Origin of the sequence: Acidovorax sp. ACV01 (genome assembly GCF_014851495.1) — a bacterium.
Taxonomy (GTDB): domain Bacteria; phylum Pseudomonadota; class Gammaproteobacteria; order Burkholderiales; family Burkholderiaceae_C; genus Acidovorax; species Acidovorax radicis.
Genome location: NZ_JACUZT010000001.1, coordinates 1 through 453,321, shown reverse-complemented (window position 1 = coordinate 453,321; position 453,321 = coordinate 1). Strand labels below are relative to the sequence as shown.

The following is a 453,321-nucleotide window of genomic DNA, read 5'->3' as shown; positions in this document are numbered from 1 at the left end:
AAGGCACCATCATTGATGACCTGATGTTCTTCAACAAGGGCAACGACGAGATCTTCGTCATCGTGAACGGCGCCTGCAAGGTGGGCGACATCGCCCACATCCAGGCACGCATTGGCCAACGCTGCAACGTGGTTCCGATGCCCGACCATGCCCTGCTCGCGCTGCAGGGTCCGCAGGCCGTCACGGCCCTGGCGCGCATGGCGCCCGGCGTGGAAAAGCTGGTGTTCATGACGGGCGGCGATTTCGCCATTGCGGGCTGCACGTGTTTCGTGACCCGCAGCGGCTACACGGGCGAAGACGGCTTCGAGATCTCGGTGCCCGCCGCACAGGCCGACACCCTGGCCCGCGCCCTCCTTGCACAGCCTGAAATCAAACCCATCGGCCTGGGTGCGCGCAACTCGCTGCGGCTCGAAGCGGGCCTGTGCCTGTACGGCAACGATATCGACACCACCACCACGCCGCCCGAAGCGGCACTCAACTGGGCCATCCAGAAGGTGCGCCGCACGGGAGGCACACGCGCAGGCGGATTCCCCGGTGCCGACAAGGTGCTCGCGCAGATCGACAACCCCGCCAACCTGCAGCGCAAACGTGTGGGCCTGGTGGCGCTGGAGCGTGTACCTGTGCGCGAACACACCGAATTGCAAAGCACCGATGGCCGGAAGATCGGCGAAGTGACCAGCGGCCTGCTGGGCCCTACGGTGAACGAGCCCGTGGCCATGGGCTATGTCGCACCCGCCTTCGCCGCCGTGGGCACGCGTGTGAACGCCATCGTGCGTGGCAAGGCTGTGCCGATGGAAGTGCGTGCAATGCCCTTTGTGCCTGCCAACTATTTCCGTGGCTGATTTCGCCGGGCGCAGCGCACAGACCGCGCCTGCGCCCGCTACATTGCAGATTCCTTTCATTTTTCTAGTTGCTTGAGGAGCCTTCCCATGACCGTCAAATTCTCCAAAGACCACGAATGGATCAACGCCGCTGACGCCAATGCAGCTGTGGTCGGCATCACCGTCCACGCGCAAGACGCGCTGGGCGATGTGGTGTTTGTGGACCTGCCCGAAGTGGGCAAGACCTTTGCCCAGGGCGATGTCGCCGGTGTGGTGGAGTCCGTGAAAGCCGCCGCCGACGTGTACATGCCCGTCTCTGGCGAAATCACCGAAGTGAACGAAGCCCTGCGTGCCGACCCTTCGCTGGCCAACTCCGACCCGCTCAATGCCGGCTGGTTCTTCAAGGTCAAGCTCAGCGATGCCAGCCAGCTCGATGCGCTGCTGGATGAAGCCACCTACGCCGACTTCGCCAAGAACGCCTGACCCTGATTCCCTCTTCGAGACTGCCCCACCATGTTGATGCAATCCGCCTTGCCGCTTGGCGAGCTTGAAAACGCCACCGAATTCCTGCCCCGCCACATCGGCATCGACGCGGCCGACGAAGCACACATGCTGTCGGTGATTGGCGAGGCCTCGCGCCGCGCACTCATCGAAAGCATCGTGCCGCGCTCCATCGCACGCAGCACCGCGATGGACCTGCCCCTGCCGATCACGGAAGCGGCGGCGCTGGCCGAGCTCAAGGCGATTGCATCGAAGAACCAGGTCTTGAAGAGCTTCATCGGCCAGGGCTACTACGGCACGCACACTCCGGGCGTCATCCTGCGCAACATCCTGGAGAACCCCGCCTGGTACACGGCCTACACGCCCTACCAGGCCGAGATCTCGCAAGGCCGCATGGAGGCGCTGGTCAATTTCCAGACCATGGTGTGCGACCTGACCGGCATGCCGATTGCCAATGCATCGATGCTGGACGAGGCCACCGCCGCCGCCGAGGCCATGACACTGGCCAAGCGCTCGGTCAAGAGCAAAAGCAATGTGTTTGTGGTGGCCGGCGACGCCCACCCGCAAACCATCGAAGTGATCCAGACCCGCGCCAAGCCCCTGGGCATCGACGTGGTGCTGGCCAATTCCGCCGCTGAATGGGATGCCGCGCTGAATGGCGAGTATTTCGCCGTGCTGGCCCAGTACCCCGCCACCAGCGGCCGCATTGACGACCTGCGCGCCGATGTGAAGAAGGCCCACGCCAAACAGGCCGCCTTCATCGCAGCGGCCGACCTGCTGGCCCTCACGCTGATCACCGCACCCGGCGAGTGGGGCGCCGACATTGTGGTGGGCACCACCCAGCGATTTGGCATGCCCATGGGCGCCGGTGGTCCGCACGCCGCCTACATGGCCTGCCGCGACGAGTTCAAGCGCAGCCTGCCCGGCCGCCTGGTGGGCGTGAGCGTGGATGTGCATGGCAAGCCCGCCTACCGCCTGGCCCTGCAGACGCGCGAACAGCACATCCGCCGCGAAAAGGCCACGTCTAACATCTGCACTGCGCAGGTGCTGCCCGCCGTGATTGCCAGCATGTACGCCGTCTACCACGGACCCCAAGGCCTCAAGCGCATTGCACAGCGTGTGGCCAGCTACACCGCCATCCTGGCCAAGGGGCTCACCCAGCTGGGCGCGCCGGTGCGCCCCCAGGCTTGCTTCGACACGTTGTCGCTCAAAACCGATGGCGCTACCAAATCCATAGCTGCTCGCGCAGTACAGATGGGCGCCAACCTGCGAATTTACTTCGAAAACCACCTGTGCATCTCGTTGGACGAGACCACCACGCGCGCCGACATCGAGTTGCTGTGGAAGGTTTTCGCCAAAGATGGCCAGGCGCTGCCCACATTTGACGCATTCGAAAAAGGCGTGGAGCCATTGATTCCCGCCGAGCTGCGCCGCACCAGCAGCTACCTTACGCACCCGGTGTTCAACACCCACCATTCCGAGACCGGCATGCTGCGCTACATCCGCCAGCTGTCCGACAAGGACCTGGCGCTGGACCGCAGCATGATTCCGCTGGGCAGCTGCACCATGAAGCTCAACGCCACGAGCGAGATGATCCCCATCACCTGGCCCGAATTTGCCAACGTGCACCCGTTTGCTCCCGCCGACCAGCTACAGGGCTACCAGGAACTGGACGAACAGCTGCGCGCCTGGCTGTGCCAGGCCACGGGCTACGCCGGCATCAGCCTGCAACCCAACGCTGGCAGCCAGGGTGAATACGCAGGCCTGCTGGCCATCAAGGCCTACCACGAGGCCCAGGGCCACGGCCACCGCAACATCTGCCTGATCCCCAGCAGCGCACACGGTACCAACCCGGCCAGCGCGCAAATGGTGGGCATGCAGGTGGTGGTGACCGCCTGCGACGCCAACGGCAATGTGGACATGGCCGACCTGCAAGCCAAATGCGAACAGCACAGCGCCAATCTGGCCGCCGTGATGATCACCTACCCCAGCACACACGGCGTGTTCGAAACCCAGGTCAAGGAGCTGTGCTCCCTGGTGCACCAGCACGGTGGCCGGGTGTACGTGGACGGTGCCAACATGAACGCCCTGGTGGGCGTGGCAGCCCCCGGGGAATTCGGCGGCGACGTGAGCCACCTGAACCTGCACAAGACCTTCTGCATCCCCCACGGCGGTGGCGGTCCCGGCGTGGGCCCCGTGTGCGTGGTGGCCGATCTGGTGCCCTATCTGCCGGGCCATGCCACGGCAGGTGTGCCCGGTGGCGTGGGCGCCGTCTCGGCCGCGCCCCTGGGCAATGCCGCCGTGCTGCCTATCAGCTGGATGTACTGCCGCATGATGGGTGCCGAGGGCCTGCAGGCCGCGACCGAGACCGCCATCCTGAGCGCCAACTACATCAGCGCGCGCCTCAAGGACCACTACCCCACGCTGTACGCGAGCGCCAACGGCCATGTGGCGCACGAGTGCATCCTGGACTTGCGCGGCCTCAAAGACACCAGCGGTGTGATGGCCGAGGATGTCGCAAAGCGTCTGATCGACTACGGCTTTCATGCGCCCACGCTGAGCTTCCCCGTGCCCAACACGCTGATGGTGGAACCCACCGAAAGCGAGACGCTGTTCGAGATCGACCGCTTCATCGACGCGATGATCGCCATCCGCGAGGAGATCCGCCAGATCGAAGCGGGCGCCTGGCCGCAGGACAACAACCCGCTCAAGAATGCGCCGCATACAGCCGAGAGCCTGCTGGGCAACGAATGGGCCCGCCCCTACGCCCGCGAAGCCGCAGCCTACCCCGTGGCAGCCCTGCGCAGCAACAAGTACTGGTCGCCCGTGGGCCGCGTGGACAACGTATGGGGTGACCGCAATTTGAGCTGCAACTGCATCCCGGTGAGCGACTACGCCTGACCCGCAACGGCTCGGCCTGCAAAGCCTGCATGGAGCCCCGGCTGCATGCAGGCTTTTTCACGGCAAGCCTGTTACCGGCGTGGCCTGGAACCGGACTAAGATCGCGCCTGTTTAAATTCCATCCTCCAAGGAGAACCCTTTGCGCAACATCCTGTGCGTGCTGCTTGCCAGCCTTGTGATCGCCCCCGTCGCCATGGCACAACAAGCCAAGCCCGTGACCACGGCCAGCGGCCTGGTCTATGAATCGATCAAGGAAGGCACGGGCGATTCGCCCAAGGCCACCGACACCGTCAAGGTGCACTACAAAGGCATGTTTCTGGACGGCAAGGAATTCGACAGTTCCTACAAGCGCGGTGAACCCACCGCATTCCCGCTCAACGGCGTGATCCCCTGCTGGACCGAAGGCGTGCAGCGCATGAAACCGGGCGGTAAGGCCAAGCTGACCTGCCCACCCTCCATCGCTTACGGCGCCCGGGGTGCGGGCGGCGTGATTCCACCCAATGCCACGCTGAACTTCGAGATCGAGCTGATTTCAGTCGGTCGCTGAAATGAACTCTCCCCCTGAGTCGCCTGCGGCGCCTTCCCCCCAGGGGGGACGCAGCCCTCACTGCGGGGCGGCCCTTGCCCGGCTGCCCTGGCCTGGGGAGCGCCAGTTGCATCGTTCAGTGGGAGCGCAAGATGCGTCGTGGAGTCGCTCGTGCTGCTGAAGGTCGGTGATCTTGCGCGGCGTACCGGCCTCACGGTGCGCACGCTGCACCACTATGACGAGATCGGTCTGCTCAAGCCTTCGGGCCGGTCCGAGGCGGGCTATCGCCTGTACAGCCAGACCGACGTGCAGCGGCTGCACGGCATCCAGACCATGCGCCAGATGGGCCTTGCGCTCAGCGACATCGGGGAGCTGCTGGCGGGTGAAGGCATGGCACCCGAGCGCATCATCGGACAGCAGATTCGTTCGCTCGATCAGCAAATAACGCAGGCCACGGAACTGCGCGGACGCCTGACCATGCTGCGCGATGGACTGATGGCTGGCGCCGAGCCCGACATGGGCAACTGGCTCGAAGCCCTGGCGCTGATGACGACCTACGGCAAGTATTTCAGTTCGGCCGAACTCAAGCACATCTTTCAGAACTGGCACCTGATCGAGGCCGACTGGCTGGTCGTCAAGGACCTGGTGCGCAGTGCCATGGACCGCCAATTGGCACCCGACACGCCCGAGGTGCAGGCGCTGGCCTACCGCTGGATGGCGCTCATGCTGCACTGGATGAATGGCGACCTCGACCTGCTCGAGCGCTGGGGCCACATGTTCCGCACGGAGCCCACCACGCACGGGCGCAACCATGCGCCGCCGGGCGACATGATCGAGTTCATTGAAACGGCCATCAAGCTGCGTATGGCCCTGCTGGAGAAATACCTGACCCGCGACGACCTGCGTGCGCTGGGCCATGTGCCCTACACCCAATGGGCGGCGCTGGAAGAGGACGTCCAGCAGCTTCTGGGCCGGGCCGTGCCACCCCACCACCCCGACGCGCGGGCCGCTGCACTGCGTTGGAACGCGCTGTTCGACCAGTTGACCCGCGGCAACCCCCCTCTGCGCCAAAAGCTGGTCGTGGCCTCGGCCAACGAACCTCTGCTGCAGGCAGGGTCCCCCCTGAGCGCGCCCGTGCGCGCCTATCTGCACGCGGCGCTCGCCCATGCTGCGCCAGTGACAAAACCGACATCCGCCAAAACAACGTTGTCGCCCACACATTGATGAAAAAGTGCTGAAAAGCGCTTGACCCTAACGCAACGTGAGGGCTCACAGTCGGTCCCTATGAATGGATCGACCCGCCCCCCAGAACCCGCAGCCCCGGGCCGACGGCTGCATGCCCTGGACAATTTGCGCGCCACCATGATGTGGCTGGGCATCGTGCTGCACGTCTCGGTCATCTACATGAGCCGGCCTTCTCCCCTGCCCTGGCACGACGATCAATCGACGTCGGTGGCGGACCTGCTGGTGGCCGTGATCCACGCGTTCCGCATGCCTCTGTTTTTTATCCTGGCCGGATTTTTTGTATCGGCCTTGGTGCGGCGCCGTGGCCTGGCAGGCACGGTACGCAACCGGCTGCGCCGCCTGGGCCTGCCCTTCGTGGTGTTATGGCCGCCCTTGTTTGTAGTCTGCGTACTGCTGGGTCTGATGTTCCTGCACCGCATGGCCTATGGCACCTGGGGCATCGACCGCAGCCTGCTGCCCCGGGGCCCTAACGTGCCCCAAGGCCCCTCCACTATGCACCTGTGGTTTCTGTGGATGCTGCTGTGGCTGACCTTGTTCACACCCGTGGTGTGGGCAGCAGCGCGTGCGCTCCCCAGCGGCGTGCAGAAGGCACTGGAGCGCACCACAGCCTGGCTGGGCGGCTCGACCCTTGGCGTGGTGGCACTTACCCTTCCACTGGCCTGGATTGGCGCCCACTATGACCACGGCATCGTCAGGCCCAGCGGGTCTTTTCTGCCGCCGCTGGCGGAATGGCTCCACAACGGGCTGTTCTACGGATTCGGGCTGTGCTTGTATGCGCAGCGCAGCGACCTGATGGCGCGCTACGAAAGGCACTGGCCCGTGCTGGCGAGCCTGGGACTCGCGTGCTTTCTGATCACCGCGTTCTTGTCGGAAGTGCTCGCCCAACCCGAGGCTTCGGCCTTTGCACTGGTCCTGGTCACCGGTTCCTTCACCGAGATCCTGGCCGAGCCCGTCTCTGCCACCCGGCACCTGCAGTTCTGGATGGCACTGGCTTACAACGCCGCGTCCTGGTTGTGGAGCTTTGCGCTGATGGGCCTCTTTCTGCGCCACGTCGGCCAGCCTCGCGCCTGGTTGGCCTACCTGGCCGACAGCTCGTACTGGGTGTACCTCGTGCACCTGCCGCTGACGATTGGTTTTGGCGCTCTGCTGTACGGCGTGCCGATCCCCGTCCTGACCAAGATGGCCCTCAACGTGCTGGCCACCACGGCCCTGTGCCTGGCCAGCTACCACCTGTGCGTGCGATTCACCGCCGTGAGCCAGTGGCTCAACGGCCGCCGGCACACCCGCAAATCTTTTGGAGACCCTGTTCATGCGACCTGAAACGCCCCATCACCCTTCGCCCCGCCCCCCAACGAGCCCTCCCCAGGACCCGCGGGCCGCGCTTTTCAAGGACCACAACTTTCGCTGGATGACGGTCGGCGCCTTCCTGTCCATGCTGGGGGACCAGTTCACGCTGATTGCACTGCCCTGGCTGGTGCTGCAGATGACAGGCGACACCCTGGTGCTAGGCACCGTGTTGGCCCTCATCAGCATTCCCCGTGCGCTGTTCATCCTGGTGGGGGGAGCGCTGGTGGACCGCCACTCGCCGAAACAGGTACTGATGGTCACCAAATACATCAACCTGGTGCTGCTGGCCGTGCTGGCTGGGCTGGTGCTTGCAGGCACCCTGACACTTTGGATGGTGTACGCGCTGTCGCTGGGCATTGGCCTGGCCACGGCCTTCAGCATCCCCGCAGGCACGGCCATGATGCCCCACGTGGTGGCACGCTCGCAATTGCAGGCCGCCAACGGCATCAGCCTGGGCCTGCGGCAGCTGACCATGTTCCTCGGACCCCTGCTGGCGGGGTTGCTCATTGCACTTTTTGGTACGGGCGACGCGGCCACAGGAGCCGCCGATGCACCGGCCCACGCCAATGCCACCGGCATCGGCATCGCTTTTGCGCTCGATGCCCTGAGCTTCGCCGTGTCGGCCTGGACGCTGTCGAAGGTGCAGACCCACGCAGCCAACCCAGCCCCTGCAGCAGCACCCCAGGCGGTGCTGGCATCGGTGGCGCAGGGCCTGGTTCATTTCTGGCGCGATGGCGAACTGCGCACCTGCTTTCTCTACTGGAGTGCCATTGCCCTGTTCATCATGGGCCCCATCCACATCGCCATCCCGGTGCTGGCCAGCAGCACGCCCCAGCTGGGCGCGGCCGCTTTCGGCATCATGGTGGGCGCCCATGGCGCGGGCACGCTGCTGGGCATGGTGGTGTCGGGCATGGTGCCGCGGCTGCGCATTGGCAGCCTGGGCATGACCATCCTGGCGTTCGACGCCATCATCGGCGCGCTGTTCATGCCCCTGGGGCTGATCACGGCTGTGTGGCAGGGCGCAGCACTGATGCTGGTCATCGGCCTGCTCGGCGGCTTTATGCAGGTAAGCGTGTTCACCTGGATCCAGCAACGTGTGCCGCCGGCCCTGATTGGCCGGGCAATGAGCCTGTTCATGTTCATCTTCATGGGCCTGGCTCCCATCTCTGCAGCGGTGACGGGCTGGGTGATGAAGAGCGTCACACTCCCTCAGTTGTTTGCAGCCAGTGGCGGCACGCTGGTGGTGCTGGCAGCGCTGGCCTTTGTGCTGACACCCATGCGCCGTGTGAACGACGCACCGAAAGCCGTGCGCTGAAACGCCAAAGCCCAGCCGCACGTTGAACGCGCGGCCGGGCTTCAGATACCGGCAAGACCCGCCGTAGCGCCTGCTATCAGGCACTACGGCGGCAGGCAGGCAAAGAAAGGTCTCAGACCTCGGTGATGAACTGCTCGCGAGGGCGGCGCACCTTCTTCAGATTGACCAGCCAGTCGCCTTCATCGGCACGGTAGCCCAGCGGCAGGATCGACACGCTGCGCAGGCCACGGGAGCGCAGGTCCAGGATTTCGTCCAGTGCGTTGGGGTCAAAACCTTCCATGGGGGTGGAGTCCACCTCTTCAAACGCAGCGGCGATCAGTGCGGCGCTCATGCCAATGTAGGCTTGGCGGGCGGCATGCTGGAAATTCACCTCGGCATCGCGCTGGGGGTAGCTCCCGAGCAGCATCTGGCGATAGTTTTCCCAGCCTTCGTTCTTGAAACCGCGTTGGTCATTGGTCAGGTCGAACATCATGTTGATGCGGTCGGCCGTGTAGTTGTCCCATGCGGCGAACACCAGCAGGTGCGAGCCGTCGGTGATCTGCGCCTGGTTCCAGGCGATGGGCTGGATCTTGGCGCGCACAGCGGGGTCCGTCACCACGATGATCTCGAACGGCTGCAGGCCGCTGGAGGTGGGGGCCAGGCGTGCAGCTTCGAGAATACGCTCTACCTTGTCCTGTGGAACCACCTTGGCGGGGTTCATCTTCTTGGCGGCGTACCGCCATTGCAGCTTGTTCAGCAGCGGTTGGGCAAGGGAGGTTTCGATGGGGTTCATGGCAAGAATTCCTGAAGATGGCTGAAAGGTTGATCGGCAAATGGGCGATGGTGGAACTGTAGAGAACCGTTTCCCCATCGGTAAGCCCCGCCACAGAAAAGGATTGTTCGCAATCGATCAACAATCGCGCCTTGAATGGGGGCCGGGAGCCATCAGCACGCGGCACCACGCGGGTTCTGCTCCGTTGCCTTGCACAGGCAGGCACCCGCCAGACCGCATGGACAAAGACTGCAGGCGTACACTCGTGACCATGCTTTCTGGCCCACAGCATTGCGCGGCGCGCGCACTTTCCCCGCGCCAAAACCCCTGGCCGCGCCTTTCCCATGAGTGAACCCGACCTGTCGTTTCTGGACCCTGAGGGGCGGCGGCCCGCCCCCGCAGAGCACCCACCCGGTAGTGCCACCCCGCATGCCCGTGCCCCTGGCACCCCGGCCGAAGGCCTCGTGGCCGAGTTGCGCGCCTACCAGGCAGAGCTGGAGAGCCAGAACAAGGTCCTGCGCTACAGCCAGACCGTGGCCGAAAGCGCCTACGAACGCTTCGAAACCCTGTTTGCCAGCGTACCGCTGGCCCTCATGGTGGTGGACGAGCACGACATGGTGGTGCAGGCCAACTCGATGGCCCACCGATCTTTCCAGCCCACCGAACGCGACCGCCCGCTCACGGCACTGATGCCCTTTGTGCGCCCGCAGGACGCCCGGCGCGTGCGCGAGGCCTTCGCACTGGCGCAGGACCTGGGCCGCAGCGAGGTCAAGGAGGTCGTTTTTTCCATCAATGCAGACACACCCATCACGGGCGACCTGCACATTGCGCACATCGAGGCCCCGCAAAGCAATGGCCCCCCGCTGCCGCAGTTTCTGTGTGCAGTGATCGACCAGGGCCCGCTGCTGGCCGAGCGCCAGGCGTTGCAGCACAGCGCCATTACCCTGCAGCAGCGCAACGAGCAGATCCGCGCCAGCGAGAAGCGGCTGGAGGCCATCATCAACTCTGCGCTGGACGCCATCATTTGCGTGGACCAGCACCAGCGCATCACCGTGTTCAACCCCACAGCGGCAGCGCTGTTCCAGTGCAGCGCCAGCGACGCGCTGGGCAGCACGCTCGACCGTTTTTTGCCCGACGCGGCGCAGGGGCTGGCGTTTGCGCAGCTCACCACCCAGGCCCTGCTGGGCGAGATGACGGCGCTGACCGCCAGCGGCAAGGAACTGGCCGTGGAGGTGAGCGTGTCGTTCGAGCGCCATGCCGAGGGCGAAACCACCACCGTGTTCGCACGCGACCTGACCGGCCGCAAGAAGGCCGAGGCGCACCGAAGCGAACTGGAAGCCCAGCTGCGCGAGTCGCACAAGATGCAGGCTGTGGGCACCATGGCGGGCGGCATTGCGCACGACTTCAACAACATCCTGGGCGCCATCCTGGGCAACGTCGAGCTGGCCAAGGCCGACTGTGCATCGGGCTCACCTGTGCTGGAAAGCCTGATGGAGATCGACAAGGCTGGGCGGCGCGCGCGCGACCTGGTGCGCCAGATCCTCACCTTCAGCCGCAACGAGCCACCGCAGCGCTCGGCCGTATCGCTGGCAGAGGTAGTGCACGACACCGAACGCCTGCTGCGCGTCACCCTGCCCCCGGCCATCGAGCTGCACATGCAGCTGCAGGCCGGCCTGCCTCCCGTGCTGGCCGACGCCACGCAGGTCGAGCAGGCCCTGCTCAACCTGTGCACCAATGCTGTCCATGCCATTGGCTCCGAGCGCGGCAGCATCCATGTGGAAGCCACGGCCGTGCAGCCCGACCAGCGCCTGAGCGAACGGCTGGGCCTCGCACCCGTGGACTACGTCGCCCTGACGGTGCGCGACAGTGGTCCGGGCATGGACGCTGCCACGCTGGAACGCATCTTCGAGCCCTTCTTCACCACCAAGCCCGTGGGCCAGGGCACGGGCCTCGGCCTCGCGGTCGTGCACGGCGTGATGCGCACGCACGAAGGCGGCGTGGACGTGCAAAGTGCACCCGGCCAGGGCAGCCGGTTCACGTTGTACTTTCCGGTCGCCCACATCGCCACGCAGAGCATCCTGGATGCGCAGCCCCCCCAAGTCTTGCAGGCCGCACCGGCATCCGCCGCGCCTTCGACGCCTGCCGCCACCGATGTGCCCGGCAGCGCGCCGCGCAAGAAGCACCATGTGATGTACGTGGACGATGACCAGGCCCTGGTGTTTCTGGTGCAGCGCCTCCTGCGCCGCCGGGGCTATGAGGTCAGCGGCTACACCGATCCGCACGAGGCCACGGCCGCGCTGCGTGCTGCCCCACAGGCCTTTGATCTGCTGGTGACCGACTACAACATGCCCGGCTTCTGTGGGGTGGACCTGGTGCGCGAGGCCCGCCTGATCCGCCCCGACCTGCCCGTGGCCCTGGCCTCGGGCTATGTCACGGCCGAAATCGAGCAGGCCGCGCTGGCTGAAGGCGCACAGGCACTGATCCACAAGCCCAACGACGTGGAAGAGCTTTGCGCCACCGTGCAACGCCTGGTGGGTGGCGACAACCATGCCCCGGGCTGAAGCCGATACGGTGGCGGCCCCAAGGGCGTCCGTGAATTCAAGGGTGCCCATGACCCCCACAGTGGCCGAAGGCACGGCAAGCACTGCAAGACACCCGGCCCCAATGGCACTGTATGAGGACGCCGATCTGCTGGTGCTCAACAAACCTTCGGGCCTGCTGTGTGTGCCGGGACGCGGCCCCGACAAGCAGGACTGCCTGAGTGCCCGCGCCCAGTTGTACTGGCCAGGCGCACTCATCGTTCACCGGCTGGATCAGGCCACTTCGGGTCTCGTGCTGATGGCCCGGCATGCCGACGCACAACGTCGCCTGAGCCTGGCATTCGAGCAGCGGCAGGTCCACAAGCGTTACCTCGCCGTCGTGCAAGGCCTGGTGGCCGAACCACCCGGCATCTGGGCTGACATCCACCTGCCCATCGCCGCCGATTGGGAGCGACGCCCCCTGCGGATCATCGATGCGCTGCAAGGCAAGCCCAGCCATACCCGCTGGCGCGCCCTGGCGCACAACACTGCGGCCGGAACCACCCGTGTCGAGCTGGAACCCGTCACCGGCCGCACGCACCAACTTCGCGTGCACCTGGCCGCCCTGGGCCACCCGATCCTGGGAGACGCGCTGTATGCCGATGCAGCCACCCAGGCACAGGCCCCGCGCCTGCTGCTGCATGCCGGAGAACTGGCCCTGACCCACCCAGCTACCGGCCAGGCCATGCGGTGGGAGCTGGCAGCTGATTTTTGAAGTGCTTTTTTGCGGTCTAGCGCTAGATAGACGTCATTTATTGCTATATATTTTATAGCGAATTCACTTTCCGTGTGTTCACGCTTCCATTCCGCAAAGCGCCAAGGCCTTGTTCAGTGGCTTGGCAGCAAGGCCGTCACCGATTGGCTCAACTCCTCCTGCCAGGGCAAGGCGTCCACCACCGTGGACAGCAGCTCGAGGTTCTTCTGCCACCCCGTGTCGTTGCCCGTGGAGTACACCAGCATGACGTTGCTGCGAGGCTGGCCCAGTCGCGCCCAGGCGAAGGGCCGCTGCGCGGTCCAGAGGCGGATATGCCAGTCCCAGCCGATGGACACCGTCGGGCGGGAAGCACTTACCCACTCGGTGTAGCCGCTGATGGTGGTTTCGCACCCGCACACTGCCCTTCGGGGCACCACCAGGTCCACATCCACCGCCGACATCAGGTGATGGATGGGCAGGGACAGCAATTCGTCAATCGACAGGCGCAGCAGGCCATCCGGCGAAACCCGCATAGTGTTCACACCCGCCCCCCACCGGTCGCCCCTGTTGCTTCCATCCCTGCACTGACGCAACCCGGCTTGGCGCAAGGGGTTGCAGCGCCAGCAGGCCGCGACATCAGCCCAGCAACCCCAGCATGGCGGCACGCACGGTGGCGGCCGTCTTGTTGGTGGTTTGCAGCTTGGTCACGGCATTCTTGACATGGAAGTTCACGGTGTTTTCCGACACATCCAGCAGCGAGGAGATGTCGGCAGAGGTCTTGCCGTCGGCGGTCCATTTGAGCACCTCGATTTCTCTGGCCGTCAGATGAGGCTGCATCAGTTCGGCCTGGCGGGTCGTAAAGATGCGCGACAGGATCAGGTGCGCAATGTGCGCCAGCCAGCGCATCTTCATCTCACTGTGGGCAATCTCTTCGGGTGTCAGGGCCTCGGACGGACGCGCCAGCGTCAGCATGCCGCGCACCCCGCCGCCGTCAATGCACGATTGCGCCCAACCAAAACGCAATCCGAACGATCGTGCGTCTTCCCAAAAATTCTGGGCCGATGCAAACACATCGTCCGACCAGACCAGCGGGGTCTGCTTGCGGCATCCGTGGAGCACCGTCGGATCGATCTGCACATAGCCCTGTTGCGCATACCGTTCCTGCCAGGCCAAGGGGTAGTTGTTCAACAAAATGGTCTTTGGGTTGGACAAGGGCATGGGTACCCGCAGGCCATAGGCGCAGTACTCAAACCCCAGAGCGTGCGCAGCGAGCTCGATTTTGCAAAAAACCTCTTGCTCTGACTGCGCGCGGTCCATCACCCCCAAAAGATCTTCTTGCCAGCTTGTCATAGGACTCCAACACCGAGCACCACCCCACAGAGACTGACCATCCGCACGCGAATTACGCGCCATCAACCGCCGTTACGTTTTTTTCACATTCTGGCGGCATTGAAGCCCTTTGGCGAGTTGATTTTGACCAGAAAGGCCGACGGAAACACCTACCAGAGTTGGTAGTTACAAATATCTTTCCGTGATTTTCTAATCGACGAAACTCACGAGGGCACCTCCAATGCGCATCACCTCCGGCTGCTCTGCTGAACTGCATCCACCATTGATGACCCGCATGGCCCGGTACCGGCACCGTGTTTTTGTGGAAAAACTGGGCTGGCAACTTCACTGCCGCGATGCCCTGGAGCTGGACCAGTTTGACCGGGACGACACCGTCTACGTCATCGCACAAAACGAAGACGGCGAGGTCATCGGCACCGCCCGGCTGCTGCCCACCACCCGCCCCTACCTGCTGGCCGAGGTGTTCCCGCAACTGCTCAACGGCGCCCCGGCACCGAACGCACCCGAGGTGTGGGAACTGTCCCGCTTTGCCTCGATGGACCTTTCGGGGCCTACGGGCTCCGCGCTTGACCAGTTCTCCTCGCCCCTCACCACCGGCCTGCTGCAGGCGGCCAGTCGCTGCGCCATGGCGCGCGGTGCCCAGCGCATGGTCACCGTCTCACCGCTGGGGGTGGAACGCCTGCTGCGCCGCACGGGTTTTGAATCCTACCGCCTGGGGCCACCGACCGTGGTCCAGGGCCATCCGCTTTTTGCGTGCGCCATCCGGTGCCAGTGAACGCGCTTGCCGCACGCCCCAACCGCCCCCTGGACTGACCATGCCGCTTCCCGCCTCACTCCAACCCTCGGCCAAGGACCCTGCCGCTGCAGCGAAAGGCCTGACGCCCCACGGCCTGCGGGTGGTGATCCCGCACGCTGGCCGGGTCACCGCCCCCCTGCGCGAGCAGTTGCTGCAGCAGCGCCCCGTCACGGTATGGCTCACGGGCTTGAGCGGTGCGGGCAAGTCCACTCTGGCCTACGCGCTGGAAGAACAGCTGCACACCCTCGGGTTTGCCAGTTTCGTGCTGGACGGAGACAACCTTCGGCACCGGCTCAACCGGGACCTGGGCTTCAGCGCGGCCGAACGCTCGGAAAACATCCGGCGCGTGGCCGAAGTCGCCGCCCTCATGAACGACGCCGGGCTGATGGTCTTCACCGCCCTTATCTCGCCCCAGTGCAGCGACCGTGCCATGGCCCGTGCGCTCATCGGGGAGCACCGTTTTCTGGAGGTGCATGTGAGCACCCCGCTGGACGTGTGCGAGGGCCGCGATCCCAAAGGCCTGTACACCATGGCGCGTGCGGGGCGCATTCCGCAGTTCACAGGGGTTTCCGCCCCCTATGAGGCGCCTGAATCGCCCGATTTCAGCATCGACACCGCCCACCTGAGCCTGGCCGACGCCTGCGCGCAGGTGCTCGCGCTCCTGCGCCAGCGCGGGTACATCCGCTAATGCCACCCGACCAGTTTCGCCCCTTTTTGCAAGACCTTTTCCATGTTCACTGATCGCTTCTCAGCCGCAGCCGCGCCCCCCGCCTCCGCACCCGCCGACCGTGGGTTGCAGGCCTACGACCTCTTCAATGGCGACGCCGACGGGCTGTGCGCGCTGCACCAATTGCGCCTGGTAGAGCCCCGCGACAACTTTCTCATCAGCGGCGTGAAGCGGGACATTGCCCTGTTCGACCAGCTGCCCTCCGGGCGGCCGCTGCAGGTGACCGCGCTGGACATCTCGTGGGACCGCAATGCGCAGGGTGTGTGCCGGGTGCTCAACGGAGGCGGCCAGGTGACTTATTTCGACCACCACAGCGCAAAAACCCTCTTTCGCCACCCGCGGCTCACGGCCCACATCGACACGAGCCTCGACGTGTGCACCAGCATCCTGGTGGACCGCCACCTGGGTGGTGTATTGCACCAGTGGGCCATCGTGGCGGCCTACGGCGACAACCTGGACGCCGTCGCCGATCGCATGGCGCGGGAACATGGCTGCACGGCAGGCACGCGCGGGGCGCTGGCGCAGCTGGGTTACCTGCTCAACTACAACGCCTACGGCGAAAGCCGCGAAGACCTGCACTTTTGCCCCGTGCAGCTGTACCGATCACTCCACCGCTTCGAGAGCCCGCTCGATTTCATGGCCAAGGCCTACGAATTCCGACGCCTGCAAGAGGGCCACGCCAGCGACCTGCAGGCCGTGCAGGACCTGGCCCCCTACACCACCAACGACAGGGCCAGCGTGTATGTGCTGCCCGACCGCGCCTGGGCCCGGCGCCTGTGCGGCACCCTGGCCAACCAGCTCGTGGCACGCAACAACGGGCGCTCGGTCGCCGTGCTCACCCCGCGTTCGGACGGCGACTTTCTGGTCAACCTGCGCATTGGCAGCGCCAGCGCCAGCCGTGCAGACATCTTCTGCAGCCGCTACCCAGCGGGTGGCGGGCGGCATGGCGCGGGTGGCATCGACCGCCTGCCCGACAAGGACATGGACCGCTTCATCAACGAGTTCTTTGCGCACCTGGAGGCAGACACACCATGAACCAGCCACCCCACACCCCGCGCCCGCTTCCGCTGCTGATGATTCCGCTGCGGCGCTGCGGCAGCCACGCGCTGCGCCTGCGTCTCAATGCCAGCCCTCAGTTTCATTCGCCCTATCCCCTGCACATCGTGGATTTCATGCCGATGGTGCCGCTGTATGGCGACCTGCGCGACGACAGCGCGTACCGGCAGATGGTCAAGGACGTGGTGGGCCTGCAGGCGGCCAGCATGGTGAAGTGGCCGGGGGTGCACTTCGACGCCGAAGAGATTTTCAGCGCCCTTCAGGGCAAACCCCGCAGCGTGCACCGCATCGTGTGGGAGCTGCTGCTGCGCAGCGCTGAACTGCACGGGGCCAGCGTGGCCATGGACAAGTCGCTGGACAGCGTCCACTACGCCCACGAACTGATGGAGCTGTTTCCCGACATGCGGTTCCTGAACGTGGTGCGCGACCCCCGGGCGCAGGTGGCGTCGATGAACCGCGCGATCATCCATGACTTCGATACCACGCTCAACGCCCAGGCCTGGGTCAAGGCCCACACTGCTGGCCGTGCACTGGCGCTGCGCTACCCGGACCGCGTGCTCACCATCCGCTACGAGGACTTCCTGAGCGACCAGGAGCACACGCTGCGGCGCATCTGCCAGTTCATCGGCATCGAGTTTTTGCCGCAGATGCTGGACATCGCAGCATCGCAGGAGGCGCAAGACCTCTCCCGCAGGTCCGCCCTGTGGGAGTCCAACTGCTTTGCCCCCCTGCCGGCCCACAAGGACAAGTTCAAGACCCAGCTGCAGCCGCACGAAATCGAGACCATCGAGAGCCTGGCGTGGGAGTTCATGCACTACTACGGCTACGAATGCATGACCGATGCCCAGGCCCCCCACCCCACGCCCGTGGTGGTGGCCCAGTGCCAGCAGCAGTCAGAGCGGCACCGCCGCGAGGCGTGGGAGCAGCTGCTGCGCAGCGCGCCACGCGACTACGCAGCCCGCCGCGTCCGGGCGGACTACCTGGCACGCGTGGGCCAGCGCCTGCAAAGCACCAGCTCTCTCGAAACCGGCGCGGCGGCCCTTTCCTGACACGCGCCTGCCAGCCCCACAAGACACCCGGACCGCCCCAGCCACCGGACGCCAGCACCCCTTCCACCCCCACTTCGCCACTGCATCCCCAAGGAGCCGCCATGCGCATCAAAGACCTGAAACTGGGCATTCGACTCGGAGTGGCATTTGGAATGCTGCTGCTGATCACCGTGGTCATCGCCACACTCGGTGTCTTGAGCGTGACGGCGCTGCAGCGCAGCAATGAACACATCGCCACCTCGGAGCTCAAGCGCCAGGGCCTCATGCACCAGTGGCAGACCGACATCCAGATGAACTGGCTGCGCACCGAGGCTTTGCTCAAGGCCAACGACGCGCCCTACACCAGCAAGCTCAAGAAGGACATGTCTGCAGTGGTCGAGGTGCAAAGCAAACGCATGCAGGAAGTGAGTGGCTACCTGTTGCCCGGCAAGGAAACACAGCTGTACGACCAGGCCATTGCCGCGCGCGACGCCTACCGCGTCAAGCGCACCGAACTCGTCAAGGCCAAGGAAGCCGGGCAAGACGTGGTCGCGCAGACCGATACCGTGCTGGCCCCCGTCTTCCAGAACTACGCGGCCGTGCTGCAAGAGCTGACCCATACGCTCGATGAAGGCGTGGCCACCACGTTGAAGGAAACCACCCGCAAGGCCGAGACCAGCACCGCCTGGGTGAGCGGCAGCACCGTGCTGGCCATCCTGGTGGGCCTGTTCCTGGCCTGGTGGACCACACGCTCCATCACCGCCCCGGTGCGGCAGGCGGTCCAGGCCACAACGGCCATCGCCGCGGGGGACCTGGCAACCCCCATTCCCCAGGGGGCCAAGGACGAACCGGGCCAGCTGCTCACCGAGCTGGCCCACATGCGCGACAAGCTGGCCGAAATCGTGGCCAACGTGCGGCAAAGCGCCGAAAGCGTCTCTACCGCCAGCGCAGAAATCTCGCAGGGCAACCACGACCTTTCAGCCCGCACCGAACGCCAGGCCAGCGCGCTGGAGCAGACCGCCGCCTCCATGGAGGAGCTGGGCTCGACCGTGAAACAGAACTCCGACAGCGCCCAGCAGGCCAACAAACTCGCCCTGAGTGCCAACAATGTGGCCGTGGAGGGCGGCAAAGTGGTGGCCCAGGTGGTGGAGACCATGAAGGGCATCAACGACAGCTCCAAGAGGATCTCCGACATCATCAGCGTGATCGACGGCATCGCCTTCCAGACCAACATCCTGGCCCTGAACGCTGCCGTGGAAGCTGCGCGCGCGGGCGACCAGGGCCGGGGCTTTGCCGTGGTGGCCAGTGAAGTGCGGGGGCTTGCGGGCCGGTCCGCCGAGGCCGCCAAGGAGATCAAGGAACTCATCTCCGCCAGCGTCAACCGTGTCGAGCAAGGCACTGCACTGGTGGACAAGGCGGGGCAGACGATGACAGACGTCGTCCAGTCGATCCGGCGCGTCACGGACATCATGAGCGAGATCAGCGCCGCCAGCGCCGAGCAGAGCGATGGCGTAGGCCAAGTGGGTGAAGCCGTCATGCAGATGGACCAGGCCACCCAACAGAACGCCGCCCTGGTCGAAGAAATGGCCGCTGCCGCCAGCAGCATGAAGAGCCAGGCCCTTGATCTCGTCAAAGTGGTCTCGGTGTTCCGTCTGGATACGGCAGGCAGCGGAGCCCCCCTGCACGCCGCCGGCCGGGCGCCCTCCCCACAGGCCCTCAGCGCCATGGCGCCAGTTGCTCGGGTAGGCGGCCCCCGTGCCATAGCAGCAGCCTGATGGCCGCGTGGGCAACGTTTTTTGGGTCTTTTAAGGTCCTAGCGCTTGAAGGGTCTCATAGTTTGCTACACAAAACATAGCAAACACACTACCATCCAGCCAAGATGTGCGGCCCCTTAAACCGGCTTCGGCCTCGACATGGCCCACTGCACGGCCAGGATGCTGCCCAGCACCACCAGCATGCCCACCAGCGCCACGCCCGTCATGGCCTGTCCCAGCAACAACCAGCCCAGCAGCACGGCCGTGACGGGGCTCAGCAGCCCGAGCGATGACACCGCCACCGACGGCAGGCGCGCAATGCCACGAAACCACAGGGCATAGGCCAGCAAGGCCCCCGCCAGGCTCAGGTAGACATAACCGCCCACCTGGGTGGCCGAGAGCGCAGGCAGCGGCGGGTCCACCAGCCAGGCCACCGGTGCCAGCATGATGCCGCCCGCCAGCAGCTGCCAGCCGGTGAACGCCAGCACCGGCAGATCTGACCGCCAGCGCCGCGACCAGAACGTGCCCGCCGCCATGCACACCGTGCCCACCAGCGCGGCGGCCACGCCCACCATGTCCCACCGCGCGCCCGGCGACAACAGCAGCGCGGCCATGCCCAGCACGCCCAAGGCCCCTGCCGCTAGCGCCAACCCAGGCGGGCGCCGATGGTCCATGCCCCAGACCAGGCCCATCACCACCAGCGGCCCGATGGCGCCCACCACGGCGGCCACCCCACCCGGCAAGCGGTAGGCCGCCACAAACAGCAGGGCCTGAAAGACCCCGATGTTGAGCGCCGACAGCACCATCAGCCGCCACCAGCCCTGCCAGTCGCCCCATGCGGGCCAGCGGCGGCACCACAACACCAGCAACAGCCCCGCAGGCAGCGTGCGCAGCAACGCGGCGGTGAAGGGCCGGTCGGGCGGCAGCAGCTCGGTGGTGACGATGTAGGTGGAGCCCCAGATGACCGGGCCCACAGCCGTGGTCAGCGCATCGAGCCAGGGGGAAGAACGTGTAGCAGTCATGTAGCGGCCATGCAGAGATCGATTAAAAACCAAAAACCGATTATCTATCTTCAATTCAAGACAAAACCCTAACATACAATCTCGAGTTCAAGATAAATTTACCCTACAAACAATCCATGGCCACCCAACGCCAACCCGACGCCGTGGACGCCATCCTGGCCCAGTGGCACCGCGAGCGCCCCGACCTGGATGTGGGCCCCATGGGCCCCATCGGCCGCATCAAACGTTGTGCCGCGCTGCTGCAGCGGCGGCTCGACGAGACTTTTTCCGAGTTCAACCTGAGCTTCTGGGAGTTCGACATGCTGGCCACGCTGCGCCGCAGTGGCGCCCCCTACTGCCTGGCGCCCACCACGCTGTTCTCGACGCTCATGGTCACCTCGGGCACCATGACACACCGCATGGGCAAGCTCGAGGCCCAGGGCTGGATCACCCGCCTGCCCAACCCCGACGACGCGCGCAGCTCGCTGGTGCAGCTTACGGCCGAGGGGCTGGCGCTGATCGACCGCGCGGTCGAGGCGCACGTGGCCAACGAACACCGCATCCTCGCCCCGCTCAAGGCCGCTGACCTGGCGGCGCTGGATGCGCGGCTGGCACTGCTGCTGGCGGCGCTGGAGTCGCCTGCGGATCAGTAGCGGCGCATGGACACGCGTACTGCGCAGTAACATGGCGGGATGCCACAAAATCACCTTTACATCCTCACCGGGGCCTCACGCGGCATGGGCCTGGCCATGGCCCAGCAGCTTTTGAAGAGCGGCAACACCCTGGTCTGCATTGCACGCAGTGCCAATGCCGATCTGACCACCGAAGCCAAGGCGGCAGGTGTCTCCATAGAGCAATGGCAACAAGACCTGTCGCAAGGGGAGCAGGCCGCGCACAAGCTGCAGGCCTGGCTCAGCGCTGAGGGTCCGCAGGCATTTGCCAGCGCCACGCTCATCAACAACGCGGGCGTGATACCCCACATAGCGCCTCTGTCGCACAGCGATGCCGCCGATCTGGCCCATGCCCTGCGCGTGGGCCTGGAAGCGCCCATGCAGCTCACCGCCGCTTTTCTGGGCGCCACAGACGCCTGGACGGTGCCACGCAAGGTGCTCAACATCTCCTCCGGCCTGGGCCGCCGCGCCATGGCCTCGCAGGCCGCGTACTGCGCCGCCAAGGCGGGCATGGACCATTTCACGCGCTGCGTGGCGCTGGACGAAGCCCTCAAGCCGCACGGCGCCAAGGTGTGTTCGCTGGCGCCGGGCGTGATCGACACCGACATGCAGGTGCAACTGCGGGGCGCCGCACCCGAAGCGTTTCCGGACCAGCAGAACTTTGCCAACCTCAAGACGGGTGGTCAGCTCACATCGCCCGCCGACGCCGCCACCCGCGTGCTGGCCTGGCTGGACCGTGCCGATTTCGGTGCGAACCCAGTTGCCGACGTGCGGGACGCGTGAACCAAAGCTCCTATTTTGATAGCTTCCAGCGCTTGATAGACAAGCGGCAGCGGCCCATTTGATTCGAAACCTCTCTGAAAGGACCTCCCCATGACCCGTGAAGTCGTCGTCGTCAGCGCAGTGCGCACCGCCATTGGCACCTTTGGCGGCAGCCTGAAGGACGTGCCACCCACCGAACTGGGCGCCCTCGTGGTGCGCGAATCGCTTGCGCGTGCCAACGTGGAAGGCAAGGATGTGGGCCATGTGGTGTTCGGCCATGTGGTGAACACCGAGCCCAAGGACATGTACCTGTCGCGCGTCGCGGCCATCCACGGCGGCTGCGGCGAGGGCACGCCCGCCTACAACGTGAACCGCCTGTGCGGCTCGGGCCTGCAGGCCATCGTCAACGCCAGCCAGTCCATTTTGCTGGGTGACACCGACGTGGCAATTGGCGCTGGCGCCGAGAACATGAGCCGCGTGCCCTTTGCCAGCCTGAACATGCGCTGGGGCGCCCGCATGGGTGACACCAAGATGGTGGACATGATGATCGGCGCACTGCACGACCCCTTCCACAACATCCACATGGGTGTGACGGCCGAGAACATCGCCGCCAAGTGGGGCATCAGCCGCGAAGACCAGGACAAACTGGCCGTGGAAAGCCACAACAGGGCCGAACGCGCCACGCAGGCCGGCGTGTTCAAGGACCAGATCGTGCCCGTCACGTTGAAGAGCAAGAAGGGAGATGTGCAATACGCAACCGACGAGCACTTCCGCCCCGGCGCCACCATGGACGACCTGGCCAAGCTCAAGCCCGTCTTCCTCAAGGAAAACGGCACGGTGACCGCTGGCAACGCCTCGGGCATCAACGACGCCGCCGCCGCCGTGGTGCTGATGGAAGCCGGTGCCGCCAAGGCCCGTGGCGCCAAGCCCCTGGCGCGCCTGGTGGCCTATGCCCACGCAGGAGTGGACCCCAAGTACATGGGCATTGGCCCGGTGCCAGCCACGCAGCTGGCATTGAAGAAGGCGGGCCTCACTGTCAACGATCTCGACGTGATCGAAGCCAACGAGGCCTTCGCGGCACAGGCCTGCGCCGTGACCAAGGACCTGGGCCTGGACCCGGCAAAGGTCAACCCCAATGGCTCGGGCATCTCGCTGGGCCATCCCATTGGCGCGACCGGCGCGCTCATCACCGTGAAGGCCATCCATGAGCTGCAGCGCATCCAGGGCCGTTATGCGCTGGTGACAATGTGCATTGGCGGCGGCCAGGGCATTGCAGCGATTTTTGAACGTATCTGACCGCACGCAGGGCACGGCGGCATCGCCACCGGCGATGCTGCCATCCTGTATCGGCAAGGTCTGCGCTGCGGAGGATCGGCGATCATCCGCGGCTGGCACCAAGACCAGGGCAGCGCACCCGCGCAGCCGCCCCATCGATTGAACCGACGGAGACATCTCTCACCATGATTCGCACCCTGCTTTCCCTCACCGCACTTGCTTTTGCCGTGGGCACCACCGCGCACGCCCAGGCTCCCGCACCGGCTGCGGCCTACCCCACCAAGCCCATCCGACTGATCGTGCCCTTCCCGCCCGGCGGCGGCACCGACATCCTCTCGCGCCTGGTGGCCACCAAACTCACCGAAAGCGCCAAGTGGACCGTGGTGGCCGACAACAAGGCCGGCGCGGGCGGCACCATCGGCATCGGCGAGGCCGTCAAGGCAGCACCCACGGGCTATGACCTCGTGATGGGCCAGAAGGACAACCTCGTGATCGGCCCCTGGCTCTACAAGAACCTGCCCTGGGACCCCACCAAGGACCTGACCGCCGTCGCCCATGTGGCCTACACGCCCGTCGTCATCGCCACCAGCGTCAACTCCAAGTACAAGACCCTGGCCGACGTGGTGGCCGCCGCCAAGGCCGCGCCCGGCACCATCACCTATGGCTCGCCCGGCAACGGCACGTCCATCCACCTGGCGGGCGACCTGTTCGAGAAGGCCGCTGGCGTGAAGCTCAGCCACATCCCCTACAAGGGATCCAACCCCGCGCTGATGGATGCACTGGCGGGCAACGTGGACCTGCTGGTCTCGTCCCTGCCCTCGGCCATGGGCCAGATCAAGTCCGGCAAGCTGCGCCCCCTGGCCGTGACCTCGGCCAAGCGCAGCTCGTCCCTGCCTGAAGTGCCCACCGTGGCCGAATCGGGCTTCAAGGACTTCGACGTGAGCACCTGGTACGGCGTGTTTGCCCCCGCCGGTACGCCCGCCGCCGTGGTCAATGCTGTGAACGCCGAAATCAACAAGCTGCTGGCCACGCCCGACATGAAGGCCGCCATCCAGGCCCAAGGCGCCGAACCCGAAGCCATGTCGGCGGCACAGCTTGGCTCCCTGCTCAAGACGGATTACGCCAAGTGGAAGGGCATCGTGGAAGCCTCGGGCGCAAAGATTGAGTAGCCCCCTGAGTCGCCTGCGGCGCCTTCCCCCAAGGGGGACGCACCCGGTGGCCTGGCAGAGCCCGATCCACGGGTGCACTGGCGGGGGTGGGTGCCTGCTCCACGAGCTGTGGAATGTGGGATGCGCGGAGGCGCGGCGTCATCGAGAACTGAAATGAAAAACGGCTCCTTTCGGAGCCGTTTTTCATCGGGATGGCGCTCAGTCCCTCACGACCAGAACCGGGATGTGCACCACGCCCAGCACGCGCTGCGTGACACTGCCCAGCACCAGCTTTTCAAGGCCTCGGCGGCCGTGTGAACCCATCACGAGGAGGTCGGCGCCCGTGCTCTCCAGCGCGCGCAGAATGCCGTCGTGCACGGCATGGCCCTCGCCCACCAAGGTAGTCACGTTCACGCCGGCTTCGGCCATGGCTTTGCGCGTGGCTTCCAGGGCTGCATTGGCTTCCGCCGTGGCGGCATTGATGTACTGGGCCTGGCCGTAGGCAAAATCGGCCCCCACGCCGGTGAAGGGATAGGGGTCTACCACGTAGACCGCGGTCACGGCGCTGCCAAAGGTCTTGGCCAGCGCGGCCGCCTTGGACACGGCCAGCATCGAGGTGTTGGAGCCATCGACTGGAACCAGAATGTGCTTGAACATGGTGCTTCTCCTTGGGTTGAATGGTGGACCCGGCTTGTGGCCCGGTTTCTATAACGCCAGTGTGAACGCCCACCATACCGCGCATCTTGATTCGCATCAAATCGGGCGCAGTCAATCACCCACGTTCAGCCCACTGCTGCGGCCTGCCCCACCACATCCGCCCCCTGGAAGTTGCCACGCCGACAGGTCACCACCAAGGTGTCGCGGTACCCGCCTTCGGACACGGGCTGGATGGGGGTGGACTCGTGGATCATGCGGGCATCGTCCAGCAGCAGCAAGGACCAGGGCTCGGTCAGCGTAAAGCGCTGGCCGCTGGGGCCTGCCGCCTCGAACACGCGTGTCTCTCCGCCCTTGACGCCTTCGCGCCCTACCAGGAAGACCGCCACCAGGTCCACGCCATCGCGGTGGGCGCCCTCAGGGGTAGGCCGGCCAATGCCGTCGGTAGTGTCGATGCGAAACTGGTGCGCCTCGATGAACCAGGGCACAGGCGCACCGGGGGGCGCAAACACGGCATCCGACACCCCGGCCAACGCGGCCAGCAGCTGCTGCCACACGGGCTGGGCCACAGTGCCAGGCTCCATGGGCGCAAACCAGCGCTCCATGCCGCCATGCAGCGCGTTGTATTCCACAGGCTGCCAGTGGGCTCGGTGCGATACCTGCTGCAGGCTCCCGCCCTGCGCCACAAAACACGCATGGCGGCGGCGGCGGTAGCGGCCGCCATCCTTGAGGAAATCATCCGGCGGCAATGCCGCCCAGTCGCCGTTCAAAGCCATCAAAGCCGCAAGATCGCAGCCTACCCAGCGGGCTACGTCGGCGGGCGACAACACGGCGTAGCCTGCCTGGCGCAGCTGGCTGGCGACTTCGGAGGGGGCCGTGAACGGGGGAGAAAAAGTGACTTGGGCCATAAGGGCCCGAGCTTAACCGCTGGCGCCAGGGTGCCTGCGGGGATGGCGCCCGCAAAGTACCGCCGGGCCTGCACCTGCTTTGTACGGCGCCACGCTGTGAGCAGCTGGCCGGCCGGTCCCGCCGTCAGCCAACGCCAGCGATCGATCCATCAATCGCGGTTGCCGTGGCCCTTGCCGTTGCCATGGCCGCGCCCCCGGTCATGGTCACGGTCGTGTTTACCACCGTGGCGGTGGTCATCGTCCCAACGGCGGTCATCGCGGCCGTGGCCACGGTGTGCGGGGCCACGGCGAGGTGGCGGCTCCTGCACAAAGTACACCGGCTGGTTGCAGGCGTTGTAGCGGCCGCAATGTTTGCCCCAGTTCTTGGCGTGGCCTGGCGGCACATACAGGTAGATCGGCGCGCGTGGCACCACCACCGCTGGGCGGTGGATGATGACGGGCTCTGCATAGATCAGCGGTGGTGGTGGTGCATTGCCGATGTTGATGCGGCCATACACGCCGGGCGCCAGTTCGCCCCCCACGGTGGCATTGACATACGCCTGGGCATGGGCCCCGCCAGCCGCAGCCAGCAGCAGCGCGGCCATCGCGCCAGACAAGAGAAGACGGATTGAGAGCATCGTGGTCATGGTGGTGTTTTTCATCGGGAACTCCTTGTTTTTGCCGCCTCTACCGGCCACAAGGTGGACGGTTGTGGGGGGCAGGCCCTGGTTTGTCGCAAGGCCTGCCACACCCTACTCCGCCTGGCGTGCAAAAGATGTCAGCGAATGGCGACAGAAACCGCACGCCCCAACGTCGGGGGCATCGCATTTTACAAGCCAAAATGGCCGTCACCGCTTATCAACAAAGCGCCTTATGCAATCAAAATGATAGCAATCACCCAATCCATCTGACCACTGCGGGCTTCACCCCCCTGTGCCAGCCAAGGCGTCCTGCAGCGCGCTGGCTGGCCCCGGCCGTCCAAACAGGTAGCCCTGCCACATGTGGCAGCCCAGACTGGCGAGCATGTCGCGCTGCTCGCAGGTTTCCACGCCTTCGGCAATCACGCCCAGATCCAGGCTGTGGGCCAGGGTGACGATGGTGCGGGCAATGCTGGCATCGTTGGCGTCGGTGAGCAGGTCGCGCACAAAACTCTGGTCGATCTTGAGCTGGTCCAGCGGCAGGCGCTTGAGATAGCTCAGGGACGAATACCCGGTGCCGAAATCGTCGAGCGAAAACCCCAGGCCCAGCGCTCGCAGCGTGGTCATGCGCTCGATCGTGTCCTCCACGTCGTCGAGCAGCAGCGTCTCGGTCAGCTCCAGCTTCAGGCGCTGCGGGTTGGCCCCCGTCTCTTCGAGCACGCCCAGCACCTCGTCCACGAAATGCGGGTGGCGGAACTGACGCGCACTCACGTTCACGGCCAAGGTCCAGTGCGCGGTTGTGGGGTCTTTGGCCCACTCCACCAGCTGCAGGCAGGCGGTGCGCAATATCCACGCCCCCAGCGGCACGATGAGGCCCGAGGCCTCGGCCACCGGAATGAACTCGGCCGGCGACACCAGCCCCCGCTGCGGGTGCTGCCAGCGCACCAGCGCCTCGGCCCCCACCATGCCGTGGGCCTGGCTGATCTGGGCCTGGTAGTGCAGCAGGAACTGGCCGTCGCGCAGAGCCTCGCGCATCCCGGACTCCAGGGCCGTGCGCGCCGTGACGGCAGCCTGGGTGCGCGGATCAAAGAACCGCATCGTGTTGCGGCCGGCCCCCTTGGCCTGGTACATGGCCATGTCACCCCGCTTGAGCAGCTCATCCACTGAGCCCTGCGCATCGGCATACAGCGCCACGCCGATGCTGCACGAGCTGTGGTACGTGTGGCCCCCAAGCGGGTAGCCTTGCGCCAATGCGAACAGCACCGCGCGCCCCACGGTTTCTGCCTGGGCGGCGGCTTCGTGGGCTTGTGGGCTCAGCCCCTCGATCAGCAGCACAAACTCGTCGCCCCCCAGCCGCGCCACGGTGTCGCCGCTGCGCACACAGCCGCCCAGGCGGGCCGCTACCTGGCGCAAGAGCTGGTCACCAAACTCGTGGCCCTGCGTATCGTTCAGATCCTTGAAGTTGTCCAGATCCACAAACAGCAGCGCCCCGCCCGTACCGGAGCGCGCCGAGGTGGCCAGGCTGTGCTGCAGGCGGTCGTTCATGAGGCGGCGGTTGGGCAGGCCGGTGAGCGGGTCATAGAACGCGAGCAGACGGATCTCCTCCTCGGCCGCCTTGCTGTGCGAGATGTCGGTCAGCGTGCCCACATAGTGCGTAACCTCGCCTTGTGCAGAACTCACAGCCGTCACCGTGATCCACGCTGGGTACACCTCGCCGTTCTTGCGCCGGTTCCACACCTCGCCCTGCCAGGCACCGGTGCTGCGCAGCGCACTGTGTAGGCTTTCGTAAAACTGCGCATCGTGGCGGCCAGACTGCAGCAATGCGGGGGTCTGGCCCACCAGCTCCTCCACCGTATACCCCGTGAGGCGTACATACGACTGGTTGGCCTTGAGGATGCGCTGGTCCGGCCCCGTAACCACCATGCCCTCGAACGACTCGAACACGGACGCCGCGATCCGCAGCGACTCCTCGGCCCGGCGGCGCTCTGTGATGTCGGTCGAGATGCCGCACAGCGCGTGGATGCTGCCGTCGGGCAGGCGAAGGGGAATCTTGACCGACAGGTAGGCACGGGTCACGCCATCGGCCAGGTGGGTATTGACCTCTTCCACCTCCAGCCGCTCGCCGTGCTCCAACACGCGCCTGTCGTTCTCCTGGATCTGTACGGCAGTGGCCGGGTCAAAAAAAGCCGTGTCGTCCTGCCCTACCACCTCGCTCGCGGGCCGCCCGAACAGCTCCAGGATATGGTGATTCGCATATTGGTAGCGATAGTCCCGCCCCTTGATGTAGATGAAGGCGCCCACGCTGTCGAGGATGGCCGCCAGCTTCTGCTCGCTGACCTGAAGGTGGCGTGTGCGCTCCTGCACCTTGCGCTGCAGCACCACGGCCGAGAGCGCGGCCAGCAGGCCGAACAAAGCCAGCCCCGCCACACCCCACCACACCCAGGGGGGAATGCGCGCGCCCTGCTCTTGCCCACCCCAGCGGCGCAGGACGTGGGTGTATTGCGCGTCCGCGCCGCTGCGCCAGTCCTGCACCGACCGATCAATGGCATCCAGCACATCGGCGTTGCGTCCGAGGCCGGTGGCAAAGTACAAGGTGGCGGGCTGGAACACGATGCCCGAATCCGCCAGCCCATACTGGGCCGCATGGAAGTTGCCGAACAGGTGGTTGGCAATCACCGCATCAGCATCGCCGCTCCGTACAAATTCGAAAGCCTCGGTCAGTGTGGACGCATCGATCAGCAGCACCGCGATGCCAAAACTGTCCATCATGCTCAGGAAGGTTGCGCGCTGCACCGAGCCCTTGAGCACCGCCACGCGCTTGCCCGCCAGGTCGAACATCGACTGGATGGAACTGCCGCGCGCGCGGTAGACCTGCGACCAGCTGTGCAGCACCGGCGAGGCATGAAAGTCGTACAGCCGCTCGCGCTCGCTGGTGCGGGCGACGTCGGGCATCAGGTCAATCTGCCCCGCTGCCAGCGCATCCAGACAGTCCTGCCAATCGCAGGGCACATAACGCAGTGTCCACTGCTCTCGGGTGGCTACCAGCTGCAGCAGGTCCACAAAGATGCCCGCGGGCTTGCCCTCCGCGTTCACAAACACCTTGGGCTCGTTGGAATACACCCCCACGCGCAGTTCGCGCGGAGCCGCCAGCGCAACGCCACAGGCCCACAGTAACGCCAACAGCACTGCCCATCGCAGCCAGCCGACGCAATGGCTCCCAAACCGATACACGCATGGACTCACAGCTTGGCCCTATTGAAATCAGGGAAATAAGACCCATGGTAACGAAAGCTTGCAAAAACATCCAAATGCAATCTACCTTCGTCGGGCTTGGAGTAGCATGTGTCCACCCACCGCTTCGCCCAGGAGACAGCGATGCCCCACGAACGCCGCCACTTTGTCCGCGTCGGCTTTGACGCACCGGCCCTGCTGACCACGTCGACCGATGCATTCAGCGTGCATGTGCTGGACCTGTCCCTCAAAGGCGCCCTGCTCATGGCGCCGGCCCAGGCGAACCTGGAGGCCGGCATGCTGTGCCAGCTCACCATCCCCCTGGCCGAAACTGGCAACCACATCGCCATGTCCACCGAAGTCGCGCATGTCGAAGGCCTGCACACAGGCCTGTTGTGCCGGGGCATTGACCTGGACAGCGTGACCCACCTGCGCCGCCTGATCGAGTTGCAGCTGGGCGACCCGGCGTTGCTGGAGCGCGACCTGGGCGAATTGACACTGGCGACCTCATCGCACTGACTCCTCCCATAGAAAAAGGGCTGCCGATGGCAGCCCTTGATGTCGCGCAAGAAGGCAAACTGCCGCCGCTGTCCCTACTGAGCCTCCTGCTCCTGCAGCGCCCGCCACATCACCTTGCCACTGCCGCTCTTGGGCAGCGCTGCCACAAAATGCACAATGCGCGGCACTTTGTACACCGCCATGTTCTCGCGGCACCAGTCGATGATCTGCTGCTCCGTCGTGTCCTGGTGCGTGGCGCGCAGCACCACGACCGCTTTCACGGTCTCGCCCCGGTAGCTGTCCTTGGCGGCAATGATGCAGGCCTCCTGGATCGCAGGGTGGCGGAACATCAGCGCCTCCACCTCCGCCGGCCACACCTTGAAACCGCTGGCGTTGATCATGCGCTTGAGCCGGTCGGTGAGGAAGAAATAGCCGTCCTCGTCCATGCGCCCCAGGTCGCCCGATCGAAAGAAACGCTTGCCTTCGAACTCGATGAAAGACGAAGCCGTGGCATCGGGCCGCTTCCAGTAGCCCTCAAACACCTCGGGGCCATGGATGATGATCTCACCTTGATCGCCCACCGGCACTTCCTGGAGCGTGTCGGGGTCGATGACACGCGCATCGGTGCTCATGAAAGGGATACCCAGGCACTGCTGCTTGGGATGGTCGGGCGGGTTGGAATGCGAGGGCGCCGCCGTTTCGGTCAGGCCATAGCCTTCCGAATAGCGCAATCCGTACTGGTCCAGCAGGCGCTGCGCCACGGCCTGCGGCATGGCCGCGCCACCGCCGCCGATATAGACCAGGCTCGACAGGTCATAGCTTGCAAAATTCGGGCTGCCCAGCAGGTCGATGACCATGGTGGGGATGTTCGTCCAGTTCGTGACCTGGTAGCGCGAGATGAGGCGCCCGGCCAGGTCGCGGTCCCAGCGGGGCATGATCACCAGCGTGGCCGCACAGTAGATAGAGGTGTGCATCACGCTCACCATGCCGGTGATGTGGAACATGGGCACCACCGCCAGGGTGACGTTGTCCACCGAGCCCGTGCCCCACAGGGCACCGGCCGCAGCGTTGTGCATGATGCTCTTGTGCAGGTGCATGCAGCCCTTGGGCAGGCCGGTGGTGCCGCTGGTGTAGGGCAGCAGCGCCAGGTCGTTGGGGCCCACCACCAGCTCCGGGGGCGCATCCTTGCAAGCCACGGCATCCATCCAGGCATAGGCCTGGCCGCCCTCCAGTGCGGGCAACGGGTGGCGTGTGCCCAGCCATTCCCGCCAGGCATCGGGCGGTGCATCAGCACCCGCCACATCCACATCGAACGCATCGCTGAACTGCGCCACCACCAGGTGCGCGAGGCGCTCGGCCGGCGGCAGCGCATTGCTGGCCTTGGCCATCTCGGCAGCCAGGTCGCCCGTGGTGAAGGCCACCTTGGTATCGGGGTCGGTGATGTAGTGTTTGAGCTCTTCCGCACGGTTCATGGGGTTGACCGGCACCACCACCGCGTTGGCCCGCAGGATCGCAAAGTGCGCCATCACCAACTGTGGGCAGTTCTGCATGCACAACACCACGCGGTCGCCGCGCCGCACGCCCAGGCCCACCAGCCGCGCCGCCAGGCGCTCGGCGCCTTCCATCAACTGCCGATAGCTGAGCGACTGGCCAAAGAACACCAGCGCCGTCTTGTCGGGATAACGGCGGGCACTGATGGCCAGGTTGTCCCACAGCGAGGTGGACGGCAGGGTGATGGACTTGGGCAGGCGGCGGGGCCAGAACTTGTAGTGAGGGCGCATGGAGCAAGGATTCCTTTGAAGTACGCAGCCTAGTTCGCATGGTGCCCGACGGCATTGGGGATGGCACTGATGGTGCGTCGCGCATGTGACGCGGAGGTACCGGGCCGGGGCAGCGCAGTGCCAGAACTGCGTGGGCAAATGGGTGCCGGGAAGCGTCGGCTACTATTAACGCCTGGTCTTTTTCTACCCCCCAAAGACTCGACGACATGCTGACCCTCGCCTACTACGCACTGATGCTCCTGGTCGGATACGCCTTCTACCGATACGGGCAGAAACTGCTCAACCAGGGCTCGCGCGACGAGAACGATGAGTTCACCAAACCGCCTGTCGGGCCCATCAGCTTCTTGCTCATTGCCGGTTTGGCGTGTTATCTCTTGTTCGAAGCCCTGCGCGCAGTGGTGCTGCTGCAGATTCCATGCGTTGGCAAGGGCTGCAAAGGGCAGATCTACACCCTGGCGGAGCATTCCGGCCAGTACTGGGCCAACCTGTTTTTTGTGGTGTGGATGGTGCTCGCCCTGGGCTACACGATGTACGTGACGATCAAGATCTGGACCAGGGGGTAAGGCGCAGGCCGCCACCCGGGCCATCAGCTATTGACCTGCGCCCACAGCTTGTCCAGCCGCTTCACGCTCACCGGCTGCGGCGTGCGCAGTTCCTGTGCGAAGAAGCTCACGCGCAGCTCTTCCAGCAGCCAGCGCAGCTCCTGCATGCGCGCGTCCACGGCGCCCTTGCGCTCGGCCACCAGGCGCCAGTAGCGTTGCTCTTGCGGGCGCAACTCGGCCAGCTTGGCGGCGTCGCGGGCAGGGTCGGCGCGGTATTTATCCAGGCGCAGCGTGATGGCCTTGAGGTAGCGGGCGTAGTGCGCCAGTTGCGTCCACGGCGCGGCGGCGATGAAGTTCTTGGGCACCAGGCGTTGCAGCTGCTGCTGCGCATCCTGCGTGGCCTCGGTGGCGTTTTTGGTGTCCTTGATCTTGCGGGCGGCGGCCGCGTATTCGGTAAGGATGGTGGCGGCCAGGCGAGCCACCTCGTTGGCGATCAGCGTGAGGCGGCCCCGGCCCTCTTCCACGCGGCGCTTGAAGGCGTATTCATCGGTGGGTAGCGGGTCGAGCAAAAAGGCCCGGTCCAGCGCCACATCGATGATCTGGGCGCGCAGCTCTTCCTGCGTACCCAGCGGCATGAACGCCACAGCCATCTTCTGCAGGTCGGGGATGTTCTTTTCAAGGTACTTGAGCGCATCCTTGATCTGCAGTGCAAACAGGCGGCGCAGACCTGCGCGGTGTTTGGCGGCTGCGACCTCGGGCTCGTCGAAGACTTCGATCGTCACGGCGTCGCCGCCATCAATGAGTGCCGGAAAGCCGATCAGCGTCTGCCCAGCCTTCCTGATCTCCATGAGCTCGGGCAGCTCGCCGAATGTCCAGGTGGTGTAGCGCTGGCCTGCTGGGGCCGATGGCGTGGCGTTGGCTGGTTTCGTGGGCTGGGCGGGCTGCGCCGCACCTTTTACTCCTGATTTAATAGCTGCCTGCGCTTTATCATCAAGCGCTAGAGGCATATTTGAATCAGATTTCACACCCTCTGCCGCCGCACCACCGAGCTTGAGCCCCGCCAGCGCCTGGAACGCACCGCGCGCCTTGGCGCCCCACTCGGCCTTGAGGGCGCCCAGGTTGCGGCCGTGGCCCAGTTGGCGGCCGTGCTCATCCACCACGCGGAAGTTCATGAACAGGTGCGGGCTGAGCATGTCGAGCTTGAAGTCGGCACGCTTCACATCCAGCGAGGTCTCATCACGCACCTGCTTGAGCAGCACATCGGTCAGGCTGCCGGTGCCAAACCGCTCGGGCGCACCCAGCAATTCGGCCAGGCGCGTGGCGCTGTCGGGCAGCGGCACAAAACGGCTGCGCGGGCGTTGCGGCAGGCTCTTGAGCAGGGCCTGGATCTTGTCCTTGAGCATGCCGGGCACGAGCCATTCGCAGCGTTCGTCGCTCACCTGGTTGAGCACGAAGAGCGGGATGGTCACCGTGATGCCGTCGCGCGCATCGCCGGGCTCGTGCAGGTAGCTGGCCGTGCAGTCCACACCGCCCAGGCGCACCGTCTTGGGAAACGCGTTGGTGGTGATGCCTGCGGCCTCGTGGCGCATGAGCTCGTCGCGCGTGAGTTTGAGCAGCTCCGGTTGCTTTTTTGACTCCTCGCGGTACCACGCCTCAAAGCTGTGGCCGCTGCACACCTCCGGCGGCAGTTGCTGGTCGTAGAAGGCGTAGATGAGTTCGTCGTCCACCAGCACGTCCTGGCGGCGCGACTTGTGCTCCAGCTCTTCGACCTTGGCGATGAGCTTCTGGTTGGCGGCCAGAAACGGCAGCTTGGTCTCCCAGTTGCCGCCCACCAGCGCTTCGCGGATGAACACCTCGCGCGCGGCGTGGGGGTCTACCTTGCCGAAGTTCACGCGGCGGTTGTTGTAGACCACGATGCCGTAGAGCGTGGCGCGCTCCAGCGCCACCACCTCGGCAGATTTCTTCTCCCAGTGCGGGTCGAGCAGCTGCTTGCGCAGCACATGCCCGCCAATCTGCTCCAGCCACTGCGGCTCAATCGCCGCAATGCCCCGGCCAAACAGGCGCGTGGTCTCCACCAGTTCCGACGCCACGATCCAGCGGCCGGGCTTCTTATTCAGGTGCGCGCCCGGGTGTTTGTAGAACTTGATGCCACGTGCGCCCAGGTACCAGTCTTCCTCGTCGCTTTTGGCGCCCACGTTGCCCAGCAAACCGGCCAGCATCGACAAATGCAGTTGCTCATAGCTCGCAGGCTGGGTGTTGATCTGCCACTTGTGCTCGGTGACCACGGTGAGCAGCTGGGTGTGGATGTCGCGCCACTCGCGCAGGCGGCGGATGCTGATGAAGTTCTGGCGCAGCAACTGCTCGTACTGGCGGTTGCTGAGCTTGTGGGTGGCAGCTGGGGCGGCTGGGGCGGCAGAGGATGAAGCAGGCGCTGTCGCAGGGCTGCCACCACCGCTGCGCTGCGCCACCGGCAGGTAGGCCTGCGAAGGTGCCTTCTGCGCGGCCATGGCTTTCTGGGCACGGGCCGATGGCAGGCTGGGCGCCCCGCCCCGGGCCTCGTTGATCCATTTCCACAGCTTGAGGTAGCCGCTGAACTCGCTTTTGTCGTCGTCGAACTTGGCGTGCGCCTGGTCGGCCTGCTGCTGCGCCTCCATGGGGCGGTCGCGCACGTCCTGCACGCTGAGCGCACTGGCAATCACCAGCACCTCATCGAGCGCCTTGCGGTCGCGCGCCTCGATGATCATGCGGCCCACGCGCGGGTCCAGAGGCAGGCGCGACAGTTCCACGCCCATGGGGGTCAGCTCGTTGGCATCGTCCACCGCGCCCAGTTCGGTCAGCAGCTGGTAGCCATCGGCAATCGCGCGGCCCGAGGGCGCCTCGATGAACGGGAACTGCGTCACATCGCCCAGGTGCAGCGACTTCATGCGCAGGATGACGCCTGCGAGCGATGACCGCAGGATTTCGGGGTCGGTAAAACGGGGGCGGCCATTGAAACCGGCCTCGTCGTACAGGCGGATGCAGATGCCGTTGGCCACGCGCCCGCAGCGGCCAGCGCGCTGGTTGGCGGCGGCCTGGCTGACCGGTTCGACCAACAGTTGCTCCACCTTGCTACGAAAACTGTAGCGCTTGACGCGTGCTGTGCCTGCGTCAATGACGTATCGGACCCCTGGCACGGTGAGCGAGGTCTCGGCCACGTTGGTGGCCAGCACGATGCGGCGGCCCGTGTGTCCATCAAAAATGCGGTCCTGCTCGGCCTGGGAGAGGCGTGCAAACAGCGGCAGCACCTCGGCATTGCGCATCACGGGCTGGTGCGACAGGTGCTTGCGCAGGTGGTCGGCGGCCTCGCGGATCTCGCGCTCGCCGGGCAGAAAGACCAGGATGTCGCCCGCTGCATTGCCCTGCCAGAGTTCGTCCACGCCATCGGCAATGGCCTCGTTGAGGCCGTAATCGCGGCTCTCCTCAAAAGGGCGGTAGCGCTGCTCCACCGGAAAGGTGCGGCCCGACACCATGATGACCGGCGCTGGGCCCTTGGCGCTCTCGAAATGCTTGGCAAACCGGTCGGCATCAATCGTGGCGGACGTGACGATGACCTTGAGGTCCGGCCGACGCGGCAGGAGCTGACGCAGATAGCCCAGCAGGAAGTCGATGTTCAGGCTGCGTTCGTGCGCCTCGTCGATGATGATGGTGTCGTAAGCCTTGAGCAGAGGGTCGGTCTGCGTCTCGGCCAGCAAGATGCCGTCGGTCATCAGCTTGACGGAGGCATCCCGGCTCAGGCGGTCCTGGAACCGCACCTTGAAGCCCACCACATCCCCCAGCGGCGTGTTCAGCTCTTCGGCAATGCGCTTGGCCACGCTGCTGGCGGCAATACGGCGTGGCTGGGTGTGGCCGATGAGCTGGCCTTTTTGTCCAGGCTTTGCGTTGCACTTGCCCCGGCCCAGCGCCAGCGCAATCTTGGGCAGCTGCGTGGTCTTGCCCGAGCCGGTTTCACCACACACGATGATGACCTGGTGCTTGCTGATGGCCTCCATGATCTCTTCGCGCTTGCCCGAGACCGGCAGGGACTCGGGAAAAGTAATACGCAGCGGCGCAGTGCGCGGGGCGGTTGGCAAGGTATGGGGAGGCGCGGATTCGGTCATGAAGGGCTGCATTATCCGAGCCGGGCGTTGGCCGCGTGCAACACGGGCCATGCGCACGGTTGCCAGCCCTGGCGGGCAGCTTCCACAATCGCGCCTCTTGACCATCGCCCGACGATGTCTCCGGCCCCCCAGGAATGACCGAATGCCCCCGCAGACATCTGCCCAGAAACGCTTTGACGACAGCCGCTCCGTCCCGCCCACATCGCAACCACGCCGTGACTGGCTGGCATGGGCTGGCACCGCAGCGCTGACGCCCCTGGTGCCCCTGCTGCCGGGTTGTGGCGGCAGCGGCAATGCCTCTCCCACCATGACGGCAACCATTGCCTGGGGACGCACCGAAATACGCCAGGCCATGCAAGGCAGCGAGGTGCGGGCCGCGTCCATCGCACTGATGCACGGCGACCGTATCGTCTGGCAAGAGGCCTTTGGGGCGCTGGATGAGACCTCGGCCACGCCCGCAACACCGGATACACGCTTCAACGTCGGCTCCGTCAGCAAGGTGCTCGCTGCGCTGGCCATCATGGTGCTGGTGGACCGCAGGCTGGTGCAGCTGGATGCGCCCGTGGTGCGCTACCTGCCACAGTTCACGATGCTGTCGGAGGGCTACCGGGACATCACGGTCCGGCACCTGCTGAGCCACGCTTCAGGGCTGCCGGGCACCTATTCCCACAACCTGTTCGCCTTTGCGCCGCTGCCAGGGTATGCGGCGGAACTGGAGGCGGCCATGGCCAACGTGCACCTCAAGCACACGCCCGGAGCCATGGCGGTCTACTGCAATGACGGCTTCACGCTGGTCGAGCGCATCGTGCTCTCGGTCACCGGGCAGGCCTACCCGGCGTTCGTGCAGTCAGCCATCCTCAACCCGCTGGGCATGGCCCGCTCGGGCTACACACTGCAGCCCTTGCCCAAAGGCAGCTTCGCCCACGGCTCCATCCGCAACGCTCAGCAGGGCCAGGAATTCGTGATGGGTTACGCCACGGGCGGGCTGTGCACCACGCCCGGCGACATGATGAAGCTGGCCTCCATGCTCATCCATGGCGGCGAACACGATGGCCAGCGCATCGTGTCCAAAGCCGGCGTCCTGGAAATGGGCAGCGAGCAGAACCAGGGCCTGCGCATCAATCTCAACCCCGACTGGCGCTGGGGCCTGGGCTGGGACAGCACGCGGCAGCAGGGCCTGGGGGCCGCGGGTGTCCTTGCGTGGCAAAAGAGTGGCGACACCATGTTCTACGCCAGCGACTTCTACGTGTTGCCGCAGGCGGGCATGGCCCTGCTGCTCACCGGCAACGCGCCCGGCTTCAAGCCCGGGCCCATTGCCGAGGGCATTCTGCTGCGCGCCTTGCGGGAAACCGGCCAGCTGCCCGCGCTGCCATCCAAGGTATCCACCGCCATCCCGGCGGCGGCGACCTCTTCTTCAAGCGCTGTGGACGCCATGCTGGGCATCTATGGCCGCTCATCCAAGCCGCTGAAAGCCCTCTCACCCGACAGCCAGCAGATCGACCTGTGGGTCTGGTCGGCACAGGCGAAGGACTGGACCCCGCTCTGCGCGGGGCTGCGCCTGCGAAGCGACGGCTGGTGGTGGTCGGAGGCCCAACCCGGCACCCAGTACCGGTGGGAACAGGCCGAAGGCCGCCGCTACCTGCTCTCGCGCGAACCCGCCGCAGCGGGGCACTACTGGGTCACCATGCCCATGGGGCAGCAGATGCCTGCCGCTGCCGCCCCGCTGCCCCCGCAATGGGTCGCACGGATGGACAGCACCTGGCTGCTGGCGAACGAAGCGCCCGAGTCCATTCCACGGGCCCTGGGTGTGGGGGCGGTCGCCCTCCGTGAGCTGCCCGAGCTGCCCGGCTATCTCTTCTGGGACGACAGCCAGTTCCTGCTGCCCCTGTCGGCGGACCGGGCCGGCATGACGGTGCAGGTGCCGCTCAACGACGGCCGCGATCTGGTGGAACTGGTCGTGGAGACGCGCGACAAGGAAGAGTGGATGCACGCGGCTGGCTGGACCTACCGCCGCCAGGGCTGAGCACAGCCCGCCCTTCCACAGGGTTCGGCGAGGCGCTCGCCCGTCCACTGTTCTTTTCATGCGACACATGCAGGCTTTTGCGGGCCCCTCGGCTTGCCAAGCCCCAGGCACCTCGCCACAATTCGCGCTTCTTTCAGGCCTGTGCCCGCCGTAACGGCAGCCCCTGAAAACACTGGAGGTCACCGCTATGTTTGTTCCCTTGTTCGCTCCCGCCTGACCACAGTCCACCGCCCCGGCTGGACTGTGTACGCACTGTCCAGCCTTGGCCCCCCGGCGCCCACACGCGCTCCGCAAGCCCTGGCTCCATTGCCGGGGTTTTTTGTTTGTGGAGTGCACATGAGTGCCAAAAAATTGTCTCGGGCCTACGCCCAGGGTGAAATCAAGAAGCTGCGCCGCATGAAGCAGCCCCTGGTCCTGCTGCTCGAAGCCTCGGGCCCGCCCCGAAACCCTGTGGCCGCCGCGCTGGCCCAACGCAGCCTGTCGAGTGCGGCAGGCAAGCACATCCGAACCCGTGGGGCCCAGCGCCGCGCGGACAACGTCGCCCTGCGCAAGGCGATCCGGAACCCCTTTTTGAACGATTGAGATGAATCCCTTCAACAACCCTGTGCCGCCACACCCGCGGCATCCCATCCCGCACGCGGCCCCGGCCGGTGTGCGCCCCCTGGCTTCCACACCGCAGCCCGCCCCCGTGCGGGCGCAACCGGGCGAGCCGGCCGGAGCTCCAGCCAGCCGAGCCGAGCTCGCCCAGCGCCAGCAGGCGTTGACCGAAGCGGCGCTGCAACTGAAGGCCGAGCTTTTTGGCATCGACGACGTGATCGACCGCGTGATCGATGCCATCCGCGCCTGGTACGTGTTGCCCCAGCTCATCACCCGTCCCGTCATCGTCTGCCTGTGGGGCCTCACGGGCACGGGCAAGACGCAACTCACGCGGCGCCTGGCGCAACTGCTGGGCTTTTACGACCGTTTTGTGGAAGTGCAGATGGACGGCTTCAGCCACGGCGCGAGCTACCGCAGCTCGTCCATCTCCGGCATGCTGGGCGACTCCGGCATCCACGAGGGCGCGCCGGGCATGCTGGTGCTGGACGAATTCCAGCGCTTTCGCACGGTGAGCACCAAGGGCGAGGAGGTCAAGGTGGAGCGCTACCAGGATGTCTGGACGCTGCTGTCCGACGGGCGCCTGCCGCCCGCGCTGAGTGCCCTCACCAACATCGAGCGCAAGCTGGCCGACGCGCACTACGAAGCCGAACGGGCCGACGACAACGAAGATGAGCGCGCTGGCAAGAAACCCTACCGCTTCCAGCTCGACGCCTGGGATGCGCAGGAGCTCAAGCGCATGCTCAAGCTCTCGGAGCCCCTGGCCGAGATCATGCAGTGGCCGCCCACACAGGTGCAGGCACTGTTCACACGGTTTCAGCAATCGCTTTCGTCCTGGGAGACCGACTACAGCAAGCTGCTGGTGTTCGTCTGCGGCAACCTCGACGAGATGTACCACGAGACCGCCCAGCGCGTGGAAGACTGCGACACCGATGCCGACATCTTCCACCGCCTCACGCGCAAGCTCTCGCTCATCGACGTGAAGAAAGCACTCTCCGAGCGTTTCAAGCCCGAGCAGATTGCGCGGCTGGGCAACGAGCATGTGATCTACCCCTCGTTCAACAAGGCCACCTACGAGCAGCTCATCCGCAACCTGTGCACGCGGTACTGCGACGACATTGCCGCCCAGTGCGGCGTGCGCTTTGCCATCGGGCAGGACGTGCTGGATGAGCTGTATGCCAACGCGGTGTTTCCGGCGCAGGGCACGCGGCCGCTGTTCTCGTCGGTGCACGCGATCCTGAGCGCCAACCTGGTCAACGCCGCGCTGTGGGTGCTGGAGCAGCAGCTGCCCCTGGCGCAGGACTTTGCCATCGCGCTGGCAGCGGACAAGCGCCATCTGGTGGTGCATGGTCTCGGTGGCCAGGGCGATGTGCAGCAGGCGCAGTTTGGGGTGACTCTGGAGCTCAACCGGCTCAAGCAGCGCGCCAATGCCGACTTCCGCGCCTTGCTGGCGGTGCATGAAGCGGGCCACGGGCTGGTCTACTGCCTGCTGTTTGGCCAGGCCCCGCAGGAGGTGAAGATCAACATCGCCTCGTTCGAGGGCGGCTACAACAGCTTCGCGGGCCTCAAGGTCACCACCCGGCAGAACGCACTGGACATGATGTGCGTGGGCCTGGCGGGCCGCGTGGCCGAGGAGCTGGTGTTTGGCGAAATGGCCTGCACGACGGGCGCCGAGCAGGACTACAAGCAGGTCACGGCCGAAGCGGCGCGGTTCATCCGCCACCATGGCTTTGGCACGCGCCTGTCCCGAACCGACGTGACGGTGGAGCTGGACAACCACCTCAACACCGACGTGGAACCCAGCAACGCCGCCATCGAGGAACTGCTGCAGTCCCAATACCAGCGTGCCAGTACCCTGCTGGGCCAGCACCGGGGTGCCCTCACCCGCCTGGTAGAGGCACTGATGGACCACGGGATGATCGCCCAGCCCGAGATGCAGGCGCTGATGGCCCAGAGTGGCGTCGCCATTGCGGTGGCAGCCCACACGGGGCCTGACGAAGCCCTGATCCTGGAGCCCTTTGCGGCCCGGCTGGCCGCGTTTCAGCAACAAACCGGGGGGCAGCCGGCACATGCCCCAGACAGCGAAAGCCCTGCATGCTTATGATGCGCGACTTGGCGGCCATACCGGGCCGCCTGTTGTTGCCGGTTTTTCCTTCGTTTCAAGGCCCGCCCCACCGCACCCTCCGCCATGTCCGCTGTCTTCAACTTCACCTTCGTCCCCTGGTTCCGCTCGGTGGCGCCCTACATCCACAAGTTCCGCAACCAGACCTTCGTGATCGGACTCACGGGGGAAGGCATTGCGGCGGGCAAGCTGCACAACATTGCGCAGGATCTGGCGCTGATCCAGGCCATGGGCGTGCGCATCGTGCTGGTGCACGGCTTTCGCCCGCAGGTGAACGAGCAACTGGCGGCCAAGGGCCATGCGGCGAAATACTCGCACGGCATCCGCATCACGGATTCGGTGGCGCTGGACTGTGCCCAGGAGGCTGCGGGCCAGCTGCGCTATGAGATCGAAGCCGCGTTCAGCCAGGGCCTGCCCAACACGCCCATGGCGGGCGCCACGGTGCGGGTGATTTCGGGCAACTTCCTCACCGCGCGTCCCGTGGGCATCATGGACGGGGTGGATTTTCAGCACTCGGGCCTGGTGCGCAAGGTGGATGTGGCAGGCATCCAGCGCACGCTGGACATGGGTGCACTGGTGCTGCTGTCGCCGTTTGGCTTCTCGCCCACGGGCGAGGCTTTCAACCTGAGCATGGAAGAAGTGGCCACCAGTGTGGCCATTGAGATGCGCGCGGACAAGCTGATCTTCTTGAGCGAGGTGCAAGGCATCCGCATGAAACCGGAAGAGCCCGAGAGCGAAGACAACCCCATCGACACCGAGCTTCCACTGGCTGCCGCGCAGGCCCTGCTGGCCACGCTGCCCACGGCGCAGACGCCCACCGACACGGGCTTTTACCTGCAGCACTGCGTAAAGGCCTGCAAGGCCGGCGTGGAGCGCAGCCACATCCTGCCGTTTGCGGTGGACGGGTCGCTGCTGCTCGAGGTGTATGTGCACGACGGCATCGGCACCATGGTCATCGACGAAAAACTGGAAGAACTGCGCGAGGCCACCATCGACGACGTGGGCGGCATCCTGCAGCTCATCGAGCCCTTCGAGAAGGACGGCACCCTGGTCAAGCGCGACCGCACCGAGATCGAGCGCGACATCGCCGCCTACACCATCATCGAACACGACGGCGTGATCTTTGGCTGCGCGGCGCTGTACCCCTACCCCGAGGCCAAGACGGCCGAGATGGCTGCCGTCACCGTATCACCGCAAAGCCAGGGCACGGGTGATGGTGAAAAACTGCTCAAGCGCATTGAGCAGCGCGCCCGCGCCGCCGGGCTGGACAGCATCTTCGTGCTGACCACCCGCACCATGCACTGGTTCATCAAGCGTGGTTTTCAGAGCGTGGACCCAGACTGGCTGCCCGAAGCCCGCAAGCGCAAGTACAACTGGGACCGCAAGAGTCAGGTGCTGGTCAAAAAGCTCTGAACGTTTCGCGCGCTGCAGCCACGGCGCGCGCCACTTGCGCAATCGCCGCATCGCGCTGTTCCGGCTTGGCCTTAGACCGCGTGAGGTAACACGTCACCAGCACCGGTGCGCCACCAGCTGGGGGCCACAAAACCGCCACGTCGTTGGCCGTGCCACTGTCGCCCGCCGTGCCCGTCTTGTCCCCGACTTTCCAGCCTGGCACACCCGCGCGCAGGCGCTTGTCGCCCGTGCTTGTCTCCACCAGCCAGCGCTGCAGCCAGGCGCGTGACGGGGCGGTGAGCACATCGCCCAGCACCAGTTTCTGCAAGGTCTGCAGCATGGCCAGCGGCGTGGTGGTATCGCGCGGGTCGCCCACCTTGGCTTCGTTCAGCGTGGGCTCGGTGCGGTCCAGGCGCGTGGTGCCGTCGCCCAGTGACCGCACAAAGGCCGTGAACCCGGCTGGACCGCCGTGGCGGGCCAGCAGCAGGTTGGCGGCGGTGTTGTCGCTCAGGCTCACGGTGGCAGAACACAGTTCGCCCACCGTCAACCCGCCCCCATCGCCCGCACGGGGGCCGCTGACGGGTGAATACGCCACTACATCGGCCGCCGCGTAGTGCACGCGGGCATCCAGCCGCTCCTTGCCCTGGTCCACCAGCGCCAGCATCCAGCCCGCCAGCACCGCCTTGAAGGTGCTGGCCATGGCAAAACGCTCGTCCTGGCGCCAGCCGAGCGCCAGGCCCGAACCAGTGTCCAGCATGGCCACGCCCAGGCGGCCCTGGGCGAAGTGTTCAATGCGGGCGAGGGTGTCATTCCATTGGCGGGCCGTTGCGTCATGGTTCGCCGCATTGCTGGCAGCCGCGCACCCCCAAAGAGGCATGGCGGTGGCGGCCATCAAACCCAAGGAAAACTGTCGTCTTTGCATATGAAATTGAGGGGTAAGTTGAAGCAAGGCTCGAACGATACGGATATCTGCCCCCCGGCACCATCGACAATAATTGCCGCCAGCCCCCAGAAAAACTTATGCATCTACCTCTCAATGCCCTGCGCGCATTCGAAGCCTCGGCGCGCCACCTGAACCTCACGCGGGCGGCCCAGGAGCTGCACGTGACCCAGACCGCCGTGAGCCAGCACATCCGCAAGCTCGAAGAACGCCTGGGCAAGCCGCTGTTCCGCCGCCTGCCGCGTGGGCTGGCGCTGACGGACGAGGGGCAGGCGCTGCTGCCGGTGGTGACGGAATCGTTCTCTAGCCTGGAGCGCGCCCTGGAAAAACTGGGCGACACCCGCCCGCGCGAGGTGTTGACCGTGGGCGCCGTGGGCACCTTTGCCGTGGGCTGGCTGCTGCCCCGGCTGCGCGACTTTCAACAGGCCTGCCCCTTTGTGGACCTGCGCCTGCTCACACACAACAACCGGGTGGACATGGCGGGCGAAGGGCTGGACTGCGCGATCCGCTTTGGCGACGGCGCCTGGCATGGCACGCATGCCGAACGCATCATGGACGCGCCCATGTCCGTGATGTGTTCGCCCGCGCTGGCCCACGGCCTGCGAACGGCGGCCGACCTGGCACGGCAACCACTGCTGCGCAGCTACCGCACCGATGAATGGGCGGCGTGGTTCGAGGCCGCTGGCGCCCCCTGCCCCGTGGTGCGCGGCGCGGTGTTCGACTCGTCCCTCACCCTGGCGGAAGCAGCGGCACAAGGCGCCGGCATGGCATTGCTGCCGGTGAAGATGTTCACGCGCGAACTGCAGCAAGGCCGGCTGGTGCAGCCCTTTGCCCAAGAACTGCACCGGGGCGCCTACTGGCTCACGCGGTTGCAGTCGCGCCCGGCCACAGACGCCCTGGTGGCGTTCAGCGACTGGCTCAGGGCCCAGGCCCGCATGGCGGCGGAAGAAATATGAAGGGAATTGGCCTCCAGCGCTTGTTCATCAAGCGCAAATAGCTATTGAAACAATAGCACCAATATCCCATCAGGCCACACGACGCCGAGGCCCCGCCGCCACCATCAACGCCGCCGCCAGCACCAGTGCGCCACTCAGGATGTAAAGGCTCAGGCTGAAGCCGCCCGTGGCCGACTTGATGGCACCCACCATCACCGGCGCCACCACGCCCGCCGTGCCGCCCAGCGTGGTGATGAGCGCAATGCCCATCGCTGCAGCATCCTTGGCCAGCAGGCTGGCGGGCACGGCCCACAGCACCGCGAAGGCGCTGGACACCCCCATGGCCGACAGCGACAGGCAGGCCACGGCCGCCCAGGGGCTGTGCATGAACAGGGTCGTCAGCGACAGCCCCACGGCCCCGAGCACCGCGCCCACGGCAAAGTGCCAGCGCCGCTCTTGCGTGCGGTCTGAATGCCGCGCCACCACCAGCGTGGCAGCGATGCCCAGCGTCGCCGGAACCACCGAGTAGAACCCGATCTGCAGCACCGACAGCCCCATGGACTGCAGCAGGGTGGGCTGCCAGAACGACATGGCGTAGATACCCAGGATCACCAGGAACGAGATGAACCCCAGCAGCCACACCTGCGGGTTGCGCAGTGCGCTGCCAAAGGACTGCGGCGCGCCGCCACCGATGGCTTGCTCCTGCGCCAGATCGCGCCGCACCTGGGCTTTTTCTTGCGATGTGAGCCAGCCCGCCTCCTCGGGGCGGTTGTCGAGCCAGCGATAGGCCAGCACGCCCAGCAACACGCACGGCAACCCCTCCACCACGAAGAGCCACTGCCAGCCGCGCAGGGACAGGGCGCCATCCAGGTACGTCATGGTCAGTCCCGCCAGCGGGCCCGCCACGATGGGTGCCGCTCCGTAGGCCATGAAGAACAGCGCCGTGGCCCGCGCACGCTGCTGCGCCGGGAACCACAGCGTGAGGTAGAACAGCACGCCGGGTGCAAAGCCTGCCTCGAAAACCCCCACCAGGAACCGCAGCACATAGAACTGCGTGGGCGTGGTGACGAACAAGGTGGCCGCCGATGCCAGACCCCACAGCGCCATGATGCGCAGCAGCGTGGCCCGCATGCCCACACGCGCCAGCATCACGTTGCTGGGGATCTCGAACAGCGCGTAGCCGATGAAGAACACCCCGGCCCCGAGGCCGAAGACCGCATCGCCGAAGCCCAGGTCGGCCTTCATCTGCAACTGCGCGTAGCCGATGTTGGTGCGGTCCAGGTAGTTGAAGATGTAGCAGACGAACAGCAGCGGTATGAGCCGCCAGCTGATCTTGCGGTAGAGCGCGTGGGTGCTGGTGTTCTCGGTGGCAGCGGATGCCGGCGCAGCCGCGCCATAGGTGGCCGTGTTCATGGGTTGTCTCCTGGGTTTGTTCTTGTCGCGTGGTGCACCGGCAGTGCACAGGCGTCACACGCGCTGCAGCTGTCCCGACTCGGTGGCGCCCCAGAGGTGGCCCGTGGGCGCGCCCGGGAACAGCCAGTGCGGCGAACATTCGCTCGACGGCACCACGTTGCTGAAGCCGTGCGACGCCGAGGTGCCGGCGATGGTCTTCTCCAGCACCATCGAGAGGTACTGGTCGTTGCTGTTTTCCTGCGTGTTGCCGTTCAGGACCACCTCGGCCCCGGTCGCCTTGGCAAAGCGGCGGATGGCGTTGTGGCACGAGACCTCGGGCGCCCAGCTGTCGGCCGAGACGCCGTTTTCGCTGCTCACACGCAGACCGTCCGGCACGCGGTAGACCAGCGAATGGTTGCCCTCGGTGTGCCCCGGTGTGTGCACCAGCGCCAGGCCCCGGCCCAGCTGCACGCTGCCGTCGAATGGCACGATGCGGTCGCCGGCCACGCCGCGCAGGCCGTCGGGGCAGTACCAGTCGGCCTGGGTGGGCAAGAGGCCCGCCACGCTCGCCAGCTCCTGCCGGTGCACCAGCAGGCGCGCGTTGGGCAGCAGGCCAGGCCCGCCGTCCGTGCCCAGCCAGCGCCGCAGGTTCTGCGTGTGCAGGTGGTCGTAGGTGATGTAGTCGATGCGCTCGGGCGCCACGCCCACGCTGGCCAGGGCATCCAGCACGGTGCCATAGATGGGCGCGATGGTGCTGTGCAAGAAGGCCGGCGTCTGCTCGCTCAGGCGGCGGAAGTACGGCGTATCGCGCCCCGTCTCGTGGTCTGCCGGCGTGAACAGCAGGTGGCGCAGCTGGCCTTCGAAGTCCTCGAACTGGATGAGCACGGTGCGCGCCAGCAGATGCACCATGTGCGGCTTGAGCAGCTGCTGCGAATACACACCGCTGAACGCATACCAGGCCGGATAGGGAATACGCAGCAGGTCGAAGCTGCGGGCGTAGCGCACGGCCGGCTCGTCGAGGAACCGCTCGCGGAACTGCGCGCCGCTGCGGCGCAGCGCGCGCAGGCGGTCCTGCGGCGACGGCGCGCTGCGGGCGCTGTCGAAGTCCGTGACCGCCGCCAGGGTGGAAGGGGCGTTGTCTCTTTTCATGGAGTTCTCCTGGAGAAGTAGGCAGGTCAGTAGAGCGAGCGCCCGCCCGAGATGTCGAACACCGCGCCGGTGCTGAACGAGCAGTCGGCCGAGGCCAGCCAGGCCGCCATCGCAGCCACTTCATCGGGCAACACGAAGCGGCCCATGGGCACGCGCGCAAGCAGGTTCTGGCGCAGCGCGGCCTGGTGCTCCGCCGGTACGGCATCGAACACCGCCGTGTGGGCCGCCGAAGGGGTGATGGCATTGACCAGGATGCCCGGCGCCGCCAGCTCCTTGCCCAGCGACTTGGTGAGTGCGATGAGCCCAGCCTTGGACGCGGAGTACGCCGCATTCAGCCCGTTGCCTTCCTTGCCCGCCACTGAGGCGATGTTGACAATGCGCCGCCCCAGGCCGGGCAGCTGGGTGCCAGCCAGGTCCCGCAGCATGCGTGGCACCACGGCCCGGCAGCACAGAAAGGCGCCCGTGAGGTTCACCTCCATCACCTGGCGCCACTGCGCCGGGGTGTGTTCCCACAACGGCGCCAGCGGGCCCAGCACGCCGGCGTTGTTCACCAGCACGGTGATAGGCCCGAGCGCCGCCTCGCTGGCCTGGGCGGCCGATTCGACATCGGCCTCATGGGCCACATCCACCCGGGCCGTGTGGATGCGGGCGCTGGCATCCAGCGGGGCCCTGGCGGCCTGGAGCGCCTCTGTGTCGCGGTCCCACAGGGACACACTGGCGCCATCGGCCAGAAAGCGCCGGGCAATGGCCAGGCCGATGCCCTGTGCGCCGCCGGTGATGACCGCGTGGTGACCCGAGAGCGCCGAGCCCGCCGTCATGCGGCAGCCGCAGTGGTTTCTGGTTGGCGCCCTGAAGCTGCGGGCGCGCTGGTGGGCCCCGCCGCCAGGAGCGAGCCCACAATGGCCGGCAGCTGCGCGGGCGGCACGCCGGCCAGCAACTGGCGCAGCATGGTCATCGAGTCGAAGTACACGCGCTCGCAGACCAGGCGCTCGCCCTCGAAGATGAAGAGCGCAATCATGCGGCAGCGGAAGCTGTTGCCCGTGGGCGGCAGGTTGCCCAGCGGGCCCCGGTGGGTGCCCAGCAGCCAGAACTCCACGATCACTGCGTCGTCGGTGTGGCGCAGCTGGATGATCTCGTGCCGCTGGTCCGGGAAGGCCTTGCGCGAGGCCAGGTAGTAGGCACGCACCGCCTCGTTGCCGTCGTGCACCTCGCCGGTCGGAATCAGTTCGTAGTGCGGGTGCGGAAAGGTGTCCAGCACCGCGTCGAAGTCCTGGCGGGTCTCGTCGGCAAAATGGTCCAGCACGGTCTTTTCGCGCAGGGCCTGCAGGGCGGTCTGTGGGGCTGGGGAGGTGGTGGCAGTCGTCATCGTGGGTTCCTTGGTCTAGGTGGTGACCTGCGCGTTGCATCGCAGTACAGCCATCGACTATCCGCAGCCCTCCCTTCGCAGACTGTCTGTTGTTGGCAATTGCGGCCCCGGACAAACCCGCACAGGCCTTCCGCCCCGCCCCCGCATGCGGTACACCGTGCCACCCACCTTGATCGCTCGTCTCAGCTCGCCAACACGCACAAGCCCGCCATCCACCCCATGCCCCTGCGCACGCCCCCGCCCCGCTCTCCCACCTTGTCCCCCGACGCGCCCCACGCGCTCACCGCCCCCGACGCGGCCAACAGATTGCGCCTGCCGGACGATGTGCAGCTGCAACTGCTGCAGGTCGCGCACCACAAGCAGCTGCAGCGCGGCGATTCGCTGTTCCTCAAGGGCTCGGCGCCCGATGCCCTGTTCGGCGTGGTCAGCGGCTCGCTGCGCGTGAGCGTGGTGGCCCCCGGCGGGCGCGAGGCCGTGATCGCTGTGCTGGAGCCCGGCCACTGGTTCGGCGAGGTGTCGCTGTTCGTAGGCCGCGAGCGCGTGTACGACACCTGTGCGGTCGATGCGGCCGAGATCGCCGTGGTCTATGCCGACGACTTCCACCACCTGGTGAACACGCAGCCTCAGGTGCACATGGCGTTTACCAGGCTGGTGTGCATGCGGCTGCGCCAGGCGTTGGCGTGGATCGATGACGCCATCCTGCAGCCGCTGCCCGTGCGGCTGGCGCACCGGCTGCTGACGCTGGACGCCCGGCCCGAGGCTTCGGACGGGGTGACCACGCTGGCGGTGTCGCAGGAAGACCTGGCCTTCATGCTGGGGGTGTCACGGCAGAGCGTGAACCGGCAGTTGAAGCTGTGGGAAGACGAGGGGATCTTGCGGGTGGGGTATCGGGTGGTGGAGGTGATGGATCGGGGAAAGCTGGAGGGGTGTGTGCGGGATGGGGGGTGATTTGATCCATATGGGCCGCCAGCGCCCATTCAGCATGTGCTGTTAGCTATTAAAACAATAGCTAACAGCCCTGCTAAACAAACCCCAGCGCTGCAATATCCACCCCGTCCACCTGCCCCGCATCCAGAAACTCCTGTCCATACCGCAGATACACCCCCTCGCGCACGAACACCTCGAACAGGTCTGGGTCGATGTGCCCGTTGTCCCGCATCCTGCGCATGATGGCCAGCGCCTCTGACAGGGTCATGCCACTTTTATAGGGCCGGTCTGCCGCTGTCAGTGCCTCGAAGATGTCGGCAATGCCCATCATGCGGGCCTGCAGCGACATCTGCTCGCGCGTGAGGCCACGCGGGTAGCCCTTGCCATCCATGCGCTCATGATGACCGCCCGCGTACTCGGGCACGTTCTTCAGGTGCCGGGGCCAGGGCAGCGTCTCCAGCATCTTGATGGTGGCGACGATGTGGTAATTGATGGTGTCGCGCTCCGCCTGGTTCAAGGTACCCGCACGGATGGTGAGGTTCTCGACCTCTTCGGCCGTCAAAAAGCTGGTCTGCACGCCCTGCGGGTTGCGCCAGTGGCGGATGGCGGCAATGTCGCGCACGCGCTGCTGGTCTTCGGGCCGCATGGCTTCGCTGCCGGTGTTGCAGTGGCGCAGAAACTTGCGCTCCTCTTCCAGCGTGTGGATCTCCTGCTGCAGGCCCTGCAGTTCCTGGCCTTCGGCCCGCGCATCCACCACGGGGCGCAGCGCCAGCTGGCGGCGCAGCGCGGCCAGCTCGGCGTCGCGCTTGAGCACTTCAAAACGCGTGTCCACCAGGCCGATGCGGTCGTAAATCGTCTGCAGCTTGGTGGCCTTGTCCACCACGTGCACGGGCGTGGTGATCTTGCCGCAGTCGTGCAGCAGGCCCGCCATCTTGAGTTCGTAGCGGTCCCGTTCGGTCATCTTGAAGGCTGCCAGCGGGCCTTGCGCCGTGCGATCCACGGCCTCGGCCAGCATCATGGTGAGAGCTGGCACACGCTGGCAATGGCCGCCGGTGTACGGCGATTTTTCGTCAATGGCCAGGTTGATGAGGTTCACAAACGACTCGAACAACCGTTCGAGCTGGGTGATGAGCAGGCGGTTGGTCAGCGCAATGGCGGCCTGCGAGGCCAGCGATTCGGCCAGGCTCTGGTCGGCCTGTGAAAAGGTGATGACCTCCCCCGTCTGCGGATCGCGCGGGTTGATGAGTTGCAACACGCCGATCAGCTCCCGGTCATGGTTCTTCATCGGCACCGTGAGGAAGGATTGCGAGTGGTAGCCGGTGCGCAGGTCAAACGCACGGGTCCCCGAGAAGTCAAACCCTGCCGCGCTGTAGGCATCTGCGATGTTCACGGTGCGGTCGTGAATGGCGGCATGCGCGGCCACCAGAGAGTCGTTGGGCGCACCATCGGCTGTACGCAGGGGCAGCAGCGGAAGGTCGATGGGTTTGCCCGTGGTACCCCCGAGGCGGATGCCCAGGGAGTCCGTGCGCAGGATCTCGAACTTGAGGGCCGACTGGTCTTCCGTCACGCTGTAGAGCGTGCCGCCGTCGGCGCCGGTGATGGCCTTGGCCGCCTCCAGGATGTTCTCCAGCAGCCGGTCGATATCCCGCTCGCGCGAAAGCGCCGCGCCGATGCCGTTGAGCTGCTCCAGCCGGCGAAACAGGTCGATCGTGGATTCCTTGCTCATACAACCACCTTGGTGCAGCGTTGGCGACACCACATCGTAACGAAAGGTGACCGCTATCATCACCCCCTTCCTTCCACAAGTCGCTGCTTCAGGCACCCCATTCGTGCACTCGGTCACACCCCGCTTTCTCACCGTCGCCCTCTACCAGTTTGCCGATCTGCCCGACTGCGCCACATTGCGCGCGCCGCTGCAGGCCCTGTGCGACGAGCGCGGCGTGCGCGGCATGCTGTTGCTGGCGCCCGAGGGCGTCAACGGCACCATCGCGGGCGAGCCAGCCGATGTACTGGCCGTACTGGCCTGGCTGCGCAACGACCCGCGCTTTGCCAACCTGCAGCACAAAGAGGCGCCTACCGAGCGCCAGCCGTTCTACCGCATGCGCGTGCGGCTCAAGCTCGAGATCGTGACCCTGGGGGTACCCGGCCTGAACCCCGCCCACAACGCGGGCACCTATGTGAAGCCCGAGGACTGGAACGCGCTCATCGACGACCCCGGTGTGGTGGTGGTGGACACGCGCAACGACTACGAGGTGGGCATCGGCAGTTTTGAGCGCGCCATCAACCCGCACACGAAGAGTTTTGCGGAGTTTCCGGCGTGGGTAGCAGTGCAATCGCAGCCTGGCGGCGTGCTGGCAGGGAAACCCCGCGTGGCCATGTTCTGCACGGGCGGCATCCGTTGCGAGAAGTCCACCGCCCTGCTCAAATCGCAGGGGTTCGAGGAGGTCTTTCACCTCGAAGGCGGCATTCTCAAGTACCTCGAAACTGTGCCCGAAGAGGCCAGCCGCTGGCATGGCGACTGTTTTGTGTTTGACGAACGGGTGTCGGTAGGCCACGGCCTGGCACCCGGCCACCACCAGCTGTGCCGCTCGTGCCGCATGCCACTGGGCGAGGCCGAATTGCACTCGCCACATTACGTGCGCGGCGTGAGCTGCCCCTACTGCCACGGCACGCGCACACCCGAGCAGGAACGCGCGCTGGCAGAGCGGCAACGCCAGATGGACCTGGCAAACCAACGCGGACAGGTGCACATCGGCGCGCGGCAACCGGGCAACCCGGCGCGATCCAGCTCCAGAGACGACGAGAGTGATCACGAGGACGAATCCGCGTGAGCGCCCTGCCCGTCCTTTATTCCTTTCGCCGCTGCCCGTATGCCATGCGCGCCCGGCTGGCGCTGGCCGTGAGTGGCCAAGTGTGCGAGTTGCGCGAGGTGGTGCTGAGGAACAAGCCACAAGGTTTGCTGCAGGCGTCGCCCAAGGCGACGGTGCCTGTGCTGGTGCTGCCCGACGGCAAGGTGCTGGAGCAGAGCCTGGACATCATGCAATGGGCATTGGCCCGAAACGACCCTGCCGGCTGGCTGGCCCCGAGCCACGGCGACGTGGAAGACATGCTGGCATTGGTGGCTGAATGCGACGGCCCCTTCAAGCAAGCACTGGACCGCTGCAAATACCCCAGCCGCTACCCCGAGGCCGACACCGCCCAGGCCCGCACACAGGCCGTGGAATGGCTGCACGGCCTGGAGACACGGCTTGCCCAACGCCCCTTCCTGTTTGGCGACCACGCCGCCCTGGCGGACATGGCCATTGCCCCCTTCGTTCGGCAGTTTGCGGGCATTGACGCCGCATGGTGGAATGCCCAACCCTGGCCACACCTTCAGACTTGGCTGGCGCAGTGGCAGGTGAACGGCCTGTTCGAGAGCGTGATGCACAAGCTGCCGGGATGGGTGGATGGCACGAAGGGGGTGCCTTTCCCATTCCTGGAGGATGGTAGATAACCAGACAGGGACACCCGATGTGCAAACGCGCCCCTTGCACTGCAACGTCCCGTTGTCCTACCCGTGCCACTGTGTTCTCGGACAAGGATGGGTATCCACCACTGAAAGTACGAGATGACCGATCCCCGCAACATTGCGCACGACAAGAAGGTTCAGCAAGCGAAACAGCACAACAACGAGGAGATCGCCCCGGGCGCTGACAAGACACCTCAGCCGGGGAAGAAGACTCCCATGGAGCACCATGCCTCTGACACCCCCAAGGTGCCCGACGAGGCTGCACCCGTGCCCACGGAAGAAAAGCCATTGAAATGATGCATCGGGACGCCAGACCGCACCGCCCGACACCTTGATTCAGCAAATGAAAAAGGCGCTCCAACGAGCGCCTTTTTTAGTCCATGGCGAGCCAGGGGCATCACGCCATTGAGTAACCCGAGCCCCCCCGGCTCCCACCATTCTTCAAGGCACGCACCAGCAGCACCAGCAGCACCAGGCCAAAACCCACAAAACAGATAAAGGACCAGTTGGCAATCGAGCCACCGAGGAACGTCCAGTCAATCGCTGTGCAATCGCCCGAGCCCCGAAAGATCATCGGAATGGCGCGGCTGATGGGGTAGTTTTCGATCATTCCGTAGAAGTCACGGCCGCAGGTGGCGATTTCGGGGGGATACCACTGCAGCCAGCTCTGGCGGGCCGCTACAAAGGCGCCAAACCCGGCCGCGATCACCGCCAACACCGCCCAGGTCATCCACCAGCCTTTTTGGCCCCTGACGCTTGCCAGACCAGTAAAGATTGCTATACCAATGAGAGCATAGCGTTGCACGATGCACATGGGACAAGGCTCCAGGCCCACCACATGCTGCAGGTACATGCCAAAAGCCAGCATCGCCACACAAGCCACGCTGATCAGTGCCAGCACGCGGCGCGGGGCCTGATCGATCCAGTTCAACACCATCATTCTTATCCCTCATCCAATAGCCATTGCAAACGGCGCCGCCTCCGAAACGGGCGCGGCCCATGCCAGTGCACCCGTGGATCTGGCTCCGCCAGTCCACCGGGTGCGCCCCCTCAGGGGGAAGACGCGCAGCGGCTCAGGGGGAGTCAGATTCCAGCGGCGTGATCCAAGAACACTCGGGCGCGGCGCGGTGTCACCACCAGCGTTTCACCCTCCTTGAAACCCATTTCCTTGAACTGCTGCGCAGGGATCTGCGCTTCGATCAAGTGGTCTGGGGACGCATTGTCCGCTGGTTTGTGGTCGTCGGAGGGAATAAGTTCCAGCCGCGCAATCGGGCCCACCACAATGGCGCGGCTCAGTTGGGCCACGATGCCGCGCGGGCGACCTTGGGCGTCGAGCCCGGCGCCGGGCGAATAGCGCTCCACATCCAGGTCGTGCGGCCGCACATAGGCAAAGGCCTTGGCGTTTTGCGCCTGGCTGTGTTCGGGCGAGTCGATCTGCATGCCGTCGAGGTGCACCAGCCCCTCATGCGCGCGGCCATGGAACAGGTTCACGTCGCCCAGAAAGCCGTAGACGAACGGGCTGGCGGGCTGGTCCCACACCTGCTGGGGCGAGCCACTTTGCTCGATGCGGCCCTGGTTGATGACCACCACACGGTCGGCCACTTCCAGCGCTTCTTCCTGGTCATGGGTCACGAAAATTGAGGTGACGTGCAGTTCGTCGTGCAGGCGGCGCAGCCAGCGGCGCAGTTCCTTGCGCACCTTGGCGTCCAGCGCGCCAAACGGCTCATCCAGCAGCAGCACCTTGGGCTCCACCGCCAGCGCGCGGGCCAGGGCGATGCGCTGGCGCTGCCCGCCGGACAGCTGCGAGGGGTAGCGGTCGGCCAGCCAGTCGAGCTGCACGAGCTTGAGCAGGTCGGTCACCTTCTGCTTGATCTGCGCGTCGCTCGGGCGCTCGCTGCGGGGCTTGACGCGCAGGCCGAAGGCCACGTTCTCAAACACCGTCATGTGGCGAAACAGCGCGTAGTGCTGGAACACGAAGCCCACGTTGCGCTCGCGCACGTGCACATCGGTGGTGTCTTCGCCGCTGAAATGGATGGTGCCCACATCGGCCGTCTCCAGGCCCGCGATGATGCGCAGCAGCGTGGTCTTGCCGCAGCCCGAGGGGCCCAGCAGCGCGATGAGTTCGCCCGACGCGATATCGAGGCTCACATCGCGCAGCGCCTGGAAGTCGCCGAATTGCTTGCTGACGTTACGGATTTCAATGCTCATGGTCTTCTTCCTTCAGCGGGCGGTTGGCAAAGGCGCGGGCCGCTCGGGGGGCAATTCGGCAGCCGCCTTCTGCGCCTGCTCGTTGCGGTGCTCTGCAATGGTCTTGATCACCAGGGTGACGAGCGCCAGCAGCGCCAGCAGCGAGGCCGCCGCAAACGCAGCCACCGACTGGTATTCGTTGTAGAGAATCTCGACGTGCAGCGGGATGGTGTTGGTCTGCCCACGGATGTGGCCCGACACGACGGACACCGCACCGAACTCGCCCATGGCCCGCGCATTGCACAGGATCACGCCATACAGCAGGCCCCACTTGATGTTGGGCAGCGTGACGTACCAGAAGGTCTGCCAGCCGGTGGCGCCGAGCACGATGGCGGCCTGCTCCTCGTCGTTGCCCTGCGCCTGCATCAGCGGGATCAGCTCACGCGCGATGAACGGGAAGGTCACAAAGACCGTGGCCAGCACGATGCCCGGCACGGCAAAGATGATCTTGATGTCATGCGCCTGCAGCCAGGGGCCAAACCAGCCCTGCGCGCCAAACATCAGCACATAGATCAGGCCCGCCACCACGGGCGACACCGAGAACGGCAGGTCTACCAGCGTCGTCAAGAACGCCTTGCCCTTGAACTCGTACTTGGCAATACACCAGGCGGCCGCCACGCCAAACACGAGGTTCAGCGGCACGGCGATGAGTGCAGTGATCAGCGTGAGCTTGATGGCCGACCAGGCATCGGGTTCACGCAGGCCTTCGAGGTACGCGCCAAAGCCCTTGCGCAGCGCCTCGGCAAACACCGCGGCCAGCGGCAGCACCAGGAACAGCAGCATGAAGATCAGCGCGATGGTGATCAGCGTGTAGCGGACCCAGGGCGCTTCAGTAGTGCCCGCTTGTGCGCGGCGGATAGTCCGGGAGTTGTTGCCGCTCATGCTGGAGCCCCCGCGTGGCGCCGCTGCCAGGCCTGTAGTGCGTTGATGACCAACAGCAGGATGAATGAGATCACGAGCATGACAACCGCCACGGCGGTGGCGCCGGCGTAGTCGTACTGCTCGAGCTTGCCGATGATGATGAGCGGCGTGATTTCAGACACCATGGGCATGTTGCCGGCGATGAAGATCACCGAGCCGTACTCACCCACCGCCCGCGCGAACGCCATGGCAAAGCCGGTGAGCAGCGCGGGGGTGATGGAAGGCAGGATGACCTTGGTGAAGGTTTGAAGGCGCGTGGCCCCGAGGCAGGTGGCGGCTTCTTCCAGCTCTTTTTCAGCGTCTTCCAGCACGGGTTGCACGGTGCGCACCACGAACGGCAGGCCGATGAAGATCAGCGCGATCACGATGCCTGCGGGCTTGAACGCGAGCTGAATGTCCATGGGCTCCAGAATCTGCCCGACCCAGCCATTGCCAGCCAACAAGGCGGTCAGCGAGATGCCGGCCACAGCGGTGGGCAGCGCAAACGGCAGGTCCACCAGCGCGTCCACGATCTTCTTGCCCGGAAACTTGTAACGCACCAGAACCCAGGCGATCAGCAGGCCGAACACCAGGTTGACCAGCGCCGCGAGGAATGACGCCCCGAAGGTGAGCCGGTACGAAGCCATCACGCGGGGCGCACTGATGGCCGCCCAGAACTGCTCCCAGGTCAGCGTGAAGGTCTTGAAGATCAGTGCCGACAGCGGGATCAGCACGATGATGCTCAGATAGAAAAGCGTGTAGCCCAGGGTCAGCCCAAAGCCGGGCAGCACGCGTTTGGGCGCGCGCCGTCCGGCCGGGGCTGCGGCCACTGCAGTCGCGGTGGTCATAAGTGAGGAGGTAGAGGCGAAATGCGCGGACTTACTTGGCGCCGGGCGTGTAGAGCTTGTCGAACTGACCGCCGTCGTTGAAGTGCACCTTCTGTGCTTCGGTCAGCGAACCAAAGTACTTGGCCACCGTGAACTGCTTGAGCGGCTTGAAGGTATCGGCGTACTTCTTGAGCACGGTTTCAGAGCGCGGGCGGATCGCGTGCTTGGCGGCGATTTCCTGCGCCTCTTCGGAATACAGGTAGTCGAGGTATGCCTTGGCCAGCTGGGCGGTTCCCTTCTTGGCCACGGTGCGCTCCACCACGGCCACGGGGTTCTCGGCCACCACGCTCACCGACGGGTAGATCGCATCGACCTTGCCAGCACCGAATTCGCGGTCGATGGAGACCACCTCGGATTCGAAGGTGATCAGCACGTCGCCCTGGTTGCGCTGCAGGAAGGTGGCGGTCGCATCGCGCCCGCCCTTGGCCAGGATGGGCACGTTCTTGTACAGCTTGCCCACGAACTCGGCGGCCTGTGCCTCGGTGCCACCCTTTTCGCGCACGGCGCCCCAGGCAGCCAGGTAGGCATAGCGGCCGTTGCCGCCGGTCTTGGGGTTCACCACGATCACCTGCACGCCGGGCTTGATGAGGTCGTCCCAATCCTTGATGCCCTTGGGATTGCCGTTGCGCACCAGGAACAGCATGGTCGAGGTGGTGGGCGATGCATCGTGCGGGAATTTCTTGGCCCAATCCTTGGCCACCACGCCGTTGTCGGCCAGGAACTGCACGTCGGTGGTCGTGTTCATGGTGACCACGTCGGCGGCCAGCCCGTCGTTCACGGCGCGCGCCTGGGCGCTGGAGCCGGCGTGCGACTGGTCGATCTTCACGTCCTGGCCAGTGGTCTTCTTGTAGTGCGCGGCAAAGGCGGCGTTGTAGTCCTTGTAGAACTCGCGCGCCACGTCATACGACACGTTCAACAGCGAATTCTGTGCGGCAGCCATGCCGCTGGCGGCCAGGGCCAGGGAGGCAAGAAGGGTCTTGAGTTTCAAAGAAGTCATGGTGGTGTCGCCAAAAAAATACTGGAGATGACGCATTGTGCGGAGGCGTCCTTAAAACTCAAAAGAATATATTCTTGTTAATTAATCGTATATTGGCATATGGATTTTTCATCGACCGCCGCGGGTCGATTGCATGCCTGCCCGGGTAGCCACCCCGTACGCGGCGCTTCAAGCAAAACAAGCCGCTAGCGCTTTAACATAAAGCGCCAATAGCTATTAAAATTATAGCAATCAGGCCGCTGCAGACGATACGTGTGTTGGGGCGGCAGGCTGCTGCGGCACGGCGTGGTCGCCTTCCAGCGATTGCAGCAATGCCCAGCCCAGGGGCCATTCGCCATGGCCCGAGTCGATATTGATGTGCCCGGCGTTTTGCATGCGCACGAACTCGCTGCCCCAGGCCCGGGCATAGGCACCCGCCAGCCGGATGGGGCAAAAAGGGTCATTGCTGCTGGCCACCACGATGCTGCGGTAGGGCAGCGCGGCGTAGGGCACGGGCGCAAAGTCGCTCAGGATGGCCCGGCGCTCGGGGTCGGCCGGGGCCACCAGCAGCGCACCACATACGCGGGCCGCCGCCTCGGGGCCGATGTGACTGGTGGCAATGCAGCCCAGGCTGTGCGCCACGATCACCACCGGGTGGGGCGCAGCGAGCACGGTTTTTTCAAGCTGGCCCACCCAGGCCGAGCGGGTGGGGGTGACCCAGTCGTCCTGCACCACGCGGCGGGCATGCGGCAGGCGCTCAGCCCACAGGCTTTGCCAGTGGCCGGGGCCCGAGTCACGCCAGCCGGGAACGATGATGATGGAGGTGGTGGTCACAGAAATCAGAGGGCCGGCCGCAACCTCGCGCCGCAGCTCCGCCCTGTTGTTGTGCTTTTGTCTTCTTACTTGTTGGGCTGGGGCGTGATGCGCAGGTAGGGGCGCACGGCCTTGAAGCCCTTGGGGAAGCGCTGCGCGATCTCGGCCGGGTCCTGCAGGCTGGGCACGATGATCACGTCGTCGCCGTCCTTCCAGTTGGCGGGCGTGGCCACCTTGTGGCTGTCGGTCAGTTGCAGCGAGTCGATCACGCGCAGGATCTCGTCGAAATTTCGGCCCGTGCTGGCGGGGTAGGTGAAGGTGGTGCGGATGACCTTCTTCGGGTCGATGATGAACACGCTGCGCACCGTGACCGTGGTCGATGCGTTGGGGTGGATCATGTCGTAGAGGTCGGCCACTTTCTTGTCCGCATCGGCCAGGATGGGGAAGTTGACGGTGGTGTTCTGCGTCTCGTTGATGTCGCCGACCCAGCGGTTGTGCGAATCAACGGGGTCCACGCTCACGGCGATGGGCTTGACATTGCGCTTGGCGAATTCGCCCGACAACGCTGCGGTTTTGCCCAGTTCGGTGGTGCAGACGGGCGTGAAATCGGCAGGGTGCGAGAAGAGCACGACCCACGAATCACCGGCCCACTCGTGAAAACGGATGGTGCCGGCAGTGGATTCCTGGGTGAAGTCGGGGGCGGTGTCGCCGAGTCGCAAAGTGGCCATGTGAAACGCTCCGTCAATGTCTGAGGGGGCATTCTGCGATCCGGCCTTTAAAACCCAAACGAATATATTGCTCTTACTTAATCGCCAAAACGTCTATAAAACAAGACGATCCGTCACCCTTCCAAGATGCGTTTCAGCCGCTCAGGGTAGTTGTTGAGGAAATCGTGCGTCACGACATAGTGCTCGGTGTCCTCGAACGCCACTTCGGACAATCCGCCACCGTCGAACTGGATGATCTTGGCGTTCGGGTAAGACAGCAGAATGGGCGAGTGCGTAGCGATGATGAACTGCGACTTGTCCTCTACCAACTGGTGGATGGCCGACAGCGCAGCCAGCTGCCGATTGGGGGACAGCGCGGATTCGGGTTCGTCCAGCAGGTACAGGCCCTTGCCCTGGAATTTGTGCGTGAGCAGGGCCATGAACGCTTCGCCATGCGAGCGGGCATGGAGCGATTTGCCGCCGTAGGAGTCCAGGTAACCCACCTCGTCCATGTAGGTCGCCACGTTGAAGAAGCTCTCGGCCCGCAGAAAATAGCCATCCTTCGGCGCGCGGTAGCTGTGCGCCAGCCGCAGCACCTCGTGCAGGGACGATTCCGACCCTGCCGTAGCCAATTGGAAATTACGGGTGCCACCCTCGGGGCTGTAGCCAAGGGCCAGGGCAATGCCTTCCAACAGTGTGGACTTTCCAGATCCGTTCTCGCCCACGAAGAACGTCACGTCCGGGTGAAACTCCAGCCGGCCCAACTCGCGGATGGCAGGGATGTTGTACGGGTAGGTGTCGTAGTCGATCTCCGCATCCGGACGGATGCAAGCGCTCTGAAGGTAGGGTTTGGCAGACAGCATGTGCGCCATGCTAACGGGCAGCATGGCCAATCGGCAGACTGCTAAAGCGCCGCAAGTGGCGCTCTATCCGGCGGTCCCGGCAGGCCGAGTCGGCCCTGCAACCCGTTGCAGAAATGGGTCTCTAGATATCTCCAAAAATATTTCCATTATTTTTGCTGCGCTTCAACCCCATTCACCCGCCCCGTTCGTTTCACTCAGCACCAACAACACTTTGATGGAGCTGCCATGAAACCCGGTTCATTCACCCTTCCCGCAGTCACTGCATTGGCCGCCTTGCTGGCACTGGCCAGCCTGCCTGCCCAGGCCATTGGCCGCCTGGCCGATGTCACCATCGTGGACCGCGATACCGGGGCCACCCTGCCGGTGCATTACGCCAAGGGCGAATACTGGGTGGCTGGGCGCCCCGGCGCGCGCTACGCCATCACCGTACGCAACCGCTCGGGTGAACGGGTGCTGGCCGTGCCTTCGGTGGATGGCGTCAATGTGCTCAGCGGTGAAACCGCCGCCTGGGACCAGCGTGGTTATGTGTTCTCGCCCTACGAGCGCTACCAGATCACCGGCTGGCGCAAGAGCGACAGCCAGGTCGCCGCCTTCGAGTTCTCCAGCATTGCCAACTCCTACGCCAGCCGCACGGGCCGCCCGGCCCACGTGGGCGTGATCGGCGTGGCGTTGTTCCGCGAACAGCCGCCGGTGCCTTCGCCCGCCGTCACCCCCGAGCCCTACAGCCAAAGCCAGCGCCGTGAAAACAGCGGTGGAAACGGCAATAGCCTGGGGCGCTTGCGCGAGGAGCCTGCCCCCCACCAGCCCTTGCCATCGGCAGCGCCCGCCGCTGCAGCACCCGCCCCCTCCTCGGAAGCCGAATCCTCCGCACGGTCGATGGCTGCGGACAGTGTGGCCAGGGCGGCGCCCATGCCGTCTGCGAAGCTGGGTACGGCCCACGGCCAGCGCGAGACCTCGGTCGTCTCGCACACCACCTTCACGCGCCTGCAGGACCAGCCCAACGAGGTGATCAGCATCCGGTATGACAGCCGCGAAAACCTGGTCGCCAGCGGCGTGATCCGCGAGCCATTGGCGCGGCCGCATGTGCCCCGCGCATTTCCGCAGTCGGACAACCTGTCGTATGTTCCTGACCCGAGGTAGGCCTTGAGGGCTTCCGCTCTGCAGAGGCCCGCCGGTGCATGAGGGCCTCGCATAATGCGCCGGTGCCAACAGCCCCTTCCCCCGCCCACACGGACGAACCCGACGAGACGCTCATGCTGCGTTATGCCGGGGGAGACATGGGCGCATTCGACACGCTGTACGGCCGGCACGAACTGGCGGTATGGCGGTTTGTGTTTCGCAGCGTCAAGGTCCAGGCCGTGGCCGACGACCTGCTGCAGGATGTCTGGTTTTCCGTGGCGCGCCACGCCAGCGGCTACGAGGTCAAGGCGAAATTTCGCACCTGGCTGTTCACGCTGGCGCACAACCGGCTGGTGGACCATCTGCGCACCGCCAAACACCACGCCAGCCTGGACGCGAGCGACGAGGACGCGCGCAGCCTGGCCGACACGCTGGTGGCCGACTCCGGGTTCGGGCCGGTACGGCAGTTGCAGTCGCGTGAGCAGGCGGCAGCGCTGATCGCCGCCGTGGAACAACTGCCCCTTGAGCAGCGGGAGGCCTTTCTGCTGCAGGCCGAAGGTGACCTCAGCGTGCAGGAGATTGCACAGGCTACCGGTGTGAATTTTGAAACCGCCAAGAGCCGCCTGCGTTATGCGCGGGCCAGCCTTCGCCAGCATCTCAAGGAGTTTGCATCATGAGCGCGCCAGACGACGACCTGGTCCGGCGATACCGCGAAGCCAGCGCACAGGAAGATGCCCGCCCCGGCGCGCAGGTGCGCGAGGCAGTGCGAGCGCATGCGCAGATGCTGGCGGCAGCAGCTGCCATGGCCCCATCGCCCACGGCAGCAGCCCCAAGCCGTACTGCTGCCAACCAGTCACGCTGGAAGATCTCGGCCCTGGCTACCGTGGCCGTGGTGGGGCTGGCCGGCTTGCTGATGTTGCAATTCGAGCGCGGGACGCCCGAAGAACAAGAAACCGCCTACGGCCGCCGCCGGGCTGAGGCGCCAGCCCCTGCCGCTTTGCCGGCCCCCACGCCAGCACCGTCTACCGCACCGGCCGCAGAAACAAGCTCGGCGGCAGCCGCGGCGCCATCGGCCGCTGCAGCTTTGCCAGCCCGTGCCCGCGACACGGCGATCCCACCGGCCATGTCCACGGCACAAAAACCTGCGGCACCGGCGCCAGGCCATGCCAGGCCGCTGGCCAAGACTGCACCGGCACCTTCACCAGCATCGGCAACCGCAGCCCCCGAAGCCGAGTCCTCATCGGGCCGCAGCGCAGCCGGGGCCGTTTCAGGCTTTCCCGCATCGCCGCCCATTACCGCCGAAAAGGCCATGACGCCCCGTCCAGCACCGCCACCCGCGCCCTCCGCTGCGCCAGCCCCCCGCGCTGAAATGCGCGAGCGCTCCGCGGTGCAAGATGGTGCCGCTTCTAGGGAAGTGGTGCCACAGCCCCAGGCCATGCCATCCGCTGCGGCACCTGCCGCCGCTCCGGCTGCCCGCAGCCCACAAGGGGGCAACGCTGCGAGCGGCAAACTCGCGGCCACCACACCCAGCGCCGATGTGGGTTCCAGCGTCTTGTTGTTGCAGCAGTTGTGGGAAGCCGCCCGTACAGGCGACCCTCTCCAGGTGGAAAGCCTCGTTCGCCAGGGCGCGCCCATCGACGCCCGCGACAGTGGTGGCAGGACGGCACTGATGCTTGCGGCCACCCACGGCCAGACCACCACCGTCCAGAAACTCCTGGCGCTGGGAGCCAACCGAACCCTGGTGGACCGTGAAGGACTGAACGCGGCGCAGCAAGCCCGGCAACGGGGACATACGCGCATTGCGGACCTGATCGACGCTGAACAACGCTAGTCGCGGAGCCGCCAGCTCAGGCGGTGTCCAGTGTCAGAACGTGTCTACGTTCTCAGAACCGCACGGCCTCAAAGGCCGGGTGCAGTGCGTCGATCCAGTGGTCCAGCTCATCCTGCGTCACGTGCAGATGCTGCATGCAGGCCTGGCCGTGCTGCAGCCATTCGCGCGTGGGGGCCAGGTTGTCGTGGTGGTTCACCAGGTACTCGGCCAGCAGGCCCAGCGCCACAAGGTGCCGCACCGTGGGGTTGAAGCGCTCATCGCCCAGGCACGCAAAGTCGTGGTGCAGCCAGATGGCCTGCGCCACATCCCCCGGCAGGTGCCAGGTGCGGGCCACGATGGCGCCCATCACGGCGTGGTCGGTGCGGTGGCTGGCGTTTTCGGTCTGGGTGAAGGTGCGGTCCTTGCGGGCCAGGGCCTCGGTCACGGTGCTGGCATAGCCCCGCACGGCCTTCACCAGCACAGGCATTCCCACATGGCAGAACAGCCCGAAGCTGTAGCCCAGGCCCGGGTCAAAGCTGTACAGCTGGTGGCCGATGTGCTCGCACGCAATGGCGCGGCGCTGCGAGCTTTCCCAGAAATGCTCCAGCAGCGGGGACCGCACCTGCAGGGCATTGCGCGTGATGAAGGCCGACAGCAGCTCCACCGCAGGCTGGAGCCCCAGCACCGTGAGCGCCATGCCCACGGTCTGCACCGGCTGGGCCAGGCCATACAGCGGGCTGTTGGCCAGCCGCATCACGGCAGCGGCCAGGGCCACGTCCGAGGACGCCAGTTGATCCAGGGAGGCAGAGTCCAGCTCGGGCGCGGCCATGATCTGCTGCAGGCGCAGCAGCGACTCGGGGCATGGCGGAACCACGATGGTCCGCACCGCAGGGTGCACGCGGGCTTGCCGGATATCTTGATCGATGGGGTGTGGAGCGGTCACAAGGAATCCCGGACGGCCCCGGTGCGGTAAACACAGGAGCTGCCCGCACAGTTGCAATTCGTTGCATTGTGGCGCCAAAAAGCGGTGTGCCGACGCAGCCCGTGGCGGCATACGGTCTTTGCCGCAGTCGGCGGATTCGGCGCGGATGCCAGTCCGGTCGGGGCGCGCTTTCGCCCAGCCTCAGATATCCGCCCCGTCCACCCCCTGCAAGGCCTGGCGGGTGCTCAAGCTGCTGCGCCCGGGCATGGCCTCGCCCAGGTAGTCCAGAAAACGCCGCACCGCAGGCGACAGCCCCCGGCGCGACGGAAACACCGCGTGCACGATGGCGGGTGCGGGCGCCCAGTCGGGCAGCACACGCACCAGCTTGCGCTCGCGCATTTCTTCCTGGCACATGTAGTCGGGCATCCAGCACACCCCCGTGCCCGCCACAGCGGCGTACTTGAGCGTGAGCAGGTCATCGGCCACATAACGCGGGGTGTGCTGCACCATCTGGTGCACGCCGCCAGGACCGATGAGGTTCCAGATGGACCGGCCCTCGGGTGCAGACATGGCAATGCTGTCGAGCTTGGCAAGATCGTCCAGCGTCTTGGGGGTGCCCTGGCGGATCAGCAGCTCGGGGCTGGCCACCAGGATCTGCGTGGTGTGGTCCAGGCGCTTGACGACCATGCTGCCGCTGTCGTCCACCGACGGGCGCACGCGCAGCGCCACATCAATGCCCTCTTCCACCAGATTCACCGCGCGGTTGCTCACCAGCATGTCGATGCGCACCTCCGGGTAGTTGGCCAGAAACTGCGGCATCAGCTCGGCCAGCACGGTCTGCGCCAGCGTCACGGGACAGCTCACGCGGATGGTGCCGCGTGGGGTGGTCTGCACCTGGGCCACCGTGTCGGCGGCGGCCTGGGCCGATTCGCGCATGGCCTGACAGTGGCGCAAGTACGCCTCGCCCACCTCGGTCAACGAGAGCTTGCGGGTGGTGCGCTGCAGAAGGCGCACGCCCAGTTGTGTCTCCAGGTCCGACACGCGCCGGGACAGGCGCGACTTGGGAATGCCCAGGGCTCGGCCCGCAGCGGCAAAACCGCCCCGCTCCACCACTTCGGCGAAATACAGCATGTCGTTGAGATCTTGCATCGCAGTCATCGTCCTATGGATAGAACAATCTATCGCAAGTTCCCCACCTTATCAACAGAAGAACGAACAACCACAATTCATCCCATGGCCACACGCTGTGGCTCCACCCACAGACCTCCCAGGAGTTTTCCATGCAACTGCTTCACATTGACTCTGCCATCACCGGTGAACAATCCGTGTCCCGCCAACTGACCGCCCGCACCGTGGCCGCCTGGCAAGCCGCCCACCCCGGCACCACGGTGGACTACCTGGACCTGGCCACGCAGGCCCCCTCCCACCTGTCGGTGGAATCGCTCGGCTTCCGCACGGGCCAGGCCGCCGCCACGGATGTGGAGCGCCGTGAAAACGCATTGTCTGAGGCGCTGGTGAGCCAGTTCCTGGCGGCCGACGTGATCGTGATTGGCGCACCGCTGTACAACTTCTCGGTGCCCAGCCAGCTCAAGGCCTGGATCGACCGCATCGCCCAAACCGGCCGCACCTTCAAGTACACCGACAAGGGCCCAGTGGGCCTGGCCGGTGGCAAGACCGTGATCGTGGCGTCCAGCCGTGGCGGCGTGTATTCGACCAGCGAAGGCGGCCAAGCCATGGAGCACCAAGAGAGCTATCTGAAGGTGGTGTTTGGTTTCTTCGGCATCACCGACGTGCGTTTTGTGCGCGCCGAAGGGGTGGGCATGGGCCCGGACGCCAAGGCCGCCGCCCTGGCTTTGGCCGAGCAGGCGATCACCAGCAACACCAGCGTGGCCGCCAACCAGGCCCGCGTGTCGCAGGCTGCGTAGTCACAGCCCCACCGCCACAGGGCGCCAGCCCTGCGGCGCCCCCAGAACCCGGCCTTGCGCCGGGTTTTTTCATTTTCACCAATAAAATGGCCTCTGGCGCTTATAAATAAAGCGCTATCAGCTATCATTTTTGAATCTCCGGCGCTTCTGCGCTTCGGCGCTTTCAATGGACCGCCGACGGCACCTGCCGCTGCAGCCAGTGCCGGGCCAGTTGCTCCGGCGCCAGGGCCGGGGCAAACAGCCAGCCCTGAAAACGCTCGCAGCCCATCTTGATCAAGAGCTGGAGCTGTTCCTCGGTTTCCACCCCTTCGGCCACCACCTCCAGGCCCAGGGTGCGGGCCAGCGCGTTGATAGTGGCGCAGATCTCGCGGTCGTTCACGTCCACCACGATGTCTCGCACAAAGACCTTGTCGATTTTCAGCTCGCCCACGGGCAGCCGCTTGAGCTTGATGAGCGACGAGTGCCCGGTGCCAAAGTCGTCGATCGACAGCGCAAACCCTGCGTTCTTCAGGTCGAGCGCAATGGCATACAACGACTCGTCCAGCAGCTGCGACTCGGTGATCTCCAACACCAGAACGGCGGGGCTCACCCCTGCCCGCTGCGTCACGCCCAGCAGGGTCTGGGTGAACCCGGGCTCGCGCAGCTGGATGGTGGAGACGTTGACCGACACCACCGGCACCTGCCAGCCTTCGGCCCGCCACTGCGCCACCTGGCGGCAGGCGGTCTCGAACACCCACAGGCCAATCGGCACGATGAGCCCGCTTTCTTCGGCCAGCGGGATGAATTCGTCGGGCGACACCGCCTTGCCATCCACCGACCAGCGCAGCAGCGCCTCGGCGCCCACGGTCTGGCGCTGCTGGTTGAGCTGCGGCTGGTACACCAGCGTGAACTCACCGCCCTGCAGCGCACTGTGCAGGCGGCGGCGCAGCTCCAGCCGGCCCCGCGTGATCTGCGTGAACTCTTCAATGTAGAAGCGGTACGAACCGCGCCCGGCGCTTTTGGTGGCATGCAGTGCCGAATGCGCGTGCCGCACCAGCTCGGCGCTGTTGCTGGCGTCGTCCGGGAACAGGCTGATGCCGATGCTGGCGCCCATGTATTGCGCGCCCACCTCCGACAGCTCCCAGGGCCGCGACAGCCCCTCGACCAGCGAAGCTGCCCGCTGCGCCAGCACCGTGCGCGACGCGGGCCGCAGCAGCATCACGGTGAACTGGTCATTGGCCAGCCGCGACACCAGCCCCTGCCCCGCCAGCAGCTGGGTGATGCGCTGTGCCACCTCGCTCAGCAACGCATCGCCCACGCGGTGGCCGTAGGTTTCGTTGACGCTCTTGAAGTGGTCCAGGTCGATCAGCAGCAGCGCCACACGCCGGTCGGGCGCGTGCGCGTAGCGCGACGCATCGGCCACGGCACGCTCCAGCGCATCTTCAAAATAGCGGCGATTGGGCAGGCCCGTGAGGGCATCAAAGTGCGCCACCTGGTACAGCTGCTCTTCGTTGCGCAGCACCGCGGCCTCCGCCGTGCGCAGGCGGTTGAGCAGGCCCACCACGATGGTCTGGCGCAGGGCCGCCAGCAGCAGCACCAGCAGGCAGCACCCCAGGATCAGCGCCTGCACGCCGACACGTCCGTCGGGAGCGATGAACAGCAACACCAGCGTGATGGCCGCCAGCGTCATCGACACCAGCGGCACGTAGTTCATGAGCTGATCGCACTGGCGCCGGTAGTCCTGGTCTGCCGACACCTCAAAACGCAGCCAGCGCGCGCCCCAGCCAAAGGCCAGCGCCGACAGGCTGAAACTGGCGTTGAACCAGAGCCCGGGCTGCACCGTGCCGTGGATCACCATCAGATTCCACTGCATCCAGCTCAGGCCGTAGCCCAGCATGCCCAGCAGCACCAACAGATGCGAGCGTGTGATGCGCACCCCGACCGTGGGAATGGCCAGAGCCCCGACACCCGCAGCGGTCAGAAACGTGGCGGGGTACAGCACCAGCACCGTCCCCTCTGCCAGCGAACGCATCTCACCCGTAGGAAGGTAGATCACCAGGGTGAAGGCCAGCAGCGCCAGCACGGCGCCCCCAAAATCGAGCGATGCCGGGTAAGTGCGGTCCTTGGCCAGGCGCGCAAACGTGGCGCGGATCACGGTGGCCGCCCACACCGGGCCCACGGCCAGAAAGAACAGGTCGGCTGGCGCAGGGAACGGGTTCCAGTCCAGGGCCACCTGCAGGTTCCACACCATCTGCCCGGTGGCCATGAGCAAGGTGCCGACGAACAAACCCGTGTGCAGCAAACGCTCGGCCGGCGGCACCTGCATGCGGCCGCGCGAGGCCCAAAAGGCCGACAGACACAGGGCCAGCGTCCACGACGCGTTGTCGAGAAACACCCGCACGCTTTGGTGCGGCACCCACAGCGATGCGGCGAACAACAGCGCCGCCGCGACGGCCCAGGCCACTGTGAGGTTTCGTTCCGCGAGAGGCATGGGCAGGGGTCGCAGGGCTGAGGGTGTGTTACCGAACGTTAACCCTCATTGTGGCCCCAGGCCACGCCCCGCCAGTTCCCCACGGAACTGCTGGGGTACTAGGCTCCGCCAATAGCTACAAATAAAATAGCACCTGGCGCTTAACCAATAAGCGCCAAATGCCAATTTGAATGAATATTTTGTAGCTCCAGCAGCCTTCCCAGCCCCTCTCCCTCGCGGGAGAAGGTTGGGGTGCGGGGAAGCCAGCAGGGCATACCTGCGAAGGACCACGGTGCGCGCCCCTGCGCGCCACCGGAAAGACGGTCAGAAGCCCGGCAGCACCGAACCCTTGAACTCAGTCTGGATGAACTTCTTCACCTCTTCCGAGTGGTAGGCCTTCACCAGCTTGGCGACCCAGGGCTTGTCCTTGTCGGCATCGCGCACGGCGATCAGGTTGACATAGGGGCTCTTGGCGTTTTCCTGGGCAATGGCATCCTTGCCAGGGTTCAGGCCTGCCGACAGCGCAAAGTTGGTGTTGATGGCCGAGGCGTCCAGGTCGTCCAGCGAACGGGGCAATTGAGCGGCATCGAGCTCGACGAACTTGATCTTCTTGGGGTTGCCCACCACGTCCAGCGGCGTGGCCTTGAGGCCGGCGCCGTCACGCAGCTTGATCAGGCCCTTGTCCTGCAGCACCAGCAGCACGCGGCCGCCATTGGTGGGGTCGTTCGGGATGCCGAACTTGGCGCCTTCCTTCAGGTCTTCGAGCTTCTTGACCTTCTTGGAATACAGGCCGATAGGGAAGTTGACGGTGTAGCCCACCGCCGCAAACTTGTAGCCCCGGTCGGCAATCTGCGCGTCCAGGTAGGGCTTGTGCTGGTAGCTGTTGGCGTCCAGGTCGCCAGCGGCGAGCGCAGCGTTGGGCTGCACATAGTCGCTGAACTCGATGACCTGGATCTTGAGGCCGTCCTTCTCGGCAACCTTCTTGACCACCTCGAAGATCTGCGCGTGCGGGCCGCCCGTCACGCCGATCTTGAGGGGCTTGTCCTGGGCGATCGCGCCGGTAGAGAAAGCGGCGGCAGCAGCCAAAGCCAGGGCAGATTGCAGGAGGAGGCGCTTGTTGTTGTTCACAGGAAAAACCTTTCGTAAAGAGATGGCTCGCATCCTAGGGTTTTCCCGATAAAACAGGAACGAATAAGTTTTTATTTCATTAAAACTCATTCGAATAAGAAGACAAAACCCGTGCACCTCACCCCCCACCTCATGAGACTGGCGCGCGCCCGGCGAGGGCAGCCGAGCAAGGGCCGCCCCGCAGCGAGGGCTGCGTCCCCCTTCCCGAATCGCGCAGCGATTCGAGAGAAGGGGGAAGTGGCGCAGCCACTCAGGGGGATGTTCCAAGTCAGCCGCGCAGCGCAACGTTGTTGAGCTTGTCCAGCCGCTCCGGCCAGGTGCCCTCCACCGTCGCGCCCTGCAGCAGGATGCGCGTCCAGGCCACCCAGGCGTCCCATTGCACGCGTTTGTCCCACGAGTTGCCCCAGGCGCTGAACAGGTGCAGCGCGCTCTCTGCGGCGGCCTTGGCGTCGTCCTGGCGGCCGGCCGAAAGATACAGCTGGGCCAGCACTATCTGCGGCTCGCCCACCCAGGGGTTGTGGCGCACAGCGCTTTCCAGCACACCGGTGGCCACGTCCAGGTCCACCAGCGGCTGGTCTTGCTGGATCACCGACCAGTACAGCGAGGCGGCCGCCGCCTCGTTGGCGGCCGACAGGTGCTGCGTGCAATGGCCAAACACCGGTGGCACGGGCAACAGGTCCTTCAGGCCCGGGTGCTGCAGCGCCTTGGCCAGCCCGTTGATCTGGTGCACCATGCGCCCCGATGGCCGCATGGGCCCGGGCCAGAGCGATGCCGCCCAGTGGGCCTTCTGGTTGCGATGCTGCACCTCCGGGAAGCGCGAGAAGATGTCGTCCTGCCAGCTGAACCACTGCTCGATGGTGTCGGCCATGCTGACGATGATGAAGGTGGCTACCTCGTACGGCGTGAGCACATGGTCCTTGCCGTCCTTTTGCAGCACCATGCTGCCATCGGCCTCCAGCGCATGGGCCAGCACCCGCTGCACAAACTGCGTGCGCGACTGGGTGCAGAACACATAGACCAGGTGCTCGGCCGATTCACCCACCAGGTCGCGCACGCGGGCACGCTCCTGGGCCGGGTCGAACTTCACCAGATCCACGAACGCATTGCCGTACACGCTGTGCAACAGCCCCAGCAGGCGCACATCGCGCGGCTGCTGCCACACGGTGAGCGAGCGCGCCACACCCACCAGATGGTGGCGGAAGGTGCCCGCCTTGTGCCAGTCCTGCCCCACATTGCGCGCCAGCACAGTGGGCAACACGGGGGCCAGGTCCGGATCACGCGCCAGCCACTCCTCGTCCAGCAAGGTCTGGGCACGGGCGAACAGGTCAACATCCAGGGAATGAAACGGCAGGGTCATGGTTTTTGTCTCCGGCGGTCGAAGGTGCGTGAAATGCAAAGTACACACAGTATCAGCATCGCCAGGACCTGCGCCACTCGCCATGGCGCGATCAAATCCCAAGAAAAATAGTGGCCTTGCGCTTATTCATATTGGATTTTTAGCTATATAAATAATAGCAATCTACCCGCCAATCCTGTGCCATGGCCGGTCCGTGCACCCATCTGTGGCGCCATCATTTCAGACAATATCCAGTTTTATGGATTTTATTTCCATTAAACTGACCTCATGGACATCCACACCCGCATCGCCGGCAGGCTGCGCGAACTGCGCGACGCCCGGGGCTATTCGCTCGACACCCTGGCCGAACGCAGCGGCGTGAGCCGCTCCAACATCTCGCTCATCGAACGCGGACAAAGCAGCCCCACGGCGGCTGTGCTGGACAAGCTGGCCATCGGCCTCGGCGTGGCCCTGGCCTCGTTTTTTGACGACAGTGCCCGCAGTGGCCAGGCGCCCTCCCCGTTCATCCGCGCGGCCGACCAGCCGCTGTGGCAAGACCCGGCGTCGGGCTATGTGCGCCGCCAGCTCTCGCCGCCAGCGCGCTCGCCGCTGCAGCTGGTGGAAGTGGAGTTTCCGCCCGGCCAGCGCGTGGCCCTGGACTCTGCGGTGCACGACACCAACATCCACCAGCAGGTCTGGGTCATCGAAGGCCGCATGGACCTCACCGTGGGCGGCACCACCTGGCCGCTGGAGGCAGGCGACTGCCTGGCCATGCAACTGAGCCAGCCGATCGTGTTCCACAACCCCACGCGCAAGGTCGCGCGCTACCTCGTGGCCCTGGCCACGCTCGCGCCGCAGGGTTTTGCGCCGCGCGTGGCCTCCCCCGCGCCACCATCCCCCTCCTCCAACACCACAACACGGAGAAAATCCCCATGACCGCCCCGCTGGCCCTTTCATCGCCCTGCGTGGATGCCCCCCACGCATCCACCACCGTGCGCCGCCTCGGCCCCAACGAAGCTGCCGCCACTGTGCCAGCCCTGGCCGACGTGCTGATCGACTGCGTGCAGGGTGGCGCGTCGGTCAGCTTCATGCAGCCCCTGCCGCGCGACAAGGCTGTGGCCTTCTGGCGCGGCGTGGCCGAAGGCGTGGCGCGCAACGAGCGCGTGCTGCTGGTGGCCGAAGACGCGCGAGGCGCCGTTGTGGGCACCGTGCAGCTCGTCACCGCGATGCCCGACAACCAGCCCCATCGCGCCGACGTGGCCAAGATGCTGGTGCACCGCAAGGCCCGCCGCCAGGGCATCGCCCAGCAGCTCATGGCCGCCGTGGACGACGCAGCACGCGCAGAGGGAAAAACCGTGCTGGTGCTCGACACCGTCACCGGCGGCGACGCCGAGCGCCTGTACGAACGCGCAGGCTGGCAGCGCGTGGGCGTGGTGCCAGGCTATGCGTTGATGCCGGATGGCGCGTTGTGCGGCACCACGTTTTTCTTCAAGCACCTGTGATGGCGCGGCCATCGGCCATGCTGGTGCGCCAGGTCAGGAAGACCAGCAAAGCGGCCAGCAACAACAAGGCGGCGCTCACGGCAAAGGTGCTCTGGTAGCCGCTGCTGTCGAACAGCAGACCACCCACCGTGGAGCCCAGGCCAATGGCCAGCTGAACCACCGCCACCATGAGGCCACCTCCGGCCTCGGCGTCCTCCGGCATCGATCGGGCGACCCACGTCCACCAGCCTACGGGCGCAGCGGTGGCCACCAGGCCCCACAGGCCCAGCAATGCCGTCACAGCGGTCAACCGGTCGCCCAGGCAGATCAGCGCAACGGCGATGAGCGCCATCAGAAGGGGTGCCGTGAAAAGGGTTCGGTAGAAGCCTCTGGCCAGCACCGCACTGACGAGCGTGGTGCCCACAAAACCCGCCACCCCGATCACCAACAGCACGAATGACAGGGTGAAACCGCCTACATGCGTCACGGTTTCCAGAAACGGCCGCAAGTAGGTAAACAGCACAAACTGCCCCAGGAAGAAACTGCCCACGGCCAGCATGCCGACCGCAATCACCCGGCGCTGGAGCAGCTTCAAAACAGCGCCAGAGCCCCCAGCACGCTGCGGCCCTGCAGGCATTGGCGGCAGGCTCACCCACTGCCAGACGAAGGCAACCACCGCCACCGGCACCAGGCACAAGAAGGCCCCGCGCCAGCCGATCACGGCCCCCAGATAGCTGCCCAGCGGCGCCGCCACCACCGTGGCGAGTGCGTTGCCGCCATTGAAGATGGCCAGCGCCCGTGGCACCTGCTGGACAGGCACCAGCCGCATGGCCGTGGCTGCCGACAAAGACCAGAACCCGCCCACCACCACCCCGATGAGCGCGCGCCCCACCATGTACACCGCGTAATTTGGTGCGAGCGCGATGACCGCCCCGGAGAGGCACATCAGCGCCGTTAGTCCCAGCAGCAGGGTCTTGCGGTCCATCCTGCCTGCGAGCGCCGCAATGCTCAGGCTGGTGAGCACCGCCAAGACACCGGATGCCGCAATGCCCTGCCCAGCCCAACCTTCGCTGACACCCAGGTCGTCGGCCATCGGCGTGAGCAGGCTGACCGGCATGAACTCCGAGGCGATCAGCGCAAACACGCAGAGCGTCATCGCGAATACGCCGCTCCAGCGCGCAGGGTCCACCGCCGCACCACGTGCATCACCGGCGTCGCCCGATGGTGGCGCGCCGCAAACCTGAGTCGTCACCGTTTACGCCAGGTGTTTGCCGAAGAACGCCGTCAGCTTGTCCCACGGAATCAGGGTCACGCGGTCGTACAGATCCACATGGCCCGCACCGGGGACGATGTACAGCTCCTTGGGCTCGGCTGCGCGCTTGAATGCGTCTTCGCTGAACTCCTTGGAATGCGCCTGGTCGCCCGTGATGAAGAGCATGGGGCGCGGAGAAATCGTCTCGATGTCATTGAACGGGTAGAAGTTCATGAACTTGACGTTGCTGGTCAGCGTGGGGTGGGTGGTGGTTTTGGGTGAACCGCCCTTGGGCGTGACCTCTCCACGCGGGGTGCGGTAGAAGTCATAGAACTCCCGCTGAATGGGGTGTGTGTCTGCCGTCAGCGCGTGCACCGTGCCACCGGTGTACTGGATGGCCCCGCCGGTGAATTCCACGTAGCGCTGCTCGGCAGCGGCGGCAATGATCTGCTTGCGCTGCTCCACAGTCTGCGAGTGGTTCAGCGCATCACGGTTGGCAGCGCCCATGTCGTACATGCTGACCGTGGCGATGGCCTTCATGCGCGGGTCAATCTTGGCGGCACTGACGACAAAGCTGCCACTGCCGCACACGCCAATGGCACCGATGCGCTCGCGGTCCACCATTGCCTGCGTGCCCAGAAAATCCACCGCCGCGCTGAAAGCCTCGGCATAGATGTCTGGCGCCACGGCGTTGCGCGGCTGGCCGTCGCTCTCGCCCCAGAAAGGCAGGTCCAGCGACAGTGCGATGAAGCCCTGCTCCGCCATCTTGGTGGCATACAGGTTGGCGCTTTGTTCCTTAACCGCGCCCATGGGGTGGCCCACCAGAATGGCCGGGCTTTTCTTGCTGCGGTCCAGGTTCTTGGGCACAAACAGGTTCCCGGCCACCGCCATGCGGTACTGGTTCTTGAAGGTCACCTTGCGCACCACCACCCGGTCGCTCTTGTAGAAATTGTCGGCGCCACTGACCTTGCCGGGTGCTGGCTGCGGCCCCGCCGCCATGGCGCTGCCGCCCACAGCAGACAGCCCGCCCAAGGCGGCGGCTCCGAAACCCGCCCGGATGAGAAAGTCGCGACGGTCCGAAGTGGGGTGATCTGTGCCGGGTGTTGTGTTCAATGCGCGGAATGCGCCCAACGCGCTGAGGGTGTTGTCCATGTTCGATGGTCCTGTGAATGGGGGAAATGAATGGGAGAAATGACGAAAAACGGGCGTTGAGGCCGCTGGGCGGCAAAGACGGTGACCGGGAATGCGCTGGCGTTCCGCCCGCTTGCTTCTTTCTGTCGGGCGGCCGTTCAATCGCCGGCAAGCTCGATGCGCACAGTGAATGGCGCAGGCCGCTGCAAGGCAGACAGGCCGCTGTCCACCTTGCCGAGGCGCACCAGGCCTCGGTCGTAAACGGTGCCACTCAGATAGATCGCCAGGTTGCCCCATGGCGCGTAGTAAGCAATGTCACCGGTGACGGGGGTCATGCCCATGGAAGCCTGCGCGGTGGGCAGCTTGCGCGGCAAGTCGGTGATGCGTTCAATCGCTGCGTAGTCCTTCAGCGTCACCGACAGCGGCAGCATGGCCGCGAAATCGCGGGCGACCACGGAATCTTCCAACGTGGCAGTGGCAATGGCGTCGTCGAGGTGCAGGCGGATTTTCATGGGCTTTTGTTGTGCAAAGGCTGGCGCGGGCACCATGCTGGCGGCCAGGCACCACGCAACGGAAAAACCCGCCAGCGAGCGGCGATGGAGGAAAGTCGGAAGGTTGCGCAAGGTCATGAAAAAGGAGTTTGCCTTCCTTCCAGAGCCACGACTAGATAATGAATACCGAATGGCTTTATAAGCCTGACTAACCAATCAAGTGGGAAGATAAAACATGGCGCGACGCAACCTGAATGACTTGCTGGCCTTCGTCACCGTGGCGCGCGAGGGCAGCTTCACCCGGGCCGCCGCCACTCTGGGCGTCACGCAGTCCGCGCTGAGCCAGACCATCCGTGGCCTCGAAGAGCGCCTGCAGATCCGGCTGCTCACGCGCACCACACGCAGCGTCTCGCCCACGCCAGCGGGCGAACGCCTGATGCACGCCATCGGACACCGCTTTGACGACATCGAGGCCGAGCTCGATGCCTTGACCGCGCTGCGCGACAAACCCGCAGGCACCGTGCGCATCACCTGCGGCGACCACGTCATGCACACCACGCTGCTGCCCAAGCTCATGCCGCTGCTGCACGAGAACCCCGACATCACGCTGGAGTTCGACATGAACTACGGCTTTCGCGACATCGTGGCCGACCGCTTTGACGCCGGGGTGCGCCTGGGCAACACCATCGACAAGGACATGATTGCCGTGCCCATCGGCCCGCCCTTGCGCATGGCCGTGGTGGCATCCCCCGGCTACTTTGCCGCCCATCCCATTCCGAAGACCCCCCACGACCTGACGGCGCACCGTTGCATCAACCAGCGCATGCCTACCTCGGGTGGCTTGTATGTGTGGGATTTCTCGCGCAAGGGCAAACAGGTCAATGTGCGGGTGGACGGCCCGCTGATCTTCAACACCGCCCCGCCCCAGGTCGATGCGGCACTGGCGGGGCTGGGCATCGCGCTGCTGCCCGAGGATGAACTGGCCTCCCACATCGAAGACGGCCACCTGGTGCGTGTGCTGGAGGATTGGTGCCCCCCGTTTGCGGGCTACCACCTGTACTACCCCAGCCGGCGCCAGCCATCACCCGCTTTTTCGCTGGTGCTGCAGGCGTTGCAACTGGGGGAGAAAGGCCGTCAGTAGGGTACCTCGTGGCCGGGTTGGCGGCATGGGGCAATGGCGCGCTCACCAGGCCCCACGGGCGCCCTTTGCACAGATCCCTCCATGGCGCGGGCCTGCATGGGACGAAAAAAAACCGGCTCCGCAGAGCCGGTCTTTCGCAGAAGGTTGCTGAGCTCAGTAACGACCGCCGCCGTAGCCACCCGTGCCATAGCCAACGTCCGAGCGCTTGCTGGCTGTGTAGCCACCCGCGCCGCCCGAACGAACACCACCTTCTTCACGGGGGCGGGCCAGGTTCACGACGATCGAGCGGCCGTCGACGGACATGCCGTGCAGGGCGCTGATCGCGGCCTGGGCGACTTCAGCCGAAGCCATTTCCACAAAGCCGAAGCCCTTGGAGCGACCGGTTTCGCGGTCCATCATGACCTTGGCCGAAGTGACATTGCCGAACTCGGAGAAATTGCTTTCCAGGACGGAGTCGGTCACGGAGTAAGGCAGGTTGCCCACGTAGATTTTGCTGCTCATGAAAAGAGCCTTTCTGAAGGAGGGTGCGCAACGAATGACGCACCGTTGGGGATATGAGGTGTGCAGACTCGGAGTCCGCCACGACGAGGAAGGTTGGATGGGGTCTGCGGTCAGCAGATCATCAACACGCCGGAGGGTGCAACATGCACGTTTGCAGCCAGCCCTGGGTGACTGCAAAGAGCCGGGCGGCTTCGCGCGAGGCAAAGGCTTTGTCAAAACGGAACACGCGGCAGTAGCTGCCGTTGCCCTGGGAACGATGGACCGAGAAGGAGGCGCGGAAGCGGCCACAGTCGGTCGGGTGTGTCGCGGGCGAAACGACGTACTTGCCCATGGAAATGGCGGTCTGTGAAATCTGATTCATTCAGGATCGCAGGCTTGGAAATCGACCTGCGTGAGCATCGAAGGACTCGGTCGGCTGCAGCTCTACAGACCAACTGGGCGACAAGGTCGCAAAAGCGGCCTGCGTGGGCGGCTTGACGCCGCTGAGCAGGCGTTGCGGTGACGGCACGCGTCAAGAGCCGTGACTGCAACAAAGCCAATTATATATTAATAAACATTTAATTGGCAATTAATATTATTTTTAGTTTTAAAACCGCAGCACCGCCCACACCCCGCTCCACTCCCCGTTGGAGGCAGGCCACCCTCAACTACATCGAAGGATCAATCAGCACCTTGGCGCCGGTATTGCGCGGGCCATAAAAAGCGATGGCGTCAGCGCTGAGAGCCCCCGCCAGCGACACCGTGCGTGCGTAGCGGCTGGCGAACGTGGTCTTCAACTCGGCGGCCACGCGTGCGCGCAGTGCCTGGGCGGCAACATCGCCTATCTTGTTCAGGAACGGGAACAGAAGCCACCCACCCACGCCCCAGGCCATGCCGAAGGTGCGCTGGATCTCGGTGGGGCGGATGTCCAGGTGACCATACAGGTAGACCTGCTTGTGCACGGCCGAGCCGTAGCGGCTGTATTCCTTGGCGCTGCGGTTGATGGCGCTTTCCATGCACTGCAGGATCTGCCCGGCCAGCGTGCCACCGCCCGTGGCGTCAAAGGCGATGGTGGCGCCAGTGGCCGCGAGCGCGTCGGTCAGGTCGGCCATGAATCCAGGCGCACTGCTGTCGCAGACGTACTGGGCGCCGGCCTCGCGCAGCAGCGCCGCCTGTTCGGGTTTGCGCACGATGTTGACCAGGCCGATGCCGTCTTTCTGGCAAACCTTGTTGAGCATCTGGCCCAGGTTGCTGGCCGCCGCCGTGTGCACCAGCGCGGTGTGGCCCTCGCGCTTCATGGTCTCGACCATGCCCAGTGCGGTCAGCGGGTTGACGAAACACGATGCCCCTTCGGCGGCCGTGGTGCCTTCTGGCAATGGAAGGCACTGCGCGGCGGGCATGGCGCGGTACTGCGCATACATGGCGCCGCCAATCACCGCCACCGTGCGGCCCAGCAGAGCCTGCGCGGTGGGAGAAGCTCCTGCGGCCACCACCAGCCCCGCGCCCTCATTGCCCACGGGCATGCTTTGACCGAGGCGTGCAGCCATGCCCGGCATCGCGCGCTCGGGGATGCGGGCAGTCGCCACGGGAAGATCGGCACTGCCAGCGACCTGCACGGTGGACAAATCGGCAGGGCCCAGCAGCAGGCCGATGTCCGACGGGTTGATGGGCGTGGCTTGCACCTGGATCAACACCTCATCGGGCCCCGGGGTGGGCACGGGCACGGATTCCAAGCTGATCTGCAAGGTGCCGTCGGCTTGAACCAGCGAGCGCAGTTGGAGTGCGGTAGTCGGGATGGATGGGTTCATGGGTGACTCGCGGTAGGGGTGTGGAAATGAGGCCGTGCGCTCGGCGGACCGTGCGGAGGGAGGCGCGGGACCGAGCTGGCCAGAGCCTCTTCGCTATCAACGTCATTTTTGATCAAGTGGGCTGGCTTTGCTGTCCCCGACGTTTTCGCCGCACACAACACGCGCCGGTCGGTGGCCCCGGAATCCGCTCCGACTGCTACGGCCCGGCCCCACCCACCGGCGTTGGCCTCACCAGCCGGACGGGCAGTTTGCTGGCCCTTGCGGCATCGCCCCGCGCCTCGCCGGTGGAAAGGTTCACCGCCCAGCCGTTGATCATGGCAGCCTGCCGCGCACCGTCGCCCGCACGGCCCTGTGCGATGTTGCCGTAGGTGTAGGGGTTGACGTTGGGTGCGCTCACGTTGCTGGTGGCGGACCAGTGCCACTCGCCGGGGGCGGCCGGGAACAGGATGGGGTGGAGGCCCGGGGGAGACAGCGATTTGTCCACCAGGCGCTGCAGCTCCGCCGCGCGGGGCAGGCGCCAGCCCACGCCCTCGGCCTTCCAGCGGTCGGCGGCCAGGGTGGTGGCTTCGGCGCGGTCCAGCAGCAGGGGTTTCCCGGTGCAGGTCTTGCCGGTCCATTGCATGCCTTCCACACAGCGCGGCCAGGCGAGCCCGGCGCGGTGGTCCAGCACATAGGCACCGTCGGCCGACAGCGCCCAGTCGGCCGATGCCGTGGGGTCGGCGGCCAGCACCGGCAGGGCTGCGAGGGTGCAGGCCAACAAGGTCGAAAAATGCGAAAGTGGTTTCATGGGCAAAAACGGACTCGAACGCTGACACCCTACCCGCACAGCGACACCAGCGCCACCCTTCCGATCAAGAAACCGTCACCGCGCGTTTGCCCACCCTGCCCGCTACTCCTGCCGGTGCCCCCGACGCTGCCAGCGCCTCGGCCAGAAAACCCACAAAAGCCTGCACCCGCGTGGAGAACTGGTGGCGCTGGGGGTACACCGCATAGATGTCGGCCGCCGGGGTCTGGTACTGCGGCAGCACGGGCTCCAGCAAGCCCTGCGCCAGGTGGCGGTTCACGTCCCACTCCGCACGCATCACGATGCCATGGCCCTGCAAGGCCCACAGCACGGCAATCTCGCCGTCGTTGGTGGTGAGGTTGCCGGTGATCTTGATCGACTCGGTGTGTGCCTTGCTGCCGCGCCCGGTGGTCAGGCGCCACAGGCCGTAGGCCTCATCGCCCTGGCGGATGCCGATGCAGTGGTGCTCCATCAGGTCGCGCGGCGCGCGGGGCCTGCCGTGGCGGTCCAGGTAGGCGGGCGCGGCGCACAGCACGCGCCGGTTGGGGGCGATGCGGCGGGCGATCACGCGGCCATCGGGCGGCTCACCAAAACGCACGCACACGTCGTAGGCGTCGTCGGTGATCGGCGGCGGGTGCACCGACAGTTGCAGCTGCACATCCACCTCGGGGTACTGGCGCACAAAGTCCGAGATCACGGGGGCGATGTGCATGCGGCCAAAGCCCAGGGTGGCGTTCACGCGCAGCAGGCCCTTGGGGCTGGCCTTGGACTGCACGATGAGTTCATCGAGCGCATCGATCTCGCGCAGGATGCGGCGCGCGTGCTCCAGCAGCAGCTCGCCCTCGGGCGTGAGGCTCATGCGGCGCGTGGTGCGGTTGACCAGCACCACGCCCAGGCGCTTTTCCATCTGCGTGAGGTGCTTGCTGACCGCCGCCGTGGAGACCCCCATTTCGCGCCCTGCGGCGCTCAGGCTGGGGCTGGCGGCCAGCGCAGAGAAGAAGCCCAGTTCAGCGGGTTGAATGGTGGAACTCATCGAATAGCTCTTAACTGCTGGTTAACGATGGATTCACTTTAGCGCCGTTCCGTAAGGGCGTCCAGGCCTACAGTCCTTCTCACCGTTTGGCTTCTCGTTTGGCTTTTCTCGTGTCTCGTTTTCCACGCCCGGCCATCGCGGCACGGGCATTCCCAGACCTTTCCACCAAGGCATCCGCATGACCACCTATCAAATCGCCACCATCCCCGGAGACGGCATCGGCAAGGAAGTGATTCCCGCCGGCCAGCGCGTGCTCGAAGCCCTGTCCGCCCAGCACCCCGGCCTGCAGTTCGAGTTCGAAAATTTTGGCTGGGGCGGCGACTGGTACCGCGCGCACGGCATGATGATGCCGGCCGATGGGCTCGATGCGCTGCGCGGCAAAGACGCCATCCTGTTCGGCTCGGCGGGTGACCCGGACATCCCCGACCACATCACGCTGTGGGGCCTGCGCCTGAAGATCTGCCAGGGGTTTGACCAGTACGCCAACGTGCGGCCCACACGCATCCTGCCGGGCATCGATGCGCCCCTGAAACGCTGTACGCCCAAGGACCTGGACTGGGTCATCGTGCGCGAGAACTCCGAGGGCGAATACTCGGGCGTGGGCGGCCGCGTGCACCAGGGCCACCCCATCGAGGCGGCCACCGATGTCTCTATCATGACCCGCGTGGGCGTGGAGCGCATCCTGCGCTTTGCCTTCCGCCTGGCGCAATCGCGCCCCCGCAAGCAACTCACCGTCATCACCAAGAGCAATGCCCAGCGCCATGCGATGGTGATGTGGGACGAGATCGCCGCGCAGGTGTCTGCCGAGTTCCCCGACGTGACGTGGGACAAGGAACTGGTGGACGCCGCCACGGCCCGCATGGTCAACCGCCCCGCCACGCTCGACACCATCGTCGCCACCAACCTGCATGCCGACATCCTCAGCGACCTGGCCGCCGCGCTGGCGGGCAGCCTGGGCATTGCACCCACCGGCAACATCGACCCCGAGCGCCGCTACCCCAGCATGTTCGAGCCCATCCACGGCTCGGCGTTCGACATCATGGGCAAGGGCCTGGCCAACCCCATCGGCACCTTCTGGTCGGTGGTGATGCTGCTGGAGCACCTGGGCGAGACCGATGCGGCCCGCGCCGTGATGCAGGCCATCGAACAGGTCACCGCCGACCCGGCCCTGCACACCCGCGACCTGGGCGGCACGGCCACCACGGTGCAAGTGACGGACGCCGTGTGCGCGCTGGTCAGCGGCACACAGGCCACACGCAAGGCCGCCTGACCGCGCACGCCCACGGCCCGCAAAGACGGGCCTGGGCACCGCCCGGCGGACACAACAACAAAGTCGCAAAGACCATGCATTCGCCGCACCACCATCCTTTCGGAGACAAACCATGCACCTCCCTGTTGCCCACCACACTGGCATCGCCCAGCCTTTGCGCCGCCACCATCTAATGGCCTTGGCGCTCACCGCCGCAGCCGCCTGCCTGCTGCCCGGCACTGCCGCCCATGCGCAGGCCTGGCCGACCAAGCCCGTCACCATCGTCGTGCCGTTTGCTGCGGGTGGCACCACCGACGTGCTGGCGCGTGCGCTGGGTGAAAAACTCAGCACGGCCCTGGGCCAGCCCGTGATCGTGGAAAACCGGGGCGGCGCGGGCGCCACCATTGGTGCCGACTACGTGGCCAAGGCACCGGCCGACGGCTACACGCTGCTGATGGGCGCAGTGCACCACACCATTGCCACCAGCGTGTACAAGAAGCTCAGCTACGACTTCCAAAAGAGCTTTGCGCCCATCACCACCGTGGCCCTGGTACCCAACGTGCTCGCGGTCAGCGCCACCACGCCCGCCAAGGATGTGAAGGAACTCGTGGCCCTGATCAAGGCAGCGCCCGACAAGTTTTCATATGGTTCCAACGGCGCGGGCACGGCGCAGCACCTGATCGGCACGCAGTTCTCCACCGCCATCGGCCAGCCGCTGCTGCACGTGCCCTACAAAGGCAGCGGGCCGCTCACCACCGACCTGCTGGGCGGGCAGGTGTCGATGTCGTTCGACACCATCACGCCCGTGCTGCCCCACATCAAGGCGGGCAAGCTGCGCGCGCTGGCGGTGACCACGGCCAAGCGGTCCTCGTCGCTGCCCGACGTGCCCACGCTGCAGGAGAGTGGTTTTGCGGGCTTCGACATCGGCACCTGGTTTGGCGTGCTGGCACCGGCACGCACACCCGCCGATGTGGTGGCCAAGCTGAACGCCGAGATGGTCAAGGTGATCCAGTCGCCCGACTTCAAGAAGCGCATGCAGGACATTGGCGCCGAGCCCATTGGCAACACACCCGCGCAGATGGCCGAGCAGATAGCCAGCGACACCACACGCTTTGCCAAGCTGGTGGCCGACCACAAGATCACCACCGACTGACCGTGTGCCCGAGGGGCGGGTTGGTATAACCCCAGCCATGACGCCCACCACCATCGAGCCCACCGTCCCCGCAGCCCTGATCCGCGCCCTTGAAGAACGCGCCTTCAACGCCTGGCCCGCACGCCAGACGGTGTTCCACCGGGGCTGGGTGTTCCGGCTGTCGGGGGGCTACACCAAGCGTGCCAATTCGGTCAACGCGCTGCTGCCCGGCGCGCCGTTTGATGGGGTGCGCGAAGCGGCTGCGGCGCTGTACGCGCGGCATGGGCTGCCCGCTGTGTTCCGCATCTCGCCCCTGGCCCCGGCCGGGGCCGACCAGGAGCTGGCCGAGGCGGGCTACCAGCATTTCGATCCGTCACTCGTCCTGCACCGGCCGCTGACACTCGGTACGGTCGGAAAGCCCGACGGCAGCACCCACATCAGTACCACGCCCACAGCCGCATGGCTGGAGGGTTTTGCCGCTGCCAACAGCGTCCCCCTGCACCACCGCGCCCTGCACAACAGCATGCTGGACCACATTGCCCACCCTGCCGCGTTTGCACTGCAGCACGACGCACAGGGCCAACCCGTGGGCTTTGGGCTGGCGGTGCTGGAGCGCGGCGCCGTGGGCCTGTACGACCTGGCCGTGGCGCCCGAGCACCGGGGCGGCGGGCGCGGGCGTGCGCTGGTGACGGCCCTGCTGCACTGGGCCGCCGAGGCCGGGGCGACCACTGCCTACCTGCAGGTGCGCGCGCAGAACACGCCGGCGCTGCGGCTGTATGAGTTGATGGGGTTCAAGACGGCGTATGGCTACCACTACCGGGTGCCGGGTTGAGGGGGTTTTTTTCAGACTCCCTCTCCCCTTGCGGGAGAGGGTTGGGGAGAGGGGTAGGTCAGCGCAGCACACGCCGTTGCCCCCTCTCCCTCGTCCTCTCCCGCAAGGGGAGAGGGAGTGAAGACCGGCGCCGTTGCTGGCTCAGAGGTTTGAGATCGAAAATTTGAATGAAATTGGCCCCTGGCGCTTTACCATCAAGCGCTAGTAGCTATTCATTCAATAGCAAACAACGCCAGAGCCCAATACCCAGATCACCGGTGGCTCAGCCTGCGCACAGCCCAGTCGCCCAGGCTCTGCACCGCCTGCACAAAGAAGATCAGCACCAGCACCACGGCCAGCATGATCTCGGGCAGAAAGCGCTGGTAGCCGTAGCGGATGCCCAGATCACCCAAACCACCACCGCCGATGGCACCGGCCATGGCCGAGTAGCCGGTGAGGCTGACGAAGGTGATGGTCAGGCCCGCCACGATGCCGGGCAGCGCCTCGGGCAGCAGTACCTTCCAGACGATCTGGCTGGTGGTGGCGCCCATCGCTTGGGCGGCTTCGACCAGGCCGTGGTCCACCTCGCGCAGCGCGGCTTCGACCAGGCGCGCCACGAAGGGCGCGGCCGCAATCGTCAGCGGCACCACGGCAGCAGCCGTCCCGATGGACGAGCCCGTGATGAAGCGCGTGAACGGGATGATGGCCACCAGCAGGATGATGAAAGGCGTGGAGCGCACAGCGTTGACCAGCCAGCCCACCAGCTTGTTGACGGGCCCGTTTTCGAGCACACCGCCGTGGTCGGTCAGGCGCAGGAACACGCCCAGCGGCACGCCCAGCAGGCCGCCCACCAGGCCGGAGATGCCGACCATGATGAGCGTTTCCCACAGCGAAGAGGCAAACAGATCCAGCATGGCCGGAGTGAAGTTGTTGAACATGGTTATCTATCCTTCTCAACCTGCCACGGCCACTTCTTGCACCTCGACACCGCCCGCACGCAGGTGCGCCACGGCGCCGCGCAGGCGCTCGGCCTCGCCGCTGGCGTACACCGCCAGCGAGCCAAAGGTTTCGTCCTGGATCTCGTCCACCTGGCCATGCAGGATGCTCATGTCCACGCCGAACTCGCGGATCAGCTGCGACAGGATGGGCTGGTAGGCGCTGTCACCCGCATACGACAAGCGCAGCAGTTGGCCGGTGCGGCCTGTACTGAGCTGGCCTGCGAGCTTGCGCACATGGCCGAGCACACTGGCGGGCAGCTCTTGCGGCAGGATCTCGTCGATCAGACTCTTGGTGATGGCCTGCTGCGGGCGCGTGAACACATCGAGCACACGGCCCTGCTCCACGATGCGGCCGGCCTCAATCACGGCCACACGGTCGGCCACCTGCTTGATGACCTGCATCTGGTGCGTGATGAGCACCACGGTGAGGCCCAGCTCGCGGTTGACCTGGCGCAGCAGGTCGAGGATGGAGCGCGTGGTCTCCGGGTCCAGCGCCGACGTGGCTTCGTCGCTCAGCAGCACCTTGGGCCGGCTGGCCAGCGCGCGCGCAATGCCCACGCGCTGCTTTTGCCCGCCGCTGATCTGCGCGGGGTAACGGTCGGCCAAGGCTGACAGGCCCACCAGCTCCAGCAGCGGGTTCACGCGCTCGCGAATGGCGGCTTTGCTCATGCCCGCCAGTTCCAGCGGCAGCGCGGCATTGTCGAACACCGTGCGCGACGACAGCAGGTTGAAGTGCTGGAAGACCATGCCGATTTCGCGGCGGGCCTCGCGCAATTGAGCGTCATTGAGCTGGGTGAGGTCGCGGCCATTGACGAAAACCTCGCCCCGGGTGGGTCGGTTGAGCAGGTTGATGACACGCACCAGCGAGCTTTTGCCCGCGCCGCTCTTGCCGATGATGCCGAACACTTCGCCCGGCTGGATGGTGAGGTCGATGCCACGCAGGGCTTCGACGGGGCCTTGTGGGCCCTGGTAGGTTTGGGTGATACCCCGTAAGTCGATCATGAAAAGCAGTGGCACAGCACAGGCCACAGGTCGTAGCCAATGCCGCGCGGGTCAGGAATGGGATGGGCGACTGTATCGGCGAATCGTAAGTTCACAAACGATTGAAAAATCGGGTAGTTAGATCGTTGGGTTATGAAGACCGTGATAGACACACTTCAAACGCTATTAAATACATAGCGTATAGTGCAATAACGCCATGCGCTAGGCGCCAATTCCACCTGTTATTGCATCGAGACTTTTCAACGATTTTCATGTTTATATTTCTATATTTCAACTTTTGTTGTATTATCGAATCATGCAAGAAACCGAAGTCATCCGATCCCTCGCAGCCCTGGCCCAGGAAGTGCGCCTGCGGGTGTTCCGCGCCCTGGTGGTGGCGGGCCAGGAGGGGCTCACGCCCGGCGGGCTGTCCGAGCAGCTGGGCATTGCGCCCAACACGCTGTCGTTCCACCTCAAGGAGCTGACCCACGCGGGCCTGGTGAGCCAGGAGCGCCAGGGCCGCAACCTGATCTACCGCGCCTCGTTTGCCGCCATGAACGACCTGCTGGCCTACCTGACCGAGAACTGCTGCCAGGGCGCTGCCTGCCTGACCGACGGGGCCACCGCCGCCTGCCAGTGCTGACCAATAGCGCACCCACAACCCCACCCCACGACCCACAGCCGAAAGGAAACCACCATGAAGCGATTCCACGTCCACATGCATGTCGATGACCTTGCTAAGAGCATCGCGTTCTACTCCCGTCTGTTCGCGGCCGAGCCTGCGCGGGTCGAGGGCGACTACGCCAAGTGGATGCTCGAAGACCCGCGCGTGAACTTCGCCATCTCCACCCGGGGCGACAAGCCGGGCGTGGACCACCTGGGCTTCCAGGTGGATGAGGCCGACGAACTGGCCGAACTGAAGGCGCGCGCCGAAGGTGCTGACATGGCCCTGCTCGACGAAGGCGCCACCACCTGCTGCTATGCCCGCAGCGACAAGCACTGGATCACCGACCCGCAGGGCGTGGCCTGGGAACACTTCCACACGCTGGGCAACATCCCCGTGTTCAACGAAGCCGCTGCGCAGCAGCCAGTCAAGACCACGCAGCAGCCAGCCAAGGCCGCCTGCTGCCCCACGGGCGCCCCATCCGCCCCCGAGCCAGGCAAGGCCGCCTGCTGCGGCCCCACCTCAACCAACTCCAACAAATGCTGCTGAGCCGAGCAGAGCCCGCATGAGCACCCCACGCCCCCCTTTGAACGTGCTGTTTCTCTGCACGCACAACTCCGCGCGCAGCATCCTGGCCGAAGCCCTGCTCAACGCCATGGGCCAGGGCCGCTTCAAAGCCTATTCAGCGGGCAGCAGCCCGCGCGACAACCAGCAGCCCCACCCGCTGGGCCTGCAGGCGCTGGCCCACGTCGGCATTCCCACCGAAGGGCTGCGCAGCAAAAGCTGGGACGAGTTTGCCGCCCCCGGTGCGCCGCACATGGACCTGATCATCACCGTGTGCGACAACGCAGCGGGCGAGGTCTGCCCCTTCTGGCCCGGCCACCCGGCCACGGCGCACTGGGGCTATGCCGACCCGTCAGCGGGCGATGGCTCGGACGCCGACAAGGCCGAGGCCTTCCGCAAAACCGTGCACGCCATCCAGCAGCGCCTGGAGCTGCTGGTGAACCTGCCCGACGACAAGCTGGCCGCCACCGTGCTGCAAGCGACGGCCCGCAACTTGCCCAAGCAATGATGAAACACCCCCTGAGTCGCTTCGCGCCTTCCCCCTCTCTCGCCTCGCTGCGCGAGCCGGGAGGGGGACGCCCCCAGCGCGGCGGGGCGGCCCTTGCGCGGGGGCGCTGGTTTAGAGCGCGCCAGTTGCATGCATCGCGGGTGGCGCGCAGCGCAAGGGATCACTGAATGGACCACTGAAATGACCCTGCCACCAAGCCCTTTACAACGTGCTGCTGTCAGTGCGCTGCCCCCCTCCCCGGCCGCCGGCATGGCGGTTTTCGAGCGCTACCTCACCGTCTGGGTGCTGCTGTGCATCGGGGCGGGCATTGCACTGGGCCAGTGGCTGCCCGGCGCGGCCCGCGCCGTGGGCGCGCTGGAGGTGGCGCGGGTCAACCTGCCGGTGGGCCTGCTCATCTGGGTGATGGTCATCCCCATGCTTCTGAAGGTGGACTTTGGCGCGCTGGCCGAGGTGCGCCAGCATGTGCGCGGCATTGGTGTGACGCTGTTCGTCAACTGGCTGGTCAAGCCGTTTTCGATGGCGCTGCTGGGCTGGCTGTTCATCCGCCACTGGTTTGCGCCGTACCTGCCTGCCGAGCAGCTCGACAGCTACATAGCAGGGCTCATCCTGCTGGCTGCCGCGCCCTGCACGGCCATGGTGTTCGTGTGGAGCCGCCTCACTGGAGGCGACCCGCTGTTCACGCTGTCGCAGGTGGCGCTGAACGACAGCATCATGATCGTGGCGTTTGCGCCGCTGGTGGCCTTTTTGCTCGGCCTGTCGGCCATCACCGTGCCGTGGGACACGCTGCTTACCTCGGTGGTGCTGTACATCCTGATCCCGGTGGTGATTGCGCAATGGCTGCGCAAGCGGCTGCTGCGCAAGGGCCAGGCCGCCTTCGACGCCGCCGTGGCGCGCACCGGCCCGTGGTCCATCGCCGCGCTACTGGCCACGCTGGTGCTGCTGTTTGCCTTTCAGGGCGAGGCCATCCTGCAGCAACCGCTGGTGATCGCCCTGCTGGCCGTGCCCATCTTGATCCAGGTGCTGTTCAACTCGGCGCTGGCCTACGGCCTGAACCGTGCGGTGGGCGAAAAGCACAGCATTGCCTGCCCCTCGGCGCTGATCGGCGCGTCCAACTTCTTCGAGCTGGCCGTGGCCACGGCCATCAGCCTGTTTGGTTTTCACTCCGGCGCAGCGCTGGCCACCGTGGTGGGCGTGCTGATCGAGGTGCCCGTGATGCTGCTGGTGGTGGCCGTGGTCAACCGCAGCAAGGGCTGGTACGAAGCGCGGGGCTGACGGGCACGCCACCTGGGGCGGTCAGGCGCCTGCCGCCACCGCCCCCCGCGCCTGCACTTGGCGCGAGATCAGCAGGCCCAGCCCAAAAATACCCACCGCCGCCACCGTGAACACCGGTGGCAGCCAGCCCCGGTCCACACTGAAAGCCACCATCAGCACGCCTGTGGACTGCCCCAGAAACAGCAGGCACGCAAACAGCGTCACCGCCGTGCCCCGTGCCTGGGGCGCCATCTGCGTGGCCTGCACCTGCAGCGTGTTGTGCAGCATGTAAAAGCCGATGCCCGCCAAGAAGCAGCCCAGCATGGCCCAGCCCACTGCGGGCGCCCAGGCCAGCGACAGCAGGCCTATGGCAATGAAGCTGGCGCCCAGCACGGCCAGCCCCCGCTCGCCCAGCGCCGCCAGCCAGCGCCGCGCAAACACGCTGTAGATCAGCCCGCCCACGCCATACAGCACCATCACGCCGCCAGCGGCCGAGGCCGACAGGCCAAACCCATCGACCATGCGCGCGGGCACAAAGGCCAGCGTGCCAAACGCGAGCGCGCCCTCAATCGTGACCACCGTCAGCACCCAGCGCACACGCGGGATGCGCAGCAGCGCCATGGTGCCCGCGAGGTAGTTGGCCAGCGAGAACGCCGGTGCGCCTGGCACCACCACCGGGCGCAGCGCCCCGCTGGCACGCGTATGGCGCAGCAGCAGCGTGGCCGCCGTGAAGAACAGCACGGCCAGCACACCCAGCGCCGCACGCCACCCCAGCGTTTCGGTGGCAAAGCCGCCAAACCACTGGCCCGCCATCATCCCGGTCACCGTGGCCACCATCAGGCGCGCCAGGGTCTCTTGCCGCTGCTCGTAGGCCACCTCATCGCCAATCCACGCCATCGACAGCGGAATGATCCCGGCCGCCGCCGCCCCCATGGCCGCACGCGCCACCACCAGCAGGCTGAAGCTGGGCGCCAGCGCCGTCATGGCGCTGAACACCGCACACGCCGCCGTGGCGCCGATGATCACGCGCACCTTGCCCACCCGGTCGCCCAGCGGGCCATACACCAGCTGCAACACGCCGTAAGCAACGGCAAACGCCGCAATCACCGCCGAGGCATCGCCCGTGGTGATCTTGTATTCAAGGGACAGTGCCACCAGCATCGGGTCGCACACACGCATGGAGGCCATGCTGCAAAAGGCCGCCAGGCTGATCAGCCGCAGCATCGTCGAGGAAGAGGTCATATGACCCGATTGTGGTGCCCCCCGCGACCGGCCGCTGGCGCGGTGCCGCATGCACCCTGGCTGCAGAAGGTTGGGCACGCCCCACACGGGCGTCTGCCATTTTTTGCGTGGCACCACGCGATCTTGCGCTTACCATGCGCCCCTTATTTGAACGAGGAGCCATGATGAACAAACGCAACTTTGTCGCCGCCAGCGTCGGCCTGGCAGGCCTGTGGACCGCCACCAGCAGCCACGCCGCCCCGCCGGCAACCGCATCCGCCAACCCTGCCCTGCTCACCATCAGCGGCGCCATCACCAAGCCCAACCGGGGCGCACTGGACCCCACCATCGACCAGATGATGGGCAAACACGGCATCCAGTTTGCCAACGCCCACACGCTCGACGCCGCTGCGCTGCAGCGCATGGCCGCCGTCACCATCAAGCCCACGCTGGAATACGACAGCAAGCCCCACACACTGAAAGGCCCCCTGCTCACCACCGTGCTGGCCGCTGCCGGTGTGGCCGCAGGCAGCCCCGTGCAGCTAGTGCTGCGCGCGGTGGATGGCTACAACGTCACCATCAACATGGCCGACGCGCAGGCCTACCGCATGATCGTCGGCACCCACATCGACGGCCAGCCCATGGCCCTGGGCGGCCTGGGCCCGCAGTGGGCCGTGTACGACGCGGATGTGCTGCCCGCCTTCAAGGACAAGCCGGTGAAGGAGCGCTTTGGTTTGTGCCCCTGGGGGCTGTATCACATTGAGGTGAAGAAGGCCTGAGGCCACCCGCCAGGAAGGCGCAGCCAGTAAAAAGAAAGAGCGGTCCATGGCCGCTCTTTTTTTGATAGCTATTAGCGCACACCCAACAAGCGCCAGGGCCGATTTTCATTCAAATCAGCGTGCCCGCCCCGCCATCCGCACCCCCAGCGCCGCCAGCGAACCCACCGTGGCCAGTGCCACCACGCCCATCCACCCCCACTGCGCCAGCACCAGGCTGCCCAGCGCCGCACCGGCCGACATGCCGATGAACATGCCCGTGAACAGCAGCGCATTGAGCCGGCTGCGCGCCGCAGGGTCGATGCCGTACACGATGGTCTGGTGCGCCACCAGCGTGGCCTGCACGCCAAAGTCGAAGCCGATGGCACTCACCACGATCAACGCCAGCTGCGCCTGGGCGGGCAGCAACGGCGCCAGCCCCATCACCGCAAACGAAGCGGCCGCCAGCCCCGTGCCGTAGCGGATGACCACCTCGGGCCCGCGCTTGTCGGCCAGGCGCCCGGCCAGCGGTGCAGCCAAGGCACCCGCCGCCCCCGCCAGGCCAAACGCCCCGGCCGCTGCCGTTCCCAGTTGGAACTGGCTGTGCAGCATCACCGCCAGCGTGGACCAGAACGCGCTGAACCCCACCGCCAGCAACCCCTGCGCCCAGGCTGCGCGGCGCAGCGCACGGTGCTGGCGCCACAGGGCCACCATCGAGCCGATCAACGCGCCATAACCGAGCTGCGTGGTGGGCGCAAAACGCGGCAGCCCGCGCCACACCGCCACGGTCAGCAGCGCAATCGCCACCGCCGCGGCCACATACACCGTGCGCCAGCCCCACTGCTGCGCCACAAAGCCGCTGACCACGCGCGACAGCAAGATGCCCAGCAACAACCCCGTCATCACAATCCCCACCATGCGCCCGCGCTGCGCCGCCGGGGCCAGCGTGGCAGCGGCAGGCACCACGTCTTGCGCCACCGTGGCCGCCAGGCCCACGGCCAGGCTGGCTGCCAGCAGCGCGCCCATGCCCGGTGCCAGGCCACTCATCAGCAAGGCCAGCATCAGCGCCACCGACTTGATCACGATGATGCGGCGCCGGTCAAACCGGTCGCCCAACGGCGCCAGCAGCAAGATGCCCAGCGCATACCCCAGCTGCGTGAGCGTGGGCACCAGGCCCACCACGCGGCTGTCGGCCTGCATGTCGGGCCCCAGCACGCCCAGCATGGGCTGGCTGTAATACAGCGACGCCACGCTGAGGCCCGCCGTGGTCGCCAGCAGCAGCAACAGCGGCGCGCTCACCGCCCGCTCGGCAGGCAACGCAGGGGCCACGCCCATCGCGTTGTTTGCATGCAGATTTTGAATGGAAGACATCGCATCAACACCCGTTCAGCCAAAGAATGGGGTGATTGTTCTCAGGCAATCGCGCGCTGGGTAGTGGGCTGGGCTGCAGATTTGTTATACGCTTCACGTATGACCATTGCCATACCACCCGGCGCCGACCGCATCGAGCTGATGCAGACCTTCATCCGCATCGTGGAGGCAGGCAGCCTGTCTGCCGCCGCCCAGCAGCTGGGCACCAGCCAGCCCACCGTGAGCCGCCGCCTGCAGGCGCTGGAGCGCACCTTGGGCATCAAGCTGCTGCAGCGCTCCACCCACGTGATGAAACTGACGGAAGACGGTGAACGCTGCTTTGCCCACGCCAAGGCCCTGCTGGAAGACTGGCGCACCATGGAAGACGACCTGCGCGGCACGGCCGACACACCCCGCGGCACCTTGCGCGTGCTGGCGCCCCACGCCTTCGGGCAAAACCAGCTCATCCCCCCGTTGATGGACTACCTGCACCGCTACCCCGATGTGTCGGTGGAATGGATGCTGCACGACCGCCGCCCCGACTTCATCGCCGAAGGCATCGACTGCGCCATCCAGGTGGGCGCGGTGGAAGACCCCTCCGTGGTCGCCATCCGCCTGGCCGAGGTGCCACGCATCGTGCTGGCATCGCCCGCCCTCATGGCAGGCCGCCCCACACCCCAGCACGCGCAGGACCTGAAGGATCTACCCTGGCTGGCGCTGAGCACCTTCTACCAGCGCGAAGTCACCTTGACCCACCAGCACAGCAGCGAGGCCAGCACCTTCGCCATCACCCCCCGACTGGCCACCGACAGCCTGTACGCCCTGCGCAGCGCCACCCTGGCCGGGCTCGGCGCGTGTATCGCATCGGCATGGATCGTGGATGCGGATCTGCACGCAGGCGACTTGCTGCACCTGGTGCCCACCTGGCAGGCCCCCTCGCTGCCGGTGTATCTGGTGTACCCGCATGCACGGTTTTATCCAGCGCGGTTAAGGTTGTTTTTGGAGGGGATGCGGGGGGCGATGCCGGGGTTGGCAGGGATGCGAGGGGTGGGGGTTGGGTCTTGAGCGGACGACGGCTGCCGGCCAGAAGTAGACCGTCGCATCAGCGGCGAATCTGCCAACAGCCACCTCCACAGCGCATGCATAATCCGGCTTGAGCTCATAAGCTCATCGCGTTGCGCAATGCGCGCGGCCATCACTTAGCTCCAAAGGCTGAGTGAGGTCAAGCTCCTGTTGACCCGACAAGAGCCACCAAGTGCCCATCCTTGTGGATGGCTCGTGTTGTCAGGTCACCCCGCCCTCTTTTCAGAGTCGGCGGCTTGGGAGTTCTATCGTGCGTTCACACCATCAAAGCGCTCCGCCATTGGCGTTGCTGATTGCCCTATCAGCTCTTGGCGTTCTGCCGTTCAACATGTTCGTACCTTCGATGCCTAGCATCGCAAGAGAATTCGAAACCGATTTCGCCACGATCAATATAGCCGTGGGGGGATATGCCGTTGCGACCGCATTTACGCATTTGATTGCCGGAGCTCTATCCGACAGATTTGGGAGAAGACCTGTTCTGCTGGCCGCATTGGCGATTTTTGTGATCGGCTCCATCGGATGCTACTTCGCAGCGACCATCTATATTTTTTTGGGGTTTCGGCTACTTCAAGGGAGCGCTGTAGCAGGCTTCGCAATGTCGCTGGCAGTGATCCGGGACACTGCCGGTGAGCGAATGCTGAGTCAAATCGGATATGTCTCCTCAGCCTATGCAATCGCTCCCATGGTCGGCCCTACAGTGGGCGGATTGCTGGCTAGCTGGTTAGGCTGGCGGGCAAACTTTGCCGCGTTCGCAATACTCGGCGCATGTGCCATCGCTCTTGTTCTGCGCTACCTGCCCGAAACCAATCGTCGTCGGTCCACCTCAATGATGCAGCAGTTCCGTGGATACGGACAATTGCTCATTTCTGCGCGGTTTTTGGCATATGCGTGCTGCATGGCTTTTACCATTGGTACGCTCTATGTCTTCATCAGCGGTGCACCTGCCGTGGCTGTGCAGACAACCCAAATCTCCACGACGATGGTCGGCATTTACCTGGGGCTGGTGCCTGCGGGCTTCATTATTGGTAGCTTCGCAGCCGCGCGGTATGGCGTGCGCTTGACGCCACTTCAACTGATTGTTTTCGGACGGCTGTTGACTTGCGCAGGATTGTTGATTGGTGGGGCGTTAGCTGCGTTGCAGATCAATCACCCCCTGGCATTCTTTGGTCCATGCGTATGCATCGGATTAGGAAATGGGTTAACGATGCCCGCCGCGAACAGCCGTGTGCTTTCCGTCTATGCAGGCCTGTCTGGTACAGCGTTAGGTTTGGCATCTGCAATCACGACGGCAGGAGCAGGAACCATTGCCTTTTTCGCCGGACTGTTCATCGAAGTGTCGAATGCACGTGCGTATGTTGTGGCGGCGATGTTGACGACGTCATTGCTGTCATTGGCAGCCGCTGCACTCATCGTTCGTCTGGAGTCAGCGAGGAGCAGTGCCCCTTGAATAAGGCCCGCCCTCCCCGCGCAGCATTGAGCGAATCTTGCTCTGAGCGGTGTCCGCTTCGGGCCCTGAGCCGACGTTGGAGAACACAACCGCAAAGCTGCCGTTCATACGCAACCCCTGAGTGCACAGTCCCTGCCTGGTAGCGAGCTATAGTTTCCCTTGTTGCTGCCTGCCGGGTTTCGCGGAATTTTTATACCTGGATGTTTAGACAGGCCATCGCCTGCAACCTCATGCTGCAAGACGCTTCCAGGGAAAACCAATGTCCAGAATATCCCGCACGGTCCAGTTTATCCCGCAGGTTTTGCGGTATACATTTCGTTAAAACCCACTATGGGACAATCACGAATAGCTCTGGCAGGTGCGACCATCGCAGTCATTCTTCTTTGGAATTTGAACTCGGCATCGGACAGCACGTGGATAACAAACACCACGGCGATTGAGCCAGCGGATGGGCTCAAAGCAACTGTATGGATGCACCGCGCCGGTCCTGATTTGATGGTGGAACTAAGAAACTTCCCTTCATTCAAAAGTCAGTTCAAGCAGCCGAGCATTTCTAACAGCCCAGACGGAGGTGTCACGGTGTCTTTGGAAAGTTCATCGTCTGGTTTCGTGTCCAATAAGAGCGAACAACTGACTCATATTTCAATGAAGCTTCCCTCACAAAGCATTCCGTCCCAAAGCAGAGTGGCATTTCGAAGCTATGACTATGACCAAGTGTTTGTTGACGGTGTTGCACCATGAGCGCTGGGTTTAACTGGTCAACCAAGGCGGACACCTTCGGCTCCGCTTGTTTTCAACGTTAGACTGCAGAGCACGTGTCTGAACGAACACTCATCGCAATACTTTTAGGTGCTTCAGGTGGCGGGATAGGCGTGCTGGTTGCCAAGGCCACGGGCATCACCTCTTGGCTTGATGCCAAGTTGTTCATCGCTATTGGCGTAGTTGTGGGGCTGGGTGCAGCGAAGGTTCTTGAGGCCGCGCGTCGGAAGTCGAAATGAAGGTTGATCTGCACCCTAACCGTTCAATCGAGAGTGGATCGCCTACGGCTCCCACTCATCTCAAACGTTAGCAGTCAATGCCAGCACCGTTCATCGCGGCGTTCTTGGGCGCAATGGCAATGCCAGCTGTCGGCTTCTATTTTTTGAGTGCAGCTCGCGGCCGTAGGCCAATTTGGCTGAGGACTACGACTGTGGTGGTGCTCCTGTCATATGCGATGCTGATGGCGGTTTACGTATGCATCGGCGTGGCGGAAGGCTGGGTCGCGGAAAATATGGTCACCGGTTGTGTAGCTGGGACCATCGCACCCCTTCTTTGCGGCTTTGCTGACTACGCCTTGGCTGGCCGCTTCTGGATCGTGTTTGGATTAAGCATGACCTCTGTCTTTCTCATTGAGTGCTTCGCTTTGGCTCGGCCCCAGGTTGTTGACACGCGAGGCATAGCTTCAATTTGGTATGGACTCAGCTTGATACCTTGATTGCTAACCGGTTAGTCAAGCGGGCGCGCTCTGGTCGGCTTTGCCTCCCGGCGCGCGCCGGTTACCGCCAATGTTGAGAGTCCGCTTTCGCCAGCGGCGACCGACTGCTCTTGGCCGATAGTACGCGTTCAACGACGAAGCGCGGATGACAGCAACCGCTGCCGGGAGATCATCGGCCGGATTTCCTTCATGGGCCGTTGCAGGCCGAAAGTGCCCCACTTCTGCCCCTCGTCAGAGAGCCCCCTCACCCCGCCACCACCCGATTCCGCCCCGCGTTCTTCGCCTGGTACAGCGCCGCATCCGCACGCGCCAGCAGTTTGTCCATGGAGTCGTTCTGTGGCAGGCTCAGGGTGACGCCGATGCTGACGGTGCAGCCCACCTCCTTGCCGTGGGGTGCGCAAGCGGCCCGGATGCGCTCGGCCACTTGCAGGGCGGCGTCCAGAGGGGTGTTGGGCAGCAGCAGCGCAAATTCCTCCCCGCCAAAGCGACCCAGCAGGTCCTTGTTGCGCAAACGGCTCTGGACCTTGGTGGCGAAGTCCACCAGCACGCGGTCGCCGGCCTGGTGGCCGTGGGTGTCGTTGATGGCCTTGAAGTGGTCGAGGTCCATCATCAGAAGAGCCAGGGGTTGGCCGGTGCGGTGGCTGCGCTCCAGCTCGATGGCGCAGGCTTCGTCCATGTAGCGCCGCGTGAGGGTATTGGTAAGCGAGTCGCGGGTGGCCAGCAGCTCCAGCTCGGCCCGCAGGCGGTCGCCGGCCATCAGCACGGCGCCCACCGAAAACAGCAAGATGGACACGGAAAAGCTGGCGATGAACAGCGCATGCTGGGGCGTGGCGTTCAGGATGGTGTCGCCCGTGGGCAGGAAGAACGTGGTGGCAAGCCGCACCAGCTGAATCGCGGCGATGTACGCCAGCACCCCCACCGTGAGCCAGCGCGAGAAGCTGCCCATGCCCTGCCGCACGATGAACCAGGCGTGCACCGAAAACATCACGGCCATGAGTGCGGTGATGAGGCGCAGGCGCGCGGCGTAGTTGGGGTCGCCCCAGGTGAACCACATGGTGCCCAGCACCACGGCGGCAATGGTGCCCAGCCAGCGCCACGTGGCCGGACGCACCCCATGAAAACGCTGGGTGCCTGCGTACAGACCATACACGCCCCAACTCAGCAGAAAATTGGGTACGGCTGTGGTGAGAATTTCAGGCAGCTGGCCGCGCGATGCCGCCAGGACGCCGCCCACCACGATGATCAGCAGCGCCTGCGCCCAGCGGCCTGGGCCCTGGATGCTGGGCGGGTAGCTGCGCTTGAGGGCCCACAGCACCAGCGCCATCAGCGCGCTCATGGCGCTGATCAACACAATGGCGGTACGCGGGTCTAGCACGTTCATGGTCGTGCCAGTTTGCCTGAATCACTCTCAGTTGGGTGGGCGCGAAGGCGCCCGTACACGCAGCCCACGCACTGCAGCGGGTGACGGACGGCGTGGGCAGGCTGCAGGGGCGGCAAGCAGATGCACCAGGGGCCATGCCAAGTGGGCGTTCTGCCGGGGCCGGGGGGCACACTGCGCCGTCGGGCCAGCGACTTGGGCAGGCGCGCAGCCACGCCGGTTTATGCGATGCCACGGGCCAATCGCTCTTCATTTGATAGCTATTAGCGCTTACCAATAAAGCGCCAGGGCCATATTTCACTCAAAAATTCACACCCTGCGGCTTGCGTCCTGCCCTGCGGGCTTGTGCACCTGCAGCGCGCTCGGCACCGACCTTCATGGGGTAAAGGCACGCACGCAGCGTGCCCGCAGGGTGGTGTTCCTGTTTTCCTCGTCAATGCCGCCGCCTCCAGAAAACGCATAGCCCCACGCGAGGAACGAGAGGAAGGCTGTGGATTCCGTAGAGCTCCAATAAGTACTGTTGGCAAAGCCACCTACGGCCGCTCTGTTGGTGAACAGCGCAGCCAGCTGGTTGCGGGCGGGCAGGAACCAGTCGCTGTAGCAAGTGTTGCCCGCCTGGCAAGGTGTGTTGCCTTGCGAATCAACCTCGTAAGCGCTGCACATCTGCGCGGCATACACACCCGCACCCAGGGCCGCTTCGATGGCTGCGGTGTTGCTGGCGCCGTTGGTGTCGCTTTGCGCACTGGTCCCTACAGCGAGGCCAAAACCACCCCATTCAATGCCGGTACTGTTGTCTGCCGTGGCAGCAATCAGGTTGTTTAACCCGCCGCCCAGCACCGCGATCACGCCGCCCCCGCTGCTTTGCCCCACAGCGGTGGCAAGGTAGGTATAGCCGTTGGTCAGCTGGGCCGCCCCGGCGGGGGTGTTAACCACCACGTCCACCACACCCACCGCGTGTGCGGGTGTGACGGCTGTAATGGTGGTGGAGTTGATCACGTTGACCGACGTTGCTGGCACCCCGTCAAACGTGACGCTGGTGGCGCCAGTCAGCCCGGTACCGGTCAGCGTGACGCCAACCCTGCCCGATGCGGTGCCGGAGTTGGGGCTGATGGCGGTCAGTGTGCTCGGCACGACTGCAGTGAGATAGGTATAGCCGTTGACCAGCGAGGCGGCCCCGGCGGGGGTGGTGACCACCACGTCCACCACACCCACGGCGTGCGCGGGCGTGACGGCCGTGATGGTGGTGGCGTTGACCACGGTGACCGACGTTGCAGGCACGCCGCCAAAGGTGACGCTGGTGGCGCCGGTCAGCCCGGTTCCGGTCAGCGTCACCGCAGTCCCGCCCAATTCGGTGCCGGAGCTGGGGCTGCTGCTGGTCAGAACGGCTGCGGTGAGATAGGTATAGCCATCAGCCAGCTGGGCGGCCCCGCCCGGGGTGATGACCACCACATTGACGGCACCGGCTGCGTGCGCTGGTGTGACGGCGGTGATGGTGGTGGCGTTGACCACGTTGACCGACGTTGCAGGCACCCCGTCAAACGTGACGCTGGTGGCGCCGGTCAACCCGGTGCCGGTCAGCGTGACACCAGCCCCGCCGGACTCGGTGCCAGAAGCTGGGCTGAGGGCGGTCAGGGTGGCGCCAGAGGCATAGAGGCTGCGGCAGATGGCCTCCACATCCACCCGGCAGGTGGCGCCGTTGGCCAGCATGGCCCCCACGCCGCAGGCGGGATGGGGCGATGGCGTGGGAGGCCCGGGGGGCAGCAAGGTGTTGGCCGGATTGGTGGAAAAACACTGGGCCAGGTTGGGAGGGGCGATGGCTGCAATCCGCAGCGCAGCGCCTGAGTTATTGCTGAAGTCCGCAGGCTGAAAGCCCGTGAAGCCGCCGCCCGTGATCGGGCTGACGGTGATGGGCAGGGTCTCGCCAGCAGGATGGGTGAACGCGCTGACAACCTGCGCCATCAGGCCCGACCCCTGCCCCGCCAGGCCCGCCACCGCCGCCACCAGCAGCAGCGACATCACACGCCGCACACCGTGGCTGTGGCGCAGCGACCACCACCCGGCCAGTGCAACCGCCACCAGCAAGGCGACCAGCGCCAGCGGGTTGTCCACCGGTACATTGGCCACGGCAGGGGCACCACTGGAGATCGTTTGGGCCGAGGCGGCAAAGGGCAGCGCTGCCACCAGCGTTGCCAGCAGTGCCAACGGGCCCGTGCTTCCGGATTTGGTGTTCATCAGCTGATGCCTCTGGGTAGGTTGGGGTGGCGGCGAGATAGTTGCAAATTATCACAATCGCTGAAGCGGGGGCGGATGTGGCGTGTGGAGGGGGTCGAGACCACCGCGCCAAGCCCGCCCGGGACATGCGCCCGCTTGTGGCCTATGCCCCACTGGGCTGGCATGATCACGGCCCCATGAAGTTGTTGGAACCCTCCGAGTACCAGGCAGCCGCTGGCGCGGTATTTCTGTCCGTCATGCAGGAGATCGCCCGGCTGCTGCCCGATGCGCAGGTGGAGCACATTGGCGCCTCGGCCATTCCGGGCGCGGTGTCCAAGGGCGATCTGGACATTTGTGTGCTGGTGGCGGCGCAAGAGCACGCGCAGGCCGTTCAGGTGCTGCAGGCCGCAGGCTACGTGGTCAAAGCAGACACCCTGCGTACGCCAGAACTGTGCATGCTGCTATCACCGCACACAGACGCGGACGTGGCATTGCAGGTGGTGGCCAAGGGGTCGGAGTTTGAGTTCTTCCTGCACTTTCGCGATGCCTTGCGCGCTGACCCGGGCCTGGTGGAGCGGTACAACCAGCTCAAGCTGCGGTTTGCGCACCGTGGCACGGAGCGCTACCGTGAGGAAAAATCCCGGTTCATCGCCAACGTTCTGACCCCGAAGGAGTTGCCCATGCCCAGCCACCATCCAGACGCCACCCTTGCCACCCAACGCCTGCTGCACGCCAGCCCAAACCAGGTGTTTACCGCCTTCCGGCAGCCAGAGCTGCTGGCACGCTGGTGGGGGCCGGCGGGGTTTACCAACACGTTCGAGCGGTTTGACTTTGCGCCCGGCGGGCGGTGGGTGTTTGTGATGCACGGTCCGGACGGCACGCACTACCCCAACGAGAACGTGTTCCGCGCCATCGAGCCGGACGCGCGGATCGTGATCGAGCATGTGATGGCGCCGCTGTTCACGCTGACGGTGGAGCTGGCCCCCCACGGCGAACACCACACCCACCTGGCCTGGGCACAGGAATTTGCCAGCGCTGAACTGGCGGCCAGGCTGCGCGAGCTGGTCATCCCCGCCAATGAGCAGAATCTGGACCGGCTGGAGGCGGTGCTGGCCACATTGACCGACAAGGAGACCCCATGAGCATCGCGAAAACCCCCGAAGGCCCGCCCGCATCGGCGCTGATCGACGAGCGCATCGCCAGCCTTCAGGACTGGCGCGGGCCCGCGCTGGGCCGCATGCGCCAGCTGATCCACGAGGCGGCGCCCGAAGTGGTGGAGGAGTGGAAGTGGAAAGGCACGCCCGTGTGGTCGCTGGGCGGCATTCTGTGCACGGGCGAGTCGTACAAGACTGCGGTGAAGCTGACCTTTCTGAAAGGTGCTTCATTGCCAGACCCGGCAAAACTCTTCAACGCCAGCCTGGATGGCAACGCCCGGCGCGCGATTGATATCCACGAAGGGGACACCGTGGACGCGGAGGCCTTCAAGGCGCTGATCCGTGCAGCGGTGGCCTTGAATGCCGAGGGCGCCAAGGCCAAGGCAAAACCAGCGCGGGCGGCAGGGGCAGCCCATTAGTCAGGTCCGTTAGCCAGGTCCGTTAGCCAGGCCCGAAAGGTCTGCGCGGAATGGCCTGGCTTGATTGCTACTTTTTCAATAGCAATAAAACTTTACCCATCAAGCGCCAGGGCCGATTTTTATCAAAATCTACTGACCCGAATCCGCTGCCCCCGCGCCGCTGCGGTAGCGCCACTGCACCTTCAGCGCCGTCGCCTCCCCCTGCGCCAGGGTGCGCAGGCCGGGCTGCCCGGGCTGGTGGAAGGCGTCGATGGGCTGGGTGATGGGTTCAAAGCAAAAGGCGGGGCCCTGGGGTGGGCGGTAGATCAGGCAGTAGTGCCGGGCGGTGCCGCCGTCTTGCGCAAAGTCGGGCATGTGGGCTGTCAGGCGCAGGCCGCGCTCGGGCCAGTCGATTTGCGCCGTGCCGCCCCAGCCGGTGTAGGCGTTGTCGATCAGGCCGCCATGGGCCGAAGCACCGGCATTCAGGTCCCAACCTGGGGGGAAATGCTGCGTCAGCTCCGTGGGCAGCGGGTCGTTGCCGCACAGCCAGACGGCCTGCACCGGCGCTGTGATGCGCGTGGCGGGCGTGCGCGGAAACCAGGGGTGCAGGCCCAGGCCGTAGGGCAGCGGCTCTGGCCCCAGGTGGTGCACCTGCACCGACTGGTCGAGGCCGCCATCCACCAGGCGGAAGGTCTGCACACATTCGTAGTCATACGGGTTGCCGTCAAAGTGCTGCGAGCGCAAGGTCATCTGCAGCGTGTCGGCCGCTGGCTGGGTGATCTGCCAGGGCTGCAGCCAGCCGTCGCCATGGATGGGATAGGGCTCGCCCGCGCGGTTGGGCTGCATGGGGTGGAACTGCCCGGCGTGCTCAAACCCGCCGCCGCTGATGCGGTTGGACCAGGGCACCATGGCAAAGGACGCCATCTGGTACAGGTCCGGCGTCTTGCCGTCCCACGGCCGCCACAGGTCGATGCGGGCCTGCGAACCCTCCGGGTCGTCGATCTGCCAGGCCGCAACGCTGCCGCCCAGCGAGGGCACCAGGCCAAGATGCTGGCCGGCGTGGTGCAGCCAGACGATGGGGTGGGAGGCCTCGGTCATGGGTGGGCTTTCTGAAAAGGGTTGCAAAAAGGAATGGCAGGACGGGCGGGGGCTGTCCGGCACGCTGACGGGCCTGCAGGAACACAGGCAATGCCAGGTGCAGGGCTCTCAGCCGCCAAACGGATGGGCCGGCAGGCCCAGGCTGTCGGTGTCCACCGCAAACAGCGCGCCGGCCAGGGGCTCGGCAGCGAGCTGCTCGGGGGTGAGGCCCACCCGCGCCGAAGTGATGAACAGCGTGCGCAGGTCGGCGCCGCCAAAGGCGCAGGTGGTGACCTGGCTCACGGGCAAGGTCACGCGGCCCAGCTCGGCGGCGGTGACGGGGTCGTGGCAGGTGACGCACCAGCCGCCCCAGTGCGCAATCCACACGCGGCCCTGGGCGTCGGTGGTCATGCCGTCGGGCAGGCCGTCTTCAGGCAGCCAGTGTTTCCACAGCGTTTTGTTCGACACCGTGCCCGTGGCGGGGTCGCTGTCGTAGCGGTAGGTGTTGCCTTCGATGGTGGCGTTGAAATACATGGCCGCGCCCTGCCCCGTGCCAGACCAGGTGGGGCCGTTGGTCACGGCAAAACCGTCGTCGTGGCGCGTGCAGCGTCCATCGGGGTCGTAGCGGTAGAGCGCGCCGGTGGGGGCCTCGCAGGCAAAGTCCATGGAGCCCGCCCAGAACCGGCCCTGCGCATCGCACTTGCCGTCGTTGAAGCGGTTGCCCGGGCGCTCGGGCTCGGGCTGGTGCAGGTAGCGGGGGGCGGCATCGGTGGCTGGGTCGAACAGGGCAAAACCTCGGCGCAGGGTCACGATGAGGCCCGGTGCCTGGGCGCGTTCGGCCAGGGCAGAGATTTCTTCGGCAAAGGTCCAGCGCTGCAGCGCGCCGCTGGCGGGGTCCCACCGGTGCAGGTGGCATGCAAGGATGTCCACCCAGTACAGGGCCTGTTCGCGCACAGACCACAGCAGGCCTTCGCCCAGTTCGCAGCCCAGCGCCTGCACACAGCGCACGGCCCCGGCCACGGGGGTAGCAAAGGCAGCGCCCGCAAGCGGTTGGAGGGGGTTATCCAGGTGGTGCACGCTTGTCTCCGGTAGTTTTTTTGCACTTGCCTGCTGCCAGGCACTTGACGGACGGCATCTTATCAACGCCAATTGATGCCTGTAATGAATATTTTTACCATCAATTGATATATATATTGATATGTCACATTCTTCCGACACGTATCTCCCCTCCTCTTCTTCCTCCAGCACCACCACGGCGGCAGGGTCGCAAGGCTTGTCGCGCTTTCCCAGCCTGCGCGGGCGCTCGGTGTTCATCACGGGCGGCGGCAGCGGCATTGGCGCCGCCATCGTGGCCGCGTTTGCAGAACAAGGCGCCCGCGTAGCCTTTGTGGACGTGGCCCGCGAGGCCAGCGAGGCCCTGGCGCAGCAACTGGCCGACGCCGGCATGGAGCGCCCCTGGTGGCGCACCTGCGATGTGCGCGACATCGGGGCACTGCAGGCCTGCATTGCCGAGGCCGCCGCCGAGCTGGGCGACTTTTCGGTGCTGGTGAACAACGTGGCCAGCGACGACCGCCACACGCTGGAATCCGTCACGCCCGCCTACTACGACGAGCGCATGGCCATCAACGAGCGCCCGGCCTTCTTCGCCATCCAGTCCGTGGTGCCCGGCATGCGCAAGCTGGGCGGGGGCTCGGTGATCAACCTGGGCTCCACCGGCTGGCAGGGCAAGGGCACGGGCTACCCCTGCTATGCGATCGCCAAGTCGTCGGTGAACGGTCTCACGCGCGGGCTGGCCAAAACCCTGGGGCAGGACCGCATCCGCATCAACACCGTGTCGCCCGGCTGGGTGATGACGGAGCGGCAGATCAAGCTGTGGCTCGATGCGAAGGGCGAGGAGGAGATTGCACGGAACCAGTGCTTGCCGGACAAACTGCGGCCGCATGACATTGCGCGCATGGTGCTGTTCTTGGCGTCGGACGATGGGGCGATGTGTACGGCGCAGGAGTTCAAGGTGGATGCGGGGTGGGTTTGATTTTTTGGTCTTTTTAGGCTCCAGCGCTTTTCTATCAAGCGCTGGCAGCTATGGTTTTTGCAGTTCCTGCGGGGCCCTCGTCCGTTCGACTGAGCTTGTCGGAGCCGGGGCACGCACTCCCCAACTGCTCGGGCTGAGCCCGTCGAAGCCAGGGCGCGTGCTGGTTTGAAACGCATGCTTGGTTTGAGGGCGGAGGCCGGGAGTCGCCCCGGCATGCGCCCTCCACACAAGCACACCACCAAACCAGCGCACAAGCACTGGCTTCGACAGGCTCAGCCCGAACGGACCCACAAGAGCAAAGGACTACAAAAACAATAGCTGCCAGTGCTTTGCCAGAAAGCGCCAGCAACCAATTCGATTCAAAAAATCAATCCCCCGCCTCCAGCCTCCGCCCGTACTGCACCAGACTCGTCTGCTTCAACGCCCTCATCATCACCTTGGCCGCAGGTGACAACAGCCTGTCCGACCGCGTGATGATCCCGAACGCATCCATATGGCACGGCATCTCCAGCGGCAACACCGTCACAAGGCCGTGTGCCGCGTAGTAATGCGCCACATCCGCGCCCACCACTGCAATCATGTCGCTCTGCTGCAGCATGCGCGTGATGAACAACAGCGCCGATGTCTCCACCGTGTGCAGCGGCGGCGCCAGCCCATCCTGCTGGAACATCAGGTCGAACCGATGGCGCAGCACACTGCCGGCAGGCGGCACGATCCAGCCGGCTGAGACCACGTCGCGCAGCGTCAGCCCGCTCATGCTCGACAGCGGATGGCCGGGGCGCGTGATGGCGCAGACCAGCTCCTCCGTCAGCGATTCATAACGCAGGTTGCCTTTGTCGTGCTCTTCATACAGGCGGCCCACCACGATGTCGAGCTTGCCCTGCTCCAGCCGCTCCAGCAGCACCGGGCTGGTTTCAATGTCGAGCGAGATGCGCAGGCTGGGGTGCTCCTGCTTGACCAGCGCCACGGCGGCGGGCAGCAGGCTCAGGCCCGGTGAGGTGATGGCACCGATGCCCACCTGGCCGTAGTGGCCGGTCTTGAGCGCGCCGATCTCGTCGTGCGCCTGGTTCAGGCTGGCCAGGGCCATGCGGGCGTGGCGGATCATGGTTTCGCCATACCAGGTGGGCCGCATGCCGCGCGGCAGGCGCTCGAACAGCGGCACCTCCAGCACGTCCTCCAGGTCCTTGAGCAGCTTGGACGCAGCAGGCTGCGTCATGCTCAGCACCTGGGCGGCGCGGTGGATGTTGCCTTCCTCGGCCAGCGCCACCAGCAGCAGCAGTTGGCGCGTCTTGAGGCGGGCGCGGATGAACCAGTGGTTGTAGGTGCTCATGGATGGATGGGGTGGCGGAAGCGAAGGAGGGGTTTTCCAGAATGCGAAGACAGATATCTATTTTGTCTAAAAAATGATTGGATTGATATCAAAATCTTCCATAGACTTCGCCGCAACAGCAACAAAGGCCTCTCTCCATGAAGCTCGGCGACCTCCAGCTCAGCCCCCGGCACCTGATCAACGGCCGGTGGGAAATCGGCACCACCACCGGCGTGAGCACCAACCCCTCGGACACCCGAGAAGTGGTGGCCGAATACGCCCGGGCGGACCGCAACCAGACCGAACTGGCCGTGCGGGCTGCCGTGGATGCCCTGCCCACCTGGAGCCAAAGCACCCCACAACGCCGTGCCGATGTGCTGGACCTGATCGGCAGCGAGCTGCTGGCCCGCAAGGACGAACTGGGCGCCCTGCTGGCCCGCGAAGAAGGCAAGACCCTGCCCGAGGCCGTGGCCGAGGTCGCCCGCAGCGGACAGATCTTCAAGTTCTTCGCAGGCGAGGCCCTGCGCATCCCGGGCGAACTGATGGCATCGGTGCGCCAGGGCGTGCAGGTGGACGTGACCCGCGAACCCGTGGGCGTGGTGGGCATCATCGCGCCGTGGAACTTCCCGTTTGCCATCCCGGCCTGGAAGATCGCCCCGGCGCTGGCCTACGGCAACACGGTGGTCTTCAAGCCCGCCGAGCTGGTACCCGCCTGCGGCTGGGCGCTGGCCGAGATCATCAGCCGCAGCGGCCTGCCCGCTGGCGCATTCAACCTCATCATGGGCAGTGGCCGCGAGGTGGGGCAGACGCTGGTGGACCACCCGCTGGTCAACGCGCTGAGCTTCACGGGCTCGGTGGCCACGGGCGACCGCATCCTGCGCGCCGCCAGTCAACGCCGCGCCAAGGTGCAGCTGGAGATGGGGGGCAAGAACCCGCTCATCGTGCTGGCCGACGCCGACATGGACCAGGCCATCGACTGCGCACTGCAGGGCTCGTACTTCTCCACCGGCCAGCGCTGCACGGCGTCCAGCCGCCTGATTGTGGAATCCAGCGTGCACGACGCCTTTGTGGCCCGGCTGCGCCAGCGGCTGGTCAGCCTGAAGGTGGGCCACGCGCTGGAACGTGGCACCGAAATGGGCCCGGTGGTGGACAGCAGCCAGCTGGAGCAGAACCTGGGTTACGTGGAGATTGCTCGCAATGAAGGCGCCGAGCATGTGTGGGGCGGCGAGCGCCTGGAGCGCGCCACACCCGGCCACTACATGAGCCCGGCGCTGTTCCTGGCCCGCCCCGAGCACCGCATTGCGCGCGAAGAAGTTTTTGGCCCGGTGGCCTGCGTGCTGCGCGCGGACGACTACGAACACGCGTTGGCCCTGGCCAACGACACGCCGTTTGGCCTGTGTGCAGGCATCTGCACCACGTCGCTCAAATACGCCATGCACTTCAAGCGCCACGCCGTGGTGGGCATGACCATGGTGAACCTGCCCACGGCGGGTGTGGATTTCCATGTGCCCTTTGGCGGCCGCAAGGAGTCGAGCCATGGCCCGCGCGAACAGGGCCGCTACGCTGCCGAGTTCTACACCACCGTCAAGACAGGCTACATGCTGGCCTGAGCCCCAGCCTCTCCCCGGTCACCGATCCCGCAACCCATCGTCAACCAACCATTAAAGACAGGAGACAAGATGATGAAATTGAACCGCCGCACTGTTGCCGCAGCCCTTGCTTGCGCGCCCGTGGCCGCACTGCTCCCCGCAGCTGCATGGGCCCAAAAGCCCATCGTGCTGGGTTTCAGCCAGGTGGGGGCCGAGAGCGAATGGCGCACCGCCAATACCGAGTCGATCAAGTCCGCCGCCAAGGAGGCCGGGATTGAGCTGAAATTCTCGGACGCCCAGCAAAAGCAGGAAAACCAGATCAAGGCCATCCGCTCCTTCATCGCCCAGAAGGTGGACGTGATTGCGTTCTCACCCGTGGTCGAGTCGGGCTGGGAGCCCGTGCTGCGCGAAGCCAAGGCCGCCAAGATCCCTGTGGTGCTGACCGACCGCGCGGTGAACACCAAGGACACCTCGCTGTACGTCACCTTCATGGGATCGGACTTTGTGGAAGAAGGCCGCAAGGCCGGCCGCTGGCTGGTTGAGAAGATGAAGGACCAAAAGGGCGAGGTCAACATCGTCGAACTGCAAGGCACCGTGGGCTCCGCCCCCGCCATCGACCGCAAGAAGGGCTTTGAAGAAGTCATCAAGGCCGACCCAAAGTTCAAGATCCTGCGTTCGCAGACCGGCGACTTCACGCGCGCCAAGGGCAAGGAAGTGATGGAAGCCTTCCTGAAGGCCGAGGGCAAGAAGATCAACGTGCTGTACGCGCACAACGACGACATGGCCATCGGTGCGATCCAGGCCATCGAAGAAGCCGGCCTCAAGCCCGCCAAGGACATCACCATCATCTCCATCGACGCGGTCAAGGGCGCCTTCGAAGCCATGATCGCCGGCAAGCTCAACGTGAGCGTGGAGTGCAGCCCCCTATTGGGCCCGCAGCTGATGAGCGCCGTGAAGGACATCAAGGCCGGCAAGGCGGTGCAAAAGCGCATCGTGACGGAAGAAGGCATCTTCCCGATGGAAGTGGCTGCCAAAGAGTTTCCAAACCGGAAATACTGACTCCCCCTGAGCCGCCTGCGGCGTCTTCCCCCTGAGGGGGACGCCACCAGCGCGGCGGGGCGGCCCTTGCGCGGTGGCACTGGCCTGGAGCGCGCCAGTTGCGAAGGCCACGCGCATCTTTCTGAATCGTCACTGAAACCAAAACACAACAACACCCGGAGACTCATCAATGAAGCGAGCAATTTTCAAGACCGTGCTGGCCGCCGTGGCCCTTTCCGCCATGGGCGCATCGCCCCTGGTACTGGCCCAAGACAAGGGCAGCATCGGCATCTCGATGCCCACCAAGTCCTCGTCGCGCTGGATCGCCGACGGCGACAACATGGTCAAGGTGCTCAAGGAGCGCGGTTACAAGACCGACCTGCAGTACGCCGACGACGACATCCCGAACCAGCTCGCGCAGATCGAGAACATGATCACCAAGGGCGCCAAGGTGCTGGTGATTGCTTCCATCGACGGCACCACCCTCTCGCGCGTGCTGCAGAGTGCTGCGGACAAGGGCGTCAAGGTCATCGCCTATGACCGCCTGATCAAGGGCTCCAAGAACGTGGACTACTACGCCACGTTCGACAACTTCCAGGTGGGTGTGCTCCAGGCCACCTCCATCGTCGACAAGCTCGGCCTCAAGCAAGGCAAGGGCCCGTTCAATATCGAACTCTTCGGCGGCTCGCCCGACGACAACAACGCCTTCTTCTTCTACGACGGCGCCATGAGCGTGCTGCAACCGTACATCGACAGCGGCAAGCTGGTGGTGCGCAGCAAGCAGACCGGCATGAACAAGGTGGGCACGCTGCGCTGGGATGGCTCGGTGGCCCAGGCGCGCATGGACAACCTGCTATCGGCCTACTACGGCAAGGACAAGGTCCACGCGGTGCTGTCGCCGTATGACGGTCTGTCCATCGGCATCCTGTCGTCCCTGAAGGGCGTCGGTTACTGCACGGCCCAGCAGCCCTGCCCCGTGGTCAGCGGCCAGGATGCCGAGGTGCCCTCGGTCAAGTCCATCTTGAAGGGTGAGCAGTACTCCACCGTGTTCAAGGACACGCGCGAGCTGGCCAAGGTCGCCGCCAACATGGTGGACGCCACCCTGTCGGGCAAGCAGCCCGAAATCAACGACACCAAGACCTACAACAACGGCGTGAAGGTGGTGCCTTCGTACCTGCTCAAGCCCGTTTCGGTGGATGCCTCCAACTGGAACTCCATCCTGGTGGGCAGCGGCTACTACAAGGAATCGCAGGTCAAGTAAGTAGGTAAGTAAGAAGCTCCAAGCCGCTCCCGAAGCGGCGTGGGACTGGCCGCCTGCAAGTGCACCCCACAGGCCTTGCAGGCGGCCGTGCAACAGACGCGACGATGGGCCGATGGCCCGCCAAGAGACTCCGAGACCATGCTTCTTGAAATGCGGAATATCCGCAAAACATTCCCTGGTGTGGTGGCACTGAACCAAGTGAACCTGCGCGTGAAGGCGGGTGAAATCCACGCCATCGTCGGCGAGAACGGCGCGGGCAAGTCCACGCTGATGAAGGTGCTCTCCGGCGTCTACCCACATGGCAGCTACAGCGGCGAGATCGTCTATGACGGCGAAGAACGCCAGTTCGGCGGCATCCGCGACAGCGAACACCTGGGCGTGATCATCATCCACCAGGAGCTGGCCCTGGTACCCCTGCTCTCCATCGCCGAAAACATCTTCCTGGGCAACGAGACCGCGCAGTACGGCGTCATCGACTGGATGGCGGCGCACAGCAAAACGCAGGCACTGCTGCACAAGGTGGGCCTGCGCGAATCGCCCGAAACACTGATCACCCACCTGGGCGTGGGCAAGCAGCAACTGGTGGAGATCGCCAAGGCGCTGTCACGCCAGGTGCGCCTGTTGATCCTGGACGAACCCACCGCCAGCCTGAACGAAAACGACAGCCAGGCGCTGCTGGATTTGCTGCTGGAGCTCAAGGCCCAGGGAATCACCTGCATCCTGATCTCGCACAAGCTCAACGAAATCTCGCGCGTGGCGGACTCCATCACCGTGCTGCGCGACGGCAGCACTGTCGAGACGATGGACTGCCGCGCAGCGCCCGTGAGTGAAGACCGCGTGATCAAGGCCATGGTCGGCCGCGAGATGGCCGACCGCTACCCCCCGCGCGAACCACGTATCGGCGAGACGGTATTTGAGGTGCGCGACTGGAACGCCTACCACCCGCAGCGCCCCGAGCGCGCCTTTATCAAAAACATCAACCTGCAGGTCCGCAAAGGCGAGATCGTGGGCATTGCCGGGCTGATGGGCGCAGGCCGCACCGAGCTGGCCATGAGCATCTTTGGCCGCTCGTGGGGCGAGCGCATCGGTGGGCAGGTGCTGCTGCACGGCCGCCCCATCGACGTGGGTACGGTAGAGAAGGCCGTGGCCCACGGCCTAGCCTACGTGACCGAAGACCGCAAGGGCAACGGGTTGGTGCTGAGCGAAGACATCCAGTTCAACGTGTCGCTGGCCAACCTGGGTGGCGTCTCCACGGCCGCCGTGATCGACAGCGGCCGCGAGCACCGCGTGGCGCAGGACTACCGCGAGAAGCTGCGCATCCGCTGCTCGGGCGTGGACCAGAAAACGCTGAACCTATCAGGTGGCAACCAGCAAAAAGTGGTGCTGAGCAAATGGCTCTTTACCAACCCCGAAGTGCTGATCCTCGACGAGCCCACGCGCGGCATTGACGTGGGCGCCAAGTACGAGATCTACACCCTCATCGCCCAGCTGGCGGCCGAGGGCAAGTGCGTGATCGTGATCTCTTCAGAAATGCCCGAGCTGCTGGGCATCACCGACCGCCTGTACGTGATGAACGAAGGCCGCTTTGTCGCCGAGATGCCCACCGCCGAGGCAACGCAGGAAAAGATCATGCGCGTCATAGTAAATGCCCCCCCTGAGGCGCTTCGCGCCATCCCCCCCAAGGGGGACGCAGCCCGTGCGGCGGGGCGGCCCTTGCACGGCGGCCCTGGTCTGGGCAGCGCCAGTGTGGACGCATCGAATAGCAACCAGCGCAACGCATAACAAACATGAGCCAGATGACCAATCCCTCCCCCACGGCCTCGGCCGCGCCTGCAATGGGTGCACCGGCCAACCCCACCCGTTCGCTGCTAGACCACGCCAAGCACAATCTGCGCGAGTACGGCATGTTGATCACGCTGGTCGCCATCATGGGCTTCTTCCAGTACATGACGGACGGCACGCTGATGCAGCCGCTCAACCTCACCAACCTGGTGCTGCAAAACAGCTACATCGTCATCATGGCGCTGGGCATGCTGCTCGTGATCGTGGCCGGGCACATCGACCTGTCGGTGGGGTCCGTGTGCGGCTTCATCGGCGCGCTGGCCGCGGTGCTGATGGTGCAGTACCAGTGGCACTTCGTGCCCGCCACGCTGGCCTGCCTGGTGTGCGGCGGCCTCATTGGCGCAGTGCAGGGGTGGTTTGTGGCGTTCTCGCGGATTCCCTCGTTCATCGTCACGCTGGCCGGCATGCTGGTCTTCAAGGGCCTGGCGCTGGCGCTGCTGGCCGGGCAATCGGTCGGCCCCTTCCCAGAGGCGTTTCAGATGCTGAGCTCGGGCTTCATGCCCGACCTGTTCAGTGTGGAGGGCGTCAAGCTCACGTCGCTGCTGCTGGGCGTGGCCGTGGCCGCAGCGCTGGTGGTGGCAGGCATCCGGGCCCGGTCCAACCGGCTGCGCCACGGTGTGCACGTGGAGCCCACCGCCTTCTTCGTGGCGCGCAACGCAGTATTTGCAGCGCTGCTCATCTACTTCAGCTATCTGCTCGCTTCGTACAAGGGCCTACCCAACGTGCTCATCGTGATGGCGCTGCTGATCGTGCTGTTCGACTTCATCACCAGCCGCACCACCATCGGCCGGCGCATCTACGCCATGGGCGGCAACGAAAAGGCGGCCAAGCTCTCGGGCATCAAGACCGAACGACTGTCGTTCTATGCCTTCGTCAACATGGGCGTGTTGGCCGCGCTGGCAGGCTTGGTGTTTGCAGCGCGCCTGAACACCGCCACGCCCAAGGCGGGCCTGGGCTTCGAGCTCGATGTCATCGCGGCCTGCTTCATCGGCGGCGCCTCGGCCTCGGGCGGTGTGGGCAAGGTGATGGGTGCTGTCATCGGCGCCTTTGTGATGGGCGTGATGAACAACGGCATGTCGATCCTGGGCATCGGCATCGACTACCAGCAAGTCATCAAGGGCGTGGTGCTGCTGGCTGCCGTGCTGGTCGACGTTTACAACAAGAACAAAGCCTGATCCCATGGACGCGGCCACCGCTCACACCCCTGCCCCCTTGCTCGAACTCGCGGGCATTCACAAGCAGTTTGCGGGCATCCCCGTGCTGCGCGATGTGCAGCTGCGCCTGTACCCCGGCGAGATCCATGCGCTGATGGGGCAGAACGGCGCGGGCAAGTCCACGCTCATCAAGGTGCTCACGGGTGTGATCAAGCCCAGCGGCGGCCAGATGCAACTGGGCGGCGAGCCGGTGTGGCCCGATTCGCCCCTGGCCGCGCAGCGCCTGGGCATCAGCACCGTGTACCAGGAGGTCAACCTCTGCCCCAACCTCTCGGTGGCCGAGAACATCTTTGCAGGCCGCTATCCGCGTTGCGGCATCGCGCAGGGGTTCCGCATCGACTGGGCTCAGATGCACCAGCGCTCGCGCGAGCTGGTGGAGCGCATCGGCCTGTCCATTGATGTGACGCGCCTGCTGTCGGACTACCCCGTGGCCGTGCAGCAGCTGGTGGCCATTGCCCGCGCACTCAGCATCGAAGCGCGCGTGCTGATCCTGGACGAGCCCACCTCCAGCCTGGACGACGACGAGGTGCAAAAACTCTTCGAAGTGCTGCGCCGCCTGCGTGGCGAGGGCTTGTCCATCGTTTTCGTGACGCACTTTTTGAACCAGGTGTATGCCGTGTCGGACCGCATCACCGTGCTGCGCAACGGCAGCTGGGTGGGCGAATGGTCTGTCAAAGACCTGGGGCCCCAAGCCTTGATCGCCGCCATGCTGGGCCGCGACCTGGCCGCACAGGCCGCGCAGACATCGCCGCCGCCCCCGGCGAACGCGTCGGATACCGCGCTGCTGCAAACCGAAGGCCTGGGGCAGACCGGACAGTTGCAACCGCTGGACCTACAGATCCGAGCAGGCGAAGTCGTTGGACTCGCAGGCCTGCTGGGCGCGGGCCGCACCGAACTGGCGCGCCTGCTCTTCGGGCTAGAGCAGCCTGACCGCGGCATGCTGCGCATCGACGGCAAGGCCGTGAGCTTCTCCAACCCCATGGATGCGATTCGCCAGGGCCTGGCCCTGTGCCCCGAAGAGCGCAAGACCGACGGCATCGTCGCCGAACTGTCGGTGCGCGAGAACATTGCGCTGGCGCTGCAGGCGCGCATGGGCGTGGGCAAGTTCCTCTCCCGCGCCGAGCAGACGGCCATTGCCGACCGCTACGTGCAGCTGCTGGGCATCAAGACCGCCAGTGTAGACACACCCATCGGCCTGCTGTCGGGCGGCAACCAGCAAAAGGCCATCCTCGCGCGCTGGATGGCCATCGAGCCGCGCCTCTTGATCCTGGACGAGCCCACCCGGGGCATCGACGTGGCGGCCAAGCAGGAAATCATGGAGCAGATCCTGCGACTGGCCCAGGCCGGCATGGCCGTGCTGTTCATCTCATCCGAGATGAGCGAGGTGGTGCGCGTATCCCACCGCATCGTCGTGCTGCGCGACCGCCGCAAGGTCGGCGAGCTGCCCGCTGGCAGCACCGAAGACGCCGTCTACGAACTGATCGCCGCTGAACAACATGCTTGAAGAACGCAACACACCCTCTTTTGCCAGCGCCCTGCTGCGCCACCGGCTGGCTTGGCCGGTGATCACGCTGCTGCTCCTGCTGGCCGTCAACACGGCCTTCAACGCCAGCTTCTTGCACATCGAATGGCGCGACGGGCACCTGTACGGCAGCCTGATCGACATCCTCAACCGCGCCGCGCCGCTGGTGCTGGTGTCGCTGGGCATGACGATGGTGATCGCCACGCGCGGCATCGATATCTCGGTAGGTGCCGTCGTGGCCATTGCCGCTGCCGTGGCGGCCTGGATGATCGGTGGCTCGGTATCGGGCACAGAAAGCCGCTTTCCGCTGCCGGTGGCCATCCTGGGCGCCCTTGGCGTGGCCCTGCTCTGCGGGCTGTGGAACGGCGTGCTGGTGGCGCGCGTGGGCATGCAGCCCATCATCGCCACGCTGATCCTCATGGTGGCGGGCCGGGGCATCGCCCAGCTGATCACCGACGGGCAGATCATCACCATCTACTACACGCCCTACTTCTTCATCGGCGGCGGGTACCTGGCCGGGCTGCCGTTCTCGCTGTTCATCGTGGCGGCCGTGTTTGCCGTGCTGTACCTGGCCGTCACGCGCACGGCGCTGGGCCTGTTCGTGCAGGCGGTGGGCATCAACCCCACGGCGGCGCGGGTGGCGGGCGTGCAGGCGGGCCGCCTGACCGTGGCGGCCTACGTCTTCTGCGGCGTGTGTGCGGGCATCGCGGGTCTGTTGATCAGCTCCAACGTGAAAAGCGCCGACGGCAACAACGCCGGCCAGCTGCTGGAGCTTGACGCCATCCTGGCCGTGACGTTGGGCGGCACGGCGCTGACGGGCGGGCGCTTCAGTCTGGTGGGCAGCGTGATCGGTGCGCTCATCATCCAGACGCTGACGTACGCCATCTATTCGCTGGGCGTACCGCCCGAGGTCAACCTGGTGGTCAAAGCCGTGGTGGTGTTCATCGTCATGTTGCTGCAATCGCCCGAGTTCCGCGCGCAGATTGGCGCCATCGCACGCCGCCCGGGCGCAGGAGCCGTGTCATGAGCGCCGTGCCCAAGACTTCTTTCAACGCTGCCGCCGAGGTGGCGCCTCAGCCGGGCGCAGCGCGCGCCCAGTGGAATCCCAAGTACCTGCCGCTCGCCGCCACCATTTCGCTGTTTGTGGCCATGGCCACGCTGGGCTCGGTGATGTACACCGGCTTCTTCTCGGCCCAGGTGTTCCTCAACCTGCTGATCGACAACGCCTTCCTCATCATCGTGGCGGTGGGCATGACGTTTGTCATCCTGTCGGGCGGCATCGACCTGTCGGTCGGATCGGTGGTGGCTTTGACCACCATGGTGCTGGCCGCGCTGGTCGAGCACCGGGGCTGGAGCCCCGCGGTGGCCGTGCCGTTGGTGCTGCTCATGGGCACCTTCTTTGGCGCGTTCATGGGTTTTCTGATCGAGCGCTTCAAGCTGCAGCCCTTCATCGTGACGCTGGCCGGCATGTTCCTCGCACGCGGGCTGTGCTACCTCATCAGCATCGACTCGATCAGCATCACCAACGAAGCGTATTCCGAGCTGTCGCAGTGGCGGCTGGAGTTGTGGGAAGGCGCTTCGCTGTCCCTCGGCGCACTGATCGCCATCGCGGTGCTGTTGGCCGCCCTGTTCATCGCGCACTGCACGCCGTTTGGCCGCGCGGTGTATGCCGTGGGCGGCAGCGAGAACTCCGCCGTGCTCATGGGCCTGCCCGTGCGCGCCACGGTCATCGGCGTGTACACGCTCTCGGGCTTTTGCTCTGCCCTTGCGGGCGTGGTGTTTACGTTCTACATGCTCTCGGGCTACGGCCTGCACGCCGTGGGCATGGAGCTCGACGCCATCGCCGCCGTGGTGATCGGCGGCACGCTGCTCACCGGCGGCGTCGGCTATGTGGCCGGCACGCTGTTTGGCGTGCTCATGCTCGGAATCATCCAGACCCTGATCTCGTTCGACGGCACGCTCAGCTCGTGGTGGACGCGCATCGTCGTCGGCGTGCTGCTGTTTGTTTTCTGCCTGCTGCAGCGCCTGCTCACGCGCCGCGCCGCCAAGCGGTCCTGACCTTCTTTCCATCATCTCTCTGACCCGCAATCACAATGACCACCACCCCGCGCAAACTCCGCTCCACTGCCTGGTTCGGCACGGCCGACAAGAACGGCTTCATGTACCGCAGCTGGATGAAGAACCAGGGCATCCCCGACCATGAATTTGATGGCCGCCCCATCATCGGCATCTGCAACACCTGGTCCGAGCTCACGCCCTGCAACGCCCACTTTCGCAAGATCGCCGAGCATGTCAAGCGCGGCATCTACGAGGCGGGCGGCTTTCCGGTCGAGTTCCCGGTGTTCTCCAACGGCGAATCCAACCTGCGCCCCACGGCCATGCTCACGCGCAACCTGGCCAGCATGGACGTGGAGGAAGCCATTCGCGGCAACCCCATCGATGCGGTGGTGCTGCTGGTGGGCTGCGACAAGACCACGCCCGCGCTGTTGATGGGCGCGGCCAGCTGCGACGTGCCTGCCATCGTGGTCACCGGCGGCCCCATGCTCAACGGCAAGCTCGAAGGCAAGAACATCGGTTCGGGCACGGCTGTGTGGCAGCTGCACGAATCGCTGAAGGCCGGCGAAATCAACGAGCACCAGTTCTTCGCGGCCGAAGCGGGCATGTCCCGCTCCGCCGGCACCTGCAACACCATGGGCACGGCCAGCACCATGGCCTGCATGGCCGAGTCGCTGGGCACATCGCTGCCGCACAACGCGGCCATCCCGGCCGTGGATTCACGCCGCTATGTGCTGGCCCACATGTCGGGCAAACGCATTGTGGAGATGGCGCACGAAGGCCTGACGCTGTCCAAGATCCTCACGCGCGAAGCGTTCGAGAACGCCATCCGCACCAACGCCGCCATCGGGGGCTCGACCAACGCGGTCATCCACCTCAAGGCGATTGCCGGACGCATGGGCGTGCAGCTCGACCTGGAAGACTGGACGCGCATCGGCCGCGGCACGCCCACGCTGGTGGACCTGCAGCCCTCGGGCCGTTTCTTGATGGAAGAGTTCTACTACGCCGGTGGCCTGCCCGCCGTGCTGCGCCGCCTGGGCGAGAACAACCTGCTGCCCCACCCCAACGCACTCACCGTCAACGGCAAGACGCTGTGGAACAACGTGCGCGAGGCGCCCCAGTACAACGACGAGGTGATCCGCACGATCGACAACCCGCTGATCGCAGACGGCGGCATCTGCATCCTGCGCGGCAACCTGTCGCCCCGCGGTGCGGTACTCAAGCCTTCTGCCGCGTCGCCCGAGCTGCTCAAGCACCGCGGCCGCGCTGTGGTGTTCGAGAACCTGGAGCACTACAAGGAGCGCATCGTCGATGAGAACCTGGACATCGACGCCAGCTGCGTGATGGTGATGAAGAACTGCGGCCCCAAGGGCTACCCCGGCATGGCCGAGGTGGGCAACATGGGCCTGCCGCCCAAGCTGCTGCGCCAGGGCGTGAAGGACATGGTGCGTATCTCCGACGCGCGCATGAGCGGCACCGCCTACGGCACCGTCGTGCTGCACGTGGCGCCCGAGGCCGCTGACGGCGGCCCGCTGGCCGCCGTGCGTGATGGTGACTTCATCGAGCTCGACTGCGAACAAGGCCGCCTGCACCTCGACATCAGCGACGAGGAACTGGCCGCGCGCCTGGCTGCGCTGTCCACCACCGACCAGGGTGGCCGCGGGGGCTACCAGCGCTTGTATGTGGACCACGTGCTGCAGGCCGACGAAGGCTGCGACTTCGACTTTCTGGTGGGTTGCCGCGGCTCGGCCGTGCCGCGCCATTCGCACTGATCACGCCCCCTTGAAACAAGAACAAGGAGACTCCATGCGGTCCCCCTCCCGACGCACCATTCTCACCGCGGCAGCCGGCAGTGCCTTGTCCGCGCTGGGCGCCACATCTGCCGTGGCCGCTGCACCGGCCTGGCCCTCCAAACCCGTCTCGCTGCTTGTCGGCTACCCACCCGGCGGCTTGACCGACGCTGGCGCGCGCTTCATCACCAACGGCCTTGCCAGCGCGCTGGGCCAACCGGTGGTGGTGGAGAACAAACCCGGCGCCTCCGGCAACCTGGCAGCGGCCGAGGCCCTGCGCCTGAACGACAGCCACAGGCTGCTGGTGGCCAACACCAGCCTCACCATCAACCCGCACACCTATGCGACACCGTCGCCCAATCCGCTGGACTTCACGCCCATCGGGCTGGTGCTGGAATCACAGCTGGTGCTGTGCGTGCACCCATCTGCACCGGTGAAGACGCTCGAAGACTTCCGCACCTGGGTGCGGGCTGGCGTCAAGGCTGGCGGCTTCAGCTACGCCTCTGCGGGCAGTGGCGGCAACACCCATCTGGCGATGGAGCACCTGCGCGAACGCGCCGGCCTGCCGCCGATGAACCAGGTGCCCTACAAAGGCAGCGCGCCAGCCATCCAGGACGTGGTGGGCAACCAGGTGCCCTGCATCGTGGATGCCGCGTCGTTGCTCATCCCCTTCATTGCATCCGGCCGGCTGCGCGCCATTGTGGTCACTGGTGCCGAGCGCCTTCCCGCGCTGCCCGACGTGCCCACCGCGGCCGAAGCGGGTCTGAAGGACTTCCTCGTGACCGTGTTCGTCGGCCTGTGGGGGCCACCCAGCCTCACCCCGGACATCGTCAGCAAGACCAATGCCGCGCTCAACGCGGCGCTCGCCAACCCGGCGGTCAGCGGCACCATCACCAAGAACGGTGACATGGTGGGCGGCGGCACACCGGAACGGCTGGCCAAACTGACCCGCGACAACTATCGCCTGTGGGGCGAAATCGCCAAGAAGAACGACATCAAAGCCACCTGACCCATGACATCTACCGCTGCCCCCGCCCGCTACCGCGGCATCTTCCCCGTCGTGCCCACCACCTTCCATGAAGACGGCACCCTCGACATCGACAGCCAGAAGCGCTGCCTCGACTTCATGATCGACGCCGGCGTGGATGGCCTCTGCATCCTGGCCAACTTCTCCGAGCAGTTCTCGCTGTCCGATGCCGAGCGCGAGACACTGACCCGCGTCTCGCTGGAGCACGTGGCAGGCCGCGTGCCGGTGATCGTCACCACCACCCACTACGGCACCCGGGTCTGCGCCGAGCGCAGCCGCGCCGCACAGGACATGGGCGCCGCTATGGTGATGGTGATGCCGCCCTACCACGGTGCCACCTTTCGCGTGCCCGAAGCGCAGATCTATGAGTTCTACGCCCGTGTGTCCGATGCGATCAGCATCCCGATCATGGTGCAGGACGCCCCCGCCAGCGGCACCGTGCTGTCGGCCCCGTTCCTCGCCCGCATGGCGCAGGAGATCGAGAACCTGGCTTACTTCAAGATCGAAGTGCCGGGTGCCGCCAGCAAGCTGCGCGAGCTGATCCGCCTGGGCGGCGCGGCCATCGAAGGCCCGTGGGACGGCGAAGAGGCCATCACCCTGCTGGCCGACCTGGATGCGGGTGCCACCGGTGCCATGACAGGCGGCGCCTTCCCCGATGGCATTCGCCCCATCATTGAGGCGCACCGCCAGGGTGACATGGACGAGGCCTTTGCGCTCTACCAGCGCTGGCTGCCGCTCATCAACCACGAAAACCGCCAGGGCGGCATCCTGACGGCCAAGGCCTTGATGAAGGAAGGCGGCGTGATTGCCTGCGAGGCGGGCCGCCACCCCTTCCCGGCCATGCACCCTGAAGTGCGCCGCGGCCTCATCGACATCGCGCGCCGGCTGGATCCGCTGGTGCTGCGCTGGGGCAAATAAGCACGCCATGGCATATATCGCCAACCTCTCGGGCACCTGCCTGGTGGCCCTGGACTGGGGCACCAGCTCGCTGCGCGCCTTCCGCCTGGGTGCCAACGGGCAGGTGCTGGAGCAGCGCAACCGCCCCTGGGGCATCATGAATCTGCCGCCGGCTCCCGCGGACCAAACTGGCGCAGGGCCCGGGGCAGCCTTCGAACGCGCACTGCAAGACACTTGCGGCGACTGGCTGGCCACCCTGCCCTCGGTGCCCCTGCTGGCCTGCGGCATGGTCGGCAGTGCCCAGGGCTGGCGCGAAGCCAAATACCTCGACGCACCCACCTCGCTCGACGACCTGGCGCGCGGGCTGACGGTGGTGGGCCGTGGCAGCGCCACACCCCTGCACATCGTGCCCGGGCTGCTGCAGCGCGGGGGCCTGCCCAACGTGATGCGCGGCGAAGAAACGCAGGTACTGGGCGTGTTGGCCGATGCCACGTTGGTGGGTGAAGGCCCGCTGCTGGTGGGCCTGCCTGGCACGCACAGCAAATGGGTGGTGGCGCAAAAGGATGGCATCCGGTGCAGCATCCAGCGGTTCCACACCTTCATGACAGGCGAAGTGTTTGCCGCACTGCGCCGCCACACCATCCTGGGCAAGACCATGCAGCCGCCAACTGAGCCCGACGACGCCGCATTCGCGCAGGGCTTGCAGGTGGCGCGCGGCAGCGATACCGACCTGGGCCTGCTGTCGCACATCTTCAGCACCCGCACGCTGGGCCTCACCGGCACGCTGCCCGCCACAGCCCAGGCGGACTATCTCTCGGGCGTCCTCATCGGCCATGAAATCGCAGGCTTGGCACGCGTGCACCCGCCCACGAGCGCCGCGCCGCACCAGCTGGTGCTGTGTGGCGAGCCCGACCTGTGCCGCAGATACACGCTCGCGCTGCAAGCCTACGGATTTGCGCCGCCCACCATTGCCGCGCAGGCCACCATCACCGGCCTGTGGCAGATCGCGCAAGCGGCCGGGCTGGTGACGACAACCCCCCACGCGCAGCCCACCCCATCCACCAGGAGCCTCGCCGCATGAACCCGATCGACAAGAATCTGTACAAGACCATGCTGCAGTGCGGCCTGATCGCCATCCTGCGTGGCGTGCGGCCGCACGAAGTCGCGGCCATTGGCCACGCGCTGTACGACGCGGGTTTTCGCATCATCGAGGTGCCGCTCAACTCCCCCGAGCCGCTGGCCAGCATCCGTGCGCTGCGAGACGCGTTGCCTGCCGACTGCCTTGTCGGGGCGGGCACTGTGCTGTCGGCCGAGGCGTGTGCCGATGTACAGGCCGCCGGCGGGCAGATCATCGTCATGCCCCACAGCGACCCCGCCGTGATCCGCGCCGCGCGCGCTGCTGGCATGGCCTGCGCACCCGGCGTGGCCACGCTGACCGAAGCCTATGCCGCGCTGGCCGCTGGCGCCAACATGCTCAAGCTCTTCCCGGCCGAGGCCCTGCCCCCGCATGTGCTCAAGGCCTGGCGCGCCGTCATCACCCCGCCCATGGCCCTGGTGCCGGTGGGCGGCATCGCACCTGAAAACATTGCTACCTACGCCGCCGCCGGCGCCAGCGGTTTCGGTCTGGGCTCGGCCCTGTACCGCCCTGGCGACAGCGCTGCCGACGTCGCCGGCAAGGCCGCCGCGTTTGTGGCCGCATGGCACACCTCCTACGGCGCGGCACGCGCTGCAGCCACCGCACCCGGCAAGGCCACCGCCAGCGCCTAGCCCAGTTTTTTTCTCTTCAACGTCCTCTCTCGCCCCCTCCGCCCTCCCATGAAGATCACCCGACTGACCACGTTCCTTGTGCCCCCGCGCTGGTGCTTTCTGAAAATCGAAACCGACGAAGGCATCGTCGGCTGGGGCGAACCCATCCTGGAAGGCCGCGCGCAAACCGTGGCCGCCGCTGTCGAAGAGCTGGGCGACTACCTCATCGGCAAGGACCCGCGCCACATTGAAGACCACTGGACGGTGCTGTACCGCGGCGGCTTCTACCGCGGCGGTGGCGTGCACATGAGCGCGCTGGCCGGCATCGACCAGGCGCTGTGGGACATCAAGGGCAAGGCCCTGGGCGTGCCCGTGTCCGAACTGCTGGGCGGCAACGTGCGCGACCGCATCCGCGTATACAGCTGGATCGGCGGCGACCGCCCCAGCGAGACAGCCCAGCAAGCCCGCGACGCGGTGGCCCGCGGCTTTACCGCCGTGAAGATGAACGGCACCGAAGAGATGCAGTTTGTGGACACCTTCGACAAGGTGGAGCGCTGCCTGCAAAACGTGGCCGCCGTGCGCGAGGCCGTAGGCCCGCACGTGGGCATCGGCGTAGATTTTCACGGCCGCGTGCACCGCCCCATGGCCAAGGTGCTGATCAAGGAGCTGGAGCCCTACCGCCTGATGTTCATTGAAGAGCCCGTGCTCAGCGAGCACGAAGAGGCGCTGAAGGAGATCGCCCGCATCTCGTCCACCCCCATCGCCCTGGGTGAGCGCCTGTACTCCCGCTGGGACTTCAAGCGCGTGCTGCAGGAGGGGTATGCCGACATCATCCAGCCCGACCCCTCACACTCCGGCGGCATCACCGAAACCCGCAAGATCGCCACCATGGCCGAGGCCTACGACGTGGCCCTGGCCCTGCACTGCCCCCTGGGCCCTATCGCGCTGGCCGCCAATTTGCAGCTGGACGCGGTCTGCTACAACGCCTTCATCCAGGAGCAAAGCCTGGGCATCCACTACAACCAGGACAACGACCTGATGGACTACGTGTCCAACCCGGAAGTGTTCATGTACGAGGACGGGATGGTGGCCATCCCGAACGGGCCGGGGTTGGGGATTGAAGTGAATGAGGAGTACGTGCGGGAGCGCGCGCAGCAGGGGCACCGGTGGAGGAATCCGGTATGGCGGCATCGGGACGGGAGTTTTGCGGAGTGGTGAGGGTGTTTGGGGAGCTGCGCCGCGTCTACATCCGGCCAGGGGCATCAACACGTCCATGCGGAGCTCAGTTCACCCGTCTCAAGCACACTGAGGACCGAGGCGGCGGCGGCGCCCTCATCGGCAGGATGGCTGCGCCAGGCTGAATGCTGCCGCTTCACTTCGGCAAGCCCGTGACCATAAACCCTTGATACCGAACATTGCCAACAGTCCGAAGAACCTGTCCACGATCTTCTGACGGACGGTGTCAAAAAAATGCAAGGTGGATCCATTACAGGCAGGCGTTGGGTAGCCTCTGGCAGTTCTTCCACAGCCGTTTTTTCTTCTACATCCATACAAAACCACGCTCCACGTCCCGGAGCTTGCACACCACCTTGGACGCATGCAGCTCGCTGCGCCAGGTACTAAGCAGCAGTAGATTGATTTGAACAATCTCCGACTACCGGTGTAGCTGGCTTACGCCTTATTTTCTACTGCCTACCGCCTGCCTCTAGGAGCTAGAAAACGGGTGCCAGGGCCAAGTGGTCAGACTGTCGAGAAATACAGATTCAAGAATTTAGACGGTACTTCTGCCGATCGCAAATGTCATCGCATCGACAGTCATGAGCGGTATCAATGCCTAGCATTCCGGCATGAACAGTTCATACACGCCTCCAACAAGGTCCACAGGCCGTTTGCACGTTCAAGCGCCCGGCACCACACTCCAAAGTAGCGAGGCGGTGGACTGGGCCATCGTATCGCGGCGCAGCGTTCGCGCTTTCATGCCTACGCAGGTCCCCCGCGAAGAGGTTCATGCCATCCTGGACGTAGCGCGCCACGCAGCCTCAGGCATGAACACCCAGCCCTGGCGCGTGCATGTGCTAACGGGCAGCGCCAAGGAACGGCTGAGTTCAGCCATCGCTACTGCGGACAACGATGGGGAAGCGTCCACGGCACTCACGGAGCCCTACCACTATTACCCACTCGAATGGGTATCGCCTTATGTGGATCGACGCCGCAAAGTGGGCTGGGACCTGTATGGCCTGCTTGGCATTGCCAAGGGTGACAAGGCGAGCATGCACGCGCAACACGGCCGCAACTATCGTTTCTTTGATGCGCCGGTAGGGCTGATCTTCACGGTGGACCGTGTCATGCAGGCCGGCAGCCTTATGGACTACGGCATGTTCCTTCAGAGCGTGATGGTGGCAGCCCGTGCACGCGGGCTTGATACCTGCCCTCAGGTAGCGTTCACCAAGTTTCACCAGATCATCCATGCCGAGCTGGGCATACCCGACACCCACATGGTGGTCTGCGGCATGAGCTTGGGCCATGCCGACCCAGCCCGCATCGAGAACACGTTGGTGACCGAGCGCGAGAGCGTCGAATCCTTCACCACCTATCACGAATAGCAGCTATGGAGACAACAGCATGACCCCCACTACGGCAAGCAGTCCATCCCGCAGTCCCTACCAGAACGGCCTGGAACGCACACTCGCCAACCACCTGCCGCTCACGCCTCTCGGTTTCCTGGACCGCAGCGCACTGGTCCACCCTGACGGAATTGCAGTGGTGCATGCGGGTGCCAAGCAAACCTGGGCGCAGACGCGCGATCGTGCCTACCGCCTAGCCAGTGCACTCGCACAGCGCGGCGTGCGGCGCGGCGACACCGTGGCCATCCTGGCGCCCAACACGCCCGCCATGCTGGAGGCGCACCTGGGCATCCCCCTGTGCGGCGCGGTCATTAACGCCATCAATTGCCGCCTCGATGCCGAGGGCATCACCTTCATCCTGCGGCACGGCGAGGCGCGCATCCTGTTGGTGGACAGCGAATTCGCGGCGCTGGCAGACAAGGCCGTTGCGGGCCTGGACCAGCCGCCGCTGGTGGTCGCCGTCCACGATGCGTGCCTGCCCGCGCAGCCAGCCTTCGGTGCAATGGACTACGAAGCCCTGTTGGCCGAAGGCGACCCGGCCTTCGAAGGCCTGTGGCCCGAGGATGAGTGGGACCCCATCGCGCTGAACTACACGTCGGGCACCACGGGCGACCCCAAGGGCGTGGTGCCCAGCCACCGCGGCACTTACCTCATGAGCCTGCTGCAGATGACCGACTGGGCCATGCCGCGTCGCCCGGTGTACCTGTGGACGCTGCCCATGTTCCACGCCAACGGCTGGTGCTTCACCTGGGCCATCACGGCGGCGGCGGGCACGCATGTGTGCCTGCGCAAGGTCACGGCCAAGGCCATCTTCGAGGCCATTGCCGAGCATGGTGTGGACCATTTCTGTGCCGCGCCCACGGTGTTGGCCATGCTGGCCAATGCACCGGCGCACGAGCGCATCGCGCTGCCGCGCCCGGTGCGCGTGCTCACAGCGGGCTCGCCACCGCCGGCCGCAATCCTGCAGGCGATTGCCGCGATGGGCTTCGATGTGGACCATGTGTATGGCATCACCGAGGTCTCGGGCACGCCCGTGAGCTGCGTGCGCCAGCCCGGGTGGGCAGCCTTGCCGGAGGCCGGACGTGCCCAGCGGCAGGCGCGCCAGGGCGTGCGCGCCGCTGCGCTAGAGCACATGCGCGTGCTCAACCCCGACACGCTGGAGCCCGTGCCGGCCGATGGCGTGACGGCTGGCGAAATCATGCTGCGCGGCAATACTGTGATGAAGGGCTACCTCAAGAACCCCGGCGCCACGGCCAAGGCCTTTGCGGGCGGCTGGTTCCACACCGGCGACATCGCGGTGCTGCACCCTGATGGCTATGTGCAGATCACTGACCGCTCCAAGGACGTGATCATCTCGGGCGGGGAGAACATCTCCTCGGTGGAGGTAGAGGACGTGCTGCACCGCCACCCCGCCGTGCTGCTGGCCGCCGTGGTGGCGCAGCCCGACGAGCGGTGGGGCGAGGTGCCCTGCGCCTTCGTGGAGCTCAAGCCCGATGCGGTGGGCACGGTCAGCGCCGACGAACTGATCGCGTTTTGCCGCGAGCATCTGGCGCGCTTCAAGTGCCCGTGCCAGGTCGTATTCGAGGTCTTGCCCAAGACCGCCACCGGCAAGATCCAGAAGTTCCGCCTGCGCGAGATCGCGGGCAGCCGCGAGGCCATCACAAAGCTGGCGCAGGTTCAGGCCGAGCCTGCAGGCTGAGCGTTCAGCCTTCGCGGGCAATCGACTGCAGTACCTTCAAGTCGATCACCTCGATCGACCCATAGCCCAGGCGAATGGCGCCCCGGTCCTGCAGCTCCTGCAGCGCCCGGTTGGCCACCTGGCGCGACACGCCCGACAGGCGCCCCAGCTCTTCCTGCGACAGCGTGATGCGCCGGGCAGTGTTGGGGAACAGTGCATCGTTGAACAGCCCCGACAGGCTGTAGGCCACCTGCGCCGTTGTGTCACCCAGTCGGTCGGTCTGCACCTGCGCCACATAGTGGGCCAGGCGCGCGTTGAGCTGCCCGATCAGCCACAGCGCAAACGGATGGCTCTCGTGCAGCAGCCGCAAAAACTCGCTGCGCGGCAGCAGCGCCACCACGCTGTCGGTCAGCGCCGTCACAGCATAGGGCCGGGGCTCATCCTTAAGCACCGAGCCCTCGCCGAACCATGCGCCCGATGGCACGCCTGCGAACGTGCTGATCCGACCTTCTTCGGTAATGTTGTCGAGCTTGAGCATGCCCTCCATCACGCCGGCCCAATGCGCAGGGGGCATGCCGCGTGCAAATACGGCGCTGCCAGCAGCAAAGCTGCGCACCGTGACGGCACTGCGCACGCGTTTAGCTTCTTCGCCGGTCAGAGAGGACATCCAGGACGACTGGGAAAGAAACGAGTCAAGCGGGTCTGGAGTCATGTTTATTCAAGCGCACGGTGCTTCGCGCAGATTTTGTGGGAGATCACGGCTTTCGCCAATTGGGGGCGATGCCTGCCGCGGGCAAAAGGAGATAGGCACCGGTCCATCAGACGACCCATAACGGCGATCCAACCAGCGAAACCACGCTCAAACGAAATGCTGCTTCAGGCTGGCTGCGGGCACTCGCTCCGTCTCTACGAATGCGTACCATTGGCCACAAGCCGCCAGTTGCGGCTAACGAAAGGGGCGCAACAGACAAAGTATGAGGCCCGCAGCATGCGGGCCTGCTTGACTGCTGGGGTTAGACAGTCCGCTGGGCGCGAACAAAGCCGCCGAACAAGCCAGACAAGGTGGCAACGACAAAGTAAATAGCCGCGCTCCAGGTCAGAACAGACGTGCTCGCTGGGTTAAGAGCCATGACGAAGAAAAAAGATGTGCTTAGGACTCCCGCTATGAGGCCTTGAATGAGGTCACGTCCTTTTCCGTAAAGTGCGGACACGTAGCCACCGAAAACAGTGGCAATTGCGAGAGTAGCAAGTGATAAAAGCTCAACTGTTGATGTGAGTCCGCGTCCCATTTGCGCATACGCTTGCTCAGGGGAAAACCCTTTAGCTAGGTGCAGCCAGAGATATGCGTTTGCGACGACCGTTCCAAGAAAAGCAGACCCGCCAATGGCTGCCGCGCTTCCCACCAATGCAGACCACCAGTTGACCTTAGTGTTTGGCGAGAAAGCTTGATTTGTGGGTGACTGCATTCGGAATCTCTACATGATGTAACCCGCAGCGTCTGCGGAATGAACCGGATCGTGCGAGATATTCTGGACACTGCTCCTCCTGGAAGTGGTTTGCAACTTAGGTGTGCAAGCACAGGGATGTTCAACGTCCAAGTCGAAATTCCGCGAGACCTAGCAAGAGCAACTGGACAAACTATAGCTTGCGAGCAAGCAAGGGCCTAGCTTTCAATCGGCATATTTTCGGATAGCGAGCAAGCCGGGTTGTGACAAATGCCAGTTTTGGGGTAATGCTATCCACCGGCTGCTCAGGGCCCAATGCTGCAGCACAATCAGCCGAACCATAAGGCTGCCCCCCAACCACGGACACTGCTTCTCGGAGTGAACATGAGTTTGTCTATTTTGTTGCGGTGCTTTGACATCGAGCAGACGAGGAACTTCTACGAATCTGTGCTTGGTTTCAGCACGGCATCAACTGCCGGCAGCACGATCACCGTCTCAAAAAATAGAGCCCGCCTCATTTTCACGGACCGAGATTTGTGGCGTACGAATCCCATCATTTCAGGGACGATTTACCTCACCGTTGCGGATGTGGACTGGTATTTTTTTGCCATCAAAGACAAGACGTCCATTGCCTGGCCTCTACAGGATATGCCCTATGGAAGCAGAGAATTTTCCGTCGCCGATTGCAACGGGTATCTGCTTGCGTTCCAACAGGCTCTGGGCGGGCAGTAGGCCGCAATTTCACTACGGGCCCGTTGCGGCCGCTGCAATGACTGTGGCTATTGACCAGTAGGCGCCGTCCAAGCGCTAGCGGCAACGGATGCTTAATCTACTGGGGAGCGGGGATATTTTGGTACGTTCTCCGCAATGATGGGCTACGCGAAGCCAGAGCGCCAAGGCTAAAGCACGTTGCTATACCAACCACTGCACACAGCGACCCGAGAGCCACCCAAGAAAAGGATTTGGAGATGAGGATGTGGGCTTGCCAACTCATCAACGCGATCAGCAGAGCCGCGCAAACTTTAAGCTTATGTGAGGGCGCGAGCAACACTGCGGCACAGACAAGAAGTATCGAAACTGCAGCGTAGCTAATCGACCAGATCGAAATTGATACGGGTGGAAAAGCACATAGTCCGGGCGATGAGCGCCACCACCCGTCTGGACAGACAAACCTCCCCCAAAGCGTGACCTGATAAAAAATCAGCATCTTGCCGACAGTGACAATGCCAAAGCACAAAATTGCCAAAGCCAACCAACGAATGGCTGCGATAACGCTGAGGGGAAATCTTTGCATAGCTCAGTCTATCCCTTCGTACCTGGTGACAGGCTCCATCAATGATCTCATAGGTAGCAGTGGGCCCTTAGCTGAAGTAAACCTGCAGCCAACAAAAGCGTCGGCGGCTGGTGGAGCCCTTCACAATGAAGACCTGCTCCACTTTTTTCGAGATGCCTACTTCTCATGATGGATAAATTCTTGCTGCAGCAGCAGGTGTTGGAACGGCTCGCCGAAGACCTGCTGCAAGCCGAACAGGCAGTTCGGGCGGCCCATGAAACGGCGACCCACGAAGAAAACATCGCCGAAAACAAATACGACACATTGGGACTCGAAGCCGCCTACCTGGCCACCGGCCAAGCCCGGCGCGCCGAAGCCATCCGCCAGGCGATGACCAATTGGCGCCGATTCCGCCCGCACCCCTACGACGCCAGCAAAGGTATACAGCTCGGCGCGTTGGTCTGCCTGGTCGATTCCGACGACAAGCAGCAACAGATCTTTCTCGGTCCGGACGGGGGCAGCATGAAGTTGTTCAGCGGCGCTCAGCTCGTTCAGGTCATTAGCAGCGAAGCCCCATTGGGCAGGGCCATGCTAGGGAAATGCGAGGGTGATGAGGTGTCGATGCAAGTCGCTCCCATCCGACAGCAGTTTGAGATACTGCGGGTTCAATAGTCTGCAAGCCAGTTCGCGCCGAATTGGACGAGGTCAGCAGACTTTCAGGCGTCATGAACATACCGGCTGGCTGGCAAGGCCAGCAGTACTTTGAAACCGGTCAATGAGTCCGAGATGGCGCTCGCGCTTGAATGACCGCTGCGTGGCCCAGACCGTGAACTCAGGGGTCCGACATCACCGGCAGCAACTGCTGCGAAGTCGCCATCTGCATGCTGAGGACTGCTGCAGGTGAGTTCGTACATGAGGCGCCTGCAAACGGATACGCACTGTCGGCGGCAAAAGGTCCGGATTGCCGTCCGTAAAAAAGGCCGCGAGTGTTTTTAGGATAAATCTACGCCGCTCGCTGGCGTCTAGCCTACTTTCCTCGTAGCCCGATTAATCAGCCGATGTTGTTGAGCAGTTGCTGGACATGGCCAGCGCCACGCGTGAAGAGGTCCCACGTCCCAACGCAGAACTGATGTACATCCCCGCCTGGATCAGCTTTGGAATATTAATGCCAGTCTCGTATCCCAGGCCGTGAAGCAGGTACACCACGTCCTCAGTAGCGACGTTGCCGGAAGAGCCTGTGGCGTAGGGGCAGCCTCCCAGCCCCGAAACGGAGCTGTCGAAGGTACGGAGATCCAGTTCCAGAGACGCAACAATGTTGGCGATGGCCATGCCGTAGGTGTCGTGGTAATGACCAGCCAACTGCGATGCAGGAATCACACGAATACAGGCCTCCAGCATGCGTCGTGTGGAGTTGGGGTTTCCGCGACCAATGGTGTCTCCAAGTGAGATCTCGTTGCACCCCATCTCGCTCAGCATGAGCGCCACTTCGGAGACCCTCTCGGGTGCGATGTCTCCTTCATATGGACACCCCAAGACACAAGAAACATAACCGCGTACCCGCAGCTTACTTTCAAGCGCGACCTCAATTACAGAGCGAAAGCGCTCCAAGCCCTCGCGTATCGAGCAGTTAATATTTCGCTGCGAAAACGTTTCCGAGGCAGCGCCAAAGACCGCCACTTCCTCACAGCCGGCCGCGATGGCGGCCTCCAGTCCTTTAAGGTTAGGCGTGAGCGCGCTGTAGTGCAAGTTAGCCGTGCGCGGCACGCGGTGCATGACCTCCGCGCTGCCAGCCATTTGCGGCACCCATTTTTGGAGATACGAAAGACGCTGCCTCGATGTGCCTGACGCCTGCATCAACCAGTCCGATCTTGATGTCCACGCTAATGGGCTGCTTCTCGTTCTGCAGACCATCTCGGGGCCCGACTTCAACAATCTTGATGCGCTCGCTCATGGGGTTTTCTGGTGCTGAAGTGGCTTGATCTACAACGGACTGCAACCGGCTTGGGGCGTCGCCCCCAAAACGGGCGTTCGCCCCGCCGAGGCGCATGCGGCACAGATCCCCGGGGTTGTCTACCTGTGCCTTTACGCAACGGGGATGCGATCACTCGATCGCTACCTTGGCCGTTTTGACGTACTGACCCCAGCGATCGATCTCGCTGAAATAGAAATTCTGGTACGTGCGCTGATCCATGTGCTCGACGACGAAGAACATCTTCTTGGTCTGCTCAACGATGGCAGGCTCCTTGAGGGTGGCGTCGACCGCCTCATGCACGCGCGAGATGACGTCTTCCGGCATGCCCGCTGGGCCAAAGACTCCCACCCATGGTCCTCTTTCGACATTGAGACCGATCTCTTTGAGGGTGGGGACGTCCGGAAACTCCGGCAGGCGTTGGGGCATTGAAACTGCCAGCAAGCGCAGTGTGCCGCTACGGATGTGGGGTTCAACGGTCGACAAGACGTTGATGGAGCAGTCGACCTGCTGAGACAGTTGGGCATTGAGCAGAGGCGCGGTGCCGTTATACGGCACATGCAGGAGATCGACACTCTTCGCCACCTTGAGGGCCTCCATCATGAGGTGTCCGGAAGTGGCGGTGCTCCACGAGCCGAAGCTCATCGGGGTCTTGGCATCCTTGGCCATCTGCAGGAACTGGCTCAGGTTCTTGGCAGGGTGTGAAGCGCTCACGACCAAGGCTGCGGGGAAGAAGCCCAGCGGTGCAATGGCAACAAATTCCTTCTTGGGGTCGTATGGTGCCCTCTTCATTGCATGGGGCGCGATGGTGTGCGACTCCATTCCGCCATACACGAGCGTATAACCATCGGCCGGACTGCGCGCAGCCGCGACGCTGCCGATCGTGCCGACAGCGCCGGGGCGGTTGTCAACCACGATGGCCTGGCCGAGCCGCTTCTGAAGACTCGTGCCCATGAGACGCACGATCACATCACCGCCGCCCCCCGCTGCCCAGGGGACAATGATCTTGATCGGACGGTTGGGGAACGCAGCACTCTGGGCTAGCGTGGGAGACGCCAACGTTGACAACATTGTGGCGCCGAGGGAGCTGAGCACCGTGCGGCGCTTGAGCTTAGTTTGTGTCATTTCGATAGTCTCCAAGTTATTAGATGAGCGAAAGGTCTCACTGGCTTCGAGGTCGGCTGAATCAGCCACCCAGTCGGGAACGGTGGCTGTCTTACTTGCGGCGCAGCTCTTCGAGCAAGGCGAGCGCTCGGTCGGTGCGTACGTCATGTTCATCTGCCATGTGCTTGGCAACTATCTCGATTTCGTCACCCGCTGCCCCTGCAACCATTGCAATGTTGCGGGCGTGCAGAGCCATATGGCCGCGCTGGATCCCTTCGGTGGCCAGGGCTCGCAACGCTCCTAAGTTCTGGGCCAGGCCCACGGCAACAGCCACCTCGCCCAGCTCCTGCGCCGACTTGACGCCCAGGATCTTGAGTGACAACTGGGCCAGCGGGTGTGTCTTGGTCGCGCCCCCCACCAAGCCCACAGGCAGGGGCATTTCGATGGTGCCGACCAGCGCGCCCTGGGTGTCTTTCTCCCACGTTGTCAGCGAGGTGTAGCGGCCGTTCCGGCAGGCATAGGCATGGGCGCCAGCCTCGACCGCACGCCAGTCGTTACCGGTGGCAACGATGACGGGATCAATGCCGTTCATGATGCCCTTGTTGTGCGTAGCCGCACGGTACGGATCGATGGCCGCGAACGTGTAGGCATCGAGCACGCCTTCGATGATCTCTTCGCCGCTGCGCTCCTTGGTTGTAAGCGCTTCGGGCGTGAGCCGCACACGGGCACGTGACAGACGCAAGTCGGCCAGGTTGGACAGGATGCGCAGCCGCACGGTGCCGCCCGTGAGCTTCTCGACCAAGGGCGAAACCGACTCGGCCATGGTGTTGACGGTATTGGCACCCATCGCGTCGCGCACGTCGACGATCAGGTGCATAACGATCATCGGACCGCGGGCCGTGTCAGGGAACACGTGGATCTCGATGTCGCGGCAGCCGCCGCCCAGGCCAATGAGCACCTTATCGCGGCTGTTGGCGACCTCCAAGATTTCATCGCGATGCTTCAGGAGCGCCAGGCGGGCTCCATAGGGGTCGGTGATGCCGATAACCTGAACCTGGGCACGCATCAGCGGTCCCGTGCTGGAGGTTTCGAAGCCGCCGCAGTCGCGGGCCAACTTGGCCATGAACGAAGCTGCGGCCACGACAGAAGGCTCTTCGACCACCATCGGCACCAGGATATCGCGACCGTTGATCTGGAAATTGCCGCCGATGCCGAACGGGAGTTCGAACGTTCCGATGACGTTCTCCACCATGCCGTTGGCGCGCTCCACGGTGAGCGCACCGGGCCGGCTTATGAGGGCAACATCTCCCTCGGACAAGTTGGCAACGCGCGCGACATGCTCCAAGCGCTGCGCAGGGGTGAGAGAACGAAAATTCGGAAGTCGTGAATCGACCATTGGATGACTGCTCGGTAGTGGATACGGTATGGGTAAACTTTAGGAGCACCGTACCAAATAGGAAAGGTACAGTTTGGGCAAACAGTTCTGTTGTGGAAAAGGCCGGTGATGCGCCAGAGGTGAAAAATGACAGCTGAAGGAAGCTCCCAGACACGTCGCTCCAGATCGGCCACATTGCCCGTCTCGGTTGCAGACGGCATCGAGAGGCAGATACGCGACGGGGCCTACAAGGTCGGCGATAAATTGCCCTCGCTGCGCGAGATGGCCGAACTCCACAAGTACGCCAAGAACACGGTGGTCACGGCTTTTGAACTACTCGTTTCGCGCGGGCTGATTGAACCTCGTCGAGGTGCCGGGTACTTTGTGGTCGACAAGCCTCCATCCAAGGCGGCCGACGACGAGGCGGGAAGCTTGGGGCGAGCAAAAGACATCGTTTGGCTGATGCGTGAGCAGCTCAAGACCGAGCCTGGCGCGCTGGCAATAGCTGATGGCTTCCCGCCAGTCGAATGGCTTTCGGATGTGAGGCTGGACAAGTACCACCAGAAAGTCGTGCGCACGGGACTGGGCTCCCTGTTCCGCTATGGCAGCCGCTTCGGGTACGCGCCACTGCGAGAGCATTTGGTGCGCAAGCTCGCGGACTTTGGGATCGGTGCCGAACCCCGGCAGATCGTTTTGACGCACGGTGCCAACGAGGCGATGGACATCGTCATTCGCTATTTCGTGCCGCCCGGTGGCAAGGTTCTTGTGGACGACCCCGGCTACTACCCTTTGTTCGGCAAGTTGAAGATGGCCAGTGCTGAGGTTCTAGGCGTGCCGCGCCTGCACGATGGGCCGGATCTGGAAGCCTTGGAGCAGTTGTTGATCACACAGCGGCCCAGGCTCTTCTTTACGCAGTCGCTTGCACACAACCCGACAGGTTCGGACCTGTCCGCAGCAAAGGCCTTTCGCGTGCTGCAACTGGCACAGAAATACGATCTACTGATCGTTGAGAACGATCCGCTTGCGGACTTCAAACCGACATCGTCGCCGCGTTTGGCTTCTCTGGACCAACTTGAGCGCACGATCTACATCGGCAGCTTCTCAAAGTCGTTCTCGGCCGCGCTGCGTGTGGGTTTCATTGCTTGTGGCGCAGATTTAGCCAGTGATCTTGCCGACCTGAAAGCGCTGATCCACGTAAGTAGTTCGGAGCTTTGCGAAAGGACGGTCGATGTCATGTTGAGCGAAGGCCACTATCAGCGGCATCTGACCCGGTTGCGTAGTCGGCTCGGGGAAGCCACAGAAGGAGCACGAGCACTGTTCGAATCCGTCGGAGCGAACATCTTCGCGAAGAACGCCCAGTCCCTCTACCTGTGGGCATCCATGCCAGGGGTGGATGATTCGATGACTCTTGCAGACTCCCTGCTGCCGCACAACATCCGACTGGCTCCGGGCAGGATTTTTGGCGTCGACGCCTCAGCGGCCTCCCCATGGTCGCGCTACAACGTGGGGGCAGTGATGGATCCGAGGTTTAGAAATGCCCTCCAGCGCGTGTTGATGCAATTGGGCTCACCTTAGCATCTCACGACACTGACAAGCTTTGCTGTAGTTTTTCAGTGGTTGTGAGCTCAGGGAAATGTCCCTCGCGGGTGCCGCGTGCAGGGTCGCTTGAGGCTGCATGCAGCCGCTCAGCCCGCCGTCGGCGAGCGGCTGCTCATTGCGGGAGCAGTCATTGAACGTCACCGTCGAGCGAATCTCTAAATTCAAGGCCTATCACGGCCAGCGTGGTGTGGACAACTGCAATCGAAAGGCGCATCGTCTCTGGTCCCTCAACTCAGTGGGACACCATCATGGAATCCGCCAGTGTCGCTGTACATCGCGAGCCCTGGACCAAAGGCACGATTGTTAGTCAAAAAGCACCGTTCAAGCCCAGAGACATCTGAGCGCTCCGCGTGAGATTGCAGATGGAAAACCGGGTGCGGGAGTTGGCGCTCTTCCATTTGGGAATTGACAGCAAGCTTCGCGGATGCGGCTGGGTGGCCCTCAACTTCCTTGACGTCTGTTGTGGCGATCAGGTCAGATCGCGAGCGCTGGTCATGCAACACAAGTGAATCGCCCCCGGGGCGATTCAGGCCGGAGTGATTGCTGCATCTTTCATTCCCTCTTCCAGCATATCCAGAAAGCAGCGACCCGCGAGCGTGAGGTGGCGGCGCGACGGATACAGGGCGTAGATGTGCATCGCGGGGGGAACCCAGTCGGGCGCCACCTGAAGCAGTTGTCCGCTCGCGACAAAGCTGGCCGCCATGATCCTCGGAAGCTGCACAACCCCTAGCCCCTGAAGCGCCGCGTCCCGGTTCAATAGCAGGTTGTCGCTCACGAAGCGCACGTCCAGTTCGACGTCCGCGCTTTGGTTCTGGGGGCCGATTAGCGTCCAGCGAGCCAGTGACGCGGTAATGCTCCAGCCGACAGCAGCGCAGCGGGATAGAGCCAATGGCGTCTCCGGGGTGTTGAGAGCTGCAACGAGTGCTGGATTTGCGTACAAGGCATAGGGGACCGTTGCAAGCCTTCTGGCGACGAGGCTGGAGTCTGTCAGAGGCTGTGTGGTCGGCTGAATCACGAGATCCACCGTGTCATCCAAAGGGCGCAAACGCCCGTCAGTAGTTTGAAGTGACAGGGTGACGCAAGGATAGCGAGCGCTGAATTGCAGGGCTATTCGGCCAACAAGCGATGCCGCAATGGCTGCTGGGCAAGCCACCCGTAGTTGCCCCCAGGGACTCTCCAGGCTCTCACGTGCGACGGCGATAGCAGTTTGCGTTTCAGCTCGCACCGCCTGGCCATGTAGAAAAATGCGTTGCCCTACATCGGTCAATTCAAACCGCCTTGCATTGCGGTGCAGTAGGGCAACCCCAAGGAATGACTCAAGAGCCGCCACGCGCCGACTCAATCGCGACTTCGGTATGCCTGTGCGCCTGCTGGCAGCGGTGAAGCCTCGTGCGTCGGCTACCTCTACAAAACTCAGAAGGTCTTCCACGGCCAGCAACACGTTGTCCATTAGGTCCATCCGTCATCGTCGTTGTGCAAATAACGCGTGCGCCTGAGGTTCAAGCTCTACCGCTGTGCAATTCCCAGCTTGCCATAGGTTGCTGCAGCCCAGACCTGCTTCGATGGGCCTGTTTTTGCAACGGGGTGTTCTATCACTGAGTCTCGCCACCACAAGGTTGGTTACCTAGCATAAGTTTGTCAGCAACTGACATCTAGACCAACTATTCCAGGAGACATGATGACAACGCGAAGGATCTTTCTACAGGTTTCCTCCGGGGCGCTTGCCGGTTCGTTGATAGGGTGTGGCGGCGGAGGCGATGACAACCCCGTGGTGGACACCACTTCGGGCAAGTTCAGCGGAACCGTGCTGGGTGGCACTGCGATGTACAAGGGTATCCCCTATGCGCAGCCGCCTGTTGGAGCGCTGCGGTTTCAATCGCCCAAGCCCTATGTGCCCACCACGGCCCAGGTGACCCCCGCCACAGCGTTTGGTCCTGCCAGCTTGCAGACGCTCCCTGCGAACGTGACCTGGATCTACACGCAACCTGAAGCGCAGAGCGAAGACTGTCTCACTCTCAATATCTGGGCACCTCGCGACGTCAGCAAGGCCCCCGTGATAGTGTGGCTCCATGGCGGTGCGTGGCGCACGGGCGCGACCAGCATGCCCCTGATGGACGGGCAGAGACTGGCTGAACAGGGACTGGTTGTCGTCACTGTCAACTACCGCTTGGGTGCAATGTCCAGCCTGGCCCACCCAGATTTCACAGATCCTGAAACCGGACTTGCTGCGAACTGGGGCCTGCAGGATCAGGCAGCCGCGTTGCGTTGGGTGCACGAGAATATTGCCCGGTTCGGCGGAGACCCAGGCAACGTGTGCCTCGCAGGGCAATCAGCGGGCGCAGTCAACACGGCATTGATCGCGCAGCACCCTGTCTGGAGCCAGTGGCTGCACAAAGCTGTTTTGTTCAGTTCTGCCGGCATTGCAGCGCCTGCGGGGTTCACCCTTCAAGACGCGGCCAGCTACACCGAGCTGCTGGCCACGAGCCTCAAGACGACACCTAAGGGGCTGTTGGGCATTCCTGCGGCCACATTGCACGCGGCCGAGTTGGCACTGAACGCTCAACCGCTGCCCTCTACGTTTCGGTCCGGCTTTGGCGTCAAGGCGTCGCCCGTGATGGATGGGAAGACTGTGTTCGCCGATTGGACCCGGGTGGCATGGCCCCAGCGTGTACCGGTGCTGATCACGAACACGCTCACTGAGGGGTCTTTTTTTGTTGACCTGATCGATCCAGTGACGCAGGCTTCGCTCACCGCTCCACTGCCTTCCACCATGGAGGCGCTCACGGCCCTTGTCGCGCCACTTTCTGGTTCTGCGAGTCGGGCTTCCCAGGTGATCACTGCCTACCAGGACGCGGCCCTGACAGAGGGTCGTTCCTCAGCGCCGGGCAACCTGTGGGTTGAAATCAACGGTGACAGGAATCTGCGCAACTTCTGCGTTCGCTATGCAGACAGTCTCGTGAAGCAAGGCGCAAACGTGCGATATGGAACCTTCATGCATGACTTGCCAGCCCCGGGGCGAGGCGTTCCCCATTGTGCAGAGCTGCCGTTCTTGTTCGGCACATATGGGCTTGACTACTACCGTCAAAAAGTCGGATCGGGCGCTGCAGAGCAGCAGCTCAGTCGGCATCTGATGAGCGCAGTGGCCACTTTCGCCCAAAACGGGACGGCGACTTTTGCGGATGGCACAGTCTGGCAAAGCTACGGCAGTGGCAACACAAACTCTGCACTGATTGGCTCCGGAGCGTCTTCATCCATCGCGTTTGGCACGGTGCCGAAGATCGCCCAGATGCGCGTGTGGGATGCCCTTCTGGGGTATCAATAGTTAAAAGTGCCCTAAGTCACTCGGCGGGCATTTCGGCGTGCGCCAAGGGAACCCCGAAATGCCACTCGGCGGATGACAACGATTGCCGCTTCAGTCTGGCGCAGCGCGAGCGCGAGTGCGCCAATCGGGGCACCTGGAGGGACACAAGGCCTACAGGCCCTTCGCGCGGCGTGGTCGGTGCGGAATGCGTCCATGTCCGCGATTCCTGAAAGCACGACAGTGGGCCTGGGCCGCTCTGCCAAGGACATACCTCACCGGCGACGGCGGTGTTTCGTGGCGGCGGGGCTGCCTGCTATCGTGTGGGGGATTGCATGTCCGCCGCCCCCTTCCGTATTCAGGCCTTGAAGAAATGCGATCGTTGATTTCCTTTCCCCTGCGCGCGCCCATTGCCGTCTTTCTGGCTGGGCTCGCGGCCGCCGTGCACATCGGCAAGATTCCACCCGCCATCGGCGTGTTGCGGGATGCGTTGGGGGTCTCGCTGGTCGAGGCGGGCTTCTTGCTGTCGGCTGTCCAGCTGGCGGGCATGCTGCTCGGCGTTCTGGTGGGGGCGCTGGCCGATGGTTTTGGCCTGCGGCGCAGCATGCTGTATGGGCTGGGCGTGCTGTGTATCGCCAGCCTGGCGGGCGTGTGGGCCCGCCAGGCGGCGGACCTGCTGGCATTGCGGGCACTGGAGGGGCTGGGTTTCCTGTGGGTTGTGCTGCCGGCGCCCAGCTTGATGCGGCTGTTGGTGCCCGCTGCCAGGCTGCCCGCCTTCATGGGGCTGTGGGGGGCCTACATGCCCGCCGGCGTTGCCCTGGCGCTTCTGGCGGGGCCGGTGGTCATGGGGCTGTGGAACTGGCAGGCTTGGTGGGGGCTGCTGGGTGTGCTGGCGGGCTGCGCGGGGCTCTGGCTGGCCCTGGCCGTTGGCCCGGATGCGCGGCGCGCCACCGTGGCGCGGCCGCGCACCGACCCGCCGCCTCCCGCGGTGGTGCTTCTGACGCGGCGGCTGCGGCTCACCCTGGCCAGTCCCGGGCCCTGGGTGGTGGCGGTGGCGTTTGGCATGTACTCCTGCCAGTGGCTGGCCGTCATCGGGTTTCTGCCCTCCATCTACATGCAGGCGGGCGTCAGCGGCGTGGCTGCGGGTGCGCTGACCGCACTGGCCTGCGCGGCCAACGTGGTGGGGAACCTGGGGGCCGGCGGCTTGATGCGGGCGGGTTGGCGCACGCACCATCTGTTGGTCATCGGTTTCGGCGGCACGGCATTGGCGACGGTGGTGGCCTTCAGCCCCTTCGCGGGCGATGGCCCGGTCCTTCGTTTCGCTGCCGTGGTGGCGTTTTCGGCCATGGGCGGGATGATTCCCGCCACCTTGTTTGCCCTGGCGGTACGGCTGGCACCCAGCGAGAGTACGGTGTCCACCACGATGGGTTGGGTGCAGCAGTGCTCGGCCTGTGGCCAGTTCGTGGGGCCACCGCTTGTGGCCTGGGTGGCCGGCCTGGCGGGTGGCTGGCATTTCACCTGGGTGGTCACCGGCGTGGCTTCGGTGGTAGGCCTGGGGCTTTCTTGGTGGGTGTGCCGCCAGCGCCCTGCTTGAGCACCTGCAGCGCTCTATACATCGCTGCCGTACAAGGTGCCGCCAGCACTTGATTGCGCCACGTCACCGTCATGTAGCGGTCGGCAACGAAAGCCTGGCTCGGATATACATGCCTTCATTCGGGGCGGTTGCACAGCTAGCTTAGGACTCAGGCGGATCGACAGATCAACGCGTCGGCGTCTTGCACAGACGGCTTTTGGCGACAAAGCTGACCCTAGAAAACTGACTGCCAAAGGCGGCAACCGCTGTACGGCAGTCATCGTATGCCTATACGGCTGCCTGCATAATATTGCTCACTTTTGTATAGCAAATTGCGCTTACCCATCAAGCGCTAGAGGCCAATTTTTCTCAATTTTCATCCGTCTGGCGCTGCCCTAGCCGCTTGAGGGACGCGCCCCATGGGCACTGTGATTAAAATCAGTACCCCGCCACCCGTCCCTCTACCCCATGACGGCGCTGCCCTCCCCCACCCCGTCCTCCCCGCCCCCCATCCAACTCACCCGCTTCCACCGCACCCGCCTCATGCAAATCTGGCGCTCTGCGGGGTGGCCGTGCAAGGACGCGCTGGAGATTGACCTGCTGGCCGCGCAGTTGGTGGCGCTGCATGTGTCGCCCGAGGGGTTCGAGTCCCTGCGGCTCACCGATGAAGGTATTCGCACCCTGGCCGTTGCGCGCCAGCGCGGTGTGCGGGCGCTGAGCACGCACGACCGGCTGGCGGCCAAGTTTGCCGAGCACCTGCTGGCGGCGGGGCGCATTGTGTGGCGGGAGTTGTCGCTGCGCGCGGTGGTGGATGGGCCGGCGCCGCAGCCGCCTCCTGGCCCGCCGGATACCGCCGCGGCCACCGCGCCCACCGGCAGCAACAGCAACATCAGCAGCACTACCCAGCGCCACAGCACCCCGCTGTGGAGCGAAGACGCCGACACCCCAGCCACCCGCGCCGCGGCCAATGTGTGGCGCATGGCGCGGCCCGATCTCTTTTCGGTGCGCAACACCACGGTGCCGGCGTACCTGCAGCCGATGGTGCATGAGGTCAAGGCGAGCCGGGCCGACCTGCTGTCGGACCTGCGGCACGACGCCAAGCGGCAGGCCTACCAGTGGCTGTGCGAGGAGTGCTACTACGTGTTCCCGGCGGGTGTGGCGGAAGTGGACGAGATCCCCGAGCACTTTGGCGTGTGGGTGCTGCACGGCGGGCTGGACGATGGTGATGGGGGCCGCTTTGAGCTGCTGCGGCCCGCGCGGCATGCCACTTGCGCCCTGCCCTTTGCGGTGTGGATGGCGCTGTGCAAGGCCACGCCGATGCGCAGCGAGACGGAGCTGGCGCAGGCGCACCTGGGGGAGCCGGGTGCGGGCGACGCTGCGGCGGGTGAGCTGCTAGTGCAGCCCGACGACAGCCCCCCACCCTGCACCGAGGCCCCATGACCTACACCGTGGCGGTGCGGGAGCTGTGTGAGTTCACCGCCAAGCAGGGCGACCTGGACCTGCGCTTTACGCCCGCCCCCACCGCACTCGAAGGCATAGCCGGCCATGGCGTGGTGGCCGCGCGCAGGGGTAAGGGCTACCGGGCCGAGGTGGCGCTGAGCGGCAGCTACCAGACGCTGCAGGTGCGCGGCCGTGCCGACGGCTACGACCCAGTCCAGCAACGCATCGACGAGGTCAAGACCTTCAAGGGGCGGCTCGACCGCCAGCCCACATCACACCGCCACCTGCACTGGGCGCAGGCCAAGGTGTATGGCTGGCTGCTGTGCCAGCAAGAGCAGCTCGCGCACATCGACGTGGCGCTGGTGTACTTTGACATCGGCTCGCAGAAGGAGACAGTGTTTTCCGAGCACTGCACCGCCGACGAACTGCGCGAGCACTTTGAGGCGCAGTGCCAGCGCTTTCTGGCGTGGGCCGAGCAGCAGGTGGCACACCGCACGGCGCGCGATGCGGCGCTGGGCGCGCTGGTGTTTCCGTTTGGCGGCTTTCGCGCGGGGCAGCGCCCGCTGGCCGAGGCCGTGTACAAGGCGGCCACAGCAGGCCGCTGCCTGCTGGCCCAGGCGCCCACGGGCATTGGCAAGACCATGGGCACGCTGTTCCCGCTGCTCAAGGCGGCGCCGGCGCAGCAGCTCGACAAGGTGTTCTTTCTGGCCGCCAAAACCTCGGGCCGGCAGACGGCGCTGGACGCACTGGCACGCCTGGCCGACAGCGCGCCCACGCTGCCGCTGCGCGTGCTGGAGCTGGTGGCGCGCGACAAGGCCTGCGAGCACCCCGACAAGGCCTGCCACGGCGAGTCGTGCCCGCTGGCGCAAGGCTTTTACGACCGACTGCCTGGGGCGCGCGCTGCGGCGCTGCAGGCTGCGCGCAGCGGTGCGGCATCGGAGGAAGTGGCCCGGGGTGCGGCAGAGGCAGCGGCACCGAATGCCCCGGCCCATCACCACCACAGCGTGCCGCTGCACCAGGCGCAGGTGCGCGATGCGGCGCTGGCCCACCGGGTGTGCCCCTACTACCTCAGCCAGGAGCTGGCCCGCTGGGCCGATGTGGTGGTGGGCGACTACAACTACTACTTTGACTTTGGCGGCCTGCTGCACGGGCTGACGCAGGCCAACCAATGGCGCGCCGCATTGCTGGTGGACGAGGCCCACAACCTGGTGGAGCGCGGTCGCAAGATGTACAGCGCCGAGCTGCGCCCCGACACGCTGGCGGCGGCCCGCACATCGCCCGCTGCCAGCCGCCACCCCGCGTTGAAAAAGGCGCTGGACAAGGTGCGCCGCTGCTGGGTGGCGCTCGACAAAGCGCAGGCCGCGGACTATGCCGTGTACGACGCCTTTCCGGAGGCGCTGCTGGGCGCATTGCAGCAGTGCGGCACCACGCTGTCAGACCACTTTTCCGACCACCCAGCCGACCTTGATGTGGCGCTGCAGACCTTCTACTTCGAGGCGATGCACATCACGCGCCTGGCCGAGCTGCTGGACTCGAATTCGCTGGTGGACATTTCCCGGCCTGCACCGCACACATCGCACCTGTCGCGCCCGGGCAGCGCCGCCGCCAAGCCCGGCAGCGCCACGGTGTGCATCCGCAACGTCGTGCCCGCGCCTTTTCTGCAACCCCGGCTGGAGGCTGCGCGCACCAGCACGCTGTTTTCGGCCACGCTGCAGCCCGCGCGCTACTACGCCGACCTGCTGGGCCTGCCCGAACAGCATGTGTGGGTGGATGTGGAGTCGCCGTTTGAGAGTGCGCAGCTCAAGGTGCAGGTGGCGCGCCACATCTCCACGCGCTATGCAGACCGCCACGCGTCGCTGGCGCCGATTGCCGAGCTGATGGCGCAACAGTTCAGCGCACGGCCGGGCAACTACCTGGCGTTTTTCAGCAGCTACGAATATCTACAGCAGGTGGCCGATGTGTTTGCAGAGCGGCACCCGCACCTGCCGCACTGGCGCCAGTCGCGCCGCATGCTCGAGGCGGAGCAGCGGCAGTTTCTGGAGCGTTTTACCGATACCAGCGAAGGCATAGGCTTTGCCGTGCTGGGCGGCGCGTTTGCCGAGGGCATCGACCTGCCGGGCCGGCGCCTGATTGGCGCGTTTCTGGCCACGCTGGGCCTGCCGCAGGTCAACCCCGTCAACGAGCAGATTCGCCAGCGCATGCAGGCACTGTTTGGCGAAGGGTATGACTACACGTACCTCTACCCCGGGCTGCAAAAGGTGGTGCAGGCCGCAGGCCGCGTGATCCGCACGCCCAGCGACGAAGGCGTGGTGCACCTGATGGACGACCGGTTCGGGCGGGCCGAAGTGCGCATGCTGCTGCCCGGATGGTGGAAGGTGGAGTGATCTACAAAAAAGGCCGGTCGCCCTGGGGCGACCGGCCTTGCAAGACTGCGAAGCAGCCAACAGAGAGTCAATCGTCAGGTTGCGGCGGGCTCTGCCACCACCAGCTGCTTGGCCCTGCCGCGCTGGCGGAAGAACACAAAGGTCTGCCACAGGATGAATGCAACGATCAGGCTGATCAACGTGCCGCTGATGGGCCGGTTGATGAACACATCGAAGCTGCCGCGCGACAGCAGCATGGAGCGGCGGAAGTTCTCCTCCAGCATGGGGCCCAGGATGAAGCCCAGCATCAGCGGTGACGGGTCCATCTCCAGCCGCATGAAGAGGTAGCCCAGCGCCCCGAAGGCCACGGTGATGAACACGTCGTCCAGGTTGTTGTTGATGCTGTAGGTGCCGATGCAGCAGAAGAACAAAATGGCCGGGAACAACACGTTGTACGGGATCTTGAACACCGACAGCCAGTAGCGCACCAGCGGCACGTTCAGGATGAGCAAAAAGCAGTTGCCGATCCACATGCTGGCCACCAGGCCCCAGAAAAGCTCAGGGTGGCCGGCGATCATGTTGGGGCCGGGCTGGATGCCCTTGATGATGAAGGCCGCCATCATCAGCGCCATCACCGCGTTCTCGGGGATGCCGATGCTCATCAGCGGGATGAAGCTGGTGCGCGCGGCGGCCTCGTCGGCAGCGGCCTGGCCGGCCACGCCTTCGATGGAGCCGTTGCCGATCTCGTGCTTGTACTTGCTGACCTTCTTGTCCAGCGCGTAGGCCGCAAACTGCGCGATCACCGGGCCGCCGCCGGGCAGGATGCCCAGGATGGAGCCCACCACGCTGCCGCGCAGGGCGCTCGGGATGATGCGCTTGAACTCGGGCCAGGTGGGGATGAGCTTGATCTTGCCGTTGAAGGGCGAGCGCTCTTCGCGGGCATCCAGGTTCTTGGTGATCTCGGCGATGCCAAAGCAGCCGAGCGCAATGCTCACGATGCCCACACCATCGGCCAGAAACGGCATGTCGAAGGTGAAGCGCGCCAGGCCGCTGTTGACGTCCGTACCGATCGAGCCCAGCAGCACGCCCACCATGCACATGGCCAGGCCGTTGAGCAGGCTGCCCGTGGTCACAAAACTCACGCACACAAAGCCCACCAGCATCAGCGCGCAGTAGTCTGCCGGGCCGAACAGGAAGGCCACCTCACCCAGGCTAGGGGCCAGAAACGCCAGCACCACAATGGCCACGGTGCCACCGATGAAACTGGAGACCCCCGCCGTGAACAGCGCCAGGCCCGTCTTGCCTTTGAGCGTCATCTGGTACCCATCGATACACGCCACGATGGAGCTGGCGTGCGGGATCTTCATGGTGATGGCGCTCACGCTGTCGCCGTATTGCGCCCCGTAGTAGATGCCGGCCAGCATGATGAGTGCGCCGGTGGTGTCGATGGAATACGTCAGCGGCAGCAACAGGCTGATGGTGGCCAGCGGGCCCAGGCCCGGCAGCAGTCCCACCAGGGTGCCCACGGTGCAGCCGAGGGCGCAGAACATCAGGTTCTGCAGTGTGAGCGCGTGGCTGAAGCCGAACGCGAGGTTGTGGAGGACGTCCATGGTGATGACCTCAGTACAGCGGCAGGTTGACGCCCAGCAGCTTCTGGAACATGAAGGCAATGCCCACCAGCACCGCCGCGATCTTGAGATTGCGCACCACCGAGTACGACGTGCCTGCAAACCCCGAGCAGAACACCAGGAAGACGATGCCCGCGATCATGTTCACGAAGTGCGACAGCGCGGCAAAACCGCACAGGCTGCCGAGGATGATGGCGATGTTGCGGTATTGAAAATCCATCGGCACGGGCGCCACCAGGCGCGCGCGCACCACGGTGATGCCCCCGATGGCAAAAAGTATGCAGCTGACGATGAACGGGAACAGCCCCGAGCCGGCGCGGCTGAGCGAGCCCAGCGAGTAGCCCATCGACGGCAGGCCAAAGCCCAGCGCCAGGGCCATGAGGGCAAAGCCTCTGACCAGATTGCGATTGATCATGAAAAGTCTGTCTCCTGAAACGTTATGCTGGTGGACTATCCCCATCGAACCTGATCGCTGGCTGATCTGGGCCATGCGTAATTTCACGTAGAACGTAGAGCCGACCCATGCGCCTCCTCCTGGTGGAAGACGATCCCGTGTTGAGCCGCACCATGGCGCACGGCCTTGAAAACGCAGGCCACCGCGTCGAGCTGGCCCACACCATCGAAGAAGCCCAGCACTGGTGGGCCGTGCAAGCCTTTGACGCCGTGCTGCTGGACCTCAACCTGCCCCATGCCGCACACGCTCGCAGCGGCCTGGGCAGCGGTTTGACGGCTTTGCGCGGCGCCCGTGCACGCGGCGACCGCACGCCGGTGCTGGTGCTCAGCGCGCGTGACAGCACCGAAGAACGTATTGCCGGGCTGGACGCAGGCGCCGACGACTACCTGGGCAAGCCCTACGAACTCAAGGAGGTTGAAGCCCGCCTGCGCGCGCTGCTGCGGCGTGCCAGCGGCACGGCCGACCTCGTCACCGTGGGACAGCTGGCGCTGGACCGCCTGGCGCGCCGCGTCAGCGTGGCGGGGCAACCGCTGGAGCTGCCCGCGCGGGAGTTCGACCTGCTGTGGGAGCTGATGACGCCGCCCGGCCGCGTGCTGAGCAAAGGCGACCTGTCCTCGCGCCTGTCCGACGCGGGCGAGGTGCTGGGCGAAAACGCGCTGGAGGCCTCGTTCTCGCGCCTGCGCCGCAAGATCGCGGGCAGCGGCGCGGCCATCCGCACCCTGCGCGGGCTGGGTTATGTGCTCGAGGACGAGGCAACCAGTGCCTAGCGCCAGCCAGGCACTCGGGCGCCAACCGCCCGCCCTGCGCCAGCGCATCGGGCGCCGCGTGTTGCTGTCACTGGTGCTGATCTGGGGACTGGGCAGCGCTGTGGTGCTGGGCGTGGGCAACCATTTTGTGGCCCAGGCTTTTGACCGTGCCCTGCTGGACGATGCCCATGCGCTGGCGGCCCATGTGCGCGGCGGGAGCCCAGGGGCCGACGCGCTGCGGCTGGACCTGACCCCGCGCGAGGTGGGCCTGCTGCGCTTTGACCAAAGCGAGACCGTGTGGTTTGCGGTGTATGGGCCCGACGGCATCTTCATCGCGGGCGACCACGACCTGGCGGCGGGCAACGTGGCCCCGGGCAGCACCCACGCGTTTTCGCAGCTCGCGCATCAAGGGCGCGAACTGCGCCGCGTGAGCCTGCACATTGCAGGCTCCCCCTCCTTCACGGTGGTCATGGCGCAAACCACGGCCGAGCGCACACAGCTGCTGCGCAGGCTGCTGGTGTATTCAGGCCTGGCCCAGCTGTGGCTGCTGGTGGTGCTGGGCTCATGGCTGTTGCGTGGCATCGAACGCGACCTGCGGCCACTGACCACGCTGCAGGATGCGGTGGACCAGCGCGACGCCGCCGACCTGCAGCCCCTGCCACAGGCGCTGACGCAGCAGGCAGGCACCCGCGATGTTCAACGCCTGGGCATGGCCCTGGATGGCCTGCTGGCGCGGGTGCAACACAGCCTGCATGCGCAGCGTGAGTTCGCCGGCAACGTGGCGCACGAGCTGCGCACGCCCCTGGCGGGTATCCGCGCCCAGGCTGCCCACGCGCTGGCACAGGACGACCCCGCCATCTGGCGCAGCGAACTCGAAGGCATCAAGCAGGCCGAACAGCGTGCCAGCCGCACGGTGGACCAGCTGCTCGCTCTGGCACGCGCGGCCGAAGGCGGCATTGCGCTGACGCTGCAGACGATCGCGCTCAACGCCCTGGTGCGCGATGTACTTCTGCGCTTTTTATCGCGCGCAGACGCCCTGGGCGTAGACCTGGGGGCCGAAGGCCTGGAGCAGACCGTGGAGGTGCGCGCCAGCGCGGCCCTCATGGAAGGCATCTTGAACAACCTGCTGGACAACGCGCTGCGCTATGGGCGCGGCAACCCGCCCCGCATCACCGTCGCACTGCAGATGCGGGGCGAGCACGTGGTGCTGAGCGTGGCCGACAACGGCCCCGGGGTGGACGCTGCACTGGCGCAGCGCCTGCTGCAGCGCTGGGCACAAGGCGACCAGGGCGTGCGCCTGGGCCAGGGTGCGGGGCTAGGGCTGTCCATCGTGGCGCGCTACGCGCAGCTGATGGACGGACGGCTGGCACTGGACCCGGCACAAGACGGCCCAGGGCTGGTCGCCAGCGTCTGGCTGCCACACGCCCGGCCGGCAGACTGAGTGGCCGGCGGGAATGGCGGCGGCGGCGGCGGCAGCAGCAGCAGCAGCGACAGACCGGCACTTGACGCACATCAAGACCGCGCACCCCCATGAGCCGCCACAATCACCCCGTGCCCCACATCCCCCGCCCTTCCTCCTCGTCGCCATCCACGGCCCACCACCACCGGCCACAGTTCGCCAAAGGGCCTGTGGGCCTATCGGTCCTGGTGCTGACAGCCCTGGTACTTTCTGGGTGTGATCGGGCTGGTGAGATCCCTGCAACATCCAGCACTGCCGAGGCTGATTTCGGCACCCTCGTGGCAGCATGTACACAGTTCCTCGCCGCGCGCGAACCCCATGTGCGCCCCGGCGGCAGCGGTGAATGGACCAAGACCGGCCACAGCCCCGCCCTGGTACAGCGCGAAATCAACCGCACCGAATCGCCCGTCACACCCTACGTCGGCAAGATCGTCATCAAGGACAACGAAGCCCAGGCCACGGCCACCACCGAGGCCGCCGCACAGGCCATCACCCTGACCCCTGCGCACCTGCTGTCCAACCGCACCCACACCTTCATCTACAGCTTTGACGGCAAGCTGTGGCGTTGGCAAAACGGGCAGCGACTGACCAAGATTCCGGGACAGAACGACAGCACGGTGGCGCTGACGCTGGCGGACGTGGATGCGGCGGGGCCGAAGGGCTTCGCGGGGTGTGTGCCGCGTTGAGTCGCAGAAAGAATACTATTAAATTGATAGCTATTAACGCTTATTGACAAAGCGCCAGAGACTGATTTCATTCATATTTTTCACTTTGAGTTTGCATTGCGTTGCAAGTGCTGCGCGCCATTGATCTCCTGGCGTGCTTGCAAAGGTCTCTGCGCTCGATTCGAATCAATAGTGCGTCCAAGCTGACTTCCTTTCAGGAGCCACAATGTTCCAGCCCACCGCCTCCCCACCAATGGCCTCTGCAGGCGCTCATTCAGCGCCTACACAAGCAGGCGCCACAGCCATTCTCCTGCTCGCGCTCACGGTGAAGAGTAAGCGCCAAGCAGTGCAGACATTGCCATGAGCGCATCACCTTTTCCGTACGATGGCCCAGAGGAGTTGCGCGCACCGATCCTTGCAGCGCTGCGCCGTGTGGTCGATCCCGAGGTAGCCATGAACGTGGTGGATGTGGGGCTGATCTACGGCGTCACCGTAGCGCAAGGAAAGCTGCATGCCCTGGTCACCATGACCTCTGCAGCGTGCCCCGTGACCGACGTGATCCTGGAAGAAATCGAAACCGAGCTCGACCGCGACATGCCACCGGAGTTGCTGATCCAGGTCGAGCTGGTCTGGGAGCCACCATGGACCACCGACCGCTTGAGCGAGGGCGCCAAGCGCTTCATGGGATGGTGACTCCTCCGGCGGGCTCACCTCCTGCCAGGCAACGCGCTGCATCCACCCGTGCCAGCACCTTGGTCCCCATCCTCTTGATACTGGTGGCACTGGCGCTGCTGAGCGGCATCGCTGGAGGCCTGCTGCGAGCAGGTTGGGTACTCTCTTTGCCCTTTCCGACGGGCCATTGGTTGGGCAACGCAGCGGTGAGCCACGGTGCACTGATGATTTGCGGGTTCATGGGCACCGTCATCGGTATCGAGCGGGCCGTTGCGGTCAAGCGGCACTCTGCCTGGCTGGCGCCGGTAGCCTCTGGTTTGGGAGGGCTGTGCCTGCTGGCCGGCCAGACGACTGCGGGTGCGTGGCTGCTCGCCGTGGCCGCAGTGGTTTTCGTGGGGGTCAATGTGGTGGTGGTTCATCGTCAGCGTGCGGCCCATACCATCTTGCTGCTCGCTGGCGCACTCGCCTGGCTCACGGGTAGCTTGTTGTTCCTGCGCCGGCCGGGGGACGCGTCCAGCGTGCCGTGGTGGTTTGCATTTCTGGTGATGACGATTGCCGCCGAGCGACTGGAAATGACGCGGTTAATGCGCCGACGCCCGGGTGCACAGCTTTCGCTGGGGCTGCTCCTGGGTGCGATGGCTGTGGGTGCTGCGCTGTCAGCGTTCTCGCCGCGGGCGGGCGGGGTGCTCTACGGTTTTTCGTTGTTTTTCCTGGCCCTGTGGCTTGGCATTTTTGACATCGCACGCCGCACCGTGCTGGCCCAGGGCTTGGCGCGTTTCATGGCCGTGTGCTTGCTGGGCGGCTACGTTTGGCTGGCGGTTGCCGGGTTGGCCTGGACGGGCACAGCGCTGGGCCTTCCGCTGCGGGATGCCGCACTGCACGCGCTGGGGCTGGGGTTTATCGTGAGCATGATGATGGGGCACGCTCCGGTCATCCTCCCCGCCATTGCCCGCATCAAGCTTCAATTCGGCTCACTGTTCTATGTGCCGCTGGCGGCCCTGCATCTTTCACTGATCGTGCGGTTGGGCATGGGTCTGTACGACCCTGCGTGGCGGGCCACCGGTGCTCTGCTCAACGCCGTAGCCATTGGCTTGTTTGCTGCCACGGTGGTCGGGGCCGCAGTGTTCTGGCACATGCGCTACCGCCCACAACCAGCTGTGTGACGAAGTTGTGGCCATCCCTGGCGGCGCGTGGCCAGGGGCGAAGGCTGCGGAGTGAACACGTTGAGGACAAGCGCCCCTCTCATCTATTTGGACGGGATGCGCAAGCGTTTCAACAAGCCGTCCACCATCAGCATCAGCAGCGCCCCCCGCAATGGATCCTGGCTATCTGTGACGTCTGTCAGGGAGCCACGGATGACCCAAATTGCCCGGCCATTGAAGTTGTAGTCGCTGCCTTGCAAGTGCCTCGCCAGAGTCTCGACTTCTTCGAAATCGTCCTCAGAAACGGTGTGATCGACAGTGATGGTGATACTCATGGGGTCCTCAACAAACAAAGCGCTCGATGGAGCACGGAGGACTTTTTTGTGGTCAATAGCTGCGAGCTTGCGCCCGCCAGGGCGCGGGGCGACTCAGCGTTTTCTGGAGTCCTCGGGCATTGCCGCCTCGTTAGCTTAGCGAGCCCATGACCGAATCCGTGTCGGCCGTTATCGCATCTACCACCAATAGATGCAGAAGCTTTTCACGAATCTTGTCCTCCGGATCGATGACGACCACATCAGCCGCCTCACCACGAGCAATTCCAAACTGCTGGTCTTCGAAGTTGGGGTCGGTTTTCTGAAGGAACTGCGTCAATGCCACGATGCGCGTGAATGCGTCATCCGGCACCGTTTGCGCAACGGTGATCTTGATACACATAGCTGACCTTGGTTCTGGAGTTGCTAAAACCGGGGGCGAAGAGACCCAGCTCCAGTGGTCATCGATGCTTTGCCCAGCATGCGCTTATTTCACGGCCGTGGACATGGGCGTGGTCCTACATCGGCAAGTTGCTGGTGGCGCGAAATATGCGACGCGGTCGGGCGTGCTGGAGCCTGAGATTGTCTGCAGCCCCCAACACCAGCATCGTGGCCCTTTGCGCCAGCGGGGGCACGGCGGCAAGCCGGTGCGTCGCGTCTAGGGCCGTCGCCGCTGAAGGGCACAGATACCGGCAATCGCCAAAAGTGCAGACATCACCACCGCAGCCCCTTCAGACAGGGTGGGAATGGATGCGACGATCACCCCTGGCGGAGCAACCCCTACCCGCAGCGTATACGAGTCGGAGGAAGGCCCGCTGCCCCACGTCCAGGTGTAGTCGCCAGGGGTCAAGCCCAGGGTTGCAAGGGTGGCGGCAGACCAGCTGGCTGACGAACTGAGTGGATCACCTGCAACGTAGGCCTGGGGCACAAACAATGCCAGCGCGCCGAAAAGCCCCACCATGTCCCCGGTACCCCCATCTGCATTTGTCAGACCGCCCGGGCCAAAAGATGCGGGCCCGTTCAGCGGACCAAATGCCTGGATGGATGCCCCGGGCGTTCCCACGCGCAATATCGCGCTGACCGGAATGACCAATGGGGTCACGGACAAAGCCCCCAGCGCTCCCAGCGACGTCGTATCGAGTGTCCCTGCTCCACTTGCCACGACGTTACCGCCGCTCTCATAGATGTAGGTCGTGTAGGCAGCATGCGCGTTGCAGCACGCCAGCAGCCAAGCAGCGGCCAAAGCCTTGAAGATTTTCATTTCCATCCCTTTTGCGCACGTTTGTAACACGCTGCCATGGATTTCACGCATCAAACTTGGCCGCTCAAGACTATGAGCGTATGCGCCCACTGCGTGACCGTTGCCAACAACCTGTGCATGGTCAACCCACCGTCCCAAAGGCTGTGACCAGCTTCAGCCGCAAGGGCGCCTTGTGGGGTCTGGCGGTCTTCGACGAGAATGGCAACGGGATGCACCGCAAAACATGCCGGGCGCACCCGTTGAAGAACGCGTTTCCCCATTCCGTCCAACGCCATTGACCAGCATGTAGGCAGTCACCCGGTGAAGTGTTTCTCTCGGGGAATGTTCGAGCCCAGTTTGTCTTACTCTAAACCCTACCTATGGCGACCAAAACCATGCAATCAAAGGACGCTGCCATCTCCGATGTCCTGAGCCAAAACGTCGAAGCGGCCGAGCAGATCAAAGCTGCTGCAAGCGAATTGGAAGTGGTTCATGCCGTGCTGTCCACCAAAGTGCCTGCCAAGGCCGCTGAGGGCGATCTGCAGTCCGCAGTCGAGCGGACGGCGGAGATCGAACAACAGCTCAACGAGACGGCACAGGCACTGGACAAATCCAACGAGATGCTGCGAGAGATTGATGCGAACCAGGGCGCAAGCACGGCCGCCAAGAAATAGCCCCCGGGACCCGTTCCCTTGAATAGGGCCTGCGGGAAGACCGGTCCCCGTCTGTGCCACATCCTCTCGGGCCGGGCAGGCCCTAGGTGTACCGTAACCGCCGGGGAACAACTCCCCTAAATACCCCTGTCCTCCTCCGCATCTGCAGAGCGATAGCCACCCTGCTGCACCGCTTTCTCCACAGCCTCCCGCGTCAACGTGGGCACAAAACTTTCGATGAAGTGGTAAGCGTAGCCGCGCAGCCAGGCGCCACGGCGCAGGCCCAGGCGGGTCAGGTTGACCTCGAACAGGTGGCCCGCGTCGATCAAACGCAGGTGGCGGTCGCGCTCGGCGTCCACGGCAATCGAAGCGACGATGCCCACGCCCATGTCCAGCTCCACATAGGTCTTGATCACGTCGGCATCCATGGCGGTGAGCACGATGTCGGGGGCGATGCCCTCGCGGGCAAAGGCCTCGTCGATGTGCGCGCGGCCCGTGTAGCCGAGCTCATAGGTGATGATGGGGTACTGCGCCAACTGCTCCAGCGTCACCGGCCCCTCCAGCTCCAGCAGAGGGTGACCCGGGGGCACGACAATGCTGTGGGTCCAGCGGTAGCACGGCAGCGTGACCAGTGCGTCATAACCCGCCAGTGCCTCGGTGGCCACGCCGATGTCAGCCTCGCCGCTGAGCAGCATCTCGGCCACCTGGCGCGGGGAGCCCTGGTGCAGGTGCAGCGACACCTGCGGAAACAGCGCCCGGAAGTCGCGCACCACCTGGGGCAGCGCATAACGCGCCTGCGAGTGTGTGGCCGCCACCGACAGCCGGCCTGTGGCGCTGTCGCTGAAATCCTGGCCCGCGCGCTTGAGGTTGTCGGCCTCCAGCAGCAGGCGCTCCACCGTGGGCAGCAGCGCCTCGCCGGGTGGCGTGAGGCCCGTCAGGCGCTTGCCCGCACGCACAAAAATCTCCACGCCCAGTTCTTCTTCCAGTTCGCGGATCTGGCGGCTGACGCCAGGTTGCGAGGTGTGCAGCATGTGGGCCACTTCGGTCAGGTTAAAGCCGCGCCGCACGGCTTCGCGCACGGAGCGCAGTTGCTGAAAGTTCATAGAAGCCCGTGAGAGAGAAAGAAGGTGGCCGCCACTGCAGGGCCCGGTGAGGGTGGGTGCGGATGGCAGCCAGAGGGCACACCCGTCATTTGCAGCACGTCAAATACTATATTTTTGATAGCTTCTAGCGCTTACTCATCAAGCGCCAGGGCCAATTTTTATTGATTTTTTTGCAGGTAGGGATGTTCACATCCCCCGCTGGCTCAGGTCGGGGGCATAGCGGTCGGCCTGGATGTCGGGCGACAGGCCGTGGGTGACGACCTCGTCGGTGATCGGCAGGAACTGCGCGTTCCACTGTTCCCACGCCGTGCGCAGGCGCTCGAACACCTCGGGGTGCTTGTGGCGCAGGTTGGCGCGCTCCAGCGTGTCGTCCTCCACGTCGAACAGGAACTCGTTGTCGTTGATCTTGAGGTACTTGAAACGGCCCTCGCGCACGGCGCGCTGGCGTTGCGACTTGTAGCGCCAGAACAAGGTGCGCGGGTGCACACGGGCATGGCCCTCCAGCACGGGCAGGATGTTCTCGCCGTCGGATGGGTAGTCGGCGTCGGGCTCCACGCCAGCCGCCGCCAGCAGTGTGGGCAACCAGTCCATGGTGGCGGTGACCTGGTCGCTCACCTGCGGCGCAATGCGTGCGGGCCAGCGCAGCAGCGTGGGCACACGGATGCCGCCTTCGAGCAGCTCGGTCTTCTGACCAGTAAAAGGCCAGGTTTTGGAAAATCGCTCGCCACCGTTGTCGCTGGTGAACACCACGATGGTGTTGTCTGCCAGGCCCTGCTCCTGCAGCGCGTGCAGCACCTGGCCCACGGCGCCATCGAGCGACCGCACCATCCTGGCGTAGGTCTGCAGGTTGCCGCCGTCGTAGTGAAAGAGGTCTTTCAGGCTCAAGGATATTTCCTCGTCCTCCGGCCCCACCCAGGGCCAGTGCGGCGCGGTGAAGTGCAGCGACAGGAAGAACGGATTTTGGGTGTCGCGGCTGCGCAGCCAGCTGGATGCCTCGTCGGCCAGCAGCTGCGTGTAGTAGCCCACACGCTCCACCGGCACTTCGCCTTCGTACAAATCGCGCGGCACGGCTTCGCCCACGCCAGGCTTGTGCGTGAAGTAGTCGATCGCGCCGCCGTAGTTGCCAAAAAATCGGTTGTAGCCGCTCTTGAGCGGGCCGAACGTGGGCAGGCTGCCCAGGTGCCATTTGCCGATCAGCGCGGTGTCGTAGCCCGCATTGCGCAGCAGCGAGGGCAGCGTGGGGTGCTCGGGCGGCAAGCCATGCACATGGGCCTTGCGCACCAGGGGTTCCTCCAGCCCGCCGCGCAGCCGGTACTGGTAGCGCCCGGTGATGAGCGCGAACCGCGTGGCCGAGCACACGGCCGAGTTGGCATAGGCCTGCGTGAAGCGCACGCCCTCGCCTGCCAGCGCGTCCAGGTGCGGTGTGCTGAAGTCGGTCTGGCCATACACGCTCAGGTCGGCCCAGCCCAGGTCGTCGGCCAGGATGAAGACGATGTTGGGCGGTTGCACGGGCTTGTTGGTCATGCCGCCCCCTTGGTTTTGCCTTGTGCGTCCTGCGCAGACCAATGGCGCTCCAGCTTCAGGTCGCGCAGCGCCTGTTGCGCAAAACGTGGCTCGAACCAGGCGTTCACATCAAAGCCCTGGCGGATGAGGTTGAGCTTGAGGCCATCGTCCACCACGCCCTGGTAGCCTGCCACCAGCGCCTCGTCGATGAGCGGCGAGAACCGGCTGGCCAGCTGCTCGCCCTCGAACTCGGCACGCACGCCGATCTCAGGGGCGCCGCTGTGGTCCACCACCAGCTTGATGTAGGCCTCGCGGTGGGACTCCTGGGAGGCCCAATGGGCACTGCGCACCACCTGGTGCACCAGGCGCTGCGCCAGCTGTGGGCTGCCGGTGATGAAGTCCTGCGTGGCCAGCACACCCGCGTTGATGGTGAACGCAGGCCCGCGCCCCTTGGTGCTCAACGGGATGTTCACGCCCTTGTCGCGCAGCAAGAACAGGTCGGAGCCGCCAAAGGTCGCGTCGATCTCGCCCGCCACCACGGCGGCCTTGGAACTGGGCCAGTCCAGGTTGATGAGCTTGACGTCTTTTTCAGTGAGCCCGGCCGTGGCCAGCAGGTTGTCAAAGGGCCGCTGGTAGGCCGTGCCCTTGAGCACCGACACCTTGCGCCCCTTGAGCTCGGCCACCGAACTGATCTTCACGCCTGGCGCGGTGGCCAGATAGCTGTTAGAGCCGCGCCCTGTGGGCAGCAGGTAGCGCGTGGGCAGGCCGCGCGAGCGGCCAATGACCGAGGCCAGATCGCCCAGGAACACCACGTCCAGCTGCTTGGCCGACAGGGCCTCGGCCACAGCCGGGCCCGCCCCCCGGAAGAACTTCCAGTCCACCGTGATGCCGTCCTTGGCGAACTCTTCTTCGAGCCACCGGTTGGCGTGCGCCACCGCCAGCGCGCTGCTGCCAGGCGAAGGCTTGTTGGCCGTCCCCAGGTCGGGCGAACCGATGCGCACGACCTTGGCCGGCGTCTGTGCACGCAGCACCATGGGCGCTGCCAGCGCGGCTGCGCCAGTGAGCAGGAGGGATCGGCGGGTGGAGAAAAATCCTGTGGGTTGTTGCGTCATGAAAAACTCTGGAACAAAAGGGGTTAGAAAAGAAGCGCTCAGACGGCAAACTGCCACTGCGAGGCGGGAGCAATCTGCTCGCCGCGCTTGAGCGGTGGCTCTGCCAGGTCGGCGGCGGGATGGGCTGAAAACTCTTTGAGCACGCCGTCCTTGGCGGTGGTGAAGGCAAACGACGTGCGCTCACGCGGATGTGGCAAGTCCACCGGCACGATGCGGCGGATGCGGCCGGGGCGTGGCTCCATGACCACCACCTTGTTGCCCAAGTACACGGCCTCTTCCACGTCGTGGGTCACCAGGATCATGGTGATGCCTTCTTGTTGCCAGATGCGGTGCAGCTCCTGCTGCAGGTGGGCGCGGGTCATCGCGTCGAGCGCACCAAAGGGCTCGTCCAGCAGCAGGATGTCGGGCCGGTTGACCAGCGCCCGCGCAATGGCCACGCGCTGCGACATGCCGCCGGATAACTGGTGCGGGTAGGCTGCTTCAAAGCCTTGCAGGCCCACCAGTTCGATGTGCTCGCGCACCGTGGCGCGCTGTTGGCCTTCGGTCAGGCTGGAGTTGAGCAGGCCCAGCGCCACGTTCTTCTCGACCGTGAGCCAGGGGAACAGCCGGTGCTCCTGGAACACGATGCCCCGGTTGAGGCTGGTGCCCACAATGCGCTGGCCGCCCAGCAGGATCTCGCCCTGGTAGTCGCCCTCCAGGCCGATGACCAGGCGCAGCAGCGTGGACTTTCCGCAGCCGCTGGAGCCCACGATGCTCACGAACTCGCCGGGTTCGATGGTGAGGTGGATGTCCTGCAGCACGGGCAGGGCTTCGCCCTTGACCTCGTACTGCTTGTTCAGGCCGCAGATGGCCAGGGTGCCGGCGTGTGCCATGGTGTATTTCCTCTTCGAATGACGTTGTTCTTAGCTATTGGTCGAGACTGGCGCGGCCGAGGCCAGTGCCGCCGGGGAACTGGCTTCGCCAGGCCCTTAGGGGCGTCCCCCTGAGGGGGATGGCGCGAAGCGCCTCAGGGGGCACTAGTACTGCGCCACGGTGCGATCGCGCCACGCCAGCAGTTGCTTTTCCAGCGCGGCCAGCAGCCAGTTCAGCGCAAAACCCACCAGGCCCACCACCACCACGCCAAACAGCACCAGGTCCATCCAGAAGTGCTCGCGCCCGTCGATCAGCGTGTTGCCAATGCCCTTGCCCGAGGCCAGCAGGTATTCCGCCCCCAGCGTGGCCAGCCAGGTGTAGATGAGCGACAGCTGGATGCCCGTGAACAGCGAGGGCGCGGCCGCAGGCGCCACCACACGGCGCAGCGTCTGCCACACACTGAACCCGTACACACGGGCCACCTCCAGGTATTCGCGCGGCACGCTGCGCAGGCCCTCGAAGGTGTTGAGCACCACCGGGAAAAACGCGGCCATCGCGACAAAGGCGATCTTGGCCGCGTCGCCCAGGCCAAACCACATCGACAGCATCGGAATCCACGCAAACAGCGAGATCTGCTTGAGCGTGTGAAAAGTTGGGCCCACCAGCTGCTCGGCCCAGCGCGACCAGCCCAGCAGCGCCCCCACCGCCAGCCCGATGCTGGAGCCGATCACAAACCCCCAGGCCATGCGCCACAGGCTGGCCGACAGCGCAACCCACAGCTCACCACTGGCCACCTGGCCCATGCCGCGCTGCCACACGGCCAGCGGCGACACCAGCAAGGGCGAGGTCGAACCACCCCACTCCACCGCTACCCACCACACCGCCAGGATCAGCGTGGGCAACACCCAGCCTCGCAGGCGCCGGGGCACCCTTTGAAAAACGTTCAATGGCACGTTCACAGAAGACATGTGCATACCCCCGCTCACAGCCCCGGCTTGCGCCAGCGCAGCAGCCACGCCTCGGAGGTGGCCAGCAGCTTGTCGATCACAAAACCCACGATGCCCACGGCCAGCACGGCGGCCAGCACCACGTCGAGCTGAAAAAGCTGGCGGCCATAGACGATGAGAAAACCGATGCCCTCGGAGGACGCGAGCAGCTCCACCACCACCAGCGCCAGCCATGCATGGGTGAGGCCGTAGCGCACGCCGTTCCAGATGGGCGCCGTGGCCGCAGGGAACACCACCTTGCGCAGCATCTGCCAGCGCGTGAAACCATACACACGCGCCACCTCCACCAGCCGGTTGGGCACGTTCTGAATGCCCTGGCAGGTGTTGATGGCCACCGGCACCAAGGCCGCCTTGGCAATCAGCAAAAACTTCAGCCCCTCGTCAATGCCCACCACCAGGATCAGCAGCGGCAGCCAGCCGATTACCGGCACCTGGCTGAAAGCCTTGAACAGCGGGAAGACGTAGTCGCGGAACGTGGGCGAGAGGCCCATGGCACTGCCCAGCAACAGGCCCAGGGCCAGGCCAATGCCAAAGCCCGCAAACACGCGGACCATGCTGATGGTGAGGTGGTCCCACAGCTCGCCGCTGGCCAGCAGTTCGCCAAATACCTTGAACAAGGCGGCCGGTGGCGGCAGCACCTGCTCGGGCACCCAGCCCCACACGGCCGACAACTGCCACAAGGCCAGCAGTGCCAGCGGGAAGGGCCAGGCCCACAACCAGCGCCATCGCCCGTTGGCGCTCCGCCGTGCCTCGGCCAGCGCCTGTGGCTGCGCCGGGCGCTTGCCGGCAGCCAGCTGCGGCGCCCCTCCTGCCCCACCGCCCTGTGGGGCAGCATTCAACGCCTGGATCGTCATTGCGAACATGTCCTTTCTTGCCGGTGCGCCCCAGCCCCCGCGCTTGGGTGCTGGCAAAAACGCACACGCCTTAACAACAAAAAAGAATGTAAAAGAAGTTTGTTATAAAAATAAATAGTTAATGCTTATATGCAATGACAAAGATGTTTGCGGCATGAGCTGCGGCCCGGGCGTTATGTGGGGTGAGGCTTGAGAGACCTTGACCTGGCGCCGTGGCAAAAAAGAACCCGCCGCGCACACCGTGCGGGCGGGTTGTCAAAGGGCCTCTCTCACGCCCATCCCACTCCAAGAAAATCGATCAAAGTGCGGCCAGCTCTCCGTTGCTGCCGTACACGGGCCAGTAACCTTCAAGCTTCAATTCTTTGAGCGCGGCATCCAGGTAGCGGCGGTCAAACCAGCTGTCAATCTCGGGCTTCTTGCGGATGAGCTTGAGCTTGTGGGCCTCGTCTGCCGCATCCTTGTAGCGCGCCACCAGGAACGGGTCGAGCAAGGGCGACAGGCGCACCCGCAAGGGCTGGCCGATGAAATCCTCGCGCCAGACCTTCTCGGGGTATTCGGCCTTGCCCCACAGCGCAAACAGCTCGGCGCGGCGGTTCTCGTCGGAATATTTGTGTGCGTACTGCACCACGGTCTTCACCACCCGTGCGACCACCTGGGGGTGGCGGGCGGCAAAGTCATCGCTCACCAGCAGTGCGGTCTGGCGCGTGTACTTGAAGGAGTCTTCCGACGCCGACCAGACCACCTTGGCCAGGCCCTGGTCACGCAGCCGGAACAGGCCCACGTAGCCAAAGGCCGCGTCGACATCCTTGGCGATGAGTGCGGCATCCGCGCTGGGGAAGTCCAGGTTGACCAATTTCACATCGCGCTCGCTCAGGCCCTTGTCGGCCAGGGCGCGCACGGCGGCGAGGTGCAGGTTGGTGCCTTTGAACACCGCCACCTTGCGCCCCTTGAGGTCTTCCAGGCGCCGGATGTTCGAATCCGGCGGCACGGCCAGGTACAGCCCCCCGCGCACCCCGCTGCCCAGGATGATCTTGGTCTTCACGTCGCTGGCGCGGTGCACGATGGAGGGCAAGTCGCCCTGCCAGGCAAAGTCAAGCTGCTTGTTGACCAGTGCCTCGTTCACGGCGGGGCCCGCGCCCTTGAAGAAGGTCCACTGCACCTTCACCCCGTCTTTCCTGAACTCCTCCTCCAGCCCACCATCGGTGTAGGCCAGCGCTGCCGACGTGCCGCCATGCCGCACTGGGTCGCTGCCCACGCCACCAGTGGCAACGCCGATGCGGATCACCTTCAGTGGCTCGGGTGCCTGCGCGGCGGCACTGCCCAGCCAAAGCCCCAGTGCCGTGGCGGCGACCGCTGCCGCTGCGGCCCTGCGCAGCACTGCGTTCCATCGCGGTTTTCTCATGTGTTGACCTTTCGTGCCTGTTGTCATGAATCGACAGCCACTCTAGGCAGGCCAGGCACCGCCACCAACGACCAAAAACAGATATGCAAATTTGCGCATTGCCAAGCGCGGCGCACCGCTGCAGCGCGCGGATTTCCGACTATGCATATACGAACTGCTTCGTTGATGCGCAGCGCGTGCACTGTCCCAATTCCATGGGCGTTCTCTTTCATCCACCCTCGTTTCAGAAAGCAGCACCATGTCCAACCTCAACGACTTGCACCCCACCTTCACCCGCTTCGCGGTCGAGCCCTACACCCCCACCATCGGCGCCGTGGTCCACGACCTGGACCTGCGCCAGCCGCTGGACGCGGCCACGCAGGCCGAGCTGCGCCAGGCCCTGGCCCTGCACGAGGTGCTGTTCTTCCGCAACCAGCACATCACGCCGCAGCAGCAGGTGGACTTCACCCGCAGCTTTGGCAACGTGGCCGAGGTCAAGGCGTTCTTCCCCCGGCTGGAGAATCACCCCGAGATCGAGATCGTGGAGAGCACGGCCGAGCGCCCCAAGGCCTCCAGCAACTGGCATGCCGACATCACTTGGCGCGAGCAGCCGCCGCTGGGCACCAGCCTCTACGCGCAGGTGATTCCCGCCAGCGGCGGCGACACGCTGTGGGCCAGCCTGACGGCCGCCTACGCCAGCCTGCCGCCCGCGCTCCAGGCCTACCTGGAGACCCTGACGGCCGTGCACACCTGGGAGATCAGCGGCTGGACGGAATACCTGCTGGCCAAGGACGCCACCGGCGACCAACTGCGCGAAGCACGTGCCAAATACCCGCCGGTGGAGCACCCGGTAGTGCGCGTGCACCCCATCACGGGCAAGAAGATCCTGTATGTGAACTCCACCTTCACCAGCCACATCAAGGGCTTGTCGCGCGTGGAGAGCGACACCCTGCTGACCCAGCTGTTCGCCCTGCCCCAGGTGCCCGAATTCCAGGCCCGCCTGCGCTGGCAAGAGGGCACGCTGGCCGTGTGGGACAACCGCTCCACCCAGCACTACGCGGTGGGCGACTTCTTCCCGCAGCACCGCAAGCTGCATCGCATCACTATCACGGAGTAACCCCAAGAGATAGCCCCCTGAGTCGCCTTCGGCGCCATCCCCCCAAGGGGGGACGCCCCCCCCGGCCCGGCAAAGCCGGTTCCACGGGTGCGCTGGCCTGGGCCGCGCCGGTTTCAACGCTCGCATGCGCTTCACACACATTTGGACAGCTCCATGACCCAACACCAACCCTCCAGAAAACTGCGCCTCGGCGCCTTCATCATGGCCACGGGCCACCACGTCGCCGCCTGGCGCCACCCCGGCTCGCAGTCCGATTCGGGCGTGAACATCGACCACTACATCGAGGTGGCGCAAACGGCAGAGCGCGGCCTGTTCGACCAGGTGTTCGTGGCCGACAGCCCCGGCGTGTGGCACAAGGGCGACCGCGAGTCCTTCAGCCGCCAGGGCCGCATTTCGCACTTCGAGCCCGTCACGCTGTGGGCCGCACTGTCGGCCGTCACCAAGCACATCGGCTTTGTGGCTACCGCGTCCACCACCTACGAAGACCCATACCTGCTGGCGCGCAAGTTTGCATCGCTCGACCACATCAGCAAGGGCCGCGCCGCCTGGAACGTGGTGACGACCAGCGCCGAAAATGTCTACGGCAACTTTGGCCTCGACACCCACCCCGACCCCGCCACGCGCTACGAGCGCGCCCACGAGTTTGTGGACGTGGTCAAGGGCCTGTGGGACAGCTTTGACGACGACGCCCTGGTGCGCGACCAGGCCTCAGGCATCTACTTCGACCCGGACAAGCTGCACGCACTGAACCATGTGGGCAAGCACCTCAAGGTGCAGGGGCCGTTGAACATCGAACGCTCGGCGCAGGGCCATCCCGTCATCGTGCAGGCTGGCTCGTCCGAGGACGGCAAGGAACTGGCCGCCGCCACGGCCGAAGCCATCTTTACCGCCTGGACCAGCCTTGCCGAAGCGCAAGCCTTCTACAAGGACGTGAAAGGCCGCATGGCCAAATACGGCCGACAGCCCGAAGAGCTGCTGGTGCTGCCCGGCATCTCCCCTGTGATCGGGCGCACCGAGGAAGAAGCACAGGCCAAGTGGGCCGAGCTGCAAGCGCTGATCCACCCCAGCGTGGGCCTGGCTACGCTCGCGCCGTTCTGGCCCGGCGACGACCTGTCGAAGTGGGACCTGGACGCCCCGCCCCCGTACATCCCTGAGCCGCCCAAGGGCATCAACAGCCGCGCCCACGTGGTGCTGCAGTTGGCCCGCCGCGACAAGCTCACCGTGCGCCAGTTGTACGAATACCTGGCCGGCGCGCGCGGCCACTGGGTGGTGGTGGGTACGCCCGAGACCATCGCTGACCGCATGCAGGAATGGTTTGAAAACGGCGCAGCCGACGGCTTCAACGTGATGCCTCCCGTGCTGCCCCAGTCGCTCAACGAGTTTGTCGAGCTGGTGGTGCCCGAGCTGCAGCGGCGCGGCCTGTTCCGCACGGAGTACGAAGGCAAAACGCTGCGCGAAAACCTGGGGCTGGCACGGCCCGCGAGCCGGTACGCAACGCCGCTGGCCAAGGCGGCGTAGACCGCAGGCGCCCATTGCAGGAGCCCGATTCCGCAAGAAAAAGACCCGCCACGTGCGGGTCTTTTTCTTGGTGCGAAGCCCCCGCGCCACGGCTACGGGGCAGCGCAGGGATGCCGAAATGGCAATCGCGCACACCCAAAAAACGTACCCCGATTTACCCTGAATTCCACCGGTTTTGGCCCTGTTTCGGGCAAATCGAGGGCGCCTCGCACGGTATTCTGAACATTCACTTACACGAACGGCAAGAGGGACCGTGCATGAGAAATTTCAAGATATTTACGCGGTTGCTGGTGCTGGTGGGCGTGCTCTCTGCCTTGCTCGTGGCATTGGGGACCATTGGTCTGTTCGGCATCGCCAGGGCCAACGCCGCCATGGAGTCGATGTACCAGAACCGCATGCAGGCCCAGCGGGCGGTGGCCGACTTTCGCTACCTGACCACACGCAATCGACAGTTGGTATCCAACGCGCTGCTGTCGCCAGCGCCAGAGAAAGTGGCCAAGGCCATTGAGGAGGCAGAGGCCAACATCGGCAAGAGCGAACAGGCCTGGGAGGCTTTGCTGGCCACCGCCATGAGCCCAGAGCGCCAGAAGTACATCAAGGCCATCGGCGAGCAACGCCAGAAGATCATGAAGGAGGGGCTGGCCCCTGCACTGGCAGCGCTGAAGGACGCAGACGTGGCCACGGCGCGGGTGTTGGTGGTGCGCAAGTTCGACGACCTGTACGACCCCATCAGCACCGATATCGGCGCGCTGCTGGCCCTGACCCAAAAGGAAGCCCGGGACGAATACGACGACGCCGCCCAGCGGTTTGGCACCATCCGCTGGATCGTCATCGGCTCGATCGCCCTCGGGGTGCTGTTTGCTGCACTCTTTGGCGCGGCCCTGGTGCGTGGCATCACCCGGCCGCTGCAGCGGGCCGGACAGGTGGCCGATGCAGTGGCCCGTGGCGACCTGAGCCAGCCCATCGACACCAGCGGCAAGGACGAGGTGGCGGCCGTGATGCAGGCCCTGGCGGCGATGCAGGCCAGCCTGTCCACCGTGGTGGCCAGCGTGCGCCAGACCTCCGACAGCGTGGCCAACGCCAGCACCGAGATCGCCCAGGGCAATCTGGACCTGAGCAGCCGCACCGAACACCAGGCCAGCGCGCTGCAGGAGACCGCCGCATCCACCGAACAATTGAGCAGCACGGTGCGGCAAAACGCAGACCACGCCGTTCAGGCCAACCGGCTGGCCTTGAACGCCAGCACGGTGGCGGCCGAAGGCGGCGCCATGGTGGCCGAGGTGGTGGAGACGATGAAGGGCATCAACGAAAGCTCCCAGAAAATCGCCGACATCATTGGCGTGATCGATGGCATTGCCTTCCAGACGAACATCCTGGCGCTGAACGCGGCCGTGGAAGCCGCCCGCGCAGGCGAGCAAGGCCGGGGCTTTGCCGTGGTGGCCAGCGAGGTGCGCAACCTGGCCGGCCGTTCGGCCGACGCGGCCAAGGAAATCAAGCTCTTGATCTCCACCAGCGTGGAGCGTGTGGCACGTGGCACTGCACAGGTTGACAAAGCCGGCGCCACCATGACCGAGGTGGTCAATGCCATCCGCAGCGTCACCGGCATCGTGGGCGAGATCACCGCCGCCAGCAGCGAACAAAGCACCGGCGTCACCCAGATCGGCGAGGCGGTCAGCCAGATCGACCAGGCCACCCAGCAAAACGCGGCGCTGGTCGAAGAGATGGCCGCCGCCGCCAACAACATGCGCACCCAGGCACAGGATCTGGTGAACGCCGTAGCGGTATTCACACTGCCGGGCCATGGGGGCGGCGGTGGCCTTCGCGGTCACACCCCGGCCTTGGACCTGAGCTCCGCGTACCGATAACGTCTACCGGCAGCGCCCCACCAGCAGCCCGTTGCCGCCCTGCACTTTTCCTGCGGTGTGGGCAGACCTGCGGCCCGTGACCGGCGCCGCCTGCGGCCAGCCTACGCCAAGCTGGCGATGGGGACTTGGTTTTCGATGTGGCCCATCGCGCGGGCGACGTACTCCTCCTTCTCGCCCACCGGGGCAAAGTAGTGGATGACTTCGCGGGCCGCCTCGGGCCCTTCCAGCCTCGCAATCAGCCAGGCTGCCAGGTACTGCGCCGACAGGCAACCGCCCGCCGTGGCCACATTGCCCCGGGCCACAAAGGGCTGGTTCAGCACAGTGATGCCGGCCTCCTGGACCCAGGGCTTGGTCGTCAGGTCGGTGCAGGCCGGCACGCCGTCGAGCAAGCCCAGCCTGGCCAGGATCAAAGCCCCCGAACACTGGGCGCCCAGCAGCTGGCGCGCCGGATCGAAGTCGAGCTGCGCCATCAGCGCGGCGTCCTGCACCACCTCGCGAGTCTTCATACCGCTGCCCACCAGCACGGCATCGGCCGAACGCGCATACGGCAGCAGCGACTGAGCCTCCACCGTCACACCGTTCATGGAACACACCCGGGCGGTGGGGCAGCACAGCGACACCTCCCACCCCGGTTTCTTCACTCGGTTGAGCAGCCCCAGGGCAATCAGGGAGTCGAGTTCGTTGAAACCGTCGAAGGTCAGGATGGCGATGCGCATGGCGGTGGTGTTCCTGTTCAGTAGAGGAAAGGAGAGTGAATGAAGCACGGAATGGCGAAATGCATCCTACCGGTGGCATTCAATACAATCGAAAAATTGTCATAGATACGTTTCAACGCAGGGGCACAACGCCATGGGCCAGGTTCGGTACAAACAAGTGGTGGACGCATTGGCGTCCGACATCCGCGCAGGGCAGCTGCGGCCGGGCACCCGCCTGCCCACCCACCGCGCGCTGGCCCAGCGGCACGGCCTTGCGCTGGCCACGGCAAGCCGCGTGTATGCCGAGCTGGAGGCCATCGGCCTGGTGGTGGGGGAAACCGGGCGCGGCACCTTTGTGCGCGACCCGGCCTCCCCGCGCGGTGCCGACGCCGACCTCACCACACCCGCGCCCAGCGCCACCGACCTGTCCTTCAACAACCCCAGCGTGCCGGGCCAGGCAGACCTGCTGCGGGACGCGCTGCGCAAGCTGGCCGCCTCTGGCGACCTGGAATCGCTGCTGCACTACCACCCCTATGGCGGTCGGCCGCACGAACGCGCCATCGTGGCCGGGCACCTGAAGGCACGCCAATTGCAGGTGACGGGCGAGCAGGTGCTCATCGTCAACGGCGCGCAGCACGGCATGGCCGTGGCGGCCATGGGCCTGCTCAACCCCGGCGACGTGGTGGCGGTGGATGCCCTCACCTACCCCGGCTTTCGGGTTTTGGCAGAACGCCTGCGGCTGGACCTTGCCCCGGTGCCGGTCGGCCCTGCCGGCACCGACCTGGACGCCCTGCAGCGCCTGTGCGAAACCCGGCCCGTGCGCGCCATCTACACCATGCCCACCCTGCACAACCCGCTGGGCTGCGTGATGGGTGCCCGCGCACGCAAGCGCCTGGTGGCCATGGCCCGCGCGCATGACCTGCTGATGATCGAAGACGCACCCTACGCCTACCTCGCGCCCGAGGCGCCGCCTCCCATCGCGGCGCTGGCACCCGAGCGCACGGTGTACCTCTCCAGCCTGTCCAAGAACGTGGCCACGGGCTTGCGGTTTGGCTTTGTGGCCACATCGCGGGAGCTGATCGCCCCCATCGAGCGCGCCGTGCGCGCCACCGCCTGGAACACGGCCGGGGTCGTCACCGCCATCGCCTGCAGCTGGATCGAAGACGGCACCGTGGCCCGGCTGGAGGCCGACAAACGCGCAGACACCGCGCAGCGCCAGGCCATTGCCACCCGGGCGCTGGCGGGGCTGCGGCTGGTGCGGCACCCGCACTCGTACTTCGTCTGGCTGCCGCTGGGCGACGACCAACGGGCCGACCGCATCGCCGCCACCCTGGCAGAACGCGGGGTGTCGGTGTCGACCGCCGAGGGGTTTGCCACCACCACCCATGTGCCCCACGCGCTGCGCGTCGCGCTGGGATCGGTGGCCCTCGAAGACCTGCCCCGGGCACTGGGGGTTGTCAAGGACGTGGTGGTGCAGGACTGTTCGTGAACAGGTGCAGAGGTTCCCGGTGCGCGGCCGGGTTGGGATGGCTCGGCGAGCGCGGCGCGCCCGCCTTCACGCGGCGCACGGGCAGATCGGTGGCAAGGCGCTTCACGGCAGAACCACGGGACGCGGGCTGAAAACCGTGCGGCACCACCAGCACATCCGTGCGTGCATCGCGCAGGATGCGTTGCGCAACGCTCTCAAACATCAGGTCTGACAACGCAGAAGCCGGGTGCTTGCCCACCACGATCAGGTCAGCTGCCGTGTTCTGCTGCGCCACCAGAACCTGCCGCGCAGGGTCGCCCCGCCCGATGGAAGACGAGAGCCGATTGCGCCGTGCGTCGTAAGAATCGGTCAGCGTGAACATCCTGTCTTGCGCGTGGCGCCGGCACTGCTCCCGGTAGATCTGGATGGCGCGTTCAGACACTTCGGCATACCGCAGCTTGCCTTCGTTGGCAGTGCTGATGGCGTGGAACAGCTCCACCCGTGCGGACGGATGCAACGCCAAGCCCAGCTCCACCAGACGGTGCGACACCTGAGAGAAGTCCACCGCCACCATCAAGCTTCGGCAGGGCTGGTCTGCGGGATTGCGCACGACGATCACGGGGCGCTGGCAGGTACGCAGCATCTGGATGGCCGGATGTGTGCCGAACCAGGCGCGCAGCCCACGCACTGGCGCCGTGCCCCACACCACCAGGTCAGCACCCGCTGCCTCGCGGGCGACATCCGCAACCGTGGAGTCGATGCGCGCTGCCGCATGGACGTGAATGTTGTGGCGCTGCCGAAGCTGCAGCGCGTGGTGCGACAGCCGCACGGCAGCGTCCGGCAGGGGGACTTCACCGGGGTGGGCCAGATAGACCAGCTTCAATGGAGCACGGTGCTCAACGCAGAGCAGCGCTGCGCGCGCAAGCGCGTGGCCTCCCTGCTGGGAAAAATCGGTGACGACGAGGATGGAGCGAGGGGTCATGGTTGAACGTCTTTCTGATTGAACAGCGCGCACCTGTCCCGCAACGCCGCTGCGAGACGGCGCCGGGCTGGATGGCTGTGATGGGCGGGGCGCGGCCAGGGGCGGGCCGCAGGCTTGCGGAAAGGACTAGGTGACGTAGTCGCCCGTGGCCTCGGGCTGGAACTGGATGCTCTCAACCACGGCCGCGCACTCTTCGCCATGCGGCGTGTGCCACTTGGCAACATCCCCCACCCTCAGGCCCAGCAGGCTGATGCCCACCGGCGACAGCACCGAGATAAAACCCGCTGCGGGTTCTGCATCCTGCGGATAGCAAACCGTGAGCACCTGGCGCCGGTGGGTGTGCACGTCCACCAGTTCCACACGGGAATACATGGTGACCACGTCAGACCGCACAGCGCGGGAACTGGTCACTTCGGCGTTCGCAAGGAGGTCCGCAAGAATGGGCGGCTGCCGCTGGCCCGCAAGCCTCGTCAGACGGGAAAAATCAAGTTCTGTGAGCGTGCGCTCGCCATGAACGACAACAACAACTTCATGCATGAAAGCACTCCATCAAATGCGGCTGCCGCCCCGTGGGGTCAAACGGCCGCTACCGCGCGAGGCTGGTGCCCGGCGGTGGATGGTTGCGCTGAAAGAGGATGGGGAGAGAGGGTGCCGCCGGGCTTAGGAATGTGCTGGCGTCAGCTGACGACGCGCATTTTTCTTTGCCACCGCTCGCGCGACAGCCGCTGCGTGGAGCAGCGCAGCCAAGGCGGCAAAAGTGCAAAGAAGGAGGATCGTCATGCGGCTGAGTCTAAGCCGCGCAGGCGGTTTTGGGCTGAATGGCCCCAGGGTTCTTGCCAGATAGCCGGTGGCGGGGTACTCATTTTTTGATAGCTACTAGCGCGCATTTATAAAACATTAGACACGAACTCCCCCGAATTTAGCGCGCACGATGGGTGGCGAGAAATTCAGGGGTTCCTATTCAGAAAACCGGTTCTACAGAGGTTTGCGAAATCACTTCATGGCCCCCAACACCCGAACCACCGATGGAACATCCGCCCCCTCAGGCATCGGTTTCTGACAAACATCGAATCACTCTTCGTGCAGCTTCTAGCGCTGAGTGGCGGCCCACTGGACAACTTGTCCAGCAACGCCCGGCAAGCTCTACTTATCATCGGCCACGGTGTGACAGCGGCCCAAAGGGCTATGAAAAGGCAAACAGGCTTTTGCGGTTTCCGCTTTCGCTTCTGCCGACAACGATATCAAGGGAGATCAGCAATGGGGATGAATGCTTCGGTCACGGCGACTAGCTTACGGATCAACGAGGGACAGCAGGCTGAGGCGCTGAAAAGTTTGCAGAACGGGTGTGCCGCACACACGGCGGTGTCGGGCTATATCGGGGATGAGCAGGAGTTTATGCAGACTACCTTTCTCGCACGGGCGTTCGAACTGCTGCACATGGAATGCGAAGTGGACGGGCGCGATCTTGTGCGGATCGGGTTCGCGGGCGGCAAGAACGACATGTCTCACCATATCTGGCCCTTCATCGAAAAATATGTGGAGCAAGGCTCGGCGGTTTCCACGCTGTTTGAAACCGGTGAGGTAGAAACCGTGCGATTTGGCGAACAAGGCGATGACATATACGCTGAAGACGCCCACAGTGACGTGAGCGAGGAGGCGGATGAGTTCCTGGCGGAGATGGCCCACCGCAAGATTACCGACACCGAACTCGATGCGATAACGGGCAGCAAGGAGGGCATCGATTTTGTTGACGACAACCGCCGCACCCCGTTGCTGGTGGCTTGTGAGAACTACCGCTGGGCTGTGCGAGGCCTTGCCGACGCGGAGCTAGAGGACGATGAGGAGGTCCTTGATGAAGCCACAGAGCGCCTCGGCATCCATGCGCACAACCTTGAGATCGTCTTGCGCCGCAACCCGGACATGACAGCTCGCGATAACGATGGCTGTGACGCCCTTGGTTTCGCGGCCCAGTCCAGGGATGTTGAATTCGTCGACAAGCTTTTGTCGCATGGTGCCCCGGTCAGCGCAAGCACCTTCATTGATGCGGTGAATGGCCTTTCACTAGCGGTTTTCAAAAAAATAGCCCACAACAACACGCACCTGGCGGGCAAGGATTTGTTGGTCCATGCCTGTACCGCCGCGAGCTATGAACCCGAGAAAATGGCCATGGTCCGCCACCTCGTGGAAGGTTTCTACTGCGACGTGAATTCCCGGGCGGCTGAGCCCATTTGGGTGATGGAAGGGCGCGTGGGCCGCCATGGGACGCCCTTGATGGCCGCAGCGCTCACGGACGACGTAGCTGCGGTGGAATACCTGCTCCGCGCGGGCGCCGATGTGCATGCCCTCGATTGTTACAACAACACCGCCCTGCACTACTGCAGCGGGCAGACGTGGGTGGGGGGAAACGGGATGCAATGTTGGTTCGCGCGTGATGAGAACCCCCAGGTGACTGAAATGCTCCTTGAGCATGGTGCAGATGCCCTGGCCAGGAATGCCGCAGGCCGGACCTCGGCCGATCTGGCCCAAGGCCAGAGGGAGCAAGCAGCGTGAGTTGTTGGGCCATTGAATTGGGGACCGGCTCTTGCCTTTTTCATCTGGTCTACTCTCAGCCATTCGCCACGCTTTCCGCTCGATTCGTGCATAAATCGCAGAATCATGGCAGGCTAGCACACCGCTCAATTTGATAGCTTCCAGCGCTTACCCACCAAGCGCTGGAGCCCTATTTCATTCAAATTTTCTGTTCCACGGCTGCCTCACAGCTTGGCAATCGACACCTCCGTGGATTTGACCAGCGCGACCACGTCGGAGCCGACGACCAGGCCCAGGTCGTCCACCGAGCGGGTGGTGATGACCGAGGTGACAACGCCCCAGGGCGTTTCGACATCGACCTCGGAGACAACATCGCCGCGAATGATTTCGCGCACTTTGCCCTTGAACTGGTTGCGTACGTTGATGGCTTGAATGGACATGGGGTTCTCCTTGATAAGTCCGTTGAAAAAAGAAACAAAAAAGGCACTACACCTCGGTGCTACACCACTAACACGGCGCCCGACACTGGCGCCTTCCAGGCCAGCGCCACCGTGGAACTGGCTTTGCCAGGCCACCGGTGGCGTCCCCCTTTGGGGGAAGGCGCGAAGCGGCTCTGGGGGTAATCCATCACACCGCCCAGCGCAAACCGTGCGCGGGCACGCCGGGCCAGGGCACCTCGTGCGCAGGTTCCCCATCGGGCTTTTGCAGCACGCGGTCGAGGATGCGTTTTTCGATGGCGGCAAACGCGGCGTCGCCGTGCGAGCGGGGGCGTGGCAGGTCGATGCGCTGGTCCAGCGCGATCTGGCCGTCTTCGATCAGGATCACGCGGTCGGCCAGGGCCACGGCCTCTTGCACGTCGTGGGTGACCAGCAGCGCGGTGAAGCCGCTGCTGCGCCACAGGCCTTCGATGAGGCGGTGCATCTCGATGCGGGTCAACGCATCCAGCGCGCCCAGCGGTTCGTCGAGCAGCAGCAGCCGTGGGTTGTGCACCAGGGCGCGGGCCAGAGCCACACGCTGGCGCTGGCCGCCGGACAGGCGCGCGGGCCATTCGCCCAGCCGGTCGCCCAGGCCCACGCGGGCCAGCACGTCGGCCGCCGCGCCGCGTTGCCCGGGTGGCAGGCCCAGGGCCACGTTGTCCACCACGCGCTTCCAGGGCAGCAGGCGCGAGTCCTGGAACATGATGCGGGTGTCGCTGCTCAGGCCCGCAACGTCCTGGCCGTCGAGGCGGATCGCACCGCCCGAGACGGATTCGAGCCCCGCCACCAGGCGCAGCAGCGTGCTCTTGCCGCAGCCGCTGCGGCCCACGATGGCGACGAACTGGCCGGGCTCGATGACCAGCTCGGTCTTCTTGAGCACGTCACGCGTGCCGTAGCGTTTGTCCACGCCACGCACTTCCAGGCGGACGCCTTGTGGCTGCGATGGCGGGGTAATATTTCTAGTCAAAATTGCCTCCTACGCATGTCTAAAAAGCGCTAGCAGCTATAAAAAAGTGAGTACCTGGGCGCAATGACTGCGCTCGGCGAGGCCCAATGCCAGGGACGCCGCGCAAGGGCCGCCCCGCCGCGCTGGCGTCGTCCCCCTTCCCGTAGCGCGCAGCGCGCAGCGCGTAGAGAGAAGGGGGAAGCGGCACAGCCGCTCAGGGGGATGTTCATGCCTGATACCCGGGATGCCACCGCAGCCAGTACCGCTCCAGCCCCTTGGCAAACACGTCGGCCAGCTTGCCCAGCAGCGCGTACAGCAGGATGCCCACGAGCACGATGTCGGTCTGCAGGAACTCGCGGGCGTTCATGGTGAGGTAGCCAATGCCGGCCTGCGCCGAGATGGTTTCGGCCACGATCAGGATCACCCACATCAGGCCCAGCGAGAAGCGCAGCCCCACCAGGATGCTGGAGAGCGCACCGGGCAGGATGATCTGCCGGTAAAGCTGCCAGCGGCCCAGGCCGTAGGTGCGGCCCATCTCGATGAGGCCCGGGTCCACATTGCGGATGCCGTGGAAGGTGTTGAGGTAGATCGGGAAGAACACCGACACGCTGATGAGGAACAGCTTGGCCGACTCGTCGATGCCGAACCACAGGATCACCAGCGGGATCAGCGCCAGCGCAGGGATGTTGCGCACCATCTGGATGGTGGAGTCGAGCAGCGTTTCAAACAGCTTGACCGAGCCGGTGAGCAGGCCCAGCAGCAGCCCCAGACCACCCCCGATGGCCAGCCCGGCCAGCGCGCGGCCCGCGCTGACCTTGACGTGGGTCCACAGCTCACCGGATTCGGTCAGGGTCCAGGCGGCCTTGACCACTTCGAGCGGGGCCGGCAGCACGCGGCTGGACAGCCAGCCTTGCGACGATGCGATCTGCCACAGCACGATGAGGCCCACGGGCACGGCCCAGGGCAGCAGGCGCTGTGCGACGTTGGCCAGAAAGCGGGCCAAGGGAGCGGGCAGCAACGGCCCCTCGATCGGCAGGTCTACGGAGTCCGCCACGGGCGAAATCTGCAGCTCTCGCACCGCCTGGGTCTGTGTCTGGGTCATGGGGTGCTCTCGCGTTCTTGTTCGTTGTCGTATTCGTGGTCGGGCTCCAGGAACTCCAGCTGGTTGCCCGCCGGGTCCTTGACGTAAAAGCGCAGGTACCCGGGCAGCGCGCGGTTTTCCACCAGCGCCAGCTCGGCCTGCAGCAGGCGGTGGCGCAGCGCAGGCAGGTCCTGCACCTCAAAGGCCAGGTGCGACACCGCAGGGGCGGGCTGCCAGTGCTCGGTGGGCACCAGGTCGATGCGCTGCGTGCCGGCGGCAAAACGCAGGGTGTTGCCGGCTTTCAGACGCACTTCGGGCAGGCCCAGCAGGCTGGCGTAGAAGCGCCGGATCGGCGCCTCGGCCCCGGCCGGGAAGGCCAGCTGCACGTGGTTGATGGACTGGATGCTCATGGCAGGCTCCTTTGGGGGCGGTTTCAGCTTTGCGACGCGCGCGGCACAAAGTCGTTGGCCACGGTCTCGCCAAACGGGCCCAGCGGATTGCCGCCAGCGAGCTGGTCGCGCAGCTTCAGCGGCAGCAGCGGAAACACCAGCTCGGCGAAGCGGTAGGCCTCTTCGAGGTGCGGGTAGCCCGAGAGCACGAAGGTGTCCAGGCCCAGGGCCGCGTACTCCTCGATGCGTGCGGCCACCGTCTGCGGGTCGCCCACCAGCGCGGTGCCCGCGCCACCGCGCACCAGGCCCACGCCCGCCCACAGGTTGGGGCTGATTTCGAGGTCCTTGCGGCTGCGCTTGACGCCCTTGTTGTGCAATGCGGCCATGCGGCGCTGGCCTTCGGAATCCATGCGCGAGAACACGGCCTGCGCACGCACCACGGTGTCGTCATCGACATGGCTGATGAGTTCTTCGGCGGCGGCCCAGGCTTGGTCGTCGGTTTCGCGCACGATGACGTGCAGGCGGATGCCGAACTTCACGGTGCGGCCCTGCTTGGCAGCACGGGCGCGCACGTCGGCCACCTTTTTCGCCACTTCGGCGGGGGGCTCGCCCCAGGTGAGGTAGGTCTCGACCTGCTCGGCGGCCAGGTCATGGGCAGCATCGGATGACCCGCCGAAATACACGGGCGGATGCGGCTTCTGCAGCGGCGGGAACAGCAGCTTGGCGCCTTTCACGGACAGGTGCTTGCCTTCGTAGTCAAAGGTCTGTCCCTCGTGGCTGCGCGCCAGGATCTCGCGCCAGATGCGGATGAACTCGGCCGACTGCTCATAGCGGGTGGCATGGTCCAGAAAAACGCCGTCGCCCTCCAGCTCCGTCTGGTCGCCGCCCGTCACCAGGTTGATCAGCAGGCGCCCGCCCGACAGCCGGTCGAACGTGGCCGCCATGCGCGCGGCCAGCGCGGGCTGGTGCAGGCCGGGGCGCACGGCGACCAGGAACTTGAGCTTCTTCGTCACTGCGATCAGGCTGGATGCAACGACCCAGGGGTCTTCGCAGGAGCGGCCGGTGGGGATCAGCACGCCTTCGTAGCCCAGGCTGTCGGCCGCCACGGCCACCTGCTGGAGGTAGTCGTGGCTGAGCTGGCGTGCGCCCTTGGCGGTGCCGAGGTAACGGCTGTCGCCGTGGGTGGGAATGAACCAGAAGATTTGCATGGAGCAGGTCTTTTCAGTGCGTTCGGTACGTTCAATACGAAATGGCAAAGCCGAACTGCGGGGCACGGTGCACCACACGGCGTTGCTGCGTGTTCAGCCCCCAGGCGGCGGCCGTCACACACAGAACGCGCTGCAGCTGTGCATGCAACGGAAAGGGCATGGGCGCGGGCATGGCAGGCTCCTTGAACGGTGGGGGTTACAGCAGATCGACGGGCGCGGCGTGCAGCAGGTTGAGCTTTTTGGGGATCAGCTTCAGGTCGAAGAAGGTGTCTGCGATCTGTTGCTGCTCGGCCAGGATCTCGCGGGTGACCGGGGCGGTGCCAAACTTCGCGCGGTTGAGGTAGAGCTCGGTGATGGACTTGTCCAGCCCCAGCACGGCAGACAATTCGGCGGCGGCGGCCGTCTTGTTCTTGGAGGCCCAGGTGTCAATCGCATTGACCTCTTCGATCGCAATGCGCAGCACGTCGGTGTTCTTGGTCGCGAAGTCGCGCGAGGTGAAGTAGTACGCGCGGTTGTTGACCACCCCCGTGGCGTCGGCCAGCAGGCGGGCGTCCAGGGTTTTCTGGGCGGCGGCCAGGAAAGGGTCCCAGATGATCCAGGCATCGACTGCGCCCTTTTCAAAGGCGGCCCGCGCATCGGCCGGCGCCAGGAAGACGGACTGCACGTCGCCGTACTTCAGGCCATTCTTCTCGAGCAGCTTGACCAGGAAGTACTGCACGTTGGAGCCCTTGTTGTAGGCCACGCGCTTGCCCTTGAGGTCGGCCACGTTGCGGATGGGCGAACCGTTTGGCACGATCACCGCCTCCAGCGCGGGGCGCGGCACGGTGGCACCGGCGTAGACCAGCGGGGCGCCTGCCGCCTGGGCAAAGATGGGGGGCGCCTCGCCCACATCGCCAAAGTCGATGGAGCCCACGTTGAGCGCTTCGAGCTGCACCGGGCCTGCGTTGAACTCGGTCCAGGTGACCTTCACCCCCAGCGGGGCCAGGCGCTTTTCGAGCGTGCCACGCCCTTTGAGGATGGAGAGCCAACCCTTTTGGTGGCCCACACGCAGCACGCGGGAAGCGGCGGGGGCCTGGGCCCAGGCCTGGGGGGCGGCAGCCACTGCGGCGGTGGCCGCGACCGTGGCGAGCAGGTGGCGGCGCTGAAGGGAAAAACGGGTCAGTTCATTCATGGGGCGGATTCCGAGTGCGATGCACAACAAAGGGTGGGCGCAGGAGCCGGGCTTGCAGCAGGCGGCACGCCGCCCTGCCCGCGCACCCGGCGCAGCAAAAATCAAAAAAGGTGAAAGAAGGGGAAGGAAGGTGGCGCTGGCACTGCGGGCCTGCCGCAGCGCCGAGCTGGCGTCAGACGCTACATCGCACCTGGGAGAAATGCACGGGCGCAAACCGTGTGGCCTGGGCGGGCGATGGCCGCAGGGTTTCGGTCACAAGCACATTGACGGCCTCGTCCAGCCGGGTGGCAATGTCGTCGTTCAGATGGTAGGAGCCTTCGGGCGTCAGCGTGACCTGGGCATCGGTGGCATAGATGCCCGGCAGGATGCTTTTGGCGCCGAGCGACTGCAGCACCGGGCGCAGGGCATAGTCCAGTGCCAGCATGTGGTGCGGACTGCCGCCCGTGGCCAGGGGCAACACGACCTTGCCCTTGAGTGCCGTTTGGGGCAACAGGTCCAGAAACACCTTGAGCACGCCGCTGTAAGCCGCCTTGTAGACCGGCGTGGCCACCACCAGCACGCGGGCCTGGGCCACCTGGTCGATGGCCCCCACCACCGTGGGGTGGCCAAAATCGGCCAGCAGCAACGCCTGGGGCGAGAGGTCGCGGATGTGGACGCGGTCCACCAGCGCACCCCGCACCGACAGGCGCTGGGCCACGGCATCGAGCAAGGCGGCAGAACGTGAGCGTTCTGAAGGGCTGCCGGCGATGAGCAAGGCGGACATATCGTTCCTATACTACTGTTTTGATAGCTATCAGCGCTTTACAGACAAGCGCCAGAGGCTGATTTCTTATAAAAATGGACGAGCAGTACCCCTCCCCGCCCGTTCGGGCGGGGTTCGCCGAGGCTGGGGCACCACCCACCCCACCCGCCCAGGCGGGGTGAACTTATTTCCGCGTATAGATCTGGTCGAAGCTGGCGTTGTCCGCAAAGTGGTCCTTGGCCGCCTTGTCCCAGCCACCAAACGCATCGTTGATGGTGAACAGGTTCAGCTTGGGGAACTGCTTGGCGTACTTGGCCTTGGCTTTGTCAGACACGGCCGGGCGGTAGAAGTGTTTGCCGGCGATGTCCTGGCCCTCTTCGGTGTAGAGGTACTGCAGGTAGGCCTCGGCCACGGCGCGCGTGCCCTTCTTGTCCACGTTCTTGTCCACCACGGTCACGGCGGGCTCGGCCAGGATGGAGATTGAGGGGGCGATCACGTCGAACTTGGCGCCGAATTCCTTTTCGAGCAGGTAGGCCTCGTTTTCCCAGGCGATGAGCACATCACCCTGGTTGCGCTGGGCAAAGGTGATGGTGGAGCCGCGCGCGCCCGTATCGAGGACCGGCACATTGCCGTACAGCTTGGCCACGAAGTCCTTGGCCTTGGCATCGCTGCCCAGCTTGCGCTTGGCGAATTCCCAGGCGGCCAGGTAGTTCCAGCGGGCGCCGCCCGAGGTCTTGGGGTTGGGCGTGATCACGCTGATGCCGGGCTTGATGAGGTCGTCCCAGTCCTTGATGCCCTTGGGGTTGCCCTGGCGCACCACCAGCACGATGGTGGAGGTGTAGGGCGAGCTGTTGTGCGGCAGGCGCTTTTGCCAGTCCTTCGGGATCCAGCCGCCGTTGGCATGCAGCGCGTCGGTGTCGCCAGCCAGCGCCAGGGTGGCCACGTCGGCATCCAGCCCGTCAATGATGGAGCGCGCCTGCTTGCCCGAGCCGCCATGGCTTTGCTTGATGGTCACGTCCTGGCCGGTCTTGGCCTTCCAGTGCTTGGAGAAAGCCTGGTTGAACTCCACATACAACTCGCGGGTGGGGTCGTACGACACATTGAGCAGCGTCACAGACTGTGCAAACGACGGCAATGCCGTCAGGGCCAAACTGCCCACCAGGGCGGCAGCGAAGGGAAACTTGATAAAGTCGCGGCGAAAGTTCATTGGAGGCCTCTTTTTTGGGAATGTATTTCGGTGCAAAACACCGATGAAACGCATTCTGGAAGGCCCTCTTCAAAACTGGAACTACTGAGATTTCAGTTCTTTATATCCAAAACATCTGAGCAACCCCTGTTTGCTCGCTCCATACAAGGAAACACCCCATGGCACGCACCGTTCAATGCATCAAGCTCGGCAAGGAAGCCGAAGGCCTCGACTTCCCCCCCTACCCTGGCGAACTGGGCAAGCGCATCTGGGAAAGCGTGAGCAAGGAAGCCTGGGCCGGCTGGCTCAAGCACCAGACCATGCTGGTCAATGAAAACCGCCTGAACCTGGCCGATGCGCGAGCCCGCCAGTACCTGGCGCGGCAGATGGAGAATCATTTCTTCGGCGGCGGCGCAGACGCCGCGGCGGGATACGTCCCGCCCAGTGCGTGACGCAGCGCAACACACCCCGGAGCGGTTCGCGGTAAAAACCGCCTTCTCTTTCCAACAGGCCGGCGCCACGCCGGCCTTTTGCCGTTCTCATGACTGAACCCATCGAGTGGCTGCCGGACGGCACCCCCTACAGTCCCCGCTTCGGCGACCGCTACCACAGCGAAAACGGCGGCCTGGACCAGGCCCGCCGGGTGTTTCTGAACGGCTGTGGCCTGCCCGAGGCCTGGGCGGGGCAGCCGCAATGGCGCATTCTGGAGACAGGGTTTGGCTTTGGCCTGAACTTCCTGGTGACCTGGGCCGCCTGGCGGGCCGACCCCACGCGGCCCACGCTGCTGCACTTCGTATCGACAGAAGCCTGGCCCGTGAGTGCAGCCGATCTGCTGCGTGCCACCTCAGTCCACCCTGAGCTGGCCCCGTTGGCAGAAGCACTGCACCAGCAATGGTGGGGCCTGCTGCCGGGCGTGCACCGCCTGCGTTTTGATGACGGCCGGGTGCTGCTCACCCTGTATGTGGGCGACACCCAGGCCATGCTGCGCCAGCAGAACCTGACGGTGGATTCCATCTACCTCGACGGCTTCAGCCCCCAACGGAACCCCGAAAACTGGGACCTGCACACCCTGAAGGCCGTAGCGCGCTGTTGCCGTCGCGGTACACAACTCGCCACCTGGACCATCGCACGCGCTGTGCGCGATGCCCTGGCCCAATGTGGCTTTGAAGTGACCCGTGTGCCCGGTGTGCCGCCCAAGCGCGACAACCTGCACGCCACCTACAACCCGCGCTGGGAACCGCGGACCACGCGCCAGCCTGTGGCCACGGCCGACCCCGCCCTGCCCGGCCCCTGCATCGTGATCGGCGGCGGCATTGCGGGCGCGGCCACCGCCGCCAGCCTGGCGCGGCGCGGCTGGCAGGTCATGGTGCTGGACCAGGCCCCCGAGCCCGCCGCAGGCGCATCGGCCCTGCCCGCTGGGGTGTTTGCGCCGCATGTATCGCCGGATGACAGCGTGCTCTCGCGCTTGTCGCGCAGCGGCATCCGCACCACGCTGGAGCAGGCCCGCTGGCTGCTGAGCGAGGGCGTGGACTGGGCCCATTGTGGTGTGCTGGAGCACCGCACCGATGGCACACCCGGCCTGCCCCCCGGCTGGGCAGCCGGGCCGGGCGCGGCCTGGAGCGAGCCTGCATCACCTGCCACGCTGGCGAAGGCCCAATTGCCCACCGATGCCACGGCCTGCTGGCACCACCAGGCGGGCTGGGTGCGCCCTGCGCGTTTGGCCAGGACCTTGCTGGCGCAGCCCGGCATACGCTGGCAAGGCGGCTGCCAGGTGGCGCAGTTGCGACGCACCGAGCGCCCTGCCGCCGACGGCAGCCCAGCGACCTCCATCTGGCAGGCGCTAGACGCCCAGGGCCAGGTGCTGGCCGAGGCGCCCACCGTGGTCATCGCGGCGGGCGCGGGCAGCCTCCCGCTGCTCAACCACCGCTGGCTTTTGCAGCCGGTGCGGGGGCAGGTGTCCTGGGGCGTGCATACGGACCCTGCGGCGCCACTGCTGCCGTTTCCGGCCAATGGCAACGGCAACCTGGTTCCTCGATTTCCGCTGGAAGACACCCCTGTGGGCCACCATGGCTGGGTAGTGGGCTCCACTTTTGAACGCGACGTCGAGGCCCTGCCCCCCACCGCCGCCGATGTCCAGGCGGCCCACGCCACCAACTGGGCCAAGCTGCAGGGCCTGCTGCCCGGGATAGCCCCGGAGCTGGAACCCGCATTTGCCCGGGCGCTCTCCACCCCCCTCGCGGCATCAGACCTTGAAGAGGGGCCTGCGGCAGCCCCTGCCGTGCAGTCCTGGGCCGCCGTGCGTTGCACCGCGCCGGATCGCCTGCCCATCGTCGGCCCCGTGGACGCCACGGACCTTCGGGGGCTTTGGGTCAACACCGCCATGGGTGCGCGGGGGCTGACCCTGGCCCTGTTGTGCGGCGAACTGCTGGCCGCCCGCCTGCAAAGCGAACCCTTGCCGCTGGACGCAAGGCTGGCCAGGGCGCTGGGCACCGAGCGCCTGTAGCCATACCAAAACCCTTTAAAAACCCACGCCAACACTTGCTTATAAGAAATTGAGCATATTGGCAGAGCAAAACAATAGTTTGCATCCATAAGCCCGTCCCCTACATTCGCACCCATGCATGAATTGGCGTTTGTTTTTGCGGGCTTTGCTGTCGGGCTGATCGTAGGCCTGACGGGTGTGGGCGGCGGCTCGCTGATGACGCCGATCCTGATCTTCTTCTTTGGCGTCAAGCCCCACATGGCCGTGGGCACCGACCTGCTGTTTGCGGCCTTCACCAAGATGGGCGGCACCGTGAGCCTGGCCCACCAGCGCCTGGTGCCCTGGAAAGTGGTGGGCCAGCTTTGCGCGGGCAGCATTCCGGCCGCGCTGCTGGCGTTGTGGGCCCTCAAGGTGATGGGCCCCGCGAGCGGCATCGCCCAGCGTGTCATGACCACCACCCTGGGCTTTGCCCTGCTGCTGACGGCGGCGGCCACGCTCTACAAGGTGGTTGCGTTTTCTGCACAGCGCCAGGCGGCCGAAGCCGCAGCCCGCAAAAACCACGCTGGCGACCCCACACGCCCCCGCCACTGGAGCCTGCCCATCCTGATGGGCGCCGTGATCGGCACGCTGGTCACCTTTACCTCGGTGGGTGCGGGCGCCATTGGCGTCACCGTGCTGCTGCTGGTCTACCCCATGCTGCCCCTGCCGCGCATCATTGGCGCCGACATCGCCTACGCCGTGCCATTGACCCTCGTGGCTGGTCTGGGACACGCTTCGCTGGGCTCGGTCGATTGGCCTTTGCTTGCACAATTGCTGGCTGGCTCACTGCCGGGCATCTGGCTGGGCTCGCGCCTGGTGACCCGCACGCCCGAGCGCCTGATTCGCTCCGCCTTGTCCATCCTGCTGGCCTGGGCAGGCTTCAAACTGATTCTGATCTGAGTGGCTCCACGATGTACCAATACACCGAATTCGACCAACAATTTGTGCAGCAGCGCGCACGGCAGTTCCGTGACCAGCTCACGCGCTGGCAGACCGGCAAGCTGTCGGAAGACAACTTCCGCCCGCTGCGCCTGCAAAACGGCTGGTATGTGCAGCGCTATGCGCCCATGCTGCGCGTGGCCGTGCCCTATGGCGAAATCGCCAGCCGCCAGCTGCGCGTGCTGGCCCAGATCGCCCGCGAATACGACGAACCCGAAGCTGCCGTCTTCAAGGCCGCCATGGAAGGCCAGGGCAAGCTGGGTACCACCTTCCTGCCCAAGAACTGCGCCCACTTCACCACCCGCACCAATGTGCAGTTCAACTGGATTCCGCTGTCCAAAAGCGCCGACGTGATGGACCTGCTGGCCAGCGTTCAGCTGCACGGCATCCAGACCAGCGGCAACTGCATCCGCAACACCACCACGGACGCGCTGGCCGGCATCGCCGTGGACGAGATCGTGGACCCGCGCCCCTATGCGGAAATCATCCGCCAGTGGACCACGCTGCACCCCGAGTTCGCCTTTCTGCCGCGCAAGTTCAAGATCGCCATCAGCGGCGCCAAGGATGACCGCGCTGCCACGGGCTGGCACGATGTGGGCCTGCACGTGCTCAAGAACGAAGCTGGCGAGATCGGCTTCAAGGTGTTCGTGGGCGGCGGCATGGGCCGCACGCCCGTGATCGGCACCGTGATCCGCGAGTTCCTGCCCTGGAACCAGATCATGAACTACATCGAGGCCATCGTGCGCGTGTACAACGAGCACGGCCGCCGCGACAACAAATACAAGGCACGCATCAAGATCCTGGTCAAGGCCGAGGGCCAGCAGTACATCGACGACGTGGAAGAAGAGTACCGCCAGATCGTGGAGATCGACGGTGGCCCACACACCATCCCACAGGCCGAGTTCGACCGCGTGGCCGCCTGCTTTGTCACCCCCAAGCTGGCCGATATTGCCGACGTGCCCCCCGCTGCCCTGCAGGCCTCACTGGACGCCCAGGCTTCCGCGCATGTGATGTTTGGCCGCTGGCTCAAACGCAACGTGCACGCCCACCAAAATCCGCAGCTGCGCGCCGTCACGCTGTCGTTCAAGCGTCCGGGCCAGTCGCCCGGCGATGCCACCAGCGAACAACTCATCGCACTGGCCGATCTGGTGGACAAATATTCGGCCGGCGAAGCCCGCGTGACGCACGACCAGAACGTGCTGCTTCCCTGGGTGCATGGCAGCCGATTGTTTGCCCTGTGGCAAGAAGCCAAGGCCCTGGGTCTGGCCAGCGCCAACGTGCAGCTGCTCACCGACATGATCGCCTGCCCCGGCGGCGACTTCTGCGCGCTGGCCAACGCCCGCTCGCTGCCCATCGCAGAGGCCATCACCCAGCGCTACCAGGACCTGGACGAGCTCGATGACATCGGGGAGATCGACCTGCACATCAGCGGCTGCATCAACAGCTGCGGCCACCACCACAGCGGCCACATCGGCATCCTGGGCGTCGACAAGGACGGCAAGGAGTGGTACCAGGTCACGCTCGGCGGCTCCGATGGTTCTGACCTGTCGGGCGCGGCCGTGGCCGGCAAGGTGATTGGCCCCTCGTTCTCTGCCGCCGAAGTGCCCGACGTGATCGAGGCCGTGCTCGGCACGTACCGAGACCTGCGCGAACCAGGCGAAACCTTCCAGTCGGCCGTGCGCCGCACAGGCCTGGACCCGTTCAAGGAAGCCGCCAAGCAAGCGCGCCACAAAGAACCAGAAACCGCTGCCGCCTGAGCCCGCACAGCGCCGTACCGCACAGCCCACAGACATGATGTTGAAACTACTCGCCGCCCAAGACCACCAGCCGCCCGCAGAGGGTGACGCCCGCACCGTGGCCCTGCCCAACGATGCCGACGCCATGGCCCTGCCGCTCGATGGTGTGGAACGTGTGGACCTGCACTTCCCCAACTTCACCGATGGCCGCGCCTTCAGCCAGGCCTTCTTGCTTCGCCGCCGCCGTGGCTTTCAGGGCGAAATCCGCGCCACGGGCGACGTGCTGATCGACCAGTTGGTGCAGATGCAGCGCACGGGTTTCAGCAGCGCCGTGCTGGCCGAGGGCGTGGACGCTGCCGATGCGCAGCGCCAGTTTGCGCTGTTCCCTGGCTTTTACCAGGGCGATGCCGTGAACCCCCAGCCGCTGTTTGTCAGCCGGGCTGCTGCTTGAGCGCAGCCCTGAGCCCACGTATACCCTAGAACCCCACACCATGAGCCAATTCGACCTCACACTCGTCAACGCCGAACTCGGCCGCAACGCCCCCGGCCTGGTAGCCTGGGCGCTGGGCCTGGGCGAGCGATCCATCGTCACCACCAATTTCCGCCCCTTCGAGGCGGTGATCCTGCACATGGTCACGCAGGTGAACCCTGATGTGCCGGTGGTCTGGATGGACAATGGCTACAACACCGAGGCCACCTACCGCTTTGCCGACGAAGTGACGAAGCAACTGGGCCTGAAGCTGCAGATTTACCTGCCACGCCGCTCACGCGCACACCGCGAAGCGGTAGAAGGCGCAACACCAGCCCTGGACGACCCACGCCACGCCTTCTTCACCGAAGAAGTGAAGCTGGAGCCCTTTGCCCGTGCCCTGCGCGAGACAGCCCCCAAGGTGTGGTTCACCGCACTGCGTGCCACCGACACCGCCGTGCGCGCGCAGATGGACCCGGTCAGCATCAACCCTGATGGCCTGATCAAGGTGGCACCGCTGCTGCACTGGTCGTCCAAGGACCTGCACGAATACTGCGTCAAGCACGGCCTGCCCAACAACTTTGACTACGTGGACCCGACCAAGGGCGAAGACAACCGCGAGTGTGGGCTGCATCTTGCCCACTGACTCCGCCGCAGATCCGACCATGAACGCCCGCACCGATGCAGCACAGCTGCAGAACAACAACATGAGCTATCACCTCAACAACTCGCACCTGGATGCTCTGGAAGAAGAAACCATCTTCATCCTGCGCGAAGTGGCCGCCGCCTTTGAGCGCCCCGCCTTGCTGTTTTCGGGCGGCAAGGATTCGCTCGTCATGCTCAAATGCGCCGAAAAGGCCTTTGGCACCAAGGCCAGCGGCGGTGGCATTCCCTACCCGCTGCTCATGATCGACACGGGCCATAACTTCAAGGAAGTGACGGACTTCCGCGACTTCCGTGCGCAGGAACTGGGCGCCGAGCTCATCGTGCGCAGCGTCGAAGATTCCATGGCACGCGGCACGGTGCGCCTGGCCCACCCGGGCGAGAGCCGCAACGTGCACCAGTCGGTCACGCTGCTCGAAGCGATCGAGGAATTTCGCTTTGACGCCCTGATCGGCGGCGCGCGCCGCGACGAGGAGAAGGCCCGCGCCAAGGAGCGCATCTTCTCGCACCGTGACAGCTTTGGCCAATGGCAGCCCAAGGCCCAGCGGCCTGAACTGTGGACCCTGTTCAACACCCGCCTGCAGCCGAACGAACACTTCCGCGTGTTCCCGATCAGCAACTGGACCGAACTGGACGTGTGGCAGTACATCGACCGCGAGCAGATCGGCCTGCCCAGCATTTACTACACGCACAAGCGCCAGGTGGTGGACCGCAAGGGCCTGCTGATGCCCGTGACCGAACTGACACCGCCGCGTGACGGCGACGTGGTGGAGACGCGCGACGTGCGCTTTCGCACCGTGGGCGACATCACCTGCACCGCGCCGGTGGAGAGCACGGCGGCCACCCCGGCCGAGATCGTGATCGAGACCCTGGCCGCCGACGTGAGCGAACGCGGGGCGACGCGCATGGACGACAAGACCAGCGATGCCTCGATGGAAAAGCGCAAGAAAGACGGGTACTTCTGATGACCACTATGAATTCGATAGCTTCCAGCGCAATCCAGACAAGCGCTAGCGGCCAAAATAACCATATTTCCGCCCTCAAGTTCATTACCTGTGGCTCGGTGGACGATGGCAAGAGCACGCTGATCGGCCGCCTGCTGGTGGACAGCAAGGCCGTGCTGCAGGACCACCTTGCCGGCGTACAGCGCCAGGGCGAGACCGACCTGGCACTGCTGACCGACGGCCTCAGCGCAGAGCGCGAGCAAGGCATCACCATCGATGTGGCCTACCGCTACTTCGCCACCGAAGAGCGCAAGTTCATCATCGGCGACGCCCCCGGCCACGAGCAGTACACGCGCAACATGGTCACCGCCGCCAGCAGCGCCGATGCCGCCGTGGTGCTGGTCGATGCCACCAAGCTCGACTGGAAGAATGCCGACCTGGCCTTGCTGCCGCAGACCCGCCGCCACAGCCTGCTGGCCCATTTGCTGCGCGTGCACTCGCTGGTGTTTGCCGTGAACAAGCTCGACGCGGTGGCAGACCCCGTGCTGGCCTGGAAACATATCCAGGGCGCACTGCAGTCCTTCGCCCAGGCGGCTGGCATCACCGTGCGCGCCACGGTGCCGGTCTCCGCCCTCAAGGGCTGGAATGTGGTGGACGCCCACGCGGGCTGGTGCGGCTATGAAGGCCCCACGCTGCTGCAGGTGCTGGAGCAGTTGCCCAACACCCCAGCCGATACGGGCCTGCCCCTGGCCTTCCCCGTGCAGTGGGTCGAAAAGTCCTCGTCCTCGTCGTCGGACACATCCCAAGGCCGCCGCGTGTTCTGGGGCCGTGTGGCTTCGGGCAATGTAGCGCCTGGCACGCCCGTGCAGATCTTCCCCAGCGGCCAGCTGGCCACCGTGGCCCAGGTGCTGGACCATGCACGCCGCCCCAGGGATGTGCCCGCAGGCACCAGCGCGGGATTCATCCTGGACCGCGAGGTGGATGTCTCGCGCGGCGACTGGATTCTGGCGGCGCCTGCTGTCGCCACCCCCGCCGAAGACGACTTTGACACGCCGGCCAGCGTGCCCGCCTGGCCCGCCAGCCGCGAGCTGCGCACCACCATTGCCTGGATGGACGACGAACCCCTGGTCGCAGGCCGCGTGTATTGGGCGCTGCACGGCCACCGTTGGGTCAAGGCCAAGGTGAAAGCCGTGGTGCACAAGCTCAACATCAACACGCTGGCCGAAGAAGCCGCCACCCAGCTCGACCCCAATGCCATCGGCCATGTGGACCTGCTGCTGCAAGAGGCGATTCCCGCAGCGGCCTTCGGCAAAGCCCGGGTGCTCGGATCGCTGATCCTGGTGGACACCGCCAGCCACAAAACGGCCGGTGCCGTGCTGGTCAACTGATCTAGATCAGTGCCCCCAACCCCAGTCACCCCATCCGGGTGAGGGACCTTGTAACCAATGGTCGGTGAAAGCTTCTAAAATTGAGGGTTTTCACCGACCCACACAACTCCTGTCATGACCCACGTCGTCTCCGAAAACTGCATCAAGTGCAAGTACACCGATTGTGTGGACGTGTGCCCCGTGGACTGCTTCCGCGAAGGCCCGAACATGCTCGTCATCGATCCTGACGAATGCATCGACTGCGCCGTGTGCATCCCCGAGTGCCCGGCCAACGCCATTTTTGCCGAAGAAGACCTGCCGGCCGACCAGATCGCCTTCATCAAGCTCAACGCCGATCTGTCCTTTGCCGACGGCTGGAAGAGCATCACCAAGCGCAAGCCCGCGCTGCCAGACGCCGACGAGTGGAACGGCAAGCCGGGCAAGGTCAACGAACTAGTCAAGTGACCCCCCTGAGTCGCTTCGCGCCATCCCCCAAGGGGGATGCCACCAGTGGCCTGGCAAAGCCAGTTCCACGGTGGCACAGGTCTTTGGCAGCGCCAGTTTCGGGCGCTGCGCGCGTGGCTTGAGCATGATTCAAGAAACCGACGCCGTCGTCATCGGCGCGGGCCCTGTGGGCCTGTTCCAGGTCTTCCAGCTGGGCCTGCAAGGCATCACCGCCCACCTGATCGACGCCCTGCCCCATGCGGGCGGCCAGTGCGTCGAGCTGTACGGCGACAAACCCATCTACGACATCCCGGGCATCCCGGTGTGCACCGGGAGCGAGCTGGCCGGTTTGCTGCTTCAGCAGATTGCGCCGTTCAAGACGCAGTGGCACCTGAACACGCTGGTGTCGGCGCTCGCCGTGCACCCCGATGGGCGCCTGCTGGTCGAAACCTCGCAAGGTGCACAGCTGCTGGCCCGCACGGTGTTCATTGCCGCCGGCGTGGGCGCCTTTGTGCCACGCACGCTCAAGGTGGACGGCATCGAGCGCTTTGTGGGCACACAGGTTCACTACCAGAACCTGCCCTCCACGGCCAACGTGGCCGGGCGCCATGTGGTGGTGCACGGCGGCGACGAGCCCGCGGTGGCCCGCGCCGTGGAACTGGCCGAACAAGGCCAGGCTGCCCGCGTCAGCCTGCTGCACCGCCGCGATGTGTTCCAGGCCCCGGATGCCCTGCTGCAGCGCCTGCAGCAACTGCGCGATGCGGGCCGCATCCACGTCGAGGCCGCGCAGATCACCGGTATCGAAACCGCTGGTGACCAACTGACCGCCTTGCAGGTGGTGGACGCCGATGGCAGCACCCGCGCCCTGGCGCTGGACCTGCTGGTTGCCGTGCTGGGCATCTCGCCCCGCCTCGGGCCCATTGCGGACTGGGGTTTGGCCATGGACCGCAAACAGCTGGTGGTGGACACCGAGGCCTTCCGCACCAGTGTGCCCGGCATCTACGCCGTGGGCGACATCAACACCTACCCCGGCAAACGCAAGCTCATCCTGTGCGGCTTCCACGAGGCCACTCTCGCCGCCTTTGGCGCCGCCGAGGCGCTCAAGGGCGACAAGGTGGCGTTGCAGTACACCACCACCAGCCCACGGCTGCACCAGTTGCTGGGTGTGGCACCGGTATCGGCGCCGTCCGTCAGCGCGTAGTCCCGGCGGGCCAGGGTTCGTCACTTCGTGCCCAAACGACGCGCCCACAAATAAGCACAAAATGTCCAAAAGGCGCACAAGCGCCCGGCACGATGGCGTCTCCATTCACCCATCAGGAGCACACCATGAGCCAACAACCCCTTCAATCCATCTGGGACACCTACACCGCGTCGTGGAAGACCGACTCGGCCGCGGACCGCACAGCCCTTTTTACCCAGTCCCTCGACCCCGCCTGCACCTACAACGACCCGCTGGCCACCGCCCAGGGCTGGGACCAATTGACGGCCTACATGGACAACTTTCACAGCCAAGTGCCCGGTGGGCATTTTGTGACCCACTATTTCGCCAGCCACAACCAGCAGAGCATCGCCAAATGGAACATGGTGGATGGCAGCGGGCAGGTGATCGGGGAAGGCGTGAGCTACGGCCGGTACAACGACCAGAACCGGCTGGTTGCGATGACCGGTTTCTTTGAAACCCCTTGAACGGACACCACTGTGCTTTATCTCCGGCAAATCCAGGAGGGCATCGATTTCATCGAGGCCCATCTCGAATCCGATATCCAGCTTTCCGAGGTGGCTCGGGCTGCGGGGATGAGCCAGTGGCACTTCCAGCGGATCTTCAAGGCGCTGACCAACGAAACCCTCAAGACCTATATCCGGTCGCGCCGGTTCTCGCGGGCGCTGGAGCAGTTGACCAACACACGGTTGAGCGTGCTCGACATTGCGCTGGCGTCCGGGTACGAGACGCAGGAGAGTTTCACGCGCGCGTTCCGCGATTGCTTTCGGCTCACGCCGTCGCAGTACCGCAAGATGGGCAACCGCTCGCTGTTCGTGCGCAAGATCCGGTTTGACCAAAGCTACCTCGCGCACATTCACCACAACATTTCTCTGGAACCCGACATTCAGCAGCAGCCCGCCATGCAGCTGGTCGGGCTGCCCACGGACTACTACGGCATCGACTCCGAAAAGAACAACCTGGGCCAGAAACTGCCGCCCCTGTGGGCGAAGTTCCTGCCCCGGCTGGGCGAGATTGCGAACACCGTGCCCGGGGTCTGCTATGGCGCCGTGGCGCCAGCAGGACCCCACACGGAAGAGCTGCGCTACCTGGCCTGCATCGAAGTGCGCGGCCCCGGTGCGCTGCCACCGGGCATGGTGGCCCTGGAAATCCCCGGATCGACCTATGCACGCTTCACCCACCGGGGCCCTGCGCAGAATGTCGATGCGACAGTGAACTACATCTACTCCAGCTGGCTGCTGTCGGCCGGCGCGTCGCACACCCTGGGGCCGGATCTGGAAATCTACGGTGCCCAGTACCACCCAACGTCCGGCGACTCCGTGATGCACTACGCGATCCCGATTGCCCAGGCCAAGCGCTGACCCTCCCCCTACAATAGGACCGCGCTCCTTTGGGGCGCCATCGCTAGGGGTGTCGAACCGGCTTGCCGGAACCGACTGAGAGAGTCCCTTTGAACCTGATTGAGATCATCCTCGCGCAGGGAAGCACGTCCGCCTCGGCACAGCCCAGAATGAATTGACTTTGGGGCGCGCTGGCGGGCCGCCCCTGCTCTGTACTGCTACGGAGCCATCCATGTCCTCATCCCCCGCCGCGCCCGCCACCAACGAAGCGCTGGCCCCCGTATCCCCCGACCGCCGTGTCTTCCAATGGCATGACCATGCCTCGCTCTGGTTCAGCCTGGGCGTAGGCCTCTTGGTCATGCAGGTGGGCGCGTACCTGATGCCTGCGCTGGGCACGCAGGAGGCGCTGATCGCCATCGTCTGCGGCTCCATCGTGGGCGCGGGCCTGCTGGGCTGGGTGGCCAAGCTGGGCTGCGACAGCGGCCTGGCCAGCGCCGGGCTGATGCATGCGGTGTACGGCCGCACGTTTGCCAGCCTGCCGATCATTTTGAACATCGTGCAGCTGGTGGGCTGGGGCACGTTCGAGCTGGTGGTGATGCGCGATGCCACGGTGGCCATCGGCCAACAGTCCGGCACCATGGCCGGCGCGCATTGGCCCGTGCTGGCTACGCTGCTGTGGGGCGGCGTGGTGATGCTGCTCATCAGCGGCTCGATGGTGCAGCTGGTGCGCAAGGTGATCGCACGCGTGGCGCTGCCGCTGGTGGTGCTGTCGCTGCTGTGGCTGTCGTGGCAGTTTTTGTCGCTGGCGCAGGCCCAGGGTTTTGAAGCGCTGTGGACGCGCAAGGGCGAAGGCGGCATGGGCGTGCTGCCCGCGCTGGACCTGGTGATCGCCATGCCGATCTCGTGGCTACCTCTGGTGGCCGACTATGCGCGCCACGGCAAGCATGGTGGATCGGCGCTGCGCGGCACCTGGCTGGGCTACGCGCTGGCCAACATGTGGTGCTACACGCTGGGTGTGCTGGTGGCGTTGACCCTGCCGAGCAAGGACCTGGTGCAGGCGCTGCTGCTGGCCCAGGGCGGGCTGATCGCGCTGTCGCTGATCCTGATCGACGAGGTGGATAACGCCTATGGCGACACCTATTCGGGCGCGGTGTCGGCCCACAGCCTGCTGCCACGCTGGGGCGTGCGCAAGTGGGGCCTGGCCATGGCAGCCGTATGCACAGGCCTCGCACTGGTGCTGCCCATGCACAGCCTGGAGCCGTTTTTGTTGCTGCTCAGCTCGGTGTTTGTGCCGCTGTTTGGGGTGATCTTGGGCCGACTGGCGTTTGGCACCAACGCACCCGCGCTGCTGGCTGCGGCACGCCGGGTAAATGCGGCCCCGGTGGCGATCTGGTTGGTGGGGATTGCCGTCTACCACCTGGCTCCGCAGGTGGTACCGGGCGCGGGCTCGGCGCTGCCGGCGCTGGCGTTCAGCTTTTTGCTGGCCTGGGCCACACGGCCACGGGGCCATTGAATAGCTATCGAATTGTGAGCTACTAGCGCTTACCAGATAAGCGCTAGATGCCAAAAACAATCAAATTTCTACAACACCAACTGCGCCACAGGCGCATAGCCGTGGTTGAGCGGACCGTGGCCACGGCCGGTGGTCACATTGGCCCCTGCGGCGATGGCGCCCAGAATGTAGGCACGCGCGCGCTCCACCGCCTGCTGCAAGGGCAGGCCCTGCGCCAGGTGTGCCGCAACGGCCGACGACAAGGTGCAGCCGGTGCCGTGCCCGTTGGGCGTGGCAATGCGTGCTGACTCCAGCCGCTGCCGCACGCCGTTGCGGGTGGCCAGAACGTCCACCACCCAGTCTCCGGGCAGGTGGCCACCCTTGAGCAGCGCTGCGCGTGCGCCCAGCGCGCACAGCGCCTGCGCGGCTTCATCCAGCGTTTCCACGCCCTTGATGCTGCGCCCCAGCAACCAGCCCGCCTCATCCAGGTTGGGGGTGATCACCTCGGCCAGCGGAAACAGTTCCTGCACCAGCACGCTCACGGTTTCTGCGGCGATGAGCCGGTCGCCGCTGGTAGCCACCATCACGGGGTCGAGCACCACATGCGGCAGCTGGTAGGTGCGGATGGCATCGGCCACCACGCGCACCACTTCGGGCGAATGCAGCATGCCGATCTTGACCGCGTCCACGCCGATGTCCTTCACCACGGCATCGATCTGGGCCTTGAGCATCTCGGGCGGAATGCCGTGGATGCCCGTCACGCCACAGGTGTTCTGCGCCGTGATGGCGGTGATGGCCGTCATGCCGTAGCAGCCCAGGGCGCTGAAGGTCTTGAGGTCGGCCTGGATGCCCGCCCCGCCGCCGCTGTCGGAACCGGCGATGGAAAGCACGCGCACATAGCGGCGTGCTGCGGAGGTCGGGGGGGTCAATGAAGTCATGGCAAAAATTATGGCCTATGCGCTAGCGCAAAAAGAGCTGCCTTTGGTTGTGCTGTAATTGATTTTTCCGGACGAAACAGGGGTGTCCCACCGCTTTTGGTGTGCGACTGAGAAATACCCTGGGGCCCGCACGCAGCGCCGCATGGCACTGCCTGCACCACACCGTGGCCCCGCTACCCGATCCAGGTCATGCTGGCGTGGGGAGTTTCCAAGAGCGGCACCGCCCCGTTTTGTCCATGGTTGCCTGCCAACACACGGACACACCGACGGACCTATGCCACTTCAACCCTCTTCTTTTGCCATTCTGGGCGCGGGCCTCATGGGCCGTCTGCTTGCGGTGGAGCTGGCCCGCCAGGGGCACCGGGTCGACATCTACGACGCAGGCAGTCCGGCCGCTGAACATTCGGCCGCGACCGTGGCCGCCGCCATGCTGGCGCCGCTGGCCGAATCGGCCATCACCGAGCCTGGTGTGGTGCGCATGGGCCACCATGCCCTCACCCGCTGGCCACAGCTGCTGGCGGCACTGGCCGAGCCCGTGTTCTTCCAGCAGGCTGGCACGCTCATCGTGTGGCACCGGCAGGACGCGGCCGAGGCCCAGCGGCTGACTCGCCAGCTGGAGGCCAATCAGCAGACGGTGCCCGAGTTGCCCGCCCTGCAAAAACTCGACGGTGCCGCGCTGGCCCAGGCGGAGCCCACGCTGGCGCAGCGCTTTGCGCAGGGCCTGTACCTGCCCGGCGAGGGCCAGCTCGACAACCGGCAGCTGCTGGCGGCGCTGGCGGTGGAAATGCAGCGGCTGTCCGTGCGCATGCACTGGCACACCCCCCAGTCGCCCGAGGCCTTTGCGCCCGGCGCCCCAGGCCAGCCCGACTGGGTGCTGGACTGCCGTGGCCTCGGCGCCAAGGCCCAATGGCCGGCTTTGCGCGGTGTGCGGGGCGAGGTGGTGCGCATCCACGCACCGGATGTCACGCTGCAGCGCCCCACACGGCTGGTGCACCCGCGCTACCCCATCTATATCGCTCCCAAGCCGGACCACCTGTTCGTGATCGGTGCGACCGAGATCGAATCGGACGACCTCTCGCCCGCCAGCGTGCGATCGACGCTGGAGCTGCTCTCCGCCGCCTACGCCGTGCATCCCGGCTTTGCAGAGGGCCGCATTCTGGAACTGGCCACGCAGTGCCGCCCCACGCTGCCCGACAACCTGCCCGCCATTCGCCAGCCGCGCCGGGGCGTGCTGGAGATCAACGGCCTGTACCGCCACGGCTTCATGATCGCGCCCGCCCTGCTGGACGTGACGCTGGAAGTGCTGAACGCGGGACAATCGCAGCTTTCGCAACGTTTTGACCTCGCGCTGGAACTGGAGCCCGCCCCCCTGCCCCCACCCAGCGCGGCCGCCGCCTTCGCATGAACATCTCCATCAACCAGATCCCGCACGAACTGCCCGAGGGTGCCACCGTGGCCGATGCCGTGGCCGCCATCGCGGCCCGCCCCCCGTTTGCCGTGGCCGTGAACACCCACTTTGTGCCCAACACCCGCTACGCCGCGCAGGCCCTGCAGCCCGGTGACCGCGTGGAAATCATCTCGCCCGTGACGGGGGGATGACCCCTGGCTTGCAATTTTGAGAAAAATTGGCCCCTAGCGCTTTTCCATCAAGCGCGAATAGCTATTAAAAAGATAGTAAAAATATGACCACTTCGACGCCCCAAGACCCTCTGGTGCTGTACGGCCAGCAGTTCGCGAGCCGCCTGCTGCTGGGCACCTCGCGCTACCCATCCCCTGCGGTGCTCGAAGCCGCCGTGTTGCGCGCGCAACCCGCCATGGTCACCGCGTCGTTGCGCCGCCAGGGCAGCAACCCGGCCGAAAGCGGCAGCAGCTTCTGGGAGCTTCTGCGCAAGCTCAACGTACCCGTGCTGCCCAACACCGCCGGCTGCCACAGCGCGCAAGAGGCCATCACCACGGCACAGATGGCGCGCGAGGTGTTCAACACCCCCTGGATCAAGCTGGAACTGATCGGCGACGACTACACGTTGCAGCCCGACACGCTGAACCTGGTGGGCGTGGCGGCACACCTCATCAAGGAAGGTTTTCAGGTGCTGCCGTACTGCACCGAAGACCTGGTGGTGTGCCAGCGCCTGGTGGATGTGGGCTGCCAGGCCGTGATGCCCTGGGCCGCGCCCATCGGCACAGGCCGTGGCCCCGTCAACCCCTATGCACTGCAAACGCTGCGCGAGCGCCTGAACGTGCCGCTGCTGGTGGACGCCGGGCTGGGCCTGCCATCACACGCCTGCCAGGTGATGGAATGGGGTTACGACGGCGTGCTGTTGAACACCGCAGTCGCACTCGCGCAAGACCCGGTGGCCATGGCAGGCGCCTTCGCCGACGCCGTGAATGCCGGGCGTGCCGCGCGCAAGGCCGGTGCCATGGCTGCGCAGGAGGCCGCCCAGCCCAGCACGCCCGTGCTCGGCACCCCCTTTTGGCACCATGAACAACATGCGTGACGACACCAGCGCCATGGTGGAGGCCATTCTTGCGCACCACGCCGCCACCTTCGCGGGCTTTGGCGCAGAGCCTGCCCCGGAGCCCACGCGACAGGAACCCGCTTACCTGGCAGCCCTGCAGGCTTGCAGCACGCTGGGCTTCATTGCCCACGACGCGGAATGCCTCGCCCAAGCTTGGCTGGCCCAAAGCCTGCGCACCGGCGCCTTCCAGCCAGAGCAATGGCCCGACACACCGGAGGATTTTGGCCTGCAACCCGTGCCACGTGCCCAGGCGTTCGCCCCGTGTCCTGACCAGTTGGGCCTGTACGCCGTGTTGCCCGACGCCGACTGGGTGGGCCGCATGGCGCGTGCGGGCGTTCCCACAGTGCAGCTTCGCTTCAAGTCGGCCAATCCTCATGCGATTGCGCAGCAGGTGCACGCGGCGGTCCAGGCCGTCAAGGGCACGAACGCCCTGCTGTTCATCAATGACCATTGGCGCATGGCCATCCAGGCAGGTGCCTATGGGATTCACCTCGGCCAGGAAGATCTGGATGCCCTGGCCCCCGATGAACTCCAAGCGCTGCGCGCTTCAGGCCTGCGCCTGGGTGTCAGCACCCATGGCTACGCGGAAATGGTGCGTGCAGATGCCGTAGGCCCCAGCTACATCGCCATGGGCGCCGTGTTCCCTACCACCCTCAAGAAGATGGCCACGGCCCCGCAGGGCGTGGGCCGGCTGGGGGTCTACGCGCGCCTGCTGCGCCATTACCCCCAGGTAGCCATCGGCGGCATAGGCGCCGAGCAGTTTGCGCAGGTGCAGGCCACGGGCGTGGGATCGATTGCGGTGGTTCGCGCCATCGTCAATGCGACTGACCCCGAAGCCACCGTTGCGCAGCTGATGCGCCAGATGAAAACGTAAACAAACGGCCAGCCCTGAAAAGGCGCTGCTGCGCCCTGGCGCCCTATTTGCGGCCAGTCTTCTTTTGCTCCAGCTCCAGCCGCAGTTCGACCAGGTCGTTGTCCATGCCAAAACCCACGGCCTGACCCGGGGGCGGGGGGGCGGTCACCGGCACGACCGGCAAATCACTGAGCGTGAGATGGGGTGGCTCTGAGAGGTCAAGGTCCAGATCCAGCGCCGCACCACGCGTGTCGCCATCCAGCACCGAGGGCGCTGCGACCACTGCGGCCTGGGGCGGACGTCCTGCAACGGGAGGCATTCCGTCAAAGTCGAACTCCAGGCTGGCCGCGCGCGAGTCCTGCGGCAATGCGTCTGTTTTGGCCAGCACGTTCTGAAGCGGTTCTTGCTGCACCTGCGTTTCGACCCGGGGCGCCGCCAGCGGTGTGGTGCGCTTGCGGGGTGCCGGTTCCCCTCTGGCACTCGCGGGCGTGGTTTGTGCAATGGAGAGCAACAACAGCAGGTCGTCGTAGGCCGCAAGATCAAAGGGCTCGACCGAACCGGCACCGTCGTGCCGGAACAGCAGCTTTTCGAGCAGTTGCAACACCGACGGAGAAGTCCATTCGGCCTCGATGTCGGCCAGCGCATCGGTGTAGTGGTAGAGCATGCGGCCCGTGCGGTGGAAACTGGCAAATTCCGGCACTTGCGCGTTGAACGATTGCATGAACTGCGTGCGCAGTTGCGTGAACTCCTCCACCCTGCTCAGCGTGTGGTAGAGCCGCAAAAGCTCCAGATAGGCCAGTGGCGAAGTCGCGCCACGTTCAGCGATGTGCTTCTTCAGCACTTCGATGGCCTGCTGGTGTTCACCCACCGAGATGAAAAACTCGGCCTGTTGCTGGATGTCGAAAAGCTCCTCCGGGCTGACGATGTGCAGTGCAGGCCGGGGTGCAGCGGCAGGGGGTGCTGCCGGGGGCATGGCCTTCAGGGGGGCCGGCGCACTGGGTAACGGGGCCGTGGCCACAAACGGTGTCACCAGTGGGGCTGCGGCTGAATCAGCGGAGGGAGCACGGACTTCAGCAAGCTCGTCAGACGGCATCCAGTCGTCACTGGGGTGTGGGGCCAGGCCCAGCGCAGCCCCATGTTCGGCCAGGGCGTCATGCCCCCCCAGCGCCGCTACGGAATCGCGCCATGCCCGCACCGCCTTTTCGGAGGCGCTGCGCATCCGCACCCAAGCCCACGCCACCAGCAACAGCGCCAGCAGCAGCAACCCGCCCAGCGCGTACACCACGGTGGCGGGGAATCGCTCGCTCTCGGCCTGCTCCAGCTGTTGCTGCAGTTGCGCGGCGGCTGCCCGGTCCTGGGCGGCCTGCGCCCGCAGGTTGGCGACATCGGCCTCCAAGGCCTTGAGCCGATCACTGTCCTGATTGGCATCCTCGGGCTGGGCGTTCAGTGCTTTCCAGAGCGCTGCAGCCTGGGCTCGCTGGGCCGAGGGCTGGTCTGCCGGCAGGACCAACAGTTCGGGAGAGGTGCGCAGCGCCAGCGGGCGGTCCACCCAGACATCGAGCGGCTCGATCACAAGGCGGGCCCGGTCGGCAGGCTTGGGCACTGCTGGCGCCTTGTTCTTGGCAGGCGGCGCTGCAACGGCGGGGGTCTGGGAGCGTGTGGTGGCCGACTCTGCGGGCCGTGGGGGTGCAAGGCGCGCCGCAGGCTTGGCCGCCGGTGGGGCTGGCACAGAATCGGGCCGGTTTTCGGGCCGCGAGGGCGGCAATGCCGAAGGAGAAGGTGCGGCAGGAGATGCCGCAGCCACGCTGGGGCGCTGGCCGGTTGACCCCTGGGCCGGGCGGGGTGTTTCAACACCCATTCCGGCCACGGAAGGAAGCCGCGAGACATCGACCGGTGATGCCGACCGAGCCACCGTGGACGGAAGCTCGGCAAAAAATGTGTAGGTACGCGTGATCTTGCCCGTACATCCCGCCGACAAGGTGACCATCAATACCGGCTCGTCCACCGCAACGGCGGCCTGCACCCGCACCGCCGGTGAGCGTCCCCGCATGTCGGGCAAGGGAACCACCCGCACTTTCGCATCGCCAATCGCCGTGTCCCCTGCCACCAGCTTTGCGGTCACGCAGGCAGAGGCCAGATCGGTGCCCGGGTCTGGCTGGATATCGAACGACAGATCCACCGGCGCACCCAACACCACCGCGCCTCTGCTGCTGCCCAAAGACAATGCCGAGGCGCCCGCAGCGACCATCCACAGACCGGTCCCAAAAATGGCGTTACGGATTTTCACAATAAGTTCTGTTTTGGTGCGGTCCATTCTTGCACATAAGTCCCGCGCAACGCCAGAGCCATAATGGCGCTATGAAAATTCAGTTTCCCAACATCGCAATCGTGGGCACCGGCGCCATGGGTCGGGGCATTGCACAGATCGCCGCGCAGGCCGGCAGCCAGGTTTTTCTGCTCGATGCAACCCCAGGCGCCGCCCAGGCTGCCCTCGCGGCGCTGCAAGACCAATGGACCAAGCTGGTCGCCAAAGGGCGCATTGATGCGGACCAAGCCACGGCACTTGCTGCGCGGCTGCACCCGGTGCAGGCAGTGACCGATCTGGCCGCGTGTGACCTGGTGATCGAAGCCATCGTCGAACGGCTGGATGTGAAGCAGAAGCTGTTTGCCGAACTGGAATCCGTGGTGCGCAGCGATGCCGTGCTGGCCACCAACACCTCGTCCCTTTCTGTGACCGCGATTGGGGCGGGGCTCCAGCGCCCAGAGCGGCTGGCGGGTTTTCACTTCTTCAATCCGGTGCCTTTGATGAAGGTGGTGGAAGTCATTGCGGGCCTCAAGACCGACCCCGCGATTTGCACCGCCCTGGCGGCCTACGCCAAAGAGATGGGCCACACCCCCGTTCAGGCACAGGACACCCCGGGCTTCATCGTGAACCACGCGGGGCGCGGTTTCGGCACAGAGGCCCTGCGCATCGTGGGCGAAGGCGTGGCCGACTTCGCCACCATCGACCGTATCCTGCGCGACCAGGTCGGCTTCAAACTCGGGCCTTTCGAGCTGATGGACCTCACGGCGCTGGATGTCTCCCACCCGGTGATGGAATCCATCTACCACCAGTACTACGACGAGCCGCGTTTTCGCCCCAGCGTGATCACCGCGCAGCGCCTTGCGGGTGGCGTGGTGGGCAAGAAAGTGGGGGAAGGTTTCTACCGCTACGTGGACGGTGTGGCGCAAATACCCGCAGAGGCCCCGCCGCCCGTGGTGACCGAGATTCCCCCCGTGTGGGTTTCGCCCCGCGCCGCCCGTCGCGCCGAGCTGTACCAGCTGCTCAAGGAGCTGGGCGCCACCATCGAAACCGGCCAATCGCCCTCGCCCCAGGCCATCACGCTGGTCGCGCCACTGGGCTTTGACGTGACCACCGTCGCCGTGGTCGAGCGCCTGGACCCCGCCCGCACCATCGGCATCGACATGCTGATCGACGATGCCGCCACCAAGCGCCGCGTACTGGCCACCAACCCGGCCACACGCGTGGACATCCGCAATGCGGTGCATGCGCTGTTCGCCCGCGACGGCAAGGCCGTGAGCGTGATCCGCGACAGCGGTGGTTTTGTCACGCAGCGCGTGGTGGCCACCATCGTGAACATCGCCAGCGACATCTGCCAGCAAGGCATCTGCTCCCCCAAGGACCTGGAAACCGCCGTCACCCTGGGCCTGGGCTACCCCCTCGGTCCCCTGGCCATGGGCGACCGCTGGGGCCCCACCAACATTCTGGAAGTGCTGTTCAACATGCAAACGGTCTATGGCGACACCCGTTACCGCCCCAGCCCCTGGCTGCGGCGGCGGGGTGCGATCGGCCTGAGCCTGAGCCACGTAGAAGAAGACTGATCGCTTCGCAGAACAGCCACCTTACCCAAGGCCACCATGCCCGCAGAACTCCAGAGCACCAGCCAGGGCCAGACCCTGATCCTGACCCTTCGCAACCCCGAGCGGCGCAACGCCATCGACCCTGTGATGTACGCAGCGGGCGTGGAGGCGCTGGGTGTGGCCGAAAGCAGTCCCGACATCCGCAGCGTGGTCATCACGGGCGCCGATGGCATGTTCTGCTCGGGCGGCAATCTGCAGCGTCTGCTGGCTAACCGCCAGGAAGCCCCGGAGGTGCAGGCACAGAGCATCGAAGGCCTGCACAACTGGATCGAGACCATCCGCACCTACCCCAAGCCCGTGATTGCGGCTGTGGAAGGGGCGGCGGCCGGCGCGGGCTTTTCGCTGGCGCTGGCCTGCGATTTGATCGTGGCGGCGCGCAATGCCGTGTTTGTGATGGCCTACAGCAACGTGGCCCTGTCACCCGATGGTGGCGCCAGCTGGAGCCTGTCGCAAGCCCTGCCCCGCCAGGTGGCGACGGAGATCCTCATGTGTGGTGACCGCATCGGCGCAGAACGCCTGCACGGTCTCGGTGTGGTCAACCGCATTGCAGAAACCGGCAGCGCACTGGAGACAGCCCTTGCGCTGGCCGAGCAGCTCAATGCGCGCGCGCCCAATGCCCTCGCGAGCATCAAGGAGCTGCTGAACGAGGCACCCCATGCCCAGCTCACACACCACCTGGCCCATGAGCGCGACCACTTCGTGAAGAACCTGCACCATGCGAACGGCGGCGCAGGCATATCGGCCTTCCTCGAAAAACGCGTGCCCCGCTACGAGTAGCACTGCACCGGGGTGCCCAGAGAGAGTACCTACCGCAAAACACCCTCACCCCCGGTCCGCTGCCCCCAGCGCCCGGGGGTTTTCTTTGGGGCCAACAGGGCAGACACGCAGGTGACAACCCTGACGCAGCACGAAGGTCCCTGACGCGACAATGGGTCTGTTTCTAGTCACCCAAAAGACAGGCCATGGACGACCCGATTCTTACTATCGAAGAACGTGAAGCGATCAACTCAGGTCGCTGGTTTTCATCTCTTTCACCTTCTCTACGCCACGACATCCTCCGATGTGCATACGTCAAACGCTTCAAGGACGGCGGCCTCATCGCCGCACGCGGAGATCCGCCCGAAGAGTGGATTGCGTGCGCGCGTGGTGCGGTGCGGGTGAGCTCGACCTCCATCTCGGGCAAGCAGATCACGCTGACGTACGTGGAGCCGGGCATCTGGTTCGGCGACGTGGCGATCTTCGACGGGGACCGGCGCACGCACGATGCCTACGCGCATGGCGACACCACGATCCTGTGTGTGGCCAAGGCCGATTTCCGCAAGATCCTGGCGGTGCACACCGAGCTGTACGAAGCCATGCTGCGACTGCATGCGCGGCGCATTCGCCAGCTGTTCGGGCTGGTGGAAGACCTCAACACCCTGCCCTTGCGCTCGCGCCTGGCCAAGCAATTGGTGCACTTGGTGCGCAGCTACGGCGTGCCCAGCTTGTCGGACGGCAGCGAGATGCGCATCGGACTGCAACTGGCTCAGGAAGAACTGGCGCAACTGCTGGGCGCATCGCGCCAACGCGTGAACCAGGAACTCAAGGCCATGGAGCGCGAGGACGCCATCCGCATCGAGCCGGGCGGCCTGGTGGTGCGTGACCGCGAAGCCCTGATGCGGATTGCTGAAACCGACAACTGACTGACCGAACCCACCCCATTCCTCCATGAGCAACTTTGACCATTTCGTCGGCACCCGTCCTGTTTCGGATCAGCACGCCTTTGACATCGAAGCGTTGACCGCATGGCTTGCACGGAACATGGAAGGCTTTGCAGGCCCTCTGACCGTGGAAATGTTCAAAGGTGGGCAGTCCAACCCCACCTACAAGCTCATCACCCCCGGCGCCAGCTATGTGATGCGGGCCAAGCCCGGCCCCGTGGCCAAGCTGCTGCCATCGGCCCACGCCATCGAGCGCGAGTTCGCGGTGATGAGCGGCCTGTATGGCACCGACGTGCCCGTGCCCCGCATGTTTGTGCTGTGCGAAGACGAGTCGGTGATCGGCCGCGCCTTCTACGTGATGGAGTGCATGCAGGGCCGCGTGCTGTGGGACCAATCATTGCCTGGCATGACGCCAGCCGAGCGCGGCGACATCTACAACGAGATGAACCGCGTGATTGCCGCGTTGCACACCGTGAAGTTTGCAGACCGGGGCCTGGCCAGCTATGGCAAGCCCGGCAACTACTTTGACCGCCAGATCGGCCGCTGGAGCAAGCAATACGTGGCCTCGATCACGCAGCCCATCGAAGAGATGGACCGCCTCATGGAGTGGTTGCCCGCCAACATGCCCGCCAGCGCGCGCGACGAGGGCCACGTCTCCATCGTGCATGGCGACTACCGGCTCGACAACCTCATGTTCCACCCCACCGAGCCCCGCGTGATCGCTGTGCTCGACTGGGAACTGTCCACCCTGGGCCATCCGCTGGCGGACTTCAGCTACCACTGCATGAGCTGGCACATCCCGGCCGCCATGGGCCGTGGCATTGCGGGGCAGGACCTGCCAGCCCTGGGTATCCCGAGCGAGGAAAGCTATATCCGCCTGTACTGCGAGCGCACCGGCATCACCACCCCCAAGGCGCTCGCCGCCGACTGGAACTTCTACATGGCCTACAACATGTTCCGCATCGCGGCCATCCTGCAAGGCATTGCCAAGCGGGTGGAGGCTGGCACGGCCTCCAGCGCGCAGGCCAAGGCCTCGGGCGACACTGCACGGCCCATGGCCGAGCTGGCCTGGTCGTTTGCACAGCGTCGATGACCGGCACCGCGCGCACTGCACCGATCCACAGATTTTTAGACGGAGACCCCCATGGACTTTGATTACTCCCCCAAGACCAAGGAACTGCAGGCCAAGCTGCTCCAGTTCATGGACGACCACATCTACCCGGCCGAGGCTGACTACAAGGCCGAACTGGCAGCCCACACGGCGGCTGGCAAGCGCTGGACAGCCCTGGACACCATTGAAAACCTCAAGCCCAAGGCCCAGGCTGCGGGCTTGTGGAACCTGTTCCTGCCGGTGGACAGCGCCGCAGCCTCGGGCTACGACGGTGCAGGCCTGACCAATCAGGAATACGCGCCCCTGGCCGAGATCATGGGCCGCGTGCCATGGGCGAGCGAGGTATTCAACTGCTCCGCGCCCGACACCGGCAACATGGAGACCATCGCCCGCTACGGCGACGAGGCCAACAAGGCCCGCTGGCTCAAGCCGCTGCTCGAAGGCAAGATCCGCTCGGCTTTTGCGATGACCGAGCCCGACGTGGCATCGAGCGACGCGACCAACATCGAGACGCGCATCGACCGCGATGGCGACGAGTACGTGATCAACGGCCGCAAGTGGTGGATATCCGGCGCGGCCGACCCGCGCTGCGCCGTGTTCATCACCATGGGCAAGACCGACCCCGACGCACCCCGCCACTCGCAGCAAAGCATGGTGTTGGTGCCCGCCGACGCCAAGGGCATCACCATCATCCGCCCGCTGAACGTGTTTGGTTATGACGACGCCCCCCACGGCCACGTCGAGATGACTTTCGAGAACGTGCGCGTGCCCGTCTCCAACATCCTGCTGGGCGAAGGCCGCGGCTTCGAGATCGCGCAAGGGCGCCTTGGCCCTGGGCGCATCCACCACTGCATGCGCCTGATCGGCCTGGCCGAACGCGCGTTGGAGCTGATGTGCAAGCGCGCATCCTCGCGCACCGCCTTTGGCAAGACCGTGGCCCAGCAGACCGTCACGCAGGAGCGCATTGCCGAGGCCCGCTGCAAGATCGACATGGCGCGCCTGCTCACGCTCAAGGCCGCCTGGCTGATGGATGTGGCTGGCAACAAGGTCGCCAAGACAGAGATTGCGATGATCAAGGTCGTGGCCCCGAGCATGGCCTGCCAGGTGATCGACTGGGCCATGCAGGTGCACGGCGGCGGCGGCATGAGCGACGACTTCCCGCTCGCCTATGCCTACGCTGGTGCACGCACGCTGCGCTTTGCAGACGGCCCGGACGAGGTGCACCGCAACGCGATCGCCAAGTGGGAGCTGGGCAAGTACGGCACCTATGGCCGCGATGCAAGCGTGCCCGTGACGCGCGGTGGGTGACCTCAGGCTCCCCCTGAGGCCCTTTGGACCTTTCCCCTCCTGCTCTCTCGCACTACGCGCGGGAGGAGGACGCACCCGGTGGCCTGGCCAAGCCAGTTCCACGGGTGCACTGGCCTTGGGCGTGCCAGTTTCATAACCTGCGGGAACATACTGCAGCACGCACAACGGGGCCCCTGGCCCCGTTGTGCGTTTTCTCTGGGGCAAGCGCTGGCTGCAACGCTACCGGGTAATGTTCGGCACATCGTCCGGCCCTGCCACCGACATGGGCGGCAGGTTCTGCAAGGCGGCCTGCCCTGCCACCAGCAGCAACTGCTTGGCATGCGCAATCTCGGCCAGGCTGCGCTGCGTGTGCTCCATGCGCAGGTAAACCTTGCCACGCGCCAGCATCAACACCAGAGGCGACCGCGCCCGTTCGGTACCCCCTTCGCCCTCCACGGCATTGAGCAGCTGCGAAACCACGGGCGCATGGATCCAGCGCTGGGCCAGCTCAATGCGCTCTGCCACCACCGTGAAATGCTCGCGGAAGGACGCTGGCAGGCCCGGCCAGGCCATTTCCTCGTACATGGAAAGCCAGCGCATTTCCTCGGGCAGGCTGCTGCTCACGGCGGTCTGCAGCGTGTCGGTGATGGCGGTGTAGGCCGTACCTTCAAGAATTTCCTGCAAAGGACGGTTGATCACCATCACTGCGGCATCGGGGTCGGCCCCCACATCGGCACGCCCGCGCAGCTCCAGACCCTGCACATAGTCGCGGGTGGGGGCCGCACACTCCAGCCGCCACGGGTGGCCATGGATGTCGCCCCCCAGGTCGAAATGCCCCTCGGTGGCGTGGGTCACGATGGCCAGCTGCTGGTTCGCAGCCCAGCGGGCCACGTCCCGGTTGCTCACGGGCCGGCCAGGGGCCGACCCCGAATTGCCGGAAGTGCTGAATGCTCTGCGGAGTCGGTCAAACATGGGAGGCCGAAGCGCAAGGCTTCGCAAAAGTCGCGGGTGCAGGCATTATTGGGCGAAAATTGAAATTCCCCCTGAGTCGCCTGCGGCGCCTTCCCCCTGAGGGGGACGCACCCGGTGGACTGGCAAAGCCAGATCCACGGGTGCACTGGCCTGGGGCGCGCCAGTTTCGGCAGGTGGGGGCCTGGTACGGCGCTTGGATGAATGACATGCCACTTTTGACTATGAACCGCCGTTTTGCCCTGACCGCCGTGGCGACTGCGGGTGTGCTGGGGACCTTGCCTGCGGCCGCTGCGGAATTGCCCAGGGACGCCTCGGCCACTGCACGCCAGTTGGTGCGCTGGGCCACGGCCAGCGGGGACCACCAGGGCCTGCCCTTTGCAGTGATCGACAAGCCCGAAGCCCGCATCCATGTGTTTTCCGCGCGGGGGCAGTGGATGGGCAGCGCGCCAGTGCTGCTGGGCGCAGCACTGGGCGACCGGTCTGCGCCCGACATTGGTCAGCGGCCGCTGTCACAGATCCGCCCCGAGGAGCGCACCACACCCGCCGGCCGGTTCGTCACCGAGCCTGGGCGCAATCTGAAAGGCGATGACATCATCTGGATCGATTACGAAGCAGCCGTATCGCTGCACCGGGTGCGCAGCGTCAATGCGGCCGAGCGTCGCCAGCAGCGCCTGGCCAGCAAAGGCGCACAGGACAAACGCATCAGCTACGGCTGCGTGAACGCACCCGAGGCGTTCTACAACCAGTTCATCGCACCTTTGTTCGGCCAGGCGCGCGGCGTGATCTACGTGTTGCCCGACACGGAGCCGTTCGCTACTATTTTTATAGCTGCCAGCGCTTATCCTTAAAGCGCCAGAGGCATTTTTTACTTGATTTTCCCGAATCCAGCCTGCCGTGGTGCGGTGGCAGGCTGCCAGATTCAGGCGGGCTGCAGCCGGAACACCGCCCTGCGCCCACCCACCTCCAGGCCCCGGGCATTGGCGATGCGGCCCGACCGGCGCGGCGCCAGCGCCTCGCGCTGCCCGGCGTCAAGCCAGCCGAGCTGGTCCATCACCTCCACGGCAGCGGCCACCTGCGCCACCATGCTGCCGTCCATGACCTTGAGCGCAAAGGCCTCGCCCCGGCTGCGGCTGCCCACCACCTGCACGCCGTCGGCGCCGGTCTTGGACACCCAGTCGCCCTGCCCCACCTGCATGAAGTCGAGGTCGTGCCGGCCAGTGCCCGAGCCCAGCTCAGGCCGCGCGACCATGGCATCGGCGAGCGCAGTAAGGCTCTCGTCCAGGTCTGTGTCCGGCGCGCCGCCCGCTAGGCGCGCATAACCGCGGGCCAGGCTTACCAGCGGCATGGCGTAGTTGGGCGCCGAGCAGCCGTCGATGCCCATCGCCAGTTGTTCAGGTGCCAAGCCCACCGCTTGCGCAACGTGTTCGCGGATGGCGACCTGCAGCGGATGGGCCGGGTCGAGGTGATCGTCGAGCGGCAGCCCCTGTTGCACGCAATACGCCACAAAGCCTGCATGTTTGCCGCTGCAGTTGTTGTGCCTCTCGTCGGGCACAAAGCCTTCGGGCAGCGCGCCCAGCCCCAGCTCCGCAAACAGCGGCCGATGGCAGCCACAGCGCAGCGCGTGGTAGTCCTGGCCCACGCTGGCCAGCATGCGCTCGACCTGCGCCACGTGCATGGGTTCGCCGTTGTGGCTGGCGCATAGCAGCGCCAGTTCCCGCTGCCTCCAGCCCAGTGCCATGGCGCCGCCAGACTGCACGAAGGGCAGCGCCTGGAATGCCTTGATGGTGGAGCGCGTGAACGTGACGGTATAGGGGTCACCCACCTGGGCCAGCAACCGGCCTTCGCGATTGACCACGGCCATGGCGCCCCAGTGCTGGCACTCGGGCAGGCCACCGCGGTTGACTTCGATCAACGGTACAAAACCCATGGATGCTTCCTTGCAGACCGCGTCATTTCGCCGGGGTGGCGGTGGCTGGGGTCAGCGTCAGAGCGTGCACCCAGCGCGCAGGTTGGCGCTGCAGCACGCGATAGCCGGTCTCGGCCCAGGTGGTGCTCATGTCGCGGTAGCGCGGCGAGAACACCAGGCCGCTCTGGCCGGTTTGGTAAATGAAGCGTGACTGCTCCAGATCGGCCAGGTCGTACACCGCGCGCAGTGAAGCGGCGTGGCGGTTCACGTACGGGCCAGAGGCTTCGCCCGCGTTGTACTGGCCCACATTCACAGTGTACGCATCGCCGTGTGAAGGCACGCTGACGTCAAAGAAAGGCGCCAGCATCGGCACGTTGCCAAAGGGCCGGTGCGCGCTGAGCGCTGGGTGCGCCGCACCCCAGCGCCACTGGGCCGGGTCCGCGCCATAGGCAGTCTGCAGGCGGTCGAGCGCACGGCCCAGGGCGGCGGCCGATTGCTCGGCACACGTTGTGGGCTGGCACCACCAGGTGTCGTTGCGCTCCAGGATGCCTTCGATGGCCGCGCGGTAGTCGCGCTTGCCATACGTGGCGGTGAACCGGTCTTCGCCAATGCGCGGAATGATGAGGCCGCGTGCCAGCTCGTCCGTCCAGGCCACAAAGATCAGCGGTGCGGCTTGGCCAGCGTCCATCAGGCCGTCAAAGCCTTGCAGCTGCTTTTGTGCAGCGGCGGCCAGCGCGTGGGACGACGGGGCTTGCTGAAGGTGCGGCAGCAGGCGACGTGTGGCGAGTGAGGTCACATCGCGGTGGATGGCCTGCATGCTGGCGGCGTCGTGCTTCGGCGTGGCTTCGATGAGGCGCGCAATGCGCTCATAGCGGTAGGGCAAGGCCCAGTCCTGCGTGAGGAAGTGCGGGTAATCGGGGGCCGTCACGCGCTGGTTGGCGGTGGCGATCCATCCCTTCCTTCCGTCGTCCTGCGGGGTCTGGTCGTACGGTACCCAGCCCTTCCAGTCGTAGCGCGCATCCCAGCCCGGCGAAGGCGCCACGCCCCGGATGTCGTTGGCCGCATCGCGCAGCGGCACACGGCCTGCGGCCTTGAAGCGGATGTTGCCCTGGTCGTCCGCAGCCACCACGCTCTGCATGGGCGAGTGGTAGTGCGCCAGCCCCGCAAAGAGCTCATCCACGCTTTTGGACTGGTTGGTCTTGAAGCCCGCCAGCACGGTCTGGTTGTCATCGTCCAGCGCGCTCCAGCGCAGCGCCAGCACGTATTTGCCCAAATCCAGCACCTCGGCGTGCGACTTCTGCACGTCGCTCAGCACGGGGCCATGGCGCGTGCTGCGCAGCTGCAGCTGCACGTCGGCTTCGCCCTTGACGTGGATGGTTTCGTTGCGCACGTTGAACGGGGCCCAGCCGTCGGGCGTGCGGTATTGCGTGGCATCGGCGGGGTTGATCTGCTCCAGGTACAAATCCTGCACATCGGGGCCGGTGTTGGTAAAGCCCCAGGCGACCTTGTCGGTGCGGCCCAGTACCACAAAGGGCATGCCGGGCAAGGTGGCGCCCACAGCATCGATGGGGCCCATCGGTGTACCGTCAGACGCCTTGCCCGCAGGGGCCTGCAGGCTCGCAAAGTACCAGATGGCGGGGGCCGACAGGCCCAGGTGCGGGTCGTTGGCCAGCAGCGGCTTGCCGCTCACGGTGCGGGTGCCGGCAATGACCCAGTTGTTGCTGCCCTTGCCTTCATTGGTGCCTGCGTTGCGGGTGAGCTCGTCGGCCCAGGCCAGCATGCCCGCGCTGATCTGCCGGGACAGCGGACCTTCGCGGGTGGCTGGCGCAACAGCAGCCACTGCAGCACCGGCGGCAGATGCGCGATAAACCCCCAGCTGGCGATACAGCGCCGCCAGGTCTGCGGACGCAGCGGGCGGCTCCCCCGGATAGGGTGGCATCAGTTGCCACAGCCGGTCGGTGTCCAGCGTGCGTGCCACCGACAGGCGCGCGAACTCGGTACCCCAATTGCCCCCCAGGTCCAACGCCATCATCAGTGCCCAGCCCACGCTGTCCTCGGGCTCCCACACCGCTCCGGCGGCGCCACCGGGCTGGGCGCCCAGCACCAGAAACTCCGGCGGCAGGGCCTGGGGCCGTTTCTGGTGGAAGGCATGGATGCCCTTGCTGTAGGCCTGCAAGGCCTCTTGGGCATACAGCGGCAGACCGGCGTATTGCCGCCGGGCCACACCCATGATGTCCAGGCTGCGCATGAGCTTGTCGGTCTCGACGGTGGCGGGGCCAAACACTTCGGAAAGCTGGCCGTGCATAACCCGGCGGTTGAATTCCAGTTGCCAGGTGCGCTCCTGCGCATGCACGTAGCCCATTGCAAACCAGGCATCCTGCGGCGTCTGCGCCTGGATGTGGGTCACATCGGAACCGTCGCGCCGCACCTGCACCGGACCACCCAGCCCCACCATGGCCAGGGAGCCATCGAGTTGCGCAAAGCTGCGCTGCACATACACCGCCGCGCCCGCCCCCGCCAGCAGCGCCACTGCCACCAGCCCGAGGGCTGTCCGCTTCATCCATGCCATGTTTCTTGTCTCCTGCCGTTGGCCTTGTTGTTGATGTTGTGCACACGGGTCCATGGAGGCTTGGGGCCCGTGCCGCGGTCACACTGCTGTGCAGAAGGAGTGGCCGGCTCCGGGCTTTTCAGCTCAGGTGCACACTGCCGCCCGCCACATGGAAGCTCATGACCGGCGCACTGGGCTCGTTGAACGAGACGCCCAGCGCAATGTGCCCTGTGCCATGCAGGATGCAGGCATCGCGCCGAAGGCGCACTGGCGAGTCGCTGCCCTCGAACCGCACCCAGGTTCCAAAGCTGCTCATGTCGGTCAGCACGAATCCGCTGTTGCGCCAGTCGATGCGCGCATGCAGGCGCGACACGCGTGGGTCGTTGATGCACAGCTGGGCGTGCTGGGCCCGCCCCACCATGACCGGTGCGTCCGATGAGGTGAAGGTGCAGTCCACCCCATGCCAGGAGAACTGGATCTGCCCCAGGATGGAGTCTGCCGGTGCAAAGCTGCTGACCAGTGCCGCCTGCATGGTGAGGGAATCGGGCGCTTCGTCCTCACGCCATTCGACGTGGTAGAGCATCAGCAGTTCGGCCTTGCCACGAATGTCCATCATGCCGAGCTTGCGGTACCAGACGTCCGCCGCAGTGCCAGCGAGCAGCACGGTGGTTTCGGTGGCCCAGATTTCGGCGGGCCCGGCCCGTTCGCACAAACGGGAGGCGACGTTGACCGCATCGCCATAACAATCGCCGTCCACATCCACCACTTCGCCGCTGGCCACGCCCACGCGCACGTCCATGCGCAAGGGCTGGGGCCAGCGGTCCTGCCGAGCCTTGTGCTGGCGCAGCATGGCCGCCATGGCAGACACCGCGCTGGAGGCATCGCCAAAAACGCCCAGCACCCCGTCCCCGAGCTTCTTGACCACCCGGCCGCCATGTGCCTCGACGGTCTCGCCAATCCACTGCGTGACCTGCGTCACCGCCTCGGTGGCACGCTCGTTGCCCAGCGCTTCATACAAGGCCGTGCTGCCCGAAATGTCCGCAAAGACCATCGTCGACAACACACTCATGAACGCGGGCCCGTTGGTAACATCATGTGAATCAGTTTAGTGCAAGCGCCTTGGCTGCGCACTCTTCAAAGCGTCAAGAATCGTTGCCACCGCCCGGCGAGGCTTCAATGGTGCGATGCGCGCGCCCCTCACTACCCGACCAAGGGCCTGTCAGCGTCCCTCTGGGGCGGGTCCGCCCACGCTCTCGAAAAACCCACCAACACGTAAAATTTCGCAACAAACAGAGGTGACCTGTTGTCTTTATGCAAAAACAGGAGCACGCCCCTTGCGCTGCGCATCGCTCCCGCTTACTTTGGCCGACCCTGTTACAAAAAACACATTGCCTTCCTCCATGCGCTGGAACAAGCCCAATCTTCGCAACAACCTTCACGACCTGCTGGGCCGTGACAAGCCGTCGTCCACGGCATGGGTGCGCGATCAGGGTTTGGAGAATGTTCGGCGGGCCATGCTGCAAAGCCTGGCTGGCCTGACCGGTTGCGAGGTGGCGCGCATGAACATGCGGCTGCGTTATGCCGGCGACATCGAGGCGCTGTGGTACCTGCGCACCGACCTTTTCAGCACACTGGTGCCGCTGCAGGGTGAGCACGGTGCCCGGGGCGTGATCGATCAGGTCACCCAGCTGTTCCAGGGCCAGCTCCCACGCGCACTGCGCCCGGCGCAGGCCGCCCCTCACACCCCCTCCTGACGCGCACCACGCGCGCGTGGCGAACCGCCGTCGTGGCGGTGTCAGTGGGTGAAGGCCTCACCGCGTCAGTGCTGGTGCCCCCAGTAGATCAGCGCATCGCGCTCTTCCACCGACAGCGACACCGTCGCGCCCACGGGCAACAGCACCTTCGTTTCAACATGCCCGAACGGCAGGTTGGTCAGCACCGGCGCCTTGATCTGGGTACGCAGCCAGTCCACCACCGACTGCAGCTTGTAGCCCTTGTCATGCGGTGCCAGCTTGAAGTTGGTGAATTGCCCCAGCACGATGGCTTTCTGCTGGGCCAGAACGCCCGCATGCAGCAGCTGGGTCAGCATGCGCTCGATGCGGTAAGGGTGCTCGTGCACGTCTTCCATGAACAGCACGCCGCCCTTGATCTGCGGCAGGTACGGCGTGCCCACCAGCGATGCCAGCACCGCCAGGTTGCCACCCCACAGCGTGGCGCTTTTCACATACACATTGGGCACGGCCGGCTTACCCGAGGCCGCGTTGGGCTGCTCCTTGTTCATGCGCCAGCCCGTGCCTTCGCCGTGGCCAGTCAACAGGTCGTCAAAGCAAGCCTCCATGATGTCATCAGGCTCACCCTCCACCCCAAAATCGGCCCCCAGCGATGGCCCCGCCCAGGTGGTGGCACCCGTTTTGGCCAACATGGCGAGCTGAAAGGCGGTGAAGTCGCTCACGCCCACAAAGTGCATGCCCTTTTCGATGGCCTTGGCCACCACCTTGTAGCGGATGCCCGGCAGGATGCGCGACAGGCCGTAGCCTCCCCGCGAGATCAGCGCCACATCGGCGCCGCTGGCCGCAGCACGGTGAATGGCGGCAAGGCGGGTGGCGTCGTCGCCCGCAAAGCGGGTGTGGGTGGCCAGTGCATCCTCATCCACCTCCACCTCGTGGCCCAGGGCCTTGAGCCGGGCAATGCCGCGCTTGAAGGCCGCCTTGTCGCGCACGGCGCTGGAAGGCGAATAGATATAGATGTGTTTGGGACCGTGGTCGTGGTCGCACTGGGAATGGTCGTGATGGTGGTCGTGCAAAGCGCTCAGGCCCACCGGGGGCCTGCTCCGTAAACAGGGGGATGACCGACGCTGGATGCGCAAGCACCAGGCCGGATGTCAGTGCGCGAAGTATTCCACAGCCTGCGTGGCGATCGCCTCGCCATGCTCCTGCACAAAGTGGCCGGCGCGGGGCAGTACGACAGGCTCGGGGCAGCCGTGGATGCACTGCTGCAGCGCGCGCATGGTCGGCGGGCCTAGCACCGGGTCTTGCGCGCCCACCACCATCAGGCTGCGGCCCTGCCAGTGGTGCTGCCAGAAATCGCGGGCCGCGCGCGATAGGGCGGCGCCAGGGTCATCGACGGCGGCGGGCACGCGTTCGGGAAAGGCCCGCAGCGCAGCGCGGTAGCCTTTGTCCGGGAACGGCGCATCGTAGGCCGCGCACTCCTCGGGCGTCAGATGCGGGTTGCCACGCGCCAGCAGGCGCCCTACCCCATACAGCGGCTTGTCGCGGCACATCGCACGCCAGTCGACAAACCCGGCTGGCAGTGGCGCGTCGCCCGTGGCCAGCAGGGTGTTCATGACCAGCAGGCCGTCAAAACGATCTGGCATGACCATGGGCAGCGTCAGCCCCAGGATGCCGCCCCAGTCTTGCACCACCAGCACCACCTTACGCAGGTCCAGCCGCTCGATCAGTTCCAGCAGGATCTGCCGGTGCCACTCGAATTGGTGCAAGCCCTCCTTCTTGGGCTTGTCGCTTTTGCCAAAGCCGATCAGGTCGGGCGCCACCACGCGGTCGCCCGCAGCCAGAAAGGTGGGTAGCATGCGCCGGTACAGGTAGCTCCAGGCCGGGTTGCCATGCAGGCACAGCCAGGTGCGGGGGGCATCGGCAGGGCCTTCGTCCAGGGTGTGCAAACGCAGGCCCGCCAGGCTGGGCAGGTCGCTGACGTAGTGGGCGGCCCAGGGGTAGCCGGGCAAGCCGGCAAACGCCGCATCGGGCGTGCGCAGCGCGTCGTCGCGCAACGGATGGCGGGCCAGGGCCTCGGTGCGCTGTTGATGGCGGCGGTGGCGGAAAAAGCCGCTGAGCAGACCACCGCATTCTTCGGCCAGCACCCCGCTCTGCACCTGGGTCTGGTGGTTCAGCTCGGCGTGGCCAAACAGGTTGAGCACCGAGCCCGCCGCGCCCGTCTTGGGGTCTGCTGCGCCATACACCACCCGTGCCAGCCGCGCATGCAGCATGGCGCCGCTGCACATGGCACAGGGTTCCAGCGTGACGTAGAGGCTGCAGCCGTCGAGCCGGTAGTTACCCAACCGCTGCGCCGCCGCGCGCAGGGCCACGATCTCGGCATGGGCCGTGGGGTCGTGGCCTTCCACGGGGGCGTTGCGGCCCGTCGCAATGACCTGGCCGTCCTTGACCACGATAGCGCCCACGGGCACCTCACCGGCGCTTGCGGCGTCTTGCGCCTCGGCCAGGGCCAGGCGCATCCAGTGCGAATCTTGGTCAAGGGGCATTGCTACTCAAATAATAGCTATCAGCGCTTGGTAGATAAGCGCTGGCGGTCAATTTTTCTCATTTTTCTTCGTCTGGCATGGGCCGGGCCTGCTGCATCAGGCCTTCTACTTGTTGCTTGACCTGCTGCTGGATCTGCTGGCTCTGGTCACGCACGGTGTCCGAGCTCGCGCCCACAGGCGCCGAGGCGGGAGTGGTGGTCTGCAGTGTTGGCACGGGCTTACGCATCGCAGACATCTGCTTTTTGACCACCACGCCCACCACGGCCAGCGCCACCACCAACCCCACCAACCCAAACACTGCGCGCATGTTTTCACTCCTTTGCCGGGCACGGCCTGCCCGTTTGCTACGCGCCTGACTGTAAAGGCAAATCCAAGACGCAAAAACGGCCGCTCGAGGCGGCCGTCCAGCACAGCGCGAACGCTGCCGGTCTGATTTCAGCTTCAGTTCAGCGCCACGCGGCTGCCGTCCTTGAAGGTGTACAAGGTCACGGCGGGCGTGGTCAGCTCACCCTTGGCCGTGAACGCGATGTTCGCCGTCACGCCCTTGTATTCGGTCTTGGCGATGAAGGGCGCAAATACCTTGGGGTCCACCGAGTTGGCGCGCTTCATGGCGTCGGCCAGCACCATGGCAGCGTCGTAGGCATAGGGGCTGTAGATCTGGAACTGGCCGGGGAACTTGGCGCCGTAGCGCTTCTTCCAGTCGGCGCCGCCCTGCATCTTGTCGACCGAAGCACCACCCGTGGCACAGGTCACATTCTTCAGCGCGGGGGTCTTGCCCGACAGCTCGGGCAGCTTCTCGGTGCACAGCGCGTCGCCGCCAAAGAACTTCACGTTGCCCAGGCCGAGCTGCTCCATCTGGCGCAGCATGGGGCCCGCTTGCGCATCCAGGCCGCCGTAGAAGATCGCGTCAGGCTTCTTGTTCTTGATGGCCGTGAGGATGGCCATGAAGTCGGTGGCCTTGTCGTTGGTGAACTCCTCGCCCACCACCTTGAGCCCCTTTTGCAGCGCCGTGGCCTTGAAGACCGAGGCCACGCCCTGGCCATAGGCCGTGCGGTCATCAATGATGGCCACACTCTTGAGCTTCTGATGGTCGGCACCAAACAGTGCCAGCGCCGCACCCAGCGCGTTGTCGTTGGCGATCAGGCGGAAGGTGGTCTTGTGGCCGGGCTTGGTCAGGTCGGGGTTGGAGGCCGATGCGGTGATGTGCGGCAGGTCGCACTTGGCATAGATGCTGGACGCCGGGATGGACGTTCCCGACTGCAGGTGACCCACCACACCCGCCACCTTCTGGTCGCACAGCTTCTGGGCCACGGCGGTGGCCTGGCGCGGGTCTCCGGCGTCGTCTTCGGCCGCAATTTCAAACTTGATCTTCTTGCCGCCGATTACGAGGTTCTGGGCATTGAGGTCGTCAATCGCCAGGCGCACGCCGTTTTCGGTGTCCTTGCCGATGTGGGCAATACCGCCCGACACGGGGCCGGCGTGGGCGATCTTGACAGTCTGCACGTCCTGGGCGTTCGCAGCGGTAGCGGCGGCCGCACACACACCCAGTGCAGCCAGCTGCACGAGGGACACAGGGAAAGAAAGCAAAGGCTGGCGGGTGAAAGCACGAAACACGGTGAGAGTCTCCAAAAGGTAGGGGCAGAACTTTTGCGCACCATTTTGGGGCGCAAAGCCCCGCATCCTAGCCAGCATCGGCCCCATTCACCGAAAATTGATATGCAGACTTAGCAATTTGGTAGGCCATTAAAACGGCTAATGGCGTGGGTTGATTCACCGGATTTACTGCTTGGCAAGCACCGCAATCTCTGCCACGCGCTCAGCCATTTATCAGCCGCAGCTTGAAGTTGGCAAACGGCAGGATGGCGTTCGGCGCGTCGCGGGGCACACGTTCTTCCACACAGCCCGTGTCATTGGGGGTCACGAAATGCGGGCCAATACCTGCAATGGCCACCTTGTGCGACCCCGTCCAGCCCCAGCCCCACCCAGCCCCGGTCACCTCGCCTTCAAACAGAATGGGACCATCGGCAGCAATACCCTGGTGGATGGCGATGCACATCCGGTCGGCAAACCCACCTACCCGGTAGCCGGCCTGGATACGGAGCGTGAAGACGGGGTGCACCGCCGGGTTGAAGATCACCCCCGCCGTGTTGGTGACTGTCACCAGCCCCGGCATGGCCGTGCCGTTCCATCGTTCGGCCATCACAGTGCCATCTGCAAAGATGATGAAACCCCGGGCCTCGGACCACAGGTTCTGGCCGTGGCGGTAGATAGGCCCGCAGTGGGGGTTGTAGCTGCCCTGCCCACCTGTGCAATCCAGCGCAAACACCATGTGGTTGGCACCTTCGGAAAAGAACCACGAGCAGTCCACCGTGCAGACCAGATCGTTGTGCCGTGTGGGAGACAAGCTGAGCCGGGGTGGCAGGTAACAGAAGTCAAGGTCGTTGATCGCCAGGCTGAGCTGGGTGGGCTTCTTCACGCGGGAGGTGCTCATCAGAGTCCTTTCACTGGGTTTGACGGAGTGGCCGACGATGCCGGTGGTCTAGAAAAACATGTTTCACAGAGGCCATGGCATGGCGCCGAGGCTGGCGCGCTGCGCCCGTTGTACCAGACCCACGCAGCACAAAGCCTCGCCACATGGTTACCAAAAGCTGCAGCGCCCGATACCCGAGGGGCGCCCCACGGCATGGTGAAACTGAAATAATCACGCCCCATGTCCCTCCTGCCCCACCAGCTCGAACTGCTCTCCCCCGCGCGCGATGCCGACATTGGCATCGAAGCCATCAACCACGGCGCCGACGCCGTCTACATCGGCGGCCCCGCCTTCGGCGCACGCGCCAGCGCGGGCAACGACATCCGGGACATCGAACGCCTGGTGAAACACGCGCACCGCTTCAACAGCCGCATCTTCATCACGCTCAACACCATCCTGCGTGACGACGAGCTGGAGGCCGCGCGCCAGATGGCCTGGCAGGTGTACGAAGCCGGTGCCGACGCCCTCATCATCCAGGACATGGGCCTCTTGGAGATCGACCTGCCACCCATCCAGCTGCACGCCAGCACCCAGACCGACATCCGCACGCCCGAAAAAGCACGCTTCTTGCAGGACGCCGGCCTTTCGCAGATCGTGCTGGCGCGCGAGCTCACGGTGCAGCAGATCGCCGCCGTGCACAAGGCGCTGGGGCCGGTGGATGCGCCGGGCCGCGCCAACATCGAGTTCTTCATCCATGGGGCGCTGTGCGTGGCCTACAGCGGCCAATGCAACATCAGCCATGCGCAGACCGGCCGCAGCGCCAACCGGGGCGACTGCAGCCAGGCCTGCCGGCTGCCCTACCAGGTGACGGACGCGAAGGGCCGCTTCATCGCGCACGACAAGCATGTGCTCTCCATGAAGGACAACAACCAGAGCGACAACCTGCGCGCCCTCATCGATGCGGGCGTGCGCAGCTTCAAGATCGAAGGGCGCTACAAGGACATGGGCTACGTGAAGAACATCACCGCCCACTACCGCACGCTGATCGACGAGATCCTGCAAGAGCGTGAGAGTGCGGGCCGGCCGCTGTCGCGCTCGTCCAGTGGCGCCACCACCTTCACCTTCACGCCCGACCCGCTGCAGAACTTCAACCGCGAGTTCACCGACTACTTCGTGACCGGCCGCAAGGAAGACATCGGCGCGTTCGACACCCCCAAGAACCCCGGCCAGGCCATCGGCTGGGTGACCAAGGTGGGCCCCGACTTTGTGGAGCTGGAGGTGAGCGACCCCGCCACCGTGCTGCACAACGGCGACGGCCTGTGCTACTACGACCTGCACAAGGAGCTGGTGGGCATGGCCATCAACGTGGCCGAGCCCGTGTCCGCGCGCAGCGTGGGCCAGTGGCGCGTGTACCCCAAGGACCCGATGGACGGCTTCAAGGACCTGCGCAAGGGCACTGAGGTCAACCGCAACCGCGACATGGACTGGGTGCGCACGCTGGAGAAAAAGTCCAGCGACCGCCGCATCGGCCTGTGGGCGCACCTGAGCGAAACGCCCACCGGCTTTAGCCTGATGCTGACCGATGAAGACGGCAACGTGGGCTGCGCCGACGTGTTGCACGCCCACCAGAGCGCCACCGACGCCGCCAAGGCCGAAGCCAGCCTGCGCGAGCAACTGGGCCGCTTCGGCGCCACCATCTTTGCGGTGCACGACATTGCCCTGCAACTGACTGAGCCCTGGTTCGTGCCCGCCTCGGTGCTCAACGCGCTGCGCCGCGACGCGCTGGCCGACCTGGAAGCAAACCGCGCGCGCAACTTCGAGCGCCTGCAGCGCGCCACGCCCATCGAGCCGCCCGCGCCCTACCCCGAGGACACGCTCTCCTTCCTGGGCAATGTGTTCAACCACAAGGCACACGACTTCTATGTGCGCCACGGCGTCAAGGTGATCGACGCAGCCTACGAGGCACACGAGGAAGAAGGCGAAGTCAGCCTCATGATCACCAAGCACTGCGTGCGCTTCTCGATGAGCCTGTGCCCCAAGCAGGCCAAGGGCGTCACGGGTGTGCAGGGCACGATCAAGGCCGAACCCTTGATGTTGATCAATGGCAAGGAGAAGCTGACCTTGCGCTTTGACTGCAAGCCCTGTGAAATGCACGTGGTGGGCAAGATCAAGCGCCAGGTGCTGAACCAGGCCAATGAGATCCCCCTGACCTTCTACAAAGCCCGGCCGCAGAACGCGCACTGACGCACTGGCGTGCGGCCTCTGTCCAGATTGCCGCATGCCCCCTTCTCAAGCCCCTCACCTGCACACCGCCGAGGCCGTCGCCCAGGCACATGGCGTCAACCCCGATGCGGGCCTGCATGCCGACGAGGCCCAGCGCCGCAGCGCCACGCACGGCGCCAATGAGCTGGCAACCGGACAAAACCGTCCCTGGTGGCACCTGCTGGCCGACCAGTTCAAGGACTTCATGGTGCTGGTGCTGCTGGGCGCCGCCGTCATCTCGGGGCTGGTGGGCGAGGTCACCGACACCCTGGTCATCCTCGTCATCGTGGTGCTCAACGCGGTCATCGGCTTTGTGCAGGCCTGGCGCGCCGACCAGGCCATGGCGGCCCTGCGCCAGCTGGCAGCAGCTCATGCCACCGTGCTGCGCAGCGGAGCCGTGCAGGTGGTGCCTGCCACCGCACTGGTGCCCGGCGACATCGTGCTGCTGGAGGCCGGCAACCAGATCCCGGCCGACCTGCGGCTCATCGAGATTGCGCAATTGCAGGTGGATGAATCGGCCCTCACGGGCGAATCCGTCACGGTGGCCAAGCAGACGGAGGCCCTGGCCGCCGAGGACGTGGGCGCACTGGGCGACCGCACCAACATGGCCTTCAAGGGCACTACCGCCACCCATGGCCGGGCGCGGGGCCTGGTGGTGGCCACCGGCATGCACACCGAGCTGGGCAAGGTGGCCACGCTGCTCGACACCGGCGACCGCAGCACGCCGCTGCAACTGCGCCTGGCAGCCTTTGGCAAGCGGCTGGCGCTGGCGGTGCTGGGCATCTGCCTCGTGATCTTTGGGGTGGGTGTGCTGCGCGGCGAGGCGCCGCTGCTCATGGCCCTCACCGCCATCAGCCTGGCCGTGGCCGCCATCCCCGAGGCCCTGCCCGCCGTGGTCACCGTGCTGCTGGCCCTGGGCGCGCGCCGCATGGTGGCGGTGCATGCGCTGGTGCGACGCCTGCCATCGGTCGAAACCCTGGGCTCGGTCACCACCATCTGCTCGGACAAGACCGGCACCCTGACCCAAAACCGCATGCATGCCGAGCTGCTGCTGGCCCACGGTGTGCGCTGGGTGCCCGGCGACCCCCTGCCCGACCCGACGCACGCTGAGGCCCTGCGCGCCGCCGCGCTGTGCAACGACGCCACGCTCCAGGCACAGAACGAAGAGGGCCAGTCCGCCACCCACTGGCAGGGCGACCCCACCGAAACCGCGTTGGTGCTGGCCGCCCACGCAGGCGGGCTGGACAAGGCCCAGCTCGACACCACCTGGCCGCGCGTGCAGGAGCAGCCGTTTGACTCCGACCGCAAGCGCATGACGACTTTCCACCGCGCTGCCGATGGCTTTGTGGCCTATACCAAGGGCGCGCCGGAATCGCTCTTGCCCCGCTGCACCGCCCACTGGACGCCCGATGGCACTGCCGCACTCGACACCGCCAAGGTCCTCGCCACTGCCCAGCAACTCGCCGCCCAGGGCCTGCGGGTGCTGGCCCTCGCCCGCCGCAGCCACGCCCGCCTGCCGGACACCAACGACATCGACGCGGTAGAAAACCAGCTGGAGCTGCTGGGCCTGATCGCCCTCATCGACCCACCCCGCGCCGAGGCCCAGGCCGCAGTGCGCGACTGCATCAGCGCGGGCATCACCCCGGTGATGATCACGGGCGACCACCCCGCCACCGCGCGCGCCATCGCGCACCGCCTGGGCATTGTGCGCAGTGCGGATGCCCCTGTGCTCACCGGCGCGGACCTGGCCACGCTGGACGATGCCGCCCTGCGCGCCCGCGTGGAGCAGGTGCAGGTCTACGCCCGCGTGGACCCGGCGCAGAAGATCCGCATCGTCGAAGCGCTGCAGGCCCAGGGCCACTTCGTGGCCATGACGGGCGATGGCGTGAACGATGCCCCGGCGCTCAAGCGCGCCGACATCGGCGTGGCCATGGGCCAGGGCGGCACCGACGTGGCGCGCGAGGCATCGAGCCTGGTGCTGCTGGACGACAACTTCGCCACCATCGTCGCCGCCGTGCGCGAAGGCCGCCGCATCTACGACAACATCCGCAAGTTCGTGCGCTACGCGATGACGGGCAACTCGGGCGAGATCTGGACCATCTTCCTCGCGCCGTTGCTGCTCCTGCCCATTCCGCTGCTGCCCATCCACATCCTGTGGGTCAACCTGGTGACCGATGGCCTGCCGGGCCTGGCGCTGGCGGCCGAACCGGCCGAGCGCGGCATCATGCAGCGCCCGCCCCGCGCGCCGCGCGAGAGCCTGTTTTCCCACGGCATGTGGCAGCACATATTGGGCGTGGGCCTGCTCATTGGCGGGCTGTGCCTGGCGGTGCAGGCCTGGGCACTGCACACCGGCCACGCGCATTGGCAGACCATGGTATTTACAGTGCTCACGCTGGCGCAGATGGCGCATGTCATCGCCATCCGCTCCGAATCCGAACCCATCTGGCGCCTGGGCCTGCTCAGCAACCGCCCGCTGCTGGGTGCCGTGCTGCTCACCTTCGCGCTGCAGATGGCGACTATCTATGTGCCCTGGCTCAACCCCATCTTCCGCACCGAGCCTCTGAGCCTGGGCGAGTTGGCGCTGTGCATTGGCGCCGCGCTGGTGGTGCTGGTGGTCGTGGAGATTGAAAAGGCCTGGCGACGCCAGCGCCCGCAGTCAGCGGCCTCTGACGCCGCGCTGGACGCCTGAGAACCTGTTCAGTAGGCCTTGCACCGATGCTCTTTCACCACGGCGCCTTGGCTCAATGATGCGCTGAAGCCTGCGCCAGGCCCTGAACCAGCGCAGGCTGCAGCGCTACCACCTCGCCCACGATGATCAGTGCAGGTGCCTTTACGCCCTGGCTGGCCGCAAGGCTTTGCAACGAAGCAAGGGTGCCGGTGAGGCAGCGTTGATCCGGCAGGGACGCACGCTCGACGATGGCTGCGGGCGTGGTCGGCGGCAATCCGTGCGCGGCGAGTTGCGTGCAGATGGTGGGCAGCGTGGCCACCCCCATATAGAACACCACGGTCTGACGTGGGCGCGCCAGCAGGGGCCAGTCCAGCGCTGTGTCGTTGTCGCCGCGCAGGTGCCCGGTGGCCAGCACCAGGGTACCCGCATGGTCACGGTGCGTGAGCGGGATGCCTGCGCAAGCTCCCGCGGCCTGCGCGGCCGTAATGCCCGGCACCACATCGAAGGAAATGCCCGCGCGGGCCAGGCCCAGCGCTTCTTCGCCACCGCGGCCAAAGATGTAGCAGTCGCCACCCTTGAGGCGCACCAGGGCCCGGCCGCTGCGCGCCAGGCGGCACATCAGTTCGATGATGTCCTCCTGCGGCAGCGCGTGGCGCGACGACTCTTTGCCCACGTAGATGCACTCCGCGCCAGCGGGCACCAGGGCGAGCACGTCCTCACCCACCAGGTGGTCGTACAGCACCAGGCTCGCCGCGCGCAGCACGCGTGCGGCCTTCACCGTGAGCAGGTCGGGGTCGCCCGGGCCCGCACCCACCAGCGTCACATGGCCCGTAGGCACTGGGTTGTTGTTCTCTGCCCCGCCGCGTGCGGGTTTCTTCAGCCATTGGGGGTCATCCATGAAGCTCATGTGTACGGCTCGCTGGTGTTTTGTGGGTGCGGCCATGGTGGAACAGGCCGGATGCCGCGTCCTTGAACCAGTTCAAGGACAGCGCACGCTGACCGCAGGACCATTGCCTCACCCGCAAGCAACGTAGGGCAGCCGTGGTGCGGGTCGGAGGGCGCAGCAGCCGCATCCCCCGCCAACCATTCGCTGCCCATGACGCAGAGGACCGATGATGAAAGCAATCAAGACCGTCCAGCACCTGGCCCTGGCAGCCCTCGCTATGGCTGCGGCCACGGCGATGGCACAGGCAGGCAAGGGAGTCTCGCAACCCGAAATGAATTACCAGGCTGGCGGCTCCCCCCTGGTGAACGAGCCCATGCACCAGAGCACCAACCCCAAGGCGCCGCCGATGACGGCCGCAGAGTTCGAGAAGGCCCGCCAGACCTACTTTGAGCGCTGCGCGGGCTGCCACGGCGTGCTGCGCAAGGGAGCCACCGGCAAGCCACTGACCCCGGACCTCACCACGGCCAAGGGCACGGACTACCTCAAGGTGTTCATCTCGTATGGCTCGCCAGCGGGCATGCCCAACTGGCTGACTTCCGGCGAGATGAACGAGAAGGAAGTGGACCTGATGGCCCGCTACATTCAGCACGAGCCGCCAACCCCACCCGAGTTCGGCATGGCCGACATGAAAAAGACCTGGAGGGTCATCGTCGAACCCAAGGACCGGCCGAAGAAAAAGCTCAACAACTACAACATCGAGAACATCTTCTCGACCACGCTGCGCGACACCGGCGAAGTGGCGCTGATCGACGGCGACACCAAGCAGATCATCAACATCGTCAAGACCGGCTACGCCGTTCACATCTCGCGCACGTCGGCCTCGGGCCGCTACCTGTTCGTGATCGGCCGCGATGGCAAGATCAACATGATCGACCTATGGATGGAAAAGCCCGACAACGTCGCCGAAGTGCGCGTGGGCCTGGAAGCCCGCTCGGTGGATACCTCCAAGTTCAAGGGCTATGAGGACAAGCTGGCCATCGCGGGCAGCTACTGGCCGCCGCAGTTCACCATCATGGACGGCGACACGCTGGAGCCCAAGAAGATCGTGAGCACCCGGGGCATGGTGGTGGGCACGCAGGAATACCACCCTGAGCCACGCGTCGCCTCCATCGTGGCCTCGCACTTCAAGCCCGAGTTCGTGGTCAACGTGAAGGAGACCGGCAAGACGCTGATGGTGGACTATTCCAACATCGACGCGCTCAAGGTCACCGAGATCGGCTCCGCGCCCTTCCTGCACGATGGCGGCTGGGATTCAAGCAAACGCTACTTCATGGTGGCGGCCAACAACAGCAACAAGATCGCGGCCATCGATGCCAAGGAAGGCAAGCTGGCCGCCATCACGGACGTGGGCAAGATTCCCCACCCCGGCCGAGGCGCCAACCTGCTGCATCCGAAGTTCGGCCCAGTCTGGGCCACCGGCCATCTGGGCGACGAAACGATCTCGCTCATCGGCACAGACCCCAAAAAGCACAAGCAATACGCCTTCAAGGAAGTGGCCAAGCTCACCGGCCCGGGCGGCGGCGCGCTGTTCATCAAGAGCCACCCCAAGAGCACGCACCTGTACTCGGACGCACCACTGAACCCTGATCCCAAGATCTCGCAGTCCATCGTGGTCTACGACATCAAGAACCTCGACAAGGGCTTTGTGACCTTGCCGATCGCGGAGTGGGCGGACCTGAAGGATGACGGCGCCAAACGTGTTGTGCAGCCCGAGTTCAACAAGGCCGGCAATGAGGTGTGGTTTGCGGTGTGGAGCGCCAAGAACAAGGAAAGCGCGCTCGTGATCGTGGACGACAAGACGCTCAAGCTCAAGGCCGTGATCAAGGACCCGCGCCTGATCACGCCCACGGGCCACTTCAACGTCTACAACACCCAGCACGACATTTATTGACCCCCCTGAGTCGCCTGCGGCGCCTTCCCCCCAGGGGGACGCCGCCAGGGGCCTGGCGAAGCCAGTTCCCCGGCGACTGCGGGCCCCAGGCCGCGCGGATGCGCATGCCGGGGGCGATGCCAAGCGCCGAGGCAATTCATCCCCATAACAGGAGCAAACGATGAGACACCATCTGACCGGGCCTCTGGCCATTGCTGCAGCCCTGGCACTTTGCGCCGGTGCGGCCAGCGCAGCCTCGCCCGAGGAAGCCATGAACAAGGCCGGCTGCATGGCCTGCCATTCCAAGGACAAGAAGCTCGTCGGGCCGTCGTTCAAGGACATTGCGGCCAAGTACAAGGGCAAGGACGCGACCGCGCAGCTGGTTGACAAGGTGCGCAAGGGCGGCTCCGGCGTGTTCGGGCCGATTCCGATGTCGCCCAACGGGCCGGACAAGATCGGCGATGCCGACCTCAAGGCGGCCGTCGAGTTGATTCTCGGGACCTGAGCGCCACGCCATGCCACTGCGCGCCGCCGCCCTGACCACGCTGTGCGTCCTGGCCTGTGCCGGGGCCATGGCACAGGCCACTGGCACACCACCAGAGCGCCAGCGCGAGCTAGTGCGCATGGTGCGGCAGGACTGCGGCTCGTGCCACGGCATGCACCTTACCGGTGGGCTAGGCCCGCCGCTCACCACCGCGGCCCTGGCGGAAAAGCCTGTCCCGTCCATGGCTGCCACCATTTTTCACGGCCGCCCGGGCACCCCCATGCCGCCCTGGCGTGCTTTTGTCACCGAAGCCGAAGCCCTGTGGATCGCCGAGCAATTGGTGAGTGGCTTCCCTCCTTGGCCCCCGCGCCCCCAGCCATGAAACGACGCCCCCTCCTCCTGGGCCTGGCGGCCCTCCCACTGCTGACCAGCGGCTGCGCAACGCTGCAACAGCCCGCGCCCCCGCTCATGGGCACCGGCGACCTGGGCCTGGTCATCGAGCGCGCCACCGGCTCGGTGTTGCTGGTGAACACCACACACCGCTCCGTCCTGGCCCGCATCACCGGTCTGGGGGACCTTTCCCATGCCTCGCTCGTGTTCTCGCGCGATGGCCGCCACGCCTATGTGTTTGGCCGCGACGGCGCACTCTCGCGCATCGACCTGCTGACCCGGCGCATCACCGCGCGCGAGCAGCAGGCCGGCAACTCCATCGGCGGCGCCATCAGCGCCGACGGCACGCTGGTGGCCGCGCAGAACTACACGCCCGGCGGCGTGAAGGTGTTCGACGCCGAGACGCTGGCATTGCGGGCGGACATCCCCGCGCTCACTGCCAACGGCCAGCGCTCGCGCGTGGTGGGCCTGGCCGACCTGCCCGGCCAGCGCTTCATCTACAGCCTGTTCGACGCCGACGCGATCTGCATTGCCGACTGCACCGACGCCGCGCGGCCGCGCATGACGCGCATCGACGGCATTGGCCGCCAGCCGTATGACGCGCTGGTCACGCCCAACGGCCGCCACTACATTGCAGGCCTGTTTGGCGAAGACGGCCTGGCCCTGGTGGACACCTGGGCCGATCAGCCCGTCGCCCGGCGCATCCTGGGCGGCTATGGCCGCGGCCAGCAGCCTCTGCCCGTGTTCAAGATGCCCCACCTGCGCGGCTGGGCCGTAGCCGGGCGCCATGCCTATCTGCCCGCCATCGGTCGCCACGAGGTGTTGGTGGTGGATACCACCACGTGGGAAGAAGTCGGCCGCATCCCGGTAGCGGGCCAGCCCGTGTTCGTGATGGCGCGGCCCGATGGCCGCCAGGTATGGGTGAACTTCGCCGTGCCCGACTACCACCGTGTGCAGGTCATCGACACCCTGGTCCAGCGCGTGGCCGCCACGCTGCAGCCCGGCAAGGCCGTGATGCACATGGAGTTCACGCCACGCGGCGAGTCGGTGTGGATCAGCTGCCGCGACGACGACAAGGTGCAGGTGGTGGACACCGCCACGCTGGCCACCCAGGCATCGCTGGCCGCCCAGGCGCCCAGCGGCATATTTTTCACGGCGCGCGCCCAGCGCATGGGTTTTTAGCATGTGTGCACACACCAGCGACCTGCCGCTGCTCAACACCTGGCAACGCGATTTCCCGCTCTGCCTGGCACCGTTCGATGTGCTGGGGCACGCCCTGGGCCGCCCCGCCAACGCCGTGATCGCCCATTGCCGGCGCCTGCAGGACGCGGGGGTTCTGGGCCGCATAGGCGCCGTGTTTGCGCCGGGCGCAGGCGGCGCGGGCCTGCTGGCCGCCATGGCCGTGCCCCATGCGCGGCTGGAGGCCGTCGCGGCCCTGGTATCCAGCCACCCGGGCGTCAACCACAACTACGAACGCGAAAACCCGCTCAACCTGTGGTTTGTTGCTACCGCCACAGATCCGGCAGCCCTGGAGCAGGTGCTCTGCCGCATTGAACAGGGCACCGGGCTTCGCGTGCTGCGGCTGCCCATGGTGCGCCCCTACCGCATCGACCTGGGCTTCAACCTCTGCGCCACCACCGCCGCAGCGGGGGGCGGTACGCAGGCAGCCTCCACTCCCGTGCCCGCCCATGAAGCAGGACTGGCGGCATTGGCCGAGCAGGGCCTGCCGCTGGTCGAGCGGCCCTACGACGCCTGGGCGGAGCACCTGGGATGGAGCCCCGCCACCGTGCTGGAGACCCTGCACCGCTGGCTGGCACAAGGCATCTTGAGCCGCTTTGGCATGGTCGTGCGCCACCATGAGGTGGGCTACACCGCCAACGCGATGACGGTGTTTGATGTGGCCGACCAGCAGGTGGATGCCTGTGGTGCCCTGCTCGCCCGGCAACCCGGCATCACTCTTGCCTACCAGCGCGAGCGCTCGGAACACTGGCCCTACAACCTGTATTGCATGGTTCACGGGCAAGAGCGCACCGAGGTGCTGGCATTGATAGAGCAGGCCGCGCAGCAGGCCGGCATTGCACACCTGCGCCGCGAAACCCTGTTCTCCCTGCGGCGCTTCACCCAGCGCGGCCCGCGCCGGTTTGCAGCCCTCCAGGAGGCACCCCATGCCTAGGCCGGACCAGCTTCGCCTCGTGGACTACCTGCACGGCGGCTTTCCTGTGGTGGACCGCCCCTTCGCCGCCGTGGGCGCAGCCCTGGGCTGGAGCGAGGACCATGTCATCGAATGCCTGCGCCAGTTGCTGGCCAGCGGCGTGCTCACGCGCTTTGGCCCCCTGTTCCAGATCGAGCGCGCGGGCGGGCAGTTCATGCTGGCAGCGCTGGCCGTGCCCGAAGAGCGCTTTGACGAAGTCACGGCGCTGGTGAACGCGCTGCCCGAAGTGGCCCACAACTACCGGCGCGACCACCCGTCGCTCAACATGTGGTTCGTGCTGGCCGGGGAGTCTGCAGGCGCCGTGGCCGATGCTGCCCTCCGCATCGAGCACACGACCGGCCTGCCAGTGTTCCAGTTCCCCAAGGAGCACGAATACCGCGTCGAGCTGCGCCTGCCCCTCATCCCACCGAAAGGAGCCCGCCATGGCGCTTGATGCCTTCGACCGCGCCCTCGTCGCCGCCGTGCAGGGTGGCCTGCCGCTGGTGGCCCGCCCCTACGAGGCCGTGGGTGCCATGCTGGGCGTGAGCGGCGAACAGGTGCGAGAGCGCCTTGCCTCCATGCTGGACGAGGGCCTGGTGCGCCGCATCGGCGCCGTGCCCAACCACTACCGCCTGGGCTTTACCGCCAACGGCATGAGCGTGTGGGACGTGGACGACCGCCAGGTGGATGCACTGGCCACCCAGATCGCCCGGCTCAATGGCGTGAGCCACTGCTACCGCCGCACCCGCCACCTGCCCGACTGGCCCTACAACCTGTTCGCCATGCTGCACGGCCGCACGCGCGATGAGGTCGAGCGCCAGACCGACGTGGTGGCCGCGCTGCTGGGCCCCGCCTGCCGCACCCGCGACATCCTCTATTCCACGGCCATTCTCAAGAAGACGGGCCTGCGCCTGAAAGGAGCCCACGATGTTCAGGATTAGCCAATACATGCGCGAGCTGGCCGCCGCCGAGGCGGCGGGCGCCTACCCGGCCGTGCGCAGCCGCACGCAGAAAGGCCCGCAGGGGCCCGTCGTGATCTGGAACCTGATCCGCCGCTGCAACCTCACCTGCAAGCACTGCTACGCGCTGTCGGCCGACCACGACTACGCGGGTGAACTCTCGCGCGACGAGGTGTTCGGTGTGATGGACGACCTGCGCGCCTATGGCGTTCCCGTGCTCATCCTCTCGGGTGGCGAGCCGCTGATGCGCCCGGACCTGTTCGACATTGCCGCCCGCGCGCGGGACCTGGGGTTCTACACCGGCCTGTCCACCAACGGTACGCTGATCGACGCACCCATGGCCGACCGCATCGCCGCCCAGGGCTTTGACTACGTGGGCATCAGCCTCGACGGACTGCGCGACACCCATGACCGCTTCCGGCGCCTGCAGGGCGCGTTCGACCTGAGCCTGAACGCGCTGAAGCTGCTGCGCGAGCGGGGCGTGAAGGTGGGAATGCGCTTCACCATGACCGCGATGAATGCACACGATCTGCCCGCGCTGCTGGCCCTGATGCGCGCAGAGCAGGTCGACAAGTTCTATTTCTCGCACCTGAACTACGCCGGGCGCGGCAACATCCACCGGGGCAAGGACGCCCAGTTCCAGGCCACACGCGATGCGCTCACGCTGCTGTTCGACCGAGCCTGGCACGCAGCGCAAACAGGCCTGGCCGAGGAGTACGTGACCGGCAACAACGATGCCGATGGCCCCTTCCTGCTGCAATGGGCGCAAACGCACCTGCCGCGCTGGGCACCGCTGCTCGCGCAGCGCCTGGCTGCCTGGGGCGGCAACGCCAGCGGCCTGAACGTGGCCAACATCGACAACCTGGGCCAGGTGCACCCCGACACCATGTGGTGGCACCACACGCTGGGCAATGTGCGCGAGCGGCCCTTTTCGGCCATCTGGAGCGACACCTCCGACCCGCTGATGGCCGGGCTCAAGCAGCAACCGCGCCCCGTGCAGGGCCGCTGCGCGCAGTGCCGCTACCTGCCGCTGTGCGGCGGCAACACCCGGGTGCGCGCCCAACAGCTCACCGGCAACGCCTGGGCCGAGGACCCGGGCTGCTATCTGGAAGACGAAGAGCTCGGTGCAGTGGCCGCAGCAGGCAGCGCGCCGCACGGCCCGCGCCAACGCATCACCATTCCCATCCGGGAGCAAGCCCATGCCTGACATCCCTGTCCTTACACCGCACCGTTGGCGCGCGTGGCTGGCCGACGCCGCCCGTGCCACCCTGGTAGCTGGCCTTTTCTGGATGGGCTGGGACCTGGCCATGGCCCAGCAAAACAGCACCAGCACCAGCACGAGCGCCACCGCCAGCACCAGCCCCAGCGCGGCCAGTACCTTCGCCACGCATTGCGCCAGCTGCCACGGTGCGCAGCGCACCGGCGCCATGGGCCCGGCCCTGCTGCCCGAGAGCCTGGCCCGCCTGCCGACCGCAGAAGCCCTGCGGGTCATCACCAGCGGTCGCACGGCCACGCAGATGCCCGGTTTTTCCGGCACGCTCTCGCCTGCCGAAATCCAGGCGCTGGGCGCGTTCATCCGTACCCCCGTGGTGCCCGCGCCGCGCTGGACGGAGGCCGACATCCGCATGTCGCGCGAATTCCATCCCACACCGGCCGACGAGCCCGCTACGCCAACGTGGCAGGCGGACCCCATGAACCTCTTCGTGGTGGTGGAAGGTGGCGACCACCATGTGAGCCTGCTCGACGGCGATCGCCTGGAAGTCATCACCCGCTTTGCCAGCCGCTTTGCGCTGCACGGCGGCCCCAAATTCTCGCCGGACGGCCGCTACGTGTACTTCGGCTCGCGCGACGGCTGGATCACCAAGTACGACCTGTACCGCCTGCGCGTGGTGGCCGAAGTGCGTGCCGGGCTGAACATGCGCAACGTGGCGGTGAGCGGCGACGGCCGCTGGGTGATGGCCGCCAACTACCTGCCGCACACGCTGGCCCTGTTCGACAGCGACCTGCAGTTGGTGCGCACCTACGACGCGCGCACGCTGGACGGTAAAAGCAGCTCGCGCGTCTCGGCCGTGTACGACGCCGCGCCGCGCAAGAGCTTTGTCGTGGCGCTCAAGGACATCCCGGAGATCTGGGAGATTTCGTACGACCCAGAGGCCGCCCCCCTCCACGACGGCCTGGTGCACGACTACAAGATGGGCGAGGCCATTGCGAAGCCCGGCTACCTGGGCGTACGCCGCACGCCGCTGGATGAACCGCTGGACGACTTCTTCTTCGACCAGAGCTACCGCCACGTGCTGGGCGCCACGCGCCCCAAAGGGGATGCCCCGGCCAACACCCAGGACGGCAAGGCCAGCGCGGGTCCAGCCACCGCCCAGGTGGTGAACCTGGATATGCGCCGCAAGATCGCCGACCTGCCCATTGCCGGCATGCCGCACCTGGGCTCTGGCATCACCTTCGCCTGGCAGGGCACCACGGTGCTGGCCTCGCCCAACCTGCAGGGCGGCAGCATCGACGTGATCGACATGAAGACCTGGAAGCCCGTGGCCAGTATCCCCACACCGGGGCCGGGCTTCTTCATGCGCAGCCACGAGAACACGCCCTATGCCTGGACGGACTCGATGATGAGCGCCACCGCCAGGGACACCCTCACCATCATCGACAAGGCCACGCTGCAGCCCGTGGCCACGGTGCGCGAGCCCGGCAAGACCCTGGCGCACATCGAGTTCACGCGCGACGGCAGCCTGGCGCTGGCCAGCCTGTGGGAGATGCAAGGCGCCCTCATCGTGTACGACGCCGCCACGTTCAGGGAGGTCAAGCGCCTGCCCATGAGCAAGTCGGTGGGCAAGTACAACGTGTGGAACAAGATCACGCGTTCGGAAGGGACTTCGCATTGAGCAGCACTGCAATGCCCCCGGCCCAGGCGGCCCACCCGCCGACATCGCCTCGCCTGGTGGGCGACCTGGTGGTGTGGCTGCTGGTGCTGGCCGAGCTGCTCACCTTCGGAATCCTTTTCGCCGCGTTTGCCTTTGCGCGGCTGCGCGAACCGGGCCTGTTCGCGGCCGGCCAGGCCACGCTGGACCTTTCCACCGGCGCGGCCAACACCGTGCTGCTGGTGTCTGCCAGCTGGTGTGCGGCGCGCAGCGTGCACACCGTGCGCAACGGCTGCTCTGCCCAGGGCGCGCGTTGGCTGCTGGGCGCGCTGGCCTGCGGCTGCGGCTTTCTGCTGCTCAAGAGTCTGGAGTACGCGCACAAGTGGCGCGAGGGCATCGACGTGGCCGAGAACACGTTCTACCTGCTGTACGTGATGCTCACGGGCTTTCACTTTCTGCACGCGGCCGTGGGCTGCATCATCTTTGCGGTGCTGTGGGGGCCCACACGGCGCGGCGCCTACGGGCCGCACGGTTGCCATGCGCTGGAGACAGGTGCGGTTTTCTGGCACATGGTGGACCTGCTGTGGATGGTGCTGTTCCCGCTGGTCTACGTGCTGCGATAAAGGTCTGCATGAAACACCCGCACCACCGCATCAACGCCATCTGGATCGCCCTGCTGGCCGCCACGGCCATCACCGCCTGGCTGGGCGAGCACGCGGGTGCGCAAGGCCTGGGCACCGGCGCGGCCGTGCTGGTGCTGGCCCTGGCCGCCGCCAAGGGCTGCCTCATCATCCTGGACTACATGGAACTGCACCGTGCCCCGGCGCTGTGGCGCCGGATGCTGCTGGGCTGGCTGGCCGCCGTGGTGCTGCTGGTGCTAGTGGTGACGCTCTGGCCGCGGTAGCCTGCCACCGCCTTCGCCATCCACTATCAAATCAATAGCTGCTTGCGCTTTCCGCACAAGCGTGCGGGGCCATTTTTTCTCAAAAACTCCGCGCAAAAAACCCGGGGGCAGCTGCGCATTCCTTGAACCGGTTCAAGGAAAAAAGCCGAGCAAATTGGGAGGATATAGCCGTCCATTTCAAGGAGGGCTTCGAATGAGCCAATCACACAGCGGGTTCACCAAACAGATGGCCCGCAACATGTTCTACGGGGGCACGGTGTTCTTCGCCCTGCTGTTTGCCGCCATTGTGTTCGACAGCGAGCGCCGCATCCCCGAGCGCTCCAACGCCCAGGCCATCACCCCGGCTGTGGTGGCAGGCAAGAAGATCTGGGAGACCCGCAACTGCATCGGCTGCCACACCCTGCTGGGCGAGGGCGCGTACTTCGCACCCGAGCTGGGCAACGTCTACAAGCGCCGGGGCGGCGACTTCATCAAGGTGTGGATGAAGCTCCAGCCCACCGGCGTGGCGCACCGCCGCCAGATGCCGCAATTCAACCTCACCGACCAGCAGCTCGATGAGCTCGTCGAGTTCCTCAAGTGGACGGGCGAGATCAACACCGAGAAGTGGCCACCCAACATCGAAGGCTGAAGAGGGACCGACACCATGCACATTCCAACACTCAAATACCAGAGCCAATCGGTCGCGAAGCTCTACTTCATCGCAGCCATGGCGCTCTTCGCCGGGCAGATCATCTTCGGCATCACGCTGGGCCTGCAATACGTGGTGGGTGATCTGTTCTTCCCCTACGTCCCGTTCAACGTGGCGCGGATGGTGCACACCAACCTGCTCATCGTGTGGCTGCTGTTTGGCTTCATGGGCGCGGCCTACTACATGGTGCCCGAGGAGTCGGAGACCGAGCTGCACTCCGTCCTGCTGGCCAAGGTGCTGTTCTGGGTCTTTCTCACAGCGGGCGCGCTGACCATCGTGGGCTACCTCACGGTGCCCTACGCCAAGCTCGCCGAACTGACGGGCAACGACCTGCTGCAGACCATGGGCCGCGAGTTCCTGGAGCAGCCGCTGCCGACCAAGGTGGGCATCGTGGTCGTGGCGCTGGGCTTTCTCTACAACATCAGCATGACGGTGCTCAAGGGCCGCAAGACCGCCATCTCGCTGGTGCTGCTGATGGGCCTGTGGGGCCTGGCGCTGATGTTCCTGTTCAGCTTCGTGAACCCGCACAACCTGGTGCGCGACAAGATGTACTGGTGGTTTGTGGTCCACCTGTGGGTGGAGGGCGTGTGGGAGTTGATCCTGGGCTCGCTGCTGGCCTACGTGCTCGTCAAAACCACGGGCGTGGACCGTGAGGTGATCGACAAGTGGCTGTACGTGATCATCGCCTTCGCGCTGATGACCGGCATCCTGGGCACGGGCCACCACTTCTACTTCATCGGCCTGCCCGGCTACTGGCACTGGATCGGCAGCATCTTCAGCGCCCTGGAACCCGTGCCTTTCTTCATGATGACGGTGTTCGCCTTCAACATGGTGCAGCGCCGCCGCCGCGACCACCCCAATCAAGCCGCCGTGCTGTGGGCCGTGGGCACCGCCGTGCTGGGCTTCCTGGGCGCGGGCCTGTGGGGCTTTATCCACACGCTGTCGGCCGTCAACTACTACACCCATGGCTCGCAGATCACTGCGGCCCACGGCCACCTGGCCTTCTATGGGGCGTATGTGCTGGTGGTCATCACGCTCATCAGCTACGCCATGCCCACGCTGCGCGGGCGCATTGCCAACAGCCCCCGGGCGCAGGCGGCAGAAATGTGGAGTTTCTGGATCATGAGCATCGGCATGGCCGTGATGGTGCTGGCACTCACGGGCGCAGGCATCCTGCAAGTGTGGCTGCAGCGCATCCCCGAGACCAACGCCATGGGATTCATGGCTACGCAGGACCAGCTGTCCATCTTCTACTGGGTGCGCGTGGGGGGCGGCGTGGTCTTCCTGCTGGGCCAGCTGCTGTTCTTCTACAGCTTCTTCATCGGCGGCGATCCCGTCACCGAGGAAGGCCGCGCGGGCACCCCCGGCCGCACGGCCCTGGGCACCGCCTGAGCCGCGCAAGGAAAACCCCATGGACCACAGCGAACTGCACCGCATCGCCTCCGCGGCCCTGCCCTTCTACGCAGAGCAGGGCAATGAGGCCGCACTGTTCGAACATGCCTGGCGGCAGCGCCTTCCGCTGCTCATCAAGGGCCCCACGGGCTGTGGCAAGACGCGCTTTGTGGAACACATGGCCGCCCGCCTGGGGCGGCCCCTCATCACAGTGAGCTGCCACGACGACCTGGCCGCCGCCGACCTGGTAGGCCGCCACCTGCTGAGCACAGAGGGCACCGTCTGGGCCGACGGCCCCCTGGCACGCGCGGTGCGCCAGGGCGCGATCTGCTACCTGGACGAGGTGGTGGAAGCGCGCAAGGACACCACCGTGGTGCTGCACCCGCTGGCAGACGACCGGCGCGTGCTGCCCATCGAGCGCACCGGCGAACAGCTGGCCGCGCCGCCCGAGTTCATGCTGGTGATCTCGTACAACCCCGGCTACCAGAGCCTACTCAAGAGCCTCAAGCCCAGCACCCGCCAGCGCTTCGTGGCGCTCAACCTGGGCTACCCCGCTCCAGCGGTCGAAGAAGCCATCCTGCGCACCGAGGCGGGCGCAAGCCCCCACCTGGCGGCCACGCTGGTACGCCTGGGCACCGCCCTGCGCCAGTTGACCGACCAGGACCTGGAAGAAACCGCCAGCACCCGGCTGCTGGTGATGGCTGCACGCCTGGCCGTCTCGGGCGTGCCGCTGGCGGCCGCGTGCCGCGCGGCCATCGTGGATGCCCTCACGGACGATGCCGACACGGCTGCGGCCCTGGGCGAGGTCGTCCAGGCCCTGCTGGGCTAGGGCCGCCGGTCCATGTCTGCGCCCCATGCAACGCCAGCGACGCACGTTCCAGATCGCCTTCTTCGCGCTGTTTCTGCTCGCACCCGCGCTGAACCTGCTGCGCCTTGATATCACCGAGGTCCAGCTGTGGGCGCTGGGCCAGCGTTGGGGCCTGGGGATCGACGACTTCCGCCAAGGGCTGATCGGGCCGGGCGAAATGACCTGGCGGCTCTTTGTGCGTGCGCTGCTCCCGGCCATCATGCTGGTGGGCGGCTTTCTCGCCGTGACGTGGCGCTACGGGCGTCTGTACTGCGGCTGGCTGTGCCCGCATTTCTCGCTGGTGGAGCTGCTCAACCATGTGCTGCAAAAGGCCTGCGGGCGCCTGTCGCTATGGGACCGCAAAGCCACGCCGCGCCAAGGCCTCACGCCCCGCCGCCGCTGGTGGCCGGTGTTCGTGCTGCTGTCCGTGCTGATGGGTTTTGTGTGGGCCATCACTTTACTCACCTACCTGCTGCCGCCCGCCGATGTCTGGGGCCGGCTGATGAGCGGCACCTCGACCCCGGGACAATTGCGCTTCCTGGTTGCCGGTACCGCGGTCTTCAGCGCCGAATTTCTGCTGGCCCGTCACCTGTTTTGCCGCTTTGGCTGCGCTGTAGGCCTGTTCCAGAGCCTGGTGTGGATGGCCAATCCGCGCGGCCGGGTGGTCGGTTTTTCCCGGGATGTGGGGCGCCAGGGCGTGCTCGCCCATCCCAGCGCGCCCAGTGGCCTCGCGCCCGCCACCCCCGCCCACTGCCGCAGTTGCGACGCACCGCACGGCAATGCCTGCGACCGCGCCTGCCCCATGCACCTGCCGCCGCGCCAGTTCAAGCGGCGCAAGTTCTCGTGCGTGCAGTGCGGGCTGTGCGTGCAATCCTGTGAGGCGTCACAGGCCGCGCAGCAGCGCGAGCCCTTGCTGCAGTGGAGCATTGGCGTCGATGCGCTGCGCGAGTCGCTGCGGGCGCGGCGCACCGAGGCCGTGGACGCACCGGCTGCGGCGCCGTATCCCGCACACCCCACACATCCCGCCCCCGGAGGCGAAAAGCACACCGCCGTGCTGCCCAACGCCGCCCCCGCGGCATCCCAAGCGGCACACGCCGCGGAGCACTGACATGGAAGAGTGGATCGGCCAGCAATGGCACCGCCTCATCACCCGCTGGGCCGAGCCTGGCCACGCCACGGTTGCCGTGTCGCTGGACGAGATGCGCAAGCCGCTGGGCTTGCTGCTGCGCTGCGGCGGCGGGCCGGCCGGCATGCGCATTGGCCCCGCCGCCGTGCGCGGCCACGGCGGGCCGCGTGGATGGGTGCAACGCGTGGCCGGCAGCGGCACGCGCGCCGCCCTGCCGGAGTTCCACCACGACCTGCTGGCCCTGCCGCCCAGCGTGGCGGTATTTCCAGATAAAGCGCTGAATCGATCTCTCTATCTCTGGCTGGCGGCCCTGGCCTCGCAATGGAACAGCGCAGCCCCCCTGCACGGCTGCGGCTGGATGGGCCACAACCTCGCCGCAGTGCGAGCCACGCTGGCAACCTTCCCGGGCCTGGCATCCGTGTACGCGCAACTGCGGCAGGCCCAGCTGGCGCTGCGCCCGGCGCCCGGCCGCTTGCGCGGCCCGGCCGCCGAGGCCGAGGCGTGGGTGCAGCGCGCCCTGCGGGGCGAATTTGACCAGGGCCTTGCGCCCGGCGCCCTGTTGCCACCCAGCCTCACGCCCACCGAGGTGGCCCCAGTCTGGCTCTGGCTGGAGAGCTGCGGCACCAGCGACGCCGACGCGCCGCGCCGCCCGGCGCAGCCCCCTGGCCCCCAATCAACCGGGAGTACCGCCACACCCGCGCCAGAAGACAGCACGCGTCGCAAGGCCGAGCGGGTGCGCGACGAGCGCCATGCCGCCCCGCTGATGCTGTTCTTTCGCGCCGAATCCATCTTCTCGTGGGGCGAATTCACCAAGGTGCAGCGGGCCGATGACGATAGCGACGACGGCAACGCGCTGGAAGCCGCGCGCGACATGGACGTGCTCTCCATCGCCGAAGACCCGGGCAATGCCAGCCGCCTGGCTGCGCGTGTGCGCTTCGACCTGGACCTGCCCAGCGCCGCGGCAGACGATATGGCCCTGGGCCCCGGCGAGCACCTGCCCGAGTGGGACTGGAAGGCCGGTGCACTGCGCCCCGCGCACTGCGCTGTGCAATGCAGGGTGGCCCGCGATACCGCCCCGTTCACGCCCGATGCACAGCTGCGCACCACCGTGCGGCAAGTGCGCAGGCGCCTGGAGGTACTGCGCGCGGCACCCGCGCGCGCGCACGCCCAGGCCGACGGCGATGAGCTGGACGTGGATGCCTGGGTACGCCACGCCGCAGACGCAGCCGCCTGGCGCAGCGAGTCCCCGGCCGTCTGGCAGCGGCGCGTGCGCGCCGAGCGCAGCCTGGCCACACTGCTGCTGGCCGACCTGTCACTCTCCACCGACGCGCACGTGGCCGGTGCCGGTCGGCCTATGCGCGTGGTGGACGTAATCCGCGACGCGCTCTATGTCTTTGGCGAGGCCCTGTCGGCCGGAGGAGACACTTTCGAGATGCTGGGCTTCAGCTCGGTGCGGCGCCAGAACGTGCGCATCCAGCACCTCAAGGGGTTTGACGAAGCCTGGACAGGCGCGGCCCGTTCGCGGGTAGGCGCCATCAAGCCGGGCTACTACACGCGCATGGGCGCTGCCATCCGCCACGCCACGGCGCGCCTGGCGGCACGGCCCGAGCGCCAGCGCTTGCTGCTGCTGCTCACCGACGGAAAACCCAATGACCTGGACGTGTACGAGGGCCGCTACGGGCTGGAGGACACGCGCCACGCGGTGCACGAGGCGCGCGCGCAGGGCCTCACGCCCTTTGCCATCACCATCGACAACGCAGGGCACGACTACCTGCCCTTTCTTTTTGGCCAGCAGGGCTATGCGCTCGTACACCGTCCGCGCGACCTGGCCCTGCGCCTGGCCGCTGTGTACAGCCAGATCACCTGCCACGGAATTTGACGCGCCGCAGCATTTCCTTGACATCGGACATGAACGAATCCGGCAGACGCCGGTGTAATGGGCGCATCCCCGCTCTCCAGTGCCCCGCCATGGACATCCGGCAATTTGATATCCCACGCTACCTGTCGGCGCTGCCGCTGTTTCAGGAAGCCACTCCGTCCGATCTGGCGCGCCTGGCGACCGGCTGCCGGCTGCGCCGCTTTGCACGCGGCGACACCATCTTCCGGGTGGGCACACCGTGCGAGGAGTTTCACGTGACGGTGCTCGGTCAGGTCAAACTCTTTGCGCTCTCGCCCTCAGGGCAGGAAAAAGTCATTGAACTGGTGGGCCCCGGAAGCACCTTTGCCGAGGCGCTCATGTTCACCGGCAAGCCCTACATCATCAACGCCCAGGCGCTGAGCGACACGCTGTTGCTGAGCGTCGACAAAAGCACGGTCGAGCGCGAAATCGAAGCGGACCCGCGCTTTGCCATGCGCATGCTTGCCGGCATTTCGCGGCGGCTGCATGGACTGGTGCATGACGTGCAGACCTACACGCTGCACAGCGGCATGCAGCGCGTGATCAGCTACTTGCTGCGCGAACTGCCTGAAGATTCGAACGACGCCGCCGGCCTCGCGCTGGCCTGTGCCGGCCATGGCCAGCCGCAGGGGCCTGGTGGCTTGAACGTGACCCTTCCGGTGAGCAAGGCCACCATCGCCTCGCGCCTGTCCCTCACGCCCGAGTACTTCTCCCGCGTGCTGCACGAACTGGAAGACGCAGGCCTCATCCGCATGGCCCGGCGCGACATTCACATCCCCGACGCAGCGCGCCTGGCCGCGCACAATTGGCCCGAGCCCTGCTCACGCCGGTGCATGTCAGCCCAGGCCGCCGTGGCCCTGCCCGCCTGAAACAGGCCGGGCGCCCCATAAGCTCATCACCAACGATTCGAACGCAGCGGCGCGCGGCGATGCAAGAATGGCCCTGCGGCGGCACTGCCGCCTCGCCCCATTCAACCGCTGACAAGGACCTCGTACCATGAAGATCGAAACCCTGGCCGTGCACGCTGGCTACAGCCCCGACCCCACCACCAAGGCCGTGGCCGTGCCCATCTACCAGACGGTGGCGTACGCATTTGACAGCGCCCAGCATGGCGCAGATTTGTTCGACCTGAAGGTGCCGGGCAACATCTACACCCGCATCATGAACCCCACCACCGACGTGCTCGAAAAGCGCGTCGCGGCACTTGAAGGCGGCATCGCGGCGCTGGCCGTGGCCTCGGGCATGGCGGCCATCACCTACGCCATCCAGACCATTGCCGAGGCGGGCGACAACATCGTGTCGGCCAGCACGCTCTACGGCGGCACCTACAACCTGTTTGCCCACACACTGCCCCAGCAGGGCATCACCACGCGTTTTGCCGACCCGCGCGACCCGGCCAGTTTTGCACAGCACATCGACGCGCGCACCAAGGCGATCTTCATCGAGTCCATCGGCAACCCGCTGGGCAACGTGACCGACATCGCCGCGCTGGCCAAGGTGGCGCACGACCATGGCGTGCCGCTGATCGTGGACAACACGGTGCCCAGCCCCTACCTGCTGCGCCCTATCGAACATGGCGCCGACATCGTGGTGCACTCGCTCACCAAGTACCTGGGCGGCCACGGCAACAGCGTGGGCGGCGCCATCGTGGACAGCGGCAAGTTCCCATGGGCCGAGCACAAGGCCCGCTTTCCGCGCCTGAACGAGCCCGATGTGAGCTACCACGGCGTGGTCTACACCGAGGCGCTGGGCCCCGCCGCCTTCATCGGCCGCGCACGCGTGGTGCCACTGCGCAACACGGGTGCAGCGCTGGCGCCGCTCAATGCCTTCCTGATCCTGCAAGGCATCGAGACCCTGGCCCTGCGTATGGACCGCATCTGCGACAACACGCTGGCGCTGGCGAAGTACCTGCAAAGCCACCCGAAGGTGGAATGGGTGCGCTACGCGGGCCTGCCAGACCACCCGGACCATGCGCTGGCGCAGCGGCAATCCGGCGGCAAGGCATCCGGCATTCTGAGCTTCGGGCTCAAGAGCGCCGACGCCGACCCGCGGGCGGCCGGTGCGCGCTTCCTGGATGCGCTGCAGCTCTTTACCCGCCTGGTGAACATCGGCGATGCCAAGTCGCTGGCCACGCACCCCGCATCGACCACGCACCGCCAGCTCAACCCCGAAGAGCTGGCCAAGGCAGGCGTGAGCGAGAGCATGGTGCGCCTGTCGGTGGGCATCGAGCACATCGACGACCTGCAGGCGGACCTGGTGCAGGCACTCGACGCCGTCTGACCGTTCGACCGCAGCCGACGCCAGTTGCGGGATACTGGCGGGATGGCCCCGCAGTCGCGGGGCGCCCTGACCCTCCATCGCCATGTTCCGCCTATCTACTCTTGCACCGCTCACCCTCGGCCTGCTGGCTCTGGCCGGCTGCAGTTCATCACTGTTCACCCCGCCCCGCGGAGCGGATGTGACCGAATCCCACGTCACCAGTTTCCGCCAGAAGGAGGACGAGCAACTGCTGCGGCAGCAGGTGTCGCCGCCGCTGGATACGCCTTTGACGCTGCTGGAGGCGCCGCTGCCGCGCTACCCGTCTTTCCTGCTGAATGACACCTCGAAAAAAGCGCGCGGCGACGTGACGGTGTCGTTCGAGATCATGCCCAGCGGGCTGGTCGGCACCACGCGCGTAGTGTCTGGAACGGGCGAAGATGCCCTGCACAAACCCGCGACTGACGCGGTGCGCCGCTGGAAGTTTGCGCCGCTGCTGCGCAATGGCGAGCCCGCCCGCCTGGTGCTGCAGCACACCTTCCGCATGGAGCCCTGAGCGCGCGAGATACCGCCGTAAGGCGCCTCATGCATCCCGCGCCAACCGCAGCCCCGTGTACTGCCAGCGCGCCGTGGCCGGGAAGAAGTTCCGGTAGGTGCTGCGCGCATGCCCCGCAGGCGTGGCGCACGAGCTGCCGCGCAGCACGTACTGGTTGACCATGAACTTGCCGTTGTATTCGCCCACCGCGCCGTCGGCGGTGCGAAAGCCCGGGTAGGCGGCGTAGCTCGACCGGGTCCACTGCCAAGCGCTGCCAAACACTTGTTCCAGCGCTTGCCCATCGTGGGCGCCGTGGCCATCGTTGCCGTCATCATCGTGTCCACCAGCAGCCGCTACGGCTTGCGCAGCATGCTCCCACTCGGCCTCGGTGGGCAGGCGTGCGCCCACCCAGCGGGCGTAGGCATCGGCCTCGTAGTAGGACAGGTGCACCACGGGCAGATCGCCACGCAGCGGCTGCAGGCCAGCCAGGGTGAACGCATGCCAGACGCCGCTGTCCAGCAGGCGCCAGTACAGGGGGTGGTCAAGCCCCTGGGCCACGCGCCAGTCCCAGCCTTCGGCCAACCAGTGGGCGGGGTTGTCGTAGCCGCCGCCTTCCACAAAGGCCAGCCATTCCGCGTTGGTCACCAGCCGCGAGGCCAGCGCATACGGCGCAAGGTAGGTGCGGTGGCGCGGGCTTTCGTTGTCGAAGGCAAAGCCGTCGCCCCGGTGGCCGATGTCCACCAGCCCGCCGTCCAGCGTCAGCCACCCAAAGGGCTCCGTGGCCGGCACCAGGGCCAGGTCGCCCGCCGCACTGGTGGCCGCACCATCGTCGGCCGCTCTATATGCAGGATGCGTGGAATTGCACGACAGCAGGTGCTTGACGTCCGTCACCAGCAGCTCCTGGTGCTGCTGCTCGTGCTGCAGGCCCAGCTCGATCAGCGCACACAGCGCAGCGTCGGTGAGCACCGTGGGCAACAGGCGCGCCATGCGTTGGTCCACATTGGCACGGTAGGCGCGCACCTCATCCAGCGGCGGCCGGGTCAGCAGCCCCCGCTGCGGCCGCGGATGTTTGGCACCCACGCCGTTGTAGTAGGAGTTGAACAGCACGCGAAACGCGGGATTGAACGGTGCAAAGCCCGGCTCGTTCGGCTCCAGCACGAAGGTTTCGAAGAACCAGGTGGTGTGCGCCAGGTGCCACTTGGCGGGGCTGGCGTCGGGCATGGACTGCGCGCCGCAGTCTTCCGCCGACAGGGGCGCCACCAGGGCCACGGAGTGGTCCCGCACAGCGGCATAGCGCGAGAGCAGCGCGGTCAGCGGGGGGCACACATCCATGTTGGTCATAGTCAATCCATTCTCAGGGGCGCGCATGCAGCACGGCAAACCAGCTGCGGTCATCCGTCCACGCCTGGGCCTGCGAGAACCCAGCGCGCGCCAGCATGTCGGTGAACACGGGCAGGGGGTATTTGTAGCTGTTTTCGGTGTGGATGCGCTCGCCCTGGTCAAACCGGCGGGCGCCACCGGGCCAGCGCACTTCGGCGTCGGCCAGGGCCTCCAGGTGCATCTCGATGCGCGACTCGTCCTGGTTGAAGAACGCGCGGTGCTGCCACTGCTGCACGTCGAAGTCGCTGCCGATCAACCGGTTCACATGCGTGAGCACGTTGCGGTTGAACGCGGCCGTGACGCCTGCCGCGTCGTCGTACGCGGCTTCCAGCACCTGCACGTCCTTGGGCAGGTCGATGCCGATCAGGAGGCCCCCGTCGTCGTCGATGAGCTCGCGCATGTGGGCCAGCAGCTGCAGCGCATGCGGCGGGTCGAAGTTGCCGATGGACGAGCCCGGGTAGAACACCAGCCGCCCCTTGCGCGGAATATCGTCCGGCAGCTCCACGCCCTGGGTCATGTCGCCGCCCACCGCCCGCACGTCCAGCCCGGGAAAGTCGCCCTGCAGGCCTTGCACCGCCAACTGCAGAAAGTCGGCCGAAATATCGACCCCCACGAAGCAGGCGGGCTGCACCAAGCGGCACAGCGTGCGCGCCTTCTGGCAATTGCCCGCACCCAGCTCGATCAGCGTACGGCCCGGGCCCACGGCGCGTGCGATGCCATCTGCGTGCTGCTGCATGAGCGCGGTTTCGGTGCGGGTGGGGTAGTACTCGGGCAGGCGGGTGATCTCTTCGAACAGCTGTGAGCCGTGCTGGTCGTAGAAGTATTTGGGGGAGATGCTGGCGGGGCGCTGGTTCAGGCCGCGCGTGATGTCATCGATGGGGTTGGGCAAAGGCATGGATCTTGAAGCGTCTCGCGCGGCATGGCTTGCCACTGCTGGTGAAAGAGCGGAACCGCCGTGGAGCCCACAGGCTCCGAGACGACCATCCCGCCCGCAGGCTGGACCGTGAAAGGCAATATAACCCCACGGCCATCGGGACATTCTGCGGCGGCAGGATGATGCGGCGTGTAGGTCATTTCCCCGTTGCCCGCGGCGCACAGGGCACCCTCGCTGCCCGGCACGACACTGCGGCACTTTTTGCGCGTCGGGGGGCTCCTACCGCCGTGCGACCCGCACGGACCGATCACCACCCGCAGCCTCCCCAGGCAGGAGCCCACCATGCCCGATATTGCCACCCCGAGTCTTTCGCCACTGCACCCCGCCCCCACACGCCGCCAGTGGCTGCAGCAGGGCCTGCGGGGTGCTGCCCTGGTGGCCGCACCGGCACTGGTGCAGCCCGCAGCAGCCCAGGCCCACGCCATGCCCACACCACGCCAGACCGAAGGGCCCTACTACCCCGTGGACATCCCGGCGGACAGCGACGGCGACCTGCTGCGCAACGGCATGCTGCGCTACACCCAGGGCGAGGCTGTCTGGGTGGAAGGCCGGGTCATGGACACACAGGGCGTGCCGCTGTCGGGCGGCACGGTCGAGATATGGCAGTGCGATGCCGACGGCCACTACCACCACCCGGGCGACGGCGGCAAGGCGGCCCCGGCGTTCCAGGGCTTCGGCCGTGTGGTGCTGGGGCGCGACGGGCGCTACCGCTTTCGCACCATCCGGCCAGCGCCATACACCGGGCGCACGCCGCACATTCACTTCAAGGTGCGGCTGCCGGGGCGCGAGCTGCTGACCACGCAGATGTACGTGGCAGGAGATCCCGGCAACACACGCGACTACCTCTGGAGCCGCCTGGGCGATACCGAACGCGCAGCGCTCACCGTGCCCTTTGCGCCGTCGCCCGATGGCGTGCGTGCCCAGTTCGCGCTCGTAGTGCAGGCCTGACGCTGCGAAGCTTCCCCTGCTGCTGCGGCCCGAAAGACGGCCCCGCGCAGAGTGCAACCACCAACCCCTCGCCAGCCCCAGCAGGGCAGATACGCAGCGCGGGTGTACTGCCTGGAATCGCGGCATCTGTACCTTGCCCCGCCGCACCGCCTGCCATACGCTTGCCGCAACCTGCCCCCACTTCTCTCCCAAAGGACACCCCATGCTCCAGATGCGACCCAACTGCGAATGCTGCAACAAGGACCTGCCGCCCAACTCCACCGACGCACGCATCTGCACCTTTGAATGCACCTTTTGCAGTGACTGCACCGGCACGCGGCTGGGCCACGTCTGCCCCAACTGCGGAGGCGACCTGGTGCAGCGCCCCTGCAGGCCAGCCTCCAAGCTGTCCAAGTACCCGGCCTCCACCGAACGCGTGCTCAAGCCCCAGGGCTGCGGGATGCTGGCATGACCATCGCCACACTGCTTGTCTTCGCGCTGGTGGCCCTGGTGGCTATCGCCACGCCGGGGCCCACGGTGCTGCTGGCGCTGGCCAATGGTTCGCGCTACGGCATGCGCCGCTCGCTGCCGGGCATGCTGGGCGCCGTGGCGTCGGACCTTGTGCTGGTCGGTGCAGTGGCGCTGGGCCTGGGGGCGCTGCTGGCAGCGTCCGAGTTCTGGTTTTCGGTGGTGAAGTGGCTGGGCGCGGCCTACCTAGCCTGGCTGGGATTGCGACTGCTGCGCTCGCAAGGCGGGCTGGACATTGCGGCCGCGGGCGGAGCAGCCTCCGGCCCATTGGCCACGCCGCGCAGCATCTTCGCGCGTTCGTTCCTGGTGGCGGTCACCAATCCCAAGGGCTATCTTTTCTGTTCGGCACTGCTGCCGCAATTCATCGACTCCAGTACACCGCAATGGCCGCAGTACGCCGCCATTGCAGCCGTTTTCGCCAGCCTCGACTTCGCCGTGATGCTGGCCTACGCGCTGGTCGGCGCGCGCGCCGTCAAGCTGCTGCGCCGTCGCGCGGTGCTGTGGCTGGACCGCTGCTGCGGCGGCGCCCTGCTGGCCTTGGCGGGCTCACTGGCCATTTACAAGCGGACGTAGTCAGCCCACGACGTCTTGCCACCTTAGCGCTATAAAACTGGCGCAACCCCAGCCAGCGCCACCGTGCAACCGGCTTCGCCGGGCCACCGGTGACGCCCCCTCAGGGGCTAAGGGGCCAAAGACAACTCAGAGGGGTAATCAAAACCGCCAGCCCAGACCCACCCCCACCAGAACGGGGTCCACCTTGAAGGTGCCCAGCTTGGCACCGCCGGCGCTCACGTCGGTCTTGATGAAAACCTTCTTCACGTCAAAGTTGAGGTACAGATTCTTGGCAAGGGGGATGTCCACACCCACTTGCAGCGCGGGGCCAAAGCTGTTGCGGTCAATGTCCACGCCTGCGGGCAGGTTCACACTGGAAAACCGCGTGTAGTTCAGGCCTGCACCCACATAGGGCTTGAAGCCAGCGGCATCAAAGTGGTACTGCACCAACAGCGTGGGTGGCAGGTGCTTGAGCGTGCCGATGGCAGCGCCGCCAGCGCTGAGTGTGTGCTTTTGGGGAACGGTCAGCATCAGCTCGGCCGCAACGTTCTTGTTGAAGAAGTAGGTGACGTCCACTTCGGGAATCGTCTTGTCGTTGATCGACAGGCCCAGGGGCGTGCTGTCCTTGTTGGCGCTGTCCAGGTGCACCACGCGTGCACGGACCATCCAGGGGCCTTCAGCCTGTTGCGCCAAGGCGGCGCCAGAAGACAGGGCACAAAGAACGGCGACAGCCAGCAGGTTTTTTTTCATGGTGATTTCGCATCGGTTGGACGGGGACGACCCCCGTGCATCTATTGAACCGCTGCACCCACCCACCGGCCTTGCCCTATCTCAAGACCTCCGTACTAACCCTTAGATCTACATCAAGACATACCCACTCTCACACAGTGGACTTGCCGCGCAGGCGCTGCACCAGCTTCACGCCGACCAGCACCAGCCCACCGGCAACAATCCCCACCACGGCGTTGAGCAAATTGGGCACCAGCACCGCCCACAGCCCGCCCACGGGCCATTGCGCGGCCACCGCACCGGAGGCGTCCACCGCGTGGTGCAGCATCGGAACCCCGTGCACCAGGATGCCACCACCCACCAGGAACATCGCCGCCGTGCCCGCGATGGACAGGCCCTTCATGAGCCAGGGCGCAGCGCGCAGGATGCCTGCACCCACCGCGCGGGCCGCGCTGCTGGCCTTGCCGTTCAGCCACAGGCCCAGGTCATCAAGCTTGACGATGCCCGCCACCAGACCATACACACCAATGGTCATGATCACCGCAATGCCCGACAGCACGGCCACTTGTTGCGTGAAAGGTGCCGCCGCCACGGTGCCGAGGGTGATCGCGATGATTTCCGCCGACAGGATGAAGTCGGTGCGCACAGCGCCCTTGATCTTGTCTTTCTCGAAGGCCACCAGATCCACCGCCGGGTTGGCATTGGCCTTGGCGTGGCTTTCGTGCTCGGCGTCATCCTCATGCTGCGCATGCAGCAGTTTGTGCGCCACCTTTTCGAAACCCTCAAAACACAAGAAGGCGCCGCCCACCATCAACAAGGGCGTCACGGCCCAAGGCGCAAAGGCACTGATCAGCAGCGCCGTCGGCACGAGGATGACCTTGTTGATGAACGACCCTTTGGCCACGGCCCACACCACGGGTATTTCGCGTTCAGCGCGCACACCGGTAACTTGCTGGGCATTGAGCGCCAGGTCGTCCCCCAGCACACCCGCTGTCTTCTGGGCTGCGACCTTGGTCATGACCGATACGTCATCGGCCATGGCGGCACTCTTCTTGGCCGCCACCTTGGTCATGAGGGCCACATCGTCGAGGATGGTGGCGATATCGTCCAACAGGGCAAGCAGGCTGCCAGCGGCCATGGGAAGTCCTTGAAATGGGTCTGTGAAAAGCGGCGGGCATGCCGCCTGTGTGCGCTGCACTATAGCAACGCGCAAGGCTGCTGCATCACCCACCAAAGTCCCCTCGGCGTAGGCGGCCATTCATTCGTATTCACCGCCCCGGCGGGCCGCCGTTTTCCTTTGCCAACGACAGCCTGCACGGCCCTTCCAAGGGAGAAGCGCATACTCGCGCCCTCACCCACCACCTCTGGGGTCCTCGAGCACGTGCTCATATCCGGGCTTCACGCCCGAGCCATGCCCGGCTATCTCACCAAGCAAGAAGACATCTCCATCGTCGGCGCCGCCGACCTGATCATTCGATCACTGCTCGACAAGCAACAGTTCTCCGACCCGCTGGGCACCGCCGAGGCCCTTGGCATTTCGTCCGCCGCATGGCCCCTGTTCGGCCTGCTCTGGCCTTCAGGCGCGCAGTTGGCGCAACGCATGGCCAGCCGCCCTTTGCAGACTGGCGAGCGTGTACTGGAGATTGGCTGTGGACTGGGCCTGGCCAGTCTGGTGTGCCACCGGCGCGGCATCAATGTCACTGCCAGCGACTGCCATCCGTTGGCGCAGCAGTTCCTGCAGGAAAACACCCGACTCAACAGTCTGCCGCCCCTCAAGTACCGCACCGGCCACTGGGGGGCAGACACCTCGGCACCTGCCGGTGCCGTGCACGGCGAGTTCGACCTCATCATCGGCAGCGATGTGCTGTATGAACGCGACGCCCGCGCCTCGCTGGCCAGTTTTCTGGACCGCCACGCCAGCCAAGGCGCACAGATCTGGATCGTGGACCCGAACCGGGGCAACCGCTCCACCTTTCACAAGCAGATGGCGGCGCACCGCTTTGAGGTGGTGGAAGAGCGCCTGGATCACCCTGCGCTCGGCAGCGTGCCGGCCTACAAGGGGCGTCTGCTGGTGTACGAAAGACCCGTGCTGGCCTGAGCGATGGAGACACAGGGAAGAGCTCCCGCCATCAAGATTCAAGCGGTATTTTCTTGCAGGGCACCGCTGCCCCACGGCGGCATCTACGCCCTGAGGCTTGAAGCATCCGCGTGGAGATCAAAGACCAGCGCGCGCAGCCATTGGTTCGCAGGGTCCTTGTGAAATTTCGCGTGCCAGAACATGTTGATGGCTATTTTTGGCAGCTTGACCGGGTGAGGAAGGTACTGGAGCTGGAAAGGTTCGGCCATGCGCTCGGCCAGCCTTTCCGGTACGGTGGCGATGAGATCGGTGGACTGCAAGATATGCCCCACCGCGACAAAGTGGGGTACTTTGAGTTTCACCTGCCTCTGGGGTGCATGGTTGTCCAGTATCTCGTCCACCTGCCCATGGCCGGTGCCCGCAGACACGATGGCCACATGGTCCGCGCTGAAGAAATCCTGCAACCGGATTTTTTTCTGATCCAGCCGGTGGCCTTTGCGAAACATGCAGACGTAGTTCTGCTCGAAAAGCCGGCGTTGAAAAAACCCCGCCTTCAACTGCGGTAGCAGGCCCATCGCCAGATCCACATGGCCGGCCTCCATGGCGTCCTTCAGGTTGGTGGCGGCATTGCGCACGGTGCTGATGGCCACGAACGGCGCGACCTCCTGAATTCGCTGCATCAATTGCGGCAGAAAGTAGATCTCCCCGATATCCGTCATCCCCACAGTGAAACTGCGTTTGCTGGTGCCTGGATCAAATGAATTTCTGGCGTTCACAGCCCCGTGAATCATGCCAAGTGCATACCCCACCGATTCCGCCAGCTGGTCCGCAAACGGGGTGGGCTGCATCCCGCTCGCGGTGCGGGTGAAAAGCTCGTCGTCAAACAGTTTGCGCAGCCGCGAAAGGGCATTGCTCACGGCTGGCTGCCCAAGACCAAGGTTCTCCGCCACTTTGGAGACCTTGCGTTCGGTGAGGAGCTGATTGAAGACCACCAACAGATTCAGGTCAATGTCTTTGAGCTCCATCGGGGTCTCCTTGAATATTGATTTGAGTGATATTAAACATTCACACCATCGCGTTGACTGATTTTCTCGCGAGTCTGATCATCGGACCCTGCGATTCCTGCTACAGGAAACGATGCCGAAAAGAACATCAGAGACAACGCACGATGGAAATCCACGTACGCCCACTAGAGCGCACTTTCAATGTCGCAGCCGGCGCCAATCTGCTGGACGCCTTGCGCGAAAACGACGTGCCGGTTTCGTACAGCTGCATGGCGGGAAGGTGCGGAACTTGCCGTTGCAAGATCGTCACGGGGAACGTGCTGGAGTCGGGGCGCGAGGTGCAGCAACCTCTGGCCGCGCAAGATTCGTACGTCCTGGCGTGCCAGACCTTCTTGACGGAGCCCTGCACCGTGGAGATTGCCGAGCCTGATGAAGTGGTCGTGCATGCGGCGCGGATCATCAAGGCCACCGTTGTGGCCATTGAAGACACCACCCATGACATCAAGCGACTGCTTCTCAAGCCAGCGAAGGCCTTGGATTTTTCGCCGGGCCAGTATGCGCAATTGCAATTCACACCGACCCACGCGCGACCCTATTCCATGGCCGGCACGACCAGCGACGAAACGCTGGAGTTCCATCTGAGGCTGATTCCGCAAGGCCGTGTCACCGCCTATGTCGCGAACGAACTTCGCGTAGGGGACTCGGTTCGAGTGAGCGGCCCACTGGGCTCTGCGTACCTTCGGCGCAAACACACCGGGCCGATGTTGTGTGTAGCGGGCGGCACGGGGCTGGCACCGATCCTGTCCGTTGTTCGCGGTGCCGTTGCCGCAGGCATGGGCAATCCCATCCATCTGTACTTCGGGGTCCGATCTGAGCGCGACATCTATGGCCGTGAATGGCTGGAAGCGCTGCAACGTCAACACCCGAACCTCAAGGTGCAGATTGTGGTCGCGTCTGGCCAGGCACAGGGTTTCCGCACAGGCCTGGTGACCGACGCCATCGCCAAGGACTGGCCCAGCCTGGCGGGCTTTCGCGCGTACCTCTGCGGCGCACCGCCCATGGTCGAAGCCACGTCCCTGCTGGTGCGGCAAATGGGTGTTTTTCCCGGACAGGTCTACGCGGATGCTTTCTATGCCAGCGGCACGTAAACCTGGTTCCTCGCACTGATTTCAGGAGCAACCCATGAACACCACCCTGTCTGCCGATGTTGCAACAAGCCAGCAGCGCAAAAGCTATTACGACCGCATCGCCGAAGAAAGCATGACCCCTTTGTGGGAAGTGCTGGGAGCACTGGTGCCGCCACAGCCCCGATCTCCTGCGGTGGCGCACGCCTGGTCCTATGCCCAGGTCCGCGCCAAGGTGCTGGAGGCTGGTTCGTTGATCAGCGCAGCAGAGGCGGAACGCCGCGTGCTGATTCTGGAGAACCCCGCATTGCGAGGCCAGTCCAGCATCACGCAGGCACTGTATGGAGGTCTTCAACTCATCCTGCCTGGCGAGGTTGCACCGGCCCATCGCCACACCCAGTCCGCCCTGCGCCTGGTGTTGGACGGTGCTGGCGCCTACACCGCTGTGGATGGAGAACGCACAACGATGCGGCGTGGTGACTTCATCATCACGCCCGCCTGGACATGGCATGACCATGGCAACCTGGGCACTGAACCCGTGGTTTGGCTCGATGGGCTGGACATCCCGATCGTGCGCTTTCTGGACGCAGGTTTTGCTGAAAAAAGCGATAGCGAATACCAGACGGCCACCCGCCCGGAAGGGGACGCATTGGCCCGGTATGGCTCCAACATGCTCCCGGTGGACTTCCAGCAGCAACCATCCGACCCGACCAAGGTCTTTGTATACCCCTGGGAGCGCACCCTGTCCACGCTGCATGCCCTGAAGGCTGGCAGTCCAGACCCTCATTTCGGCCACAAGCAGCGCTATGTGAACCCGGCTACAGGACGTTCGCCCATGCCAACGATGGCCGCTTTCGCGCAACTGATTCCCGCAGGCTTCGAGACCCAGCCGTATCGCTGCACGGATGGAACGGTGTACGTCTGCCTCTCCGGTTCGGCAGAAGCCCACATCGAAGGACAAACCTTTCGCCTGGAGGAAAACGACGTGCTGGTGGTCCCCTCGTGGCATTCCCAGCAGTTCTGCGCACTCACTGAGGCGGTGCTGTTCAGCTACTCCGATCGTCCCGTGCAACAGGCACTTGGCCTGTGGCGCGAGCAGCGATCCTGAAGTCCTGCCATTTCCCACTTTGCCTCGAAAGACTCACCCCATGTCCTTCGCCATAGCTCCCGCCGCTGTTCCTTCGTTGTCCATTCAAGGGCAGCCTGAGCGATTTCCGGTCCACCGGATTTTCTGCGTGGGCCGCAACTACGCAGCGCATGCCCGTGAGATGGGCAAGGACCCTGACCGCGACCCCCCTTTCTTCTTCATGAAGCCTGCCAATGCCGCGGTCGATGCCTCGACGCCCACAACCATCCCCTATCCACCCAAGACGACTAACTTTCACCATGAGATTGAACTCGTCGTGGCGATCGGCAAGGGCGGGCGTGACATTGCACAAGACCGGGCATACGAACACGTCTTTGGGTACGCCGTGGGTCTGGACATGACGCGCCGCGACCTCCAACTGGAAGCCCGTGACAAAGGGCGTCCATGGGAGTTTGGCAAGTCGTTTTCTCAGTCTGCACCGATCGGCGCGATCACTCCAGCCACATCCCACGAACCAGTCTCTCACGGTGCCATCCGCGTCAGCGTCAATGGTGCGGCACGGCAGTCCTCGGATGTCGGTCTCTTGATCTGGTCTGTCGAGGAGTGCATCGCCTATCTGTCCCAGTACGAAGCCCTGGAGCCCGGAGACTTGATCATGACGGGCACTCCCGAGGGCGTGAACGCCGTGGCGCGGGGAGATGTGATGCATGGGGAAATCGATGGCCTGTCGGCCATCACCGTCACTGTCGAAGCCTGAGAAAAAGCAGCGAAGGAGATAGCGATGAGCTCACCGGCAAATGAAGTCTTCCCCGCCCAGATGCGATGGGAAACCGAGGGAAGCAGCCGAATTCCCTTCATGGCCTACACCGGCGGCGAACTGCACAAGAAGGAGCTGGAACGCTTTTTCTACCAGCGGCATTGGAACTACGTTGGGCTGGAGGCCGAAGTTCCGAATGTGGGCGACTTCAAGCGCACGGTGGTGGGAGAACGTTCCGTCATCATGGTGCGCGACGCGGGTGGCATCCACGTGGTCGAGAACGTATGCGCCCATCGTGGAATGCAGTTTTGCCGCGAGCGCCATGGCAACAAGAAAGATTTTGTGTGCCCTTATCACCAGTGGAGCTATACGCTGCAGGGGGATCTTCAGGGGGTGCCGTTTCGCCGTGGCGTCAAGCAGGACGGAAAGGTCAACGGCGGCATGCCCGCTGATTTCCAGCCAGCGGACCACGGCCTGAACAAGCTCAAAGTGGCGACCCGCGGTGGCGTCGTGTTTGCCAGCTTCGACCATGACATCGAGTCCCTCGAAGACTTCCTGGGACCAGAGATTCTTTCGTACTTTGACCGGATCTTCAACGGCCGGCAATTGAAAATTCTCGGCTACAACCGCCAGCGCATTCCAGGCAACTGGAAACTCATGCAGGAGAACATCAAGGACCCCTACCACCCTGGTTTGCTGCACACCTGGTTTGTGACCTTTGGCCTCTGGCGGGCGGACAACAAAAGTGAGTTGAAGATGGATGCGCGCCATCGGCATGCCGCCATGATCTCGACGCGGGGGCAGGCTGGAAAAGCCGACCAGGTCACCCAGGTGTCCAGCTTCAAGGAAAGCATGCAGCTGCACGATCCCCGATTTCTCGACATCGTGCCAGAGCCCTGGTGGGGTGGCCCCACCGCCGTCATGATGACGGTGTTTCCCAGCGTCATCCTTCAGCAGCAGGTCAACAGCGTCTCCACCCGGCACATCCAGCCGGATGGCCACGGCGCCTTCGACTTTGTGTGGACGCACTTCGGCTTTGAGGATGACACCGAAGAGATGACGCAGCGCCGTCTGCGACAGGCCAACTTGTTCGGCCCTGCCGGGTTCGTCTCCGCAGACGACGGGGAAGTGATCGAATTTTCCCAGCAAGGCTTTGAAAGCAAGCCGTACCACCGCACCTTGGCGGAGTTGGGGGGAAAGACCGTGGAAAACACCGACCACATGGTGACCGAAACGCTGATCCGCGGAATGTATGCGTACTGGCGTGAAGTGATGGAGGCCTGACCATGAGCGCCGCCCCCCACATTCACTTTGATGACTACCTGGCCATATCGCGCCTGTATGCAGAGTACGCACTGGCTGTGGACTCTGGCGACTGGGATTTGTGGCCCGAGTTTTTCACGGACGACTGCATCTACAAGCTGGTGCCCCGCGAGAACCACGAGCGCGGATTTCCATTGGCAACGCTCCTGTTTGAAAGCAAGGGGATGCTCAAGGACCGTGTGTACGGCATCCGGGAAACCCTGTTCCATGACCCCTACTACCAACGCCATGTGGTGGGCGCGCCTGTGGTCCTCGTAGCCAGTGAAAACCGCTTCGAGGCAGAGGCGAACTACGCAGTGTTTCGCACCAAGCTCTCGCGCGAATCGACAGTGTTCAACGTGGGGCGGTATCTCGACGTGATCGAACGCACCCCTGCAGGGCTCAAGTTTGCAATGCGCATTTGCGTGTACGACAGCGAAATGATCCCGAACTCCATCATCTATCCCATCTGAACCGCCATGAACGAATCATCCTGGATTGACGCCGCCAGCGAGGCCGAAGTACCCGAAGACGATGTCATCGGATTGCAGGTGGGTGAGCGCAGCATTGCCCTGTACAAGGTTGCCGGAAGTGTTTTTGCGACCGACAACATCTGCACGCACGGGCATGCGCGTCTTTGCGATGGCTTTCTGGACGGCCATGAAATCGAGTGCCCCCTGCACCAGGGGAAGTTTGATGTCCGCGATGGCCAGCCCACCTGTGCTCCGGTCACGGCCCCGCTGACGTGCTACCCGGTGCGCATTGATGGGGGCCGTGTGTTCCTTCAGGTGGGCATTTCATCCACCTGAAAGAAGCATTCATCGCAGATAGGCTGGCAGTGGGCAACCTGCGCCGCAGGATGCCTCAGGCCACATCACCCCACCCACTTGCGCGCATTGCGCCAGATGCGCATCCAGGCGCTGTACTGCGATGCGTCTTCGCTGGTCCAGCTCATCTGCACATTGCGGAACACGCGCTCGGGGTGCGGCATCATGGCGGTGAAGCGGCCGTCGGCCGTGGTCACGGCCGTGAGGCCACCCGTGCTGCCGTTGGGGTTGAACGGGTACTGCTCGGTGGCGCGGCCGTGGTTGTCCACATAGCGCATGGCGGCAATGGCCTTGTCGGCATTGCCCCGGTACTTGAAGTTGGCATAACCCTCGCCATGCGCCACGGCAATCGGCAGGCGGCTGCCGGCCATGCCTTGCAGGAACAGGCTGGGTGATTCCAGCACTTCCACCAGCGACAGGCGGGCCTCGAAGCGCTCGCTCTGGTTGGTGGTGAAGCGTGGCCAGTCTTGCGCGCCGGGGATGATGTCCGCCAGCTCGGCAAACATCTGGCAGCCGTTGCACACGCCCAGGCCGAAGGTGTCGGCACGGCCGAAGAAGCCCTGGAACTGAGCGGCCAGCACCGGGTTGAAGGTGATGGAACGCGCCCAGCCAATGCCCGCACCCAGCGTGTCGCCATAGCTGAAGCCACCACAGGCGACCACGCCCTTGAAGTCTTCAAGCTTCACGCGGCCAGTCTGCAGGTCGGTCATGTGCACGTCGTAGGCCTCAAAGCCTGCTTCCGTGAACGTGTAGGCCATCTCAATGTGCGAGTTCACGCCCTGCTCGCGCAGGATGGCAACCTTGGGACGGGACAGATTCAAGTACGGCGCCGCCACGTTGTCGGTGGCGTCGAACGTGAGGTGCACATGCAGGCCCGGGTCAGTGGGCTCGCCCGCTGCGGCGTGCTCGGCATCGGCATTGGCGGGGTTGTCGCGCTGCTGGCAGATCTTCCAGCTCACGGCATCCCACACCTGGTGCAAATCGGCCAACGGGGCGCTGAACACGGACTTGGCATCGCGCCAGACCTGCAGCTCGCCCTTGCCAGCATCGATCTCGGACGACGCAGGGCGCGTCTTGCCCACAAAGTGGCTGAACTTGGACAGGCCGTGCTCGCGCAACACCTGCATCACGTCGTTGCGCTCGGCCGTGCGCACCTGCAGCACCACGCCCAGCTCTTCATTGAACAGAGCCTTGAGCGTGAGTTCTTCACGGCGGGCACTGACCTGCTGCGCCCAGTTCTTGGCGTCACCGGTTTCCATGCGGCTGTCGCTGATGCCGTCGCCCTCAGTCACCAGCATGTCCACGTTGAGCGCCACGCCCACGTGGCCTGCAAACGCCATTTCTGCCGCTGCAGCCAACAGGCCGCCGTCGCTGCGGTCGTGGTAAGCCAGGATCTGGCCCTTGGCGCGCAGCGCGTTCACGGCGTTGACGAGATTGACCAGATCTTTCGGGTCGTCCACATCGGGCACCACGTCGCCGCTTTGCTCCAGCGTCTGGCCCAGGATGCTGCCACCCATGCGGTTCTGGCCCTTGCCCAGGTCGATCAACACCAGCGTGGTGTCTGCCTCGGTGGCATTGAGCTGGGGGGTGAGCGTGCCACGCACGTCGGACAGCGAGGCGAACGCGCTCACGATCAGGCTGACGGGTGATGTGACCTTTTTCTTGTCCGAACCTTCGTTCCACTGCGTGCGCATGGACAGGCTGTCCTTGCCCACGGGGATGCTGATGCCAAGGGCCGGGCACAGCTCCATGCCCACGGCCTTCACGGTTTCGTACAGCGCGGCGTCTTCGCCGGGCTCGCCACAGGCGGCCATCCAGTTGGCGCTGAGCTTCACGCGGGGCAGTTCAATCGGGGCGGCCAACAAGTTGGTCAGCGCCTCGGCCACGGCCATGCGGCCCGAGGCGGGGGCGTTGATGGCGGCCAGCGGGGTGCGCTCGCCCATGCTCATCGCCTCACCGGCAAAGCCTTTGTAGTCGGCCAAAGTCACGGCGCAATCGGCCACGGGCACTTGCCAGGGGCCGACCATCTGGTCGCGGTGGCTCAGGCCACCCACGGTGCGGTCGCCGATGGTGATGAGGAAGCGCTTGGACGCCACCGTGGGGTGGGCCAGCACGTCGATCACGGCCTTTTGCAGCGGCACGCCGGTCAAGTCCATCGGTGCGAATTCGCGCACTACGGTCTTTACGTCGCGGTGCATCTTGGGCGGCTTGCCCAGCAGCACGTTCATGGGCATGTCCACGGGCAGCTTCTGGTCGTCGGCCGTCGCGGCCGGGTCGTGCAGCACCAGCTGGCGCTCTTCCGTGGCCGTGCCGATCACGGCAAACGGGCAGCGTTCGCGCTCGCAGAAGGCCTGAAACAGGGGCAACGACTCGGGCGCGATGGCCAGCACATAACGCTCTTGCGACTCGTTGCTCCAGATTTCCTTGGACGCCATGCCCGACTCTTCAAGCTGCACGGCACGCAGATCGAAGCGTGCGCCACGGCCTGCATCGTTGGTCAGCTCTGGGAAGGCGTTCGAGAGGCCGCCCGCGCCCACGTCGTGGATGGCAAGGATGGGGTTGTCGGTACCCTGCGCCCAGCAATGGTTGATGACCTCTTGCGCGCGGCGCTCGATCTCGGGGTTCCCACGCTGCACCGAGTCAAAGTCCAGCTCGGCCGCGTTGGTGCCCGTGGCCATGGAGCTGGCGGCGCTGCCGCCCATGCCGATGCGCATGCCCGGGCCGCCCAACTGGATCAGCAACGAGCCCGCAGGAAACTCGATTTTCTTCGTCAGCTCGGCATCGATCACGCCCACGCCGCCCGCGATCATGATGGGCTTGTGGTAGCCGCGCTGCACACCAGCGACTTCCTGCTCGTATTCGCGGAAGTAGCCATTCAGGTTGGGGCGGCCAAATTCGTTGTTGAACGCCGCGCCACCCAGGGGGCCCTCGACCATGATCTGCAGCGGGCTGGCAATGTGCTCGGGCTTGCCCACGGTGGAGCCCCAAAGCTTGGAGACGGTGAAGCCCGTGAGGCCCGCCTTGGGCTTGGAGCCCCGGCCGGTGGCGCCTTCGTCGCGGATCTCGCCGCCCGCGCCGGTGGACGCACCGGGGAATGGCGAGATCGCTGTGGGGTGGTTGTGGGTTTCCACCTTCATCAGCACGTGCTGGGTGACGCTACTTTTTTGATAGCTATTGGCGCTTGATGGATAAGCGCTAGATGCCATTTTTGCCACAAAACGCTCGACCTGATGGCCTTCCATGACCGAAGCGTTGTCCGAATACGCGATCACCGTGTGCTGGGGCGCCAGCTGGTGCGTGTTGCGAATCATGCCGAACAGGCTCTTGTCCTGCGCCACGCCGTCGATGGTGAACTCGGCGTTGAAGATTTTGTGGCGGCAGTGTTCGCTGTTGGCCTGGGCGAACATCATCAGTTCCACATCGGTGGGGTTGCGCTTGAGGCCCGTGAAGGCGGCCACGAGGTAGTCGATTTCATCGTCGGCCAGTGCCAGGCCAAAGCGGGTGTTGGCGGCTTCCAGCGCCTTCCTACCTTGTTCGGGGCCACCGGTCAGCACATCCACATGCTCCATGGGTGCGGGCTGCAGTTCGGTGAGCAGCGCTGCGGCTGCGCTGCGGTCGGCCACCACCGATTCGGTCATGCGGTCGTGCAGCAAGGCGGCCACCTGGGCCCATTGCTCGGCGGTCAGCTCGGGCGTCTTGCCCAGCAGGCCGGATTTGAGGCTGACCCGGTATTCAGTGATGCGCTCCACGCGGCGGATGGCGATGCCACAGTTGCGCGCAATGTCGGTGGCCTTGGAGGCCCAGGGCGACAGCGTGCCCAGGCGGGGCGTGACGATAAGGACTGCCCCATCTTCGGGACCTGCGTACGGGTCGCCATAGGTCAGCAGCGCGGCCAGGCGTTCTTGCTCCGCCGGTGTTGGGGCCGAATCGGTTGCCACCAAGTGCACAAAACGTGCCGCAATACCACTGATCTTGGGGTGAATGGCCTCCAGGGCAGGTTGAAGTTGCTGGGCGCGGAAGGTGCTGAGGGCGTTGCCGCCCGCCAGCGTGGTCATTTGCAAGGTCACGGTAGCGGCCTGTTGGGGGTGTGAGGGGTAGACAGAGACCCGGCCCAGCAGCTTGCAGCCAGGACCGGAGCCGGCCATTTTACCGGGCCAGGCCGTGCCGCCTGCACGGCGCGGGGGCCAATGGGATAATCAAGGCATGAGCATCACCATCAAAAGCGCAGAGGACATCGCCGGCATGCGCATTGCGTGCCGCCTGGCCTCCGAAGTGCTGGACTACATCGCCCCCCACATCAAGCCCGGTATCACCACCAAGGAAATCGACCGCCTGGGCGCCGAATGCATGGCCCAGCAGGGCACCATCTCGGCCACCGTGGGCTATCAACCGCCGGGTTATCCGCCCTATCCGGCCTCGCTGTGCACCTCGGTCAACCATGTGGTGTGCCACGGCATCCCCAACGACAAGCCGCTCAAGAAAGGCGACATCGTCAACGTGGATGTGACGGTCATCACCAAGGACGGCTGGTATGGCGACAACAGCCGCATGTACCTGATTGGCGAATGCTCGATCGCCGCCAAGCGGCTGTCGGCCATCACGTTCGATGCCATGTGGCATGGCATCGTGCAGGTCAAGCCAGGTGCCCACCTGGGCGACATCGGCCACGCGATCCAGAAGTTTGCCGAAGGCCAGGGCTTTTCCATCGTGCGCGAGTTCTGCGGCCACGGCATTGGCAAGAAATTCCACGAAGAACCCCAGGTGCTGCACTACGGCCGCCCCGGCACTCTCGAAGAGCTGGTGCCCGGCATGGTCTTCACCATTGAGCCCATGATCAACGCCGGCCGCCGCGAGGTCAAGGAATTCAGCAACGATGGCTGGACCATCGTGACCAAGGACCACAGCCTGTCTGCCCAGTGGGAGCACACGGTGCTGGTCACCGAGACGGGCTATGAAGTGATGACGCTGTCGGCCGGCTCCCCCCAGCTGCCGGCGTTTGTGACCGCGACCAAGACCTGACCCGCGCGCCGGATGGCCCATCGCCAGCCGGCGCGTACAACTCTTGCATGGTTTTTTGCATGGCCCTTTTTCAGCGCGACCCTCAACGACCATGACCAAAATCCATGCCCTGCCTGAAGTGCATGCCCTGCGGGACGCCTACCGCAACGACAAAGCCGCCCTGCTGGCTGCCATGAAGGCCACGGGAGCGTCCACGCGCGGCATCCGTGTATTGCTGCGCAAGCTCTCCACACTGGCCGGCCACCTGCTGCAAACCCTGTGGCAGCGCGCCGAGCTGCCAGCCGACATGGCGCTGGTGGCGGTGGGTGGGTTCGGGCGCGACCAGCTCTTTCCCTATTCGGATGTCGATGTGCTGCTGCTGATGCCCGACGGTGCAGCGCCCGACGCGGGCAGCGCACTGCGCACCCAGCTCGAAGGCTTCATAGGCAGTTGCTGGGATGCGGGGCTGGAGATTGGCTCCAGCGTGCGCACGGTGGCCGAATGCCTGGCCGAAAGTGCGGGCGATGTCACCGTGCAGACTTCCCTGCTCGAATCGCGCCTGGTGTGCGGCAATGCAGCGTTGTTCGAGGAGTTCCAGCGGCAGTACCGCGCGCAGATGGACCCGCAGGCCTTCCTGGTGGCCAAGACGCTGGAGATGCGCCAGCGCCACAACAAGTACGAGAACACACCCTACTCGCTGGAGCCCAACTGCAAGGAGTCGCCCGGCGGGCTGCGCGACCTGCAGATGATCCTGTGGGTGTCCCAGGCTGCGGGCCTGGGCCGCAACTGGAAGGAACTGGCCGCCAGCGGCATGGCCACGGCCTTCGAAGTGCGCCAGATCGAACGCAACGAGGCGGTGCTGTGCCTCATCCGCGCGCGCCTGCATGCAGCCGCTGGGCGGCACGAGGATCGTCTGGTGTTCGACCTGCAGACCGCCGTGGCCGAATCGTTCGGCTACCGCTCGCAGGCGCCCGACGGATCACGCCTGCCCATGCGGGCGAGCGAGAGCCTGATGCGGCGCTACTACTGGGCGGCCAAGGCCGTGTCGCAGCTCAGCCAGATCCTGTTGCTCAACATCGAGGAGCGGCTGAACCCCTCCACGCACGAGCCACGCCCCATCAACGAGCGGTTTTTCGAAAAGGCCGGGCTCATCGAGGTGGCCAGCGACGACCTCTACACGCGTGACCCACACGCCATCCTCGAAACCTTTTTGCTCTACCAGACCACGGTGGGCCTCAAGGACCTGTCGGCCCGCACCCTGCGCGCGCTGTACAACGCGCGTGGCGTGATGGACGGGGCGTTTCGCCGCGACCCGGCCAACCGTGCGGCCTTCATGCGCATCCTCCAGCAACCGTCGGGCATCACGCATGCCATGCGGTTGATGAACCAGACCTCGGTGCTGGGGCGCTACCTGTGGGCGTTTCGCGGCATCGTCGGGCAGATGCAGCACGACCTGTTCCACGTGTACACGGTGGACCAGCACATCCTGATGGTGTTGCGCAATGTGCGGCGGTTCTTCATGGCCGAGCATGCGCACGAATACCCCTTCTGCTCGCAGCTGGCCGCCGGGTGGGACAAGCCGTGGATTCTGTACATCGCCGCACTCTTTCATGACATCGGCAAAGGCCGTGGAGGCGACCACTCGCAGATCGGCGCCGTGGAGGTGCGGCACTTCTGCCGCCAGCACGGCGTGGACCGCGAGGACGCCAAGCTCATTGAGTTCCTGGTCAGCGAACACCTCTCGATGAGCCGCATCGCCCAGAAGGAAGACCTGAGCGACCCTGATGTGATTGCCGCCTTTGCACAGCGCGTGGGCAACGAGCGTTACCTCACCGCGTTGTACCTGCTCACGGTGGCCGACATCCGCGGCACCAGCCCCAAGGTCTGGAACGCCTGGAAGGGCAAGCTGCTGGAAGACCTGTACCGCTCCACCTTGCGCACCTTGGGCGGCCGAGCACCCGACGCTGCCGCCGAGATCGAGGCGCGCAAGCGCGAGGCGCTGGTGCTGCTGGCCCTGAGCGCCCTGCCCTTCGAGGCGCACAAGGCGCTGTGGGCCACGTTGGATGTGAGCTACTTCATGCGCCATGAAGCGGCCGACATCGCCTGGCACACGCGCCACCTTTCGCGCCATGTCGGCACAGCAAAACCTGTGGTGCGTGCGCGCCAGTCCCTCGCGGGCGACGGCTTGCAGGTCATGGTGTATGCGGCCGACCAGGCCGACCTGTTCGCACGCATCTGCGGCTATTTCGACCGTGCGGGCTTCTCCATCCTGGACGCGCGTGTGCACACCGCGAACAACGGCTACGCGCTCGACACTTTCCAGGTGGTGGCGTCCTCCCAGCCCGGGCACTACCGGGAGCTGACGCACATGGTCGAAAGCGATCTGGTGCGTGTGATCGAGGCCGGTGGTCCGTTGCCAGAACCCGCACGCAAGCGGGTCTCGCGGCGGGTCAAGAGTTTTCCGGTGGCACCCCGCGTCACGCTGCGCCCCGACGAGAAAGCGCAGCGCTGGCTGCTGGCCATCTCGGCCAGCGACCGGGCGGGCCTGCTCTACCTGGTGGCCCGCATCCTGGCGCAGCACCACCTGAGCGTGCAGCTGGCCAAGGTCAGTACCCTGGGGGAGCGGGTGGAAGACACGTTCCTGATCCAGGGCCCCGAGCTGCAGAACAACGCCCGCCAGATCCAGATCGAAACCGAGCTCCTGCGCGAGTTGTCCGACTGACCGGCGCGGACAATCAGTCCAGCGGCTGGCCTGCACACCCGCGATGCATTTGTGCGCAATATTGCTATATTTTTAATAGCAAAAAATCGATAATGAATAAGCGGTAGAGGCATCTACAGCCATATTTCCGAGCCACCGCGAGCTCGGGTATGAGCTTGCTTTGCGCGTGTCATCGGCCTATAAGAGAACCGTGAATGTGGCGCATCCAAGGCGCCCACAGTGTCCGCCCTGCCGCGTTGCGCCACCGCAGCCCAGGTGGGCACCCAGCGCCCTTCGAGGCTGCCTGCGCAGCCCCAAGGAGCCAGCATGTACAAGCACATCCTGATGCCCTCCGACGGCACAGCCCTGTCGGAAGCAACCATCCTGCGTGGCATGCGTTTTGCCCGCGAGGCCCATGCGAAAGTCACCGGTTTCTACGCGTTGCCCGAGTTCCATTCGCTGGCCTACCACGCAGAGATGCTGGAACACACGCGCAAAAGCCAGGAGGACCAGGCCCGCGCCCGCGCCGAAGTGGTGCTGGATTACATCCGGGAGACAGCGGCACAGTACGGCGTGCCCTGCGACACCGTGACCAGCATCAGCGACCACCCGTACGAAGCCATCATTGACGCTGCACACGCCCAGGGGTGTGACCTGATCCTGATGGCATCGCATGGCCGCCGGGGGCTTCAGGGCCTCCTGCTGGGCAGCGAGACGCTGAAAGTCCTGACCCACAGCAAGATCCCGGTGCTAGTGCACAGGTGATGGAGATTGATCAGTCGTCTTCGGTGGCGCTGATGTCCGGGAACAGCACTTCGGTAAAGCCGAACTGCGTGAAGTCGCGCACCCGCATGAGGTAGAGCTTGCCAATGAGGTGGTCGCACTCGTGCTGCACCACCCGGGCATGAAAGCCCTCCACCGTGCGGTCGATCGGGTCTCCATACGGATCAAACCCGGTATAGCGAATGCGCGACCACCGAGGCACCTTGCCACGCAAACCTGGGACGGACAGGCAACCTTCCCAATCCTCATCCTCCTCATCACCAAGCGGCGTGATAACCGGGTTGAGCAAGACGGTGCGAGGGACCACCGGCCGGTCCGGGTAGCGCGGATTGCGCTCGCCAGAGCCAAAAATCACGAGCTGCAGATCCACGCCGATCTGCGGTGCGGCAAGCCCCGCACCATTGACAGACTGCATGGTGTCGAACATGTCGCGCACCAGAAGGTGGAGCGCATCGGTATCGAACTCAGTGACGGGCTGGGCAATGCGCAGCAGGCGCGGATCGCCCATCTTCAGGATGGTATGGATGGTCATCGAAGGTGCATTCAGTTTAAGGGGAGGAAGCGGCACACGCGCAGCTGCGGCAGCATAGCGCGTGCGCGCCCGTCGTGGAGCGACCAGCGCATTCACAATACAGGGCATGTCCCAGCCCCCACCCGAGTCCCCCGAGGACACCACACCGCAACTGCGCACCCTGCCCTGGCCCGTGCGCTGGCTGCTGCTCGTGTTTGCCGTGCTGTGCCTGGTCATGGGCATCATTGGTGTGATCGTTCCCGGGCTGCCGACCACGGTGTTCATCTTGATGGCAGCATGGGCCGCTGCACGCAGCTCGCCACGGCTCTATCGCTGGCTGTGGAACCACCGCTTGTTCGGCCCCCTGCTGCGCAACTGGGCCCAGGGAGGCAAGGTCAGTCGGCGGGCCAAGTGGAGCGCCACGCTGCTCATGGCACTCAGCGGCATCGTGCTGTTCGCCACGGGCTCCCGCCCCTGGGTAGCAGGTATTGCGATCACCTGCATGGTCTGCGTGGCGGCCTGGCTGTGGCGCCGGCCGGAGCCCTGAAGAGCCCCACTCAGCGAGTGCTGGCGGCGCATGGGGTGATTCCTGCATCGCTCCTTCACCACCCCTCCGTATCACCGCATTTGCATGCTCGAACAAGCTGCAGAATCTTTAGAGGCCCCATTTTTATGTATATAATCTAAGTCTTGTTCCTCGATAGCTCAGTCGGTAGAGCGCCGGACTGTTAATCCGTAGGTCCCTGGTTCGAGCCCAGGTCGAGGAGCCAAGAATTTGCAGGCCCTGCATGTGTACGCGGGGCCTTTTACATACCGATCATTCCTCGATAGCTCAGTCGGTAGAGCGCCGGACTGTTAATCCGTAGGTCCCTGGTTCGAGCCCAGGTCGAGGAGCCAGCCAAAAAAACCCACCATGTTCACGCATGGTGGGTTTTTTTATTTCCACCATTGAACACGCCAACCCACACTCAGCCTGCCTGACAATAAGTCTCTTTGCATTGCCACCCCATGCCCCCGCAACTGCCTTGGCTGGAGCCCGAAGACCCGCTACCCCCTCCTGCGGATGCGTGGGGGCCCACCGACCCTGCCCCCGGACTCTTGGCCGCGGGTGGCGCACTGGATGCTGCACACCTCAAAGCGGCCTACGCTCAAGGCACCTTCCCCTGGTATGGCCCAGGGCAGCCCATCCTCTGGTGGGCACCCGATCCGCGCATGGTCTTGCACGTCGCGAACTTCAGGTTGCATCGGTCTCTGCGCAAAACCCTGCAGGCATTCAGAACCAATACATCCTGCGAAATCCGCGTGGACCACAACTTCCGGGATGTCATCACGGCCTGCGCCGCCAAAGAGCGGGATGGCCAGGCAGGCACCTGGATCGTGCCCGAGATGGTTGAGGCTTACACCCGCCTCCATGCAGCAGGCCATGCCCATAGCGTCGAAACCTGGGTTGATGGACAACTGGTCGGTGGCCTGTATTGCGTTGCCCTCGGGCAGGCGGTGTTCGGTGAATCGATGTTTGCCCACGCTACCGACGCATCGAAGATCGCGCTTGCTGCCCTGGTGAGCCTGTGTCGCCATCAGGGCGTGGCAATGATTGATTGCCAGCAGAACACCCGGCATCTGGCCTCACTGGGAGCCCACGAGATCTCCCGAGCCCAGTTCCTTGCCCATATCCAGAACGCCCAAAATCGCCCGGCGCTCTCATGGTTGTTTGACCCCGTATACTGGAACGAGCTGCTGCCCTCCACAGTGCCCATGGCATGACGCAACTCAACGACCTCCCACTGCAGACCCTGCAGTTCTACGCGACAGCCCCCTACCCCTGCAGTTATCTGCCGGACAAGCAGGCACGGTCGCAGGTAGCCACGCCCAGCCACCTCATTCAGAGCGATGTGTATTCCGACCTCGTGGCCAAGGGATTCCGCCGCAGTGGCATGTTCACTTACCGCCCTTATTGCGATGGTTGCCAGGCTTGCACCCCCTTGCGTGTGCTGGTGAACGAATTTCGGCCAGATCGGAGCCAGCGGCGCGCCACTGTACGTCACAGCAACCTGCAAGCGAGGGTATTGCGTCTGTGTTTTGTCCCCGAGCACTATCAGCTGTACTTGCGCTACCAGAACGGTCGCCATTCGGGCGGCGGCATGGACCATGACAGCATCGACCAGTACACGCAGTTTCTGCTGCAAAGCAGGGTGAATTCGCGCCTTGTTGAATTCCGCGAAATCGATGCAGCAGGCGAACCCGGTGCACTCAAGATGGTCTCCATCCTGGATGTGCTCGACGACGGGCTTTCAGCGGTCTACACCTTCTACGAACCCGAGCCGCACTGCAGCTATGGCACCTACAACGTGATGTGGCAGCTTGCGCAGGCACGCTCCCTGGGCCTGCCCCACGTTTACCTGGGCTACTGGATCGAGGCCAGTCCCAAGATGAACTACAAGGCACGCTTTCACCCCCACGAGATCCGGACCGATGGCCAATGGCATCGCGCCAGCCTGAGCGTGAATCAGAGCGCATGAATGCAGGGTTGCATTTCACAAGATAAAATGCTGCGGCCGTCACTGCATCGCCGCCCATGAAAAAAAACGATCCCAGCATCCCCGTCAAACCCAGCGTTCAGGTGCTTGAACGCATGTTTACGCTGATCGATGTTCTGGCATCACGCGAAGAAGCAATCTCTCTCAAAGAAATCAGCGAAAAAACGGGGCTGCACCCTTCCACAACGCACCGTATCCTTAACGACCTCACGATCGGCCGCTTCGTGGATCGACCGGAGTCCGGCAGCTACCGACTGGGCATGCGCCTGCTGGAGCTCGGCAACCTCGTCAAAGCGCGCCTGAGCGTTCGTGATGCGGCGCTGACCCCGATGCGCAATCTGCACAAGCTCATCCAGCAACCCGTCAATCTGAGCATGCGCCAGGGCGATGAAATTGTGTATGTGGAGCGGGCCTACAGTGAGCGCTCCGGCATGCAGGTGGTCCGCGCCATTGGTGGTCGCGCCCCTTTGCACCTTACCTCCACCGGCAAGCTCTTCCTGGCCCTGGACGACCCCCAACGCGTGCGGGCCTACGCTACCCGCACGGGGCTTGCAGGACACACCCGCAACAGCATTACCCAGTTGCCCGTTCTGGAGCGGGAACTCGCCAAAGCGCGCCAGTACGGCATCGCCCGCGACAACGAGGAACTGGAATTGGGCGTGCGCTGCATGGCAGCGGGCGTCTACGACGACCAAGGCAAGCTGGTGGCGGGCCTGTCCATATCGGCGCCGGCGGACCGCCTGGATGAAGGATGGCTTCCGAAACTCCAAGCCACCGCCAACGAGATTTCCTTCGCTCTGGGCCACACACCGAACGTGGAAGCATCAGCAGCTGGTGATGCCAGCTTGCGCACCAATCTCCGCTGAGAACCCCGTGCGCACTGCAGTGGCAGCGGGCGCTACTTCGCACGAAAAGGCCGACACAGGCAGCAACGCCTGGTCGGCCTATTGATCACACCTCTCAGAGACCCCTGACTCTTGGCGGCCCTGCAGGCCACCAGTGCCAGCGCTAGCGGGCGAAAGTGGACGGCTGCGCACCGTTGGCAACGGCCCGAGCTTGCAGCGGTACTGCCAGCGCTGGCATCGACTCCACCCAATGGCGCACACGCTCGGCATCCCCCAGACGACTGAATTTGCCAGCGGAATCCAGAAACACCATGATGAGCTTGCGCCCGGCAATCTGGGTCTGCATCACCAAGCAACGCCCTGCCTCGGAAATGTAGCCAGTCTTCTGCAGGCCAATGTCCCAGGTGGGATTTTTTACCAGCCCATTGGTATTGTTGTATTGGAGTGTCCTTGGACCCACCGCCACCTCGTACCCAGGAGAGGTCGACAGTTCACGCAGCAAGGGATCGCCATGCGCCACATTCACCAGGGTGGCCAGGTCGCGGGCGCTGGACTGGTTGCGGCTGGAAAGGCCCGTGGGCTCCACATAGCGGGTATCAGTCATGCCCAGCAGGCGGGCTTTTGCATTCATCTGCACCACAAAAGCTTCGAGCCCGCCAGGGTATGTGCGACCCAGCGCATGGGCTGCACGGTTTTCACTGGACATGAGCGCAAGGTGGAGCATCTCGCCCCGGGTCAACGTGGAACCCACCATCAGTCGCGAGCGGCTGCCTTTTTCGGTATCCACATCGTCCTGGGTGATCGTGATCGGTTCATCCATCGGCAACTTGGCTTGCGAGATGATCACGCCCGTCATGAGCTTGGTCAGGGATGCAATGGGAAGCACCGCCTGATCGTTCTTGCTGAGCAAGACCTCGTGCGTGTCCTGGTCGATGACGAGTGCAACACTGGACTTGAGATCCAGTGGATCGCTCACTTCGTGCAATCCCGCTATCTGCCCGAAAGACTGCTTGGCGGGCACAAAGGCCACCCGGGTCGGGACCTTGGCAGTCTTGGCCGTGATGCGAACCGTCCGGGTGTTGGCAGCAACCTTGCGGGCTGGCGCGACACGCTTGGCGTTGGCCGTGCCGGCTTGCTGCTTTTTGATCGGCGCTTTGGACCGATCCACTGCGTGCGCGACCGGCGCTACCAGCGCCGTGCTGACGACGACAAAGCCCAAAAGTTGAAGAAAACGATTCACTGCGGCGCGGTGGCGATGGTGCATCAAAGTGCTCCAAACGGTAATAAGTGTTGAGCAGTGTACAGAATCAAAAAAAGTCGCGCAAGATCAATACCTTGCACGACTTTCCAAGAAAGTGAATGAAATTATAAATTGATCATTCAACCCTGTGCAGCCACCCGGTCAGCTTTACTTTGTAACTTGTTCAACGCGCTCAGGTAAGCCTTGGCCGAGGCAACAACGATATCGGGATCTGCACCCACACCGTTAACCACGCGACCGCTGTTCTGCAGACGCACGGTCACTTCGCCCTGGCTTTCGGTCGAGCCACTGATGGCATTCACCGAGTACAGCACCATTTCCGCACCGCTCTTGACATGCGATTCGATCGCCTTGAGCGAAGCGTCCACAGGGCCATTGCCCTCGGATTCGCCGCGCACTTCCAGGCCGTCCACGGTGAAGACAATGCGGGCGCGGGGGTGTTCACCCGTTTCGCTCTGCTGGAACAGGGAAACAAAGCCGTATTGCTCCTTCTCGGCAGCCACGCTCTCGTCGCTGACCAAGGCCAAGATATCCTCATCGAAGATCTCACTCTTGCGGTCAGCCAATTCCTTGAAGCGGGTGAAAGCGGTGTTGACTTCGGTTTCACTGTCCAGGCTCACCCCCAGTTCTTGCAAACGCTGCTTGAAGGCGTTGCGGCCACTGAGCTTGCCCAGCACGATCTTGTTGGCCGACCAACCCACGTCTTCGGCGCGCATGATCTCGTAGGTGTCGCGCGCCTTGAGTACGCCATCCTGGTGGATGCCGCTGGCGTGGGCAAAGGCATTGGCACCCACCACCGCTTTGTTGGGCTGCACCACGAAACCGGTGGTCTGGCTGACCATGCGGCTGGCAGCCACGATGTGCTTGGCGTCGATATTCAGATCAAGGTTGAAGTAGTCGCGGCGCGTCTTGATGGCCATGACAACTTCTTCGAGCGAACAATTGCCCGCACGCTCGCCCAGGCCGTTGATGGTGCATTCCACTTGGCGGGCGCCGCCAATCTTCACGCCGGCCAGCGAGTTGGCCACTGCCATCCCAAGGTCGTTGTGGCAGTGCACCGACCAGATCGCCTTGTCGCTGTTGGGGATCCGCTCGCGCAGTGTCTTGATAAAGTTGCCGTACAGCTCGGGAATCGCATAGCCCACGGTGTCGGGCACGTTGATGGTGGTGGCGCCTTCGGCAATCACCGCTTCGAGCACGCGGCACAGGAAGTCCGGGTCGCTGCGGTAGCCATCCTCGGGGCTGAATTCGATGTCACCCACCAGATTGCGCGCAAAACGGACCGATTGTTTGGCCTGTTCAAGCACCTGGTCGGGTGTCATGCGCAGCTTCTTCTCCATGTGCAGCGCAGACGTGGCAATGAAAGTATGGATACGGGCACTGGCCGCCCCTTTGAGGGCCTCGGCTGCACGCGAAATATCACGGTCATTCGCACGGGACAGCGAGCAGATCGTGGACTCCCGGATCGCGTTTGCAATCGCCTGCACCGCCTCGAAATCTCCGTTGGAGCTGGCCGCAAACCCGGCTTCGATCACGTCCACCTTCAGGCGCTCCAGTTGGCGGGCAATACGGAGCTTTTCGTCCTTGGTCATTGAGGCGCCTGGGGACTGCTCTCCGTCGCGCAAGGTGGTGTCGAAAATAATCAGTTTGTCAGCCATGTGGTTTCTCCTGGTACTGGTGGGTGGCGGGGTCAGTCCGCAACGCTAAAAATCTGGCGCCCAAAACAAAAGGCCCGTTGCGGGTGCATACGGGCCTTTGTGGAAAAGTGTGCGCGTGCGCCTACTGTCTCCGCCCGTGGGGAGGTAGCAGTAGGGCCAACGCAAACGTATTCATGCAATGCAATGTAGCACATGTCGCAAATGATGCCGTAGTCACTTGTGGAGCCCGCGCTCGTCGGGCTCATCGGTCGATGTGCTGATCACACTGCTGTGCTGCCCTTTTGCTTTGCGCCAGGCGTACACGCCATAGCCACTGATGCCATAGAACACGAACACGCCAAACAACACAATGGGGGGGTGGATGTTGATGATGGCGATACCCAGCGCGATCAGCACGATCGCCGCAAAGGGCACGCTTTTTTTCATCTGGATGTCCTTGAAGCTGTAGAACGGCACATTGGTGACCATGGTCAGGCCTGCATACAGCGTGAAGGCAAACATGGTCCAGGTGATCTGGTTCCAGGACATCCAGAGGTCTTCGCCCGGATGCACACCCAGTTCGGTCATCAACCAGATGAAACCGGCCACCAGGGCAGCTGCGGCGGGGGACGGCAAGCCCTGGAAGTAGCGCTTGTCCACGACGCCGGTATTCACATTGAAGCGCGCCAGACGCAGGGCCGCACAGGCGCAGTACACAAAAGCGGCAATCCAGCCCCAGCGACCCAGGCCCTGAAGCGCCCATTCGTAAGCAATGAGCGCGGGAGCTGCCCCAAAAGACACCATGTCGGAGAGCGAATCCATCTGCTCACCAAACGCACTCTGTGTGTTGGTCATGCGCGCCACACGGCCATCGAGGCTGTCGAGCACCATGGCACAGAAGACGCCCACGGCCGCCATGTCAAAGCGACCATTCATGGCCATCACGATGGAGTAGAACCCCCCAAACAAGGCCGCCAGTGTGAACAGGTTGGGCAGGATGTAGATGCCCTTGCGCCTTTTGCGCACCATCACACCAGGGTTGTCGGTGGACTCATTGCCGTCATGCATCAAAAGACCTCCAGCGCTTGCCGATATTGCGCAAGCAGCTATTAAATTTATAGTATTCAGCAATTTCCCGCAGGACAGGCAGGTCGCCGTGCGTGCAAAAGGCGAAGGCCGCAGTGTAGCGCCTGCCCACAGGGCCCACCGCCAATGAAAAAGGCCACCGAAGTGGCCTTTTGACGCTTCAGGAATGAAACATCAGTTGCGGGTCTGATCGACCAGCTTGTTCTTGGCGATCCAAGGCATCATGGCGCGCAGTTGGCCGCCCACCTTTTCGATGGAGTGGTCAGCCGTGTTGCGGCGGCGGGCCGTCATGCTTGGGTAGTTCAGGCGGCCTTCCTGGATGAACATCTTGGCGTAGTCGCCGTTCTGGATGCGCTTCAGAGCATTGCGCATGGCAGCGCGCGACTGCTCATTGATCACTTCAGGGCCGGTCACGTACTCGCCGTACTCGGCGTTGTTCGAGATCGAGTAGTTCATGTTGGCAATGCCGCCTTCGTAGATCAGGTCCACGATGAGCTTGAGCTCGTGCAGGCACTCGAAGTAGGCCATTTCAGGGGCGTAGCCGGCTTCGACCAGGGTTTCGTAACCCATCTTGATCAGCTCGACGGCACCGCCGCACAGCACGGCCTGTTCGCCGAACAGGTCGGTTTCGGTTTCTTCCTTGAAGTTGGTCTCGATGATGCCGGCCTTGCCGCCGCCGTTGGCAGCGGCGTAGCTCAGGGCCAGGTCACGGGCCTTGCCGGACTTGTCCTGGTGCACGGCGACGAGGTGGGGCACGCCGCCACCCTGGGTGTAGGTGTTGCGCACGGTGTGGCCAGGGGCCTTGGGGGCGACCATCCACACGTCCAGGTCAGCGCGGGGCACGACCTGGTTGTAGTGCACGTTGAAGCCATGGGCGAAGGCCAGCGAAGCGCCTTGCTTGATGTTGGGTTCCACGTTGTTCTTGTACACGGCTGCGATGTCTTCATCGGGCAGCAGGATCATGACAACGTCAGCGGACTTGACGGCGTCGTTGACTTCCAGAACCGTCAGGCCAGCCTTGCCGACCTTGTCCCACGATGCACCGCCCTTGCGCAGTCCGACCACGACCTTCACGCCACTGTCGTTCAGGTTTTGTGCGTGGGCATGGCCCTGCGAGCCGTAGCCGATGATGGCCACGGTCTTGCCCTTGATCAGGCTCAGGTCGGTGTCTTTGTCGTAGAAAACTTTCATGGGTCGCTCCGGTTGAAATGCGTTGTTGGGGGTTGAAAAATAAACAGTCGATTGTCTTACATCGGGTTGGGATTCGGCCGGATGGCTAGGCGGGGAGCCGCAGGCAGTGCTGTAGCACGGCAAGGCTCCCCAACGACGCTAGCCGGTCGAAGGCCAATCCGTCACACGCGCAGAATGCGCTCGCCGCGGCCGATGCCGCTGGCACCAGTGCGGACGGTCTCGAGAATGGCCGTGCGGTCAATGGCCTGCAGGAAAGCGTCGTTCTTCGACTGGTCGCCGGTGAGCTCGATGGTGTAGCTCTTCTCGGTCACGTCGATGATGCGGCCACGGAAGATGTCGGCCATGCGCTTCATCTCCTCGCGCTCCTTGCCCACCGCACGCACCTTCACCATCATGAGCTCGCGCTCGGTGTAGGCACCTTCGGTGAGGTCCACCACCTTCACAACCTCGATGAGGCGGTTCAGGTGCTTGGTGATCTGCTCGATCACGTCGTCGGAGCCCGTGGTCTGGATCGTCATGCGCGAGAGCGATGGATCCTCGGTGGGCGCCACGGTGAGCGATTCGATGTTGTAGCCACGGGCAGAAAACAGGCCCACGACGCGTGACAGCGCACCGGGTTCGTTTTCCAGCAGAACGGCAATGATGTGTTTCATGATGAAGAGATTCCTCTTTTCGCTGCCCTCCCCCGTGCACGGTAATACACAGGCTTGGCAGGCAATAGATTCGTCAAAAAAAGTGATTGCTATCTATCTGATAGCTATTAGCGCTTGATGAACAAGCGCTGGAGGCCGATTTGGCTTAAAGGTCTTCCGACCCCAGCAACATTTCGGTGATGCCCTTGCCCGCCTGGACCATCGGGAACACGTTCTCGGTGGGATCGGTCCGGAAGTCCATGAACACCGTGCGGTCCTTGAGTTTGCGCGCTTCGCGCAGCGCGGGCTCCACATCCTTGGGGTGCTCGATCAGCATGCCCACATGGCCGTAGGCCTCGGCCAGCTTCACGAAGTTGGGCAGCGCGTCCATGTAGCTGTGGCTGTAGCGGCCGGAGTACTCGATCTCCTGCCACTGGCGCACCATGCCCAGGTAGCGGTTGTTCAACGAGCAGATCTTGATCGGCGTGTTGTACTGCAGGCAGGTGGACAGCTCCTGGATGTTCATTTGCACCGAGCCTTCGCCCGTGATGCAGAACACCTCAGAATCCGGCTTGGCCAGCTTGATGCCCATGGCGTAGGGAATGCCCACGCCCATGGTGCCCAGGCCACCGGAATTGATCCAGCGGCGGGGTTCATCAAAGCGGTAGTACTGCGCGGCCCACATCTGGTGCTGGCCCACGTCGGACGTGATGTAGGTGTCGACGTCCTTGGTCATGTTCCACAGCGTCTCGACCACATACTGTGGCTTGATGACGTCGGGACTGCCCATGCTGTACTTCAGGCAGTCGCGCTTGCGCCAGCCTTCGATGGTGTCCCACCAGGCAGCCAGCGCGCCGGCGTCGGGGCGGGTGCTGCTCTCGCGGATCATGGAGATCAGCTCGGTGAGCACATCCTTCACGTCACCGACGATCGGGATGTCGACCTTCACGCGCTTGGAAATGCTCGACGGGTCGATGTCCACGTGGATGATCTTGCGGTCGTTCTGGGCGAAGTGCTTGGGGTTGCCGATCACGCGGTCATCGAAGCGTGCACCCACGGCCAGCAGCACGTCGCAGTTCTGCATGGCGTTATTGGCTTCGATGGTGCCATGCATGCCCAGCATGCCCAGGAACTTGCGGTCCGAGGCCGGGTAAGCCCCCAGGCCCATCAGCGTGTTGGTGACCGGGTAGCCCAGCATGTCCACCAACGTGCGCAGCTCGTTGGTGGCATTGCCCAGCAGCACGCCGCCGCCGGTATAGATATAGGGACGCTTGGCGGCCAGCAGCAGTTGCAGCGCCTTGCGGATCTGGCCACCATGGCCCTTGCGCACCGGGTTGTACGAGCGCATTTCCACACTTTGTGGATAGCCGCTGTACGGCACCTTCTTGAAGGAAACGTCCTTGGGCACATCCACCACCACGGGGCCAGGGCGGCCGGTGCGTGCAATGTGGAAGGCCTTCTTCATCGTCATGGCCAGATCCTTGGGATCCTTGACGAGGAAATTGTGCTTGACGATGGGGCGAGTGATACCAACCGTATCGCATTCCTGGAAGGCATCCAGCCCGATGGCGGGCGTGGGCACCTGGCCGGAAATGATCACCATCGGAATGCTGTCCATGTATGCCGTGGCAATACCCGTGACCGCATTGGTCAGGCCAGGGCCCGAGGTGACGAGCGCCACACCGACTTCGCCCGTGGCTCGGGCATAGCCGTCGGCAGCATGCACCGCAGCCTGCTCGTGGCGCACCAGCACGTGCTGGATGGTGTCTTGCTTGTAGAGCGCGTCGTAAATGTAGAGAACCGCACCACCGGGGTAGCCCCAGATGTACTGGACGTTCTCAGCCTGAAGCGACTTGATGAGGATCTCAGAACCCATGAGGTCCTGCGAGCCGGAAGCGGAGGGAGTGTTGCCCTGCGAAGCAGCGGCCGCCGAACTGAGTTCAGCCTTGGAGATTTCCATGATCGATCAACCTTTGTGAATTTCTCTGACGAAAAACCTTGGGTGCTCCTTGCACGCGCTCTTGTGAAGCCAGCTTGGAACTTGAGGCCAAGGACATGGGCGGGATGATTGCCGCGCCGGACCGTGACCCGTTTGCCTTTTGAATTGCAGAGGCGATTATCGCACTGCAACACATGTAAAACCGCCGACCGTCTAAAAAAACCCCCGCGGATGCGATAATCAAAGGCTTCACGTACCGGATAGCCACATTTTTTGCGGCTACACCCGCAACGATCCCCTCCCGGGCTGACCCCTCTTGGCAACCGAACGAGAACTCTCCGATTTCCTCAAAAGTGTAGAAAAGCGCGCATTCAAGCGCTCGGTCTACCACGTTCGCAATGAGGAAGCGGCGCTCGACATCGTGCAGGACAGCATGCTCAAGCTGGCGGAGCACTACGGAGACAAGCCGGCAGCAGAGTTGCCGATGCTTTACCAGCGGATTCTTTCCAACTGCACGCTCGACTGGTTTCGCCGCCAGAAAACCCGCAATGCACTGTTTTCGAGCATGAGCGACTTCGAGGGCCCTGGCGAAGATGGCATGGATTTTGATCTGCTGGAAGCGTATTCGGGACCGGACGATGGGGAACGGGCGGAGAGCGCCGAGGATCTGACCCGCCGGGCGCAGATCTTTCACGGCATCGAAGCCGAAATCGCCGAACTGCCTCCACGTCAACGGGAAGCGTTCCTCATGCGTTACTGGGAAGAAATGGATGTTGCAGAAACGGCGGCCGCCATGGGCTGCTCCGAGGGCAGCGTCAAAACGCACTGTTTTCGTGCCATACAAACCCTCAGCAAGGCACTGAAGGCCAAAGGAATCGAGCCATGAACACTGTACAAACCCCATCGACACAGGCAGAAGCTGCAGCAGAGCGCTTTGCGCTGCGCGTCGCGGCGCGGTTGTCGGGCGGCGCCGACGAATTGCCTTACGACATTTCCGAACGGCTGCGCGCCTCGCGCATGCAGGCACTGGCCAAGCGCAAAAAAGACATCGTTCCGGTGCGCCTGGCTGCACCCGTGGTGGTGCATGCGGGTGGCAGTGCCACGCTAGGCCGTGGTGGCAACGAAGGTGGCAGCTGGTGGAATGCGCTGGTCTCTGCCGTTCCGCTGATGGCGCTGGTGGTGGGACTGGTGGTGATCAACATTGCCCAGGATGAAAACAGCGTCAACGATGTGGCCGAAGTGGATGCCGCCCTGTTGACCGATGATCTGCCGCCCGCAGCCTACGCAGACCCCGGCTTCGTACAATTCCTTAAAACCTCTGCACCGTCGAACTGAGCCCGCCCCCGACAACGTACTGCATGCACCCAAGTTCTCCAGACGCTTCCCCCGCCCTGCCAGCCTTCGTGCTGGCTTTGGCGCTCTTGGGCGTGCTCGCCGCAGTGGGTGGCCAGGTGCTGGTGCAGATGCGCATGGCACCGGGTACTTTGCTGTCGGCGGGTGCAGAAGCGGCGGTGGCAAGCCCCAACAATGCCCGCACACCCTCCCGGCAGGGCACCACGGCGGTGCCCCAGGTTGAGACCGGCCCGGGCTGGGAAACCCTGACCACGCCCCAAAAAATGGCGTTATACCCACTGGCGGAGCGCTGGGCCCTCATCAGCGAGGCGCAAAAGCGCCGCTGGCTGGCGCTGGCAGCCAATTTTTCGCTGCTTCCCGAGGAGGAGCAGGCCAAGTTCCATGACCGCATGACGGATTGGGCCAGTTTGAGCGCACAGCAGCGCAACCAGGCCCGGCTGAACTACGCCGTGACCAACCGGCTCGCACGTGACGACAAACGCGCCCAGTGGGAGGCCTACCAGGCACTGTCCGACGAAGAAAAACGTGCATTGGCAGCACGTGCGGCCCCCAAACCCAAGGGTGCCGCCACGGCACTGCAGCCCGTGTCGCCCAAGAAGCTGGCCCAGGTTCCAGCGGCCACACAGGCCAACCCCAGCCGCCCGAACGCACCGAAGATCCCGCCGCTCGACCACAGTGCACCCCGGGTGGCGGCGCCAGTCACCCCCGCAGCGCCCCCGGCGACGGGCGCATCCGCGCAAAACCCTGCGCCTACGGTGGTCGAGACGGCACCCGTTTCGGTGCCAGTGGCGGTGCCAGCGGCATTGCCGCCTCTGGGCGCTGGCTCCGCAGAAACAATCCCCGCTGCCCCCACGGTCACTCCCGACAATTCCGGCCTGTACCCCCAATAACCCGCCGCTGACCGGCACCCTCCGCCTCGTTTTCGCTCCCTGGAATGACCGCCACCCCTCCCGCACCTGCACCACAGGCAACCCCCTCGGAAACCCTTTCTGCAGTTGCCGTCGGCCACACGCCCAATTTGTGGCGCCGCATGGCCTGCTGGCTGTATGAAGGCATGCTGATGTTCGGGGTGGTGTTCATTGCCGGTTATCTGTTCGGCACCCTCAGCCAGACCCGCCATGCCCTGGACAACCGGCATGCCCTGCAGGCGTTTCTGTTCGTGGTGTTTGGCATCTACTTCACCTGGTTCTGGGCCAAAGGCCAGACCCTGGCCCAGAAGACCTGGCTCATCCGCGTGGTGGATGCCGCCGGGCAACCCATTACCCAGGCGCGTGCACTGTTGCGCTATCTGCTGAGCTGGGTGTGGTTCCTGCCGCCCCTGGCAGCCTATCTGTTGGGTGTCTCGGCCATTGAAGTGCTGGTGCTGCTGTTCGGCTGGGTGGCTATCTGGGCCATCCTGAGCCGCTTTCATCCACAGCGGCAGTTCTGGCACGACGCGATGGCAGGTACCCGCCTCGTGCATTTCGAGCTTCCGAAAAAGTAGCGCCCCAGGGCGGGCGGCTGCGCCCGCTGTCATGCGGCTGCGAGACAATACCTTCATGCCCCTGCCCCCACCTGAGTCCATCGCACCTGCCAACCCTCAAAAGACCCGCACGGGCTTGAACCGCATCTGGCACGCGGCGGGCTACTCCCTTGAAGGACTGCGCGCGGGGTGGAACGAAAAGGCATTCCGCCAGGAAGCTGTTGCCGCCATGGTGCTGCTGCCCGTGTCGCTGTGGCTGGGGAAAAACTGGGTAGAAACGGCCCTGCTGGCAGGCTCTGTGGTGATCGTGATGATCGTGGAGCTGCTCAACACCGGCATCGAAACCGCCATCGACCGCATTGGCCCCGAATGGCACGACCTTTCAAAACGCGCCAAGGACATGGGCAGCGCCGCTGTGCTGCTGGCCCTGCTGCTGTGCATGGGCATCTGGGGCGCAGCTGTTTTTCAGAGGATTCTTCATGGCTGAACCTGCTTTTTCCGTTTGTGTGTACTGCGGCTCGCGCCCCGGGGAGAACCCAGCCTTTGCCGACGCGGCCAAGGCCGTGGGCCGGTGGATTGGCCAGCACGGCGGGCAGCTGGTGTACGGCGGCGGCCGCAGCGGCTTGATGGGTACGGTGGCCGAGGCCACGCGCTTGGGCGGAGGGCGTGTGGTGGGCGTGATTCCCCAGGCCCTGGTCGACAAGGAACTGGCCAACCGCCAATGCGACGAGCTGCACATCGTGCAGACCATGCACGAACGCAAGGCCATGATGGCCGAACGCAGCGACGCCTTTTTGGCCCTGCCCGGCGGCATCGGCACCTTCGAAGAACTGTTTGAAGTGTGGACCTGGCGCCAGCTGGGCTACCACGACAAGCCCCTGGGCTTGCTGAATGTGGCGGGCTACTACGACGGCCTGCTGGGCTTCTTGCAGACCAGCGTGGCCAGTGGCTTCATGGGCGAATGGCAAATGGGCCTGCTGCACGCCTCCACCGATGCCGAGGCCCTGCTGCGCACGCTGGTGCAAGACGCGGGGCCAGACCAAGCCCCTGTCCCGCTGCGCTCGGTGATCTGACTGCGGGTAAAACTGGCGCGACCCAAGCCAGCGACCGCCGCGCAAGGGCCGCCCCGCCGCGCTGGCGGTGTCCCCCTTCCCGAATGGTGCGGCCATTCGAGAGAAGGGGGAAGGCGCGAAGCGACTCAGGGGGTTGCCACCCTATACCGCCGCGTCGTCCAAATCACCGGTGCGAATCCGCACCACACGCTCCACGGCCGTCACAAAAATCTTGCCGTCCCCGATCTTGCCCGTGCGCGCCACGTTCACGATGGCGTCCACGCAGCGGTCCACGTCCTCGGTCTTCACGACGACCTCGACCTTCACCTTGGGCAGAAAGTCCACCACATACTCTGCGCCACGGTACAGCTCGGTGTGGCCCTTCTGGCGGCCAAAACCCTTCACCTCGGTCACGGTGAGGCCGGTCACGCCACATTCGGCCAGGGCTTCGCGGACTTCTTCGAGCTTGAAGGGCTTGATGACGGCGGTGATCATTTTCATGGCGTGTCTCCTGGAGGATGTAAAAAATGGGGGCTGAAGGCGCAACGCCGAAGCGTCATGCCCTGAATTTGCTGGTGATAGGGTAACGCCAGTCCTTGCCGAAGCTGCGGCGCGTGACGCGAATCCCTACAGGAGCCTGGCGGCGTTTGTACTCGTTGAGCTTGATGAGGCGTGTCACGCGCTCCACATCGGCGCGCTCAAAGCCGCTCGCGATGATGGACTCGATGGGCTCATCGTTCTCCATGTAGCGCGCCACGATGGCGTCCAGCACCTCGTAGGGCGGCAGGCTGTCCTGGTCCTTCTGGTCGGGCCGCAGCTCGGCGCTGGGCGGGCGCGTGATGATGCGTTCGGGGATGGGACCCACGCCCGTGCCATACGGGTCGTTCGCATTACGCCAGCGGGCCAGGTCGAACACGCGGGTTTTGGCCACGTCCTTGATCACCGCAAAACCACCCGCCATGTCGCCATACAGCGTGCAGTAGCCGGTGGACATCTCGCTCTTGTTGCCCGTGGTGAGCACGATGGAGCCGAACTTGTTGGACAGCGCCATGAGCAGCGTGCCCCGGATGCGTGCCTGCAGGTTTTCTTCGGTCGTGTCTTCGGGCAGCCCTGCAAAGTCGCTGGCCAGCGCGGCCTTGAAGGCCTCGAACTGCGGCTTGATCGAGATCTCGTCATAACGCACGCCCAAACGCGTGGCCATGTCGCGCGCATCGATCCAGCTGATGTCGGCCGTATAGGGCGAAGGCATCATCACCGTGCGCACCTTGTCTGCCCCCAGAGCATCCACGGCCACCGCCAGCACCAGGGCGGAATCGATGCCACCCGACAGCCCGAGCAAAGCGCCCGGGAAGCCATTCTTGCCCACATAGTCGCGCACGCCCAGCACCAGGGCATCCCACAAGTCGGCCTCCAGGCTTTTCTCTGGGGCTATCTCCGCTTCAATTTTGATAGCTTCTTGCGCTTGATGGACCTGCGCAAACACCAGTTTTTCTTCAAAACTCGACCCCCGGCAGGCCACCGAGCCATCGGCGTTGAGCGCGAACGAGCGGCCTTCAAACACGACCTCATCCTGGCCGCCAACCAGGTGCGCGTACACGAGTGGCAAGCCCGTCTCGGCCACACGCTCACGCATGGTCTGCTCACGTTCGGCGCCTTTGCCCAGATGGAACGGCGATGCGTTGATGACCGCCAGCAGCTGTGCACCCGCCGCCGCGGCATCCCGTGCGGGGGCGGCAAACCAGGCGTCTTCGCACACCAGCACACCCACGCGCACGCCTTTCACCTCGAACACGCAGGGCGCGCTGCCCGCCACAAAGTAGCGGCGCTCGTCAAACACCTGGTAGTTGGGCAGCTCGCGCTTGGCATAGGTCTGCTCGATCTGCCCGTCGCGCAGCACGCTGGCGGCGTTGAAGCAGGCGCTGAATGCCGGTGCGTCGGCCGACACGGCCTGCGGGTGGCCCAGCACGATGGCCAGGCCTTTCAACCCTGCCGTCTCGCAGGCCACGGTTTTCACGGCATCATCGCAGGCCGCAATGAACGCGGGGCGCAGGAACAGGTCTTCGGCCGCATAGCCGCAAATCGCCAGCTCGGGCGTCAGCAGCAATCTTGCCCCCTGGGCATAGGCCTCGCGGGCCGCCGCAATGATCTTTTGGGCGTTGCCGGGCATATCGCCCACAACAAAGTTGAGCTGCGCAGTGCAAATGGAGAGCGTCATGGAACTGGAATCGGCCCCTGCGGCCAGGTTGAATACTGCCCACACGGGCCCGCAGCTTGCAAAACAAAACCGGGGTGTGCATGGCTGAATCTGCCATTATCGCCCGCGTACTTGCCTCTGTGCTGGAGGTGGATGCTGCGGCTTGGAACACCCTTCTGGCCCGGCAAAGCCATCCCACGCCCTTCATGCGCCGCGAGTACCTGGCCGCCCTGGAAGAAAGCGGGAGCGCCACGCCCCGCACCGGCTGGGCGCCACGTTTCATGACCCTGTGGGACGGTGACACGCTGATTGCCGCCTGCCCGCTGTACCTCAAGAACCATTCCTACGGCGAATACGTCTTCGACTGGGCCTGGGCCAGCGCCTACGAGCAGCACGGCGTGCCCTACTACCCCAAGGCCGTGATCGCCGTGCCTTTCACCCCCGTGCCGGGCACCCGTCTGATGGCGCGCGACGATGCCGCGCGCGCCTTGCTGGTACAGGCGGTGTGCCAGTGGTGCGAAGACGAAAACGTGTCGTCCGTGCACATCCTGTTTGCCAGCGACGACGATGTGCTGACCAGTGCGCAGCAGGACTTGATGCTGCGGCATACCGTGCAATTCCACTGGAAGAATGTGGCCCCCACGCTCCCCGCTGCGCGTGGTTCGCTGCCCCATGCCGGGGAAGGGGCTCCGGCTTCACCAGAGCGTGGGGCCCTCACCGCTCTGGGACAGCCCGGCGGCGGCGAGAACGCGCCCCCCACACTGGTCGCTGCGCCTGATGCGCCCTCCGCCAAAGGTGCCTTGCCCGGCGGCGACTCAGGTCAACCGTTCACAGATTTCGACCACTTCCTCGCCAGCCTCGCCCAGGACAAGCGCAAGAAGATCCGCCAGGAGCGCCGCCGCGTGGCGGATGCGGGGGTCACCTTCCGCTGGTCACGCGGCGCGGACATCAGCGCGGCCGACTGGGATTTTTTCTACCGCTGCTACGAACGCACCTACCTCGAACATGGCAACCCGCCCTACCTCACGCGGGACTTCTTTGCCCGCATGGCGGCGCACATGCCCGAGGCCTGGCTGCTGTTTGTGGCCGAGCGCGATGGCCTACCGATTGCTAGTAGTTTGATAGCTATCAGCGCTTTACCATCAAGCGCTAGCAGCCAAAAAGACCAAAGATTGGTAGCCTACGGCCGGTATTGGGGTGCGCTGGAGCGCGTGGACTGCCTGCACTTTGAGGCCTGCTACTACCAGCCCCTGCAGTGGTGCATCGACCATGGCGTGCAGCGCTTTGAAGGCGGCGCCCAAGGCGAACACAAGATGGCCCGCGCCCTGCTGCCCGTGCAGGCCACCAGCGCACACTGGCTGGCGCACCCGGCCTTTGCCGAGGCGGTGGAGCGGTTTCTGGCACGCGAAAGCGAGGGGGTGGGGCACTACCTGAGCGAACTGCAAGAACGCAGCCCGTTCAAGACGGGCTGAGCCGGCGCAAAGCCGCTCCATGGCCGCCGGAGCACCTTTGGGCGGCCAGCATCGGGGCACATTTCGTCGCCCGTGTGGCCCATCGCCAGCTCGAGCCCACGCCAGCTTGCACCAAGCTGACAACACCAACGCCGCGTTGGATGTGCCCAACCTCGGGTTCTCCCGACCTCGGCACAGCTTTTGCAACGGCATACTGGCGGCCGCCCGCACCACGGGCTGTGCACCACGGCGGCCCATCCGCCCGCCCGTAACCCCAAAGCCCCTTATTCATGGCCGCTCCCCAGCATGTCCCGTTTCTGACGGTGGAAGACGAAGACGACTGGGTCGTCTCGTTCGCGCTCGGCCCGCAAGGTGTCCACCGCCTCACACTGGTGCGCACCCCCCGGCTGGAGTTCATGCTGCGGCCCGAGCAGCGCGGCGTGTCGGTGGGCGCCGAAGCGGGCCAGCGCCCCGCCCTGCTGGTCGCGGTGCAGTGGGGCCCCAAAAGCGTGGACGTGGTGTCCACCGCCAAGCGCTACAGCCTGGACATCAGCAAGGTGGACAACGCCACCCGCACGGCGGCACTGCGTGTGCTGGGCAAGATGAACTTTGACCAGCGGTTTCAGCTGGCAGGCAACTAACTAGCTAGCTAGCTAGCGTGCGCTGAGGGCCTGCAAAAAGCTCACAAATAGATAGCATCTAGCGCTTCCTGCATAAGCGTTACAGGCTGATTTCATTCAAATTTTCTGGCCGGCGCCGTCTGCCAATGCGGTCCACTTGCGCTCGCTGCCGGCAGACTCCACCACCTTTTCAATAAAGCGCACGCCCTCGGCCCCGTCTTCCACGCGCGGGTAATCGGCCTCCAGCGCGCCGGCGGTTCTGCCTGACGCCCGGGCGCGGATGTCGGCCGCCACGCCCAGGTAGACGTTGGCAAACGCCTCGATGAAAGCCTCGGGGTGCCCTGCCGGAATGCGCCCCGCGCGCAGGGCCGACTCGCTGAGCCAGGGCGAGCCACGCGTGAGGATGCGGCGCGGCCCGTCCACCGGCGAATGCACAAGGTGGTTGGGGTCCTCCTGCCGCCAGGTGATGGTGCCCAGCGTGCCGGACACCTGCAGGCGCACATCGTTCTCCAGCCCCGCCGCCACCTGCGACGCGACGATCACGCCGCGTGCGCCACCGGCATAGCGCAGCAGCAGTTGCGCATCGTCGTCCAGCCGGCGGCCGGGGCCGAAGGTGGTGAGGTCAGCGCACAGCGCCTCGGGCCGCTGGCCGGTGACGGTGGCGGCCAGGTTCTCGGCATGCGATCCGATGTCGCCCATGGTGCCCACCGCGCCGCTGCGGGCGGGGTCCAGCCGCCAGTCGGCCTGCTTGTTACCCCCGCCCTGCTCCACCGCCGTGGCCAGCCAGCCCTGGTTGTATTCCACGGTCACCTTGCGCAGCGTGCCCAGGGCGCCGCTCTGCACCAGGTGGCGGGCCTCGCGCACCATGGGGTAGCCGGTGTAGTTGTAGGTCACGCCGAACACGGTGCCCGCCTTTCGCACCGCCGCCACCAGCTCATCGGCCTGCGCGCTGGTGTGCACCAGCGGCTTGTCGCACACCACATGAAAGCCCGCCTGCACAAAGGCCAGGGCCACCGGGTGGTGCACATGGTTGGGGGTGACGATGCTCACCAAGTCGATGCGGTCATGGGGGCTGCGGCGCAGCTCGTCGGCCAGCAGGTCCTGCCAGCTGCCGTGGTTGCGGTCGTCCGCCAGGCCCAGCTCGGCGCCGGATGCGCGGGCCCGCTCGGGCGAGGATGACAGAGCGCCCGCCACCAGCGCGAACTGGCCGTCGAGCGCCATGGCCTTGCGGTGCACCGCACCGATGAAGGCGCCGTGGCCGCCGCCCACCATGGCGTAGCGGAGCTTGCGTTCAGAAGACATGGAGAGCCCTATTTCTTGGTTGTGGTTATCCATTGCGTTGCGCGGGACCGACGAAACTGGCGCGGCCCAGGCCAGAGCCGCCGCGCAAGGGCCGCCCCGCCGCGCTGGCGGCGTCCCCCTTCCCGCGCGCAGCGCGAGAGAAGGGGGAAGCGGCGCAGCCGCTCAGGGGGATGCACTTCATCTATTGCGGGCAAACACGGCGTCGAACGCGCCGACTGCGGGCTTGAAATCCAGCCGCCTGCAGAACGCCGCGCTCTCGGTGGCGCCATGCACGCGGTCCATGCGGCTGTCCTCCCACTCCACCGAGAGCGGGCCCTGGTAGCCGATGTCGTTGAGCGCGACGATGATGGATTCGAAATCGATCATCCCGCGCCCCACGCTGCGAAAGTCCCAGTTGCGCCGGGCATCGCCAAAGCTGGTGTGGCCGCCGAACGTGCCCACCGTGCCATCGCCCTTGCCCCACCACACGTCCTTCATGTGGGCGTTGTAGATGCGGTCGGCAAACCGGCGGATGAACTTGATGTAGTCCACGCCCTGGTAGGCCAGGTGGCTGGGGTCGTAGTTGAAGCCAAAGCGCTTGTTGCCGCCCACCGCCGCAATCGCGCGCTCGGCCGAGGCGATGTCGAACGCGATCTCGGTGGGGTGCACCTCCAGCGCAAAGTTGATGTCGTGCTCTTCGAACACATCGAGGATGGGGCCGAAGCGGTCTGCAAAGTCCACGAACCCCTTGTCCCAATACGCCTGCGTGGTGGGCGGAAATGCATAGATCGAATGCCACACCGACGAGCCTGTGAAGCCCGTGACCGTCTTCACGCCGAACTTCGCGGCGGCACGCGCCGTGTCGGCCAGCTCGGCCGCTGCGCGCTGGCGCACACCCTCGGGCTCGCCATCACCCCACACATGCGGAGGAAGGATGGACTGGTGGCGCTCGTCGATCAGGTCGCACACGGCCTGGCCCACCAGGTGGTTGCCGATGGCAAAACACTGCAGGCCGTGCTGGGCCAGCAGTGCGTGTTTGTCTTTGACGTATTGCGCAGAGGCCAACGCCTCCTGCACATTGAAATGGTCGCCCCAGCAGGCCAGCTCCAGGCCGTCGTAGCCCATGCTTTTCGCCAGCGGCGCGAGTTCTGCCAGGGGCAGGTCGGCCCACTGGCCGGTGAAAAGGGTGACGGGTCTTGGCATGGTGGGTCCTGCTCAAAGAAGGCGATTGGGGTTGTCTGTGTTCACTGCCCTCTACCCAACCGTTCAGCCTGAGCCTGTCGAAGGCCGGGGCGCGGCTTCGACAGGCTCAGCCCGAACGGTTGGGGTGGTTGGGGCGGTCAGGTGACGGAGAGGCAAAGGCCTATCGCAGACCCAGCAAGCACCAATAACTATGCTTTTAATAGCTATCAGTCCTTACTGAATAAGCGCTAGAGGCCAATTTGACTCATATTTCCATCAGAACGGCGAGTCCGGGAAGTAGAAGCTCTTGGCGTTTTCCTTTGTGATCAGCACCGACGGGATGATCGTCGTCGCCGGCAGCTTCTCGCCCTTGATGCGCGCTTCGGCCGTGAGCTTGATCGAGTCATAAATGAACTTGGGGCTGTACGACACATTGGCCTGGATCAGCGGGTTGCTCCCGTCGGCCAGCGTCTTGATCATGCCCTTGGCACCGGCACCGCCAAACACCAGCTTGATGTCCTTGCGCTTGGCCTGCTCGATGGCCTTGAGCACGCCCACGGCCATGTCGTCGTCGGCCGCCCACACCGCGTCGATCTGCGGAAAGCGCGTCAGGTAGTCCTGCATCACCTTGAAGGCGTCGTCGCGGTTCCAGTTGGCGTACTTGGCGTCCAGCAGCTTGATGTCGGGGTGGTTCTTCAGCACCGCGTTGAAAGCGTCCATGCGCTCGTTGTCCAGCGTGGTCGCAATGCCGCGCATGGCCACCACGTTGCCCTTGCCGCCCAGCGCCTTGGCGATGTACTCGGCCGGAATCTTGCCAAACGCCGTGTTGTCACCGGCCACGTACGCGTCCTGCGCGCTGGTGTCGGTCAGGCCGCGGTCCACCACCGTCACGTACACACCCTTGGCCTTGACCTGGGCCACGGGCTTGGTCAGCGCGGCCGATTCAAACGGGAAGATCACCAACGCGTTGATCTTGTTCACCGTGACCAGGTCCTGCAGCTGGTTGGCCTGCTCGGGCGCGCCGCCTGCCGTCTTCACGATGACCTGCAGGCCGGGGTGGGCCTTTTCCAGGTCCTTCTTCGCCTGGTTGGCCCAATACACGATGCCGCCGGTGAAGCCGTGCGTGGCCGACGGAATGGCCACGCCCACCACCGTCTTGTTGGCCTGCGCCATCGCCGGGCCTGCCAGCGCCAGTGCGGCTGCGGCACCCACGGCCGAGAGGGCTAGGCGGCGGGTGAAGGACGAAGTAGATGTCTTGCTGTTCATGATGCGTTGTCTCCTGTTGCTGTTGCTGTTGCTGTTGCTTTGCTGAAAATGGCCATGAAAGCCTGGCCGACTGGGGAACACTGACGAAATCAAAAACCGGTGGAAGCGCTTCGGAAAAGGTGCAAGCACCTGGGGCCTGCGCCACTCGCCCGTTCGCCCTGAGCCTGTCGAAGGGCTGTCACCATGGGGCGCGAGTGCCCAGGCTTCGACAGGCTCAGCCCGAACGGTTCGGGGGTCGGGGCGGCCTCGCGGGGCGAATGAAAGGAATGAAGTGGCGACACGGCCATCACCTTTTTCCACGCTGCATGAACGCCACCGCGATGATCACGAACCCCTGCACCGCCGCATTCAGGTACACGCTGATGATGCTTGTGAGGTTGAGGATGTTGCTGATGACCGAGAGCAGGATCGCGCCCACCACCGTGCCGGTGATCGTGCCCGCCCCGCCCTTGAGCACCGTTCCGCCCACGATCACCGCGGCGATGGCCTCCAGCTCCCACAGCAGGCCCGTGGTGGGCGATGCAGACCCCAGGCGGGGCACATACAGCAGCGTGGCAATGCCCACGCACACCCCGAGCAGCATGTACGTCAGGATCTTGATCTTGTGCACGTCCACCGCCGCGTACTGCGCCACCTGCTCGTTGGAGCCGATGGCCTGCACATAGCGGCCATAGGCCGTGCGGTTCAGGATCACGCCGCCGATGACAGCCACCAGCAAAAAGATCCACACCGGGATCGGCACACCCAGCAGGTTGGCGTAATACACCGGGCTGTAGATGTCCGACAGATCGTTCTCCAGCGTGATCGCCCCGCCGTTCGAGAAATACGTGAGGTACGCGCGGAAGATGCCCAGCGTGCCCAGCGTCACGATGAAGGGTTCGATGCGCCCCTTGGTGATGAGCAGGCCGTGCACCAGCCCGAACACCGCGCCCAGCACCACCGCCAGCAGCATGCCCACCCCCACGGCCGCCATGGGCGAGCCCAGCACGGGCGCCATCGCGTTCATGAACAAAATCACCGAGCCCGCGATCAGCGCCGCCATCGACCCCACCGACAAATCGATGCCGCCCGAGATGATCACAAAGCACATCCCCACCGCGATGATGCCGATGAAGGCCGTGCGCGTGAGCACGTTCATCACGTTGTCGTAGGTGGCGAAGTTGCTGTTGAGCAGCGTGCCGGCAATGCACAGCAGCACCAGCCCGATGACCGGGCCCAGCCCGTGCAGCTTGCCCCACCAGGCCGTGGCGCCGCCGTGGCGGCCCGCTGCGGTGGATGCGTTTTCAGCGGGTACCTGTGGCATGTGCGATCAACTCCTCTTCGGTCAAATGTGGTTCTTGCAGCGTGGTCTGCAGCCGCCCGGCGCGCATCACCGCCACGCGGTGGCACAGGCCGATCAGCTCCATCAGTTCGGAAGAAATCACCACCACCGCCAGCCCCTGCTCTGCCAGGCGCTGCACCAGGTGATAGATCTCGCGCTTGGCGCCCACGTCCACGCCGCGCGTGGGCTCGTCGAGCACCACCACGCTGGGGCCGGGGTGCAGCACCTTGGCCAGCGCCAGCTTTTGCTGGTTGCCGCCCGACAGCGAGGACGCGCGCACCTCCAGCGACCCGGTGCGGATGCCGAACTCCTGCACCGCATCGCGCAGCGCGGCCTGCTCGGCCGCCGGGTCGAGCCAGGGCTTGGCGTAGCGCTCCAGCGCCATCAGCGTCAGGTTGGGCCGCAGGCTGAAGTGCACGTGCAGGCCCTTGCCCTTGCGGTCTTCGCTCAGGTAGGTCAGGCCGTGGCGCGCCGCATCGCGCGGGCTTTTCAGATTCACCGGCTTGCCCGCCAGCTCCACCGTGCCGGCCGAGCGCGGGCGCAGGCCCAGCAGGCCCTCGAACAGCTCCGTGCGCCCCGCGCCCACCAGCCCGGCAAAGCCCAGAATCTCGCCGCGCCGCACGTCAAAGCTCACGTCCTCGGCCCAGCCCGGCACCGTCAGGCCCCGCACCTGGATGGCGAGCTCTCCACCCGCAGGCGCGGGCAGCTTGGGCGGGAACAAATCCGCCAGCTCGCGGCCCACCATCAGGTTGGCCATCTGCCGCCGCGTCACGCTGGCCGTGGCCTCGCGCGCCACCAGCAGGCCGTCGCGCATCACCACCACCTCGTCGGTGGTGCTCTCCACTTCGTCGAGCTTGTGCGATATGTAGATGATGGTCACGCCCGCGGCCTTGAGCCCGGCCATCAGCGCAAACAGGCGCTGCGTCTCGCCCGGGGTCAGCGTGGCGGTGGGCTCGTCCATGATGAGCAGGCGAGCGTTGCGGGCCAGCGCGCGGGCAATCTCCACCAGCTGCTTTTCGGCCACGATGAGCTTGCGCACCCGCGTGTCGGGGTCCAGCGGCAGGCCCACCTGTGCCAAGGCAGCGCGCGTCTTCTCGCGCATCGCCTTGTCATCCAGGAACGGGCCCTTCTTGATCTCATGGCCCAGGAAGATGTTCTGCGCAATCGTCAGGTCGTCCGCCAGGTTGAACTCCTGGTGGATCAGCACAATGCCCTGTGCCTCGGCCGCGCGCGAGCCGCCACCGGGTGCGCGCACCGCGCCATCCACCACCACCTCGCCGGTCGTGGGGCTCTCGTACCCCGCCAGAATCTTCATCAGCGTGGACTTGCCCGCGCCGTTTTCGCCCAGCAGGCCATACACCCTGCCCGGCTGCAGGGTAAAGCCCACGCCGTGCAGCACGCGCACCGGGCCGAACTCCTTGGTCACATTGCGGAACTCTACAGCGACGCTCATCGTGTGGCCCCTCCCGCACTGGCAGTGGCCGCAGGCGACGACGACCGCGGCGACAGCGCCAAGCTCTGCTGCATGGCCAGCACACCCGCGCCCACCACGCCCGCATCGTCGGCCAGCGGCGCGTATTGAATCTCCAGGTGCCGCGTGGACAGCGCCAGCGACCGGTGGTACACGCTTTGCCGCACCGACGCCAGGAACAGCGGCCCCATGTCCGTCACCCGCCCTGCAATGAACACATGCGACGGGTTGAAGAAATTCACGATGGACGCCAGCATCTGCCCCACCAGGCTGCCCGCGCGCTGGATGATCGCGTTGGCCGCCACATCGCCCGCCCGGCTGGCCTGGGCCACGTCCTCGGTGGTCAGCGTGCCGGTGGCCTGCAGGCGCTCGGCCAGCATCGCGCTCTCGCCCCGCTCCACGGCCTCCATCGCCATGCGCGCCATCGCGGGTGCGGCGGCCATCGCCTCCACACAGCCCTGGTTGCCGCAGTGGCAGCGCGGCCCGCTCTGGTCCACGCAGATGTGGCCCACGTCACCGGCCGACCCATTGGCGCCCCGGTACACCTGCCCGTGGCAGACGATGCCGCAGCCAATGCCCGTGCCGACCTTGATGACGAGGAAGTTGGGCAGATTGCGCTGCAGCCGCCACAGCTCGCCCAGCGCCATCAGGTTCACGTCGTTGTCCACAAACACCGGCGCGGCAAATGCCTCGCGCAGGTAGTCGCGGATCGAGAAGCCGTCCCAGTCGGGCATCAGCGGCGGGTTGACGAGTTGGCCGCTTTCAAAATCCACCGGCCCCGGCAGACCCATGCCGATGGCAATGACCTGCGACACCGCCAGCCCGCAGCGCGCCAGCAACTCGCGCATCAGCCCCCGCAGCCGCGCCAGGATCACGCCCGGCCCCTGGCGCACATCGATGGGCTCACGGTGCCGCGCCAGCACCGTCATGTCGGGCCGCATGATGGCCACCTGCATGCTGGTCGCGCCCAGGTCGGCGCCAATGACCACGCCCAGGGTTTCGCTCAGTCGAAGGGTTTCGGCCCGCCGGCCGCCGGAGGATTCCTGCAGGCCCACCTCATCGAGCAGGCCCTCGTCCAGCAGCGCCGCGACCATGGCGTTGGCCTTGCTCTTGGAGTAGGCCAGGCGCTGCGCCAGCGCATTGCGCGACGCGCCGGCGGACCAGAAGATGGTCTGCAAGACGTCCAGGTCTTCGGTGCCGCAGTGACTCCAGCGGGTGGATGGCAAGGCTTGTCTCCTGTCATTGTTGTGCAGCACCTCGTGGGGGTGGGTGCTTGACAGGGATGCTATGCGGTCACCTTCGGCCGGGCAAGACTTAACTTCGACCTGAAATGGGCCTAATAAGCGCCGAATTGGCGCTCGTTTTATTCCGGTCTGGTGCGGCTATTAACTGCGATCCTCGATTCATGCCCAATGGCCATGATCGAAGTTGGGCTAAAAAATCTTCTCTATCAATGATTTATTCAGCGGCACGCGGTGGTGGCTCGTCATTTACATAGTGTCTGAGCCGTTGGAGTGCATCAGAAATTAGGCCTTGCATATCGGTGCGATCTAGATCTGGAAAGTACCTAAGTGCAGCTTCCAGGCTGGTCATCGCCTCGTCTAAATGAGTTAAATGCCCGTGAGGAAGCTCAGTGCCGCCTTGCCAACGATAATAGTGTGCCAACTCATGCACCGCTGCACCTTTCAGCGAAAGTATTGAATTTGGGTTGGCTAGGTTTGTACCCTGATATATGTCGTCAGAGAAGATTATTTCGCCGATCTCTTCGCCAAACTCGTCATTTCGCACCACAAAGCGAGTAAACGATCCTGCCTCATAGCGAGCGTTCACGGTCTGATCGAGACCAAAGATCATCGTGGCTGCGCGAGATATTTGAGTCTGGGTTAACGGTACCGCATTGCGCCCAGGAAGTAGCGATGCCCTGCGATACTGTTTCATGGCAACAAGATAGTCAGGTCTTTTGAAGCGCCAAGAGTAGTCACCGCACGTAGTGCTTTTGATACTTGTAGTCTTGCCGCGCGATTATTGCTGACTGTAGGCTGACCAGAAAGACCTGGCTTAATAACTCCAAGACGATTCCACAGTGGATTTATCTTCTCGAAAAAATCGCCGGACCAGCCTGACTCCGAATATACCTCGGTGGACATCAATTTCATCAGGCGGCGCTCCCAAATTTCTGTTGCTTTTTTCAATCCGTCACGTGACATTTGATCGCTGAAATCGGCAAGTAAGGCCCCGTAACCTTGAAACATTATTGGCGCATCTACCAATGATATCTCTCGGATTTTTTTCCGCTCATTAAGTGGCAATTTTTTTAACTCTGGACGTGCCTCACTAAGCAAGCGGAAAAACGCAGACGCAATGTGTGCCAAGCCTTCCAATTCAGTTTCGTCGACACCGTTGATATCTGCCAACGGTTTCAAAGATTCCCGAAGGGTGGACAGCGTAAGCAGGTCTGAGTTCTTTGAAGTTAATCGATCTGTCACTCGATTTACATTCATTTGAAGGGAGGGAGTTATCTCTATGACCTTCTTCGCCAGCACCGAGAGATCGTCTTCTGTTGTCAGGTCATACGCTTTAGACTTTGCAGTTGGTGTCGGAAGCTGATTTTTGTCAAAAAAGTAGTTCCCCTCATCCTGTTTTTTCAGGAAATACAATTCAACCTTAAATTGCTTATCAAGACTAAAATTTTGATAGTCACCCTTAGCATCTTTGTATATTTTTGCTGCCTTCAAAATAGCCTGATGTCGATGATGAGAATCTGGCAAATAAACCTTACCGTCATACAGATAGATCTTTCGCTCTCCTTCATCATAATAAGCCTCAAATGTCCCTGGTCGAAGATTCCATACTAGCGGATTAATAAAAACGCGCTTTCCGTGCAGCAATTTTTCCGTCATCTCATCTGCAGATGAGGTACTAAATATGTACTGATTTGCATTAGGATAACCCTGTGATAGCGAGAGCTCTCGCTCAACGCGCTCGCTCACCTCCGGGCGAACGCCTCGCTGTACATCTTGGTCTGTCCAAAGTACATCAGCCCCTGCAGCATCCAGCAATTGGCGAGTAGTAATGGTAAATGTTGCAATAGCCTCCACACCCTTACCTGTGATTTGTACATCGTCGCAGGTTAACCGGCCTGAATATTTTGCACCGCTTGCGGTGTAAATGGGCTCATCCCTGAATCCTTGGACGATCTTCATTTGATTTTGTGTAGAGTGCATTAAAAACCCTCGATTAATTTATAGCGTTATTTTCTTTAAATCCAACGCGCTTATTTTTAAGCGTAACCAGCTTCTATCGAGCACCAACCACAGCCGGTCATCCAGACTTCAAGCGCCACAGAACCTCGGCCGACATGATCACACGCTCTTCACGCGACACAAAGCGAAAAGTCAGCAGACACGCAGCGCTATCGAACGGCCCGGCCGGTGCGTTCTGCACGTAGCCGTGGTGCAGCGCCACGCGGTCTGACACACCGGCGCTCTCCAACCGCTGCACGGCTAGGCCCCGGCATGCGCTGGCTCAGGTCCACATGATCGAACCGCGAGCCAGGCTGCGTCCGCGCCATGTCCTCCAAATTTCGGTGCCTGTTACACGCACTACAGCAGGCGGGGGCTGAAATATTTACTCTTTTTTTATAGCATTCAGCGATTGACTAGAAAGCGCTGGAGCCTGTTTTCTTTCATATTCTCAGCGGCACAAGTGCTTGCCTGCACTGCATAGAGCGGCCCCGCCCTGTGGGGCTCCCGCCCGCCCCTAGCAAAGACCACGCGGCACCACCCCCACCTCTTTACACCAGCGGTGGTAATCCGCCCGCCGATCAGCCGTAGTGATCCGCTGTAGCACCGTGTGGTGCGGCCCCAGGTACTCCACGCAGCCCTTGACCACCACATGCACCAGCAGCTCTTCAGTGCCCGTCGCCTCCCACCAGTCCACATTGCCAGCAGGCTCGTGGATGTAGTCGCCCGGCCGCACCACGCGGCCATCGTTCAGGCGGCGCTCGCCCGCCAGCGTCAGGGCGTGCACTTCGCCCGTGTGCCGGTGCAGGCTCAGGCGCGTGCCGGGCGACAGGCGCATCAGTTCCACCCAACCGGCATCGTCGGGCAGGAACTGGATGGGCAGGGACCACTTGCCTTCGCCTTCGGCCATCCAGTCCGCCAGGCCTGCGCGCTCCAGCGTCTGGGCCACGATCACATCGGCAAGGTGGTTGTTCGTTGTCGTCATCGTCATGTCGGTGCTCCTGGGTAGGTATTGGTTGATTGATTGGTTGATTGGTTGATTGGTTGATTGATTGCTTGATCGCTTGCTTATTGCTCGGGGTGCTGGTGGCGGTATTCCTGCGTGCGGCCGCCAAAGCCGTACGCGGCGGCGCGCACGTCCTGCACGTAGACGTAGCTTTCGGGGTGCAGCGCGCCCAGCAGGCCCTCGAAGGCTGCGAACGCCTCGGCGATGTAGCGCGCCTTCTCGGCCTTGGTGTTGGTCTCGTCCACCACCTTGACGTCGAAGTAGAAGCTTGATTGCTTGAGGTCGGCCAGCGACCGGCCGGCGATGTACCAGTCGGCCGGGTCCACAAAGGTGATGACCACGGCCGTGAGGTCGCGCCGCTTGCCGAGCACGCGGGTGGTCAGGTCCAGCAGGGTTTCTGCGATGCGGGCAGACAGCTCGGGCGTGCGTTGGGCAGACACTTTGACGTTGAGGATGGGCATGGAGGGCTCCTGTTGAATGCATTGGGTTGAACGAGCCTTCACTGTAGAAATTGCGCCCCGCCACGGAAACCGCCCGTGGCGATAATGGCTTTTGCTCCGCACGCAAAGGCGCGCACGATGAAGAAAGAAGCCCACTCCTTCCTCCCCGATCCGGCCGACCTGCGGTGGCTGGTGCGATCGCTTGATCTGCGCTCGTTTTCTGCAGCGGCGCGCGAAATGGATGTGGCGGTGTCGGTGGTCGCGCGTGGTGTGGACCGGCTGGAGGCCGGCTACGGCGTGCGCTTGCTGCGCCGGTCCACGCACGGCCTGTCGGCCACGCCCGAGGGCGCAGAGCTGGTGCAGGAAGCGCGTGCCTTGCTGGCGCAGCTGGAGGACATCGGGGCATCGCTGTCCGACCAGCGCAGCCGGGTGGCGGGCACCTTGCGCCTGGCCTCCAGCCAGGAGATTTGCGAGGCGCTGGTGCTGCCCCACCTGGCCGACCTGCAGGCGCGCTACCCCGCGCTGCGGGTGGAGCTGCTGGCCGATGACCGCGTGGCCGACCTGGTGACGGAGGGCATCGACGTGGCGCTGCGCACCACCGTGGGCCACAGCGATCTGGTGGTGGCGCGCGCGCTGGGCCGGTTCGAGCGGCGCCTGTACGCGGCCCCGGAGTATTTGCGCCTGCACGGCACGCCCGCCGACCCCAGCGATCTGCAGCAGCACCACACCGTGACGCACACCGCGCAGGGGCCGGCGGTGACCTGGGCCTTTCTCAATCCACGCGGCAACGCACAGGGCAAGCCGCTGGAGGTGACCGTGCGCTCGCGCCTGGCCGCCAGCAGTTCGGCCCTGGTGCACCACGCGCTGGTGGGCGGCGCGGGCATTGGCATGCTGTCGTGCCCGCTCGCGGCGGCCGACGTGGCGCAAGGCCGGTTGGTGGAGGTGCTGGCGCCTTTTGCGTCCCGCACGGTGCACACGCTGTACGCGGTGTCGTCACCGGGCCGGCGCAATGCGGCCAGGGTGAAGGCGGTGATTGATTTTCTGGTGAAGGCGGCCAAGGACCGGTGGGCGCTGGCGCCTGTGCGTTGAGGTCATTTTTTGCACCACCGGCTGGCTGGCCGGGGGCTCCTGAAGTTGAACAACCGTTCGGGCTGAGCCTGTCGAAGCCTTGCGCGGCGGCGCTTCGGCAAGCCTGTCCTGAGCCTGTCGAAGGGCTCAGTCAACGTGAACGGTTTCAGGGCGAGTGGGCGCCGCGTTCACTGGAGGCCGTTGCCACCCAGCCCCTGAACGCAAACCCCATGTAGAACATGCGCACATCGCCGAACCCGGCCTCGCGCAGGATCGCCTCGTCCTCCTGCGGCGTCAGCACCGCCAGCTCGGCCGCCACCTTGGCACGCCCGCGGTCGGCCATCTCCGGCGCCATGCCGGACGCCACCTGATACGCCGCATAGCGCGACAGCCACAGGTCGCGCTCCCCTGCCCCGCCTTCGCCCCTTTCGCCGCGGTCATCACCAACGTCACCATCGGCCACGCTCAGGTGCACCGCAACGAACGGCGCGCCGGGCTTCAGCCGCCGCCGGATATCGGCCACCATGGCCGCACGCTCCTCGCGTGGCACAAAGTGAAAAGTCAGCAAACACGTCGCGCCATCGAACGGCCCGGCCGGCGCGCTCTTCACATAGCCGTGGTGCAGCGCCACGCGGTCGCCCGACACGCCCGCGCTTTGCAGCCGCTGCGCGGCCAGGTCCAGCATGGGCTGGCTGGGGTCCACGCCGTCGAACCGCCAGCCGGGGTGCGCCAGTGCCATGTCCTCCAGCTCCAGCCCGCCGCCTGCGCCTACCACCAGCACCCGGCCGTCGGCGGGCACGCGCTCGGCCAGCAGGATGCGGACCATGGGCAGCAGGCTGTCGTAGCCGGGCACGTTGCGGCGGGGGCCTTCGGCGTAGCGGGCGACGGCGGCGGGGTCGGTGAAGGGGGAAGTGGTGGGATGGGTCATGGTGTGGGTGGGTGGTGCAGTGGTCGGGGTTTCGCGCAGAGCGTGTCCCAGGGGTTTGCCGGGTTGGTGCAGGGTTTCGACAAGCTCAACCCGAACGGCTGGGGCACAGCGTGTGCTGAAAATCAAGCCGAATTGGCCTCTAGCGCTTATCCATCAAGCGCTAGAAGCTATCAATTCAGTAGTCATACGTTCGTGCTCCAGCACCGTTTATGGCTGCATGCTAACATCACGCAACTTTTAATGTTGCATGAAACGAGATAGCCGCCTTTCCAACGTCCTCCACGCGCTGCTGCACATGGCAGAGATGGACGGCCCCGCCACGTCCGAATCGCTGGCGCAGGCCATGCAGACCAACCCGGTCGTGGTCCGCCGCCTGATGGCGGGGCTGCGGTATGCGGGTTTTGTTTCGTCGGCCAAGGGGCATGGCGGTGGGTGGGTGCTGTCGTGCCCGCTGGCGGACATCACGCTGCGCGACATCCATGAAGCACTGGGCGCGCCCACGTTGCTGGCGGTGGGCAACAGGGTGGAGAGCCCTGGCTGCGCGGTCGAGCAGGCGGTGAATGAAGCCCTCTCAGATGCCTTTGAGGCGGCGGAGCAGGTGCTGCTGGCGCGGCTGGGCGAGGTCACGCTGGCGCAGTTGTCTGCCCAGTTTCATGAACGCATGGTGGCCAGGGGCCACGCGCACAAGGACTTTTCACATGAACACTTATGACCACGACGCCATCGTGATTGGTGGCAGCTTTGCGGGCCTCTCGGCCGCGATGCAACTGGCGCGGGCGCGGCGGCGCGTGTGCGTGGTGGACGCAGGCCAGCCGCGCAACCGGTTTGCCGCCGCGTCGCACGGGTTCTTTGGGCAAGACGGCGAACCGCCGCTGGCGATGATCGAGCAGGCGCGCCGCAAGCTGCTGGCCTACCCCACGGTCACGCTGCGCCAGGGCACGGTGGTGTCGGCCACGGCGCAGCCAGACGCTGGTGCATCAACAGCGTCTGGTTTTGACGTGGTGCTGGACGATGGCGCCGGTGCACTGACCCCATTGACCACCCGCAAGCTGGTACTGGCCTTTGGCGTGAAGGATGGTCTGCCCGACATTGCAGGCGTGCGCGAGCGCTGGGGCGCCAGCGTGCTGCATTGCCCGTACTGCCACGGCTATGAATTTGCGGGCCAGCGGCTGGGCGTGCTGTACCACTCGCCGCAGTCCGGCATGCACGCGCAGCTGATTGCCGACTGGGGCCCGACCACCCTCTTCCTGAACGGCGAAACCACGCTGGAGGACAGCGAGCGCACGCGGCTGTTGGCGCTGGGCATTGCCGTGGAGCCTGCGCGCATCGCCGCGCTGGAGGGGCCTGACCGGGCGTTGAGCGGCGTGCGCCTGGCGGCCAATGGCGGCGCCGATGGCCGCCTGGTGCCGATTGACGCTTTGTACGTGGCCGCCACGACAAGCCCCGCCAGCCCGCTTGCAGAACAACTGGGCTGCGCGCTGGATGAGGGCCCCATGGGCCCGTGCATCCGCACCGATGCCAACAAGATGACCACGGTGCCGGGCGTGTATGCCGCAGGCGACGCCACGCTGATGCGGCACAACGCCACGCTGGCGTCTGCAGAAGGGGTGCTGGCGGGCGTGGGGGCGCACCAGGCGATGGTGTTTGGGCAGTGACTAGCTGCGGCACCAGGCCACAAAGTAGCAAGATCGGCTAAGTACCGGCGCGCAAGCTGCGGCACACTCTGCGGCCATGAGCCTGGACCAGAGCGCCGATCAGCACTACCGCGACCGCGTGGCCCGCGTGATCGCCCACATCGTGGCGCACCCGCTGGCAGCGCATCGGCTGGAGGATCTGGCCGCCATTGCCCACTTTTCCCCTTTCCATTTTCACCGCGTCTACAGCAGCATTGCGGGCGAAACCGTGGCCGCCACGGTGCGCCGCGTGCGCCTGGCCTTGGCCACGCGGCTGCTGGAGCAAGGCGGGCAGAGCATCACCCAGGTGGCGATGGAGGTGGGCTACGACAGCCCGCAGGCCTTCACCCGCGCATTCAGCCAGTTCACCGGGCAATCGCCACGGGCGTTCCAGCGGGACATGCACCGCCTCATCCTCGATCCAGGCGCCGGACACGCGGATGGAAGGACCGAGCACACGCTGGCCGTGCAGATCGTCGAGCGCCCGGCGCAGCGCCTGCATGCGCTGCGCCACCAGGGGCCGCCCTCCACCATCCCCCACACGCAGCGGCGGCTGTACCTGCAGTGCGGCCAGCGTGCAACCCACCGGCTGGGCGCATCGTGCGGAGACCCGCAGGACCTGGGCGGCCGGTTTCGCTACTACGCGGCGGTGGTGCTGCCAGAGCCGCTCCCGGCGGCAGATGGCGGGCTGGAACGGCTGGAAATCCCGGCAGGCCTGTATGCACGCCACACGCTGACAGGCCCCTACACGCGCATCAACGCGGCACTGGCGGCCATCCACACACGCTGGCTCCCGGCCAGCGGCTACGAACCGGACGACCGCCCCACGCTGGAGCACTACCTCAACTCCCCCCGCAACGCCGCGCAGGCGGACCTGCGCACCGATCTGCTGATTCCCATCCGACCCACCACCTCCCTATGACCCGTTTTCGCTGGCTCTTTCGTTCCCTTCTGCCCGCAGCGCTCTGCGGCGCCACCACCCTGGCACACGCTGCGGGCTTTGCCTTTATCGAGGTGCCCGCAGACAAGGACGGGCCCGCGCTGCGCGGCGCTGTGTGGTCGCCCTGCAGCGCGCCGCCGGGCCGCATCGAGCTGGCGCCCCTGGTGCTGCAAGGCACGCGGGACTGCCCCCTCACCGGCCAAGGCCTGCCATTGATCGTCATGTCGCACGGCACGGGCGGCTCGGCCCTGGGGCACCACGACACGGCGGCCACGCTGGCCGATGCGGGCTATGTGGTGGCCGCCATCAGCCACCCGGGCGACAACTTTCAGGACTTGAGCCGCCAAGGCCACCTGTCGGCCTTTGCAACGCGGCCCGTGGACATGAAGCGGCTGACGGACTACATGCTGGGCGCGTGGCACCGCCATGCCCAGCTGGACGCCAGCAAGGTCGGCCTGTTCGGCTTTTCGCGCGGCGGCTACACGGGCCTTGTCACCATCGGTGCCGTGCCGGACTGGACGTTGCGGCAGGACCTGTGCCCGCCCGAGTCGTCGAGGCCCCTGTGCGGCGAGATCCGTCGCAAAGAACTGCCCGCCCCGCCCGCGCGGGACGCACGCATTCGGGCGGCCGTCATCGTCGACCCCTTGAGTGTGTTTGATGCCAAGGGGCTGGGGCAGGTCGGCATCCCGGTCCAGCTGTGGGCCTCGGCGTTGGGTGGCGATGGCGTGACGCCCCAGAGTGTGGAGACGGTGCGCCAGGGCCTGCCCAGCGCGCCGGACTGGCACGTGGCAGCCAACGCGGGGCACTTCGCCTTTCTGGCGCCCTGCCCGCCAGCACTGGTGGAAGCGATGCCAGCAATCTGCCGCGATGCAGCGGGGTTTGACCGGGCGGCTTTTCACCAGACTTTCAATGCCCAGGTGCTGGCGTTCTTTCAGCGGCACATCGTGGCAGCCAAAGCACCCTGAGGGCAGGCTGGAATTCGTCGCACCGACGTGGCCCGTGGGTTGACGCAGCCAGCGCCGGCCACCTACACTGCCAACCTCGCATCTGACCTTTGGGGTCGGAGCGAACCGCAAAGCCCTCCACCACCGTTGAGGGCTTTTTTTCGTCCGCCCTATGGAAAGCTCTCCCTGCTTGCAGAGAGGGCTTTTTTGCATTTCTGGAGCCTTTTTTCATGCACACCGCTTCGACCCACGCCGCCCCTGCCACCCTGGCCTGCACCGCCCCCCGCATTCACCTGGTCATCGGCCCGGTGGGTGCCGGCAAGTCCACCTTGGTTCGCCAATTGGTGCAGCAGCATCGCGCCGTGCCGCTCAACCTGGACGACTGGATGGCCACGCTGTTTTCGCCCGACCGGCCCGATACCGGGGACGTGATGGCCTGGTACATCCCCCGCACCCTGCGCTGCCTGGAGCAAATCTGGAAAACCGCCGAGGCCGTGCTGGCCGCCGGCGGCGATGTGGTGCTGGAGGTGGGCCTGATCCAGCAGCACCAGCGCGACGCCTTCTATGCGCGCATGGGGCCGTGGGCCGACGCCATGGTGGTGTACGTGCTCGACGCACCGCGCGAGGTGCGGCGCGAACGCGTGTTGCGGCGCAATGCCGAGCAGGGAGAGACGTTCTCGATGGTGGTGCCCCCGCACATCTTTGAGCTGGCCAGCGACCTGTGGCAGCCGCCCGGGGAGGCGGAGTGCGCCGAGCGGTCGGTGGTGTTTGTGCCGATGGCGGAACGTTAGGCCCTCGTTGCAGCTTTGCCGCGCGCAGGCCCGTCCATGCTGTTGGCAGGTGCGGCGGGCCAGACCGCCTCGACTACATGAACTGCGCGCGCAGACCCACCATCAGGCGTCTGCCTGCGGCGGGCTCGAAGTAGCGGCCGTTGGCGTCGTTCACGATGAGCGTGGCCGTGTGGTGGCGGTTGAACACGTTGTCGAGCCGGGCCCAGAGCTGCCAGCGCGCCGCGCCCGCTTCGCGGCCACCCCAGCCATAGGCCGCGTGCACGCCGAGCACGGCAAAGCCGGCTGCCCGCTCGCTGTTGACATCGTTGGCAAACACGGGGGTCGACACGTTCGCCGTGGCGCCCAGCTGCCAGCGCGTTGTGGGTGCGTAGTCGATGGCAAGCTGTGCAGCGTGCCGCGCTGTGCCCGGCAACTGGTTGCCTGCGGCGACGATGGCTCCCCCCGCCCCTGCGTAGGCGCTGCCAAAGTGGGCATCAAGGTAGGTGTAGCTGGCGCGCGGGGCCCAGGCGCCCCATTTGGCACGCCAACCCAATTCAAGCCCCCGGCGCCGCACGTTGTCCACGTTCTGGAACACCGAGCGGCCGTTGACCGTGGCCACGGGCACGATCTCGCCCTGGCTGCGGGTGTCGAACCACGCCAGCTCCAGCTGCTGGTGGGCGCCCTGCCATTTGGCGCCCACCTCCCACTGGCGGCTGCGGGCGGCAGACAGGCCGAAATTGGGGCCGGTGTTGTCGGTGCTGTAGGCCATCTCGGCCAGCGTGGGGGTTTCAAAGCCCTGCCCGGCGTTGGCGTACAGGTTGACCTGGTCGGTGGCGGCCCACACCAGCCCCAGCGCCGGGCTGGTGTGGCGCCAGCTGCGCGAGCCGCTGTCGTCGGGGTTGGCGGGGGTGACGTAGCGGTCATCCACCTGCACGCGCACCCGGCTGGCCCGCAGCCCTGCGATGGCGCGCCAGCGGGGCGAGAGCCAGGCGTCGACCTGGGCATACACATCGGTGTTGGTGGCACCGTCTTGCTCGTCGCGCCGCAGCGCGCCGCTGGTGCCCGCGTTGTTCACGAACCCCCGGCGGTGTTCGGACAGGCGATTCGCCTCTGCCCCCACCGTCCAGGTCAGGGGCAGGCCCGAGGGCAGCCGCACGGCCCGCGTCCAGGCGGCTGCCGCGCCCTGGTAGCTGCGGTCCAGGTCCACCACACCGCCCGCGCTGTTGGCTGCCGCGCCGCTGAAAGACAGGTACTGCGTGAGCTGCCGCCCACCGCCATAGGCGCGCAGCCGCACGCTGTCGGTGTCGCTGAGCTGGCGCTCTACCACCAGGCCCAGCTGGTTCTGGCCCACCGACTTGCGGGTGTGGAAGCTGGTGGCCAGCGCGCTGGCCTGGCGCGGGTCGCCATCGAACTGAGCGCGTGTGAGGCCCAGCGGGTCCAGCGCCAGGGGTTGGTCGTACAGGTTGAACAGGGCCGTGATGCGCGTGCGGCTGTCGGGCTGGGCCTGCAGCTTGGCGTTGAGGTGCGTGCGCCGCGCGGCGCTGTGGCCGCGCCAGCCCTCCGTTTCGAAGTGCGACACGCCCAGCAGCCCGCCCAGGCGCTGGTCGCCAAAGTCCATCGATGCGTCCACCAGCCGCTGGCCGAACGAGCCCACCGCCACCCCCGCCTGGGTGCCACCGCCGGGCCGGGGATCGCGGGTGGTGACCTGCACCACGCCCCCTGCCGCGTTGCCATACAGCTGCGCGAGCGGGCCGCGCAGCACTTCAATCTGGCTGGCCGAAGGCAGGTGCGCGGTGGCAGCCTGGCCCTGGCCGTCGGGCATGGTGGCGGAGATGCCGTCCACCAGAATGCGCACACCCCGCACACCAAAGGTGGCACGGGCGCCAAAGCCACGCACTGCAATCTGCAGATCCTGCGCGTAGTTGCCACGGTCTGTGGCCACCACGCCAGCCTGCCCGGCCAGCAGCTCCGACAGGTTCACCAGCGGCGTCGCGGCGGAGAAGGCATCCACGGCCACGCTGCTGTGGCTGGCTGCACTGTCGAACAGGCGCTGCGCCTGCGCGCTGCCCGTGACCTGCAGGGTTTCGAGCGTAGGGGGCGTGGGTGTGGTGGGCGGCGACTGGGCGGGATCGGCCGGGCCATCTTGCGCAGGAGCATGGGCGTGCGCCACCACGCAAGCGCAACTGGCCAGGAAGCGGGCAACTCGGGCGGCGCGGGGCATACGGGGCCAACGGGTGGCTGCAAAAGACATTGGTGCCGCTTCCTGGTTGCGGAGTTTCAGAACGGGGTTTTACGGAGCATCGCGTGGCGGGCACAGGGGCCAAGCCCAGCAAACCGCAGGATAGTCTGCTGTGGCCCCATGGCAGTCATGCGAACCCAACGCAACGAAGCGCCGAGCACCTACGCAGACGTCATTCAGACCGCACCACGCGCCAGACCACGTTGCCCACGTCGTCGGCCACCAGCAGCGCGCCCTGGCCGTCCAGAGCCACGCCCACGGGGCGGCCATAGGCGTCGCCGTCCTTGCTCAAAAAGCCCGTCAGAAATGGCTGGGGAGGCCCCGAGGGGCGCCCGTCGGCAAAGGGCACGAACACCACGTTGTAGCCCGTCAGCTCCTTGCGGTTCCACGAGCCGTGCTGGCCGACGAACGCGCCGCTGGCGTAGGCGCCGGGCATGCGGGCGTCCGAGAACGCCAGGCCCAGCGGCGCAACGTGTGAACCCAGGCCAAAGTCGGGCGCGATGGCCTTGGCCACCATGTCGGGGTTGGGCGGGTTGACACGGGTGTCCACATGCTGGCCCCAGTAGCTCCAGGGCCAGCCGTAAAAGGCGCCGTCCTTCACCGAGGTGAGGTAGTCGGGCACCAGCTCGTTGCCCAGTTCGTCGCGTTCGTTCACCACCGTCCAGAGCACCTTGCTTTGTGGCTCCCAGCCCAGGCCGTTGGGGTTGCGCAGGCCGGTGGCAAACAGCCGCTTGCTGCCGGTCTCTACATCCATCTCCCAGATGGCGGCGCGGCCCTCTTCGGCGGCCATGCCGTTGTCGCCCGCATTGCTGTTGGAGCCCACGGTGGCGTACAGCCTGCGGCCATCGGGGCTGGCGATGATGTTCTTGGTCCAGTGGTGGTTGGCCCCGGCGGGCAGATCGGTGACCCTGACGGGGGCCACGGTGATGGAGGTCTGCCCGGTTTCGTAAGGCACCTTCACCACGCCGTCGGCCGTGGCAATGAACAGCTGGATGCCCACCAGCGCCATGCCAAAGGGCGATAGCAGGTTTTGCATGAAGACGGTGCGCACGTCTGCCACGCCGTCACCGTCCGTATCGCGCAGCAGCGTAATGCGGTTGGCGCTGGGCGTGCCGGCACCGGCACGCTTCATCACCAGGCCCATGGCCAGGCCACGCAGACCGTCGGAGTGCACGTTTTTGGCGCCCTCTGCAGGCGGCGGCTTGTTGCTTTCAGCGACCAGCACGTCACCATTGGGAAGGGTGTAGACCCAGCGCGGATGGTCCAGCCCACGCGCCAGCGCCGTGACCCTGAACCCCGCAGGGGCCTGCGGCTGGGCGCCCTGCGGCCAACCCTGTGCAGGTGCGATATTGACGGTGGGCACGAAAAAGCTCTTCTCGGGTGCGGGCAGTTGCGGGCTTGGCCCCACGCCAGAACCCGCTGTGGGCTGGGCTGTTGCGGCTGCCGCGCCACTCGCCAACGCCGCCCAAAGCAGCCATTGAGGGAAGCGATTGGGACGGGGCAACATCAGCGCAGTATGGGCGGGTGCAATTTGCAGCAGGTGTAGGCCAAGGCCGCGAGTTTTGCGGCCCCCACAGCGGGGTGGTCAGCTCGCCGCCGTGGCGGGGGCCACACCCGGCCGCCGGATGGTCCACAGCGCAGCGGCCATCAGCGCCACGCCGCCCAGTTGCACGGGGCTGAGCGTGCGGCCATACACCACCCAGTCCACCAGCACCGCCGTGAGCGGGTACACAAACTGCAGCACTGCAATGCGACCCAGCGCCAGGCGGGCCATGCCGGCGAACAGCACCACATACGCCAGCCCCGTGTGCACCACGCCCAGGCCCAGCAGCCAGGCCCATGCGGCGCCCTGCTGCGGCCAACCCAGAACAAAAGGCGCCCACGCCAGCGCCACCGCGCCCACCAGGCATTGCCATAGCGACATGGCAAAGGGGCTGATGGCCCTTTGCGTGTTGGCGAGCAGCGTCACGCCCGCGTAGCAGAGCGAGCCGCCCAGGCACATCAGCACTCCGGCCATGTACCCGCCGCTGCTACTGTTGGCCGCGGCGGCTGCGGTGCCGTCCAGCAGGCCGGTGGTCAGCACCAGGCCGCCCAGCGCGGCCAGGGTGGCCAGCCACTGCGTGGGCGAGACGGCCTCGCGCAGGAAGAGCGCGCCAAACACGATGACCCAGATGGGCTGGATGTGGAAGATCACCGTGGCTACGGCGATGGACGTGCGCGGGATGGCTGCAAAGAACAGCGCCCAGTTCATCACCATGAGCACGCCCGTGGCGCAGGCCACCCAGCGCGCTCGCCCGTTCAAGATCAATTGACGCCCCCGGCCCGTGGCCAGGCACCAGGCCAGCAGCGCCAGCGCACCGAATGCGCAGCGGAACCACACGGTGACCAGCGGATGCTGGCCCGCCTCTTCCACAAAAACACCGATGGTGCCCAGCAGCACGCCGCCGGCGATAAGCAACCACTGGCCGTCCCGCTCGCGGGTACTGGCGGGCACTGCGGAGGGGATAGGCGCGGCAAGCGATGAGGGCGTGGCGGCACTGGCTTTCTGGTTCATGCCGCCGATGCTCGAAGATTGGCACACTGGTGTAAAGCGCATAGTTCGAACAGATACCATTCGATAAACGAATTTTTATCCCGACAGGTTTTTCCGACACAAAACCAGAGAGCTGACGCGATGAACTACCCCGATTTCCAGATTGACTGGCTGCGCGCCTTTGTGGCCGTGGTGGACGCGGGCTCGCTCTCGCGCGCGGCGCCGCTGGTGCACCGTTCGCAGTCGGCGGTCAGCATGCAGATCAAGAAGCTGGAGGCCGCACTGGGCCGCCCGGTGCTGCTGCGCGGGCCGCGCCATCTGGAGGTGACACCCGCCGGGGCCGAGCTGCTGTCGTACGCGCGCCGCGTGCTCGATCTGCAGGCCGAGGCGCACGCGGCGCTGTTCGGCCCGCAGCTGGCGGGCCGGGTGCGGCTGGGGGTGCCGGACGACTACGCATCGACCTACCTCACGCCGGTGCTGCGCAGCTTTTCGCACCGCTACCAGGGCGTGGAGATTGAGTTGACCTGCGAGCAATCGACCTCGCTGATCCCACGCGTGGTGCGCGGCGAGCTGGACCTGGCCCTGGTCTCGCGCGACAAGCCGCAGCGGGGGCATTTTTTGTTTGAAGAGCCGCTGGTGTGGGTGGGGGCTGCGCAGTTTGAAGCGTGGCGGCGTGACCCGCTGCCGATTGCGGTGTACGAATCGGCCAGCATGGCCCGACAGGCCACCCTGGCGGCACTGGACACGCGGCGCCGAGCCTACCGCATCGTGTACCACAGCTCCAGCCTGGCGGGCCAGCTGGCTGCGGTGGAGAGCGGTTTGGCGGTGGCGGTGCTCACGCGGTGCAGCGCGCCAGCCCATCTGCAAATCTTGCAGAACCTGCCCGCGGAGTTTGACCTTCCGCCGCTGGCTTCGATGAATGTGGCGGTGCTGCGCAGCAAGGTGTCGCTGCGCTCACCGGCTGTGGATGCGATGTACGAACAGGTGGTGCGGACACTGGGGCGGCGGGGCGAACTGCTACCCAAGGCCTGAGCGCCGCCGCCGGTCATCCACGGCGTCAGGCCGCCAGGATGTGCTCCAGCAGCTTTTCGCGCGGCCCCAGCAGCGCATCGCCCCCGATCAACCGCAGCGCACCGCCCGGCCCCGCCACCACCAATTGCGGCACGCCCCGGGCGCCCACGGCGCGCAGCGTGGCTTGTGCGCTGGCGATGCGTTCGGCCACCAGGTTGTGCAGCGCGGCAGTGGGTGCGAGCGTCAACGCTGCGGCATCCGCCAGGCCCAAAGCCCGCAACAGGTCCGCCAGCACCTCGGGTTCTGCCGTGTCGCGGCCTTTCACATAACGTGCGTGCTGCAGTGCGTGCAAGGCTTCCAGTTCACTTTCAGGCGCAGTCTGCGCCACGGCGGTCAGCGCGAGGGTGGCAGGGCCTGAATCAAAGCGGCCGGACGCAGCACCCAGAATTTGGTCGCGGTAGGCCTGCGTGAAGGGCTGGCCTGTGAGCTGCTGGATGCGCTGGTCGTTGGACCAGGCGTACGCAGCGAATTGCGCATCCATGGGCCGCGCCCCGGCGCCCGCAAACAGGCCCGTGGGCGCCAGCGAGACGTGCACGCCGTCCACGCCTTGCAGGTATTGCAGCGCCGGCGCGGCGGCGTAGCACCAACCGCACAAGGGGTCGAACAGATAGGTCACCGTGGTGGGCATGGAGGGCATGGATCAGGGTCTTTCAACGTCAGGGGGTGAGGATGAAGCCAGCGCGGCCTCGAAAAGCGCCAGCTCTTCGGCGAGGGTGCCCCGGCTGCGGAAGTGGCGGCCTGCACGGTCGTACCAGTTCTCGGCATCTTCCAGATCACCCTCTTGCAGGTGCAGGATGCCGTGGAGCCAGGCGGCGAGCATGGAGCCGTCGTGTTGCACCAGATCGTGCGCCGCGTTCCAGCGCCCGGCGTGCAGGTGGTCCAGGACGGGTTGAAGGGGGTGCGTTGGCACGATCTGGTGTCCGATCACTTTTGGGGGTTGGTGAACATGGGATTGCCACTGACCGTCTTGGCCGTTTCTTCTTGCAAGACGTCCCAGTGCTCCACAATTTTCCCGTTGGCCAGGCGGAAGATATCGACGCCAATCATGACCTTGGGGCCCATGCCCGCGTAGCGGCCGTGCATCATGACGAAGTCACCTTCGGCCACCACCATGCCGGGCTCGTACTTGAAGTCGGGCGGCAGGCTGCCGACCCACCCCTTCAGAACCTCGGACCCGTTGGGCACGGCGGGGTTGTGCTGGATGTAGTTGGGGGACCAGTATTTGTCGATGACCGAAGCATCGCGCGTGATGAACAGGCCCTTCATGCCGGCCACGACGATTTCCTTGTTGGTCTGGGCAAACGCATTGGCAGAGAAAACTGCGGCCAGCGATGCAGCGACGAGGAACACTTTGAACGGTTTCATTCTTGACTCCAGTGAGGGTTGTTGTTGACTACGGGCTTACCACTTCATCTCGCCCTTGTTCACCTTGGCGCCGATGTCCAGCGACAGGCCCATGGGCGCTGCAGGGTAGGCCTTCTTCATCGCGTCGATGAGTTCGGCGCCCGTCTTGGTGGCGGCGGCATTCTTCTCAAACGCTTGCAGGTAGCCCTTGGTGTAGGTCACCGCTGTCACGTCCAGCGTGGTGCCGGGCAGCATGTGGCCGGGCACCACCACGGTGGGCTGCAGGGCAGCCATTTCGTCAAGCTGGGCGATCCAGGCGCTGCGCTCGGCCACGGTCTGGGTGTCGGCCGTCCACACATGCAGGTTGCCGAACACGCCGATATTGCCCACCACGGCCTTCACCGAAGGAATCCACGCATATGGGCGGTGCGCCAGCAGGCCGGTGGTGCCACGGATCTCGACCGTCTGGCCGTCCACCGTGAGGGTGTTGCCGCTGATGGCCTTGGGCAGCACAGGCGTGCGCGGTGCATTGGCACCCATCTTGGGGCCCCAGAAGGCGAGCTTGCCGGCGAGCTTGGCGTTGATCTTCTCCAGCACGGCGGGGGTGGTTACCACCTCAGCCTTGGGGAAAAATTCCTTGAGCGTTTCCACGCCGAAGTAATAGTCGGGGTCGGCCTGGCTCACGTAGATGGTCTTGAGTTCCTTGCCGCTGTCGAACACGTTGGCGGCAATGCGCAGCGCGTCGGCGCGGGTGAAGCCAGCGTCGATGACCATGGCTTCCTTCTCGCCGTACACCAGCGTGGAGTTGACGTTGAAGCTGTTGCCGTCGGCGTTGTAAACCTTGATCTGCAGGGGCTGGGCGGCGTGGGCGCCAGCAAAGGCAAGGGACAGAGTGGCGGCGATGAGGGTGGTGCGGAACATGGCGGTTTCTCCAGGGTTTGAAGGGGTTTGCGTTGATGGCGGAATGAAGTTTATTTGCACCAATCGATCCAATAAACCCCATAAAATGCGCATATTTGTTGCGCAAATAGATCAAATATGGATCGTTTGACCGCCATGCGGGTGTTTGTGGAAGTGGCCACCAGCGGCAGCTTCAGTGCCACGGCCGACCGGCTTGAGATGTCGCGCGCCATGGTCACGCGCTATGTGGGCGAGATGGAGCAGTGGTTGCAGGCGCGCCTGCTGCAGCGCACCACCCGCAGCGTGACGCTGACCGATGCCGGTGAACTGGCGCTGCGCCGCTGCCAGCAGATGCTGGCGCTGACCCAGGACCTGGAAGAAGAAACCGCCACCACCACCGAGGGCGAGCTGCGCGGGCAACTGCGCATCACCTGCAGCGTGTCGTTTGCGTATGCGCAGATGGGCGCGGCGATTGCTGACTTCTTGGCGCAGCACCCGCAGCTCAAGATCGACCTGGACGCCAGCGAGGGCTCGCTGAACCTGGTGGAGCGCCGCATCGACCTGGCGATCCGCATCAGCGCCGAGCCCGACCCGCTGCTCATCGGCCGGCCGCTGGCGCGCTGCGATTCAGCGCTGGTGGCATCGCCCGCCTACCTGGCGGCACACGGCACGCCCCAGGAGCCCGCCGACCTGACCCGCCACCGTTGTTTGAGCTACGCCAACTTTGGCAAAAGCGTGTGGCAGCTCACCCGCGGTGACGAGATAGCCCGCGTGGGCGTGACCAGCCCCTTCAGCGCCAACGAGGCCACCACGCTGATGCGCGCCGCCTTGGCGGGCGGCGGCATCGCACTGCAGCCCACCTACCTGGTCAACCCCTATCTGCACAGCGGTGAACTGCAGGCCGTGCTGCCCGCGTGGAGCCTGCCGGTGATGACCATCCACGCGCTGTACACCTCGCGCAGGCACCTGTCGCCGGCGGTGCGGGCGCTGCTGGATTTTTTGGTGCTGCGGTTTGCGGGGGTGCCATGGTAGTGGTGCGTTAGTTGGCGTAGTGGCCAGGGTGATTGCTACTTTTTTAATAGCTGGTGGCGCTTACGGATCAAGCGCTGGTGGCTGTTTTTTCTTGATTTGGAGGGGCGCTTGAACGCTCGGCGGTGTTCTGGCCCCTCGCCCCTTGCGGGAGAGGGGTTTGGGGAGAGGAGGCCGCCGCCAAGAGGCACAACGGCACCAGAACCACAGCCCCACCCCACATACCCCATCACCTCACGGCAACACCGCCGCCGCCTTGGCCCGCGCAATCTGCAGGTCCGCGTCGCGCTGCAGCAGCAGGCGCTGCGCCACCAGCGCGTTGGCGGCCTCGGTCACAGCCGCCACGTAGCCGTCTTGTGTGCCATACAACTCCTCCAGCGACGTGCGCGCATCGCCCGCCGCCAAGCGCGCGGCGCGCGTCTTGTGGAAGGGGATGAAGCTGCCGGTGAGGTTGGCCAGGTCGGTGATGCCGGGTGTGGCGACGTAGTTGAACTCGATGCTGGTGCCCAGGGGCGCACGCGCCTCCACGCTGCGGATGCCGGCGCGGGTGAGGCCGGTGGACGCATCGACCTGCGGCACCATGATCGCGTAGTCGCGGCCCAGGTTGCGCGGGGGCAGGATGGTGGCGATGCCCGATTCGTCCTGCGGGATGTACTGCGGACCGAAGTCGAACAACGGGAAGTTGTTGTACAGGCCCCGGTAGCTGAACTCAGGGATGGCCGTCTGCACGCCGCCCACGGACCAGGTCAGCCCCTTCATGGCCGGGAACGCCAGCGCCTCGGGCCGCACCAGCGTGCCGTTGTCGATGCGCGGCACCTGGCTGGCGGGCGGCAGCGTGCCGCGCACCACCCAGTCTTCCAGGTTCAGGAACAGCGCGCGGAAGGTGTCGTTGAAGTGCACCACCGTGCCCGTGGGGTAGGTGGCGCGCGTGGGCGCATACGCGATGCTGGCCGTGCCCCCCCCCCCGCCGTGCTGGGTGCTGGCGTAGTAGTAGATGCGCGCGTTCTCGGGCTGGGCCAGGTCCCTGGTGCCGCGGGCGTCGGTCAACACGGGCGAGCCCTGCAGCTGCCAGAACTCGGTGCCCGACAGGCCCAGAAAGAACTTGGGGCAAGTGGTGGTGGCGGCGCAGCGCTTCATCACCCCGCCCTGGCGGCCGCTGATGTCGTCCTGGTAGTCCTTGTCCAGCCCGCGCGGCGCCGTCTGGCCGAAGGCCGTGTGGTCGGTGCGCAGGCCCCCGCCGCCGCCGGGCACGGCAAAGCGGGTGTTGATGTGGGTCTGGCGCGCGGCCACGTGGGCGAAGATGCCGTCGAAGACCTTGCCGCCATCGAGCGCCTGGTTGAAGCCCAGGTGCAGGAACGTCTTCATCGCGTTGCCCGACTGCGAGGTGCCCTGCCCCAGCGTGTACTGGATGCGGCCCGCCAGCGGGTTGGGCGTGCCCGACGAGTCGGCCGCCTTGCTGCGAAAGAAGCTCACCGTGTCGCGCAGCGCGGCCAGGCCCACGCCCATGACCTTAGGGTCCTTGGCGACGTAGACCAGCTCGTACAGGTAGGCCGGGTCGAACCCGCCTTTGAGGCACACGCTGGTGGGGCTGGCGGTGCCGGGGAAGGCGTTGGCGCCCGCATCGCAGGTGGCGAACTTCCAGTCGGCTGCGGGCACGGGCACGCGTGCATCCGTCTCGTTGGCGCGGCGGGTGAGCGAGTAGCCGGGCTGGGTGTTGTCCAGGCTTGCAGGCTCGTACGGGATCATGGTGCCGTTGAAGACGCCGCCTGGCAGCGTCATGGCCGGGCTGGCCACGGTGGGCACCAGTTCGGCACGGTAAGGGCCAGTGATGCTGCTGCCGTCCTTGTTCTTGGCAACGGGCACCTTCACCGTCAGGCGCGCCGGAGTGCTCTTGGGCACATCGCCCTGCCAGGCCGAATACAGCATCACATAGCCCCGCTCCAGGTACACCGCGTCGCTGGGCGTGGCCGTGGGGTTGAGCATCGTGAGGATGTTGCCGCGGTTGGGCGCGTCGTAGCGCAGCACACCGCTCGCCTTGGCCATGTTCTTGGGCTTGAGCATGACGAAGTCGGCCTGGTACTCGACCATGCCGTTGGCGTTGGTGGGCGCGAGCGCCAGGTCCTGGATGGTGGCGTTCTTGGGGTCCTTGGGGTCGACCTCGCCGCTGACGGTGCCGGTGAGGCGCTCGTATTCGCCCACATCGCCGTAGCTGCCGGGGAAGGCTTCAGTGGAGGTGATTGCCAGCTTGAAGGCCGGGCCCGGGGCGGAATCGTTGCTGCTGCCTCCGCAGGCTGCGAAGGCCGTAGCGGCAGCGGCGGTCAGCGCGAGTTTTCCGAATGCATGAAGGGATTGCATGTTGTCTCCTTGGATGGATGGGCGGTAGTGGTCGCTTGTGCGGCTCTAAGAAAAAGTGGCGGCGTCTTGTGTGCCGCACACAGGCAAGGCTTCGCCCACACCTGCCGGTGAAAGGCAGGCTGCGTAAGAAAAATATGGAAGGAGGAGATGAAACCCGGCGCAGGTCAGCGCGCCGGGCTGCGGCTTACTCGGCCTCGATGCCGGCGGCCTTGATCACCTTGCCCCACTTCTGGGTCTCGGCGGCCTGGAATTTGGCAAGGTCGTCCGGGCTGGTTGTCCACGCCTCGGAGCCTGCGTTGTCGAAGAAGCTCTTGGCCGCTGCGCTCTTGGTGGCCGCCGTGAGCAGCTCGTTCAGGCGCGCCACCACCGGTGCGGGGGTGCCGGCCGGCACATAGGCCGCAAACCAGTAGCCCATGTCGTAGCCCTTCACGCCGGCTTCGTCCAGCGTGGGCACATCGGGCAGCTGGGCGCTGCGCTTTTGGGTGGAGTAGCCCAACGCACGCAGCTTGCCCGCCTTGACCTGGGGCACGCCGGTGGAGGTGTCGGTGATCATCAGGTCGATCTGCCCGCCCAGCAGGTCGGTGATGGCCAGCGGGTTGCTCTTGTAGGGCACGTGCAGGATGTCCACGCTGGCCAGTTGCTTGAGCATCTCGCCGGCCATGCGGCTCGACGAGCTGCCGCTGCCGAAGCTGAGCTTGCCGGGGTTCTTCTTGGCAAAGGCCAGCAATTCGCCCACGTTCTTGTACGGCGCAGTGGCGTTGACCACCAGCACCTGCCCGCCCTTGCCCAGGCCCGTCACCGGCGCAAAGTCCTTCACCGGGTCGTACGAGAGTTTTTTGTACAGATGCTCGTTGGCCGCATGCGTGGTGTTGGTGGTGATGAGCACGCTGTAGCCGTCGGCCGCGGCCTTGGCCACGGCCGACGCCGCGATCATGCCGCTGGCACCGGCCTTGTTGTCGATGACCACCGCCTGCTTGGTGTCGGTGGTGATGGACTGGCCCAGCGCGCGCGCCAGCTGGTCGGTGGCGCTGCCTGCGGCAAACGGCACGACAAAGGTGATGGGCTTGGCGGGGTAAGCCTGCGCATGGGCAGCACCGCCCTGCAGCGCGCCCAGCGCCAGCACGGCAGCGGCCATCGCGTGGCGTCGGCCCAGGTTCAACAGCGAAGTGGATCGGTTCATGTTTGTCTCCTTGTGTGTAGGTATGGAAAGGCGGAAAGCGGAAAGCGAGAGGGAGTCGGTCACCGGCAAAAGAGCGGCGGCTACGGCGGTGGCGGCCCGCCAAAGTGCGGTGCCAGCGCGGCGGGCACGGTGACGGGCATGTCCAGCAGCAGGTAGCTCAGCGCCTTGCCGTGGCTGTCGAGGTTGAGCGCGTCGTTCACGCCGCCGTCCAGCACATCGTCCAGCACGATGTTCATGGCCTGCAGCTGGGGCAGCAGGTAGCGCGTGACCTGGCGCGGCTGGCGCAGCGCGAACTGGCGCGCCACGGCGGCTTCGGTGACCTGCTCGACCAGCACATCCCACAGCGCGGGGTGCCAGGCGATGACGCTGATGTTGGAGCGGTTGCCCTTGTCGCCGGTGCGGCTGTGGGCCAGGCGGTAGAGCGGAACAGTGACCGTTGCCGTGGTGGCGGGCTGGGTTGCGGCCTGGGTTGCAGAAGTCATGGTGTGTGGTCCCTCAATCAACCATCTCGAAGCGCACGGCCACGGCATCGCACGGCACCAGGCACGACACCGTGCCCAGGCGTGGGCGCATGGCGGTGCGCACCCCGCCGCCGCCGGCAGGCCCGCAGGTGTAGAGCGCGGTCACCTCGCGCACCAGGCGCTGGGCGCTGGCGTGGTCGCGGTGCTGCAGGGCCACGCGCAGGCGCACATCACGCACGTCGTTGCGGGCGTCGCCACTGTCGCTGGCGGGCGCATCCAGCCACCGGCTGGTGTCGTCGCCGAAGATGCTGGTCACGCCGATCAGGTCGATGCGCAGCGGGCCCAGGCCGCTCAGCCGCTCGCGCAGCACCTCGCCCGCCAGGCGCGCGCGGGCTTCGGCGCGCGGGCCAGCGTAGGAGATTTCGCCCTCGGCGAACCAGCCGGATTCAAAGCACACGTTGACCTTGAGCGTGGCGGGCTGTGCGTGGCCCTGCACGCCGATTAGGCGCACGGCGTCGGGCCCCACGGCCTGCACGCGGGCCTGGGTGATGTCGGCCACCACGTCGGGCGTGAGGTACGCCGCGGGGTCGTGCAGCTCGTACAGCAGCTGCTCCTTGACGGTGCGCTCGTCGATGCGCCCGCCGGTGCCGGGCGGCTTGGTGATGGTGCAGTGGCCGTCGGCGTCGATCTCGGCGATGGGGTAGCCCAATTGCGCCAGGCCCGGCACATCCTTGTAGCCGGGGTCGGCAAAGTAGCCGCCCGTGACCTGCGCGCCGCATTCGAGCAGGTGCCCGGCCATGGTGGCGCGGGCCAGGCGGTCCCAGTCGTCAGTGGCCCAGCCGTAGTGCGCCAGCGCCGGGCCCAGCACGAGCGACGGGTCGGCCACGCGGCCGCAGACCACGATGTCGGCCCCGGCGCGCAGCGCATCGGCAATGGCCTGTGCGCCGATGTAAGCATTGGCGCTGACGAGGGGCTCGGTGGGCATGGCACTGCCCAGGGCGTCCTGCAGTAGCGCGCGGTGGGCCGGGCCGCTCAGGTCGTCGCCCTGCAGCACGGCGATGCGCGGGCGGGCCAGGCCCAGCTCGGCCGCCAGCGCGTGGATGCGGCGTGCGGCGCCGTGCGGGTTGGCTGCGCCGAAGTTGCTGACGATGCGCACGCCATGCGCCAGGCACAGCCCGAGCACGGGGCGCAGCAGGTCGGCCAGCAGCGGCTCGTAGCCGGCATCGGGGTCGGTGCGGCGGGCCAGTTGCGCCAGGGCCAGCGTGCGCTCGGCCAGGGTCTCGAAGATGAGCACCGACGGCTGGCCGCTGGCGATGAGCGCCTGCACCACGGGCAAGGCCGCGTCCGTGCGGTCGCCCGAAAAGCCGGCGGCGCAGCCGACCCGCAGATGGGTGTTGTTCGCCATGAATGTTTGTCTCCTGGGCCCCACTGTAGAAACACTGCGGTATTCTGTGAAATCGATATTTATGATGAATCCATCTGCATTGCAGATAAATAGCCCTTGCGGGCTTTTCTGTCCTCGCCTTCACCCATGAGCACCGCCCACCTCTCCAGCCGCCAGATCGACGCTTTCATCGCGCTGGCCGAGCAGCGCAGCTTCACCCGCGCGGCTGCCCTGTGCCACCTGTCGCAGCCCGCGTTCAGCGCGCTGATCCGCGCGCTGGAGGACGACCTGGGCCTGCGGCTGTTCGACCGCAGCACGCGGCATGTGGACTTGACGCCCGAGGGGCACAACTTTCTGGAATCGGCCCGCCGCATCCGCGCAGAGATCACCAACGCGCTGTCGGCCGTGCGCGATGCCGCCACGCTGCAGCGCGGGCGGGTGGCCGTGGCGCTGCTGCCGTCGCTGGCAGCCGGCTGGCTGCCCGCCGTGCTGGCGCAGTACCGCGCAGCGCACCCCGGCATCGAGATCGACATCGCCGACGTGCTGTCCGAGCCCTGCATCGAGCGCGTGGCCAGCGGCCATGCCGACTTCGCGCTGGCCGCCATCCGTGCCGACACCCCTGCCCTGCAGGCCGAGCCCTTTTGCAGCGACGGCTTTTACCTGGTGTGCCCCGCAGACCACCCGCTGGCACGCCGGCGCAAGGCCATCACCGCGCAGGACCTGGCGGCCTGGCCCTTCATCCACCTGGCGCGCACCAGCAGCGTGCGCCAGTACCTGGAGGCCGCCCTGCACCCGCAGGCCATGCACACGCTGATGGAGGTGGAGCAGCTCGCCACCGTGATGGGCATGGTGCGCGCGGGCCTGGGCATCAGCGTGGTGCCGGCGCTCACGCTGTTCCACTTCGAGCAGCCGGGGCTGGTCACGCGGCCGTTGTCGCTGCCCGGGCTCACACGGCAGATCTACCTGGTGCGGCGGCGGGACGAAAGCCTGTCGGTGGCGGCGCAGGCGCTGTATGCGCTGGTGATGGCGCAGCGGCCTTGAATCACAGGCAGCAATTACTACAAATTTAATAGCTATCAGCGCTTATCCATAAAGCGCTAGCGGCCAACTTCACTTCAAATTCAGCCCTCAAGCCGCTGCGGCACGCGCATAGCTCACGGTCAGCATCTCCCACTGGTGCCCATCGGGTTCGTTCCAGTAGACGATGCGGCCACCGTGGGCCGTATCCACCTGCCCGTCCACGGGGCCGTGCACGGCGCTGCGCTACGGGATGCCCGCAGCCTGGATGCGCGCGAGGATGGCGCTGAACTCCGCATCGCTCACGCGAAAGCAGTAGTGGATGCGCGGAATGGGCTCGGGCCATTCGTCGAAATCGATGGTGAAACCATCGTTCACGAACACGGGCGCAAATGGACCCACGCCGGTTTCGGACCAGGGCACGCCGAGCAGTTCGGCCAACAGCCGGGCGGCGGCCAGTTTGTCGCGGGCGGGCACCATGAGGTGATCGAGCTGGATGGGCATTGTCCAAACCTCCCGTAGAAGTCCAAGGCCTCGCAGCCTTGGGGGAACCAGATGGCCGCAGTGTAGGGGCAGCCGCGGCGGTCAGCCCGCCAGCGCAAACTGCCCCAGGTGCTCAAACCGCCCCTCAACCACCTGCCCCACCCACAGCGCCTCCACGCGGCCGGGCAACGAGACACCAGCAAGGTTGCGGTCAATGCACCACTGCCGCGCCCGCGCGGCGGAGGCAAACGCCCCCACCGTGATATGGGGCGTGTAGGGCAGATCCAGCCGAAGATGGGCGGCCAGCGGGCCGCTGTACAGGGCATCGTGCAGCAACGACAGCGCGGCGTAGCCCTCGTCCGGCACCAGGTACGCATGGGCGCGCTGGCTGTATGCATCGGCCCCCAGCATCGCGTAGCGGCAGTGAAAGGCGATGGGCGCAGTGCGCGCCGCCACTGCCGCCACATGGGCCAGGTAGGTGGTGGCGTCCACCCCGTCACCAGCAAACACCAGCGTGAAATGCGGGCGGATCAGCGCATGGCCGGTGGGGTCGTGGTCGGCGCGCCAGGTGTCCACGGCGAGCAGGTCTTGTGCATCGCATTCCGGGTAAGCCACGGTGTAGAGGGTGGGGTTCAAGGGGGGCCTCCGCAGTGTGTCCTTAGAACCTGTTCAAGATCTTTTCAGGGTCGCACAAGTACCTTGCCCGAAGGGTTGGAGTGAAATCGGGCGATTGGAAGCCTCGTCTGCTTGCATGGGCACAAGCCCATGCTGTGCATCCGAAGCATCCACTCATCCCGATTGCACTCCAATGCGATCCCCGAAAAGATCTTGAACAGGTTCTTAAGCGTACTGCACGATGGACTGGGCGGGAGGATCGCCAGGTACCCCACCCAAGGTCGGGTTGCGTGCGGGAGATGTATCTGCCTACGCTCTGCGGTTGCGTGTATCTGCCCTCCCTTCCCGTGACCTTGCCAACCCCCATGCCCGCCAACACCCATACATCCGCAGCCCCGTTTGCCAGCCCCTCTGCGGCCCACGCCCCCACCAACCTGCGGGCCTGGGTGTGCCACGACTACGGGGGCGCCGAGGTGCTGGAGCTGCAGACGCGCCCCTGCCCCACACCCGGCCCACGCGATGTGCTGGTGCGGGTGATTGCGGCCAGCGTGTCGTCAGCCGACGTGCGCATCCGCACGCAGAACCTGCCGCGTGGATTTGGGCTGCTGGGACGGCTGGCGTTTGGTCTGGCGCGGCCACGCCAGCCGGTGCTGGGGACCGACGTGGCCGGTGTGGTGGAGGCCGTGGGCCGTGACGTGCAGGGCTTTCAACCGGGCGACGCGGTATTGGGCGTGGCCGGCGTTGCCATGGGCTGCCATGCCGAATACTGCGTGCTGCCCGCCACCAAGCCCCTGGTGCACAAGCCCGCGCGGCTGTCGTTTGTCGAAGCGGCCAGCCTGCCGTTTGGTGGTTTGGCAGCGCTGCACTTTCTGAACAAGGCCCAGGTGCGGGCGGGCGAGAGGGTGCTGGTGATTGGCGCATCGGGCGCCGTGGGCAGTGCCATGGTGCAGCTGGCGCGGCACCGGGGTGCGCTGGTCACGGGGGTGTGCAGCGCGGGCAATGTGGCGCTGGTGCTGGCGCTCGGCGCACACGACGTGATCGACTACACCGCGCAGGACTTCACCCAAACCGCGCAGCGCTGGGACGTGATTGCCGACACCGTGGGCGCCAGCAGCTTCGCCACCTGCCTGGCAAGCCTGAACGAGCACGGCCGCTACCTGTCGGTGGCGGGCAGCCTGATGGAATTGTTGGCCCGCCCACGCGGCACACGCCGCAGCATCGGCGGCCCTGCGCCCGAGCGTGTGCAGGACCTGCAGATGCTGGTGGATCTGGCCCGGGCCGGTGCGCTGCAGCCCGTGGTGGACCGCACCTACCCATTCACCGATTTGCCCGCTGCGCACGCGTATGTGGAGACGGGGCGCAAGCGCGGGGCGGTGGTGGTGGCCTGGCCCGAACCATGACCGAAGTGGGCCCCCCCCTCAGGCTGACGGAGCGTCCGGCAAAGGGGATTGCCGCGAGGTTGACATGTGCATTAATGTGCACATATGCTCTACCCATGACCTCCCCCCGCGAAACCGCTGCCGCCGCCTGCATTGATGCACTGGACAGCGCCTTCTTCAAAGCATTGTCCGAACCCGCGCGCGTGGCCATCTTGCGGGTGCTGGTGCTGCAGGGCCGCGCCGATGTGGGCTCGATTGCCGAGCAGGTTCCCCAAGACCGCTCCGTGGTGGCGCGCCACCTGCAGGTGCTGGAGCGTGCGCGCATCCTGCGGTCGGAGACCGAGGGGCGGCACACCTTCTACGCCATCGATGGCGACGGTGTGCTGGAGCAGATGAAGGCCCTGACCACCCTGCTACAGACCTTGCAGCCGCTGTGCTGCCCCCGTTGACCGCTGCCACAAGAATCCTCCCCAGCCAAGCCAACTCCGCCAAGCGGGCACAGCAATGTGCCCATTTTTTCCACCCAACATGTGCACATCGGCGCACATATGCTCACCAAGAAAGGCCTTCCATGATCGACTCCCCCCACCTCCCCTTGCTGGCCCCGCTGCTGGTCCCCACGGCCTATGCCCTGATGTGGGCGGTGGAGGCGCGCTCACCCGCGCGCAGCTATGCGCCCGTGCCCGGCTGGCAGCGGCTGGGCGTGGCGTTTTTTGTGCTGACGGCCATGGTGGGCTCGCTCGTGCCCTGGTTGCTGCAGGCCACGGGGTTCGCCGCGCTGCGCGTGCTTGACCTGAGCGCGCTGGGCCTGTGGGGTGTGCCGGTGGGGCTGCTGGTGCTGTCGCTGGTGCACTACGCATGGCACCGGGCCGAGCACCGGTTCGATGGGCTTTGGCGCATGGGCCACCAGCTGCACCACGCTGCGCCACGCGTGGATGTGCCAGGCGCCTACGTGGTGCACCCCTTCGAGGTGCTGGTCAAAACCGGCATGGGCGTGGCCCTGGGCACGGTGGTGCTGGGGCTGGCGCCCGCAGCCGCGGCACTGACCACGGCCCTGCTGGCGGTGCTCAGCATTTTTCAGCACTGGAACATCCACACCCCACGCTGGCTGGGCTGGCTGCTGCCCCGGCCCGAGATGCACGCACTGCACCACGAACGCGATGTGCATGCCCGCAACTATGGCGACCTGCCGGTGTGGGACATGCTGTTTGGCACCTATGCCAACCCCGCGCGGTTTGACGGCGAAGTGGGCTTTGCGCCGCAGCTCGCCACCCGCTGGGGCGACATGCTGCGCATGCGGGATGTGCACAACGCAGGGGTGGAATCGCCTGCGGCACGGGGTTGCTGCGGATTACTACAAAAATAGTAGCTATTAGCGCTTATCCATCAAGCGCTGGCGGCCAATTTGACTCATATTTTTACCGTGCTGCGCGCCAGCATCGCCAGCTCCTGGCGCAGCAGCAGTTCCACCTCGGTCGGCTCGAACTGGCCCTGCAGCAGCGGGATGGCAAAGCGGTAGTCGGCATCCTGCTTGCGCAGCACATAGGCCAGCTGCAGGCGGGCCAGCGACTGGCGCAGCGCCTGCGCGTCGGCAGTGATGCCGTGGCCTTGCAGCAGCTGGGCCAGGGCCACCAGGCCGGTCTGCCCGGCTTGGGCCGTGTGGTAGACGGCGATGCGGTCGAGGCGGCAGGCGGCCTCGTCGTGGCTCAGGCGGCCCCAGCCGGCCAGTGCGTCCTGCACCGCCTGCGAGGCCAGGGCCTGCGTGAGGTGGCGGGCTTCGATGGCGCGCTCGCCGGGCTGCAGGGCTTCCAGGCACTCCTGGCACAGGATGGCGACGAGGTTGGCGCGCTGGCCGCTGGCGTCCACGAGCTTTTCCACCAGCGTGTCGCTGGCAAAGCCCAGGCGCAGCCTGCGCAAGGGCTCGGTGGCCAGCTCGCGGCAGGCGGCACGCTCCAGCCCGCCGATGGCCAGCACTTCGCCAAAGTTGCGCAAGGGGCTCTGGTAGTCGAGCACGGCCGTGGCGTACAGGTCCCAAAAGCCCGCGAGCATGAACCAGCAGCGCCCCTCTTCGCTGAGCGCGCGCAGCGTGGACAACTGGGCGTAGCCGTGGTTCGATTCGTCGCGGAAGAACAGGTCGGCCTCGTCGATCAGCAGCACCAGGCGCTTGCCCTCGTACTGGGCCTGCAGGTGGTCCACGATGGCTTCGAGCGGTGTGTCGGCGGCCAGGCCAAACTGCAGCGCCATGCGGGGCGCCAGGCGGTGGTCGCGCAGCGAGACGTAGTGGCACACGGTGTGCGGGTGGCCTTGCAGGCGGCGCTGCACGGCCTTGAGCAGGCTGCTCTTGCCCAGCTGGCGACCGCCCACCACCAGGTAGTTGGCGGGCTCGCGGTTGATGACACGGGCGAGCAGCTGTGCGCGGCCAAAGAAGGCGCCTTCGCGGGTCACGCCGCCACGCGTCTGGTACGGCGAGATGCGGGTGATGCGCAGCTGCGCGGCCAATTGGCGCAGCAGCACCTGCAGCGATTCGCCGCCGATCAGCCACTCGGTCTGGCTGGCGCTGTCCACCATCACGTGCAGATTGGCGCGGTCATCGGCGTGGGCGCGCAGCAGCGGGCACGGGGTTTCCACGCTGTGCTCGCTCAGGATCAACAGCACGTCGCTGCCGGTCTGCGCGGCGCGCAGCTGGCGCAGCGCGGTGGCTTCGTCGATGCCCGGGGTGGGCACAAAGACGAGGCAGCGGTCCAGCGACACGGGCAGGTCGGGCGGAAACTGCCACTCGAACACCTGGCCGGGCAGCGCCCAGTCGCTGCTGGGCTGGCAGCGGGCCGACACGCGCTCGGCCAATGCGCGTGCCAGGGCCGGTGCATGGTCGGCGCCCGTGGCCTGCGCGCACAGCACGGCGCGGCGCCAGTCCACCATGCGGATGTCCGCCGCCAACAAGGTAGCCTCCAGCCGCCGCAGCCAGCGCAGCAGCCGGTCGATCTGCGGCAGGCGCGCCAGGGGCGTGCGCCGCAGACGCGCAGGGCGCAGCTGGCCCGCGCCGATCAGGGGGTGGCGCACCACCCACACGACGGCGCCCACGGCAAAGATCACTGCGCACCACAGGATGAGCGAACGCAGCCAGGCGAACGGGTCGGCATCGGGCGCGGGCTTGGTGGCGGGCTCGAAGTCGTCGGTGCTGCCTTCCTGGCAGTTGATGGGCAGGTAACCTGGTGGAATGGGCGGGTTGCCGGGGCGGCACGTCCAGGTGTGGGTGCCGGGCGTCAGCTCCACCACCACCTGGGTGCCTGCCAGCTTGCCGAGCTCAGGGTTGTGGGCGATGTCGGCCTGCAGCACGTTGGGGCGCGGGGACGTTACGCGCAGCTGCGGGTTGGCGATGCGCGGCGCGTATTCCTGGATGTCCTTGGGCCAGGCATCGAGCTCATTGCGCGCCTGGATCAGGGCGACGCGCCACTGCACCAGCTCGCCCCACACCGGGCCAACATTGACCGATGCCAGGAACGCGCCCCGCGTGACCGGGTTGAGCTGGGGCGTGAACAGCGCGCTGCCCACGAACAGCGTGACCGCCGCAATGGCCACCGCACGCACCACGGCCTTGGACAGCAGGGGCTTCAGTCGGTCGAGCATGAATCCAGCACCATCAAACCCGCATCGCGAATGGTGGCGCAGCGCCAGTGCAGCCGCGCCGCATCGCCCGTGCCGCGCACATGGATGAGGTTGCCCCAGAACAGGCTGCGCAGTTCGTCGTCTTGCAGATAGGGGCGCGCACGGCCCAGGTCGTCGGCCTGCAGCAGCTGCTGCAAACGCGTGCGGGTGGCAGGCGCCTGGGCCAGCGGCAAAAAGGTCTGCCACAGGCGCGGGCTGCTGGCCAGGTGCGTGCGCAGTGCGCTGGACGACGCATGTCCATCGCCCACACCCTGGTCCACCAGCCATTGCAGCCCCTCTTCAAACAACGCGGGGTGGCCGCCGCTGAGCGCCTGCAACTCGGCCACCACCGGCCCGGTCCAGGTGTGCTCGGGCCAGCGGTGGCGGGCCAGCTGCATCAGATCGTCCAGCGACGGGTCGGGCCAGTGGTTGACCTGCGCGATGTTGAGCAGCGACAGGTCGCCGCTGCGGTATTTGAGGTCGGCCAGCGCCTCGCCGCCACACAGCAGCAGGTGCAGGCGGCCGCTGTGCATCTCGCTCAGGCTGCGCAAAATGCCCGCCAGGGTTTCGCGCAACGCGGGCGTGCCTTGCTCAAAGCGGCTGACCAGGCAGAAAATGCGCTCGCCCGCCAGCAGGCGACGCTCCAGCGCGGATTCGAATTCGTAGTCCGACGCTACTTCGCCCAGGCCGCACTGGCGGCCGATGGCCGCGAAGTAGTCGGCCTGCGCGGTGCTCACGCTGTATGGCGGCTGGATGTGCAGCACCGAGCCCTCGCCATACTGCGCACGCGCGCGCTGCAGCAACTCTTGCCGAAACGGCGGCTGCCCCCAGTGCGCGGGCGACAGCAGCAGCGAGATGGGGTACGGCACGGCCTGCGCCAGCTGGGCGAACACACGGCCCTGGAACGCAGCAAAAGGCCGGGCGCCCACGGACTCGGCCTGCAGCGGAAACTCGGGCTCAAAACCAGCGGCGCTGAGCAGGCGGTTGGCCTCGCTCTCCGTCAGGCGCAGGTAGCGCGTGCAGGCGACCACGCGGTCGCGCGAACGAACATTGGGGGCCGAGACGCCGTTGCGCCAGTTGTTCACCGCCTCGCGGCTCAGGCCGATTTCGGTGGCCACGCCCGAAGCGCTGGCGCGGATGCGGCGCATGTAGAGCGAGAGAAGGTCGGCAAAAGAGTCTGTCGCCATGGGCTGCGCAGGGGTGCTAAGGAGGGATGGCGGGGCAAAACTGCCCACGGCCAGAAGAAGAAAAAATGGCGGTGGCTTGCACGGATTGTCATCTGTGCCCGCGCACCGCCCGCCCAGGGGCTGCAGATCAGGCGGAGAAACGCCGAGCCCGTGCCGGTGCGTGCAGGCTCAGCTCCGTGGGGTCACATCCACCGTTGCACCATCGGCCAGGCCTTGGTGCAGCCCAGCCCACATGCCACCAGCACCGGGCTGTACAACACGATCGCGCCGACGACGGTCATCAGCCAGCCGGGTTCCTCCTCCTCCTCTGCCTGCGCGCCCTCTTCTTGCCCCCCTCCTTCGGGCTTTGCGATCTTGGCTGCCTTGTCTTGTGCGTCCTGTCTTTTCGCCTCGGCTTCCTCTTCGGAGGCATCGCCCGTCATCTCCTGCACCAGCATCACCGCCACCACCACCAGCGAAACGCCCAGCGCCGCCAGGTAGGCGTATTGCAGCTCGATGCGCTCCAGCGGATAGAAGTACCCGGCCAGCACGATGGCGGGCGCCACAAAGAAGATGTGCATCATCAGGCGGTACCAAGGGATGCCCCCTTCCTTCTTCTCCAGCGCGCCCATGACCATGCGGTACGTCAGTGCGCCCAGCACAAAAATCACCCCACCCCACCATTCGATTTGCGTCAGCATCTTGTGTTCTCCCTGCGGTTCAGTGGCTGCTGCCCGTGGTGGCTGCGCTGCCCTGGTTGTGGTCACTGTCCTTGTCTTTACTGCTTTCGTCGCCGCCACCTTCATCGGGGTCGCTGTCCTCATCATCGTCGTCGCCCTTGAGGTCCTTGTGCGTGGAGACGATGTAGTACAGAGGCAGCACGATGGCCAACACCAGGCCCAGGCCCAGCCAGAGCCAGAAGCCCTTGAACAGCAGCACCGTGACCACCGTGAACACGAAGGCCTGCAGCAGACCCTTGAGCCCTGCGCGCAGCAACAGCACGGCAATCAGGCCCTTCACAGGCGATACGCCGCTTTTGCCCATGGCCTTGGCCATTTCGATGAAAGCCTCAGCCGCTTCCTGGCCCTTCTGTTTGCGCTCGGCTTCCTGTTTGCGCAGCTTTGCCACGGACACGGGCTTGCCAGGGTCTTTGGAACAGTCGTACTCGTCTTCAGGCCCTTCATCGGCAGAGCCGGCTGGGTGGTCCGGGTCTGCGGGCTCCACGATGCTGCGGCGCTCAGGGTGCTTGTCAAAGAATGCCTGGCGCGACACCCATTGGCCGTCGTCGAAGTGCATGCGTTCGGTCTCACCCACCTGGTCGTAAAACACCTGGAGGACGGCCGCCTTCAACCCATGGGAAAACAACGTTTCGAGCGCCCGCAAGGGCAGATCGCCACTGGTACCCGTGTCAAAACGCAGCAGCAGGTGGGACGGCGTGGCCGACACCTCCTGGTTGAACCACTCTTCATCCCACAACGCCGCCAGGTCCGCCCCGCCGAGCTTGTCGGCCCAGCGTTGCGCCTGCTCGGTGTTGCCGGTTACCAGGTATTGATAGACCAGCTGGCCGAATTTGAGCTTGATCGGGTCTTCAAAAAAGAGGTGAAGGGTATGGGCGTTTTGCGACATGGCTCTGCGTTGTGAAGGACGGGCTGGAGGGTTTGTGGAATGGAACGAATTGTTACAGAGCTCCAGACCGCTGTCCTTCACCACGTTGTCCATCCACGCCGCAGTGCACTTGACGCCGTGTCCACCGCGCCTTCCTCATCCGCGCACCTGACGAGAAACTGGTCCCGTCCTTCCCACTGGCATGGCACCGCGCAACAACGCCCAGGCGCGGCCCCTTGCGGCGGTGGGCGACGACGCCCGGCAGCTGTCCACGAGTCGCACGGGTTACTGCAAGCCCCTCGCCTTCATGCATACTGGGCAGACCATGGCCCACGGGCGCGCACCTGTGCCACACAGCTGCAGCCGGCCTTGCGAAACCCAACAAAAATTTCAGAGGGAAATCACCATGCGATGTGATGCACGTTTTTGCGCGCTTTTGTCAGGCGCTACGTTGATGCTGGGCCCCGTGGCCGCACAAACCGACACCCCCACGAACACCCCACAGGCCCGTGCGGCAGCGGCCCGTGCAGCCGCCGCCCCGGCGCCCATCGCCAGCGGCCCGCGCGAAAAACTCGTGGTGGCCATGCCCAAGACCTACGCCAAAAGCGAAACCATGTTGTTGTGGGGCGACTACTTCAACCACCTGGCACGCTGCGGCAACATTGATCTGCAGAACCTGCAGGGCGAATCGCTGGAGCGTAGCACCAACATCGACGTGCTGGCAGAAAAGGAACTCATCGACAGCCTGGTGGCCGGCAAGGCCCAGCTGGCCCAGGTGAACCCAGGCCTGGTGCCACAACTGGTGGCCGCGGGCCAGCCCACGCCATTTGGCGTGCCGGGCAACAAGGCCAGCGGGCAGCGCAACTCGTACAAGCTGATCCTCATCTCGCGCGTGGACAGCCCTTTCACCAAGCCACAAGACCTGGTGGGCAAGAAGATTGCACACACCACGCCCACCTCCAACTCCGGCAACCTGGCACCGCGCGCGCTGTTCCCGGCCATCGGGCTGGTGCCGGACCAGAATTACGAGGTGGTGTTCTCCAATGGTCATGAGCGCTCGGTGACGGGCGTGATGCACGGCTTTTACCCCGCCGCTGCCGTGGCCAGCGATCTGTACCAGCGCATGGTGGTCAAGGGCGATGTGAAGGGCTCCAGCATCCGCACGCTGTGGGAGAGCCCGCCCTTCATGACGGAGACCTGGACGATGGGCAAGGATGTCTCGCCCGAACTGCAGGCGCGCGTGAAGAAGTGCTCGTACAGCTACAGCTTCTCGCCCAAGCTGCGCCAGCTGCTGCCGGGCAACGACACCTTCCTGCCCATCAACTTCGAACGCGACTTCGCCACCGTGATGGAGGTTTACAACAAGACCCAAAAGGCGCAGGCGGCCAAGGGCGCAGCCAAGTAAGCAAGCCTTTGCGTCGGCGGCGACTACCCCCGGTCGCCGCGCCAGGCTCAGCCGCCCGTGGCGGCCGAAAGCCGCTCGCGCGTGCGGCGCGCCACATCCTTCACCCACGGCTGCACCGCCCAGTGCTGGTCTGCAAACGCACGGATCTGGTCGGCGTGGGTCAGTGACACGCCGATCACATCCAGCCCCTCCAGAAACATGCGCTGGTGCCGATCAGACAGCACAAAACCCGCGCTGTGTCCCAGGCTGCGCACCAGGCGCTGCTGTACGTCGATTTCCAGTGCCAGTGGCCCCGGCTGGGCGGCGGCCTCTGCCACAAAGACCTGCACATCGTCCTCGGCCACCATGGCCAGCAGCAGGCGGTTGTTGAGCGCATTGGAGTAAAAAATCTCGCCAAAACTCGACGCCACCACGGCCTTGAAGCCGTATTGCTGCATGCCCCACACGGCATGCTCACGGCTGGAGCCGCAGCCGTAGTTGGCGCCTGCAATGAGCACATCCACACCCGCAAACGCGGGCTGGTTGAGCACAAAGTCGGCGCGCGGCTGGCCGGCACCGTCAAAGCGCAGGTCGTACAGCAGGCCGGGTGCCAGGCCCGATTTGTCGATGCCACGCAGAAACTGCTTGGGCATGATCTGGTCGGTGTCGAGGTTGGGCGTGGCCAGCACGGCGGCTTGGCCGCGAACAATGGCGTTGTCGGTGGTCATACAGCAATTTCCAGGTTGCGCACATCGGTGATGCAGCCCGTGATGGCGGCAGCGGCGGCCATGGCCGGGCTCATCAGGTGGGTGATGGCGCCCCGGCCCTGCCGCCCTTCGAAGTTACGGTTGGTGGTGGAGGCGCAGCGCTGGCCGGGGGCCAGCACGTCGTCGTTCATGGCCAGGCACATGGAACAGCCGGGCTGCCGCCATTCAAAGCCCGCAGCCACCAGGCGCGCGGCAATGCCTTCGGCCTCGGCCTGGGCTTTTACGGCACCCGAGCCGGGAACGACCATGGCGCGCACGCCGCTGGCCACATGGCGGTGGCCGACGATGCGGTCCACCTCACGCAGGTCTTCGATGCGCGCGTTGGTGCACGAGCCGATGAACACATGCTGCACGGGCACGCCCTGCAGCGCCTGCCCGGCACAAAGCGCGGTGTAGCGCAGGGCCTGCTCGGCGCTGCTGCGCTGGGCCGCATCGGCCATGTGGGCGGGCAGCGGCACGGTGGCATCGATGGCCATGGCCTGGTCGGGGCTGGTGCCCCAGGTCACATAGGGGGCGACATTGCTGGCGTCGAAATGGTGCTCCACATCAAACGCCGCATCCCCATCGCTGTGCAGGGTGGCCCAGTGCGCCAGGGCCCGTTCGCGCCACGCCCCGGTGATGTCAGGGGCCCGGGCCAGCACATAGTCAATGGCCGTGGCGTCGGGCGCGATCAAGGCACCGCGTGCGCCCGCCTCCACCGCCATGTTGCACAGCGTGAAGCGCGCCTCCACCGACAGCGCGCTGATGGCGCTGCCGCAAAACTCCACCACATAGCCGCGTGCGCCCTGGGCACCAATGTGGCGGATGACCATGAGGATCAGGTCCTTGGCCGTGGTGCCGGTGGGCAACACGCCATCCACGCGGATGCGCATGTTCTGCGCGAGCCGGTACACCAGGGTCTGGGTGGCCAGCACGTGCTCGACCTCGGACGTCCCGATGCCAAACCCCAGGGCACCCAGCGCACCGTAGGTGGTGGTGTGGCTGTCGCCGCAGATGATGACCATGCCGGGGCGGACCATGCCATGCTCAGGCGCCACCACGTGTTCGATGCCCTGCAGCGGGTCGTTGGTGTCGAACAGCGGGATCTGGTGCCGCTCGCAGTTGGCCTGCAGGTTGCGCGCCTGCAGGGCGGAAGGTGGGTCCTGGATGACGCGGTGGCGCACCGGGTGCGTGGGGATGATGTGGCTCACCACCGCCACGTTCTGCCCCGGCATGGGCACGCCGCGCCCGGCCTCATGCAGGCCCGCAAAGGCCTGGGGACTGGTGTATTCGTTCATCAGGTGCAGGTCGCAAAACAGCAGCACGTTCTGCGCGTCCAGCACCGTGACGGTGTGCGATGCGACCAGCTTCTGGTACAGGGTCTGGGGATGGGTCATGGTGTGGCTTCCAGCAAGAATGGCAAGGCGGCGGTCAGCAGGGTATCGGGCGCCTCTTCGGCGATGTAGTGGCCGCAGGGCAAGGCGTGGCCGCGCACATCACGCGCCACGCGCTGCCATTCGGCCAGGGGCTTGAAGCATTGGTGCACCACGCCCTGCTCGCCCCACAGCGCCAGCACCGGCATGGCCAGGTGGCGCCCTGCATCGCGGTCGGCCCGGTCGTGCACCAGGTCAATGCCGGCGGCGGCGCGGTAGTCCTCGCAAATGCCATGGGCTGTGCCCGGAAGGGCCAGGCAGCGCGCGTATTCGGCCAGTGCCCGGGCATCAAACGGCGCCAGGCCCGCGCTGCGTCGGCCCATCACGTCGCGGATGTAAGCAGCAGGGTCGGCCTCGATCAGCCGTTCGGGCAGCGGCGCGGGCTGGATCAGAAAGAACCAGTGCCAGTAGGCGCGGGCAAAGGCGTCGCTGGTCTGCTCATACATCGCCAGGGTAGGGGCAATGTCAAGCAGCACCAGGCGCACCACGGCATCGGGGTGGTCGGCCGCCAGCCGGTGGGCCACGCGGGCGCCCCGGTCGTGCGCCAGCACGGCAAACCGGGTGTGGCCCAGGTGCTGCATCACGGCCAGCATGTCGGCGGCCATGGTGCGCTTGCTGTAGAGCGCATGCTCTGCATCACCGTTGCCTGGGGCCGGGCTCCCCGAGGGCTTGGCCGAGTCCCCATACCCCCGCAGGTCGGCCAGTACCAGCGTGAAATGCTGTGCCAGCGCGGGCGCCACCTTGTGCCAGATCGCACTGGTTTGTGGATGGCCGTGCAGCAGCAGCAGCGGCGGCCCACTGCCGCCCAACATGGCGTGGATGTGCTGCCCGTCGGGCGTGGCTACGCGGTGGGGGGTGAAGCCGGGGAAAAGTGGGGTGGTGGTCATGGGGTTTGTCTCCGGCAGATTGGTGGTGTTCTGTCTGACGGGCATCTTATGAGTGATTGAAAACGGCATAAAGTCATTCAAAATCACTTCATTCATAAATCAAAAGCACGAATAAACCCTATGGACGGCTTTTCGGACCTGCGCTTTTTTGCTTTGCTCATGAAGGAAGGCAGCCTGGCCGCCGCAGCGCAGCAGATGGGCATCACCCCCCCGGCTGTGAGCCGGCGCCTGGCGCAGTTGGAGCACCGGCTGGGCGTGCGGCTATTGCACCGCACGACGCGCCGCATCAGCCTTACGCCCGAGGGCGAGACCTACCTGCTCGACGGTGCGCGCATCCTCGGCGATCTGGAGGCGCTGGAGCGCGCTGTGGCGGGCGCGCGCAGCTCTCCGCGCGGGCTCATCAAGCTGGCCGCCACGCTGGGCTTTGGCCGCGCACATATTGCACCTGCCTTGTCGGCGTTTGCACGCGCCTTCCCTGAGGTCGAGGTGCAACTGCACCTAACCGACCGCCCCGTGAACCTGGTGGAGCAAGGCTTTGACGCTGCCGTGCGCTTTGGCGACCTGCCCGACTCGCGCCTGACCGCGCGCCGGCTGCTGGCCAACCAGCGCGTGTTGTGCGCGTCACCCGCTTACCTGGCCTTGGCGGGCGAGCCCACACAGCCCGCTGACCTGCTGGCCCACCAGTGCATCGTGATCCGCGAGAGTGACGAAACCTATGGCACCTGGCACCTGCGCCAGGGCGAGCGGCAAGAAACCCTGAAGGTGCGCGGCATGCTCAGCACCAACGATGGCGCAGCCGCCACGGTCTGGGCACTGGAGGGCCATGGCGTGCTCATGCGGTCGGAATGGGATGTGGCGCCACATCTGGCCGCAGGCCGACTGCAGCGCGTGCTGGCCGCGTGGACGCTGCCCGCTGCGGACGTGACCCTGGTCTATCCAAGCAAAAGTGATCTGTCAGCCAAAACGCGGGCCCTGGCGGATTTCTTGCGGGAGTGGTTTGCACAGCGCCCCACGGCAACGCAGCGCACAACAAACAGTGCTTGAGATGGCCCATTCCGTGCCGATAACAAGGGGATGCAAATCTCCGGCGCCAACTCCACCAATGCTGCCTCCCGCGGGGCGGCCAGCAGCAACATCGCGAAGCTTCAGAAACAGCTGCGCGAGCTGACCGACGAACTGCGGGGCGTAGCCGGACAGGACATCGACGCCAAGGCCAAGCAGGAAAAGATCAAGCTGCTGCAGGCACAGATCCAGATGGTGCAGCAACAGATTGCTGCCATTGCACGGCAAAGCCAGCAGGAGCAGGCCGCCAGACAACAGCAGGCCCAGGCGACCAGGGACCCGAGCACGAAAGCGGCACCCGCACCTACAGGCCGTCGCACACCTGGCCTGGGTGACACCGTCGACACTTTTGCGTGAGCACGGCGACCCGCGCGGGTTCGGGCCGATAGGTGAAACTCTCAGAAGAGCGCTATTTTTTCCATAGCAAACAGCGCTTTACAAAAAAACGCTGCAGGCACTTCAAGCCGTAGAGAGTCCCGCCCCGCTCGCAGTGGGTGTCAGCGTGATGGCGGCAAAAGGCATGTGGTGCATCAACTCGCGCAGGACCAGCAGCGTGGCGGCCAAGGTGGGGCTCGCGGGCAACCCCTCGTGCGCAGGAGGCCGGCCTTGGGCCACGGCAGCAAGGCGGTTGAACAAACGCTCCATGGCCTCCAGGGACAAAACCCGGGTGGGTGCTTCGGCAACGCCCGCCAGGGTGGCGATCTCGTGCAGGGCTGGGTCTGTGAAACATGGAATCACCACCACCCCTTCGGGTACCCATTGGCGGTGGCGCGTGTGTGCCGCATAGACCTCGTCTTCCACCCAGGCGATGGCAGTCTCCAGTTCCAGCGGGGTGGGTAGCGTGCTGCGGAAAAAATCACGCGCGGTCTTCTGGCTGCCCAGGGCGAGTGTCAGCACCACGGACGGCGTTGTTGGGTCGATTCCCGTTGCCAACAGGGTGTGCTCGGCGCCCATGTGCAAGGCGGTGACGCATTGACCGGGTGCAGCCAGCCCGTGCGCCTGCCGGTACAGGGCAGAGATATCAAAACGGGGCTCGGCGACTTGGGGCAGCAGCGAGGCTGACGGACTGTGGGACGCAAAGGGCGCGGGCCGGGGTGAGGTCATGGTGGCTCCGATTCTTCAAACAGCGGCGGTGCGGGCGAGCGATGGCGGTCAGCGCAGGCCCGTGTGGGCTCGCGCATCTTTTCACGGCTTTACCGGTGGGGCAACAAAACGCTGGTGAATCTCTACCGTCAACGCCTCGATGCGTGCCGTGAGTTCGCGGGTCTGTTCGGTGAGCAGGGTGTTCTGCTGAAGCAGCTCCAGCACCTGTGCCGCGCTCTGGGCGGCGATGGACTGGCGCTGCTCATTGGCAATGGCCAGCGCTTCGCGGTGCTGCGCATCGGCCTCCGCATGGCTTTTGTCCCGCGCAGCCTGCCGCGTCTGGGCCAGCAGGATGAGCGGGGCGGCGTAGGCCGCCTGCAGGCTGAACGCCAGGTTGAGCAGGATGAACGGATAGAGGTCGAACTTGGCGATGCCCAGTACGTTGATGAATATCCAGGTGGCCACGATCAGCGTCTGCGCCCCCAGAAACAGGGGCGTGCCAAAGAAGCGCGCAAAGGCCTCCGCTCGCAGTGCGAACCGGTCCGTCCCGAACGTGGGCGCCAGATGCGCATGGCGCCGATGAAAGCGCAGGTGGTCGGTTGGTGGGGGGTCCTCTGCAGAAGGTGCTGCGGGGTGCGCGGGGTGATGGGCAGGGGCAGTCATGGGTTTTCTCCAAAGCGGGCCGGGCGTTCGCACAATCGGCAAAACCGTTGCTGCACTCTACGCGCTCGCCCATCCACACACCTGCACATCCGCAAATGGGGGCGCCGCCCCTTGCCGCCAGGCTCTGACAAGCGCTGACAGCGCGCTCCTACAGGCCCTGTGCGGCACCCTGCCTAAAGTCAGACCCATCGATAAACGAACCTTTGCGCCACCCCAACCGGTGCGGCCCTCTCCAGCCACACGCCCACAACACCGCCGGAGCACCCCATGCGTATTCATGCCCAGCCACGCTGCCCCTCACCATGGCCCCTGGTGGTCGGCGCAGCCGCCTTGATGGCCGCTCTGGCACTGACTGCCTGCTCCACACCGCGCGCGCCCGAGGGCATCCAGCCCGTGACGGGGTTTGACGTGGACCGCTACGCAGGGCACTGGCACGAAGTGGCACGCATCGAAAACTCCTTTGAGCGCGGCCTGATCCAGACCAGCGCCACCTACAGCCGCAATGCCGACGACACGATCAAGGTGGTCAACCGTGGCTATGACCCGGTGCGCAAGGTGTGGAAGGAAGCCGAGGGCACGGCCCGGTTTGTGGACGATCCCACGCGCGCTGCACTCAAGGTATCGTTCTTCGGGCCTTTTTACGGCGGCTACAACGTGGTGGCGCTCGATGAAAACTACCAGTGGGCCATGGTGGTGGGCTCGAGCAAGGACTACCTGTGGGTGTTGTCACGCACCCCCACCCTGCCCGGGCACGTGCGCGAGCACCTCATGGAGCGGGCGCAGACGCTGGGCATGGACGTGCGCAGGATTCTGTGGACACCCCCCCCTGCCAGCGAACAACATGCCAGGCAGGCCGTGATGACCTGAGAAGGTACGACCCGGCCATTTCGAGAATGCTACATTTTCAATAGCGCACTGCGCTTGACCAGCAAGCGCTAGTGGCTATTTTCATCAAAATTCATCAGTCCAAAACCGGCACCGTGGCCGCCGCCACCAGCCGCTGGGTGTACGGATGCTGCGGCGCATCCAGCACGTCTGTCACGCTGCCGCTTTCGAGCAGGGCACCATCCTTCATCACCACCACGTCGTGCGCCATGGCACGGATCACATCCACGTCGTGGGTGATGAGCAGGTAGCTCAGACCCTTCTCTTTTTGCAGGCGCTGCAGCAGGCCCAGCACCTGCTGCTGGATGGTCACGTCCAGGGCGCTGGTGGGCTCATCCAGCACCAGCACCTGGGGTTGCACGATGAGCGCCCGGGCGATGGCCAGGCGCTGGCGCTGGCCACCAGAAAATTCATGCGGGTAGCGCTCAAGCAGGCGCGGGTACTGTGCTTCGGCAAGCCCCACCTCTTCCAGGGCCGCCTCGACGCGGGCGCGGCGCTGGGCCACGGTCAGTGTGGGTTCGTGCACCTTGAGGCCCTCGCCCACGATCTCCTCCACCGTGAGGCGCGGAGACAGCGATGAGAACGGGTCTTGAAACACCACCTGCACCCGACGGCGCAGCTGCTGGTTGGCCGGTGTATTGCGCATGGCGGGCTGCTGCCATGCCTGCCCACCCACCTGCAATTCGCCTGCGTAAGGCAATAGGCCCAGGATGGCTTGGGCCAGCGTGGATTTGCCCGAGCCGGATTCGCCCACTACGCCCAGCGTCTGGCCTGGCAGCAACTGCAGCGCGGCGCCCTGCACCGCCACAAACTCGCCCTTCTTGAACCACCCTCGCACACCGGGCAGCGGCGTGGGGTACACCACGCGCAGCTCCTGCGTCTTCACGACCGGGGCGGTGCCTGCGGGCGGGTCGGCCTCGACCACATCGCGGCGGGGCTGGCTGGCGATGAGGCGCCGGGTGTAGGCATGCTGGGGGGCGCCGAATACCTCGGCCACGGGGCCCTGCTCCACCAGCACGCCCTGTTCCATCACGGCCACGCGGTCGGCAAAGCGGCGTACCAGGTTCAGGTCATGCGTGATCAGCAGCACCGCCATGCCGTTCTGACGCTGCAGGTCGCTGAGCAGGTCGAGGATCTGGCCACGCAAGGTCACATCCAGCGCGGTGGTGGGTTCGTCGGCCAGCAGCAGCTTCGGCGCGCTGGCCAGGGCCATGGCGATCATCGCGCGCTGGCGCTGGCCGCCTGAGAGTTGGTGCGGGAAGCTGTTGGCACGGCGCGCAGGCTCGGGGATGCCGGTCTGGGCCAGCAGCTCGATGGCGGCCTGCGCGCACTGGGCGCCGGTCAGGCCTTTTTTGAGCTGCAGGATTTCGGCGATCTGCAGGCCAATGGTCATCAGCGGGTTGAGCGCGGTCATGGGCTCCTGGAACACCATGGCGATGTCGCCACCACGCACACCGCGTATCTCGCGTTCGGTCAGCGCCAGCAGGTCTCCGCGCCCCTGCAGCAGCGCCTGGCCGGTGATGGCAGCATCGCCCGCCAGCCGCAGCAGGCTTAAAGCGGTGATGGTTTTGCCCGAGCCGGACTCACCCACCAGCGCCAGTTTTTCGCCCGCTGCAATGCTGAAATTGACACCCCGCACCACCTCTTTGGCGCCAAAGCGAACGTGGAGGTCTTGAACCTGCAACAAAGGGGTCATGGCCGAAGGGGTCACTGGTCGGCCTTTCGGGGGTCCAGGGCATCGCGCAGCGCGTCGCCCATGAAGGTCAGCAGCAACAAGGTGGTGACCAGCACCGCAAAGGTGGACAGCGAAATCCACCACGCATCAATGCTGTTCTTGCCCTGGTTCAGCAGCTCACCCAGCGACGGCGTGCCCGGTGGTACACCCAGGCCCAGGAAGTCGAGCGAGGTCAGCGCCAGGATGGCGCCACTCATGCGAAACGGCAAAAAGGTGACCACGGGCGTCAGGCTGTTGGGCAGGATGTGGCGCCAGATGATCTGAGCATTGCCTACGCCCAGGGCCCGCGCGGCCTTCACGTAGTCGAGCTGGCGGTTGCGCAGAAACTCAGCACGCACGTAGTCCGACAGCCCCATCCAGCCAAACAACGAGAGCAGGATGAGCAGCAGCGCGATGCTGGGCGCAAACACGGCGCTGAAGATGATGAGCAGGTACAGCTCGGGCATGGAGCCCCAGATCTCGATGAAGCGCTGGAAGGCCAGGTCCGTCTTGCCCCCAAAAAAACCCTGGATGGCGCCAGTGAGCATTCCCAGCAGCACGCCAGTGACCGTGAGCGCCAGGCCAAACAGCACGCTCACGCGAAAGCCGTAGAGCAACTGCGCCAGCAGGTCACGCCCCCTGTCGTCCGTTCCCAGCCAGTTGTCGGCCGTGGGCGCCGAGGGGTTGGGCGCCTTGGCAAAGTAGTTGAGCGTGTTGGGGCCGTAGGGGTTCAAGGTGTACAGCGCCCAATTGCTGCCCGCACTCAGGCGATCCTTGATGAAGGGATCGAGGTAGTCCGTAGGGGTCTCGAAGTCCCCGCCAAACGTCTTTTCGGGGTAGTCCTTCAGCATGGGGAAGTAGGTCTGCCCTTCGTAGCGCACGACGAGGGGCTTGTCGTTGCTGACCAGCTCGGCACCCAGGCTGACCAGCACCAGGGCGCAGAAGATCAGCAGGCTCCAGTAACCCAGGCGGTTGCGCTTGAAGCGCAGCCAGGCACGGCGCGAGGGAGAAAGCGAAGGCGATGCGGAAGCAGAACTCATCAGGGCCATGGGTTCGTTCGGGCTAGTCAAACTTCACGCGCGGGTCGACCCACACATAACAAAGGTCGCTGACCAGCTTGGTAACCAGCCCGATCAGCGTGAAAAGATACAGCGTGCCCAGCACCACCGGGTAGTCGCGGCGGATCACGCTCTCATAACTGAGCAGGCCCAGGCCGTCGAGCGAGAACAGGGTCTCGATGAGCAGAGAGCCCGCAAAGAATGCGCCGATGAAGGCCGCCGGAAACCCGGTGACGATGGGAATGAGCGCATTGCGGAACACATGCTTCCACAACACCTGCCGCTCGCTGAGCCCCTTGGCACGGGCCGTGAGTACATATTGTTTGCGGATCTCTTCCAGAAAGGCGTTCTTGGTCAACATTGCTGTCACGGCAAAACTGCCCAGCACCATGGCCGTCACAGGCAGCGTGATGTGCCACAGATAGTCGACGATGCGCGCGCCCCACGACATCTCATCCCAGTTGGCCGACGTGAGACCGCGCAATGGAAACCATTGCAATTGCCCACCAAAGATGACCAGCAGCGCCACGCCCAGCACAAAGCCCGGGATGGCGTAGCCCACCAGGATGAGCAGCGTGGTCACCAGGTCAAACCGCGAACCGGCACGCACCGCCTTCGCCACGCCCAGCGGCACGGCCACCAGGTAGCTGATGAAAAAAGTCCACAGGCCCAGGCTGATGGAAACCGGCAGTTTTTCCTTCACCAGTTGCCACACATCCTTGTTCTGGAAAAAGCTCTTGCCCAGGTCGAACCGTGCGAACTGGCCCAGCATCTGCAGGAAGCGCTCGTGGGCGGGTTTGTCGAAGCCGTACAGCGCCTTGATCTGCTCCAGCCGTTTGGGGTCCACACCCTGCGCACCCCGGTAACTCAGGCCGCCACCTTCGGCACCACCACCGCCCACACCGGCCTTGGCCTCGGCCATGTACTGTTCCACCGGACCACCCGGCACGAACTGGATCACCACAAAAGTCAGCAAGAGCACGCCCAGCAGCGTGGGCAGCATGAGCAAGACACGTTTGAGGATGTAGGCAAACATGGGTGGGCGGTCTTGTTGTTATTTCTTGTCTGGCGCGGTTTGGGGCGGAATGCGCGCCCACCACGTGTCGATGACCCACCCCTCGCCGCTGGCGTAAGGCGGCACCGTGGCAGGCCGTGCCAGCCGCCAGGCGTTGTAGGCCATGCGGTGGGTGCCGGCCGTCCACTGCGGAATCAGGTAATGGCTGTGCGCAATGATGCGCTCCAGGGCGTGGCAGGCGGGAAGCAGTTGCGCCTCGGTCTTGGCGGAGGTCATGGCCTTGATCATCGCGTCCACCGCCGGGTTCTTGACGCCCGCAAAGTTGCCGGAATCCTCCACGTCGGCCGCCTGGCTGCCAAACATGTCGGCAAACTCCTGGCCCGGGTTGTTGGTGCCCTGGTAGGCGATGGAGGTAATGTCGAAGTCGAACTTCTGCAGCCGCTGCTGGTACAGCGCAAAGTCCACCGTGCGAAAGCGCAGCGTGATGCCGATCTTCTCCAGATTGCGCATCCAGGGGGTGATGGTGCGCACGCCGCCTTCGTTGCTGTCCATGTATTCGAGCACCATGGCGTCGCCCTTGGCGTTGCGCAGCGCGCCATCGCGCACCTCCCAGCCTGCTTCCTTGAGCAAAGCCTGGGCGCGCCGCAGGTTGGCGCGCAGAGACGAATCGCCATCCGTGCGCGGGGCCACCGTCATGGGGCCAAAAGCCGACGCCGGAATATCCTTGCGATAGGGCTCCATCAACGCGAGTTCTTCGGGCGATGGGCTCCCTTTGGTTTCGCATGCCGTGTTGCCAAACAGGCCGTTCACCCGCTGGTAGGCGCCATAGAACATCTGGCGGTTCATCCATTCGTAGTCCATGGCCAGGCCCAGGGCCTCGCGCACCCGGGCGTCCTGCAACAGCGGGCGACGGATATTGAGCACATAGCTCTGAAAACCCGAAGGGAGCTTGTGCACAAACTCGCCTTTGACGAGTTCACCCGTGTCGAACTTCTTGCCCGTCACGCGCCGGGCCCAGTCACCCGCGCTGAAAAACCGCATGAGGTCGAACTCGCCCGCCTTGAGGGCCTCCAGCCGCGCGGTGTTGTCCTTGTAGATCTTGACAAGGATGTTGTCGAAATTGGCCGTGCCCTTGCGCACGTTCAGATCGCGCGCCCAATATTGCGGGTCGCGCACATAGGTGATGTCCTTGCCAAACCGCACCGGACCGATTTTGTAGGGGCCGCTGCCAATGGGGATGTCCATCACCACCTGGTCAAAGGGTTTGGCCTTGCCGTTCTCGACACCCCAGTCGCGGCTGAACACCGGCAGGCCACCTACGGTGAGGGGCAGCTCGCGATTGGGCAGCTTGAAGCGGTAACGCACGGTGCGGTCGTTGATCACGTCCACGCCTGCCACCTCGATCAGCAGCGTCTTGTAGGCAGGGGATGTGAAGGGGCCCACCAGCGTGTCGTAGCTGTGTTTCACATCCTGTGCCAGCACCGGCTTGCCGTTGTGAAAACGCGCCTCGGGCCGCAGGCGGAAGGTGGCGGACAAACCATCGGGGGCAACTTCCACATCTTCGGCCAGCAGGCCATAGCCGGTGGCGGTTTCGTCCATCGAACCGGCAAGCAGTGAATCGAACATCAGCGACGACAAGTACGCTGGTGCGTTGCCTTTGATGGTGAACGGGTTGTATTTGTCAAAGGTGGACACCCGAAGGTTGCTGACCAGACGCAGCTCGCCGCCTTTGGGCGCATCAGGGTTCACATAGGCAAAGTGCGCAAACCCGGAGGGATAACGCGGCTCACCCCACAGGGCATACCCATGCGCAGCCCACGCCGGAACCGCACACCCCATCAGCAAAAAAGTCAGCCAAAACCGCATGCGACAATTCTGCACTACGTTCGCCGGGCCTCGCTGCAGATCGCGCATATCCACATGCACCAGGCCGCCCGCCGACATTTCGCCATTCCAAAAGGAGATTGAACATGGGTTTTCTGACCGGCAAGAAGCTGCTCATCACGGGTGTATTGTCCAACCGCTCCATCGCCTACGGCATCGCCAAGGCCTGCCATGCGCAGGGTGCCGAGCTGGCTTTCAGCTACGTGGGCGAGCGCTTCAAGGACCGCATCACCGACTTTGCCGCCGAGTTCGACTCCAAGCTGATCTTTGATTGCGATGTGGGCAGCGACGAGCAGATCGATCGCATGTTTGCCGACCTGGCCCAGGTGTGGCCCAAATTTGATGGTTTTGTGCACAGCATTGGATTTGCGCCCCGTGAGGCGATTGCCGGCAATTTCCTCGAAGGCCTGTCGCGCGAAGGTTTCCGCATTGCGCACGACATCAGCGCCTACAGCTTCCCGGCCATGGCCAAGGCCGCCCTGCCCTACCTGAACGACAAATCGTCGCTGCTCACGCTGTCGTACCTGGGCGCGCTGCGCACCATTCCCAACTACAACACCATGGGCCTGGCCAAGGCCAGTCTGGAAGCATCGGTGCGCTATCTGGCCGAAGCCGTCGGCCGCACCGAAGACGGCCGCAGCATCCGCGCCAACGGCATCAGCGCGGGCCCCATCAAGACGCTGGCCGCCAGCGGCATCAAGGACTTTGGCAAGCTGCTCAGCCGCGTGGCCGATGCCTCGCCCCTGCGCCGCAACGTGACGATCGAGGACGTGGGCAATGTGGCGGCCTTCCTGCTGTCGGACCTGGCCTCGGGCATGACTGCCGAGATCACCTACGTGGACGGCGGCTTCAGCCAGACGGCAGGCCTGAGCGCAGACCAAGTCTGATTTTGCCTCGAAATTTGAGTAAAAATAGGCCCCAGCGCTTGATACAAAAGCGCATTAAGCTATCAATTAAATAGCAAATGCAACGCAGAAGCTACCTGGCCTGGCTGGCGTTCGCAGCCCTCCCCGCACTTTCCACACGTCCCGGCCATGCAGCAGATGCTCCGGCTCTGCTGCTGGCCAATGTGTACCGGCCGGGTATGGCGTTGGCGGACTATTGGGTCAGCGAAAAGTACGACGGCGTGCGTGGCTACTGGGACGGCCACACGCTGCGCACCCGGGGTGGTGAAACGGTAGTGGCCCCCGCGTGGTTCACCGCCAGCTGGCCCAGCACCCCCATGGATGGCGAACTGTGGGCTGGGCGCGGGCGCTTTGCGCACGCGCAGTCCACCACGCGCCAGCAGCAGCCCAACGACGTGGCCTGGCGGCAGATGCGCTTCATGGTGTTTGACCTGCCCCGGCACGGCGACACGTTTGACGAGCGACTGCGGTCGCTCAACGCCTTGGTGATGCAGATCAACCAGCCTTGGGTCCAGGCGGTGCCCCAAAAGCGCATCGAAAACGATGCGGCCCTGCAGGCCCTGTTGCAACGTACGGTGCGGGCGGGCGGCGAAGGCCTGATGCTGCACCGGGGCAGCTCGCGCTACCAGTCTGGCCGCAGCGATGATCTGGTGAAGGTCAAGACCCACGATGACACGGAAGCCCGCGTCGTTGCCCACCTGCCGGGCAAGGGTCGCCACGCAGGGCGCATGGGAGCCCTGCTGGTGGAAATGCCCTCGGGTCAGCGCTTTCGGTTGGGCGCGGGCTTCAGCGATGCGCAACGGGCTGACCCTCCGCCGGTGGGCAGCTGGGTTACCTACCGGTTTCGCGGAACACACGACGGCGGCCTGCCGCGTTTCGCGAGTTTTGTGCGTGTGCGGGAAGACATGCCTGCTGCACGCTGATCGAGCGCCAAGCCAGGCAACCCGCCCTTCCACAACGGGCAGGCGCTTTTCAGCGCTTTCGTCAATGTGGTCAGTTGGGCAGCAGTACCTTGTCCACAACGTGAATCACGCCGTTGGACTGGTACACATCGGCAATGGTCACGCTGGCCATGCCACCCTTTTCATCGCTGACCATGATGCTGGAGCCACTGGCCTTGGCGGTGAGTGTGCCGCCCGCCACTGTCTTGAAGCTGGCCATGCCCTTGCCGTCGGCGATCATCTTGGAAAGCGCTGCGGCATCGTACTTACCTGCAACCACGTGGTAGGTAAGCACCTTGGTCAGCGTCGGCTTGTTCTCGGGCTTGAGCAGGGTGTCCACGGTACCAGCGGGCAAAGCGGCAAAGGCGGCATTCGTGGGCGCAAACACGGTGAAGGGACCGGTGCCCTTCAGCGTTTCGACCAGGCCTGCGGCCTTCACGGCAGCCACCAGCGTGGTGTGGTCCTTGGAGTTCACTGCATTGTCGATGATGTCTTTGCTGGCGAGCATGGGCGCGCCACCCACCATGACCTGCGCCATGGCAGGTACAGCGGCTGCAGCCATGGCAGCGGCCAATGCAATGGTGGCCATACGGGTGTTGAATCGGTGGGTCATGAGAATCTCCTGAAAGTGATGTAGGGACTGACACCGCCTGAAAATCACGCGGCTAACAGGCAATACGGGGGTACTTGTTCAGCGGATTCAAACCCTCCAAACTAAAAAATCGCTCCCCGGCGGTGCCGGGGAGCGATTTTTAGGACACGTTCACGATCTTGGGCCGGGTGAACGACCCCACCAGTCCGTCAGCGCGGCGTCAAACCGCACTCACACGTTGCGGCCGTAAGGTCCGTCGTCGCCCACCTGTACCAGGTTCTTGGCGGTGGCCAGCGGCTTGGTGTTCTTGCCGGTCTTGGCGGTTGTGTCGGCCACGCAGTCCGCGTAGTAGCGCACCTGGCCGTTTTCATCCTCCACCTCCACCAGGCCGTGGATATCGGTCTCGAAGCCCGGGCACAGCTTGGCGAATTCGCGGGCGAACTTGAGGTAGTCCACGATCTTCTTGTTGAACACTTCGCCCGGAATCAGGAGCGGAATGCCCGGTGGGTACGGCGTGACCAGGCCCACGGTGATGCGGCCTTCGAGCTGGTCGATCTCCACGCGCTCGGTCTGGCGGTGCGCGATGTGCGCGTACGCGTCCGACGGCTTCATGGCGGGCGTGAGGTCCGACAGGTACATCTCGGTGGTCAGGCGCGCAATGTCGTACTTGGCGTACATCTCGTGCACGTGCTGGCAAAGGTCCTGCAGGCCCATGCGCTCATAGCGCTTGTGCTGCTGACAGAACTCCGGAAGGATGCGCCACATGGGCTGGTTCTTCTCGTAGTCGTCCTTGAACTGCTGCAGCGCGGTGAGCAGCGTGTTCCAGCGGCCCTTGGTGATGCCGATGGTGAACATCACGAAGAAACTGTACAGGCCCGTCTTCTCCACCACCACGCCGTGCTCGGCGAGGTACTTCGTGACGATGGACGCGGGGATGCCGGTCTTGTCGAACTTGCCGTCCAGGTTCAGGCCCGGCGTGACGATGGTCGACTTGATCGGGTCCAGCATGTTGAAGCCATCGGCCAGTTGGCCGAAGCCGTGCCACTTGGCGCCGGCTTTCTTGCTCTTGCTATCGCTGCGGATGATCCAGTCCTCCGCGCGGCCGATACCTTCGTCCACCAGCTTCTCGGGGCCCCAGACCTTGAACCACCAGTCCTTCTTGCCGAAGTCGTCTTCAATCTGGCGCATGGCGCGACGGAAGTCGAGTGCCTCCAGGATGCTCTCTTCCACCAGCGCGGTCCCCCCGGGCGGCTCCATCATCGCGGCCGCCACGTCGCAGCTGGCGATGATGCTGTACTGCGGGCTGGTGCTGGTGTGCATCAGATAGGCCTCATTGAAGAGGTGGCGATCAAGCTTGGTGGTCTGCGAGTCCTGCACCAGCACATGGCTGGCCTGGCTGATGCCGGCCAGAAGCTTGTGGATGGACTGCGTGGCATACGTCACCGAATGCTTGGGACGCGTGCGCTTCTTGCCCATGGCATGGTAGGTGCCGTAGAACGGATGGAAGGCCGCGTGCGGCAACCAGGCCTCGTCGAAGTGCAGGTTCTCTACGTAGCCATCGAGCATGCCCTTGATGGTCTCGGTGTTGTACAGCACGCCGTCGTAGGTGGACTGCGTGAGGGTGAGCACGCGCGGCTTGACCTTCTTGGCGTCCACGCCCTTGAGCAGCGGGTTGGCCTTGATCTTGGCCTGGATGGCTGCTGGCTCGAACTCGCTTTGCGGGATGGGCCCGATGATGCCGAAGTGGTTGCGCGTGGGCTTCATGAACACCGGGATGGCCCCGGTCATGATGATGCTGTGCAGGATGGACTTGTGGCAGTTGCGGTCCACCACCACCACATCGCCGGGGGCCACGGTGTGGTGCCACACCATCTTGTTGGACGTGGACGTGCCGTTGGTCACGAAGAAGCAGTGGTCGGCATTGAAGATGCGCGCGGCATTGCGCTCGCTCTCGCCAATGGCGCCGTTGTGGTCCAGCAGCTGGCCCAATTCTTCCACCGCGTTGCACACATCGGCGCGCAGCATGTTCTCGCCGTAGAACTGGTGGTACATCTGGCCCACGGGGCTCTTGAGGAAGGCGACGCCGCCCGAGTGGCCGGGGCAGTGCCAGCTGTACGAGCCGTCTTCGGCGTAGTCGAGCAGCGCCTTGAAGAACGGCGGCTGTACGCCCTCCAGATAGCTCTTGGCCTCGCGGATGATGTGGCGCGCCACGAATTCGGGGGTGTCCTCGAACATGTGGATGAAGCCGTGCAGTTCGCGCAGGATGTCGTTGGGCAGGTGGCGGCTGGTCTTGGTCTCGCCGTGTACGTAGATCGGCACCTCAGTGTTCTTGCGGCGCACCTCGCCGATGAAGTTGCGCAGGCTCAGAACGATCGGATCGAGGCCTTCGCCCTCCGAAAATTCCTCATCGTCGATGGACAAAATGAACGCACTGGCGCGGCTTTGCTGCTGCGCGAACTGCGACAGATCACCATAGCTGGTGACCCCGACCACCTCAAACCCTTCGGCCTCGATGGCCTGCGCCAGCGCGCGAATACCGAGCCCCGAAGTGTTCTCGGAACGATAGTCTTCATCGATGATGATGATGGGAAAGCGAAACTTCATGCGCAGCCTCCGTGCAACCGTGCCCTGCCCGGCCAAAAAACGAAATAGGCGCGAAGTGTAAGGAATAACGTTGACGCGCCTTTGAACTGCAACCCTTTTGACCCAGAATGTGGTGCACTAAACACAACCACAACAAGGAGTTGGCTATGGAGGAATCCACCATCTGGTGGCTGGCAGCAGGGGCCGTGGTCGTTGTAGAGCTGCTCACCGGTACGTTCTATCTGCTGATGGTAGCCATCGGCCTGGTGGCTGCAGCCCTGGCCGCCCATCTGGGCCTGCCCACCACCGTTCAGGTTGTGGCGGCGGCCGTCGTGGGAGGGGGAGCGGTGGTGGGCTGGTACTACCTCAAGAAAAAGCGTCCCGGAGATCCCTCCGCCCGCGCTGACCGCAGCGTCAACATGGACGTGGGCGAAACCATCCTCATTGAGGGCTGGAACGCGGACGGCACCACTACAGTGAAATATCGGGGTGCCACCTGGACAGCCATCCACCGCCCCGGTGTCACCCCCTCCACAGGCATGCACCGGGTTGCGGAACTGGTGGGCAATCGCCTGCTGGTAGATCCGCTCTAAAAAGGCCGCGGCCGCTTCACCTTCACAGATCAACAACGAAAAGAGAGGTTTCTCATGGAAATTGCCGTCGTCATTCTCATCATTGCCGTGATCTTCATCGCACGCTCCGTCAAGGTTGTGCCCCAGCAGAACGCCTGGGTCAAAGAACGCCTGGGCAAGTACGCAGGCACACTCACGCCGGGGCTGAACTTTCTGGTGCCCTTTGTGGACAAGGTTGCCTACAAACACAGCCTGAAAGAAATCCCGCTCGACGTGCCCAGCCAGGTCTGCATCACCCGCGACAACACACAATTGCAAGTGGACGGCATCCTGTATTTCCAGGTGACCGACCCGATGCGCGCAAGCTATGGCTCCAGCAACTACATCGTGGCCGTGACGCAGTTGGCGCAGACCTCGTTGCGCTCGGTCATCGGCAAGCTGGAACTGGACAAGACCTTTGAAGAGCGGGACATCATCAACGCCCAGGTCGTTCAAGCCATTGACGAAGCAGCCCTGAACTGGGGCGTGAAGGTGCTGCGCTATGAAATCAAGGACCTGACACCACCCAAGGAAATCCTGCATGCCATGCAGGCCCAGATCACGGCAGAACGCGAAAAACGCGCGCTGATTGCCGCCTCCGAAGGCCGCCGCCAGGAACAGATCAACATCGCCACCGGCGAACGCGAAGCCTTCATTGCCCGCTCCGAAGGTGAAAAGCAGGCCGTCATCAACAAGGCCCAGGGCGAGGCCGAATCCATCAAGGCCGTGGCTGAAGCCAATGCCCAGGCCATCGAGCGCGTGGCCGCCGCCATCCGCCAGCCCGGCGGCGAACAGGCCGTACAGCTCAAGGTCGCGGAAAAGGCCGTGGAGGCGTACAGCCAGGTGGCAGCGGACTCGACCACCACGCTCATCGTGCCGAGCAACATGACCGAGGTGTCGGCACTGATCGGCTCAGCGATGAAGATGGTCCAGATCCAGAAAGCCAACTGAAACACCTTTTGAAAGTCTGGCTGGAGGCCTGCCTGCCGCCTATGCGTTCATAGGACTGCTACAAAGCAGCCTAAGGCATTGATCAACAAGAGTGCTATATCCCCAGAAAAGTCGGTAGGCGATGACAGCTGCATCAGGGTGGACCGCTGACATTTTCTGCAGGCCAGCCCTCCAATGGCTGAAATCACAAACGGGCCTGTACAAGGCCCGTTTGTGCTGAAGCTCGGCGAGGGTGGCTTCAAGTGTTCCAGCGCGTGCTACGCGTCAGCGTGGTCTGCCGGCCATCAAAATTTTGCAAATTTCGGGCGGCGAATCCCTAACATTGCCATCAAGCTGACAAGCAAGATGAGCGCCCAGGTCGAGAGCGTCGGAATAGCGTGGTGCTGCACCGAGCCCGCATCAATACATCCTCCCGAAGTCCTGGGGCTGCCCCGCTGGTCCGTAGCAATACCACCGGGCAAGAGCGCAATAGACCCAGCGCACATCGCGGCTCCGTTCTGCACCGGATGCATCGTCTGCGTCGGCCCGCCATTGTTGGCAAGCGGTCCCAGGGGCTGCGTACTGGTCCATACAAAGTTCACGGTCCCGTAACCAGTCTGGTCATCTGCCACACCTGCAGCAAGATTGTTGTAGAAGACGTTGTTGCTTGATGTCGTAAAACCTCCGCCGGGATTGAGTGCTGCGGGCGCAGCACCCGCGACATGATCAGCAAATATGTTGTTGTGCAGCGTCACATTGCTGTTCCCCGTCGCCATGGCTGCGCCACTGCTACCCTGGTTTCCAGAAAAGGTGTTGTTGACAGCCGTCGTGGTTCCAAGGTTGGCCATAGCACCGCCAAGACCATTTGAAGTGTTGGTGCGCAAGGTATTGTTAATAACCGCCAGCACACCGCTGGGTTGGTTGTTGATCGCGCCGCCATTGATCGGCGCGTTATTACCGACGAAGGTATTGCCAATCACCGTTGAATTACCGAAGTTGATCAGCCCGCCACCGCCAACACTGGTCGTGGAGTTGTTTGCAAAGGTTGAGTTGGTGACCGTCAGTGTGCCACCGTTGGCGATGGAAATCGCGCCTCCATTGGCAGCAGCGTTGTTGCTCAAGACGCTGTTGCTAAGCGTCAGGGTTGCTGTGGCCAAAACGTCTAAACCACCCCCAAGCCCTGTCGTGAATCCGTTCGATATCGTTACGGCCGAAAGCGTTAGTGCGCCGCCGGTCACACTGAAGACACGGACAGTGTTCTGACCATTGATCGTGAGACTGCCCGCGCCGGGGCCTCGAATCGTGAGGTTTTGGGCCACCGACAGCGTGGAGGCCAGCGGGATGGTTCCCGCAACACCTGGTCCAAAAACAATGGTGTCGCCAGGTGCTGCTGCGGAGATTCGGTCACGAAGCGACCCTGCGCCAGCATCGCTGGTGTTCAGCACCGTCAGGGTGGCGGCATGAACATGCAAGGTGACCATCGCGAGCGCGGTCACGCTCACTCTGACGAATTGCTTCAACAAGTATCGCATCGGTTTCCCCTCTCTAAGAGAAATCTAGTCTAGGCGACCTGGCAGGCGATTGATACTGCGGCAACCCCGCAGTGAGCGGGCCACGCAATGCCGGTGCGATAGCTCCGGCATACCTCCGCAGAGGCCCAACCAGCGGCGGCGGCCGCCACGGCAAGTACAAATGCTGAAGCCGTGCGGAATGACTGTTCACCCCAACCCCAACTCTGCAAGCGAAGACGGATCGCCACGAGCACTGAATCAGAAATCAAATCCTCACCCACGGGAGTTCTTGCAGCCACACCCAAGGAAGAGATCTCTCCGTTCTGCAGGTGTATCGAAAGCCACTTTTTTGGGCTGCACGAAACAACATACCGGAACACCTGCGTTCCTGTGGCTATAATCGAAGGCTTCGGAGAGGTGGATGAGCGGTTTAAGTCGCACGCCTGGAAAGCGTGTGTGGGCTAATCCCCACCGCGGGTTCGAATCCCGCCCTCTCCGCCATTTGGCACACAAAGCCACCCATGACTTAGGAACGACTTCAAAATCCGTTCCACACAAAACAAAGCTCTGTCTTGAAAGACAGGGCTTTTTTTTCTTCCCTATAGGTTGCCGGTGCTGCACGCTGCTTGCGCGGCTGGCCTACCCCCCTTGTTCCCGCAGGGAGGTACGGCCTCAGTCAAGATGAGATCGCAGGAGGATAGCTAGGGCCGCCCCCCCAATACACGCCTAGGCGGGTCACGGAGTAGCGCATGCCCTGGCATCACTCAGCGACTCGACCCGACTCGCCAGCAGCTGCAGCCTTCGACCTCATAGGATCATCCTCCGACGAGAGGGTGAAGAAAAACGTGGCGCCCTTACCCTCCTCTGCCTCGGCCCAGATGCGACCGCCGTGGCGCTCCACTATTCGCTGCGCAATCGACAGGCCGACGCCCGTACCCTCATAGTCCTCCGCACGGTGCAGCCGCTGGAAGGGAGCGAACAGCTTGCCAGCATGGGCCATGTCAAAACCTACACCGTTGTCGCGTACAAAATAGGCCGCCTCTTCTTGCTGCGGAAGGCGCCCGATTTCCACCCGGGCTTGATCGCGACCCCGCGTAAACTTGAACGCATTCGACAGAAGATTGGTCATCACCTGCTGGAGCAGCGCAGGATCTGCAGTGCAGTGGTTCAGCGGGCCAACATGGATGCCGATGCCATCACGCGCGTGGTCCGGGCGCAACTCATCAATCAGCGCATGCACAAGACTGTCCAGATCGACGCGACGCTTGATCAATGTCTGGCGCCCCAGTTTGGACAAGCGCAGTAAATCGGCAACAAGCTGGTGCATGCGCTGCGTCCCCAGGCCAATGCGGCCCAACATCTCGCGGGCCTCTGCAGGCATTTCGGACCCAAAATCAGTTTCAAGGATCTGGGCAAACTGGGAAATGATGCGCAAAGGTGCGCGCAAATCGTGTGAGACGGAGCTGGCAAATGCCTCAAGCTCGCTATTGGCTGAGGCCAGCTCCTTGTTGCGCGCCTCTAACGCCGCCATATGCTCTTGCAACTGCAGTTCCAGCACCGCATTTTCCTGGCGCAAACTGTGGACCTCCAGCGCACGAGCAATCACCGGAAGAATGGCACTCAGCCGGAAAGGTTTGAGTATGTAGTCGAAGGCACCAACTTTCATGGCCTGAATCGCCGAAGAAATAGTGCCATCGCCCGTCATGACGACTCCCACCATTTGTGGATCTATATCCAACGCAGCTCGCAACAACTCAATGCCGTCCATCTCCGGCATGGTCAAGTCGGTCAATAGCAATTCGTACCGTTGTTCCCGTAGCGCCAGGAGTGCCGCTTTGGCAGACGTGAAGCCGACGGTTTCATAGCCCTGGGGTGTAAGCGTGTCGCACAGCGCTGTCATCTGCATCACTTCGTCGTCCACGATCAAAATGCGCGGGGCTTGCATAGGTATGTGCTTGACGCGAACTCAGGTCACAAAAAAATGGGGCCATCCCGACCGAGGGCCCCAACAGCCGACGCGGACAAACTGACGCAGTTGCATGCCTTGTTCCCTCAGAAGAACGCAAAGTGCCTGTCCTGTGTGGTAACGACACCCAATCCACAAGAGGTCTCTGTCAATTATTTCTGTGTTCAATAGTAGTTTCAAACGCTGGGCCTGTCCATTCGGCTCCGCGCACAACGCGTTGGGTGGTTGATCCGCTGTCAATTGCGCCTTGCCTTGGCCTCCGGAATACGCACAATCATTGGGCATGCGCTGACCTGCGGGACAAATGCCGTACCGGGGCCTGCAGCAGAAGCCTGGGGCGCAGTGCCAGAGAGGTTCAAGATGAAACGAGCGACGGCATCAAAAGGGGGGAACAGGTCTGTTCGCGTGGCAGCAGGCCTGCTTGTTCTGACCATGGCAGTGGTGGGGATTGTGGCCGTGGTATGGGGCACCCGTACCTCATCGCCAGATCCCAGGCCCCTTGAGCAGGTGACCATTGCCGCCAACACCTTCTATGCGGGCTCGTGCCCGATACTGGCTGCGCACGAGAATGGCTACTTCGGTGCCGAAGGCCTGGACGTCACGATCCAGCCGCACACCAGCGGCAAGGCCGCGCTGGACGCGGTTTTGGAGGACAAAGCCAGCCTCGGTGTATCGGCCGACATCCCCATCATGTTCGCTGGCATGCGCCAGCAGCCGATTGCCGTGGTTGCCACGATCTTTGCATCGGAATCCGACTATGAAGTCGTGGGGCGCAAGGATCGTGGCATCACCACGCCAGCCAGCTTGCGAGGCAAACGCATCGGTGTATCGCTGGGCACGTCCGGACATTTCGTACTGGATGCGTTTCTCAACCGGCAAAAGCTATCGCCCAGCGACGTGACGGCAGTTGACCTCAAGCCGGAAGACATCGCGTCCGCGCTGGCCCGGGGGGACATCGATGCTGCCGCAACGTGGGAACCGCACGTCAGCGCGATGAAGAAGGCCCTGGGCACCAATAGCACAGCCTTTTCCGCCACAGGCATCTACGAGGCCACCTCCAGTGTGAGCGGAACACGCGACTACGTGGAGAACAACCAGGAAGCTGTTAAGAAAGTCCTGCGCGCGCTGATCCAGGGTGGGCGGTTTTGCCAGGATGCACCCGAGCAGGCCCGAGAAATGACGGGCCGGTTCATGAAATTCAGCGCGGAGGAACTGAAAGAGCCCTGGGCGCTATACCGCTTTCGGGTTGTGCTGGACCAGAGCCTGCTACTGACATTGGAGGACGAGGCGCGGTGGGCGATTAAAAATGGTTTGGTGGGTGACAAAAAAGAGATGCCGAACTACCTGAACAACATCCACCTCGACGGGCTGCTCACGGTGATGCCGCGCGCAGTAACGGTCATCCACTAGGAACGCCAGCGTGAAAATCGCAACCCGACTCAAACTTGCGGGACTGTTCTCCGCCGCCGTGGTAATCGTCATCAGCGCCGTGTTGTGGACCACGACGCAGCAGGTCAAAAAAGAGCTCGCCAAAAACGAGGCGGCCGGCGAAATCCTCAACGCTGTCACCGCAGTCAGGCACCTGACGCTGGAGTACGTGCTGCGCCACGAAGAACGCGCAAGGGTGCAGCGGCGCTTGAGCCAAGCGTCGCTGCTGAAGCTCCTGACCCAAATACCGGAGTTCAGCGACGCCGAAGAACTTGCCATCTTGGAAGAATTCAGGCGCACCCACGCGGTTGTCGACACCTTGTTCGACCAGCTTGTTGCCAACCAGCAGGAGCGCAAGGCCGCCCCACAAGCCAGCGAGGTGCTGGAGGAGTTGGACTCCCGGCTCACCGGGCAGATCATCAACCAGACGCAAGCCATGATCTCAGATGCCTTGCGTCTGTCCGTGCGAAGCCGGGAGGGCGTTCTCAAAGCTCAGCAGCGCGCCAGTGTGGCCGTGGCGGCATTCGGCGGAGCAGTTTTACTGGTCATCATGATGACGCTCCTTCTCGTGCTCAGAAGCGTGACACGACCTCTTGAAAGGCTGCGCGCCAGCACTGAGGTCGTAGGTGCAGGCAATCTTGACTATCGGCTCGATGTGACTTCCCGTGACGAGATTGGCGACCTGGCACGCGCATTCGATGCCATGACGTCAACACTGAAGGGAACGACCGTGTCGCGCGATCAATTGGTGATGTCGAACGCGCAGCTGCAATCGGAAATCACCGAACGCAAACGCACCGAGGTTGCCTTGCGCGAGAGCCAGGAGCGCAACCTCGCGGTGGTCAACACAGCCCTGGACGGCATCGTTTCCATCGACCATGAAGGACGTATTGTCGATTTCAATGCTGCAGCCCAAGGCATTTTTGGCCATACCAAGGGCGACGTGCTTGGCCGAGACATGGCTGAGTTGCTTATCCCGCCACAGTGGCGCGCGCAGCACCGCCAAGGCCTGGAACACTACCTCGCGACCGGGCTTGGGCCAATACTGGGCCAGCGTGTGGAGCTGACGGCCCTGCGCGCCGACGGAACGGAGTTTCCGGCCGAGTTGTCCATCACACGTAGCGGCTCTGCACACCCCCCCACCTTCACCGGATTTGTGCGAGATATCAGCGAACGCAAGTTGAGCGAACAGAAGCTCCAGGCGCAGTTGGGGCGCCTTAATTTGCTGCATCAGATCACTCGCGCGATTGGAGAGCGGCAGGATCTGCCCAGCATCTTCCAGGTGGTTGTGAATAGCCTGGAGGACCAGCTTCCGGTGGATTTTGCCTGCATGTCCCTGCATGACTCATCCAACAACATCCTGGAAATCGCCAGCGTGGGGATACGCAGTGCTGTATTGGCCACGGAGCTGGCCATGACGGCTCACGAGCAGGTGACCATTGATGCCAATGGTTTGTCGCGCTGTGTACGTGGGGAACTCGTGTACGAGCCCGATATCAGTCAGGTCGCGTTTCCTTTTCCGCAACGCCTGGCGCGCGGGAAGCTGCGTTCTTTGGTCGTCGCGCCCCTGTTGACGGAAAGCCGTGTGTTCGGTGTGTTGATTACCGCGCGCCATGCAGCGCATGCCTTCAGCAGTGGTGAATGCGAGTTCTTGCAGCAACTGAGTGAGCATGTCGCCCTGGCGGCGCACCAAACGCAACTCTACGGAACGCTGCACCAAGCGTACGACGATTTGCGCCTGAGCCAGCAGGCTGTGATGCAACAGGAACGCCTGGGGGCACTCGGACAAATGGCCAGCGGCATTGCGCATGACATCAACAACGCCATCTCGCCAGTGACGCTCTATACCGAGACGCTGCTGACCAATGAGCCCGGACTCAGCGCTCGCGGCCGCAATTATCTTGAAACCATTCAACGCTCGATTGAAGACGTAGCACAGACGGTCACGCGTATGGGAGAGTTCTACCGACACCGCGAACCTCAGCTGACACTCACCCCCGTACAACTGAACCTGCTGCTGCAGCAGGTGATCGATCTCACGCGCGCCAGATGGCACGACATGCCCCAGCAACGGGGTGTTGTGATCCAGTTGCGGACCGAGCTTGCGCCGGATTTGCCAGTGGTCATGGGCATCGAAAGCGAGATCCGCGAAGCATTGATCAACCTCTTCTTCAACGCCATTGATGCCATGCCGGATGGCGGCACGCTGACACTGCGTACGAAAGCAGTGCAAAGGGTGGTAGACGCATCCCTTCCACTGGAGCATGTACATCTTGAGGTGGAAGACACCGGGACGGGGATGGACGAGGCGACACGACGCCGCTGCCTGGAACCATTTTTCACCACCAAGGGCGCGCGGGGCACTGGACTTGGCTTGGCGATGGTGTATGGCGTTGTGGAGCGTCACAGCGCAGAAATTGAAATCGACAGCACGCAGGGGCTGGGGACAACCATGCGCCTGGTGTTTTCGGTGCCCTTTGTCGCGGCGGCTCTTGCATCGACTGAAACACTCGATGTATCCATCCCGCGCCTGCGTCTCTTGATCGTGGACGATGATCCCATGCTGCTCAAATCGCTGCGCGACGTCCTGGAGGTGGACGGTCATGACGTGACCACCGCCAATGGCGGACAGGCAGGGATCGACGCTTTTCGCGCAACACAAGAAGCGGGGGAAGCGTTTGCCATGGTCATCACGGACCTGGGCATGCCGCATATCGATGGACGCAGGGTCGCCGAAGCCGTGAAGCAAATGTCACCGTTGACACCGGTCATTCTCCTGACCGGTTGGGGGCGCAAGCTGATGTCCAATGGAGAGACTCCACCGCACATTGACTGCATTCTCAGCAAACCCCCCAAACTCGGGGAGTTGCGCAAGACCTTTATCCACCTATCTAGGCTCGTGGGAAGCAGCGGAAGCTCGGCAGCGTAGCGTATTGCAGACCCCACGGAGCATTGCAGAAATAGAGCCCTTCACGGGCCGAAAGGCCCACTGCATTGTTCGTAATACTGAAACGGTCAGTTCGCAACCCGATGGTTTTTCTCTGGACAACAGCGGCGTACAGTTCAACCCATCGATGAGCCGAACCCGCAAGGCGACTCACCGAACCCGGTTTGAAGCAGCTTTCCTCTCTCGCTCTTTGTTCCGGTTTTTTTGAGACGCTTTTTTAACTTCAAGGATTTTCATCATGAACAACACCGCACGTTTCCTCTCCATCGCCGCTGTGGCCGCTTTCGCTTCTTTCGGTGCCCAGGCTGACGAAGCCGATGCTTCGCAGTTCGCCACCAAGTTCGACACGAACCGCACCCGCGCTGAAGTGGCTGCTGAAGCCGCTACCGTGACACAGACCCGCTCCATCGAGCCTGCTGGTTCGCGTGTGGTGACCTACAAGTCCACCGCCGACCGCGCTGCGGTGCGTGCCCAGGCTGCTGAAGCCCTGCGCACGGGCCAGATCTCTTCTGGCGAAATCGGCGCCATGTAATTGACGCAGTTGCGGGCCTTCCCATGGTGGCGGCACTTCGCGGGTGCTGCTGCCATGGGGAGTGTTTTTATCCCGCACTGAAGCCAAGCAAACTGGGCTCCCGTTGGGAGCCTTTTTTGTTGCTGCGTCCATGCCTCTGCAAGCAGCTGAAAAGCCTCGCAACCCCTGCGCGTCCTTGGATCCGCGATCAGAGGCGAAGGATGCTCCCAATCGCCCTCGACTAAAGCTTCGATTTCTTCAACGCCTCGTTACGCAATGCGAAGCGTGCTGCCCATTGCGACACCGGCATGAAGCTCGGGTCGGTGCGCACCACCCGCTCGGTCTGGGCCCAGATGGCCTCGTCGTCCTGGTCCAGGTCCAGCGGGTCGCCGTGGGGCTGGCTCACGTACCAGGGGGTGTCCAGGTACACCTCCACCGTGTTGTCTTCGGGGTCCATGCAGTAGATGGAGATGGCGTTGCCGTGGTTGAGCCCCCGCATCTTGGTGGCGCCCAGCGCCAGAGCCCTGCGGCGCGCCTCGCGCAGGTGGTCCAGGGTCTGGACCTTGAAGGACAGCTGCATCACCGTGCTGGGCGCATCGGCGCCGCGCCCGCCGGCCAGCACCAACTGGTGGTGCTGGTCGTTGCGGCCGCTCAGGAACACGATCTCGAAGCGGAAGGTGACGCCCTCGCCCCGGTCGGTCTCCTGCATGTCGAACACGCCGGTGTAGAAGCGTTTCATGACCTCCAGGTCACGGCAGAAGATGCCGCAGTGAGAGAGGTTGGCGGTGTAGGGGGTGTTCATGGTGACAGGCTCCACACAATTCAAGGAACGAGGACGAGCTTGCCCAGCGTGCCACCGCTGTCCAGCAGCTCGTGCGCCTGGCGGGCCTGCGCCAGCGGCAGGCGCATGGCGCGCGGTGCGCGCACCTGGCCGCTGGCCATCAGCGCAATGGCCTGCTCCATCAGGCCGCGGCGCTGTGCGATGTCGGCATCCACCGCGTGGATGGAGAAGGTGCGGATGGCCAGGCTCTTGGCAAGCAGCTTGCGCAGCTCGTCGAACACGTCGTTGGAGGGCGGGCCGGCAAGGATGTTGTACGACACCGCCATGCCCGAGGGCGCCAGCGAGCGCAGGCAAGCGATGAAGAGTCCCGCGCCCACGTGGTCGAAGGCCAGGTCCACGCCGCGCCCGCCGGTGAGCTGCATCACGTGCTGCGGCAGGGCCTGCACATCGCCATCGACGAGGTCGGTGACCCCGTTCTCCAGCGCAAAAGCGCGCTTTTCCGCGCTGGATGCCGTGCCGATCACGCGCAGCCCGCGCGAGCGCGCCACCTGCGCCAGCGCCGTGGCCACGCCGCCGGCCGCGCCGGGCACCAGGATGGCCTGCGCAGGCAGGTTGCCGTTGCTCGCCAGCAGCGCCAGCGCGAGCTGGAAGTTGCCCAGGCTCACCGCATCGTCGAAGGCAATGCTGGCCGGCAGCACGAAGGGCACGGCCTGGTCCACGCAGATGGCCTGCACGTAGCAGCCACCGCGCTGGGGCAGCTCGCGGGCGCTGACCAGCACGCGCTCGCCCACGGCCAGGCGGTACACGCCAGGGCCCACGGCATCCACCACGCCGGCCAGCTCATTGCCGGGCACGGCGGGCAGCGGGGGCATCCATTTGTAGGTGCCGTTGCGGATCAGCACGTCCGGCCCGCCCGCACCGATGGCGTGGGCGCGCACGCGCACTTCGCCCGGGCCCGGCTGGGGCTCGGGCAGGTCCACGAGCGACAGCACTTCGGGGCCGCCGGTGACCTGCAGCTGCACGGCCTTCATCGTTATGGTTGTGTGTGCCGCCATGCTCAGCGCTGCCCGTCGTGCACGCTGACCTGCTCGCGCGTGAGCCCGCCCAGGCGCGAGTGGACGCGCCCGCCATCGGCCATCACCAGCGCGAACAAAATCTCGTTGGGGCGCGGTGCGTCCTGTATACCCACCTCGGTGCTGTTGAAGTGGCTGCGCACATAGGCCGCATGGATGTAGTGCAGCGGCACCATCAACCGGTAGCCCGTGGCCGCCACGGCCTTGGCCGCCGGCACGATGGCCTTGGGCTCGCCCAGCACCTGTCGCATGGCCCAGCCACCGGCCTCGTGCCAGACCGCGCCGTGCTCCAGCTCGCCGTTGACCCCGACGATGGCCGCCTTGCTGTAGGCCTGCACGTTTTCCTTGCCCAGGGTGTCCACCAGCTCCTGCGCCAGCAGGGTGCCCAGGCTGCGCAGCTCGGCCATGAAGGGCAGTAGGTCCGGCTCGTAGCGGCCGGCATAGGGGTTGTGGATCACCGCGCAGGCCGCAGCCACGCGCAGCGGCTGCTGCGCTGGCGGGCCGCCTTCGTGGTAGATGGTCTCAATGCTGAGGCTGCGTTTGCGGAGGGCGATCAGAGTCATGCGAAAAGTCTTTCAGTGAATTTTTTCAGTCGTTCATTGTTTCGGTATCTTGGCATCGGCCACCACCTGCTGCCATTTTTCGAGCTCGTGGCTGACCATGGCCTTCATCTCTTCGGGCGTGCTGCCGCGCGCCTCGCCGCCCATGTCCTCCAGCCGCTGTCGCACGGCGGGCGCCTGCAGCGCGCGCAGGGCCTCGGCGTTCAGGCGCTCCACCACGGCCCGGGGCGTGCCGGCCGGTGCCATCAGGCCGGCCCACGAGCGCACGTCGTAGCCGGCCACGCCCTGCTCGGCCACGGTGGGCACGTTGGGCAGGCCCGGCCAGCGCTGCGGGCCGGTGGTGGCAATGGCGCGCAGCTTGCCGGCCTGGATGTTGGCCATCACCGCCGTGGGCGGCGCGATGATGAAGGGCACGTCCCCCGCCAGCAAGGCGGTGAGCGAGGCGGCATCGCCCCGGTAGGGCACGTGCAGCAGGTTCACCCGCGCCAGCTTGGCCAGCAGCTCGCCAGCCAGGTGGTGGGTGGAGCCCACCCCCGCCGTACCATAGGCTACCGTGCCGGGCGCGGCCTGCGCGCTGGCGATCACCTCGCGCAGCCCCTGCACCCTGGAGTTGGTGTTGACCACCACCAGAAAGGGGAAGTAGGTGACGGTGGAGACCATCTCGAAATCGGCCACCGACTTGTAGGGCAGCGTGTTGTACAGCGCCCCCGCCACTGCGTGGCCACCGGTGGCCAGCAGCAGGGTGTAGCCGTCGGGCTTGGCGCGCGCCACGGTGGTGGCGGCAATGGTGCCGCCCGCGCCGGACTGCGCCTCCACCACCACGGGCTGGCCCAGAGCACGGGCCATCTCCATGCCCACCGCACGGGCGATGGCGTCGGCATTGCCGCCGGGCGCAAAGCCCTGGTAGAGCTTGATGGCCCGCTCCGGGTAGGCCTGGGCCAGGGCCGGCAATGCCGGCCAGGCAACGGCAGCCGCGCTGCAGGCAGCCAGCAGGTGTCTTCTGTTCATGATGCTTGTCTCCATGGGCGGCGGCCGTCTTGGGGCCTGGTGCTCTACCCGTTGGTGGTGGATGGATGGGATCTGGGGAGTGGCAACGCTCAGGCCTGCGCGACCACCGGGTTGCGCAGCAAGCCGATGGCTTCGATCTCCACCTCCACCACGTCGCCAGGTTTCATGAACTGCGGAGGCTTCTTGCTCCAGCCCACACCGGCCGGCGTGCCGGTGATGATCACGTCGCCGGGCACCAGCGTAAAGATGGTGGAGGCGTAGGCGATCAGGCGCGGGATCGAGAAGATCATGTGGCCCGTGTGGCTGGACTGCACCACGGCACCGTTCAGCCGCGTCTCCAGCTTGAGCTCGCGGCCAGGGGCGATCTCGTCGGCCGTCACCATCCAGGGGCCGAAGGCGCCGGTGGACTCGAAGTTCTTGCCCGATGCGATCTGCTTGGCGTGGAACTGCCATTCGCGCACGCTGGCATCGTTGTAGCAGCTGTAGCCCGCGATGTGCGCCCAGGCATCGACCTCGCTGATGTCGCGCCCCTCCTTGCCGATGATGACGGCCAGCTCGCCCTCCCAATCCAGCGACTCCGACACGTGCGGGCGCACGATGGGGCCCTGGTGCGGTGTCTGCGAGCGCCATACGCGCAAGAAGATCGGCGGCTGCTCCGACAGCTCGCGCTGCATGCCGGCGGCCAGCACCTCCTGGTGGTGGTCCATGTAGTTGCGCACCGCGCAGACGATCTTCTCGGGGCGGGGGATCACGGGCAGGTACACCACGTCGGCCAGCTTCGCATCGGCACCCAGCCCGGCCACCAGCGCATCGCGGCGCGCGAAGTCGGGGCTGGCGATGAAGTCGGCCAGCGTGGCATGGCCCGTGCGCACAGCGAGTTCGGCCACGCCATCGGCGACGACAACGCCCCAGGTTTCACGGCCGGCGATCGAGTAGGACATCAGTTTCATGGGTTTCCTTCAAAGGGATGGGAGAGGTGAAAAGAACGGCGACCCGAAGTGAATTTTTCTGGTCACACGACTTGGTGCATGAAGTTATTTTTATGCATAAAACATTCTAAATGCATAGTGGTTTATACCAAGCACAAAACTGAAGGGGCGCGAAAAAGCCTGCCAGCAGCGGCGCCTCAGGTAATCAACAAGGGGGAAAGTTGCGGGTAGCCGGCACCCGAACCGTGCGCCAGGCAGGCAGGGGCAAGCCCGCAGCGGCGTGCCGCCTGGGCTGCGTGGGTGCAGATGCGCTGGGGGTGCGCGAAGAGAAAGGCTGAAAGGGATGCGCGGGGCCGCTATGGCCGCCAGGGCATGAGGGCGGTGCGTGCAGCCCGCTACCGGTCAGTTGGATGCCGGGACAGCCAGGAGCCCTTCAGCCCTGGTGGCGGCCGCAGGATCAGCCGTCCTGCTGCTCGACCTGCGCCAGCACCGCCATCACATTGCGCTGGGTGCTCAGGATGTGCTCTTCAAGCAGCGCGCAGGCGGTGTCCGCATCGCGGCGCAGCGTGGCGTCCATGAGCTTGCGGTGCTCGTTCGACTTGCGCCGCGAGGTCTTGCGAAAGCGGGCCGAGTAGCGGCGGTAACGCTCGGCCTGGTCGAACAGGCTGGCGCTCCAGGTGCGCAGGCGCTCCGATGGGCTGGCGGAGATCAGCGCCGTATGGAAGGCGGTGTGCAGTTCGGTCCAATCGTTGTCCAGAATGACCGGCCCATCGCCCAGGCGGCCTTCCACTTTTTCAAGCCGGTGGTAGGCCCCCACCACAGAGGCCTCCCATGCATCGTCGCCATGGGCGATGGATTCGCGCAGCGCCTGCACGTCCAGCATCACGCGCATGCGGGTGATGTCGGCCAGGTCTTCCTCCGAAATGGCGGCCACCCGAAAGCCGCGCCGCTCGTCGGCCCGGATCAGGCCCTCCTGGGCTAGGCGGCTCAGGGCCTCGCGCAGCGGGCTGCTGGAAAAGCCATACGCCGTCTGCAGCTCGTCGAGCTTGAGCTTGGCACCGGCACCATAGGTACCGCTGAGCACATCGTGGCGCAGTTGTGCAAACGCCTGGTCAACCAGGGGCGGTGTGCGCGTGGGCGTTTCTTTTTTGTACATGTTTTGAATTTTATGCATAAACTCAAACAATTGAAAGAAGGAGCAAACCCCAGTGACCGCCAACCCGAACGCCGCCCCCACCCGCCTCGTTGCCATATCGGGCAGCATCCGCCGCGCATCGCACTGCACGGCCGTGCTGCGCAGCCTCACACCGCTGCTGCCACCCACGGCCACGCTGGAGTTGTTCCCGCTGGACGACGTGCCCATGTACAACGCCGACCTCGATGGCGACAGCCCGCCGGCCGCAGTCGCGCAGCTCAAGGCTGCCATCGCGGCTGCGGACGGCCTGGTGATCTGCTCGCCCGAGTACAACTACGGCATCCCCGGCGTGCTCAAGAACGCCATCGACTGGGCATCGCGCCCGGGCTTCGCCTCGCCGCTCAAGGGCAAGCCGGTGCTGGTCATGACCGCATCGCCCGGCACGGCCGGCGGCGTGCGCGCGCAGGCCCAGATCCGCGATGCCCTGGCCGCCACGCTGGCCCGGCCGCTGGTGCGCCAGCACATCGCCATCGCAGGCGTGGCCAGCCGCATCCAGGACGGCCGCCTGGTGGACGAGCCGACCCTGGGCTTTATCCAGGCCGGCCTGGTGGACCTGCTCGGCGAGATCCGCTGGCTCCAGGCCGCGCGCCAGCAGGCGTGATGCACGCAGGGGCCTGCCGCCCCTGCAAGCCCCGTCATGGCCTTCAACCTGGCCGCCGCGCCCCCATCAGCACGAAGAGCATGGTGGCAGGCTGGTCGGTGTGGTTGCGCCAGGCGTGCCGGTTGCCGTGCTGCACCGCCACGTCGTGCCGGCGCAGCAGCACCTGGGCGCCGTCGTCCAGCTCCAGCGTGATCTCGCCCTCCAGCACCACGTCGTAGTCGATGCTCTCGGTGGTGTGCATGCCCGGGTGATCCTGCTCGAATCGCTCGGCCAGGCCCGGCACCTTCTGCGCAAACTCCGCACCAAAGGCCGCACCGTCGAAATCCGCGCGCATCATCACCGCGTCCGGCGGGAAGGTGACGAACATCAGCAGCGTCTCGCCCGCTGCGGGCACGAACCCGGTCTGCCCCGTGCGGTCGGCCACCGCCCCCTGGCCCAGCACCTCGCCAGCCGAGGTGGCCCACAGCAGGGCAGCGGCAAAGCCCTGTGCGCTCTCGAACTCCACGGCACGCGGCGCTACGGCGTCCGTGAACACCTGCGAGCGGCCGTTGGCACCGACCCCCGCGACGATTCGTCTGATTTGCATAGCAGTTACCTCCAGTTATCCGATACCAAAGCTCCATGCGCAGGCCCCTGAAAGCGCACGGCCCCAGCCAGTGCCGCCGTGCAAGGGCCGCCCCGCCGCAGGGGCGGCGTCCCCCTTCCAGGGGGAAGGCGCGAAGCGACTCAGGGGGTCGTCAAGGATTTATGACGAAATTACTGAACCCGCCGTTGCGCCCCGCAATGCCCGAGATCGCCTCGTTGATGCGGTCCAGCGGATAGCACACATGCTCGAAGACCGACAGGTCGAGCGTTCCCGCCTCGGCCATGTCCGCAATGTCCTGGCCCTCGCCGGCGGTGAACCAGGCCGAGCCTTCGATGGATTGCTGCTCGTCCATCATGGTATGCAGGTCCATGCCCACCATGCCGGCAATAGCGCCAATGTTGTAGGCCCGCCCGCCGCGCTTGAGGGCGCGCACACCCTGCTGCAGCGTCTCGTGCGAGGCGCCGGGGCCCAGCGCGTCGAAGAAGGCATCGACCCCCAGGCCCTCGGTGCGCGACTTCACCCAGGTATCGATGGCACCGCCATCGGCATTCGAGAACACCTCGATGCGGCCGGGCGCGAGCGCCTTGACGCGGTCCAGCAACTCCTGGTTGCGGCCCGTGCCCAGGATGCGGGTGGCGCCCATGGCCAGCCCGAACAGTGCGCCGCCGATGCCCAGTGTGCCGCTGATGCCGTTGATGAGCACGCTCTTGCCCGGCCCCACGCCTGCCTTGCGCATGGCCGAGTACATGGTGCCCAGGTAGCCGAAGCGCGCCGCCTCGTTGAAGCCCACGTTGTCGGGCAGCTTCACCAGCGCGTACTGCGGGGCGATCATGTACTCGGCCAGCCCGCCGTTGGGGTAGTTCTCATAGAGCTTGAGCGAGTTCTGCGAGAAGCCGAAGTAGCCGCTGAACGCATAGTGCGTGCAGTTGATCAGGTCGCCATTGCGGCAGGCGCGGCAGCCGCCGCAGTACAGACTGGGGTTCACGTACACGCGGTCGCCCGGCTGCCAGGCATGCACGTGGGAGCCTACCGCCGTCACTTCGCCCGCGGGGTCGAGCCCGAAGACGGCAGGCAGCGGGGGCAGCGGCAGCTCGGGAAACCAGGTGGTCCAGTTGGCCAATATGTTGCCCAGGTTGGGCACGATGCCGCAGGCCCTGACGCGCACCTGCACGTCATTGGCCGCTGGCTGGGGGATAGGCAATTGCTCGATCTCCATGGGGGCGCCGACCTGGTGCAGGCGGGCCGCTTTCATCATCGACATGTCGTCTCCTTTTAAATGCACAAATCTAACTTTGTGCATTTTTTGATCGAAGCGCGGACGCCGGCATCGGGATCAACCCCTAATGCACATTTTATTTTTTTATGCACAATTCACATTTATTGCATTAAAAATACTATGACCAGCCAAACCCCCTCTTCTGTAGACGTCGCCATCGTCGGCTTCGGGCCCGTGGGCGCATCCCTGGCCGCCCTGCTGGGGCAGCGCGGGTGCCGCGTGGCAGTCTTTGACAAGTCCGAGCAGATCTACCCCCTGCCCCGCGCCTTTGCGCTGGACCATGAGGCCATGCGCACCTTCCAGCAGATCGGCATTGCCGGCGCGCTGGCGGCGCACATCACGCCCTACCGCCCCACCATCTACCAGGGCGCAGACGGCCAGCCCATCCAGCATTTCGACATGGGACCTGCGCCCTACCCGCTGGCCTGGGCACCGTCGTATACCTTCAACCAGCCGGCGCTGGAGACCGCCTTGCGTGCGGCCGTGGGCGCGCTGCCCAACGTGCAGGTGCATCTGGGCCACGAGGTCACCGATGTCCAGCAGGCGCATGGCGGCGCGGCGCTCACTGTGCAGGCAGCCGGCGGCAGCCCGCGCGAAGTGCATGCGCGCTATGTGGTTGCCTGCGACGGCGGCACCAGCCCTGCCCGCAAGCGCCTGGGCCTGCGCCTCAAGAGCCTGGATTTCGACGAGCCCTGGATCGTGGTGGACATGCATGTGAACGAATCCGTGCTGGCCCGGCTGCCCGACACCAACATCCAGTATTGCAACCCGGCACGGCCCTGCACCTACGTCGTCGGTCCGGGCACGCACCGGCGCTGGGAGTTTTTGCTGCTGCCGCACGAGGCCGAGCAGCGCGAGATGCCGCCCGACGCCATCTGGCAACTGCTGGAGCCATGGATTGCCCCCGGGGAGGCCACCATCTGGCGCGCCGCCACCTACCGCTTCCACGCCGTGGTGCTGGAGCAGTGGCGCCAGGGCCCGGTGCTGCTGGCGGGCGACAGCGCCCACCAGATGCCGCCCTTTCTGGCCCAGGGCATGTGCCAGGGTCTGCGCGATGCCGCCAACCTGGCGTGGAAGCTCGACTGGGTGCTCAAGGGCCATGCGGGTGAGGAGCTGCTGGACAGCTACGGCACCGAGCGCGGGCCGCAGGTGGAGGCGGTCACCGCCACCGTCAAGCGCCTGGGGCAGATCATCTGCGAGCGCGACCCCACCCGTGCCTGCGAGCGCGACGAGCACCTGCGCGCCCAGCAAGGCCACCAGGTGCGCATGCAGTTGCGCCAGAGCCTGCTGCCCGGCGTGCACCACGGCCTCATCGACCACGATGAAGCACCGATGGGAACGCCGTTCCCGCAGCCGGTCTGCCAGATCGGCACGGCGGGCCATGAGCAAATGATGGACGACCTGCTGGGCCACGGTTTCGTACTGGTCCTGCGCGATGCGCCCTCGGCAGAACAGTTGGCGCAATGGACCGACGCGCTGCAGCGGCTGCAGGCGCAGGTGGCATGCATCGACACCACCACTCGCGCGGTGGCCGGCATGCAGGCATTGCATGAGGCCGACGGCATCCTTGCGCGCTGGTTCGGCCAACACGGATGCAGTGCAGCCCTGGTGCGGCCCGATCACATCGTCTACGGCGTGGCGCAAGGCACGGCACCCACCACCGAATTGCTGCAGCGCGCCTGCGAGCACCTCGCAGTGCAAGCCGCTACCGTCTCGTGACAACGCCGCAGCGTCCCGCTGAACCGCCCCCAATCCGCCCTCCGGGCTTTCAACAGAACAGGTTCCCATGACATCCCCCACCGATTCCCCCTCCGGCGCCGAAGCCCTGCTGCTGGACCTGGAGGCCCAGCGCTGCGACGCCATGAAGCGCGCCGACTTTGCACGGCTGCGCGAGATCCTGCACCCTGGCCTGACCCATGTGCATGCCAAGGGGCAGACCGACGACTACGACAGCTACTTCCTCTCCGGCGGCACGCACGTCGACTACCAGCAGATCGACCGGTCCGACTTGAAGGTGCAGGTGCTCGGCACCAGCGCCGTCATGACCGGCCGCCAGCTGCTGGTGGCCGTGCGCAAGGACGGCACCGGCACCGTGCGCATCGACTCGCGCGTGCTGCAGGTGTGGACGCAGGCGGACGGCGGAGCGTGGCGGCAGATTGCGTTCCAGACCACGCCGCTGGCGATGAGCATCACCTGATCCCGTGCGCGCTCGCAACAAGTCCTTGCAGGCTGTGCCCGGCCTGGACCACTTGGGCGCTGCGGAGGCAGCCTCCGTCAATGCAGCGCGACGCTGGTGCGCGCACTTCAGCGCTGTCACCCAAAACTCGCCTTGCCCTGGCTCAATCTGCCATCGCATCCAGCCGGTACCCAAACCCCCGCACGGTCTTGATCAGCGCGAGGGCATGGCCTTCGTCGATCTTGCTGCGCAGGCGGCGCACGTACACATCGACCACGTTGGTCAGCGGGTCCTCGTTGGTGCCCCAGACGTTGGAGAGGATCCGTTCGCGGCTGTACACGCGGCCCGGTGAGCTCATCAGCAGCTCCAGAAAGGCGAGCTCGCGCGCGGTGAGCGCGATGGACTGGCCCGCCCGGCTGGCCTGCATGCGTTCCAGGTCCAACACCAGGTCGGCCACCTGCAGGGTGCTGGAGCGCGGGCGCTGCTCGCGGCCCCGTCGTAGCAGGGCCTCGATGCGGGCCAGCAGTTCCTCGAAGGCAAAGGGCTTGGTGAGGTAGTCGTCTGCGCCCAGGCGCAGGCCGTTGACCTTGTCTTCGGTATTGCTCAGCGCGCTGAGCATCAGCATGGGCATGTGGCGGCCTTCGGCGCGCAGGGTCTGGCACAGCTCCAGGCCGCTCAGGCCCGGCAGCATCAGGTCCAGAAGCAGCAACACGCCGGGCTCGGCGCTGCGCGCCAGGGCCAGGCCTTCGGGCCCCGTGCGGGCCAGCTCCACGCGGTAGCCCTCGGCCTTGAGGCCGCGCACCAGGAAGTCGGCCACGCGCGCATCGTCTTCCACCACCAGGATGTGCTTGTTCATACCAGTGCTCCCTGCTGTGCGCCAATCTGCTGCGGGGGTGCCATCACCAGCGGCAGTTCGATGCGCACCACCGTGCCCTGCTGCGGCACGCTGGCGATGGTGATACGGCCCTGGTGCACCTGCACGATGCCCTGGGCGATGGACAGACCGATGCCCGTGCCGTCGGCCCGGTGGGCGCGCGCCCGGCGCCCGCGCACGAAGCGCTCGAACACGCGGGGCAGTTCGTCCGCGTCGATGCCGATGCCTTCATCGCGCACCACGACCGCGACCTCACCCACACCATTCGCCCCCGCCACGCCCTGCAGGCCGATGCGCACGGTGGTGCCGCGCGCTGAATAGCGCACCGCGTTGTCCAGCACGATCACCAGCGCCTGGCGCAGGCGGTCGGCGTCGGCCAGCACAGTGACCTGTCCGGTGGGCAGTGCGCCGCTGGCATCGCCATCCCTTTCGATGCCGTCCAGCAGCAATTGCACCTGCACACCCTGCGGTGCGCCCAAGGCGGCGGCCTGCTCTGCGGCATCGCCCAGCAGGGCGCGCAGGTCCACCGGGGCCGGGTGCATCACCAGCTGGTCGGCCTCGGCTTTGGCGATGAGCAGCAGGTCGTGGATGACGCGGGTGAGCTGGTCCACCCCGCCCACGATGCGCGCCAGGGTCTGGCGGTATTCGTCGGCCGGCTTGTCGCCACCGCGCAGCGCGATCTCAGCTTCGCCGCGGATGGAGGTGGCGGGGGTGCGCAGTTCGTGGCCCAGGTCGGCAAACAGCTGGCGGCGGCGCTGGTCCAGGCGCTGCAGGGTGTCGTGCGCAGCGCTCAGCTCCTGGGTGCGGGCCTGCACGGCGTCTTCCAGCCCGCGGCGCGCGGCATCGGCGCGCGCACGGTGCTGCTGCAGCTCGGCCGCCATGGCGTTGAAGTGCTGGGCCACGCGGTCGAATTCGTCGTTGGAGCCGGTGGCCACGCGGTGGTCCAGTGCCCCAGCCTGCAGGGCCTGTGTGCCTTCGAGCAGCCGGTCCAGCGGGCGCTGCAGGCGCCGCTTGAGGTGCAGCGCCAGCACCACGGCCACGGCCAGCGTGACGAGGGCCATGCCGATGGCCTGCGCACGCAGCACGTCGAGCCCGCGCTCGGTGGCGGCGCGCGCCACCGGCACGGCCGCGCGCTGGTGCGCAATCGCGCCGTTGATCAGCTCGCGCAGGTCGCGCCCGCGCGCCATGTCGAACACCTGGGTGAGCTCGCTCCACAGGGCCGGAAAGTCAGCGCCCCGCTCCAGCGGCACCAGTTGCGCCAGCCGTGCCTCCACGGCCTGAATGTTGTCGCGCAGCAGCTCCGTCACCCCCACCAGCTGGGGCACCTCGGCGGGCATGCTCACGCCTTCGCGGCGCACGAGCTCGGTCCACAGCGCCAGGTCGCGCCGCACCAGATCGTCGAGGTTGGCAGCGCTGGTGTACATGCTGGCCACCAGGCGTTCGCGCTGCTCGGGCTGGGCATCGGTGTTCATCAGACGCTGCATGGCCCACACGCGCAGCCGCTGCTTGTTGGCCGACAGGTCCAGCAGCTCGGCCTGGATGTCGCTGGCCAGCCGGCTGTGCTGGGCGTAGTCGTTGACGCGGTTGGCGCCCCAGTACACAAAGGCGGCCTGGATGCAGACCAGGGCCACCAGGGCGGCAAAGGCCAGAGAGAGTCGTGCGCGGTACATGGCGGGCAAGGGAGGAAGCCCCGGATTATGAAGCCGGACAGGCGCACTTGCAGTGCGCCTGCGGCCTTTGCGTACGAGGCTGCTGCCCCACACCAGGGCCGGTCAGTTGCCGGTGAATGGCAAGGACGAATGGTGCACCACGATGCGCAGCTTGCCCGCGTCATCCTTGACGAACGCCCAGGTCTTGTCCACCGTGGTCACCTTGCCGTCCTTGCCCGTGAACATCACATTGCCCATGGTGTTGGCCGAGTCACCAGCGATGAACACGGCACTATTGGCGATCTCGCACTTTGTCCAGCCCTTCAGTGCAAAGCCGGTGTCCTTGGGGAACGCCGGATTGCCCCCCACGAAGTACGAAAGCGCGCCCTCGCGAGTGACGCGAAAGGTCTGAGGCACCTCGGTAAGTGTCGGCTTGAAAAGCACCGCCCCCATCTGGTAGCCGTAGGCGCTGTCGATCACCTTTTCAGCGAGCGCCTTGGCAGCCGCTTGGCCGCCGGAGGTGTTGGCGTTGCTGATATCAATCAGCGCCTTGCACCAGGCTTGCTGAGCCGCCAGCACTTCGCTTTCGGAGATGGCGTGGTTGACGACCGGGCCCTTGGCCAAAGCGGGCAGTGCAGCTGCGCCGATCAGGAGGCTGGCGACGGCGATGCAGGTGGTTTTTTTCATGATTTTCTTTGGTTGAAGTGGTTTGATCTCGCAGTTGCCGGAGCGGCTGCCTGCGAGAACTAGAGTTCACCAAAGCAACATGGATGGGTTCTGACTTCTTGATGAGCCGAACGTGAGCGGAACATGAACATTCGATGAACCAAGGTCAGGCAGCCGCCCATGGCGACTGGATGGACTCACACCCCCCAGCGACGAAGGACTCAGGCTTTGCTACAAAGTCAGTGAATTTGTTGCAAAACGTGTGATTGGTTGTCACACCAAAGTGCCCTGTTCAAAATAAGTGCCTCCATCCCGAAGGAGTGCCCCCATGCCCATGGAGCTACTGTTCGTCCTTGCACAGAGCAAGCTGCCCATGATGATCGAGAAGCCCTGCGACGTTGACAAGCTTCGCGTACTGGCGGCTGCCCAGCTCGTGGAAGCCCGACTTCCCAATGTTGACGCCCCTGCGCAAAAAGCAGAGGTTTTCGCTATTTCGCCGCAAGGACGGGCAGCGCTGGCAACCACGTATCCACGTCACCAATTCAGGTTCGCAGCCGTCCAGCCTCCGCAGGGGCCACTCATTCCCGACTGGCTCCCTTCCCTGGACGTTTGCCACATGCAGCGCGACACAACCAGAACAACGCTGGATTCCTAGCCCCGGGGAAACAGCTCGCAGCAAGCGTTCAGAAATACAAAGGAATCGAGGTCTTGCCTCTTCAGGTGCTTCGATCCCCCGCTTTCGCTGCGATGACGGAGAGAAGGCGTGGTCCGCATTAGGTTTGCTTGGGGCGTTGCCTGTGGTCTATCCCAAGCAACCCCATGCGCCGCCAACTGCACAGCACGCGGCAGCACACATGCAACCAAAAGCAACATCCCGAAAACAACCCTCGATATCGCACTTGTCTGACAGACGCTAGGCGCATGCTTTGCTGAAATCCTTTCCAGCAGCCATTGAGGCTGGCTTGGGAGCTCATTGGGACTCCCACCCCTTTCTGACACAGGATCCATCATGAAGCGCCATCCTTTGACACCCGGAACCCGCGCACTGGCTGCGTTTGCCGGCACGGTTGTGCTGGCGGTACTGGCTGCGGCATCGTTGTTGATGCCCGATGTGACCGTACAGTCGGTGGATTCGATGTCGCTCTTGCCCAGTGGGTTGGACCAGATCCTCCCCTCCAGCTTTTTGGAATGATCTGGACTTACCTCGGTCAGATCGCGGCGGCACTCTTGCCGCCTTGGTAGTAAAAAACATAGCATCGGAGTACCATCTGGCGCTGCGCACCGGGATTTTCGGTGGCATTCAAGAATGGAGGACGATCGTGACCACACGTTTTCGAATCTCTGCAGGCCAGTTTTCTTCTCACTTCATGGCGTGGCCTTTGGCGACCACGGCGCTTCTGGCAGCGCTGACGGGCTGCACCAGCCCCAGGGACGGCTCCCTCGAAGAATTCGCGCGTTGGCACGACAGCGCGCGTGCCCAGGCCCAAGCGGGTGCGCTGAGCTGGAGCGAACTCTACAAGCAAAGTTTCGATCGCCTCACCGCCCTGCCCCCTTCCTTGCAGCAAGACACACGGCTGGAAAACACCGTGCTGCTGCTGTCCACCGCACGCAAGTACGAGGCCAATGAAATCGACGCCCAGCAGTTTGCGCTGGAGAGGGAGCACATCGAGACCCAGTTGCAGGCTCGCCTGCGCTAGCCAGGCACACCTCAGCGCAGCGGTGCACCTTGCTCCACGATGGCCATGCGCCGACGCAGCGCGGCTGCAGCCTGCTGGTCGCCCGCAGCTTCGACGCGTTGCGCCTGCAAATTGAGCCACGCCATCAGCGGCCTGCGCCATCCCTGGGCAGAAGCGGTGTCGGCAGCGATCGTGATCACCGCCGGGCTGGAGCGCCCGGACTGAAACAACACCCCTGCGGCCACCAGCCGCGAGAGCGGGTCCTCCAAGGCAGACAGGGCCGACGCATCGCCTGATGCGGCCACTTTGCGCTGGGCTTCGGGCAGCAAACCCAGATCCTGGGGCTGCACCCGGCCCGCCAGATAGTCAGCATAGGCGAGCTCGGGCGCGGCGGCGTCGGCACGCAGCCTTTCAAAGCCTTCGCAGGGGCCGGGCACCAGACTGGCGGTCTGCGCGGCGCAGCGCATCAGTTCCAGCCGGGCCAGCAGGTCCGGGCGGCCCGTGCGGGCCACTTCAGTACGGGCACGGTCCCATTCGAGCTTGTCCACGCGTGCATTGCCCGACAGATAAGCATCGATGGCCTTTTGCGCAGAGCCCTGGGCGTTCATCTGCCAGTCGGGCACGGGGGGTTTGCTGGAGCATGCGGCCAGCAGCACCGCCGCGACCACCATGGCGCCGAAGAAGGGCATCCGCAGGGACATGGCAGGGCGCTGGGGCTTGAAGGACAGTGCGGCAAATGGCTTCATGGCAGCTTGAGTTCCGTATCCCGCGCGAAAGGCCATTTGCGGTTGATTTCGTTGACCAGGCTTTCCACCTTGCGCAGATTGCTTTCCACCTCGGCGCGCAGGGCCCCCAGGTCGGTGGAGGCTTCGCGGGCATTGGCGCCAATGGCCTGGGCCTCCACCAGCACCGCATCCACCTTCTTGAGGCTGGTGCGGGTGTCGGCCAGCAGGCCATTGAGCTGGGCCACCGTGGCACGCACCTCGGGCACCAGCGCATCCTTGCTGCCCTCACTGCCAAACACCTGCTTGTCGGCGCGTGCGGCCATGCCGTCCAGGCGCGCAAGCAAGGAGTTGGTGCGTTCGAGCGTGGCCACGATCTTCTTCGCATCGGCTTCGTTGCCCATCAGCACGCCCAGCACACCCCCCGGTCCGTTGATGCGGTCGGTCAGCGCCCGCACGTTGGCCAGACTGCCGCCCAGGGCAGCGTCCTGCGCCGTAAGCGCATTGAGGTTGGACAGCAGTTCGCGCGCCGAGGCCATGAGCTGCGGGATTTCGGCGGTGGCGTCGCCGCGCAGCACCGGGCGCACGGAACCATCGGGCAGGAGCTTGTCGTTCAGCATGCCGGTGTAAGCGCGGATGTTGGTGCCCCCCACGATGCCCCGCACCAGGGTGAACACGCTGGATTCGCGCAGCCAGTGCGCATCCTTGCGGGGCACGTCCACGATGATGCGGGCGTTGCCGGTTTCGGCCAGTTCAATGCGGCGCACGCGGCCGATGGGGAAACCCGAGAACGTCATGTCCATGCCCACCACCACGCCTTCGGAATCGTCCGCCGTCAGCACCAGGGTCTGCGTGGGCTCGAACGCGCCGCGCGCGTACAGCAGGTACAGGCCCGAGCCTACGATGAGGGCCACCGTGAACAGCAGCAACGCCGCCGCCTTGATCTCCAGGTAGGCCACCGGGCGCAAGGTTTCCACGGGCGGCACATCGGCGGCCGAAGAAGTCGGAGCGGGCCCTGGGGGCGGCGTTGGGCGGGCGTTGTGGTTCTCGTCGTTCATGGTGCCGAAAGGTGGGTCGCTGAAAGGAGGTGGGGTGGTCGGGTGTCAGCAGACATCGGTCAGTAATAGTTGCCCATGAGCGAGGCCACCTCGATCATCAGCAGCACGGCAAACATGCGGGCCAGGCCGCCCAATTCCGAATCGGGCTGTGTGCGGTCGCCCGTGTCGTACAGGCCCGCCGCCATAGGGATGAGCGCCACGGCCAGGCTGAAGAACACCGTCTTGAGAGCGAACACCATCGTCACGCTGGGCGTGAACACCTGGCCAAACATGCGGGTGTAGCTGGGCAGCCCCGCCAGGTTGAAACCATACACCCCCAGGTACGCCAGCACCAGGGCCACCACGCAGCTGAGCGCGGCGAGCGTGATGCAGGCGAACACGCCAGCGATCACGCGGGGCAGAAGCTCGATGCGCACAGGGTCCGAGCCATGGGCGCGCAGCGTGTCGAACCGGCCGGTCTGCCGCAGGCGCGTGATTTGCGAGCCATTGGGGATGGTGCAGCGCATGGCCACAAACAGCGCCGCCGTGAGCGGGATCAGCTCCAGCACCAGCACGCGGATCACCATCTCCAGCGCATAGCGCGACAGGCCATAGCTGAGCGCCGTGACCACCACGATGCGCGTGAGCACCAGGCTGAGCAGCGCTGCCAGCACCGTAAAGCCGAGCAGCACCGGGGCGGTGTCGAGGTAAAGATGGCGCGCCAGCGCCCTGCGCGTGCCCTTGCCATAGCTGGACGGCGACAGCACCAGCACCAGCACCACAGCTCCGAGGTACAGGATGCGCCACCAGGCGACCGCCCAGCGCCGCGCGGTGTTCCACACACGTTCGGGCAGGGAGAGGCCGGGCAAGCGCGAAATCATGGCCGGATCATAGCGGCGCACTCACAGCAAGCGTTCACGGTGGGTCGTCATGGCATTTTTGCATGTTTTTTCGCTCTAGCGCTTGATAGATAAGCGCAGACAGCTATTATTTAAATAGCATTCTTGGATGCAGAGGAAACAGCTCCTCACATCCTCGCGAAAACTGGTGGCGGCAAGCGCCGACGGCACACCGGGCTACACATGCCGCTTTCCCGCAGCGGTGGCTGAAGGCATGGCGGGCTGCGCATCCGCGCGCGCATGCAGGGCTTCGATGATGTGGCAGTGGTCATCCGACCCATCGCAGCGGTTGCGCAACGCCAGCAGGTCGGCCTCCAGCGTCTGCAGCTCTGCCAGACGGGCACGCACATGCTGCAAATGGTCATCCAGCGTATCGCGCGCAGCGTCGCAGTCTTCCTTGCGGCTCCAGTCCAGTGCCAGCAAGGTGCGCACTTCATGCAGCGACATGTCCATGGCGCGGCACAGGCGGATAAAACGCAGCTGGTGCACATCCGCGCCGCTGTACAGACGGTAGCTGTTGTCGCCCCGCGCTCCGAGAGGCAGCAGCCCCTCCTTCTCGTAGTAGCGGATATTGGCAGCCGACACCCCGGACTGCAGGGCGGCCTCGCCAATGCGGAACTGCACAACGTTTTGATCCATGGCTTGACCTTCAAGTGACTTTAAGGTTTCCAATCATGCCATTGCTTTCAAAGAACCGGAGAAGAACTCATGTCTGCCCACTGCCACCACGACCACGGCGCCAACGGCCATCAGCATGGCGCCCCTGCCACCGCCGACCCGCGCTACCGCCGCATCCTGTGGATCGCGCTGGTCGTCAACGCCGCCATGTTTGTGGTGGAGCTGGGGGCGGGCACCCGCTCGGGCTCGGCATCGCTGCTGGCTGACGCCATCGACTTTCTGGGGGATGCCGCCAACTACGGCCTGTCGCTCTGGGTGCTTGCCATGGCCCTCACCTGGCGCGCGCGCGCTGCCCTGGTCAAGGGGGCCAGCATGCTGGCGTTTGGCGTGTTCGTGATCGGGCGCGTGGCCTGGGGTGCGTGGCAAGGCACACCGCCCGAGCCCTTCACCATGGGTGGCGTGGGCCTCCTGGCGCTGGCGGCCAACCTGGGCGTGGCCGCCCTGCTCTATGCCTACCGGGAGGGCGACGCCAACATGCGCGGCGTGTGGCTGTGCACCCGCAACGATGCCTTGGGCAATCTGGCGGTGATGGGTGCGGCCCTGGGGGTGTTGGGCACAGGCACTGCCTGGCCCGATCTGGCGGTGGCCGCCGTCATGGCGGGCCTGGCCATCAGCGGGGGCTTGAGCGTGATTCGCCAGGCGCGGCACGAGCTGGCCGGCTCCGCTGCCCAACCGCAACCTCAGGGGCGCTGATCCATGCGCGTGCACCTGTCTACCCCCTTGAGCGCGCCGCCTGAATGGGTGGCTGCCCAGCTGCAAAGCACCGCCGTGTTCCGCCATATCACCGCACCGCTTATCCGGTTCCGGCCAGCGCGGGGCAAGGAATGGCCCACGCACTGGGCGCCCGGCGAGCTGGCGCTGCACATGCGGTTACTCGGCGTATTGCCCATGGGCCCCCAGACCGTGCGGATCTCCATCGAGCCGCCTGCACAAATGGGCGGCTGGCCCACGCTGCGCGACAACGGAGAAGGCGTGCTCATGCGCCGCTGGGACCACCGCATCACCCTGCAGCCCCTGCCCGATGGTCGTACGCTGTACACGGACGACATCGAGGTGGTTGCACGCCACCTGCCCTGGCTGATGACACCGTTGAGCGCCCTGTTTGCCCAGATGTTCTACCGGCACCGCCAAAGGCGCTGGCGCCAGTTGGCCGCCCAGCACGCCGCAGGGGGCACCAACCCCACCGCGCTGCACAGGCGCGCCGCGTTCGACCACCTGCTGGCCGGCTTTGCGCACCAGCCCGAAGTACCCCCCGCCCAGCGCTGGCGCTGGCTGGAGGCGGCCCATGTGCTGGGGCAGACATCGTTGCCGCTGCACTGGCGGTCACACACTGCGATGCTGCGTTATGCCCTGGCTCGGGGGGATGCGCGCGAGGCCACCGGCCAGCTCATGCGGCTGGCCCTGGTGCCCCTGGGCCACCTGCTGGCACGGTTGCCGTTGGGCAACATCGGGCGGTCCCATGTGAGTGCTTTCCGGCCCATGGTGCCTGCGGCTGAAGTCACTGTGCTCATGGACCAGGCGCTGGAGGAAACGGCGATCCACCCCGTGCAGCCGGACGACCACGGCGTCTGAAAACTGCGCGCCGCGTACCCCGGTCGCAGCCTGTGCACTCAGAGTTTGGAGGAGCGACCCGAGCGACCCGGCTTGAGAGGCGCCCTGGCTGGCTTCGCGGCGGCCTGCTCCAGCCACAACAGGCTGTCCATCTGCGACAAAAAATGCCGCAAGTAGTCGGGTGACAGGGTCCGCATCAGGGCCAGGGAGCGCAGCATGAGCCGGTGCGCATTCAGCGGCCCTGCGTTTTCCGGCCCACGCGTGAAGGCCTGGGCCACCTGCTGTTCTGCAGAAATTTTGGACCAGACTTCACTGAAGCGGCGCACGCTCTTCATGTCCGACACGCTGGCGCCACCACCCACCAGTACGCTGTCTGCATCGGCCTGGGCGCGGGCACTCAGATCGCGGTTCAGCTGCGCCAGAGGGGATGGCATCCCGGCCACCACCGCACCAGCCAGTGGCCGGGGGGCAGCTGGCCGGGCACGCCCGGCGTAGTCCCGCATGGCGGTTTGCAATCTGCCTGCCAGCACCTGCTGGACAGCCTCTGTCTGCGCAGGCAGGCGTGTGGCCAGCACCTCCAGGTACCGAAAGCGCACCGGGTCGTGGTGCTGCGCGCCTTCTGCCCGCAGGGACTCCAGGGTTGGCTCACTCATTGCGGACGGGCTTGCCTTGCGCAGCGCGGGGTACAGGGGCCATCTCCACACGGCGGTTCTGTGCCCGCCCCTTTTCGTCGGCGTTGTCCGCCACCGGCTGCTCAGCACCAAAGGCCGCGGCAAACACCTGGGACGAGGGCATGTCCTCTTCGATCAGGGCGCGCGTGACGGTCAACGCACGCTGGGCCGACAGTTCCAGGTTGTCGGAAAAACGCTGGTGGCGCCCTTGCAGCAGCGTGGTGTTGTCGGTAAAGCCACTCACCATCAGCATCTCGTCGCGTTCGCGCAGGTACACCTGCAGCGGCTGCACCAGGCTTTGGAGCAGTTGCCGGCCTTCAGGGCGCAACTCGGCAGAGCCTGCCGCAAACAGCACGCTGCCGCTGATGCCAATGCGGCCTTCGTTGACCGTCACCCGCCCGCTGGCCAGCGGAATCGCCAGCGCTTTTTCCAGCGCCATCCGGCGCTTTTCTTCCATCTGCCGCTTTTCCACTTCCTGCTTGAGGCTGGCCACCAAGTCGATCTGCACCACCAGCACACCCACCAGAATCAGCACAAACACGCCCAGCAGGCCCGCCATGAGGTCGCCAAACACAGCCCACACCGGGGCAGTTTGCTCGGTCGCATCGTCCAGCGTGTCGTCCAAGCCGGTCACGCAGCAACCCCCTGCACCGCAGCGGCCATTTGCCCATTGAGGCGGCGCAGGTCTTCCACGATGCCCTGCTGCGAGGCAATGCTCAGGTCGATCACCTCACGGGCCTGCGCCACGTAGTAGGCAAGCTGCTCATCGCTGCGGCTCATCGACTGGCCAATGGCACCTTCGATGCGCTGCAGGCTGTCCATCAGCTTCTCGTTGCTGGCCGTGAACAGCCCCACGCCGTGTCCAAAGGACTCACCCAGGCTGGACAGCTCCACCGCGCTGGCTGCCACGTGCGCCGAAACTTCGTCCACCTTGCCCGCCTGCGCGCCAAGCGCCTGGGAAAACTCCTGCCCGGCCTGCTCCAGCACCGAGGCCGCAGACCCCACCAGCGATTCAATGGCCGCACGCTGCTGCCCGGCGGCTTCGTTCACCGAATGGAGCAGCACACCCAGCTGTTCCATCATGGCCGTGCGTTCTGTCAGGGCCGCGTTGTCGCGTTCGCTCAGGTGGGTCATCTCCTGGCGCAGTTGGGTGATCACCTCGGCAGCAGCCTGCGGCACATCCGAAGCCGTCTGCAGCAATCGCGTGAGCGGGGCTTCCAGCGCAGACCCCAGCGTGGCCAGGTGTCCGGCCACGGCGGCCTGCAGCGCATCGAGCCGCTCTACAGCAGCCTGACCGCGTGCCGCCTCTGCATCCCGCAGTGCCACCAACTCCGTGCGCCACACGCCCGCCAACGCATCCATGCGCTGGGACTGGGTTTCCGCCCATTGGGCTTCGGCCTCGATGCGCGTGTGCAACAGTGCGTCCGAATGGTCCATCAACCGGGCGGCACCGCCCAGGGCCTGGTGGACCTGCTCGGTCATGCGCTCGGTGAGCTGCGCCGCAGCGCCCTCCAGCGCCTGGCACACGCCGCGCTGCTGCTGCACCGTTTGTTCGCCCACACGCTGCCATTGCTGCGCGAGCGTGCTCGCCATGCCCTCCATGGACCGGGTCCAGCCCGCAAGGCGCTGCTGGTCAGCCGTCGCCTCGTCCGCCTGTGATTTCTCCACCGTCTCCTGCAAGGAGGCCAGCAGCGCCGTGGTGCGCTGCTCGAAGGCCTGCGACACCGTCTGCAGTGACTGGTCGAGCTGGGTGGCAGCGCCTTCCAGCGCCTGGCAGACGCCCCGTTGCTGCTGCGCCGTTTGTTCACCCGCAAGCCGCCATTGCTCCGCCAATGCGCTGGCCATTCCTTCCATGGACTGGCTCCAGCCTGCAAGGCGCTGCTGGTCGGCTGCCAGCTGCGCCGCCTGCGATTGGGCCACCGTCTCTTGCAACGTGGCCACCAGCGCCGTGGTGCGCTGGTCCAGCGTCTGCGTGATGGACTGCAGCGCGCTGCCCAGCTGCACCGCCTGCTGGTCCTGCGTCTGCGCATGGCGGTGCAGGGCCTCCGTCCAGGTGTCAGCCACTTGGCGAGCTGTGCCTTCCCATTGGGCCGTGAGGGCGTGTATCTGTGCGCCGGTGGCCTCGCGCAGCCGCTGGTGCGTGCGCTCGGCCTCTTGCGCCAACGTTGCCATGGCCTGTTCCACCACCGGGCGGATCGTCTCACCCGCCATGCGGGCGCTGGCGCCCAGGCTGTCGTGCAGGGATGCCCCCACGCTGGTGGCCAGCTGGGTGTAGGCCGCCGCCGCCTCGCGGTGAAACACCTGCTGCTGGTCTTTCAGTTGGCCATTCAACTGCGCATGGCGGTGCTCCAGCCCCTCCATCAGCCCCTGCAGGCGCTCCGCGATCAGCGGCATGGCCTGCGCCTGGGCCTGCAAGGCCTCGAACATCTCCTGGCGCCGGTGGGCCGCCGAAAACGGGCGCAGCACGCCGGCAATGCGTGCATCGAGCATGCGCAATGCCACCAGCCGCTCGCGGCGGCACAGGGCCGACATCAGCCCCAGCATGGCCGACGAAGCCACCCCCGCCACCGACGTACCAAACGACAGGCCCAGCCCCTTGATGGGTGCCGCCAGCGCCGCCCGGATCGACTCCAGGCTGGACGAGGCCTCCAGCGCGAACACCGCGCCATTGAAGGTCACCACCATGCCCAGAAAGGTGCCGAGCATGCCCAGCATGACCAGGAGCCCCACCAGGTACGGCGCCAGCGCAGGCCCCGGCAGGGGCACACGCTCCCCATCGATCCGCTGGCGAACCGGGTTGCGCAGGGACAGATGCAGGCGCTCCAGCCAGCCGCCCAGGTTCTCCAGGGGCTGCTGTGGCAGCCCAGCCAGCGCTATGGACAGTGAGGAAGTCGCGGCCCGAAACTGCATCAGTTCATAGGCCCCCAGCACGTAGACGACGGCGATCACGGCCGTCATGGCGAGCGCCAGGGGGCTGGACCCGACAAACCCCCACCCCACCCAGCCCACCACCGCCAAGCCCACCGCAAAGATGGCGGCCATCACACTCTTGTTCATTCGATCATTCCTGTTACCTGTTCCGGGCTCATGTTGGTTTTAGGGGGGCGGTGGGGGGTGCTGGGATGGTGTTCATGGCTTTGGGCCGCCTCCAGCAACCCTGTCAGAGGCTCCAACCTCACCTGCATTTCGGCCAGAAGCAGCGTCCGCAGGTCCTGCTCGAAGGCAAACAGCCACCCACCGGGCAGCGCCCAGCGCTGCGGCTCATCGTCGCGCCCTGCGGCCGCCAGCTGCTGCTGGTGGGCTGCGCGCAAATGGGTCATACGCCGCTCCAGATGGCCGGGCAGCGACGCCCACAGCCTTTGCTCGCGCGCACCCAACATCTGCTCCATGACAGCATCCAGCGCGGCCAGCCGCCGCAAATCTGCAGGCCCTGCCGACAGGATCTGCCGCATCTGCGCGCGCAAGGCTCCCAGCTTGGTGTCCATCTGCTTTTGCAGCGCCAGATAGCGCCCTGCGTGGGCTGCGAAATCTGCACCTGCTTCGGGGTCGGGGCCGTCTATTGGGGTGTTGTCGGCACGCTCGCGCACGGGTTTGGAAGGAGCTGCCTTGGCCGTGGCCAGGTCCGTCAAGTCGGCCCTGGCGGTCTGAAGGCTGGCTTGCAGGGCGCGGACATCGACCGCCCCGGCGCCGAGCCCCACCGATGCGGACGGGATTTGGCTGGCCTCCAGGGCGTGCAGCGCCCGGCTGAGCTTGACCGCATCCACCGTGCTCAGCCATTGGCTCAGCTGCTCCGCCACATCCAGGCGCACCGGCCCGCTGTGCGCCTGCGCCCATTGCTGGAGCAGGAGAACAAGTCTGGAGCTGTTGAGTCGGTGGTGCTGGTACATCGGTCTGGGCCATCCCATTGCAGCTGCGTCCTTGAGGCAGGCACAGGTTTCAGGGAGCAGCTCCCCGCAATGGGCAAAGCCGACTATTTTCGCAGGAACGCCGCCGACTCCGCCCCACGGCGCCCTGCGTTGCAGGTGTTACATCTGCAGCTAGTGAAAGGCACCACCGACAAAGGGCATTTCGGGGGGTTGCCCTTGGGGAGAACGCCCTGCGGATTCCTCGCCTTCTTGACGGCGGACAAGTCCGGCACGGAGTTTGCATGGTTCAATGGACTTCGCGCTCCCTCCTTGGCGCATGCGCCATCGCCCTGCCCGCCTGTTGTCACCATGTCCACCCCGCCCGCCATTTCCGCCCCCGCTGCCCCAAACCCCGCGCTTGGCGTAGCCCCTGTGGCCATTCCACACACACACACGGAAGACGCGGTGGCCATCTTCACAGGTGTACTGCTGATTTCCGTGGGTGTGGCTTTTTTCACCAGCGCTGGTCTGCTGACCGGCGGGACGGCAGGCCTTGCTTTCCTGCTGCACTACGCCACCGGCATCGGCTTTGGCAAGATTTTCTTTGTGTTGAACCTGCCTTTCTACTGGCTGGCCTTGCGCAAGCTGGGACGGGCATTCACGGTGAAGACCTTTATTGCCGTCCTGCTTTTGTCGCTGCTGACCGAACTTCAGTCGCAGCTGCTGCAGTTTGCGCAATTGCAACCCTTGTACGCAGCCATCGCAGGGGGTCTGATCACAGGCACGGGGTTTCTGGTGTTATTCCGCCACCGCTGCAGTCTGGGCGGCGTGGGAATTGCTGCGCTCTACCTGCAAGACCGGTACGGATGGCGCGCGGGCAAGGTCCAGATGGCGGTGGACTGCTGCATCGTGCTGCTGGCGCTGTGGACGGTGGAACCCTTGCGCGTTGCCTGGTCCATCGCCGGGGCCGTGGCGCTCAACCTGGTCCTGGCGATGAACCACCGGCCCGGGCGCTACATGGCGGTGTGAGCCGGACTCAACCGACCCCAGTGCTGACATCAGGCCGAGGTTTTGCCCTTGCAAGAAGGTACTGCTCCAGTTCCTCGATCGGCACGGGTCGACTGAACAGATAACCTTGCCAGAGCATGCAACCGTGCCGCTCCAGAAACGCCCGCTGCGCGTCCGTCTCTACGCCTTCGGCGATCACATCGATGCCTAGGCTCTGCGCCATGCCGATGATGGTCTGCACGATCAGCGCATCAGTGTGCTGGATGCCAATGTTGCGCACAAAGCTCTGGTCGATCTTGAGCTGGTCCAGTGGCAGGCGCGTGAGGTAGGACAGCGATGACTGACCCGTCCCAAAGTCATCCAGCGAAAAACTCAGGCCCAGTGCACGCAGTGCGCTCATCTTGGCAATGGTGTCATCCACGTTGTCCAGCGCCAGGCTTTCCGTCAGCTCCAGCTTCAAGCGGTCGGGCCGTGCGCCGGTTTGCAGCAACACGGTGCGGACCTGTTCCATAAAGTCGGGCTGGCGGAACTGCCGCGCGCTCACATTCACGGACAACTGCAGCTGCTCCATGTCGGGGTTGCCCTGCCAACGGCGCAACTGGGCACAGGCAGTTTGCAGCACCCACAGGCCAATGGGCAGGATCAGCCCCGTCTCTTCGGCCAGCGGAATGAACTCACAAGGCGACACCATGCCACGCTGCGGGTGCCTCCAGCGGATGAGTGCCTCGGCTCCCACGGGGCGTGCACCACATCCCACCTGGATCTGGTAGTGCAGCAGAAATTGCCCGTCCGCCAGCGCCGTACGCAGGTCATTCTCCAATGCCGCGCGGGCCGAGATGGCAGCCTGCATCATGGGGTCAAAAAAGCGGATCGCATTGCGCCCCGCTGTCTTGGCGGCATACATGGCCAGGTCGGCATGCTTGACAACGTCTTCCACCGTCTGGCTCTGGCCGCTGAACAGCACCGCCCCCACGCTGGTTGTGCTGTGCACATGGTGCAACGCCAGCTGATAGGGCTGGTTCAGCGCGGCCAGTATCTTCTCGGACACATTCTGGGTCTGCTCTGCGGCATCGGTGGCAAGTTCATCCAGATCTTCCAGCAGCACCAGAAACTCATCCCCCCCCAGGCGGGCCACGGTATCGCCTTCGCGCACGCAACCCGCCAGCCGCTGCGCAACCTGCTGCAGCAGCACGTCGCCCATGTCGTGGCCCAGTGTGTCGTTCAAGGTCTTGAAATGGTCCAGGTCCAGGCACAACAGCGCACCGTGCAGGCCGGTGCGCGCGCTGGTGGCAAACGCCTGCTGCAGGCGGTCCAGCATCAGGCGGCGGTTGGGCAGGTGCGTCAGCGGGTCGTAGAAGGCCAGGTGCTCGATCTCGCGCGCAGCCTGGGCGCTTTGGGTGATATCACTCAGCGTGCCAACATAGTGCGTGACTTCGCCTCCGCCATCGGTGACGGCGGTAATGCTCATGAAGTGCAGGTTGACTTCGCCACTTCTGCAGCGGTTCCATATCTCCCCCTTCCATTCACCGGTGCTTGCGAGGCTGTCCCACATGGCATCGAAAAAAACCTTGTCATGGTGGCCGGAGGCGAGCAAGCTGGAGCGCTTGCCCACCGCTTCTTCGGCGCTGTAGCCTGTGATCTTGGCGAACGCCCGATTGGTGCGCAAGATGACGGTTTCGCGGTCGGTCACGACCATGCCTTCCTGCGACTCGAAAGCAATGGCGGCAATGCGCAATTCGTTTTCATCGCGCTTGCGCGCCGTGATGTCTTTGCCCACACCCCGGTAACCGCAGAATGTGCCGCTCAGGTCAAAGATGGGCGTGCCGCTCACCGATAACCAGTGAAGCCGGCCGGAAAGGTCCTTGCGCTGAAACTCGAAATCGCGGAACTCCTGGTGGCGCTCGAGCAGTTCGCGGTGCTCTTTCCAGCGCGCTTCGCTCACCCCAGGCGCCGCCAGCTCCCAACGCGTCTTGCCCATGTGCACCGCCGCCTCCTGCAGCAAGCGGTCCTTGTCGCTACCGTCCACATGGGTCAGGCGGAACTGGGCATCCTGCTCCCAGTACCAGTCAGACGACAGGACGGTCAGGGTGCGAAAGCGCGCTTCGTTGTCCTCCAGCTGCTTGCGCACCCGGTACGACTCCGACACATCGCTGAACACCAGCACAACACCCACAATCTGTCCTTGTGCGTTGCGAATGGGCGCCGCACTGTCGGCGATCTGGTACTCCGCCCCGTCCCGTGCGAGCAAGGTGGTGTGGTTGCTCAGCCCCACCACCTCGCCCTTGGCCACCACCATCCGCACCGGGTCGACCACGGGTGCCCGCGTGCTGGCATTGACGATGCGAAACACGTCGGTCAGCGGCTTGCCACGCGCTTCGGGCAACGGCCAGCCCGTCAGGCGCTCGGCCACCGCATTCATGCGCGTGACGAAGCCCTGCGCATCCGTGGCCACCACCCCGTCGCCAATGGAATGCAGGGTGATGGCCAGATTTTCCTCGCTTTCGCGCAACTGTGCCTCGGCACTTTGGCGGGTGAGCGCCATGCGGTCAAAACGCCGGCCCAGCTCGGTCAGCTCTGCCAAGCCGGTCGCCGGGGCCTGCGGCGCATAGTGGCCCTGGGCCAGTTCGTCCGTAGCAGCCAGCAGGCGCCGCAACGGCTTCATCACCCCACGCCGCACACCCTGCTGGGCCAACAGGAAGGACAGCGCAAGGCCCGCCAGCAAAAAAGCCACCTCGGTCCACATGTTGCGGTTGGCGGTGGCGTAGAGCTGGTCCAAGGGCACGGTCAGGCTCATGGTGGCCACCGTTTTCCCCCCCGACTCGATCAGGGGCTGGAACACCATCAGCTGGTGCGAGCCTGCGGCATTGCTGCGCTGCAAAACCCCTTCGGCAGAGCGTTGCAGCGCGGCACTGAAATCGGCATCGGCCAACTGGGTTCCCAGCTCACCCGCATCGGGCGGAAAACGCGCCACCACGCGCCCATCGGGGTCCGTCACACGCGCCACGGCACCTGGGGGCAGGCTCAGGTCTGCGAGCCGTAGGCTCCACCACTCGAGCGACACCACGGCCACTGCGGCACCCACCACCTCCTGGCCACCCGGTGGAATGACCGGGACCGCGAAATTGACGCTGGCCACCTGGGCAGCCCGGTCGATCTGAAAAGCCCCGACCGAAAACTCCCGGGCGGTGATGGCATGCTGAAAATAAGGCCGGTTCGCCACGTTCACGGGGGCCTTCAGCGGCCGCGCATTGCACAGCAGTTCCCCATTGGCCTGCGGCACGCCGATGTTCACGTAAGTGGCGTTGAGCGAGAGCACCTCGGCCAGGTACTTTCCGCAATCCGGGTCACCCGGCCGGTGCACCTGGGGCATGGCGGCGAGTTTTTGCAGGAAATCGCGCGTGCTCTGTATCAGGCGCTGCTGGCTGGCTGCCACGGCCCGCAACGTGCTCAAGGCTTGATTTTCGGCAGCGGCAATGGCGTCCATGCGGTGCGCCCGCGCCTGGTAGACCGCGAGCAGCACAGCAGGCAGCGTCGCCACCAGGACCAGCCAGCGGATACGCGCAGACAACGTACTCCAGGTTCCCACCAGCCAGGAAGGCATACCGACCTTTCGTCTTGGGATGGCCTGAACAACCCTCCCACACCAGCGGCAGCGCGGATGGGGTGGCCACAAGGCGTCATTTTTTGCACCCTATCACTGAGCCATGGGCAAGAAAAGCAACGCGGGGGACCACCAGAGGCCGCACACCACCGACCGCAGAGAGCTACGCTGGCCATCCAGCCCTACACAGTCATACCGGTGCACCACCGGGCCAAGGGGTGCACCTAACGCATTGTTACATCGTAAGCCGATCTGCCCCAGCCCGCCTCCCTATTTGCCCGGAGTGCCCAGCGACGTGGGCAATGCCGTCAGACGCGGGGTAGACAACCTGCAGGGAACCTTGTCGCCTGCCGCCGTATCATGGAGGTATGCGTCGCGGCTTGTATGTCATGTTGATGGTGGTGCTGGTCCTCAGAGGCCTTGCTGGCTCCGCCATGGCCGCCGGGGTATTGCCTCCTCTACAGCCCATCGAGGTGCTGCAGTCGCAAGAACACAGCCACCACCCAGTCCCTGGCGAGGCACACGCCACCCCACCCATGCAGGGAACTCTCCAGTCCACACTGGCCATGGATGCGGGAATACCGGACAGTGGACATACACCCGCTTCGGACCATGACCATGACCATGACCATGCCGAGCACGCTGCGGCAGCGTCCCCGTGCGATGGCAGCGTGGAAGGTTGCACCGCCCACGACCACCACTCCGCAGCCTGCTCGGCTTGCGAAATCTGCCACTCTTCCATGCTGGACGCGCCTGCCGCGCTGACACCAACCCACCTCTCCACAGCGGCCCCGCAGCCCCTGGCCGCCGCGCAGTTTGACAGTGCCCCTGCAGCGCTGGCCATCAAACCACCCATCGCCTGATCTCCGACGCCCGAAGTGCGTCTGCCGTCGCCTGAACCCCCTCGACCAAGGGGCTTTCAGGCCGCAACGCCATGTCCTGTTCGTTCGTTGTCTGGAGATCGCCGTGCGCGCCCCTGTCTCACCTTTCTTATTGTCATTGCGGCGGAGAGCTGCATGCCTTGCGCTGCTGACGCCTGCGCTTTCACCCCTGCCCTCGTTGGCCCAGGCCCCCAATCAAGCAAGCCGTCTGGTCATCGGGACTGACTCCGCAAATCCCACGGCACCTACGGCCCGGCTGATTCACCCGCCGGTGGCATTGCCTGTTCCTCAGGCCGATTCCAAGCCTTCGCCCCACACCTGGCACGAAGCCAATGAATCCGTCGCGGCCTTCCCGCGCGGCCATGCCGACATCCTGGCGTGGGAAACCCGCGAAGGCACCAAGCCGCCCACCGCAGGCATACCGCGCAGGGCCATGCCAGGTCATGCGCATCAAGACCACCACGGCAGCCATGAGGTCCGAGGTGGCAAGCCCGGAAATCCCCCGCACCACCCCTCGGAAGCAGGGAGCAAGCCATGAACACATTGCAATGCCTTGTCGCACCGGGCAGCAGGCCGCTACACCGTCCCCTGCGTCTGTCTCTGCTGGGCGCGGCAGTGGTGCTGGCAGGCTGCGCCAGCGTTTCCCCCGACGGTCTGCGCAGCGACGTGGCCGCACTCACCGCAGGTCGCACCGCAGGCATCGAAGCTGCCCTGCCTGCCACCCATACGGATGCCCGTGAGCAAGCCCAGCAGTCTGTTGATGGCTGGCTGGCCCAACCCCTCACGCAGGACGCAGCCGTGCGTATTGCCCTGCTCAACAACCCCGGCCTGCAAGCCCGCCTGGCCGCACTGGGTGTGGCCGATGCCGAGCGCGTGCAGGCCATCACCCTGCCCAACCCGCAGCTTGCGCTGGGGCGATTCACGAACGGCCATGAGCGCGAAATCGAGCGCACCCTGGCCTTCGGCCTGCTGGACCTCATCACCCTGCCCTGGCGCACCGCACGCCAGGCCGAGCGCCTGCAGATCGCCACGCTGCAAGCCGCGCAAGACGTGGTGTCACTCGCCGCCGATACCCGCCGCGCCTGGGTGCGGGCCGTGGCCACCGAGCAGGTGGCTGCCACGCACGACCGTATGGTCGAAGCCGCAGAGGCCGGGGCCGAGCTGGCCCGCCGCATGGTGCAGGTGGGCAACTGGAGCCGCCTGCAGCAGGCCCGCGAACAGGCCGTGCTGCAAGAGGCCACCCGCCAGCGCGCCCGCTCCCGCCTGGCCGCAGCCACCGAACGCGAACAGCTCAACCGCCGCATGGGCGTGTGGGGGCTGCAGACGCAATACCAGCTGGCCAACCAGCTGCCGCCACTGCCCACCACCGCCTTGCCCGCAGACGGTATTGAGGCCACCGCGCTGCGCGAACGGCTGGATGTGCAGGCGGCGCGCCGCCAACTCGACACCCTGGCCACCCGCCAGGGCTGGAGCCGTGCAGGCGCCATGTTTGGCGACATCGGCCTGGCGTACAGCCGCAACACCGCCACCGAGCGCGAAAGTGGCCACCGCGACACCACACGCGGCTGGGAGATCGAACTGCCCCTGCCCCTGTTCGACTGGGGCGGCGCAGCCCGCACTCGCGCGCATGCCGAGGTGGAGCAAAGCGCCGCCCAGCTGCAAGACACCGCCGTACGCGCCCGCAGCGAGGTACGCGCCGCCTGGCTCACCTACCGCACCGCGCTCGACCTGGCGCGCCAGCAGCAGGCCGAGGTCGTGCCCCTGCGCCAGCTCATCAGCGACGAGACCACCCTGCGCTACAACGGCATGCTGACCAGCGTGTGGGACATGCTGGCCGAAGCGCGCAACAGCACCCAGGCCGTGGCCAACGCCATCGAAGCACAGCGCGACTTCTGGCTGGCCGAAACCGACCTGCAATTGGCCCTCACCGGCACATCGCCGGGCGCCCTGCAGGGCCTCACATCGGGCGCAGCAGCCTCCTCCACCCCACAAGGCCATTGACATGAACCGCCGCAATTTCTTCTCCGGCGCCGCCACGGCCGTGGCCGCTGCTTCCGTGAGCCGCGTGGCCCTGGCCGCGCTGCCCGAGCCCGCCATGCAGACCAGCGCCGACACCGCGCCGCCGCTGCACCCGCCCACGGGCCGCCCCTACCACCCCGTGGTCACCCTGAACGGCTGGACCGCCCCTTGGCGCATGAATGCAGGCGTCAAGGAATTCCACCTGGTGGCCGAGCCCGTGGTGCGCGAGGTGGCGCCCGGCTTCCTGGTCAACATGTGGGGCTACAACGGCCAAAGCCCCGGCCCCACCATCGAGGTGGTCGAAGGCGACCGCGTGCGCATCTTCGTCACCAACCGCCTGCCCGAGCACACCACCATCCACTGGCACGGCCAGCGCCTGCCCAACGGCATGGACGGCGTGGGCGGGCTCACCCAGCCTGCCATCCAACCGGGCAAGACCTTTGTGTATGAATTTGTGGCGCGCCGCCCCGGTACCTTCATGTACCACCCGCATGCCGACGAGATGGTGCAGATGGCCATGGGCATGATGGGCCTGTGGATCACCCACCCGAATGTGGGCAAGGGGGCAACGCCCCCCCAGATTGCCAAGGTGCAGCGCGACTACGCCTTTTTGCTCAACGCCTTTGATGTGGAACCCGGCAGCAAGACCCCCAAGGTCAACACCATGCTGGACCACAACATCTGGTGCTGGAACAGCCGCGTGTTCCCCGCCATCAGCCCGCTGGTGGCCCGCCAGGGCGAGCGTGTGCGCATGCGCATCGGCAACCTCACCATGACGAACCACCCTATCCACCTGCACGGGCACGAGTTTGAAGTGACGGGAACCGACGGAGGCCCTGTGCCCAAAAGCGCGCGCTGGCCGGAGGTGACCACCGACGTGGCCGTGGGCCAGATGCGGCAGGTCGAGTTCATTGCCGACGAGCTGGGCGACTGGGCCCTGCACTGCCACAAGAGCCACCACACCATGGGCGCCATGGGGCACGACGTGCCCACCATGATCGGCGTGGACCACCGCGGGCTGGTGGGCAAGATCCAGAAGATCGTGCCCGACTACATGGTGATGGGCGAGCGCGGCATGGCCGACATGGGCGCCATGGAGATGCCACTGCCCGACAACACCTTCCCGATGATGACCGGCACCGGCCCTTTTGGCCCGCTGGAGATGGGCGGCATGTTCACCACGCTCAAGGTGCGGGCCGACCAGCGTGCGGGCGATTACCGCGACCCCGGTGATTTCAAGCAACCTGCGGGCACGGTGGCCTACGAATGGCAGGGCACCCCCGCCAGCACGCCACGCCCTGCGCGCGCTGACACCCCGGGCACTGCACCCGGCGCCGCCAATGCCCGCAAGCCCGCTGCCAGCGGCCACCAGCACTGAACCTTCACATCAGCACACACCATGAAAACTATTAAATTGATAGCTGCTTGCGCTTTATGGATAAGCGCCAGCACCTCTTTTGGCCATGAAAACACCCATCACACCGCGTCGAATAGCCCTGTGGTCAAGGAGCAAAAGGACTGGGGAATTGCGGGCGACGCCAAGGCTGTGCGCCGCACCATCACCGTCCGCATGACCGACGACATGCGCTTTGCGCCGAATCACATCGAAGTGCGCGAGGGCGACACCATGCGGCTGCGCGCCACCAACAAGGGCAAGGTGCTGCACGAGATCGTGATCGGCACCAAGGCCGAGCTGGAGCAGCATGCCAAGATGATGGCGAAGCACCCCGGCATGGAACACGACGAGCCCTATATGGCCCACGTGGCGGCAGGCAAGACCGGCGACATCGTGTGGCACTTCAACCGCGCAGGGAGTTTTGACTTTGCCTGCCTGATCCCCGGTCACTACCAGGCCGGCATGACCGGCACGATCACGGTGAGCCCCCCCTGAGTCGCTGCGCGCCTTCCCCCTGAGGGGGACGCCACCGGTGGCCTGGCAAAGCCCGTTCCACGGAGGCACTGGCAGGAGCCATGCCGGTTTCCACCGGCTGGGGACGGACCACAGAGCCGTGAACCACAAAGACATCAAAGAGCAAAGAAAGGCATTCATGACATACCCGACAACAACAAGCAGCCGCCGCACGTGGCTGACCACTAGCGTGACCTTGCTGGCCGCAAGCGCCCTGCCCTTTGCAGCGACGGCCGCAGCCCCCACACCGCTGGAGGTGTGGAAAGACCCCAACTGCGGCTGTTGCCAGGACTGGGTGGACCATATGCAAGCCAATGGTTTTGCCGTGAAGGCGCACGCTATCGGCAACAACGCCGTGCGCGCACGCCTGGGCCTGCCGCAAGAGCTGGGCTCGTGCCACACCGCCCTCGTCGGCGGCTATGTGGTCGAAGGCCATGTGCCCGCCAGCGACGTGCGCGCCCTGCTGCAACAGAAACCCAAGGCCCTGGGCCTGGCGGTGCCGGGCATGCCTGTCGGCTCCCCCGGCATGGACGGCGCCGTGTATGGCGACCGGCGCGACCCCTACGACGTGCTGCTGGTGGCCCGCGACGGCAGCACCCGCATCTTCAAAAGCTACAACACTTCCAGCAAACCCAAGGCCACGTCATGATGAAAAAGGCATCACCCCTCTTAACTCCCGCCGCCCCAGTGCTGGCCCTCCTGCTGCTGGCCGGAGCCTCCACCACGGCCCTGGCCCAGCCTGCCGCCCCAGCGACCACCGCAGCTCCCGCCGTTGCGACAGAATCCAGCCCGTTGAGCGAGGGTGAAATCACCCGCTGGGACCCCCGCACCCTGCGGGTCACGCTACGCCACGGCGAGCTCAAGAACCTGGACATGCCCCCCATGACCATGGTGTTTCGCGTTCAGGACGCGGGCGTGGTGGGCGAACTGAAGCCGGGTGACAAGGTGCGCTTTCGCGCAGAACAGGTCAGCGGCGCCTACCAGGTGACACGGATCGAAAAGGCGCCTTGAAACTCGGCCTGCCAAGCAGTGGAACCCCTGACGCGAAGCAATCCCAGCACGGCGCCCGGGCACCATAATCACCGGCCATGAGTTCTCAACACGTTCTGGCTGGCGACGCTGGCAGCATCACCCGCGTGGCGGGCATCGAGGTGGGCCACTTCACCGAAACCCGCCGCCCCACGGGCTGCACCGTCATCATCACCCGAGAGGGCGCCGTGGCCGGTGTGGACGTGCGTGGCGCCGCGCCGGGCACGCGCGAGACAGATTTGCTCGATCCCTCCAACCTGGTGGACAAGGTGCACGCCATCATGCTGGCCGGGGGCAGCGCCTGGGGGCTGGATGCCGCCACGGGTGCCGTGCGCTGGCTGGAAGAGCGCGGCGTGGGTTTTGACGTGGCCGTGGGCCGCCTGCCCATCGTGCCCGCCGCCGTACTGTTTGACCTGCTGGTGGGGGACATGCGCATCCGCCCCGATGCCGCTGCGGGCTACGCGGCGTGCGATGCGGCATCCACCGCCGACCCGGCCGAAGGCAATGTGGGCGCTGGCACCGGTGCGGCGTTGGGCAAGATCTTCGGCATCCAACGTGCGATGAAGGGAGGCATTGGCACCGCATCCGTCACGGTGGATGGCATCACCGTGGGCGCACTTATCGCCTGCAATGCCCTGGGCGACGTGATCGACCCCGACACCGCGCAGGTGATTGCAGGCGCCCGCACCGACGACGGCCTGCGTTTGCGCGACACGCGCCGCGCTCTGCTGCGCGGCGACCCGCCCCAGCCCCTGCTGGCGGGCACCAACACCACCATCGGCGTGGTGGCCACCGATGCTGTCATCACCAAGGTGCAGGCCCACCGCCTGGCGGTGGCAGCCCACGACGGCCTGGCCCGCAGCATCAACCCTGTGCACACCATGTCCGACGGCGACACCCTGTTCAGCCTGGGTACCGGCCGCGCGGGCAAGACCCTGGGCATGATGGTGCTGGCCACCATGGCTGCCGAAGCCACAGCGATTGCCACGGCACGTGCAGCGCGGGCGGCCCGCTCGATCACCACGGCAGAAGGTTTGTACTTGCCGTGGGCCGGAGAGTTGGGGTAAACAGCAACCTCGGGGGCCAGCCAGAGGGTCTCGGTCGCGCCAGCAACGAGCCCATATGATGCAGACACAGAGGGAAAACTCGGACCACAAGGGCTTCGATCGACCACTTCTGTGGCACAGCGCGCAGGGCAGCCGACACCCGATGCCTCTTGCCCATCTACCTATCGCGACAAGGAGAATCCATGAAAAATCGGACCCGTTTGCGGCACAGCTGGTTGTTGTGTCTGCCTTTGCTCCTGAGCGCCCAGACGGCGCTGGCCCAGGACCAGTTTGTGGACCTGCAGTCCAACGGCGGCTACACGTCCTACCGCCTGCCGGACGACACCACCCAGGTGGACCTGAGCGCACAGACACAGGGCGCATGCCGTTTCAACCGCACTTGGGGCTATGACCTGACCAATCGGGAACTGTGGACCAACGGGGGTTGCGGCGGCCGCTTCCAGATCACCCGCAGCTATGCATCGGGCAACCACAGCGGCGGCTCCAATGCGGGTGCGGCAGTGGCGGCGGTGGCGGCCATTGCGGGCATCGCACTGCTGGCCAACCACAATCGGCACGACGACGACCGGCGCCCCGACTACCCGGACTATCCCAGCGATGGCGGTGGCAGGGGCGGTGAAATCCGCGTCGATGGCCGCCTGTGCCTGGACGTGACCAAGGGCAATATCCGTCCCGGCACCGCCCTGCAGGTGTACGACTGCAATGGCACGGTATCCCAGCGTTTCAGCGTAGGCCGTGGTGGCGAAATCCGCGTGCGGGACCTGTGCGTGGATGTGGACCGGGGCGATCCACGCGACGGCGCGCGGGTGGTCCTGTGGTCATGCTCGGGATCGCGCAGCCAGAGCTGGACGACCCGCGGCGGGCAGATCGTGAGCCAACTCAATGGAAAATGCCTGGATGTGGAGGATGGCCGGGTCCGCCAAGGGGCGCCCACCATGGTGTGGTCATGCAACCGCAGCCCCAGCCAGCGCTGGTGGTGGTAGGGGGTCCAATGATGATCAAGACAATGACCCAGCATGCTCTGCGCGCCATGCACCTGCTTTGCGGCGCTGCCGTGGCAGGCGCCTTCACCCTGGGGCTCACCACAGCCGCCCAGGCGGCAGACGCTCCAGTGTCCTCGCCCACATCTCCACCCAAAGCCGCGACTGCAGCCAGCCAGAAACCGGCGCGCCCCTCGCGCACCGACCGGCTCCAGGCGATCTGCTCGTCTGCCGACCTGAACCACGATGGAAGTGTGTCGTTGGAAGAGTTTCATCAGGACATCGTGCAAAGCTGGCACAGCCTCTCGCCCGATGCGACTGGCTATGTCAAGCTCGCCGACCTGGCCCAGGTGCCACGCATGGGCAAAGGTCGCCTGAGGCGGCTTGCCGCCATTGACAAGGACGGCGATGGCAAGCTGTCGTTCAAGGAGGTGGTGGAGACCCGCATGGCCTATTTTGAGGCGGCAGATGCGGACCAGAACGATCAGCTCTCCCTACAGGAATGCGTGGCCTACGAGCGCCAGCGGCGCAGCAGCAACCCATAGGCCTGGAGCCATTTTTTTCGTTCCTGGCCGCATTGGCCGGAAACGCACACCACCACAGCATGAGCAAACACACTGGTCTCGGCGCGGTCGCCGAGGCCCGGGTTTGCTCCATCCGACATTCAACACCCGTCCCATGTCTCAGGCTTTCCGCAACACACTGCTTTCTCTGCGCGATCTGATCGTGTCAGCCGGTCCTCTCGCATTTCTGGCAGTAGGTTTGCTGGTGCTGGCTTACTGGTGGCTCAACCCCAATCCGCCAAAAACCGTGACACTGGCCACGGGCCCGGCGCAAAGCGCCTACGAGGAATTTGGCAAGCGGTACCAGAAAGCGCTGGCCGTGGACGGCATCGAAGTGCGGCTACTGCCCAGCGACGGCTCTTCGCACAATCTCCAGTTACTGCGGGAAGGCAAGGCCGATGTGGCGTTTGTGCAGGGAGGCACAGCCGAATTGCAGCCCGATGACGCCGACCAGCTGGTATCCCTGGGCAGCCTCTTTGTAGAACCCGTGTGGCTGTTTTACCGCACGGATTCCGCCGAACGTGCGTACAACACACCGCGCATCGACAGCCTGCGGCAGCTGCGTGGCTGGCGGGTCAATGTAGGCTCGGACGGCAGCGGCGTGCCCAAATTGATGGAGCGCCTGCTCGACGCCAACAAGGTGTCGCCAGGCTCCGTGCAGATGTTCCGACTGGAGCAGACGCCCGCCACCGTGGATTTTCTGGCAGGCAAGCTCGATGCGCTGGTGTTTGCATCGGCCCCGGAGTCACTGATGGTGCAGATGCTGCTGCAGACACCCGGCGTACAGTTGCTGGACTTTGCACAGCACGAGGCCTATGCACGGCGCTTTCCGTTCCTGACGCCCGTCACGCTGCCTCGCGGCGTGGTGGATCTGGCCGCCAACGTGCCCACACGGGATGTGCGGCTGGTGGCATCCACCACCTCGCTGCTGGCACGCGATGCCACACATCCGGCCCTGCTCACGCTGTTTGCGCAAAACGCGCAGAAGCTGCATGGCGGATCGGGTTGGTTCAACCGGGCCCGGGAGTTCCCCAACTCACGCAACAGCGAGCTGCCAATGGCCAAGGAAGGCGACCGGGCCATGAACGAGCCGGTGCCGATGCTGCAGCGCTACCTGCCGTTCTGGATGGCAAACCTGATCGAGCGCATGTGGCTGGTGCTGGGCATCCTGCTGGCGATCATGCTGCCACTGTCGCGCGTCGTGCCACCGCTGTACCAGTTCAGGGTGCGATCACGCGTTTTCCGCTGGTACGGCCGGCTTCGTGAGATTGAAAACGACATGGAGGCTGGCAAGGCAGATTCCGCAGAACTGCTCAAGGCCCTCAATGCACTGGAGGCACAGGCCGAAAAGGTGAGCGTACCGTTGTCCTACGCAGACGAGCTGTACGCGCTGCGCAATCACATCCACCTGGTGCGCAAAAAGTTGCTCCGCAGCTGAGTGCACCTGGGCGCACCAAGGCGCATCGGTGGATTGAGCGCCTCTTTTCTACGGGACAGCAGGTGGTGCGAACCGTCAACGTGATTTCGGAACGCCTGGAGGGCGCCCGCACTAGCGGGTCTTGGAAGACTTGGAGCCCAGCGAGGCCACTTTGGAGGAAGGAGCGCCGCTGGCCGCCTTCCGGGATGATCCTGCTGCAACAGCGTCCAGAACACGGGCTGTCGTGGGCACAGCCGGAACCACCCGCAAGGAGCCATCCGCAGCCAGCTTATCTCGCATGCGCCGGGTCATGGATTGCGTGCTTGCATCGAGTGCGGTGAAAAGGAACAACGTGCCGTGCGGGCTTGCCCAGGTGAGTTGCGTGCGCACGACCCTGCCATTGGTGACCAGCTCGACCCACGCGCCAATCACAAAATCAGCATAGGGATCCGGTGCATCCACGGGCACCTGGGCGCTGTCTTCAGGGGCAGCAGCGGAAGATGGTGCTTCTGCAGGTGCGGCTTCGACCACCACCTCGGGCTCTGGCTGTGGCACCGGCACTGGCGCAGGGGCAGGCTTTTCAAAGGCCGACTGGTGCAATCCCACCAGCCGCTGCAGAAACGCGCTGGTTTGAACTGCGGGGTAGTTGATGGTCTTGAGCCCCTTGCGCAGTTTGGCCAGAAGGCCGGGGATGGCCTCGTTCAGGCGATCTGGCTCCTGGCGGGTCAGGTCGGGTTGTGAGCTCCACAGCAGCACCGGCACCAGCGCCAGGTAACCCCCGGGATCTTCGTCCTGGCCATCGCCCCCCTTCAACACCTGCGCCAAAGCGATCACGTCGGCCCAGGGGCCGGCAGCAAAATCGAGCACGTCGGCAGGGACACTCTCCAGGTCTGGCAACCTGCGGATGTCTGCCGCCGTTTTTTCGGCCAGCATTTCCCGCTGCTCCGCCTGCAACAGGGCTTTTTGCTGCGCCTCCTGATGGGCTTTGATCTTCTGTTCCTGGGTCTCCCAGGCAGACTGCAGGGCCTTGAGTACGGTATCGAAAGGCCCTGCATCCTTGATTTCGTTGGCGGTCAGGTGATCCACCGCCCCTTGGACCAGTCGCATGAAGCGGCTGAACCCTGGTGTGGACTCGGCAGTGAAGGCCAGGCTGCGCTGCGTCAGTTCGTCGAGCAAACGACGTGCAGGATGAGATCCATCGGTGAAAAACCGCCCGTCGTGTGACACCAGTTGCTTGAGCGCGGGCTCAAGGCTTTTCACGGCCTGCTGCACGGGCGGCAACAGGCGGGCATCCTGGGCAATGTTCTGCATCATGCGGCCGACCACTTCCATGGCCATCGCCGGTGACTGGGTGGCCGCCTCCATCGGCATCGCGGCGTAAACCACGGGGGCCACGCCCGGTCCCCGCCACCCCGTCAAAGGTGCCGACAGCGAAGCCGCCTGGCTGCCACTGGCCAGCCTGCCCACCAGGCGTTCGAGCTGGGCCATGTCCTCGATGGCTTCTGCAGCAGCCCCCGCAGGAAGATAGCCACCATGGGCCGCCGCTTGCGCGCCGCCCGCGCCAGCGGGAGCCACCCAGACGGGCTGCAGCGCTACCGGCTGTGATGGCATGGCACCATATGCACGCGGGTCAAAGGGATCGCCGCCTGCCAACATCTGGCGCAGAATTCCCACCGTCAGCAGTGCTTCTTCTGCAGCTGCGCCAGGCCCCATCTGCGATTGCATGGAGTCGCCGCTCCAGCCTGTCGACAGGCCGACGCCCCGACCGTACCCGGTAGTGCCATAGTCACCCATTGGCGTAGCCATGGAGTTGCCATAGCCTGAGTAGCCGCCGCCATAGCCGGTGCCCATACCGGTATTCGGGCCGGCGCCGCCATAGCCGCCGCCTCGGCCAGAATTGCCAGCGGGAGTTCCCAGCACGGCGTAACCCACGGGTTGCACCCCGTGTTCGCGCAGGCTCGCCGCCGTCTTCTTGTATTCATCCACCAGCAGCTTGCCCAGGAGGTCACGCATGTGCTGCATCCACAGCTGGCGCACTTCCGGCGACACACCGGTATCGCCAACAACCTGCTGAAGGGCGCGGATATAGCTTTCGGGACGCAGTGGATTGCGCTCGGGCTGCACACTGCGCAGCCCCTGTGCGGAACTCACCAGGGTATTGAGTTCTGCGAGCACTGCATCGGTGGCATGCAGCGCCGACTGCTGCGCCTTGGAGAGCTCCACCTGCGCCTGCATCTCGTTCTCATCCATGAGCGAGAGCTCGCCAAAGTCCATGCCAGTGTCTTCGGCCGAACTGCGGCCTTTGGCCGTAGACGGACCTTCGGCAAAGATCTCCAGCAGCGCCATGGGATAGCCCTTGACCAACGCCGCTTCGTGCTGGTTCAGAAACCTCAAGCTGTCGCTGACCAGATTGCGCTGCTGGATATTGCGGACGACAGACTCCTCACCGGTCAAGGCCCCTTGAGTAACCTTGACCAGCTCCTGCATCAACGCCTCGCCCCCACGCACGGCGTTGACGACACAGGCGCGAAAAACAGTTCTCGAACGAGAAGCGGACTGGGACATGGTGGGGAGGAATCGATCGGACGACAGGTTTCCAGATGCAATGCTACTTGACCTGACGCCTTATTTGAGGGCTTTGAACCTCATTCGCTTGGGTTTTGCACCCTCTTCACCCAGTCGCTTCTTCTTGTCAGCCTCGTACTCCTGGTAATTGCCGTCAAAGAACGTCCACTGGCTGTCACCTTCGGCGGCCAGGATGTGTGTGGCGATCCGGTCCAGGAACCAGCGATCGTGGCTGATTACCAACATGGTGCCGGCAAATTCCAACAACGCATCTTCCAGAGCCCGCAGAGTTTCCACGTCCAGATCGTTGGAGGGTTCATCCAGCATCAGCACGTTACCGCCGGCAATCAGGGTCTTGGCCAAGTGCAGGCGACCGCGCTCCCCCCCGGAGAGCATGCCGACCTTCTTTTGCTGATCGCCGCCATTGAAGTTGAAACGTCCGCAATAGGCGCGGCTCGCCATCTGGAACTTGCCGACGTTGAGGATGTCGAGTCCGCCTGACACGTCTTCCCACACTGTCTTGTCGTTGGACAGGTCATCACGGTGCTGGTCCACGAAGGCCATCTTGACGGTGGAGCCAATGACGACCTCACCCGAATCCGGCGTCTCCTTGCCGGCGATCAGCTTGAACAGCGTGGACTTACCGGCGCCGTTGGGCCCGATGATGCCAACGATGGCGCCTGCAGGGATGTTGAAGCTCAAGTTGTCGATCAACACACGGTCGCCAAAAGACTTGGTGACGTTCTTGAACTCGATCACCTGGCTGCCCAAGCGGTCCGCCACAGGGATGAAGATTTCGTTGGTTTCGTTGCGCTTCTGGTATTCGTAGTCGCTCAATTCCTCAAAGCGGGCCAGACGGGCCTTGCTCTTGGCCTGGCGGGCCTTGGGGTTCTGGCGCGACCACTCCAGCTCCTTCTTCAGGGCCTTGGCGCGGGCTTCTTCACCTTTTTGCTCGGCTTCCAGACGGGCGCCCTTCTGGGTCAGCCAGTCGGAGTAATTGCCCTTGTACGGGATGCCGGAGCCCCGGTCCAGTTCCAGAATCCACTCTGCCGCGTTGTCGAGGAAGTAGCGATCGTGGGTGATGGCCACCACAGTCCCCGAGTAGCGCTGCAGGAATTGCTCAAGCCAGTCTACCGATTCGGCATCCAAGTGGTTGGTTGGCTCGTCGAGCAGCAGCATGTCAGGCTTGGACAGCAGCAGTCGGCACAGGGCCACGCGGCGCTTTTCACCACCAGAGAGCACGCCAATGTTGGCGTCCCACGGGGGCAGGCGCAGCGCGTCGGCAGCAATTTCAAGCTGGTGTTCCGAGTCGGTACCGGCGGTGGCAATGATGGCTTCCAGCTCGGCTTGCTCGGCGGCCAGCGCGTCAAAGTCGGCGTCTTCGGCACCGTAGGCGGTGTAGACCTCTTCCAGACGGGCCTTGGCGGCAAATAGCTTGCCCATGCCCGCCTCCACGCTCTCGCGCACAGTCTGCGTGGGGTCGAGCTGGGGTTCCTGGGGCAGGTAACCGATGTTCAGGCCCGCCATGGGGATGGCTTCGCCTTCGATTTCCTTGTCAAGGCCCGCCATGATCTTCAGGAGGGTGGACTTGCCCGAACCGTTGGTACCCAACACGCCAATCTTGGCACCTGGGAAAAAGCTCAGGGAAATGTCTTTCAGGATCTGCCGCTTAGGGGGCACGATCTTGCCGACGCGATTCATGGAAAAAACGTATTGGGCCATTGAGTGTCAAACCTGCAAAAGTGAGCAGAAATTCTGCGTGCAAACCGAGATTATCGGGCCATGCGACAATACCCACCGTAGCGGGCTCCAGTTGCCTGCCACATCAGCACACTGCTGGGGACGAAGGAAGCATCAGCTTCCAGGCTCCCACCCTTGAACCTCGTCGGCTTGAGACTGGCTCGGCAACCCCCCGGTTGTACGACAGGCCGATACCCAGCGCCCCGGATGGGCGCATTCAACGACATGACATTTGACGAACTGAACCTGGCTCCTGCCATCCTGAAGGCCGTGCATGAAACGGGCTACGAAACCCCCACGCCCATTCAGGCCCAGGCCATCCCCGCCGTTCTTGCAGGCCACGACCTGCTGGCCGGCGCGCAGACTGGCACCGGCAAGACCGCCGCGTTCACCCTGCCCCTGCTGCATCGCCTTTCGCAAAGCGCCGCGCCCAAGAACAAGTTCGGCGGAAAGGGCATCCGTGCCCTGGTGCTGACGCCCACCCGCGAACTCGCTGCCCAGGTGGAAGAGTCCGTGCGCGAATACGGCAAATACCTCGACATCAACTCCACCGTCGTCTTCGGCGGTGTGGGCATGAACCCGCAGATCGACCGCATCAAGCGCGGCGTGGACATCCTGGTGGCCACCCCCGGCCGCCTGCTGGACCTGCAGCAACAGGGCTTCCTGGACCTGTCGACCGTGCAGGTGCTGGTGCTCGACGAAGCCGACCGCATGCTGGACATGGGCTTCATCCACGACGTCAAGAAGGTGCTGGCCCTGGTGCCCCGCGAAAAACAGAGCCTGCTGTTCTCGGCCACCTTTAGCGACGAGATCCGCGACCTGGCCAACACCCTGCTCAAGAACCCCCAGAGCATCCAGGTCACGCCTAGCAACACCACGGTGCAGCGCATCACCCAGGTGATCCACCCCGTGGGCCGCGGCAAGAAAAAGCAGGTGCTGCTGCACATCATCCAGCAGCACAACTGGAGCCAGGTGCTGGTGTTCACCCGCACCAAGTTCGGCGCCAACAACGTGGCCGAGTTCCTGACCAAGAACGGCGTGAACGCCATGGCTCTGCACGGCAACAAGAGCCAGAGCGCACGCACGCAGGCCCTGGCCGGCTTCAAGAGCGGTGATATCCGCGCCCTGGTGGCCACCGACATCGCGGCACGCGGCATCGACATCGACGAGCTGCCACACGTCGTCAACTACGAAATCCCGAACGTCTCGGAAGACTACGTCCACCGCATCGGCCGCACCGGCCGTGCCGGCAACAGCGGTGAAGCCGTGAGCCTGGTCTGCATGGACGAAGAAGGTTTCATGATGGACATCGAGCGCTTCACCAAGCAGCAGATCCCCGTGCAGGTCATCGAAGGCTTCGGCCCCGACGCCGGTGAGAAGGCCGAGCCCATCGCCATGGGCCGCCAGACCATCTGGGGCGGCGCAGGCAAGCCCCCGAGCCGCGACGTGATGCAGGCTGCCGCCAAGGCCGCCCGCAGCGAAATGATGGAACGCATCCGCACCAACAAGGCCGGCCAGGGTGCTGGCGGAGGTGGTGGCGGTGATCGCGGCCCCCGCCCTGCCGGCGGTGGCAATGGTGGTGGTGGCCGTGGCGGTCGCGCTGGCGGCGGTGCCGCAGCCGGCGGCGGTGGTGGTGGTGGTGCCAATGGTCCGCGTGGCGGCCGTGCGGGCGGCGGCGGCCAGGGCGGCGGCGCACGCGCTGGCGGCCAGGCTCCTGCACGCGGCCGTTCCGGCGGCGGTGGCAACGGTGGCGGTGGCGGCTATGAAGGCGGCAACCGCTACGATGATTCGCAACCCCCACGCGCCAATGCCCACCTGGGCACACACATGGGCCATGCAAACCCGGGCCACCGCAACTCCGGCCATGCCGGCGGTGGCGCTGGCGGCCAACCCGACCCGATGCGCACGAGCGTGGACAGCATGGGCGGCGGCGGTCGCCGTGGCGGTGGTTATCGTGGTGGCAACGGTGGAGGTGGCGGCTATGGCGGAGGCGGCACGGGTGGTTCTGGTGGCCGGGGCAACGGGTCTCGTGGGCCGGGCGGTTCTCGCGGCTCTTTTGGCCGCTGATCCGTCAGCATCCGAAAGCACAATCAACGTAAGCGCAGCGCCCTGCAACGAGGCGCTGCCGCCTGAGGTGCATGCACTGCATGCCCTGGGTCGGCGCACGCCGGATATCCAACACCCACGGCTGCACCTGCACGCCGTGGACTTTGCAGCACTGGCGGCCAAGCCCGCCCTGCGTGGCCTGCCGCATGTGGACGACGTGTACATCACGCTCGGCACCACCATTGCAGCGGCCGGCAGCCAGCAGGCCTTTCGCGCCGTGGACCGGGATGCGGTGATCGCCACCGCGCGCACGGCCCTGGCGGCTGGTGCCTCCCGCTGCGGCGTGGTGACCGCCATGGGCGCCGACGCCCGCTCCCGCATCTTCTACAACCGCGTCAAGGGCGAGGTCGAGCAGGCGCTCCAAAGCCTGGGCTTCACCACGCTGGTGATCGCACGCCCCTCCCTCCTGCTGGGTGAACGCCAAGCCCTGGGCCAGGCCGCGCGCCCCGCAGAGTCCTTGTCCATCAAGGCCTTCAAGCTGCTGGACCCACTGATCCCTGCCAACTACCGTGCCCGCCCGGGTGTCGATGTGGCCCGAGCCCTGGTCCATGCTGTACAGACACGCCCGGCCGGGCTGCATGTGCTATCGGGCAGCGCACTACAGGCCTTCTGATTTGCCGCCTGGCCCCGGGCTGCAGCAGCTCCTTGTGCGATGCTGTGGCCCATGCGCCCCAACGACCTACCCCAGCCCCTGGCCACTCTGATGGTGGCCACCTGCAATGTGCTCAACCTGGCCAATCCCGGCCGCCTGTTCTACGAGAATCAGGACCCCTACAGCCAGACAGAGTTTGATCGCAAGCTCACTTGGCTGGGCGACCGGTTTCGCATGCTCAATGCCGATGTGCTGGCCGTACAGGAGGTGTGGGACGACGCCGCCTTCAAGGGCGCCCTCAGCCGCAGCGGCCTGCGCTATGACTTCGTGGAGGTTCCCGGGGCGGAGAACGATGCCACGCATGGCGGTGCACAGGGTACCCCCCGCGTGGGCATTGCCACACGGCTCAAAGTGGATGCCTTGCAATCGTTTGCGGAGTTTCCACCGGGCTTCCAGGTGGACGTTCCAGGCCTGGGCCTGCATACGCGCTTCGAACGGCCGCCACTGGTTGCCACCTTGCGCATGAAGCATGGACAGTGCCTGAATGTGCTGACGACCCACCTCAAATCCAAGCGACCCAAGTTTCTGCAGGATGCGCAGGGCAACCCGGCCGAAGACCGGGACGACCGCAAGGTCATGGCACTGGCATCGCTGCGCTCCCTGATCATGCGGGGCGCCGAGGCCATGGCCCTGCGCTGCCTGGTCATTGACCTGCTGCACCGCACCAGCGTGCCGCTCGTGGTCATGGGCGACTTCAATGACACGCCCGACAGCGTCACCACACAGCTCATCTGCGCCACCAATGAGATCGCCTATGACCGCTCGGCACGCGATGTGGCGCTGTTCAATGCCTACGATCTGCAGGGCGATGCGGCACTGAAGAAGGACGTGGCGTACTCACACATCCACCAGGGCTCGCCCAGCGTGCTCGACCAGATACTGGTGAGCGAGGAGTTCGTGCACAACGGCAGGAACAGCGTGGGCGATGTGAGGCGCGTGGACTATTTCAACGACCACCTCCACGAAGGGCGTGATCGCACCCGCTCGGACCACGGCTTCGTGCGCGCACTGCTGCGCTTGAAGATGGCGCCGCAGACGGATCCCTTACCCACGCCGCCCACCCCCGCCACGGCGGCTGCGACCCAGCCCACCAGCCCACTCCCTCCTGCCCCCAAATTGTGACGCTGTAGAGGGTTTTGGCTCCTTCATCATGGGTTTGCAACGGGATGTACGCTGACACGGCGTGGCATTGACGGGCAGGTAACATCCACGTAACAAAGCCGTCCCACCAGGGCCCAATGGCATAGATCACCATGAACATGCACTCCACCCGCCACAGCGCCTCACCAGAAGCCTCTTCGGCCCAGCCCCCACACGCCCACCGGCTGCGGATGCCATGGAAGGCATCTGCACTACTGGCAGCCGCGTTGCTGACGGCGTGCTCCAGCACTCCGCTGCCCCCATGGCCATCCACGCCCGCAACACGAACGAGCGCGCCGGCCCCGTTGCCCCGCGTACAACCAGGTACGGTAGTGCCCGCGCCCTTGGGCCAGGCACCCCAGGCTCAGGCGCAGCGCCAGGGTGCGGTAGCCAGCCCCTTGCCGCCACCCGCCCCGCTGGTGGTGCAAAACGAAGGCCCCATGGCGCCCCCCTATGGCGCGGCGGTGGCGGCTCGGTTCCCCGATCCACCCATGGCATACAGCACGCCCGGCCTGGGGCCGGACCGCAGGGCCTTCACCACCAATGCCGAACTCGGCCAATGGCTGCATGCGCTGGCCGACCCTGCGCCCCGCAGCTCCACGCGCACGAAGCTGCTCAACTTAGGCACGTCGCAACGCGGAGAACCCATTCTGGGCCTGCTGGTCACCCGCGCCACGGGCACCGAGCCCGCCAACCTGGACACAAGCGGTCGGCCCACGGTGGTCATGATCGGCCAGCAGCACGGAGACGAGCCCGCAGGCAGCGAGGCGCTGCTGGTGATCAGCCGCGAACTGACGCAGGGCCTGCTTGAACCTTTGCTGGACAGAATCAACGTGGTGGTGGTGCCGCGTGCCAACCCCGATGGTGCGGCCGTGGGCACCCGGGTCACAGCCAACGGCGTGGACATGAACCGCGACCACCTGCTGCTGAACACCCCCGAGGCCCGCGCGCTGGCCAAGGTGGTGAACGACTACCGCCCTATCCTGGTGGTGGATGCCCATGAGTACACGGTGGTGGGCCGCTACCTGCAAAAATTCAACGCCATCCAGCGCTACGACGCACTGCTGCAGTACACCACCACCGCCAACTACCCCGAGTTTTTGACCAAGGCTTCGCAGGAGTGGTACCACCAGCCCATGGTCGCGGCACTCAAGACCCAGGGACTGACAAGCGATTGGTACTACACCACCTCCACCCTTCCAGACGACAAGCGCGTCTCCATGGGCGGCACGCAGCCCGACACCGGCCGCAACGTGAATGGCCTGAAAAACACCGTGAGCCTGTTGATCGAGACACGTGGCGTGGGCATCGGGCGCATGCACATCCAGCGACGCGTGCACTCGCAGGTCACGGCCATCACCAGCGCCTTGCGCAGCACCGCCGAGCGGGCGGCCAATCTGGAGCAGGTTCGTTCGTTTGTGGCGCGCGACGTGAGCGCCCAGGCTTGCCGCGACCAGGTGGTGGTCGAGGCCGCCGCCACGCCCACCCAGCGCGAACTGGATTTCCTCGACCCCGAGACAGGCGCAGACCGCCTGATCCGCGTGGACTGGAACTCATCCCTCGCCTTGCGCCCGACAAAAACCCGTGCCCGGCCATGTGGCTACTGGCTGTCGGCCAGCTCTACCGCCGCCGTCGAGCGCCTGAGGCTGCTGGGCCTGCAGGTGATGCGCGTGGCCGAGCCAGGTTCTGCGCTGGCCGACATCTACCGCGAAACGGGCCGGGATTCCGGTGACCGGCAGGACGTGATCGGCACCATCGCAGGCGGTACGGGCATCGTGCGCGTGCAGGTGTCGCCCGTACGCAGCGCCATCGACGTGCCAGCCGGCAGCTTCTACGTGCCCCTGAACCAGCCCCGCGCCAACCTGGCCGTGGCCGCGCTCGAACCCGACACGCAGAACAGCTACTTCGCCAACCACCTGATCGATGAGCTGGCGAATACCGCACGTGTCATGGCACCCCCAGCCCTGGTATTTGAAGATACCAATTAGGACTAGCGGGAGGCTTTCTGGAACTTCACGCAGGCGGCCCAACCGATGGCTCGACGTGCTGATGCAGCGCCCCGCCGTGCAACGCGGGCTGGAAGTAGCCAGAGACTTGCGCACGCCCCTGACCGACGAACCACGCAAGGTGTTGCGGCAAGCGTGCGGGAAGGTGCAGGAACTGGACCGGCCCGATTGAGCGTGCAATCACAGTCACCATCGACAGTCACTATAAAAATAGTAGCTATCAGCGCTTACCTATCAAGCGCCAGCAGCCAAAAACACTGGAATTCAGACCCGACTGTGTAGCGATGCAGGGCTGGTGTGTCCCGCACGGCGTGCTTCGGTACGCTCCAGCACATGGTGGGCCATGGCCTGGGCCAGCGCTTCATCGGCTAGAAACACCGTGCTGTCGCACTCCTGTGCAAGCCGCCGCGCCTCATCTCCACTGTGGCTGCGCACCACGGTTTCGATATGGGGGTTCAGTGTGCGAGCGGTGGTGATGATCTGCCGCACATTCAGGGTATCTGGCGTTGCAATGACCAGCATGGCGGCCCGGGCGATATGCGCCTGTATCAGGACGGCAGGGTCCACGGCGTCTCCAAAAACTGCCGCGATGCCAGACTCCCGCAACGACTCCACCAGTTCACGGTTTTGCTCGGCCACCACAAACGGGATGTCGTTGGCCACCAGCAGATTGGCAACGCGGCGCCCCACCCTGCCGTACCCCACCAAAACCACCTGCCGTGCAAGATAGCGGGCGTCAGTGCTCATGGGCAGTTCGGCCAGGGGATCGTCACGCTGCTCCAGCCGCCGCGCCAGTGCCGAGCGAGCCCGCAGCCAAGCCTGCAACGGTGCAATGGCATGAAAGAGCATCGGATTGAGCGCCATCGAAATCAGCGCCCCTGCCAGCACCAGGCTGGCCCCTTCGGGCGGCAGCAGCCCCAGCGATGCACCCAGTGCCACCAGAATGAAAGAAAACTCCCCGATCTGGGCCAGGCTCGCCGAGACCGTGAGCGCCGTGTTCAGCGGGTAGCGGAATGCCAGCACCAGCGCCGCCGCGGCCAGTGTCTTGCCCAGCATGATGATCGCCACCACCGCGAGCACCTGCAACGGCCGGTGCCACAGCACGGCGGGATCGAACAGCATGCCCACCGAGACAAAGAACAGCACGGCAAAAGCGTCGCGCAGCGGCAGGGACTCTTGCGCAGCCCGGTGGCTGAACTCCGACTCGCGCATCACCATGCCGGCAAAAAACGCCCCCAGCGCAAACGACACGCCAAACAGCGCTGCAGACCCAAACGCAATCCCCACCGCAGCAGCCACCACACACAGCGTGAACAGTTCCCGCGAACCCGTGCGTGCCACCTGCCAGAGCACCCACGGAAACAGGCGGCGGCCCACTAGCAGCATCAGCGCAACAAAGCCCCCGACCTGCAGCAACGTCCATCCCAGGGTCTGCCACAGCGCCGCACCATCCACACCCTGGGTGGTGGCGCCGTCCCCGCCTCCCACGCTCCCCAGCCAACCAGCCAGCGGCGGCAGCAACACCAGCACCAGCACCATGGCCAGGTCTTCCACCACCAGCCAGCCCACGGCAATCCGGCCGGTGTGGCTGTCCAGAATGCCCAGGGTTTCCAAGGCACGCAAAAGCACCACCGTGCTGGCCACCGAAAGCGCCAGACCAAACACCAGGGAGCCACCCAGCCCCCAGCCCCACCAACTGGCCAAAGCCATGCCCAGCGCTGTGGCCACCATCATCTGCACCACAGCCCCGGGCACCGCAATCTTGCGCACGGCCAGCAGATCACCCCAAGAGAAATGCAGGCCGACGCCAAACATCAGCAGCATCACACCAATTTCAGCCAACTGGCTCGCCATGGCGGCATCTGCCACAAAGCCAGGCGTATATGGCCCGATGACCACGCCCGCCAGCAGATACCCGATCAACGCCGGCAACCGCAACCGAGCCGCCACAAAACCCAACGCCAGGGCCAACCCGAGCGCGGCAGCGATGGTATGGATGAGCGTGACGCTGTGCGGCATGGTGCGGGCGACGGATCAAGGAAAAACGTTGGTGGGTATGTGGCCTTGTTATACCCGCATCCGCCGTGCTTCTGCTATTGCCAATATCAGGATGGTCATCGCAGGGAAGGCTCCGGCCGCAGGTTATGATTCGCGCTCTGCGCCACGGCGCGGTTGCGGAACGCTCCGCAAAGCAAGTAAGCACATCTTCGCCGAAAGCCTGTTTACTGCCCGTAGCTCAACTGGATAGAGCAATAGCCTTCTAAGCTATAGGTCGGGGGTTCGAGTCCCTCCGGGCAGGCCAGCTCCCCCCGCTCAGCGGAGCCAACCGCTTTTCCCAACCCAACCACGCAACACGCTTCAAAAAGCAACGGCAACACAGCCAACGCTTTTTAAGAGCCAGTTACCTGGGCGCACTAACTCGCGCACCAGAATACCTGAGGCACTACCGGTTTGGCTGCGGGACTGCCGCGTAGTTCATGGCAATGGCCTGCACCACTGCTCCAATGAGGGCGCCATCACTTGCACTCTGGGGCAAAACTTCTCGCACGATCTGGACCGCGTATTCGAGCTGCTCCTTGGCAAGGGCTGCAGACATGGCGTTGCCACGTTTCTCACTGGGCGACGCATCGCGGATCACAAGGCTCATTGAAGGCTCCAAAAAGGTTTAAGGCACAGTATGCGCTGTGCACCATGCACTCCACCGTGCACAACCCGAATCACATCAAAGAAATGCAGATCGCGGATTGGTCAGATGGTCGTTGCCCTTAGAGCGCCCTTATTTTGAAGCCCCAAAACAAAAAAGCGCCGCAACAATTGTTGCGGCGCTTTTTTCTGATTTGGGGTGGCTGATGGGGCTCGAACCCACGACAACAGGAATCACAATCCTGGACTCTACCAACTGAGCTACAGCCACCGTAGCTTTGTATTATAGCTTGGGATTTTGATCCCTACAGCCAATTTACTTAATTTTCTGCCGCCGCTTGTACGGTGGCTGAAGGCCGAGGTGTCTTGATCTCGGCCTTGAAACGCTTTTTGAGCATCTCGTAATATGCCTGCCCTTCAGCGGACGCCCACCATTGCATGTATTGCTGGCGCTCCTGCTGCGCGCGCTGTCCTTCAGGGGCGGGACGAGGCACGATGCGATTCACCTTCACCACGGCATAGCCGTCGGCCCCCAGGTCCACACCGACCCAGGCAGGAAGGGCATCCGCGGCTGGCGCATGCAATGCGGCATCAATCAAGGGCCGGGGCAGGTTCTGAACCTGTTCCCGTGAAATCTGCACAGGAGCGCCCAAGCCGCTGGCGCTTGCCGGGGTGGCCTTCCACGCAGCCAACTTGGTTTCACCTTCCTTGCGGGCCAGCTCCGAAGCCTTCTGCCCGATATAGAGCTCACGCACACGAGCACGCACTTCGTCCAGGGGCAGGGTTTTGGCGGGGGTGTACTGCACCACACGGCCCGCAGCCAGCTGGCTCGGACCTACTTCCACGGCTTCGGTATTGCGCTTGTTCTGCAACGAATCCGAAGAGAAGAGTGCCTCCAGAAACTTGGGGTTGGCCAGCGGTCCGACTGCACCGGGCGCCGGCGCCCGGGTAACGCCGGAAACAGTCTGCACCTTGAGCTTGAGCTTCTCGGCCACCGGCTTGAGGCTGTCTGACTGTTCGTACACGCTATTGGTGAACGCCTCGGCCACTTCCGCAAATTTGCGCTGGGCCTGCTGCTGCTTGAGTTCTGCCTCCATGGTGGGACGCAGTTCTTCGAAGGAAGGCTGGCGCGGCGCCTTGATGTCGGTCAACTGGATGATGTGGTAGCCAAAATCGGTCTCCACAACATCGCTGATTTCGCCCTTCTTGAGGGCAAAGGCGGCCTCCTCAAACGGCTTGACCATGGCACCACGCCCGAAGAAATTCAGGTCCCCGCCTGCTGTGGCCGAACCCTTGTCGTCCGAAGCCTTCTTGGCCACGTCCGCAAACGTGGCTGGCGCCTTGCGCACCTGCGCCAGCAGTTCCGTGATGCGGGTCTTGGCCTTCTCGCGGTCCGCAGAAGAGGCATCCTTGGGGGCATTGATCAGGATGTGGCTGGCTCGACGTTCTTCTTTGCCGGCCATCCGCGCCACATTTTCCTTGTAGTAGGTGCGCAGATCGTCTTCATTGAGCGTGATTCCCGAACGCACGCTGTCGAGGTCCAGCACTACGTATTCCACCGCAGCCTGCTCCAGCTGCAGGAACTGTGCGGGATGCGCCTTGTAATAGGCCTCCAGATCCGCATCCGTGGTCGCGACCTTGGTCGAGAAGTCCGTGGATTTGAAACGTACTACCTGAATTTCTCGCTGCTCGTAAAGCGGGTCGAGTGCAAGCTTGACCTGGGTGTTGGTGCTGAACGCTGTGCCCATCACGCCACCGATGACCTGATTGATCGACAAGTCGCGGCGCACATTGGCCTCAAAACCTTCAGGCGTCAAACCTTGCGTACCCACCAATGCTCGGTAGGCTTCTGCGTCCAGCGTACCGTCAGCACGCTTGAGCCCGGCGATGGCGGGAATCTCCTGCAGGCTGCGCGCTAGACGCGCATCACTCGTCACCAAGTGCATTTCCTTCGCCGCAGCAGCCAGCACGCGGTCGCGTACCAGACGCTCCAGCGTGGCGTAGCGGGCCTGTGGCGAGTCAAGAAGCTTGGGATCGACCGAGGGAGACTGCGCGCGCATGCGGTCAGTCTCCACGCGATGCGCGTTGTCCCAGTCGGTCTGGTTGATCTTGTCGCCATCGACACGTGCCACCACAGGGCTCTTTTCAGAGAAGTAGTTGCTGTCAATGCCTACCAGCACAAACGATGGAATGATCAGCAAGAACAATAAGATCATCACGATCTTGGAGTGCTTGCGGATGGATTCAAACATGGTCGATCTTTCAGAAGGCAAAAAACAAAAGGCGAACTTGCGTTCGCCTTTGTTCGGTGATGGTGGGTCCTGACGGTCTCGAACCGCCGACCTACTCCGTGTAAAGGAGCCGCTCTACCAACTGAGCTAAGGACCCCACCTAAACTGATCCTCAGTTCAAGGCATCTTTCAATGCCTTGCCAGGACGGAACTTCGGAACTTTAGCAGCTTTGATTTTAATCGTAGCGCCCGTACGGGGATTGCGGCCCGTGCGAGCAGCACGCTTGCCGACCGCAAAGGTGCCGAAACCGACGAGCGAAACGGTGCCGCCCTTCTTCAGGGTCTTCTTGACGGCCTCGATCGTGGATTCCAGGGCACGAGCAGCAGCGGCCTTGGAGATGTCGGCGTTGGTAGCGATGTGCTCAATCAGTTCGGTTTTGTTCACAAGAAGCCTCTCGGAAAAGAGTTGATGGAATGTCTCGCGGATATCTGGTCTTCACACGTCCGAAAGCGCAGCCGAAGGCTGGTTGAAAACAGACGGGGGAATGACTGGCATACACAGCAGTGGCTGCTGCATCAGATTAAAGCCATCGAGTTTCCGGGTGTCAATACAACACGCTGGTTTGGCGCAGCGTTGGGATGAATTCTAGTCGTATTTCACGCTGCGACAGGGCTTGTGGGGCGTTTTTGTCTCAAACACGCCGTATGGGCAGCACTCCGTATTGACACCCCAGTTCCGACAATGCAGCGAGGGCGATTGCACCCAGCATTTACACGCCGAAGCGCTGGGGGATGCGGCATCCACCCCGTGCTATTTCACACGCGCCCGGATTTCTGGCAGCGCCTTCTGCAGGTAATACACCATGGACCAGACCGTGAGCACCGCCGATGCCCAGATCAACCAGGTGCCCCACACCCCCGTGTCAATCACGCCAAACAGGCGGGCGTCGTACAGCAGGAACGGGATGGCCACCATCTGCACCGTGGTCTTGACCTTACCGATCATGTGCACGGCCACACTCTTGCTCGCGCCGATCTGCGCCATCCACTCGCGCAAGGCCGAGATCGCGATCTCGCGCCCGATAATGATGAGGGCCACAAATACATCGGCACGCTGCAGGTGCACCAGCACCAGGAGCGATGCACACACCAGAAATTTGTCAGCCACCGGGTCGAGGAAGGCTCCAAAGGACGAGGTCTGGTTGAGCTTGCGCGCCAGGTAGCCATCCAGCCAGTCGGTGGCGGCAAACACCACGAACATCACCGTCGCAATCAGGTTGCGTGTGGCTGGGTCCAGCGGCGCGTAGAACACTCCCACGATCAAAGGTATCGCGACGATGCGCGTCCAGGTCATCAAGGTGGGGATAGTCCAGAACATGGCGGCGATTGTGTCACGGCGCGGCAGCGGCGCTGTGGATAAGGCTTATCTCAACGCCCTATAAATTTCTTCCGCCAGTTCGCGCGAGATGCCATCCACCGTAACCAGGTCTTCCACACTGGCCGACGCCACCCCGCGCACCCCACCAAACCGCTGCAGCAACCGCGCCCGCTTCTTGGGCCCCACCCCCGCAATTTCTTCGAGCTGGCCACCGCCCACGCGCACCTTGGCGCGCGCAGCGCGCATGCCCGTGATGGCGAAGCGGTGGGCTTCATCGCGGATCTGCGCCACCAGCATCAGCGCAGCCGAGTCCTTGCCCAGATAAACCTTCTCGCGCCCATCGGCAAACACCAGCTCTTCCAGGCCCACCTTTCGGCCTTCGCCCTTCTCGACACCCACAATGCGCGTCAGATCCAACCCCAGCGCGGTAAACACCTCGCGCGCCACGCCGACCTGGCCCTTGCCGCCATCGATGAGCACCAGGTCCGGCAGCCGCGCCACGCCTTTGGGCTTAGGGGGTTCGTCCCCTCCCGGCGCGGGGTTGGCCGCAAAGTCGATGCCACCGGCTTCACGCGCCGCCTCGGCCACCTTGCTGTAGCGGCGCGTCAGCACCTGGCGCATGGCGGCGTAATCGTCGCCGCCGGTAATGCCTTCGATCTTGTAGCGGCGGTATTCGCTGCTCTGCATCTTGTGGTGGTGGAACACCACGCACGATGCTTGGGTGGATTCGCCCGCCGTGTGCGAGATGTCGAAGCACTCGATGGTGAGCTGGTCGATGTCCTCGGGCGGCAGGTCCAGCGCCTCTACCAGTGCACGGGTGCGGGCTTGCTGCGAGCCTTCTTCGGCCAGAAGCCGGGCCAGTTGCAGGTCGGCGTTCTTCTGCGCCATGTCCAGCCAGGCGCGGCGTTGCTCGCGGGGCTGGTGGATCGCGGTCACGCGCACACCGGCCTGGTCGCCCAGTGCCTCCAGCAGCGCCTTGTCCACCGGTTCGCTGGTGACCAGCACCGGCGGCACCGGCACGCCGATGTAGTGCTGGGCGATGAAGGCCTCAAGCACCAGCACCTCGACCCGGCGAACGGGCCTGGCCGGCGCATTTTCATCGAAAACCTCAGCACCCTCGCCCCCCTCTTCCTCAAACACGGCAGCAGCGTCTTCCACATGCACTGGGAAATACGGCCGGTCTCCCAGATGCCGCCCACCGCGCACCATGGCCAGGTTCACGCAGGCACGGCCGCCTTGCACACGCACGGCCAGGATGTCCACATCCTTGTCGTCCGCAATCTCGATGGACTGCTGGTGCAGCACGCGCGACAGCGCCTGGATCTGGTTGCGCACCTCGGCGGCCTGCTCAAATTCGAGCTTGTCGGAGTGCGCCATCATGCGCGCCTCCATGGCTTGCAGTACCTCCTGCGTTTCGCCGCGCAGCAGCGCCTCGGCATGCGACACGTCGGCGGCATAGGCTTCGGGTGAAATCAGGTCCACGCAGGGCCCGGTGCAGCGCTTGATCTGGTACAGCAGGCAGGGCCGCGTGCGGTTGGCAAACACGGTGTCTTCGCAGGTGCGCAGTCGAAACACCTTTTGCAGCAGCTGAATGGTTTCCTTGACCGCCCACGCACTGGGGTACGGGCCGAAGTACCGATGGCGCTTGTCCACCGCCCCCCGGTAATACGCCATGCGCGGAAACAGCTGGCCGGGCGCGTTGCCGCTGGCCGCAGGTGTGCCGGTGATCTTGAGATACGGATAGCTCTTGTCGTCCCTGAACAGGATGTTGAACTTGGGGTTCAGCGTCTTGATGAGGTTGTTTTCGAGCAGCAACGCCTCGGCCTCGGAGCGCACCACCGTGGTCTCCATGCGCACGATCTTGCTGACCATGTGGCCGATGCGCGTGCCGCCATGGTTCTTCTGGAAGTAGCTGGACACCCGGCGCTTGAGGTTGAGCGCCTTGCCCACATACAGCAGCGCATCCTGCGCGTCGAAATAGCGGTACACACCCGGCAGCGCGGGCAGCGCAGCCACCTGCGCCAGGAGTTCTTCGGAATGCACTTCAGAACCTATTCAATGTCTTTTTGGAGTCACACAAGTGCCTTGCCGGGATGGGCTGCTAGGCGCAGCGCGCCGCCAATAGCCCGTGCTATTGGCAAGCGGTGCAACGCCGCAGACCGCCCGGCAAGGCACTTGCCCGAAGGGTTGGCGTGAAATCGGGCGATTGGACGCCCCGGCTGCTTGCATGGGCATGAGCCCATGCGGCGCATCCGAAGCATCCACTCATCCCGATTGCACTCCAATGTGATCTCCAAAAAGACATTGAACAGGTTCTTAGACATGGCGCGTATTGTGGCCTCGGTCGCGCCAGGGGTCGCGCACTATGAAATAATTAGCTGCTGGCGCTTATCCCACAAGCGCTAGCGGCCATTTTTATCAAAACATCCGAATGCCTCGGGTCACTCCGCCTCGATCTTCGAGGTCTTCACCACCGCGGCCCAATTGGCCAGATCAGCCTTCACCTTGTCACCCAGCTGCGCCGGAGTCTGGTAGTCCGCCGTAGCGCCCTGCTCCAGTGCCTTCTGCTGGAAGGCAGCGCTCTGCACCACGGTGCGGATGTCGGCCGTGAGTTTGTCCACCACCGCCTTGGGCACGGCGGCGGGGGCAAACACCGCAAACCACGAGGTGGCATCGACCCTGGGGTAGCCCGCCTCGGCCGTGGTGGGCACGTCGGGCAGGCTGGGAAGGCGCTGTTTGCCCGTCACGGCCAGCACGCGCAGTTTGCCACCGGCAATGTGGGGCATGAAAGGGGGCGCGGTGCCAAAAGTCAGGTCCACCTGGCCGCCCAGCAGGTCCTGCAGTGCGGGGCCCGTGCCCTTGTAGGGCACGTGAACCATCTTGATGGCGCCTTGCTGCTCCAGCATGGCACCCGTGACATGCTGCAACGATCCATTGCCCGACGAAGCGTAGTTGAGCTTGCCGGGATTGGCCTTGGCATAAGCGATGAGTTCAGCCAGCGTCTTCACCGGCAGGTCGTTGCGCACCACGATGATCTGCGGAGCCGAGATGACATTGGCCACAGGCTGGAAGTCGCTCTGCTCCCACTGCTTTTGTTTGGTGATGTGGGGCGAGATGACGTGGTAGCCCGAATACTGCATGAGCAGCGTGTAGCCATCGGCCTCGGCCCGCTTGACGGCGCTGGCCGCGATGTTGCCGTTACCCCCGCCCTTGTTGTCTGCGATGACCGACTGGCCCAGCACCGGCGCCAGGGCCTGCGCCAGCATGCGGGCCGACAGGTCGGTGGTGCCGCCTGCGGCGGTGGGCACCACCAGGGTCACGTTCTTGGACGGGTAAGCGCCCTGTGCCGCTGCGTGGCCAATAAAGCCGGTGGCCATTGCGGCAAGGGCCAGGGTGGTGAACTGTTTGCGGGTGGTTTTCATGAAAGGGATGTCTCCGTCGTTGTCGTTGTGGTCAAAAATCTGGGTAGCGAGAAGCAGGAAGGCGCAGAGAAAGCCCCCGGTCAATCCACCGTGGCGCCCGTGTCCTTGACCACACGGCTCCACTTGGGCAGGTCGGACTGCACCAGCGCCGCCAGCTGCGCCGCCGTGCCCTTGAAGGGTTCACAGCCCACGGTAGCCAGCTTGTCCACCACGTCCTTGTGCTCCAGCGCACGGGCCACCTCGGCCTGCAACTGCGCCACGATCTGCGCGGGCGTGCCGGCCGGGGCAAACAGCGCATACCAGGGCGCCTGGCCAAAGCCCTTGATAGTCTCGCCAATCGTGGGCGCGTCGGGCAGCGCGGCCACACGCTTTTCGTTGACCACGCCCAGCACCTTGAGCTTGCCCGCCTTGATGAAGGCAATGGCCGACGGCAGGCTTTGCACCGACAGCGGCACTTGCCCACCCACCACGTCGGTGGCGGCTGCGGCAGAGCCCTTGTACGGGATGTGCTGCAGCTGGATGCCGGCTGCCTTTTGCAGCATCTCGCCGATCAGGTGGTTCAGCGTGCCATTGCCCGCCGAGGCAATCGAATATTTGCCGGGGCTGGCCTTGGCCAGGGCGACCATTTCGGCCACGGTGTTGGCCGGGAAGGATGGGTGCGCCACCAGCACATAGCCTGCGGTGGCCACGGGCGCCACAGGCGCAAAGTCCTTCACCGGGTCAAAGCCCGGGTTCTTGTACAGCGCAGGGCCAATCACATGGGCGCTGTCGGCCGTCAGCAGCAGGGTGTAGCCATCATTGCGCGCGCGGGCCGTGGCGCCGGTGGCCAGCGTGCCGCCCGCGCCAGGGCGGTTGTCCACGATCACGCTCTGGCCCAGCTGCTCGCTGAGTTTTTGCGCCACCACGCGCGCAATGGCGTCGTTGGCGCCGCCCGCAGCCTGGGGCACGACCACGGTGATGGGCTTGGAGGGGTATTTGTCCTGCGCGCCCGCTGCGAGGGCAGCGGAGCACAACACGGCTGCGGTGAAGATGCGGCGGGACAGTGGGGTGGGGAAGGTCATGGCTTTTGTCTCCTGGTGTTGTGTGTGAATGCAGGCTCGCCCGCGCTCAGCGGGCAAGCGCTCTTTCGCGGATCGCCTCGAAATCGGCTGGCACCGGGTGCAGCGCCAGGCGTGGCCCCGCCTTGGCGATCTGGCTGGGAATGTCGTGACCAATGAACGCAGGCAGTTGCTGCGCAGCGGCCACGAGTTGCGCCAGATCCACCCCCGTGTCATAGCCCATCAGCGCCAGCGCATGCACGATCTCTTCGCTGCACACATTGCCGCTGGCGCCCGGCGCATAGGGGCAGCCGCCCAGGCCGCCCAGCGAGGCATCGAACCGGTCTGCGCCTGCGTCAATGGCCGCCAGCACATTGGCGAGGCCCATGCCACGCGTGTTGTGGAAATGCAGGGTCAACTCCACCCCCTGCCAGCGCGCGCGGGCCGCCGCCGTGAGCTGGTTCACCTGCGTGGGGTAGGCCATGCCCGTGGTATCGCACAGCGTGATGCCGCGCACGCCCAAGTCCACAAAACGCTGCACCCAGCCGAACACGTCGGCCTCGGCCACATCGCCCTCCATGGGGCAGCCGAACACGCAGGACAGAGACACATTCACCGCCACGTTGGCGCCCTGCGCCAGGGCCACCACCTGCGCCAGCGCCGCGAACGACTGTTCCTGCGTCATGCGCAGGTTGGCCAGGTTGTGGGTGGCGCTGACCGACATCACCAGGTTCAGCTCGTCCGTGCGCGACTCGATGGCGCGCTCCGCACCGCGCAGATTGGGCACCAGCGCGGTGTAGACCGTGCCAGGGCGGCGCGTGATCTCGCGCATCACGATCTCGGCATCCTTGAGCGCAGGGATGGCCGTGGGCGAGGTGAACGAGGTCACCTCGATCTTGGACAGGCCCGCCGCCGACAGTGCATTGCACAGCGCGATCTTGTCGGCCGTGGGCACAAAGGCCTTCTCCATCTGCAGGCCGTCGCGCAGACCGACTTCCTGCATGTGGATGCGGCGGCCTGCGCCCTGCCACACCGTCTTGGATGCGCTCATTGAATCACCCCTTTGCTGCGCAACAGCGCAATCTGTTTGGCCGTGAGGCCAGCCTCGGCCAGCACTGCATCGGTGTCGTCGCCCAGGTGCGGCGCGCTGCTGCGGATGCTGCCCGGCGTGGCCGAGAGCTTAGGCACGATGCCGGGCACTTCCACGCTGTAGCCATCGCGCGTCTGCTGGGTCAGCAGCATGTCGCGGGCGCGGTAGTGCGGGTCTTCGGCAATGTCTTTGGCGGTGTAGACCTTGCCCGCAGGCACGCGGGCGGCGCCCAATGCATCCAGCACCTGCTGCACGGTGCGCTGCGCGCTCCAGGCGCCAATGGCGGCGTCGATTTCGCCCACCCGCGCCACGCGGCCGGTATTGCTGCACAGGTCTGGGGCGTCGGCCAAGTCCTGGCGGCCAATCGCCGTCATCAGCCGCTTGAAGATGCTGTCGCCATTGCCCGCCACCAGCACCCAGCCATCCTGGCAGGGGTAGGCATTGCTGGGCGCAATGCCCGGCAGCGCACTGCCTGCGGCCTCGCGCACGGCGCCAAAGGCGCTGTATTCGGGGATCAGGCTTTCCATCACGTTGAACACCGCCTCGTGCAGGGCTACGTCAATCACCTGGCCCTGGCCGCCGTTGACCTTGCGGTGGTACAGCGCCGTGAGCACGCCGATGGTGCCATGCAGCGCCGCCAGCGTGTCGCCAATCGAGACACCGACGCGCACCGGCACGCGGCCGGGCTCGCCCGTCAGGTGGCGCAGGCCGCCCATGGCTTCGCCGATGGCACCAAAACCCGGCAGGTCGCGGTAGGGCCCCGTCTGGCCGTAGCCAGAGATGCGCAGCATCACGAGGCCGGGGTTGAGTTGGTGCAGCTCCTCGGGCGACATGCCCCAGCCTTCCAGCGTGCCGGGGCGAAAGTTCTCGACCAGCACATCGGCTTCTGCAATCAGCTGGCGAGCGATGTCCTGCCCCTCCTTTTGCCGCAGGTCCAGCGCCACCGAGCGCTTGTTGCGCGACTGCACCTGCCACCAGACGGAGGTGCCTTCCTTGATGAGGCGCCAGTTGCGCAGCGGGTCTCCCGTCTCCGGGGCCTCGATCTTGATCACGTCGGCGCCAAACTCGCCCAGCGTCTTGCCGCAGAACGGCCCGGCGATGAGCTGGCCCATTTCGATGACACGCACGCCTTGCAGTGCGGCGGGGGAAGCAATGGAATCCATGGAAATGTGTGTCTCCTGCAGGCCTCGCACAGAGGCGGTTCGGTGCGAATCATGCGCAGCACGCGCGGCGCCGTAAATCGCTCAAGCACGAAGCTGCCATCGCAAACCGGCATGGCGGGGGTAACATCCACGATCCATGAAACTCGACCCCGTCTCCCTGCGCCTGTTTGTGGCCGTGATGGAAGAAAACACCATCGCCGCCGCCGCCGCGCGCGAGCACCTGGCCGCCTCGGCCGTGAGCCGCCGCCTGGCCGACCTGGAAGACGCGCTGCAGGTGGCATTGTTCACCCGCAGCAACAAAGGCACCGAGCCTACCGCCGCCGCCTTTGCGTTGCTGAACCTGGCGCGTGGCGTGCTCAACGACCTGGACGGCATCGCCACGCAGATGCGCGAATACGGCACCGGCGTGCGCGGCCATGTGCGCGTGGTGGCCAACATCTCGGCCATCACGCAGTTCCTGCCGGCCGAGCTGCAGAGCTTTCTGGCGCAACACCCGCAGGTGGACGTGCGTCTGCAGGAGCAGATCAGCACATCAATAGCCCATTCAGTGGCCGAGAACGCGGCCGACGTGGGCATCCTCAATGAAGGCAACTACGGCGAACGCGTGACGCTGCTGCCCTACCGCACCGACGAGCTGGTGCTGGTGGTGCCCACCGGCCACGCGCTGGCACGGCGCAAGTCCGTGCGGCTGGCAGACGCCCTGCCCTACGACTTTGTGGGCGTACACCCGGGCAGCGCCATCAACAACCAGCTGACCCGCGCGGCGTCCGAGGCGGGCCTGCCGCTGCGCCTGCGCATGCAGGTCACCAGCTACGACGCGCTGTGCCTCATGGTCAACGCGGGCCTGGGCGTGGGCGTGCTGCCCCGTGGCAGTGCCGCCCTGTACCAGGGCACGCTGGCCATCCGCACCATCACGCTGAACGAGCCCTGGGCGCAGCGGCGGTTGGCGCTGTGTGTGCGGTCCGAAGAATCGCCCTCCAGCGTTGCCCGGCTGCTGGTGGAGCACCTGCGCTCGCAGCCACCGGCGCCCTCCCTATGAACCATCCTCTGCCGCCCCTGCAGTGGGATGTGTTCTGCCGCGTGATCGACAACTTTGGCGACATCGGCGTGTGCTGGCGCCTGGTGGCGCAGCTGGCCGCACGGGGTCACCGCGTGCGCCTGTGGGTGGACGATGCCTCGGCCCTGCAGTGGATGGCGCCCACAGGCTGCCCGGGTGTGGAGCTGCGCGCCTGGGGTTCGCCACCGCCCGGCCCCGATGAGGCCCCGCCCGATGTGATGGTCGAGGCCTTCGGTTGCGAAATTGCTCCTGATTTCATAGCTTATATCGCCTACCAATCAAGCGCCAAAGGCCAAGAAGACCGAAAACCTGTCTGGATCAACCTGGAATACCTGTCGGCCGAAAGCTACGTGGAGCGCCACCACAAGCTGTCCTCGCTGCTCTCGTCCGGCCCCGGCGCAGGCTGGACACGCTGGTTCTTCTACCCGGGCTTCACGCACGCCACGGGCGGCTTGCTGCGCGAGCGCGACCTGATGGCGCGGCGCGAGGCGTTTGACCGCGGCACCTGGCGCGCAAAGCACGCGTCGGCGTTCGGGCTGGGCGATGGTGGCCCAGAGCAGCGCTGGGTTTCGCTGTTCTGCTACGAACCCGCCGCCCTGCCGGAGCTGTTGTGGCACTGCCAGGCACAGCCCACGCAGTTGCTGGTGACACCGGGCCGCCCCACGGCCGCCGTGCGGGCAGCGCTGGCGGAGGACGGCGTCCAAAATATGAGCCAAATTGGCCACCAGCGCTTATCTGGCGGGCGCGAGCAGCTATTGATTTCATACCTCCCCCCCCGCCCCCAGCCCGCGTTTGACGAGATGTTGTGGGCCTGCGACTTCAATGCCGTGCGTGGCGAAGACTCGCTGGTGCGTGCGCTCTGGGCCGGGCAGGCGCTGGTCTGGCAGATCTACCCGCAGCACGACAACGCCCACCACGACAAGCTCTGGGCGTTTCTGGACTGGCTGCAGGCCCCCGCGTCCCTTCGGCAATTCCACGCCACCTGGAACGGGCTGGACACCGCGCCGCTGCAATGGCCCGACGACGACACCCTGGCCGAGTGGACGGCATGCATTCAGGCTGCCCGCGCGCGCCTGCTGACGCAGGACAACCTCGTCGCACAACTTTTGGGCTTTGTCGCCGAAAAACGGTAAAATCCGAGGCTTTGCGCAAAACAGGTACGGCATGTCAGTGCCCCCACCCCGCGCATTCCCGCCGCGGAACATGCATCGGCAGGGCAAACCAGCAGATCCATCCGCCAGTTTGCCGGCCCGTGCGTTGAGCGGCCCCAACCCAAGCAACATGCTATGAAAATCGCTCAAGAAATCCGCGCCGGCAACGTCATCATGCACGGCAAGGACCCCATGGTCGTCCTGAAGACCGAATACGCCCGCGGCGGCCGCGGTGCCGCCACCGTGCGTATGAAGCTCAAGAGCCTGATCGGCAACTTCGGCACGGAAAACGTGTTCAAGGCCGACGACAAGATCGACAACGTGATCCTGGACAAGAAGGAGTGCACTTACTCCTATTTCGCCGACCCCATGTATGTCTGCATGGACACCGAGTTCAACCAGTACGAAGTCGAAGCCGAGAACATGGGCGACGCACTGAACTACCTGGAAGACGGCATGTCTCTGGAAGTGGTGTTCTATGACGGCAAGGCCATCTCGGTCGAACTGCCCACCAGCGTCGAGCGCGAAATCACCTGGACGGAACCTGCCGTCAAGGGCGACACGTCCGGCAAGGTGCTCAAGCCCGCCAAGATCGCTACCGGCTTCGAAGTGCCTGTGCCCCTGTTCGTCAGCCAAGGCGACAAGATCGAAATCGACACCCGCACCGGCGAATACCGCAAGCGCGTGTAATTCCCCCTGTGCAGTTCTCCCTGTCGGGAGAACGCCCACAAAAAAGGCTTCCCGAGGGAAGCCTTTTTTATTGATTTTGGCCGCCAGCGCTTATTCACAAAGCGCCTTCAGCTATTAATTACGTAGCAATCAGATGGGTTGCGCCACCAGATCGTGCCCCCGCACGCCCACGATGCGGGCCTTGGTGAATTCGCCCACCTTCATGATCTTGCTGATCTTCTCGGGCGGCAGCAGCTGCACAGTGCCGTCGATCTCGGGCGCATCGGCATAAGTGCGGCCCACGCCCCCCTTGCGGCCCAGGCCTGGGGCGGAATCGACCAACACCTGCATGGTGGCGCCCACGCGGCGCTGCAGCTTGGCAATCGACACCTCTTCGGCCACGGCCATGAAGCGGGCTCGACGCTCTTCGCGCACTTCCATGGGCAACATGCCGGGCAGCTCGTTGGCGGCGGCACCGCTCACATCGCTGTAGGCAAAGCAACCGGCGCGGTCGATCTGCGCTTCGCGCACGAAGTCCAGCAGGTGGGCAAACTCTTCTTCTGCCTCACCAGGGAAGCCGGCGATGAACGTGCTGCGGATGACCAGCTCGGGGCACACCTCGCGCCAGCGCTGGATGCGCTCTAGGTTGCGCTCGCCACTGGCGGGGCGCTTCATGCGCTTCAAGACATCGGGGTGGCTGTGCTGCAGCGGCACGTCCAGATAAGGGAGCACGCGGCCCGTGGCCATCAGCGGCAGCACGTCGTCCACGCTCGGGTACGGATACACGTAGTGCAGGCGCACCCAGGCGCCGTAGGGCTCGGCAATCTCGCCCAGGGTCTGCACCAGCTCCAGCATGCGCGTCTTCACAGGCTTGCCGTCCCAGAAGCCGGTGCGGTATTTCACATCCACGCCGTAGGCCGAGGTGTCCTGGCTGATCACCAGCAGCTCCTTCACGCCTCCTTCGAACAAGGCCTTGGCCTCGCTGAGCACATCGCCGATGGGGCGCGACACCAGGTCGCCGCGCATTGAGGGGATGATGCAGAAGGTGCAGCGGTGGTTGCAGCCCTCGCTGATCTTGAGATAGGCGTAGTGCTTGGGCGTGAGCTTGATGCCGGCAATGCCAAAGCCGCCGGGCACCAGATCGATAAAGGGGTCGTGCGGCTTGGGAAGGTTCAGGTGGACGGCATCCATCACCTCCTGCGTGGCATGCGGACCGGTCACGGCCAGCACGCTGGGGTGCATCTTGCGCACCATGTTGCCGCCGTCTTCACCGGTGCGTGCACCCAGGCAGCCAGTGACGATGACCCGGCCGTTCTCGGCCAGCGCCTCGCCAATCGTGTCCAGGCTTTCCTTGACGGCGTCGTCAATGAAACCGCAGGTGTTGACGATGACCAGGTCTGCACCGTGGAACGTCTTGGAGGTTTCGTAACCCTCGGCACTCAGTTGCGTGAGGATCAGTTCGGAATCGGTCAGCGCCTTGGGGCAGCCCAGGCTGACAAATCCGACTTTGGGTGTTTTCGTGGGGGACAGTACTTCGCTCATATCCCCGTATTGTCCCAGTTCCGGCGTTGAACCGTGGGTTTGCCCCTTCACCACAGTGATTGCCGCACCTTGCAGACCCAGAAAAGAGCACGATCAAAGCCAATGCCGCCATGCAAGGTCTACCCCACCGCACGGACGGCGCCCCCTTTGGAAGAAGCCGCGAAGCGGCTCTGGGGTTACCTTTTTAAGCCAAAAGCGCCCAACATCTGCTCCGTCTGCTTTTGCATCTGCTCCTGCATTTGCGTGAGCATGGACTGCGACTGCTCCACGTAGTTGCCCATCATGCCTTTGAGCATGGGTGACTGCAGGTTCATGAACTGCGCCCACATCTCCGGCGTCACGCTTTGTGACTGCTCGGCCAGTTTGGCCTGCACGTCGGTGAAGGCCTGCACGTTCTTCTCGAGATAGGCGCCCATGAAGCCCTGCATGGCGTGGCCATAAAAACGGATGATGTTGGCCAAGACAGCCTCGGTAAACATCGGCGCGCCACCGGCCTCTTCTTCCAGAATGATCTGCAGCAAGATGCTGCGCGTGAGGTCTTCCCCTGTCTTGGCGTCGCGCACCACCACCTGCTGGTTGGCCATGACAAGCTGGCGCACTTCGGCGAGGGTGATGTAGGTGGATGTGTCTGTGTCATACAGACGGCGATTGGGATACTTCTTGATGACACGCTGGACCGACTTGGATGCAGCGCTTTTCTGTTCGGACACAACGAACTCCTCGGGCTCAGAACCCATGTATTGCAGTGCAGCACATTCTAGGGAGAGTGCGCCGCGGCAGCGGCAAAGGAATACCCTGATCGTGGACTGAAAGCTGCTGTCGCGGCCGCGACAACAGCTTTTCGCGCGGCGTTGCGGCAGCGCTTGTCGACTTGAAGGTTTTCATGACTGCTCGGCAGCGTCACCAAGGAAAAATCGCCTGTTCGGCGCAGTGACTACCCCTGGCGCTCAAGCGCCAACAAGGAGAGCTTCGGTGTTATTTGTGTTCAACAGGCCACGAGCCCTGCAAATGCGCCAGCTTCCACCGGCCCACTCTGCCCACGCCCTAAAGATCCGCACACTCGTCAGACCTAGTCCCATCCAAGGTGAGCAATGCAAGCGCCCAATAGAGCTGCGCTTCATGCCACCCCTGCGAGGCAACTGACCCGACCGCGCTCGCTCACTCAGTACCCCATCTTGAAATACGCCACCACCAGCACTGCCATGGTGGAGGCCACCGCAGCAAGCCAGAAGACCCGAATGTCGTACATGCCGAGTTCAGGATCGGCGTCGACAAAACCTTGCTGGACTCTCGAAGAACTGGCTGAAGTTTTCATGATGGCGGCCCTTCTCTTTGAAGCCCCCAAGTTAACGCGGCCCCGAATCTCTTCGTGTCAGACAAAAACCAATCTATCAACTTCCACCGGGGCACTTCTCCGCTTGGTCCTTTCGCCTATCCCAGGGACACAAGCAAGCAATGGCACTTTCGGGGTCAGGAAAGAAAACGATGCTCGTAGGCAGGAAAATGAGCAACGATGACCCCTTCGTCTTTTGGTGCTCGAAGGGTGATGACTAGATTGCCGGCGAACGCGTGACTGAGCCGACAGTGGTCGCACCCGCTAAATTGGTGCACAAGGCACCATCAGCGCTCAAGATCAAGCCCGCCTGGGGCCGGGACCCAACGAATGCGGCTTGATAGACCGACAGCATCCGGCACGAAACACTGGATGTTTGCCAAACTAGGACACTTTCCGCCAGCCCCCTCGGCGGGCTCCTGCCTGGACGCACACCAACGAGCACATGCCACGGCCTCTTCCAAGCTCAAGCGTGACGCAGCCTGTTTCAGGCAATAGTTGAAGGGCGGGAGAAGCGAAGGCAGAGGCTATGCTGAGCCAAAAAAGAAAACCGGCTCAGGGCCGGTTGTCTTCATCAATTTCCCGCATGCTTTGAGACTGGTTGATCTCAAGCGGGAGAATTGGTAGGCGCGATTGGACTCGAACCAACGACCCCCACCATGTCAACGCAAAAATCTAAGACATCCACGGACATCTAAGGAATTGATTTCATTAACAAATTTTGATTTTTTATCCAACAATCTCCAGCGATTTCCGCCCATCATTTCCGTACAATTTCCGCACCGCCTCCGTACTTCATGGAGGCCTTCCTGCAGCGGGAGATGGGTCATGCAGCACATCCACCAAGTCACCCAGCGCGCTCGACTTGCGCCTCGAAGAGAACCCTACTGGGCCCCTCTCAGCAAGGGGCGCCACGTGGGCTACCGAAAAATGTCAGACGGCGCAGGCACCTGGGTCGCACGCTACTACGACGAGGGAACACGCAAGAAAACCTACAAAGCCCTCGGCGACTTCTCACTGCAGCCAGATTACCAGCGCTACGACTTGGCAACCCGCGCTGCTGCGCAGTGGTTTGAGCACATTTCAAGAGGCGGTTTGACCACCGTCACGACGGTCAAAGACGCTTGCGACCACTACGTGACCCATCAGCGCCGCATGCGCTCCGAGAAAGCCGCACATGACGCGGAACAGCGCTTCAAGAATTACGTGCTCAATGACCCAAAGCTGGCAGCCATGGATTTGGCCAAGCTGACACCCAGTCACATCGCAGCATGGCGCAAAGCGCTGCAGGACAAGCCCAAGAAGAACGGCAAACCCCGCTCCAACAGTTCCTTCAATCGGGACATGACATGCTTCCGGGCTGCGCTCAACCTCGCATTGGAAGATGGTTTCGTCACCACCAACTTCGCATGGCGTAGCAAGCTCAAGCCCTTGAAGGGTGTCGACCGGCGACGCGAGTTGTATCTCAACATCGAGCAGCGCCGCACCTTTATCGCGCACGCTGCCGATGATCTTGCTCAGTTTCTCCGGGGCATGTCCCTGGTGCCCTTGCGACCAGGTGCCCTGGCGAAGTTACAGGTCGCCCAATACGACCCGCGCCTCCAAACCCTCTCCGTTGGCAGCGACAAAGCCGGTCAGGGTCGGCGCATCGCCCTGCCCCAAACAACTGCCAAGCTATTTGAAGAGCTCTGCAAGGACCAGCCAGGCACGGGGCCGATTTTCCGTCGCACTGGCGGGAAAGCTTGGAACAAGGATGCCTGGAAACACCCAGTCAGTGATGCCGTGACCGCTGCTGGCCTTCCAACTGGCACCACGATGTACACCTTGCGTCACAGCACCATCACCGACCTCGTACAGACCGGCCTGGATACTCTGACGGTAGCCCAGATCTCGGGGACTTCCGTGCGAATGATCGAGCTGTACTACGGCCACCTGACCCGCGAGCACGCGAAAAATGCCCTGGCTGCGCTCGCACTCTGACGAAAGTCCCTCATGCCCTCTTCCCTCGTCACAGTAAAACACCACAACGCATTGCCTTATGGCACACTATTAATGCCAAATGGCATAAAAGGTGTTTCCATGAAGACCCAGCAGTCCCACTCGCGCAGCCCAGAAACCACGGGATCGTGGGTGCTTGCGCATGACCATCAACCTCACATATCGGCCGAGCTGAGAAAGCGCTACAGCGCACTGATCGATGCCAACGGCACCCACGTAGTCATCGCACTCGAAATGCTGGGCGGAGACGAAGTTTTCTCTCGCCGCCCCGAAAACCTTCTGGACGTCCACCTCTGGGTCTCGCACGGTATTCCCAGTGCTTCGATCACCCATTTGGCGCAGGCGATTGAGCCCCTCCCCTCCAACACGCTAAGTGAAGCGCTTGGCATCAGCCTGCGCACGCTTCACCGCAAGAAGGGCGCCCAAAGCGAAACCCTCAGCGTGGCGCAAGGTGGGCGAGCCTTCAAGTTCGCGGAGGTGGTTGCCAAGGCCACGGTGGTTCTCGGCAGTCGGGAGGTTGCCGTGCAATGGCTGACATCGCCCGCAATTGGCTTGGACCAACAAAAGCCAATCAACTTGCTGGCCACACCTGTGGGCACGCAGCTCGTAGAGGAACTACTGGACCGCATCGAGCACGGGGTCTACGCTTGAAGCGCGAGCACCCCATGATGTCGGTCCCTAAGCTTGGGACAGGCGATCCTCTGCTTGCGTGGCGCCTGGACCGGCAGCACTACGCCTCCACTTGGGACAGCGGCATCGGCGCGGAGAAGCTGGGTGGTCGCTGGAACGCCAAAGGGCAACGCGCCGTGTATTGCTCCGTAGATCCGAGCACCGCGATCTTGGAGGTTGCAGTCCATGCAGGTTTTCCGGTCCTGGATACCCAGCCTCACGTACTCACCTGCATCGAAATCACGAAAGAACCAATTCACATCGTGCAGCCGGAGAACGTGCCCAATCCAGCTTGGCTGATCCCCGGCACGCCCAGCGCCGGCCAGCAAGCCTTCGGAAGCCAACTCCTAGCACAGCACGGTATCGTGCTTTTCCCCAGCGCCGTGTCCCGCTTCAGCTGGAACCTAGTGATCGAACCGAGCATCGCCAAGGAGCGCTACCGCTCACACTCGCAGGCCATATTCGTCCTAGACACCCGCCTCCACCCTCCCCGCCCGTAGTCAATGGGCTGCCTTGGCTCGGTAGCCCGCTTTAGGCGGCGGATTCAACCGGTCGATGCAACACACTAACCACCGCCTAGGCGCAAGGAGTGTTGCAGATGAAACAGCGACCAAGAATCTACTATTCAGATACCCAAAAGGCGCTGATGTGGGAGCGCTGGAAGCAAGGCTGGACACTGCATGAGATCGGCAAGCTCTTTGATCGTGCCCACTCATCGATCCATCGGATACTTGCAGAGACAGGTGGATTCCGACCACCTGAGCGATCACGTGCAGCAATTGCATTGACGTTGGCAGAGCGCGAGGATATCTCGCGGGCAATGGTGTCGGCGAATCGATTCGCTCCATTGCAACTCGGCTCGGGCGAGCACCGTCGACGATCTGCAGAGAGATCAAGCGCAATGGCGGCTGCGATGGCTACCGTGCAACGCAGGCCGATGAAGCAGCCTGGGGTCGAGCGCGGCGCCCAAAGCGCTGCAAGCTCAGGGAGAACCGTGCATTGGCCCGAGTCGTGGCTCACAAGCTGCGATTGCTGTGGTCGCCGGAGCAAATTGCAGGTTGGCTCAAGCAAACTTATCCTTGCGACGAGAGCCACCAAGTGTCACACGAGACCATCTACCGCAGTCTGTTCATCCAAGCGCGTGGCGCCTTGAAGAAAGAGCTGCAGGAGCACCTCAGACGCACTCGCGGGATGCGCCGATCACGGCACTACACACAGAAGACGGCCATTTACGGAAAGATCGTTGATGCTGTTTCGATCAGCGAGCGCCCAGCTTGCGTCGAAGATCGGGCAGTGCCTGGTCACTGGGAAGGCGATTTGGTCTTTGGCAGTGGCAACAGCCACATTGCGACACTGGTTGAGCGTCAAACGCGGTACGTGATGCTGGTGAAGCTTGATAGCAAAGACTCGCAGTCGGTCGTCCAGGCACTCATCAAGAACGCCCGCAAGCTACCGCAGGAGCTGTACAAGTCACTGACCTGGGACCGGGGCACGGAGATGCACGCTCACAAGCAATTTACGATGGCTACCGACATCCAGGTTTACTTCTGCGACCCGCGAAGCCCATGGCAGCGGGGAAGCAACGAAAACACGAACGGCTTGCTCAGGCAGTACATGCCCAAGGGCATGAATCTCACGGGCCTCTCACAGCTTCAACTCAACGCCATTGCGAGACAATTGAATGAGAGGCCGCGAAAGACGCTGGGCTTCCACACACCCGCTGAGATGTTCAGCCAATGTGTTGCATCGACCGGTTGAATCCGCCCTGCAGAGCAGTCATAGCAGCGAGTGTCAAGTTCCATGTATCTGGCCGACCCTTGATACTGACGCTGGGTCGGCCGAAAGGCAAGGGCTCGCTATACATCAGAGAAGAGATTCACGTATAGACCGACATTTGGAGACTGTTTTCCATAGAGCAAGCCGCCGGGGATGTACCCAAGCTCGGGACTTTTTTGGCTCCTCGTGAGGCACGGCCGCTGTTCTCAAAGACCTCGCCAATCGGTTGAGGCGCCTCTTTAGCGGACAGAACCATCTCATCCAGCAAATACAGGATCCTCAAGGAATGCTCAGCTACGACGCGACCTGCAGCTGTCAGTTCAAGTCCTGATTTCCGGCGATAGAAGAGCACCAAACCCAAGCGTTCTTCCAGAATCTGAAGTCGCCGACTGGCGCACATCGTCGACATGTTGCAACGTGGTGCGGCGTGAGTAATAGACCCCACTGAAGCACAAACGACAACTAGCTTCAGCGAGGTAAATTCAATGCGCGCCAAGTTGGCCATACACGCACCGCTGCGAAAACTCCTTGGCATGATCGCGTCCATGCGGTTTGTAAAAGTGAATCAGAACCTAAAAAGGCCAGCGCAAGCGATGCAGAGATTTCGACTTGAAACGCCTACAGAATGAGCATCGCCCGAAAGTCGTTCACATTGGTGTGGGTAGGGCCCGTAGTAAACAAATCTCCTACGGTAGAGAAATATCCGTACGCATCGTTGCGTTCTAGATAGTCTCTCAAGTTTGCACCCGCCATCAACCCTCGAATCAAGGTGTCTGGAGTGACAAAGGCACCGGCGTTGTCCTCTACGCCATCAATACCGTCGGTATCCGCTGCAAGCGCCCAGATATGCGGCTCGCCCTGAAGCGCGTGGGCCAAACCCATGCAGAATTCTCCTGCTCGACCTCCACGGCCGCGACTAGATCCCGCTGGGCGCTGCATAACCGTCACTGTTGTCTCGCCTCCGGACAACAGCAAGAGCGGCCTATTGGGATGCAAATTGTCCCGTAGCGCGTAGCGCGCCAGTGCCGCATGAACCTTGCCGACATCTCTGGACTCGCCTTCGATATCGTCCGAGAGAATGCGCGTCTCGATGCCCATTGCCTGCGCCTCCGCCGCCGCCGCCTTGAGTGAATCGTTGGGTGTGGCAATCACGCGCACGCTATTTCGTACGAAGCGCTGATCGTCTGGCTTAGGGGTTTCCAAAGCACCTTCTGCCAATGCTGCTTTCACCGCTTCTGGCACAGCGATGGCGTATTTAGCCAGTATCGAAAGCGCATCTGAGCAGGTGGTAGCGTCTTCTACCGTAGGCCCACTGGCGATGACCGATACGTCGTCACCAGGAACGTCGCTAATTGCAAGAGTCACGACCTGGGCGGGCCAGCAGGCAGCAGCTAGTTGCCCGCCCTTGATTCGGGAAAGATGCTTGCGCACACAGTTCATCTCTCGAATATCAGCCCCGCTTTCCAGCAACTTTTTGTTGATGCGCTGCTTGTCACGTAGATCGAGACCCGCTACAGGGAGGGTGAGAAGTGCAGAGCCTCCGCCAGATATGAGGCACACCACCAAATCATCTTGTGTAAGCCCTTCGACGAGGCCTCGTATCCGCTGAGCCGCATGCAGGCTGGCCGCGTCGGGCACCGGATGGGCGGCCTCGATGATCTCGATACGTGCGGGCAGCCCTGATGGACGCGACGGGATATGTTCATATCGGGTAACAACCAAGCCGCTCACTGGCGCGTCCGCAGGCCATGCAGCTTCAAATGCATACGCCATTGCACCAGCTGCCTTTCCAGCTCCGATCACCAGGGTTCTACCCTTCGGCACAGAAGGCAGATATGCCGCGAGTGTCTCAGAGGGTAGTGCTCTGCGCACTGCCACCCAATAGAGGTGCTCCAGGACGGATCGAGGCTCCAGTGCTGCGCTCATGCTGTTGCCGTGACCACGTTGACAGGCTTGCCGTTCACGAACGCCTCAATGTTGTCGATGAGTTGGTCTGCCAACCCCTGAATAGCCTCCTGCGAAGCCCAGGCGACATGAGGTGTCAGGATGAAATTGGGCAAATTGAGGAGCGACATGAAGGGATGGTCAGCCGCTGGTGGCTCGGCCGACACCACATCAAATCCCGCTCCAGAAACCTGCCCGCTTAGCATCGCCTGGGCAAGAGCTGCCTCATCGACAAGCCCACCACGGGCTGTGTTGATGATGAGTGGCTTGCGTGCCATCTTCGCAAACTCCTCCGTGCCAAGCATATTGCGGGTCTGAGGGTTCAGGGGACAGTGCAGCGTGATGACATCGGAGCGGGCGAGCATCTCGTCAAAGGGGGTGTAAAGGCTGCCTTGCCCACTGCGCCCCTTGAAAGCAGAGAACAATATCTGCATGCCAAGCGCTCGTCCGATGTTCGCGACAGCATTTCCCAGCACACCATCGCCAATGATTCCCAACGTGGATCCAGCGAGATCACGCACGGGATAGTCGAAGTAGCAGAATTGGCCAGACTCTTGCCACCGCCCTGCCTTCACGGACTCCCGGTATGCGCAAATGCTCCGTCGCAGCGCGAACATCAGGGCGAAAGTGTGTTCCGGAACTGTATTGCCCGCATAGTTACGAACGTTGCTGACGATAACTCCGCGTGCGCCACAGGTCTGAAGATCAATGTTGTCAGTGCCTGTAGCTGCTACTGCAACCAGTTTCAGATTGGCTGCCTGTTGTAGTACCTGCGCGTTAAGCTTGACCTTGTTGGTGATGACGATATCGGCATCGACTATGCGCTGGGCTACGTCGCCTGGTTGGGTGTTGTCGTAGCTGACAAGCTCATGCGGGAAATTGGGAACCCGCAGGGTGGTCTCTGGAGATAGAGTAGAACGGTCGAGAAATACAATCTTCATAGATGATTCCGAGAATGAGCGTAGACCCAGTTCAAATTTCTAGTTCGGTGCGATGAGCGACATGACGCTGACGGGTAGCAGCTCAGCGCCCTCGTCCTTTATTCGGATGAGGCGTCAAGTGGACCGACGTTCAGCAATGCAGTGTCACAGCCATTAACCCATCACTGCCGTATCAGCGGCGCACGGCGTCAAAGTGATCCCGAACAAAGTCGATTCCTTTGCCCGAGTAGCCGGATCGGAGAACAGGGCTGGCGCCGAACTCCATGTAGTACTGGCTGCTTACGTCATAGGTTTTCCACGCGCTACCGTTATTCGAGTTTGGATCACCCGTCTTCGCGAATTGCGCCCATGCATTCGCCATTGATTTAGCTACGGCAGCATCTACAGCGTTGAACGGCCGATTCTTGCCGCGATGTGGAGACTGCAGGTTGTCAAAAACGAACTGCAACTCATCGCCATGGATGGCTGTTGCTGCAGCATCGTTTCGATGGCGTGTGAAGACGTATCGGTAGCTCTTCAAACCATGCTTTTGGTATTGCGCAAGGAGTTCGCGTGTGCCGAAAAGATACTCCGTGTCAGCGAAGATATCTGCCAGTGCCTGCGGCACCTTGTCGTCACTTGGCACCGCGTATGCAGCCCATGCTGCCTGTTCCTTGCCCTTGAATGACTGCTGAACGAAGCCCCGGAAATCTGCCACTGTCTTTATGGGCCAGTTGCGAGTTGCACCGCCACCCTCGTTTTCGTTGTTTCCGACGAGGATGGGGACCTTGGCAAACTTGCCAGATGCATAGGCTTGATAGTCTGGTGTCTTGACCACGTACCCATCGTTGATGATGCTCACCGGCCGTCCAGTGGCAAGAGCGCGACTGGAGGATTGCTTCTTCAGCAATTCCACGAAATCGGTTGCCGGAAGCTTCCGCAGGGAGCCCACATCACTTCCAAAGCGCAAGCCGTACTGCTCCGCCTCCTTCAACGACATCGTTGGACGCATCACGCCGACGCTCTGCATGATTGCCTTTTGGAACGTGCCCTGTGCCAGGTCTGTCGTCATCAGCGTGCTGATGGCGTGAGCGCCAGCGGACTGCCCCATCACCGTCACATTGGCTGGGTCCCCGCCAAAGGCCGCAATGTTCCGTTGTATCCATTTGAGCGCAGCGGTCTGGTCCATCAAACCGTAGTTGCCTGAAGCGCGATGAGGCGATTCCGCAGTCAGTTGTGGGTGCGCCATGAAGCCCAGCAGGCCAAGACGGTAGTTCAAGGAGACGACGACCACGCCTCGGCGTGCAAGGGCTTCCCCGTCATAGGACGGATGGGAGCCCGAGCCATATGCAAAGCCGCCACCATGAATCCACACGATGACCGCTAGCCGTTCGTTCTTTCGCTTGGCGGGTGTCCAAACGTTCAGGTTCAGACAATCCTCGCTCATTCCGCCCCGCTGTTCTGGGTACTCCTGCGGCTGAACGCAGAAGTCACCGAAGGAGGTGGCGTCTCGTACTCCCGTCCATGGGTTGGCAGGTTGCGGCGGCTTCCAGCGCAAGTCGCCTATCGGCGCGGCAGCGTAAGGAATACCGTAGAACTTCTTGACCTCGGCACCTTGCCCGCGGACAAGTCCCGATTCTATTTTTGCGGTTGTCGTGAGGTCGGTATCCGTGTTGTTGCCTGGGGATGCGCAAGCAACCAGAAGACCTGTCGACAGGCCCATCATCAATGCACGTGGAGAGATTTTCATTGTGCTATCTCTCACTCGGCTTTGATGTTGCCTTCACGGACCACTTTGGCCCATGCAGCTGTCTCTTGTTCCACAAATTTGCTCAACTCAGCGGGCCCCATATAAACAGCAAACGCTCCCTGGTCCTCAATCTTCTTTTTGTAGGTGTCGCTCTCGACGATGGCTTTGATGGCGGCAGCCAGGCGGGCTGTGATGGCTGGTGGTGTCTTGGCAGGAGCAAAGACGGCGAACCAGCTCTCCACTTCGTATCCTAGTAACCCGGCCTCAGCAGCAGTCGGGACGTTCGGAAGCGACGGATGGCGCTTGGGGCCGGCATACGCCAGAGCCTTCAGCTTGCCCGATTGGACGTGGCTGATTACAGATGGCGGCGTCGTAATGAACATATCAACTTGACCGCTGATGAGGTCTGTGATGACTGGGCCTGCGCCTTTGTAAGGCACGTGCGTCAAAGGAACTTTGGCTTGCTTGCCAAACATCTCCCCTGCGATGTGCTGAATCGACCCATTTCCCGAGGATGCGTAGAAAAGTCCTTTGGAGTTCTTCTGACCATAGGCGATGAAGTCCTTGAGATTCGTCACTGGCAAGGTACCGCTGACAGCCACAACATGCGGGGCGCGCATCACGAGTGCGATGGGAGCGAAGTCAGAGGTCTTCCAGCGAATCTGCGAGAACAAGGCAGGATTCCCGACGTGATAACCCGAGTACTGCACCAACAGGGTGTGGCCGTCAGCGGGCGCTCGCGCAACGAACTCTGTGCCAATGTTTCCGCTTCCGCCCGGCTTGTTGTCGATTACAACCGCCTGTCCCAGTGCTGTTTGCAGTTGCTCACCAATCAGTCTTGCCACGATGTCGGTCGAACCGGCTGGTGCGCTGGGCACTACCAACGTGACCGGCTTACTGGGATAGGTCTCTGCGTAGGCTCCGCCGAGAACGGTGGACATCGCGATGCCCAACAATACATTTCTACGAATCATGTCTGTCTCCTTTTTTTGTGGCAAAAGCAACCCCAGCCTGGCGCCGTGAGGACATCCAGGTTGAGAGGGTTGGGGGAGTGGTGAGCGGCTAACTTGCAGCCGCTGGCTCAGAAATCTCGATGAGGTTCAGGTCCGGGTCGCGCAGGTAAATCGAGCGAATCTTCGAGGTCGCTCCGGTACGCATAACGGGCCCCTCGACGATGGGAACCGAGAGTTTTTGCAGGCGCTCAATGACCTGGTCAAGGGGGATGGAGGCCAGGAAGCAAAGGTCTAGCGCGCCAGGCACAGGCGTATGCGCCTTCGGCTCAAATTCACGGCCCTTCACGTGCAGATTGATTTTCTGATTGCCGTACTTGAAGGCCTTTCGTTCCACGGGCGGAGTGCCGCCAATGAACGACTCCAATTTCATTCCGAGCACTTCGGTATAGAACCGGACGCACTCTGCTTCATAGGCGGTTGTCAGTACGAGATGGTCGAGGTGGCTAATCATGGCGGGGCTTACTTCTCTGAATTCGTATCGCGGGCGAATGCACGGGCCTGGATTTCCTCAAATCCAGCGGGTGGTGCATGGCGCTTGAGACGCTCTCCTGAACGACTCACCTGGGCAGGCAGTTCATGACCGACCAAGCGCTCCAGCTCGTGTGCGGCAGAGATGAGGCCGGGAACACTGACTCCTGTGTCGTAGCCCATCCACTGCAGCATATGAACCACGTCTTCCGTCGCAACGTTGCCGGAAGCGCCCGGCGCATAGGGGCAACCTCCGATTCCGCCCAGTGACATATCAAACTGACGGATACCTGCTTCCACTGCCGCAAGCGTGTTCACCAGCCCCATACCGCGCGTGTTGTGAAAGTGGCCGGTGATATTGAGCTGCGGGTACGCCTTGGCGACCGATTCGCAGATGTGGAACACCTGGGTGGGATACGCCATGCCGGTGGTGTCACACAGGGTGACGCCCGTTGCGCCCAGTGCTACAAGTTTGCCGACGAGGTCCAGCACGTCGATTTGGGGTACTTCACCCTCCATAGGGCAGCCGAAAACGCACGATAGCGAGACGTTCACCGGCACCTTGGCGGAAAGTGCCAACGCAGCTACATCCCCCAGTTAGCGCAGCGACTGCGGCCGTGTCATCCGCAGGTTCGCCAGGTTGTGCGTCTCGCTGGCGGACATCACCAGATTGAATTCATCAACTTTGCATTCCAGGGCACGCTCCCCGCCTCGGACGTTGGGAATCAGCGCGGTGTACACGACACCAGGTGTCCGCTGGATGCGGTGCATGACCGCTTCCGCATCCTTGAGCGCGGGAATGGCAGTCGGCGAGGTGAAGGAGGTCACCTCGATTTTTGAATAGCCGAGTCCACTCAGTTGGTCGACCAGTCGTACTTTGTCATCTGTAGCCACAAAGACGGCCTCGTTCTGCAGCCCGTCCCGGGTGGCGACCTCATTGATTCGAAGCTTGATTCCGTTACCTTCACGCATGTTGAGCCTCCACTGCGTTGCGTTCTGGCCAGCCGACCATCTTCGAAATTGCCGCTGTGTGTTCGCCCAATAGAGGCGCTGGGTGGTGGATTCGGCCCGGTGTGGCGCTGAGTTTGGGCACGATGCCAGGGACCTTGATGCGCGCGCCATCGGCCGTCTGCTGCTCCACAATCATTTCGCGAGCGATGTATTGCGGGTCATGGACGATGTCCTCGACCGTGTAGACCTTTCCTGCAGGAACCTTGGCTGCGCCTAGAACGCTGAGTACTTCCTCCAGCGTCTTGGTCAGTGTCCATGCCTCGATGGCAGCATCTATCTCCGCTACCCGCGCGACGCGGCCATCGTTTTGTGCCAGAGCCGGGTCTTGCTCAAGGTCGTTTCGGCCGATGGCTGCCATCAGCCGCTTGAAGATGCTGTCACCATTGCCTGCGATGAGTGCATAGCCTCCGTCCGCACAGCGATAAGCGTTGGTTGGGGCGATTCCTGGCAGCGCGCTGCCGGAGCGTTCGCGCACGGCACCGAACGCGTCGTACTCAGGCACCAAGCTCTCCATCATGTTGAAAACGCTTTCGTACAGCGCCACGTCAATCACCTGACCTTTGCCGCCTCTGGCGTCCCGGTGGTACAGAGCCAACATGACGCCCAAGGCACCGTGCATGGCAGAGAGGCTGTCTCCAATCGATATTCCGCATCGCACTGGAACTCGCCCTGGTTCGCCGGTCAGATGCCTCAAGCCGCCCATGGCTTCCCCGAGGACACCGAAGCCCGGCTTCTCGCGATAGGGCCCGGTCTGCCCGTAGCCGGAGATGCGAAGCATGATGAGCTTGGGGTTGAGCGCGTGCAGCGTTTCCCATCCAAGCCCCCAGGCTTCCATGGTTCCAGGCTTGAAGTTCTCGATGACGACGTCTGCCCCCTTCAGCAACGCACGGGTTGCTTCCTGGCCTTCGGGCGTTCGAAGGTCTAGAGCGACGGAGCGCTTGTTGCGAGACTGGACCTCCCACCATACAGAGGTGCCGTCGCGGAGCATCCGCCACTTGCGCAGCGGGTCACCCACACCGGGCGGCTCCACCTTGATGACATCTGCACCGAAATCGGCCAGTGTTTTTCCTGCGAAGGGGCCTGCAATCAGCTGCCCGAGTTCCAGTACCTTGATTCCGTGAAGTGCTTGCACGTTCGCCTTTGCTGTTGTCTCTGGGGGAAATGTAGGACGGCATAAGCTATCGCGGAATTGCTCATTTAGGTATCAGTGTTCGCGTTTTGCGAAAGCTCCTAGAATTTGGCAATGGCCACTCTCATCAACCCTGCGCGCATCGACTTCGTGACCCTGCGGCTCTTCTGTGCGGTAGCGCAGTTGGGTAGTGTCACACGTGGGGCGGAAGCGTGTAGCCTCGCTGTGTCAGCCGCCAGCCGCCGCCTGGTTGACTTCGAGAACGCGACGGGAACTAAGCTGCTGGACAGAAGCGCCCGAGGCGTGAAGCTCACTCCTGCCGGTCACCTGGCGATGCAGCATGCGTTGCGACTGTTCCAGGGCTTTGAGCAGTTCAGTAGCGAGATTTGGGACTACAACAAAGGCACTCGTGGTCATGTTCGGCTGTGGGCAAATATGTCTGCGTTAACCGAGTTTTTGCCGGCGTGCTTGTCGACGTTCATGACTGAACATCCCGACATTCATGTCGAGCTCGAAGAGCAATTAAGTGGAGATATTGTTCGAGCGGTTGTAGACGGTGTCGCTGACATCGGTATCTTTGCAGAGAACACGCCGGTAGGGGACCTCAGTGTTGAGCCATTCCTGCAAGACCAACTTGTCGCTGTGTGTGCCCACGACCATCCCCTGGGGAGAAAGAAGCGAGTGAGTTTTGAGGAATGTCTCAAGCACGACTTCGTCGGTCTGAATCGCGGCAGCTCCCTGCTTGAACTGACCTCTCGTTCGGCAGAGCAATACGGTCAGGTGATGCGAGTTCGTGTGCAAGTCCGCAGCTTTGACGCCATGTGTCAACTCATCAATGCAAATCTAGGCATTGGAGTGCTACCCCTCGGAGTCGTGAGGGAGACAAAGCCCTACCCTTTGAAAGTCGTACAGCTCAAGGAGCTATGGGCAAAGCGCAAACTGTTGATTGGCGTCTCTCAAACCTGTTCCTCTGCCGCACTACTGCTGCGTTCGCATCTGCGAGAGTTTGCGGGTACGGCGCATGGGTAGTGAACGCGCTCGTTCAGCTACGATCAGAATCAGAACGATTTGTCAGCATTTGCTACATATGGAGCAATATGGAACGTGTAAGGCGGCTCTAGGCTGGTTGGGGACATACGGTGTCCGCCTCGAATGAGTACTATCGGTCAAGAGCAGCCAGTGGCGGCTGGCGAAAGCGGACTCTCAACGTTGGGTTTGGCCGGCACGCAGCGGCAGGCAGACTGCGTGGAGCTCAGCATCATTTTTTTCTCCACTTGGAAGTTGCGCCTACCACCCAGCGAATCAGCACGGCTAAGCCTGCAAACACGGCGGCACACGGGACGAAGTAAAGCAAGAACCATATTGCAAGGTGCGCGGCCGGAACAGAATTCGATAGGGCAAGTGCCGCAGCGGTCGAAGCGAGCAGAGTAGGCAACGCATAGACGCGCGTCGCCTGCCTCGCCGAGTGGATGCAAAGCCTTAGGAAGGCAGACAAGCCCAATGCCGCCACAAAGTAAACGAGGATCTCAGGTCCCATCGCGCGGTCTAACGTTGGACGTAACGGGCGCCAGAGCGCAGCCGAAGGAACCAAATTGCGGAGCAGTTTGGCGTCCCGTTGCCGGACTTGTTAGGCACTGATCGCCTGTTGCAGCGCCGTAATGGACGCTGTCCATTCATGCGAACCGGCCTCGTCCCAAAGCTCTTTCAACTCGGAGTCTTCACCGACAACTCGTGCGAGTACTTGCTTCGCCTTTTCCAGCAGTTCAGGACTTGGCTGAATGCTTACGGACTTGACCCACTCATCAATTTTTTCGGTATACGAATCGGCCTGAGTGCCTCGACCTAGTAGCTTGGCTAAAACCTCCACGGCCGCGATTGCATTGGAGCCCTCCGGGGCCTCTAGATAGTCTTCAACCTCCAAAGCTTGGTCCAATGCCGCTTCGACAAGCGAGAGATCACTTACCCCCTCCAGGTCGTAGGCCCAGTCATTTGCGTCGTCGTTGCCAAATGGTTCGTGTGACCATGCTCCCATTCGAGTTCTCCTTGGTGTGTGGAATAAGCGGCGTGCCTAACTTAATGTATCTCGCAGAATTTGCAGGATAAGCATGGACCATGCGGGATGTTCTGGACGCTGTTTCCTCCTGAAAGCGGCTTGCAGCCTGGGTTTGCAAGCGTAGGGCTGTGGAAACGTTCAGGTACAAAGATTCTTGCAAACCCCGCAAGCTTCAGCTGAGCAAACTATAGCGCGCGAACGCGCAAAGGCAGGGGTGACGGCGCTCAAGCTTGGGCCGCAAGCAGAGCAAATGACCGGATTGGAGAGTTGCGCTCAACGTCGCCTTCGGGCCCGATAGCGTCCCTCGCCGTCGGGCAGAATTCGGCCAGAAGCAGTCGGTGGCAGATAGTGAAAGCAGACACTCAACGACGAAATTCAGTGGACGTCCAAGGGGGCCGCTGCAATGACCTCTTCAAGCGCAAATCAACATGAACCACTTTCCAGCGCGAGCAAAGATCCCAGAAAGTCTTCGAAGGAATCCGGAGGCGCCGGGTAAAACGGCGCTGCTGCAGCCTGAGCAGTAATGAACAGTGCAGGCACTCCGACAACTACGATCAGCCGTGATAAAACAGGCCGTCGTCGATCAAGCGGAACCATCAACGCGGCGAGGGTAGTTGCGCCGAGTACTATAAGAAACGCTTGCCTGTGCCATGGAAAGCCACCACACGCAAAGGCTCCGAAGTAGGCACCGCCAAGTAGAGCCGTGACAACCGACATGAAGGTGAAAAGCCAACGGGTCATTGTGCTTGTATCCCGCAAATTTAGTGGTATGAATTTTCTTGCGTCTATGCGACAAGCCCTTACCGCACTTGCAGTCGTTGCTCTCCTGTTCGGTCATGGCGCGTCGCAAGGCGCTGGGAATCCTCGTCCTATAGGCAAGAATTGTGCACTTGCGGTGCCGCCACCGACGGCTGGCGAAGAAACCAATCACGGGGCAAATCTACGCATCTTTCCGCGGGCGAAGGACATCAACGCTGAATACACCGGATGCCAGGCGCTATTTGCCGATTACGACGGCAAGTGGGTTGTGGTGTCGCTGACGGAGGTCATTAAAGGTGATCCGATTCGCATCTGGTCAGAACAAGAACCGAATGACGTTGCGATGTCTTGCCGCTACGCCAAAGGCAGGGTAGTTCGCGGCGATCCAGACACGTGCCCTATGGCAGATTTCATCCTTATGAGATCCCTCGCTCCAGGCTGCGTGCAAATCATTCGACAGTCGGGTGCCAAGCACGGCCTCGGCGCACCCCTCTCCCCAGCCTGCGAATATGAATAACACTGAGACGCCTATCGCTTCCATTCAATGTCCAAAAATCCTTGCCCGCTCCATCCATTCCCGCAAGTGTTGCGGACTAAATTCCGTTAGCGGTAGAAGATGCTCCGCTACATTGCCGCCTCCGTGCTCGCCTCGCTCATCACAGCCCTACTCTTCATTCAGTTCGTCCTGCCCGATGTAAGGGAATCTTGGCGGCAGCAAGGATTCAGAGAAGGCCAGACCTCAGCGCGATGGGAGGCGTCGTCAAAACTGAAAAACGCGTTCTTGGCGGACCCGTCAAATTGCAAATACGTATCTACGATTTTTGACGTTAAGACTAGAAGTGTGCAATCCGTCGAATGCGCTCACGGGCGCACGCTTGTTGTTGTGGAGTAACCATCTCAGGGACAATCGCGTGCCTAGACCGCCTTCGCACCAACTGCTGAGGCCTCAAGCCATTCTTTGACGTCCGGCTCTTGCTAGCCGCGACCAACTCTTCTGGGCCCGAAGCCGACGGCCGTGCGCCTTGTACGGCCGATGCCAACTGTCTAGAAGATTCGGTCAGGCCCGATCGGCAGCCAGCCAATTTCGCGAAGGAACGCGATGCTCGCTGGAAGGTGGCTGTGTTGGCGATCCAATTCCGTGGAAATCGTTAACGTGGGCACTCTCGCGCTTTCGATGAGTTCGTCGCAACGATGTGCGTAGTCGGACCAGAATTCATGCATGCCAAGCTCACCCTCCCATTGTCGAGCCTGAGAACGCGGTGTCCCTTCAAGATAGGACGCGACTTTGCCGGACCAGCCTGGGCCTCGGTGCAGCGCAACGCGGTGAGAATGCTCCCTCGCGTCGATGGGGCGAAGGTAGATGAGACATGTCGAGACCGCTCGAACTACGTCAGTGAAGCGCTGGAAGTAGCCTTCAAGGTCATCTTGGCCTTGCTCCAGCATGAATCGGACAGTTGACTGAAATGCGCTGCCTTCAAGGATGTGCCACGAGTCGGTGCGTCCAATTCTTTCAACGAACCTGCTCCAGCTATGGAGGCAGTTCTCATCGAACTTTGGGTGTTGCCTGGGTCTCTTCAACGCTGACGGATGAACCGGGTGATCACCCGCCTCCTCCAAGTACCAATGGCTTTGTAGACCTGTATCGCACAAGAAATCGCACAGGTATTTCGCAAGCGTGCTTTTCCCAGAGCCAGGAATTCCCTCGATCAAAATGAGTTTCACAATTTCGACTGCTGATTTCTGAAATTGGATGGAAGCGTTGGACCGATCGGGTGCATGACCGCTCCTGGCCGATAGTACGCGTTCGATGGCCACGTCTGGATGACGGCAATCGCTGCACAACAGCCGTAGACATCAAACGGCAACCACGGCGAACCCTTTCGTTTACGAAGCCAAATTCTGATCTCACGTCGGGGTCAGAAGTACGTTTCCCCCATTCCCAACGTTCATACAGGAACCTTTTCCGCTACTCGATCCGCTATCCAACTGCGCACCGCTCGAGCAGACCATGACGCGGCCCTTTTTCCTATCTTGACCGAACGTGGAAATCGTCCCCGAGACATTTCTTCATATAGCGCGGAACGGCACATACCAGTTAGACGCAGGACCTCCGGAAGCCGCATGAGACGGTCATCCTCACTTGCGACAGTAAGCAATGCCGATCCGTTACCGCTCAACAAAGACAGCGCCTCTTGCAGAAGGCTTGTAGCGCGCCCCAGCGTTTCTACATCGCAGCTGTGTCGATGCGATTGTGCTTCCTTGGTCTGTCCGAATGTCCGCATCGCCTGAACTCCTGGTCGCGCGGCATCTCGCCGCAAGATCCGTAGGGTGCCAAGGAAGTCCCGCCAATTCCACTCACGGCAGCGCAATGGAGCGTATGCGAGCGAAGCCGCTGGGACAAATACCTACGCCTCACGCCTCTACGGCTCCGGCACTTTGAACGACCGGCCCTGAATTCTAGAGACCGATGGCGCACGACCCGAAGCATCCCGCTTCAGTTGACCCTATTTCCATCAAATTTCAAGCACCTGATGCGTTGCTGGTGGCGCCCAAGGCTGTTTTAGGCTGAACCCTGTTTTCACCTTTGGAGCTGAGAGTCTTGAACCCTCGATCCCGCGCAATGAACGCCGCAAGCATGTGCGGGATCAGGGCTATCGCATCCACCGGCACCTGGTGCATCCTCCCATGCACCTCTGCATAGGCGTCCAACTGAGCTTTCAACTCTGCCGTTAGTGTGATCGTCAGCTTCACCGCATCCGACCGCGGCAACGCCCCCAGACTCAATCGGTTCGCCGCCTTGCTCATCGCGCCTCTCCCCGCTTGAAGAACAGCGGCTGATACGGTCGCAGCACCAGGTCCTTGCTCACCATCACCCGCACCGGAAACCCCGGCCGAATCGTCAGCGTCGGCTGAATGCTCATATTGCGCTTGATGATCTCCTGCCCCACCTGGTTCACCGCATCCTGCGCCCCTTCCCGAGCTGCAATCACGACGCGGTTGCCATCCGTGCGGCTTTCGGGCGCAGCCAGCTCCGCCCCCACGCCCAGCAACGTGGACAAGGCCGCCCCGGCCAGGATACGGTCCCAGTGCCAATCCACTCCATCCTCCAGTCCTGCATACCCCGCAGGATCAATCCCCGGCAGCCGGTCCAGCGCCACCGACGAGGTATCCGGCAGGATCAACCGCGTCCACACCAGCAGCACCCGCCGCTGCCCGAACGCCACCTGGCTGTCATAGCGCCCCATCAAGCGCGACCCCTGCGGTATCAGCAGATGCTTGCCCGTGGCCGTGTCATAGACCGCCTCGGTCACGTTGGCAATCACCTGCCCCGGCAGGTCCGAATTGATCCCCGTCACCAGCACGGCAGGAATGACCGTCCCCGCCATCACCTGGTACGGCGAAGCCGGCATCTGCAAACTGCCGGGATTGCGTGTCCCACCTTCCCCAGCCTTTGCCAGAAACGCCTCCTTCGCATCCTGCCGGTTCTGCACCGCGGTCGGATCGGCCGGTGCAGCCTGCGCCGACGCACCGGCCATTGGATCAAACCCTTGGTTCCCCGAACCCACTGCCTGGTTTCCAGCTACAGCATCTGCCACCACCGGCTTGGCGCCCGTTCCATGCCCACTGCCCCGGAAAAAAACCGACGACTTCGCAGCCTCCTCGGCCTGATCCGAATCCACACCCGGCGCCCGCATCTCCATCGGCTGCTGCGACTTACCGATGGCGGGCCCAAGATCCCCGGGCAGCGGCGGCCCCAGCACCGGCGGGGCCGGCTTGGCCAGCCCCGCATAGTCCTTGGGCAGCCGCTCCAGGTCCTCGGTGCGCGCAATGCGGTCCACATTGAACAACTCGGTGCCCGCACCCCGGTCCCGCCGGCTTGGACTCAAGGACCACAGCGTGGCCCCCAACACCGCAGCACTGAGCCCACCCACCAGCACCACCAACGTGCGGCGATTGAGCCGCGTCACCGGCCGCGGCGAAGCCCGCAACGCCATGGCCTCGGGATCGGCCTTGGGCGCTGCCGTGTTCGACGCCTCCGGCATATTGCTCGTACCCATGTCAGTTCCTCCGCACCGAGCTCACGCCATCTGTGCGCTCGATCCGCACCACCTGGGCCTTGTCCCCGCCCAGCCGCAGCTCGGCCGCGCCGAAGAGCCGGTCCACCACGTAGTACGGCGCGCGGAACCGGTAGTTCACCAATTGCCCATCACCCTGCGGCCCTATCACGAACAGCGGCGGCAATTCGCCCTTTGCAATGCCGCCGGGGAACTGGATGTAGACCTTCTCCCCATCGTCGAAGGCGCGCAGCGGCTTCCAGGGCGGGGAATCGCCACTGACCGCGTAGCGGAAGCGGATCTGCTCCAGCGTCATGCCCGTTTCCACCGGCGCACCAGCCTGCGCCTCGCGGGCCTGCTTCTGCAGCGCCAGCATGCGGTCCTTGGGGTAGTCCCAGGACACCGATGCCATCCAGGCCTGCGGCGTCGAGGACAGTTCCAGAAGATAGGTCCGGCGGTTCGTCGTGATGACGAGATTCGTCTTCAGCCCCACCCGCGTGGGCTTCACGAGGACGTTCACGCGCAGGTCCGCGCCCGAACCGCTGGCCGTGTCGCCCACGATCCAGCGCACCGTGTCCCCGGCCGAGACCGTCACCAGTTCCTCGCCGGGCTGCAGCGCGATGACCGTGACACGCCCCGGGCTCGCATAGACCTGGTACAGCGCCCCGTCGGCATAGGGCCAGACCTGGATCGCATTGACATAGCCCTCGCGCGAAGGAGCAATGCGCGCCTCCTCATTGGCCTTGGACACCCTGGCCTTCTCGTCAGCAAGCTCGGGAGCCAGCTTCCCATCGGCCTCGCGCCCCACAGGCTTCAACTGCCCCGGCAATGCCAGCGGCTGCGGCACCGCTACCGCCTCCACTGGCTTGGGCGTCTCCGGCAACAACTGAGCGGCCCTCTCCTGCCTGGGCTCATCGAGCGAGATCTCTGGCGGCTTGCGCGGCGACGCGCAACCTGCAGCCAGGATGACCAGCAGAACCACCGGCAGTACGGAAACACGGCTTTGTGCATTCATGGCTTCTTCACTCCTTCGGAGGTTTCGAGTTCACGGGTCCACGACAGTCCGTTGACGTAGATGCCCAGGGGGTTCTTCCGCAGCCGCTCTTCGGTGCGCGGGGCCTGCAGCACGATGGAAAGCACAGCCGTCCAGCGGTCCAGTCCTGCCGCCTCGCCATTCACATATCGCCGCTCGGTCCAGCGCACCTGGAACGAGGTGTCGCTCGCCCGTACCACACTGTTGACCTGCACCGCCACCGACTGCTGCCCGATGCGCGAGAACGGATCATTCGTGCGCGCATAGTCGTTCAGGACCGCCGCCCCCTTGTCCGTGGTGTAGTCATAGGCTTCCAGCCAGCTTTGCCGCACCACGATCGGATCAATGGACAGCGAACGCACACCGCTGATGAACCGCGCCAGGTGAAACGCAATCTGCGCATCCGCTGGCTGGTAAGGCGTGGCTGCCTCACCGACAGCCCGCACCTGCCCGGCCTGGTCCACTTCGATCACATAGGGTGTCACGATGGACTGCGCCGAGCGCCAGACCAGCCCACCGGCCATCAGCAAGGCCAGCGACAGGGAACCAAAGGCCATCAGCCGCCAGTTCTTGGCCTGCACGCGCGCACTACCGATGCGCTCGTCCCAGACCTGCCCTGCAGCCTGGTAGGGGGTGATGGGCTCGGGCGTCTCCGAATACCGCACCCGGGGTCGTTTGAATCGCATGGAGGTTCTCCTCAAGAGTTCGAGTCATCGCGCAAGCTCGGCCCAGAGCCGCTGCCCCCGTGGTCGCCCGAGCGCAGCGCGTGCGCGGCCGTCGTGGCGGCGTTCGTGGCCTGCTGCCTGCGCCGCATGCGCTGGGCCCAGGCGGGTTCGGTGGTGGGTGCGGAGGTATTGGCCTCGGATGTGGTGTCGGCAGCCATAGCGGCAGTTGGTGCTACCGCTTCGCTGACAAAGCCCGCGACACGGTCCTTGACCGCCTTTGCACCGGTGGCAACGCGCTGGCCCGCAGCAGTTGCTCCGGTCTTGGCAACGTTCCTCACCCCAGCGCCGGCTGCCCGTGCGCCGCTGCCGCCCGAAGCCGCAGCGCCCACCTGGTAGGCTGACTTCGCACCACTGGCCAACGCACTGACAGAACGTGCAGCCGAGGCCCCGCCACCAATTGCCGCCTTGGCCACACCGGGTGCCAAGCGGGCCCCTGCGGCCACGGCCGAGCCAGCACCGGCAACGGCCGCGCCACCAGCGACAGCCAGACCGGTGGCCCCAATGGCCGTGCCCACTGCCGCCCCAGCTCCGAGCTGTGGCGCCCCCGAGACCAGCCCGGTCGCAATTCCCGGCCCAAAGATCCCCAGGCCCAGCATGGCCAGCGCCGCCAGCATGATGACCAGCGCATGGTCGATGGAGGGCTCCGCCCCCGCCGGTGCCCTGAACTCCGCAAACAGCCCTGAGCCAATCCCCACGATGACGGCCAGCACCAACACCTTGATGCCCGACGAGATCACATTGCCCAGCACCTTCTCCGCCAGGAAGCTGGCCTTGTTCCACAGCGCAAACGGCACCAGCACAAAGCCCGCAAGCGTGGTCAGCTTGAACTCGATCAGCGTCACGAAGAGCTGCACCGCCAGTACGAAGAAGCTCACGATCAGCACCAGCCAGGCCAGGAACAGCACGGTGATCACATCGAGGTTCGCAAACACCTCCGGAAACCCCATCAACTCGCTGATCTGCACCATGATCGGCCGCCCCGCATCGATGCCCACCTTGGCCAGTTGCCCCGGCCGCAGGAACTGCGCCTGGGTCATGCCAGAGCCCGAGGCGGTCAGCCCCAGCCCCGCAAACGACTGAAACAGAATGCCCGCCAGCCGGTTGAAGTTGCCGATGATGAAAGCAAACGCCCCCACATACAGCACCTTCTTGATCAGCCGCGCGATCACATCGTCGCCCTGCCCCGAAGCGTGCCCCATGGCCCAGAACAGCCCGGCCAGCGTCACGTCGATCACGATCAGCGTGGCGCTCAGGAACCGTACCTCGCCGCCGAGCAGGCCAAACCCCGAATCGATGTAGCGCGAGAACACATCGAGGAAGCGGTCGATGACCGCCACGTCGTTCATGGCGCTCAGTCCTTGGGGACGGTGCTGGAGGCTGCGCTCGCGGGCGACGATGCGGGTGGCGGCGCAGCCGGTATGTGCGCTGTCCCGCCACCCATGAAGCGCTGGCGCGTGGCCTCGGCCACCGCGTTGCACTGCGCATCACCCACCTTGACGTGGTCTGCCTTGCATTGGGCGCGCAGTTTCCGGAGCCGTTCGGGGTTGGCCACCAGCGATTCGACGGTCTCGGTGGCAGGAGTTTTGTCGCAGCCAGCCACCAGCAGCGCGACGCACATGATCAGAAGGGGCTTTGACTTCATGGGTGCCTCCTTCTCATTGACCATAAAAGCTGACCGGCGCCGCCGTGTACGGCGTACCCTCGCCCTGGAAGCGCCGGCGCACCTCCCGCGCCCGCTCCTGCACCGCCACCTGGCGTGCCTGCTCCAGCGCCACAGCGCGGTCCTGGGTGATCTGCAGCTGCTGGGCCTGCATGGCCTGGCGCGACTGCAGAGCCAGCAGCTGATTCGTCGCCTGCATGGCCTGCAGCGCGCCCACGGCCGACTGGCTGCGGTTGACCAGATCCGTGAGCGTGCGCTCGTCGCTCGCGAAGTTCTGCACAGCCTGCGACTGCACCTGGGTGGCGGTGCGCAGCGCCTCCAGCGAGTTCTGCCAGCGCTGGCGCGCATCCAGCGCCATCTGGTTTCCCGAGATCGAGGCGGTGTACGCCTGCGGGTAGAGCCGCCGGAACTCGCCTTCCATCTGCTGCACGTTGAAGGCCAGCCCCTGCGCCTGGCGGATCAGCTGGTTCGTCGCAGCCAGGGCCGCCCGCAGCTCGCCCAGCTTGCTGGAATCCAGCTTGGCCAGGTTCAGTGCATCGTTCTGCAGCTGGCGGATCTGGTTGTTGATCTGCTCCAGCGTCCGGGCCGCCGTCAGGATGTTCTGGGAGAAGTTCGAGGGATCGAACACAATGCGGCCCCCAAACATCTGGGCCTGCGCGGGCACGGTCGCACCAAGGGCCAGTGCCGCCACGGCCGCCAGCGCCACACGCCGCAGTTGAAACGTCATCTTGCTGTTCATGAAAACCTCCTTCAGTAGGTTGAGATCGCGGGAAGCGGGAGAAATGTTGGAAACGAAGGGATGAGGTCCGCAGCCCAGTCCAAGCCGCAATGGCGCAGCCAGGCAGCTGCAAAGTCCTGGGGTGCTGCCGAGGCCACCGCATCGATGTCGCGCTGGTGCTCCTGGGAGGAGGCCCCCGCAAACGCCAGCGCCACAGGCCCGAGCCCCAGGTCAAACACCCGGTTGCCCAGCCGGGACTGGTAGTAGTAGTCGCGCTTGGGCGTGGCCTGCGCGACGATGTCGATCTGCCGGCCGTTGAGGCCGAAGCCTTCGTAGATAACCCGGATCTGCGGCTCGGTCGCCTGCGGGTTGGGCAGAAAGATCCGGCTCGCGCAGCTCTCCACGATGGCCGGCGCAATGCTGGAACCTTGGATGTCCGCCAGCGACTGCGTCGCAAAAATGACCGACACGTTCTTCTTGCGCAGCGTCTTTAGCCACTGCCGGATGCGGGTGGCAAACACCGGGTCGTCCAGGAACAGCCAGGCCTCATCCAGGATCAGCAGCGTCGGCGCTCCATCGAAGCGCTCCTCAAAACGCGCGAACAGGTAGGACAGCACGGCCAAGGTCGCCGCCTTGCTGTGCATGAGTTCTTCCATCTCGAAGCACTGGACCGATGAGGAACCCAGCCGGTCCACATCCGCATCGAGCAGCTTGCCGTGGGCACCGCCCAACACATAGGGCTGCAGCGCCTGGCGCAGGGCATTCGACTGCAGCAGCACGGACAGGCCCGTTAGGGTCCGCTGCTCCACGGGAGCGCTGGCCAGGCTGTTGAGGGCGGACCAGACCGCATCCTTCTCAGCGGGGCCGACGGATATTCCTTCGTGGATTAACCGACCCTCGACCCACTCCGACGCCCAGGCGCGATAACCTTCCTGTTCGATGCGCGCCAGCGGCTGAAAAGCGATCTCGCCATCCAGCCCCAGGTCATAGTGTTCGCCGCCCAGCCCGAGCACGGTAGCCCGCATCGAGCGTCCCATGTCGAAGGCGAGGATGCGCGAGTTCGGGTAGCGCCGGAACTGCAGCGCCAGGGTGGCCAGCAGCACCGACTTGCCCATGCCCGTGGGGCCGACCACCAGGGTGTGGCCCACGTCTCCGATGTGCGTGACCAGCCGGAACGGCGTGGCACCGTCCGTGCGCGTGACGATCAGGGGCGGCCCGCCCAGGTGCTTGTTGCGCTCCTGGCCGGCCCAGACCGCCGATACCGGCATCATGTGCGCCAGGTTCAGGGTGGAGACGATGGGCTGGCGCACATTGGCATAGGCATTCCCCGGGATTGACGACAGCCATGCCTCTACCGCATTCAGGGTCTCGGGAATGGTGACGAAGCCACGGCCCTGGATGGTCCGCTCCACCGCGCGCAGCTTCTCGTCGGCGGCGGTCGCATCGGCATCCAGCACGGTCACCGTCGCGGTGACATAGCCAAACGCCACCTGGTCGCTGCCAAGGGCCTGTAGCGCCGCGTCAGCGTCGGCCGCCTTGTTCGACGCGTCCGAATCCACCAGCGGGCTCTCCTGCTGGAAGATGGTCTCGCGCAGCAGCGCCACGATGTTCTTGCGCTTGGCGAACCACTGGCGACGCAGGCGGGTCAGCTCCTTCTCTGCTTCGGACTTGTCCAGGCACAGGAAGCGCGTGCTCCAGCGGTAGGCAAAGCCCAGCCGATTCAGGTCGTCCAGCACGCCCGGCCAGGTGGAGGTCGGAAAGCCCCGCACCGACAGCGTGCGCAGATGCAATGCCCCCAGCATCGGCGCCAGTCCACCCACCAGCGGCTCATCGGCCAGCAGCGCATCCAGGTGCATCGGTACCTCAGGCACAGCCACCGGATGCCGGCGCGTGGACACGCAATCGTGGAGGTAGGTCAGCGTCTGCGCATCGTCCAGCCAGCCGATCTCCGGCATCACGCCGTCCAGCAGGTCGAGGAAGCGCACCGATTCGGACACAAAGGCTTCTAGCCGCTCGCGCCAGTCCACGCCCTCAGTCTTGCCGTTCTCGTAGAGCAGCTTGGCCGCACGTGCTCGGCCCTCTTCGGGAGGCAGGTAGACCAGCGTGAGGTGATAGCGGCTTTCGAAGTGGCTCGCATCCTCTTCGAAGGCAGAGCGCCGCTCCTCATCGACCAGCCAGGACAACGGTTCAAGAAACACTGACTGTGGGTAGTCACCCGCCTCCCGGCGTTCGGCCTCCACGAACAGCGCCCAGCCCGAACCCAGGCGCCGCAGCGCATTGTTCAGGCGCGCCGAGGTGGCAATCAGCTCGCCCTGGGTCGCACTGTCCAGGTCCGGCCCCCGAAACCGTGCCGTGCGCTGGAACGCGCCGTCCTTGTTGAGCACGACACCCGGGGCAACCAGCCCGGCCCAGGGCAGCCAGTCGGACAGTAGCGCGGGGCGCCGGCGGTATTCGGCAAGGTTCAGCATGGTGTGTTCTCCATGGTTGCGCTCACACGTCCACTACACATCCAACAGCACGCGGTGCTTGATGTGCCGCGCGAACACCTGCATGAACTGCGCATCCATGCGCGCCCCCCAGACCGCCAGCGAATGCCCGGCGATCCAGAGCACCAGGCCCGGAATCCACAGCTGCAGGCCCAGGCCTAACGCGGCGGCCAGCGTGCCGTTGGTGATGGCCACCGTGCGCGGCGCACCGCCCATCAGGATGGGTTCGGTCAGGGAGCGGTGCAGCGGCACTTCGAAGCCGGGCACGGCGCCAGTAACAAGAGCGCCGCTCATGCCAGCACCGCCCCACCCGCGAACGAGAAGAACGACAGGAAGAAGCTCGATGCCGCGAACGCGATGGACAGGCCAAACACGATCTGCACCAGCTTGCGGAAACCACCCGAGGTATCGCCAAACGCCAGCGTGAGCCCCGTGGCGATGATGATGATCACCGCGACGATCCGCGCCACCGGCCCCTGGATGGATTCGAGGATGGACTGCAGCGGGGCTTCCCACGGCATGTTGGAGCCGGCGGCGCGCGCCGGCAGGGCAACGGCCAGCAGAACGGTCGCCACGGCGGCAGCCTGCCAAAGAGGGTTTACGGAAGCGCGGGAATGCGTCATGACGGTTCTCCAGGGGTTGAGGAAGGTGAAGGGGAGGAAGAAGAAGCGGAAGAGGAAGAGGAAACCCAAGGCAGCGGCCCCAGCGTGGTATCCAGCTGGTAGCCCTGGCTGTCCTGCCCGGTGATGCGAGCGATCTCGCGCACGCGGCGTGCACGCCCCCGCCCGGCGATGAAAACGATCACGTTGACCGCCTCGGCAATCAGCGCCCGCGGCACCGTGACGGAGACCTCCTGCACCAGTTGCTCCAGGCGCGTGAGCGCGCCCAAGGCGGAGCCCGCATGCACGGTGGCGATACCGCCTGGGTGGCCCGTGCCCCAGGCCTTGAGCAGGTCCAGCGCCTCGGCGCCGCGCACCTCGCCGACGACGATGCGGTCCGGCCGCAGGCGCAAGGTGGCACGCACCAGGTCGGCCATGGTGGTCACGCCCGGTTCGCTGCGCATGCCCACGTGGTCATCCGAGCGGCACTGCAGCTCCACGGTGTCTTCCAGGATCAGTACACGGTCCCGGGTCTGGGCGATCTCGTCGAGCAGCGCGTTCGCCAGCGTGGTCTTGCCGGTGCTGGTGCCGCCCGCCACCACGATGTTCAGGCGCTCGCGCACGGCCGTGCGCAGGAAGGCAGCCTGGGCATCGGACATCACGCCATCGGCCACATAGTCCGCCAGCGTCAGGATGCGCAGCGCCCGTTTGCGGATCGCAAACGACGGTGCGCGCACCACGGGCGGCAGCACGCCCAGAAAGCGCTCTCCGGTCTCGGGCAACTCGGCCGACAGGATGGGCAGACCCGCATGCACCTCTGCACGCACATGCGCCGCGACGAGGCGGATGATGCGTTCAGCTAGCGGAGCCGGCAAAGAGGTGCCCGTGGGTTCGCGCCCCGACCCCAGCCGGTCCACCCACAACGAGCCGTCCGGGTTCAACATGACTTCGACGACCTCCGGGTCTTCAAGCGCGGCGGCAATCTCCGGCCCCAGAGCCGTGCGCAGCATACGGATGCGCCGCTCCAGCGACACGGCGGCATTGCCGGCACCCTCGCGGCCCGGATCCTGCTCAGGCTCGCGCGCCATCGGCACTCCCGGGTTCAGGTTCTGGCTCCGGGCTGGCGCTGGCCGGCTCGATCTCCTCGTGCACCTCCCGTACCAGGCTGCGGCCGCGCTGCAGGTGGCGGGCCAGCTGCTCGATGAACTGGGCATAACGGGCCCGGCCCTGGGCGCGTGCGGCATCCTGATGCCCCTCGGGCACGGGGATCGACACCGTGAGGTAGTAGCGCAGGTAGAGCGCCACGGTCTCGATGAGGATGGACTGGTCGCGCTCCAGGCGATCAAACTGCCGGGAAAGCCGGTCCAGCCGCTTGGCGGTGGCCGCTTCGCGCTGGTCACCGCCATCGGGCGAAAGGAAGGAGGACAAGGCCGCCGCAATGACCGAAGACTTCGAAACGCCCCGATGGGCAGCCAGATCCTCCAGCCGCTTCGCGTGCTCCGGCTCGATGAAGATATTCAGTCGCGAGCGGCTCATAGCGCGATCCCGTCGTCCGGATCCAGCGCCGCCAGCCGCGCGGTGCGCATGAGCTGCCGGTCCACGTCCTGCGGCCGCAGCGGAACATCGTCCTCTTCGTCCAGCACCAGCAGATCGCCCGTGCTCGGCTCGTCCACATCGACCGGTGCGATCTCCAGCTCGGGCTTAAGCTGGTGCCCGCCTTCGTCGGCAAACCCGCCCTCCCCGTCCACCCTCGATGCGCCCGGTGCCACCAGCGGCGCCAACCCACTCCAATCGTCCGCCCGCGTTGCCGGCCGATCTGCATACGCCCCTGCGACCAGCACCGGCGCCTTCAACACCCTGCCCGTGAAATTGCGGTCTTGGTAGTAGCGTAACTTCTTGGCCCTGATGGGTGGATGCCCCGACACCATTACCACCTCGTCCTCAGGTGACAACTGCATGACCTCGCCAGGTGTCAGCAGCGGCCGCGCAGTCTCCTGCCGCGACACCATCAGGTGGCCCAGCCAGGGCGCAAGCCGGTGACCCGCGTAGTTGCGCTGGGCGCGCAGTTCGGTCGCAGTGCCCAGAGCCTCGGAGATCCGCTTGGCAGTGCGCTCATCGTTGGTCGCGAACGCAATGCGCACGTGGCAGTTGTCGAGGATGGAATGGTTGGGGCCGTAGGCCTTGTCGATCTGGTTCAGGGACTGCGCGATCAGGAAGGCGCGCAGGCCATAGCCGGCCATGAAGGCCAGGGCCGACTCGAAAAAGTCCAGGCGGCCCAGGGCCGGGAACTCATCGAGCATCAGGAGCAGTTTGTGGCGGCGCGCGATGCCGTCCGAGCCATCCAGCGACTCGGTGAGCCGCCTGCCCACCTGGTTGAGGATCAAGCGGATCAGTGGTTTGGTACGGCTGATGTCGGAAGGAGGCACCACGAGGTACAGCGAGACCGGGTGCTCGGCAGAGATCAGGTCGGCAATGCGCCAATCGCAGCGAGAAGTCACCTCGGCCACCGTGGGGTCGCGGTAGAGGCCAAGAAAACTCATGGCAGTGGACAGCACGCCCGAGCGTTCGTTCTCGCTCTTGTTGAGAACTTCGCGGGCGGCAGATGCCACCACCGGGTGAACTCTCTCCGCCAAGTGACGGGTGGTCATCATCCGGTGCAGAGTAACCTCGAAGGGGCACGCTGGATCGGACAGGAAGTTGGCGACGCCGCGCAGGGTCTTGTCTTCATCCGCATACAGAACGTGAAGGATGGCTCCAACCAGCAATGCGTGGCTGGTCTTCTCCCAATGGTTGCGGCGCTCCAGTGCGCCCTCGGGGTCCACCAGGATGTCGGCGATGTTCTGCACGTCGCGGACTTCATGATCGCCGCGGCGGACTTCGAGCAGGGGGTTGTAGGCAGCTGACCTGGCGTCGGTGGGGTTGAAGAGCAGGCAGTGAGAGAAGCGCGTACGCCAGCCGGCGGTGAGGTTCCAGTTCTCGCCCTTGATGTCGTGGATCACGGCGGAGCCGGGCCAGGACAGCAGCGTTGGTACCACGAGCCCGACGCCCTTGCCCGAACGCGTGGGCGCGAAGGCCATTACGTGCTCCGGGCCTTCATGGCGTAGGTAGGAGCCCTCCTTGCCGATTGTCTTTCCGAGGAATACCCCGGCAGGGTTCGTCAGGCCGGCCTCGGCGACCTCTTCCTGTTCAGCCCAGCGGGCGGATCCATAGGTGGTGACCTGCTTGGCCATGCGGGCGCGCCAGACCGCCATGGCGATGGCTGCGCCGGCGGCGAGCATGCCGCTGGAGGCTGCGATGAGACCGCCGCGGTCAAATACATGCGGAGCGTAGGCATCGAAGAAATACCACCACTCGAAAAGCTTCCAAGGCTCGTAGACAGGTACGTCGGAAACTTCGAACCACACAGGGCCCAGTCGAGGTTGGTAGCCCAGTGCATGGGCCGTCCACTGGGTCGCCGTCCACACGCCGCCCAAGGCCACGCCAGACACCACGGCGATCTGTCCGAACAGGATTCCGGTGGCTGATGCCGCCATGGGCCCCTCCTTTGCGTGTACGTTGATTCGGTGCTCGCGTGCGTTCGTGGCACACAGGCATAAGTCTGGAATCAAGCCGCCGCGCGGCACACCCATCGGGGCGTGCTGCGGCGTACGCTGGCGGGGATGGCTGGCTTATGGCTTGGGAGCCGAAGGCGAGGCCTTCACGTCATCACGCACGGGAGTCTTGCAGCAGAGGGCTGCTATGTCCAAAGCCTATGAGGCGGAGCAACGGAGGGGCCACCCCAAGGTATGTAACGTTCAATACAAAGTTGTGGCGTGAGTAATGAAGCGTTGCAGTGATTCCTGCAAGCCCGTGCTTTGAGGCTTGTGAAGTACGTAGGTAGTGAAGTGCACCTGCTCCACCAATTCAACGACCACTATGTCGGGGCGCCGCAATGTTCTCACGTGATCCCCATCGGCAACCCCTACACCCAATCCGGCAGCCACACGAGTCAAGTAGCCAGTCAACGTGCGCGCCTCAGCGACTGGTGTGGGAGAGAGCGAACACCGTGAAAGTATCTCTTTCATTTGCTTGCATAGACCGGGATGGTAGGCTGCATCACATGCAATAGCAGGAAAATTGAGTAGCTCTGCGAGTGAGAGCACCTCTCGGTGGGCCAATTCGTGGGTCGGAGAAAGTATCCCTACTACAGGGCTTCTCCATGCAGGCTGCTGGCTAACGTTGGGCTCTCCTGGAAGACCAAACGAAAATCCTGCGTCCACTTCTTCATTTTGCAGCGCCGTGAGTAGCTCTGCGGTACGCATCTCTGCAATCTCCAACGGCACGTCGGGGGAAAATTCGCGCCAGCGAGCGAGGCATTCAGCCAACTTTGGCAACGCAGTACTATCGTCGACTCCAATGCGCAAAGGCTCACGATAGCGGGCATCTGTTTCGCGAACAACACGTTTGGTGCGTTCTATGCGGACAAGTATTTTCCGTGCGTGGTCCAACAATTTTCTGCCCGCAGGGGTGAGCTGTAGCCTGCGCGCCCGACGCACAAAGAGAGCTACGCCGAGCCGCTCCTCCAAGTCCCGCATAGTTCTGGACAGAGGAGTCTGGTCAATGTGGATACGTTCTGCAGCACGACGGAAATTCAGCTCTTCTGCGACGGCAATGAAGTAGCGTATGTGCCGAAGTTCCATTGCACTTCTCCCAAAAGAATTTTTCCATCACAACCTAATCTGCCGCGCCCCGTCTCGCACTAGTCCGTCTATTACGATGCAGGCCGCGTGGATCGGCCAGGGTTTTCGTGGCCGCTGCCATAGGGGACAGGCACACCAGCTATTTCCAACATCATGTTGTCAATCAGACAGAAAACTTCCTGAGAAGTCTTGATCACATAGGCCCCAGCCATTGTCAGCTCCAGTGATCTACAGCGTCTGTGGAAAAGGGTGCATCCCAAGGTCTCTTCAAGTATTCGAAGTCGGCGGCTGGCGGTCATGAGAGCCATGTTGCAAAGCGGTGCAGCCCGTGTGAGAGACCCCTCCTGCGCGCACACTACCGCGAGCTTGAGAGATACAAAGTCTAAACGCGCGAGATTGACCAGGAGAGAGGCACTATGTCCACCTTCTGGCTCTGCGATTGAAGTGCGCTGTTCCGCTAACGGGCTGAAGACACTCATTTTCCCGGGAGCCATGTTGGGCCTGTTCACTTTGAGCAATCCCGAGCCATAGGCATTGCAATAGGCCAATTACCGCTGCATTTAATCAGCAAGGGCGGAGTTTCGATTTCGCTAGGCCGATATGCGATAGAGAATTCAATCGGATTTACGAATTCGTCAACGCGCAGCTCTGGCCAGGTATTTTTTTGCTTGCAGAACGACTGGAACGTCAACCATACGACCATCCAATTGCACGGCGGCACCTCCAGACGCAGAGTCTGCCGCCAGGACGCGCTCGGCCCAAACCAACTGTTCTTCGGTTGGAGCAAAGGCATTGTGTATAGCCTCGACCTGCTTTGGGTGAATGCACAGCTTGCCGCCGAAGCCGAAGCGCAATGCACGAAGACCGTCTTCTTTGAGCAGCTCCATGTTGTGAATGTCTATCGTTACCCCATCGATAGCAGACGCGAGCTGGGAAGCACGGGACACCGTCGTCACCTCGAAGCGCAACGGATCGAGTTCCGCCTCCCCGACAGAACACTGGATGCCAGTGTCTGCCATAAAGTCGATATGTCCCACAACCAAACGCAATACATGGGCCTGCTGCGAGATACTGCGCAGTGCGAGGTATCCGTTGGCACTTTCAATCAGTGGCAGCAAAGGCACTGTTGGGATTGCCCGGCTCACGGCGTCCAGTAGTTCTGCGGAATCGACTTTGGGAACCATAACGCCTGCAGGGGGTGTGAGGCTCGCCAGCCAGTCTAAATCTGTCTCCCCTTGTAAACCCTCTCCGATGGGATTGATCCGAATGACAAGGGGAATGCCGTGCCGAAGAAGTCCGTCCCATGCCTGCGCAATCGAATGTCGTGCAGTGGCCTTCTCCGCCAAAGGCACACTGTCCTCGAGATCAAGCACGATCGCATCGGCACCACTGCTTATCGCTTTCTCAAAGCGCTCAGGGCGATTTCCGGGAACGAAAAGAAGCGTACGCGCACTGGCAAGCGGTGAGGAGAATTTCATATCAAAAGTCCGCTCACGCGGCCATGTGTCGTAGGATCAGCGAGCGCAGTACTTGCAGCTTGCCCGTAAAGAAGTGGTCTGCGCCCGGTATAACCACGACAGGTTGCACATCGTCACGGGCCCAGGTCATCACGTTGGCCAATGGCACTCGGCCATCGGTCTCGCCATGAACCACCAGTGCATCGGAAATGCCAGAAGGCGTCAAGTACTGACGATAGCTGTCTATGGTTCCGAAAGGCATGCCGGCGAGGCATACCCGCCAAGCAGGCGTTCCGCGATCAATCAAACGGCGTGCGACGCAGGCCTGAACATAGGCACCAAATGAGAAGCCAACCAGAACCTTCCTAAGACCAGGCGTCACGGCCTGCAACAGGTCATATAGGAACAGCAGATCGTCTACCTCCCCATTACCCCCTCCATGAACGCCTTCACTCTGGCCCACGCCTCTAAAGTTCGGACGCGCAACAACCCAACCTGCTTCGCACAAAGCTCGCGCAAGAAACTGGGGCACCTTATGGGTAGCACTTCCGCCAAGCAGTGGTTGCGGATGCCCAACGATGGAAAGGCCCTTGGGTGACTCCTTAGGGATATCGAAGAGGACTTCCATTCTCCCCATGGGGCCACCAAAGAGGTGCGTGCCACTGGACTCCAGATAGCTCGGTATCACGATGCTCTCGCCAAGTCGGTGTTCACAATGCTCTAACCAGTTCCGGCACCGCCGTGAACAGGTCGGCTTCCAGGCCATAGTCGGCCACGCTGAAGATCGGGGCTTCGGGGTCCTTGTTGATCGCCACGATCACCTTGGAGTCCTTCATGCCGGCCAAATGCTGGATCGCGCCCGAGATACCCGCTGCGATGTACAGCTGGGGCGCCACGATCTTGCCGGTCTGGCCCACTTGCCAGT

The 453,321-nt window shown here is 64.7% G+C and carries 415 protein-coding genes, 6 tRNA genes, 5 pseudogenes and 1 riboswitch (1 of these 427 only partly in view); of the genes and pseudogenes, 215 read left to right on the top strand and 211 right to left on the bottom strand.

The window, feature by feature from the left end:
* The 7 genes from gcvT to IB243_RS02100 all read left to right on the top strand — a co-directional run.
* Positions 1-842, top strand: partial view of a glycine cleavage system aminomethyltransferase GcvT gene (gcvT, locus tag IB243_RS02130; protein WP_192424661.1) — the 3' portion only. The gene continues 298 nt to the left of window position 1, outside the view; the window shows 842 of its 1,140 coding nt (coding positions 299-1,140); its start codon lies beyond the left edge, outside the window; it ends in the stop codon at positions 840-842.
* A gap of 87 nt (positions 843-929) precedes the next feature.
* Positions 930-1,304, top strand: coding sequence for a glycine cleavage system protein GcvH (gene gcvH, locus IB243_RS02125; protein ID WP_010458679.1), 375 nt, complete (start codon positions 930-932; stop codon positions 1,302-1,304).
* A 30-nt stretch (positions 1,305-1,334) separates the two neighbouring features.
* A complete protein-coding gene (gene gcvP, locus IB243_RS02120; protein ID WP_192424659.1) occupies positions 1,335-4,223 on the top strand; it encodes an aminomethyl-transferring glycine dehydrogenase in 2,889 nt (962 codons plus the stop codon).
* Positions 4,224-4,416: 193 nt separating this feature from the next.
* Positions 4,417-4,770: an FKBP-type peptidyl-prolyl cis-trans isomerase gene (locus IB243_RS02115; protein WP_085940313.1), complete on the top strand. Its 354-nt coding sequence runs from the start codon at positions 4,417-4,419 to the stop codon at positions 4,768-4,770.
* A 150-nt stretch (positions 4,771-4,920) separates the two neighbouring features.
* Positions 4,921-5,973 (top strand): MerR family transcriptional regulator, encoded by a 1,053-nt coding sequence (locus IB243_RS02110; RefSeq protein WP_370540295.1) that lies wholly within the window; start codon positions 4,921-4,923, stop codon positions 5,971-5,973.
* A 60-nt stretch (positions 5,974-6,033) separates the two neighbouring features.
* Positions 6,034-7,314, top strand: coding sequence for an acyltransferase family protein (locus IB243_RS02105; RefSeq protein WP_192424656.1), 1,281 nt, complete (start codon positions 6,034-6,036; stop codon positions 7,312-7,314).
* Positions 7,304-8,656 (top strand): MFS transporter, encoded by a 1,353-nt coding sequence (locus IB243_RS02100; RefSeq protein ID WP_192424654.1) that lies wholly within the window; start codon positions 7,304-7,306, stop codon positions 8,654-8,656. Before IB243_RS02105 ends, IB243_RS02100 begins: the two co-directional genes overlap by 11 nt.
* A 112-nt stretch (positions 8,657-8,768) precedes the next feature.
* On the opposite strand, the gene IB243_RS02095 is transcribed toward IB243_RS02100, so the two are convergent.
* Positions 8,769-9,428, bottom strand: coding sequence for an NAD(P)H-dependent oxidoreductase (locus IB243_RS02095; protein ID WP_192424652.1), 660 nt, complete (start codon positions 9,426-9,428; stop codon positions 8,769-8,771).
* A gap of 323 nt (positions 9,429-9,751) precedes the next feature.
* Here IB243_RS02095 and IB243_RS02090 point away from each other — a divergent pair, with 323 nt between their 5' ends.
* Positions 9,752-11,968, top strand: coding sequence for an ATP-binding protein (locus IB243_RS02090; RefSeq protein WP_192424650.1), 2,217 nt, complete (start codon positions 9,752-9,754; stop codon positions 11,966-11,968).
* Positions 11,969-12,071: 103 nt separating this feature from the next.
* Positions 12,072-12,701: an RluA family pseudouridine synthase gene (locus tag IB243_RS02085; protein WP_192424648.1), complete on the top strand. Its 630-nt coding sequence runs from the start codon at positions 12,072-12,074 to the stop codon at positions 12,699-12,701.
* A 113-nt stretch (positions 12,702-12,814) separates the two neighbouring features.
* Here the strand turns inward: IB243_RS02085 and IB243_RS02080 are convergent, their stop codons facing one another.
* Together IB243_RS02080 and IB243_RS02075 are read right to left on the bottom strand one after the other, a co-directional pair.
* Positions 12,815-13,213 (bottom strand): DUF4902 domain-containing protein, encoded by a 399-nt coding sequence (locus IB243_RS02080; RefSeq protein ID WP_192424645.1) that lies wholly within the window; start codon positions 13,211-13,213, stop codon positions 12,815-12,817.
* A gap of 103 nt (positions 13,214-13,316) precedes the next feature.
* Positions 13,317-14,030 carry an autoinducer binding domain-containing protein gene (locus tag IB243_RS02075; protein ID WP_057224049.1) on the bottom strand — a complete coding sequence of 238 codons (714 nt, stop codon included), beginning with the start codon at positions 14,028-14,030 and terminating at the stop codon, positions 13,317-13,319.
* Positions 14,031-14,250: 220 nt separating this feature from the next.
* On the opposite strand from IB243_RS02075, the gene IB243_RS02070 reads away from it, so the two are divergent.
* The 5 genes from IB243_RS02070 (at position 14,251) to IB243_RS27340 (ending at position 19,412) form a co-directional block, all read left to right on the top strand.
* On the top strand, positions 14,251-14,805 hold the full coding sequence (locus IB243_RS02070) for an acyl-homoserine-lactone synthase (protein WP_010458661.1): 555 nt from the start codon (positions 14,251-14,253) through the stop codon (positions 14,803-14,805).
* 40 nt (positions 14,806-14,845) lie between these two features.
* The gene (cysC, locus tag IB243_RS02065) at positions 14,846-15,514 is read left to right on the top strand and encodes an adenylyl-sulfate kinase (protein WP_192424643.1); all 669 of its coding nucleotides are present in this window, start codon (positions 14,846-14,848) and stop codon (positions 15,512-15,514) included.
* A 42-nt stretch (positions 15,515-15,556) separates the two neighbouring features.
* Positions 15,557-16,588: a hypothetical protein gene (locus IB243_RS02060; RefSeq protein ID WP_010458657.1), complete on the top strand. Its 1,032-nt coding sequence runs from the start codon at positions 15,557-15,559 to the stop codon at positions 16,586-16,588.
* Positions 16,585-17,658, top strand: coding sequence for a sulfotransferase (locus IB243_RS02055; RefSeq protein ID WP_057224047.1), 1,074 nt, complete (start codon positions 16,585-16,587; stop codon positions 17,656-17,658). Before IB243_RS02060 ends, IB243_RS02055 begins: the two co-directional genes overlap by 4 nt.
* Positions 17,659-17,759: 101 nt before the next feature.
* Positions 17,760-19,412 (top strand): methyl-accepting chemotaxis protein, encoded by a 1,653-nt coding sequence (locus IB243_RS27340; RefSeq protein ID WP_192424641.1) that lies wholly within the window; start codon positions 17,760-17,762, stop codon positions 19,410-19,412.
* A 116-nt stretch (positions 19,413-19,528) separates the two neighbouring features.
* Here the strand turns inward: IB243_RS27340 and IB243_RS02045 are convergent, their stop codons facing one another.
* On the bottom strand, positions 19,529-20,413 hold the full coding sequence (locus tag IB243_RS02045; protein ID WP_010458650.1) for an EamA family transporter: 885 nt from the start codon (positions 20,411-20,413) through the stop codon (positions 19,529-19,531).
* A gap of 116 nt (positions 20,414-20,529) precedes the next feature.
* Here IB243_RS02045 and IB243_RS02040 point away from each other — a divergent pair, with 116 nt between their 5' ends.
* The 4 genes from IB243_RS02040 to IB243_RS02025 all read left to right on the top strand — a co-directional run bounded on the left by IB243_RS02040 (position 20,530) and on the right by IB243_RS02025 (position 24,269).
* Positions 20,530-21,045: a MarR family winged helix-turn-helix transcriptional regulator gene (locus tag IB243_RS02040; RefSeq protein ID WP_192424639.1), complete on the top strand. Its 516-nt coding sequence runs from the start codon at positions 20,530-20,532 to the stop codon at positions 21,043-21,045.
* A 39-nt stretch (positions 21,046-21,084) separates the two neighbouring features.
* Positions 21,085-21,846, top strand: coding sequence for an SDR family NAD(P)-dependent oxidoreductase (locus tag IB243_RS02035; RefSeq protein WP_192424638.1), 762 nt, complete (start codon positions 21,085-21,087; stop codon positions 21,844-21,846).
* Between the two features lie 90 nt (positions 21,847-21,936).
* Positions 21,937-23,121 (top strand): beta-ketothiolase BktB, encoded by a 1,185-nt coding sequence (gene bktB, locus IB243_RS02030; RefSeq protein ID WP_010458645.1) that lies wholly within the window; start codon positions 21,937-21,939, stop codon positions 23,119-23,121.
* 164 nt (positions 23,122-23,285) lie between these two features.
* On the top strand, positions 23,286-24,269 hold the full coding sequence (locus IB243_RS02025; RefSeq protein ID WP_192424636.1) for a tripartite tricarboxylate transporter substrate binding protein: 984 nt from the start codon (positions 23,286-23,288) through the stop codon (positions 24,267-24,269).
* A 198-nt stretch (positions 24,270-24,467) separates the two neighbouring features.
* On the opposite strand, the gene IB243_RS02020 is transcribed toward IB243_RS02025, so the two are convergent.
* The 4 genes from IB243_RS02020 to IB243_RS02005 all read right to left on the bottom strand — a co-directional run bounded on the left by IB243_RS02020 (position 24,468) and on the right by IB243_RS02005 (position 29,613).
* Positions 24,468-24,905, bottom strand: coding sequence for a universal stress protein (locus tag IB243_RS02020; RefSeq protein WP_192424634.1), 438 nt, complete (start codon positions 24,903-24,905; stop codon positions 24,468-24,470).
* A gap of 125 nt (positions 24,906-25,030) precedes the next feature.
* Positions 25,031-25,810, bottom strand: coding sequence for a 2OG-Fe dioxygenase family protein (locus IB243_RS02015; RefSeq protein WP_010458639.1), 780 nt, complete (start codon positions 25,808-25,810; stop codon positions 25,031-25,033).
* Positions 25,811-25,959: 149 nt separating this feature from the next.
* Positions 25,960-26,451 carry a hypothetical protein gene (locus IB243_RS02010; RefSeq protein ID WP_010458637.1) on the bottom strand — a complete coding sequence of 164 codons (492 nt, stop codon included), beginning with the start codon at positions 26,449-26,451 and terminating at the stop codon, positions 25,960-25,962.
* A gap of 261 nt (positions 26,452-26,712) precedes the next feature.
* Positions 26,713-29,613 (bottom strand): EAL domain-containing protein, encoded by a 2,901-nt coding sequence (locus tag IB243_RS02005; protein ID WP_192424632.1) that lies wholly within the window; start codon positions 29,611-29,613, stop codon positions 26,713-26,715.
* A 189-nt stretch (positions 29,614-29,802) separates the two neighbouring features.
* On the opposite strand from IB243_RS02005, the gene IB243_RS02000 reads away from it, so the two are divergent.
* Positions 29,803-30,177, top strand: coding sequence for a PilZ domain-containing protein (locus tag IB243_RS02000; RefSeq protein WP_057224037.1), 375 nt, complete (start codon positions 29,803-29,805; stop codon positions 30,175-30,177).
* 74 nt (positions 30,178-30,251) lie between these two features.
* Here IB243_RS02000 and IB243_RS01995 read toward each other — a convergent pair whose 3' ends face one another.
* Positions 30,252-31,937: a long-chain fatty acid--CoA ligase gene (locus tag IB243_RS01995; RefSeq protein WP_192424630.1), complete on the bottom strand. Its 1,686-nt coding sequence runs from the start codon at positions 31,935-31,937 to the stop codon at positions 30,252-30,254.
* Positions 31,938-32,143: 206 nt separating this feature from the next.
* Here IB243_RS01995 and IB243_RS01990 point away from each other — a divergent pair, with 206 nt between their 5' ends.
* Positions 32,144-32,500, top strand: coding sequence for a hypothetical protein (locus IB243_RS01990; RefSeq protein WP_057271795.1), 357 nt, complete (start codon positions 32,144-32,146; stop codon positions 32,498-32,500).
* A 23-nt stretch (positions 32,501-32,523) separates the two neighbouring features.
* On the opposite strand, the gene hrpA is transcribed toward IB243_RS01990, so the two are convergent.
* The gene (gene hrpA / locus IB243_RS01985) at positions 32,524-36,615 is read right to left on the bottom strand and encodes an ATP-dependent RNA helicase HrpA (RefSeq protein ID WP_192424628.1); all 4,092 of its coding nucleotides are present in this window, start codon (positions 36,613-36,615) and stop codon (positions 32,524-32,526) included.
* Positions 36,616-36,757: 142 nt separating this feature from the next.
* Between hrpA and IB243_RS01980 the strand changes: the two genes are divergently transcribed.
* The 4 genes from IB243_RS01980 (at position 36,758) to argA (ending at position 42,767) form a co-directional block, all read left to right on the top strand.
* A complete protein-coding gene (locus IB243_RS01980; RefSeq protein ID WP_192424626.1) occupies positions 36,758-38,638 on the top strand; it encodes a serine hydrolase in 1,881 nt (626 codons plus the stop codon).
* Between the two features lie 336 nt (positions 38,639-38,974).
* Positions 38,975-39,220, top strand: a complete 246-nt coding sequence (locus IB243_RS01975; protein WP_057224027.1) for a hypothetical protein — start codon at positions 38,975-38,977, stop codon at positions 39,218-39,220.
* A 1-nt stretch (position 39,221) separates the two neighbouring features.
* Complete coding sequence (locus IB243_RS01970) at positions 39,222-41,336, top strand: AAA family ATPase (protein ID WP_192424625.1); 2,115 nt, start codon at positions 39,222-39,224, stop codon at positions 41,334-41,336.
* A gap of 84 nt (positions 41,337-41,420) precedes the next feature.
* A complete protein-coding gene (gene argA / locus IB243_RS01965) occupies positions 41,421-42,767 on the top strand; it encodes an amino-acid N-acetyltransferase (protein WP_010461531.1) in 1,347 nt (448 codons plus the stop codon).
* On the opposite strand, the gene bla is transcribed toward argA, so the two are convergent.
* Positions 42,754-43,668 carry a class A beta-lactamase gene (bla, locus tag IB243_RS01960; protein ID WP_304503437.1) on the bottom strand — a complete coding sequence of 305 codons (915 nt, stop codon included), beginning with the start codon at positions 43,666-43,668 and terminating at the stop codon, positions 42,754-42,756. The two genes, argA and bla, sit on opposite strands and share 14 nt — an antisense overlap.
* Positions 43,669-43,766: 98 nt before the next feature.
* Here bla and IB243_RS01955 point away from each other — a divergent pair, with 98 nt between their 5' ends.
* Positions 43,767-44,642, top strand: a complete 876-nt coding sequence (locus tag IB243_RS01955; protein WP_057271798.1) for a LysR family transcriptional regulator — start codon at positions 43,767-43,769, stop codon at positions 44,640-44,642.
* Between the two features lie 69 nt (positions 44,643-44,711).
* On the opposite strand, the gene IB243_RS01950 is transcribed toward IB243_RS01955, so the two are convergent.
* Genes IB243_RS01950 through IB243_RS01935 form a run of 4 tightly spaced genes read right to left on the bottom strand, consistent with a single transcriptional unit; the run spans position 44,712 to position 48,528 of the window.
* A complete protein-coding gene (locus IB243_RS01950; RefSeq protein WP_192424620.1) occupies positions 44,712-46,034 on the bottom strand; it encodes an MFS transporter in 1,323 nt (440 codons plus the stop codon).
* 54 nt (positions 46,035-46,088) lie between these two features.
* Entirely contained in the window at positions 46,089-47,162 is a 1,074-nt protein-coding gene (locus IB243_RS01945; RefSeq protein WP_192424618.1) for a hypothetical protein, read from the bottom strand.
* A 26-nt stretch (positions 47,163-47,188) separates the two neighbouring features.
* The gene (locus tag IB243_RS01940; RefSeq protein ID WP_192424616.1) at positions 47,189-47,980 is read right to left on the bottom strand and encodes an SDR family NAD(P)-dependent oxidoreductase; all 792 of its coding nucleotides are present in this window, start codon (positions 47,978-47,980) and stop codon (positions 47,189-47,191) included.
* A complete protein-coding gene (locus tag IB243_RS01935; protein ID WP_010461525.1) occupies positions 47,977-48,528 on the bottom strand; it encodes an ester cyclase in 552 nt (183 codons plus the stop codon). The genes IB243_RS01940 and IB243_RS01935 overlap by 4 nt, the downstream gene beginning before the upstream one ends.
* A gap of 219 nt (positions 48,529-48,747) precedes the next feature.
* On the opposite strand from IB243_RS01935, the gene IB243_RS01930 reads away from it, so the two are divergent.
* Positions 48,748-49,476 carry a Crp/Fnr family transcriptional regulator gene (locus tag IB243_RS01930; RefSeq protein ID WP_192424614.1) on the top strand — a complete coding sequence of 243 codons (729 nt, stop codon included), beginning with the start codon at positions 48,748-48,750 and terminating at the stop codon, positions 49,474-49,476.
* Positions 49,477-49,549: 73 nt separating this feature from the next.
* Here IB243_RS01930 and IB243_RS01925 read toward each other — a convergent pair whose 3' ends face one another.
* Positions 49,550-51,181 (bottom strand): HD family phosphohydrolase, encoded by a 1,632-nt coding sequence (locus IB243_RS01925; RefSeq protein WP_029413816.1) that lies wholly within the window; start codon positions 51,179-51,181, stop codon positions 49,550-49,552.
* A 103-nt stretch (positions 51,182-51,284) separates the two neighbouring features.
* Here IB243_RS01925 and IB243_RS01920 point away from each other — a divergent pair, with 103 nt between their 5' ends.
* From IB243_RS01920 to IB243_RS01910, 3 genes are all read left to right on the top strand, one after another.
* On the top strand, positions 51,285-52,286 hold the full coding sequence (locus IB243_RS01920; RefSeq protein ID WP_192425347.1) for a rhodanese-related sulfurtransferase: 1,002 nt from the start codon (positions 51,285-51,287) through the stop codon (positions 52,284-52,286).
* Positions 52,283-52,948, top strand: coding sequence for a glutathione S-transferase (locus tag IB243_RS01915; RefSeq protein ID WP_192424612.1), 666 nt, complete (start codon positions 52,283-52,285; stop codon positions 52,946-52,948). Before IB243_RS01920 ends, IB243_RS01915 begins: the two co-directional genes overlap by 4 nt.
* A gap of 114 nt (positions 52,949-53,062) precedes the next feature.
* Positions 53,063-53,260: a hypothetical protein gene (locus IB243_RS01910; RefSeq protein ID WP_192425409.1), complete on the top strand. Its 198-nt coding sequence runs from the start codon at positions 53,063-53,065 to the stop codon at positions 53,258-53,260.
* Between the two features lie 100 nt (positions 53,261-53,360).
* Here IB243_RS01910 and IB243_RS01905 read toward each other — a convergent pair whose 3' ends face one another.
* From IB243_RS01905 to IB243_RS01870, 8 genes are all read right to left on the bottom strand, one after another.
* Positions 53,361-53,900 carry a disulfide bond formation protein B gene (locus IB243_RS01905; protein WP_192425346.1) on the bottom strand — a complete coding sequence of 180 codons (540 nt, stop codon included), beginning with the start codon at positions 53,898-53,900 and terminating at the stop codon, positions 53,361-53,363.
* A 146-nt stretch (positions 53,901-54,046) separates the two neighbouring features.
* Positions 54,047-55,171, bottom strand: coding sequence for a sulfate/molybdate ABC transporter ATP-binding protein (locus IB243_RS01900; RefSeq protein WP_010461518.1), 1,125 nt, complete (start codon positions 55,169-55,171; stop codon positions 54,047-54,049).
* A gap of 12 nt (positions 55,172-55,183) precedes the next feature.
* Positions 55,184-56,092 (bottom strand): sulfate ABC transporter permease subunit CysW, encoded by a 909-nt coding sequence (gene cysW, locus IB243_RS01895; protein WP_192424610.1) that lies wholly within the window; start codon positions 56,090-56,092, stop codon positions 55,184-55,186.
* Entirely contained in the window at positions 56,089-56,958 is an 870-nt protein-coding gene (cysT, locus tag IB243_RS01890) for a sulfate ABC transporter permease subunit CysT (RefSeq protein WP_192424608.1), read from the bottom strand. Before cysT ends, cysW begins: the two co-directional genes overlap by 4 nt.
* Before the next feature lie 31 nt (positions 56,959-56,989).
* Positions 56,990-57,994: a sulfate ABC transporter substrate-binding protein gene (locus IB243_RS01885; protein WP_192424606.1), complete on the bottom strand. Its 1,005-nt coding sequence runs from the start codon at positions 57,992-57,994 to the stop codon at positions 56,990-56,992.
* Positions 57,995-58,225: 231 nt separating this feature from the next.
* A complete protein-coding gene (locus IB243_RS01880; protein WP_370540294.1) occupies positions 58,226-58,807 on the bottom strand; it encodes an RBBP9/YdeN family alpha/beta hydrolase in 582 nt (193 codons plus the stop codon).
* Positions 58,808-58,872: 65 nt separating this feature from the next.
* Complete coding sequence (locus IB243_RS01875) at positions 58,873-59,514, bottom strand: peroxiredoxin (RefSeq protein WP_010461502.1); 642 nt, start codon at positions 59,512-59,514, stop codon at positions 58,873-58,875.
* Positions 59,515-59,627: 113 nt separating this feature from the next.
* Positions 59,628-60,356 carry an AAA family ATPase gene (locus IB243_RS01870; RefSeq protein WP_192424604.1) on the bottom strand — a complete coding sequence of 243 codons (729 nt, stop codon included), beginning with the start codon at positions 60,354-60,356 and terminating at the stop codon, positions 59,628-59,630.
* Positions 60,357-60,581: 225 nt separating this feature from the next.
* Between IB243_RS01870 and IB243_RS01865 the strand changes: the two genes are divergently transcribed.
* From IB243_RS01865 to IB243_RS01855, 3 genes are read left to right on the top strand one after another with little or no spacing between them, the layout of a single operon-like run.
* The gene (locus IB243_RS01865; protein ID WP_192424602.1) at positions 60,582-61,496 is read left to right on the top strand and encodes a hypothetical protein; all 915 of its coding nucleotides are present in this window, start codon (positions 60,582-60,584) and stop codon (positions 61,494-61,496) included.
* 38 nt (positions 61,497-61,534) lie between these two features.
* Positions 61,535-62,152: a sigma-70 family RNA polymerase sigma factor gene (locus IB243_RS01860; RefSeq protein ID WP_192424600.1), complete on the top strand. Its 618-nt coding sequence runs from the start codon at positions 61,535-61,537 to the stop codon at positions 62,150-62,152.
* On the top strand, positions 62,149-63,306 hold the full coding sequence (locus tag IB243_RS01855) for an ankyrin repeat domain-containing protein (protein ID WP_192424598.1): 1,158 nt from the start codon (positions 62,149-62,151) through the stop codon (positions 63,304-63,306). Before IB243_RS01860 ends, IB243_RS01855 begins: the two co-directional genes overlap by 4 nt.
* 52 nt (positions 63,307-63,358) lie before the next feature.
* Here IB243_RS01855 and IB243_RS01850 read toward each other — a convergent pair whose 3' ends face one another.
* Positions 63,359-64,228 (bottom strand): HDOD domain-containing protein, encoded by an 870-nt coding sequence (locus tag IB243_RS01850; RefSeq protein ID WP_192424596.1) that lies wholly within the window; start codon positions 64,226-64,228, stop codon positions 63,359-63,361.
* Positions 64,229-64,408: 180 nt separating this feature from the next.
* Positions 64,409-65,356, bottom strand: coding sequence for a LysR family transcriptional regulator (locus IB243_RS01845; RefSeq protein WP_010461497.1), 948 nt, complete (start codon positions 65,354-65,356; stop codon positions 64,409-64,411).
* A 131-nt stretch (positions 65,357-65,487) separates the two neighbouring features.
* On the opposite strand from IB243_RS01845, the gene IB243_RS01840 reads away from it, so the two are divergent.
* Positions 65,488-66,132 (top strand): FMN-dependent NADH-azoreductase, encoded by a 645-nt coding sequence (locus IB243_RS01840; protein WP_010461496.1) that lies wholly within the window; start codon positions 65,488-65,490, stop codon positions 66,130-66,132.
* Positions 66,133-66,295: 163 nt separating this feature from the next.
* Here IB243_RS01840 and IB243_RS01835 read toward each other — a convergent pair whose 3' ends face one another.
* From IB243_RS01835 to IB243_RS01825, 3 genes are all read right to left on the bottom strand, one after another.
* Positions 66,296-68,602: a bifunctional diguanylate cyclase/phosphodiesterase gene (locus IB243_RS01835; protein WP_225584664.1), complete on the bottom strand. Its 2,307-nt coding sequence runs from the start codon at positions 68,600-68,602 to the stop codon at positions 66,296-66,298.
* A 303-nt stretch (positions 68,603-68,905) separates the two neighbouring features.
* Entirely contained in the window at positions 68,906-69,742 is an 837-nt protein-coding gene (locus tag IB243_RS01830) for a MetQ/NlpA family ABC transporter substrate-binding protein (RefSeq protein WP_192424594.1), read from the bottom strand.
* A 235-nt stretch (positions 69,743-69,977) separates the two neighbouring features.
* The gene (locus IB243_RS01825; RefSeq protein WP_192424592.1) at positions 69,978-71,066 is read right to left on the bottom strand and encodes a DUF6817 domain-containing protein; all 1,089 of its coding nucleotides are present in this window, start codon (positions 71,064-71,066) and stop codon (positions 69,978-69,980) included.
* Between the two features lie 267 nt (positions 71,067-71,333).
* Here IB243_RS01825 and IB243_RS01820 point away from each other — a divergent pair, with 267 nt between their 5' ends.
* Together IB243_RS01820 and IB243_RS01815 are read left to right on the top strand one after the other, a co-directional pair.
* Positions 71,334-71,981, top strand: a complete 648-nt coding sequence (locus IB243_RS01820) for a helix-turn-helix domain-containing protein (RefSeq protein WP_192424590.1) — start codon at positions 71,334-71,336, stop codon at positions 71,979-71,981.
* Positions 71,978-72,547 carry a GNAT family N-acetyltransferase gene (locus tag IB243_RS01815; protein WP_192424588.1) on the top strand — a complete coding sequence of 190 codons (570 nt, stop codon included), beginning with the start codon at positions 71,978-71,980 and terminating at the stop codon, positions 72,545-72,547. Before IB243_RS01820 ends, IB243_RS01815 begins: the two co-directional genes overlap by 4 nt.
* On the opposite strand, the gene IB243_RS01810 is transcribed toward IB243_RS01815, so the two are convergent.
* The 3 genes from IB243_RS01810 to IB243_RS01800 all read right to left on the bottom strand — a co-directional run bounded on the left by IB243_RS01810 (position 72,534) and on the right by IB243_RS01800 (position 75,538).
* The gene (locus tag IB243_RS01810) at positions 72,534-73,778 is read right to left on the bottom strand and encodes an MFS transporter (protein WP_370540293.1); all 1,245 of its coding nucleotides are present in this window, start codon (positions 73,776-73,778) and stop codon (positions 72,534-72,536) included. The two genes, IB243_RS01815 and IB243_RS01810, sit on opposite strands and share 14 nt — an antisense overlap.
* A gap of 3 nt (positions 73,779-73,781) precedes the next feature.
* Positions 73,782-74,777, bottom strand: coding sequence for an alpha/beta hydrolase (locus tag IB243_RS01805; protein WP_081474599.1), 996 nt, complete (start codon positions 74,775-74,777; stop codon positions 73,782-73,784).
* Positions 74,778-75,067: 290 nt separating this feature from the next.
* Positions 75,068-75,538, bottom strand: coding sequence for a cyclophilin-like fold protein (locus IB243_RS01800; RefSeq protein WP_192424584.1), 471 nt, complete (start codon positions 75,536-75,538; stop codon positions 75,068-75,070).
* Positions 75,539-75,635: 97 nt separating this feature from the next.
* Between IB243_RS01800 and IB243_RS01795 the strand changes: the two genes are divergently transcribed.
* Positions 75,636-76,541: a LysR family transcriptional regulator gene (locus IB243_RS01795; RefSeq protein ID WP_192424582.1), complete on the top strand. Its 906-nt coding sequence runs from the start codon at positions 75,636-75,638 to the stop codon at positions 76,539-76,541.
* 153 nt (positions 76,542-76,694) lie between these two features.
* Here IB243_RS01795 and IB243_RS01790 read toward each other — a convergent pair whose 3' ends face one another.
* The 5 genes from IB243_RS01790 to IB243_RS01770 form a co-directional block, all read right to left on the bottom strand.
* Positions 76,695-77,042, bottom strand: coding sequence for an RNA-binding protein (locus tag IB243_RS01790; protein ID WP_010461476.1), 348 nt, complete (start codon positions 77,040-77,042; stop codon positions 76,695-76,697).
* A 121-nt stretch (positions 77,043-77,163) separates the two neighbouring features.
* The gene (locus IB243_RS01785) at positions 77,164-77,403 is read right to left on the bottom strand and encodes a hypothetical protein (RefSeq protein WP_010461474.1); all 240 of its coding nucleotides are present in this window, start codon (positions 77,401-77,403) and stop codon (positions 77,164-77,166) included.
* Between the two features lie 286 nt (positions 77,404-77,689).
* Positions 77,690-78,829 (bottom strand): zinc-binding dehydrogenase, encoded by a 1,140-nt coding sequence (locus IB243_RS01780; RefSeq protein ID WP_192424580.1) that lies wholly within the window; start codon positions 78,827-78,829, stop codon positions 77,690-77,692.
* 196 nt (positions 78,830-79,025) lie between these two features.
* The gene (locus tag IB243_RS01775; protein WP_225584663.1) at positions 79,026-79,616 is read right to left on the bottom strand and encodes a DUF1566 domain-containing protein; all 591 of its coding nucleotides are present in this window, start codon (positions 79,614-79,616) and stop codon (positions 79,026-79,028) included.
* A 64-nt stretch (positions 79,617-79,680) separates the two neighbouring features.
* Positions 79,681-80,646: a LysR substrate-binding domain-containing protein gene (locus IB243_RS01770; protein WP_192424578.1), complete on the bottom strand. Its 966-nt coding sequence runs from the start codon at positions 80,644-80,646 to the stop codon at positions 79,681-79,683.
* 178 nt (positions 80,647-80,824) lie between these two features.
* Between IB243_RS01770 and IB243_RS01765 the strand changes: the two genes are divergently transcribed.
* The 3 genes from IB243_RS01765 (at position 80,825) to IB243_RS01755 (ending at position 83,859) form a co-directional block, all read left to right on the top strand.
* Positions 80,825-81,916, top strand: coding sequence for a tartrate dehydrogenase (locus tag IB243_RS01765; protein ID WP_192424576.1), 1,092 nt, complete (start codon positions 80,825-80,827; stop codon positions 81,914-81,916).
* 172 nt (positions 81,917-82,088) lie between these two features.
* Positions 82,089-83,048, top strand: coding sequence for a tripartite tricarboxylate transporter substrate binding protein (locus IB243_RS01760; protein ID WP_225584715.1), 960 nt, complete (start codon positions 82,089-82,091; stop codon positions 83,046-83,048).
* A 37-nt stretch (positions 83,049-83,085) separates the two neighbouring features.
* Positions 83,086-83,859, top strand: a complete 774-nt coding sequence (locus IB243_RS01755) for an N-acetyltransferase (RefSeq protein ID WP_192424572.1) — start codon at positions 83,086-83,088, stop codon at positions 83,857-83,859.
* 251 nt (positions 83,860-84,110) lie between these two features.
* Here IB243_RS01755 and IB243_RS01750 read toward each other — a convergent pair whose 3' ends face one another.
* Both IB243_RS01750 and IB243_RS01745 read right to left on the bottom strand, forming a co-directional pair.
* A complete protein-coding gene (locus IB243_RS01750) occupies positions 84,111-84,776 on the bottom strand; it encodes a methionine ABC transporter permease (RefSeq protein ID WP_010461447.1) in 666 nt (221 codons plus the stop codon).
* Positions 84,777-84,791: 15 nt separating this feature from the next.
* Positions 84,792-85,838, bottom strand: coding sequence for a methionine ABC transporter ATP-binding protein (locus IB243_RS01745; RefSeq protein WP_192424570.1), 1,047 nt, complete (start codon positions 85,836-85,838; stop codon positions 84,792-84,794).
* 295 nt (positions 85,839-86,133) lie between these two features.
* Here IB243_RS01745 and IB243_RS01740 point away from each other — a divergent pair, with 295 nt between their 5' ends.
* The 4 genes from IB243_RS01740 to arsB all read left to right on the top strand — a co-directional run bounded on the left by IB243_RS01740 (position 86,134) and on the right by arsB (position 88,825).
* Positions 86,134-86,460: a helix-turn-helix transcriptional regulator gene (locus IB243_RS01740; RefSeq protein ID WP_192424568.1), complete on the top strand. Its 327-nt coding sequence runs from the start codon at positions 86,134-86,136 to the stop codon at positions 86,458-86,460.
* A gap of 54 nt (positions 86,461-86,514) precedes the next feature.
* A complete protein-coding gene (locus IB243_RS01735; protein WP_057271820.1) occupies positions 86,515-87,030 on the top strand; it encodes an ArsI/CadI family heavy metal resistance metalloenzyme in 516 nt (171 codons plus the stop codon).
* Between the two features lie 16 nt (positions 87,031-87,046).
* Positions 87,047-87,553, top strand: a complete 507-nt coding sequence (locus tag IB243_RS01730) for an arsenate reductase ArsC (protein ID WP_192424565.1) — start codon at positions 87,047-87,049, stop codon at positions 87,551-87,553.
* Positions 87,554-87,802: 249 nt separating this feature from the next.
* The gene (gene arsB, locus IB243_RS01725) at positions 87,803-88,825 is read left to right on the top strand and encodes an ACR3 family arsenite efflux transporter (RefSeq protein WP_192425336.1); all 1,023 of its coding nucleotides are present in this window, start codon (positions 87,803-87,805) and stop codon (positions 88,823-88,825) included.
* Positions 88,826-88,846: 21 nt separating this feature from the next.
* Here arsB and IB243_RS01720 read toward each other — a convergent pair whose 3' ends face one another.
* The gene (locus tag IB243_RS01720) at positions 88,847-90,046 is read right to left on the bottom strand and encodes an MFS transporter (protein WP_225584662.1); all 1,200 of its coding nucleotides are present in this window, start codon (positions 90,044-90,046) and stop codon (positions 88,847-88,849) included.
* A 164-nt stretch (positions 90,047-90,210) separates the two neighbouring features.
* On the opposite strand from IB243_RS01720, the gene IB243_RS01715 reads away from it, so the two are divergent.
* The gene (locus IB243_RS01715) at positions 90,211-90,804 is read left to right on the top strand and encodes a molybdopterin-dependent oxidoreductase (RefSeq protein ID WP_192424563.1); all 594 of its coding nucleotides are present in this window, start codon (positions 90,211-90,213) and stop codon (positions 90,802-90,804) included.
* A 114-nt stretch (positions 90,805-90,918) separates the two neighbouring features.
* Here the strand turns inward: IB243_RS01715 and IB243_RS01710 are convergent, their stop codons facing one another.
* Positions 90,919-92,151 (bottom strand): MFS transporter, encoded by a 1,233-nt coding sequence (locus IB243_RS01710; RefSeq protein WP_192424562.1) that lies wholly within the window; start codon positions 92,149-92,151, stop codon positions 90,919-90,921.
* Between the two features lie 99 nt (positions 92,152-92,250).
* Here IB243_RS01710 and IB243_RS01705 point away from each other — a divergent pair, with 99 nt between their 5' ends.
* The 4 genes from IB243_RS01705 (at position 92,251) to IB243_RS01690 (ending at position 95,658) form a co-directional block, all read left to right on the top strand.
* Entirely contained in the window at positions 92,251-93,195 is a 945-nt protein-coding gene (locus tag IB243_RS01705; RefSeq protein WP_192424560.1) for a LysR family transcriptional regulator, read from the top strand.
* Positions 93,196-93,463: 268 nt separating this feature from the next.
* On the top strand, positions 93,464-94,660 hold the full coding sequence (locus tag IB243_RS01700) for an MFS transporter (RefSeq protein ID WP_192424558.1): 1,197 nt from the start codon (positions 93,464-93,466) through the stop codon (positions 94,658-94,660).
* A 159-nt stretch (positions 94,661-94,819) separates the two neighbouring features.
* Positions 94,820-95,401: a hypothetical protein gene (locus IB243_RS01695; protein WP_225584661.1), complete on the top strand. Its 582-nt coding sequence runs from the start codon at positions 94,820-94,822 to the stop codon at positions 95,399-95,401.
* 74 nt (positions 95,402-95,475) lie between these two features.
* Complete coding sequence (locus IB243_RS01690; RefSeq protein WP_192424554.1) at positions 95,476-95,658, top strand: hypothetical protein; 183 nt, start codon at positions 95,476-95,478, stop codon at positions 95,656-95,658.
* Positions 95,659-96,378: 720 nt separating this feature from the next.
* Here IB243_RS01690 and IB243_RS01685 read toward each other — a convergent pair.
* Both IB243_RS01685 and IB243_RS01680 read right to left on the bottom strand, forming a co-directional pair.
* On the bottom strand, positions 96,379-97,515 hold the full coding sequence (locus tag IB243_RS01685) for a diguanylate cyclase (RefSeq protein ID WP_192424552.1): 1,137 nt from the start codon (positions 97,513-97,515) through the stop codon (positions 96,379-96,381).
* 372 nt (positions 97,516-97,887) lie between these two features.
* Positions 97,888-99,744 (bottom strand): midcut-by-XrtH protein, encoded by a 1,857-nt coding sequence (locus tag IB243_RS01680; RefSeq protein WP_192424550.1) that lies wholly within the window; start codon positions 99,742-99,744, stop codon positions 97,888-97,890.
* A gap of 176 nt (positions 99,745-99,920) precedes the next feature.
* Between IB243_RS01680 and IB243_RS27030 the strand changes: the two genes are divergently transcribed.
* A complete protein-coding gene (locus tag IB243_RS27030) occupies positions 99,921-100,865 on the top strand; it encodes a GrpB family protein (protein WP_225584660.1) in 945 nt (314 codons plus the stop codon).
* The gene (locus IB243_RS01665) at positions 100,862-101,296 is read left to right on the top strand and encodes a DUF1801 domain-containing protein (RefSeq protein WP_010461404.1); all 435 of its coding nucleotides are present in this window, start codon (positions 100,862-100,864) and stop codon (positions 101,294-101,296) included. Before IB243_RS27030 ends, IB243_RS01665 begins: the two co-directional genes overlap by 4 nt.
* Before the next feature lie 129 nt (positions 101,297-101,425).
* Here the strand turns inward: IB243_RS01665 and IB243_RS01660 are convergent, their stop codons facing one another.
* Positions 101,426-102,373 carry an aldose 1-epimerase gene (locus tag IB243_RS01660; RefSeq protein WP_192424548.1) on the bottom strand — a complete coding sequence of 316 codons (948 nt, stop codon included), beginning with the start codon at positions 102,371-102,373 and terminating at the stop codon, positions 101,426-101,428.
* 108 nt (positions 102,374-102,481) lie between these two features.
* A complete protein-coding gene (locus IB243_RS01655) occupies positions 102,482-103,429 on the bottom strand; it encodes an SMP-30/gluconolactonase/LRE family protein (RefSeq protein WP_192424546.1) in 948 nt (315 codons plus the stop codon).
* Positions 103,430-103,550: 121 nt separating this feature from the next.
* On the opposite strand from IB243_RS01655, the gene IB243_RS01650 reads away from it, so the two are divergent.
* Positions 103,551-104,384, top strand: a complete 834-nt coding sequence (locus IB243_RS01650) for an SDR family NAD(P)-dependent oxidoreductase (RefSeq protein WP_225584659.1) — start codon at positions 103,551-103,553, stop codon at positions 104,382-104,384.
* Between the two features lie 367 nt (positions 104,385-104,751).
* Here IB243_RS01650 and IB243_RS01645 read toward each other — a convergent pair whose 3' ends face one another.
* Positions 104,752-105,714 (bottom strand): LysR family transcriptional regulator, encoded by a 963-nt coding sequence (locus IB243_RS01645; RefSeq protein WP_192424544.1) that lies wholly within the window; start codon positions 105,712-105,714, stop codon positions 104,752-104,754.
* 137 nt (positions 105,715-105,851) lie between these two features.
* Between IB243_RS01645 and IB243_RS01640 the strand changes: the two genes are divergently transcribed.
* The 16 genes and pseudogenes from IB243_RS01640 to IB243_RS01565 all read left to right on the top strand — a co-directional run bounded on the left by IB243_RS01640 (position 105,852) and on the right by IB243_RS01565 (position 125,997).
* The gene (locus tag IB243_RS01640; protein ID WP_192424542.1) at positions 105,852-107,303 is read left to right on the top strand and encodes an aldehyde dehydrogenase family protein; all 1,452 of its coding nucleotides are present in this window, start codon (positions 105,852-105,854) and stop codon (positions 107,301-107,303) included.
* Between the two features lie 72 nt (positions 107,304-107,375).
* Positions 107,376-108,341 carry an ABC transporter substrate-binding protein gene (locus IB243_RS01635; protein WP_010461392.1) on the top strand — a complete coding sequence of 322 codons (966 nt, stop codon included), beginning with the start codon at positions 107,376-107,378 and terminating at the stop codon, positions 108,339-108,341.
* A gap of 169 nt (positions 108,342-108,510) precedes the next feature.
* Positions 108,511-109,581, top strand: a complete 1,071-nt coding sequence (gene chvE / locus IB243_RS01630) for a multiple monosaccharide ABC transporter substrate-binding protein (RefSeq protein WP_192424541.1) — start codon at positions 108,511-108,513, stop codon at positions 109,579-109,581.
* Between the two features lie 138 nt (positions 109,582-109,719).
* Positions 109,720-111,363: a multiple monosaccharide ABC transporter ATP-binding protein gene (gene mmsA / locus IB243_RS01625; RefSeq protein WP_192424539.1), complete on the top strand. Its 1,644-nt coding sequence runs from the start codon at positions 109,720-109,722 to the stop codon at positions 111,361-111,363.
* 5 nt (positions 111,364-111,368) lie between these two features.
* A complete protein-coding gene (gene mmsB, locus IB243_RS01620; RefSeq protein ID WP_010461386.1) occupies positions 111,369-112,598 on the top strand; it encodes a multiple monosaccharide ABC transporter permease in 1,230 nt (409 codons plus the stop codon).
* Between the two features lie 4 nt (positions 112,599-112,602).
* On the top strand, positions 112,603-114,141 hold the full coding sequence (locus IB243_RS01615) for a sugar ABC transporter ATP-binding protein (protein WP_192424537.1): 1,539 nt from the start codon (positions 112,603-112,605) through the stop codon (positions 114,139-114,141).
* Positions 114,134-115,186: an ABC transporter permease gene (locus tag IB243_RS01610; protein ID WP_192424535.1), complete on the top strand. Its 1,053-nt coding sequence runs from the start codon at positions 114,134-114,136 to the stop codon at positions 115,184-115,186. The genes IB243_RS01615 and IB243_RS01610 overlap by 8 nt, the downstream gene beginning before the upstream one ends.
* Complete coding sequence (gene yjfF, locus IB243_RS01605; RefSeq protein ID WP_192424533.1) at positions 115,183-116,217, top strand: galactofuranose ABC transporter, permease protein YjfF; 1,035 nt, start codon at positions 115,183-115,185, stop codon at positions 116,215-116,217. Before IB243_RS01610 ends, yjfF begins: the two co-directional genes overlap by 4 nt.
* Positions 116,218-116,252: 35 nt before the next feature.
* The gene (locus IB243_RS01600; RefSeq protein WP_192424531.1) at positions 116,253-117,986 is read left to right on the top strand and encodes an IlvD/Edd family dehydratase; all 1,734 of its coding nucleotides are present in this window, start codon (positions 116,253-116,255) and stop codon (positions 117,984-117,986) included.
* Between the two features lie 34 nt (positions 117,987-118,020).
* The gene (locus IB243_RS01595) at positions 118,021-119,013 is read left to right on the top strand and encodes a tripartite tricarboxylate transporter substrate binding protein (RefSeq protein WP_192424529.1); all 993 of its coding nucleotides are present in this window, start codon (positions 118,021-118,023) and stop codon (positions 119,011-119,013) included.
* Between the two features lie 3 nt (positions 119,014-119,016).
* The gene (locus IB243_RS01590) at positions 119,017-119,949 is read left to right on the top strand and encodes a dihydrodipicolinate synthase family protein (RefSeq protein WP_192424527.1); all 933 of its coding nucleotides are present in this window, start codon (positions 119,017-119,019) and stop codon (positions 119,947-119,949) included.
* Between the two features lie 7 nt (positions 119,950-119,956).
* Entirely contained in the window at positions 119,957-121,009 is a 1,053-nt protein-coding gene (locus IB243_RS01585) for a 2-dehydro-3-deoxygalactonokinase (protein WP_192424526.1), read from the top strand.
* Complete coding sequence (locus IB243_RS01580; protein ID WP_192424524.1) at positions 121,006-121,695, top strand: 2-dehydro-3-deoxy-6-phosphogalactonate aldolase; 690 nt, start codon at positions 121,006-121,008, stop codon at positions 121,693-121,695. The genes IB243_RS01585 and IB243_RS01580 overlap by 4 nt, the downstream gene beginning before the upstream one ends.
* 45 nt (positions 121,696-121,740) lie before the next feature.
* A pseudogene (dgoD, locus tag IB243_RS01575) lies at positions 121,741-122,892 on the top strand (galactonate dehydratase); the annotation flags it as partial.
* A 629-nt stretch (positions 122,893-123,521) separates the two neighbouring features.
* Complete coding sequence (locus IB243_RS01570) at positions 123,522-124,277, top strand: nitroreductase (protein ID WP_225584658.1); 756 nt, start codon at positions 123,522-123,524, stop codon at positions 124,275-124,277.
* A gap of 19 nt (positions 124,278-124,296) precedes the next feature.
* On the top strand, positions 124,297-125,997 hold the full coding sequence (locus IB243_RS01565; protein ID WP_192424522.1) for an acyl-CoA synthetase: 1,701 nt from the start codon (positions 124,297-124,299) through the stop codon (positions 125,995-125,997).
* Positions 125,998-126,001: 4 nt separating this feature from the next.
* Here IB243_RS01565 and IB243_RS01560 read toward each other — a convergent pair whose 3' ends face one another.
* Both IB243_RS01560 and IB243_RS01555 read right to left on the bottom strand, forming a co-directional pair.
* The gene (locus IB243_RS01560; RefSeq protein ID WP_192424521.1) at positions 126,002-126,643 is read right to left on the bottom strand and encodes a Crp/Fnr family transcriptional regulator; all 642 of its coding nucleotides are present in this window, start codon (positions 126,641-126,643) and stop codon (positions 126,002-126,004) included.
* 346 nt (positions 126,644-126,989) lie between these two features.
* The gene (locus tag IB243_RS01555) at positions 126,990-127,442 is read right to left on the bottom strand and encodes a YrzE family protein (protein WP_140426127.1); all 453 of its coding nucleotides are present in this window, start codon (positions 127,440-127,442) and stop codon (positions 126,990-126,992) included.
* Positions 127,443-127,805: 363 nt separating this feature from the next.
* Between IB243_RS01555 and IB243_RS01550 the strand changes: the two genes are divergently transcribed.
* Positions 127,806-128,153: a VOC family protein gene (locus IB243_RS01550; protein WP_192424520.1), complete on the top strand. Its 348-nt coding sequence runs from the start codon at positions 127,806-127,808 to the stop codon at positions 128,151-128,153.
* Positions 128,154-128,883: 730 nt separating this feature from the next.
* Positions 128,884-129,366 carry a GreA/GreB family elongation factor gene (locus IB243_RS01545; RefSeq protein WP_192425328.1) on the top strand — a complete coding sequence of 161 codons (483 nt, stop codon included), beginning with the start codon at positions 128,884-128,886 and terminating at the stop codon, positions 129,364-129,366.
* 375 nt (positions 129,367-129,741) lie between these two features.
* Here the strand turns inward: IB243_RS01545 and IB243_RS01540 are convergent.
* The 3 genes and pseudogenes from IB243_RS01540 to IB243_RS01530 form a co-directional block, all read right to left on the bottom strand.
* Positions 129,742-130,645, bottom strand: a pseudogene (locus tag IB243_RS01540) (hydroxymethylglutaryl-CoA lyase).
* A gap of 150 nt (positions 130,646-130,795) precedes the next feature.
* Positions 130,796-131,788: a tripartite tricarboxylate transporter substrate binding protein gene (locus IB243_RS01535; protein ID WP_192424519.1), complete on the bottom strand. Its 993-nt coding sequence runs from the start codon at positions 131,786-131,788 to the stop codon at positions 130,796-130,798.
* Positions 131,789-131,879: 91 nt separating this feature from the next.
* Positions 131,880-133,163: a hydroxymethylglutaryl-CoA reductase, degradative gene (locus IB243_RS01530; protein ID WP_192424518.1), complete on the bottom strand. Its 1,284-nt coding sequence runs from the start codon at positions 133,161-133,163 to the stop codon at positions 131,880-131,882.
* A gap of 126 nt (positions 133,164-133,289) precedes the next feature.
* On the opposite strand from IB243_RS01530, the gene IB243_RS01525 reads away from it, so the two are divergent.
* Together IB243_RS01525 and IB243_RS27025 are read left to right on the top strand one after the other, a co-directional pair.
* A complete protein-coding gene (locus IB243_RS01525; RefSeq protein WP_192424517.1) occupies positions 133,290-134,717 on the top strand; it encodes a PLP-dependent aminotransferase family protein in 1,428 nt (475 codons plus the stop codon).
* A gap of 272 nt (positions 134,718-134,989) precedes the next feature.
* Positions 134,990-135,247, top strand: a pseudogene (locus IB243_RS27025) (integrase); the annotation flags it as partial.
* A 20-nt stretch (positions 135,248-135,267) separates the two neighbouring features.
* On the opposite strand, the gene IB243_RS01520 reads toward IB243_RS27025, so the two are convergent.
* The gene (locus IB243_RS01520) at positions 135,268-136,191 is read right to left on the bottom strand and encodes a LysR substrate-binding domain-containing protein (protein ID WP_192424516.1); all 924 of its coding nucleotides are present in this window, start codon (positions 136,189-136,191) and stop codon (positions 135,268-135,270) included.
* Between the two features lie 321 nt (positions 136,192-136,512).
* Between IB243_RS01520 and IB243_RS01515 the strand changes: the two genes are divergently transcribed.
* The 4 genes from IB243_RS01515 to IB243_RS01500 all read left to right on the top strand — a co-directional run bounded on the left by IB243_RS01515 (position 136,513) and on the right by IB243_RS01500 (position 143,436).
* Complete coding sequence (locus IB243_RS01515) at positions 136,513-138,063, top strand: carboxylesterase family protein (protein ID WP_370540292.1); 1,551 nt, start codon at positions 136,513-136,515, stop codon at positions 138,061-138,063.
* 349 nt (positions 138,064-138,412) lie between these two features.
* Positions 138,413-139,633: an MFS transporter gene (locus IB243_RS01510; RefSeq protein WP_192424514.1), complete on the top strand. Its 1,221-nt coding sequence runs from the start codon at positions 138,413-138,415 to the stop codon at positions 139,631-139,633.
* A gap of 522 nt (positions 139,634-140,155) precedes the next feature.
* Positions 140,156-141,052 carry a hypothetical protein gene (locus tag IB243_RS01505; RefSeq protein WP_192424512.1) on the top strand — a complete coding sequence of 299 codons (897 nt, stop codon included), beginning with the start codon at positions 140,156-140,158 and terminating at the stop codon, positions 141,050-141,052.
* Positions 141,049-143,436, top strand: a complete 2,388-nt coding sequence (locus IB243_RS01500) for an ATP-dependent DNA helicase (protein ID WP_192424510.1) — start codon at positions 141,049-141,051, stop codon at positions 143,434-143,436. The genes IB243_RS01505 and IB243_RS01500 overlap by 4 nt, the downstream gene beginning before the upstream one ends.
* 74 nt (positions 143,437-143,510) lie before the next feature.
* Here IB243_RS01500 and IB243_RS01495 read toward each other — a convergent pair whose 3' ends face one another.
* Positions 143,511-145,025, bottom strand: coding sequence for a tripartite tricarboxylate transporter permease (locus tag IB243_RS01495; RefSeq protein WP_010461345.1), 1,515 nt, complete (start codon positions 145,023-145,025; stop codon positions 143,511-143,513).
* Between the two features lie 10 nt (positions 145,026-145,035).
* The gene (locus IB243_RS01490; protein ID WP_010461343.1) at positions 145,036-145,458 is read right to left on the bottom strand and encodes a tripartite tricarboxylate transporter TctB family protein; all 423 of its coding nucleotides are present in this window, start codon (positions 145,456-145,458) and stop codon (positions 145,036-145,038) included.
* Positions 145,459-145,565: 107 nt separating this feature from the next.
* On the opposite strand from IB243_RS01490, the gene IB243_RS01485 reads away from it, so the two are divergent.
* The 5 genes from IB243_RS01485 (at position 145,566) to IB243_RS01465 (ending at position 150,202) form a co-directional block, all read left to right on the top strand.
* Positions 145,566-146,264, top strand: coding sequence for a response regulator transcription factor (locus IB243_RS01485; RefSeq protein WP_192424509.1), 699 nt, complete (start codon positions 145,566-145,568; stop codon positions 146,262-146,264).
* Positions 146,233-147,684, top strand: a complete 1,452-nt coding sequence (locus IB243_RS01480; protein WP_192424507.1) for a sensor histidine kinase — start codon at positions 146,233-146,235, stop codon at positions 147,682-147,684. Before IB243_RS01485 ends, IB243_RS01480 begins: the two co-directional genes overlap by 32 nt.
* Positions 147,685-147,773: 89 nt before the next feature.
* Entirely contained in the window at positions 147,774-148,388 is a 615-nt protein-coding gene (locus tag IB243_RS01475; protein WP_192424505.1) for a hypothetical protein, read from the top strand.
* 339 nt (positions 148,389-148,727) lie between these two features.
* The gene (locus tag IB243_RS01470) at positions 148,728-149,060 is read left to right on the top strand and encodes a metal-sulfur cluster assembly factor (RefSeq protein WP_192424503.1); all 333 of its coding nucleotides are present in this window, start codon (positions 148,728-148,730) and stop codon (positions 149,058-149,060) included.
* Positions 149,061-149,119: 59 nt separating this feature from the next.
* The gene (locus IB243_RS01465) at positions 149,120-150,202 is read left to right on the top strand and encodes a hypothetical protein (protein ID WP_192424501.1); all 1,083 of its coding nucleotides are present in this window, start codon (positions 149,120-149,122) and stop codon (positions 150,200-150,202) included.
* 83 nt (positions 150,203-150,285) lie between these two features.
* Here the strand turns inward: IB243_RS01465 and IB243_RS01460 are convergent, their stop codons facing one another.
* The 3 genes from IB243_RS01460 to IB243_RS01450 all read right to left on the bottom strand — a co-directional run bounded on the left by IB243_RS01460 (position 150,286) and on the right by IB243_RS01450 (position 151,759).
* The gene (locus IB243_RS01460; RefSeq protein ID WP_192424499.1) at positions 150,286-150,516 is read right to left on the bottom strand and encodes a hypothetical protein; all 231 of its coding nucleotides are present in this window, start codon (positions 150,514-150,516) and stop codon (positions 150,286-150,288) included.
* 130 nt (positions 150,517-150,646) lie between these two features.
* Positions 150,647-150,895, bottom strand: a complete 249-nt coding sequence (locus tag IB243_RS01455; RefSeq protein ID WP_192424497.1) for a hypothetical protein — start codon at positions 150,893-150,895, stop codon at positions 150,647-150,649.
* 255 nt (positions 150,896-151,150) lie between these two features.
* A complete protein-coding gene (locus IB243_RS01450; protein ID WP_225584656.1) occupies positions 151,151-151,759 on the bottom strand; it encodes an IPTL-CTERM sorting domain-containing protein in 609 nt (202 codons plus the stop codon).
* A gap of 353 nt (positions 151,760-152,112) precedes the next feature.
* Between IB243_RS01450 and IB243_RS01445 the strand changes: the two genes are divergently transcribed.
* A complete protein-coding gene (locus tag IB243_RS01445; RefSeq protein WP_192424493.1) occupies positions 152,113-152,406 on the top strand; it encodes a hypothetical protein in 294 nt (97 codons plus the stop codon).
* A gap of 116 nt (positions 152,407-152,522) precedes the next feature.
* Here IB243_RS01445 and IB243_RS01440 read toward each other — a convergent pair whose 3' ends face one another.
* From IB243_RS01440 to IB243_RS01410, 7 genes are all read right to left on the bottom strand, one after another.
* Positions 152,523-153,488 (bottom strand): CysB family HTH-type transcriptional regulator, encoded by a 966-nt coding sequence (locus IB243_RS01440; RefSeq protein WP_192424491.1) that lies wholly within the window; start codon positions 153,486-153,488, stop codon positions 152,523-152,525.
* Between the two features lie 186 nt (positions 153,489-153,674).
* On the bottom strand, positions 153,675-155,012 hold the full coding sequence (locus IB243_RS01435; protein ID WP_192424490.1) for a sulfatase: 1,338 nt from the start codon (positions 155,010-155,012) through the stop codon (positions 153,675-153,677).
* Positions 155,009-156,103: an ABC transporter substrate-binding protein gene (locus IB243_RS01430; protein ID WP_057223853.1), complete on the bottom strand. Its 1,095-nt coding sequence runs from the start codon at positions 156,101-156,103 to the stop codon at positions 155,009-155,011. The genes IB243_RS01435 and IB243_RS01430 overlap by 4 nt, the downstream gene beginning before the upstream one ends.
* Before the next feature lie 38 nt (positions 156,104-156,141).
* A complete protein-coding gene (locus tag IB243_RS01425; RefSeq protein WP_192424488.1) occupies positions 156,142-156,975 on the bottom strand; it encodes an ABC transporter ATP-binding protein in 834 nt (277 codons plus the stop codon).
* A 144-nt stretch (positions 156,976-157,119) separates the two neighbouring features.
* Positions 157,120-157,929, bottom strand: a complete 810-nt coding sequence (locus IB243_RS01420; RefSeq protein ID WP_370540291.1) for an ABC transporter permease — start codon at positions 157,927-157,929, stop codon at positions 157,120-157,122.
* Between the two features lie 8 nt (positions 157,930-157,937).
* Positions 157,938-158,816 carry an ABC transporter permease gene (locus tag IB243_RS01415; protein WP_192425324.1) on the bottom strand — a complete coding sequence of 293 codons (879 nt, stop codon included), beginning with the start codon at positions 158,814-158,816 and terminating at the stop codon, positions 157,938-157,940.
* A 298-nt stretch (positions 158,817-159,114) separates the two neighbouring features.
* Positions 159,115-160,218 (bottom strand): ABC transporter substrate-binding protein, encoded by a 1,104-nt coding sequence (locus IB243_RS01410; RefSeq protein WP_225584655.1) that lies wholly within the window; start codon positions 160,216-160,218, stop codon positions 159,115-159,117.
* 238 nt (positions 160,219-160,456) lie between these two features.
* Between IB243_RS01410 and IB243_RS01405 the strand changes: the two genes are divergently transcribed.
* From IB243_RS01405 to IB243_RS01395, 3 genes are all read left to right on the top strand, one after another.
* Entirely contained in the window at positions 160,457-161,314 is an 858-nt protein-coding gene (locus tag IB243_RS01405; protein WP_192424484.1) for a TauD/TfdA family dioxygenase, read from the top strand.
* A 153-nt stretch (positions 161,315-161,467) separates the two neighbouring features.
* Positions 161,468-162,832 carry an LLM class flavin-dependent oxidoreductase gene (locus tag IB243_RS01400; protein WP_192424482.1) on the top strand — a complete coding sequence of 455 codons (1,365 nt, stop codon included), beginning with the start codon at positions 161,468-161,470 and terminating at the stop codon, positions 162,830-162,832.
* A gap of 257 nt (positions 162,833-163,089) precedes the next feature.
* The gene (locus tag IB243_RS01395) at positions 163,090-164,697 is read left to right on the top strand and encodes a methyl-accepting chemotaxis protein (RefSeq protein ID WP_192424480.1); all 1,608 of its coding nucleotides are present in this window, start codon (positions 163,090-163,092) and stop codon (positions 164,695-164,697) included.
* 101 nt (positions 164,698-164,798) lie between these two features.
* On the opposite strand, the gene IB243_RS01390 is transcribed toward IB243_RS01395, so the two are convergent.
* A complete protein-coding gene (locus IB243_RS01390) occupies positions 164,799-165,413 on the bottom strand; it encodes a DJ-1/PfpI family protein (RefSeq protein ID WP_057272798.1) in 615 nt (204 codons plus the stop codon).
* Positions 165,414-165,546: 133 nt separating this feature from the next.
* On the opposite strand from IB243_RS01390, the gene IB243_RS01385 reads away from it, so the two are divergent.
* Positions 165,547-166,881, top strand: a complete 1,335-nt coding sequence (locus IB243_RS01385) for a PLP-dependent aminotransferase family protein (protein WP_192424478.1) — start codon at positions 165,547-165,549, stop codon at positions 166,879-166,881.
* On the opposite strand, the gene IB243_RS01380 is transcribed toward IB243_RS01385, so the two are convergent.
* Both IB243_RS01380 and IB243_RS01375 read right to left on the bottom strand, forming a co-directional pair.
* Positions 166,850-167,842, bottom strand: coding sequence for a universal stress protein (locus IB243_RS01380; RefSeq protein WP_192424476.1), 993 nt, complete (start codon positions 167,840-167,842; stop codon positions 166,850-166,852). The genes IB243_RS01385 and IB243_RS01380 overlap by 32 nt on opposite strands.
* 126 nt (positions 167,843-167,968) lie before the next feature.
* On the bottom strand, positions 167,969-168,379 hold the full coding sequence (locus IB243_RS01375; protein WP_010461303.1) for a GreA/GreB family elongation factor: 411 nt from the start codon (positions 168,377-168,379) through the stop codon (positions 167,969-167,971).
* A 726-nt stretch (positions 168,380-169,105) separates the two neighbouring features.
* Here IB243_RS01375 and IB243_RS01370 point away from each other — a divergent pair.
* Positions 169,106-170,392, top strand: coding sequence for an ankyrin repeat domain-containing protein (locus tag IB243_RS01370; RefSeq protein WP_192424474.1), 1,287 nt, complete (start codon positions 169,106-169,108; stop codon positions 170,390-170,392).
* A gap of 203 nt (positions 170,393-170,595) precedes the next feature.
* On the opposite strand, the gene IB243_RS01365 is transcribed toward IB243_RS01370, so the two are convergent.
* The 9 genes from IB243_RS01365 to IB243_RS01325 form a co-directional block, all read right to left on the bottom strand.
* Entirely contained in the window at positions 170,596-170,811 is a 216-nt protein-coding gene (locus IB243_RS01365; RefSeq protein ID WP_010461298.1) for a molybdopterin-binding protein, read from the bottom strand.
* 187 nt (positions 170,812-170,998) lie between these two features.
* Positions 170,999-171,814: an ATP-binding cassette domain-containing protein gene (locus tag IB243_RS01360; RefSeq protein WP_085940264.1), complete on the bottom strand. Its 816-nt coding sequence runs from the start codon at positions 171,812-171,814 to the stop codon at positions 170,999-171,001.
* Positions 171,815-172,019: 205 nt separating this feature from the next.
* Positions 172,020-172,895: an aliphatic sulfonate ABC transporter permease SsuC gene (gene ssuC / locus IB243_RS01355; protein ID WP_192424472.1), complete on the bottom strand. Its 876-nt coding sequence runs from the start codon at positions 172,893-172,895 to the stop codon at positions 172,020-172,022.
* Positions 172,892-173,284 (bottom strand): VOC family protein, encoded by a 393-nt coding sequence (locus tag IB243_RS01350; RefSeq protein ID WP_057223825.1) that lies wholly within the window; start codon positions 173,282-173,284, stop codon positions 172,892-172,894. Before IB243_RS01350 ends, ssuC begins: the two co-directional genes overlap by 4 nt.
* A gap of 23 nt (positions 173,285-173,307) precedes the next feature.
* Complete coding sequence (ssuD, locus tag IB243_RS01345; protein WP_192424470.1) at positions 173,308-174,471, bottom strand: FMNH2-dependent alkanesulfonate monooxygenase; 1,164 nt, start codon at positions 174,469-174,471, stop codon at positions 173,308-173,310.
* A gap of 31 nt (positions 174,472-174,502) precedes the next feature.
* Positions 174,503-174,643 (bottom strand): hypothetical protein, encoded by a 141-nt coding sequence (locus tag IB243_RS01340; protein ID WP_010461289.1) that lies wholly within the window; start codon positions 174,641-174,643, stop codon positions 174,503-174,505.
* A 24-nt stretch (positions 174,644-174,667) separates the two neighbouring features.
* Complete coding sequence (locus tag IB243_RS01335) at positions 174,668-175,642, bottom strand: sulfonate ABC transporter substrate-binding protein (protein WP_192424468.1); 975 nt, start codon at positions 175,640-175,642, stop codon at positions 174,668-174,670.
* Positions 175,643-175,814: 172 nt separating this feature from the next.
* Positions 175,815-176,405 carry an NADPH-dependent FMN reductase gene (gene ssuE, locus IB243_RS01330; RefSeq protein ID WP_010461285.1) on the bottom strand — a complete coding sequence of 197 codons (591 nt, stop codon included), beginning with the start codon at positions 176,403-176,405 and terminating at the stop codon, positions 175,815-175,817.
* A 163-nt stretch (positions 176,406-176,568) separates the two neighbouring features.
* Positions 176,569-177,591 carry a sulfate ABC transporter substrate-binding protein gene (locus tag IB243_RS01325; RefSeq protein ID WP_010461283.1) on the bottom strand — a complete coding sequence of 341 codons (1,023 nt, stop codon included), beginning with the start codon at positions 177,589-177,591 and terminating at the stop codon, positions 176,569-176,571.
* 158 nt (positions 177,592-177,749) lie between these two features.
* On the opposite strand from IB243_RS01325, the gene IB243_RS01320 reads away from it, so the two are divergent.
* The 13 genes from IB243_RS01320 to IB243_RS01260 all read left to right on the top strand — a co-directional run bounded on the left by IB243_RS01320 (position 177,750) and on the right by IB243_RS01260 (position 190,725).
* The gene (locus IB243_RS01320) at positions 177,750-178,022 is read left to right on the top strand and encodes an oxidative damage protection protein (protein WP_010461281.1); all 273 of its coding nucleotides are present in this window, start codon (positions 177,750-177,752) and stop codon (positions 178,020-178,022) included.
* Between the two features lie 89 nt (positions 178,023-178,111).
* A complete protein-coding gene (gene mnmC, locus IB243_RS01315; protein WP_192424466.1) occupies positions 178,112-180,073 on the top strand; it encodes an FAD-dependent 5-carboxymethylaminomethyl-2-thiouridine(34) oxidoreductase MnmC in 1,962 nt (653 codons plus the stop codon).
* A gap of 114 nt (positions 180,074-180,187) precedes the next feature.
* On the top strand, positions 180,188-180,991 hold the full coding sequence (locus tag IB243_RS01310) for a sulfite exporter TauE/SafE family protein (RefSeq protein ID WP_192424464.1): 804 nt from the start codon (positions 180,188-180,190) through the stop codon (positions 180,989-180,991).
* An 11-nt stretch (positions 180,992-181,002) separates the two neighbouring features.
* Positions 181,003-182,787, top strand: coding sequence for a nitrite/sulfite reductase (locus IB243_RS01305; protein ID WP_192424462.1), 1,785 nt, complete (start codon positions 181,003-181,005; stop codon positions 182,785-182,787).
* A 40-nt stretch (positions 182,788-182,827) separates the two neighbouring features.
* The gene (locus IB243_RS01300; RefSeq protein WP_029413763.1) at positions 182,828-183,217 is read left to right on the top strand and encodes a DUF934 domain-containing protein; all 390 of its coding nucleotides are present in this window, start codon (positions 182,828-182,830) and stop codon (positions 183,215-183,217) included.
* A 40-nt stretch (positions 183,218-183,257) separates the two neighbouring features.
* Positions 183,258-183,881 (top strand): phosphoadenosine phosphosulfate reductase family protein, encoded by a 624-nt coding sequence (locus IB243_RS01295; RefSeq protein WP_010461266.1) that lies wholly within the window; start codon positions 183,258-183,260, stop codon positions 183,879-183,881.
* Between the two features lie 19 nt (positions 183,882-183,900).
* Complete coding sequence (gene cysD, locus IB243_RS01290) at positions 183,901-184,863, top strand: sulfate adenylyltransferase subunit CysD (protein ID WP_010461263.1); 963 nt, start codon at positions 183,901-183,903, stop codon at positions 184,861-184,863.
* The gene (locus IB243_RS01285) at positions 184,863-186,230 is read left to right on the top strand and encodes a sulfate adenylyltransferase subunit 1 (protein ID WP_192424460.1); all 1,368 of its coding nucleotides are present in this window, start codon (positions 184,863-184,865) and stop codon (positions 186,228-186,230) included. The genes cysD and IB243_RS01285 overlap by 1 nt, the downstream gene beginning before the upstream one ends.
* Positions 186,231-186,344: 114 nt before the next feature.
* Positions 186,345-186,674 carry a ferredoxin FdxA gene (gene fdxA / locus IB243_RS01280; protein WP_056744243.1) on the top strand — a complete coding sequence of 110 codons (330 nt, stop codon included), beginning with the start codon at positions 186,345-186,347 and terminating at the stop codon, positions 186,672-186,674.
* Positions 186,675-186,798: 124 nt separating this feature from the next.
* Positions 186,799-187,854: an NAD(P)/FAD-dependent oxidoreductase gene (locus IB243_RS01275; RefSeq protein WP_192424458.1), complete on the top strand. Its 1,056-nt coding sequence runs from the start codon at positions 186,799-186,801 to the stop codon at positions 187,852-187,854.
* Between the two features lie 125 nt (positions 187,855-187,979).
* Positions 187,980-188,339, top strand: a complete 360-nt coding sequence (locus IB243_RS01270) for a nuclear transport factor 2 family protein (RefSeq protein WP_010461256.1) — start codon at positions 187,980-187,982, stop codon at positions 188,337-188,339.
* Positions 188,340-188,351: 12 nt separating this feature from the next.
* Entirely contained in the window at positions 188,352-189,233 is an 882-nt protein-coding gene (locus IB243_RS27400) for a helix-turn-helix domain-containing protein (RefSeq protein ID WP_192424456.1), read from the top strand.
* 35 nt (positions 189,234-189,268) lie between these two features.
* Positions 189,269-189,372, top strand: a riboswitch (TPP riboswitch).
* A 72-nt stretch (positions 189,373-189,444) separates the two neighbouring features.
* Positions 189,445-190,725, top strand: coding sequence for a cytosine permease (locus IB243_RS01260; protein ID WP_192424454.1), 1,281 nt, complete (start codon positions 189,445-189,447; stop codon positions 190,723-190,725).
* Positions 190,726-190,793: 68 nt separating this feature from the next.
* Here the strand turns inward: IB243_RS01260 and thiD are convergent, their stop codons facing one another.
* Positions 190,794-191,642, bottom strand: coding sequence for a bifunctional hydroxymethylpyrimidine kinase/phosphomethylpyrimidine kinase (gene thiD, locus IB243_RS01255; RefSeq protein WP_192424452.1), 849 nt, complete (start codon positions 191,640-191,642; stop codon positions 190,794-190,796).
* A 274-nt stretch (positions 191,643-191,916) separates the two neighbouring features.
* On the opposite strand from thiD, the gene IB243_RS01250 reads away from it, so the two are divergent.
* From IB243_RS01250 to thiE, 4 genes are all read left to right on the top strand, one after another.
* Entirely contained in the window at positions 191,917-193,047 is a 1,131-nt protein-coding gene (locus IB243_RS01250) for an FAD-dependent oxidoreductase (RefSeq protein WP_192424450.1), read from the top strand.
* The gene (gene thiS, locus IB243_RS01245) at positions 193,044-193,241 is read left to right on the top strand and encodes a sulfur carrier protein ThiS (protein WP_057272784.1); all 198 of its coding nucleotides are present in this window, start codon (positions 193,044-193,046) and stop codon (positions 193,239-193,241) included. Before IB243_RS01250 ends, thiS begins: the two co-directional genes overlap by 4 nt.
* 83 nt (positions 193,242-193,324) lie before the next feature.
* Positions 193,325-194,137, top strand: coding sequence for a thiazole synthase (locus tag IB243_RS01240; RefSeq protein ID WP_010461235.1), 813 nt, complete (start codon positions 193,325-193,327; stop codon positions 194,135-194,137).
* Positions 194,130-195,032, top strand: a complete 903-nt coding sequence (gene thiE, locus IB243_RS01235; RefSeq protein WP_192425320.1) for a thiamine phosphate synthase — start codon at positions 194,130-194,132, stop codon at positions 195,030-195,032. Before IB243_RS01240 ends, thiE begins: the two co-directional genes overlap by 8 nt.
* A 43-nt stretch (positions 195,033-195,075) precedes the next feature.
* On the opposite strand, the gene IB243_RS01230 is transcribed toward thiE, so the two are convergent.
* Entirely contained in the window at positions 195,076-197,298 is a 2,223-nt protein-coding gene (locus IB243_RS01230) for a hypothetical protein (RefSeq protein ID WP_370540290.1), read from the bottom strand.
* 71 nt (positions 197,299-197,369) lie between these two features.
* On the opposite strand from IB243_RS01230, the gene IB243_RS01225 reads away from it, so the two are divergent.
* The 5 genes from IB243_RS01225 (at position 197,370) to IB243_RS01205 (ending at position 203,051) form a co-directional block, all read left to right on the top strand.
* Entirely contained in the window at positions 197,370-198,893 is a 1,524-nt protein-coding gene (locus IB243_RS01225; protein WP_192424448.1) for a 3-hydroxyacyl-CoA dehydrogenase, read from the top strand.
* A 36-nt stretch (positions 198,894-198,929) separates the two neighbouring features.
* Complete coding sequence (locus tag IB243_RS01220) at positions 198,930-199,709, top strand: oxepin-CoA hydrolase, alternative type (RefSeq protein WP_192424446.1); 780 nt, start codon at positions 198,930-198,932, stop codon at positions 199,707-199,709.
* Between the two features lie 185 nt (positions 199,710-199,894).
* The gene (locus tag IB243_RS01215; protein WP_010461226.1) at positions 199,895-200,614 is read left to right on the top strand and encodes a Crp/Fnr family transcriptional regulator; all 720 of its coding nucleotides are present in this window, start codon (positions 199,895-199,897) and stop codon (positions 200,612-200,614) included.
* Between the two features lie 25 nt (positions 200,615-200,639).
* Complete coding sequence (locus IB243_RS01210; protein ID WP_192424444.1) at positions 200,640-201,725, top strand: phosphotransferase; 1,086 nt, start codon at positions 200,640-200,642, stop codon at positions 201,723-201,725.
* A gap of 51 nt (positions 201,726-201,776) precedes the next feature.
* Positions 201,777-203,051: an acyl-CoA dehydrogenase family protein gene (locus tag IB243_RS01205; RefSeq protein WP_192424442.1), complete on the top strand. Its 1,275-nt coding sequence runs from the start codon at positions 201,777-201,779 to the stop codon at positions 203,049-203,051.
* A gap of 219 nt (positions 203,052-203,270) precedes the next feature.
* On the opposite strand, the gene IB243_RS01200 is transcribed toward IB243_RS01205, so the two are convergent.
* Positions 203,271-203,936, bottom strand: a complete 666-nt coding sequence (locus tag IB243_RS01200) for a hypothetical protein (RefSeq protein ID WP_370540289.1) — start codon at positions 203,934-203,936, stop codon at positions 203,271-203,273.
* Positions 203,937-204,223: 287 nt separating this feature from the next.
* Between IB243_RS01200 and IB243_RS01195 the strand changes: the two genes are divergently transcribed.
* Positions 204,224-204,850 (top strand): hypothetical protein, encoded by a 627-nt coding sequence (locus IB243_RS01195; RefSeq protein ID WP_192425316.1) that lies wholly within the window; start codon positions 204,224-204,226, stop codon positions 204,848-204,850.
* A 71-nt stretch (positions 204,851-204,921) separates the two neighbouring features.
* Here the strand turns inward: IB243_RS01195 and IB243_RS01190 are convergent, their stop codons facing one another.
* The 3 genes from IB243_RS01190 to IB243_RS01180 all read right to left on the bottom strand — a co-directional run bounded on the left by IB243_RS01190 (position 204,922) and on the right by IB243_RS01180 (position 209,525).
* Entirely contained in the window at positions 204,922-205,929 is a 1,008-nt protein-coding gene (locus tag IB243_RS01190; protein WP_192424438.1) for an asparaginase, read from the bottom strand.
* 22 nt (positions 205,930-205,951) lie between these two features.
* Entirely contained in the window at positions 205,952-208,477 is a 2,526-nt protein-coding gene (locus IB243_RS01185) for a penicillin acylase family protein (RefSeq protein ID WP_192424436.1), read from the bottom strand.
* 118 nt (positions 208,478-208,595) lie between these two features.
* The gene (locus IB243_RS01180) at positions 208,596-209,525 is read right to left on the bottom strand and encodes an adenylate/guanylate cyclase domain-containing protein (protein ID WP_225584654.1); all 930 of its coding nucleotides are present in this window, start codon (positions 209,523-209,525) and stop codon (positions 208,596-208,598) included.
* 331 nt (positions 209,526-209,856) lie between these two features.
* Between IB243_RS01180 and IB243_RS01175 the strand changes: the two genes are divergently transcribed.
* Positions 209,857-210,210 carry a hypothetical protein gene (locus IB243_RS01175; RefSeq protein ID WP_192424434.1) on the top strand — a complete coding sequence of 118 codons (354 nt, stop codon included), beginning with the start codon at positions 209,857-209,859 and terminating at the stop codon, positions 210,208-210,210.
* 65 nt (positions 210,211-210,275) lie between these two features.
* Here IB243_RS01175 and IB243_RS01170 read toward each other — a convergent pair whose 3' ends face one another.
* The 5 genes from IB243_RS01170 to IB243_RS01150 form a co-directional block, all read right to left on the bottom strand.
* A complete protein-coding gene (locus IB243_RS01170) occupies positions 210,276-211,259 on the bottom strand; it encodes an LD-carboxypeptidase (protein ID WP_192424432.1) in 984 nt (327 codons plus the stop codon).
* Between the two features lie 78 nt (positions 211,260-211,337).
* Complete coding sequence (tadA, locus tag IB243_RS01165) at positions 211,338-212,729, bottom strand: tRNA adenosine(34) deaminase TadA (protein WP_192424430.1); 1,392 nt, start codon at positions 212,727-212,729, stop codon at positions 211,338-211,340.
* Between the two features lie 58 nt (positions 212,730-212,787).
* Positions 212,788-213,036, bottom strand: coding sequence for a hypothetical protein (locus tag IB243_RS01160; RefSeq protein WP_192424428.1), 249 nt, complete (start codon positions 213,034-213,036; stop codon positions 212,788-212,790).
* Positions 213,037-213,170: 134 nt separating this feature from the next.
* Positions 213,171-214,301: a branched-chain amino acid ABC transporter substrate-binding protein gene (locus IB243_RS01155; RefSeq protein ID WP_192425313.1), complete on the bottom strand. Its 1,131-nt coding sequence runs from the start codon at positions 214,299-214,301 to the stop codon at positions 213,171-213,173.
* A 244-nt stretch (positions 214,302-214,545) separates the two neighbouring features.
* Positions 214,546-215,220, bottom strand: a complete 675-nt coding sequence (locus IB243_RS01150; protein WP_010461202.1) for a hypothetical protein — start codon at positions 215,218-215,220, stop codon at positions 214,546-214,548.
* 219 nt (positions 215,221-215,439) lie between these two features.
* On the opposite strand from IB243_RS01150, the gene IB243_RS01145 reads away from it, so the two are divergent.
* Together IB243_RS01145 and IB243_RS01140 are read left to right on the top strand one after the other, a co-directional pair.
* Positions 215,440-217,443 carry a U32 family peptidase gene (locus IB243_RS01145; RefSeq protein ID WP_192424426.1) on the top strand — a complete coding sequence of 668 codons (2,004 nt, stop codon included), beginning with the start codon at positions 215,440-215,442 and terminating at the stop codon, positions 217,441-217,443.
* A 34-nt stretch (positions 217,444-217,477) separates the two neighbouring features.
* Positions 217,478-220,150, top strand: coding sequence for a cation-translocating P-type ATPase (locus IB243_RS01140; protein ID WP_192424424.1), 2,673 nt, complete (start codon positions 217,478-217,480; stop codon positions 220,148-220,150).
* Between the two features lie 52 nt (positions 220,151-220,202).
* Here the strand turns inward: IB243_RS01140 and cobA are convergent, their stop codons facing one another.
* The gene (cobA, locus tag IB243_RS01135) at positions 220,203-221,036 is read right to left on the bottom strand and encodes a uroporphyrinogen-III C-methyltransferase (protein ID WP_192425311.1); all 834 of its coding nucleotides are present in this window, start codon (positions 221,034-221,036) and stop codon (positions 220,203-220,205) included.
* 205 nt (positions 221,037-221,241) lie between these two features.
* Between cobA and IB243_RS01130 the strand changes: the two genes are divergently transcribed.
* The 19 genes from IB243_RS01130 to IB243_RS01040 all read left to right on the top strand — a co-directional run bounded on the left by IB243_RS01130 (position 221,242) and on the right by IB243_RS01040 (position 239,505).
* Positions 221,242-222,966, top strand: coding sequence for a cytochrome D1 domain-containing protein (locus tag IB243_RS01130; protein ID WP_370540288.1), 1,725 nt, complete (start codon positions 221,242-221,244; stop codon positions 222,964-222,966).
* 160 nt (positions 222,967-223,126) lie between these two features.
* Positions 223,127-223,450, top strand: coding sequence for a c-type cytochrome (locus tag IB243_RS01125; RefSeq protein WP_057223778.1), 324 nt, complete (start codon positions 223,127-223,129; stop codon positions 223,448-223,450).
* Between the two features lie 10 nt (positions 223,451-223,460).
* Positions 223,461-223,811 carry a cytochrome c gene (locus tag IB243_RS01120; RefSeq protein WP_192424422.1) on the top strand — a complete coding sequence of 117 codons (351 nt, stop codon included), beginning with the start codon at positions 223,461-223,463 and terminating at the stop codon, positions 223,809-223,811.
* Positions 223,808-225,001 (top strand): cytochrome D1 domain-containing protein, encoded by a 1,194-nt coding sequence (locus IB243_RS01115; RefSeq protein ID WP_192424420.1) that lies wholly within the window; start codon positions 223,808-223,810, stop codon positions 224,999-225,001. Before IB243_RS01120 ends, IB243_RS01115 begins: the two co-directional genes overlap by 4 nt.
* Position 225,002: 1 nt before the next feature.
* Positions 225,003-225,992 (top strand): Lrp/AsnC family transcriptional regulator, encoded by a 990-nt coding sequence (locus IB243_RS01110; RefSeq protein ID WP_192424418.1) that lies wholly within the window; start codon positions 225,003-225,005, stop codon positions 225,990-225,992.
* Positions 225,985-226,464: an Lrp/AsnC family transcriptional regulator gene (locus tag IB243_RS01105; protein ID WP_192424416.1), complete on the top strand. Its 480-nt coding sequence runs from the start codon at positions 225,985-225,987 to the stop codon at positions 226,462-226,464. Before IB243_RS01110 ends, IB243_RS01105 begins: the two co-directional genes overlap by 8 nt.
* On the top strand, positions 226,454-226,951 hold the full coding sequence (locus tag IB243_RS01100) for an AsnC family transcriptional regulator (RefSeq protein WP_192424414.1): 498 nt from the start codon (positions 226,454-226,456) through the stop codon (positions 226,949-226,951). Before IB243_RS01105 ends, IB243_RS01100 begins: the two co-directional genes overlap by 11 nt.
* Positions 226,938-228,176, top strand: a complete 1,239-nt coding sequence (nirJ, locus tag IB243_RS01095) for a heme d1 biosynthesis radical SAM protein NirJ (RefSeq protein ID WP_192424412.1) — start codon at positions 226,938-226,940, stop codon at positions 228,174-228,176. Before IB243_RS01100 ends, nirJ begins: the two co-directional genes overlap by 14 nt.
* Positions 228,169-229,863, top strand: coding sequence for a nitrite reductase (locus tag IB243_RS01090; RefSeq protein ID WP_192424410.1), 1,695 nt, complete (start codon positions 228,169-228,171; stop codon positions 229,861-229,863). Before nirJ ends, IB243_RS01090 begins: the two co-directional genes overlap by 8 nt.
* An 11-nt stretch (positions 229,864-229,874) precedes the next feature.
* Positions 229,875-230,462 (top strand): cytochrome c oxidase subunit 3 family protein, encoded by a 588-nt coding sequence (locus tag IB243_RS01085; RefSeq protein ID WP_057223764.1) that lies wholly within the window; start codon positions 229,875-229,877, stop codon positions 230,460-230,462.
* Positions 230,463-230,470: 8 nt separating this feature from the next.
* Positions 230,471-230,743: a cytochrome C oxidase subunit IV family protein gene (locus IB243_RS01080; protein WP_192424408.1), complete on the top strand. Its 273-nt coding sequence runs from the start codon at positions 230,471-230,473 to the stop codon at positions 230,741-230,743.
* 193 nt (positions 230,744-230,936) lie between these two features.
* Positions 230,937-231,371: a cytochrome c gene (locus IB243_RS01075; protein WP_057272765.1), complete on the top strand. Its 435-nt coding sequence runs from the start codon at positions 230,937-230,939 to the stop codon at positions 231,369-231,371.
* 15 nt (positions 231,372-231,386) lie between these two features.
* The gene (locus IB243_RS01070) at positions 231,387-232,823 is read left to right on the top strand and encodes a cbb3-type cytochrome c oxidase subunit I (RefSeq protein ID WP_192424406.1); all 1,437 of its coding nucleotides are present in this window, start codon (positions 231,387-231,389) and stop codon (positions 232,821-232,823) included.
* Positions 232,824-232,842: 19 nt separating this feature from the next.
* Complete coding sequence (locus IB243_RS01065; protein WP_192424405.1) at positions 232,843-233,652, top strand: CbbQ/NirQ/NorQ/GpvN family protein; 810 nt, start codon at positions 232,843-232,845, stop codon at positions 233,650-233,652.
* Between the two features lie 25 nt (positions 233,653-233,677).
* Positions 233,678-234,778 carry a 4Fe-4S binding protein gene (locus tag IB243_RS01060; protein WP_192424404.1) on the top strand — a complete coding sequence of 367 codons (1,101 nt, stop codon included), beginning with the start codon at positions 233,678-233,680 and terminating at the stop codon, positions 234,776-234,778.
* A gap of 1 nt (position 234,779) precedes the next feature.
* Entirely contained in the window at positions 234,780-236,675 is a 1,896-nt protein-coding gene (locus IB243_RS01055; RefSeq protein ID WP_192424403.1) for a nitric oxide reductase activation protein NorD, read from the top strand.
* Between the two features lie 89 nt (positions 236,676-236,764).
* Entirely contained in the window at positions 236,765-237,562 is a 798-nt protein-coding gene (locus IB243_RS01050) for a Crp/Fnr family transcriptional regulator (RefSeq protein ID WP_010461162.1), read from the top strand.
* A gap of 127 nt (positions 237,563-237,689) precedes the next feature.
* A complete protein-coding gene (locus IB243_RS01045) occupies positions 237,690-238,973 on the top strand; it encodes an O-acetylhomoserine aminocarboxypropyltransferase/cysteine synthase family protein (RefSeq protein ID WP_192424402.1) in 1,284 nt (427 codons plus the stop codon).
* A 178-nt stretch (positions 238,974-239,151) separates the two neighbouring features.
* Complete coding sequence (locus IB243_RS01040; RefSeq protein ID WP_192424401.1) at positions 239,152-239,505, top strand: energy transducer TonB; 354 nt, start codon at positions 239,152-239,154, stop codon at positions 239,503-239,505.
* Between the two features lie 27 nt (positions 239,506-239,532).
* On the opposite strand, the gene egtB is transcribed toward IB243_RS01040, so the two are convergent.
* Positions 239,533-240,825 carry an ergothioneine biosynthesis protein EgtB gene (gene egtB / locus IB243_RS01035; RefSeq protein WP_192424399.1) on the bottom strand — a complete coding sequence of 431 codons (1,293 nt, stop codon included), beginning with the start codon at positions 240,823-240,825 and terminating at the stop codon, positions 239,533-239,535.
* A gap of 13 nt (positions 240,826-240,838) precedes the next feature.
* Positions 240,839-241,759, bottom strand: a complete 921-nt coding sequence (egtD, locus tag IB243_RS01030) for an L-histidine N(alpha)-methyltransferase (RefSeq protein WP_192424398.1) — start codon at positions 241,757-241,759, stop codon at positions 240,839-240,841.
* 321 nt (positions 241,760-242,080) lie between these two features.
* Between egtD and IB243_RS01025 the strand changes: the two genes are divergently transcribed.
* From IB243_RS01025 to IB243_RS01015, 3 genes are all read left to right on the top strand, one after another.
* Entirely contained in the window at positions 242,081-242,746 is a 666-nt protein-coding gene (locus IB243_RS01025) for a protocatechuate 3,4-dioxygenase (protein ID WP_225584652.1), read from the top strand.
* A gap of 202 nt (positions 242,747-242,948) precedes the next feature.
* On the top strand, positions 242,949-243,197 hold the full coding sequence (locus tag IB243_RS01020) for a DUF1272 domain-containing protein (RefSeq protein WP_192424395.1): 249 nt from the start codon (positions 242,949-242,951) through the stop codon (positions 243,195-243,197).
* Positions 243,194-243,826 (top strand): LysE family translocator, encoded by a 633-nt coding sequence (locus IB243_RS01015; protein ID WP_192424393.1) that lies wholly within the window; start codon positions 243,194-243,196, stop codon positions 243,824-243,826. The genes IB243_RS01020 and IB243_RS01015 overlap by 4 nt, the downstream gene beginning before the upstream one ends.
* 138 nt (positions 243,827-243,964) lie before the next feature.
* Here the strand turns inward: IB243_RS01015 and IB243_RS01010 are convergent, their stop codons facing one another.
* The gene (locus IB243_RS01010; RefSeq protein ID WP_192424391.1) at positions 243,965-244,555 is read right to left on the bottom strand and encodes an OmpW family protein; all 591 of its coding nucleotides are present in this window, start codon (positions 244,553-244,555) and stop codon (positions 243,965-243,967) included.
* Positions 244,556-244,685: 130 nt separating this feature from the next.
* Entirely contained in the window at positions 244,686-245,672 is a 987-nt protein-coding gene (locus IB243_RS01005; protein WP_192424389.1) for a DUF808 domain-containing protein, read from the bottom strand.
* A 273-nt stretch (positions 245,673-245,945) separates the two neighbouring features.
* Between IB243_RS01005 and IB243_RS01000 the strand changes: the two genes are divergently transcribed.
* Complete coding sequence (locus tag IB243_RS01000) at positions 245,946-246,632, top strand: methyltransferase (protein ID WP_192424387.1); 687 nt, start codon at positions 245,946-245,948, stop codon at positions 246,630-246,632.
* Positions 246,633-246,715: 83 nt separating this feature from the next.
* Here the strand turns inward: IB243_RS01000 and IB243_RS00995 are convergent, their stop codons facing one another.
* Positions 246,716-247,636 carry a LysR family transcriptional regulator gene (locus IB243_RS00995; RefSeq protein ID WP_192424385.1) on the bottom strand — a complete coding sequence of 307 codons (921 nt, stop codon included), beginning with the start codon at positions 247,634-247,636 and terminating at the stop codon, positions 246,716-246,718.
* 143 nt (positions 247,637-247,779) lie between these two features.
* On the opposite strand from IB243_RS00995, the gene IB243_RS00990 reads away from it, so the two are divergent.
* Genes IB243_RS00990 through IB243_RS00965 form a run of 6 tightly spaced genes read left to right on the top strand, consistent with a single transcriptional unit; the run spans position 247,780 to position 252,694 of the window.
* A complete protein-coding gene (locus IB243_RS00990) occupies positions 247,780-248,763 on the top strand; it encodes a 2Fe-2S iron-sulfur cluster-binding protein (protein ID WP_192425307.1) in 984 nt (327 codons plus the stop codon).
* Positions 248,764-248,797: 34 nt separating this feature from the next.
* On the top strand, positions 248,798-249,847 hold the full coding sequence (gene gtdA, locus IB243_RS00985; RefSeq protein WP_192424383.1) for a gentisate 1,2-dioxygenase: 1,050 nt from the start codon (positions 248,798-248,800) through the stop codon (positions 249,845-249,847).
* A 40-nt stretch (positions 249,848-249,887) separates the two neighbouring features.
* Complete coding sequence (locus tag IB243_RS00980) at positions 249,888-250,583, top strand: fumarylacetoacetate hydrolase family protein (protein ID WP_192424381.1); 696 nt, start codon at positions 249,888-249,890, stop codon at positions 250,581-250,583.
* A gap of 24 nt (positions 250,584-250,607) precedes the next feature.
* Positions 250,608-251,867 (top strand): aromatic ring-hydroxylating dioxygenase subunit alpha, encoded by a 1,260-nt coding sequence (locus IB243_RS00975; protein ID WP_192424379.1) that lies wholly within the window; start codon positions 250,608-250,610, stop codon positions 251,865-251,867.
* A gap of 2 nt (positions 251,868-251,869) precedes the next feature.
* The gene (locus IB243_RS00970; protein WP_192424378.1) at positions 251,870-252,358 is read left to right on the top strand and encodes an aromatic-ring-hydroxylating dioxygenase subunit beta; all 489 of its coding nucleotides are present in this window, start codon (positions 251,870-251,872) and stop codon (positions 252,356-252,358) included.
* A 6-nt stretch (positions 252,359-252,364) separates the two neighbouring features.
* Positions 252,365-252,694, top strand: coding sequence for a non-heme iron oxygenase ferredoxin subunit (locus IB243_RS00965; protein WP_010461129.1), 330 nt, complete (start codon positions 252,365-252,367; stop codon positions 252,692-252,694).
* A 65-nt stretch (positions 252,695-252,759) separates the two neighbouring features.
* Here the strand turns inward: IB243_RS00965 and purL are convergent, their stop codons facing one another.
* Complete coding sequence (gene purL / locus IB243_RS00960) at positions 252,760-256,779, bottom strand: phosphoribosylformylglycinamidine synthase (RefSeq protein WP_192424376.1); 4,020 nt, start codon at positions 256,777-256,779, stop codon at positions 252,760-252,762.
* Positions 256,780-256,915: 136 nt separating this feature from the next.
* Between purL and map the strand changes: the two genes are divergently transcribed.
* From map to IB243_RS00945, 3 genes are all read left to right on the top strand, one after another.
* Positions 256,916-257,731 (top strand): type I methionyl aminopeptidase, encoded by an 816-nt coding sequence (map, locus tag IB243_RS00955; protein WP_192424374.1) that lies wholly within the window; start codon positions 256,916-256,918, stop codon positions 257,729-257,731.
* Between the two features lie 91 nt (positions 257,732-257,822).
* Positions 257,823-260,432: a [protein-PII] uridylyltransferase gene (locus tag IB243_RS00950; protein WP_057272748.1), complete on the top strand. Its 2,610-nt coding sequence runs from the start codon at positions 257,823-257,825 to the stop codon at positions 260,430-260,432.
* Between the two features lie 306 nt (positions 260,433-260,738).
* On the top strand, positions 260,739-261,176 hold the full coding sequence (locus IB243_RS00945) for a universal stress protein (RefSeq protein ID WP_192424372.1): 438 nt from the start codon (positions 260,739-260,741) through the stop codon (positions 261,174-261,176).
* Between the two features lie 10 nt (positions 261,177-261,186).
* Here the strand turns inward: IB243_RS00945 and def are convergent, their stop codons facing one another.
* Positions 261,187-261,726, bottom strand: a complete 540-nt coding sequence (gene def, locus IB243_RS00940) for a peptide deformylase (protein ID WP_192424370.1) — start codon at positions 261,724-261,726, stop codon at positions 261,187-261,189.
* A 106-nt stretch (positions 261,727-261,832) separates the two neighbouring features.
* Between def and IB243_RS00935 the strand changes: the two genes are divergently transcribed.
* The 6 genes from IB243_RS00935 to IB243_RS00910 all read left to right on the top strand — a co-directional run bounded on the left by IB243_RS00935 (position 261,833) and on the right by IB243_RS00910 (position 265,108).
* Positions 261,833-262,252, top strand: coding sequence for a YbaN family protein (locus IB243_RS00935; RefSeq protein WP_057223717.1), 420 nt, complete (start codon positions 261,833-261,835; stop codon positions 262,250-262,252).
* A gap of 147 nt (positions 262,253-262,399) precedes the next feature.
* A tRNA-Asn gene (locus tag IB243_RS00930) sits at positions 262,400-262,475 on the top strand.
* A 51-nt stretch (positions 262,476-262,526) separates the two neighbouring features.
* Positions 262,527-262,602 (top strand) — tRNA-Asn (locus IB243_RS00925).
* A gap of 111 nt (positions 262,603-262,713) precedes the next feature.
* Positions 262,714-263,469, top strand: a complete 756-nt coding sequence (gene aat / locus IB243_RS00920) for a leucyl/phenylalanyl-tRNA--protein transferase (protein WP_192424368.1) — start codon at positions 262,714-262,716, stop codon at positions 263,467-263,469.
* On the top strand, positions 263,466-264,224 hold the full coding sequence (locus IB243_RS00915) for an arginyltransferase (protein WP_192424366.1): 759 nt from the start codon (positions 263,466-263,468) through the stop codon (positions 264,222-264,224). Before aat ends, IB243_RS00915 begins: the two co-directional genes overlap by 4 nt.
* 56 nt (positions 264,225-264,280) lie before the next feature.
* Complete coding sequence (locus IB243_RS00910; protein WP_010461118.1) at positions 264,281-265,108, top strand: IclR family transcriptional regulator; 828 nt, start codon at positions 264,281-264,283, stop codon at positions 265,106-265,108.
* Between the two features lie 142 nt (positions 265,109-265,250).
* Here the strand turns inward: IB243_RS00910 and pbpG are convergent, their stop codons facing one another.
* From pbpG to IB243_RS00880, 6 genes are all read right to left on the bottom strand, one after another.
* Positions 265,251-266,351, bottom strand: a complete 1,101-nt coding sequence (gene pbpG, locus IB243_RS00905) for a D-alanyl-D-alanine endopeptidase (protein ID WP_192424364.1) — start codon at positions 266,349-266,351, stop codon at positions 265,251-265,253.
* 116 nt (positions 266,352-266,467) lie between these two features.
* Complete coding sequence (locus tag IB243_RS00900) at positions 266,468-268,006, bottom strand: 2-isopropylmalate synthase (protein ID WP_192424363.1); 1,539 nt, start codon at positions 268,004-268,006, stop codon at positions 266,468-266,470.
* A 213-nt stretch (positions 268,007-268,219) separates the two neighbouring features.
* On the bottom strand, positions 268,220-269,053 hold the full coding sequence (gene pssA, locus IB243_RS00895) for a CDP-diacylglycerol--serine O-phosphatidyltransferase (RefSeq protein ID WP_192424361.1): 834 nt from the start codon (positions 269,051-269,053) through the stop codon (positions 268,220-268,222).
* A gap of 192 nt (positions 269,054-269,245) precedes the next feature.
* Positions 269,246-270,262 carry a ketol-acid reductoisomerase gene (gene ilvC / locus IB243_RS00890; RefSeq protein ID WP_055393779.1) on the bottom strand — a complete coding sequence of 339 codons (1,017 nt, stop codon included), beginning with the start codon at positions 270,260-270,262 and terminating at the stop codon, positions 269,246-269,248.
* Between the two features lie 161 nt (positions 270,263-270,423).
* Positions 270,424-270,915, bottom strand: coding sequence for an acetolactate synthase small subunit (gene ilvN / locus IB243_RS00885; protein WP_007857867.1), 492 nt, complete (start codon positions 270,913-270,915; stop codon positions 270,424-270,426).
* Between the two features lie 145 nt (positions 270,916-271,060).
* The gene (locus tag IB243_RS00880) at positions 271,061-272,854 is read right to left on the bottom strand and encodes an acetolactate synthase 3 catalytic subunit (RefSeq protein ID WP_010461113.1); all 1,794 of its coding nucleotides are present in this window, start codon (positions 272,852-272,854) and stop codon (positions 271,061-271,063) included.
* 295 nt (positions 272,855-273,149) lie between these two features.
* Between IB243_RS00880 and IB243_RS00875 the strand changes: the two genes are divergently transcribed.
* Genes IB243_RS00875 through IB243_RS00850 form a run of 6 tightly spaced genes read left to right on the top strand, consistent with a single transcriptional unit; the run spans position 273,150 to position 276,721 of the window.
* A complete protein-coding gene (locus IB243_RS00875) occupies positions 273,150-273,719 on the top strand; it encodes an RNA polymerase sigma factor (RefSeq protein ID WP_010461112.1) in 570 nt (189 codons plus the stop codon).
* The gene (locus IB243_RS00870) at positions 273,716-274,168 is read left to right on the top strand and encodes a DUF3619 family protein (RefSeq protein ID WP_010461111.1); all 453 of its coding nucleotides are present in this window, start codon (positions 273,716-273,718) and stop codon (positions 274,166-274,168) included. Before IB243_RS00875 ends, IB243_RS00870 begins: the two co-directional genes overlap by 4 nt.
* A gap of 23 nt (positions 274,169-274,191) precedes the next feature.
* Positions 274,192-275,076, top strand: coding sequence for a DUF3106 domain-containing protein (locus IB243_RS00865; RefSeq protein ID WP_192424359.1), 885 nt, complete (start codon positions 274,192-274,194; stop codon positions 275,074-275,076).
* A gap of 44 nt (positions 275,077-275,120) precedes the next feature.
* The gene (locus IB243_RS00860; RefSeq protein WP_082606743.1) at positions 275,121-275,669 is read left to right on the top strand and encodes an RDD family protein; all 549 of its coding nucleotides are present in this window, start codon (positions 275,121-275,123) and stop codon (positions 275,667-275,669) included.
* A gap of 55 nt (positions 275,670-275,724) precedes the next feature.
* On the top strand, positions 275,725-276,135 hold the full coding sequence (locus IB243_RS00855) for a diacylglycerol kinase (RefSeq protein ID WP_192424357.1): 411 nt from the start codon (positions 275,725-275,727) through the stop codon (positions 276,133-276,135).
* Entirely contained in the window at positions 276,128-276,721 is a 594-nt protein-coding gene (locus IB243_RS00850; RefSeq protein WP_192424355.1) for a TIGR00730 family Rossman fold protein, read from the top strand. The genes IB243_RS00855 and IB243_RS00850 overlap by 8 nt, the downstream gene beginning before the upstream one ends.
* Positions 276,722-276,862: 141 nt before the next feature.
* Here IB243_RS00850 and IB243_RS00845 read toward each other — a convergent pair whose 3' ends face one another.
* Together IB243_RS00845 and IB243_RS00840 are read right to left on the bottom strand one after the other, a co-directional pair.
* Positions 276,863-277,201 (bottom strand): P-II family nitrogen regulator, encoded by a 339-nt coding sequence (locus IB243_RS00845; RefSeq protein ID WP_007857855.1) that lies wholly within the window; start codon positions 277,199-277,201, stop codon positions 276,863-276,865.
* A gap of 55 nt (positions 277,202-277,256) precedes the next feature.
* The gene (locus IB243_RS00840; protein ID WP_192424353.1) at positions 277,257-278,915 is read right to left on the bottom strand and encodes an NAD+ synthase; all 1,659 of its coding nucleotides are present in this window, start codon (positions 278,913-278,915) and stop codon (positions 277,257-277,259) included.
* A gap of 80 nt (positions 278,916-278,995) precedes the next feature.
* Between IB243_RS00840 and IB243_RS00835 the strand changes: the two genes are divergently transcribed.
* Positions 278,996-280,366 carry a GNAT family N-acetyltransferase gene (locus IB243_RS00835; RefSeq protein ID WP_192424351.1) on the top strand — a complete coding sequence of 457 codons (1,371 nt, stop codon included), beginning with the start codon at positions 278,996-278,998 and terminating at the stop codon, positions 280,364-280,366.
* A gap of 269 nt (positions 280,367-280,635) precedes the next feature.
* On the top strand, positions 280,636-280,986 hold the full coding sequence (locus IB243_RS00830; protein ID WP_057272737.1) for a hypothetical protein: 351 nt from the start codon (positions 280,636-280,638) through the stop codon (positions 280,984-280,986).
* A 96-nt stretch (positions 280,987-281,082) separates the two neighbouring features.
* Here the strand turns inward: IB243_RS00830 and IB243_RS00825 are convergent, their stop codons facing one another.
* The 11 genes from IB243_RS00825 to IB243_RS00775 all read right to left on the bottom strand — a co-directional run bounded on the left by IB243_RS00825 (position 281,083) and on the right by IB243_RS00775 (position 292,195).
* A complete protein-coding gene (locus tag IB243_RS00825) occupies positions 281,083-282,267 on the bottom strand; it encodes a Gfo/Idh/MocA family protein (RefSeq protein ID WP_192424349.1) in 1,185 nt (394 codons plus the stop codon).
* A 177-nt stretch (positions 282,268-282,444) separates the two neighbouring features.
* Positions 282,445-283,449, bottom strand: coding sequence for a sugar phosphate isomerase/epimerase (locus IB243_RS00820; RefSeq protein WP_192424347.1), 1,005 nt, complete (start codon positions 283,447-283,449; stop codon positions 282,445-282,447).
* Positions 283,450-283,704: 255 nt separating this feature from the next.
* Positions 283,705-284,694: a substrate-binding domain-containing protein gene (locus IB243_RS00815; protein ID WP_192424345.1), complete on the bottom strand. Its 990-nt coding sequence runs from the start codon at positions 284,692-284,694 to the stop codon at positions 283,705-283,707.
* Between the two features lie 286 nt (positions 284,695-284,980).
* The gene (locus IB243_RS00810) at positions 284,981-285,997 is read right to left on the bottom strand and encodes an ABC transporter permease (protein WP_192424343.1); all 1,017 of its coding nucleotides are present in this window, start codon (positions 285,995-285,997) and stop codon (positions 284,981-284,983) included.
* Positions 285,978-287,468: a sugar ABC transporter ATP-binding protein gene (locus tag IB243_RS00805; RefSeq protein ID WP_192424341.1), complete on the bottom strand. Its 1,491-nt coding sequence runs from the start codon at positions 287,466-287,468 to the stop codon at positions 285,978-285,980. The genes IB243_RS00810 and IB243_RS00805 overlap by 20 nt, the downstream gene beginning before the upstream one ends.
* Positions 287,465-288,712, bottom strand: a complete 1,248-nt coding sequence (locus tag IB243_RS00800; protein WP_370540287.1) for an ROK family transcriptional regulator — start codon at positions 288,710-288,712, stop codon at positions 287,465-287,467. The genes IB243_RS00805 and IB243_RS00800 overlap by 4 nt, the downstream gene beginning before the upstream one ends.
* Positions 288,713-288,944: 232 nt before the next feature.
* Entirely contained in the window at positions 288,945-289,424 is a 480-nt protein-coding gene (locus IB243_RS00795) for a hypothetical protein (RefSeq protein ID WP_192424339.1), read from the bottom strand.
* Positions 289,421-290,689: a DNA sulfur modification protein DndB gene (locus IB243_RS00790; protein ID WP_192424337.1), complete on the bottom strand. Its 1,269-nt coding sequence runs from the start codon at positions 290,687-290,689 to the stop codon at positions 289,421-289,423. The genes IB243_RS00795 and IB243_RS00790 overlap by 4 nt, the downstream gene beginning before the upstream one ends.
* Before the next feature lie 118 nt (positions 290,690-290,807).
* The gene (locus IB243_RS00785; protein ID WP_225584651.1) at positions 290,808-290,963 is read right to left on the bottom strand and encodes a hypothetical protein; all 156 of its coding nucleotides are present in this window, start codon (positions 290,961-290,963) and stop codon (positions 290,808-290,810) included.
* A gap of 282 nt (positions 290,964-291,245) precedes the next feature.
* Complete coding sequence (locus IB243_RS00780) at positions 291,246-291,719, bottom strand: cupin domain-containing protein (RefSeq protein ID WP_192424333.1); 474 nt, start codon at positions 291,717-291,719, stop codon at positions 291,246-291,248.
* 77 nt (positions 291,720-291,796) lie between these two features.
* Positions 291,797-292,195, bottom strand: coding sequence for a 4-oxalocrotonate tautomerase family protein (locus tag IB243_RS00775; protein ID WP_192424331.1), 399 nt, complete (start codon positions 292,193-292,195; stop codon positions 291,797-291,799).
* A 117-nt stretch (positions 292,196-292,312) separates the two neighbouring features.
* Between IB243_RS00775 and IB243_RS00770 the strand changes: the two genes are divergently transcribed.
* Positions 292,313-293,263 (top strand): LysR family transcriptional regulator, encoded by a 951-nt coding sequence (locus tag IB243_RS00770; RefSeq protein WP_192424329.1) that lies wholly within the window; start codon positions 292,313-292,315, stop codon positions 293,261-293,263.
* Positions 293,264-293,408: 145 nt separating this feature from the next.
* Here the strand turns inward: IB243_RS00770 and IB243_RS00765 are convergent, their stop codons facing one another.
* Positions 293,409-294,170: a class I SAM-dependent methyltransferase gene (locus IB243_RS00765; RefSeq protein WP_192424328.1), complete on the bottom strand. Its 762-nt coding sequence runs from the start codon at positions 294,168-294,170 to the stop codon at positions 293,409-293,411.
* 247 nt (positions 294,171-294,417) lie between these two features.
* On the opposite strand from IB243_RS00765, the gene IB243_RS00760 reads away from it, so the two are divergent.
* The 5 genes from IB243_RS00760 to IB243_RS00740 all read left to right on the top strand — a co-directional run bounded on the left by IB243_RS00760 (position 294,418) and on the right by IB243_RS00740 (position 298,518).
* Positions 294,418-294,882: an Rrf2 family transcriptional regulator gene (locus IB243_RS00760; protein WP_192424326.1), complete on the top strand. Its 465-nt coding sequence runs from the start codon at positions 294,418-294,420 to the stop codon at positions 294,880-294,882.
* On the top strand, positions 294,869-295,825 hold the full coding sequence (locus IB243_RS00755; RefSeq protein ID WP_192424324.1) for an NAD(P)/FAD-dependent oxidoreductase: 957 nt from the start codon (positions 294,869-294,871) through the stop codon (positions 295,823-295,825). The genes IB243_RS00760 and IB243_RS00755 overlap by 14 nt, the downstream gene beginning before the upstream one ends.
* A 76-nt stretch (positions 295,826-295,901) precedes the next feature.
* Entirely contained in the window at positions 295,902-296,765 is an 864-nt protein-coding gene (locus tag IB243_RS00750) for a GyrI-like domain-containing protein (protein ID WP_192424322.1), read from the top strand.
* Positions 296,762-297,748 carry a dienelactone hydrolase gene (locus tag IB243_RS00745; RefSeq protein ID WP_192424320.1) on the top strand — a complete coding sequence of 329 codons (987 nt, stop codon included), beginning with the start codon at positions 296,762-296,764 and terminating at the stop codon, positions 297,746-297,748. Before IB243_RS00750 ends, IB243_RS00745 begins: the two co-directional genes overlap by 4 nt.
* 209 nt (positions 297,749-297,957) lie before the next feature.
* Positions 297,958-298,518: an ATP-binding protein gene (locus IB243_RS00740; protein WP_192424318.1), complete on the top strand. Its 561-nt coding sequence runs from the start codon at positions 297,958-297,960 to the stop codon at positions 298,516-298,518.
* Positions 298,519-298,591: 73 nt separating this feature from the next.
* On the opposite strand, the gene IB243_RS00735 is transcribed toward IB243_RS00740, so the two are convergent.
* The 3 genes from IB243_RS00735 to IB243_RS00725 all read right to left on the bottom strand — a co-directional run bounded on the left by IB243_RS00735 (position 298,592) and on the right by IB243_RS00725 (position 303,290).
* On the bottom strand, positions 298,592-300,748 hold the full coding sequence (locus tag IB243_RS00735; RefSeq protein WP_192424316.1) for a TonB-dependent receptor: 2,157 nt from the start codon (positions 300,746-300,748) through the stop codon (positions 298,592-298,594).
* A 160-nt stretch (positions 300,749-300,908) separates the two neighbouring features.
* Positions 300,909-302,243, bottom strand: coding sequence for a sorbosone dehydrogenase family protein (locus IB243_RS00730; RefSeq protein ID WP_192424314.1), 1,335 nt, complete (start codon positions 302,241-302,243; stop codon positions 300,909-300,911).
* Between the two features lie 78 nt (positions 302,244-302,321).
* Positions 302,322-303,290, bottom strand: coding sequence for a DMT family transporter (locus IB243_RS00725; RefSeq protein ID WP_192424312.1), 969 nt, complete (start codon positions 303,288-303,290; stop codon positions 302,322-302,324).
* A 120-nt stretch (positions 303,291-303,410) separates the two neighbouring features.
* On the opposite strand from IB243_RS00725, the gene IB243_RS00720 reads away from it, so the two are divergent.
* A complete protein-coding gene (locus IB243_RS00720; RefSeq protein ID WP_010461083.1) occupies positions 303,411-304,301 on the top strand; it encodes a LysR family transcriptional regulator in 891 nt (296 codons plus the stop codon).
* A gap of 25 nt (positions 304,302-304,326) precedes the next feature.
* On the opposite strand, the gene IB243_RS00715 is transcribed toward IB243_RS00720, so the two are convergent.
* The 4 genes from IB243_RS00715 to IB243_RS00700 are packed head-to-tail and all read right to left on the bottom strand — an operon-like array spanning position 304,327 to position 306,605.
* Positions 304,327-304,977 carry a DsbA family protein gene (locus IB243_RS00715; RefSeq protein WP_192424310.1) on the bottom strand — a complete coding sequence of 217 codons (651 nt, stop codon included), beginning with the start codon at positions 304,975-304,977 and terminating at the stop codon, positions 304,327-304,329.
* 3 nt (positions 304,978-304,980) lie between these two features.
* Entirely contained in the window at positions 304,981-305,250 is a 270-nt protein-coding gene (locus tag IB243_RS00710; RefSeq protein WP_181147533.1) for a hypothetical protein, read from the bottom strand.
* Between the two features lie 14 nt (positions 305,251-305,264).
* Entirely contained in the window at positions 305,265-305,705 is a 441-nt protein-coding gene (locus IB243_RS00705) for a nuclear transport factor 2 family protein (RefSeq protein ID WP_192424308.1), read from the bottom strand.
* A gap of 36 nt (positions 305,706-305,741) precedes the next feature.
* Complete coding sequence (locus IB243_RS00700) at positions 305,742-306,605, bottom strand: MBL fold metallo-hydrolase (RefSeq protein WP_010461079.1); 864 nt, start codon at positions 306,603-306,605, stop codon at positions 305,742-305,744.
* A gap of 117 nt (positions 306,606-306,722) precedes the next feature.
* Between IB243_RS00700 and IB243_RS00695 the strand changes: the two genes are divergently transcribed.
* On the top strand, positions 306,723-307,616 hold the full coding sequence (locus IB243_RS00695) for a LysR family transcriptional regulator (RefSeq protein WP_192424306.1): 894 nt from the start codon (positions 306,723-306,725) through the stop codon (positions 307,614-307,616).
* Between the two features lie 231 nt (positions 307,617-307,847).
* On the opposite strand, the gene IB243_RS00690 is transcribed toward IB243_RS00695, so the two are convergent.
* The 4 genes from IB243_RS00690 to IB243_RS00675 form a co-directional block, all read right to left on the bottom strand.
* Positions 307,848-309,968, bottom strand: coding sequence for an alpha/beta hydrolase domain-containing protein (locus IB243_RS00690; protein WP_192424304.1), 2,121 nt, complete (start codon positions 309,966-309,968; stop codon positions 307,848-307,850).
* 184 nt (positions 309,969-310,152) lie between these two features.
* The gene (locus tag IB243_RS00685) at positions 310,153-311,148 is read right to left on the bottom strand and encodes a tripartite tricarboxylate transporter substrate binding protein (RefSeq protein WP_192424302.1); all 996 of its coding nucleotides are present in this window, start codon (positions 311,146-311,148) and stop codon (positions 310,153-310,155) included.
* Between the two features lie 80 nt (positions 311,149-311,228).
* Positions 311,229-311,630, bottom strand: coding sequence for a hypothetical protein (locus tag IB243_RS00680; protein WP_192424300.1), 402 nt, complete (start codon positions 311,628-311,630; stop codon positions 311,229-311,231).
* 13 nt (positions 311,631-311,643) lie between these two features.
* Positions 311,644-313,014, bottom strand: a complete 1,371-nt coding sequence (locus tag IB243_RS00675; protein WP_192424298.1) for an acyclic terpene utilization AtuA family protein — start codon at positions 313,012-313,014, stop codon at positions 311,644-311,646.
* A 126-nt stretch (positions 313,015-313,140) separates the two neighbouring features.
* On the opposite strand from IB243_RS00675, the gene IB243_RS00670 reads away from it, so the two are divergent.
* Positions 313,141-314,034, top strand: a complete 894-nt coding sequence (locus tag IB243_RS00670; protein ID WP_057272713.1) for a LysR family transcriptional regulator — start codon at positions 313,141-313,143, stop codon at positions 314,032-314,034.
* A gap of 87 nt (positions 314,035-314,121) precedes the next feature.
* Here the strand turns inward: IB243_RS00670 and IB243_RS27250 are convergent, their stop codons facing one another.
* The 3 genes from IB243_RS27250 to IB243_RS00660 all read right to left on the bottom strand — a co-directional run bounded on the left by IB243_RS27250 (position 314,122) and on the right by IB243_RS00660 (position 315,129).
* Positions 314,122-314,247 (bottom strand): hypothetical protein, encoded by a 126-nt coding sequence (locus tag IB243_RS27250; protein ID WP_255509258.1) that lies wholly within the window; start codon positions 314,245-314,247, stop codon positions 314,122-314,124.
* A 9-nt stretch (positions 314,248-314,256) separates the two neighbouring features.
* Entirely contained in the window at positions 314,257-314,514 is a 258-nt protein-coding gene (locus IB243_RS00665) for a hypothetical protein (RefSeq protein ID WP_225584650.1), read from the bottom strand.
* 81 nt (positions 314,515-314,595) lie between these two features.
* Positions 314,596-315,129, bottom strand: coding sequence for a 2'-5' RNA ligase family protein (locus IB243_RS00660; RefSeq protein WP_192424296.1), 534 nt, complete (start codon positions 315,127-315,129; stop codon positions 314,596-314,598).
* A 344-nt stretch (positions 315,130-315,473) separates the two neighbouring features.
* Between IB243_RS00660 and IB243_RS00655 the strand changes: the two genes are divergently transcribed.
* The 3 genes from IB243_RS00655 (at position 315,474) to IB243_RS00645 (ending at position 317,853) form a co-directional block, all read left to right on the top strand.
* On the top strand, positions 315,474-316,508 hold the full coding sequence (locus IB243_RS00655; protein WP_192425303.1) for an NAD(P)-dependent alcohol dehydrogenase: 1,035 nt from the start codon (positions 315,474-315,476) through the stop codon (positions 316,506-316,508).
* A gap of 95 nt (positions 316,509-316,603) precedes the next feature.
* On the top strand, positions 316,604-316,936 hold the full coding sequence (locus IB243_RS00650; protein WP_010461063.1) for a helix-turn-helix transcriptional regulator: 333 nt from the start codon (positions 316,604-316,606) through the stop codon (positions 316,934-316,936).
* A 122-nt stretch (positions 316,937-317,058) separates the two neighbouring features.
* Positions 317,059-317,853: a sterol desaturase family protein gene (locus IB243_RS00645; RefSeq protein WP_192424294.1), complete on the top strand. Its 795-nt coding sequence runs from the start codon at positions 317,059-317,061 to the stop codon at positions 317,851-317,853.
* 44 nt (positions 317,854-317,897) lie between these two features.
* Here the strand turns inward: IB243_RS00645 and IB243_RS00640 are convergent, their stop codons facing one another.
* From IB243_RS00640 to IB243_RS00625, 4 genes are all read right to left on the bottom strand, one after another.
* The gene (locus IB243_RS00640; protein ID WP_192424292.1) at positions 317,898-320,114 is read right to left on the bottom strand and encodes an ATP-binding protein; all 2,217 of its coding nucleotides are present in this window, start codon (positions 320,112-320,114) and stop codon (positions 317,898-317,900) included.
* Positions 320,099-321,319, bottom strand: coding sequence for a hypothetical protein (locus IB243_RS00635; protein WP_192424290.1), 1,221 nt, complete (start codon positions 321,317-321,319; stop codon positions 320,099-320,101). Before IB243_RS00635 ends, IB243_RS00640 begins: the two co-directional genes overlap by 16 nt.
* A gap of 182 nt (positions 321,320-321,501) precedes the next feature.
* Entirely contained in the window at positions 321,502-321,999 is a 498-nt protein-coding gene (locus tag IB243_RS00630; RefSeq protein ID WP_192424288.1) for a hypothetical protein, read from the bottom strand.
* 19 nt (positions 322,000-322,018) lie between these two features.
* Positions 322,019-322,924: a hypothetical protein gene (locus IB243_RS00625; protein ID WP_192424286.1), complete on the bottom strand. Its 906-nt coding sequence runs from the start codon at positions 322,922-322,924 to the stop codon at positions 322,019-322,021.
* Between the two features lie 433 nt (positions 322,925-323,357).
* On the opposite strand from IB243_RS00625, the gene IB243_RS00620 reads away from it, so the two are divergent.
* On the top strand, positions 323,358-324,308 hold the full coding sequence (locus IB243_RS00620; RefSeq protein ID WP_010461050.1) for a PhnD/SsuA/transferrin family substrate-binding protein: 951 nt from the start codon (positions 323,358-323,360) through the stop codon (positions 324,306-324,308).
* A gap of 47 nt (positions 324,309-324,355) precedes the next feature.
* Here the strand turns inward: IB243_RS00620 and leuD are convergent, their stop codons facing one another.
* The 3 genes from leuD to IB243_RS00605 are packed head-to-tail and all read right to left on the bottom strand — an operon-like array spanning position 324,356 to position 327,353.
* Entirely contained in the window at positions 324,356-325,015 is a 660-nt protein-coding gene (leuD, locus tag IB243_RS00615) for a 3-isopropylmalate dehydratase small subunit (RefSeq protein WP_192424284.1), read from the bottom strand.
* Positions 325,012-326,430: a 3-isopropylmalate dehydratase large subunit gene (leuC, locus tag IB243_RS00610; RefSeq protein ID WP_192424282.1), complete on the bottom strand. Its 1,419-nt coding sequence runs from the start codon at positions 326,428-326,430 to the stop codon at positions 325,012-325,014. The genes leuD and leuC overlap by 4 nt, the downstream gene beginning before the upstream one ends.
* Complete coding sequence (locus IB243_RS00605) at positions 326,427-327,353, bottom strand: alpha/beta fold hydrolase (RefSeq protein ID WP_192424280.1); 927 nt, start codon at positions 327,351-327,353, stop codon at positions 326,427-326,429. The genes leuC and IB243_RS00605 overlap by 4 nt, the downstream gene beginning before the upstream one ends.
* A gap of 120 nt (positions 327,354-327,473) precedes the next feature.
* Here IB243_RS00605 and IB243_RS00600 point away from each other — a divergent pair, with 120 nt between their 5' ends.
* Together IB243_RS00600 and IB243_RS00595 are read left to right on the top strand one after the other, a co-directional pair.
* Complete coding sequence (locus tag IB243_RS00600; protein ID WP_192424278.1) at positions 327,474-328,397, top strand: LysR family transcriptional regulator; 924 nt, start codon at positions 327,474-327,476, stop codon at positions 328,395-328,397.
* Positions 328,398-328,427: 30 nt separating this feature from the next.
* Positions 328,428-328,772 carry a FlxA-like family protein gene (locus IB243_RS00595; RefSeq protein ID WP_192424276.1) on the top strand — a complete coding sequence of 115 codons (345 nt, stop codon included), beginning with the start codon at positions 328,428-328,430 and terminating at the stop codon, positions 328,770-328,772.
* A 102-nt stretch (positions 328,773-328,874) separates the two neighbouring features.
* On the opposite strand, the gene IB243_RS00590 is transcribed toward IB243_RS00595, so the two are convergent.
* Positions 328,875-329,519: a hypothetical protein gene (locus IB243_RS00590; protein WP_192424274.1), complete on the bottom strand. Its 645-nt coding sequence runs from the start codon at positions 329,517-329,519 to the stop codon at positions 328,875-328,877.
* An 81-nt stretch (positions 329,520-329,600) separates the two neighbouring features.
* Positions 329,601-330,161, bottom strand: a complete 561-nt coding sequence (locus IB243_RS00585; RefSeq protein WP_057272699.1) for a DUF1003 domain-containing protein — start codon at positions 330,159-330,161, stop codon at positions 329,601-329,603.
* A gap of 267 nt (positions 330,162-330,428) precedes the next feature.
* Here IB243_RS00585 and IB243_RS00580 point away from each other — a divergent pair, with 267 nt between their 5' ends.
* Entirely contained in the window at positions 330,429-331,028 is a 600-nt protein-coding gene (locus IB243_RS00580) for a lipocalin family protein (RefSeq protein WP_192424272.1), read from the top strand.
* A 94-nt stretch (positions 331,029-331,122) separates the two neighbouring features.
* On the opposite strand, the gene IB243_RS00575 is transcribed toward IB243_RS00580, so the two are convergent.
* Genes IB243_RS00575 through IB243_RS00560 form a run of 4 tightly spaced genes read right to left on the bottom strand, consistent with a single transcriptional unit; the run spans position 331,123 to position 336,699 of the window.
* Positions 331,123-332,742: an ABC transporter ATP-binding protein gene (locus tag IB243_RS00575; RefSeq protein ID WP_192424270.1), complete on the bottom strand. Its 1,620-nt coding sequence runs from the start codon at positions 332,740-332,742 to the stop codon at positions 331,123-331,125.
* Positions 332,743-332,753: 11 nt separating this feature from the next.
* The gene (locus tag IB243_RS00570) at positions 332,754-333,800 is read right to left on the bottom strand and encodes an ABC transporter permease (RefSeq protein ID WP_192424268.1); all 1,047 of its coding nucleotides are present in this window, start codon (positions 333,798-333,800) and stop codon (positions 332,754-332,756) included.
* Between the two features lie 22 nt (positions 333,801-333,822).
* Entirely contained in the window at positions 333,823-334,854 is a 1,032-nt protein-coding gene (locus IB243_RS00565; RefSeq protein ID WP_192424266.1) for a microcin C ABC transporter permease YejB, read from the bottom strand.
* Between the two features lie 18 nt (positions 334,855-334,872).
* The gene (locus IB243_RS00560; protein WP_192424264.1) at positions 334,873-336,699 is read right to left on the bottom strand and encodes an extracellular solute-binding protein; all 1,827 of its coding nucleotides are present in this window, start codon (positions 336,697-336,699) and stop codon (positions 334,873-334,875) included.
* A 104-nt stretch (positions 336,700-336,803) separates the two neighbouring features.
* On the opposite strand from IB243_RS00560, the gene fabI reads away from it, so the two are divergent.
* Positions 336,804-337,604, top strand: a complete 801-nt coding sequence (fabI, locus tag IB243_RS00555) for an enoyl-ACP reductase FabI (RefSeq protein WP_010461023.1) — start codon at positions 336,804-336,806, stop codon at positions 337,602-337,604.
* A gap of 77 nt (positions 337,605-337,681) precedes the next feature.
* Positions 337,682-338,545: a DNA ligase gene (locus IB243_RS00550; protein WP_192424262.1), complete on the top strand. Its 864-nt coding sequence runs from the start codon at positions 337,682-337,684 to the stop codon at positions 338,543-338,545.
* Positions 338,546-338,615: 70 nt separating this feature from the next.
* Here IB243_RS00550 and IB243_RS00545 read toward each other — a convergent pair whose 3' ends face one another.
* Both IB243_RS00545 and IB243_RS00540 read right to left on the bottom strand, forming a co-directional pair.
* Complete coding sequence (locus tag IB243_RS00545) at positions 338,616-339,176, bottom strand: fasciclin domain-containing protein (protein ID WP_010461019.1); 561 nt, start codon at positions 339,174-339,176, stop codon at positions 338,616-338,618.
* A gap of 210 nt (positions 339,177-339,386) precedes the next feature.
* Positions 339,387-341,759 carry an arginine/lysine/ornithine decarboxylase gene (locus IB243_RS00540; RefSeq protein WP_010461017.1) on the bottom strand — a complete coding sequence of 791 codons (2,373 nt, stop codon included), beginning with the start codon at positions 341,757-341,759 and terminating at the stop codon, positions 339,387-339,389.
* 146 nt (positions 341,760-341,905) lie between these two features.
* Here IB243_RS00540 and IB243_RS00535 point away from each other — a divergent pair, with 146 nt between their 5' ends.
* Positions 341,906-342,331 (top strand): NfeD family protein, encoded by a 426-nt coding sequence (locus IB243_RS00535; protein ID WP_010461014.1) that lies wholly within the window; start codon positions 341,906-341,908, stop codon positions 342,329-342,331.
* A gap of 54 nt (positions 342,332-342,385) precedes the next feature.
* On the top strand, positions 342,386-343,300 hold the full coding sequence (locus tag IB243_RS00530; protein ID WP_192424260.1) for an SPFH domain-containing protein: 915 nt from the start codon (positions 342,386-342,388) through the stop codon (positions 343,298-343,300).
* A 284-nt stretch (positions 343,301-343,584) separates the two neighbouring features.
* Here the strand turns inward: IB243_RS00530 and IB243_RS00525 are convergent, their stop codons facing one another.
* The gene (locus tag IB243_RS00525; protein WP_192424258.1) at positions 343,585-344,811 is read right to left on the bottom strand and encodes an IPTL-CTERM sorting domain-containing protein; all 1,227 of its coding nucleotides are present in this window, start codon (positions 344,809-344,811) and stop codon (positions 343,585-343,587) included.
* A 390-nt stretch (positions 344,812-345,201) separates the two neighbouring features.
* Between IB243_RS00525 and IB243_RS00520 the strand changes: the two genes are divergently transcribed.
* A tRNA-Ser gene (locus IB243_RS00520) sits at positions 345,202-345,291 on the top strand.
* Between the two features lie 259 nt (positions 345,292-345,550).
* Here the strand turns inward: IB243_RS00520 and IB243_RS00515 are convergent.
* The gene (locus IB243_RS00515; RefSeq protein WP_192424256.1) at positions 345,551-346,735 is read right to left on the bottom strand and encodes an ATP-binding protein; all 1,185 of its coding nucleotides are present in this window, start codon (positions 346,733-346,735) and stop codon (positions 345,551-345,553) included.
* Positions 346,736-347,161: 426 nt separating this feature from the next.
* On the opposite strand from IB243_RS00515, the gene IB243_RS00510 reads away from it, so the two are divergent.
* From IB243_RS00510 to IB243_RS00500, 3 genes are all read left to right on the top strand, one after another.
* On the top strand, positions 347,162-348,166 hold the full coding sequence (locus tag IB243_RS00510; RefSeq protein WP_370540286.1) for an ABC transporter substrate-binding protein: 1,005 nt from the start codon (positions 347,162-347,164) through the stop codon (positions 348,164-348,166).
* Positions 348,167-348,176: 10 nt separating this feature from the next.
* The gene (locus tag IB243_RS00505; protein ID WP_192424254.1) at positions 348,177-351,113 is read left to right on the top strand and encodes a PAS domain S-box protein; all 2,937 of its coding nucleotides are present in this window, start codon (positions 348,177-348,179) and stop codon (positions 351,111-351,113) included.
* A gap of 256 nt (positions 351,114-351,369) precedes the next feature.
* Positions 351,370-351,663, top strand: coding sequence for a DUF4148 domain-containing protein (locus tag IB243_RS00500; protein ID WP_192424252.1), 294 nt, complete (start codon positions 351,370-351,372; stop codon positions 351,661-351,663).
* A 220-nt stretch (positions 351,664-351,883) separates the two neighbouring features.
* Here the strand turns inward: IB243_RS00500 and IB243_RS00495 are convergent, their stop codons facing one another.
* From IB243_RS00495 to IB243_RS00470, 6 genes are all read right to left on the bottom strand, one after another.
* Positions 351,884-352,444, bottom strand: coding sequence for a VOC family protein (locus IB243_RS00495; RefSeq protein ID WP_057270929.1), 561 nt, complete (start codon positions 352,442-352,444; stop codon positions 351,884-351,886).
* 20 nt (positions 352,445-352,464) lie between these two features.
* The gene (locus tag IB243_RS00490; RefSeq protein WP_192424250.1) at positions 352,465-353,478 is read right to left on the bottom strand and encodes a zinc-dependent alcohol dehydrogenase family protein; all 1,014 of its coding nucleotides are present in this window, start codon (positions 353,476-353,478) and stop codon (positions 352,465-352,467) included.
* Positions 353,479-353,480: 2 nt separating this feature from the next.
* Positions 353,481-354,059 carry an amino acid synthesis family protein gene (locus tag IB243_RS00485; protein WP_057270927.1) on the bottom strand — a complete coding sequence of 193 codons (579 nt, stop codon included), beginning with the start codon at positions 354,057-354,059 and terminating at the stop codon, positions 353,481-353,483.
* Between the two features lie 33 nt (positions 354,060-354,092).
* Entirely contained in the window at positions 354,093-355,064 is a 972-nt protein-coding gene (locus IB243_RS00480; protein WP_057270937.1) for a tripartite tricarboxylate transporter substrate binding protein, read from the bottom strand.
* Between the two features lie 89 nt (positions 355,065-355,153).
* Complete coding sequence (locus IB243_RS00475) at positions 355,154-356,014, bottom strand: fumarylacetoacetate hydrolase family protein (protein ID WP_192424247.1); 861 nt, start codon at positions 356,012-356,014, stop codon at positions 355,154-355,156.
* Positions 356,015-356,450: 436 nt separating this feature from the next.
* A complete protein-coding gene (locus tag IB243_RS00470; protein ID WP_029413710.1) occupies positions 356,451-357,167 on the bottom strand; it encodes a GntR family transcriptional regulator in 717 nt (238 codons plus the stop codon).
* A gap of 34 nt (positions 357,168-357,201) precedes the next feature.
* Between IB243_RS00470 and IB243_RS00465 the strand changes: the two genes are divergently transcribed.
* A complete protein-coding gene (locus IB243_RS00465) occupies positions 357,202-357,789 on the top strand; it encodes an NADPH-dependent FMN reductase (protein ID WP_057223600.1) in 588 nt (195 codons plus the stop codon).
* Between the two features lie 43 nt (positions 357,790-357,832).
* Here the strand turns inward: IB243_RS00465 and IB243_RS00460 are convergent, their stop codons facing one another.
* Positions 357,833-358,375, bottom strand: coding sequence for a cupin domain-containing protein (locus tag IB243_RS00460; RefSeq protein WP_192424245.1), 543 nt, complete (start codon positions 358,373-358,375; stop codon positions 357,833-357,835).
* Positions 358,376-358,526: 151 nt separating this feature from the next.
* Complete coding sequence (locus tag IB243_RS00455; RefSeq protein ID WP_192424243.1) at positions 358,527-359,636, bottom strand: alcohol dehydrogenase catalytic domain-containing protein; 1,110 nt, start codon at positions 359,634-359,636, stop codon at positions 358,527-358,529.
* A gap of 135 nt (positions 359,637-359,771) precedes the next feature.
* Here IB243_RS00455 and IB243_RS00450 point away from each other — a divergent pair, with 135 nt between their 5' ends.
* Positions 359,772-361,370 (top strand): bifunctional 3-(3-hydroxy-phenyl)propionate/3-hydroxycinnamic acid hydroxylase, encoded by a 1,599-nt coding sequence (locus tag IB243_RS00450; protein ID WP_192424241.1) that lies wholly within the window; start codon positions 359,772-359,774, stop codon positions 361,368-361,370.
* Between the two features lie 67 nt (positions 361,371-361,437).
* A complete protein-coding gene (locus IB243_RS00445) occupies positions 361,438-361,848 on the top strand; it encodes a nuclear transport factor 2 family protein (RefSeq protein ID WP_192424239.1) in 411 nt (136 codons plus the stop codon).
* 142 nt (positions 361,849-361,990) lie between these two features.
* Here the strand turns inward: IB243_RS00445 and IB243_RS00440 are convergent, their stop codons facing one another.
* From IB243_RS00440 to IB243_RS00430, 3 genes are all read right to left on the bottom strand, one after another.
* Entirely contained in the window at positions 361,991-362,683 is a 693-nt protein-coding gene (locus tag IB243_RS00440) for a response regulator transcription factor (RefSeq protein ID WP_192424237.1), read from the bottom strand.
* On the bottom strand, positions 362,680-364,371 hold the full coding sequence (locus tag IB243_RS00435) for a cell wall metabolism sensor histidine kinase WalK (RefSeq protein WP_192424235.1): 1,692 nt from the start codon (positions 364,369-364,371) through the stop codon (positions 362,680-362,682). The genes IB243_RS00440 and IB243_RS00435 overlap by 4 nt, the downstream gene beginning before the upstream one ends.
* A gap of 102 nt (positions 364,372-364,473) precedes the next feature.
* Entirely contained in the window at positions 364,474-365,037 is a 564-nt protein-coding gene (locus IB243_RS00430; RefSeq protein WP_192424233.1) for a hypothetical protein, read from the bottom strand.
* A 307-nt stretch (positions 365,038-365,344) separates the two neighbouring features.
* Between IB243_RS00430 and IB243_RS00425 the strand changes: the two genes are divergently transcribed.
* From IB243_RS00425 to IB243_RS00415, 3 genes are all read left to right on the top strand, one after another.
* A complete protein-coding gene (locus tag IB243_RS00425) occupies positions 365,345-365,671 on the top strand; it encodes a hypothetical protein (protein ID WP_057270917.1) in 327 nt (108 codons plus the stop codon).
* A gap of 354 nt (positions 365,672-366,025) precedes the next feature.
* Positions 366,026-366,208, top strand: a complete 183-nt coding sequence (locus IB243_RS00420; protein ID WP_010460972.1) for a hypothetical protein — start codon at positions 366,026-366,028, stop codon at positions 366,206-366,208.
* 127 nt (positions 366,209-366,335) lie between these two features.
* Positions 366,336-366,713, top strand: coding sequence for a hypothetical protein (locus tag IB243_RS00415; protein ID WP_370540285.1), 378 nt, complete (start codon positions 366,336-366,338; stop codon positions 366,711-366,713).
* Between the two features lie 11 nt (positions 366,714-366,724).
* Here the strand turns inward: IB243_RS00415 and IB243_RS00410 are convergent, their stop codons facing one another.
* From IB243_RS00410 to IB243_RS00395, 4 genes are all read right to left on the bottom strand, one after another.
* Positions 366,725-367,393 (bottom strand): hypothetical protein, encoded by a 669-nt coding sequence (locus IB243_RS00410; protein ID WP_192425297.1) that lies wholly within the window; start codon positions 367,391-367,393, stop codon positions 366,725-366,727.
* Positions 367,394-367,434: 41 nt separating this feature from the next.
* The gene (locus IB243_RS00405) at positions 367,435-368,472 is read right to left on the bottom strand and encodes an MlaD family protein (RefSeq protein WP_192424231.1); all 1,038 of its coding nucleotides are present in this window, start codon (positions 368,470-368,472) and stop codon (positions 367,435-367,437) included.
* 59 nt (positions 368,473-368,531) lie between these two features.
* Positions 368,532-369,332, bottom strand: a complete 801-nt coding sequence (locus IB243_RS00400) for an ABC transporter permease (protein ID WP_010460964.1) — start codon at positions 369,330-369,332, stop codon at positions 368,532-368,534.
* A gap of 195 nt (positions 369,333-369,527) precedes the next feature.
* Positions 369,528-369,989 carry a Cd(II)/Pb(II)-responsive transcriptional regulator gene (locus IB243_RS00395; protein ID WP_192424229.1) on the bottom strand — a complete coding sequence of 154 codons (462 nt, stop codon included), beginning with the start codon at positions 369,987-369,989 and terminating at the stop codon, positions 369,528-369,530.
* A 69-nt stretch (positions 369,990-370,058) separates the two neighbouring features.
* Between IB243_RS00395 and IB243_RS00390 the strand changes: the two genes are divergently transcribed.
* Both IB243_RS00390 and IB243_RS27395 read left to right on the top strand, forming a co-directional pair.
* On the top strand, positions 370,059-370,721 hold the full coding sequence (locus tag IB243_RS00390; protein WP_010460960.1) for a cation transporter: 663 nt from the start codon (positions 370,059-370,061) through the stop codon (positions 370,719-370,721).
* Between the two features lie 3 nt (positions 370,722-370,724).
* Positions 370,725-371,600, top strand: a complete 876-nt coding sequence (locus IB243_RS27395) for a DUF3703 domain-containing protein (RefSeq protein WP_192424227.1) — start codon at positions 370,725-370,727, stop codon at positions 371,598-371,600.
* Between the two features lie 38 nt (positions 371,601-371,638).
* On the opposite strand, the gene IB243_RS00380 is transcribed toward IB243_RS27395, so the two are convergent.
* From IB243_RS00380 to IB243_RS00365, 4 genes are read right to left on the bottom strand one after another with little or no spacing between them, the layout of a single operon-like run.
* Positions 371,639-372,232: a DUF2894 domain-containing protein gene (locus tag IB243_RS00380; RefSeq protein WP_192424225.1), complete on the bottom strand. Its 594-nt coding sequence runs from the start codon at positions 372,230-372,232 to the stop codon at positions 371,639-371,641.
* Positions 372,225-372,884: an OmpA family protein gene (locus IB243_RS00375; RefSeq protein WP_192424223.1), complete on the bottom strand. Its 660-nt coding sequence runs from the start codon at positions 372,882-372,884 to the stop codon at positions 372,225-372,227. The genes IB243_RS00380 and IB243_RS00375 overlap by 8 nt, the downstream gene beginning before the upstream one ends.
* Positions 372,881-375,307 (bottom strand): DUF802 domain-containing protein, encoded by a 2,427-nt coding sequence (locus tag IB243_RS00370; RefSeq protein ID WP_192424221.1) that lies wholly within the window; start codon positions 375,305-375,307, stop codon positions 372,881-372,883. Before IB243_RS00370 ends, IB243_RS00375 begins: the two co-directional genes overlap by 4 nt.
* Positions 375,304-376,155 carry a DUF3348 family protein gene (locus IB243_RS00365; protein WP_225584648.1) on the bottom strand — a complete coding sequence of 284 codons (852 nt, stop codon included), beginning with the start codon at positions 376,153-376,155 and terminating at the stop codon, positions 375,304-375,306. The genes IB243_RS00370 and IB243_RS00365 overlap by 4 nt, the downstream gene beginning before the upstream one ends.
* 309 nt (positions 376,156-376,464) lie before the next feature.
* Here IB243_RS00365 and IB243_RS00360 point away from each other — a divergent pair, with 309 nt between their 5' ends.
* Positions 376,465-377,124: a YitT family protein gene (locus IB243_RS00360; protein ID WP_192424219.1), complete on the top strand. Its 660-nt coding sequence runs from the start codon at positions 376,465-376,467 to the stop codon at positions 377,122-377,124.
* Positions 377,125-377,131: 7 nt separating this feature from the next.
* Here IB243_RS00360 and IB243_RS00355 read toward each other — a convergent pair whose 3' ends face one another.
* A complete protein-coding gene (locus tag IB243_RS00355; RefSeq protein ID WP_192424217.1) occupies positions 377,132-380,704 on the bottom strand; it encodes an EAL domain-containing protein in 3,573 nt (1,190 codons plus the stop codon).
* A gap of 368 nt (positions 380,705-381,072) precedes the next feature.
* Between IB243_RS00355 and IB243_RS00350 the strand changes: the two genes are divergently transcribed.
* From IB243_RS00350 to IB243_RS00300, 10 genes are all read left to right on the top strand, one after another.
* Positions 381,073-381,567 carry a hypothetical protein gene (locus IB243_RS00350; RefSeq protein WP_192424214.1) on the top strand — a complete coding sequence of 165 codons (495 nt, stop codon included), beginning with the start codon at positions 381,073-381,075 and terminating at the stop codon, positions 381,565-381,567.
* 552 nt (positions 381,568-382,119) lie between these two features.
* Complete coding sequence (locus IB243_RS00340; RefSeq protein WP_192424210.1) at positions 382,120-383,586, top strand: TolC family protein; 1,467 nt, start codon at positions 382,120-382,122, stop codon at positions 383,584-383,586.
* A 1-nt stretch (position 383,587) separates the two neighbouring features.
* Positions 383,588-384,982: a multicopper oxidase family protein gene (locus IB243_RS00335; protein ID WP_192424208.1), complete on the top strand. Its 1,395-nt coding sequence runs from the start codon at positions 383,588-383,590 to the stop codon at positions 384,980-384,982.
* 21 nt (positions 384,983-385,003) lie between these two features.
* Positions 385,004-385,495, top strand: a complete 492-nt coding sequence (locus tag IB243_RS00330; RefSeq protein WP_192424206.1) for a plastocyanin/azurin family copper-binding protein — start codon at positions 385,004-385,006, stop codon at positions 385,493-385,495.
* Positions 385,496-385,652: 157 nt separating this feature from the next.
* Positions 385,653-386,162 carry a DUF411 domain-containing protein gene (locus IB243_RS00325; protein WP_192424204.1) on the top strand — a complete coding sequence of 170 codons (510 nt, stop codon included), beginning with the start codon at positions 385,653-385,655 and terminating at the stop codon, positions 386,160-386,162.
* Positions 386,159-386,524: a copper-binding protein gene (locus IB243_RS00320; protein ID WP_370540284.1), complete on the top strand. Its 366-nt coding sequence runs from the start codon at positions 386,159-386,161 to the stop codon at positions 386,522-386,524. Before IB243_RS00325 ends, IB243_RS00320 begins: the two co-directional genes overlap by 4 nt.
* Positions 386,525-386,601: 77 nt before the next feature.
* A complete protein-coding gene (locus IB243_RS00315) occupies positions 386,602-387,609 on the top strand; it encodes a P1 family peptidase (RefSeq protein WP_192424203.1) in 1,008 nt (335 codons plus the stop codon).
* A 182-nt stretch (positions 387,610-387,791) separates the two neighbouring features.
* Positions 387,792-388,592, top strand: a complete 801-nt coding sequence (locus tag IB243_RS00310; protein ID WP_192424202.1) for a lectin — start codon at positions 387,792-387,794, stop codon at positions 388,590-388,592.
* Positions 388,593-388,615: 23 nt separating this feature from the next.
* Entirely contained in the window at positions 388,616-389,134 is a 519-nt protein-coding gene (locus IB243_RS00305; RefSeq protein ID WP_225584647.1) for an EF-hand domain-containing protein, read from the top strand.
* Between the two features lie 133 nt (positions 389,135-389,267).
* Positions 389,268-390,590 carry a TAXI family TRAP transporter solute-binding subunit gene (locus IB243_RS00300; protein ID WP_192424200.1) on the top strand — a complete coding sequence of 441 codons (1,323 nt, stop codon included), beginning with the start codon at positions 389,268-389,270 and terminating at the stop codon, positions 390,588-390,590.
* A gap of 111 nt (positions 390,591-390,701) precedes the next feature.
* On the opposite strand, the gene IB243_RS00295 is transcribed toward IB243_RS00300, so the two are convergent.
* Complete coding sequence (locus IB243_RS00295) at positions 390,702-393,134, bottom strand: DUF1631 family protein (protein ID WP_192424199.1); 2,433 nt, start codon at positions 393,132-393,134, stop codon at positions 390,702-390,704.
* Between the two features lie 60 nt (positions 393,135-393,194).
* On the bottom strand, positions 393,195-394,856 hold the full coding sequence (ettA, locus tag IB243_RS00290; RefSeq protein ID WP_192424198.1) for an energy-dependent translational throttle protein EttA: 1,662 nt from the start codon (positions 394,854-394,856) through the stop codon (positions 393,195-393,197).
* 243 nt (positions 394,857-395,099) lie between these two features.
* Here ettA and IB243_RS00285 point away from each other — a divergent pair, with 243 nt between their 5' ends.
* From IB243_RS00285 to IB243_RS00270, 4 genes are all read left to right on the top strand, one after another.
* Positions 395,100-396,941, top strand: a complete 1,842-nt coding sequence (locus IB243_RS00285; protein WP_192424197.1) for a DEAD/DEAH box helicase — start codon at positions 395,100-395,102, stop codon at positions 396,939-396,941.
* 67 nt (positions 396,942-397,008) lie between these two features.
* Positions 397,009-397,593 (top strand): nucleoside-diphosphate sugar epimerase, encoded by a 585-nt coding sequence (locus IB243_RS00280; RefSeq protein ID WP_370540283.1) that lies wholly within the window; start codon positions 397,009-397,011, stop codon positions 397,591-397,593.
* A gap of 51 nt (positions 397,594-397,644) precedes the next feature.
* Positions 397,645-398,754 carry an endonuclease/exonuclease/phosphatase family protein gene (locus IB243_RS00275; protein ID WP_225584646.1) on the top strand — a complete coding sequence of 370 codons (1,110 nt, stop codon included), beginning with the start codon at positions 397,645-397,647 and terminating at the stop codon, positions 398,752-398,754.
* A 131-nt stretch (positions 398,755-398,885) separates the two neighbouring features.
* Positions 398,886-400,760 carry a M14 family metallopeptidase gene (locus tag IB243_RS00270; RefSeq protein WP_192424193.1) on the top strand — a complete coding sequence of 625 codons (1,875 nt, stop codon included), beginning with the start codon at positions 398,886-398,888 and terminating at the stop codon, positions 400,758-400,760.
* 282 nt (positions 400,761-401,042) lie between these two features.
* Here the strand turns inward: IB243_RS00270 and ybaL are convergent, their stop codons facing one another.
* Positions 401,043-402,797 carry a YbaL family putative K(+) efflux transporter gene (gene ybaL, locus IB243_RS00265; RefSeq protein ID WP_192424192.1) on the bottom strand — a complete coding sequence of 585 codons (1,755 nt, stop codon included), beginning with the start codon at positions 402,795-402,797 and terminating at the stop codon, positions 401,043-401,045.
* A 206-nt stretch (positions 402,798-403,003) separates the two neighbouring features.
* Here ybaL and IB243_RS00260 point away from each other — a divergent pair.
* Positions 403,004-403,080: transfer RNA gene (locus IB243_RS00260), tRNA-Arg, on the top strand.
* A gap of 141 nt (positions 403,081-403,221) precedes the next feature.
* Here IB243_RS00260 and IB243_RS00255 read toward each other — a convergent pair.
* The 11 genes from IB243_RS00255 to IB243_RS00205 form a co-directional block, all read right to left on the bottom strand.
* A complete protein-coding gene (locus IB243_RS00255) occupies positions 403,222-403,425 on the bottom strand; it encodes a hypothetical protein (protein WP_010460906.1) in 204 nt (67 codons plus the stop codon).
* A gap of 191 nt (positions 403,426-403,616) precedes the next feature.
* Positions 403,617-403,692 (bottom strand) — tRNA-His (locus tag IB243_RS00250).
* Positions 403,693-403,741: 49 nt separating this feature from the next.
* The gene (locus IB243_RS00245) at positions 403,742-405,673 is read right to left on the bottom strand and encodes a SurA N-terminal domain-containing protein (RefSeq protein ID WP_192424191.1); all 1,932 of its coding nucleotides are present in this window, start codon (positions 405,671-405,673) and stop codon (positions 403,742-403,744) included.
* A 60-nt stretch (positions 405,674-405,733) separates the two neighbouring features.
* Positions 405,734-405,809 (bottom strand) — tRNA-Val (locus tag IB243_RS00240).
* A 15-nt stretch (positions 405,810-405,824) separates the two neighbouring features.
* On the bottom strand, positions 405,825-406,097 hold the full coding sequence (locus IB243_RS00235; RefSeq protein WP_008906675.1) for an HU family DNA-binding protein: 273 nt from the start codon (positions 406,095-406,097) through the stop codon (positions 405,825-405,827).
* Positions 406,098-406,463: 366 nt separating this feature from the next.
* Positions 406,464-407,030, bottom strand: a complete 567-nt coding sequence (gene pgsA / locus IB243_RS00230) for a CDP-diacylglycerol--glycerol-3-phosphate 3-phosphatidyltransferase (RefSeq protein ID WP_010460895.1) — start codon at positions 407,028-407,030, stop codon at positions 406,464-406,466.
* Between the two features lie 45 nt (positions 407,031-407,075).
* On the bottom strand, positions 407,076-409,073 hold the full coding sequence (uvrC, locus tag IB243_RS00225) for an excinuclease ABC subunit UvrC (RefSeq protein WP_192424190.1): 1,998 nt from the start codon (positions 409,071-409,073) through the stop codon (positions 407,076-407,078).
* 398 nt (positions 409,074-409,471) lie between these two features.
* Positions 409,472-410,452: a tripartite tricarboxylate transporter substrate binding protein gene (locus IB243_RS00220; protein ID WP_192424189.1), complete on the bottom strand. Its 981-nt coding sequence runs from the start codon at positions 410,450-410,452 to the stop codon at positions 409,472-409,474.
* A gap of 80 nt (positions 410,453-410,532) precedes the next feature.
* Positions 410,533-411,513: a tripartite tricarboxylate transporter substrate binding protein gene (locus IB243_RS00215; protein WP_192424188.1), complete on the bottom strand. Its 981-nt coding sequence runs from the start codon at positions 411,511-411,513 to the stop codon at positions 410,533-410,535.
* A gap of 46 nt (positions 411,514-411,559) precedes the next feature.
* Positions 411,560-412,540 (bottom strand): hydroxymethylglutaryl-CoA lyase, encoded by a 981-nt coding sequence (locus IB243_RS00210; RefSeq protein WP_192424186.1) that lies wholly within the window; start codon positions 412,538-412,540, stop codon positions 411,560-411,562.
* Positions 412,537-413,742: a CaiB/BaiF CoA-transferase family protein gene (locus tag IB243_RS00205; RefSeq protein ID WP_192424184.1), complete on the bottom strand. Its 1,206-nt coding sequence runs from the start codon at positions 413,740-413,742 to the stop codon at positions 412,537-412,539. The genes IB243_RS00210 and IB243_RS00205 overlap by 4 nt, the downstream gene beginning before the upstream one ends.
* A 136-nt stretch (positions 413,743-413,878) precedes the next feature.
* On the opposite strand from IB243_RS00205, the gene IB243_RS00200 reads away from it, so the two are divergent.
* The 3 genes from IB243_RS00200 (at position 413,879) to efp (ending at position 416,640) form a co-directional block, all read left to right on the top strand.
* Positions 413,879-414,781 carry a LysR family transcriptional regulator gene (locus tag IB243_RS00200; RefSeq protein ID WP_192424182.1) on the top strand — a complete coding sequence of 301 codons (903 nt, stop codon included), beginning with the start codon at positions 413,879-413,881 and terminating at the stop codon, positions 414,779-414,781.
* Entirely contained in the window at positions 414,778-415,932 is a 1,155-nt protein-coding gene (gene earP, locus IB243_RS00195; protein WP_192424180.1) for an elongation factor P maturation arginine rhamnosyltransferase EarP, read from the top strand. The genes IB243_RS00200 and earP overlap by 4 nt, the downstream gene beginning before the upstream one ends.
* 153 nt (positions 415,933-416,085) lie before the next feature.
* The gene (gene efp, locus IB243_RS00190) at positions 416,086-416,640 is read left to right on the top strand and encodes an elongation factor P (protein WP_057223504.1); all 555 of its coding nucleotides are present in this window, start codon (positions 416,086-416,088) and stop codon (positions 416,638-416,640) included.
* A gap of 129 nt (positions 416,641-416,769) precedes the next feature.
* Here the strand turns inward: efp and rimO are convergent, their stop codons facing one another.
* From rimO to IB243_RS00175, 3 genes are all read right to left on the bottom strand, one after another.
* Positions 416,770-418,161 (bottom strand): 30S ribosomal protein S12 methylthiotransferase RimO, encoded by a 1,392-nt coding sequence (gene rimO / locus IB243_RS00185; protein ID WP_192424179.1) that lies wholly within the window; start codon positions 418,159-418,161, stop codon positions 416,770-416,772.
* Positions 418,162-418,337: 176 nt separating this feature from the next.
* Positions 418,338-418,898 (bottom strand): polyhydroxyalkanoate synthesis repressor PhaR, encoded by a 561-nt coding sequence (phaR, locus tag IB243_RS00180; RefSeq protein ID WP_010460875.1) that lies wholly within the window; start codon positions 418,896-418,898, stop codon positions 418,338-418,340.
* Between the two features lie 425 nt (positions 418,899-419,323).
* Positions 419,324-419,476, bottom strand: a complete 153-nt coding sequence (locus tag IB243_RS00175; RefSeq protein ID WP_192424178.1) for a hypothetical protein — start codon at positions 419,474-419,476, stop codon at positions 419,324-419,326.
* Positions 419,477-420,322: 846 nt separating this feature from the next.
* On the opposite strand from IB243_RS00175, the gene IB243_RS00170 reads away from it, so the two are divergent.
* The 4 genes and pseudogenes from IB243_RS00170 (at position 420,323) to IB243_RS00155 (ending at position 423,919) form a co-directional block, all read left to right on the top strand.
* The gene (locus tag IB243_RS00170; protein ID WP_192424177.1) at positions 420,323-421,474 is read left to right on the top strand and encodes a site-specific integrase; all 1,152 of its coding nucleotides are present in this window, start codon (positions 420,323-420,325) and stop codon (positions 421,472-421,474) included.
* A 12-nt stretch (positions 421,475-421,486) separates the two neighbouring features.
* Positions 421,487-422,143, top strand: a complete 657-nt coding sequence (locus IB243_RS00165; protein WP_225584645.1) for an antitoxin Xre/MbcA/ParS toxin-binding domain-containing protein — start codon at positions 421,487-421,489, stop codon at positions 422,141-422,143.
* Entirely contained in the window at positions 422,140-422,661 is a 522-nt protein-coding gene (locus IB243_RS00160) for an RES family NAD+ phosphorylase (protein WP_225584644.1), read from the top strand. Before IB243_RS00165 ends, IB243_RS00160 begins: the two co-directional genes overlap by 4 nt.
* A gap of 98 nt (positions 422,662-422,759) precedes the next feature.
* Positions 422,760-423,919, top strand: a pseudogene (locus IB243_RS00155) (IS30 family transposase).
* Between the two features lie 118 nt (positions 423,920-424,037).
* On the opposite strand, the gene IB243_RS00150 reads toward IB243_RS00155, so the two are convergent.
* The 8 genes and pseudogenes from IB243_RS00150 to IB243_RS00115 all read right to left on the bottom strand — a co-directional run bounded on the left by IB243_RS00150 (position 424,038) and on the right by IB243_RS00115 (position 432,175).
* Complete coding sequence (locus IB243_RS00150; RefSeq protein ID WP_192424175.1) at positions 424,038-424,484, bottom strand: LysR family transcriptional regulator; 447 nt, start codon at positions 424,482-424,484, stop codon at positions 424,038-424,040.
* 71 nt (positions 424,485-424,555) lie between these two features.
* Positions 424,556-425,863, bottom strand: a complete 1,308-nt coding sequence (locus IB243_RS00145; protein ID WP_192424173.1) for a glycerate kinase — start codon at positions 425,861-425,863, stop codon at positions 424,556-424,558.
* A complete protein-coding gene (locus IB243_RS00140; protein ID WP_192424171.1) occupies positions 425,860-426,822 on the bottom strand; it encodes a D-2-hydroxyacid dehydrogenase in 963 nt (320 codons plus the stop codon). Before IB243_RS00140 ends, IB243_RS00145 begins: the two co-directional genes overlap by 4 nt.
* 172 nt (positions 426,823-426,994) lie before the next feature.
* Positions 426,995-428,551, bottom strand: a complete 1,557-nt coding sequence (locus IB243_RS00135; RefSeq protein ID WP_192424169.1) for a carboxylesterase/lipase family protein — start codon at positions 428,549-428,551, stop codon at positions 426,995-426,997.
* Positions 428,552-428,562: 11 nt separating this feature from the next.
* On the bottom strand, positions 428,563-429,525 hold the full coding sequence (locus IB243_RS00130) for a tripartite tricarboxylate transporter substrate binding protein (RefSeq protein WP_192424167.1): 963 nt from the start codon (positions 429,523-429,525) through the stop codon (positions 428,563-428,565).
* A gap of 88 nt (positions 429,526-429,613) precedes the next feature.
* Positions 429,614-430,015, bottom strand: a complete 402-nt coding sequence (locus IB243_RS00125) for a VOC family protein (RefSeq protein ID WP_192424166.1) — start codon at positions 430,013-430,015, stop codon at positions 429,614-429,616.
* A gap of 8 nt (positions 430,016-430,023) precedes the next feature.
* A pseudogene (locus tag IB243_RS00120) lies at positions 430,024-431,004 on the bottom strand (hydroxymethylglutaryl-CoA lyase).
* Entirely contained in the window at positions 430,997-432,175 is a 1,179-nt protein-coding gene (locus tag IB243_RS00115; protein ID WP_192424164.1) for a CoA transferase, read from the bottom strand. The pseudogene IB243_RS00120 and the gene IB243_RS00115 overlap by 8 nt, the downstream one beginning before the upstream one ends.
* A gap of 111 nt (positions 432,176-432,286) precedes the next feature.
* Between IB243_RS00115 and IB243_RS00110 the strand changes: the two genes are divergently transcribed.
* Positions 432,287-433,201: a LysR family transcriptional regulator gene (locus IB243_RS00110; RefSeq protein ID WP_192424162.1), complete on the top strand. Its 915-nt coding sequence runs from the start codon at positions 432,287-432,289 to the stop codon at positions 433,199-433,201.
* Positions 433,202-433,799: 598 nt separating this feature from the next.
* Here IB243_RS00110 and IB243_RS00105 read toward each other — a convergent pair.
* A complete protein-coding gene (locus tag IB243_RS00105; RefSeq protein WP_192424160.1) occupies positions 433,800-434,204 on the bottom strand; it encodes a DUF4259 domain-containing protein in 405 nt (134 codons plus the stop codon).
* A gap of 724 nt (positions 434,205-434,928) precedes the next feature.
* Between IB243_RS00105 and IB243_RS00100 the strand changes: the two genes are divergently transcribed.
* Positions 434,929-435,501 (top strand): hypothetical protein, encoded by a 573-nt coding sequence (locus IB243_RS00100; RefSeq protein WP_192424158.1) that lies wholly within the window; start codon positions 434,929-434,931, stop codon positions 435,499-435,501.
* Positions 435,502-436,930: 1,429 nt separating this feature from the next.
* On the opposite strand, the gene IB243_RS27390 is transcribed toward IB243_RS00100, so the two are convergent.
* The 19 genes from IB243_RS27390 to IB243_RS00005 form a co-directional block, all read right to left on the bottom strand.
* Positions 436,931-437,107: an AlpA family phage regulatory protein gene (locus IB243_RS27390; RefSeq protein WP_192425289.1), complete on the bottom strand. Its 177-nt coding sequence runs from the start codon at positions 437,105-437,107 to the stop codon at positions 436,931-436,933.
* 397 nt (positions 437,108-437,504) lie between these two features.
* Positions 437,505-437,789 carry a DUF2274 domain-containing protein gene (locus IB243_RS00090; RefSeq protein ID WP_192424156.1) on the bottom strand — a complete coding sequence of 95 codons (285 nt, stop codon included), beginning with the start codon at positions 437,787-437,789 and terminating at the stop codon, positions 437,505-437,507.
* Positions 437,786-439,042, bottom strand: a complete 1,257-nt coding sequence (locus tag IB243_RS00085) for a TrbI/VirB10 family protein (protein WP_192424154.1) — start codon at positions 439,040-439,042, stop codon at positions 437,786-437,788. The genes IB243_RS00090 and IB243_RS00085 overlap by 4 nt, the downstream gene beginning before the upstream one ends.
* A gap of 1 nt (position 439,043) precedes the next feature.
* Positions 439,044-440,054, bottom strand: a complete 1,011-nt coding sequence (gene trbG, locus IB243_RS00080) for a P-type conjugative transfer protein TrbG (RefSeq protein ID WP_192424152.1) — start codon at positions 440,052-440,054, stop codon at positions 439,044-439,046.
* The gene (gene trbF / locus IB243_RS00075; RefSeq protein WP_192424151.1) at positions 440,051-440,758 is read right to left on the bottom strand and encodes a conjugal transfer protein TrbF; all 708 of its coding nucleotides are present in this window, start codon (positions 440,756-440,758) and stop codon (positions 440,051-440,053) included. Before trbF ends, trbG begins: the two co-directional genes overlap by 4 nt.
* A gap of 11 nt (positions 440,759-440,769) precedes the next feature.
* Positions 440,770-442,143 (bottom strand): P-type conjugative transfer protein TrbL, encoded by a 1,374-nt coding sequence (gene trbL, locus IB243_RS00070; protein WP_192424149.1) that lies wholly within the window; start codon positions 442,141-442,143, stop codon positions 440,770-440,772.
* Between the two features lie 5 nt (positions 442,144-442,148).
* Complete coding sequence (locus tag IB243_RS00065; RefSeq protein WP_192424147.1) at positions 442,149-442,439, bottom strand: EexN family lipoprotein; 291 nt, start codon at positions 442,437-442,439, stop codon at positions 442,149-442,151.
* A gap of 13 nt (positions 442,440-442,452) precedes the next feature.
* Complete coding sequence (gene trbJ, locus IB243_RS00060) at positions 442,453-443,196, bottom strand: P-type conjugative transfer protein TrbJ (RefSeq protein WP_192424145.1); 744 nt, start codon at positions 443,194-443,196, stop codon at positions 442,453-442,455.
* Positions 443,197-443,207: 11 nt separating this feature from the next.
* Positions 443,208-445,643, bottom strand: coding sequence for a conjugal transfer protein TrbE (gene trbE / locus IB243_RS00055; protein ID WP_192424144.1), 2,436 nt, complete (start codon positions 445,641-445,643; stop codon positions 443,208-443,210).
* Between the two features lie 33 nt (positions 445,644-445,676).
* Positions 445,677-445,955: a VirB3 family type IV secretion system protein gene (locus IB243_RS00050; RefSeq protein ID WP_192424142.1), complete on the bottom strand. Its 279-nt coding sequence runs from the start codon at positions 445,953-445,955 to the stop codon at positions 445,677-445,679.
* Positions 445,952-446,284: a TrbC/VirB2 family protein gene (locus IB243_RS00045; RefSeq protein WP_192424140.1), complete on the bottom strand. Its 333-nt coding sequence runs from the start codon at positions 446,282-446,284 to the stop codon at positions 445,952-445,954. Before IB243_RS00045 ends, IB243_RS00050 begins: the two co-directional genes overlap by 4 nt.
* Entirely contained in the window at positions 446,281-447,348 is a 1,068-nt protein-coding gene (gene trbB / locus IB243_RS00040; protein WP_225584643.1) for a P-type conjugative transfer ATPase TrbB, read from the bottom strand. Before trbB ends, IB243_RS00045 begins: the two co-directional genes overlap by 4 nt.
* Positions 447,332-447,796, bottom strand: coding sequence for a CopG family transcriptional regulator (locus tag IB243_RS00035; protein ID WP_192424139.1), 465 nt, complete (start codon positions 447,794-447,796; stop codon positions 447,332-447,334). Before IB243_RS00035 ends, trbB begins: the two co-directional genes overlap by 17 nt.
* On the bottom strand, positions 447,793-449,793 hold the full coding sequence (locus IB243_RS00030; protein ID WP_192424137.1) for a conjugal transfer protein TraG: 2,001 nt from the start codon (positions 449,791-449,793) through the stop codon (positions 447,793-447,795). The genes IB243_RS00035 and IB243_RS00030 overlap by 4 nt, the downstream gene beginning before the upstream one ends.
* 261 nt (positions 449,794-450,054) lie before the next feature.
* A complete protein-coding gene (locus IB243_RS00025; protein WP_192424135.1) occupies positions 450,055-450,939 on the bottom strand; it encodes a LysR family transcriptional regulator in 885 nt (294 codons plus the stop codon).
* A gap of 71 nt (positions 450,940-451,010) precedes the next feature.
* The gene (locus IB243_RS00020) at positions 451,011-451,418 is read right to left on the bottom strand and encodes a LysR family transcriptional regulator (RefSeq protein ID WP_192424133.1); all 408 of its coding nucleotides are present in this window, start codon (positions 451,416-451,418) and stop codon (positions 451,011-451,013) included.
* Positions 451,419-451,574: 156 nt separating this feature from the next.
* Entirely contained in the window at positions 451,575-452,417 is an 843-nt protein-coding gene (locus IB243_RS00015) for a CoA ester lyase (protein ID WP_192424131.1), read from the bottom strand.
* 13 nt (positions 452,418-452,430) lie between these two features.
* Positions 452,431-453,024, bottom strand: coding sequence for an alpha/beta hydrolase (locus tag IB243_RS00010; RefSeq protein WP_225584642.1), 594 nt, complete (start codon positions 453,022-453,024; stop codon positions 452,431-452,433).
* An 82-nt stretch (positions 453,025-453,106) separates the two neighbouring features.
* Positions 453,107-453,321, bottom strand: a 215-nt coding sequence (locus IB243_RS00005; RefSeq protein WP_225584641.1) for an electron transfer flavoprotein subunit alpha/FixB family protein, incomplete at its 5' end; no start/stop codon positions are given.

Excerpts from the sequence above, each read along its gene's own strand:
- IB243_RS00820 (WP_192424347.1), bottom strand. The coding sequence starts at position 283,449 with ATGCCAAGACCCGTCACCCTTTTCACCGGCCAGTGGGCCGACCTGCCC.
- IB243_RS00730 (WP_192424314.1), bottom strand. The coding sequence starts at position 302,243 with ATGTTGCCCCGTCCCAATCGCTTCCCTCAATGGCTGCTTTGGGCGGCG.
- IB243_RS00445 (WP_192424239.1), top strand. The coding sequence starts at position 361,438 with ATGACATCCCCCACCGATTCCCCCTCCGGCGCCGAAGCCCTGCTGCTG.
- IB243_RS02055 (WP_057224047.1), top strand. The coding sequence starts at position 16,585 with ATGAACCAGCCACCCCACACCCCGCGCCCGCTTCCGCTGCTGATGATT.
- IB243_RS01645 (WP_192424544.1), bottom strand. The coding sequence starts at position 105,714 with ATGAGCACCTACAACCACTGGTTCATCCGCGCCCGCCTCAAGACGCGC.
- ilvN (WP_007857867.1), bottom strand. The coding sequence starts at position 270,915 with ATGAAACACATCATTGCCGTTCTGCTGGAAAACGAACCCGGTGCGCTG.
- IB243_RS00980 (WP_192424381.1), top strand. The coding sequence starts at position 249,888 with ATGTCCTTCGCCATAGCTCCCGCCGCTGTTCCTTCGTTGTCCATTCAA.
- IB243_RS00380 (WP_192424225.1), bottom strand. The coding sequence starts at position 372,232 with ATGAGTGAGCCAACCCTGGAGTCCCTGCGGGCAGAAGGCGCGCAGCAC.
- IB243_RS00600 (WP_192424278.1), top strand. The coding sequence starts at position 327,474 with ATGGACGGCTTTTCGGACCTGCGCTTTTTTGCTTTGCTCATGAAGGAA.
- ettA (WP_192424198.1), bottom strand. The coding sequence starts at position 394,856 with ATGGCCCAATACGTTTTTTCCATGAATCGCGTCGGCAAGATCGTGCCC.
- egtD (WP_192424398.1), bottom strand. The coding sequence starts at position 241,759 with ATGCCTTTGCCCAACCCCATCGATGACATCACGCGCGGCCTGAACCAG.
- IB243_RS00310 (WP_192424202.1), top strand. The coding sequence starts at position 387,792 with ATGAAAAATCGGACCCGTTTGCGGCACAGCTGGTTGTTGTGTCTGCCT.
- trbL (WP_192424149.1), bottom strand. The coding sequence starts at position 442,143 with ATGAACGACGTGGCGGTCATCGACCGCTTCCTCGATGTGTTCTCGCGC.
- IB243_RS01535 (WP_192424519.1), bottom strand. The coding sequence starts at position 131,788 with ATGACACAAACTAAGCTCAAGCGCCGCACGGTGCTCAGCTCCCTCGGC.
- IB243_RS00760 (WP_192424326.1), top strand. The coding sequence starts at position 294,418 with ATGAAACGAGATAGCCGCCTTTCCAACGTCCTCCACGCGCTGCTGCAC.
- IB243_RS01325 (WP_010461283.1), bottom strand. The coding sequence starts at position 177,591 with ATGAACTTTCGCCGCGACTTTATCAAGTTTCCCTTCGCTGCCGCCCTG.
- IB243_RS01660 (WP_192424548.1), bottom strand. The coding sequence starts at position 102,373 with ATGACCGAGGCCTCCCACCCCATCGTCTGGCTGCACCACGCCGGCCAG.
- IB243_RS00050 (WP_192424142.1), bottom strand. The coding sequence starts at position 445,955 with ATGAGCGGCGCTCTTGTTACTGGCGCCGTGCCCGGCTTCGAAGTGCCG.
- IB243_RS00210 (WP_192424186.1), bottom strand. The coding sequence starts at position 412,540 with ATGAGCGCATCCAAGACGGTGTGGCAGGGCGCAGGCCGCCGCATCCAC.
- IB243_RS01010 (WP_192424391.1), bottom strand. The coding sequence starts at position 244,555 with ATGAAAAAAAACCTGCTGGCTGTCGCCGTTCTTTGTGCCCTGTCTTCT.
- IB243_RS00490 (WP_192424250.1), bottom strand. The coding sequence starts at position 353,478 with ATGGCGGCACACACAACCATAACGATGAAGGCCGTGCAGCTGCAGGTC.
- IB243_RS01195 (WP_192425316.1), top strand. The coding sequence starts at position 204,224 with ATGAACCGCCGTTTTGCCCTGACCGCCGTGGCGACTGCGGGTGTGCTG.
- IB243_RS01445 (WP_192424493.1), top strand. The coding sequence starts at position 152,113 with ATGGCGACCAAAACCATGCAATCAAAGGACGCTGCCATCTCCGATGTC.
- IB243_RS02085 (WP_192424648.1), top strand. The coding sequence starts at position 12,072 with ATGGCACTGTATGAGGACGCCGATCTGCTGGTGCTCAACAAACCTTCG.
- bla (WP_304503437.1), bottom strand. The coding sequence starts at position 43,668 with ATGCAAAGACGACAGTTTTCCTTGGGTTTGATGGCCGCCACCGCCATG.
- IB243_RS00865 (WP_192424359.1), top strand. The coding sequence starts at position 274,192 with ATGCACCCAAGTTCTCCAGACGCTTCCCCCGCCCTGCCAGCCTTCGTG.
- IB243_RS00620 (WP_010461050.1), top strand. The coding sequence starts at position 323,358 with ATGCTGGGCCCCGTGGCCGCACAAACCGACACCCCCACGAACACCCCA.
- IB243_RS00340 (WP_192424210.1), top strand. The coding sequence starts at position 382,120 with ATGAACACATTGCAATGCCTTGTCGCACCGGGCAGCAGGCCGCTACAC.
- cysT (WP_192424608.1), bottom strand. The coding sequence starts at position 56,958 with ATGACCACCGCGACTGCAGTGGCCGCAGCCCCGGCCGGACGGCGCGCG.
- IB243_RS00990 (WP_192425307.1), top strand. The coding sequence starts at position 247,780 with ATGGAAATCCACGTACGCCCACTAGAGCGCACTTTCAATGTCGCAGCC.
- IB243_RS01015 (WP_192424393.1), top strand. The coding sequence starts at position 243,194 with ATGACCATCGCCACACTGCTTGTCTTCGCGCTGGTGGCCCTGGTGGCT.
- IB243_RS01715 (WP_192424563.1), top strand. The coding sequence starts at position 90,211 with ATGAACAAACGCAACTTTGTCGCCGCCAGCGTCGGCCTGGCAGGCCTG.
- IB243_RS01085 (WP_057223764.1), top strand. The coding sequence starts at position 229,875 with ATGCCCCCGGCCCAGGCGGCCCACCCGCCGACATCGCCTCGCCTGGTG.
- IB243_RS01760 (WP_225584715.1), top strand. The coding sequence starts at position 82,089 with ATGGCCTTGGCGCTCACCGCCGCAGCCGCCTGCCTGCTGCCCGGCACT.
- yjfF (WP_192424533.1), top strand. The coding sequence starts at position 115,183 with ATGAGCGCCGTGCCCAAGACTTCTTTCAACGCTGCCGCCGAGGTGGCG.
- IB243_RS01805 (WP_081474599.1), bottom strand. The coding sequence starts at position 74,777 with ATGGCGGCGGGGCCGCAGCCAGCACCCGGCAAGGTCAGTGGCGCCGAC.
- IB243_RS00200 (WP_192424182.1), top strand. The coding sequence starts at position 413,879 with ATGAAACTCGACCCCGTCTCCCTGCGCCTGTTTGTGGCCGTGATGGAA.
- IB243_RS01615 (WP_192424537.1), top strand. The coding sequence starts at position 112,603 with ATGGACGCGGCCACCGCTCACACCCCTGCCCCCTTGCTCGAACTCGCG.
- IB243_RS00725 (WP_192424312.1), bottom strand. The coding sequence starts at position 303,290 with ATGAACCAGAAAGCCAGTGCCGCCACGCCCTCATCGCTTGCCGCGCCT.
- pssA (WP_192424361.1), bottom strand. The coding sequence starts at position 269,053 with ATGCATGACGGCAATGAGTCCACCGACAACCCTGGTGTGATGGTGCGC.
- IB243_RS00965 (WP_010461129.1), top strand. The coding sequence starts at position 252,365 with ATGAACGAATCATCCTGGATTGACGCCGCCAGCGAGGCCGAAGTACCC.
- IB243_RS02040 (WP_192424639.1), top strand. The coding sequence starts at position 20,530 with ATGGCCACCCAACGCCAACCCGACGCCGTGGACGCCATCCTGGCCCAG.
- IB243_RS00825 (WP_192424349.1), bottom strand. The coding sequence starts at position 282,267 with ATGTCTTCTGAACGCAAGCTCCGCTACGCCATGGTGGGCGGCGGCCAC.
- IB243_RS00425 (WP_057270917.1), top strand. The coding sequence starts at position 365,345 with ATGCCCATGGAGCTACTGTTCGTCCTTGCACAGAGCAAGCTGCCCATG.
- IB243_RS01295 (WP_010461266.1), top strand. The coding sequence starts at position 183,258 with ATGAGCCAATTCGACCTCACACTCGTCAACGCCGAACTCGGCCGCAAC.
- IB243_RS00815 (WP_192424345.1), bottom strand. The coding sequence starts at position 284,694 with ATGAACAGCAAGACATCTACTTCGTCCTTCACCCGCCGCCTAGCCCTC.
- IB243_RS01225 (WP_192424448.1), top strand. The coding sequence starts at position 197,370 with ATGAAAATTCAGTTTCCCAACATCGCAATCGTGGGCACCGGCGCCATG.
- ssuD (WP_192424470.1), bottom strand. The coding sequence starts at position 174,471 with ATGCAAATCTTCTGGTTCATTCCCACCCACGGCGACAGCCGTTACCTC.
- IB243_RS01220 (WP_192424446.1), top strand. The coding sequence starts at position 198,930 with ATGCCCGCAGAACTCCAGAGCACCAGCCAGGGCCAGACCCTGATCCTG.
- IB243_RS01580 (WP_192424524.1), top strand. The coding sequence starts at position 121,006 with ATGAACCCGATCGACAAGAATCTGTACAAGACCATGCTGCAGTGCGGC.
- map (WP_192424374.1), top strand. The coding sequence starts at position 256,916 with ATGAGCATCACCATCAAAAGCGCAGAGGACATCGCCGGCATGCGCATT.
- IB243_RS00405 (WP_192424231.1), bottom strand. The coding sequence starts at position 368,472 with ATGAACGACGAGAACCACAACGCCCGCCCAACGCCGCCCCCAGGGCCC.
- IB243_RS01610 (WP_192424535.1), top strand. The coding sequence starts at position 114,134 with ATGCTTGAAGAACGCAACACACCCTCTTTTGCCAGCGCCCTGCTGCGC.
- IB243_RS00110 (WP_192424162.1), top strand. The coding sequence starts at position 432,287 with ATGGCCACTCTCATCAACCCTGCGCGCATCGACTTCGTGACCCTGCGG.
- IB243_RS01210 (WP_192424444.1), top strand. The coding sequence starts at position 200,640 with ATGAGCAACTTTGACCATTTCGTCGGCACCCGTCCTGTTTCGGATCAG.
- IB243_RS00715 (WP_192424310.1), bottom strand. The coding sequence starts at position 304,977 with ATGCCCTCCATGCCCACCACGGTGACCTATCTGTTCGACCCCTTGTGC.
- IB243_RS01115 (WP_192424420.1), top strand. The coding sequence starts at position 223,808 with ATGAAACGACGCCCCCTCCTCCTGGGCCTGGCGGCCCTCCCACTGCTG.
- IB243_RS01825 (WP_192424592.1), bottom strand. The coding sequence starts at position 71,066 with ATGACCCTGCCGTTTCATTCCCTGGATGTTGACCTGTTCGCCCGTGCC.
- IB243_RS01750 (WP_010461447.1), bottom strand. The coding sequence starts at position 84,776 with ATGTTCAACAACTTCACTCCGGCCATGCTGGATCTGTTTGCCTCTTCG.
- IB243_RS01410 (WP_225584655.1), bottom strand. The coding sequence starts at position 160,218 with ATGAGAAAACCGCGATGGAACGCAGTGCTGCGCAGGGCCGCAGCGGCA.
- IB243_RS01720 (WP_225584662.1), bottom strand. The coding sequence starts at position 90,046 with ATGACCTCTTCCTCGACGATGCTGCGGCTGATCAGCCTGGCGGCCTTT.
- IB243_RS00410 (WP_192425297.1), bottom strand. The coding sequence starts at position 367,393 with ATGTCCCTGCGGATGCCCTTCTTCGGCGCCATGGTGGTCGCGGCGGTG.
- IB243_RS01495 (WP_010461345.1), bottom strand. The coding sequence starts at position 145,025 with ATGGACGTCCTCCACAACCTCGCGTTCGGCTTCAGCCACGCGCTCACA.
- IB243_RS00165 (WP_225584645.1), top strand. The coding sequence starts at position 421,487 with ATGCCCTCTTCCCTCGTCACAGTAAAACACCACAACGCATTGCCTTAT.
- IB243_RS00355 (WP_192424217.1), bottom strand. The coding sequence starts at position 380,704 with ATGCCTTCCTGGCTGGTGGGAACCTGGAGTACGTTGTCTGCGCGTATC.
- IB243_RS00130 (WP_192424167.1), bottom strand. The coding sequence starts at position 429,525 with ATGATTCGTAGAAATGTATTGTTGGGCATCGCGATGTCCACCGTTCTC.
- IB243_RS00125 (WP_192424166.1), bottom strand. The coding sequence starts at position 430,015 with ATGATTAGCCACCTCGACCATCTCGTACTGACAACCGCCTATGAAGCA.
- IB243_RS00995 (WP_192424385.1), bottom strand. The coding sequence starts at position 247,636 with ATGGAGCTCAAAGACATTGACCTGAATCTGTTGGTGGTCTTCAATCAG.
- cysW (WP_192424610.1), bottom strand. The coding sequence starts at position 56,092 with ATGAGCGGCAACAACTCCCGGACTATCCGCCGCGCACAAGCGGGCACT.
- IB243_RS00285 (WP_192424197.1), top strand. The coding sequence starts at position 395,100 with ATGACATTTGACGAACTGAACCTGGCTCCTGCCATCCTGAAGGCCGTG.
- mmsA (WP_192424539.1), top strand. The coding sequence starts at position 109,720 with ATGCTTCTTGAAATGCGGAATATCCGCAAAACATTCCCTGGTGTGGTG.
- IB243_RS00150 (WP_192424175.1), bottom strand. The coding sequence starts at position 424,484 with ATGGACGCGATCATGCCAAGGAGTTTTCGCAGCGGTGCGTGTATGGCC.
- IB243_RS01050 (WP_010461162.1), top strand. The coding sequence starts at position 236,765 with ATGGACATCCGGCAATTTGATATCCCACGCTACCTGTCGGCGCTGCCG.
- IB243_RS01500 (WP_192424510.1), top strand. The coding sequence starts at position 141,049 with ATGACCTACACCGTGGCGGTGCGGGAGCTGTGTGAGTTCACCGCCAAG.
- IB243_RS00205 (WP_192424184.1), bottom strand. The coding sequence starts at position 413,742 with ATGGATTCCATTGCTTCCCCCGCCGCACTGCAAGGCGTGCGTGTCATC.
- IB243_RS00450 (WP_192424241.1), top strand. The coding sequence starts at position 359,772 with ATGACCAGCCAAACCCCCTCTTCTGTAGACGTCGCCATCGTCGGCTTC.
- IB243_RS01955 (WP_057271798.1), top strand. The coding sequence starts at position 43,767 with ATGCATCTACCTCTCAATGCCCTGCGCGCATTCGAAGCCTCGGCGCGC.
- IB243_RS00740 (WP_192424318.1), top strand. The coding sequence starts at position 297,958 with ATGCACACCGCTTCGACCCACGCCGCCCCTGCCACCCTGGCCTGCACC.
- IB243_RS01935 (WP_010461525.1), bottom strand. The coding sequence starts at position 48,528 with ATGACGACTGCCACCACCTCCCCAGCCCCACAGACCGCCCTGCAGGCC.
- IB243_RS00330 (WP_192424206.1), top strand. The coding sequence starts at position 385,004 with ATGAAAACTATTAAATTGATAGCTGCTTGCGCTTTATGGATAAGCGCC.
- IB243_RS01150 (WP_010461202.1), bottom strand. The coding sequence starts at position 215,220 with ATGAGCACCTCCCGCGTGAAGAAGCCCACCCAGCTCAGCCTGGCGATC.
- trbJ (WP_192424145.1), bottom strand. The coding sequence starts at position 443,196 with ATGAACAGCAAGATGACGTTTCAACTGCGGCGTGTGGCGCTGGCGGCC.
- IB243_RS00390 (WP_010460960.1), top strand. The coding sequence starts at position 370,059 with ATGTCTGCCCACTGCCACCACGACCACGGCGCCAACGGCCATCAGCAT.
- IB243_RS01705 (WP_192424560.1), top strand. The coding sequence starts at position 92,251 with ATGACCATTGCCATACCACCCGGCGCCGACCGCATCGAGCTGATGCAG.
- IB243_RS00705 (WP_192424308.1), bottom strand. The coding sequence starts at position 305,705 with ATGAAACCGTTCAAAGTGTTCCTCGTCGCTGCATCGCTGGCCGCAGTT.
- rimO (WP_192424179.1), bottom strand. The coding sequence starts at position 418,161 with ATGAGCGAAGTACTGTCCCCCACGAAAACACCCAAAGTCGGATTTGTC.
- IB243_RS00515 (WP_192424256.1), bottom strand. The coding sequence starts at position 346,735 with ATGCAAGCCCCGCGCATTTTGATCGTGGACGACGAAGTGATGCAGATG.
- IB243_RS27340 (WP_192424641.1), top strand. The coding sequence starts at position 17,760 with ATGCGCATCAAAGACCTGAAACTGGGCATTCGACTCGGAGTGGCATTT.
- IB243_RS02090 (WP_192424650.1), top strand. The coding sequence starts at position 9,752 with ATGAGTGAACCCGACCTGTCGTTTCTGGACCCTGAGGGGCGGCGGCCC.
- IB243_RS00780 (WP_192424333.1), bottom strand. The coding sequence starts at position 291,719 with ATGACGATGACGACAACGAACAACCACCTTGCCGATGTGATCGTGGCC.
- IB243_RS00810 (WP_192424343.1), bottom strand. The coding sequence starts at position 285,997 with ATGCCACAGGTACCCGCTGAAAACGCATCCACCGCAGCGGGCCGCCAC.
- IB243_RS01350 (WP_057223825.1), bottom strand. The coding sequence starts at position 173,284 with ATGAGCATCCAGTCCATCAACCACGTGCAGCTGGCCTTCCCGGCCGGG.
- trbB (WP_225584643.1), bottom strand. The coding sequence starts at position 447,348 with ATGGCGCGCGAGCCTGAGCAGGATCCGGGCCGCGAGGGTGCCGGCAAT.
- IB243_RS01120 (WP_192424422.1), top strand. The coding sequence starts at position 223,461 with ATGCCACTGCGCGCCGCCGCCCTGACCACGCTGTGCGTCCTGGCCTGT.
- IB243_RS01490 (WP_010461343.1), bottom strand. The coding sequence starts at position 145,458 with ATGATCAATCGCAATCTGGTCAGAGGCTTTGCCCTCATGGCCCTGGCG.
- IB243_RS01570 (WP_225584658.1), top strand. The coding sequence starts at position 123,522 with ATGAACAGTTCATACACGCCTCCAACAAGGTCCACAGGCCGTTTGCAC.
- IB243_RS01480 (WP_192424507.1), top strand. The coding sequence starts at position 146,233 with ATGTGCTCGAGGACGAGGCAACCAGTGCCTAGCGCCAGCCAGGCACTC.
- IB243_RS02100 (WP_192424654.1), top strand. The coding sequence starts at position 7,304 with ATGCGACCTGAAACGCCCCATCACCCTTCGCCCCGCCCCCCAACGAGC.
- IB243_RS00085 (WP_192424154.1), bottom strand. The coding sequence starts at position 439,042 with ATGGGTACGAGCAATATGCCGGAGGCGTCGAACACGGCAGCGCCCAAG.
- pbpG (WP_192424364.1), bottom strand. The coding sequence starts at position 266,351 with ATGCACCATCGCCACCGCGCCGCAGTGAATCGTTTTCTTCAACTTTTG.
- IB243_RS00315 (WP_192424203.1), top strand. The coding sequence starts at position 386,602 with ATGAGTTCTCAACACGTTCTGGCTGGCGACGCTGGCAGCATCACCCGC.
- IB243_RS01065 (WP_192424405.1), top strand. The coding sequence starts at position 232,843 with ATGGACCACAGCGAACTGCACCGCATCGCCTCCGCGGCCCTGCCCTTC.
- IB243_RS00485 (WP_057270927.1), bottom strand. The coding sequence starts at position 354,059 with ATGACTCTGATCGCCCTCCGCAAACGCAGCCTCAGCATTGAGACCATC.
- IB243_RS01100 (WP_192424414.1), top strand. The coding sequence starts at position 226,454 with ATGGCGCTTGATGCCTTCGACCGCGCCCTCGTCGCCGCCGTGCAGGGT.
- fdxA (WP_056744243.1), top strand. The coding sequence starts at position 186,345 with ATGACCCACGTCGTCTCCGAAAACTGCATCAAGTGCAAGTACACCGAT.
- IB243_RS00670 (WP_057272713.1), top strand. The coding sequence starts at position 313,141 with ATGAGCACCGCCCACCTCTCCAGCCGCCAGATCGACGCTTTCATCGCG.
- IB243_RS01735 (WP_057271820.1), top strand. The coding sequence starts at position 86,515 with ATGAAGCGATTCCACGTCCACATGCATGTCGATGACCTTGCTAAGAGC.
- IB243_RS00170 (WP_192424177.1), top strand. The coding sequence starts at position 420,323 with ATGCAGCACATCCACCAAGTCACCCAGCGCGCTCGACTTGCGCCTCGA.
- IB243_RS00245 (WP_192424191.1), bottom strand. The coding sequence starts at position 405,673 with ATGTTTGAATCCATCCGCAAGCACTCCAAGATCGTGATGATCTTATTG.
- IB243_RS00655 (WP_192425303.1), top strand. The coding sequence starts at position 315,474 with ATGCCCGCCAACACCCATACATCCGCAGCCCCGTTTGCCAGCCCCTCT.
- IB243_RS00215 (WP_192424188.1), bottom strand. The coding sequence starts at position 411,513 with ATGACCTTCCCCACCCCACTGTCCCGCCGCATCTTCACCGCAGCCGTG.
- IB243_RS01275 (WP_192424458.1), top strand. The coding sequence starts at position 186,799 with ATGATTCAAGAAACCGACGCCGTCGTCATCGGCGCGGGCCCTGTGGGC.
- IB243_RS27030 (WP_225584660.1), top strand. The coding sequence starts at position 99,921 with ATGAAGTTGTTGGAACCCTCCGAGTACCAGGCAGCCGCTGGCGCGGTA.
- IB243_RS00325 (WP_192424204.1), top strand. The coding sequence starts at position 385,653 with ATGACATACCCGACAACAACAAGCAGCCGCCGCACGTGGCTGACCACT.
- IB243_RS01815 (WP_192424588.1), top strand. The coding sequence starts at position 71,978 with ATGACCGCCCCGCTGGCCCTTTCATCGCCCTGCGTGGATGCCCCCCAC.
- IB243_RS00480 (WP_057270937.1), bottom strand. The coding sequence starts at position 355,064 with ATGAACAGAAGACACCTGCTGGCTGCCTGCAGCGCGGCTGCCGTTGCC.
- IB243_RS01765 (WP_192424576.1), top strand. The coding sequence starts at position 80,825 with ATGACCACCTATCAAATCGCCACCATCCCCGGAGACGGCATCGGCAAG.
- IB243_RS00900 (WP_192424363.1), bottom strand. The coding sequence starts at position 268,006 with ATGGCTGACAAACTGATTATTTTCGACACCACCTTGCGCGACGGAGAG.
- IB243_RS01375 (WP_010461303.1), bottom strand. The coding sequence starts at position 168,379 with ATGCATGAAGTTGTTGTTGTCGTTCATGGCGAGCGCACGCTCACAGAA.
- IB243_RS00470 (WP_029413710.1), bottom strand. The coding sequence starts at position 357,167 with ATGCATAAAATTCAAAACATGTACAAAAAAGAAACGCCCACGCGCACA.
- IB243_RS01415 (WP_192425324.1), bottom strand. The coding sequence starts at position 158,816 with ATGACGATCCAGGCGTTGAATGCTGCCCCACAGGGCGGTGGGGCAGGA.
- cysC (WP_192424643.1), top strand. The coding sequence starts at position 14,846 with ATGCCGCTTCCCGCCTCACTCCAACCCTCGGCCAAGGACCCTGCCGCT.
- IB243_RS01875 (WP_010461502.1), bottom strand. The coding sequence starts at position 59,514 with ATGGCCACTTTGCGACTCGGCGACACCGCCCCCGACTTCACCCAGGAA.
- IB243_RS00585 (WP_057272699.1), bottom strand. The coding sequence starts at position 330,161 with ATGACTGCCCCTGCCCATCACCCCGCGCACCCCGCAGCACCTTCTGCA.
- IB243_RS01045 (WP_192424402.1), top strand. The coding sequence starts at position 237,690 with ATGAAGATCGAAACCCTGGCCGTGCACGCTGGCTACAGCCCCGACCCC.
- IB243_RS01770 (WP_192424578.1), bottom strand. The coding sequence starts at position 80,646 with ATGAGTTCCACCATTCAACCCGCTGAACTGGGCTTCTTCTCTGCGCTG.
- IB243_RS00755 (WP_192424324.1), top strand. The coding sequence starts at position 294,869 with ATGAACACTTATGACCACGACGCCATCGTGATTGGTGGCAGCTTTGCG.
- IB243_RS01285 (WP_192424460.1), top strand. The coding sequence starts at position 184,863 with ATGACCACTATGAATTCGATAGCTTCCAGCGCAATCCAGACAAGCGCT.
- IB243_RS01105 (WP_192424416.1), top strand. The coding sequence starts at position 225,985 with ATGCCTAGGCCGGACCAGCTTCGCCTCGTGGACTACCTGCACGGCGGC.
- IB243_RS01450 (WP_225584656.1), bottom strand. The coding sequence starts at position 151,759 with ATGGAAATGAAAATCTTCAAGGCTTTGGCCGCTGCTTGGCTGCTGGCG.
- hrpA (WP_192424628.1), bottom strand. The coding sequence starts at position 36,615 with ATGACCGAATCCGCGCCTCCCCATACCTTGCCAACCGCCCCGCGCACT.
- IB243_RS01900 (WP_010461518.1), bottom strand. The coding sequence starts at position 55,171 with ATGAGCATTGAAATCCGTAACGTCAGCAAGCAATTCGGCGACTTCCAG.
- thiS (WP_057272784.1), top strand. The coding sequence starts at position 193,044 with ATGAACATCTCCATCAACCAGATCCCGCACGAACTGCCCGAGGGTGCC.
- IB243_RS00460 (WP_192424245.1), bottom strand. The coding sequence starts at position 358,375 with ATGCAAATCAGACGAATCGTCGCGGGGGTCGGTGCCAACGGCCGCTCG.
- IB243_RS01820 (WP_192424590.1), top strand. The coding sequence starts at position 71,334 with ATGGACATCCACACCCGCATCGCCGGCAGGCTGCGCGAACTGCGCGAC.
- IB243_RS01475 (WP_192424505.1), top strand. The coding sequence starts at position 147,774 with ATGAGCCGCCACAATCACCCCGTGCCCCACATCCCCCGCCCTTCCTCC.
- IB243_RS00455 (WP_192424243.1), bottom strand. The coding sequence starts at position 359,636 with ATGTCGATGATGAAAGCGGCCCGCCTGCACCAGGTCGGCGCCCCCATG.
- IB243_RS01395 (WP_192424480.1), top strand. The coding sequence starts at position 163,090 with ATGAGAAATTTCAAGATATTTACGCGGTTGCTGGTGCTGGTGGGCGTG.
- IB243_RS27390 (WP_192425289.1), bottom strand. The coding sequence starts at position 437,107 with ATGCGGCTTCCGGAGGTCCTGCGTCTAACTGGTATGTGCCGTTCCGCG.
- IB243_RS00645 (WP_192424294.1), top strand. The coding sequence starts at position 317,059 with ATGATCGACTCCCCCCACCTCCCCTTGCTGGCCCCGCTGCTGGTCCCC.
- IB243_RS02070 (WP_010458661.1), top strand. The coding sequence starts at position 14,251 with ATGCGCATCACCTCCGGCTGCTCTGCTGAACTGCATCCACCATTGATG.
- IB243_RS00700 (WP_010461079.1), bottom strand. The coding sequence starts at position 306,605 with ATGTTCCGCACCACCCTCATCGCCGCCACTCTGTCCCTTGCCTTTGCT.
- IB243_RS01870 (WP_192424604.1), bottom strand. The coding sequence starts at position 60,356 with ATGCTGTCTGCCAAACCCTACCTTCAGAGCGCTTGCATCCGTCCGGAT.
- IB243_RS01595 (WP_192424529.1), top strand. The coding sequence starts at position 118,021 with ATGCGGTCCCCCTCCCGACGCACCATTCTCACCGCGGCAGCCGGCAGT.
- ssuE (WP_010461285.1), bottom strand. The coding sequence starts at position 176,405 with ATGTCCGCCTTGCTCATCGCCGGCAGCCCTTCAGAACGCTCACGTTCT.
- IB243_RS00945 (WP_192424372.1), top strand. The coding sequence starts at position 260,739 with ATGTACAAGCACATCCTGATGCCCTCCGACGGCACAGCCCTGTCGGAA.
- IB243_RS00685 (WP_192424302.1), bottom strand. The coding sequence starts at position 311,148 with ATGAACCGATCCACTTCGCTGTTGAACCTGGGCCGACGCCACGCGATG.
- IB243_RS02080 (WP_192424645.1), bottom strand. The coding sequence starts at position 13,213 with ATGCGGGTTTCGCCGGATGGCCTGCTGCGCCTGTCGATTGACGAATTG.
- arsB (WP_192425336.1), top strand. The coding sequence starts at position 87,803 with ATGGCGGTTTTCGAGCGCTACCTCACCGTCTGGGTGCTGCTGTGCATC.
- IB243_RS00530 (WP_192424260.1), top strand. The coding sequence starts at position 342,386 with ATGGAAATTGCCGTCGTCATTCTCATCATTGCCGTGATCTTCATCGCA.
- IB243_RS01885 (WP_192424606.1), bottom strand. The coding sequence starts at position 57,994 with ATGACTTCTTTGAAACTCAAGACCCTTCTTGCCTCCCTGGCCCTGGCC.
- IB243_RS01020 (WP_192424395.1), top strand. The coding sequence starts at position 242,949 with ATGCTCCAGATGCGACCCAACTGCGAATGCTGCAACAAGGACCTGCCG.
- IB243_RS01565 (WP_192424522.1), top strand. The coding sequence starts at position 124,297 with ATGACCCCCACTACGGCAAGCAGTCCATCCCGCAGTCCCTACCAGAAC.
- IB243_RS00435 (WP_192424235.1), bottom strand. The coding sequence starts at position 364,371 with ATGTACCGCGCACGACTCTCTCTGGCCTTTGCCGCCCTGGTGGCCCTG.
- IB243_RS00360 (WP_192424219.1), top strand. The coding sequence starts at position 376,465 with ATGTCCACCCCGCCCGCCATTTCCGCCCCCGCTGCCCCAAACCCCGCG.
- pgsA (WP_010460895.1), bottom strand. The coding sequence starts at position 407,030 with ATGTTCTGGACTATCCCCACCTTGATGACCTGGACGCGCATCGTCGCG.
- IB243_RS00475 (WP_192424247.1), bottom strand. The coding sequence starts at position 356,014 with ATGAAACTGATGTCCTACTCGATCGCCGGCCGTGAAACCTGGGGCGTT.
- IB243_RS00030 (WP_192424137.1), bottom strand. The coding sequence starts at position 449,793 with ATGGCGGCATCAGCCACCGGAATCCTGTTCGGACAGATCGCCGTGGTG.
- IB243_RS00220 (WP_192424189.1), bottom strand. The coding sequence starts at position 410,452 with ATGAAAACCACCCGCAAACAGTTCACCACCCTGGCCCTTGCCGCAATG.
- tadA (WP_192424430.1), bottom strand. The coding sequence starts at position 212,729 with ATGCCCCTTGACCAAGATTCGCACTGGATGCGCCTGGCCCTGGCCGAG.
- IB243_RS00665 (WP_225584650.1), bottom strand. The coding sequence starts at position 314,514 with ATGCCCATCCAGCTCGATCACCTCATGGTGCCCGCCCGCGACAAACTG.
- IB243_RS01260 (WP_192424454.1), top strand. The coding sequence starts at position 189,445 with ATGTCCTCATCCCCCGCCGCGCCCGCCACCAACGAAGCGCTGGCCCCC.
- IB243_RS02045 (WP_010458650.1), bottom strand. The coding sequence starts at position 20,413 with ATGACTGCTACACGTTCTTCCCCCTGGCTCGATGCGCTGACCACGGCT.
- IB243_RS01510 (WP_192424514.1), top strand. The coding sequence starts at position 138,413 with ATGCGATCGTTGATTTCCTTTCCCCTGCGCGCGCCCATTGCCGTCTTT.
- IB243_RS00105 (WP_192424160.1), bottom strand. The coding sequence starts at position 434,204 with ATGGGAGCATGGTCACACGAACCATTTGGCAACGACGACGCAAATGAC.
- IB243_RS01070 (WP_192424406.1), top strand. The coding sequence starts at position 231,387 with ATGCACATTCCAACACTCAAATACCAGAGCCAATCGGTCGCGAAGCTC.
- IB243_RS00535 (WP_010461014.1), top strand. The coding sequence starts at position 341,906 with ATGGAGGAATCCACCATCTGGTGGCTGGCAGCAGGGGCCGTGGTCGTT.
- IB243_RS01060 (WP_192424404.1), top strand. The coding sequence starts at position 233,678 with ATGCAACGCCAGCGACGCACGTTCCAGATCGCCTTCTTCGCGCTGTTT.
- IB243_RS01925 (WP_029413816.1), bottom strand. The coding sequence starts at position 51,181 with ATGAGCAAGGAATCCACGATCGACCTGTTTCGCCGGCTGGAGCAGCTC.
- IB243_RS00970 (WP_192424378.1), top strand. The coding sequence starts at position 251,870 with ATGAGCGCCGCCCCCCACATTCACTTTGATGACTACCTGGCCATATCG.
- IB243_RS01215 (WP_010461226.1), top strand. The coding sequence starts at position 199,895 with ATGGACGACCCGATTCTTACTATCGAAGAACGTGAAGCGATCAACTCA.
- IB243_RS00545 (WP_010461019.1), bottom strand. The coding sequence starts at position 339,176 with ATGACCCACCGATTCAACACCCGTATGGCCACCATTGCATTGGCCGCT.
- IB243_RS00880 (WP_010461113.1), bottom strand. The coding sequence starts at position 272,854 with ATGGAAATCTCCAAGGCTGAACTCAGTTCGGCGGCCGCTGCTTCGCAG.
- IB243_RS01390 (WP_057272798.1), bottom strand. The coding sequence starts at position 165,413 with ATGCGCATCGCCATCCTGACCTTCGACGGTTTCAACGAACTCGACTCC.
- IB243_RS00840 (WP_192424353.1), bottom strand. The coding sequence starts at position 278,915 with ATGACGCTCTCCATTTGCACTGCGCAGCTCAACTTTGTTGTGGGCGAT.
- IB243_RS00790 (WP_192424337.1), bottom strand. The coding sequence starts at position 290,689 with ATGAAGATCGTCCAAGGATTCAGGGATGAGCCCATTTACACCGCAAGC.
- IB243_RS01560 (WP_192424521.1), bottom strand. The coding sequence starts at position 126,643 with ATGTCCTCTCTGACCGGCGAAGAAGCTAAACGCGTGCGCAGTGCCGTC.
- ssuC (WP_192424472.1), bottom strand. The coding sequence starts at position 172,895 with ATGACCCAGACACAGACCCAGGCGGTGCGAGAGCTGCAGATTTCGCCC.
- trbG (WP_192424152.1), bottom strand. The coding sequence starts at position 440,054 with ATGAATGCACAAAGCCGTGTTTCCGTACTGCCGGTGGTTCTGCTGGTC.
- IB243_RS01160 (WP_192424428.1), bottom strand. The coding sequence starts at position 213,036 with ATGCGCGCAGTGTTTGGGTTGGTGGGGTTGGTGGTGGCGCTGGCCGTG.
- IB243_RS01680 (WP_192424550.1), bottom strand. The coding sequence starts at position 99,744 with ATGAACACCAAATCCGGAAGCACGGGCCCGTTGGCACTGCTGGCAACG.
- IB243_RS00635 (WP_192424290.1), bottom strand. The coding sequence starts at position 321,319 with ATGGCGACAGACTCTTTTGCCGACCTTCTCTCGCTCTACATGCGCCGC.
- trbF (WP_192424151.1), bottom strand. The coding sequence starts at position 440,758 with ATGCGATTCAAACGACCCCGGGTGCGGTATTCGGAGACGCCCGAGCCC.
- IB243_RS01075 (WP_057272765.1), top strand. The coding sequence starts at position 230,937 with ATGAGCCAATCACACAGCGGGTTCACCAAACAGATGGCCCGCAACATG.
- IB243_RS01745 (WP_192424570.1), bottom strand. The coding sequence starts at position 85,838 with ATGATCGACTTACGGGGTATCACCCAAACCTACCAGGGCCCACAAGGC.
- IB243_RS00625 (WP_192424286.1), bottom strand. The coding sequence starts at position 322,924 with ATGTCGCAAAACGCCCATACCCTTCACCTCTTTTTTGAAGACCCGATC.
- IB243_RS00650 (WP_010461063.1), top strand. The coding sequence starts at position 316,604 with ATGACCTCCCCCCGCGAAACCGCTGCCGCCGCCTGCATTGATGCACTG.
- IB243_RS01545 (WP_192425328.1), top strand. The coding sequence starts at position 128,884 with ATGGATAAATTCTTGCTGCAGCAGCAGGTGTTGGAACGGCTCGCCGAA.
- trbE (WP_192424144.1), bottom strand. The coding sequence starts at position 445,643 with ATGCTGAACCTTGCCGAATACCGCCGGCGCCCCGCGCTACTGTCCGAC.
- IB243_RS00175 (WP_192424178.1), bottom strand. The coding sequence starts at position 419,476 with ATGAAAACTTCAGCCAGTTCTTCGAGAGTCCAGCAAGGTTTTGTCGAC.
- IB243_RS01205 (WP_192424442.1), top strand. The coding sequence starts at position 201,777 with ATGGACTTTGATTACTCCCCCAAGACCAAGGAACTGCAGGCCAAGCTG.
- IB243_RS00320 (WP_370540284.1), top strand. The coding sequence starts at position 386,159 with ATGATGAAAAAGGCATCACCCCTCTTAACTCCCGCCGCCCCAGTGCTG.
- IB243_RS00835 (WP_192424351.1), top strand. The coding sequence starts at position 278,996 with ATGGCTGAATCTGCCATTATCGCCCGCGTACTTGCCTCTGTGCTGGAG.
- IB243_RS01855 (WP_192424598.1), top strand. The coding sequence starts at position 62,149 with ATGAGCGCGCCAGACGACGACCTGGTCCGGCGATACCGCGAAGCCAGC.
- IB243_RS01995 (WP_192424630.1), bottom strand. The coding sequence starts at position 31,937 with ATGCGCCCTCACTACAAGTTCTGGCCCCGCCGCCTGCCCAAGTCCATC.
- IB243_RS00440 (WP_192424237.1), bottom strand. The coding sequence starts at position 362,683 with ATGAACAAGCACATCCTGGTGGTGGAAGACGATGCGCGCGTGGCCGAC.
- IB243_RS00430 (WP_192424233.1), bottom strand. The coding sequence starts at position 365,037 with ATGAAAAAAACCACCTGCATCGCCGTCGCCAGCCTCCTGATCGGCGCA.
- IB243_RS01385 (WP_192424478.1), top strand. The coding sequence starts at position 165,547 with ATGGGCCAGGTTCGGTACAAACAAGTGGTGGACGCATTGGCGTCCGAC.
- IB243_RS01555 (WP_140426127.1), bottom strand. The coding sequence starts at position 127,442 with ATGCAGTCACCCACAAATCAAGCTTTCTCGCCAAACACTAAGGTCAAC.
- IB243_RS01665 (WP_010461404.1), top strand. The coding sequence starts at position 100,862 with ATGAGCATCGCGAAAACCCCCGAAGGCCCGCCCGCATCGGCGCTGATC.
- IB243_RS00035 (WP_192424139.1), bottom strand. The coding sequence starts at position 447,796 with ATGAGCCGCTCGCGACTGAATATCTTCATCGAGCCGGAGCACGCGAAG.
- IB243_RS00950 (WP_057272748.1), top strand. The coding sequence starts at position 257,823 with ATGACCAAAATCCATGCCCTGCCTGAAGTGCATGCCCTGCGGGACGCC.
- IB243_RS01780 (WP_192424580.1), bottom strand. The coding sequence starts at position 78,829 with ATGAACCCATCCATCCCGACTACCGCACTCCAACTGCGCTCGCTGGTT.
- IB243_RS01185 (WP_192424436.1), bottom strand. The coding sequence starts at position 208,477 with ATGGCATGGATGAAGCGGACAGCCCTCGGGCTGGTGGCAGTGGCGCTG.
- IB243_RS01090 (WP_192424410.1), top strand. The coding sequence starts at position 228,169 with ATGCCTGACATCCCTGTCCTTACACCGCACCGTTGGCGCGCGTGGCTG.
- gcvP (WP_192424659.1), top strand. The coding sequence starts at position 1,335 with ATGTTGATGCAATCCGCCTTGCCGCTTGGCGAGCTTGAAAACGCCACC.
- IB243_RS00400 (WP_010460964.1), bottom strand. The coding sequence starts at position 369,332 with ATGATTTCGCGCTTGCCCGGCCTCTCCCTGCCCGAACGTGTGTGGAAC.
- thiD (WP_192424452.1), bottom strand. The coding sequence starts at position 191,642 with ATGACTTCATTGACCCCCCCGACCTCCGCAGCACGCCGCTATGTGCGC.
- IB243_RS01310 (WP_192424464.1), top strand. The coding sequence starts at position 180,188 with ATGCATGAATTGGCGTTTGTTTTTGCGGGCTTTGCTGTCGGGCTGATC.
- IB243_RS01025 (WP_225584652.1), top strand. The coding sequence starts at position 242,081 with ATGCCCGATATTGCCACCCCGAGTCTTTCGCCACTGCACCCCGCCCCC.
- IB243_RS00630 (WP_192424288.1), bottom strand. The coding sequence starts at position 321,999 with ATGCTGACGCAAATCGAATGGTGGGGTGGGGTGATTTTTGTGCTGGGC.
- IB243_RS00575 (WP_192424270.1), bottom strand. The coding sequence starts at position 332,742 with ATGACCCCTTTGTTGCAGGTTCAAGACCTCCACGTTCGCTTTGGCGCC.
- IB243_RS01000 (WP_192424387.1), top strand. The coding sequence starts at position 245,946 with ATGCCCGGCTATCTCACCAAGCAAGAAGACATCTCCATCGTCGGCGCC.
- thiE (WP_192425320.1), top strand. The coding sequence starts at position 194,130 with ATGCGTGACGACACCAGCGCCATGGTGGAGGCCATTCTTGCGCACCAC.
- IB243_RS00560 (WP_192424264.1), bottom strand. The coding sequence starts at position 336,699 with ATGCGGTTTTGGCTGACTTTTTTGCTGATGGGGTGTGCGGTTCCGGCG.
- IB243_RS01320 (WP_010461281.1), top strand. The coding sequence starts at position 177,750 with ATGGCACGCACCGTTCAATGCATCAAGCTCGGCAAGGAAGCCGAAGGC.
- egtB (WP_192424399.1), bottom strand. The coding sequence starts at position 240,825 with ATGACCAACATGGATGTGTGCCCCCCGCTGACCGCGCTGCTCTCGCGC.
- IB243_RS01130 (WP_370540288.1), top strand. The coding sequence starts at position 221,242 with ATGATGAAAGCAATCAAGACCGTCCAGCACCTGGCCCTGGCAGCCCTC.
- IB243_RS01460 (WP_192424499.1), bottom strand. The coding sequence starts at position 150,516 with ATGAGTATCACCATCACTGTCGATCACACCGTTTCTGAGGACGATTTC.
- IB243_RS00605 (WP_192424280.1), bottom strand. The coding sequence starts at position 327,353 with ATGACCACCACCCCACTTTTCCCCGGCTTCACCCCCCACCGCGTAGCC.
- IB243_RS01125 (WP_057223778.1), top strand. The coding sequence starts at position 223,127 with ATGAGACACCATCTGACCGGGCCTCTGGCCATTGCTGCAGCCCTGGCA.
- IB243_RS00915 (WP_192424366.1), top strand. The coding sequence starts at position 263,466 with ATGACGCAACTCAACGACCTCCCACTGCAGACCCTGCAGTTCTACGCG.
- IB243_RS01940 (WP_192424616.1), bottom strand. The coding sequence starts at position 47,980 with ATGACGGCGGGCTCGGCGCTCTCGGGTCACCACGCGGTCATCACCGGC.
- IB243_RS01585 (WP_192424526.1), top strand. The coding sequence starts at position 119,957 with ATGGCATATATCGCCAACCTCTCGGGCACCTGCCTGGTGGCCCTGGAC.
- IB243_RS01980 (WP_192424626.1), top strand. The coding sequence starts at position 36,758 with ATGCCCCCGCAGACATCTGCCCAGAAACGCTTTGACGACAGCCGCTCC.
- IB243_RS01505 (WP_192424512.1), top strand. The coding sequence starts at position 140,156 with ATGCAAATCTGGCGCTCTGCGGGGTGGCCGTGCAAGGACGCGCTGGAG.
- IB243_RS01910 (WP_192425409.1), top strand. The coding sequence starts at position 53,063 with ATGACCGATCCCCGCAACATTGCGCACGACAAGAAGGTTCAGCAAGCG.
- IB243_RS00025 (WP_192424135.1), bottom strand. The coding sequence starts at position 450,939 with ATGGAACTTCGGCACATACGCTACTTCATTGCCGTCGCAGAAGAGCTG.
- IB243_RS01420 (WP_370540291.1), bottom strand. The coding sequence starts at position 157,929 with ATGCACATGTCTTCTGTGAACGTGCCATTGAACGTTTTTCAAAGGGTG.
- IB243_RS02060 (WP_010458657.1), top strand. The coding sequence starts at position 15,557 with ATGTTCACTGATCGCTTCTCAGCCGCAGCCGCGCCCCCCGCCTCCGCA.
- efp (WP_057223504.1), top strand. The coding sequence starts at position 416,086 with ATGAAAATCGCTCAAGAAATCCGCGCCGGCAACGTCATCATGCACGGC.
- IB243_RS00830 (WP_057272737.1), top strand. The coding sequence starts at position 280,636 with ATGGCCGCTCCCCAGCATGTCCCGTTTCTGACGGTGGAAGACGAAGAC.
- IB243_RS01250 (WP_192424450.1), top strand. The coding sequence starts at position 191,917 with ATGCCACTTCAACCCTCTTCTTTTGCCATTCTGGGCGCGGGCCTCATG.
- IB243_RS00495 (WP_057270929.1), bottom strand. The coding sequence starts at position 352,444 with ATGAACACCCCCTACACCGCCAACCTCTCTCACTGCGGCATCTTCTGC.
- IB243_RS00805 (WP_192424341.1), bottom strand. The coding sequence starts at position 287,468 with ATGAGCGTCGCTGTAGAGTTCCGCAATGTGACCAAGGAGTTCGGCCCG.
- cobA (WP_192425311.1), bottom strand. The coding sequence starts at position 221,036 with ATGAGCTTCATGGATGACCCCCAATGGCTGAAGAAACCCGCACGCGGC.
- phaR (WP_010460875.1), bottom strand. The coding sequence starts at position 418,898 with ATGGGTTCTGAGCCCGAGGAGTTCGTTGTGTCCGAACAGAAAAGCGCT.
- IB243_RS00565 (WP_192424266.1), bottom strand. The coding sequence starts at position 334,854 with ATGTTTGCCTACATCCTCAAACGTGTCTTGCTCATGCTGCCCACGCTG.
- IB243_RS01145 (WP_192424426.1), top strand. The coding sequence starts at position 215,440 with ATGTCCCTCCTGCCCCACCAGCTCGAACTGCTCTCCCCCGCGCGCGAT.
- IB243_RS00720 (WP_010461083.1), top strand. The coding sequence starts at position 303,411 with ATGAACTACCCCGATTTCCAGATTGACTGGCTGCGCGCCTTTGTGGCC.
- IB243_RS00140 (WP_192424171.1), bottom strand. The coding sequence starts at position 426,822 with ATGAAGATTGTATTTCTCGACCGTTCTACTCTATCTCCAGAGACCACC.
- IB243_RS01950 (WP_192424620.1), bottom strand. The coding sequence starts at position 46,034 with ATGAACACGGCCACCTATGGCGCGGCTGCGCCGGCATCCGCTGCCACC.
- IB243_RS01340 (WP_010461289.1), bottom strand. The coding sequence starts at position 174,643 with ATGCCCGCGCCCATGCCCTTTCCGTTGCATGCACAGCTGCAGCGCGTT.
- leuD (WP_192424284.1), bottom strand. The coding sequence starts at position 325,015 with ATGACCACCGACAACGCCATTGTTCGCGGCCAAGCCGCCGTGCTGGCC.
- IB243_RS00540 (WP_010461017.1), bottom strand. The coding sequence starts at position 341,759 with ATGAAGTTTCGCTTTCCCATCATCATCATCGATGAAGACTATCGTTCC.
- IB243_RS01740 (WP_192424568.1), top strand. The coding sequence starts at position 86,134 with ATGCAAGAAACCGAAGTCATCCGATCCCTCGCAGCCCTGGCCCAGGAA.
- IB243_RS01405 (WP_192424484.1), top strand. The coding sequence starts at position 160,457 with ATGTCCAACCTCAACGACTTGCACCCCACCTTCACCCGCTTCGCGGTC.
- IB243_RS00640 (WP_192424292.1), bottom strand. The coding sequence starts at position 320,114 with ATGCTCGACCGACTGAAGCCCCTGCTGTCCAAGGCCGTGGTGCGTGCG.
- IB243_RS01840 (WP_010461496.1), top strand. The coding sequence starts at position 65,488 with ATGCAACTGCTTCACATTGACTCTGCCATCACCGGTGAACAATCCGTG.
- IB243_RS00745 (WP_192424320.1), top strand. The coding sequence starts at position 296,762 with ATGACCCGTTTTCGCTGGCTCTTTCGTTCCCTTCTGCCCGCAGCGCTC.
- IB243_RS01710 (WP_192424562.1), bottom strand. The coding sequence starts at position 92,151 with ATGTCTTCCATTCAAAATCTGCATGCAAACAACGCGATGGGCGTGGCC.
- IB243_RS01455 (WP_192424497.1), bottom strand. The coding sequence starts at position 150,895 with ATGTGTATCAAGATCACCGTTGCGCAAACGGTGCCGGATGACGCATTC.
- IB243_RS01905 (WP_192425346.1), bottom strand. The coding sequence starts at position 53,900 with ATGGTGTTGAACTGGATCGATCAGGCCCCGCGCCGCGTGCTGGCACTG.
- IB243_RS02035 (WP_192424638.1), top strand. The coding sequence starts at position 21,085 with ATGCCACAAAATCACCTTTACATCCTCACCGGGGCCTCACGCGGCATG.
- IB243_RS01830 (WP_192424594.1), bottom strand. The coding sequence starts at position 69,742 with ATGCGAGCCATCTCTTTACGAAAGGTTTTTCCTGTGAACAACAACAAG.
- argA (WP_010461531.1), top strand. The coding sequence starts at position 41,421 with ATGTCCGCTGTCTTCAACTTCACCTTCGTCCCCTGGTTCCGCTCGGTG.
- IB243_RS01370 (WP_192424474.1), top strand. The coding sequence starts at position 169,106 with ATGAATGCTTCGGTCACGGCGACTAGCTTACGGATCAACGAGGGACAG.
- IB243_RS01590 (WP_192424527.1), top strand. The coding sequence starts at position 119,017 with ATGACATCTACCGCTGCCCCCGCCCGCTACCGCGGCATCTTCCCCGTC.
- IB243_RS00420 (WP_010460972.1), top strand. The coding sequence starts at position 366,026 with ATGAAGCGCCATCCTTTGACACCCGGAACCCGCGCACTGGCTGCGTTT.
- IB243_RS01790 (WP_010461476.1), bottom strand. The coding sequence starts at position 77,042 with ATGAGCAGCAAAATCTACGTGGGCAACCTGCCTTACTCCGTGACCGAC.
- IB243_RS01190 (WP_192424438.1), bottom strand. The coding sequence starts at position 205,929 with ATGGGTTTTGTACCGTTGATCGAAGTCAACCGCGGTGGCCTGCCCGAG.
- IB243_RS01380 (WP_192424476.1), bottom strand. The coding sequence starts at position 167,842 with ATGACCCCTCGCTCCATCCTCGTCGTCACCGATTTTTCCCAGCAGGGA.
- IB243_RS01365 (WP_010461298.1), bottom strand. The coding sequence starts at position 170,811 with ATGTCCATTCAAGCCATCAACGTACGCAACCAGTTCAAGGGCAAAGTG.
- IB243_RS01635 (WP_010461392.1), top strand. The coding sequence starts at position 107,376 with ATGAAATTGAACCGCCGCACTGTTGCCGCAGCCCTTGCTTGCGCGCCC.
- IB243_RS00795 (WP_192424339.1), bottom strand. The coding sequence starts at position 289,424 with ATGAAACAGTATCGCAGGGCATCGCTACTTCCTGGGCGCAATGCGGTA.
- IB243_RS02075 (WP_057224049.1), bottom strand. The coding sequence starts at position 14,030 with ATGACAAGCTGGCAAGAAGATCTTTTGGGGGTGATGGACCGCGCGCAG.
- IB243_RS00300 (WP_192424200.1), top strand. The coding sequence starts at position 389,268 with ATGTCTCAGGCTTTCCGCAACACACTGCTTTCTCTGCGCGATCTGATC.
- IB243_RS01970 (WP_192424625.1), top strand. The coding sequence starts at position 39,222 with ATGAATCCCTTCAACAACCCTGTGCCGCCACACCCGCGGCATCCCATC.
- IB243_RS01755 (WP_192424572.1), top strand. The coding sequence starts at position 83,086 with ATGACGCCCACCACCATCGAGCCCACCGTCCCCGCAGCCCTGATCCGC.
- IB243_RS00580 (WP_192424272.1), top strand. The coding sequence starts at position 330,429 with ATGCGTATTCATGCCCAGCCACGCTGCCCCTCACCATGGCCCCTGGTG.
- IB243_RS01080 (WP_192424408.1), top strand. The coding sequence starts at position 230,471 with ATGAAACACCCGCACCACCGCATCAACGCCATCTGGATCGCCCTGCTG.
- IB243_RS00855 (WP_192424357.1), top strand. The coding sequence starts at position 275,725 with ATGCCCCTGCCCCCACCTGAGTCCATCGCACCTGCCAACCCTCAAAAG.
- IB243_RS01435 (WP_192424490.1), bottom strand. The coding sequence starts at position 155,012 with ATGACCAACAAGCCCGTGCAACCGCCCAACATCGTCTTCATCCTGGCC.
- IB243_RS01930 (WP_192424614.1), top strand. The coding sequence starts at position 48,748 with ATGCCCCTGCGCACGCCCCCGCCCCGCTCTCCCACCTTGTCCCCCGAC.
- cysD (WP_010461263.1), top strand. The coding sequence starts at position 183,901 with ATGAACGCCCGCACCGATGCAGCACAGCTGCAGAACAACAACATGAGC.
- IB243_RS00845 (WP_007857855.1), bottom strand. The coding sequence starts at position 277,201 with ATGAAAATGATCACCGCCGTCATCAAGCCCTTCAAGCTCGAAGAAGTC.
- mmsB (WP_010461386.1), top strand. The coding sequence starts at position 111,369 with ATGAGCCAGATGACCAATCCCTCCCCCACGGCCTCGGCCGCGCCTGCA.
- IB243_RS01110 (WP_192424418.1), top strand. The coding sequence starts at position 225,003 with ATGTGTGCACACACCAGCGACCTGCCGCTGCTCAACACCTGGCAACGC.
- IB243_RS00090 (WP_192424156.1), bottom strand. The coding sequence starts at position 437,789 with ATGAGCAAGGCGGCGAACCGATTGAGTCTGGGGGCGTTGCCGCGGTCG.
- ybaL (WP_192424192.1), bottom strand. The coding sequence starts at position 402,797 with ATGCCGCACAGCGTCACGCTCATCCATACCATCGCTGCCGCGCTCGGG.
- IB243_RS00735 (WP_192424316.1), bottom strand. The coding sequence starts at position 300,748 with ATGTCTTTTGCAGCCACCCGTTGGCCCCGTATGCCCCGCGCCGCCCGA.
- IB243_RS00500 (WP_192424252.1), top strand. The coding sequence starts at position 351,370 with ATGAACAACACCGCACGTTTCCTCTCCATCGCCGCTGTGGCCGCTTTC.
- IB243_RS00570 (WP_192424268.1), bottom strand. The coding sequence starts at position 333,800 with ATGAGTTCTGCTTCCGCATCGCCTTCGCTTTCTCCCTCGCGCCGTGCC.
- IB243_RS02020 (WP_192424634.1), bottom strand. The coding sequence starts at position 24,905 with ATGTTCAAGCACATTCTGGTTCCAGTCGATGGCTCCAACACCTCGATG.
- IB243_RS00295 (WP_192424199.1), bottom strand. The coding sequence starts at position 393,134 with ATGTCCCAGTCCGCTTCTCGTTCGAGAACTGTTTTTCGCGCCTGTGTC.
- IB243_RS01470 (WP_192424503.1), top strand. The coding sequence starts at position 148,728 with ATGAGCGCATCACCTTTTCCGTACGATGGCCCAGAGGAGTTGCGCGCA.
- gcvH (WP_010458679.1), top strand. The coding sequence starts at position 930 with ATGACCGTCAAATTCTCCAAAGACCACGAATGGATCAACGCCGCTGAC.
- IB243_RS00775 (WP_192424331.1), bottom strand. The coding sequence starts at position 292,195 with ATGCCCATCCTCAACGTCAAAGTGTCTGCCCAACGCACGCCCGAGCTG.
- IB243_RS00695 (WP_192424306.1), top strand. The coding sequence starts at position 306,723 with ATGGATCGTTTGACCGCCATGCGGGTGTTTGTGGAAGTGGCCACCAGC.
- IB243_RS00680 (WP_192424300.1), bottom strand. The coding sequence starts at position 311,630 with ATGACTTCTGCAACCCAGGCCGCAACCCAGCCCGCCACCACGGCAACG.
- IB243_RS02105 (WP_192424656.1), top strand. The coding sequence starts at position 6,034 with ATGAATGGATCGACCCGCCCCCCAGAACCCGCAGCCCCGGGCCGACGG.
- earP (WP_192424180.1), top strand. The coding sequence starts at position 414,778 with ATGAACCATCCTCTGCCGCCCCTGCAGTGGGATGTGTTCTGCCGCGTG.
- IB243_RS02025 (WP_192424636.1), top strand. The coding sequence starts at position 23,286 with ATGATTCGCACCCTGCTTTCCCTCACCGCACTTGCTTTTGCCGTGGGC.
- IB243_RS01860 (WP_192424600.1), top strand. The coding sequence starts at position 61,535 with ATGAGGGCCTCGCATAATGCGCCGGTGCCAACAGCCCCTTCCCCCGCC.
- aat (WP_192424368.1), top strand. The coding sequence starts at position 262,714 with ATGCCCCCGCAACTGCCTTGGCTGGAGCCCGAAGACCCGCTACCCCCT.
- IB243_RS00910 (WP_010461118.1), top strand. The coding sequence starts at position 264,281 with ATGAAAAAAAACGATCCCAGCATCCCCGTCAAACCCAGCGTTCAGGTG.
- mnmC (WP_192424466.1), top strand. The coding sequence starts at position 178,112 with ATGACTGAACCCATCGAGTGGCTGCCGGACGGCACCCCCTACAGTCCC.
- chvE (WP_192424541.1), top strand. The coding sequence starts at position 108,511 with ATGAAGCGAGCAATTTTCAAGACCGTGCTGGCCGCCGTGGCCCTTTCC.
- IB243_RS00765 (WP_192424328.1), bottom strand. The coding sequence starts at position 294,170 with ATGACCCATCCCACCACTTCCCCCTTCACCGACCCCGCCGCCGTCGCC.
- IB243_RS00065 (WP_192424147.1), bottom strand. The coding sequence starts at position 442,439 with ATGAAGTCAAAGCCCCTTCTGATCATGTGCGTCGCGCTGCTGGTGGCT.
- IB243_RS00275 (WP_225584646.1), top strand. The coding sequence starts at position 397,645 with ATGCGCCCCAACGACCTACCCCAGCCCCTGGCCACTCTGATGGTGGCC.
- def (WP_192424370.1), bottom strand. The coding sequence starts at position 261,726 with ATGACCATCCATACCATCCTGAAGATGGGCGATCCGCGCCTGCTGCGC.
- gtdA (WP_192424383.1), top strand. The coding sequence starts at position 248,798 with ATGAACACCACCCTGTCTGCCGATGTTGCAACAAGCCAGCAGCGCAAA.
- IB243_RS01650 (WP_225584659.1), top strand. The coding sequence starts at position 103,551 with ATGTCACATTCTTCCGACACGTATCTCCCCTCCTCTTCTTCCTCCAGC.
- IB243_RS01775 (WP_225584663.1), bottom strand. The coding sequence starts at position 79,616 with ATGAAACCACTTTCGCATTTTTCGACCTTGTTGGCCTGCACCCTCGCA.
- IB243_RS00020 (WP_192424133.1), bottom strand. The coding sequence starts at position 451,418 with ATGAGTGTCTTCAGCCCGTTAGCGGAACAGCGCACTTCAATCGCAGAG.
- IB243_RS01270 (WP_010461256.1), top strand. The coding sequence starts at position 187,980 with ATGAGCCAACAACCCCTTCAATCCATCTGGGACACCTACACCGCGTCG.
- IB243_RS02095 (WP_192424652.1), bottom strand. The coding sequence starts at position 9,428 with ATGAACCCCATCGAAACCTCCCTTGCCCAACCGCTGCTGAACAAGCTG.
- nirJ (WP_192424412.1), top strand. The coding sequence starts at position 226,938 with ATGTTCAGGATTAGCCAATACATGCGCGAGCTGGCCGCCGCCGAGGCG.
- IB243_RS01795 (WP_192424582.1), top strand. The coding sequence starts at position 75,636 with ATGGCGCGACGCAACCTGAATGACTTGCTGGCCTTCGTCACCGTGGCG.
- IB243_RS00145 (WP_192424173.1), bottom strand. The coding sequence starts at position 425,863 with ATGAGCGCAGCACTGGAGCCTCGATCCGTCCTGGAGCACCTCTATTGG.
- IB243_RS00935 (WP_057223717.1), top strand. The coding sequence starts at position 261,833 with ATGTCCCAGCCCCCACCCGAGTCCCCCGAGGACACCACACCGCAACTG.
- IB243_RS00305 (WP_225584647.1), top strand. The coding sequence starts at position 388,616 with ATGACCCAGCATGCTCTGCGCGCCATGCACCTGCTTTGCGGCGCTGCC.
- IB243_RS00135 (WP_192424169.1), bottom strand. The coding sequence starts at position 428,551 with ATGAAAATCTCTCCACGTGCATTGATGATGGGCCTGTCGACAGGTCTT.
- IB243_RS00525 (WP_192424258.1), bottom strand. The coding sequence starts at position 344,811 with ATGCGATACTTGTTGAAGCAATTCGTCAGAGTGAGCGTGACCGCGCTC.
- IB243_RS01640 (WP_192424542.1), top strand. The coding sequence starts at position 105,852 with ATGAAGCTCGGCGACCTCCAGCTCAGCCCCCGGCACCTGATCAACGGC.
- IB243_RS02115 (WP_085940313.1), top strand. The coding sequence starts at position 4,417 with ATGGCACAACAAGCCAAGCCCGTGACCACGGCCAGCGGCCTGGTCTAT.
- IB243_RS01240 (WP_010461235.1), top strand. The coding sequence starts at position 193,325 with ATGACCACTTCGACGCCCCAAGACCCTCTGGTGCTGTACGGCCAGCAG.
- IB243_RS01945 (WP_192424618.1), bottom strand. The coding sequence starts at position 47,162 with ATGAAAAGAGACAACGCCCCTTCCACCCTGGCGGCGGTCACGGACTTC.
- IB243_RS01530 (WP_192424518.1), bottom strand. The coding sequence starts at position 133,163 with ATGGTCGATTCACGACTTCCGAATTTTCGTTCTCTCACCCCTGCGCAG.
- IB243_RS01335 (WP_192424468.1), bottom strand. The coding sequence starts at position 175,642 with ATGAATGAACTGACCCGTTTTTCCCTTCAGCGCCGCCACCTGCTCGCC.
- IB243_RS00045 (WP_192424140.1), bottom strand. The coding sequence starts at position 446,284 with ATGACGCATTCCCGCGCTTCCGTAAACCCTCTTTGGCAGGCTGCCGCC.
- IB243_RS01180 (WP_225584654.1), bottom strand. The coding sequence starts at position 209,525 with ATGAGTGTGTTGTCGACGATGGTCTTTGCGGACATTTCGGGCAGCACG.
- IB243_RS00770 (WP_192424329.1), top strand. The coding sequence starts at position 292,313 with ATGAAGAAAGAAGCCCACTCCTTCCTCCCCGATCCGGCCGACCTGCGG.
- IB243_RS01975 (WP_057224027.1), top strand. The coding sequence starts at position 38,975 with ATGAGTGCCAAAAAATTGTCTCGGGCCTACGCCCAGGGTGAAATCAAG.
- IB243_RS01485 (WP_192424509.1), top strand. The coding sequence starts at position 145,566 with ATGCGCCTCCTCCTGGTGGAAGACGATCCCGTGTTGAGCCGCACCATG.
- IB243_RS01525 (WP_192424517.1), top strand. The coding sequence starts at position 133,290 with ATGACAGCTGAAGGAAGCTCCCAGACACGTCGCTCCAGATCGGCCACA.
- IB243_RS01400 (WP_192424482.1), top strand. The coding sequence starts at position 161,468 with ATGACCCAACACCAACCCTCCAGAAAACTGCGCCTCGGCGCCTTCATC.
- fabI (WP_010461023.1), top strand. The coding sequence starts at position 336,804 with ATGGGTTTTCTGACCGGCAAGAAGCTGCTCATCACGGGTGTATTGTCC.
- IB243_RS02015 (WP_010458639.1), bottom strand. The coding sequence starts at position 25,810 with ATGGCCCAAGTCACTTTTTCTCCCCCGTTCACGGCCCCCTCCGAAGTC.
- IB243_RS00675 (WP_192424298.1), bottom strand. The coding sequence starts at position 313,014 with ATGGCGAACAACACCCATCTGCGGGTCGGCTGCGCCGCCGGCTTTTCG.
- IB243_RS00395 (WP_192424229.1), bottom strand. The coding sequence starts at position 369,989 with ATGGATCAAAACGTTGTGCAGTTCCGCATTGGCGAGGCCGCCCTGCAG.
- IB243_RS00365 (WP_225584648.1), bottom strand. The coding sequence starts at position 376,155 with ATGGGATGGCCCAGACCGATGTACCAGCACCACCGACTCAACAGCTCC.
- IB243_RS27395 (WP_192424227.1), top strand. The coding sequence starts at position 370,725 with ATGCGCGTGCACCTGTCTACCCCCTTGAGCGCGCCGCCTGAATGGGTG.
- IB243_RS01785 (WP_010461474.1), bottom strand. The coding sequence starts at position 77,403 with ATGAATCAGATTTCACAGACCGCCATTTCCATGGGCAAGTACGTCGTT.
- IB243_RS01845 (WP_010461497.1), bottom strand. The coding sequence starts at position 65,356 with ATGCAAGATCTCAACGACATGCTGTATTTCGCCGAAGTGGTGGAGCGG.
- IB243_RS00870 (WP_010461111.1), top strand. The coding sequence starts at position 273,716 with ATGAACACTGTACAAACCCCATCGACACAGGCAGAAGCTGCAGCAGAG.
- IB243_RS02010 (WP_010458637.1), bottom strand. The coding sequence starts at position 26,451 with ATGAAAAACACCACCATGACCACGATGCTCTCAATCCGTCTTCTCTTG.
- IB243_RS01835 (WP_225584664.1), bottom strand. The coding sequence starts at position 68,602 with ATGCCTCTCGCGGAACGAAACCTCACAGTGGCCTGGGCCGTCGCGGCG.
- IB243_RS00750 (WP_192424322.1), top strand. The coding sequence starts at position 295,902 with ATGAGCCTGGACCAGAGCGCCGATCAGCACTACCGCGACCGCGTGGCC.
- IB243_RS01055 (WP_192424403.1), top strand. The coding sequence starts at position 234,780 with ATGGAAGAGTGGATCGGCCAGCAATGGCACCGCCTCATCACCCGCTGG.
- IB243_RS00975 (WP_192424379.1), top strand. The coding sequence starts at position 250,608 with ATGAGCTCACCGGCAAATGAAGTCTTCCCCGCCCAGATGCGATGGGAA.
- IB243_RS01175 (WP_192424434.1), top strand. The coding sequence starts at position 209,857 with ATGCGCTGGAACAAGCCCAATCTTCGCAACAACCTTCACGACCTGCTG.
- IB243_RS01685 (WP_192424552.1), bottom strand. The coding sequence starts at position 97,515 with ATGAACGTGCTAGACCCGCGTACCGCCATTGTGTTGATCAGCGCCATG.
- IB243_RS01990 (WP_057271795.1), top strand. The coding sequence starts at position 32,144 with ATGCTGACCCTCGCCTACTACGCACTGATGCTCCTGGTCGGATACGCC.
- ilvC (WP_055393779.1), bottom strand. The coding sequence starts at position 270,262 with ATGAAAGTTTTCTACGACAAAGACACCGACCTGAGCCTGATCAAGGGC.
- IB243_RS01425 (WP_192424488.1), bottom strand. The coding sequence starts at position 156,975 with ATGGCACACGCCGGCACCCTGGCCATCTGCGGCCTGAACAAGCAGTAC.
- leuC (WP_192424282.1), bottom strand. The coding sequence starts at position 326,430 with ATGACCCATCCCCAGACCCTGTACCAGAAGCTGGTCGCATCGCACACC.
- IB243_RS00850 (WP_192424355.1), top strand. The coding sequence starts at position 276,128 with ATGGCTGAACCTGCTTTTTCCGTTTGTGTGTACTGCGGCTCGCGCCCC.
- IB243_RS00860 (WP_082606743.1), top strand. The coding sequence starts at position 275,121 with ATGACCGCCACCCCTCCCGCACCTGCACCACAGGCAACCCCCTCGGAA.
- IB243_RS02000 (WP_057224037.1), top strand. The coding sequence starts at position 29,803 with ATGCCCCACGAACGCCGCCACTTTGTCCGCGTCGGCTTTGACGCACCG.
- IB243_RS00255 (WP_010460906.1), bottom strand. The coding sequence starts at position 403,425 with ATGAGCCTTGTGATCCGCGATGCGTCGCCCAGTGAGAAACGTGGCAAC.
- IB243_RS00015 (WP_192424131.1), bottom strand. The coding sequence starts at position 452,417 with ATGAAATTCTCCTCACCGCTTGCCAGTGCGCGTACGCTTCTTTTCGTT.
- IB243_RS01800 (WP_192424584.1), bottom strand. The coding sequence starts at position 75,538 with ATGACCTTGCGCAACCTTCCGACTTTCCTCCATCGCCGCTCGCTGGCG.
- IB243_RS00350 (WP_192424214.1), top strand. The coding sequence starts at position 381,073 with ATGCGTCGCGGCTTGTATGTCATGTTGATGGTGGTGCTGGTCCTCAGA.
- IB243_RS01305 (WP_192424462.1), top strand. The coding sequence starts at position 181,003 with ATGTACCAATACACCGAATTCGACCAACAATTTGTGCAGCAGCGCGCA.
- IB243_RS01730 (WP_192424565.1), top strand. The coding sequence starts at position 87,047 with ATGAGCACCCCACGCCCCCCTTTGAACGTGCTGTTTCTCTGCACGCAC.
- IB243_RS01440 (WP_192424491.1), bottom strand. The coding sequence starts at position 153,488 with ATGAACTTTCAGCAACTGCGCTCCGTGCGCGAAGCCGTGCGGCGCGGC.
- IB243_RS01005 (WP_192424389.1), bottom strand. The coding sequence starts at position 245,672 with ATGGCCGCTGGCAGCCTGCTTGCCCTGTTGGACGATATCGCCACCATC.
- IB243_RS00010 (WP_225584642.1), bottom strand. The coding sequence starts at position 453,024 with ATGGAAGTCCTCTTCGATATCCCTAAGGAGTCACCCAAGGGCCTTTCC.
- IB243_RS01550 (WP_192424520.1), top strand. The coding sequence starts at position 127,806 with ATGAGTTTGTCTATTTTGTTGCGGTGCTTTGACATCGAGCAGACGAGG.
- IB243_RS00690 (WP_192424304.1), bottom strand. The coding sequence starts at position 309,968 with ATGCAATCCCTTCATGCATTCGGAAAACTCGCGCTGACCGCCGCTGCC.
- IB243_RS01140 (WP_192424424.1), top strand. The coding sequence starts at position 217,478 with ATGCCCCCTTCTCAAGCCCCTCACCTGCACACCGCCGAGGCCGTCGCC.
- IB243_RS00595 (WP_192424276.1), top strand. The coding sequence starts at position 328,428 with ATGCAAATCTCCGGCGCCAACTCCACCAATGCTGCCTCCCGCGGGGCG.
- IB243_RS00590 (WP_192424274.1), bottom strand. The coding sequence starts at position 329,519 with ATGACCTCACCCCGGCCCGCGCCCTTTGCGTCCCACAGTCCGTCAGCC.
- IB243_RS00270 (WP_192424193.1), top strand. The coding sequence starts at position 398,886 with ATGAACATGCACTCCACCCGCCACAGCGCCTCACCAGAAGCCTCTTCG.
- bktB (WP_010458645.1), top strand. The coding sequence starts at position 21,937 with ATGACCCGTGAAGTCGTCGTCGTCAGCGCAGTGCGCACCGCCATTGGC.
- IB243_RS01430 (WP_057223853.1), bottom strand. The coding sequence starts at position 156,103 with ATGACGCAACAACCCACAGGATTTTTCTCCACCCGCCGATCCCTCCTG.
- IB243_RS00335 (WP_192424208.1), top strand. The coding sequence starts at position 383,588 with ATGAACCGCCGCAATTTCTTCTCCGGCGCCGCCACGGCCGTGGCCGCT.
- IB243_RS00550 (WP_192424262.1), top strand. The coding sequence starts at position 337,682 with ATGCAACGCAGAAGCTACCTGGCCTGGCTGGCGTTCGCAGCCCTCCCC.
- IB243_RS01520 (WP_192424516.1), bottom strand. The coding sequence starts at position 136,191 with ATGGACAACGTGTTGCTGGCCGTGGAAGACCTTCTGAGTTTTGTAGAG.
- IB243_RS00370 (WP_192424221.1), bottom strand. The coding sequence starts at position 375,307 with ATGAACAAGAGTGTGATGGCCGCCATCTTTGCGGTGGGCTTGGCGGTG.
- IB243_RS01865 (WP_192424602.1), top strand. The coding sequence starts at position 60,582 with ATGAAACCCGGTTCATTCACCCTTCCCGCAGTCACTGCATTGGCCGCC.
- IB243_RS01600 (WP_192424531.1), top strand. The coding sequence starts at position 116,253 with ATGACCACCACCCCGCGCAAACTCCGCTCCACTGCCTGGTTCGGCACG.